The 461373-nt window shown below is 42.9% G+C and carries 367 protein-coding genes, 5 tRNA genes, 3 rRNA genes, 17 pseudogenes and 1 riboswitch (2 of these 393 only partly in view); of the genes and pseudogenes, 175 read left to right on the top strand and 217 right to left on the bottom strand.

From position 1 onward, the window contains the following. On the top strand, positions 1-883 hold the final stretch of the coding sequence (locus AB3G73_RS13375; RefSeq protein ID WP_195650400.1) for a GH92 family glycosyl hydrolase. The gene continues 1316 nt to the left of window position 1, outside the view; the window shows 883 of its 2199 coding nt (coding positions 1317-2199); the start codon falls outside the window, past its left edge; its stop codon occupies positions 881-883. Between the two features lie 157 nt (positions 884-1040). Here the strand turns inward: AB3G73_RS13375 and AB3G73_RS13370 are convergent, their stop codons facing one another. Continuing rightward, entirely contained in the window at positions 1041-2084 is a 1044-nt protein-coding gene (locus AB3G73_RS13370) for a FecR family protein (protein WP_234133835.1), read from the bottom strand. A 53-nt stretch (positions 2085-2137) separates the two neighbouring features. Beyond that, complete coding sequence (locus tag AB3G73_RS13365; protein ID WP_148367145.1) at positions 2138-2725, bottom strand: RNA polymerase sigma-70 factor; 588 nt, start codon at positions 2723-2725, stop codon at positions 2138-2140. Positions 2726-3053: 328 nt separating this feature from the next. On the opposite strand from AB3G73_RS13365, the gene AB3G73_RS13360 reads away from it, so the two are divergent. The 7 genes from AB3G73_RS13360 to AB3G73_RS13330 all read left to right on the top strand — a co-directional run bounded on the left by AB3G73_RS13360 (position 3054) and on the right by AB3G73_RS13330 (position 19006). Beyond that, entirely contained in the window at positions 3054-6470 is a 3417-nt protein-coding gene (locus AB3G73_RS13360) for a SusC/RagA family TonB-linked outer membrane protein (protein ID WP_148367146.1), read from the top strand. Between the two features lie 32 nt (positions 6471-6502). Then, positions 6503-8146 (top strand): RagB/SusD family nutrient uptake outer membrane protein, encoded by a 1644-nt coding sequence (locus AB3G73_RS13355; RefSeq protein WP_367745110.1) that lies wholly within the window; start codon positions 6503-6505, stop codon positions 8144-8146. Continuing rightward, complete coding sequence (locus tag AB3G73_RS13350; RefSeq protein ID WP_258981852.1) at positions 8146-9561, top strand: DUF5125 domain-containing protein; 1416 nt, start codon at positions 8146-8148, stop codon at positions 9559-9561. Before AB3G73_RS13355 ends, AB3G73_RS13350 begins: the two co-directional genes overlap by 1 nt. 46 nt (positions 9562-9607) lie before the next feature. Beyond that, positions 9608-11086, top strand: a complete 1479-nt coding sequence (locus AB3G73_RS13345) for a BACON domain-containing carbohydrate-binding protein (protein ID WP_148367148.1) — start codon at positions 9608-9610, stop codon at positions 11084-11086. Positions 11087-11122: 36 nt separating this feature from the next. Beyond that, a complete protein-coding gene (locus AB3G73_RS13340) occupies positions 11123-12196 on the top strand; it encodes a cellulase family glycosylhydrolase (RefSeq protein WP_367745109.1) in 1074 nt (357 codons plus the stop codon). Positions 12197-12203: 7 nt separating this feature from the next. Then, positions 12204-14729, top strand: a complete 2526-nt coding sequence (locus tag AB3G73_RS13335; RefSeq protein WP_148367150.1) for a family 20 glycosylhydrolase — start codon at positions 12204-12206, stop codon at positions 14727-14729. A 248-nt stretch (positions 14730-14977) separates the two neighbouring features. Then, positions 14978-19006 (top strand): two-component regulator propeller domain-containing protein, encoded by a 4029-nt coding sequence (locus tag AB3G73_RS13330; RefSeq protein WP_367745108.1) that lies wholly within the window; start codon positions 14978-14980, stop codon positions 19004-19006. A 63-nt stretch (positions 19007-19069) separates the two neighbouring features. Here the strand turns inward: AB3G73_RS13330 and AB3G73_RS13325 are convergent, their stop codons facing one another. After that, positions 19070-20584, bottom strand: coding sequence for an SLC13 family permease (locus tag AB3G73_RS13325; protein WP_195650393.1), 1515 nt, complete (start codon positions 20582-20584; stop codon positions 19070-19072). A 255-nt stretch (positions 20585-20839) separates the two neighbouring features. On the opposite strand from AB3G73_RS13325, the gene AB3G73_RS13320 reads away from it, so the two are divergent. Beyond that, on the top strand, positions 20840-22834 hold the full coding sequence (locus AB3G73_RS13320; protein WP_367745107.1) for a glycoside hydrolase family 97 protein: 1995 nt from the start codon (positions 20840-20842) through the stop codon (positions 22832-22834). A gap of 155 nt (positions 22835-22989) precedes the next feature. On the opposite strand, the gene AB3G73_RS13315 is transcribed toward AB3G73_RS13320, so the two are convergent. Further along, a complete protein-coding gene (locus AB3G73_RS13315; protein ID WP_117971898.1) occupies positions 22990-24198 on the bottom strand; it encodes a hexokinase in 1209 nt (402 codons plus the stop codon). Positions 24199-25584: 1386 nt separating this feature from the next. Between AB3G73_RS13315 and AB3G73_RS13310 the strand changes: the two genes are divergently transcribed. The 6 genes from AB3G73_RS13310 to rrf all read left to right on the top strand — a co-directional run bounded on the left by AB3G73_RS13310 (position 25585) and on the right by rrf (position 31940). Continuing rightward, complete coding sequence (locus AB3G73_RS13310; protein ID WP_004327208.1) at positions 25585-25920, top strand: hypothetical protein; 336 nt, start codon at positions 25585-25587, stop codon at positions 25918-25920. A gap of 850 nt (positions 25921-26770) precedes the next feature. Continuing rightward, positions 26771-28299: ribosomal RNA gene (locus tag AB3G73_RS13305) — 16S ribosomal RNA — on the top strand. Between the two features lie 208 nt (positions 28300-28507). After that, positions 28508-28584 (top strand) — tRNA-Ile (locus tag AB3G73_RS13300). A gap of 58 nt (positions 28585-28642) precedes the next feature. After that, a tRNA-Ala gene (locus AB3G73_RS13295) sits at positions 28643-28716 on the top strand. Positions 28717-28872: 156 nt separating this feature from the next. Further along, positions 28873-31752: ribosomal RNA gene (locus AB3G73_RS13290) — 23S ribosomal RNA — on the top strand. Between the two features lie 77 nt (positions 31753-31829). Beyond that, positions 31830-31940 (top strand): 5S ribosomal RNA (gene rrf / locus AB3G73_RS13285). The 16S, 23S and 5S rRNA genes sit together here with 2 tRNA genes alongside, the layout of an rRNA operon. A 72-nt stretch (positions 31941-32012) precedes the next feature. Here the strand turns inward: rrf and AB3G73_RS13280 are convergent. Together AB3G73_RS13280 and AB3G73_RS13275 are read right to left on the bottom strand one after the other, a co-directional pair. Beyond that, positions 32013-33803, bottom strand: coding sequence for a glycoside hydrolase family 15 protein (locus AB3G73_RS13280; RefSeq protein WP_259011196.1), 1791 nt, complete (start codon positions 33801-33803; stop codon positions 32013-32015). Positions 33804-33815: 12 nt separating this feature from the next. Continuing rightward, the gene (locus AB3G73_RS13275; protein ID WP_258978502.1) at positions 33816-36089 is read right to left on the bottom strand and encodes a bifunctional alpha,alpha-trehalose-phosphate synthase (UDP-forming)/trehalose-phosphatase; all 2274 of its coding nucleotides are present in this window, start codon (positions 36087-36089) and stop codon (positions 33816-33818) included. A gap of 369 nt (positions 36090-36458) precedes the next feature. Between AB3G73_RS13275 and kdpF the strand changes: the two genes are divergently transcribed. The 16 genes and pseudogenes from kdpF to AB3G73_RS13195 all read left to right on the top strand — a co-directional run bounded on the left by kdpF (position 36459) and on the right by AB3G73_RS13195 (position 61681). Beyond that, positions 36459-36539 (top strand): K(+)-transporting ATPase subunit F, encoded by an 81-nt coding sequence (gene kdpF, locus AB3G73_RS13270; RefSeq protein WP_032849815.1) that lies wholly within the window; start codon positions 36459-36461, stop codon positions 36537-36539. Between the two features lie 31 nt (positions 36540-36570). Then, positions 36571-38277 carry a potassium-transporting ATPase subunit KdpA gene (gene kdpA, locus AB3G73_RS13265; RefSeq protein WP_008777345.1) on the top strand — a complete coding sequence of 569 codons (1707 nt, stop codon included), beginning with the start codon at positions 36571-36573 and terminating at the stop codon, positions 38275-38277. A gap of 18 nt (positions 38278-38295) precedes the next feature. Beyond that, positions 38296-40329 (top strand): potassium-transporting ATPase subunit KdpB, encoded by a 2034-nt coding sequence (kdpB, locus tag AB3G73_RS13260; protein WP_074638340.1) that lies wholly within the window; start codon positions 38296-38298, stop codon positions 40327-40329. Positions 40330-40345: 16 nt separating this feature from the next. Further along, positions 40346-40918, top strand: coding sequence for a K(+)-transporting ATPase subunit C (locus tag AB3G73_RS13255; RefSeq protein WP_367745106.1), 573 nt, complete (start codon positions 40346-40348; stop codon positions 40916-40918). 118 nt (positions 40919-41036) lie between these two features. Then, positions 41037-41801, top strand: a complete 765-nt coding sequence (locus AB3G73_RS13250; protein WP_007767477.1) for a hypothetical protein — start codon at positions 41037-41039, stop codon at positions 41799-41801. A gap of 84 nt (positions 41802-41885) precedes the next feature. Next, positions 41886-43016 carry a sensor protein KdpD gene (locus tag AB3G73_RS13245; RefSeq protein WP_004309023.1) on the top strand — a complete coding sequence of 377 codons (1131 nt, stop codon included), beginning with the start codon at positions 41886-41888 and terminating at the stop codon, positions 43014-43016. 19 nt (positions 43017-43035) lie between these two features. Next, positions 43036-44475 carry an ATP-binding protein gene (locus tag AB3G73_RS13240; RefSeq protein WP_032840003.1) on the top strand — a complete coding sequence of 480 codons (1440 nt, stop codon included), beginning with the start codon at positions 43036-43038 and terminating at the stop codon, positions 44473-44475. A gap of 226 nt (positions 44476-44701) precedes the next feature. Then, complete coding sequence (gene guaA, locus AB3G73_RS13235; protein WP_143260029.1) at positions 44702-46009, top strand: glutamine-hydrolyzing GMP synthase; 1308 nt, start codon at positions 44702-44704, stop codon at positions 46007-46009. Between the two features lie 1035 nt (positions 46010-47044). After that, on the top strand, positions 47045-47218 hold the full coding sequence (locus AB3G73_RS13230; protein WP_195650013.1) for a sigma factor: 174 nt from the start codon (positions 47045-47047) through the stop codon (positions 47216-47218). Beyond that, a pseudogene (locus AB3G73_RS13225) lies at positions 47219-47671 on the top strand (hypothetical protein); the annotation flags it as partial. Between the two features lie 450 nt (positions 47672-48121). Next, the gene (locus AB3G73_RS13220) at positions 48122-49945 is read left to right on the top strand and encodes a glycoside hydrolase family 105 protein (RefSeq protein WP_234133760.1); all 1824 of its coding nucleotides are present in this window, start codon (positions 48122-48124) and stop codon (positions 49943-49945) included. 1 nt (position 49946) lies between these two features. After that, complete coding sequence (locus AB3G73_RS13215; protein ID WP_195650011.1) at positions 49947-53585, top strand: hypothetical protein; 3639 nt, start codon at positions 49947-49949, stop codon at positions 53583-53585. A gap of 76 nt (positions 53586-53661) precedes the next feature. Further along, positions 53662-56799 carry a TonB-dependent receptor gene (locus tag AB3G73_RS13210; RefSeq protein ID WP_195650010.1) on the top strand — a complete coding sequence of 1046 codons (3138 nt, stop codon included), beginning with the start codon at positions 53662-53664 and terminating at the stop codon, positions 56797-56799. 31 nt (positions 56800-56830) lie between these two features. Further along, complete coding sequence (locus tag AB3G73_RS13205; RefSeq protein ID WP_229128658.1) at positions 56831-58963, top strand: RagB/SusD family nutrient uptake outer membrane protein; 2133 nt, start codon at positions 56831-56833, stop codon at positions 58961-58963. A 17-nt stretch (positions 58964-58980) separates the two neighbouring features. After that, positions 58981-59754, top strand: coding sequence for a DUF3823 domain-containing protein (locus AB3G73_RS13200; RefSeq protein WP_234133762.1), 774 nt, complete (start codon positions 58981-58983; stop codon positions 59752-59754). Positions 59755-59851: 97 nt separating this feature from the next. Beyond that, positions 59852-61681: a right-handed parallel beta-helix repeat-containing protein gene (locus AB3G73_RS13195; RefSeq protein ID WP_195650008.1), complete on the top strand. Its 1830-nt coding sequence runs from the start codon at positions 59852-59854 to the stop codon at positions 61679-61681. Between the two features lie 2266 nt (positions 61682-63947). On the opposite strand, the gene AB3G73_RS13190 is transcribed toward AB3G73_RS13195, so the two are convergent. After that, positions 63948-64021: transfer RNA gene (locus tag AB3G73_RS13190), tRNA-Met, on the bottom strand. Positions 64022-64245: 224 nt separating this feature from the next. Between AB3G73_RS13190 and AB3G73_RS13185 the strand changes: the two genes are divergently transcribed. The 4 genes from AB3G73_RS13185 (at position 64246) to AB3G73_RS13170 (ending at position 69106) form a co-directional block, all read left to right on the top strand. Then, the gene (locus AB3G73_RS13185; protein WP_143260012.1) at positions 64246-64632 is read left to right on the top strand and encodes an START-like domain-containing protein; all 387 of its coding nucleotides are present in this window, start codon (positions 64246-64248) and stop codon (positions 64630-64632) included. Positions 64633-64708: 76 nt separating this feature from the next. Beyond that, positions 64709-66607, top strand: a complete 1899-nt coding sequence (locus AB3G73_RS13180; RefSeq protein ID WP_367745105.1) for an LptF/LptG family permease — start codon at positions 64709-64711, stop codon at positions 66605-66607. 5 nt (positions 66608-66612) lie between these two features. After that, positions 66613-67830 carry a bifunctional 3,4-dihydroxy-2-butanone-4-phosphate synthase/GTP cyclohydrolase II gene (locus tag AB3G73_RS13175; RefSeq protein WP_004299085.1) on the top strand — a complete coding sequence of 406 codons (1218 nt, stop codon included), beginning with the start codon at positions 66613-66615 and terminating at the stop codon, positions 67828-67830. Between the two features lie 82 nt (positions 67831-67912). Next, positions 67913-69106 (top strand): pyridoxal phosphate-dependent aminotransferase, encoded by a 1194-nt coding sequence (locus tag AB3G73_RS13170; protein WP_148365794.1) that lies wholly within the window; start codon positions 67913-67915, stop codon positions 69104-69106. Between the two features lie 237 nt (positions 69107-69343). Here AB3G73_RS13170 and AB3G73_RS13165 read toward each other — a convergent pair whose 3' ends face one another. Then, positions 69344-69514: a DUF362 domain-containing protein gene (locus AB3G73_RS13165; protein ID WP_002559159.1), complete on the bottom strand. Its 171-nt coding sequence runs from the start codon at positions 69512-69514 to the stop codon at positions 69344-69346. Between the two features lie 180 nt (positions 69515-69694). On the opposite strand from AB3G73_RS13165, the gene metA reads away from it, so the two are divergent. Genes metA through AB3G73_RS13145 form a run of 4 tightly spaced genes read left to right on the top strand, consistent with a single transcriptional unit; the run spans position 69695 to position 74147 of the window. After that, positions 69695-70612, top strand: coding sequence for a homoserine O-succinyltransferase (gene metA / locus AB3G73_RS13160; protein ID WP_074559981.1), 918 nt, complete (start codon positions 69695-69697; stop codon positions 70610-70612). Continuing rightward, positions 70609-72438 (top strand): U32 family peptidase, encoded by a 1830-nt coding sequence (locus AB3G73_RS13155; RefSeq protein WP_367745104.1) that lies wholly within the window; start codon positions 70609-70611, stop codon positions 72436-72438. Before metA ends, AB3G73_RS13155 begins: the two co-directional genes overlap by 4 nt. After that, a complete protein-coding gene (locus tag AB3G73_RS13150) occupies positions 72435-73580 on the top strand; it encodes a zinc ribbon domain-containing protein (protein WP_322019746.1) in 1146 nt (381 codons plus the stop codon). Before AB3G73_RS13155 ends, AB3G73_RS13150 begins: the two co-directional genes overlap by 4 nt. Positions 73581-73619: 39 nt before the next feature. Further along, a complete protein-coding gene (locus AB3G73_RS13145) occupies positions 73620-74147 on the top strand; it encodes a GNAT family N-acetyltransferase (RefSeq protein WP_367745433.1) in 528 nt (175 codons plus the stop codon). Between the two features lie 518 nt (positions 74148-74665). On the opposite strand, the gene AB3G73_RS13140 is transcribed toward AB3G73_RS13145, so the two are convergent. The 7 genes from AB3G73_RS13140 to AB3G73_RS13110 all read right to left on the bottom strand — a co-directional run bounded on the left by AB3G73_RS13140 (position 74666) and on the right by AB3G73_RS13110 (position 83760). Further along, on the bottom strand, positions 74666-77131 hold the full coding sequence (locus AB3G73_RS13140) for a TonB-dependent receptor (protein ID WP_367745103.1): 2466 nt from the start codon (positions 77129-77131) through the stop codon (positions 74666-74668). Between the two features lie 157 nt (positions 77132-77288). After that, complete coding sequence (locus AB3G73_RS13135; protein WP_148365791.1) at positions 77289-77891, bottom strand: LuxR C-terminal-related transcriptional regulator; 603 nt, start codon at positions 77889-77891, stop codon at positions 77289-77291. Between the two features lie 16 nt (positions 77892-77907). Next, complete coding sequence (locus AB3G73_RS13130) at positions 77908-79560, bottom strand: NAD(P)/FAD-dependent oxidoreductase (protein ID WP_259021552.1); 1653 nt, start codon at positions 79558-79560, stop codon at positions 77908-77910. 45 nt (positions 79561-79605) lie between these two features. Continuing rightward, a complete protein-coding gene (locus AB3G73_RS13125) occupies positions 79606-79980 on the bottom strand; it encodes a GxxExxY protein (protein ID WP_195650023.1) in 375 nt (124 codons plus the stop codon). 59 nt (positions 79981-80039) lie between these two features. Continuing rightward, positions 80040-81407 (bottom strand): DNA repair protein RadA, encoded by a 1368-nt coding sequence (gene radA / locus AB3G73_RS13120; protein WP_008777372.1) that lies wholly within the window; start codon positions 81405-81407, stop codon positions 80040-80042. A gap of 12 nt (positions 81408-81419) precedes the next feature. Continuing rightward, positions 81420-82619, bottom strand: coding sequence for an ATP-binding protein (locus AB3G73_RS13115; RefSeq protein WP_148365789.1), 1200 nt, complete (start codon positions 82617-82619; stop codon positions 81420-81422). Between the two features lie 103 nt (positions 82620-82722). Further along, the gene (locus AB3G73_RS13110; RefSeq protein ID WP_195650002.1) at positions 82723-83760 is read right to left on the bottom strand and encodes an asparaginase; all 1038 of its coding nucleotides are present in this window, start codon (positions 83758-83760) and stop codon (positions 82723-82725) included. A 401-nt stretch (positions 83761-84161) separates the two neighbouring features. On the opposite strand from AB3G73_RS13110, the gene thrA reads away from it, so the two are divergent. From thrA to thrC, 3 genes are all read left to right on the top strand, one after another. Beyond that, positions 84162-86597, top strand: coding sequence for a bifunctional aspartate kinase/homoserine dehydrogenase I (gene thrA / locus AB3G73_RS13105; protein ID WP_367745102.1), 2436 nt, complete (start codon positions 84162-84164; stop codon positions 86595-86597). Positions 86598-86696: 99 nt separating this feature from the next. Continuing rightward, the gene (locus AB3G73_RS13100; RefSeq protein ID WP_148365786.1) at positions 86697-87905 is read left to right on the top strand and encodes a cofactor-independent phosphoglycerate mutase; all 1209 of its coding nucleotides are present in this window, start codon (positions 86697-86699) and stop codon (positions 87903-87905) included. 13 nt (positions 87906-87918) lie between these two features. Beyond that, entirely contained in the window at positions 87919-89220 is a 1302-nt protein-coding gene (gene thrC / locus AB3G73_RS13095) for a threonine synthase (protein WP_367745100.1), read from the top strand. Between the two features lie 132 nt (positions 89221-89352). Here the strand turns inward: thrC and AB3G73_RS13090 are convergent, their stop codons facing one another. Genes AB3G73_RS13090 through AB3G73_RS13080 form a run of 3 tightly spaced genes read right to left on the bottom strand, consistent with a single transcriptional unit; the run spans position 89353 to position 92804 of the window. Beyond that, positions 89353-89979 (bottom strand): thiamine diphosphokinase, encoded by a 627-nt coding sequence (locus AB3G73_RS13090; protein WP_234133769.1) that lies wholly within the window; start codon positions 89977-89979, stop codon positions 89353-89355. Next, on the bottom strand, positions 89976-90542 hold the full coding sequence (pnuC, locus tag AB3G73_RS13085; RefSeq protein WP_148365783.1) for a nicotinamide riboside transporter PnuC: 567 nt from the start codon (positions 90540-90542) through the stop codon (positions 89976-89978). Before pnuC ends, AB3G73_RS13090 begins: the two co-directional genes overlap by 4 nt. Positions 90543-90554: 12 nt before the next feature. Further along, on the bottom strand, positions 90555-92804 hold the full coding sequence (locus AB3G73_RS13080) for a TonB-dependent receptor (protein WP_320979212.1): 2250 nt from the start codon (positions 92802-92804) through the stop codon (positions 90555-90557). Continuing rightward, a riboswitch (TPP riboswitch) is annotated at positions 92805-92901 on the bottom strand. It lies immediately after the preceding gene. 129 nt (positions 92902-93030) lie between these two features. Here AB3G73_RS13080 and AB3G73_RS13075 point away from each other — a divergent pair. Then, entirely contained in the window at positions 93031-93939 is a 909-nt protein-coding gene (locus tag AB3G73_RS13075) for a mechanosensitive ion channel domain-containing protein (protein ID WP_320979213.1), read from the top strand. 102 nt (positions 93940-94041) lie between these two features. Here the strand turns inward: AB3G73_RS13075 and AB3G73_RS13070 are convergent, their stop codons facing one another. Both AB3G73_RS13070 and AB3G73_RS13065 read right to left on the bottom strand, forming a co-directional pair. After that, positions 94042-94281: a hypothetical protein gene (locus AB3G73_RS13070; protein WP_004306417.1), complete on the bottom strand. Its 240-nt coding sequence runs from the start codon at positions 94279-94281 to the stop codon at positions 94042-94044. Positions 94282-94348: 67 nt separating this feature from the next. Then, the gene (locus AB3G73_RS13065; protein WP_099146753.1) at positions 94349-95635 is read right to left on the bottom strand and encodes an O-acetylhomoserine aminocarboxypropyltransferase/cysteine synthase family protein; all 1287 of its coding nucleotides are present in this window, start codon (positions 95633-95635) and stop codon (positions 94349-94351) included. Between the two features lie 177 nt (positions 95636-95812). Here AB3G73_RS13065 and AB3G73_RS13060 point away from each other — a divergent pair, with 177 nt between their 5' ends. The 5 genes and pseudogenes from AB3G73_RS13060 to AB3G73_RS13040 all read left to right on the top strand — a co-directional run bounded on the left by AB3G73_RS13060 (position 95813) and on the right by AB3G73_RS13040 (position 98859). Continuing rightward, positions 95813-96283 (top strand): Lrp/AsnC family transcriptional regulator, encoded by a 471-nt coding sequence (locus AB3G73_RS13060; RefSeq protein ID WP_004299136.1) that lies wholly within the window; start codon positions 95813-95815, stop codon positions 96281-96283. A gap of 216 nt (positions 96284-96499) precedes the next feature. Then, positions 96500-97138 carry a CatB-related O-acetyltransferase gene (locus tag AB3G73_RS13055; protein ID WP_120080800.1) on the top strand — a complete coding sequence of 213 codons (639 nt, stop codon included), beginning with the start codon at positions 96500-96502 and terminating at the stop codon, positions 97136-97138. 2 nt (positions 97139-97140) lie between these two features. Then, a pseudogene (locus tag AB3G73_RS13050) lies at positions 97141-97242 on the top strand (alpha/beta hydrolase); the annotation flags it as partial. Between the two features lie 196 nt (positions 97243-97438). Beyond that, a complete protein-coding gene (locus AB3G73_RS13045) occupies positions 97439-98395 on the top strand; it encodes a GNAT family N-acetyltransferase (protein ID WP_320979214.1) in 957 nt (318 codons plus the stop codon). 2 nt (positions 98396-98397) lie between these two features. Beyond that, entirely contained in the window at positions 98398-98859 is a 462-nt protein-coding gene (locus tag AB3G73_RS13040) for a DUF3795 domain-containing protein (RefSeq protein WP_217721339.1), read from the top strand. A 20-nt stretch (positions 98860-98879) separates the two neighbouring features. On the opposite strand, the gene AB3G73_RS13035 is transcribed toward AB3G73_RS13040, so the two are convergent. Beyond that, complete coding sequence (locus AB3G73_RS13035; RefSeq protein ID WP_148365777.1) at positions 98880-99098, bottom strand: hypothetical protein; 219 nt, start codon at positions 99096-99098, stop codon at positions 98880-98882. A gap of 249 nt (positions 99099-99347) precedes the next feature. On the opposite strand from AB3G73_RS13035, the gene AB3G73_RS13030 reads away from it, so the two are divergent. Further along, the gene (locus AB3G73_RS13030; RefSeq protein WP_320979215.1) at positions 99348-100544 is read left to right on the top strand and encodes a PLP-dependent aminotransferase family protein; all 1197 of its coding nucleotides are present in this window, start codon (positions 99348-99350) and stop codon (positions 100542-100544) included. Here the strand turns inward: AB3G73_RS13030 and AB3G73_RS13025 are convergent. The 4 genes from AB3G73_RS13025 to AB3G73_RS13010 form a co-directional block, all read right to left on the bottom strand. Continuing rightward, positions 100536-101948 (bottom strand): PLP-dependent aminotransferase family protein, encoded by a 1413-nt coding sequence (locus AB3G73_RS13025; RefSeq protein ID WP_320979216.1) that lies wholly within the window; start codon positions 101946-101948, stop codon positions 100536-100538. The two genes, AB3G73_RS13030 and AB3G73_RS13025, sit on opposite strands and share 9 nt — an antisense overlap. Positions 101949-102194: 246 nt before the next feature. Continuing rightward, the gene (locus AB3G73_RS13020) at positions 102195-102665 is read right to left on the bottom strand and encodes a GyrI-like domain-containing protein (RefSeq protein ID WP_074557540.1); all 471 of its coding nucleotides are present in this window, start codon (positions 102663-102665) and stop codon (positions 102195-102197) included. 31 nt (positions 102666-102696) lie between these two features. Next, positions 102697-103827 carry a GyrI-like domain-containing protein gene (locus AB3G73_RS13015; protein WP_320979217.1) on the bottom strand — a complete coding sequence of 377 codons (1131 nt, stop codon included), beginning with the start codon at positions 103825-103827 and terminating at the stop codon, positions 102697-102699. Continuing rightward, positions 103824-104240, bottom strand: coding sequence for a DUF3788 domain-containing protein (locus AB3G73_RS13010; RefSeq protein ID WP_196993573.1), 417 nt, complete (start codon positions 104238-104240; stop codon positions 103824-103826). The genes AB3G73_RS13015 and AB3G73_RS13010 overlap by 4 nt, the downstream gene beginning before the upstream one ends. Positions 104241-104436: 196 nt before the next feature. Between AB3G73_RS13010 and AB3G73_RS13005 the strand changes: the two genes are divergently transcribed. Then, entirely contained in the window at positions 104437-105057 is a 621-nt protein-coding gene (locus tag AB3G73_RS13005; RefSeq protein WP_320979218.1) for a hypothetical protein, read from the top strand. Between the two features lie 31 nt (positions 105058-105088). On the opposite strand, the gene AB3G73_RS13000 is transcribed toward AB3G73_RS13005, so the two are convergent. Together AB3G73_RS13000 and AB3G73_RS12995 are read right to left on the bottom strand one after the other, a co-directional pair. Then, positions 105089-105796: a LytTR family DNA-binding domain-containing protein gene (locus tag AB3G73_RS13000; protein WP_320979219.1), complete on the bottom strand. Its 708-nt coding sequence runs from the start codon at positions 105794-105796 to the stop codon at positions 105089-105091. Beyond that, complete coding sequence (locus AB3G73_RS12995) at positions 105793-106800, bottom strand: sensor histidine kinase (RefSeq protein WP_148365767.1); 1008 nt, start codon at positions 106798-106800, stop codon at positions 105793-105795. Before AB3G73_RS12995 ends, AB3G73_RS13000 begins: the two co-directional genes overlap by 4 nt. 230 nt (positions 106801-107030) lie before the next feature. Between AB3G73_RS12995 and AB3G73_RS12990 the strand changes: the two genes are divergently transcribed. The 3 genes from AB3G73_RS12990 to AB3G73_RS12980 are packed head-to-tail and all read left to right on the top strand — an operon-like array spanning position 107031 to position 112661. Next, a complete protein-coding gene (locus tag AB3G73_RS12990) occupies positions 107031-108134 on the top strand; it encodes an efflux RND transporter periplasmic adaptor subunit (RefSeq protein ID WP_148365765.1) in 1104 nt (367 codons plus the stop codon). 9 nt (positions 108135-108143) lie between these two features. After that, complete coding sequence (locus AB3G73_RS12985) at positions 108144-111287, top strand: efflux RND transporter permease subunit (RefSeq protein ID WP_367745098.1); 3144 nt, start codon at positions 108144-108146, stop codon at positions 111285-111287. A 12-nt stretch (positions 111288-111299) separates the two neighbouring features. Then, on the top strand, positions 111300-112661 hold the full coding sequence (locus tag AB3G73_RS12980) for an efflux transporter outer membrane subunit (RefSeq protein WP_367745097.1): 1362 nt from the start codon (positions 111300-111302) through the stop codon (positions 112659-112661). A 43-nt stretch (positions 112662-112704) separates the two neighbouring features. Here the strand turns inward: AB3G73_RS12980 and AB3G73_RS12975 are convergent, their stop codons facing one another. Then, positions 112705-113550, bottom strand: coding sequence for a 23S rRNA (adenine(2030)-N(6))-methyltransferase RlmJ (locus tag AB3G73_RS12975; RefSeq protein WP_148365860.1), 846 nt, complete (start codon positions 113548-113550; stop codon positions 112705-112707). 225 nt (positions 113551-113775) lie between these two features. Here AB3G73_RS12975 and AB3G73_RS12970 point away from each other — a divergent pair, with 225 nt between their 5' ends. Next, a complete protein-coding gene (locus tag AB3G73_RS12970) occupies positions 113776-115083 on the top strand; it encodes a hypothetical protein (RefSeq protein ID WP_195649980.1) in 1308 nt (435 codons plus the stop codon). Positions 115084-115141: 58 nt separating this feature from the next. Here the strand turns inward: AB3G73_RS12970 and AB3G73_RS12965 are convergent, their stop codons facing one another. Beyond that, positions 115142-117271, bottom strand: coding sequence for a cation:proton antiporter (locus tag AB3G73_RS12965; RefSeq protein ID WP_195649979.1), 2130 nt, complete (start codon positions 117269-117271; stop codon positions 115142-115144). A 300-nt stretch (positions 117272-117571) separates the two neighbouring features. On the opposite strand from AB3G73_RS12965, the gene AB3G73_RS12960 reads away from it, so the two are divergent. Genes AB3G73_RS12960 through AB3G73_RS12950 form a run of 3 tightly spaced genes read left to right on the top strand, consistent with a single transcriptional unit; the run spans position 117572 to position 123023 of the window. Continuing rightward, positions 117572-118681, top strand: coding sequence for an efflux RND transporter periplasmic adaptor subunit (locus tag AB3G73_RS12960; protein WP_367745432.1), 1110 nt, complete (start codon positions 117572-117574; stop codon positions 118679-118681). A 6-nt stretch (positions 118682-118687) separates the two neighbouring features. Continuing rightward, positions 118688-121795, top strand: coding sequence for an efflux RND transporter permease subunit (locus AB3G73_RS12955; protein ID WP_217721304.1), 3108 nt, complete (start codon positions 118688-118690; stop codon positions 121793-121795). Next, on the top strand, positions 121773-123023 hold the full coding sequence (locus AB3G73_RS12950) for a TolC family protein (RefSeq protein ID WP_367745431.1): 1251 nt from the start codon (positions 121773-121775) through the stop codon (positions 123021-123023). The genes AB3G73_RS12955 and AB3G73_RS12950 overlap by 23 nt, the downstream gene beginning before the upstream one ends. 103 nt (positions 123024-123126) lie before the next feature. Here the strand turns inward: AB3G73_RS12950 and AB3G73_RS12945 are convergent, their stop codons facing one another. The 4 genes from AB3G73_RS12945 to AB3G73_RS12930 form a co-directional block, all read right to left on the bottom strand. Then, complete coding sequence (locus AB3G73_RS12945) at positions 123127-123510, bottom strand: MmcQ/YjbR family DNA-binding protein (protein ID WP_148365754.1); 384 nt, start codon at positions 123508-123510, stop codon at positions 123127-123129. A 21-nt stretch (positions 123511-123531) separates the two neighbouring features. Further along, positions 123532-124104: a Crp/Fnr family transcriptional regulator gene (locus tag AB3G73_RS12940; RefSeq protein ID WP_074557505.1), complete on the bottom strand. Its 573-nt coding sequence runs from the start codon at positions 124102-124104 to the stop codon at positions 123532-123534. A gap of 167 nt (positions 124105-124271) precedes the next feature. Then, positions 124272-125762, bottom strand: a complete 1491-nt coding sequence (gene ltrA, locus AB3G73_RS12935; RefSeq protein ID WP_367745096.1) for a group II intron reverse transcriptase/maturase — start codon at positions 125760-125762, stop codon at positions 124272-124274. Between the two features lie 232 nt (positions 125763-125994). Then, a complete protein-coding gene (locus AB3G73_RS12930; protein WP_167511788.1) occupies positions 125995-126147 on the bottom strand; it encodes a hypothetical protein in 153 nt (50 codons plus the stop codon). Positions 126148-126457: 310 nt separating this feature from the next. On the opposite strand from AB3G73_RS12930, the gene AB3G73_RS12925 reads away from it, so the two are divergent. Further along, positions 126458-126778 carry a multidrug efflux SMR transporter gene (locus AB3G73_RS12925; RefSeq protein ID WP_074557503.1) on the top strand — a complete coding sequence of 107 codons (321 nt, stop codon included), beginning with the start codon at positions 126458-126460 and terminating at the stop codon, positions 126776-126778. Positions 126779-126987: 209 nt separating this feature from the next. Beyond that, positions 126988-128070: a linear amide C-N hydrolase gene (locus AB3G73_RS12920; protein ID WP_148365382.1), complete on the top strand. Its 1083-nt coding sequence runs from the start codon at positions 126988-126990 to the stop codon at positions 128068-128070. A gap of 204 nt (positions 128071-128274) precedes the next feature. On the opposite strand, the gene AB3G73_RS12915 is transcribed toward AB3G73_RS12920, so the two are convergent. Further along, complete coding sequence (locus AB3G73_RS12915) at positions 128275-128925, bottom strand: HU family DNA-binding protein (RefSeq protein ID WP_148365380.1); 651 nt, start codon at positions 128923-128925, stop codon at positions 128275-128277. A gap of 347 nt (positions 128926-129272) precedes the next feature. Between AB3G73_RS12915 and AB3G73_RS12910 the strand changes: the two genes are divergently transcribed. From AB3G73_RS12910 to AB3G73_RS12900, 3 genes are all read left to right on the top strand, one after another. Continuing rightward, positions 129273-131366, top strand: coding sequence for a BT4734/BF3469 family protein (locus AB3G73_RS12910; RefSeq protein ID WP_148365379.1), 2094 nt, complete (start codon positions 129273-129275; stop codon positions 131364-131366). A gap of 383 nt (positions 131367-131749) precedes the next feature. Next, positions 131750-132295 carry a methylated-DNA--[protein]-cysteine S-methyltransferase gene (locus tag AB3G73_RS12905; RefSeq protein WP_148365377.1) on the top strand — a complete coding sequence of 182 codons (546 nt, stop codon included), beginning with the start codon at positions 131750-131752 and terminating at the stop codon, positions 132293-132295. Further along, entirely contained in the window at positions 132292-133143 is an 852-nt protein-coding gene (locus AB3G73_RS12900) for a methylated-DNA--[protein]-cysteine S-methyltransferase (protein WP_115485012.1), read from the top strand. Before AB3G73_RS12905 ends, AB3G73_RS12900 begins: the two co-directional genes overlap by 4 nt. Before the next feature lie 115 nt (positions 133144-133258). On the opposite strand, the gene AB3G73_RS12895 is transcribed toward AB3G73_RS12900, so the two are convergent. The 4 genes from AB3G73_RS12895 to AB3G73_RS12880 all read right to left on the bottom strand — a co-directional run bounded on the left by AB3G73_RS12895 (position 133259) and on the right by AB3G73_RS12880 (position 144260). Beyond that, positions 133259-134002 (bottom strand): hypothetical protein, encoded by a 744-nt coding sequence (locus AB3G73_RS12895; protein ID WP_367745095.1) that lies wholly within the window; start codon positions 134000-134002, stop codon positions 133259-133261. Between the two features lie 38 nt (positions 134003-134040). Beyond that, complete coding sequence (locus tag AB3G73_RS12890) at positions 134041-138939, bottom strand: tetratricopeptide repeat protein (protein WP_262912931.1); 4899 nt, start codon at positions 138937-138939, stop codon at positions 134041-134043. A 380-nt stretch (positions 138940-139319) separates the two neighbouring features. Continuing rightward, positions 139320-141158, bottom strand: a complete 1839-nt coding sequence (locus AB3G73_RS12885) for a RagB/SusD family nutrient uptake outer membrane protein (protein ID WP_217721298.1) — start codon at positions 141156-141158, stop codon at positions 139320-139322. Positions 141159-141173: 15 nt separating this feature from the next. After that, complete coding sequence (locus AB3G73_RS12880) at positions 141174-144260, bottom strand: SusC/RagA family TonB-linked outer membrane protein (protein ID WP_367745094.1); 3087 nt, start codon at positions 144258-144260, stop codon at positions 141174-141176. Positions 144261-144800: 540 nt separating this feature from the next. Here AB3G73_RS12880 and AB3G73_RS12875 point away from each other — a divergent pair. Together AB3G73_RS12875 and AB3G73_RS12870 are read left to right on the top strand one after the other, a co-directional pair. Then, a complete protein-coding gene (locus AB3G73_RS12875; RefSeq protein ID WP_148365369.1) occupies positions 144801-145220 on the top strand; it encodes a helix-turn-helix domain-containing protein in 420 nt (139 codons plus the stop codon). A 15-nt stretch (positions 145221-145235) separates the two neighbouring features. Next, on the top strand, positions 145236-145640 hold the full coding sequence (locus AB3G73_RS12870) for a helix-turn-helix domain-containing protein (protein ID WP_004299170.1): 405 nt from the start codon (positions 145236-145238) through the stop codon (positions 145638-145640). Between the two features lie 488 nt (positions 145641-146128). Here the strand turns inward: AB3G73_RS12870 and AB3G73_RS12865 are convergent, their stop codons facing one another. Further along, positions 146129-147454 carry an ATP-binding protein gene (locus AB3G73_RS12865; RefSeq protein WP_342990598.1) on the bottom strand — a complete coding sequence of 442 codons (1326 nt, stop codon included), beginning with the start codon at positions 147452-147454 and terminating at the stop codon, positions 146129-146131. A gap of 214 nt (positions 147455-147668) precedes the next feature. On the opposite strand from AB3G73_RS12865, the pseudogene AB3G73_RS12860 reads away from it, so the two are divergent. After that, positions 147669-147860, top strand: a pseudogene (locus tag AB3G73_RS12860) (transposase); the annotation flags it as partial. A 365-nt stretch (positions 147861-148225) separates the two neighbouring features. On the opposite strand, the gene AB3G73_RS12855 reads toward AB3G73_RS12860, so the two are convergent. Both AB3G73_RS12855 and AB3G73_RS12850 read right to left on the bottom strand, forming a co-directional pair. Beyond that, on the bottom strand, positions 148226-149440 hold the full coding sequence (locus AB3G73_RS12855; RefSeq protein WP_234168500.1) for a hypothetical protein: 1215 nt from the start codon (positions 149438-149440) through the stop codon (positions 148226-148228). 134 nt (positions 149441-149574) lie between these two features. Next, on the bottom strand, positions 149575-149748 hold the full coding sequence (locus AB3G73_RS12850; RefSeq protein WP_187325354.1) for a hypothetical protein: 174 nt from the start codon (positions 149746-149748) through the stop codon (positions 149575-149577). A gap of 255 nt (positions 149749-150003) precedes the next feature. Between AB3G73_RS12850 and AB3G73_RS12845 the strand changes: the two genes are divergently transcribed. Further along, positions 150004-150339, top strand: coding sequence for a helix-turn-helix domain-containing protein (locus tag AB3G73_RS12845; protein ID WP_367745093.1), 336 nt, complete (start codon positions 150004-150006; stop codon positions 150337-150339). Positions 150340-150345: 6 nt separating this feature from the next. Then, positions 150346-150918 carry an ImmA/IrrE family metallo-endopeptidase gene (locus AB3G73_RS12840; RefSeq protein ID WP_119213467.1) on the top strand — a complete coding sequence of 191 codons (573 nt, stop codon included), beginning with the start codon at positions 150346-150348 and terminating at the stop codon, positions 150916-150918. 41 nt (positions 150919-150959) lie between these two features. On the opposite strand, the gene AB3G73_RS12835 is transcribed toward AB3G73_RS12840, so the two are convergent. From AB3G73_RS12835 to AB3G73_RS12805, 7 genes are all read right to left on the bottom strand, one after another. Continuing rightward, positions 150960-151922, bottom strand: coding sequence for a DUF5712 family protein (locus AB3G73_RS12835; protein WP_146375259.1), 963 nt, complete (start codon positions 151920-151922; stop codon positions 150960-150962). 4 nt (positions 151923-151926) lie between these two features. Continuing rightward, positions 151927-152511 carry a BfmA/BtgA family mobilization protein gene (locus AB3G73_RS12830; RefSeq protein WP_367745092.1) on the bottom strand — a complete coding sequence of 195 codons (585 nt, stop codon included), beginning with the start codon at positions 152509-152511 and terminating at the stop codon, positions 151927-151929. A 284-nt stretch (positions 152512-152795) separates the two neighbouring features. Next, positions 152796-153128, bottom strand: coding sequence for a helix-turn-helix domain-containing protein (locus AB3G73_RS12825; RefSeq protein WP_005801498.1), 333 nt, complete (start codon positions 153126-153128; stop codon positions 152796-152798). Between the two features lie 128 nt (positions 153129-153256). Beyond that, positions 153257-153667 (bottom strand): RteC domain-containing protein, encoded by a 411-nt coding sequence (locus AB3G73_RS12820; protein ID WP_017141875.1) that lies wholly within the window; start codon positions 153665-153667, stop codon positions 153257-153259. Then, positions 153630-153869 (bottom strand): hypothetical protein, encoded by a 240-nt coding sequence (locus tag AB3G73_RS12815; protein WP_005801496.1) that lies wholly within the window; start codon positions 153867-153869, stop codon positions 153630-153632. The genes AB3G73_RS12820 and AB3G73_RS12815 overlap by 38 nt, the downstream gene beginning before the upstream one ends. A 2-nt stretch (positions 153870-153871) precedes the next feature. Next, positions 153872-155242, bottom strand: a complete 1371-nt coding sequence (locus tag AB3G73_RS12810) for an MATE family efflux transporter (RefSeq protein WP_320975301.1) — start codon at positions 155240-155242, stop codon at positions 153872-153874. 5 nt (positions 155243-155247) lie between these two features. Continuing rightward, positions 155248-156057 carry a helix-turn-helix domain-containing protein gene (locus tag AB3G73_RS12805; protein ID WP_005801494.1) on the bottom strand — a complete coding sequence of 270 codons (810 nt, stop codon included), beginning with the start codon at positions 156055-156057 and terminating at the stop codon, positions 155248-155250. Positions 156058-156590: 533 nt separating this feature from the next. Between AB3G73_RS12805 and AB3G73_RS12800 the strand changes: the two genes are divergently transcribed. The 3 genes from AB3G73_RS12800 to AB3G73_RS12790 are packed head-to-tail and all read left to right on the top strand — an operon-like array spanning position 156591 to position 157532. Beyond that, entirely contained in the window at positions 156591-156905 is a 315-nt protein-coding gene (locus AB3G73_RS12800; protein ID WP_005801492.1) for a helix-turn-helix domain-containing protein, read from the top strand. Continuing rightward, a complete protein-coding gene (locus tag AB3G73_RS12795; protein WP_122297466.1) occupies positions 156892-157185 on the top strand; it encodes a DUF3876 domain-containing protein in 294 nt (97 codons plus the stop codon). Before AB3G73_RS12800 ends, AB3G73_RS12795 begins: the two co-directional genes overlap by 14 nt. Positions 157186-157238: 53 nt before the next feature. Then, positions 157239-157532, top strand: coding sequence for a helix-turn-helix domain-containing protein (locus AB3G73_RS12790; protein ID WP_004293696.1), 294 nt, complete (start codon positions 157239-157241; stop codon positions 157530-157532). Between the two features lie 284 nt (positions 157533-157816). Here AB3G73_RS12790 and AB3G73_RS12785 read toward each other — a convergent pair whose 3' ends face one another. The 4 genes from AB3G73_RS12785 to AB3G73_RS12770 all read right to left on the bottom strand — a co-directional run bounded on the left by AB3G73_RS12785 (position 157817) and on the right by AB3G73_RS12770 (position 161200). After that, the gene (locus AB3G73_RS12785; protein ID WP_367745091.1) at positions 157817-159037 is read right to left on the bottom strand and encodes a site-specific integrase; all 1221 of its coding nucleotides are present in this window, start codon (positions 159035-159037) and stop codon (positions 157817-157819) included. Between the two features lie 242 nt (positions 159038-159279). Continuing rightward, a tRNA-Lys gene (locus tag AB3G73_RS12780) sits at positions 159280-159352 on the bottom strand. Between the two features lie 94 nt (positions 159353-159446). After that, a complete protein-coding gene (locus tag AB3G73_RS12775) occupies positions 159447-160580 on the bottom strand; it encodes an AI-2E family transporter (RefSeq protein ID WP_099147502.1) in 1134 nt (377 codons plus the stop codon). A 20-nt stretch (positions 160581-160600) separates the two neighbouring features. Further along, positions 160601-161200, bottom strand: a complete 600-nt coding sequence (locus AB3G73_RS12770) for a thymidine kinase (RefSeq protein WP_234133628.1) — start codon at positions 161198-161200, stop codon at positions 160601-160603. Positions 161201-161340: 140 nt separating this feature from the next. On the opposite strand from AB3G73_RS12770, the gene AB3G73_RS12765 reads away from it, so the two are divergent. The 5 genes from AB3G73_RS12765 to AB3G73_RS12745 all read left to right on the top strand — a co-directional run bounded on the left by AB3G73_RS12765 (position 161341) and on the right by AB3G73_RS12745 (position 165082). Further along, complete coding sequence (locus AB3G73_RS12765) at positions 161341-162003, top strand: hypothetical protein (protein WP_234133629.1); 663 nt, start codon at positions 161341-161343, stop codon at positions 162001-162003. 12 nt (positions 162004-162015) lie between these two features. After that, positions 162016-162690 (top strand): 16S rRNA (cytidine(1402)-2'-O)-methyltransferase, encoded by a 675-nt coding sequence (rsmI, locus tag AB3G73_RS12760; RefSeq protein WP_004299177.1) that lies wholly within the window; start codon positions 162016-162018, stop codon positions 162688-162690. A 33-nt stretch (positions 162691-162723) separates the two neighbouring features. Then, positions 162724-163581, top strand: a complete 858-nt coding sequence (locus tag AB3G73_RS12755) for a hypothetical protein (protein ID WP_074638712.1) — start codon at positions 162724-162726, stop codon at positions 163579-163581. 96 nt (positions 163582-163677) lie between these two features. Continuing rightward, positions 163678-164370, top strand: coding sequence for a YjjG family noncanonical pyrimidine nucleotidase (locus AB3G73_RS12750; RefSeq protein ID WP_074638711.1), 693 nt, complete (start codon positions 163678-163680; stop codon positions 164368-164370). 61 nt (positions 164371-164431) lie between these two features. Then, on the top strand, positions 164432-165082 hold the full coding sequence (locus tag AB3G73_RS12745; RefSeq protein ID WP_074638710.1) for a MarC family protein: 651 nt from the start codon (positions 164432-164434) through the stop codon (positions 165080-165082). Between the two features lie 134 nt (positions 165083-165216). On the opposite strand, the gene AB3G73_RS12740 is transcribed toward AB3G73_RS12745, so the two are convergent. The 4 genes from AB3G73_RS12740 to AB3G73_RS12725 all read right to left on the bottom strand — a co-directional run bounded on the left by AB3G73_RS12740 (position 165217) and on the right by AB3G73_RS12725 (position 168973). Next, positions 165217-166794, bottom strand: a complete 1578-nt coding sequence (locus AB3G73_RS12740) for an arylsulfatase (RefSeq protein ID WP_074638709.1) — start codon at positions 166792-166794, stop codon at positions 165217-165219. A gap of 71 nt (positions 166795-166865) precedes the next feature. Next, positions 166866-167540: a DUF3823 domain-containing protein gene (locus tag AB3G73_RS12735; RefSeq protein WP_148365297.1), complete on the bottom strand. Its 675-nt coding sequence runs from the start codon at positions 167538-167540 to the stop codon at positions 166866-166868. Positions 167541-167559: 19 nt separating this feature from the next. Further along, positions 167560-168237: a RagB/SusD family nutrient uptake outer membrane protein gene (locus tag AB3G73_RS12730; RefSeq protein ID WP_367745090.1), complete on the bottom strand. Its 678-nt coding sequence runs from the start codon at positions 168235-168237 to the stop codon at positions 167560-167562. 523 nt (positions 168238-168760) lie between these two features. Further along, entirely contained in the window at positions 168761-168973 is a 213-nt protein-coding gene (locus tag AB3G73_RS12725; protein WP_007837487.1) for a hypothetical protein, read from the bottom strand. A 65-nt stretch (positions 168974-169038) separates the two neighbouring features. On the opposite strand from AB3G73_RS12725, the gene AB3G73_RS12720 reads away from it, so the two are divergent. Both AB3G73_RS12720 and AB3G73_RS12715 read left to right on the top strand, forming a co-directional pair. Next, complete coding sequence (locus tag AB3G73_RS12720) at positions 169039-169623, top strand: hypothetical protein (protein ID WP_005816332.1); 585 nt, start codon at positions 169039-169041, stop codon at positions 169621-169623. 15 nt (positions 169624-169638) lie between these two features. Next, on the top strand, positions 169639-169821 hold the full coding sequence (locus AB3G73_RS12715) for a hypothetical protein (RefSeq protein ID WP_004319908.1): 183 nt from the start codon (positions 169639-169641) through the stop codon (positions 169819-169821). A 607-nt stretch (positions 169822-170428) separates the two neighbouring features. Here AB3G73_RS12715 and AB3G73_RS12710 read toward each other — a convergent pair. Then, entirely contained in the window at positions 170429-170614 is a 186-nt protein-coding gene (locus AB3G73_RS12710; protein ID WP_005816330.1) for a hypothetical protein, read from the bottom strand. A 36-nt stretch (positions 170615-170650) separates the two neighbouring features. Here AB3G73_RS12710 and AB3G73_RS12705 point away from each other — a divergent pair, with 36 nt between their 5' ends. After that, positions 170651-171037: a single-stranded DNA-binding protein gene (locus AB3G73_RS12705; protein WP_004319910.1), complete on the top strand. Its 387-nt coding sequence runs from the start codon at positions 170651-170653 to the stop codon at positions 171035-171037. Between the two features lie 355 nt (positions 171038-171392). On the opposite strand, the gene AB3G73_RS12700 is transcribed toward AB3G73_RS12705, so the two are convergent. After that, complete coding sequence (locus AB3G73_RS12700) at positions 171393-171707, bottom strand: hypothetical protein (RefSeq protein WP_224204806.1); 315 nt, start codon at positions 171705-171707, stop codon at positions 171393-171395. 882 nt (positions 171708-172589) lie between these two features. On the opposite strand from AB3G73_RS12700, the gene AB3G73_RS12695 reads away from it, so the two are divergent. From AB3G73_RS12695 to AB3G73_RS12670, 6 genes are all read left to right on the top strand, one after another. Then, the gene (locus tag AB3G73_RS12695; protein WP_005816324.1) at positions 172590-173144 is read left to right on the top strand and encodes a hypothetical protein; all 555 of its coding nucleotides are present in this window, start codon (positions 172590-172592) and stop codon (positions 173142-173144) included. Continuing rightward, entirely contained in the window at positions 173132-173383 is a 252-nt protein-coding gene (locus AB3G73_RS12690; protein ID WP_007837480.1) for a hypothetical protein, read from the top strand. The genes AB3G73_RS12695 and AB3G73_RS12690 overlap by 13 nt, the downstream gene beginning before the upstream one ends. Before the next feature lie 47 nt (positions 173384-173430). Continuing rightward, positions 173431-173787: a helix-turn-helix domain-containing protein gene (locus AB3G73_RS12685; RefSeq protein WP_007837478.1), complete on the top strand. Its 357-nt coding sequence runs from the start codon at positions 173431-173433 to the stop codon at positions 173785-173787. Between the two features lie 53 nt (positions 173788-173840). Next, positions 173841-174266 carry a single-stranded DNA-binding protein gene (locus AB3G73_RS12680; protein WP_005816321.1) on the top strand — a complete coding sequence of 142 codons (426 nt, stop codon included), beginning with the start codon at positions 173841-173843 and terminating at the stop codon, positions 174264-174266. A 119-nt stretch (positions 174267-174385) separates the two neighbouring features. Beyond that, the gene (locus AB3G73_RS12675; RefSeq protein ID WP_234070389.1) at positions 174386-175141 is read left to right on the top strand and encodes an AAA family ATPase; all 756 of its coding nucleotides are present in this window, start codon (positions 174386-174388) and stop codon (positions 175139-175141) included. 7 nt (positions 175142-175148) lie between these two features. After that, the gene (locus AB3G73_RS12670; RefSeq protein WP_005816317.1) at positions 175149-175427 is read left to right on the top strand and encodes a plasmid partition protein ParG; all 279 of its coding nucleotides are present in this window, start codon (positions 175149-175151) and stop codon (positions 175425-175427) included. Positions 175428-175733: 306 nt separating this feature from the next. Here AB3G73_RS12670 and AB3G73_RS12665 read toward each other — a convergent pair whose 3' ends face one another. Continuing rightward, entirely contained in the window at positions 175734-175985 is a 252-nt protein-coding gene (locus AB3G73_RS12665; protein ID WP_225494525.1) for a hypothetical protein, read from the bottom strand. On the opposite strand from AB3G73_RS12665, the gene AB3G73_RS12660 reads away from it, so the two are divergent. Together AB3G73_RS12660 and AB3G73_RS12655 are read left to right on the top strand one after the other, a co-directional pair. Then, complete coding sequence (locus tag AB3G73_RS12660) at positions 175979-176545, top strand: hypothetical protein (RefSeq protein ID WP_005816315.1); 567 nt, start codon at positions 175979-175981, stop codon at positions 176543-176545. The genes AB3G73_RS12665 and AB3G73_RS12660 overlap by 7 nt on opposite strands. A 3-nt stretch (positions 176546-176548) precedes the next feature. Then, positions 176549-177040, top strand: coding sequence for an SLOG family protein (locus AB3G73_RS12655; RefSeq protein WP_005816313.1), 492 nt, complete (start codon positions 176549-176551; stop codon positions 177038-177040). A 300-nt stretch (positions 177041-177340) separates the two neighbouring features. Here the strand turns inward: AB3G73_RS12655 and AB3G73_RS12650 are convergent, their stop codons facing one another. The 10 genes from AB3G73_RS12650 to AB3G73_RS12605 all read right to left on the bottom strand — a co-directional run bounded on the left by AB3G73_RS12650 (position 177341) and on the right by AB3G73_RS12605 (position 181818). Then, positions 177341-177520, bottom strand: a complete 180-nt coding sequence (locus tag AB3G73_RS12650) for a transcriptional regulator (protein WP_005816310.1) — start codon at positions 177518-177520, stop codon at positions 177341-177343. A 24-nt stretch (positions 177521-177544) separates the two neighbouring features. Then, a complete protein-coding gene (locus tag AB3G73_RS12645) occupies positions 177545-177781 on the bottom strand; it encodes a hypothetical protein (protein WP_005816304.1) in 237 nt (78 codons plus the stop codon). 9 nt (positions 177782-177790) lie between these two features. After that, a complete protein-coding gene (locus tag AB3G73_RS12640) occupies positions 177791-177997 on the bottom strand; it encodes a hypothetical protein (protein ID WP_005816302.1) in 207 nt (68 codons plus the stop codon). Then, a complete protein-coding gene (locus tag AB3G73_RS12635; RefSeq protein WP_005816300.1) occupies positions 177994-178431 on the bottom strand; it encodes a DUF4186 domain-containing protein in 438 nt (145 codons plus the stop codon). The genes AB3G73_RS12640 and AB3G73_RS12635 overlap by 4 nt, the downstream gene beginning before the upstream one ends. A gap of 183 nt (positions 178432-178614) precedes the next feature. Beyond that, on the bottom strand, positions 178615-178860 hold the full coding sequence (locus tag AB3G73_RS12630; RefSeq protein WP_005816298.1) for a hypothetical protein: 246 nt from the start codon (positions 178858-178860) through the stop codon (positions 178615-178617). A 14-nt stretch (positions 178861-178874) separates the two neighbouring features. After that, positions 178875-179450, bottom strand: coding sequence for a DUF6155 family protein (locus AB3G73_RS12625; protein ID WP_007837469.1), 576 nt, complete (start codon positions 179448-179450; stop codon positions 178875-178877). Between the two features lie 10 nt (positions 179451-179460). Further along, positions 179461-179760 (bottom strand): thioredoxin, encoded by a 300-nt coding sequence (trxA, locus tag AB3G73_RS12620; protein ID WP_367741675.1) that lies wholly within the window; start codon positions 179758-179760, stop codon positions 179461-179463. 194 nt (positions 179761-179954) lie between these two features. Beyond that, positions 179955-180491: a hypothetical protein gene (locus AB3G73_RS12615; protein ID WP_005816292.1), complete on the bottom strand. Its 537-nt coding sequence runs from the start codon at positions 180489-180491 to the stop codon at positions 179955-179957. Between the two features lie 3 nt (positions 180492-180494). Continuing rightward, positions 180495-181178, bottom strand: coding sequence for a DUF3800 domain-containing protein (locus AB3G73_RS12610; RefSeq protein WP_005816290.1), 684 nt, complete (start codon positions 181176-181178; stop codon positions 180495-180497). A 16-nt stretch (positions 181179-181194) separates the two neighbouring features. After that, a complete protein-coding gene (locus AB3G73_RS12605) occupies positions 181195-181818 on the bottom strand; it encodes a recombinase family protein (protein ID WP_005816288.1) in 624 nt (207 codons plus the stop codon). Positions 181819-182072: 254 nt separating this feature from the next. On the opposite strand from AB3G73_RS12605, the gene AB3G73_RS12600 reads away from it, so the two are divergent. From AB3G73_RS12600 to AB3G73_RS12570, 7 genes are all read left to right on the top strand, one after another. Beyond that, entirely contained in the window at positions 182073-183185 is a 1113-nt protein-coding gene (locus AB3G73_RS12600; protein ID WP_367741663.1) for a hypothetical protein, read from the top strand. Between the two features lie 24 nt (positions 183186-183209). Further along, entirely contained in the window at positions 183210-183656 is a 447-nt protein-coding gene (locus tag AB3G73_RS12595; protein ID WP_004319947.1) for a hypothetical protein, read from the top strand. 78 nt (positions 183657-183734) lie between these two features. Continuing rightward, entirely contained in the window at positions 183735-184148 is a 414-nt protein-coding gene (locus AB3G73_RS12590; RefSeq protein ID WP_005816283.1) for a hypothetical protein, read from the top strand. Beyond that, positions 184138-184632: a hypothetical protein gene (locus AB3G73_RS12585; RefSeq protein WP_005816282.1), complete on the top strand. Its 495-nt coding sequence runs from the start codon at positions 184138-184140 to the stop codon at positions 184630-184632. The genes AB3G73_RS12590 and AB3G73_RS12585 overlap by 11 nt, the downstream gene beginning before the upstream one ends. A gap of 79 nt (positions 184633-184711) precedes the next feature. Next, positions 184712-185596 (top strand): hypothetical protein, encoded by an 885-nt coding sequence (locus tag AB3G73_RS12580; protein WP_005816280.1) that lies wholly within the window; start codon positions 184712-184714, stop codon positions 185594-185596. Positions 185597-185804: 208 nt separating this feature from the next. Continuing rightward, positions 185805-187256, top strand: a complete 1452-nt coding sequence (mobV, locus tag AB3G73_RS12575; RefSeq protein WP_008665034.1) for a MobV family relaxase — start codon at positions 185805-185807, stop codon at positions 187254-187256. Positions 187257-187310: 54 nt separating this feature from the next. Next, positions 187311-188717 (top strand): OmpA family protein, encoded by a 1407-nt coding sequence (locus tag AB3G73_RS12570; RefSeq protein WP_195306198.1) that lies wholly within the window; start codon positions 187311-187313, stop codon positions 188715-188717. Positions 188718-188857: 140 nt separating this feature from the next. Here the strand turns inward: AB3G73_RS12570 and AB3G73_RS12565 are convergent, their stop codons facing one another. After that, entirely contained in the window at positions 188858-190120 is a 1263-nt protein-coding gene (locus AB3G73_RS12565) for an ATP-binding protein (RefSeq protein ID WP_005816273.1), read from the bottom strand. A gap of 394 nt (positions 190121-190514) precedes the next feature. Here AB3G73_RS12565 and AB3G73_RS12560 point away from each other — a divergent pair, with 394 nt between their 5' ends. Together AB3G73_RS12560 and AB3G73_RS12555 are read left to right on the top strand one after the other, a co-directional pair. Further along, on the top strand, positions 190515-190808 hold the full coding sequence (locus tag AB3G73_RS12560) for a hypothetical protein (protein WP_005816271.1): 294 nt from the start codon (positions 190515-190517) through the stop codon (positions 190806-190808). 2 nt (positions 190809-190810) lie between these two features. Next, entirely contained in the window at positions 190811-191176 is a 366-nt protein-coding gene (locus AB3G73_RS12555) for a DUF2958 domain-containing protein (protein ID WP_005816269.1), read from the top strand. A 106-nt stretch (positions 191177-191282) separates the two neighbouring features. Here AB3G73_RS12555 and AB3G73_RS12550 read toward each other — a convergent pair whose 3' ends face one another. From AB3G73_RS12550 to AB3G73_RS12465, 18 genes and pseudogenes are all read right to left on the bottom strand, one after another. After that, entirely contained in the window at positions 191283-193085 is a 1803-nt protein-coding gene (locus AB3G73_RS12550) for a zincin-like metallopeptidase domain-containing protein (RefSeq protein WP_367745430.1), read from the bottom strand. Positions 193086-193122: 37 nt separating this feature from the next. Continuing rightward, positions 193123-194934 carry a reverse transcriptase domain-containing protein gene (locus AB3G73_RS12545; RefSeq protein WP_367745089.1) on the bottom strand — a complete coding sequence of 604 codons (1812 nt, stop codon included), beginning with the start codon at positions 194932-194934 and terminating at the stop codon, positions 193123-193125. Positions 194935-195495: 561 nt separating this feature from the next. Next, positions 195496-195690: pseudogene (locus tag AB3G73_RS12540) on the bottom strand (ArdC family protein); the annotation flags it as partial. 6 nt (positions 195691-195696) lie between these two features. Then, on the bottom strand, positions 195697-196302 hold the full coding sequence (locus AB3G73_RS12535) for a hypothetical protein (protein ID WP_005816265.1): 606 nt from the start codon (positions 196300-196302) through the stop codon (positions 195697-195699). Between the two features lie 72 nt (positions 196303-196374). Beyond that, positions 196375-196557, bottom strand: coding sequence for a hypothetical protein (locus tag AB3G73_RS12530; RefSeq protein ID WP_005816263.1), 183 nt, complete (start codon positions 196555-196557; stop codon positions 196375-196377). Continuing rightward, on the bottom strand, positions 196554-198110 hold the full coding sequence (locus AB3G73_RS12525; RefSeq protein ID WP_367745087.1) for a glucosaminidase domain-containing protein: 1557 nt from the start codon (positions 198108-198110) through the stop codon (positions 196554-196556). The genes AB3G73_RS12530 and AB3G73_RS12525 overlap by 4 nt, the downstream gene beginning before the upstream one ends. Before the next feature lie 4 nt (positions 198111-198114). After that, entirely contained in the window at positions 198115-200571 is a 2457-nt protein-coding gene (locus tag AB3G73_RS12520) for a zincin-like metallopeptidase domain-containing protein (RefSeq protein WP_005816257.1), read from the bottom strand. Positions 200572-200653: 82 nt separating this feature from the next. Beyond that, positions 200654-202453, bottom strand: coding sequence for a hypothetical protein (locus AB3G73_RS12515; protein ID WP_005816255.1), 1800 nt, complete (start codon positions 202451-202453; stop codon positions 200654-200656). A 9-nt stretch (positions 202454-202462) separates the two neighbouring features. Then, a complete protein-coding gene (locus tag AB3G73_RS12510) occupies positions 202463-202735 on the bottom strand; it encodes a hypothetical protein (protein WP_007897422.1) in 273 nt (90 codons plus the stop codon). Positions 202736-202767: 32 nt separating this feature from the next. Further along, the gene (locus tag AB3G73_RS12505; RefSeq protein WP_005816253.1) at positions 202768-203589 is read right to left on the bottom strand and encodes a M23 family metallopeptidase; all 822 of its coding nucleotides are present in this window, start codon (positions 203587-203589) and stop codon (positions 202768-202770) included. Positions 203590-203604: 15 nt separating this feature from the next. Then, complete coding sequence (locus tag AB3G73_RS12500; RefSeq protein ID WP_005816251.1) at positions 203605-204267, bottom strand: hypothetical protein; 663 nt, start codon at positions 204265-204267, stop codon at positions 203605-203607. Positions 204268-204360: 93 nt separating this feature from the next. Next, entirely contained in the window at positions 204361-205044 is a 684-nt protein-coding gene (locus tag AB3G73_RS12495; RefSeq protein ID WP_005816248.1) for a hypothetical protein, read from the bottom strand. A 17-nt stretch (positions 205045-205061) separates the two neighbouring features. Next, on the bottom strand, positions 205062-205763 hold the full coding sequence (locus AB3G73_RS12490; RefSeq protein WP_005816246.1) for a hypothetical protein: 702 nt from the start codon (positions 205761-205763) through the stop codon (positions 205062-205064). Beyond that, a complete protein-coding gene (locus AB3G73_RS12485) occupies positions 205744-206229 on the bottom strand; it encodes a PH domain-containing protein (protein WP_005816244.1) in 486 nt (161 codons plus the stop codon). The genes AB3G73_RS12490 and AB3G73_RS12485 overlap by 20 nt, the downstream gene beginning before the upstream one ends. Next, positions 206226-207368, bottom strand: coding sequence for a toprim domain-containing protein (locus tag AB3G73_RS12480; RefSeq protein WP_005816242.1), 1143 nt, complete (start codon positions 207366-207368; stop codon positions 206226-206228). The genes AB3G73_RS12485 and AB3G73_RS12480 overlap by 4 nt, the downstream gene beginning before the upstream one ends. A 30-nt stretch (positions 207369-207398) precedes the next feature. Further along, a complete protein-coding gene (locus AB3G73_RS12475) occupies positions 207399-208994 on the bottom strand; it encodes a hypothetical protein (RefSeq protein ID WP_005816239.1) in 1596 nt (531 codons plus the stop codon). A 37-nt stretch (positions 208995-209031) separates the two neighbouring features. Continuing rightward, positions 209032-209256 (bottom strand): hypothetical protein, encoded by a 225-nt coding sequence (locus AB3G73_RS12470; protein WP_005816237.1) that lies wholly within the window; start codon positions 209254-209256, stop codon positions 209032-209034. A 23-nt stretch (positions 209257-209279) separates the two neighbouring features. Then, on the bottom strand, positions 209280-210041 hold the full coding sequence (locus AB3G73_RS12465; RefSeq protein WP_005816235.1) for a DUF4099 domain-containing protein: 762 nt from the start codon (positions 210039-210041) through the stop codon (positions 209280-209282). 220 nt (positions 210042-210261) lie between these two features. Here AB3G73_RS12465 and AB3G73_RS12460 point away from each other — a divergent pair, with 220 nt between their 5' ends. Then, the gene (locus AB3G73_RS12460) at positions 210262-210891 is read left to right on the top strand and encodes a M23 family metallopeptidase (protein ID WP_007837448.1); all 630 of its coding nucleotides are present in this window, start codon (positions 210262-210264) and stop codon (positions 210889-210891) included. 162 nt (positions 210892-211053) lie between these two features. Here AB3G73_RS12460 and AB3G73_RS12455 read toward each other — a convergent pair whose 3' ends face one another. The 22 genes and pseudogenes from AB3G73_RS12455 to AB3G73_RS12350 form a co-directional block, all read right to left on the bottom strand. Continuing rightward, positions 211054-211611: a DUF4411 family protein gene (locus tag AB3G73_RS12455; RefSeq protein ID WP_005816230.1), complete on the bottom strand. Its 558-nt coding sequence runs from the start codon at positions 211609-211611 to the stop codon at positions 211054-211056. Further along, positions 211602-212744, bottom strand: coding sequence for an ImmA/IrrE family metallo-endopeptidase (locus AB3G73_RS12450; protein ID WP_007897423.1), 1143 nt, complete (start codon positions 212742-212744; stop codon positions 211602-211604). The genes AB3G73_RS12455 and AB3G73_RS12450 overlap by 10 nt, the downstream gene beginning before the upstream one ends. Positions 212745-212978: 234 nt before the next feature. After that, on the bottom strand, positions 212979-213167 hold the full coding sequence (locus AB3G73_RS12445) for a hypothetical protein (RefSeq protein WP_005816226.1): 189 nt from the start codon (positions 213165-213167) through the stop codon (positions 212979-212981). After that, a pseudogene (locus tag AB3G73_RS12440) lies at positions 213164-213928 on the bottom strand (SIS domain-containing protein); the annotation flags it as partial. The pseudogene AB3G73_RS12440 and the gene AB3G73_RS12445, both read right to left, overlap by 4 nt. An 8-nt stretch (positions 213929-213936) precedes the next feature. Continuing rightward, a pseudogene (locus AB3G73_RS12435) lies at positions 213937-214239 on the bottom strand (hypothetical protein); the annotation flags it as partial. 137 nt (positions 214240-214376) lie between these two features. Then, entirely contained in the window at positions 214377-215735 is a 1359-nt protein-coding gene (locus tag AB3G73_RS12430) for an efflux transporter outer membrane subunit (RefSeq protein ID WP_367745075.1), read from the bottom strand. Continuing rightward, positions 215736-218849, bottom strand: coding sequence for an efflux RND transporter permease subunit (locus tag AB3G73_RS12425; protein WP_367745072.1), 3114 nt, complete (start codon positions 218847-218849; stop codon positions 215736-215738). Continuing rightward, positions 218846-219967, bottom strand: coding sequence for an efflux RND transporter periplasmic adaptor subunit (locus AB3G73_RS12420; protein WP_367745070.1), 1122 nt, complete (start codon positions 219965-219967; stop codon positions 218846-218848). The genes AB3G73_RS12425 and AB3G73_RS12420 overlap by 4 nt, the downstream gene beginning before the upstream one ends. Before the next feature lie 43 nt (positions 219968-220010). Beyond that, positions 220011-220229 (bottom strand): annotated as a pseudogene (locus AB3G73_RS12415) (GNAT family N-acetyltransferase); the annotation flags it as partial. Positions 220230-220338: 109 nt separating this feature from the next. Next, positions 220339-221139, bottom strand: coding sequence for a 23S rRNA (adenine(2058)-N(6))-methyltransferase Erm(F) (gene erm(F), locus AB3G73_RS12410; protein WP_002682030.1), 801 nt, complete (start codon positions 221137-221139; stop codon positions 220339-220341). 431 nt (positions 221140-221570) lie between these two features. Further along, complete coding sequence (locus tag AB3G73_RS12405) at positions 221571-222779, bottom strand: putative resistance-associated DNA invertase (protein ID WP_005816149.1); 1209 nt, start codon at positions 222777-222779, stop codon at positions 221571-221573. A gap of 88 nt (positions 222780-222867) precedes the next feature. Continuing rightward, positions 222868-223365: a hypothetical protein gene (locus tag AB3G73_RS12400; protein WP_005816141.1), complete on the bottom strand. Its 498-nt coding sequence runs from the start codon at positions 223363-223365 to the stop codon at positions 222868-222870. A gap of 53 nt (positions 223366-223418) precedes the next feature. Further along, positions 223419-225608: a type IV secretory system conjugative DNA transfer family protein gene (locus AB3G73_RS12395; RefSeq protein WP_005816140.1), complete on the bottom strand. Its 2190-nt coding sequence runs from the start codon at positions 225606-225608 to the stop codon at positions 223419-223421. Between the two features lie 80 nt (positions 225609-225688). Continuing rightward, positions 225689-226597, bottom strand: coding sequence for a fimbrillin family protein (locus tag AB3G73_RS12390; RefSeq protein WP_005816138.1), 909 nt, complete (start codon positions 226595-226597; stop codon positions 225689-225691). Positions 226598-226663: 66 nt separating this feature from the next. Then, positions 226664-227317 carry a hypothetical protein gene (locus AB3G73_RS12385; RefSeq protein WP_005816136.1) on the bottom strand — a complete coding sequence of 218 codons (654 nt, stop codon included), beginning with the start codon at positions 227315-227317 and terminating at the stop codon, positions 226664-226666. An 8-nt stretch (positions 227318-227325) separates the two neighbouring features. Beyond that, the gene (locus AB3G73_RS12380) at positions 227326-227871 is read right to left on the bottom strand and encodes a hypothetical protein (protein ID WP_005816135.1); all 546 of its coding nucleotides are present in this window, start codon (positions 227869-227871) and stop codon (positions 227326-227328) included. After that, a complete protein-coding gene (gene traN / locus AB3G73_RS12375; RefSeq protein ID WP_005816133.1) occupies positions 227871-228716 on the bottom strand; it encodes a conjugative transposon protein TraN in 846 nt (281 codons plus the stop codon). The genes AB3G73_RS12380 and traN overlap by 1 nt, the downstream gene beginning before the upstream one ends. A gap of 69 nt (positions 228717-228785) precedes the next feature. After that, on the bottom strand, positions 228786-229928 hold the full coding sequence (gene traM, locus AB3G73_RS12370; protein ID WP_005816128.1) for a conjugative transposon protein TraM: 1143 nt from the start codon (positions 229926-229928) through the stop codon (positions 228786-228788). Next, the gene (locus tag AB3G73_RS12365; protein ID WP_005816127.1) at positions 229912-230331 is read right to left on the bottom strand and encodes a hypothetical protein; all 420 of its coding nucleotides are present in this window, start codon (positions 230329-230331) and stop codon (positions 229912-229914) included. The genes traM and AB3G73_RS12365 overlap by 17 nt, the downstream gene beginning before the upstream one ends. Positions 230332-230343: 12 nt before the next feature. Further along, positions 230344-230958 carry a conjugative transposon protein TraK gene (gene traK, locus AB3G73_RS12360; RefSeq protein WP_005816126.1) on the bottom strand — a complete coding sequence of 205 codons (615 nt, stop codon included), beginning with the start codon at positions 230956-230958 and terminating at the stop codon, positions 230344-230346. 3 nt (positions 230959-230961) lie between these two features. Continuing rightward, positions 230962-231363: a hypothetical protein gene (locus tag AB3G73_RS12355; protein WP_005816123.1), complete on the bottom strand. Its 402-nt coding sequence runs from the start codon at positions 231361-231363 to the stop codon at positions 230962-230964. A 65-nt stretch (positions 231364-231428) separates the two neighbouring features. Beyond that, a pseudogene (locus AB3G73_RS12350) lies at positions 231429-231896 on the bottom strand (hypothetical protein); the annotation flags it as partial. Positions 231897-232089: 193 nt separating this feature from the next. On the opposite strand from AB3G73_RS12350, the gene AB3G73_RS12345 reads away from it, so the two are divergent. The 16 genes from AB3G73_RS12345 to AB3G73_RS12270 all read left to right on the top strand — a co-directional run bounded on the left by AB3G73_RS12345 (position 232090) and on the right by AB3G73_RS12270 (position 248378). After that, positions 232090-233232: a site-specific integrase gene (locus tag AB3G73_RS12345; protein ID WP_032539976.1), complete on the top strand. Its 1143-nt coding sequence runs from the start codon at positions 232090-232092 to the stop codon at positions 233230-233232. A 14-nt stretch (positions 233233-233246) separates the two neighbouring features. Continuing rightward, positions 233247-234392, top strand: coding sequence for a site-specific integrase (locus AB3G73_RS12340; protein ID WP_032539977.1), 1146 nt, complete (start codon positions 233247-233249; stop codon positions 234390-234392). 309 nt (positions 234393-234701) lie between these two features. Further along, a complete protein-coding gene (locus AB3G73_RS12335; protein WP_087339986.1) occupies positions 234702-236132 on the top strand; it encodes an ATP-binding protein in 1431 nt (476 codons plus the stop codon). 5 nt (positions 236133-236137) lie between these two features. Beyond that, positions 236138-236758 carry a hypothetical protein gene (locus tag AB3G73_RS12330; protein ID WP_032539979.1) on the top strand — a complete coding sequence of 207 codons (621 nt, stop codon included), beginning with the start codon at positions 236138-236140 and terminating at the stop codon, positions 236756-236758. After that, on the top strand, positions 236755-237168 hold the full coding sequence (locus AB3G73_RS12325; RefSeq protein ID WP_032539980.1) for a hypothetical protein: 414 nt from the start codon (positions 236755-236757) through the stop codon (positions 237166-237168). Before AB3G73_RS12330 ends, AB3G73_RS12325 begins: the two co-directional genes overlap by 4 nt. 232 nt (positions 237169-237400) lie before the next feature. Further along, a complete protein-coding gene (locus AB3G73_RS12320; protein WP_032539981.1) occupies positions 237401-237643 on the top strand; it encodes a helix-turn-helix domain-containing protein in 243 nt (80 codons plus the stop codon). 30 nt (positions 237644-237673) lie between these two features. After that, a complete protein-coding gene (locus tag AB3G73_RS12315; RefSeq protein ID WP_087339980.1) occupies positions 237674-238147 on the top strand; it encodes a hypothetical protein in 474 nt (157 codons plus the stop codon). A 379-nt stretch (positions 238148-238526) separates the two neighbouring features. After that, complete coding sequence (locus AB3G73_RS12310; protein WP_171033592.1) at positions 238527-238718, top strand: hypothetical protein; 192 nt, start codon at positions 238527-238529, stop codon at positions 238716-238718. A gap of 185 nt (positions 238719-238903) precedes the next feature. Beyond that, complete coding sequence (locus AB3G73_RS12305) at positions 238904-239341, top strand: metalloprotease (RefSeq protein ID WP_032539984.1); 438 nt, start codon at positions 238904-238906, stop codon at positions 239339-239341. Further along, complete coding sequence (locus AB3G73_RS12300) at positions 239338-240570, top strand: hypothetical protein (RefSeq protein WP_032539985.1); 1233 nt, start codon at positions 239338-239340, stop codon at positions 240568-240570. The genes AB3G73_RS12305 and AB3G73_RS12300 overlap by 4 nt, the downstream gene beginning before the upstream one ends. Positions 240571-240576: 6 nt before the next feature. Next, positions 240577-241110: a hypothetical protein gene (locus tag AB3G73_RS12295; RefSeq protein ID WP_032539986.1), complete on the top strand. Its 534-nt coding sequence runs from the start codon at positions 240577-240579 to the stop codon at positions 241108-241110. A 27-nt stretch (positions 241111-241137) separates the two neighbouring features. Further along, a complete protein-coding gene (locus tag AB3G73_RS12290) occupies positions 241138-242340 on the top strand; it encodes a site-specific integrase (RefSeq protein ID WP_032539987.1) in 1203 nt (400 codons plus the stop codon). 231 nt (positions 242341-242571) lie between these two features. Then, on the top strand, positions 242572-243855 hold the full coding sequence (locus tag AB3G73_RS12285; RefSeq protein ID WP_032539989.1) for a DUF3575 domain-containing protein: 1284 nt from the start codon (positions 242572-242574) through the stop codon (positions 243853-243855). Further along, entirely contained in the window at positions 243852-244892 is a 1041-nt protein-coding gene (locus AB3G73_RS12280; protein ID WP_080715556.1) for a DUF5119 domain-containing protein, read from the top strand. Before AB3G73_RS12285 ends, AB3G73_RS12280 begins: the two co-directional genes overlap by 4 nt. Before the next feature lie 52 nt (positions 244893-244944). Next, positions 244945-245961, top strand: coding sequence for a fimbrillin family protein (locus AB3G73_RS12275; protein WP_032539990.1), 1017 nt, complete (start codon positions 244945-244947; stop codon positions 245959-245961). Between the two features lie 176 nt (positions 245962-246137). Continuing rightward, positions 246138-248378 (top strand): fimbrillin family protein, encoded by a 2241-nt coding sequence (locus tag AB3G73_RS12270; RefSeq protein ID WP_367036727.1) that lies wholly within the window; start codon positions 246138-246140, stop codon positions 248376-248378. Positions 248379-248740: 362 nt separating this feature from the next. Here the strand turns inward: AB3G73_RS12270 and AB3G73_RS12265 are convergent. From AB3G73_RS12265 to AB3G73_RS12195, 15 genes and pseudogenes are all read right to left on the bottom strand, one after another. Beyond that, positions 248741-249415 (bottom strand): annotated as a pseudogene (locus AB3G73_RS12265) (hypothetical protein); the annotation flags it as partial. After that, entirely contained in the window at positions 249415-249816 is a 402-nt protein-coding gene (locus AB3G73_RS12260) for a hypothetical protein (protein WP_005816121.1), read from the bottom strand. The gene AB3G73_RS12260 and the pseudogene AB3G73_RS12265, both read right to left, overlap by 1 nt. 15 nt (positions 249817-249831) lie before the next feature. Next, positions 249832-250662 carry a phage antirepressor gene (locus AB3G73_RS12255; RefSeq protein ID WP_005816120.1) on the bottom strand — a complete coding sequence of 277 codons (831 nt, stop codon included), beginning with the start codon at positions 250660-250662 and terminating at the stop codon, positions 249832-249834. Positions 250663-250705: 43 nt separating this feature from the next. Beyond that, positions 250706-251470 (bottom strand): DUF5045 domain-containing protein, encoded by a 765-nt coding sequence (locus AB3G73_RS12250; RefSeq protein WP_005816119.1) that lies wholly within the window; start codon positions 251468-251470, stop codon positions 250706-250708. 27 nt (positions 251471-251497) lie between these two features. After that, positions 251498-252223 (bottom strand): hypothetical protein, encoded by a 726-nt coding sequence (locus tag AB3G73_RS12245; protein ID WP_005816118.1) that lies wholly within the window; start codon positions 252221-252223, stop codon positions 251498-251500. 14 nt (positions 252224-252237) lie between these two features. Further along, positions 252238-254778: a hypothetical protein gene (locus AB3G73_RS12240; RefSeq protein ID WP_005816117.1), complete on the bottom strand. Its 2541-nt coding sequence runs from the start codon at positions 254776-254778 to the stop codon at positions 252238-252240. Between the two features lie 220 nt (positions 254779-254998). Further along, positions 254999-255520, bottom strand: a pseudogene (locus tag AB3G73_RS12235) (conjugal transfer protein); the annotation flags it as partial. A 101-nt stretch (positions 255521-255621) separates the two neighbouring features. Then, positions 255622-257433 (bottom strand): reverse transcriptase/maturase family protein, encoded by a 1812-nt coding sequence (locus tag AB3G73_RS12230; RefSeq protein ID WP_004318718.1) that lies wholly within the window; start codon positions 257431-257433, stop codon positions 255622-255624. A gap of 573 nt (positions 257434-258006) precedes the next feature. After that, positions 258007-260193 (bottom strand): annotated as a pseudogene (locus tag AB3G73_RS12225) (conjugal transfer protein TraG); the annotation flags it as partial. 122 nt (positions 260194-260315) lie between these two features. Beyond that, a complete protein-coding gene (locus AB3G73_RS12220; protein ID WP_005816074.1) occupies positions 260316-260615 on the bottom strand; it encodes a DUF4133 domain-containing protein in 300 nt (99 codons plus the stop codon). A 48-nt stretch (positions 260616-260663) separates the two neighbouring features. Continuing rightward, the gene (locus AB3G73_RS12215) at positions 260664-261029 is read right to left on the bottom strand and encodes a DUF4134 domain-containing protein (RefSeq protein WP_007837354.1); all 366 of its coding nucleotides are present in this window, start codon (positions 261027-261029) and stop codon (positions 260664-260666) included. A 58-nt stretch (positions 261030-261087) separates the two neighbouring features. Continuing rightward, positions 261088-261420, bottom strand: a complete 333-nt coding sequence (locus tag AB3G73_RS12210) for a DUF4134 domain-containing protein (RefSeq protein ID WP_005812854.1) — start codon at positions 261418-261420, stop codon at positions 261088-261090. Further along, the gene (locus tag AB3G73_RS12205; protein ID WP_229098794.1) at positions 261417-261734 is read right to left on the bottom strand and encodes a hypothetical protein; all 318 of its coding nucleotides are present in this window, start codon (positions 261732-261734) and stop codon (positions 261417-261419) included. Before AB3G73_RS12205 ends, AB3G73_RS12210 begins: the two co-directional genes overlap by 4 nt. Positions 261735-262090: 356 nt before the next feature. Continuing rightward, entirely contained in the window at positions 262091-262861 is a 771-nt protein-coding gene (locus AB3G73_RS12200) for a metallophosphoesterase (RefSeq protein WP_007837351.1), read from the bottom strand. Further along, positions 262858-263382 carry a hypothetical protein gene (locus tag AB3G73_RS12195; protein ID WP_229037530.1) on the bottom strand — a complete coding sequence of 175 codons (525 nt, stop codon included), beginning with the start codon at positions 263380-263382 and terminating at the stop codon, positions 262858-262860. The genes AB3G73_RS12200 and AB3G73_RS12195 overlap by 4 nt, the downstream gene beginning before the upstream one ends. A gap of 82 nt (positions 263383-263464) precedes the next feature. On the opposite strand from AB3G73_RS12195, the gene AB3G73_RS12190 reads away from it, so the two are divergent. Then, positions 263465-263587: a hypothetical protein gene (locus AB3G73_RS12190; RefSeq protein WP_367745043.1), complete on the top strand. Its 123-nt coding sequence runs from the start codon at positions 263465-263467 to the stop codon at positions 263585-263587. Positions 263588-263624: 37 nt separating this feature from the next. Here the strand turns inward: AB3G73_RS12190 and AB3G73_RS12185 are convergent, their stop codons facing one another. From AB3G73_RS12185 to AB3G73_RS12120, 14 genes are all read right to left on the bottom strand, one after another. Continuing rightward, a complete protein-coding gene (locus AB3G73_RS12185) occupies positions 263625-264569 on the bottom strand; it encodes a hypothetical protein (RefSeq protein WP_229102524.1) in 945 nt (314 codons plus the stop codon). 183 nt (positions 264570-264752) lie between these two features. Next, positions 264753-265652 carry a toprim domain-containing protein gene (locus tag AB3G73_RS12180; RefSeq protein ID WP_005812865.1) on the bottom strand — a complete coding sequence of 300 codons (900 nt, stop codon included), beginning with the start codon at positions 265650-265652 and terminating at the stop codon, positions 264753-264755. Positions 265653-265852: 200 nt separating this feature from the next. Then, the gene (locus tag AB3G73_RS12175; protein WP_005812867.1) at positions 265853-266959 is read right to left on the bottom strand and encodes an AAA family ATPase; all 1107 of its coding nucleotides are present in this window, start codon (positions 266957-266959) and stop codon (positions 265853-265855) included. 2 nt (positions 266960-266961) lie between these two features. Continuing rightward, positions 266962-267303, bottom strand: coding sequence for an AlpA family transcriptional regulator (locus AB3G73_RS12170; RefSeq protein WP_005812869.1), 342 nt, complete (start codon positions 267301-267303; stop codon positions 266962-266964). A 43-nt stretch (positions 267304-267346) separates the two neighbouring features. Next, on the bottom strand, positions 267347-267715 hold the full coding sequence (locus AB3G73_RS12165; RefSeq protein WP_004320284.1) for a helix-turn-helix domain-containing protein: 369 nt from the start codon (positions 267713-267715) through the stop codon (positions 267347-267349). 133 nt (positions 267716-267848) lie between these two features. After that, entirely contained in the window at positions 267849-268490 is a 642-nt protein-coding gene (locus tag AB3G73_RS12160; RefSeq protein ID WP_005812872.1) for a hypothetical protein, read from the bottom strand. A 323-nt stretch (positions 268491-268813) separates the two neighbouring features. Next, a complete protein-coding gene (locus AB3G73_RS12155; RefSeq protein ID WP_005812874.1) occupies positions 268814-270061 on the bottom strand; it encodes a site-specific integrase in 1248 nt (415 codons plus the stop codon). After that, positions 270058-270624 carry a hypothetical protein gene (locus AB3G73_RS12150; protein ID WP_005812876.1) on the bottom strand — a complete coding sequence of 189 codons (567 nt, stop codon included), beginning with the start codon at positions 270622-270624 and terminating at the stop codon, positions 270058-270060. Before AB3G73_RS12150 ends, AB3G73_RS12155 begins: the two co-directional genes overlap by 4 nt. A 193-nt stretch (positions 270625-270817) precedes the next feature. Next, entirely contained in the window at positions 270818-271990 is a 1173-nt protein-coding gene (locus tag AB3G73_RS12145; RefSeq protein WP_367745038.1) for a RagB/SusD family nutrient uptake outer membrane protein, read from the bottom strand. A gap of 5 nt (positions 271991-271995) precedes the next feature. Next, positions 271996-275367 (bottom strand): TonB-dependent receptor, encoded by a 3372-nt coding sequence (locus AB3G73_RS12140; RefSeq protein WP_217721291.1) that lies wholly within the window; start codon positions 275365-275367, stop codon positions 271996-271998. Positions 275368-275604: 237 nt separating this feature from the next. Continuing rightward, on the bottom strand, positions 275605-276612 hold the full coding sequence (locus AB3G73_RS12135; RefSeq protein WP_195649176.1) for a FecR family protein: 1008 nt from the start codon (positions 276610-276612) through the stop codon (positions 275605-275607). Between the two features lie 74 nt (positions 276613-276686). Beyond that, complete coding sequence (locus tag AB3G73_RS12130; protein ID WP_074638704.1) at positions 276687-277274, bottom strand: RNA polymerase sigma-70 factor; 588 nt, start codon at positions 277272-277274, stop codon at positions 276687-276689. Positions 277275-277630: 356 nt separating this feature from the next. After that, positions 277631-279043: a RagB/SusD family nutrient uptake outer membrane protein gene (locus AB3G73_RS12125; protein ID WP_366517156.1), complete on the bottom strand. Its 1413-nt coding sequence runs from the start codon at positions 279041-279043 to the stop codon at positions 277631-277633. A gap of 20 nt (positions 279044-279063) precedes the next feature. After that, on the bottom strand, positions 279064-282099 hold the full coding sequence (locus tag AB3G73_RS12120) for a TonB-dependent receptor (protein WP_148365292.1): 3036 nt from the start codon (positions 282097-282099) through the stop codon (positions 279064-279066). A 449-nt stretch (positions 282100-282548) separates the two neighbouring features. Between AB3G73_RS12120 and AB3G73_RS12115 the strand changes: the two genes are divergently transcribed. The 10 genes and pseudogenes from AB3G73_RS12115 to AB3G73_RS12070 all read left to right on the top strand — a co-directional run bounded on the left by AB3G73_RS12115 (position 282549) and on the right by AB3G73_RS12070 (position 300697). After that, positions 282549-283736 carry a site-specific integrase gene (locus tag AB3G73_RS12115; protein WP_148365291.1) on the top strand — a complete coding sequence of 396 codons (1188 nt, stop codon included), beginning with the start codon at positions 282549-282551 and terminating at the stop codon, positions 283734-283736. A gap of 833 nt (positions 283737-284569) precedes the next feature. Continuing rightward, positions 284570-287578 (top strand): annotated as a pseudogene (locus tag AB3G73_RS12110) (SusC/RagA family TonB-linked outer membrane protein); the annotation flags it as partial. A gap of 12 nt (positions 287579-287590) precedes the next feature. Continuing rightward, entirely contained in the window at positions 287591-289087 is a 1497-nt protein-coding gene (locus AB3G73_RS12105; protein ID WP_195649173.1) for a SusD/RagB family nutrient-binding outer membrane lipoprotein, read from the top strand. A 24-nt stretch (positions 289088-289111) separates the two neighbouring features. Then, positions 289112-289804, top strand: coding sequence for a BT_2262 family domain-containing protein (locus AB3G73_RS12100; protein ID WP_074637983.1), 693 nt, complete (start codon positions 289112-289114; stop codon positions 289802-289804). 10 nt (positions 289805-289814) lie between these two features. Beyond that, positions 289815-290315: a lipid-binding protein gene (locus AB3G73_RS12095; RefSeq protein WP_074638015.1), complete on the top strand. Its 501-nt coding sequence runs from the start codon at positions 289815-289817 to the stop codon at positions 290313-290315. A 445-nt stretch (positions 290316-290760) separates the two neighbouring features. Beyond that, a pseudogene (locus tag AB3G73_RS12090) lies at positions 290761-293769 on the top strand (SusC/RagA family TonB-linked outer membrane protein); the annotation flags it as partial. A gap of 32 nt (positions 293770-293801) precedes the next feature. Continuing rightward, positions 293802-295430 (top strand): RagB/SusD family nutrient uptake outer membrane protein, encoded by a 1629-nt coding sequence (locus AB3G73_RS12085; RefSeq protein ID WP_195649171.1) that lies wholly within the window; start codon positions 293802-293804, stop codon positions 295428-295430. Positions 295431-295574: 144 nt separating this feature from the next. After that, entirely contained in the window at positions 295575-296831 is a 1257-nt protein-coding gene (gene hflX, locus AB3G73_RS12080) for a GTPase HflX (RefSeq protein WP_074637991.1), read from the top strand. Positions 296832-296928: 97 nt separating this feature from the next. Continuing rightward, complete coding sequence (locus tag AB3G73_RS12075; protein ID WP_148365286.1) at positions 296929-298920, top strand: DUF4954 family protein; 1992 nt, start codon at positions 296929-296931, stop codon at positions 298918-298920. 139 nt (positions 298921-299059) lie between these two features. Further along, positions 299060-300697 (top strand): fumarate hydratase, encoded by a 1638-nt coding sequence (locus AB3G73_RS12070; protein WP_148365285.1) that lies wholly within the window; start codon positions 299060-299062, stop codon positions 300695-300697. Between the two features lie 151 nt (positions 300698-300848). On the opposite strand, the gene pelA is transcribed toward AB3G73_RS12070, so the two are convergent. From pelA to AB3G73_RS12035, 7 genes are all read right to left on the bottom strand, one after another. Continuing rightward, complete coding sequence (gene pelA / locus AB3G73_RS12065; protein WP_298044191.1) at positions 300849-301943, bottom strand: pectate lyase; 1095 nt, start codon at positions 301941-301943, stop codon at positions 300849-300851. Between the two features lie 33 nt (positions 301944-301976). Continuing rightward, on the bottom strand, positions 301977-303320 hold the full coding sequence (locus AB3G73_RS12060; RefSeq protein WP_148365283.1) for a TolC family protein: 1344 nt from the start codon (positions 303318-303320) through the stop codon (positions 301977-301979). Next, on the bottom strand, positions 303317-306349 hold the full coding sequence (locus AB3G73_RS12055) for an efflux RND transporter permease subunit (RefSeq protein ID WP_148365282.1): 3033 nt from the start codon (positions 306347-306349) through the stop codon (positions 303317-303319). Before AB3G73_RS12055 ends, AB3G73_RS12060 begins: the two co-directional genes overlap by 4 nt. Positions 306350-306364: 15 nt before the next feature. Then, a complete protein-coding gene (locus AB3G73_RS12050; protein WP_148365281.1) occupies positions 306365-307450 on the bottom strand; it encodes an efflux RND transporter periplasmic adaptor subunit in 1086 nt (361 codons plus the stop codon). A gap of 97 nt (positions 307451-307547) precedes the next feature. Then, complete coding sequence (gene rsgA / locus AB3G73_RS12045) at positions 307548-308480, bottom strand: ribosome small subunit-dependent GTPase A (RefSeq protein WP_148365280.1); 933 nt, start codon at positions 308478-308480, stop codon at positions 307548-307550. Between the two features lie 98 nt (positions 308481-308578). Next, on the bottom strand, positions 308579-309139 hold the full coding sequence (gene frr / locus AB3G73_RS12040) for a ribosome recycling factor (protein ID WP_004299198.1): 561 nt from the start codon (positions 309137-309139) through the stop codon (positions 308579-308581). 51 nt (positions 309140-309190) lie between these two features. Then, a complete protein-coding gene (locus tag AB3G73_RS12035) occupies positions 309191-310102 on the bottom strand; it encodes a DMT family transporter (RefSeq protein WP_148365279.1) in 912 nt (303 codons plus the stop codon). Positions 310103-310479: 377 nt separating this feature from the next. Between AB3G73_RS12035 and AB3G73_RS12030 the strand changes: the two genes are divergently transcribed. The 7 genes from AB3G73_RS12030 (at position 310480) to AB3G73_RS12000 (ending at position 327125) form a co-directional block, all read left to right on the top strand. Continuing rightward, positions 310480-314511, top strand: a complete 4032-nt coding sequence (locus tag AB3G73_RS12030; RefSeq protein WP_298044187.1) for a response regulator — start codon at positions 310480-310482, stop codon at positions 314509-314511. Between the two features lie 131 nt (positions 314512-314642). Continuing rightward, a complete protein-coding gene (locus tag AB3G73_RS12025) occupies positions 314643-317702 on the top strand; it encodes a TonB-dependent receptor (protein WP_148365277.1) in 3060 nt (1019 codons plus the stop codon). Positions 317703-317716: 14 nt separating this feature from the next. Continuing rightward, positions 317717-319330, top strand: coding sequence for a RagB/SusD family nutrient uptake outer membrane protein (locus AB3G73_RS12020; protein ID WP_148365276.1), 1614 nt, complete (start codon positions 317717-317719; stop codon positions 319328-319330). A 25-nt stretch (positions 319331-319355) separates the two neighbouring features. Then, complete coding sequence (locus AB3G73_RS12015) at positions 319356-321470, top strand: BACON domain-containing carbohydrate-binding protein (RefSeq protein ID WP_298044186.1); 2115 nt, start codon at positions 319356-319358, stop codon at positions 321468-321470. 11 nt (positions 321471-321481) lie between these two features. After that, positions 321482-324145, top strand: a complete 2664-nt coding sequence (locus tag AB3G73_RS12010; protein WP_298044185.1) for a glycoside hydrolase family 2 TIM barrel-domain containing protein — start codon at positions 321482-321484, stop codon at positions 324143-324145. A gap of 3 nt (positions 324146-324148) precedes the next feature. Next, the gene (locus AB3G73_RS12005; RefSeq protein WP_298044184.1) at positions 324149-325561 is read left to right on the top strand and encodes an agarase; all 1413 of its coding nucleotides are present in this window, start codon (positions 324149-324151) and stop codon (positions 325559-325561) included. A 10-nt stretch (positions 325562-325571) separates the two neighbouring features. Continuing rightward, positions 325572-327125, top strand: coding sequence for a hypothetical protein (locus AB3G73_RS12000; protein WP_367745028.1), 1554 nt, complete (start codon positions 325572-325574; stop codon positions 327123-327125). A 105-nt stretch (positions 327126-327230) separates the two neighbouring features. Here AB3G73_RS12000 and pyrH read toward each other — a convergent pair whose 3' ends face one another. Continuing rightward, a complete protein-coding gene (pyrH, locus tag AB3G73_RS11995) occupies positions 327231-327941 on the bottom strand; it encodes a UMP kinase (RefSeq protein ID WP_004306551.1) in 711 nt (236 codons plus the stop codon). Between the two features lie 54 nt (positions 327942-327995). Next, a complete protein-coding gene (locus tag AB3G73_RS11990) occupies positions 327996-329324 on the bottom strand; it encodes an MATE family efflux transporter (protein WP_298044181.1) in 1329 nt (442 codons plus the stop codon). A gap of 112 nt (positions 329325-329436) precedes the next feature. On the opposite strand from AB3G73_RS11990, the gene AB3G73_RS11985 reads away from it, so the two are divergent. Beyond that, positions 329437-330120 carry a lipopolysaccharide assembly protein LapB gene (locus AB3G73_RS11985; RefSeq protein ID WP_298044180.1) on the top strand — a complete coding sequence of 228 codons (684 nt, stop codon included), beginning with the start codon at positions 329437-329439 and terminating at the stop codon, positions 330118-330120. 32 nt (positions 330121-330152) lie between these two features. On the opposite strand, the gene AB3G73_RS11980 is transcribed toward AB3G73_RS11985, so the two are convergent. The 4 genes from AB3G73_RS11980 to AB3G73_RS11965 all read right to left on the bottom strand — a co-directional run bounded on the left by AB3G73_RS11980 (position 330153) and on the right by AB3G73_RS11965 (position 333021). Continuing rightward, positions 330153-331445, bottom strand: a complete 1293-nt coding sequence (locus tag AB3G73_RS11980; protein WP_148365269.1) for a zinc-dependent metalloproteinase lipoprotein — start codon at positions 331443-331445, stop codon at positions 330153-330155. A 65-nt stretch (positions 331446-331510) separates the two neighbouring features. Next, positions 331511-332269, bottom strand: a complete 759-nt coding sequence (locus AB3G73_RS11975; protein WP_367745024.1) for a biotin--[acetyl-CoA-carboxylase] ligase — start codon at positions 332267-332269, stop codon at positions 331511-331513. Next, positions 332253-332609: an MmcQ/YjbR family DNA-binding protein gene (locus tag AB3G73_RS11970; protein WP_148365267.1), complete on the bottom strand. Its 357-nt coding sequence runs from the start codon at positions 332607-332609 to the stop codon at positions 332253-332255. Before AB3G73_RS11970 ends, AB3G73_RS11975 begins: the two co-directional genes overlap by 17 nt. Positions 332610-332655: 46 nt before the next feature. Further along, entirely contained in the window at positions 332656-333021 is a 366-nt protein-coding gene (locus AB3G73_RS11965) for a YraN family protein (RefSeq protein WP_148365266.1), read from the bottom strand. A gap of 67 nt (positions 333022-333088) precedes the next feature. Between AB3G73_RS11965 and AB3G73_RS11960 the strand changes: the two genes are divergently transcribed. Beyond that, entirely contained in the window at positions 333089-333322 is a 234-nt protein-coding gene (locus AB3G73_RS11960) for a hypothetical protein (RefSeq protein ID WP_004299215.1), read from the top strand. 37 nt (positions 333323-333359) lie between these two features. Beyond that, entirely contained in the window at positions 333360-333797 is a 438-nt protein-coding gene (locus AB3G73_RS11955; protein WP_367745021.1) for a nucleoside deaminase, read from the top strand. Positions 333798-333811: 14 nt separating this feature from the next. Here the strand turns inward: AB3G73_RS11955 and AB3G73_RS11950 are convergent, their stop codons facing one another. The 3 genes from AB3G73_RS11950 to AB3G73_RS11940 all read right to left on the bottom strand — a co-directional run bounded on the left by AB3G73_RS11950 (position 333812) and on the right by AB3G73_RS11940 (position 335574). Further along, positions 333812-334102 carry a DUF4834 family protein gene (locus AB3G73_RS11950; protein ID WP_217721278.1) on the bottom strand — a complete coding sequence of 97 codons (291 nt, stop codon included), beginning with the start codon at positions 334100-334102 and terminating at the stop codon, positions 333812-333814. A 67-nt stretch (positions 334103-334169) separates the two neighbouring features. Further along, positions 334170-334877 carry a CDP-diacylglycerol--serine O-phosphatidyltransferase gene (pssA, locus tag AB3G73_RS11945; protein WP_148365263.1) on the bottom strand — a complete coding sequence of 236 codons (708 nt, stop codon included), beginning with the start codon at positions 334875-334877 and terminating at the stop codon, positions 334170-334172. A 10-nt stretch (positions 334878-334887) separates the two neighbouring features. Next, complete coding sequence (locus AB3G73_RS11940) at positions 334888-335574, bottom strand: phosphatidylserine decarboxylase family protein (RefSeq protein ID WP_004299219.1); 687 nt, start codon at positions 335572-335574, stop codon at positions 334888-334890. Between the two features lie 161 nt (positions 335575-335735). Between AB3G73_RS11940 and dnaE the strand changes: the two genes are divergently transcribed. From dnaE to AB3G73_RS11925, 3 genes are read left to right on the top strand one after another with little or no spacing between them, the layout of a single operon-like run. Then, positions 335736-339542: a DNA polymerase III subunit alpha gene (gene dnaE / locus AB3G73_RS11935; RefSeq protein WP_195649158.1), complete on the top strand. Its 3807-nt coding sequence runs from the start codon at positions 335736-335738 to the stop codon at positions 339540-339542. A gap of 59 nt (positions 339543-339601) precedes the next feature. Further along, a complete protein-coding gene (gene trxA / locus AB3G73_RS11930) occupies positions 339602-339916 on the top strand; it encodes a thioredoxin (RefSeq protein WP_004307938.1) in 315 nt (104 codons plus the stop codon). A gap of 41 nt (positions 339917-339957) precedes the next feature. Further along, positions 339958-340293, top strand: coding sequence for a hypothetical protein (locus tag AB3G73_RS11925; RefSeq protein ID WP_004307939.1), 336 nt, complete (start codon positions 339958-339960; stop codon positions 340291-340293). Between the two features lie 212 nt (positions 340294-340505). On the opposite strand, the gene AB3G73_RS11920 is transcribed toward AB3G73_RS11925, so the two are convergent. Further along, positions 340506-341231, bottom strand: a complete 726-nt coding sequence (locus AB3G73_RS11920) for an RDD family protein (protein WP_367745017.1) — start codon at positions 341229-341231, stop codon at positions 340506-340508. A 101-nt stretch (positions 341232-341332) separates the two neighbouring features. On the opposite strand from AB3G73_RS11920, the gene AB3G73_RS11915 reads away from it, so the two are divergent. The 6 genes from AB3G73_RS11915 to AB3G73_RS11890 all read left to right on the top strand — a co-directional run bounded on the left by AB3G73_RS11915 (position 341333) and on the right by AB3G73_RS11890 (position 347502). Continuing rightward, entirely contained in the window at positions 341333-342295 is a 963-nt protein-coding gene (locus tag AB3G73_RS11915) for a stage II sporulation protein M (RefSeq protein ID WP_367745016.1), read from the top strand. Beyond that, positions 342276-343214 (top strand): hypothetical protein, encoded by a 939-nt coding sequence (locus AB3G73_RS11910; protein WP_148365246.1) that lies wholly within the window; start codon positions 342276-342278, stop codon positions 343212-343214. Before AB3G73_RS11915 ends, AB3G73_RS11910 begins: the two co-directional genes overlap by 20 nt. Before the next feature lie 16 nt (positions 343215-343230). Next, positions 343231-343848, top strand: a complete 618-nt coding sequence (locus AB3G73_RS11905) for a DUF4129 domain-containing protein (RefSeq protein ID WP_148365245.1) — start codon at positions 343231-343233, stop codon at positions 343846-343848. Then, positions 343845-345116, top strand: coding sequence for a DUF4350 domain-containing protein (locus AB3G73_RS11900; RefSeq protein WP_234132406.1), 1272 nt, complete (start codon positions 343845-343847; stop codon positions 345114-345116). The genes AB3G73_RS11905 and AB3G73_RS11900 overlap by 4 nt, the downstream gene beginning before the upstream one ends. Positions 345117-345127: 11 nt before the next feature. Continuing rightward, positions 345128-346102 (top strand): MoxR family ATPase, encoded by a 975-nt coding sequence (locus tag AB3G73_RS11895; protein ID WP_148365243.1) that lies wholly within the window; start codon positions 345128-345130, stop codon positions 346100-346102. Between the two features lie 89 nt (positions 346103-346191). Beyond that, entirely contained in the window at positions 346192-347502 is a 1311-nt protein-coding gene (locus tag AB3G73_RS11890) for a DUF58 domain-containing protein (protein ID WP_258978275.1), read from the top strand. A gap of 54 nt (positions 347503-347556) precedes the next feature. Here the strand turns inward: AB3G73_RS11890 and AB3G73_RS11885 are convergent, their stop codons facing one another. From AB3G73_RS11885 to AB3G73_RS11870, 4 genes are all read right to left on the bottom strand, one after another. Continuing rightward, complete coding sequence (locus AB3G73_RS11885) at positions 347557-347784, bottom strand: immunity 17 family protein (RefSeq protein WP_117934321.1); 228 nt, start codon at positions 347782-347784, stop codon at positions 347557-347559. Next, the gene (gene tsaE, locus AB3G73_RS11880; protein ID WP_195649156.1) at positions 347781-348194 is read right to left on the bottom strand and encodes a tRNA (adenosine(37)-N6)-threonylcarbamoyltransferase complex ATPase subunit type 1 TsaE; all 414 of its coding nucleotides are present in this window, start codon (positions 348192-348194) and stop codon (positions 347781-347783) included. Before tsaE ends, AB3G73_RS11885 begins: the two co-directional genes overlap by 4 nt. A 12-nt stretch (positions 348195-348206) precedes the next feature. Continuing rightward, entirely contained in the window at positions 348207-349019 is an 813-nt protein-coding gene (locus AB3G73_RS11875) for a metal ABC transporter permease (protein ID WP_007757858.1), read from the bottom strand. 102 nt (positions 349020-349121) lie between these two features. Next, entirely contained in the window at positions 349122-349547 is a 426-nt protein-coding gene (locus tag AB3G73_RS11870; RefSeq protein ID WP_259021502.1) for a phospholipase, read from the bottom strand. A 118-nt stretch (positions 349548-349665) separates the two neighbouring features. Here AB3G73_RS11870 and AB3G73_RS11865 point away from each other — a divergent pair, with 118 nt between their 5' ends. Further along, positions 349666-350763, top strand: coding sequence for a leucine-rich repeat domain-containing protein (locus AB3G73_RS11865; protein WP_321020071.1), 1098 nt, complete (start codon positions 349666-349668; stop codon positions 350761-350763). A gap of 49 nt (positions 350764-350812) precedes the next feature. Continuing rightward, positions 350813-351811, top strand: coding sequence for a M20/M25/M40 family metallo-hydrolase (locus AB3G73_RS11860; RefSeq protein ID WP_320983120.1), 999 nt, complete (start codon positions 350813-350815; stop codon positions 351809-351811). Between the two features lie 59 nt (positions 351812-351870). On the opposite strand, the gene AB3G73_RS11855 is transcribed toward AB3G73_RS11860, so the two are convergent. From AB3G73_RS11855 to aroA, 6 genes are all read right to left on the bottom strand, one after another. Further along, a complete protein-coding gene (locus AB3G73_RS11855; RefSeq protein WP_234132412.1) occupies positions 351871-352620 on the bottom strand; it encodes a GNAT family N-acetyltransferase in 750 nt (249 codons plus the stop codon). Between the two features lie 344 nt (positions 352621-352964). Then, a complete protein-coding gene (locus AB3G73_RS11850) occupies positions 352965-354977 on the bottom strand; it encodes a RagB/SusD family nutrient uptake outer membrane protein (protein ID WP_195649152.1) in 2013 nt (670 codons plus the stop codon). Between the two features lie 13 nt (positions 354978-354990). Beyond that, entirely contained in the window at positions 354991-358248 is a 3258-nt protein-coding gene (locus AB3G73_RS11845; protein WP_367745010.1) for a SusC/RagA family TonB-linked outer membrane protein, read from the bottom strand. 604 nt (positions 358249-358852) lie between these two features. After that, complete coding sequence (locus tag AB3G73_RS11840) at positions 358853-359569, bottom strand: SDR family NAD(P)-dependent oxidoreductase (protein WP_195649151.1); 717 nt, start codon at positions 359567-359569, stop codon at positions 358853-358855. A 74-nt stretch (positions 359570-359643) separates the two neighbouring features. Continuing rightward, positions 359644-360213 (bottom strand): Crp/Fnr family transcriptional regulator, encoded by a 570-nt coding sequence (locus AB3G73_RS11835; protein ID WP_122136413.1) that lies wholly within the window; start codon positions 360211-360213, stop codon positions 359644-359646. Between the two features lie 12 nt (positions 360214-360225). Beyond that, the gene (aroA, locus tag AB3G73_RS11830) at positions 360226-361455 is read right to left on the bottom strand and encodes a 3-phosphoshikimate 1-carboxyvinyltransferase (RefSeq protein ID WP_217721334.1); all 1230 of its coding nucleotides are present in this window, start codon (positions 361453-361455) and stop codon (positions 360226-360228) included. A 186-nt stretch (positions 361456-361641) separates the two neighbouring features. Here aroA and AB3G73_RS11825 point away from each other — a divergent pair, with 186 nt between their 5' ends. Together AB3G73_RS11825 and AB3G73_RS11820 are read left to right on the top strand one after the other, a co-directional pair. Continuing rightward, a complete protein-coding gene (locus tag AB3G73_RS11825) occupies positions 361642-362190 on the top strand; it encodes a WG repeat-containing protein (protein ID WP_367745008.1) in 549 nt (182 codons plus the stop codon). Then, the gene (locus tag AB3G73_RS11820; protein ID WP_217721262.1) at positions 362187-363239 is read left to right on the top strand and encodes a winged helix DNA-binding domain-containing protein; all 1053 of its coding nucleotides are present in this window, start codon (positions 362187-362189) and stop codon (positions 363237-363239) included. The genes AB3G73_RS11825 and AB3G73_RS11820 overlap by 4 nt, the downstream gene beginning before the upstream one ends. Positions 363240-363504: 265 nt before the next feature. Here AB3G73_RS11820 and AB3G73_RS11815 read toward each other — a convergent pair whose 3' ends face one another. After that, positions 363505-364146 carry a DUF1349 domain-containing protein gene (locus AB3G73_RS11815; protein WP_367745429.1) on the bottom strand — a complete coding sequence of 214 codons (642 nt, stop codon included), beginning with the start codon at positions 364144-364146 and terminating at the stop codon, positions 363505-363507. Positions 364147-364257: 111 nt separating this feature from the next. Here AB3G73_RS11815 and AB3G73_RS11810 point away from each other — a divergent pair, with 111 nt between their 5' ends. Further along, positions 364258-365031, top strand: a complete 774-nt coding sequence (locus AB3G73_RS11810) for a response regulator transcription factor (protein ID WP_195649149.1) — start codon at positions 364258-364260, stop codon at positions 365029-365031. A 62-nt stretch (positions 365032-365093) separates the two neighbouring features. Here the strand turns inward: AB3G73_RS11810 and AB3G73_RS11805 are convergent. The 10 genes and pseudogenes from AB3G73_RS11805 to AB3G73_RS11760 all read right to left on the bottom strand — a co-directional run. Beyond that, positions 365094-365308: pseudogene (locus AB3G73_RS11805) on the bottom strand (HAD family hydrolase); the annotation flags it as partial. 81 nt (positions 365309-365389) lie between these two features. Then, a complete protein-coding gene (locus AB3G73_RS11800; RefSeq protein ID WP_195649148.1) occupies positions 365390-367573 on the bottom strand; it encodes a glycoside hydrolase family 3 N-terminal domain-containing protein in 2184 nt (727 codons plus the stop codon). An 8-nt stretch (positions 367574-367581) separates the two neighbouring features. Further along, entirely contained in the window at positions 367582-369537 is a 1956-nt protein-coding gene (locus AB3G73_RS11795) for a sialate O-acetylesterase (RefSeq protein ID WP_367745003.1), read from the bottom strand. Positions 369538-369556: 19 nt separating this feature from the next. Next, positions 369557-371563 (bottom strand): FAD-dependent oxidoreductase, encoded by a 2007-nt coding sequence (locus AB3G73_RS11790; RefSeq protein ID WP_195649146.1) that lies wholly within the window; start codon positions 371561-371563, stop codon positions 369557-369559. Positions 371564-371590: 27 nt separating this feature from the next. Further along, on the bottom strand, positions 371591-372652 hold the full coding sequence (locus AB3G73_RS11785; protein WP_367745001.1) for a BACON domain-containing carbohydrate-binding protein: 1062 nt from the start codon (positions 372650-372652) through the stop codon (positions 371591-371593). Positions 372653-372679: 27 nt separating this feature from the next. Continuing rightward, entirely contained in the window at positions 372680-374380 is a 1701-nt protein-coding gene (locus AB3G73_RS11780) for a right-handed parallel beta-helix repeat-containing protein (RefSeq protein WP_320980333.1), read from the bottom strand. Between the two features lie 27 nt (positions 374381-374407). Further along, on the bottom strand, positions 374408-375907 hold the full coding sequence (locus AB3G73_RS11775; RefSeq protein ID WP_367744996.1) for a RagB/SusD family nutrient uptake outer membrane protein: 1500 nt from the start codon (positions 375905-375907) through the stop codon (positions 374408-374410). An 11-nt stretch (positions 375908-375918) separates the two neighbouring features. After that, on the bottom strand, positions 375919-379353 hold the full coding sequence (locus tag AB3G73_RS11770) for a TonB-dependent receptor (protein WP_217721258.1): 3435 nt from the start codon (positions 379351-379353) through the stop codon (positions 375919-375921). A 131-nt stretch (positions 379354-379484) separates the two neighbouring features. Further along, a complete protein-coding gene (locus AB3G73_RS11765; RefSeq protein WP_195649141.1) occupies positions 379485-380465 on the bottom strand; it encodes a FecR family protein in 981 nt (326 codons plus the stop codon). Between the two features lie 77 nt (positions 380466-380542). After that, positions 380543-381115, bottom strand: coding sequence for an RNA polymerase sigma factor (locus AB3G73_RS11760; RefSeq protein ID WP_195649140.1), 573 nt, complete (start codon positions 381113-381115; stop codon positions 380543-380545). Between the two features lie 109 nt (positions 381116-381224). On the opposite strand from AB3G73_RS11760, the gene AB3G73_RS11755 reads away from it, so the two are divergent. Next, positions 381225-382289 (top strand): DUF2027 domain-containing protein, encoded by a 1065-nt coding sequence (locus AB3G73_RS11755; RefSeq protein WP_195649139.1) that lies wholly within the window; start codon positions 381225-381227, stop codon positions 382287-382289. 65 nt (positions 382290-382354) lie between these two features. Here AB3G73_RS11755 and AB3G73_RS11750 read toward each other — a convergent pair whose 3' ends face one another. The 10 genes and pseudogenes from AB3G73_RS11750 to hemW all read right to left on the bottom strand — a co-directional run bounded on the left by AB3G73_RS11750 (position 382355) and on the right by hemW (position 391505). After that, positions 382355-382711 (bottom strand): hypothetical protein, encoded by a 357-nt coding sequence (locus AB3G73_RS11750; RefSeq protein ID WP_367744991.1) that lies wholly within the window; start codon positions 382709-382711, stop codon positions 382355-382357. Between the two features lie 292 nt (positions 382712-383003). Next, entirely contained in the window at positions 383004-383612 is a 609-nt protein-coding gene (locus AB3G73_RS11745) for a lysine exporter LysO family protein (protein ID WP_004326224.1), read from the bottom strand. Then, on the bottom strand, positions 383609-383896 hold the full coding sequence (locus AB3G73_RS11740; RefSeq protein ID WP_008650120.1) for a LysO family transporter: 288 nt from the start codon (positions 383894-383896) through the stop codon (positions 383609-383611). Before AB3G73_RS11740 ends, AB3G73_RS11745 begins: the two co-directional genes overlap by 4 nt. Positions 383897-383898: 2 nt before the next feature. Continuing rightward, entirely contained in the window at positions 383899-384597 is a 699-nt protein-coding gene (locus tag AB3G73_RS11735) for a hypothetical protein (RefSeq protein WP_234132427.1), read from the bottom strand. Between the two features lie 65 nt (positions 384598-384662). Beyond that, positions 384663-385670, bottom strand: a complete 1008-nt coding sequence (locus tag AB3G73_RS11730) for a DUF4249 domain-containing protein (protein ID WP_367744985.1) — start codon at positions 385668-385670, stop codon at positions 384663-384665. A gap of 7 nt (positions 385671-385677) precedes the next feature. Next, complete coding sequence (locus AB3G73_RS11725) at positions 385678-388371, bottom strand: carboxypeptidase-like regulatory domain-containing protein (RefSeq protein WP_367744983.1); 2694 nt, start codon at positions 388369-388371, stop codon at positions 385678-385680. Next, on the bottom strand, positions 388368-389252 hold the full coding sequence (locus AB3G73_RS11720) for a FecR family protein (RefSeq protein WP_195649135.1): 885 nt from the start codon (positions 389250-389252) through the stop codon (positions 388368-388370). Before AB3G73_RS11720 ends, AB3G73_RS11725 begins: the two co-directional genes overlap by 4 nt. 27 nt (positions 389253-389279) lie before the next feature. Beyond that, positions 389280-389713, bottom strand: a pseudogene (locus tag AB3G73_RS11715) (hypothetical protein). Positions 389714-389800: 87 nt separating this feature from the next. Next, positions 389801-390355 (bottom strand): RNA polymerase sigma-70 factor, encoded by a 555-nt coding sequence (locus AB3G73_RS11710; RefSeq protein ID WP_074559149.1) that lies wholly within the window; start codon positions 390353-390355, stop codon positions 389801-389803. A 19-nt stretch (positions 390356-390374) separates the two neighbouring features. Beyond that, on the bottom strand, positions 390375-391505 hold the full coding sequence (gene hemW, locus AB3G73_RS11705) for a radical SAM family heme chaperone HemW (protein WP_195359016.1): 1131 nt from the start codon (positions 391503-391505) through the stop codon (positions 390375-390377). A 385-nt stretch (positions 391506-391890) separates the two neighbouring features. Here hemW and AB3G73_RS11700 point away from each other — a divergent pair, with 385 nt between their 5' ends. The 3 genes from AB3G73_RS11700 (at position 391891) to AB3G73_RS11690 (ending at position 396652) form a co-directional block, all read left to right on the top strand. Beyond that, entirely contained in the window at positions 391891-394047 is a 2157-nt protein-coding gene (locus AB3G73_RS11700; RefSeq protein WP_074559147.1) for a translation factor GTPase family protein, read from the top strand. Between the two features lie 345 nt (positions 394048-394392). Next, complete coding sequence (locus tag AB3G73_RS11695; RefSeq protein WP_074559146.1) at positions 394393-395949, top strand: sensor histidine kinase KdpD; 1557 nt, start codon at positions 394393-394395, stop codon at positions 395947-395949. 1 nt (position 395950) lies between these two features. Beyond that, positions 395951-396652 (top strand): response regulator transcription factor, encoded by a 702-nt coding sequence (locus AB3G73_RS11690; RefSeq protein WP_004299326.1) that lies wholly within the window; start codon positions 395951-395953, stop codon positions 396650-396652. 78 nt (positions 396653-396730) lie between these two features. Here the strand turns inward: AB3G73_RS11690 and AB3G73_RS11685 are convergent, their stop codons facing one another. Both AB3G73_RS11685 and AB3G73_RS11680 read right to left on the bottom strand, forming a co-directional pair. Further along, positions 396731-396907 (bottom strand): hypothetical protein, encoded by a 177-nt coding sequence (locus tag AB3G73_RS11685; protein ID WP_167511779.1) that lies wholly within the window; start codon positions 396905-396907, stop codon positions 396731-396733. A gap of 140 nt (positions 396908-397047) precedes the next feature. Then, positions 397048-397494, bottom strand: coding sequence for a MarR family winged helix-turn-helix transcriptional regulator (locus AB3G73_RS11680; protein ID WP_004299328.1), 447 nt, complete (start codon positions 397492-397494; stop codon positions 397048-397050). 160 nt (positions 397495-397654) lie between these two features. On the opposite strand from AB3G73_RS11680, the gene rpsF reads away from it, so the two are divergent. From rpsF to AB3G73_RS11640, 8 genes are all read left to right on the top strand, one after another. Then, positions 397655-397999 (top strand): 30S ribosomal protein S6, encoded by a 345-nt coding sequence (gene rpsF / locus AB3G73_RS11675; RefSeq protein WP_004306610.1) that lies wholly within the window; start codon positions 397655-397657, stop codon positions 397997-397999. 2 nt (positions 398000-398001) lie between these two features. Next, entirely contained in the window at positions 398002-398274 is a 273-nt protein-coding gene (gene rpsR / locus AB3G73_RS11670; protein WP_002562536.1) for a 30S ribosomal protein S18, read from the top strand. Positions 398275-398288: 14 nt separating this feature from the next. Continuing rightward, positions 398289-398732 (top strand): 50S ribosomal protein L9, encoded by a 444-nt coding sequence (gene rplI / locus AB3G73_RS11665; RefSeq protein WP_004299330.1) that lies wholly within the window; start codon positions 398289-398291, stop codon positions 398730-398732. 82 nt (positions 398733-398814) lie between these two features. Next, entirely contained in the window at positions 398815-400479 is a 1665-nt protein-coding gene (locus AB3G73_RS11660; RefSeq protein WP_148365222.1) for a DUF6377 domain-containing protein, read from the top strand. Between the two features lie 238 nt (positions 400480-400717). Then, the gene (locus AB3G73_RS11655; protein WP_074559145.1) at positions 400718-401830 is read left to right on the top strand and encodes a Gfo/Idh/MocA family protein; all 1113 of its coding nucleotides are present in this window, start codon (positions 400718-400720) and stop codon (positions 401828-401830) included. A gap of 12 nt (positions 401831-401842) precedes the next feature. Beyond that, positions 401843-403330, top strand: coding sequence for a Gfo/Idh/MocA family oxidoreductase (locus AB3G73_RS11650; protein ID WP_074559144.1), 1488 nt, complete (start codon positions 401843-401845; stop codon positions 403328-403330). A 37-nt stretch (positions 403331-403367) separates the two neighbouring features. Beyond that, positions 403368-404231, top strand: a complete 864-nt coding sequence (locus AB3G73_RS11645; protein ID WP_074559143.1) for a DUF1080 domain-containing protein — start codon at positions 403368-403370, stop codon at positions 404229-404231. Positions 404232-404379: 148 nt separating this feature from the next. Continuing rightward, entirely contained in the window at positions 404380-405288 is a 909-nt protein-coding gene (locus AB3G73_RS11640; RefSeq protein WP_195649134.1) for a sugar phosphate isomerase/epimerase, read from the top strand. Between the two features lie 88 nt (positions 405289-405376). Here AB3G73_RS11640 and AB3G73_RS11635 read toward each other — a convergent pair whose 3' ends face one another. After that, positions 405377-405598 carry a hypothetical protein gene (locus tag AB3G73_RS11635; RefSeq protein ID WP_004306615.1) on the bottom strand — a complete coding sequence of 74 codons (222 nt, stop codon included), beginning with the start codon at positions 405596-405598 and terminating at the stop codon, positions 405377-405379. Positions 405599-405757: 159 nt separating this feature from the next. Further along, positions 405758-407431: a long-chain fatty acid--CoA ligase gene (locus tag AB3G73_RS11630; RefSeq protein WP_367744972.1), complete on the bottom strand. Its 1674-nt coding sequence runs from the start codon at positions 407429-407431 to the stop codon at positions 405758-405760. 110 nt (positions 407432-407541) lie between these two features. Between AB3G73_RS11630 and mtaB the strand changes: the two genes are divergently transcribed. The 4 genes from mtaB to AB3G73_RS11610 are packed head-to-tail and all read left to right on the top strand — an operon-like array spanning position 407542 to position 411340. Beyond that, positions 407542-408861, top strand: coding sequence for a tRNA (N(6)-L-threonylcarbamoyladenosine(37)-C(2))-methylthiotransferase MtaB (gene mtaB / locus AB3G73_RS11625; protein ID WP_148365221.1), 1320 nt, complete (start codon positions 407542-407544; stop codon positions 408859-408861). A 2-nt stretch (positions 408862-408863) separates the two neighbouring features. Then, on the top strand, positions 408864-409787 hold the full coding sequence (locus AB3G73_RS11620) for a lysophospholipid acyltransferase family protein (RefSeq protein WP_074559138.1): 924 nt from the start codon (positions 408864-408866) through the stop codon (positions 409785-409787). Beyond that, positions 409784-410812: a glycosyltransferase family 2 protein gene (locus AB3G73_RS11615; RefSeq protein ID WP_074638124.1), complete on the top strand. Its 1029-nt coding sequence runs from the start codon at positions 409784-409786 to the stop codon at positions 410810-410812. Before AB3G73_RS11620 ends, AB3G73_RS11615 begins: the two co-directional genes overlap by 4 nt. 3 nt (positions 410813-410815) lie before the next feature. Then, positions 410816-411340, top strand: a complete 525-nt coding sequence (locus AB3G73_RS11610; RefSeq protein ID WP_074559136.1) for a methylglyoxal synthase — start codon at positions 410816-410818, stop codon at positions 411338-411340. A 133-nt stretch (positions 411341-411473) separates the two neighbouring features. Here the strand turns inward: AB3G73_RS11610 and folB are convergent, their stop codons facing one another. The 4 genes from folB to AB3G73_RS11590 all read right to left on the bottom strand — a co-directional run bounded on the left by folB (position 411474) and on the right by AB3G73_RS11590 (position 418313). After that, a complete protein-coding gene (gene folB / locus AB3G73_RS11605) occupies positions 411474-411845 on the bottom strand; it encodes a dihydroneopterin aldolase (protein ID WP_148365219.1) in 372 nt (123 codons plus the stop codon). Continuing rightward, the gene (locus AB3G73_RS11600; RefSeq protein ID WP_074559134.1) at positions 411829-412881 is read right to left on the bottom strand and encodes an acyltransferase family protein; all 1053 of its coding nucleotides are present in this window, start codon (positions 412879-412881) and stop codon (positions 411829-411831) included. Before AB3G73_RS11600 ends, folB begins: the two co-directional genes overlap by 17 nt. A 75-nt stretch (positions 412882-412956) precedes the next feature. Continuing rightward, positions 412957-415638, bottom strand: coding sequence for a 4-alpha-glucanotransferase (locus AB3G73_RS11595; RefSeq protein WP_367744968.1), 2682 nt, complete (start codon positions 415636-415638; stop codon positions 412957-412959). A 131-nt stretch (positions 415639-415769) separates the two neighbouring features. Further along, entirely contained in the window at positions 415770-418313 is a 2544-nt protein-coding gene (locus AB3G73_RS11590) for an adenosylcobalamin-dependent ribonucleoside-diphosphate reductase (RefSeq protein WP_074559132.1), read from the bottom strand. 284 nt (positions 418314-418597) lie between these two features. Here AB3G73_RS11590 and AB3G73_RS11585 point away from each other — a divergent pair, with 284 nt between their 5' ends. Then, on the top strand, positions 418598-419338 hold the full coding sequence (locus tag AB3G73_RS11585; RefSeq protein ID WP_074559158.1) for an NADPH-dependent oxidoreductase: 741 nt from the start codon (positions 418598-418600) through the stop codon (positions 419336-419338). A gap of 93 nt (positions 419339-419431) precedes the next feature. Here AB3G73_RS11585 and dnaA read toward each other — a convergent pair whose 3' ends face one another. From dnaA to AB3G73_RS11570, 3 genes are all read right to left on the bottom strand, one after another. Beyond that, positions 419432-420844: a chromosomal replication initiator protein DnaA gene (gene dnaA / locus AB3G73_RS11580; protein WP_074638126.1), complete on the bottom strand. Its 1413-nt coding sequence runs from the start codon at positions 420842-420844 to the stop codon at positions 419432-419434. Between the two features lie 350 nt (positions 420845-421194). Continuing rightward, positions 421195-422088 carry an MlaD family protein gene (locus AB3G73_RS11575; protein WP_074638127.1) on the bottom strand — a complete coding sequence of 298 codons (894 nt, stop codon included), beginning with the start codon at positions 422086-422088 and terminating at the stop codon, positions 421195-421197. A gap of 9 nt (positions 422089-422097) precedes the next feature. After that, positions 422098-423357, bottom strand: coding sequence for an N-acetylmuramoyl-L-alanine amidase (locus AB3G73_RS11570; RefSeq protein WP_148365217.1), 1260 nt, complete (start codon positions 423355-423357; stop codon positions 422098-422100). Positions 423358-423438: 81 nt separating this feature from the next. Between AB3G73_RS11570 and AB3G73_RS11565 the strand changes: the two genes are divergently transcribed. From AB3G73_RS11565 to AB3G73_RS11545, 5 genes are all read left to right on the top strand, one after another. Next, entirely contained in the window at positions 423439-424392 is a 954-nt protein-coding gene (locus AB3G73_RS11565) for a bile acid:sodium symporter family protein (RefSeq protein WP_217721247.1), read from the top strand. An 18-nt stretch (positions 424393-424410) separates the two neighbouring features. Beyond that, positions 424411-424893: a GNAT family N-acetyltransferase gene (locus tag AB3G73_RS11560; protein ID WP_367744964.1), complete on the top strand. Its 483-nt coding sequence runs from the start codon at positions 424411-424413 to the stop codon at positions 424891-424893. Between the two features lie 290 nt (positions 424894-425183). Then, entirely contained in the window at positions 425184-426287 is a 1104-nt protein-coding gene (locus tag AB3G73_RS11555; RefSeq protein ID WP_217721246.1) for a YhcG family protein, read from the top strand. A 279-nt stretch (positions 426288-426566) separates the two neighbouring features. Next, positions 426567-427553: a hypothetical protein gene (locus tag AB3G73_RS11550; RefSeq protein ID WP_234132442.1), complete on the top strand. Its 987-nt coding sequence runs from the start codon at positions 426567-426569 to the stop codon at positions 427551-427553. 131 nt (positions 427554-427684) lie between these two features. Further along, complete coding sequence (locus AB3G73_RS11545) at positions 427685-427885, top strand: hypothetical protein (RefSeq protein ID WP_195649130.1); 201 nt, start codon at positions 427685-427687, stop codon at positions 427883-427885. A gap of 230 nt (positions 427886-428115) precedes the next feature. On the opposite strand, the gene AB3G73_RS11540 is transcribed toward AB3G73_RS11545, so the two are convergent. Further along, a complete protein-coding gene (locus AB3G73_RS11540) occupies positions 428116-428724 on the bottom strand; it encodes an HU family DNA-binding protein (protein ID WP_004306640.1) in 609 nt (202 codons plus the stop codon). A gap of 398 nt (positions 428725-429122) precedes the next feature. Between AB3G73_RS11540 and AB3G73_RS11535 the strand changes: the two genes are divergently transcribed. Next, positions 429123-431207 (top strand): BT4734/BF3469 family protein, encoded by a 2085-nt coding sequence (locus tag AB3G73_RS11535; protein WP_148365213.1) that lies wholly within the window; start codon positions 429123-429125, stop codon positions 431205-431207. A 132-nt stretch (positions 431208-431339) separates the two neighbouring features. Here the strand turns inward: AB3G73_RS11535 and AB3G73_RS11530 are convergent, their stop codons facing one another. Next, the gene (locus AB3G73_RS11530; protein ID WP_367744961.1) at positions 431340-432506 is read right to left on the bottom strand and encodes an exo-beta-N-acetylmuramidase NamZ domain-containing protein; all 1167 of its coding nucleotides are present in this window, start codon (positions 432504-432506) and stop codon (positions 431340-431342) included. Between the two features lie 70 nt (positions 432507-432576). Between AB3G73_RS11530 and AB3G73_RS11525 the strand changes: the two genes are divergently transcribed. Next, positions 432577-433113 carry an HDIG domain-containing metalloprotein gene (locus AB3G73_RS11525; RefSeq protein WP_074638688.1) on the top strand — a complete coding sequence of 179 codons (537 nt, stop codon included), beginning with the start codon at positions 432577-432579 and terminating at the stop codon, positions 433111-433113. An 89-nt stretch (positions 433114-433202) separates the two neighbouring features. Then, on the top strand, positions 433203-435920 hold the full coding sequence (locus AB3G73_RS11520; RefSeq protein WP_074638687.1) for a putative LPS assembly protein LptD: 2718 nt from the start codon (positions 433203-433205) through the stop codon (positions 435918-435920). 145 nt (positions 435921-436065) lie between these two features. Here the strand turns inward: AB3G73_RS11520 and ung are convergent, their stop codons facing one another. Both ung and asnA read right to left on the bottom strand, forming a co-directional pair. Beyond that, positions 436066-436728: a uracil-DNA glycosylase gene (gene ung / locus AB3G73_RS11515; protein ID WP_074638686.1), complete on the bottom strand. Its 663-nt coding sequence runs from the start codon at positions 436726-436728 to the stop codon at positions 436066-436068. A 6-nt stretch (positions 436729-436734) separates the two neighbouring features. Beyond that, entirely contained in the window at positions 436735-437772 is a 1038-nt protein-coding gene (asnA, locus tag AB3G73_RS11510; protein WP_074559127.1) for an aspartate--ammonia ligase, read from the bottom strand. A 221-nt stretch (positions 437773-437993) separates the two neighbouring features. Between asnA and AB3G73_RS11505 the strand changes: the two genes are divergently transcribed. Beyond that, positions 437994-438066: transfer RNA gene (locus AB3G73_RS11505), tRNA-Arg, on the top strand. Positions 438067-438329: 263 nt separating this feature from the next. Here AB3G73_RS11505 and AB3G73_RS11500 read toward each other — a convergent pair. The 4 genes and pseudogenes from AB3G73_RS11500 to AB3G73_RS11485 form a co-directional block, all read right to left on the bottom strand. Further along, positions 438330-438758 (bottom strand): hypothetical protein, encoded by a 429-nt coding sequence (locus AB3G73_RS11500; RefSeq protein ID WP_234132445.1) that lies wholly within the window; start codon positions 438756-438758, stop codon positions 438330-438332. A 624-nt stretch (positions 438759-439382) separates the two neighbouring features. Next, a pseudogene (locus tag AB3G73_RS11495) lies at positions 439383-442238 on the bottom strand (bifunctional fucokinase/fucose-1-phosphate guanylyltransferase); the annotation flags it as partial. A 119-nt stretch (positions 442239-442357) separates the two neighbouring features. Continuing rightward, entirely contained in the window at positions 442358-443041 is a 684-nt protein-coding gene (locus tag AB3G73_RS11490; RefSeq protein ID WP_004312359.1) for an HAD family hydrolase, read from the bottom strand. Positions 443042-443077: 36 nt separating this feature from the next. Further along, positions 443078-443887: a hypothetical protein gene (locus tag AB3G73_RS11485; protein ID WP_195649125.1), complete on the bottom strand. Its 810-nt coding sequence runs from the start codon at positions 443885-443887 to the stop codon at positions 443078-443080. A 190-nt stretch (positions 443888-444077) separates the two neighbouring features. On the opposite strand from AB3G73_RS11485, the gene AB3G73_RS11480 reads away from it, so the two are divergent. Next, a complete protein-coding gene (locus tag AB3G73_RS11480) occupies positions 444078-444584 on the top strand; it encodes a DUF5035 domain-containing protein (RefSeq protein WP_148365206.1) in 507 nt (168 codons plus the stop codon). Between the two features lie 99 nt (positions 444585-444683). Here AB3G73_RS11480 and AB3G73_RS11475 read toward each other — a convergent pair whose 3' ends face one another. The 3 genes from AB3G73_RS11475 to lysS form a co-directional block, all read right to left on the bottom strand. After that, on the bottom strand, positions 444684-446021 hold the full coding sequence (locus tag AB3G73_RS11475) for a glucose-6-phosphate isomerase (protein ID WP_117934223.1): 1338 nt from the start codon (positions 446019-446021) through the stop codon (positions 444684-444686). An 18-nt stretch (positions 446022-446039) separates the two neighbouring features. Further along, positions 446040-447035, bottom strand: a complete 996-nt coding sequence (locus tag AB3G73_RS11470) for an NAD(P)H-dependent glycerol-3-phosphate dehydrogenase (RefSeq protein WP_148365204.1) — start codon at positions 447033-447035, stop codon at positions 446040-446042. An 88-nt stretch (positions 447036-447123) separates the two neighbouring features. Further along, on the bottom strand, positions 447124-448854 hold the full coding sequence (gene lysS / locus AB3G73_RS11465) for a lysine--tRNA ligase (protein ID WP_320978289.1): 1731 nt from the start codon (positions 448852-448854) through the stop codon (positions 447124-447126). Positions 448855-448959: 105 nt separating this feature from the next. Between lysS and AB3G73_RS11460 the strand changes: the two genes are divergently transcribed. Further along, positions 448960-450309, top strand: a complete 1350-nt coding sequence (locus AB3G73_RS11460) for an MATE family efflux transporter (protein ID WP_148365202.1) — start codon at positions 448960-448962, stop codon at positions 450307-450309. Between the two features lie 76 nt (positions 450310-450385). Here AB3G73_RS11460 and AB3G73_RS11455 read toward each other — a convergent pair whose 3' ends face one another. The 8 genes and pseudogenes from AB3G73_RS11455 to AB3G73_RS11420 all read right to left on the bottom strand — a co-directional run. Continuing rightward, a complete protein-coding gene (locus tag AB3G73_RS11455; RefSeq protein ID WP_367744955.1) occupies positions 450386-451492 on the bottom strand; it encodes a glycoside hydrolase family 105 protein in 1107 nt (368 codons plus the stop codon). Positions 451493-451515: 23 nt separating this feature from the next. Continuing rightward, complete coding sequence (locus AB3G73_RS11450; protein WP_148365200.1) at positions 451516-452739, bottom strand: DUF2264 domain-containing protein; 1224 nt, start codon at positions 452737-452739, stop codon at positions 451516-451518. A gap of 9 nt (positions 452740-452748) precedes the next feature. Further along, positions 452749-453927, bottom strand: a complete 1179-nt coding sequence (locus tag AB3G73_RS11445) for a DUF2264 domain-containing protein (RefSeq protein WP_320978366.1) — start codon at positions 453925-453927, stop codon at positions 452749-452751. 33 nt (positions 453928-453960) lie between these two features. After that, a pseudogene (locus AB3G73_RS11440) lies at positions 453961-455310 on the bottom strand (sulfatase); the annotation flags it as partial. A 6-nt stretch (positions 455311-455316) separates the two neighbouring features. Next, a complete protein-coding gene (locus AB3G73_RS11435; RefSeq protein ID WP_367744953.1) occupies positions 455317-457119 on the bottom strand; it encodes a family 43 glycosylhydrolase in 1803 nt (600 codons plus the stop codon). 18 nt (positions 457120-457137) lie between these two features. Beyond that, positions 457138-459522 (bottom strand): DUF2264 domain-containing protein, encoded by a 2385-nt coding sequence (locus AB3G73_RS11430; protein ID WP_148365390.1) that lies wholly within the window; start codon positions 459520-459522, stop codon positions 457138-457140. Between the two features lie 43 nt (positions 459523-459565). Beyond that, on the bottom strand, positions 459566-461113 hold the full coding sequence (locus AB3G73_RS11425) for a hypothetical protein (RefSeq protein WP_367744951.1): 1548 nt from the start codon (positions 461111-461113) through the stop codon (positions 459566-459568). A gap of 21 nt (positions 461114-461134) precedes the next feature. Beyond that, positions 461135-461373, bottom strand: the final stretch of a protein-coding gene (locus AB3G73_RS11420) for a BACON domain-containing protein (RefSeq protein WP_148365196.1). 1588 nt of this gene lie beyond the right edge of the window; the window shows 239 of its 1827 coding nt (coding positions 1589-1827); its start codon lies beyond the right edge, outside the window; its stop codon occupies positions 461135-461137.

The following is a 461373-nucleotide window of genomic DNA, read 5'->3' as shown; positions in this document are numbered from 1 at the left end:
TCCGTTGAAGTCCGATTGGGAAGTTTATACAAAATATGGTTATTTCCCGACAGACCTGATAAAAGCTGAATCTGTATCTTCTACTTTAGAATCGGTATATGATGATTATGCTGCTGCCGATATGGCACGTCGTATGGGTAAAGAGGAAGATGCGGCATATTTTGCAAAACGTGCTGATTATTATAAGAATATGTTCGATCCGCAAACGAAGTTCATGCGTCCGCGCAAGGCTGACGGAACTTGGAAAGCTCCATTTAACCCAAGTGCACTAGGACATTCTGAAAGTATCGGTGGAGATTATACAGAAGGAAATGCATGGCAATATACCTGGCATGTACAACATGATGTACCGGGATTGATCCAGTTGTTTGGCGGTGAAGAGCCTTTCTTGAATAAACTGGATTCTTTGTTTACAGTTCAACTGGAAGGAGAGAGTTTGGCAGATGTTACCGGATTGATTGGGCAGTATGCTCATGGCAATGAGCCAAGTCATCATGTTACTTATTTATATGCACTGGCAGGTCGTCCGGAACGTACACAAGAACTGGTTCGTGAAATATTTGATACTCAATACAAGAACAAACCTGACGGACTTTGTGGGAACGATGATTGCGGACAGATGTCTGCCTGGTATATGCTTAGTGCGATGGGATTCTATCCGGTAGATCCGGTGAGTGCGGAATATGTATTCGGTGCTCCGCAATTACCGAAGATGACTTTGCATTTGGCTGATGGTAAGACTTTCACAATTATTGCAGAGAATCTATCGAAAGAACATAAATATGTAGATAGTATTACATTGAATGGTGAACCATATACGAAGAAAACAATCTCACACGAAGAGATTGTAAAAGGTGGTACACTGGTGTATAAGATGAAGTAAATTCTCAAGTATTCTCACTGTGATGAGAAAAAATTCTCATCACAGTGAGAAACTTTTCTCATTACTATGAGAATTTATTCTCAATATGGTGAGAATAATATCCTTTTTAAAGCATACGGAAACGCCTTTTTGAATCAGTCGGAACCCTCTTTGCTTATTATTGCACAGTCTTGCTCACCTCTATACGTTGCTTTTCAAACTTCTCGCTATTGTTACTACGGTTACTGACTTCTTTGCACTGGATGGGTGCACTCATTTCGAGCAAGCGTAAGATCTCATTCAAAGATTCACCCTCAAAAGTCGCCTTATAGGAATATTTTCCTAATTCGGCATCTTTCAAAATAAACTCCACATTATAAGTTTGCCCCAAACGCTTGAATACATATTCCAGTGGATCGTCTCTAAAAATGAGTACTCCATCTTTCCATGAGCACCATTTGTAAGTATTGGTTTTGTTGACGTTATACAAAGAAGTTACCAGATTATAGTCAATCTTCTCTCCCGGTGAAAGGGAAATTGTTTTTTTCTTGTCAAGAGTTACTGCTACCTTTCCTTTTACTAATGTCACAGCTGTTACATTGTCCGAAGTATATGCGTTCACATTGAATGCTGTGCCGGTAGCTTCTACAGTCAGTTCTTTCGTTTGTACGATGAAAGGATGTTCCTTATCGGATTCTACTTCAAAATAGGCTTCACCTTGCATTGAAACCACTCTTTGCTTATCATTGAATTGAGTAGGATATTTTAGAGAACTTCCGGCATTTAACCAAACCTTAGAGCCGTCGGGCAGATTCACTACCGACCAAGTGCCGTAAGGAGTGAATAACTCCTGATAAGTTTCCGCAATTTGTTGAGCTGGCCTAAAATAAAGATAAGCGGATAATATCAGTAGAGGAAGAAGTAAGATAGCTGCAATTTGCTGCCAGTAGTGCAGGAAAGATAACTTAGGACGGACCGCTGCCGGTTGATTTTGATGAAGAATCTGCTCCATAACTTTTCTGTGCGCGCTGTCCACATCTATCTCTTCCGGATTAAAAGCCGGGTGACTGACTTCCCACACATTCTTTTGTGACAGAAAGCTCCTGTAGTTTTCGGGAGTAGCCGATATCCAATCTTCCAGTACCTTTATTTCTTCTGGTGTAGCCTCTTTCGAGAGATATTTGGAAATTATAATTTCTATGTCTGAATCTTTATTTATCATATGCATTTTACCTTATATATAATAGACGTTTCAGAAAGAAAATCCCACATCCATTAGTGGAAAAGAAAGAAGAGAAGTAGCAAATAAAAATCTTTTAATAAAAAGCGAAGCTGCTTCAATGCCTTGCTGATGCGTACTTCCACTGTTCTGACAGAGATATTGAGGCGATTGGCTATTTCCTGATATTTAATATTTTCTAACCGGCTCATTTCAAATACTTCTCTTTCCTGGGGAGGTAATTGCTCCAATGCATTTTTGAGTTGCCGGCATAAATCGGAGTACAGTATGTAGTTTTCCGTTGTATCTATATCTATAGAGCCCGATTTAAGTTCATAAGCAACGTGTTCATCTATAATCCTGCGATGGCGCAATTCATCCAGACAGTAGTTCCGGACTGCTTTCAGTAAATATGATTTTAGTGAATTCTCAATTTCCAGTGTTTTCCGGTCATTCCATAATTTGAGAAAGATATTCTGTACAATATCCTCGCAGGTAGATTTCTCTGGAATGTAAGTACCGCCAAACAACACCAGATCTTTATAATAGGCATGGAATAATCGGGTAAAAGCCTGTTTATCATCCTTTTTCAGTGCTATTACCAGAAAACGGTCGTCGGAAGTCTGTTGTTGGATATTTGACATAGTATTGTAGTAGAGATTCTATTGTTGGGGGTAAAAATAGAAAGATTATTTGGGATAAACGATAGTTTGATGAAAAAATAGTCAGGATGAAAAAATTATGTGATATGGAATGTGGCTTTTATTTTTAGAAACGTCTTATTGATAGCTACGAGAGAAAAACACATTTATTAACCTTTAAATAATACAAGCCATGGGAAAGACATAATCAGTGAATCTTACTTCCGAAAAAACTGATAAAAAAGGAAGGTCTGACTCACCTTCCTTTCCAAAGATTCAGTTATTCGTTAATCAACTTATTTGTAGAACCAATAACCAAACATGTAAAGGTATGAAACTTATTTCAATTAGAAAAATGAAAAAGAGAATTAATGTACCTGCGAATGTAAAAATGGGGAGAATTTGTGCTATATGGTTGTTTTGTATAGCTCTGCAAGCCGTCAGTATACCTATCCTTGCACAATCCGCCAAAATTACATTACGACTGAAGAACGTGACTGTAGAGGAGGTCTTGACTAGTATCGAAAATCAGACAGAATATCGCTTCCTGTATAACAAAGATATTGTTGATGTTAGCCGTATAGTAAGCATTTCTGTGAAGAATGAACTGATGACTCTGGTACTGGATAAACTTTTTAAAGGCGAAGGAGTATCTTATACGATTGAAAAACGCCAGATTGTATTAAACAAGGTTTCATCTCAACAGCAGGATAACAAGCCGACAGTCAAGGTGACAGGAAAGGTCGTGGACGAATCTGGAGAGACTCTTCCGGGAGTGACTGTGATGATAGAGGGGGTGACTCAAGGAACCATCACCGGTATAGACGGCAATTATCAGTTGCAGGTTCCGGAAGGTTCGACACTGAAATTTACTTCAATAGGTTACACTACATATACGCAGAAAATAACCAGGCCGATGACGTTGAACGTGACGATGAAAGAGGATTCAAAACAATTGGATGAGGTTGTTGTGGTAGGTTATGGAACGACCACCCGTAAGAATCTGACCACTTCTATTGCAACGGTCAAAACAGAAAAAATATCAAGAGCCGCAACAAGCAATATGTCACAGATGCTGCTTGGGCGGGCCGCCGGACTGGAGGCTACATTAACAAGTCCACAACCGGGTGGAGCAGTTGATCTTTCAATTCGTGGTGCAGGAACTCCTATATTTATTGTGGATGGAGTGATGATGCCTTCCACCTCTTTAGAGGTTGGAAACGGAAATCAGGTCATGCCTAATTCGATCAGTCGTTCGGGGTTGGCCGGACTTAATCCTGCTGATATTGAATCTATTGAAGTATTAAAGGATGCCTCTGCCTCCATTTATGGAATTGGCGCGGCCAATGGAGTCGTATTAATCACCACGAAGAAAGGTACTGAAACCCGTCCACAAATCACTTATGAAGGAAATTATTCTATTGTGAAAAACTATCCGTATCTGGAGCCTTTGAGCGGAGAGGAATATATGAATGTTGCTAACATTTTCAATAAAGAAAACTATTTATTTACGAACGGCATGTATCCCTATGGCGATAAACCTTTTGATAATAAATGGGTGCCTCAATTCTCACCTCAACAGATAGCTGCCGCTCAAACAACAGACTGGCTGGATTGTGTGTTGAAAGATGGTAGTATCAATAACCATAACATCACAATTACAGGAGGATCTAAACTTCTGAAATATTACTTGTCCGGAAACTATTATAAACAGGAAGGTACGGTAGAAAACTCTGCAATGGAGCGTTATGCTCTTCGGACGAACATATCTTCACAATTGCTTCCATTTCTTAAGTTGACTGCAATTGTCAATGTAAATGAGAATGAATATACAAACTCAACTTCCGGTGGTGGAGGTGGTGGTAATGGTTATGATGCTATCCAATCGGCATTGACTTATCCTTCTTATTTGCCGATCAGGGATGCGGCAGGAAATCCTACTTTATATTCGAACTATCCCAATCCTGCAGAAATGGTAAAAGTGAGCGACCGCACCAAAACGAGCGGTTATTATCTAAACTTTGCTGCCGATGTGGATATAATCAAGGATATGCTGTCGTTCCGTTTGATGTATGGTATCAATAAGGAGAATGCTAATCGTAACCTTTATATTCCTTCTGATATTTATTTTATGGATATGTATAAATCGAGAGGACATCTGGGATATGTTGAGCGTAGAAACCAAACCATGGAAGGTACGCTGACTTTCAAAAAGCAGTTTGGAGATTTGTTGCGTGTTGATGCCGTAGTGGGTATGGGAAGATATACAAACGATTCAAATGGACTTGAACTTGACTACGAGCAGATTAACGATCACATTGCGGCTGATAAAGTGGAAGCTGCGGAAGGTGCTTTCTATCCGACTTCTTTCAGGGCAGCCGACGAACGTCGTTCTCAATTTGCCAGGGCAAGTGTGGATTTGCTTGACAGGTATGTGGTTGCGGCTACTATCCGCCGGGATGGAACGGACAAATTTTTTCCGGGAAAGAAATATGCCTATTTCCCTTCAGTGTCATTAGCCTGGAAATTATCTAACGAACCGTTTATGAAGCATATATCATGGATTGACCAGTTGAAGATTCGTGGCAGTTATGGACAGACAGGTAATGACAACTTGGGCAGTTCACTTTATGGAACTTTCAGTCTGGCAGCCCAATACATCAAGTTCTCTAACAATTCAGTGACTTATGTACCCTATCTGCTTAGCGGTCCTGATTACCCGAATGTAACTTGGGAAAAGACTACCATGAAGAATATAGGTGTAGACTTTTCTGTGTTGAAGGATAGAATCTGGGGAAGTTTCGATATGTTTCGTAATGATGTGACCAACTTGCTGGGATATGATTCTTCCTCTCCGCTTAGTATGACATCTTCCGTCCCGATGAATTATGGACATTATGTACGTTATGGATGGGATGCAACTATCAATTCACTAAACTATGAAATCCCCCGTGTGTTTAAGTGGACGTCACAATTGACCTTATCACATCATAATGCCGTTTGGAAAGAACGGATGCCCAATTATTATTATGAAGAATATCGAATCCGTAAAAACGAGCCGGTGAATGCTTATTACTATTATGAAACGGAAGGCATAATCAATATAGATAAAAGCAATATGCCCGAATCGCAGAAATCTTTACCGGCAGATGCGCAACAACCCGGCTATCCGATTATAAAGGACGCGAATGGGGATAATAAAATAACGATTGATGATGTAAAGATGCGGAATACACTTCCGAAAATTCACATCGGATTTGGAAACACATTTGTGTACAAGGATTTCGATCTGGATATATTTATGTATGGACAATTCGGGCGTACACGTTATAATTATGCATATCGTTGGGCGCTTGTCGGAGATGTGTATTACACAAGCCCGAAGAACTCGAACAAATATGTATATACTATCTGGAACTCTCAAACGAACCAGAATGGAAACCGGCGTGGTATTGCTTCGACAAAGGCTGTCGCTTTGCCCGGTAACGTAGGGTTTGAAGAAGATTATCAGAATGCTTCGTTCGTACGTGTCAGGAATATTACTCTAGGATATAATCTCTCGGGGAAGAAGCTGGGAAGAATAGGTGATTATGTAAGTTCTATCCGTGTTTTTATTGATTGTCAGAATCCGTTGACTTTTACCAAGTTTGTTGGGGTCGATCCTGAAATAAAGACGGGTGGCGACGGCTCCAAGGCGGAATATCCGATGACAAGAACATACTCCTTCGGAGCAAAAATATGTTTTTAAGAGAACCTGTAACGAAAGAAAAAATTGAAAATATGAGCAAGAATAAATTATTTAAAGTATTTATCATGATTGCATTTATCATGTGCAGTTGTGAGGATAATTTTGATCCGAAGATGTATGGCACATTGAATGTTTCTAATTATCCGGTGACTGAAGCCGAATACGAATCATTTATGATGACCTGCTATATGCCTTTTACTACTACATGGACCTATTGGATTGGTGCCGGTACGAGTGGCAACCAGCATGGTTGGTATATACCTGCCGGAGGCGTACTGAAATTCTTTGATTATCCGACCGATGAGATGGCGGTGTGGAATAATGGTTGGGGAGGTGGATACTACTTCCTTTCCAAAGCCGATTTCAGTCAGTGTGTCTATTATACGAGTGGTACGTTAAGTGACGAAAGGCCGAATCATTTTCCGAAAGTAAGTGAGATTTCCTACTTCACCAATGTGATTGGAACTTTGGAGAAGGCTTCTACCGAGGTCGTTTCCGAGGAACGTAAAAGGGAGTTTATTGCCGAAGCCCGTCTTTGCCGGGGATTGATGATGTATTATTTATTGCATGTATATGGACCTGTTCCTTTGATTGTTGATCCGAACGATCTGATTAATCCTTCAAAACTGGAGAATCTGGTACGTCCGACATTGCAGCAAATGACGGAATGGATTATGGCTGATTTTGATTATGCTTATCAGTATATTGCAGATACTCAGCCGGAACAAGGACGTTACAATAAGGACTATGCACGTGTGTGCATCATGCGGCATTGCTTGAATGAAGGTTATTATATGTCCGGTTATTATCAGAAAGCGATTGATATGTATAGCGAGTTGAAGGGGCGGTATAGCCTTTTCAAAAAAGGAGATAATCCTTATATCGAGCAATTTAAAAATGCCAATAATTTCAATTCGGAAGTGATTATGGCTGTCAGTTGTGATGAAACGGCGGATGGTACGAATAAGTCCGGTAATTTTAATCCGCTGATGATGCTCGCTACTCCTGATAATGCGGCGAGAGTGGACGATCAGGGAAATCCCACTCCTTTTTATCTGCAAGGGCAGGGATGGGGACAAACCTTTAACGTGTCTCCGAAATTCTGGGATACGTATGATCCTTCGGATAAGCGTCGTGATGTCATCCTGACTAAATATTATACGACAGCCGGAACTTGGATTGACCGGAATACAACCACATGGGACGGATTTATAATTAATAAATTCCCGGTTGAAACGGCTACGGCTTTTCAGGGGACTGATATACCGTTGGCCCGTTGGGCGGATGTCTTGTTGATGTATGCGGAAGCTGAAGTTCGTAAAAACAATGCTGCTCCGTCTGCTGACGCTGTTGCTGCAGTGAATGAAGTGCGTAAACGCGCCGGACTGGATGATCTTCCGGCATCGGCAACAGCTAGTGCCGAAGCTTTCCTGGATGCTTTACTTACCGAAAGAGGACATGAAATGTTGTATGAAGGAATGCGTAAAATAGACCTCATCCGGTTTAATCAATATGCACAGCGTACGGTGAAGATAAAAGGAGTGGCTCCTACACATCAATATGTGCCTATTCCCAATTATGCGGTTCAGCAAGCTTCGGAATCTTATGGAAAAGTGTTGGTACAGACATTTGAGCGTGAGGGATGGAAAGCAGATCTTGCGGCAGCTCGCAATTAATGTCGTCATTCATGATTGTTAAACTAGAGATCTTAAGAAAAATGAAAAAGATATACGTACTATTCATATCATCGTTACTGCTCTTTTCGTGTGCAAAAGATGATATTAGTAAGCCAAGTGAATGGCCGGAGTGGCCTACGCCTTCAAAACCTAAAATAGAAAATGCTGTATTGCGGGGAGTGAATGGTGAAACGGTTGTGGCGGCTGGTGATAAAGTTAAATTCACCGCACAGATAAGTGATGAGTATAATGATCTGGTTTCATTCCAATTACTGGTAACAATGGATGGAGCCGAGATTTTGAACTTGTCCAAGGGATTGAGCGGACGTTCTGCAGTTATTGAAGAGGAAGCAACTTTGCCCTTTGTTGCCGGTTTTCAGAACGGACGTCCTGTGGTAACCATCAAAGCTGTAAATGATTTAGGAGGCAATGAATCGACCCTGACCTTGGATGAGGCCGCAAGTGTGGCGGTGACCCGTCCGGAAACACCTTCCAAATTATACCTTGTTGATGATTTGGGAAATGTGTATGAAATGGACAAGGAGAATCAGAATGAAACGGATTATAGTTTCCGGACGAGTGCAGCGGATTTGACTGGAATTGGAGACCATTTTAAAGTTGCCGAAAAGATAGTAAACAATAAACCTGATTATTCCGGTTTGGTATGGGGGTATTCGGACAATAAGATTTCGATTGTGACTGATGATACAGCTACTTCGATTCCGACTCCTAAGGTGGGGAGTTATATATTGGAGAATATCACTTTTGATATGTTGAATTTCTCGACCGATAAGACACTGGCATATAGCATTGATATTGACAAGTCCCGGTTCTTTGATGTGGGAGGCGGATATATTCAGTTGGATATTGAATTGGTAGAGAGTGCCAAGATTAATTTTATAGGTTTTGGCAGTGATGTCACCAATATGCTCCGGCCCGAATTTTTTAAAGATGTTTCAGGGAGTAAAGCAAAATTCGATGGTCCGTCGGTACTTTATAACTTGAAATATAATACATCAAATGGTTTCATGTATATGGAACGGCCGCGGGATGTTTTCTATCCGGAGGTGATGTATATTCTTGGTACTGGAGTTGGCTTTCCACGTGAACCTTATGTGGCTACGCTTGCTTGGGACTTCGCATATCCTCACCAATGGTTCTTCTTTAAAAAGGTCGGTGCAAGTACTTTTGAAGCAGTCGTATACATTGACCAAACGATGGGATTTAAATTTTATAGAGGATATGGTTGGGCACAAGAGGAGGATACAAAGGATTTATATACAGTGGAGCCTGTTAACTTGATAACAAGAAATGCTCCCGGTGATCTGATTCCGGGTCCTGATTTTAAAGCCGGACTTTATACGATACATATTGATAAAGCCAAAGAAGTGATACGATTGACTCCTTATAATTAAGAGAGAATCAATATTAATAGTCTTTAATTTAATATTCAATAGAATTATGTATATATCAATGAAAGCATATAGTAAGAAGTTGTTGGTTGCATTCTTTTTTTCGATGTTGCCAATGGTATTGATGTCTTGTTCGATGGATCCGGAGAAAGCCTCTTTCTCTATTTCCGGGGATTTGGGGAAGTTGCAGATCAGCAATGACGGGTTTACGGAAGTTTATTCGATAAAGTCTAATACGGAGTGGAAATTTGTTAACGAGACCGATCAGTCTTGGGCTACCATTTCTCCGGTTAAAGGGAGCGGGAACGGAAAAGTGACAATTACTGCAAGTGCGAATGCGGGAGCCGGACGTACGGCTGTATTTCGTGTGGTACCTAATGGGGTGAAGACACAGGAAATAGAGATTGTTCAGGGCAACTCCTATATCCCTACAACTGATGGGGAGTTCCCGATTATAGCATGGACTGGGGTGGAAGCGGACAAGTCGTTGGAGAAATTTCCGGTAATGAAAGCATCCGGCATTAATATTTATCTGGGATGGTATGATGATTTGGAGACAACATTGAAGGCGCTTGACGCTGCACAGAAAACCGGAGTGAAAATGATAACTTCTTGTAAAGACCTTTTGTCTGTTGCTACTGCTGAAGAGGTTGTAAAAGCAATGATGAACCATCCGGCTTTGTATGCCTATCATTTGAAGGATGAACCGGAAGTGAATGATTTGCCGGGCTTGGGCGAATTGGTGAAGAAGATTAAAACCATCGACAGTCATCATCCTTGTTATATAAATCTGTACCCCAACTGGGCCTGGGGAAAAGAACTTTATTCTGAAAATGTAAAGTCGTTTATAGAGCAGGTGCCTGTACCGTTTATATCCTTTGACAATTATCCTATTGTATCTATAAATGGTGCTCCCAGCATTGTCCGCCCGGACTGGTATCGGAATTTGGAAGAAATATCAGCGGCTGCCAAAGAGAGTAATAAACCTTTTTGGGCGTTTGCACTTGCGCTTTCCCATAAACTGGATGAAACTCATTTTTATAAAATACCGACATTGCCCGAGTTGAGATTACAAGTTTTCAGCGATCTGGCTTACGGTGCACAGGCAATCCAGTATTTTACTTATCGCGGACTTCAACATGATGAGCCGACCGAAGTATATGATTTGGTCAAGACTGTCAATCAGGAGGTGCAACAGCTTGCAGGTATATTCTTGGGAGCGCAGGTTATTTCAGTGTCTCATACCGGAAGTGAAATACCGGAAGGAACTACAGTGTTGGGAAGTTTGCCGGCCCCTATAAAATCATTGACAACGAGTGATACGGGTGCTGTTGTTTCTGTATTGGAGAAAGATAATAACCAGTATCTTGTAGTTGTAAATAAGGATTTTCGTAATGTGATGAATCTGGCAATTGATGTGGACGGTTCTGTAAGCAGAGTGCTGAAGGATGGTTCAACTGTAAGTCCGGACGGTTCTACGATAGTGGTTGAACCGGGGGATATGGTCATATTTACATGGAGAAAATGAATAAAGGTTTCTAATTAGATAAAGTAAAATTCGATTATGAAAAAGATATTACTCTCGTTTTTTATTGGCATTATGTTAATTGCCTGCAGTCAGAAAACAGTCTCAGTTCGTGAAGTCTGGACAAAAGAGCAGGCTAATGGATGGTATCAACAATGGGGATGGCTCCGTGGGTGTGATTTTATTCCGAGCACGGCAATCAACCAATTGGAGATGTGGCAGGCTGATACTTTTGATCCGGTGACTATTGACCGTGAACTAGGCTGGGCAGAAGACATCGGAATGAATTGTATGCGTGTATATTTGCACCATCTGGCTTGGGAAACGGATCAGGAAGGTTTTAAGAAACGTCTTAATGAATACCTTACTATTGCCGATAAGCATCATATCTCTACCATCTTTGTCTTTTTGGATGATTGCTGGAATCCTACTTATCAGGCAGGAAAACAACCGGAACCACAACCGGGAGTACATAATTCGGGATGGGCGCGTGATCCGGGGGATCTGTATTATAAAGGTGATACGGCAGTGATACTTCCGGTCTTGGAGAATTATGTGAAAGACATTCTTACCACCTTTAAGGATGATAAGAGAATTGTGTTGTGGGATCTATATAATGAGCCCGGTGGTTCGGGTGGATATAGATACGGTGAAAGAAGTCTGCCGTTATTGCAGAAGATATTTACGTGGGGACGAACGGTTAACCCGTCGCAACCTTTGTCGGCCGGAGTCTGGGATATGAGTTTGACTAATTTGAATAAGTTTCAGTTGGAAAATTCGGACGTGATAACCTATCACACATATGAAGGTTTGGATTCGCATCGACAGCTCATTGACACGTTGAAGCAATATGGGCGTCCGATGATTTGCACGGAATATATGGCACGTACTCAAAACAGTACTTTTCAGGATATCATGCCAATGCTGAAGAAAGAAAATATTGGTGCAATCAACTGGGGACTTGTAGCCGGAAAGACAAATACAATCTTTGCATGGGATACTCCGTTGCCTGACGTAGCTGAACCGTCCTTGTGGTTCCATGATATTTTCCGTGGCGATGGGACACCTTATTCAATAGAAGAAGTGGAATGTATTCGTTCATTAACAAAATAATTCCCTTATGATAACTATGAGGAATATATGGATAATGATGTTGGGGATATGCTTGTTTGGTTGTGGGGCTGGTAAACAGCCCCCTTCCTCACAGCTCTCTTTAACATGGAAACTGGAAAAAGATAGTGTGGAAGCCAGATATTTTAAGAATACATTCTGTTTGACGAATAACGGGAATAAAGCTCTGGCTGATAATTGGGTGATCTATTTTAATCAGACGCCAATTTATTATCAACAACCTGTTAATGCACCGTTGGAAATTGAATGTATCGGTTCGACTTACTATAAAATGTATCCTACTGAACACTATCAGGCGTTGGCACCGGGTGAAACACTCTCTTTTACTATAATGAGTGAAGGAAATGTGATTAATGTGTCTTCGGTTCCTGAAGGGGCTTATATTGTAGCTACCGATGAAAAAGGGAAAATGTTGCAGCCGCAAAATATTCCGATTGAGATCGGGCTTTTTAGACCCGATGCTCAATGGATTAGTTCGAAGAACAGTTTTCCCTATGCAGATGGAAATTATTTGTATAAGCAGAATGATGATTTCAGCAAGCCTGTAGATTGTGATATACTTTCTCTCTTTCCTACTCCTAAAAAAGTAGAGAAGACGGGTGGTGTTTCTACTTTCTCTCCAAAGGTCGGTCTGAAGTTTGACGGTGTATTTAAAGAAGAAGCTCTTTTGTTGAAAAAGCAATTGACTTCACTGTTTGGATGTATCGTTTCTGACAAAGATGAAGAAACAATCATTGAATTGAAGAAAACAGAGCTTCCTGCCACCTGCCAGTATCCCGATGAGTATTACGAAATTGTGATAAAGAATAATCTGCTGACTTTGAAAGCTAATGATGCGCATGGCATATTTAATGCTGGCCAGACATTGGTTGCTTTATTGGATAACATGAAACTAGCTTCCTCTCCGCTTCCTAATCTTCATATTACCGATTATCCGGACATGGGACATCGGGGAATCATGCTGGATGTAGCCCGCAATTTTACAAAGAAGACGGATTTACTGAAACTGATAGATATATTGTCATTCTATAAAATGAATGTACTGCACCTGCATTTGAGTGATGATGAGGCTTGGCGTGTGGAAATACCCGGATTGGAGGAATTGACAGCAACAGCTTCTCTCAGAGGACATACCACAGATGAACAGACATGTCTTTATCCTGCATATGCCTGGGGATGGAATGAGGCAGATACCACCTCATTGGCTAATGGGTATTATTCCCGCAGTGACTTTATGGATATTTTGAAATATGCAAAAGAAAGGCATATCAGGATTATTCCTGAAATAGATATTCCCGGCCATTCACGGGCAGCAATAAAAGCCATGAATGCCCGTCACCGGAAATATATGGGTAAGGATCAGTCGAAAGCGGAAGAATATCTTTTGATTGACTTTGCAGATACTTCCCAATATCTATCGGCACAAAATTTCACAGATAATGTCATTAATGTCGCAATGCCTTCTACATACCGTTTTCTTGAAAAAGTGATTGATGAAATCGGGCGGATGTATCAGGATGCGGGAGTAGAATTGCCTGCTTTCCATGTAGGTGGTGATGAAGTGCCGGAAGGTATTTGGGAAGGTTCCGCTATCTGCCGTACTTTTATGAAAGAACATGGACTGACTAAGATACGGGATTTGAAAGATTATTTTCTGGAGCAAATTCTGGAAATGTTGGATAAACGTAATATACAGGCGGTTGGATGGCAGGATATTGTTATGAATCCGGATAACACCGTGAATGAACACTTCAGAAATAGTAAGGTCTTGAATTATTGCTGGAATACAATTCCGGAACAAGGTGGGGATGAAGTTCCGTATAAGTTAGCAAATGCGGGCTATCCTATTATACTCTGTAATGTGGGTAATTTCTATTTGGATATGGCCTATTGTTATCATGTGGAAGAGCCGGGATTGCGTTGGGGCGGTTACGTAGATGAGTATGTAACGTTTGATATGTTGCCTTTTGATATTTATAAGTCTTTACGGCGGAATTTGAAGGGTGAACCTGTGGATGTAAAAACTGCCTCAAACGGTAAACAACCCTTGACAAAAGAAGGCTGTCAGAATATTAAAGGTTTGTCCGGACAAATCTGGTCGGAGACAATCCGTAGTTTTGAACAGATAGAATATTATCTTTTCCCGAAAGTCTTCGGGCTGGCAGAGCGCGCTTGGAATGCTCAACCATCGTGGGCATTATCTTCGGACAACAAGATATATATGGATGCCAAACGGAAATATAATGCCGGTATTGTAAATTATGAATTGCCTCGTCTGGCAAAGCGGGGAATTAATTTCCGGATATCTCCTCCCGGTATTATTGTAAGGGATGGATTATTACTGGCTAATACAACCAATCCAAATGTGGTAATCCGGTATACCACTGACGGTAATGAGCCTAATGAAAATTCTGTAGTATGGAAAGAACCGATAAAATGCGATGCTCCATTGATAAAGGCTAAAGCTTTTTGTTTAGGGAAAGAAAGCGTAACAATTGTATTGATAAATAAATGATATCTGAATAGAAGGCTATTTTAATAATATTAGGATAGCTTTCTATTTATTTTGTGTGTTTTGGAAACTTTAGGAATATTGAAAACGATATAAATTTCAGGTTCTTCTTTACACTGTTCAATAAACTCCACCTGTATACATGAGGATTAATTTAATTATCAGTTGAAATATAAATACATTTATCATATTGTGTTTTTATTAATTTTTTCATATTTTTGCAGGGAGTTTTTGGAATATTTGTGAAAGGCATGGATAGTTTTGTAAAAATGAGAAGGTATTTGTTGTTTATAATCCTTCTCATTAATGGTACTGTAAGCAAGGGGCAGATTTATAAGTACATAGGGCTGGAAGATGGTTTGAACAATCAGAAAATATACCATATCCAGAAAGACCGAAGAGGGTATATGTGGTTCTTGACTCAGGAAGGGGTAGACCGTTATGACGGCAAACATATCAAGCATTACACCTTTTCCGACAACAGCATGAAGTTGGACTCGCGGATTGCCTTGAGCTGGCTTTATATGGACAGAAAGGATAGGTTATGGGTGATTGGTCAAAAAGGGCGTATTTTCAGGTATGATTCACAACATGATAAATTCGAGCTGGCCTACATACATCCGAAGCTGATTAGAAATAAATCTCAGGCATTTCTTAATTACGGTTATCTGGATAAAAATGATCATGTCTGGTTGTGTTATAAAGACACCATTACTTGGTATAATATCCGTACTGGCACAACGCAGGATATGGTAATGCCGGTCCACGGGGAAATAACTGCCATCGAACAGACGGAGGGCAACCATTTCTTTATCGGTACGGGAAGCGGTCTGTTTCATGTTGGAGTAGAAGAGGGGAAACTGAAGTTGGTTTCCGATGAAGTCGTGGAAAGTATAGTTACACCGGTACATGAACTCTATTATCACGCTATTTCAAAACAATTGTTTATAGGAGGCTATAAAGACGGAATACTTGTGTATGATATGGGGGAATCGGGAAAAATCACTTCCTGTCATTCACCAAACAATGTAGAGATTAACCGGATTGTTTCATTGAATGCTCATGAATTGCTAGTGGCTACAGGTGGAAAAGGTGTATATAAATTAGATGTGAATACCTGCCTGAGTGAACCATATATAACGGCTGATTATAGTAGCTATAATGGGATGAATGGAAACAATATCAATGACATTTATGTGGATGAAGAAGAGCGTATCTGGCTTGCTAATTATCCCACTGGTATTACAATCCGTAATAACCGTTATCAGAGTTACGACCTGATAAAACATTCTCTCGGAAACAACCGGTCACTGGTGAACGATCAGGTTCATGACGTGATGGAGGATAGTGACGGTGATCTTTGGTTTGCTACCAGTAACGGTATCAGTCTCTATCAGACCGGTACAAAAGAGTGGCACTCCTTTTTTAGTTCTTTTGATCCGGTACCGGATGATGAGAATCACATCTTCTTAGCACTGTGTGAAGTCTCTCCCGGTGTGATATGGGCTGGTGGTTTTACCTCCAATATTTATAAGATAGAAAAAAAAGGGTTTAAAATAAGTTGTTTTTCTCCTGCTTCTATTGCAGGAATACGCCCCGACCAATATATTTTTGATATTAAAAAGGATTCGAACGGTGATATTTGGTCCGGTGGATATTATAATTTAAAACGTATCAATCTTGAGACTAAAAGTGTGCGTTTGTATCCGGGGGTAAGTTCCATCACCACCATTCTGGAGAAAGATGCCCGGCAGATGTGGATTGGTACGAGAATGGGGCTTTATCAGCTTGATAAGAAATCTGGAGTTTACCAATATATTGACTTGCCTATTGAGTCTCTTTACATATGTGCATTATACCAGAGGGGAAACGGCATCCTGTATATTGGTACCCGTGGAGCCGGACTTCTAGTTTATGATAGCAATGAAGGGAAATTTATTCATCAGTATCGGGCTGACAACTGTGCGCTGATTTCCGACAATATTTATACGATTCTTCCACGTCAGGACGGCAGCCTCCTGATGGGAACGGAGAACGGTATTACAATCTATTCACCCAATGAACACTCCTTCCGCAACTGGACGCGGGAGCAGGGGTTGATGAGTGTCAATTTTAATGCAGGCTCTGCCACCGCTTACAGTAGTAGTACGCTTGTTTTTGGCGGTAATGACGGTGCTATCAGGTTCCCGACAGACATACAGATACCGGAGCCGCATTATTCACGTCTGTTGCTGCGTGATTTTATGATAGCCTATCATCCTGTTTATCCGGGTGATGACGGATCTCCCTTAAAGCAGGATATTGACGAAACCGAGCAGCTTGAATTAGCCTACGGACAGAATACTTTCTCTCTTGATGTAGCTTCTATTAATTATGATTATCCGTCCAATATTCTTTATTCATGGAAAATTGACGGTTATCATAAAGAATGGAGCCGTCCGAGCCACGATAACCGGATTCTTGTCAGAAATTTGCCTCCCGGCAGTTATACTTTACAAATTCGTGCCATATCCAATGAGGAGAAATATAAGACTTATGAGACGAGGAGCATTCAGATCATTATTACACCTCCGGTATGGGCCAGTATGTGGGCCATGGTGGGGTATGCAATTCTATTGGTGTTGGTTATGATTATCATATTCCGTATTATCATGTTGCACAAACAAAAGAAGATATCGGATGAGAAAACACGGTTCTTTATTAATACGGCCCATGACATACGTACACCGCTTACATTGATAAAAGCACCGTTGGAGGAAGTTGTAGAAAATCATATGGTGACTGATAAGGCATTACCTCATATAAATATGGCTCTTAGGAATGTGAATACATTGCTTCAACTGACGACCAACCTGATAAACTTTGAGCGGATAGATATTTACTCTTCTACCCTTTATGTATCAGAGTATGAGCTGAACTCTTATATGAATGATGTTTGCGCTACTTTCCGCAAATATGCCGAAATGAAACATATCAAATTTGTTTATGAAAGTAACTTTGACTATTTAAATGTGTGGTTTGATAGTGACAAGATGGGATCTATTCTAAAAAATATTTTGTCCAATGCATTGAAATACACGCCGGAAAATGGCAGTGTGTGTATTTGTGCTTACGAGGAAGGAACCACTTGGAGTATCGAAGTGAAAGATACAGGAATTGGTATTCCTTCATGTGAGCAGAAGAAATTATTCAGGAACTATTTTAGAGGTAGCAATGTTGTCAATCTGAAAGTAACGGGTAGTGGAATCGGGCTTATGTTAGTATATAAACTGGTCCGGTTGCATAAGGGAAAGATTCAGATTCAAAGTGCCGAACAACAGGGTACTTGTGTCCGGATAACTTTTCTGAAAGGAAATAAACATTTCCATAAGGCTAAATTCATTTCCCCTAAAGAGGTGGATGAATGTCCGGAAGTTACCATGTCGGGTGAGGCTCCGGATTTGCCGGTCATGAAATCTCCACAGATGAACAATTCTTCGCAACGTGTTTTGATAGTGGAAGATAATGATGATTTGCGCAATTATCTTGTTGATATGCTTGCCGTAAGTTATTACGTTCAGTCTTGTTCCAATGGAAAGGATGCACTTGTCATTATACGGGAATTTAATCCGGATCTCGTCATATCTGATATAATGATGCCCGAAATGAGTGGGGATGAGCTATGTTCAACTATAAAGAGTGATATTGAGATGTCTCATATTCCAGTCATTTTGCTGACCGCACTAGGGGATGAAAAAGATATACTCGGAGGACTGGAAATCGGAGCAGATGCTTATATCACCAAACCTTTTAGTGTGGGAATACTTAAGGTTACTATTAAAAACATACTTGCGAATCGTGCATTGCTCCGTCAAGTTTATAATAGTATTGAAGATGAAGAGAAGGATTTACCAGCTAATTGCGCTAATACCTTGGATTGGAAATTTATAGCTTCAGTTAAGGAATGTATAGAGAAGAACATGGGAGATCCGGGCTTTAATGTGGAGATGCTTAGCAGTCATCATCATATGAGTCGTACAAGTTTCTTTAATAAATTAAAAGCGTTGACCGGTTATGCTCCGGCTGATTATATCCGGATGATACGTTTGCAACATGCTGCACAGTTGTTAAAACAGGGTGAACATACAGTAACGGAGGTTTCTGATATTGTTGGATTCTCGGATGTGAAATACTTCCGGGAGGTATTTAAGAAGTATTACGATGTAAGTCCAAGCAAGTATGCAGAGTCGGGAAAGGAGGGAGCTTCTTCGACAACCAATTTTCGAAACGAGACAGATTAACCAAAAAGCCCTGTAAGAATGTTTTCTTCTCACAGGGCTTGTCTTTATGGGAAAAGGAATTATTTATAGTAATTTGTTGGAGCCAAGTATAATCAGCATGGTATATCCCAGTATTAGTCCGATGATTCCCATAATTATGCCGACTTTTTCCATATCTTTTTGCTGAATCATACCCGTGGCATGTGCCAGTGCGTTGGGAGGGGTACTGATGGGTAATATCATTGCTAATGATGATCCGATTGCTACCCCGATCAATAAAGTTTCTACCCCACCTAATGAAGACAGGTTTTCGCGCATGCTGCTTCCTGCAATAGCAAGAATAGGGACGAGCAATGCCGCAGTAGCCGTATGTGAGATGAAGTTTGCCATGGCATAACAAATCAGTCCGGAGCCGACAATCATTAGTACAGGAGGCCATGTGTTGAAGGGGATAGCTTCAATCATATGTTTGGCCAGTCCTGTTTCCTGTAAGGCAACACCCAGTGCGAATCCACCGGCTACCATCCAGAGCACACTCCAACTGATTTCTTCCAGGTCACGTTTGGTGATAACCCCTGTTATACAGAATACGGCTACCGGAATCATGGCTACTACATTGGAATTCACTCCTGTCACTTTGTCAAACATCCATAGGACGACAGTGATAGCAAAAGTGATATAAACCACAATGGAACGCCAGTCTTTTTTTGCTTCACCTTCAATTTGTAATTCGATATTTTTTTGTTTAAAAGGGAATAGTCTTAAGAGAATAAACCACGCAATAAATAATACAATAATGGTATAAGGCAACATAAAACTCATCCACTCTCCGAAACCGATGTTTAAGTTTAGCCCTTCCGGGTCATTCAGGTATTTTAAAGCAATGGCGTTGGGTGGAGTGCCGATAGGAGTTCCCATACCGCCTACATTGGCAGCTACAGGAATAGCCATGGCCAGACCTATTTTTCCTTTACCGTCTGCTGGCAGTGCTTTTAACACAGGAGTAAGGAAAGTGAGCATCATGGCAGCTGTAGCCGTATTGCTAAGGAACATTGAAAAGGCTGCTGTAACGAGAATGAATCCTAATAGTACATAGCGTGACTGTGTTCCGAAAGGTCGCAGCATGACGCGTGCCAACAATACGTCCAGTCCGCTTTTGGTTGCTGCGATGGCAAGTATGAACCCACCTATAAATAGCATAATGATAGGATCGGCAAAGCAGTGCATAATGGATTTATACTTGACTGTCTGCCCTAACTTATCAGCTGAAATATTTTGTGTGAGGAACCATAAGCTACTGTCGGAAACGGTGAGTAATAGTAATACAACAATCAATACGGAAGTTGTCCATGCAGGGACAGCTTCGAATACCCACATCAGTGTGGCAAAAATAAAGATGGAAATAAGTCTTTGTTCTATGACGGTTAATCCTTCTATTCCAAATGTGTCAATAGGGAGGAGCCATAAAATAAGGGAGAGGGTAATAGCTACGGTTAACTTAATGCATCGGGTTACTGTCTGATTTTTTGCCAACCGTTTGGCTTTTTTCAAATCCTGATAAGCCTCTACTAGATGGAAGCCGTGAAAAATTTTGTACATAATACTAGGTTAAGATAAAATTTAAAAAAACGGTGCAAAAATAACTTTTTATTCCATATTTAGTTATTAGGAGATGATTTTTTTTCTTTATTTTTTCTAGCTAAAGTGTCTTTGGAGATATCGGAAAGAAAAAAGGTCGGAAATAATACCACTCTTTTTTATCTCTGTTTTTTAGTTTTCATATAGGTTACTATAATATATTATTTTATTTTTGTATTGTCCTTCTATAATTTGATAACTACTATAATTAAAGCCATGAAAAAACTGAAGATTTTATTATTTCTATGTGTTGTCGCATGTACGCTTACGGTACAAGCACAAAAACAATTTACCTTGAACTCTCCGGATGGGAAACTCCAAACAACTATTACCGTCGGTGATAAGTTGACTTATGACATCCATTGTGACGGACGTCAGATACTGGCTTCTTCTCCAATTTCGATGACATTGGATAATGGAGAAGTTTGGGGAGAGAAAGCAAAGTTGGCCGGCACTTCCGGGAAAAAAGTAGATCAGATGGTTCCTTCTCCTTTCTATCGCGCCAACGAACTAAGAGATTACTATAATGAACTGACTCTCCGGTTTAAGAAAGATTGGAACGTAGAGTTTCGTGCTTACAATGATGGTATTGCATATCGCTTTGTCAGCCGGTCGAAGAAAACTTTCAATGTAGTGGATGAAACTGTAGATTACCGTTTCCCGTTCGATATGGTAGCCTCTGTTCCGTATGTAAAAGCGGGGAAAGACGGTGATTACGAATCCCAATATTTCAATTCTTTCGAGAACACTTATACTACTGATCGATTATCGAAACTGAATAAAAAACGTTTGATGTTTCTGCCGTTAGTAGTGGATGCTGGTGAAGGTGTCAAGATTTGCATCACAGAATCCGGTTTGGAGAATTATCCCGGTCTCTATTTATCTGCTGCTGAAGGGGAAAAACGATTGACGGGTAAATTCGCCCCCTATCCCAAGAAGACAGTGCAGGGCGGACACAATCAACTTCAGATGTTGGTGAAAGAGCGTGAAGCTTACATTGCCAAAGTAGATAAACCCCGAAGTTTTCCATGGCGAATGAGCATTGTTACCACTTCCGATAAAGATTTGGCGGCAAGCAACTTGAGCTATTTGTTGGCTGCTCCTTCCCGTCTGACGGATATTTCATGGATCAAACCCGGTAAAGTGGCATGGGATTGGTGGAATAACTGGAACTTGGATGGCGTTGATTTTATCACCGGAGTAAATAATCCGACTTATAAAGCATATATTGATTTCGCTTCTGCAAACGGAATAGAATATGTAATCCTTGATGAAGGTTGGGCAGTCAACCTGCAGGCGGATTTGATGCAAGTAGTGAAAGATATTAATCTGAAAGAACTGGTAGATTATGCAGCTTCCAAAAATGTAGGTATTATTCTTTGGGCTGGTTATTATGCCTTCGATCGTGATATGGAGAACGTTTGCCGTTATTTTGCCGACATGGGAGTCAAAGGCTTTAAGGTCGATTTTATGGATCGTGACGATCAGTATATGACAGCATTCAATTATCGGGCTGCCGAAATGTGTGCTAAATATAAATTGATTCTCGATTTGCATGGAACGCATAAACCGGCCGGCTTGAATCGTACCTATCCGAATGTGTTGAACTTTGAAGGGGTTAATGGCTTGGAACAGATGAAATGGAGTCCGGCTTCGGTCGATCAGGTGAAGTATGACGTACTGTTGCCTTTCACCCGTCAGGTTTCCGGTCCGATGGATTACACCCAAGGCGCGATGCGTAATGCTTCGAAAGGTAACTATTATCCTTGTAACTCGGAACCTATGAGCCAGGGAACTCGCTGTCGCCAACTTGCTCTGTATGTGGTATTCGAGTCTCCTTTCAATATGCTGTGCGATGCGCCAAGCAACTATATGCGCGAACCGGAATCAACCGAATTTATTGCCAATATTCCGACCGTATGGGATGAAAGTATCGTGCTTGATGGCAAAATGGGAGAGTACATCGTAACGGCGCGCCGGGCAGGAAATGTCTGGTATGTAGGTGGAATTACCGATTGGACGGCACGTGACATTGAAGTAGATTGTTCCTTCTTGGGCGACAAGACATACGATGCTATATTATTTAAGGATGGAGTGAATGCCCACCGGGTTGGACGTGATTATAAATGTGAATCTTTCCGGATAAAGAATGACAGTAAGCTGAAGATTCATTTGGCACCCGGAGGTGGTTTTGCACTGAAGATCAAATAATAGCTACTTTAGGTTCTATATTCTATCTAAATATTGAACCGGATTTGACAAGTCTGAAAATAGGTTCGATGCTGTATCTGTAAATTTGATACAGCATCGAATTTTTATGAACAGGCCGATTGAAGACCTGCCGGACAATGATAAATTAGAACATGTCAGGATAATGCCGCAATACCTGTTCCTATCAGATTGGCATTATTCATACTTTTTATGTCGATCTCTACGTCTTCCAAACCAAATAAACTGAAGAGTTCCCGTAATTTCTCCATGACAATCATATTATAGTTTTTATCTTTTCTGTTCTTGCTCCAGAAAAGACTTCCTTCGGCAACCAGGCAAATTCTCCTTATCTCCTTATTGTATGACTTTAGCAACATGATAAGCCCTGTAAGTGAAGCTGCAACCAATTGCGCCGATCTGCCATATATCCACTGTGCTACCTGCACATACACTTCTTTATAAATATCGGGATAGTTCATGATAGAGGTAAGCTTCTGTGCATCGAATTTTTCTTCAAATTCTTCCAGAGGGAAAGTCGCTTTTAGAATGTCTCCCAAGTACATGCCGGATACAGCTTTCTCGAAACGTTGTCTTCCCGGATTGTCGGAGATTACATCTACCGTATTATCTACTGCGGTGAGGAATGGCGGATGGAAGTTCCCCGACTCCAGATTAACGGGAATCAATCCATCGACCTTATGTGACGGACTTAACTTCTTAATTTTGTCAGCCGGAATAAAAGTAGCCATATTGGTACCTGTTCCCACAATCAGACCTATATATGCATCGTAACTGTTGTCGGTAAGTCCTGCAAATAAACTGGCTACGGTGTCATTAAGCACTTTTATATTCGTAAACTTGATTTTATTTCTTTCGTTTAGATAGTCCAGCAAAGGCTTCCCTACCACTTCTCCGATCATCTCTTTTATGTCAACTCCTTTTGTCCAGCGTAAGAGTTTGGCATCTCCGCTTGGCACAGACTCTGTCGGATAAGAAAAGCAATATCCGATTGGCATTTCTTTCTCCCGTTTTATTCCGGTAATCATGTCTGCCAATTCTTTGAATAACTCCTCGCGGGTATAGCCGGGAGATTTCATAACCGACATGTCTTTCTTCCAACCATTGTTGGGGTGAATGGTTGGAGGAACTTTACTGAAGTCAACGATTGCCACCCGATAATTGGTTCCTCCCAAATCAAGCACTAACGATTTACCATTAATACTACTTGCTTTCGGAGTGATAAAAGTTGGAATGCATTGTATCTCTGCATTTTCTGTGTTCAATCCCTCTTCTACTTTTGCTTTGAATGAACGGGCAATTTCTTTGAGTTGCTCATTATCTAACTGAAAAATATTCTTCTCCATGATATTGACTTTTATTGTGTATACTATGATATATATGAATAACAACTGAAAAGGAATTTTGCTCGGTCGGTCGGTATACGGTATATGGATTCGGCCGGATTCCTGATTTATCTCTTTCTTTTTTGCTCTTTCCTAAAAAATAACCTTTCGTTGAATTCAGCCTTCCTGCAAATGATTTTTCATTTTCATTTCTCATATTCTCATGAGCGATATGGTAATCGGTTGTAAATCAATTATATAATGCTATGAGAAATAAACCGTAGAATGGTATTTCTCATAGTATTTCCATCATTTAGACCTAAAAATGATGCATTTCTCATAGGTTTTAAATCATTTCTCATCTTATTCTCATACTCCTTTTATCTATTTTGCTCATTTCTCATGCATGATGGCTGTAGCTTTTTCCGGACTATCGCCGGACTTGCGATTATTCCTTTCCTTATGTCGTTTATTAATCAACTTCCTATTGTTTACTGCTTTCCTGTGTGTCATTCACCTTATATCTTTATGTTTTTCCTTAATCATAGTCATTCCTTCCTACTACTATCTGTATCGTTCCACTCCAGTGAACAGGCTTTTGCACTAGAGTGGAAAGAACCATCCACTCGAGTGGAACGATCTGTTCACTGGAGTGGAACGATGCAGATGCAGGTAGGAAAATATACAAATGTCCGCTCTATATACTTTCAATAAGCACTGGTAATATATTGTAAAGCAGTGTATAGTCTGGTATTCTACTTGGTCTTTAGCTTAGAATCTGGCTTGATAATTTATAGGATAAATGGTTAAAATACTATGAGAAATACCTTGAAAAGGTATGAGAAATGCGTTGTTTTATGGACAAAATGCTGGTAATACTATGAGAAATGCTATTTTCTATTTTATTTCTCATAGTGTTATGTCTTTGATTTACAAGATATTATTATGTGCGTTATGAGAACATGAGAAATGAAAATGAAAAATCGTTTCTAGTAGAATGTCAGATTCGTGTTTTTTATATGATATAGACTAGATTAATTGATAAAGCATATCTTTTTTCTGTCAAAATTGTTTGTTTAATAGATATTTATTTCTACTTTTGTCATAGTTTACTTTCGAGCGAAGGAAGTAGCTTTTTAATCATTTTATTGAGAACGGTTATTTATTATATATCTCTCCAAAAGAATCCGCTAATTTTTTTCCTGGGGATTGTAATAAGTGTCGGGTCTCACGCATCTTTTGTATATATACTTTGTTATATACTCAATTGGGCGTGGGGCTATCACTTATGCATCTGGGAAGGGTCTTAGCGGATACCATTTGGAGGGCGTAAGTAGATAGTTCCCACGTTCTCTTTTTATATAAACCTCGCACCACCGGGAACTGATGTGGTAATTCATATAAACTATGTGCGGAGACTTTAATCGTATCATCATTCAGCTATCGCAGCATCCTGTTGTGAACAAATCTTTCTCTGATTTAACCTGTACCGAATGCGAACAGGCGTATGTCTTGATAAATGAATTGATTAGTTTATCAGTAGAAGAAGATTATACCCTATTGGATTATATTCAGATGGCACGCCTGAAGTATTATCTCGGTGAGCTTTCTTGCAAGATATATTCTGTAAAGGAAGATGCCGCCCTTCATTATGGTAGCGCCCTTCATTTATTGGAGAAAGGCGGTCTCGATCTGAGCCTAAAGAAATGGATTGAACTTGTCAGCCTCCGTATGGAGGAATAAATCGTCGTTGCATTTCAATTCTGCATTTCCTGACGTATGTTTGCCTCATTTCTTTTTGCATATACTTGATTGAATAATCCTGTATATGCAAAAATCATCATGTCTTATAATCCGGTTTTGGTATATTTTATATGGCACTTCGCTTTTCTCTTATGATTTTCTTCTTAATTTATCTTTGCCTTACGCTCGCCCGCTCGCGTGTGATATAATAATGTATAGTTCTCTTCTTGTTTCCGCGCACGATCTACCCGTGCTTAAAAATATGTTCTACAACATCGTTCTGCGTCAGCACTTTAGCAAATGTATTCAAAAATAATTAGAAAAAATAGTTTGATATATTTGGATTGTATACCAAAAGGGGCTACTTTTGCACCCGCTTTCCAAGAGAAGAAAGCCTTGAAAAATTGACTTAGTGAAAAAGCGGAATCCCACTTAAAGAAAAGAACAAAAAACTTCCGAAAAAGTTTGGATTATACTGAATAAAGTTCTTATCTTTGCAGTCCGATTCGCAAAGAAAACCGGCGAGTTCTTCTTTCATACATTCTTTCCCTTTCGCATAGAGAGCCAGAGAAAATAAAGTAAAAAGAAAAACTGAAAAAAAAACTTCCGAAAAAGTTTGGTAGTTAAAAATAAAGCCCTTACCTTTGCACCCGCTTTTAAAACGAAAGCAACAAGTTCTTTGAAATATTGATAAACAATACAAGTAGTACAAGTAAAAATAGAACCGTCAATACTTGTCTTATGAAGTAGCGATACAATTAAGACTAACAGGTATTTGAATAAGGTCAATAAAATTACGGCGTCCTGAACAGAGCAAATAATCATCTTAACTGATGATAAAAATACTTTTACAATGAAGAGTTTGATCCTGGCTCAGGATGAACGCTAGCTACAGGCTTAACACATGCAAGTCGAGGGGCAGCATTTCATTTTGCTTGCAAAGTGAAGATGGCGACCGGCGCACGGGTGAGTAACACGTATCCAACCTGCCGATAACTCGGGGATAGCCTTTCGAAAGAAAGATTAATATCCGATAGCATATCAATCCCGCATGAGATTGATATTAAAGAATTTCGGTTATCGATGGGGATGCGTTCCATTAGTTTGTTGGCGGGGTAACGGCCCACCAAGACTACGATGGATAGGGGTTCTGAGAGGAAGGTCCCCCACATTGGAACTGAGACACGGTCCAAACTCCTACGGGAGGCAGCAGTGAGGAATATTGGTCAATGGACGTAAGTCTGAACCAGCCAAGTAGCGTGAAGGATGACTGCCCTATGGGTTGTAAACTTCTTTTATATGGGAATAAAGTATTCCACGTGTGGGATTTTGTATGTACCATATGAATAAGGATCGGCTAACTCCGTGCCAGCAGCCGCGGTAATACGGAGGATCCGAGCGTTATCCGGATTTATTGGGTTTAAAGGGAGCGTAGGTGGATTGTTAAGTCAGTTGTGAAAGTTTGCGGCTCAACCGTAAAATTGCAGTTGAAACTGGCAGTCTTGAGTACAGTAGAGGTGGGCGGAATTCGTGGTGTAGCGGTGAAATGCTTAGATATCACGAAGAACTCCGATTGCGAAGGCAGCTCACTAGACTGTCACTGACACTGATGCTCGAAAGTGTGGGTATCAAACAGGATTAGATACCCTGGTAGTCCACACAGTAAACGATGAATACTCGCTGTTTGCGATATACAGTAAGCGGCCAAGCGAAAGCATTAAGTATTCCACCTGGGGAGTACGCCGGCAACGGTGAAACTCAAAGGAATTGACGGGGGCCCGCACAAGCGGAGGAACATGTGGTTTAATTCGATGATACGCGAGGAACCTTACCCGGGCTTAAATTGCATTTGAATATGTAGGAAACTATATAGCCGCAAGGCAAATGTGAAGGTGCTGCATGGTTGTCGTCAGCTCGTGCCGTGAGGTGTCGGCTTAAGTGCCATAACGAGCGCAACCCTTATCTTCAGTTACTAACAGGTCATGCTGAGGACTCTGGAGAGACTGCCGTCGTAAGATGTGAGGAAGGTGGGGATGACGTCAAATCAGCACGGCCCTTACGTCCGGGGCTACACACGTGTTACAATGGGGGGTACAGAAGGCAGCTACCTGGTGACAGGATGCTAATCCCAAAAACCTCTCTCAGTTCGGATCGAAGTCTGCAACCCGACTTCGTGAAGCTGGATTCGCTAGTAATCGCGCATCAGCCATGGCGCGGTGAATACGTTCCCGGGCCTTGTACACACCGCCCGTCAAGCCATGAAAGCCGGGGGTACCTGAAGTACGTAACCGCAAGGAGCGTCCTAGGGTAAAACTGGTAATTGGGGCTAAGTCGTAACAAGGTAGCCGTACCGGAAGGTGCGGCTGGAACACCTCCTTTCTGGAGTGATGCCGTAAACGATGTAATTCTGCATGAATAATGTAAAATACAACATCGTAAAAAAAAGTGACTTTAAAGGTTCTGTTTTTTGTACTACTGGTACTTGTTTATTTATAATATATAGATCAACCATCTATAGAAGTATAGATAGAGATAAACAAGAGAAAAAAGAAGCCGAGTCTAACATACAGGTAGACAAGGTTGAACTAGTCCTATAGCTCAGTTGGTTAGAGCGCTACACTGATAATGTAGAGGTCGGCAGTTCAACTCTGCCTGGGACTACCAAGCTCAAGAACGAAGGAATGACGCGTAAGCGGAATGCAGCAATTCTTGATAACCTCTTGGGGGATTAGCTCAGCTGGCTAGAGCATCTGCCTTGCACGCAGAGGGTCAACGGTTCGAATCCGTTATTCTCCACGATCTCTTAAAAAGAGAAACGATCTTTGACATGATGTACAAAAAGTAAAATTTTAGTAAGAGCTAAAAGTATATATCAAACCGTACGTGATTGATATTGTCATTGAGTATTATTTTTAAATTCTCAATTCTCAATTTTCAATTTAAGAAGTTTGAAAGAAAGTAAGCAAGGGCGCATGGCGGATGCCTTGGCTCTCGGAGGCGATGAAGGACGTGATAAGCTGCGATAAGCTTCGGGCAGGTGCAAATAACCTTTGATCCGAAGATTTCCGAATGGGACAACCCGGCATTCTGAAGGAATGTCATCCATCCTAGATGGAAGCTAACGCAGGGAACTGAAACATCTTAGTACCTGTAGGAAAAGAAAATAATAATGATTCCCCTAGTAGTGGCGAGCGAACGGGGATTAGCCCAAACCAATGTTGTTACGGCAATATTGGGGTTGTAGGACCACGACATCGCAAGACATTTCATGAGTAGAACCCTTTGGAAAATGGGACCATAGACGGTGATAGTCCGGTATACGAAGTGAAACGAAGCGTAGTGGTATCCTGAGTAGCGCGGGACACGAGAAATCTTGCGTGAATCTGCCGGGACCATCCGGTAAGGCTAAATACTCCCGAGAGACCGATAGCGAACCAGTACTGTGAAGGAAAGGTGAAAAGCACTTCGAATAGAAGAGTGAAATAGTCCCTGAAACCGTGCGCCTACAAGCGGTCGGAGCTGCGTAAGCAGTGACGGCGTGCCTTTTGCATAATGAACCTACGAGTTACTTTTTCCGGCAAGGTTAAGTGTCTCAAGACATGAAGCCGAAGCGAAAGCGAGTCTGAACAGGGCGATTAGTCGGAAGGAGTAGACGCGAAACCAAGTGATCTACCCTTGGTCAGGTTGAAGGTTAGGTAACACTAACTGGAGGACCGAACCGATAAGCGTTGAAAAGCTTCCGGATGAACTGAGGGTGGGGGTGAAAGGCTAATCAAACTTGGAGATAGCTCGTACTCCCCGAAATGCATTTAGGTGCAGCCTTGGGAATTACTACTGTGAGGTAGAGCGACTGATAAGATGCGAGGGCTTCACCGCCTATCAAGTCTTGATAAACTCCGAATGCGCAGTAGTTCGATCCCAGGAGTGAGGGCATGGGTGCTAAGGTCCATGTCCTAAAGGAGAAGAATCCAGACCATCAGCTAAGGTCCCGAAATAATTGCTAAGTTGAACTAACGAAGTCAGATTGCTAAGACAGCTAGGATGTTGGCTTGGAAGCAGCCATTCATTTAAAGAGTGCGTAACAGCTCACTAGTCGAGGAGTTTGGCGTGGATAATAATCGGGCATCAAGCAATTTACCGAAGCTATGGGATCAGTAATGATCGGTAGGGGAGCATTCCACTCCGCGTCGAAGGTGAAGCGTGAGCTTTGCTGGAGCGTGTGGAAAAGCAAATGTAGGTATAAGTAACGATAAAGGGGGTGAGAAACCCCCTCGCCGAAAGACTAAGGTTTCCTGATCAACGCTAATCGGATCAGGGTTAGTCGGGTCCTAAGGCTCAGCCGAACGGTGAGGCCGATGGCAGAACAGGTTAATATTCCTGTACTACCTTAAAGAGTGACGTGGAGACGGAGGAGTGACAGCGCCGCGGACTGACGGAATAGTCCGTTGAAGGGTGTAGATGTTGATTGCGGCAGGCAAATCCACCGCAAGAGTCGAACCTGATAGTATACCGAATTCTTCGGAATGAGGTAATAGTGCGTGTAAACATACTCCCAAGAAAATCCGCTAAACTTAATCTTTAAGGTACCCGTACCGCAAACGGACACACGTAGTCGGGTTGAATATACTAAGGCGCTTGAGTGATTCACGGTTAAGGAACTAGGCAAATTGACCCTGTAACTTCGGGATAAAGGGTCCCAACGAGAGTTGGGCGCAGAGAATAGGTCCAGGCAACTGTTTAACAAAAACACAGGGCTGTGCCAAATTGAAAGATAACGTATACAGCCTGACACCTGCCCGGTGCTGGAAGGTTAAGAGGAGATGTCATCGCAAGAGAAGCATTGAATTGAAGCCCCAGTAAACGGCGGCCGTAACTATAACGGTCCTAAGGTAGCGAAATTCCTTGTCGGGTAAGTTCCGACCTGCACGAATGGTGTAATGATCTGGACACTGTCTCAACCGTGAGCTCAGTGAAATTGTAGTATCGGTGAAGATGCCGATTACCCGCGATGGGACGAAAAGACCCCGTGAACCTTTACTATAGCTTAACATTGAATTTGGGTAATTGATGTGTAGGATAGGCCGGAGACTTCGAAGCAGGTACGCCAGTATTTGTGGAGTCGCTGTTGAAATACGGCCCTTTGATTATTTGAGTTCTAACTCGCTGATGCGAGGACACTGTTTGGTGGGTAGTTTGACTGGGGTGGTCGCCTCCAAAAGTGTAACGGAGGCTTCTAAAGGTGCCCTCAGGACGATTGGTAACCGTCCGTAGAGTGTAATGGCATAAGGGCGCTTGACTGGGAGACAGACAAGTCGATCAGGTAGGAAACTAGAGCATAGTGATCCGGTGTTTCCGTATGGAAGGGACATCGCTCAAAGGATAAAAGGTACTCCGGGGATAACAGGCTGATCCCTCCCAAGAGCTCATATCGACGGAGGGGTTTGGCACCTCGATGTCGGCTCGTCACATCCTGGGGCTGGAGAAGGTCCCAAGGGTTGGGCTGTTCGCCCATTAAAGTGGCACGCGAGCTGGGTTCAGAACGTCGTGAGACAGTTCGGTCTCTATCTATCGTGGGCGTATGAAATTTGCGTGGCTCTGACACTAGTACGAGAGGACCGTGTTGGACTGACCGCTGGTTTACCAGTTGTGCCGCCAGGTGCATTGCTGGGTATCTAAGTCGGGATTGGATAAGTGCTGAAAGCATCTAAGTACGAAGCCAGCCACAAGATTAGATTTCTTAGGGTCGTCAAAGACGATGACGTTGATAGGATGCAGGTGTAAAGGTGGTAACATCAAAGCCGAGCATTACTAATTGCCCGTTCACTTTCTTTCGGACATGTACCGGTTGGGTATATACGTTTAGCTTGCTAGACACTGAAGTTTTACTTTTCATCATGTCATAACCTTATTCAGGTGGTTATAGCACGAGGGTTCCACCTCTTCCCATTCCGAACAGAGAAGTTAAGCCTCGTCACGCCGATGGTACTGCGTAACAGTGGGAGAGTAGGTAGCCGCCGTTTTAAAGAAGCCCCTTGATTCATTTTGAATCAAGGGGCTTTCTGTGTTTTATCACTTCTGAATCAGGGCGTTCTCTAAGGCCGGATAAAAGATAACCTCTTCTCTTCTTCTGCAAATAAGATAGCTGTATTTACTAATGCCAGATGTGAATATGCCTGCGGGAAGTTGCCCAACTGTTCTTTGGTTTCGAAATCAATATCTTCACTAAACAATCCGAGATGATTGGAGTATTTCAGAACTTCGTCAAACAGGCAGCGTGCTTCTTCTTTATGGCCGGTTACAAACAATGCCCGTATAAGCCAGAATGTACAAATCGTAAAAGCAGAAGTAGGCAACCCGAAATCGTCTTTGCTGTTATAGCGATACATAAGTCCTTTATGGAAAAGGGCTTTCTTGACAGCTTCCACTGTTTTATGATAGCGTATATCATCTGCTTCTATAAATCCATAGGGTTCCATCAATAGTAATGAAGAATCCATTGCTTGATTATTATATGTCTGTGTGAAGCTTTGAAGTTCCTTATTCCAGCCATATTTCATCACGTCTTTCTTTATTTTTTCGGCTTCCAGTTGCCAACGTTCGCTATAATTATATTTGTTAAGCATTTGAGCGATTTTAGCTCCGCGATCTAAAGCTACCCAACACATCACTTTGGAAGAAACAAAGTGTTGTCCTTCTCCCCGGATCTCCCAGATTCCCTTATCGGGCTTTCTCCAGTTTTCTACTACTTTTGCTAAAATGGTCTTTACCATTTCCCACATGTCTTCAATTTCATCCAGTGTGCCGGGCATGAGGCGATAATATTGGTAAATCAAGTCCATCAGGTAACCAAAAGAGTCGTTTTGTTTCTGATGGTATGCATCATTTCCTATTCGTACAGGTTTGGAGTTCTTATAACCGGATAGATGGTCGAGTATCACTTCGGTTAGTTGGTGCTCGCCCCGGATGCCATACATAATTTGATAGTCATGTTTGGAAACGAATGTGGATTGGATAAATTTCATAAAGCGTTTGGCTGCACCGGTATGTCCGATTTGAAACATGGTTTCGATGGACATGGAAGCATCCCGGAGCCAGCAAAAGCGATAATCCCAGTTGCGCACTTCTCCCACAGCTTCCGGTAGGCTTGTAGTTAGTGCTGCCAGCACGGCTCCGTTGTGGTAGGACATTAGTTTCAGAACCAATAAACTCCGTTCGATTACGTCATTATATAGAGTGTATTTCTTGCTTCTGTCTGTCCAGTTCAGCCAATATACCAGCGTACGGCAGTATTCTATTTTCTCCCTTTCTATGTCGATTGGGATCACTTTCTCGTTATAGGAGAGCAGGAGAAATTCGTCTTTCTCAAGAATGATTTCTTTTTTCTCTTTGATGTCCTGAAGAGACAGGGAAGCATATAAATATTGTCTGTCCTTGTTGTCGAAGGAGCAGTAGGATTCGATATACTGTGGAGTGATATTAAGGATCACTTGTCCCTGTGCATAGTTCGGAGCCGGGTGGTAGTTGATCTTGAAACGCGGTTTTCCTTTTATCCAATGTATGTAGCGGTATAATTCGGCTGGTAAGTAATGCCCTGTTTCGTCTTGGGAACGATAGCAGGGCATATAGTCGAGTACTACGAATTCTCCTTCATCGGAGGAGAATTGAGTAGAAAGAATATTGGTGTGGGGGACATAACTTTGTGTGATGCGATAGTCTCCGGAAACTTCGAATCCGAAAGTTCCTCCTTTCTCCCGGTCGAGCAGACTGGCAAAAATAGAAGGAGAATCGAAATCGGGAAAACAGAGCCATTCGATATTTCCGTTCTGCGAAATGAGAGCTGCGGTTCGGCAGTTACCTATCACTCCATAATTTAAATTATTCATATTGATTGCTTTTTATTGAGTTTTTAATAGATCTTTGAGAAAGTCGAAAGCGAAAGTCAGGCGATTCTTAATACTTCCTTCTTTTGTGGCAGTTTTTTGTTTGCCTAGTAAAGACCGTAAGAAAGGAAGTACGTCAGATTGGGCAGACAGGTGATAGTTGGCGGCTTCGGATACGCTACCTATTTTAATGGTGATAGCGCTCATTGGCAATGCCTGAAACATATCTTCATCTGTAGTGTCGTCTCCCATCGCTATAACAAAATCATAGCGTCTGCTGGCTAGCAGACGCCCTACCTCCGAACCTTTATTGCAATCCGGTGATTTGATTTCGATCACTTTATTTCCTTGCAGAATTTGTAGTTTCTGCCGGGTACAGAGCGAAATCAGCGTGTTGACGAGTTGCTGGGCTCTTAATGTGCCGAGCCATGCGTCACTTTCACGATAATGCCAGGCCAGGGCAGTTTCCTTCACTTCCAGATGGGAACGGGGAGTACGGTCTACAAACATTTGAAGGATAGAGAGAATACCTGCTCCCCATTCTATCTTCTTTATGTTTTTATGCCAGACTCCGTTTTCTTTATAGAAAGCCCCATGTTCGGCAGCCATAGAAATAGGAAGGGTGCCAAGCCATTTTTCTAATGTAAAGTGATCCCGCCCGCTATTGATAACAATATGATTGGCGGGATCGCTAGCCAGTTGTTGTAGAATAGAAATGAGTTCCGGTGTAGGTTGTGCATCCTCAGGACGTGGTTTGAGAGCCGTCAGTGTACCATCATAGTCCAGCAGAATCAGGCGTTGTTTGGCATGGTTATACTTGAGTTTGATTTGTGCAATGCTAGCGGCTACGATACGTTTTTTTCGTAACATATCGTTTTTCATACATGTCGCGTTTAGTTCATTGACAAAGTCGGCTGCCCATTTGTTGACTGTCTGTACGGACAGAATGCTTTGCATACGTTGCAGGCGTTGCTTTTGTTCCTCTTCGGGCATTTCAAGTGCCTGGCAAATAGCATTTTCTATTTGTTCCGTATCGTTCGGGTTGATTTGGATAGCGTCCGTCAATTCTACGGCGGCACCTGCCATTTCGCTAAGGATAAGTACACCGGGATTGTCACATTTGGTAGCTACGTATTCTTTGGCTACCAGATTCATTCCGTCCCGAAGTGGAGTGACGAGGGCTATGTCGGCCACATAGTACATGGCAGTCAGTTCTTCCAGTGAAAAGCCATGATAGAAATAACATACGGGAGTCCAGTTCATTGTGGAGTAACGTCCGTTGATAGAGCCGATTTCTTCGTCAATTTTTGTTTTTAGTTCCGCATAGCTGCCTACATGATCGCGTGAAGGGACAATGACCATTGCCAATGTAACTTTACCGTGATATTCGGCATGATGTTCGAGGAAGGTGGCAAAGCCACGAAGACGGTGTAATATGCCTTTGCTGTAATCCAGTCTGTCTACTGACAGGATCAGTTTATGCTCGCCGAAAAGTTTCCGGGTTCGTTCAATGGCCTGATGTACTTCTTTATTTTCTGAAGCCTGATGATAGGATTCATAGTTGATTCCCATCGGCAATGCTTCTACTCTGACCATCCGGTTGTTGATCTGTACTTCATCCAGTTTGAAGTCGAGATGCAGCACACGTTCTACGGCACTGATGAAGTGACGCATATAGTCATGAGTATGGAAAGCTATGAAGTCTGCTCCCAGCAAACCCTTCAGAATCTCGGCACGCTCCGGAAGAATACGGAAGAGTTCGTAAGAAGGGAACGGGATATGATGGAAATAACCGATACTTAGTTCCGGATATATTTTCCTCAACATTCCGGGAAGTAGCATCAGTTGATAATCCTGTATCCATACCTTATCGCCGGGACGTATCAGCCGGCAAATCTCCTCACAGAAGAGTCGGTTGACTTGTTGATAGGATTGCCAGAAACAGTTCTTATATAAGGTATAAGCATAAAAGTAATGACACAAAGGCCAGATAGTACTGTTACTGTATCCTTCGTAATAGTTTTCAATTTGCTTTTCCGACAAGAAGACCGGATGAAAATTCATTTCCTGTAGTTTCTCGTTAATCTCTTGCTGGTCCTTCTCTTCATTTGTACATATTCCGGGCCAACCTATCCAGTGCTTCTCATAAGAAGTCTGGAGAGAATCCAAACCTGTTGCCAGTCCGCCTTCGCTACGCGAAAATACGAATGTGCCGTTTGTGCCGGCTACTTTGACAGGTAATCTGTTTGCAATAATATAAAGTTTCATATCTATTTCTTTGCAAAGCATGTACCAATTGACTTATGTTGATGCTTAACCGTTTATTATCAACAGATTATAAAGATATAGTATCCTCCTTTTGTCTTTTCAAAATGGAATCCTTTTTTCAAAATGGAAGGGTATGTTGGATGGAAAGAAAGTAACAGCTTGTTTGTATCTATTTGAATGTTAGCTCATTATGCATTCTTTGCTTTTTGTGGCACGCATTTGGCATGAAGAATGGCAAGTAAAAATTTATAGTAATCATTTAAAAGGTAAAAACATGGGAATAACACTATCATTTATTTTCTGCCTGTTGAGCGGTTTCGCTTGTTTCTGGCTGTTCTGGAAATGTGTAGACTGGTTTGAGAATATTTAAAGAAAAAAGGAGAATTGATTATGTACACAGCATTATTCGTATTAGGTATTGCAATCTTCGGTTATTTGATGTATGTGCTCATCAAACCCGAGAAGTTTTAAAGTAACACACACAGTTTAAGGTAAAAAGTATATGAATACAGAAATTTTAGGCGTGGTTGTTCAGATAGCCTTGATGGTGATTCTGGCTTATCCACTGGGAAAATACATTGCCAAGGTCTACAGAGGAGAAAAGACCTGGTCTGATTTTATGGCTCCTATCGAAAGAGTCATTTATAAAGTTTGTGGAATCGACCCCAATGAAGAAATGAACTGGAAACAATTCCTGAAAGCATTGTTGATTTTGAATGCTTTCTGGTTTTTCTGGGGAATGGTACTCTTGGTTTCACAAGGATGGTTGCCTTTAAACCCGGACGGCAACGGACCGCAGACTCCGGATCAGGCATTCAATACCTGTATTAGTTTTATGGTGAACTGTAACTTGCAGCACTATAGCGGTGAAAGCGGACTGACTTATTTTACTCAACTCTTCGTCATCATGCTTTTCCAGTTTATTACCGCAGCAACAGGTATGGCTGCTATGGCAGGTATTATGAAGAGTATTGCTGCAAAAACAACCAAAACGATTGGTAACTTCTGGCAATTTCTGGTAATAAGTTGTACGCGTATCTTATTACCTCTTTCTCTGATTGTAGGTTTTATCCTGATTCTGCAGGGAACTCCGATGGGATTTGACGGTAAGATGAAAGTCACTACTCTTGAAGGTCAGGAACAGATGGTTTCTCAAGGTCCTACGGCCGCAATTGTTCCTATTAAACAGTTGGGTACGAATGGCGGTGGATATTTTGGCGTGAACTCCTCTCATCCATTGGAAAATCCGACTTATCTTTCTAACATGGTAGAATGTTGGTCTATCTTGATTATCCCGATGGCGATGGTATTTGCACTGGGTTTCTATACCCGCAGAAAGAAGTTGGCTTACAGTATATTCGGAGTAATGCTTTTCGCTTTTCTGGTCGGTGTGTGCATTAATGTCAGTCAGGAAATGGGGGGTAATCCGCGCATCGATGAGCTGGGAATTGCACAGGACAATGGTGCGATGGAAGGTAAGGAAGTGCGTTTGGGAGCCGGAGCAACCGCGTTGTGGAGTATTGTAACGACCGTAACTTCCAATGGTTCTGTGAATGGTATGCATGATTCTACCATGCCTCTGTCCGGTATGATGGAAATGCTGAATATGCAGATTAATACCTGGTTTGGCGGTGTAGGTGTAGGGTGGATGAACTACTATACATTCATTATCATTGCAGTGTTTATCAGCGGTTTGATGGTGGGACGTACACCGGAATTCCTCGGTAAGAAAGTAGAAGCCCGCGAAATGAAAATCGCTACGATTGTAGCTCTGCTTCATCCGTTTGTAATCTTGGTGTTTACGGCAATCTCAAGTTATATTTATGTACACCATCCGGATTTTGTGGAAAGTGAAGGTGGGTGGTTGAACAACTTAGGATTCCACGGTTTGAGTGAACAGCTTTACGAGTACACTTCCTGTGCCGCCAATAACGGTTCCGGTTTCGAAGGCTTGGGTGATAATACTTATTTCTGGAACTGGACATGTGGTATCGTTTTGATTCTGAGTCGCTTCCTTCCTATTATCGGACAGGTTGCCATTGCCGGGCTACTGGCGCAGAAGAAATTCATACCGGAAAGTGCCGGTACGTTGAAGACGGATACACTGACTTTCGGAGTAATGACATTTGTAGTTATCTTCATTATTGCCGCTCTGTCGTTCTTCCCGGTACATGCATTGAGCACGATTGCTGAACATTTAAGTTTGTAATACTGAATTAGAGAAGATATGAAAGATAATAAATCAGCTTCTTTGTTTCCAAAGGAGCAAGTTATAGAAAGTTTGAAACAATCATTCGTGAAACTGAACCCACGAATGATGATAAAGAATCCGATTATGTTTACGGTAGAGGTGGCTACGGTAGTCATGCTGCTTGTGACGCTCTACTCCATTGTTAATTCTTCACAGGGTTCGTTTGCTTACAACATTGCCGTGTTTATCATTCTGTTTATCACTTTGCTGTTTGCCAATTTTGCCGAAGCTATTGCAGAGGCACGTGGTAAAGCACAGGCCGACAGTTTGCGTAAGACTCGTGAAGAGACACCGGCAAAGAAAGTGGAAGGCAATAAAATCGTTACTGTCAGTTCTTCACAGTTGAAGAAAGGGGATGTGTTTGTCTGCGAGGCAGGAGATGTGATTCCTTCCGACGGTGAGATTATTGAAGGGTTGGCTTCTATTGATGAAAGTGCCATTACCGGTGAGTCTGCTCCGGTCATTCGTGAGGCAGGTGGCGACAAGAGTTCGGTAACAGGAGGTACGAAAGTACTGTCCGATCATATAAAGGTGATGGTGACTACCCAACCGGGAGAAAGTTTTCTTGATAAGATGATCGCATTGGTGGAAGGTGCTTCCCGCCAGAAAACCCCGAATGAGATTGCGTTGACTATTTTGCTGGCAGGTTTTACGCTTGTTTTCGTCATTGTGTGTGTGACTTTGAAACCGTTTGCCGATTATAGTAATACGGTCATCACTATTGCTTCGCTTATTTCTTTGTTTGTGTGTCTGATCCCGACAACTATCGGTGGACTTCTCTCTGCCATCGGTATTGCCGGTATGGACCGTGCACTTCGCGCCAACGTGATTACTAAATCCGGTAAAGCGGTTGAAACTGCGGGCGATATTGATACATTACTGCTGGATAAAACGGGTACTATCACCATTGGTAATCGTAAAGCAACTCATTTCCATACAGCTCCGGGTGTCGATCTGCACGATTTTGTGGAAACTTGTCTGTTGTCTTCCTTATCCGATGAAACGCCGGAAGGTAAGTCTATCGTAGAATTGGGACGTGAGTCGGGCATTCGTATGCGTAATCTGAATACAACAGGAGCACGTATGATTAAGTTTACGGCTGAAACCAAATGTTCGGGAGTAGACCTGGCAGATGGAACGCAGATTCGTAAAGGTGCTTTTGATGCCATCCGTAAGATGGTGGAAGGTGACGGGAATGAATTTCCGAAAGAAGTGGAAGAGATTATTTCTTCTATCTCAAGCAATGGTGGTACACCGCTGGTAGTATGTGTAAACAGAAAGGTGACTGGTGTTATTGAACTGCAGGATATTATCAAACCGGGTATTCAGGAACGTTTCGAACGTCTGCGTAAGATGGGAGTGAAGACGGTAATGGTGACAGGTGACAACCCGTTAACTGCAAAATATATTGCTGAAAAAGCCGGTGTGGATGATTTTATCGCCGAAGCGAAACCGGAAGATAAGATGGAATATATCAAGAAGGAACAGCAGGCTGGTAAATTGGTTGCAATGATGGGAGACGGAACGAACGATGCTCCTGCCCTGGCACAGGCCAATGTAGGTGTAGCCATGAATAGCGGTACACAGGCAGCGAAGGAAGCTGGTAATATGGTCGATTTGGATAACGACCCGACGAAGTTGATCGAGATTGTGGAAATCGGTAAACAATTGCTGATGACACGTGGTACGCTGACTACTTTCTCTATCGCCAATGACGTAGCGAAGTATTTTGCTATCGTTCCGGCCTTGTTTATGATCGCCATTCCCGAACTGGCTGCTCTGAATATCATGCATCTGCATAGTCCTGAAAGTGCTATTCTTTCGGCAGTCATTTTTAATGCGATTATTATTCCGATTCTGATTCCGTTGGCTTTGCGTGGTGTGCAATACAAGCCGATAGGTGCGAGTGCTTTGCTTCGCCGTAATCTGCTGATCTATGGTGTGGGTGGTGTGATTGCTCCTTTCGTGGGAATCAAATTGATAGATTTAGTAGTAGGTTTATTCTTTTAATTAAAAAACAATAGCAATGAAAACTTTATTGAAGTCATTAAAAATAACACTTGCTTTTTGTGTCTTTTTCTCCGTGTTCTATATCCTTATCCTGTGGGTGTTCGCACAGGTAGCGGGTCCTAATAAAGGAAATGCCGAAGTAGCTACATTGAACGGGAAAGTAGTGGGAGCAGCCAATGTCGGCCAGATGTTTACAGAGGATATTTATTTCTGGGGACGTCCTTCTTCTGCCGGTGACGGGTATGATGCTACGAGTTCCTCTGGTAGTAATAAGGGTCCTACGAATCAGGAGTATCTGGATGAAGTAAAAGCGCGTATCGATACTTTTCTTGTACATCATCCTTATTTGAATCGGGCGGATGTGCCTGCCGAAATGGTTACAGCCAGTGCTTCGGGACTGGATCCTAATATTACTCCTCAATGTGCGTATGTGCAAGTGAAAAGAGTAGCACAAGCACGTGGATTGAGAGAGGAACAGGTGAGAGCAATTGTTGATAAAAGCATAGAAAAACCGTTTTTGGGGTTGTTGGGAACAGAAAAGGTGAATGTATTGAAATTGAATATCGCTTTAGAGGAAAGCAATAAGTAGATGAAGATTGAGCAGCGTTCCTGTCCGGACCGTTTGGGTTATGCCGCGGTTCAAATTAACAGGGTTGGATAGGGCGCTGCTTTTTTACGGAAACATAAAATAGAATAAGATAAGAAGTATGAAAAGTTTTTTTAGTAAAAAGAGTTTTTTAGGAACAATGGCTGTAGCAGCCGTTTGTATGTTGGGAACAGTTAATGCACAAGCACAAGAGTTTACTATACAAGGTGATTTGGTAAGTTCGTATGTATGGCGTGGTATTTATCAGGGGGGAGCTGCTTCCTTTCAGCCGACTTTGGGATTTAGCGTAGGTAATTTCTCGCTTACTGCATGGGGCTCAACCAGTTTGAGTGAGAGTAATAAAGAAATTGACCTGACCGCAGCTTATAAGTTCGGTGAAGCAGGACCGACGCTTTCTGTAGCCACTCTTTGGTGGGACGGACAAGCTGATGTGGCCAATGGAGAACTTACCAATAATTATTTTCATTTTAAAAGTGGAGACACCGGACATCATTTTGAAGCAGGGTTAGCTTATACGCTTCCTATTGAAAAGTTCCCGTTATCTATCGCATGGTATACCATGTTTGCCGGTGCTGACAGAAAAACGACTGATGAGGGGGAAGAAAAGCAGGCATACTCTTCTTACGTAGAACTGAATTATCCGTTCAGTGTGAAAGGAGTTGATCTGAATGCTACTTGTGGAGTGGTTCCTTATAAGACTCCGCAGTATAATGTGAATGGGTTTGCAGTGACGAACCTAGCTTTGAAAGCAACGAAAGCAATAAATTTTAATGATAAGTTTTCATTGCCTATATTTGTACAGGCTATATGGAATCCACGTTTGGAGGACGCCCATTTAGTATTTGGCGTAACTTTAAGGCCATAAAATAAACTCATGAATTTTTGTGAAACCCGTGGTGATCGTGATGATTACTACGGGTTAGGATGTTTAAAATAACAGATTGACGTAATGGATGATAGAGAACATAGTGTACAGTATTTTTTGGATCTGATAAAGAAGTCCCACCGGGGCAAATTCAAGGTCTATATCGGTATGATAGCCGGTGTGGGAAAGTCATATCGTATGCTTCAGGAGGCACATGAACTGCTGGAGAACGGTGTGAACGTGCAAATCGGCTATATCGAAACTCATGGACGCGCCGGAACGGAAGCATTGTTGCAAGGGCTCCCTGTCATTCCGCGTCGTAAAATCTTCTATAAGGGGAAAGAATTGGAAGAAATGGATCTGGATACGATTATCCGTGTCCATCCGGAAATTGTAATTGTGGATGAACTGGCTCATACCAATGTAGAAGGTAGTTTGAACGAGAAACGTTGGCAGGATGTGATAACTTTGCTGGATGAGGGAATCAATGTGATTTCGGCAATCAATATTCAGCACATTGAAAGCGTGAATGAAGAAGTGCAGGAGATTACGGGTATTGAAGTGAAAGAACGGGTGCCCGACAGTGTTCTTCAGGAAGCGGATGAGGTGGTGAATATTGACTTGACGGCAGAGGAGCTGATTGCACGTTTGAAAGCGGGTAAGATATATCGTCCGGAAAAGATTCAGACGGCATTGGATAATTTCTTTCGGACAGAGAATATTCTTCAGTTACGTGAGTTGGCTTTGAAGGAAGTAGCGTTGCGGGTAGAAAAAAAGGTGGAGAATGAGGTGGTGATGGGAGTAGCCGTCGGACTCCGGCATGAAAAGTTTATGGCTTGTATCAGTAGTCATGAGAAAACACCCCGGCGGATTATCAGAAAGGCGGCAAAGTTGGCAACCCGGTATAATACTACTTTTATAGCCCTGTATGTTCAGACTCCGAAAGAGAGTATGGATAGAATTGATCTAGCCAGTCAACGGTATCTGTTGAACCATTTTAAGCTCGTGGCGGAACTTGGGGGAGAGGTGGTGCAGGTGCAGTCGAAGGATATTTTGGGGAGCATCGTCAAGGTTTGTAAAGAGAAACAGATATCGACTGTTTGCATGGGAACTCCTAATTTAAGGTTGCCATACGCTATTTGTTCTATACTGGGATATAGAAAGTTTTTAAATAATTTGTCACAAGCTAATGTAGATTTGATTATACTTGCATAATATTAATCGTATGAACGTTATGAATATTAAAACGAAACTGATTCTCGGTATCGGAATGCTGGCCGGAATGATTATTTTGCTGGTAACACTTTCAGTTGTGAATCTTCAAATTCTGACAGCGACAGAACCTGATAGTCCTGCTGCTATGCCCGGATTGGAACGTGCTTTGTTATGGATTTCCGTAACGGGAGGAATCTGTATCTTGACCGGACTGATATTGCTTTATTGGTTGCCCCGTACTATCAGCAAGCCTATTAAAGAGCTGAAAGAGGGAATTCTTGAAATAGCCAATCATAATTATGAGAAGCGTCTGCAGATGAATAATAATGAAGAATTCCGGGATGTGGCGGATAGTTTTAACCGGATGGCGGAGCGTTTGACCGAATATCGTGCCAGTACTTTGTCGGATATTCTTTCTGCAAAGAAATTTATTGAAGCAATTGTAAACAGTATAGATGATCCGGTGATCGGCTTGAATATGGAGCGTGAAATTCTGTTTATCAATGAGGAAGCACTCAATGTCTTGAATCTGAAACGGGAGAATGTGATTCGTCAATCGGCGGAGGAACTGGCTTTGAAGAATGACCTGTTGCGGCGGTTGATCCGTGAACTGGTGACGCCAAGCGAGCAGAAGGAACCATTGAAGATATATGCCGACGACAAAGAGAGTTACTTTAAGGCCTCTTATGTCCCTATCATTAATACGGAGGCTGAAAAAGGGGAACCCCGCAAACTGGGTGATGTTATTTTATTGAAGAATATCACGGAATTTAAGGAACTGGATTCTGCCAAGACTACATTTATCTCGACGATATCTCATGAACTGAAGACTCCGATTGCTGCTATTATGATGAGCCTCCAGTTGTTGGAAGATAAGCGTGTCGGTGCATTGAATGATGAACAGGAGCAGTTGTCTAAAAGTATCAAGGAGAACAGCGAGCGTTTGTTGAGTATCACCGGAGAATTGCTTAACATGACCCAGGTGGAGGCGGGAAAACTACAGTTTATGCCGAAGATCACCAAACCGATTGAGTTGATCGAATATGCGATTAAAGCTAATCAGGTGCAAGCGGATAAGTTTAATATCCAGATAGAAGTGGAATATCCGGAAGAGAAAATCGGCAAACTCTTTGTCGACAGTGAAAAGATTGCCTGGGTATTGACGAATCTGCTAAGTAATGCTATCCGTTATTCCAAAGAAAACGGACGTGTGATTATCGGTGCCAAACAGGATGAAAATATGATCGAACTCTATGTCCAGGATTTTGGAAAGGGGATTGATCCGCGTTATCACAAAAGTATCTTCGACCGTTATTTCCGTGTGCCCGGAACGAAAGTACAAGGCAGTGGTTTGGGATTATCTATTTCCAAGGATTTTGTGGAAGCTCATGGCGGTACGCTGACGGTAGAGAGCGAATTGGGGAAGGGAAGTCGGTTTGTGATGCGGTTGAAGGCATAGTTTTGAAGGAGTCTATGAAAGAATTGGGTTATTGCTATCTACTTCCTATGTTGTTTTAATTCTTTGTTGAATTGAATACTATAACAGCAAAAAAACGTGACTCTGTTCTGAAACTTTAGAGAATCAATGTATTATAGTCTCTCTAAAAATCTTTATATTTGCAGACCGTTTGGAAACGATAGTGAATAATAAACAATACAATAACTTAAAAAACAACCAAAATCAGATGAAGCAGGATATGATTGTTATCCTTGACTTGGGTAGTCATGAGAATACGGTATTGGCTCGCGCCATCCGTGCATTAGGAGTTTATAGTGAGATTTATCCTCACGATATCACAGTGGAAGAACTGAAAGCATTGCCCAATGTAAAGGGTATTATTATCAATGGTGGACCGAATAATGTAATTGATGGCGTTGCCATTGATGTAAATCCGGCTATCTATACTTTGGGGATTCCCGTCATGGCTGCAGGTCACGATAAAGCAACTTGCGAAGTGAAGTTGGCAGAATTTACAGATGATATTGAGGCTATAAAGGCAGCAGTGAAATCATTTGTTTTCGATGCTTGCAAAGCTGAAGCTAACTGGAACATGAAGAATTTTGTTAATGACCAGATCGAGTTGATTAGGCGTCAAGTAGGTGATAAGAAAGTTTTGCTGGCTTTGTCGGGCGGAGTTGACAGTTCTGTGGTAGCAGCTTTACTTCTGAAGGCAATTGGTAACAATCTGGTTTGCGTACATGTTAATCATGGTTTGATGCGTAAGGGAGAGTCTGAAGATGTGGTTGAGGTATTCAGCAACCAGTTGAAAGCAAATCTTATTTATGTAGATGTAACCGATCGTTTCCTGAATAAACTGGCAGGTGTGGAAGATCCGGAACAGAAACGTAAAATTATTGGTGGTGAGTTTATTCGTGTGTTCGAAGAAGAAGCACGTAAGCTGAATGGTATTGACTTCTTGGGTCAAGGTACTATTTATCCGGATATTGTGGAAAGTGGAACGAAAACAGCTAAAATGGTGAAGTCTCATCATAACGTAGGTGGTCTGCCTGAAGACCTTAAGTTCGAGCTTGTGGAGCCATTGCGCCAATTATTTAAAGATGAAGTTCGTGCTTGTGGCTTGGAGTTGGGATTGCCTTATGAGATGGTTTACCGTCAACCTTTCCCTGGTCCAGGTTTGGGCGTACGTTGTTTAGGTGCTATTACGCGTGACCGTTTGGAGGCTGTACGTGAGTCCGATGCTATTTTGCGTGAAGAGTTTCAGATTGCCGGATTGGATAAAAAGGTATGGCAATACTTTACGGTAGTACCCGATTTTAAATCTGTTGGTGTACGTGATAATGCCCGTTCTTTTGATTGGCCGGTGATTATTCGCGCTGTCAACACGGTAGATGCTATGACGGCTACTATCGAACCGATAGAATGGCCTATCCTGATGAAGATAACAGACCGTATCCTGAAAGAAGTGAAGAATGTAAATCGCGTTTGTTATGATATGTCACCGAAACCTAACGCGACTATAGAATGGGAATAGAGAGATTTTTTAAATGATATTTCGATAGCCTCAATTTATAGTAAGTTGAGGCTATTTTTATTGTTTAACATTGGCTTCTGACAGAAATGTAATTGAGCTTTTGTTGAACTATGTTATATTGGATTTGATTTCGGAACAACTTGGAAATTGTTTTATGTTATTTGAAGCTTATGCGCACCATTTAGTATCTTGTTTGGGCAGTTGAACGAATGGGAAAAACTGTAGATGAATATGTTTTGGAAAATCCTAAGTTTCAGCAATGGTTAGATGTAACGAAGCTTCCCACTTTTAAAAATATAGAATAGTTTACTCGTAAATTTTATGCACCACTGGGATATATGTTAAAAAAATCAAGAAACTTTTCCCATACCTTTTTGGGTAAAAAAGAAAACAGAGCCCATAACATCAATGTTTACGATATTATAATCGAGATGAAGGAACGTCAAGAGTGGCTTTCTGAATATCTTCGTAGAATGGATTTTGGACAGATTGACTTTGTCGTCATCTTTAGTATCTTTTCAATTATATAATATTTGGAAAAATGAACCGAAAATAAAAAGAGATAATAATCAGGGCGGTAATTTTTATCCTTCTGCGATCAAAAAAAGTAGTTGCACTTTTCTAAGTCATGTAAATAATGCGTTAAATAGGAATATGTTGCTTCACATGGATGCTTATCGTCTGACGGGTTTGAAAGGCGATACATTTCACAAAATCTTGAATTCCCCTTTTTTTATCCAAGATTATGAAATATATAATAGATTCAAACAGCTTTATAACTCCTCACCGTACCTTTTGTCCAACAGATGTAGGGATAAGTTGTTGGAATTTAATCCTAAAAACAATATTTATATACAGATATTTATGAATAACCAGTCAAATCTCCCGAAGTCCATGCAGTCTATCCTATCTAGTGTTGTTGGATAATATGAAGCATCTCAAAAGATTATTCAAAATTTGATGTGATTACCTTACACATAAATAGAAATAATTTCTTTATTTTGCAATAATTAAAGGTGCATTCATAATAGCAGAATGGATATAGAAAAAGAGAAAACATTCAAAATGTTATTTGAGAAACATTATCAGCAATTATATCAGCATGCTCTCAGTTTTATGAAAGATGAAGAGACTGCGAAAGATATAGTAAATGACGTATTTCTATTTTTTTGGGAAAACTTCGATCGTTTTTCCAACTCAACATTATAATCTATGTCTTCTGATGCAAAGTCAGCTATACAGGTTTCAAATGAGGAAGAAAGAACAATCATAGCACGTTGTTATCTGCCTAATATTGCAAAACGGACTATGGGAGATAACTCATATAGAGTAAGTATTCGACCACTTATTAAATTTGATTTTAAAGAAGAACGTATTCGAATGACATATACCTTACAGAACTATGAGGTATTGAAGATAAATGACGATAGTGGATATGTCATAATGTTTGGTGGTGGTTTTGGTGTAACAGGTAATGGCGTTACTAAAGATACCCAAATATGGGCACTTTCTGATTGCTTTCCATTTACAGAAAACAGACAACATCCTAAAGTAACCTCATCACGAGCTTTTGTTTATTCACTATCATGTTATAAAATCCTTGTAGACAAAATTGATACAGTTCTAAAGAAGCCATTGCAAACAAGTAATGATGATTGGTAATTATCCTATAAATGTAACTTTGACATTTTGAATTAAATATCTCTTTGGTATGGTGGTAACTAACATGGTTATCGCTATTTGAAGAAATTCATTTGCTGTTTTTTATAGAATAGCAATGTCGTACAATTGTATTATTAATCTTTTCAATTAAAATTTGAAAGTAAAATAGTATCTTTGTAGAGATAAAATTTGTTGAACCATGTTACATTGAATTTGACGCTAGCGCAAACCATAGCGCAAACCGGAGCTAAAAAAGAAAAAGGCATCCAAGAGTGTCTATTTTTTTTAGAAAAAAACAATGCATTGTTTTACAGTAACTTATAAACTTTTGTTCCTGTTTTGTATCGCTTTTGTTCCTGCTTTTTTATTCTTTTGTTTTTATTTATATACATTATTTCGAGTATGTTTGCAGATATAAATAAAATCATATTATCTAACTAATAATACGCAATGAAAAAGAAAAAATGGATATGTTTATTATTGACTGTATTGCTGGGTATAGGCACTCTCTTTCCCAAACAAAAACAGGAATTACCAATTGAGAAGGTAAAAAAGGTTGGTGACAAACTAATTCGAGAAACTCCTTTTGCCTATAAATTAAAACCTGCCTCCAAAAACCAAACTTTTAGTAAATTGACTTTTGTGGATTTTGGACGTACTTTCGGTTTGGGGCAAAAGGCGGTGGCTTACGCTTATACACAACTCTCATTTCCACGTGACACAACGATTTCTGTAGAAACAGATCATAACGACGCTTGCAAAATTTGGTGCAACGGAAAACTTGTTTATAAATATAAAGGAAAACGAGACATTCGGATAGATCGGGGAGAAAGAAGTATGAAACTAACTTCCTCATTCCAACTTCCACTAAAAAAAGGTAATAACGATATATTGATAAAGTCAGCAACCATCGGCAAGGAATGGTGTGTGTTCCTTCAACCACCCAGCGACAATGACGCAGTACTGCTTACGGCTCGGAGTTATCCCCAAATTGGACTCACTAATTTAAAAAATGTGGATCAGCAACTATCCGAACTTACTAATTGGCTTGTTGTCGGCCCATTCAAGGGTGATATTGATATCGCATACGAACCCGAACATGAATTTAAGTTTGGTCGTATGTACCAAGGGCTTAAAGGAGCGGTTACCTGGACAATTCCCAAAGTAGAAATACTAGGCGACATGATAGACCCTAAGCCATGGGGAACTACTTACCAGTGGAATTATCACAATAGCGGTGTAGCTTGGGCCATGCAATTACTTGGCGAACAGACCAAAGAATCTAAATATACAAAGTGGGCAATTGATTATTGCGACTTCCAAATGGAAGGAATACCTTTTGTAGACTATCAAGTCAATACGTTACGTGGCTATAATTCAGCCAATGCATTGGTGATAAACTCCACATTGCTCGATTTCACATTAGCCCCTTCATTACCTATCCTATATCGTTTGCGTATGGAGAAGGAGTTTAAGAACCGAGAGGTTTACCAAGCTTACATAGATAAAATGATCAATTATGCCCGTTTCGGGCAAATTAGAAGCGAAGGTATGAGCAATTATACCCGAGACACTCCAGAAAAATATACTGTATGGGTGGACGATATGTTTATGGGAATTCCCTTTTTGATACAAGCCGGAGCATACAGTGACTCTCCGGAATTACAGAAAGTCTTTTTTGACGATGCAGCTAATCAAATTCTGGACTTCACGAAACACGTGTGGGATAAAGACTCCAAACTATATATGCACGCCAATTATACTTCTCGTCCAGATGTGAAACTTCCTCATTGGTCACGTGCTAATGGATGGGCTATTTGGGCCATGTCGGATGTGTTGATGATGTTACCCAAGAGTCATCCTAAATATAAAGCCATCCTCCAGCAGTATCGGGAATTTGTTAATTCTTTGATCAAATATCAAAATAAAGAAGGTTTCTGGCACAATGTTATCGAACGAAATGACTCTCCCGAAGAAGTTTCGGGTACGGCCATCTTTACGATGGCTATAGCCCGTGGGGTTAGATACGGATGGATTGATAAAAAGAAATTTACTCCAATCGCATTAAAAGGATGGAACGCCGTGGCCTCTGAAATTGAAGATGATGGAACGGTGCATAAAATCTGTATAGGAACTATGTGTACTGAAGATATTAATTATTACATGAATCGCCCGTTTTACGATGATGACACACACGGTGTATTCGCTGTTATTTTTGCAGGTTTAGAGGTGCAGCGGATGATGGAGCAAGGCGTTAACTTATTAAATCAATAATATGAAAAAGAAAGTACTTACATTCATAGTTGGAACTTTTGCTGCTATATCAACCTTAACTGCACAAATGAAAGCTCCTGAGGACTGGATAGATTATGAAGAAGTCATGGGTGTAAAAAATGGATTAAGGTCTTATGACTTTAATGTGAACTTGATAGAATCATCGGCACCGGCTAATGTATTTTGGCCTGGAGACGATATCCGGCTGAAATTCCAATTAGTTAACAATACATCAATGCAGATAGATGTAGATGCTAAAGTACACGTATTCCGATATGGAACGAAAGGTATTCCAAATGATATTTGGCTGCCCAAAATTGTCAAATATGACTACGAAAAGATCATCCCGACACACCTATCGATTGCACCTAATGGTTATATCAACACATCTATAATAGTGGATGATATTAAGGACTTCGGAGGGTATGCTGTTGTGTTTGATCTTGGAAATCATGGCCGTATGCTAGGAACAAGCTTTGCTTACAGCATGAAACCTTCGTCAGTAAAGATGCAATATCCCAAACAGTCCTTAGATTATTTAGGTGTAGATTTCTTAAATCGAGTGGGTGTGCAATCCATTCGTTATGGCATTCCTTTCGTTTCAACGACTAATCCTGATTATCAAATATTTAAACAAGATTTAACACAACTGATGAAGGATTTCGCAGACAGTAATATCACAGTCATGTTGATGTTTGGCGAAGGACGTGTTGCCCAATCAACGCCGTTAGGTATTGCCCGCCCACATTTGGACGAAAATGCAGTATTTCTTCGCACGAAACAAGACTTGGTATGGCTTCCAGAATTGGATGAGGACTTTAAGGAATATGTGAAAGAACTATGCCTTGATTTCGGCTGGCCCAAAGGACCGGTAACAGCTGTCTGTTTATGGAATGAACCTTGGGAAGGAACTTCCATATCCGGTTGGCAGGCTGATATGATAAGGTACAAAGAGATATATACGAAAATGGCTGAAGCGGTGATTGAAGCCCGTGAAGAAGGCATTGATGTCCTTGTAGGAGGAGGCGATTCCAATTCAAATGCTTTAGATAAATTTTTTGCAGATGGCACTATGGATATGTTACCTATATTTGATTTCTTGTCCATACACTATCAAGGTATGGAATCACCAGTGTTATATCCTGAATGGAATAATCGTAAGCACTATAAAGGACGTGTGAAGATATGGGATACAGAAAGCTGGGTTGGGAATACGGATGACCGCATAGGACTTGTCATTGCAGTAAACCGCTCTGCCGGATACGATAGGTCAATGGGAATATTTGGTGGATATATGTATTCGGGCGATCCGAATCGATCAGTACGTAACATAGAAATCCGTACAGAGAAAGGAAAAGAAAAAGTGCTCAAATTGCACAATACATGGTCAACTGCAGCTGCTATGGGCGCAGCACAAAGCATGATTGGGGAACGGGAGTTCAATAAGCTACTTTTCAAGAATGGCCTTCCATGGGTAATGATTTTCGATGGGTATGAAAATAATAAAGACGATGGAACCATTGTCATCGCAGGAGATTTGGGCGAAGCGTTCGGTACAGAAAATATTCTATTCCGAGAAGTACGCAGTTTGAGTGAAGCGAAAAAAGAAATGGAATTATGTGATAAGTTAAAACTACTGCCTATTGGCTGTGCTGAACGTGAAAAAATAGAAGAAGAGCTGAATGCATATGATCCTATTGACGGGAAAATGATACTGAAAGCAGATCCTTCCTTCCTACTCTATGACTTTTATGGAAACGTGATTACCCCTAAAAAGGGCATCTACGAAGTTCCTTTAAATTATCAAGGATATTATATGCGCGTAAACAAAAAGGGCACATTCGACAAACTTATTTCCGCTATTAACAAAGCGGAAATCTTGGGGTATGAACCACTTGAAATCATAGCTAAAGACTTTACGTCGCCCATTGCCAGCAAACCGGAAATGGAACTTCAACTGACCAATATCCTCAATCGTCCGGTGAAAGGTGTATTATCTGTTTCTATTGGTAATCTGGATATATCTTACCCGCAGAATGTATCGTTTAAGCCCAATGAGACAAAAACTATCAGAGCGAAAGTGACAAACGGAACTGCCACTGTGGACAATAACTATCCGCTTGAAGTTCGTTTCAATGCTGGAAAAGATGGATTCGCCGTGCATTGGGAAAATATGCATGTCAATTACATTGCAAAGAAAAAAGTAGAAGTGGATGGTAATTTGGACGAATGGAAAGATGCTATTCCGCAAGTCATCAAAGGTTCTTCCAAAGGCAGTATCTCTCTGACGGAAGCTGCATGGCATCCTTATGAACAGTTTGACAACAATGCAGAAGGATTGGCATATACCTATCAAGCCTATGATGACGATTACTTCTACTTTGCAGCTAAGGTAGCAGATAAATCCCCAAACAAAGGAACACTTAGATTTGAAACCCGCAATGATGACGATTTCTTCTATCCAGACACAGCTTATATGCAAACAATAAATGCCATGCATGCCGTACTAGTAAATAAATCCGTATCAGAATCAGATCAAGGAGCTTTGCAATTACCTACAGCCAAAGGGCGAGTCCTCAGCTATTATGAGAATACAAATACAACGAAAGCCATAGGTGTAGATTTAGATTTGCCTTCAGACAAATATACCCGTACGTCCTTTTACTTTCCTAATATAAACCAACGAAATGTTACCGTAACCGTATATGACAGAAACGATGGAAAAGAAATCTTTCAGACAGTTGTGGATAAAGTTTGGAATGGAGCCTACCTGACATTAGATTTAGCAGGAAGGATAAGAGTGCGTTGCTCTACTTCTACTTGGGATTCATGGAGAAACACAGTTAAATTGGCCGGACTATTTTTTGACTTGTCGGATAATGTACCCAATACTAAAAATGGGAGAGCATCCGCCCATTTAGTAACAAAAGATTTTAACATATTGGGAAACTGGATTGACCAATACGGTAAAATCGGTTATTATTTGGCAGGAGCGGAATCTCAATTGCCCAATGACATCAAATGTGAAGTCGTTTCCGCAGATGATCTTGTACCTCTAGTATGGCCTAAAGGCATCAGACGATTCTCATATCGCAAAACAGGTGTGCTTCCAGACGGAGTAACAGGAAAAAGAACAGACAATATATTGATTGCTTTCAACGTGATTCCTATAGGACAAGACGGAATGAAAGCCGAAACCAAAGGTACCATGCCCCGTTATATCGGATACAAATGCACAGATTACGAATATGCCTTAAATACAGTTGCTCCTAAATACGGCGGCGGATTTGAAATTTGGAGAATGCTTGTTCCAGGTATGCCACGCAAACATTTCTATCCTCGCCAACCCAAATCACCTTATGACGGGGCCGTGAAAGACGGAAAACTAGTGACTATACGCAAAGGCAACACGCTGTATTACGAATGTGCCATTCCTTGGTCGGAAATATCGGAAGTGAAAAAAGCCATTGAAAAAGGAGATAAAATAAAATTCTCGGCTCGCATCAATGACGATGGTGCCAGCGCAGCCTGTATGGAAATAGCACGTGGACGAAGCGTCTCGAAAAAGAACTCTAAGGCATTCCATCCAGACTGGAAAGAACATTGGGCCAACGAAGTTGAATTTGGTGTAGAAAAATGAAAAAAGACAATTCTTATTCAAAATATATTAACCATGAATTAACAAACTTAGTGTATTAACTTTAAAAAAATCAACAATGAAAACATGTATCAGAAGTACTATCGTACTAATGTTTTGGCTGTTCGTCGTAGGAATACTACAGGCGGGTGCACAAAAAGTGACAGTAAAAGGTACTGTCGTTTCCGCGCAGGATGAACTCCTGGCAGGAGTTTCTGTAGTTGAAACAGGCACAACGAACGGAACAATAACAGACATGAACGGGAATTTTACCATCTCGTTAAGTAAAATACCTTCCGAACTGACTTTCAGTTATCTTGGCTTTATCACTCAGAAGGTAAATGTAATCCAATCAAACAAAGGACTAGAGATCGTTTTGAGGGAAGACGTGGAACAGTTGGAAGAAGTGGTCGTAGTAGGGTATGGAACGCAAAAGAAAGCCTCATTGACAGGCTCGGTTGTTGCAATCGACAACACACAACTTATGACTACCAAAGGAACTAACATACAAAATATGTTGACCGGTAAGCTTCCAGGATTACGCGTAGTGCAAAACACTTCTGAACCCGGACAATTTACCAATATGTTTGATATTCGTGGACTGGGTAGTCCCTTGTTCGTAATAGACGGTGTTCCTCGTGATGAATTCGCACGTTTAGATCCAAATGACATCGAGAGTATCTCTATCTTAAAAGACGCCTCAGCCGCCATCTATGGCGTCAGAGCTGCTAACGGTGTAGTACTCATCACGACTAAAACCGGAGCCAAACAAAAAGCTTCTATAGAATACAACGGTTACTACGGTATTCAGACACCAGCAGAAATATTGAAACCTGTGAACGCATATAATTACGGGACATTGAGAAATGAACAAAGTATGCGTAACATTAATACTCCTTCCAAAAAATACAGCGACCAATGGTTTCAGGACTTGGCTAACGGACTTATGCCCGATACAGACTGGTATGATGCAATTATGAGAAACACGGCACCACAACAACAACACAATATTTCGGTAAAAGGCGGTACTGACAAGGTGAGCTACTACATCAATGGCGGCTATAACAGTCAGGAAAGTTTCTGGAAAACTAATTCTAACAATTATAAAAGATATAATTTGCGCACAAACCTTGATGCGGAAGTCATCAAAGGGTTGAAAGTAGCAGTAAAGTTAAATTTCATTATGGATGAAACAAAACGGCAGGCAACCGGCTCAGATGTTATCTTTAAAGATTTATGGAGTTCATTGCCTATTGAGCCTATATATGCGAACAATAAAGCGCCTTACTACAATCACCCCGCTAGCGCCAATGTCGCACATAATGTTGCAGCTTTGATTCATCCTGAAGTAAGCGGTGAAGTAAGCAATAAAAAAACCATGTTGCAATCGAATCTGGCACTAAATTACAAACTGCCGTTCATCAAGGGATTGTCTACCAATTTTATGTTCAGTTATGACAAAACTTTTAATGACAATTCAACCTTTACAAAAGGATATAATGAGTATACTTATAATGAGGCAAACGATACTTATAACACATATCCAATGAATGGCAAGACAAAATTAGACCGTTTTTACTCCACAAGTTTTGCCAGATTGTGGAACTGGTCGATAAATTATGAAAACACTTTTGTCGACCGCCATCATGTCAACGCAATGCTGCTGTGGGAGGAAAGTTATAGCCAAGGATATGATCTTAGTGGCAGCAGATATATGTCTATTCCGATTCCCTACTTATTTGCAGGTGATGCTGACGGACAAATTGCAACCGGTAGCGGATTGACGGAAAAAGCAAACAAGGCTTTAGTAGGTCGTATCAATTATGATTTCAAAGATAAATATTTATTTGAATTCACCTTCCGTTACGATGGTTCCTCCAAGTTTCCCAAAGGAAAACAATGGGGGTTCTTCCCAAGCGTCCAATTAGGTTATCGTATTTCTGAAGAAGCGTTTTTCAAAGAAAAAATTCCGTTTATCAATAACTTGAAAATTAGAGGATCATGGGGAAAACTCGGTGACGACGGCGCTTCACAGTTCCAATTCGTGGAAGGCTATGACTACCCGGTATCAGGCGCTGCTAATATGAAACCGGCAGGCGCTGTATTCGGAGGAACTTTTGTTAACGGCATCGGGTTCCGCAACGCTCCCAATTTGGACTTGACATGGTATACCTCAAAGATGAAAAATATCGGTTTAGATGCAGATTTGTGGAATGGACTTTTAGGAATTTCAGTCGATCTTTTCCAACGTGATCGTGACGGTTTGCTGGCCAATCCCATAACAGAAGCTCCTCAAACATTTGGCACCGGCTTCTCTCAGGCAAACTTGAATGGTGACCGTACCAAAGGATTTGAAATTGAATTAAGGCATTACAACCGTGTTAACAAAAACTTCAATTACCACATCACGGGATTCGTTTCACTGACACGCAGCATGGTTACAAAACGAAACCAAATGACATACAGCAATTCATGGGATAACTGGCGTAACAATCCACTAAACCGCTATCAAGACATTTGGTTTGCGTATGGAGAAAATGGTATCTACCATTCATGGGATCAAATATCCAATAGTATCTATGCTAATTCCGGAAGCCTCCCCGGTGACCCGATTTATGAAGATTGGAATGGGGATGGTGTTATTGACGGAGATGATATGCATCCGATCGCAACTACCACCAATGCCGGTTCATCATGGGATGGCAAAAGAAATTATCCGTTGATGAATTTCGCTCTGAGCTTTGGCGCACAATATAAATGGTTCGACCTAAACGTACAATTCCAAGGGGCAGCCATGTCGTACGTTTCATACGGCGAACAGTTAATTGCTCCGTTCAGGGAAGATACTAATGCACTTGAACTTTTGTTGGATCGTTGGCGTCCAGCTAATCCAGACATCGACCCCTATGATCCTTCTGCCCAGTGGATTTCCGGACGCTTTCCCTATGGTTTCGTCCGTGCAGATATGAACTCGAAGTTTAACATCCAAAACGGTGCTTACGTTCGTTTGAAAAACATAGAACTTGGATTTACTGTACCCAAAAATATCGTAACGAAAAAGTTGAATGTCTCTAATCTCCGACTCTTTGTAAATGCCTACAATTTGTTTACCATCACCAAGATTGTAGACCTAGATCCCGAGAAACCGACAGAGCATAATGGGTATATGTACCCATTAAACCGTGTGTTCAACTTTGGTGGAACATTAACTTTCTAATAATTATAGTACTAACAAAAAATAGAAATAAATGAAACGAATATTTATAGCAGTGACAACGGCGATGTTCTTATTATCGCATATGACATCCTGCGAAGATTTAAATATCACACCTACTACAATCATCACCGGTGAGGCTATATACAACGAAGAAGGCATCCGAGCTTATATGGCTGGAATATATTGCCAATTACCGATGGAGGATTTCAAGTACAGTACCCTAAACCGATATACTCCTAGCGAGTCATATGCTGGCTATTTCTCAAGAACAGGCCAAGCACCGCTTTGGGGATATACTGGTGAGATGGTTGGCCAAGATACCAACCTGAATTCAGATAATATGCTTGCGAAAGGTTATTGGGGAGAAGGATTCAAAATCATCCGTCAACTCAACACTCTAATCCATGACTTGCCTAACTATCCGGAATTAAGAGAACAATCAAAAGCATGGATAGCAGAAGCTAAATTCCTGAGGGCATATGTCTATTTCCAATTGGCAAAACGGTATGGTGGATTGCCTAAAATACTGGAACCGCAGTATCTGGATCCCAATGACGAATCGTCTGTCTGGGTAGCCCGTGAAAGTCATGCGGACACTTACAACTTCATTCTGAAAGACTTGGACGATGCTATTGCCGATCTACCTGTGACCAGCGAAACAGGTCGTGCAAACAGATACATAGCTGCCGGAATAAAAAGCCGTGCCGCACTATATGCAGCTACTACCGCCCGCTATGGTTCCCGGAAATTCCAAGACTGGGAAATTGATGGCGTATTGTTACAAGGAATTCCTTCAGAACTCGCCAACGGCTATTTCAAACAAGCTTGGGAAGCCACTAGAATTTTTGATGGTGGCCCTTACGAACTTCATCGGGGAAATGCCGACAAAACGAATAATTACGCTGAAATTTGGGAAAAAGCCGAAAGTAATAAAGAATCGATATGGCTTCGCCTATTTTCTTATGGCAATTTTGTTCATTCTGTAGATGCGATGTATGCCCCCAAACGCATGCAGACAACCGAATATGGCAGTCGTAGTAATCCTACACTCGATTGGGTGGAATTGTTTGAAGGAGTTCCTTTGAACAATGAAGGACATTTTAATGCTTTCGATGACGACGGCAATTACATAGTATACAACAATTGCCATGAATTATTTGACGGATTCGAACCTCGACTAAAAGCAAATTTGTTGATTCCCGGAAATATTTACTGGGAAACTAAGTATGATATCCGCGCCGGTATTATCGATAAGAAGTTCGACCCAGAAGTGGATAAGTTCAAAAAATTCACTATTGACGATGGTGCCAATGGAGAAAGATTCAATACCACTTGGAATAAGGGAAATTATAGCAATAGTCCGTTTATGCCGCAGGACAATCCTTCCATCGTATGGTGGACCACAGAAACTCCCACAGCTCAGACTAACCTCTATGTTGTGAACAATGATATAAAACTGTATAAGAAAGGATTAGACGGACCATCCTTGGGTAGTGAACAAGCCACCTCCAGTGGACTCCACATGCGTAAATGGTTGAACTTGAGTATGCCTAAGGAACAACTCAAACTTCATGAGAGTACCCAACCTTGGATAGAAATGCGATATGCGGAAATTATACTCAACCGTGCTGAAGCCGCCATTGAATTGGCACAGAGCGGAGAGACTACTTATCAAGGGATTAATATGTTACAAGATGCGCTTGAATGTATTAACGATGTGCGCGATCGTGCAGGAGCAACATTGCTTACATCAACCAGTGCACTCTCTACGGACGCAGCTTATACCAATTGGTCGAAACCAGGTCCCAAAGGGCAAGGAGGATTTGTAGAGGCTCCCAATCGCGCTTTGCAAATTCTTCGCATAGAGCGCTATAAAGAATTGGCTTTTGAAAGCAAAATTTACTGGGATTTACGCAGATGGTTTACATTCGATACCCAAATAAATAATTACCGTAGACGAGGATTATATCCGTTCATGTTTGCTAAGGGTGCCACGGTAGATAATGAACATGGCGGAATACCCGACGGCAAATATATTTATGACTCTAAGACATCAGAGCATCGCAATTCTTTCTTATCCTTCAATGTGAATGATTATTACGAAGGTATTCCAACGAATGAGTTAAAATCCAATCCTTTGTTGCAGAAAAACAGAAATCAATAATGATAAAGAAATAGAATATGAAAAAGTTATTAGCATACATAACGATTATTGTCGGCTGTTTTATGACGGCATCTTGCGAAATCGACAATTATGAAGCTCCCGACGTTACGATACAAGGTACTATTTATGACCACAATGGCCAACCGTTGCAAGTCGACCACGGAGTATCCTACATCCGCATGAGAGAGATTAGCTGGGGAGATGGAAATAACTACATAGGCAACCGTTCATTAAAAATACAACAGAACGGAACTTACCGTAACACTAAGCAGTTCGCAGGAGAATATCTCATGCTCCCTTACAATGGTAATTTCTATCCCTATTGGGATGCTGACGATCCCGTCAAAGACGGTGATGAAGCTGGTGAACTAGTAAAAATATCAGGTACGACCACTAAAGACTTTACTGTCATACCTTATCTGACGATTGAATGGGTGAAAAAGCCAACAGTCACTCCCGACAATTATCTGGAGTGTACAGTCCGCTTCAAACGGAATAGAAAGGAGGGATTCGGTATGCCAGATGTAAAGGAAGCCTATTTGTCGGTATCAAGAACCATCAACGCCTCGGCGTCTGACGGTAACCTATTCCCAACAGCCCGTGTATTAAACAATAACGAAGAAGGGCAAGACATCACCTTTCGGACATCGAGACCCTTGAAGTATAATGGAATTAATTACTGGGTGCGCGTGAGAATGAACTGCCAAACCGCAGCCGGAAATGCCACTACTAATTATCCGGGTATGGGACAATTCAACTGCTCGACCATAGAACAAATATTTGTACCGTAAATTTTATACATTAAGAGTGTTGCTTTGATTCCGCCTGTTTGGAATCAAAGCAACTTCTATCTTTTGAATTTTATCACTTCAAACTAATCTTATTTACATGAAAAAGAAAAAATCATTTTCGATACAATACTTGTACTATATCTGTTGGCTGACTCTATTACTTGGATCTACTTGCACTTGTTTGGCCTGTTCAAAATCCGAAGAGGAAGTTGTAACAAATAGCGATACTACTGAATATGTACAGATTAAATGGAAATTAAACGGTGGTAGCTGGACTGACGGATACAACTATGTAACCCAAATAGAACAAGATGGCACACTTGTGGAACCCAATACTCCAGTAAAAGTCGGTAATAGTTTCGATGGATGGTACAAAGAGGAAGAGCTGACAAATAAAATAACCTTTCCTTATGTTGTAAGCAGCGTGTCCAAAGAAATAATATTTTATGCCAAGTGGAAACTTTTAACAACGTCCAAATATTACATTGACAATGTAGATGGAGATGATGATAACGACGGGTTATCTCCCGCTACCGCATGGAAGTCTTTGGACAAAGTAAACAACACGACATTTGTCCCGGGAGACTATATTCTTTTCAAACGCGGTGGTTCATGGACTGGACAATTATCTTTGAATAATGTCACTGGAACAGAAACCGACAGAATTACGTTCAGCGCTTATGGCAGTGGTGAGCAACCAAAACTGGTGGGAAATACCGCACAAACAGTCCTTCTACAGAATCCTAAAAACGTGACTTTTGAGAATTTCGATATTTCCAACCGTAGCACAACCATGCCACCCAAAGATACCAAACGCGGTATTTATATTACGATAAAGTCAGCAGGTATCTACCCCAATGTCGTTATAAAGAATAACTATATACACGACATTGAAGGTCAGCCTATTACGAATCGTCATATGCAAGCCGGACTATTTGTCCGCCCCGAGCACACTCAAGGTTATTTCAAAAATTTTGTGGTAGAAGACAATAAATTTGAACGTTGTTCTTCAAGAGGAATATTATTTGGAGATAATGGTCAAGCAAGGACCTATGATTATTACAATGATAACATAATAATTCGTAATAATGACATCAGTTATACAGCATTAGAAGGTATCCTTCTTTCCAAGAATTCAAAAACGGTATTAGTAGAATATAACAAAATATTTCATGCTGGCGCTTATGCTTTAGATAAGTTGGATGGGGTATTAGCTGGCCTTTGGGGAAATGCGAAAGACGTAATCATCCAACATAATGAAGTGGCATACACGCGGCTTACCAATCCGGCCAATCGTTCGGAAATGGACTCTGAAGCTTTCGATATTGACTTTAACAGCCCAGGCTATCAAATTATCCAATACAATTATAGTCATGATAACGAAGGAGGTTTCTTCCTAAGCATGGGAGATCCGGGACCGGATTTTGAATATGGTATTATACGTTATAACATCAGTCAAAATGATGGTCACCCCGAATTTGATTATCGTACTTTCGAGTTACACGGACATCCCAATGGTAAACAAGTTCCTATCTATGTGTACAATAATGTATTTTACAACGATGTGAAGATATCAGTACAGAAAAGAACAAATAATGCCATCTTGCCGGGCATCGAGTTTCAGAATAATATATTCTCGGCTCCAGTCCTGCAATTTGATGATCAGGAACATATCAGATATGAGAACAATCTGTACCATCAAGGAGAGAAAGCAAAAGCAGACCAAAGTGCCATCGTAGCGGATCCCCAATTTGTATCTGGAGGTAATGGAAGCGATGGTATGAATACGGTAGACGGTTACCAACTGAAAGATAGTTCTCCTGCAATCGGTACAGGCATATTTATCTTAAATAACGGTGGATTCGACTTTTGGGGAAATATTGTTTCTGCAACAGAAAAACCTGCCATTGGAGCTTTCCAACCTTAAGGATGACTTTGTAAAAGTCATTAAAGTGATTTTCAGGTCTGATTCGTTTGTCTGCAGAAAAGTTATGAACTATCCAACACAAGTATCAGGTGAACGATTGAGAAATATCAACGGACGACCATTCATTATTGAGTAAAAGGTTACTTACTCTTCAAACAGAAGCTGCTTTCCATGAGCCTGAATTATCTTTAAGGATATTCATAAAAAAAGACAACTGATTCATTGAAAATTAGTTGTCTTTTTATATTTTCAAGTATTCTTCTAAAATACGGTTTGTCCCCCCAATGAGGGTTATTAAAAATGAAAACACATAGTAAAAAAAAGACATTAGGAATAGAATCATCTTTATCTTTTAAAAAAATAACATTCTAAGGAAATATCATCAATGGTCTTGCATGCAGTCAATTAAGTAGTACAATGAAGATGAAAGACTGCTTATACACCTATAGCAATGAAGGTATATCGTAATGGACGATGCACCTTCATATATTATTAGAAAGTAAAAAACAAATTAGTCTATTCTTTGACAAAATGCAGCCTTGGCTTTATACCAGGCAGTTGGGACTAGACTTAGGGCGACTTAAGCTGTGAGTGAAATATCGTTTATTGTCGTTTAATTAAAAGAAAATTGTATTTGATGAGAAGCTACTAATAATTGGGAAAGTGCAGATTTCGAGCTTAAAATATTATTTACGTACCCGCGATGTCATTTTTTTTGAAAGCACAGTAGTTTCTATTTATTTTATTCTTTTTTCCTCCAACTAGATAATACTTTATTGATTTAATGCCAAATATACTTACCTTGTCATATATTGATTATTTTTTTGTTTTAGAGAATAAACTTTTTTAGCTTATGATTGCAATTTATATCTGAATTTCTCTTCTTCAGATGGACTTAGTAATTCTCCAAACCAATAGAAGCTCTCAATAAAGTAAATCAGATGTTAGTCGTGGAACTTAATAATGACGAGGTCGCTAGAGAATATGTTGTACCGATAATTTTGGTTGAGGGGTTAACATCATATGTGCAAGAAGATGCTATATATGATAAATATAGCGGTATTCAGGGAACTTTAGACCGTGTGTTGAGTTACAAGCAGCAAATATTATTGAGAAAGCTGTACTGTAATTGGAGAGAGAATTAAAAAGTATAGCTAACAGTGTAATTAATTTGGAGAGTAGGCTACTGTTTTATTACTCAAGATAAAAGTACTTTCGAAAAAAGTGTTTCTTTACTCTTTAGATCCCGGACTAATTGTGTTGTTTTGGGATAATAGTGTTTAGGATTAATCTAATTTGTAGGTTTTGATTTTCCATGTAGATGAAGGCTTGGATTTTTCCGGAAGTTTGTAAGCTTATCAAGGCTCGTGTTATTGTTTTTTATATATAATGCGAATCAGTATTTGATTCTTAGTTAAAAATTAGAGTAATTAATGCGATGGCAATTTTTCCCATCGTATGTACCAGAAGTCCAGATGTAGATCTGACTTTCATCGCTCTTTGAATATTTGTTTTTTCATTCAACCAGTTGAATAATGATTCAATGGGTTGTCTGACTTTTGAGACTGCCGTTGAAACCAAGTCTCTTGCCGCTTTCTCCCTTTTTGTTATTTCAGGTGATTCTCCTTTGATAGCTTTTACAGGAGTAAATAGCTCGAGCTTTTTGGATTCTTGTGTCTCTTTATAGAATGATATATCCGAATATATTTTATCGGCATATCTCTATTGTTCAGATTTCCCACACATTCTCTTTTGAATACAGTGGAGTCATTTTCATCAGCAGCGGAAAGTATGAGCATTTCAGAAAAAGGTATAGTTCCTTTTCTACGGAAAGCCACTGCATGGAGTTTTAGTCCGAAGTAATACATGTTCTTTGTTGAACAATATCCTTGGAAGTAATCTCAGTGGCGAACTTTCCTACTTTGTTCTTTCCCGCGCAAGTAATGATAGGTATCGAGTCAACTAATGATTTCATACTGTCACAATCTTGAGGTTTGAATGAATGGATTAACTGCCTGACAAACTTTTAAATTTCTTGAATCAGTGAAAAAGAAACTCCTATATTTCATAGAAGGGGGCTGAGGGTCTTGCAAGGGTAGTAGGTATGAAAGAAGCACAATAATGAATTGTATTCTCCCTTTTTTCATCCATTTTCATCCTTTTGAAGTAGCTGTGTGCAAATGGCGTGCAAATGCTCTAAAAACGAAAAAAGACAACCAAGAGTGGAAGCCTCCTAATTGCCTAATTTTAAAGCCTTTCGGCTTTGTAGCGGGACCCGGGATTGAACCGGGGACCTCATGATTATGAATCATGCGCTCTAACCAGCTGAGCTATCCCGCCATCATTTCTCGATTGCGGGTGCAAAGATAGATGATTTTTTATAATCTCCAAAACAATTCATAACTTTTTTGTGTTTTTTCTTTAAGAAGGGTCCTGATTTTCCCTATAAACAGGGAGTTTGAGGCTCGATAATGAAAGAATAATTAAATAAAGTGTCTGATTTATGCGGTGTATTTAGAAAAAAGTATTTATCTTGGCACACGTAAAAACAATTCGAAATTGCTATGAAAAAGGAAAAGATTCATTTGGAGTATTTGTTGAATGCAACGTCTAAAAATATTCTTTGGGGAGCTATTAGTACACCGACCGGGTTGGAGGACTGGTTTGCCGACAAAGTTGTTTCTGACGATAAAATAGTAGAGTTCCATTGGGGGAAGACAGAACTGAGGAAAGCAGAGATTATTGCCATTCGCTCTTTCTCTTTTATCCGCTTCCGTTGGCAGGATGATGAAAACGAACGTGATTATTTTGAAATCAAGATGACTTATAATGAGCTGACTAGTGACTATGTGTTGGAGATTACCGATTTCGCAGAGCCGGATGAAGTGGATGATATGAAAGAATTGTGGGAGTCACAAGTAGCTAAATTAAGAAGAACTTGTGGTTTTTAGTTAACTTTCAACTAAAAATTTTCGATGCTCCTTTTTTTGTGCTAATTTTGCATCCTAATTGCACGAACCTATTAAGATGCTACGCATAAAGAAATTAGATATATTCATCGTAAAGAGCTTTTTGATGCTCTTTATTGGTACATTCTTCATCTGTCTGTTCATATTCATGATGCAGTTCCTGTGGAGATATGTAGACGAATTGGTCGGGAAGGGATTGGAGATGAGCGTAATGGCTCAATTCTTCTTTTATTCCGCATTAACACTAGTGCCAGTATCGTTGCCATTGGCGGTGTTACTGGCTTCTTTGATTACTTTCGGTAACTTTGGCGAGCGTTATGAATTGCTTGCGATGAAAGCTGCAGGTATTTCCCTCCTTAAAATCATGCGTCCGCTTGCTTTCTTCGTTTGTGGGCTTGTCGGTGTCTCATTCTATTTCCAAAATGTAGTAGGTCCTATCGCCCAGGCTAAGCTGGGAACCCTGATTCTTTCGATGAAACAGAAATCTCCGGAGTTGGATATTCCGGAAGGAGTTTTCTATTCTGAAATAAAGGATTATAATTTAAAGGTAGCTAAGAAGAACCGGAAGACCGGTATGCTATATGATGTGTTGATTTATAGCATGAAAGATGGGTTTGAGAAAGCACGTATTATATATGCTGATTCCGGACGTTTAGAGATGACAGCGGATAAGCAGCATCTTTGGTTACATTTGTATAGCGGAGATTTATTTGAGAATTTGAGGGCACAAAGTATGAAATCGGAGAATGTACCTTATCGACGCGAGGAATTCCGGGAAAAACATACCATTATTGAGTTTAATTCCGATTTCAATATGGTTGACGGTGAGATCATGGGTAAGCAGTCCAGTGCTAAGGATATGGCACAGTTGCAGAGTTCCATAGATTCAATGACGGTAGTGGGCGACAGTATCGGGCGACAGTATTACAGGGAAGTGGCAGAAGGAAACTTCCGTCCTTCTTATGGATTGACAAAGGAAGATACGATCAAAATAGAAAAGGCGGATATTCATGAATATAATGTAGACAGTCTTTACGAAGTAGCCTCTTTAACGCAGAAACAGAAGGTGATTTCTTCTGCTGTCAGTCGTGCGGAGAACGTGGCCAACGATCTTGGGTTCAAGAAATTCACGATGGAGAACAACGATTATAGTATTCGCAAGCATAAGACGGAATGGCATAAGAAGATAACGATTTCACTCTCTTGTCTGCTGTTCTTCTTTATCGGAGCTCCATTGGGCGGAATTATCCGCAAAGGAGGTCTCGGAATGCCGGTAATTGTATCTGTGTTGGTATTTATCATTTACTATATCATTGATAATACAGGATATAAAATGGCCCGTGACGGTAAGTGGATAGTATGGATGGGAATGTGGACAAGTAGTGCGGTCCTTGCCCCGTTAGGAGTTTTCCTTACCTATAAATCGAATAAGGATTCTGTGGTGCTTAATGCAGATGCCTATATTAACTGGTTCAAGAAGATTGCGGGAATCCGTAGTGTACGCCATATATTTAAGAAAGAAGTGATTATCCATGATCCTGATTACACACGTCTGAACGGTGATTTGGAACAACTTACTGCAGAGTGCAGAGCGTATGCTGCCAGGAAACGATTGGAAAAAGCACCGAATTATTTTAAATTGTGGATGTCGAGCGAGGATGACAACGAAGTAATGGCTATCAATGAAAAGCTGGAAGCGTTGGTTGAAGAAATGTCCAATACGAAATCGACCACTTTGATCGGTGCATTAAACAATTATCCGGTTATTTCCGTTTCTGCTCATGTGCGCCCGTTCCATATATATTGGTTGAATTTGGTAGCCGGAGTCATTTTCCCTATCGGTTTATTTTTCTATTTCCGCATTTGGGCGTTCCGTGTTCGTCTGGCTAAGGATATGGAACGGATTATAAAGAACAATGAACAAATTCAATTCATCATACAGAAAATCAATAAATAAGTGTTATGAAAGAGACTATTAAAATGGATAGAATAGAAGATGCGATTGCCGACTTCAAAGAAGGCAAGTTTGTCATAGTAGTGGATGATGAAGACCGCGAAAATGAAGGCGACTTGATTATTGCCGCTGAAAAGATAACTCCCGAGAAAGTGAATTTCATGTTGAAGCATGCGCGTGGGGTGCTTTGTGCACCTGTCACAGTGTCTCGTTGCAAGGAGTTGGATTTGCCGCATCAGGTAAGTGACAATACTTCCGTGTTGGGAACTCCTTTTACGGTTACCATTGACAAACTGGAAGGCTGTACAACAGGTGTTTCTGCTTCCGACCGTGCTGCTACTATTCAGGCGTTGGCCGATCCTACTTCTACACCGGCAACCTTCGGTCGTCCCGGACACATCAATCCGTTATATGCACAAGAAAAAGGAGTGCTTCGCCGTGCCGGACATACGGAAGCTACGATTGACATGGCTCGTCTGGCAGGACTTTACCCGGCAGGTGCCTTGATGGAAATCATGAGTGAAGATGGAACAATGGCACGCTTGCCCGAACTCCGCCAGATGGCAGATGAACATGGACTGAAACTGATCTCTATCCATGACCTGATTGTCTATCGTTTGAAACAGGAATCCATTGTGGAAAAAGGAGTGGAAGTAAACATGCCTACTGAACATGGGATGTTCCGTCTGATTCCTTTCCGCCAGAAATCAAACGGATTGGAGCATATGGCTATATTTAAAGGTACATGGAGTGAAGACGAGCCTATCCTGGTGCGTGTCCATTCATCTTGTGCTACAGGAGATATCCTTGGTTCGCAGCGCTGTGACTGTGGCGAACAGTTGCATAAAGCGATGGAAATGATCGAAAAAGAAGGAAAAGGTGTGGTGGTTTACCTCAATCAGGAAGGACGCGGCATCGGTCTGATGGAAAAGATGAAAGCATATAAACTTCAGGAAGACGGAATGGACACCGTTGACGCAAATATTTGTCTGGGACACCTTGCCGACGAACGTGATTATGGAGTAGGTGCACAGATTCTTCGTGAACTGGGCGTACACAAAATGAGACTTTTGACAAACAATCCGGTAAAACGTGTTGGTTTGGAAGCCTATGGATTGGAGATTGTAGAAAATGTACCTGTTGAAACAGTTCCTAATCCGTATAATGAGCGATACTTGAGAACGAAGAAAGAAAGAATGGGACATACTTTACATTTTAATAAGTAAATTGCCAATTTGTTTCCATATATCAAATATTATCGTTTATTTTGCAACGATTTTCACTCAACAACAATAAAATAGATACAAAATGAATCAATTATCAGATCGTTTGAACAGCTTGTCGCCGTCGGCGACGCTTGCCATGTCTCAAAAGAGTAACGAGCTCAAGGCACAGGGTGTTGATGTTATTAACTTAAGTGTAGGAGAACCTGATTTTAATACTCCTGACCACATCAAAGAAGCTGCGAAAAAAGCCATAGATGATAACTTTTCCCGTTACTCTCCGGTACCGGGCTATCCGGCTTTGCGCAATGCTATTGTTGAGAAACTGAAAAAAGAAAACGGTCTTGAATATACAGCCGCCCAGATTTCATGTGCAAATGGTGCAAAACAATCTGTTTGTAATACAATCCTTGTATTGGTAAATCCGGGTGACGAAGTAATCGTTCCGGCTCCTTACTGGGTAAGCTACCCGGAAATGGTGAAAATGGCAGAAGGTACTCCTGTAATCGTTTCGGCAGGTATCGAACAAGATTTCAAGATTACTCCGGAACAGCTGGAAGCTGCTATTACTCCGAAAACGAAAGCTTTGATTCTTTGTTCTCCGTCCAACCCGACAGGTTCGGTATATACAAAAGAAGAATTGGCCGGACTGTCTGCTGTATTGGCTAAACATCCGCAGGTGATCGTAATCGCTGACGAGATTTACGAACATATCAATTACATCGGCGCACATCAAAGTATCGCTCAATTCCCTGAAATGAAGGAACGTACAGTGATTGTAAACGGTGTTTCCAAAGCTTACGCTATGACAGGATGGAGAATCGGTTTTATTGCCGGTCCGGAATGGATTGTAAAAGCGTGCAACAAATTGCAAGGTCAGTACACTTCAGGTCCTTGTTCCGTTTCTCAAAAAGCTGCTGAAGTTGCATATACAGGAACACAGGAACCGGTAAAAGAGATGCAGAAAGCATTCGAACGCCGTCGTGACCTGATTGTGAAATTGGCTAAGGAAGTTCCGGGATTTGAAGTAAACGTTCCGCAGGGCGCTTTCTACTTGTTCCCGAAATGTGATGCTTTCTTTGGAAAGAGCAACGGCGAACGTAAGATTGCAGATTCTGATGATTTGGCAATGTACTTGCTGGAAGAAGCTCACGTGGCTTGTGTAGGTGGTGCTTCTTTTGGTGCTCCTGAATGTATCCGCATGAGTTATGCTACAAGCGATGAAAATATCGTAGAGGCTATCCGTCGTATCAAGGAAGCATTAGCTAAATTGAAATAAGAGTTCACCACAGAGGACTCAGAGGACACAGAGAAGAAACAATGAAAGGATGTGTCGTCACCCATATAAATTAGAAATCCCCCTTGCCACAAATGCTTTGTAGCAAGGGGGATTTCACTGAAAGGAGAGTTGTGACACATCCCCAAACTATTTTACTCTGTGTCCTCTGCGTCCTCTGTGGTGAAAAAAAAGGCTGCCTTCCGTAGAAAGCAGCCTGTACATTTTTTGTAGCTTGTATTATTCAGCCGGGTGAATTGCTTCAGACGGACAAACGTCTGCGCAAGTACCACAGTCAGTACATACATCTGGGTTGATAGAATAGATATCACCTTCAGAGATAGCTTCTACCGGACACTCGTCAATACAAGTACCGCAAGCAATACAATCGTCACTAATTACGTAAGCCATTTTTCTAAGATTTAAATTATTAGTACTAATTTCTTCGGCAAAAATAAGGCTTTTATTGATTAGTTGTTATGCTTCTATGATTAAATTGACTTAATTTGTACGTCTTCTAAATAAGCAACCTCCCTATTATCTGCTATATTTTTCGTATTTTTGCATTCAAATTACTAATATATAGCGATTATGCCTTTAAATTTACCCGATAAACTACCTGCGATAGAGCTTTTGAAGGAAGAAAATATTTTCGTGATCGACACTTCCCGCGCTACGCAGCAGGATATTCGTCCGCTACGAATTGTGATTCTGAACCTGATGCCGTTGAAGATTACGACGGAAACAGACTTGGTGCGCTTACTTTCGAATACCCCTCTTCAGGTGGAGATTTCGTTTATGAAGATCAAGAGCCACACGTCGAAGAATACGCCGATAGAACACATGAAAACGTTCTATACGGATTTCGATCAGATGCGTCATGAGAAGTATGATGGTATGATTATCACCGGAGCCCCTGTAGAACAGATGGACTTCGAGGAGGTGACCTATTGGGATGAAATTACGGAAATCTTTGATTGGGCACGCACGCACGTCACTTCTACCTTATATATATGTTGGGCTGCACAGGCCGGATTGTATCATCATTATGGAGTTCCAAAATACCCGTTGGAAAAGAAGATGTTCGGCATCTTTGAACATCGCGTACTGGAACCTTTCCATTCCATCTTCCGTGGTTTTGACGATTGTTTCTATGTGCCGCATAGCCGTCATACGGAAGTGCGCAGGGAAGACATTCTGAAAGTTCCGGAACTGACGTTGCTTTCCGAATCGAAAGAAGCCGGTGTCTATATGGCAATGGCACGGGGCGGACGTGAGTTCTTTGTCACGGGACACTCTGAATATTCTCCGCTGACACTGGATGCGGAATACCGCCGTGATTTGGATAAAGGCCTGCCGATAGAGATCCCCCGCAATTATTATATAGACGATGATCCTGAAAAAGGCCCGTTGGTACGTTGGCGTGCCCATGCCAATTTGTTGTTCTCCAATTGGTTGAACTACTTTGTTTATCAGGAAACACCTTACAACATCAATGATATTAAATGATAAAGCAGCGTAAAATAGAACTTCTCGCTCCGGCGAAAAACCTGGAATGTGGTATTGAGGCTATCAACCATGGTGCAGATGCTGTATATATCGGTGCTCCGAAATTCGGTGCCCGTGCGGCAGCTGTGAATTCATTGGAAGATATTGAAGCATTGGTGCAGCATGCTCATTTGTATAATGCACGTATTTATGTCACGGTCAATACGATTCTGAAAGAAGAGGAGTTGAAAGAGACGGAGGAGATGATTCATGCACTTTATCGGATTGGTGTCGATGCACTGATTGTACAGGATATGGGGATCACGAAACTGAACCTTCCTCCGATACCGCTTCATGCCAGTACGCAAATGGACAACCGTACGCCGGAAAAAGTGAAATTCCTTTGGGAAGCAGGTTTCCGTCAAGTGGTGTTGGCGCGGGAGTTATCGTTGCGTGAAATAAAGAAGATTCATGAAAGCTGTCCGGAAGTACCTTTAGAAGTATTTGTACATGGGGCGCTTTGTGTCAGCTATAGCGGGCAATGCTATGTCAGTCAGGCCTGTTTCGGTCGTAGTGCCAATCGCGGAGAGTGTGCGCAATTCTGCCGTCTACCTTTTAGTCTGGTAGATGCGGACGGGAAAGTGATTGTTAAAGACAAACATCTGCTTTCCCTGAAAGATATGAATCAAAGCGACGAACTGGAGCAACTGCTGGATGCCGGAGCTTCTTCATTTAAAATAGAGGGACGGCTGAAAGACGTGTCTTATGTGAAGAATGTAACGGCCGCTTATCGCCAGAAACTGGATGCAATCTTTGCCCGTCGTCCGGAATATGTACGTGCTTCTTCGGGTACGTGTAGTTTCGAATTTAAACCACAACTCGACAAGAGTTTTAGTCGTGGATTTACGCATTATTTCTTGCACGGACGTGATAAAGAGATTTTCTCTTTCGACACTCCTAAATCGCTGGGCGAAGAGATGGGAACCATGAAGGAGTCCCGTGGCAACTATCTGACAGTTGCCGGACTTAAATCTTTTAACAATGGAGACGGTGTCTGCTATATCGACGAACAGGGACGTTTGCAGGGTTTCCGCATCAACCGGGTGGACAGCAACAAACTCTATCCGCAGGAAATGCCCCGTATCAAACCCCGCACTACGCTATACCGTAATTTCGACCAGGAATTTGAGCGAATCCTTTCCCGCAAATCTGCCGAAAGGAAGATCGCAGTGAAAATCTTGCTTGCCGACAACAATTTCGGTTTCTCTCTGACATTGACTGACGAAGATGATAATAGCGTTACAATCACTCTCCCTCGTGAGAAAGAACTTGCCCGGACTCCACAGACGGACAATCTGAAAACGCAACTGTCCAAACTGGGGAATACACCTTTTGAAGCAAAAGAAATAGAAATATCCTTTACCGGGAACTGGTTTTTGCCGGCTTCAGTGTTAGCTGATTTCCGCAGACAGGCAATCGACCGGTTAATAACTGCCCGTCGAATCAATTATCGTCAGGAATTGGCAGTATGGAAGCCAACGAGTCATGCTTTCCCGCAAACGACATTAACATATCTGGGGAATGTAATGAATACTCGTGCAGCTTCTTTCTATCAGGAGCATGGGGTACAACAGGTAGCCGCAGCGTACGAAAAAGAAGCAGTGGAAGATGCGGTACTGATGTTCTGCAAACATTGTTTGCGTTATAGCATGGGCTGGTGTCCTATCCATCAACGGGTACGTTCACCTTATAAAGAGCCTTACTATCTGGTATCGAATGACGGCAAACGTTTTCGTCTGGAATTTGATTGTAAGAATTGTCAAATGAAAGTAAAGGCTGCGCAATGAGAATCATTTTTCACCACAGAGGACGCAGAGGACACAGGGGATATAGTGAAGGTAACATCTTCACTCATTCTTCTGATACAGACTGTTTGCGTGTTTTGGGGAAAAAGTGTAGAAAGTTTCTCTCTTTCCCTTTTTTCCCCCTTTTACCCTCTGTGTCCTCTGCGTCCTCTGTGGTGAAAACTGTGATGAAAACTGTGATGAACTTACTACTATGTTTATTTTTGCTCTCATCCTGTTATTATAAAGCCCCGGCTCTGGATTCGGAAGAACTGTCGAAGAAGACGAAAGACTCGTTGACCTACTTGTACGAGCGGCATTATACCTGGAATACAAATCTGGAAGTAGTCGATGATTCCATCTCTTTGGAATGTCTTCCGATAAAAGATACTTTTATTCAGTTGAATAAAGGGGATAGGGTAGTGGTGGCAGAGTTTGCGGTTCATCCTGCCGATAGTGTAGACAGTATTTGGGTGAAGCTGGCTCATACACAGGATGAACAGGGCTGGATACGTGAAAAAGAACTCAAAACATCATTTGTGCCGACTGATAGTATTTCGCAGGCCATTCATCTTTTCAGTGATACGCATGCTTCTTATTTTATTATAATCTTCGCTTTATTCGTTGGTGTATATCTGTTTCGTGCTTTTCGTCGAAAGCAATTGCAGATGGTCTATTTTAATGATATAGATAGTGTTTATCCATTATTTCTCTGTTTGTTGATGGCTTTCAGTGCAACGATTTACGAATCAATGCAGGTCTTTGTGCCGGAAACGTGGGAGCATTTTTATTTCAATCCTACTTTGTCGCCATTCAAAGTTCCTTTTATTCTCTCTGTCTTCTTGTTGAGCATCTGGTTGTTTTTGATAGTCGCTTTGGCGGTGCTGGATGATTTGTTTCGACAGTTGACTCCCGCTGCGGCTATTTTTTATTTGCTAGGGTTGATGTCCTGCTGTATTTTCTGCTATTTCTTCTTTATCCTGATGACACATATTTATATCGGTTATCTGTTTCTTGCCTTTTTTATGCTGGTTTTTGCGAAGAAAGTCTGTCGGAACATTGGGTATAAGTATCGTTGTGGACGTTGCGGGGAAAAAATGAAGCAAAAAGGTATATGCCCCCATTGTGGAGCGATTAACGAGTGATTTTATTATCTGTTTTATTTCTGAATAACTTTTCAAATGATGAAAACCAGGTCTACTGAAATAAAAGATCTCCCTTTAGTGATGGAGATTTATGACTATGCCCGTGCTTTTATGCGTGCAACCGGGAACACGACCCAATGGATTGACGGCTATCCGTCTGAAGCATTGATTCGTCAGGAAATTGAAGAGAGCCATAGCTTTGTCTGTATCGGTGAACAAGGAGAAATCTTGGGAACTTTTTGTTTCATACTAGGTGAGGATCCTACTTACCAACAGATTTATGAAGGTGTATGGCTCAATGACGAACCTTATGGAGTAATTCACCGATTGGCAACGAACGGAAAGCAGAAAGGGGTGTCGGAAGCTTGTCTGGACTGGTGTTTTCAACGTTGGCCTAATGTCCGGGTAGATACTCATCGGGATAATAAGGTCATGCAACATATACTGACGAAGTATGGCTTTCAACGTTGCGGCATCATTTATGTTAAGAATGGGACGGAACGTATTGCTTATCAGATGAAGCGTTTGCATGGTGGGGTGGAGGAATCTGATCGTACTGAAGTATAGGTCAGGTACGTTGGATGATGAACGAAGCAGTCTTAGGTATAAGCAAACTGATAGCAAGCAGTAGGTAAACTAATGCCGAAGCATTGATAAAGTTCCGGTAAGGTGTCGGTATAGTTGTGGTAAGGTGCCGCTATCTTTACCTTCCCACGGCCGTGGTAACTTCTTCCCACAGTCGTGACGAGATCCTCCCACGGCCGTGGAGAGATGCGACCACGGCTGTGGAGAGTTAAGGATAGCGTAGGTCTGACAGAACAATACCGATTGGGTAAATTAAGTATAACGGCTTTATAATGCAAACTTCATAGGGACATACGTTCTTCTATCCCGTATTCTATGCTGTTAATCTACAAAGAGACAGGCTGACAATAAAAGTCCGAATCTTTTATTGTCAGCCTGTTTTTGGTTATTGTCAGCGCTTATTGTCAGCCGTTAATGTGCTGAAAATCATTGCTCTGTATGGATAAAAACCTTTGGCTGACAATAAAAAGACTAAATAATATCCTTATGAGTAAAAATGATTAGAAGCGGCAGCGAAGATCTACTCCAAATTGCATTGGGCGTCCTTTCTGCATGAAACCTTTGTTCATTGTTTCGAAATAGAAGGCCGCATAGTCTTTATTCAGGAAGTTGCGTGCCCAGAAACTAATCATTGCATCACCGATTTCCAGATTCGTTCTCCAGTTGAGCGTGCCATAGAAGGATTGGCTGACGTCGTTTTGTTCAGTCCAGTAGATACGTCCGGCAGCATTATAGTTCGCTTGGAGCACAACTCGGTCGAAGATAGAACGTGGGCTGCAGGTGATCGCATATTCTCCACCGATATTTAATGTATGCTTGGGAACGAAAGGGACATATTTGCCATTATAATCCGCAGTTACTTTGGAACTGCCATCTTTTTGTCCTTCTGTAATTACATAATCAGTAAAGGTGGCATAGGTATATCCGTAACTGGCATTCAGACTAAGTTCTTTAGTCACGCTGGCACGAAGAGATGCTTCTGCACCATAACTACGGCTTTTTCCCGCATTGATGGTAATACGTCCCAAACCGCTTTCTGCAAATTGAGAGAGTTGTTGGTCGCGGGTGTCCATATAAAATGCTGCAAGATCAGCCCAAAGCCTACCTTCCCACAACGTAAGATGACTGCCCACTTCGTAGTTCCACGAATATTCGGGTTTGTACGTAGTAGACGTTTTCACATTAATCTCTTTGGCCGGTACCATTTGGTCCATCATTTTTATGATGGTTGCCCCCCATGTGGCATCTTGCCCTATTGTCGGACTTTCTTTAATGGCATTCATCATCGAGTTGGTCAATTCTGTTTGTGATAAGTCAGAGAACATCTGGATATTATATCCTCCCGAACGATATCCCCGGGTAACGGTGGCATACACATTATTTTGGTTCTTCCATTCATATTGAATAGCGAATTTAGGGAGAAGTTGTACATAGTCAGTCGATAGCTTGCCTACGAAAGAGGCCGGAGCTTTCATATTCTGATCGGACAAGTTTATTGAGTTGGGACCCATAGCTAAGTGAAAATCAAAGCCAAAGTCTACAGGAGTACTAAGGGAATTGTACTTCATACTGATCTTTTCGTAATCGAGTCGGAGTCCCGCTGTAACGGACAGTCCTTCGATAAATAGGTTGTTGAAAGTAGACTGATGATAAAGTGCGCCGCTAAGAGTCGGGGTATCGAAGGTTCCTCCTACACTTAGTGTCGGGTTATGTACGGTCATTCCCATAGTAGGTGCACCGGGTTTGGAGGCAATCTCTTCAAAAGCGGAATTGGCGTTGTTTTCAATCATCGTTTTCACTCCTTCTTCTTTGAACAGAACGGGACCTGTGGTATGTAGCCATTGGTAGAATCCGAAAGCTCCCGTAGTCCATTGCCATCTCTTTCCGGGTTTGGCTTTCAAGACAATTTCTTCGGAAATGGTATTTGCCCTTTGCTTTTGCTCGATATTAAAGATATCTCTTTCTGTGAAGTCCTGATCGAGGAACATACGGTCATTCAGGTTCTGATAACCTGTCGCGGCACTCAATATAAAGTTACAGGCTTGATATTCGATGTTGACACCAGAATTGAGCAATCCACGGCGGTAACTGCTGCGGTCGTTATATGAAATTTTACCGATGTAGTCTGCCCGGTCCTCTGTAATTTCTTTACCCTTTTCTTTAGCTTTGGCTATGCCGTTTTGAGTAATCCCGGTATAGTAGTACGGATACCCGCCCTGGTCGCTATATTCATAGTTCACGGTCATGTCTATTTTCAGATTAGATGTCGGCAGGTAAATCCCACGAAAACGTCCGCCTCCGGCGTTGCTTTTGTCGACTTTTTCATTGTTCCGTGCAGAGTTTTCAAAGAAGCCGCCCGTGTGTTCGTAGAAACCTCCGGTAGAAAAAGCAAAGCGGTCGGATATACGGTGATAATGGGTGAGTGAAACGTTATAATTATTGTAAGTTGCTGCTCCCATGCGAATATCGGTACCTTGATAAGTGAAAGGCGATTTTGTGTGCACCTTGATAAGTCCTCCCATCGTGTTACGTCCGTAGAGGGTACCTTGTGGCCCGCGAAGAATATCAATACGTTCGATATCAGCATAGTTGAAGTCGAAAGCGGATTTGTCGATATAAGGGATATTGTCTACATAAAGTCCTACGGACGGAGTATTGATGCGTGAGCCGATTCCGCGGATATAAATCGAAGTAGTCAGTTTGGAACCGTAGTCAGGGATAAACAGATTGGGAACAATACCTGTCAGGTTCTTTACGGAATTTACCTGATTGGCGCGCATATTCTCCTGTGATAAGACGGTGGCGGCTACCGGCAGATCACGCAGTTTACGGTTTTCTTTCGGAGTAGCAATCACTACCACCTCTTCGATGTCTACTATTTTTAGTGAGTCTTTGGGGAAATCTTCAGCCCATGCTGTCCCTGTCGTCAGGAGCATGAGGGCAATCATAATCTTTTTTGTCTTCATCTGCTGTTAATTTATCTGGTGCAAAGTAACGGCAAATATAGATGACGGTCAATCCTCATTTATTAGGATTTGATTCACCACAGAGGACGCAGAGGACACAGAGGATATAAAATTTTAAGAATCATACCTCTGTGTCCTCTGCGTCCTCTGTGGTGAATCAGATTCGGTCGGCTTCGATATATCCGTTCATTACAGCATAAATAGTCAGCCCGGAGACAGACTTAATGCCTAATTTCTCCGTGATATTTTTTCGGTGAGTGATAACGGTAGTCAGGCTGATATTCAGTTTATCTGCTATTTCTTTGTTGATTAATCCTTTGGTTATCAGTACGAGCACTTCTATTTCACGGGCAGATAGAATTTCCTGATGAGGCTGCATCGGAGGCATGGGCGGCATATCTTTTACCGGATAACCGTCGTGGTGAGCATGTTGGTGAAGTTTCAATATATTTTTTACCAGCTCTTCTTCGGATTCGTGAATGTTGAGTACAGGTACGCCGGACAGTTGGAATTGCGGACTGTCGCTTGCCAATACAATCGTTTTTCGTTTCCGGGGGAGAAAGAAAGCGTTGTGCTCCACGTAAATCTGTGCGGAAATGAAATAGTGGGCATACATATCCGGAGTATCGTCCATCAGTTCGCTGAAGTGATGGAAAGTCCGTATGGTTGCCATAGGAATCATTTCCTCCAAGATTCCCTTCAGACCGAGAGAGGTCAATGTGTTTGCTTCTATAATTGCTATTTCGGGTTGATAATTCATTTTAGTCTAATTTTAATTAATGATTGAAATAGTTGGCTACTGCTTCTGCACATCGTTCGCCGTCCACCCCGGCAGACACAATTCCTCCGGCATAGCCTGCGCCTTCTCCGCAAGGAAATAATCCGCGAACGGTGACATGTTGCAGAGTATCCTTATCGCGTATGATACGAACGGGAGAAGAAGTTCGTGTCTCCACACCAATCATTACTGCCTCATTAGTCAGGAACCCGTGACTGCTTCGTCCGAATTGTTGGAAACCAAGAGATAGCCTTTTATTAATAAATGATGGCATCCAGAAATGAAGTGGAGACGAAATCAATCCCGGACTATAGGATGACTCGGGCAGATCGTAACTCAATTTCTTGCGGGTAAAATCCAGCATGCGTTGTGCTGGAGCAGTCTGTCGTCTGCCTCCCTGCAACCAGCATTGACGTTCCAATTCCTCTTGAAAGTGAAGAACAGATAGTAACTGTGAATTAATCTCTGAAAGTTGTGAACTTTTCAAATTCGGATTCAGTGCCATTAGTTGCTCATCTTGTTTCGCAGCCAACTCTTCATTCCTCATTTTTAATTCTTCATTTTCCAAATCTTCCGGTTGAATTTCCACTACCATTCCCGAATTGCTCCACCGTGACCCACGGTTGGCAGGAGACATTCCGTTTACTACCACTTGTTCCGGTCCACTGGCGGCAGGAACGATGAAACCTCCGGGACACATACAGAAACTATATACTCCTCTGCCTTCTGCCTGTGTTACAAAGCTGTATTCAGCAGCGGGCAGGTATTTGCCCCGTCCATTCTTATTATGGTATTGTATTTGATCGATCAACATTGCCGGATGTTCCAGACGTACTCCGACAGCGATTCCTTTCGCCTCAATCGTCACATTATTGGCAGCCAGCCAACGATATACATCTCTTGCCGAATGTCCGGTTGCCAGTATCACAGGTCCGAGAAAGGTCTTTCCTGTATTTGTTTCGATACCTTTGACTTCACCGTTCTCAATAATCAATGCATCCATTCGTGTCTGGAAATGTACTTCTCCGCCACATTCGATAATGGTATTCCGCATATTTTCAATGACACGTGGCAATTTGTCTGTTCCGATATGCGGATGCGCATCCACCAATATCGAAGTCGAAGCTCCATGCTGGCAAAATACATTCAGAATCTTATCTACATTTCCTCTCTTCTTGCTCCGGGTATAGAGTTTCCCATCCGAATAAGCTCCTGCACCTCCTTCTCCGAAACTGTAATTCGATTCCGGATCAACAGTGTGTTCCCTGCTGATTTGTGCCAGATCTTTCTTACGTTCGCGCACGTCTTTTCCACGTTCGATGACAATAGGACGTAATCCGAGTTCAACGAGGCGTAAGGCAGCGAATAGCCCGCCGGGACCTGCGCCAACGACAATCACTTGCGGTTTTCCCTCTACATTATTATATATAGTATGTTCGTACTCATCTTCTTGCGGCATTTCCTTGATGTATGCCCTCACCTTCAGATTGACGAAGATAGTCCGCTGGCGTGCGTCAATACTCCGTTTCAAAATTCGGGTAGCGGTGATGTCACGCAGATTCAGACCTTTTTCTTTAGAAAGATATTCCTTTAATTTCTGTTCGTTTGCAGCAATTTCGGGAAGTATACGGAGTTGGTATTCTTGTATCATATATTTTTTACCACAGAGGACACAGAGGTCACAGAGTTTAATTTTTTAGATAATAAAACGTTTGATTCCTTGTTTTAAATGGGGTACATTGAAATTTAGTAATAATCCATATTTCAGGTTACTAAGTTTCATGTACGTTAGTAATTGGGCAGAATGTACCGGTTGCAGTGTTTCCACGCTTTTCAGTTCTATAATGAGTTGATTATCTATCAACAAATCTATTCTGTAATCTGTATCTAATTGGGTTCCTTTATAGATTATAGGTAATTTCTTTTGCCTTTCTACATCTATGGCGTTTGCTCTCAATTCATAAAATAAGCAGCTCTCGTATGTACTTTCAAGCAAACCTGCTCCCAATTGAGTATGCACCTCAAAAGCTAATCCCAGCACTCTACTCGTTAAATTATTAATATCTTCTATCATCATTTACTTACTTGATTAATCACTCCTCTGTGTCCTCAGTGTCCTCTGTGGTGAATCTAACCGAATAAAGCCCTGAACGCCTCTTCCACTTTTCTCACCGGCACTAATTCAATCTTAAGCTTTTGAGTATCAATCCCCTGCAGATTATATTTCGGCAACAAGAAACGTTTGAAACCTAACTTTTCAGCCTCACCGATACGCTGTTCAATCCGATTCACAGGACGTATCTCTCCCGACAGACCGATTTCTCCCGCCATGCAAACTTCCGGTTCAATGGCTGCATCCATATTGGAAGAAAGGATCGCACTGATAACCGGCAGGTCGATAGCCGGGTCATTCACTTTCAGTCCTCCGGCAATATTCAGAAACACATCTTTCTGTGCCAACTTAAATCCCACACGCTTTTCGAGAACAGCCAGCAGCATATTCATTCTTCTCAAATCGAAACCGGTTGCCGAACGTTGCGGATTTCCGTAGACTGCAGAGCTTACCAAAGCCTGTGTCTCAATCAAGAACGGTCGAATCCCCTCAATGGCGGAAGCAATGGCTACCCCGCTCATCCCTTCATGATCCTGACTTAGCAAAAGTTCGGAAGGATTACTAACTTGGCGCAACCCATCCTGACGCATTTCATAAATACCTAATTCTGCCGTACTACCGAAACGATTCTTGATACTGCGTAGAATACGATACATATAATGTTGGTCGCCTTCAAATTGAAGAACGGTATCTACGATATGTTCCAGCACTTTAGGTCCTGCAATACTTCCTTCCTTATTAATGTGTCCGATCAGCAATACAGGCGTATGCGTTTCTTTCGCAAAACGAAGAATGGACGCCGAACACTCTCTGACTTGCGCTATACTTCCGGGAGACGATTCGATACTTTCGGTGGAAATAGTCTGTATAGAGTCGATAATCACTAAATCGGGATTCGTATTCTTGATATGCACATAAATCTGTTCGAGTGAAGTCTCGCAAACGATCAGGCAATCGCTGGAAGTGTCAGAGAGACGGTCTGCACGAAGTTTCAGCTGTCGTGCACTCTCTTCACCGGATACATAAAGAATCTTCTTTTCCGGCATGTGCAGTACGGTCTGCATGACGAGCGTCGATTTACCGATTCCCGGTTCGCCGCCTATCAAGACAAGAGAACCCTGTACAAGTCCGCCCCCCAATACACGATTCAGTTCATCATCGTGCATATTGATGCGTGGTTCGTCGTCTGCCTCTATGTCGCTAAGCGCCAGTGGCTTGGGCTTCTGTGTTTCAATGCCCGACACCGGACGGCGGTTAGTGGGTTCTTTCCGTACGATTTCCTCAACATACGTATTCCATTCTCCACACGACGGACATTTACCCACCCATTTCGGTGAATCCTGTCCGCAATTACTGCATACATATACGGTTTTCTCTTTTGCCATATTCTTACTCCTTCAATATAAAAATCCGAATGTCCAAAGTGGAATCTTGTTTCCGGCGGAATATTCAATATCATCTGCAGCGATAAATCCCTGCTGACTATTGGCTATCTGTTTCCCGTCTTTACTTTTTCCTCCGACTTCTATCGTATATTTGCTGTCTATTGTATAGTCTGCACTGCGTGTGCAATATTCTACACGATGTTGATAGGAGAGTTGGTTTACCATGAACACTTCTCTCAATGTACTTTTGTTTACATCCTTAAAGGTCAATGCATAAAGCAGGTTGGTATTTTCCATATAAATCTTATCCGGCTTTTGTAGTTTCTTGATAGAATCATTATCCGAATAAAGAAGGTGGATTAATTTAGCCCTGTCCAGATATTGTAGATAAGCCAGAATAGTAGTCCGTGAAAGTTCCGCCATGGCGGAAAGTTTGGTGATATCCACCATAAAGGGCACTTCGGAGGAGAGGATTCCCAGCAGGCTTTTTAGTTTACGTACGTTACTGATATCCACTCCACATTGCTGTGGAAGTTCGATTTCAAGTATCAGGTTTGCTATATTTTCGATGCGTGTATAGTATTCCGCATTTCCTTCCAGATAAAAAGGATAGTATCCATGTTTCAAATAATCTTCAAAATAGGCAAGAGGGCGGCATTGGGAATTTACTGCATTACAGATTCCATCACTGTTGTCCAGTATCTCTTCCAGTGTATAAGGGCGGATTTGAATCTGATGGAATAAGTGCAGATATTCACGGTAGGATAGCCCCTGCATATTATATGATATGCATCGGCGGGATAAGTCGGCTTCCGCATTCAGAAGTTGTAGTAAGGATGAACCGGTAAATACTATTTTCAGTTCAGGAAACTCATCATATATGTTTTTGATTTCTTTGCTCCACGACGGATATTTGTGTACTTCGTCCAAAAAGAGGCACTTTCCTCCTTTCAGGTAAAACTGTTCGGCAAGTTCGCTAAGAGAATGTTGCGTGAAATATAGACTGTCCAAACTCGTATATAAGGCACTTTGGCTATCATTCGCATAATGAAGTTTTAAGTATTGAAGCATTAAAGTAGTTTTTCCGACTCCACGGGCTCCTCGGATAGCAATCAGGCGATTATCCCAGTTGATTGTATCCATCAAGCTCCTGATATATGCGGTAGAAGTAGCCGTTAATAGCCTTTTGTATCTTCTGATGAGTGTATCCATATCTTAATATGTTTTCTATGGAAGACAAAAATAGACATAATTTGTTCAACGTGCAAAACAAATTCAGATTAAATCTGTTCAACGCATAAAACAAATAGAAGATTTACAGCGTTATCTCTCCTGCTATCGAACGGTTCATCCGGTCGCGTACCTCATCCGGGGTATATCCATGTCCCAGTAAGAACATTAATTTGGTGACTGCCGATTCTGTTGTACTGTCATATCCGGAGACAACGCCTGCCTGCAACAACTGATATCCCGTTTCGTAACGTTCCATTTCTACCATTCCTGCGCTGCATTGTGTCACGTTGACAATCACAATTCCACGCTCACTCGCCTGACAGAGCCGGCGTATAAACCATTCCTTCCGGGGAGCATTCCCCGAGCCGTATGTTTCGAGCACCACCGCCTTTAAACCTTCAATCCCCAGAATGGTGGCAATTACATTTTCCTGGATGCCCGGAAAGAGCTTCAGTACCACTATATTGGTATCCAGCAAATAGTGCGGTTTCAATTCCCGCTCTTCCCCATTTCCGTGAATCTGCACATTATTATATTTAATATGGATTCCCGCTTCCGCCAATACCGGATAATTGAAAGAACGGAACGCGTTGAAGTTTTCCGCATTCATCTTTGTCGTACGGTTTCCCCGCATTAGGTGATTTTCAAAGAAGATGCATACTTCCGGCACTAGCGCCCTTCCTTCCTTGTTTTGTGCGATGGCAATCTCGATACTGGTCATCAGATTTTCCTTTCCGTCCGTGCGGAGTACGCCGATGGGAAGCTGTGAGCCTGTGAGGATAACAGGTTTGTCCAGTCCTTCCAGCATAAAACTTAGTGCGGAAGCGGTATAAGCCATCGTGTCCGTTCCGTGCAGGATGACGAAGCCGTGGTAACGATTGTAGTTATCATGAATAATGCGTACCAGCTTCCGCCACATATCCGGTTCCATATCCGACGAATCCATCGGAGGATCAAACTGATAGGTGTCAATTGGGAAATTGAACTTTTGCAGTTCGGGGATATACTTTTGCAGTTGCTCGAAGTTAAAGTTCTCCAGAGCACCTGTCGCGGCATTCTCAATCATACCAATTGTTCCACCGGTGTATATTAATAATACGGAAGTATTTAACGGGTTCATAAGCTGATTTTGTGCGATTGTTTTCGCAAATATAAGAATAGATTTGATAAATAAGTAACAAAATGTCATAAAAGTAAAGGCGAATGACCGGATAAAGAAAAGGCGGAAGATTCTTTTTATCAGAAAAAAACCGAAAAAAGTGATAGATTGAACGTTTTTATTATTACTTTTGCGACACTTATCAAAAACAAGAGTAGAAACAAGGACTATGATGAAGTACTATCCGCATACAGTCACATCCATGTGTACCATGACCCTTAGGGGTTAATGGATAGTTTTTGTGTATCTACGTGATTCACGCTTGTATAAGCAGGCAAAATTCAAATTCAATTTTATTCGTAAACAACCAATCGTTCTGTAAAAAGCAAACTGCAGGACATTGCATTTAAATAAGTATCTTCATGAAAGTAATGAAATTCGGCGGAACATCCGTAGGTTCCGTGAACAGCATTTTAAGCGTAAAGAGAATTGTAGAGTCGGCAAATGAGCCGGTAATCGTAGTTGTTTCCGCATTGGGAGGCATCACTGACAAATTGATAAATACATCGAAGATGGCGGCAGTGGGAGATTCAGCCTATGAGGGTGAGTTCCGTGAAATCGTTTACCGTCATGTGGAGATGATTAAGGAGGTGATTCCTGCCGGAGAAAAGCAAGTATCGTTGCAACGTCAGGTTGGCGAGCTGCTGAACGAATTGAAGGATATCTTTCAGGGAATTTACCTGATTAAAGACCTTTCTTCGAAGACTTCGGATACAATCGTCAGCTATGGTGAACGCCTTTCATCGATCATCGTCACCGAACTGATTGAGGGAGCAAAATGGTTTGATTCGCGCACTTTTATCAAGACGGAAAGAAAACATAGCAAGCACACGCTGGATACAGAATTGACTAATAAACTGGTGAAAGAGGCTTTCCATTCTATTCCTAAAGTAGCACTGGTGCCGGGATTCATCTCTTCGGATAAGACAACAGGAGATGTGACGAACCTCGGACGCGGTGGCTCGGACTATACGGCTGCCATTATTGCTGCGGCGCTGGATGCGGCAAGCCTGGAAATCTGGACAGACGTAGACGGATTTATGACGGCTGATCCGCGTGTCATTTCGACTGCTTATACCATTACGGAATTGAGTTACGTAGAAGCGACCGAACTTTGTAACTTCGGCGCAAAGGTGGTTTATCCGCCGACTATCTATCCCGTATGTCACAAGAATATCCCTATTCTAATAAAGAATACATTCAACCCGGATGGAGTGGGAACGGTTATCAAACAAGAAGTTTCCAATCCGCAGAGCAAGGCTATCAAGGGTATTTCCTCCATCAACGACACAAGTCTGATTACTGTTCAGGGGCTTGGTATGGTAGGTGTGATCGGTGTGAACTACCGTATCTTTAAAGCATTGGCAAAGAACGGAATCAGCGTATTCCTCGTGTCACAGGCTTCCTCGGAAAACAGTACTTCTATCGGTGTGCGTAATGCCGATGCCGACCTGGCTTGTGAAGTGCTGAACGAGGAATTTGCGAAAGAGATAGAGATGGGCGAGATTTCTCCGATTCTGGCGGAAAGAAATCTGGCAACAGTGGCTATCGTAGGTGAGAACATGAAACATACACCGGGTATCGCAGGTAAACTTTTCGGTACACTGGGACGTAATGGTATCAACGTTATCGCTTGCGCACAGGGAGCTTCGGAAACCAATATCTCTTTTGTTGTCGATTTCAAATCCTTGCGTAAATCATTGAACGTAATCCACGACTCTTTCTTCCTCTCCGAATATCAGGTATTGAACCTCTTTATCTGTGGTGTCGGTACGGTAGGTGGTAGCTTGGTAGAACAGATTCGTTGCCAGCAACAGAAGCTGATGATGGAAAACGGACTGAAACTTCATGTGGTAGGTATCATTGATGCCTCCAAGGCAATGTTCAGCCGTGAAGGTTTCGACCTTGCCAACTTCCGTGAAGAACTGCTGGAAAAGGGCAAGGACAGCAGCCTGCAAACCATCCGCGACGAGATTATCGGAATGAATATCTTTAATTCCGTATTTGTAGACTGTACGGCCAGTGCTGACATAGCATCGCTTTACAAAGATTTCCTGCAACACAATATCTCTGTGGTAGCAGCCAACAAGATTGCGGCTTCTTCCGCTTATGAAAACTACCGTGAACTGAAAACGATTGCCCGCCAACGTGGTGTGAAGTATCTGTTCGAAACCAACGTAGGTGCAGGTCTTCCGATCATCAATACAATTAATGACCTGATTCATAGCGGTGACAAGATTCTGAAGATTGAAGCGGTGCTTTCCGGTACGCTGAACTATATATTTAATAAAATCAGTGCCGATATTCCTTTCAGCCGTACCATCAAAATGGCACAGGAAGAACGCTACTCTGAACCGGACCCACGCATTGACTTGAGTGGAAAAGATGTGATCCGTAAACTAGTGATTCTGGCACGTGAAGCCGGCTACCGTCTGGAACAGGAAGATGTTGAAAAGAACCTCTTTGTACCGAATGACTTCTTCGAAGGTTCTCTCGAAGATTTCTGGAAACGTGTTCCAAGTCTCGATGCAGACTTTGAAGCCCGTCGCCAGGTATTGGAAAAAGAAAACAAACACTGGCGCTTCGTTGCCAAACTGGAGAATGGAAAAGCCTCCGTCGGCCTGCAGGAAGTAGGAGCCAACCATCCGTTCTACGGTCTGGAAGGCAGTAACAATATTATCCTGCTCACTACGGAACGCTATAAAGAATATCCGATGATGATTCAAGGATACGGTGCCGGTGCCGGCGTAACGGCTGCCGGAGTATTTGCCGACATCATGAGCATCGCAAACGTTTAATAAATTAAAAATTGAGAATTAAAAATTGAGAAATACCATTCCGAAACGGATCTTAGGCTTTCTTTCATTTTTTAATTCTCAATTCTCAATTTTCAATTTATGAAGCATATCATCATATTGGGAGACGGAATGGCCGATTGGCCTGTGAAGTCATTAGGGGACAAGACGCTCCTGCAATATGCAAAGACGCCTTATATGGATAAGCTAGCCCGCATGGGACGTAACGGCCGCCTGATTACTGTGGCGGAAGGTTTCCATCCGGGTAGTGAAGTTGCCAATATGTCCGTGTTGGGATATAATTTGCCAAAGGTATATGAAGGTCGCGGACCGCTGGAAGCTGCCAGTATCGGTGTGGATCTGAAACCAGGCGAGATGGCAATGCGCTGTAATTTGATTTGTGTGGAAGGAGAAATTCTGAAGAATCACTCCTCCGGACATATATCTACGGAAGAAGCGGATGTATTGATTCAATATCTGCAAGAAAAACTGGGCAATGACCGCGTACGTTTCCACACAGGAGTTCAGTACCGCCATCTGTTGGTTATCAAGGGAGGTAATAAAGAACTGGATTGTACCCCTCCGCATGATGTACCTTTAAAACCTTTCCGTCCGTTGATGGTAAAACCATTGGTTCCGGAAGCGCAAGAAACGGCAGATCTGATTAACGACCTGATTCTAAAATCACAGGAACTGCTGAAAGATCATCCGTTGAATCTGAAACGTATGGCAGAAGGTAAAGATCCTGCCAACAGTATTTGGCCTTGGAGCCCCGGTTACCGTCCGCAGATGCCTACTTTCTCCGAGACTTTCCCGCAGGTAAAGAAAGGAGCGGTCATCTCGGCTGTCGATCTGATAAACGGAATCGGTTACTATGCTGATTTACGTCGCATCGCAGTAGAGGGAGCCACCGGACTTTATAATACGAACTACGAAAACAAAGTGGCCGCTGCCTTGGAAGCATTGAAGACGGATGATTTTGTTTATCTGCATATCGAAGCCAGTGATGAAGCCGGACACGAGGGAGACATCGACTTGAAACTTCTCACTATCGAGAATCTCGATAAACGTGCCGTAGGTCCTATCTACGAAGCAGTGAAAGATTGGGACGAACCGGTAGCCATCGCTGTATTGCCCGATCATCCTACTCCCTGTGAGCTTCGTACCCATACATCCGATCCCATTCCGTTCCTTATCTGGTATCCGGGTATCGAGCCGGACGAAGTGCAGACGTATGATGAAGTAGCCGCTTGCAACGGTAGTTACGGACTTCTGAAAGAAGACGAGTTTATAAAAGAATTCATGAAATAAGTCACCACAGATTATGAAATATTATAGTACGAATAAACAAACACCTGTTGCCTCACTGCAAGAAGCGGTGGTAAAAGGGCTTGCTGCCGACAAAGGGCTGTTTATGCCTATGTCTATCAAACCTCTTCCACAGGACTTTTACGATACGATTGATAGTTTATCCTTTCAGGAAATTGCTTATCGCGTAGCCGATGCTTTCTTCGGTGAGGATATTCCTGCCGATACGCTGAAACAGATTGTATATGATACATTAAGTTTCGATGTACCTTTGGTTAAGGTGGCAGATAACATCTACTCACTTGAACTATTCCACGGACCGACGTTAGCATTTAAAGATGTAGGCGGTCGTTTTATGGCACGTCTCTTGGGATACTTCATTAAGAAAGAAGGACAGAAGAATGTCAATGTATTGGTAGCTACTTCCGGTGATACGGGAAGTGCTGTTGCCAACGGCTTCCTCGGTGTGGAAGGTATTCATGTGTATGTGCTTTATCCGAAAGGAAAAGTGAGCGAAATACAGGAGAAGCAATTCACTACGCTCGGACAGAATATCACTGCGCTCGAAGTGGACGGAACGTTTGATGATTGCCAGGCATTGGTGAAATCTGCTTTCATGGATAAAGAATTGAATGAACACCTTTCATTGACTTCTGCCAACTCCATCAACGTAGCCCGTTTCCTGCCGCAGGCATTCTATTATTTCTATGCTTATGCACAGTTGAAACGTGCCGGAAAAGCCGATAATGCCGTGATCTGTGTGCCTAGTGGAAACTTCGGAAATATCACTGCCGGATTGTTTGGTAAGAAGATGGGATTGCCTGTGAAGCGTTTCATTGCTGCCAATAACCGCAACGATATTTTCTATCAATACCTGCAAACAGGTAAGTACAATCCCCGTCCGTCTGTCGCAACGATTGCTAATGCTATGGACGTAGGCGATCCGAGTAACTTTGCCCGCGTACTTGATTTATATAGCGGTTCACATGCTGATATCTCTGCCGAGATTTCAGGAACAACTTATACCGACGAGCAAATCCGTGAAACGGTGAAAGAAACTTGGAAAGAACATCATTATCTCCTTGATCCTCATGGTGCTTGTGGGTATCGTGCGTTGGTAGAAGGTTTGAAAGAGGGAGAAACAGGTGTATTCCTTGAAACGGCTCATCCTGCCAAATTCCTCGAAACAGTGGAAAGTATTATTGGAGAAGCGGTAGAAATCCCTGCCAAATTGCAGGAATTTATGAAAGGCGAGAAGAAAAGTTTGCAAATGACAAAAGACTTTGCGGACTTCAAGAAGTACTTGTTGACGCTTTAATCCTCTTCTTCCTATGAATGAATTTGTGCCACCTCGTTGGCACGGTTGTGCCATCGAAGTGTCACGGTCGTGCCAACAAGGTGGCACAGTTGTGACAATAGGGTGGCATAAACCGGGTAATTGCCATATCGTTTATATAGAAGCTAGGAACACTAAATATTCTCCCGTACAATGAACAGTAAACTCATTAGCTGTTGCTTCATTAAGCGTTCCTTGCCACCAATTCGTAAAATCACTAAGAGGATAAACCAGTCCCTTTCCTTGCAATCCTTTCGCTCCGAAATTGAAAATAGAAACTTGCTGTCCCGGATGAGAGGCGAAAGCTTGCGTGTCTTTGGCGGGAATAAACATACCATAATCGGTAACGGTTCGTACTTCCATACCGCTTTTCATATAATCTAGCAACAAACTGATATTTCCTAATGTGTGGTCTTCCCGTTTTCCGGTAGCACCGACGATGGCTATTTTCCGGTAGCCTTTTTCTTGTAAGAAGTGGACGGCCTTGGTTTGGTCATTCGTTTCCTGATCGGCTATATGGTGGATAATTTCTGAAAAGCGTGTTTTGTTTTCCGGCGAAAGAGAATCTCCGTCGCCAATAATAATATTGGGAGTATGTCCACGTAAGATATATTCATCGGCTGCTCCATCGCAGCAAATCACGAATTTAGCTTCTTCCAGTATTTGCAGGGGAAGAGGATGGCTGGGATATTCGCCATTGGCTAGTATCACAGCTTCGGGAGTATAGTGTTCGTTTATCATTGTATGCTCATTAATTTTTTCCACTTAAAGTAGCCAAAGATAGCTATAATGGAGTAAAGTCCGTACAAGGCGGAAGTAAAATAAAGGTCTTTGTAGATATAAAGTCCGCAGCAGACAATATCCACAAGAATCCAGGCAAACCATTGTTCAATGTATTTGCGCGCCAGCATCCACATGCCGACAATACTTAATGCAGTAGTAAAACTGTCCAGCCAGGGAACGTTGCTATCCGTATATGCTATCAGTATCCATGCAATACCGAGGAAAGAAACGACGAATACCAGAAAAAGAGGTAAGTAACATTTTCCCGGAGTATGTATGATAGGAAGATCTTTGGATTTTTCCCCTCCCCACATCCAGAATACCCAGCCGTAGATGGCAGCTATCAGGTAGTAGATATTGATGCCAAAGTCAGCATACAATCCGGCTTTGTAATATACGAAGATGTAGATGGCAGGCATCACGATGCCCGCTATCCAAAGGTAGATACTTGCCCGGTACTCTAACCAAAGGTAGACCAGTCCGACAATCGTACCGAATATTTCCAGAAAATTCAATTCCATAACTCTGTTTGATTAAAAGCGGAAAGAAACATGTCCCATAACGTTTGTCCCTGCTTGTGCGGCATATCCGGCATAGTTTCCCCGATTTTCCAGCGTATCGGTGTAGTCACTTGACGCCCAGCCGTTGTTTTCATATTTTTCATTAAACAGATTGTATACAGTAAATCCTACCGTAACTTCTTTCAGTACTTTCTTGGGGTGGAAGCTGTACGCCAGATTGAGGTTGCTGACAAAATACTTATCAAGAGTCAGTTCTTCAACTTCTGCGTTTGTCATATACTGTTTGCTTACAAACTGTGATTGCAGGGCAGCTTCGAATCCCTTAGATTTGAATGAAAAACGATTGTTGAGTAGGAAGTCCGGTGAGAAAGCAATGTGAGTGTCTTTATGCTTTATCTGAATAGTCGGGAGAGAAGTAGAGCTACCGTCATTATTATAGTGGTAGCCCGGCAGGCTCTCTACGAAATCCTGAATACGGTTTTTGCTCCATGTAGCGTTGATGTCCCATTGAAACCATTTGCACGGTTTGATTCCCAGCATGATTTCGATTCCCATGCGATAACTGTCCGGCACATTTTCGGTCAGTGCTTCACCTATATCGTTTAAGGCTCCGGTCAGAACCAGTTGGTCGGTATAGTCCATGTAGTAGAAGTTTGCACCTGCCGTCAGCCATTGGTTGGCGAAGGTATATCCCGCTTCATAGTCGAGTAGCTTTTCTGCTTTGGGGTACGAATCCGGATCACCATCCGTATAATTGTTTCTTGTCGGCTCTTTTTGAGCAACCGAGAAAGACGCATAGACACGATGGTTGGAAGTAATGTTCCAGTTTAATCCTACTTTCGGATTAAAGAAATCGAACTTTTTGTCTACTGCCAGTGGGCGCAGCGCATTCTTGCTCCAGTCATATTTATCATTGTTTCCGTCGATGGTATAGTTGATGTGGCGATACTGGAGATCGGCATAAGCACTTAGTCCTCTGGTAAGATCGTAATTTGCTTTCAGATAAATGTTGCCATCGGTCTTCTTGGATTTGTTGCGGTAGTATTCATGGTCGGGCGATAGAGTACCCACGTAATTTTTCACCCAGGGGACTTTTCCGAAGTTATTGCCCCGGTATTGATTTAATCCGCCGCCCAGAGATGCACTTAGTCTGTTGGTTGTGTAATTGAGGGAAAAAACACCACCGCCAAATTTGTTGTCCATCTTCTTTTGACGGACTAGATCGCTTTTAGCTATTTCGGTTCCATCTATTGTAAATGGCTTTAAACCATATTCTATCAGGTATCTGTCATCTTTATACTCTTCGTAATAACCGTCACCTTTAGTATAATGTAAGGCAATGTTTAGATTCCAAGCCGTTGAGAAAGTATGGTTGAAGAGAAGTTGATAATTCTTTTGCAAGTAATTATCCGTTTGGTCGTCATAATAATGTTTTTTGCCGTTGGCGTCGGTGTACATTTCCCCGCAAGGATTGTAGCGTCTGCCAAATTCTTCCATTTGCTCTTTTGTTGCGTATCCCCAAGCATGATATGTCTTTTCTTTTCCGGCAAATGCAATCAGTTTCACAGAGGTGTTTTCTGCAAAATAACCTCCTTGCAGGTAGTAAGAGTTCAAGTCCACCGAAGCACGGTCTATGTATCCGTCCGTACCGATATTGGAAAGGCGGGCATCAAACGTCCAGTGGTTATTGAGTAAGCCGGTTCCCACTTTCACTGTTTCCTTGTGCGTGTTGAACGAACCGTATGAACCATTGAATTCGGCGTATGGTTTCATAGATGCACCTTCGGTTTGCATATTGACACTGGCACCGAAAGCACCTGCTCCATTTGTTGATGTACCTGCTCCGCGCTGCACCTGCATATCTTTTACGGAAGAAGAAAAGTCGGGCATATTCACCCAGAACAGGTTATGGCTTTCGGCATCGTTCATCGGTATGCCGTTTACCGTGATGTTGATTCGTGTGCCATCAGTTCCACGTACGCGAAGCGTTGTATAGCCAATACCGGCTCCTGCATCTGACGTGGTCAGTGTGGAAGGAGTCATACTTAGCAGATAGGGGATATCCTGTCCGAAGTTTACCTTTTTGAGTGCTGCTTTATCTATATTGGTGAATGCCACGGGAGTTTTGGCTGTGGCACGTGTGGATACTACCTGCACCTCTTGCAGGTTTACTACTCTCATACTGTCCTTTGCACTCGTCTGTGCATGAACAGTGATGCCTGCGCCCGATAAGGCGACGGCCATCCATACAATTCTTTTCATTTTGCTTATTAATTAGTTCTCTACGCCGGCATTACCCGGATCAGATTCTATGGGTATGTTCTCAGCCCGTCATGTTAAGGCACCCCTACCAGTGAATCGACTGCAAAAATACGGTTTTTGAAGGAGGAAAGCAAAAAAAACTTTTAGATTTACTAAAAACAATATAACTTTGTAGATTGTTGAAATACCAATACAACAGTTTATTCATTTAATATATAATTTAATTATGCTACTCTTACTTCAAGCAACACAAGCTGCGGATTCTGTGCAAGTGGCCGCAGATGAATTAATGAAAGAGGCGATTGCCAATGCCGACGGATTGGATAAGCTTTCGCTAATTACTCAACAACTGATAGATTTTGGTATTCGTGCCGGAGAACGTATACTGATTGCGGTCATTGTCTTCATCGTCGGACGTTTTTTGATTTCGCTACTTAATAAGTTTATAAGACGTCTGATGGATAAACGAAAAGTGGATGTAAGTATCAAAACTTTCGTTAAAAGTCTGGTAAATATCCTGTTGACGATCCTTTTGATCATTTCTGTTGTCGGCGCCCTGGGAGTTGAAACTACTTCGTTCGCAGCTTTACTGGCTTCTGCCGGTGTGGCTATCGGTATGGCTTTGTCCGGCAATTTGCAGAACTTTGCCGGAGGATTGGTTATTCTTTTGTTCAAACCTTATAAAGTGGGTGACTGGATAGAAACACAGCAAGGTTCATCCGGTACGGTAAAAGAAATCCAGATATTTCACACCATCCTTACGACTGCGGATAATAAATTGATTTATATCCCAAATGGTTCATTGAGCAGTGGAGTAGTGACCAATTACAGTCATCAGGAAACCCGCCGTGTAGAATGGATTATTGGTATAGATTATGGGGAAGATTACAATAAAGTTCAGCAGATAGTTCGTGATATTCTGGCCGCCGATAAACGTATCCTGAATGAACCAGCTCCGTTTATAGCTCTTCATGCCCTGGATGCCAGCAGTGTGAATGTAGTGGCACGTGTCTGGGTAAACAGCGGAAATTACTGGGGTGTCTATTTCGATACAAATAAAGCAATTTACGAAACCTTCAATGAAAAAGGTATCAACTTCCCTTTCCCACAGCTTACTGTGCATCAGGGAAATTGATTGTTATACTCTGATAATTCAAAAAATAAGGGAGTTGTACTTAACGTGCAACTCCCTTATTTTTTGGAAAACTTGTCTGGCGTGATTGAATAAATCTCTTTTTTATTTTATACCGAAATCTTCGGCTAATTCATATCTATCTTCTTTGATTCCCAGTACATGATTGATTTTTCTCCTTTTCTCGAGATCTTTAAAGTAGTTTTCCACAACCTGATAGAGATCGAAGTTAGTGGTTGATCCTGCGGCTAAATCGAGTGATTCCACCATCTTTTCTACGGCTTGATGGATTTTCTCTGCGTCTATCAGATGCAGTTCGTTGCTGTGTATTAAATATTTTTCCATGACTGCAATGTTTTAATGTTATATAGGTATAACATCTTGCAGTCATGGAAAGTTCAATGATTGAATGTTAGATTTTGGCAAGTGCCTGATCCAAATCCGCAATCAGGTCATCAATATGTTCCGTTCCAATCGATAAGCGTACAGTGCCCGGATAAATCTCTTGTTCGGCGAGTTCCTGTGCATTGAGCTGCGAGTGGGTAGTGCTTGCCGGGTGGATCACCAATGATTTCACATCGGCAACATTGGCAAGCAAGGAGAAAATCTCCAAGCTGTCGATGAAGCGGTGTGCTTCTTCTTGTCCGCCTTTGACTTCGAAAGTGAAAATAGAACCGGCGCCGTTCGGAAAATAACGCTGATACAGCGCATGATCGGGATGATCGGATAATGACGGATGGTTCACTTTCTTCACTTTCGGGTGATTGTTTAAGAAATTCACGACCTTCAACGCGTTTTCTACATGACGTTCTACGCGCAAGGAAAGAGTTTCCAATCCTTGTAACAGGATAAAAGCATTGAATGGACTGATGGTAGCACCTGTGTCGCGCAGCAAAATAGCCCGGATGCGGATGGCATAGGCAGCCGGACCTGCCGCATCAACAAAACGTACTCCGTGATAGCTTGGGTCGGGTTCGGTCAGTTGTGGGAATTTGCCGGAAGCCACCCAGTCGAATTTGCCTGAATCTACAATGACTCCTCCTAATGAGGAACCGTGTCCGCCAATGAACTTTGTTGCGGAATGTACAACGATATCTGCTCCGTGTTCGATAGGGCGGATTAAATACGGAGTACCGAATGTGTTGTCAATAATCAAAGGAATTTTGTGGCGATGAGCTATTTCAGCTACTGCCTCTATATCAATGATATTTGAGTTCGGATTTCCCAGCGTCTCGATAAATACGGCTTTCGTATTTTCCTGAATGGCTTTTTCAAAGTTCGATAAATCACTGGGATCGACGAATGTGGTTGTGATGCCATAGCTGGGTAAGGTATGAGCCAGTAAGTTATAGCTTCCTCCATAAATCGTTTTGGCTGCTACAATATGATCGCCTGCACGAGTGATATTCTCGAAAGCATAAGTGATGGCAGCAGCACCCGAAGCAACTGCCAGTCCTGCTACTCCCCCTTCAAGAGCAGCTACGCGTTGTTCAAAAACTCCTTGAGTGGAGTTGGTCAGACGACCGTAGATGTTTCCCGGGTCCTGCAGGCCGAAACGTGCGGCTGCGTGAGCGGAGTTGTGAAATACATAAGAAGTAGTCTGGTAAATAGGTACTGCGCGGGCATCTGTTGCCGGATCTGCTTGTTCTTGTCCTACATGAACTTGTAAAGTCTCGAAATGTAAATTCTTTGTTGCCATAATCGTATATTTTTAAGTTTAATATTCTTTCCTTATTTTCTTGCAAAGTTATGGGATGGAGATATATCGAACAAGATATAGATAAAATACAGAAAATAATGCTATTTTTGTACCGTTATATAGAATAATATAGTTGCGTTATTCCTAAAAATCACCTTTTAGAAGAATATTTTTCTTATGGATACTTTTGATAAACTGGATAGAGTCGATTTGCAAATACTCCGTACTTTGCAAGAAAACGCCCGATTGACAACCAAAGAACTGGCCGCACGGGTGAGTCTTTCTTCAACTCCTGTTTTTGAACGTCTTAAACGGTTGGAGAGTGGAGGATATATAAAGAAGTATATTGCCGTATTGGATGCGGAAAAGCTGAATCAGGGATTTGTCGTATTCTGCAGTGTGAAGCTTAGACGGCTGAACAGGGATATAGCAGCCGAGTTTACGCGGATCATACAGGATATTCCCGAAGTAACCGAATGTTATAACATATCAGGTAGTTATGATTACCTGTTGAAGATTCATGCTCCCAATATGAAATACTATCAGGAGTTTATTCTGAATGTGTTGGGGACGATTGATAGCTTGGGATCATTGGAAAGTACGTTTGTGATGGCGGAAGTGAAGCATCAATATGGGATACATATTTAATTCTTTGTGTAATAGTATGAAATTTATCTTGTATATTTGCTATGTAATATAAATCCTTTTCTGCTGACACAATGAAATGGCAACTTTGTAAATAGCTTCGCCCATACGGATTGTAACAATAGAAAGTTCTGCTGTTACAACTGTTTGTGATTTAACGTAAATCACAAGTTATTTTATTTATTCTATTCAATAAACCATATAAAAGTAGCTATTACAATGAATTCGAACATATATCCTCGTACCAATGATTTTCAGACTATTTACCTGAATACGGTGATTAAGAATCCTGCTATTATCGTAGGTGATTATACAATATACAATGATTTTGTAAATGATCCGGTTCTTTTTGAGAAGAACAATGTTTTATATCATTATCCGATTAATAAAGATCGCTTGATAATAGGAAAATTCTGCTCCATAGCCTGTGGAGCTAAGTTTCTTTTCAACAGTGCAAATCACACATTGAATTCTTTATCCAATTATACATTTCCTATCTTTTTTGAGGAATGGAATTTAGATAAGGGAGATGTAACTTCTGCCTGGGATAATAAAGGAGATATAGTAATAGGTAATGATGTCTGGATTGGATATGAAGCTGTTATCATGGCAGGAGTACATATTGGAAATGGGGCAGTCATTGCGTCGCGGGCAGTGGTTACTAAAGATGTTCCTCCTTATACGATAGTAGGTGGGACACCGGCCAAAGAAATCCGGAAGCGTTTTGATGAGAATACGATTGCCCAATTGCAGAAATTGCAATGGTGGGATTGGAGTATTGAGAAGATATCCGAATGTATACCTTATATTACAGGTGGAAAGATTGAAGAATTGAAAAAGATAAATGTTACGTTATAAACATGAAGAAGCTAATTATTGTATTTGTTCTTTTATTATCGGCACTCTCTTGTTTCTCACAAACAGAGTTTACAACTTGCCTTTTTGATACTTCAAGAAACAGGGCTCATGGAAACACGTATGCCAAATTGGGAAAGGGGAGTGGCAAATATTCTTTTCACTATTTCCTGATGTTTATCCATAAACAGAACTAATTACGTAACTGCTTACGTATTTTTACGAAAAATGTTTGTTTATATGATGAAAAGCTGATATATTTGCGTAATCAATTACGTATTTAGTAACGCAACTAATAAAAACATGGACTTTTTTAATCAGACGGGCAAATTAGCCATCGGTAGCAGATTACGCATGTTGACCGATAAAATAACAGTAGATGCGGCCGCCATCTATAAAATGTTTGGAGTAGACCTCAAACCGAAATGGTTTCCTGTATTTTTTGTATTATCGCATGGGGAGGCAAAAACCATTACGTCCATAGCCAAAGAGATTGGTCATTCTCATCCTTCCGTGAGTAATATTATTAAAGAAATGGTAGCTAAAGGATTAGTGAAAGAGACAAAGGACAAATCCGACGGGAGAAGAAACATGGTCATGTTATCTGCCAAAGGAAAAAGAATGTCCGACTCTTTTTCGGAACAGTGCATAGATGTTACGGCAGCTATTGAGCAAATCACGCAGCAAACCCGGAATGATCTTTGGAAAGCTATCGAAGAATGGGAGAACCTTTTGTCGGATAAATCCCTGTTGGAGCGGGTGAAGGAAGCGAAAAAGGAACGAGAGAGTAAGGACATCCAAATAGTTCCTTATGAACCTTGCTATCAATCTGCTTTCCGGACTCTTAACGAAGAGTGGATAACTGCTTATTTTCGGATGGAAGAGGCCGATTACAAGGCTTTAGATCATCCAAAGGAATATATTCTGGATAAAGGAGGAGCTATTTTGGTGGCTCTTTATAAAGATGAACCGGTCGGTGTATGTGCTTTGTGTAAGATGGATCATCCGTTGTATGATTATGAGTTAGCCAAGCTGGCTGTCAGCCCTAAGGTTCAGGGCAAAGGTATTGGAGTACTGCTTTGCGAAGCAGTTGTAAATAAAGCGAAGGAGCTTGGGGGCAAAAGGCTCTTTATAGAGAGCAATACACGTCTGAAACCGGCTATCCATATTTATCATAAGTTAGGCTTCAAGGAACTTCCCGAATATCACACGACTTATGAAAGAGGAGATATACAGATGGAATTAATGATTGAAGAGTGAAAATGAAAAAGGTGGATGGTGAATTTATTAAGGGGCGCATTGCCCCTTGTGGACTGCATTGCGGAAAATGCTTTGCTTTTGCCGATGGAGATATTTCTTATCACAGCGGTGAACTCAAGAAGGCATTAGGCAATTTTGATGTCTATGCACAACGTTTTGTAGAGATGCTTGATGAGCCTGTCTTTGCAAAGTACCCCAATTTTAAAGAGTTTTTAAATCATTTGTCCGTGGCGACTTGTCAGGGGTGCAGAAAAGAAAAATGCAAGTTGTTCAAAAACTGTAATGTTCGTGTATGCAGCGAAGAGAAGCAAGTGGATTATTGCTTCCAGTGTAGCTGTTTTCCTTGTGAGAATACAGGTTTTGATGAACATTTATATAAGAGATTTGTAGCCATCAACAAACGGATGCAAGAGATTGGAATAGAAAAATATTATGAAGAGGTAAGGGATTTACCTCGCTATTAATTTATGGCTTTCTCTCTGCTTCATTCCAGTTCCTGTGCATAAATGTTGATGGCGCGTAATGCCTTTAATATTTCAGTCGGGGTGATCCCCTGACATTCTATTCTCAACACTTTTTCCCAATCCTCCATATCTACATTCCATTTGTAGATTTGGGGACATAGGGTGAAAAGCGCTGCGATATGTTTGATATCCCGTACATTCTTTACCGAGGTGCGAAAAATTAGTATTTGCTCTTCCATAGTTACTATCGATTACTTTTGTTTTCTGTGCAAAGGTAAGTTTAAACAGGGTTCTGTATAGGATTATTCGACGAACGCCCTGATTTCTCATGACGAAATAAGTAATATGGGAGATTAACTTCATATAGCTATCCTTTGAAAACTCCCTCATCTGTACCTGTCAATATATAAAAAAGTGTATCTGTTCTCGTCTTTCTTTTTTGCTTTACTTTGCAGTGTTGTTTTAATCTCCTAATATACTTAAAGGTTATGAAGTTGAATTTTGCTAAAAGAATGTCTTATATAAAGGCTTCGGAAATAAGAGAGATATTAAAAGTGACTGAACAGGAAGATGTGATTTCGTTTGCCGGTGGTCTGCCTGCTCCGGAACTTTTCCCAATAGATGAAATCAATAAGATTAATCAGATTGTATTGAAAGAAGCAGGTACAAAAGCACTTCAATATACCACAACGGAAGGTTATGCTCCTTTGCGGGAATGGATTGCCAACCGGATGAACGGGCGTTTGGGCACGGCTTTCGATAAAGACAATATTTTGATAACCCATGGTTCGCAACAAGGATTGGACTTGTCTGGAAAAGTTTTTTTAGACGAAGGAGATGTCGTGCTTTGTGAAAGCCCGACCTATTTGGCTGCGATTAGCGCATTCAAAGCGTATGGGTGTAGCTTCATTGAAATTCCCACGGATGAGGAAGGGATGATGATGGACGTTTTGGAAGATGTTTTGAGTAACACTCCGCATATAAAACTGATATATGCGATACCTACCTTTCAGAATCCTACAGGAAAAACGTGGAGTCTGGAAAGACGCAGGAAATTGGCTGAATTATCTGCCAAATACAGTGTTGCAGTTATTGAGGATAATCCGTATGGCGAGTTAAGGTTTGAGGGAGAACCTTTGCCCTCTATAAAGTCTTTTGATGAGGCTGGAAATATCTTGTGTACAGGCAGTTTTTCGAAAATATTCTGTCCCGGCTTTCGGATTGGCTGGATTGCGGGGGATAAAGATATTATCCGCAAATATGTATTAGTCAAGCAAGGTACGGATTTACAATGTAACACTATTGCCCAGATGACCATTGCCGAATATCTGAAGCGGTATGATATTGATAAACATATTGCAAAAATAGTCGAAGTATATAGAAGGCGCAGGAATGTTGCGATTGAAAGTATAGAACGTTATTTTCCGGATACAATAAAGTTCACTCGGCCCGAAGGCGGACTATTTACCTGGATAGAACTTCCTGTGGGGATTTCAGCACGCGATGTTTTAGTCAGAAGTCTGGAGAAAAAGATTGCTTTTGTTCCGGGAGGTTCTTTTTATCCGAATGGCAACAAGGAAAATACGCTTAGAATAAACTACTCCAATATGCCTGAAGACAAAATAGAGAAAGGGCTGAAGACTCTCGGAGAGGTGGTAAAGGAGTATATCCGCCAATCAGAATGATTCTTTGATAACACTTCCTAAAACCTGCAAGCGTTCTTCGATAAAAGGACTCCATTGCTGGCCGAAACTCAAACGCATACAGTTTCTGTACTGGTCGTGCAGTGTAAACATGCGTCCGGGAGCAATGCTGATCTTGTGTTGCATGGCTTTGTAATATAATTCTGTGGTATCAATCTTTTTGTTTAGTTCCACCCAAAGCATGAAACCTCCCTGCGGAGTTATGATTTTAGTGTCTTCGGGGAAATAGTCGGTAATAGATTGTGCCAGATGAAGACTGTTGGAATGTAATTCATGGCGCAACCTGCGCAAATGATTCTCATACCTGCCGTTTTCCATAAAGTTGGCGATAGCCTCCTGATTGAGGGTAGGAGTGGATATTAAATGAATATGTTTTTGGCGAATAACAGCATCTTTAAATTTACCGGGGGCAATCCAGCCTACCCGGTAACCGGGAGCTAATGTCTTTGACACAGAGCCACACCATAACACAAGTCCCTTTTCATCGAAAGCTTTGCATGGCTTAGGGCGTGAATGTCCGAAGAATACATCACCGTATAAATCATCTTCAATCAGAGGAATATTATATTCAGCCAACATCTGCACTACCTCTTTTTTATGCTCATCGGGCATACAACTTCCCAGTGGATTACTGAAATTACTGATAAGCAGGCATAGATTAATCTGCGGTAATACTTTTCTTAAAGCATCGGGCTCAATACCTGTTACAGGGTTGGTGGGCAGTTCCAACACCCGGAGTCCCATGCTGTTGGCCAACTGCAATATGCCGAAATAAACAGGACTTTCAACAGCTATCGTATCTCCTTTTCGGGCAATAACAGATAATGCTAAAGAGATAGAATTGGTCACTCCCGTGGTAGTGACAATATCATCTTCAGTCAGATTTCCATTCCAGCTATATGCAAAACGGGCAATATAGTTTCTTAACCGAATATTTCCCTGCGGGTCTTCATACCTGGTACCGTTTCCCGGAAGTGAATACATTGCCTTGATTAATTCCTTATTGAGCTTTGCAATAGGCAATAGAACGTCTTCCGGTATTCCCAGTGAGAAACGGGTGATGGACAAATCTTCGATGGAATGATATACTTCCATGATTAAGTCGGCCTCTTCCTTTCCTAAAGATTGAGTTGCAGGTTGTGTTGTTGCCGGAGCAGACAAATTTAATGGTTTATAATTGACAATGTACCCTGATTTGGGGCGGGAGATGATAAATCCTTCCTTTTCCAGTTCATAATATACCTGGATTGCCGTGTTTAAACTCACGCCATATTCATTGCTGATAGTACGTAAAGAAGGTAATTTCTCGCCTGCTTTCCATATACCTGTTTTTATTTGCCAAGCGATAGTGCCGGCTATCTTTTGATATAGGATTTCTCTTTTCATGTTTATTCAGTCTCCGGCAAAGATACAAAAATGATGTCTGCATCTGTTGTGTTTGATCTATTTTGTGGGGTACTTCAGGGTATAAGAACTCATTTTTCGCTATGCTATTTTTAGTTGTTCTCCTTGAATACAATATCTTTTTCGTTGCCTAATGAGTTTTCGTTTGACTTAAGTTGAACGAAAACTGGAATGTATATTCGATAGTTATTGATAGTAAGGAAAGAAATAACTAGATGAAGTAAATATTCATAATAGTGGCATTTCTATTCTCGTCACCTGTTCTTCTTCGGGTATGTTGGGATTACTGTAATAATATTCTATGGATGTTCCCGAAGGTTTGTAACCGTTGTTTTTTATCCATTCCATCATTTCATTGTACAGGACAGCCAGTTCACTGTAAGTTCCTCTATGCAGACAGGAAGCTATTTTTCTTTCCGGTATCGTAATAGATCGTATATTCCCTTCACCCTGTAACTCTCTGGATGATTTTAGACCAATAATCATTTTTATATTGTGCTCAGTCAGGCTCTCAAAGTCGGGATACTCAACGTAAGGAATATCAGTAGTGACTTCGCCTTGTGCCTTAAATAAAGAGTCTATTTTTACGAAGTTCTTCCCGATAGCCTCCGACATTCCGTTCATATCCGTGTGTACTTCAACAGCCAAAGCGGATTGCTCCGGTTGTTTCAATAGCATGATTTCTGAAATCTTTCCCATAATACATTGTTTTTAGAGTGTTGATAATTTCTTATTTCTTTGTGACCGGAATATAAATGTCGGTCATTAATTCTGTTCTAAGAGTAGAGTAGGGACGGTTCATATACATCTCAAAGCTAAAGGTACTTTGAGGGCGATATTTACTTTCCGGAAACCACTTTTCATAAATAGTCCGGTATAACTTATGCAACAAAGAGTAGTCTCCGATATGTCTGAATACAGCATAACGTCCACCGGGAACTTCCATCACTCCCGGTTGCGAATCATTTTCAGTGGCATCGATTGTCACCCCGAGATAGAAGCGGCATTTATTCATGGGAGTTATGGACGGGTCATCCATACTAAGGCTGACAAACTTATAATTCAACTTTTCTTCATTATGCTGCTTGGCGTAATTGGCCAGTCTGTTCCATATTAATTTGTATCGGAGCTCATCTTTGTATTTTTCACCAACCTCGATACAAAATACTTTCATTGGCAGAATCGACCGGATTTCAGGAGTGATAACCGCATGTTGCTCATCATACATCGGCTTGTACTTCTCTCTATATTGAGAGCTCGATACGCCAAAATGTTTTTTGAAGGCTTTGGCTAGACTAAATTTGGTCTGATAGTTTGTCTGTTCCGAAATCTGATTTAATGTAAACTCGGTGGATACTAACAAATGTGCTATTTGTTCGAGACGTAAACGCTGTATGTAGCTTCCGATATTTTCTCCGGCAACAGTTTGAAACACTCTTCTGAAGTGATATTTGGAAAGTCCGCTTATCGTGCTAAGCATGTCTGTATTCAAAGTCTCGAATAAATGATTATTGATATAAACGATTATATCCTGAATCTTCTGGTGATGGATATTACAGGTTTCCAGCTTCTGTTTCCACCGTTTCAGATGGGGTAACCGTTCGTTGAGGATGTGCCTAAGTTCCTCCGGCGAATAAGCAGTACCTGCATATTCATTGTACTTGTCGGTGTATTTTATCCAGATATTAATCATTTCCGACATCGGAATGTCAACGATATATTTTCCGTCTTTCAGACAGTAATAGCAATATTCATCACTTCGCGAACCGTCGGAGTTAGTACCCAGATATTTCTCTACATCAAAGCGGAGAGGCATCCCGCAACTTTGACAATACCTCTTATTTATTTCTGATTCAATCATCGGTTGGGTTTTCGTTTGATAGATAGGAGCCGCTCTATATCATTAAATAAAGAAGTATCTTTTAATTCGAACATAAGCCACTTCCCATCATGGAAAGTGGTCGTCTCATCATATATCTTTTGAGCCGCATTGGAGAACATTTCTCGCATGGATTCGAATTTAGTGCGTTCATCTTTACCTAAAATAACCATGAACCCAATCGTTTGCTCTTTGGCGTATAGGGCACATAGAGTTTTTCCGCCTCTGCGATATTTGTATTCGTAGGTCCATTTTTTTCCTCCATGATTCCACATTTGTTCCATATTGTACTTCTGTTCGATAAGTTGGCGAAGTGAAGTCCATAGATCATAAAGTTCCTTACCTGTCAAGGCTTCCAAAGTTTCGGGAGTTGGGATTTGAAAAGTTTCTTTCATGGCATTCCGTATTTACTTTTGATTATCTACATCACAAAGGTAGACTGAATTTCTAATAGATCGTTGTCCAATATAGGCATTTTAGGCAGTGCAACTGAACAAACTGTCCCGAAATTAATTTATTTTATAGAAGCGGGATATTGATGTATAACCTTTATCTTTGCATTAATTTAAAACAAAGCAAAATTTAAAGAAAATGAAAACAATGCTATTAGCGGTAGGCACTCTGTGCCTCATGGCAGGTTGCTCGTCGAAAATGAGCAGTTCTAAAGGAATTGTAAGTGATGCAACCATGAATATGGTAACGATTGTCACCGATAAGAATGATACCCTTTCATTCAGTACGATGGATGCGAATAAAGAAGAAGTCAACGGTTTACTTCTGAATGATACGCTGGAAGTCTTTTATACAGGAAAATATACACCGGGGATGCCGGCTTCCAAACTAGTTCAGTATCCGCAATCTCCGCTTGTGGGAGGTGACCGGGATGAACATGGCTGTATCGGCTCTGCCGGATACGTATGGTGTGAAGTGCAAAAAGACTGTATCCGCTTATTTGAGAAAGGGATTCGTACAGAAGCGGTGGATGGCAGCGGCATTTCAGCTTTCATTGTCTTTGGTCCCGATTCTACACAGCTGGAACTTTTCTTCTCCAATAATCAGCCCAATGAAATATTGGAAAGGCGTGGACTGCTTTCAGGAGGTTATGCATGGAACGTGGAAGACGATGATACGAAAAATGTACGCTTGATAGATGGCTTGTGGACAATCAGCCAAAGAGATAAATTAATTTATACCCAGAAGGCCGGAAGCTGATTTAAAAAGTTCCGGTATTCTGTAGGCTTGTTTATAGCGTCATATTCCTGGCCGTCAATGTGGCATAGACATTTTCTGCGTATTGTCTTCCTATGGGGATTACAATCCGGCATCCGGTCAGGTTTATTTCCCGTTTAGAGAACCGTTCCACCTTATTAACCGGAATGATATAGGAGCGGTGCGTACGTAGAAAAGACTTTTCGGGTAACATCTCCTGAATACTTTTCAGACTTGTGCGCGATAATATATAGTTGCCGTTTATACGGAATATTTTCGTATAATTCTCCATTGCTTCGATATAAAGAATATCGGAGATAGGGATGGATATGTTATTGTATTCTTGTTTGATTATGATGTTTTCCGGTACTTTATGCTGGCGTGCTTCAATAAGGACAATCGCTTTCTCAACAGCTTTTTCAAATCGTTCATAAGCAAAGGGTTTATGCAGGAAATCCACGGCATCGAGGTCGAAGCCATCCAGTGCATACTGTGCATGGGCTGTCGTAAAAATAAGGCAACTTTCGGGAGGAAGCGCATGGGCAATATCTAGTCCGTTGGTACTGTTCATTTCAATATCCAGAAAGACCAGATCAGGTTTGCGCCGGGCTATTTCTCGCAGTCCGGTCAGCGGTTCGCTGAAAGTAGTAAGTTCCAGTCCTCCTTTTCGTTCGCAAAACTGGCTGATGATGAGCAATGCAATCGGTTCGTCGTCAATAGCGATACAAGTAAGCTTTTTCATCGTAGTTGAATGTTAAGATAGGTTTTGAAACATCCGTTTTCTTCTTTTGTAATCAATGCAAAGCGGCTGGGATAAAGAAGCTCCAGTCGTTTACGGCAATTGTCTATTCCGATGGCATGAGGATTTTTGTGGTTCTTCTTCATAATCATATTCTCGGTTTCAAAGTTTAGCAGGCCCTCCTTTACAATGATACGAATAAGAATTGTACAGTCCGTGTCGGACGAAACGCCGTATTTGAAACTGTTCTCGACAAAAGTAATGAGAATCATCGGAGGAATCTGTATCTGTTCGTCATCCATCTCGGTTTCAAATACCACTTTCGTATGCTTGTTTAAACGCAAAGATTGCAGGTCAACGTATTGGCGTATATATTCTACTTCATTGCTTATGGAAATCAGATCTGAAGTAGTCTGGGCATACATATATTTCAGAATATTGGAAAATTTGATAAAGGCGGATTCTGTTTTGTCCGACTTCGTAAGTACCAGCCCGTAGAGAGCATTTAATGTATTAAAAAGGAAGTGCGGATTGATTTGTGCCTTGTAGAGAGCCAGCTCCGCCTTGTTCTTTTCCGCTTCAATCTCCTGTTTGGAAAGAATTTGCCGGAAAAGTTCAAAGATCAGTTCTATGGAAAGGCTGAACCCCGTCACTACCAGAAAAAAGAACCACACAGTCTGCGCCCGCATATGTTGCCGGGTTTTATGCATTATCGGATCTATATTGTCGGGTTCCGGTGGATATGGAAAGTGGGTTAGCAACCATGTGATGAAGATAAGCGATAGCATGAGCAGTAAGATATGTCCGAACTTCCGTTGCATGAAAAGCATCGGTAGTTTCACTTTACGGTAGATGAAGTACAGACCGTAAAGATAGGCAATCAGGGTCAGCATAAAGACCGTGTGGTGTACAATCCATTTGTCTACCGGCACTAGCATGATGATGGGCGGCATGATTACCAGACAGAAAAGCAAGTCGATGTAAACAGGTATATTAGTACGTTTCATATTCTTCTCATTGCTCGTTTAACTCCCGGAAGTATATTTTCTCACTTCTTTGCAAAGATAAAAGATTGTTCTGAAACCCCAAGCATTCCCTTTTGTCGTTCGTCATCATATTCTTGCCGTTCGTCACTACATTCTTATTTTATTGTTTGATAATTCTTAGATTTGGTCAGTCGCGTTTTTTATGGAATAATGGGTTATAAATCATTAACAATCATTTAAATATAGCTACAATGAAACAACTAATCATTTTTGCCTTGGTTTGTTTGCCTCTGTTATGTGCTTGTGGAGGTTCGCAACAGAAAAAGGCAGAGGCCACGTACAAAACACTTACCGTAACACAAAGTGACCAGATTTTAAAATCCGATTATACAGCTACGTTACGAGGGCGGCAGTATGTTGAAATTCGTCCGCAGGTGAGTGGCATTATTACCGGAATATGTATCAATGAAGGGGATCCTGTCCATAAAGGGCAGACACTTTTCATTATCGACCAGGTTCCTTATAAAGCAGCGTTGGAAACAGCAGTTGCCAATGTAAAAAGCGCGGAAGCCAAGCTTGCCACTGCTAAATTGACAGCAGATAGTAAAGCTGAACTTTACAAAGAACAGATTGTGTCCGAATTCGATCTGCAAACAGCCCGTAATGAACAAGCGGCGGCAGAAGCGGCATTGGCACAGGCTAAGGCACAGGAAGTGAATGCGCGCAATGACCTTTCTTATACCGAAGTGAAAAGTCCGGTGAACGGAGTCGCCAGCATGATTCCTTATCGGGTAGGGGCGTTGGTGAGCAGCAGTATCACCGAGCCGTTAGTCACTGTTTCGGACGACAGCGAAGTATACGCCTATTTCTCCATGACGGAGAATCAGATACTCGACTTTGTGCAACAATATGGCTCACTTAAAAAAGCGATAGAAAACATGGACGAAGTGGAGCTGACTATGAGCAATGGAAAAACCTATTCCCATACCGGAAAGGTAGACGCTATCAGCGGTACGGTGGATGAAGGAACCGGTGCTGTTGGACTGCGGGCTGTTTTTGCCAACCCCGACCAGTTCCTGCGTAACGGTGGAAGTGGTAAAGTAGTAGTTCCTACTATAAAGAAAGGATGTATCATTATTCCGCAAGCGGCTACTTACGAATTGCAGAATCGTATATTTGTATATAAAGTGGTCGACGGTAAAGCGAAATCAACCCCGGTAGAAGTGTTCCGGTTGAATAACGGTACTGAATATATCGTTGAAACAGGACTTGAGCCGGGTGATGTTATTATAGCCGAAGGTGCCGGACTGGTGCGTGAGGGAACAGTAATCAAGAGTGATCCGACTAAAGAATAAGATGCCGTTATGAAAATCAGAACATTTATAGACCGGCCTATTCTCGCAGGAGTAATTTCGGTCGTTTTTCTTATCATCGGATTGATAGGACTTTCGCAGCTTCCTGTTGAACAGTTTCCTGAAATTGCACCTCCTACCGTCAGTGTTTCCGCTACCTATACCGGTGCTAATGCGGAAACAGTACAGAAGAGTGTAGTCGTGCCATTGGAAGAAGCACTCAACGGGGTAGAGAACATGATGTACATGACCTCTTCCTCTACCAATAACGGTTCAGCGAGAATCACCATTTACTTCCGTCAAGGGACCGACCCCGATATGGCGACAGTTAATGTGCAGAACCGTATTGCTACGGCACAAGGATTATTACCGGCAGAAGTCACCCGCAGCGGTATCACCGTCCGTAAGCGCCAGACAAGTAATATCAAAGCATTGGCATTGTATAGCCCCGACAACACGTTCGATGAAAGCTTTCTGAATAACTATCTGAAAATCAATATCGAACCCCGTCTTTCACGTATTGCCGGTGTGGGTGAGGTGAATGTGATGGGAGCGGACTATTCGTTGCGTATCTGGCTCGATCCTGCCAAGATGGCTAAATATGGATTGGTTCCGTCCGACATCACGACGGTACTTGACGAACAGAATCTGGAAGCCCCTACGGGAACGCTTGGCGCCGAATCGAAGAATACTTTTCAGTATGTATTGAAATATCGCGGACGTTATGAAGAAGAAAAGGATTATGGCAATCTGGTAATCCGTTCGCAGGCAGGAGGCGAGGTGCTACGGCTGAAAGATGTGGCACGTATCGAATTGGGTGCCAACTCTTATACATACATCGGTGAAGTGAACGGGCATCCCGGCTCCAACTGTATGATTGCGCAGACTTCCGGTTCGAACGCCAATGAGATTATTAAGGAAATAGATAAGGTGACAGCAGAGATCGCTCAAGGATTGCCTAAAGGAATGGAGCTGGTAGACCTGATGAGTTCGAAAGATTTTTTGGATGCATCCATTAAGAATGTGATCAAAACCTTGATTGAAGCCATTCTGTTAGTGGTACTTGTGGTTTACGTTTTCCTGCAAAATTTGCGGTCTACGTTTATTCCGGCCATTTCTATCATCGTTTCCCTTGTGGGTACTTTTGCTTTTCTCTATGCCGCAGGTTTCAGTCTGAATATGTTGACGTTGTTTGCACTGGTGTTGGTTATCGGAACGGTGGTGGATGATGCTATTGTTGTGGTGGAGGCGGTGCAGGCAAAGTTCGATGAAGGATATAAATCGGCTTACCGGGCCACCATTGATGCCATGGGGGGCATTACCTCGGCACTGGTAACTACCACCTTTGTCTTCATGGCGGTATTTATTCCCGTATGTTTTATGGGAGGAACTACCGGAACGTTCTACACCCAGTTCGGACTGACCATGGCTGTTGCCGTAGCAATATCTCTAATTAACGCGTTAACTTTAAGTCCCGCTCTCTGCGCACTGATAATGACACCGCACATGGAGGCTGCGAAAGGGGAGAAGTTGAGTTTCTCATCCCGTTTCCACATGGCATTTGATAGTGCTTTTCATCGGTTGGTACTGAAATACAAGAGTGGCGTATTTTTCATGTTGAAACGTAAATGGCTGGCAGGAGCATTGTTGTTAGTCGCTTGTGCGGGATTGTTCCTTCTGATGAAAACCACCAAGACCGGGTTGGTTCCTCAAGAGGATATGGGAACTATCTTTGTAGATGTGCGTACTTCACCCGGAAACAGTCTGGAAGAAACCAAAAGTGTAATGGACGAAATAGATAAGCGTATTCATGACATACCGCAAGTCAGAATGTTTTCTAAAGTGACGGGTAACGGTATGATAAGCGGTCAGGGAGCATCGAACGGTATGTTTATCGTCCGTCTGAAACCGTGGGATGAACGTACGGAAAAGGAAGACGGTATCAATGCTGTTATTAACGAGATTTACCGGCGTACGGATGACATTTCTTCTGCGCAAATTATGGCCTTTGCACAACCGATGATTCCCGGGTATGGGGTAAGTAGTGGTTTTGAAATTTATATCCAGGACCAGAAAGGCGGTTCGGTAGAAGATTTGCTGAAATACACCCGTCAGATGATTGACGCGTTGAATGCCCGGCCTGAAATCGGACGTGCTTCGACTTCGTTCGATACAAAATATCCTCAATTTCTGGTAGAAGTGGATGCCGCCCTTTGTAAGCGGAATGGAGTGTCACCTTCGGATGTATTGAGTACTTTGTCCGGCTATATCGGTGGTAACTATGCATCCAATATGAACCGTTTCTCCAAACTTTACCGTGTAATGGTGCAGGCTTCACCGGAATTCCGTTTGGATACCGAAGCATTGAATAATATGTTTGTCCGCAATTCCAACGGAGAGATGTCTCCTGTCAGTCAGTATCTTACTTTGACACGAGTCTACGGTGCAGAGTCGCTGACGCGTTTCAATCTGTTCTCTGCCATCTCCGTCAATGGTGCTCCGGCAGATGGTTACAGTTCCGGACAAGCTATTCAGGTGGTACGTGAAGTTGCGGAACAAGTGTTGCCGGCAGGTTATGGCTTTGAGTTCGGAGGTATGTCACGTGAAGAATCCTCCACAGGGAATACCACCACACTGGTATTTATCATCTGTGTAGTCTTTATCTATCTTATTCTTTGTGCGCTCTACGAAAGTTTGTTCATTCCGATTGCGGTGATTCTTTCTGTACCATTCGGTCTTGCCGGAAGCTTCCTTTTCGCCAAGATGTTCGGGTTGGAGAATAATATATATTTACAGACAGGTTTGATTATGCTGATCGGCTTGTTGTCGAAGACAGCTATTCTGCTTACGGAATATGCTTCCGAACGCCGCCGTCAGGGAATGACAATCACACAAGCGGCTGTTTCGGCTGCACAAGTCCGTCTGCGTCCAATTCTGATGACTTCTCTTACGATGATATTCGGTATGCTACCGATGATGTTTGCATCGGGAGTAGGAGCAAACGGTAATATTTCCATCGGTGTAGGAACCGTAGGTGGAATGTTGATCGGTACGGTTGCTCTGTTGTTTATCGTACCTGTATTGTTTATCGTATTCCAGTATCTTCAGGAAAAACTGATGCCGGCACGTAAACCAGCAGAGTTGGAGAATCTTTAATTGTTGAAGTGTATGAAAAAGATAATAATATGTTTATTCCTGTCGGCCGGATTGAGCGGTTGTCATGTGTACCGGACTTATGAACGTCCGGATATGACGGTTACCGACAGTCTTTACCGGCAGCCGGTGGTTGCAGCGGATACCGTTTCCATTGCTTCCCTTTCGTGGAAGGAGTTATTTACTGACCCGCAACTGCAGCAACTGATTGAAACGGGTATTGCGAATAATACCGATTTGAATATCGCCCGTTTGAAAGTGAAAGAAGCAGAAGCATTACTGCTTTCTTCCAAGTTGGCTTATCTGCCTTCTGTATCGCTCACTCCGCAAGGAACATTGAGTAGCGTGGATGGTTCGAAAACCTCCAAGACCTATGATCTGGCAGCATCGGCAGACTGGGAACTGGATATTTTCGGAAAGTTGACCAATGCCAAACGAGGAGCCAAAGCCGCCCTCGAACAGAGTGAAGCCTATAGGCAAGCGGTACAGACACAACTGGTAGCAACGATTGCCAATAGTTACTATACCCTGTTGATGCTTGATAAGCAATTGGATATCACCCGTCGCACGGCTGAAACATGGGATGAGAACCTGCGTGCAATGAAAGCATTGAAAAGAGCCGGGCAAACGACGGAAATGGCTGTTGCCCAAACAGAAGCGAGCAAGCTATCGGTAGATGCCTCCGTACTTTCTATTGAACAGCAAATCAGTGAAATGGAGAATTCTCTTTCCGCTCTGTTGGGTATGGCTCCGCAGTTGATAACACGTTCTACGCTTGACAACCAGCGTTTCCCGGAATCCCTTTCAACCGGAGTGCCGTTGCAACTGTTGCACCGTCGTCCGGATATTCGTCAAAAGGAAGCTGAACTGGCTGGGGCTTTTTATGCAACGAATCAGGCACGTTCTGCTTTTTATCCCTCTATCATGTTGAGTGGTTCCGCAGGATGGACAAACTCGGCAGGTGGCGCTATAACCAATCCCGGACAGTGGTTGCTTTCCGCTGTCGGCTCATTGGTTCAGCCACTTTTCAATCGCGGGCAGAATATTGCTAATTTGAAAGTAGCGAAAGCACAACAGGAAGAGGCATTACTCACCTTCCGCCAAAGTTTGCTTGATGCAGGAATGGAAGTAAACGATGCGTTGGTGCAATGGCAGAAGGCGCAAGGCCGTTTGGCACTCTCCAAACAGCAGGTCACTTCGCTTCAGTCCGCGGTGCGTAGTTCCGAACTGTTGATGCGGCACAGTTCGCAAAACTACCTGGAAGTACTTACTGCCCGTCAGACTCTGTTGCAGGCAGAATTATCCGTCGCTTCCAATCGTTTTGATGAAATACAGGGAGTTATTAATCTTTATCATGCATTGGGAGGAGGATACTGATTGATAGTAGATGGATTAAAATAAAATTGTTAATAAGTTGATATCAAAGATGCTGAATATATAAACTCCCATCATAATCTTTGTATTTAGCATCTTTGTATATATCAACTAGTTGATTACTGTAATCAAGGATTATATCTGTGGAGGTTTGGGATAAATTGGTCGCCAGAATACCACTTCCCAAAATGCCGGGATTACATAATACACTGTCTTTCCTTATTGAATTCATGGTAAGCTCTACACCTGTGTAATCTTTGATGCCGGCCTTTTCCAGACTGGATGTAATATAGTTGTCCAAAGATGCTTTATCATCTCCGGTCATGAATCCATACCATAATAAACACTTCATTCCTAATAGAGTAGCCTGTATCAGGACATCGAGATAGGTTACTCCAGAATCTCCTTTCTTGTCTATTTCGTAAGGATCGATATGGATGAAAGAGGATGTGGGAAGTGAAGGCAGTAGCTCTATGGTACCTCTCGAAGAGTCGGCATGATGTATCTCTACAGAGGCACTTGATCCGATTTGTTTGGCATAGGTACCCACATTCTCCAGTGCACTCTTTTCTAAATCAAAGAATACAAACCTTTTTGCTTGCTTCCCTAATACATTCATAGCCAAGGCAGGTGAACCTAAATAATTTCCTTTTGCCATCTCTCCGCTTTCCAGTTGGTAATATACAGAATCTTTTAGAGATGGGACCTCATCTGCTTTCTCCAGGAAATGATAGATGCCATATTGTTGCTCCGGGGTTTGTGTCATCGGATAGATGGCACATGCCGAATTGGTCTCTACATATACTTGCGGAGTTTCATTCTTGAGTACTTCACAGAGTATCAGATGTTTCAAGACATCGGGTTGTTTTGCGAAATGAGTGTAAGTTGCCATATCGGTGTATTTAGGAATTAACCAATTCATGAATCGAAGTCGCACCAATAGCTTCGGAATTTTTGGCATGGTGCTTCCTTTCTTTAAATGTTCTTTGTGAATTACATAATTCTACAAATATAAACAGATAGGATAATACGGGAAAATAAAAGGGTACTTTTTATCTGAAATCATTATGGACAAATTGTATTTTTAGTTAGCTTTGTAGAAATAAAACAAAGAATTATGAAAATGAAAGTCTTGCTATCTGCCATTGTATTTACGCTCTATACTGTTTCCTATGCTCAGAATATGAAAATGATTGATACTAGTGTGCCTAAAAAAGATAAAAAGGAGGCTGTGGTAGTTGAATATGATTCGTTAACTAATATACGCCCTTATAAAGATGCTTCCTATTATAAACAATTTGTTGGGCAAAGTATTTTGTTCTATCCCCGGAATCCAAATTCTTCGGAATCACTACCTAAGTATTATGCTAATTTTCTAACTTCTAATGAGCAGGTTGTTGCCATTGACACTATTTGGCGAAAAAAAAGATCTAACCCTAAACCTAAAGATTATAAATTAAATCAAATAACCTCCAAGAGATATAAACCTCAGTTGGTGAAGGATGGTTATGTTACTTTATGTGCTTCTTTTCACGATATACTTGAACAAGGATATAGGATTTTTCCATTTGAAATATATAGAGCAACGAATCATTCTATGGAAAAACATGATGGCATTTTCACACCTTATAATGAGATAGAAGGCAGGACTTTTAAAATTTTAGATATAGAGCTGTCTGATGCCGGAGTTGAAAAAAACACAATTTTTGCACTACAGTCTGAAGAAGGTGATACTCTTTATTGGTATGCTAAACGTGGTGAGTATGATGGATTCAATTATACCAGGCAACACTATCCTGTCATTGTATTAGGATTTATGGATAAAATGAAACAGTTGTATTTGAATAAAGACATATACATTAAAAATATTCATCCGATTAATAAATATAAATGTATGGAAATAGCCTATTCAGGCAGTGAAGATACTTATATGGTTCCTTCATTTGTTCTGAAGAATGATAGTGCCGATTTGATAATGCCATTATGTGAGAGTCCATCTCTATTTTCATACGAAGTAAGCATATTTGATAATCAGAAAAGAATGACTCAGATGTATTTCTATAATTTGGATGTTGTCGAAGCAGACGTTTATGAGGAAACAATGGAAAGAGAAAGACTTGCTAAAGAGGAATTATTGATGAAGGAAAAGTTAGCACAAGAAGAGGCAAAGAAGTTAGCTAGTATAAAAAGACAACAGAGAACTAAAGAATTATATAAGAAATACGGAAAAGCTACGGCGGACTTGATATTAAAAGGCCAAGTGTGTATTGGGATGACTAAGGCTATGGTTCTGGAATCATGGGGGCATCCTTCGGGTGGCATTAATAAAACTACTGGTGCATGGGGGACACATGAACAATGGGTATATGGAATGGGACAATACTTGTATTTTGAGAATGGAAAATTGACAACTATACAAAATTAGTCTGTTCTTGTTTAGTATAAGCAGCCTGTAATTTTAACAAGGGAGGCACTATGAAATATCAGTCTTTCTTAAACCACCTGTAAACCCATTTACCCACCTTTTCATAATGCCGGGTTTCGGTATCAGTGTATAGTTTAGAGAAGAATGATGTATCTAATGGTTCTCCCGATTGGTTAGGATATAATACGATTAAGCTATTGTTGGAGAAGTATTTACTAAGCTGTCTCGGTAGTTTCTCAAAAGAACTGTCGTAAGAGAGAGTTCCCGGTCGTGCACTGATAATAACTAATAAATGGTCGTAGCTTACTTGTCCCGTCAGCACCAGCAAGTCATTCCAATCTTCCAAAAGGGAGAAATCGGTAAGTGTCTGCTTATGCCGTTTCTTTATCCACGTTTGCAGGCGTATGGTCGTTTTTTCATTGGCAAAGAAATGTACCCGGCATCCGAGGGTACTTCCCATTCGACAGAAATGTTCCATCCAATGAGGAAAACCGGATTCGTATTCGGCTTTAGGAGGGACGGCAATGACAATTCGTTTGATTGTATGGACTGGTATTAGAAACTTAGAGATAATTATCTCACAGTTTAATCCATTCAATAAATGTTCGGCAAGTATTCCAAAGTATGAGTCTGTGATATTTTTCTTACGATGCAGACCGGTGATAATACTTGTGATCTCATTTTCCTTGACTGAATGTATAATGCCGGAAGCTATATTCAAATCATACCGTGTGACTTTCTTCAGTGGTACATTTGCTTCTGTTGCTGTCATTTCCGCTTTTTCCAGGTAATATTTGCTTCGAAGTCGTAGATTATCGGAATTATTATTGTCGTTGATTACATTGAGGGCCAGTAGATTATCTTTCAATTTAGAATCACGTATGATTAGAGACAGATTCACCATGTCCTCGATAGTGTCCGGGTTGGCTATGGATACTAAAATCTTCTCTGTTTCTTTTGAAGATTCATTTTCCGATAGTGAGTCATCCATTGCCACTTTTCTGGCTGCCCGTTCGGTAATCAGTGAACTCACTACGCAAGTGACCAGGATAAGCAAAACTGTGCCGTTTAGTACATCATCATTCAGCAAGCGCTCGCCGGTGGGCAGAATAATGTTATATCCGACCAATACGGCTGCCAATGTGGCTGCTGCCTGTGCGTTACTTAAACCATACATCAGGTTTCGTTCAAGAACAGACATCTTGTATATCTTTTGTGTCAGCCAGCACGCAATCCATTTGCCTGTCAGTGCCATGGTTATCATTACGGCAGCAACTTTTAAAGCATCCCCATGTCCGAAAATAACCCGTAGGTTGATTAACATTCCTACTCCGATAAGGAAATAAGGAATGAAGAGGGCATTACCGACGAACTCTAAATGATCCATCAATGGAGAAACGTGCGGAATGAGTCGGTTGAGTACTAATCCAGCGAGGAAAGCTCCCAAAATACCTTCCATACCTACAAGTTCCATCAGTCCTGCTCCTAAAAAGACCATTGCAAGCACAAAAATGAACTGCATCACGTTGTCATTGTATCGGTGGAAGAACCAGCGACCGATGCGTGGGAAGAAATAAATGATAAGTGCTCCTAGAAAGATTACTTTTACTACTAGCCAAATCCAGAATAAACCACCGGTTTCTCCTTTGAATAATCCGCCTATAACGGCTAGTACCAACAGCGTGAGCGTATCCGTCACCGCCGTTCCTCCTACAGCAATACTTACACTACGATGGCGGGATATACCGAAGCGGGTGACGATGGGATAGGCAACGAGTGTGTGGGAGGCATACATACTGGCTAGCAGCACAGAAGTGATTACGCCGTATTTCAGATAAGATATATTTGCCACGAACCCAATCCCGATGGGAATGATGAAAGCCAGTAATCCCAGTACTAATGCTTTGTTTCGCGTCTCTTTGAAGTCTCCCATGTTCATTTCCAGACCGGCCAGAAACATGATGTAATAGAGCCCGACTTTGCCGAATAACTGAAAACTGCTGTCGCGTGCCAGGATATTAAATCCATGCTCACCAATAGCCAATCCCGCCAGAATCATACCGATAATGTGAGGAATACGCAGCTTATTCAATAATATCGGAGCAAACAATATAATTAGGAGTACAAGGAGAAATATCCATGTAGGGTCGGTGATAGGGAATGTTAAATCAAGGCCAATCCAATCCATAATTTGATGAGTTCGTGATATTTGTTCCGCAAAATAACCTAAAAAAAAGCTTCTAAAAAAGGATTAGTTAATAAAATTAGTCATTTATTTTTTCTTCAGATTCATGATCGATGGAATGAAGAATGCGAGTGTCCCTGTTATCACAATTGCAATACCGCATATAGCAAAGAGATTGGCTATACCGATAGCATGACTCTAATAAAATTCTAATAGCGTTCTAACAAATCTCTAACAGGCTTCCGGAATACCTCCACTTACCTTTGCATCCGAAAAAGAATGCTAACAATATTTTTATGGATGATGATGAAAAAGAAAAATTTGCAAATGCTTTTAATTTGCGGTGCATTGCTAGTTACCGCATGCAAGAGTAAATCAAAGGAAGAACAACAGAGTGGTTATCGTATGGAAGGTGACACAGTACAGATCACAGACCGTTTTTTATCTGAAAAGATAAAAGTGGCTGAGGCCAGACTTGAACCTTATTCCAAAGAAGTGATAACTTCCGGTGTGGTGCGTCCTATTCCTACCCGTTATGCCTGCATTGCTTCCCCTTTTGCAGGAAGAGTTACAAAATCGTATATACAAATCGGACAACAGGTGAACCGGGGAACCCCTTTGTTTGAAATCAGCTCACCGGATTTTACTACGGCACAAAAAGAATACTTCCAGGCATTATCGTCACGTGAGCTGGCTAAGAAAGATTTAAAGCGCAAAGAAGACCTGATAAAGAACGGAGTTAGTTCGCAGAAAGAACTGGAAGAAGCACAAAATGCTTTGCTTATTGCCGACAAAGAGTTTGAAAATGCGTCTGCTGCACTGGAAGTATATCAGGTAGAGCATCCGGAGAATATGACACTGGGACAGCCCCTTGTGGTGCGTTCGCCTATTTCGGGCGAAATTATAGAGAATAATATTGTGACCGGACAATACCTGAAAGATGATATCGAACCTGTTGCGATAGTGGCAGATTTGTCGGAAGTATGGATTGCCGCCCAAGTGAAAGAAAAAGACATTCGGTTTATCAATGCAGGCAGTAGTCTGGATATAGAAGTGTCGGCCTTACCGGGGAGGGTGATTAAAGGTAACGTCTATCATGTGGAAGAGGCGGTTGACGAAGATACAAGGTCTATCAAAGTACTTTCGGTTTGTGATAATTCGAAGAAACATTTGAAATTGGGTATGTATACTACCGTCCATTTTCTTAGTGCTCCTATTGAACAGATTCAGATTTCGGAGAGCGCATTGTTGCAGGGAGAGAAAGACAGTTATGTGTATGTGCAGGTTACTCCGAATATTTTTGTAAGAACACCGGTGAAGGTAGAAGCGACCAAAGATGGATTTGCTGTGATAAATGAGGGATTGCATCCGGGAGATAAAGTCATCAGTGAAGGAGGATATTATTTAAAATAGGAGATTATGAAGAAGGATTTGATGCTTTCAATTATACAGAAAAGATGGATCATGCTTTGTCTGTTTGTGATGATGTGTGTGTTCGGATATTACTCATGGACGCAACTTTCGATAGAAGCCTATCCGGATATTGCAGATGTCACATCGCAGGTTGTTACCCAAGTGCCGGGACTGGCTGCCGAAGAAGTGGAACAACAGATCACTATTCCTTTGGAACGTGCCATCAACGGTTTGCCCGGCATGCATGTTATGCGTAGCAAAAGTACGTTCGGACTTTCTATGATTACGATTGTATTCAAGGATGGGACAGAAGATTACTGGAGCCGCCAACGGGTACAGGAAAGATTGAATGAAGTGGAACTACCTTATGGGGCAGTCCCCGGACTCGATCCGTTGACGTCACCTGTGGGAGAAGTCTACCGTTATATTATAGAAAGTGACCAACATTCACTTCGTGAACTGACCGACCTCCAGAATTGGGTGGTTATTCCCCGTATCAAAGAAGTCTCAGGAGTGGCGGATGTGACAAATTTCGGAGGTATCACCACCCAGTTTCAAGTAGAAATAGATCCTTATAAACTGGAACAATATCACTTATCCCTTAGTCAGGTTATTGAGGCTATTGAAAATAACAATGCCAATGTGGGAGGCAGCATATTGAATAGGGGAGATCTGGGGTATGTGGTACGCGGTATAGGTTTGATAGAGAATCTGGACGATTTGGGGCATATTGTGGTCACTACAACTTCCGGAGTTCCTGTCTTTTTAAATGATATCGGCTCTTTGAAATACGGTAATCTGGAGAGGAAAGGTGTATTGGGATATACCGATCGTACCCGTGATTATTCGGAAAGTTTGGAAGGGATTGTGCTTCTTCTGAAACATGAAAATCCGTCTAAGGTATTGGATGGCATTCATGCAGCAGTGGATGAATTGAATCATGAAATTTTGCCGGAAGGGGTGCGTATACATACTTTTCTGGATCGTACCAGCCTAGTGGATACAACTTTGGATACTGTTTCCCATACGCTCTTAATGGGGATGGCATTGGTTGTTATTGTGCTTATTTTGTTTTTGGGCAACTGGCGTGGAGCATTACTGGTTTCAATCACCATTCCGGTATCCTTGCTTATCGCTTTTATCCTGATGCATCTTACGGATATCCCTGCCAATCTTCTGTCACTCGGAGCCATAGATTTTGGAATCATTGTAGATGGTGCCATTGTTATGCTGGAAACTATTCTCAAGAAACGTGAGGATTATCCCGAACAGTACATCGAAGAACAAAGTATCGCACAACGAGCCAAAGAGGTAGGACGCCCGATTCTTTTCTCCACCATAGTCATTATTACAGCCTACTTGCCATTATTCGCTTTCGAACGTGTGGAACGTAAACTGTTTACTCCTATGGCATTTACGATGAGTTATGCAATGATCGGAGCACTTTTGGTTGCTCTTCTGCTGATTCCGGGACTGGCTTATGCTATTTACCGTAAGCCGCGCAAGGTCTATAAGAATAAATGGCTGGAAAAATTGAAGGAGAAATATACTGGCGCAATAGTGAAACTCATAGAAAAACCAATAAAGACCATACTCTTTTCATGTTTGATTCTGATTGCAGGTAGCTTGTTAAGTGGTGTTGTAGGGAAAGATTTCCTTCCTGAATTGGATGAGGGTTCGATCTGGTTGCAGGTGAATCTTCCTCCCGGCATTTCTGTTGAGAAATCGAGAGAGATGTCCGATACCCTTCGTTTCCGTACGATGAAGTATCCCGAAGTAACTTATATCATGGTTCAGGCAGGGAGAAATGACGATGGTACAGATCCGTTCACCCCTTCGCATTTTGAGGTATCTATCGGGATAAAGCCTTATGATGAATGGCCGAAGGGAAAGACCAAGCAAGATTTGATTCATGAACTGGAAGAAGAATATAAGACACTGCCCGGTTTTAGGGTAGGATTCAGCCAACCGATGATAGACGGGGTGATGGATAAAATAGCCGGTGCGCATAGTGAATTGGTTGTAAAGGTGTATGGTGAGGATTTTCGGGAAACACGTCGTATTGCGGAAGAAATCACCCGGGCGCTGGGAACGGTGAAAGGTGCCGTTGATCTGGATATTGACCAGGAACCTCCATTACCTCAACTGCAAATCATTATGAATCGGGATGCGATTGCCCGATATGGTCTGAACGTGTCTGATGTGGCTGATTTGATAGAGGTGGCAATTGGAGGGAAAGCTATTGCTCAGCTTTATCAGGGAGACCGTCAGTATGACATTACCTGTAAATATAAAGAAGAAATGCGGGATACACCCGAAAAGATAGCCGGATTGATGCTGACCTCTTCTACCGGAGCTAAAATACCCCTTTCGCAGGTAGCCGAAGTGAAGTTGAGTGTCGGAGAAAGTACGATCACGCGTGAGATGAACAGACGTCACCTGACGGTAAAGTTGAATCTGCGTGGACGCGATCTGGCTTCTTTCTTAAAAGAAGCGCAGAATGTGATCGATGCGAAAGTGAACTATGATAAAAGCAAATATACAGTCAAGTGGGGAGGGGCTTTCGAAAACCAGCACAGGGCCTATACCCGTCTTTCTGTCATTCTTCCGTTGACGCTGATGTGTATGTTTATTTTGCTTTATGCAACGTTCGGTAAGTTCCGGCAAGCCGGTCTGGTATTGTCCATCGTGCCTTTGGCGCTCTTTGGCGGAATGCTTGCGCTCAATGTACGCGGTATGACATTGAATGTATCGTCTGCCGTGGGCTTTATTGCCATGTTCGGACTTTCCATTCAAAACGGAATTATTATGGTATCTCAGATAAATAACTTGCGTAAAGGAGGAATGGAACTTCGGAAGTCTGTTATCGAAGGGGCACGTCAACGGTTCCGTCCCATTCTGATGACCTCGGTCACTACGGTACTCGGACTGTTTCCCGCTTCTCTGGCAACTGGAATCGGGAGTGATGTGCAACGTCCTTTGGCAACGGTTATTGTATATGGATTGATGTTCTCCGCACTCATTTCTATGTTTGTGCTTCCGGTTTTTTACTATCTGATTGAGAATAACGTTTTAAATAAAAAGAAGAATGATGAGAAGGAATATACACTTTAATATCTTGCTCCTTTTGTTGCTTGTGGAAGCAATGTCTGTTCATGCAGTGGTGCAAATACCGGACAGGACTCTCTATCAGAGTATTTCTCTCGATGAGTATCTGAAACGGGTAGGGGAAGGTAATCTAAACTATCTGGCAGAAAAATTGAATGTAAGTATAGCTGATGCGGAGATGATTGCGCAAAAAGTGCTTCCTGATCCGGAAGTGGGATTTGAAGCCGGTCATGAGACTTTTTCATTAGGGCTTTCCTATTCACTGGAATTAGGAAACAAACGAGGGGCACGGATAAAGTTGGCACGTAGTCAGATGGAGCTTGAAAAACTAATCCTGGAACAGTCATTTCAGAATTTGAGGGCCGAAGCTGCCAGTCTTTTTTTGGAGGCAGTTCTTCAAAGAGAGTTGCTTGAAGTACAGCAAAGTTCTTACCAGTATATGTTGCAATTGAGCCAGTCAGATAGTTTACGTTATGTGGCGGGAGAGATTACAGAGAATGATGCCCGGCAATCAAAGTTGGAAGCTGTCACTTTGCTCAATGCGGTTTATAGTCAGGAAGCTGCCTATCAGTCGGCATTGGTCGTGCTGAATAGACAGATGGGGATGGCTGCGGACACTCTTTATATTCCGTTAGGTCATTGGGATGAACTAAACCGTGAGTTTTATCTTTCGGAGTTGATTAAAGTAGGTCTGGATAATCGTATAGATTTGTTTACGGCTCAAAAAAATACGGAAGTTACTTCCCGTGCATATAAACTGACGAGGGCAGAACGCCGCCCGGATATTGGCTTGTCCGTTTCTTATGAAAAAGACTGGAATCGTTTTTTTCCATCGGCTCGTTCTGCTACGGTAGGAGTGTCTGTTCCTTTGGCTTTTTCGAATATCAATAAAGGGGCCGTTAAGGCTGCTAAATTTCGTATTTCCCAGTCCGAAATTCAGGAGAAAGATATAGAACAACAAATACAGGCAGAGATTATGCAGGCATGGTTCAGTTATGAAGCAGAGAAAAAGAAAGTGGTTCAATTTAAGTCGGGAATGCTTGGAGATGCTCAAAAAGTAATGGATGGGATGGTATATAAATACAAACGTGGTGAAACCAACATTCTGGATGTATTAGTCGCCCAACGTACCTATAATGAAGTGCAGCAAGAATATCTTGAAACGATGAAAGGATATGCTGTCTCGTTGGTAGAACTGGAAAAGGCTTGTGGCATTTGGGACATACGTTTCTGAAAAGGGAGGATTCTTATCCGGTTCTACATTCTGCAATGACAGTAGAACCGGATATTTATTGTTAGAATACTAAATTGTAATTCTGATACCTGCCAACGAGAGTTTATGGCATTCTGTATCTTTCGCATATTCTATAATATTCTTCCTGTTTTTTCTTGGACAACTTCTTGATGACTTCTTCTACCGAATGATTAATCAGTTCTTTGATAAGTTTGTCGGGCACATCTCCCTCTAAGTATACGGTTATCCAATGTTTCTTATCAGAAAATGGTCCCCAAAAAATATCTCTATACTGTTCTATTAATTCTTCTGCCTTATCAGGAGCACATTTCATATCAGCCCAGAATCTTCCGTTCTTTGGTTGTAATGTGGCAAAAGTGAACATTTTATCCATGACCTTAAAAACCAGGACATTTTCACCAAACGGCATACATTCTGTTGCTCCTTTAACAGACAGGCAATAGTCTCTATACTCCTCTATATTCATGATTTCCCTCTTTGTTCTTTTTCAGAGCATTCGTTTCAGCTTTGCCCTGATCCGGCTCAAACTTACCGGAGTTATTCCCAGATAAGAAGCAAGGCATTCTAATGGCATTCTCTGCAATAACTCCGGATTGTTCCGGATCAGCTTCATATACCGTTCGGATGCATTGGTGAATAATAGGGAAATAAGTCTTTCCTCCGTTTGCATGAATTCGGATTCGGCAAACTTACGTCCCCAGTTGGCGATATGAATGTCTTCTTTGAATAATTCCTGTAAGTCTTTACGCTTCAGTAAATACAACTCCGACTCTTCCATCAACTCCATCGATTCATATCCCTGCTGGTTATCCACATAACTTTTCAGCGAGACAATGGCAGCACCCTCTTTCCCGATCCAGAATGTAACTTCTTTCCCATCCACAGGAATATAAGCTCTGACAATTCCTTTCTCGATAAAAAAGATATTCGTTTCAGTTTTACCGGCTTCCAGTATATGATACCCTTTGGGGTACGTCACTTTAGACAGATGCTTTGTCAATTTATCCATCGAAGCTTCCGGTATCGGGTATATCTTATTGATAATCTCGTGTATATCCATATAACATGAATGTTATGTAGGTCGGCGGCATTGCTGCCGCTTTCCCCATTAAGAACTGTACGTGCGACTTTCACCGCATACAGCTCCGATAATTCTAAATTTAATTCTCATAAAATTAAATCGGCTCATAATCATCTTGCGATGACTTGTTTCCGATAAAGTTTTCTTCACGCACGTTGACGGGCACTTTTGAGTTTCCGCCTTTCGAAGTATTCGTCCCATGATGGGTCGAACGGATTGGCCTCGCATCTTATCTTTGTGTGTCGCTTGATTGGAATTTCTGTCAGTTGCTGTAATGTGAACTTATCCTTTATTTCTCCACATACATATTCAAAACCGAAAATCCAATTTCTGCCACCTTTTCGGATAAAATACTTCTTCCTTATCCATTTCCTTGACTTGTCGGTATGTCTGCGATATGACCATCTTTTAAGTTGATTTATTAAGATATGGTCACATCGGCAGAACACCTCCTTTGATACCACATGGCTGTAGTAGTTACCCCATCCCTTTATTATAGGATTGAGTTTCTCTATCAGCTCCTGCTGGGATGATGCCTTACCTTTGGTCAGCACAACCTCATGCAGCTTGTCAGTGAAACGTTTCTGACTTTTCTTTGACGGCTTTATTAACAATGTGCCGTTGTACTTCCGGACATTGAAACCTAAAAAGTCAAATCCGTCACTGATATGTGTTATCAGTGTCTTCTCATCGGATAGGGTAAGTCCTCTTTCCTTTAGAAAAACTGTCAACATTTCCTTTATTTCAAGTAACGTTTTCCTTTTGTCAGCAGTGACAATGAAGTCATCCGCATATCTTACGAGATTGACTTTGGGGCAGTAAAGTTTTCCATTGACATAACTTGCCTTGTACTTCTCTTTGAGCATCCTTTCCATGCCGTCAAGAGTTGCATTTGCAAGTGTCGGTGAAATAATGTCGCCCTGTGGTGTCCCTTCAATAGTCGGTTGAAGCAGTCTGTTGAATACAACTCCACTTTTCAGCCATTTTCTTAATATCTGCCTGTCGATTCGTACGTTATCGAGAAGCCATTCATGGCTGATATGGTCGAAGCAGCCTTTTATGTCTCCCTCCAATATCCATTCGGGAGAGCAATCCCTGCTTAGCCATCTGTGAAGCGCATCTATCGCATCTGCCGTACTTCTGAACTTTCTGAATCCGTAAGAGTTTGCATCCGCTTCACTTTCCGTTATGGGTTCCAATGCCATAAGATACAGTGCCTGCATGGCTCTGTCTTTCATGGTCGGTATTCCCAACGGTCTTGTCTTGCCGTTTGCCTTAGGTATGTTAACTCTTTTCAATGGGAGGGCTTTATATCCTCTCCGTGTCAAAGAACGTATAGCTTCTATTTTATTGGCATCGGTATCCCACTTTATGTGGTCAACCCCTGCCGTGCGTTTACCTTTATTGGAGGTCACTTTCCTTACTGCCAATGCCTTGGCTTCGAACGAAGTGACAAGCAGGTGCTGCAAGGCTTTAACCTTGTTGTACCTCTTTTCTTTATGAGCCTTTGCTATTCGGACTTGCAGCTTTCTGACCTTTCGTTCACATTTGGAGAAGTCAATGCTTTTCCATGTTGTGTTACGCTCGGCTGAAGATGCACACTCGGCTTTCGCCTTGCTCCTTTGCTGTTTCTTCATTTCGTTAAAGTTCTACAATCATTTCACAAAGAATTACCCTGCGGAAGTCTGCCTGCTTTCGCATGAGGTGACGTTTAAACCTCTATCTTCCGCATTACACGGAAGCGTTCGCTTTCTCCGCAATCCTTTACCCGCACATCATTCGGCTTCTCTTGCGATTGGCTTACCTGCCCGATAAAGGACAGGAGAGATACGGGCTTACCAAGTTCCGTACAAGTAACTTACGACCGACTTAAAGTCCGCCCATCCACCGGCAGTGCTGCATCCGTGTAGTCCTGAAAAAGAGAGAACTATCCTGACTGCCCGCCATTTTGGCTATAGCTTGTAAATATCCGTAAGCTATTCTTTTGTTACGATGGTGCAGCGGTTCACATACGTTACTCATATCGGTCAGCCTAACAGCCTATACATTGGATATTTCTGCATAGAACCATATTGTCAAGAGGGCTTCGCACCAAACAATTACTCGTAAAGCACGCCTCTTTAGGCTACTGTTGACGGAACAACAGGTTCAGACATTATGCTGAACAATTACTTGTACGACTTCTTGTCGCACCATTTTCTGCAAAAATACAAAAAGTTAGATTAGGAAAGAGGAATTGTTCATACTCTTATGCAGTCATTTCTTATCAAATGTAAAGTGAAAGCTCCAGCTGTCTGCCTAATTTTGCAGTCTGATTTTAAAATAGAAAGATATGAATTGGATAATATTGATTATTGCCGGACTCTTTGAAGTCGGCTTCACTTTTTGTCTGGGTAAGATAAAAGGAGCAACGGGTGCTGACTTTTATTTATGGGGAGCGGGGTTTGTAATCTCTGTAACCTTAAGTATGTACCTGTTGGCAAAGGCTGCGCAAACATTACCCATCGGCACTGCATATCCTGTTTGGACGGGAATAGGGGCAGTGGGAACCGTATTGGTCGGTATTCTGTTTTTCCATGAACCGGTCACTTTGGGGCGTTTGTTTTTTATGACGACTTTGATTCTTTCAATCATAGGATTGAAACTGATGTAGTCCCGAAACCGCAATTGCTCGATGCCGACCGTAAACTCACGGGTGTTCATCTTTGGGAAGACTATAATCCTAAAACCGAACGTTGGTACACCATCCAGAGTATGGCGATCAAAAACGTTTCAATATGCCGCATTTATCTGCAAACTAAAATAACCCATATTTTGTTGTCTTTATACAGTATTGAGTTTTTAGCGATAAATATATAAATAATGATGAAGATGACAAAGAACTTATTGTTAGGGATTGCTGCCGCCGTATGTGGCAGCACTTTTCAGGCTGTAGCTTGTACGGGAATCTCGCTGACATCCCGTGACGGCAGTTATGTGCAAGCCCGTACGATTGAATGGGCGCGCGGTGTGTTGCAAAGCGAATATGTGATTATTCCACGTGGCCAACAGCTCACGTCATTCACTCCTACAGGTGTCAATGGACTGACGTTTACGGCAAAATATGGGGTGGTCGGTCTGGCTGTTGTGCAAAAAGAGTTTATTGCCGAAGGAATCAATGAGGCAGGACTTTCAGCCGGACTATTTTTCTTTCCTCACTATGGTGGTTATGAGACGTATGATGCTGCACAGAACCAGCGGACACTGGCAGACCTTCAAGTGGCGGGGTGGCTGTTGTCGCAGTTTTCCACTATTGACGAGGTGAAGGCAGCCCTTTCTTCTGTACGTGTCGTAGGGCTGGAAAAGACAGCGGTAGTACACTGGCGTATCGGTGAACCGTCGGGACGTCAGGTTGTGTTGGAAATTGTAGGTGGTGTGCCGCATTTTTATGAGAATGAAGTAGGGGTATTGACGAATGCCCCCGGCTTTGAATGGCAACTTACTAATTTGAACAACTACGTCAATCTTCATCCGGGTGACGCTTCCGTGCAAAAATTGAGCGGTATTACGTTGCAGCCGACTGGTGGTAACTCCGGTTTTCTCGGCATTCCGGGCGATGCCACGCCTCCTTCTCGGTTTGTACGTGCTGCCTTTTATCGGGGGACAGCTCCTCAACGTGCTACAGGCTTTGATACCGTGCAGCAATGTTTCCACTTGCTTAACAATTTTGATGTTCCTATCGGTATAGAACATTCGCAGGGGGATATTCCTGATATTCCAAGTGCTACGCAATGGACCTCGGCTATCGACCTGACGAACCGGAAGATTTATTATGAAACGGCCTATAACAATTCGATACGTTGCATCGATTTAAAGGCTATTGATTTCTCAAAGGTAAGATATCAGTCACACCCGTTGGATAAGATACAGGAGCAGCCGGTTGAAATGGTTAAGATTCCCCGGTAAAAGATGGAACTGTATGGAGGTACTCTTGTGCAATAGTTGCTTGCATTAAGAATGTTCTCAAATAAATGTTGGTGACGTTTTTACCCTCACCCTATGCTTAATCCATTTATTCATCGGGGTTACAGGTGTGAGGGTAAAGGTGAGAGTAGGTGAGGGTAACTTTTTACCCTCACCCTGATTCGTCCTGATTTGGGTTGGCTAATCTTATTCCGTTTTTACACTAATTGCTTCATTATTACCATAATATCCATTTCCCGGCACATAAATCGGCTGCATGGCTCCACCCATATTGTTCAATTTACCTTCATCGCGCAGACGCCGGATATGTCGCATAGCTGTACTTCTTGCCATTCCGCAAAGGTATTGAAAATCATATCTTCGCATGAATGGGTGGGTTTGGAAGTACTTTGTCAGTTGCAGGTCAATTTCCTCATTCGTTAGTTGGGTGAAATCCAGTCCTCCTTTGAGGCTTTTCACTTTAAGCACGCCAAATTCGTTTTTCAATGTTTGATCGGCACGAAACTGGATGGCTTTCAGTTTCACTTTAGTTGCTTTCCGTTTAGTGCCTATCGTCACAGGTTCCGTGGTGGTCAGGCAGGGATGGAAATAACCGATGCCGTCCAGATGTACCTGGCGTCCCTCCGCCAATTCCTGTCCCATGATGTGCGAAAGAGCGTCGAGCACGGCAGAGACGTCCGTCTCCGTCAGTGAGCAACGTTCCTGAATACGCCGCCGCAGTACGTCGGTCCCTGTGGAACCGTTGTATTTGATGCGCGGATGCAGGGTCTTTTTGTTTTCTCCCTGCTGTTTGTCTGAAGGTTTCGGGTCTTCATACCAATCGAATAATATTGCCATAGCTTTTGTTTGTTTTTAAAGTAACGGTTCTTGTTATGTATTCTCTTAAGTAGTAATACGTTAGCGCTTAATGTTTCTTTTGTTAAGCTCTAATGTTTTGCAAGGGCTTACTCATGTGAACAAGACTGTTTACGTCTGTGGACGTTTTTATTTACAATTGATAGCCTGTTTGTTCACACGGGTGAGCCCTTGGCAACTACTAAGCAAAGATACATAAATAATAAGGCAAATGCAAATGAAATACGGGTATTTATCAGATGAAATGCTTGTTTTCCGGAAGATAAAAGCGTATCTTTACAGGAATTAAACATTTATATTTGATTGTAGAAAAAATAGACAAAAATAGGATGAAAATTACTTTAATCAGACAAGACAACGGGAGCGGAAAAGAAGCTCTTAGCATTTGCGAGGCAGGCACATTATTCGACAAAATGAAAACGGAAACGAAAGCGGGGCATATCACGGCTTTGCGGGAAATTATACCGTTATTGGAAGGTACATATGCCCGGTACGAACATATAGATAAGTTGCCATACATTTATTCTGCTGTGGAATATACCCGGACCAAAGAGGGTGAACGGAAGATGAAGCAGTATAACGGATTGGTACAGTTGGAAGTGAGCCGGCTGGCCGGTGGGTCGGAAGCGGAATTTGTGAAACGGCAAGCGGCACTTCTGCCACAGACTTTTGCCGCTTTTTGTGGTTCCAGTGGTCGTAGTGTGAAGATATGGGTGCGTTTTGCCTTGCCGGATGATGGAGGGTTGCCATCTGAAGAGGCGGAGGCGGAATTGTTTCATGTCCATGCTTATCGGCTGGCTGTGACATGTTATCAGCCGATGTTACCTTTCGATATCGATCTGAAGGAACCTGTGTTGACCCAGAAATGTCGTATGACGTTGGATGAGGCTCCTTATTATAATCCGGATGCAGTGCCGTTTTGTCTGGAACAGCCGCTTACGATGCCGGGAGAAGAGACTTTCCGCCAGCGGAAGCAGGGCGAGAAGAATCCCTTATTGCGATTGCAACCGGGATATGAGTCGGCGCAAACGTTCACGAAGATTTATGAAGCGGCATTGAACAGGGCACTTCAGGAAATGGAGAACTGGAAACGTGGGGACGACTTGCAACCTTTGCTGGTCCGCCTTGCCGAGCATTGTTTCAAGGCGGGTATCCCCGAAGAGGAAGCGATACGGCAGACGATGATTCATTATTATCGTGAGGAGGAAGAACTGGTGATTCGTTCGATACTCCATAATCTTTACCAGGAATGTAAGGGATTCGGCAAGAAATGCAGCATCAGCAAAGAGCAGGAGACGGCTTTTCTGCTGGAAGAGTTTATGAAACGCCGTTATGAATTCCGTTACAATACGGTGCTGGATGATTTGGAATATCGTCAGCGTGACTCCGTTCATTTTTGCTTTAAGCCGGTGGATAAACGGGTGCGCAACAGCATTGCAATCAATGCATTGAAAGAGGGAATCAGTGCGTGGGACCGTGATGTGGATCGTTTTCTGAATTCGGAATGTGTTCCTTTGTACAATCCTGTCGAAGAATATCTTTATGAGGCAGGGCGTTGGGACGGGAAGGATCGTATTCGTGCATTGGCTGGTTTGGTTCCTTGTGATAATCCGCATTGGCAGGAATTGTTTTACCGTTGGTTTCTTAGTATGGTGGCGCATTGGAGGGGAGTTGACCGGCAGCATGGTAATAGTACTTCGCCTTTGCTAGTCGGTTCGCAAGGGTATCGCAAGTCTACATTTTGTCGCATTATCCTGCCGCCGGAACTTCGTTTCGGCTATACGGACAGTATTGATTTCAAGAGTAAGCAGGAGGCGGAACGTTATTTGGGGCGCTTTTTTCTGATTAATATTGATGAGTTCGATCAGATTAATGTCAGTCAGCAGGGATTCCTGAAGCATTTGTTGCAGAAGCCTGTCGCGAATTTGCGTAAGCCTTACGGTAATACGATTCGGGAAATGAGGCGTTATGCTTCTTTTATCGGAACCAGCAATCAGAAAGATTTGCTTACCGATCCCAGTGGTAGCCGCCGTTTCATTTGTATCGAGGTGACGGCTCCTATTCAAACGAACGTTACCATCAATTATAAACAGTTGTATGCTCAAGCAATGGAGGCGATTTATAAAGGGGAACGTTATTGGCTGAATGATGAAGATGAAAATATATTGAAACAGACCAACCGTGAGTTCGAACAGGCTAGTCCGTTGGAGCAGTTGTTTCATTGTTATCTTAATCCGGTAGAGGAGGAAATGGAAGGCGAATGGCTGACTGCTATGCAGATTTTGAGCTATTTACAGACGAAAACACGGGATAAGTTGGCTATTAGTAAGGTGGGACAGTTCGGGCGCGCACTTCAAAAACTGAATATTCCTTGCCGTAAATCTCGTAAGGGAACGCTTTATCATTTGATGAAGGTGGAGTAGTTGATAAGGGGAATAGTCAATCGGAATCAGAGTGAGGGCAGGGTGAGGGTAAAAGTCACCCTCACTCTGCCCTCACCTTTACCCTCACACCTGTAACTCCCATGAGTAAAGGATTTGGTTCAAAGGGTGAGGGTGTGAGGGTAAATCGTATACAAAAATAAAATCGCGGCTTATTTTGAATTTAGTTGTCCTCTTTTTATAAGAATCGCAATTTTCGGGTCGTTTATCAGATATTTGTGTGCTAATTTTGTGGCATTAGAAACTAAAATGGGGTTGAAAGTCAAAATATGATGGATTGCTTTTTCAGTTGTAAGTACAATAAATGTATTTTTGCAGGTGTGGAAAACAAAAGCAGTGCTATCAATCCCCGAAAATAAGTTAAGATGGAAGATAAAAGGAAAGAAATAGTTGGCAATGTCATTCAGATACAGCGTTATCATTCTCCTTGTGGCGATTTGATGCTTGGCTCGTTTGAAGATCGGCTTTGTCTTTGTGACTGGGCGGTTGAAAGTCATAGAGATATGGTAGACAGGAGGTTGCGGAAAGTGTTGAAAGCCTGTTATGAAGAAAGTACATCCGAGGTTATACAGGAAGCGATTCAGCAGTTGGACGAATATTTCAATGGTGAACGGACTGCGTTTGAAGTGCCTTTGCTTTTTGTAGGTACGGATTTCCAGAAAAGTGTATGGTATAAGTTGCTGGATATTCCGTACGGTTCGACTGTATCGTACGGAGAATTGGCGAAACAGCTGGATATGCCGAAGGCTGTCCGTGCGGTTGCCGCTGCTAATGGTGCGAACGCTATTTCTATTTTTGCTCCGTGTCATCGTGTTATCGGCAGTAACCACACGCTTGTGGGTTATGCCGGCGGTCTTCCTGCTAAAAAACGGTTACTGGATTTGGAATTAAACGGCAAACCTCTGTTATGAATGAGCAAGAAACGCTTGATTATGCACGTATTGCACAGGCAATCGGGTATATAAGGGAGAATTTCAAAAGGCAACCGGGATTGGATGAGATTGCCCGGGAAGTGGCGTTGAGTACGGCACATTTCCAACGTATGTTTACGGAGTGGGCAGGGGTTAGTCCTAAGAAGTTCTTGCAATATACCAGTATTGAATATGCCAAGAAAATCTTGGATGAGACTCATGCGTCTTTGTTTGATACGGCACAGGAAACGGGACTTTCAGGTACAGGCAGATTGTATGATTTGTTTGTAAATATAGAAGGTATGACACCGGGTGAGTATAAAAACGGTGGTGAAAATCTTTCTATCAATTACAGTTTTGCCAAAAGTCCTTTTGGTGAACTATTTATTGCATCTACCAATAAAGGTATTTGTTGTCTGGAGTTTGCAGACGATCACGATGCGGCATTTCATTCCTTGTTGAAGAAGTTTCCTAATGCAACGTTTACTCCGGCTGTGGATGAGATGCAGCAAAATGCTTTATCCATCTTCACGCAGGATTGGAGGAAACTTAAAGATATAAAGCTGCATTTGAAAGGTACTGACTTTCAACTAAAGGTCTGGGAGACTTTACTGAAAATCCCTGTCGCCGGATTGACTACTTATGGAGATATAGCCGCAGGTATTAATAACCCGAAGGCTTGCCGGGCTGTAGGAACGGCTGTCGGTGAGAATCCCGTAGCTTTCCTTATTCCATGTCATCGTGTCATTCGTTCTTCCGGTGAGTTGGGTAATTACCACTGGGGAGAGATTCGAAAGACTGCAATTATTGGTTGGGAGGCTGCGAAAAATGGATATTTGAATAAATAATAAGTACTGGCGGTAAGAAAAGTCAGAAACGAGATATCGGGTTCTTCTTTCATTTATAAATCCCGGCTCAAGGATGAAACCGCAAGGCCGGGATTTATTTGTAGTCGAATGACTATCATTCCTCTTCTTCATTTATTCCTTCATAGCACCTGATATCCGCTTCAATCATGAAATTATAAATCAGTCGGGTTTTAAACATCATTCTCTCCTGCGACAATTCTAAATCAGCAAGCGTTGCTTCGATTCTATTGCAGAATTCATTTATTCTTTCTTCTTCCAGCATCGGATACATTTCGTAAACTCGCCGGACGAAAGGTACCATCGAAGCCTGCACCTGATAAAGTAGTATTTGGGGTTCATACTGGAAATCCACTTCGTCCATCTGTTTATGCAAGTGCTCGTTTTCGTAGGCTATTTGTTGAAACTCTTCGAAACAAGGTAAAAGCTGCTCTGAGTGATGAAGCAGTAATTTTATGGTTGCAATGGCTGCAAAACCTTTTTCCAGTTCATTTCCATATTGAAAATGGTTATACAGGGAACAAAATGATGCTTCCAGACAGAGCCGTTCAAATTCGGTGTCTTTTACCCACGGAAGATAAGTGAGCATAGGCAGGCATTCACCTAGCGTAAGCTGATCTTTACAGTCAAGTATTTTGATAAGATTACCTGGTCGGGTAAGGAATTGATACATAGTGTGCATGGTCAGGTATTTTTCCGCAAGCCGGTCCTCGTCCAATTCACGGGATGCTTCCAATTCGGACAACAGAAAATCGATATTCTCCTCCTTGTTATCTGGTTGTTGCTCTTCGGCACGTGCTATGTCTTCGTCAACCATATTTAAAATTTCCTGAATATTCATATTACATTATTATTTTTATACCTGTTTATTATTCTTTCTTAGTTTGGGGCTTGTCTTATTGCGACAATGCGGGTATTATAGGGTTCTTGCATACTGTCGGGCAATTCCTCCAACAGTCCGTGAAGTTGGTCGATCAATTTTTCTGCCTGTTCGATGTTGCCTGTTTGGAACATATAATCAATCAATTCAATGCCGATGGATATCCTGTACAAAAGGTCGTTGCTCTCATCTTTCAGTAGTTTCATGGCAGAATGTACCAGCTGTGTGGCATCCATTTCGCTACCGGACAAATAGAGTGCGAGAGCTTTGTGGATAGTCATAGGGGAGATTCCTGCATCGGTTTTGTCAGCTTCGTAACGGTTGAAGGCGTCCAGAGCTTCCTTGATATGCCCTGTGTCGAGAAGTATCTTACCGAGAACTTTGTCAATTCCGGGCAATGTGGAAATTGACGGATCTTGCTTCATGGCATTTTCCAGCATCTGAAGAGCCTCTTGCGGGTGGCTTAATGCATTGTAACATTTGGCCAGTGGTATGATGAGATTGGGTTCGTAAGTCAGGTTGGTTTCATAGAGCGGCAGGGCTTTATGATATTGCATGGTGTCGCAGTAGGCATTTGCTATCGTTATCTCTATTTGGCTTTTTATTTCGTCGGAAGGAGGCTGTGATTCAGCCTTCTGTAGCAAGTTGAGTCCCGCCGTGATTACCCTGTGCGGATTATCCAAAACGGCGTCCATTGTTATTCTTCGTAAACTAATCAGGTAATAGCCGTCTACGGTTATTCCACTGTTTGCAGCTATTTCTTCAAGAAAAGAGATGTACAGTTGATGTGCTGTATTGTACATGCCTAAGCCGATTGTGTAATCCATCAGAACAATTACTGCACTTTCGAGATCGATTCGGTAGTTTTGGTCATCAAACGATTCGTCTTCTTGTTTTAGATGTTCAATCGACGTACCGATTCCATTGCTTGCACTTTGGTGTGACTGCTTGTATTCTTCGTTATCGCTGGAGAGGACATAAACAAATTCGAAGCATCGGAGGATGACTTGCCAATATACAGTATCTTGTTTGGTTATGGCCTGCGCTATGTTGTTCAGACATGCTATCGTTTTCTTGTTGTAGAAGCCATACAAACTTAGCAAGCATCGTATTTCATGCCAGTAGCTCATTTCTGCCTGCTCGAAATTACCTCGATTCCAATTGAATTCGGCCATGTCTTTGAATACCCGTTTGGCCACAGCATCATTATCATTTTGGATAGCGATGTCGGCTGCCATACGATAGTATTCTTCTGCTTGGTCTTCTTCCTTTTTCATTTCCATTGAATAAGCCAGATAGCGATAAATCAGGCTTCGGGCTACTGACATTTTTTCAACCCCCTTTTGGTTGCAATGATGAAGGGCGCGATTGAACATATCGGCAGCTCTTTCAAAATAACCCGTCTGAAAGGCGTCTCTCCCTTGTCGGAAGGTATCGGTCAATGCCGGATCATCTATACCGATGTAGGTTGCAAATTCTTCGATTTCGGCATTTGCATTGGCTGTTTGCTTTTCATTGGGTTTGTCATTGGCCGAATCTTCTGTATTTTTATTTGCCTGTTTCAGTTGTTCAACCGTGTCCTTGTACTGCCTTGCCATCTGATCGTCGGGACCGAACAGGGCGGAGCGTATCTCCCAGGCTTTTTCAATGTGTTCGATTGCCTTGTCTATGTGTCCTAGTCTGAAACATATTGCTCCGTAATTATTGTTCGCATAGGCAGCTGCTTCATCCTGACTTTTATCGCATTCTTCCAGCAAAGCAAGTGATTTTTCGAGCGCAACTGCTGCATCTTCGAAACGATTGAAAGTGTTGTATGCTGCGGCCAGATAGGAGTATGAGGCAGCTTCTTTTTCCAGGTTATCCATATTATGCCAGGTTTCGGCTCCTTTCAGATAATAATGTTCTGAAAGCTTTTCATCATTTAGGACGAGATAGACTTTACCCAGATTGTCATACATGGTAGCAGCCAGTTTTGAGTCTGTTTGTTTTAATGTTTCGAGTAGACTGATGCACTCCAATGCTGTGTTGAGAGACAGATCAGGTTGGTTGGCCCGAAGATATATGGAGGCCTGGCTGTTCAGTAGCTCGGCCAGCGTTATGTCACGGTCTCCAATCTTTTGGTAAATATCTATCGCATGTCTCATATATTCGGTCGCTTTGGGATAGTTTCCACTATACATCTCAATTTCTGCAAGCGAGTGATATTCTTCTTGGGTATGCGTATTTTCATCTCCTAATATGTGCTGATATATCGTAAGGGCTTTTTCGGCATACTCTCTGGCTTGGTCAAAATCTTGTTCCATGCGGCATTCGAGTGCATAATTATGATATGCGATGGCTACATCAATGTCATTCTCACCTTTGAGACTGACATATATGTCCTGACTTTTCAGACGATATTCCTTAGCAAGTTCTTCTTCACCAAGCAACCTGTATATACCGGCGAGATTATCGTATGCTACGGCAATATCATCATGCATGTCCGGCAGGATGGATTTGCGCATCTTAAGGACTTTTTCGAGGATCAGCTTCGCTTTTTCCAATGCGTCTTTATCGACCGGATCTTGTGATTCGCCGATACTGTGGTATACATCAGCGATGTTACACAGGTAAGATGTTATTTTCAGGTCGTCTTCTCCGTAAGCATGGACTGCAAGTGATAATCCTTCCCTATATTCCTTTAACGCCTGGATGTATTCTTTTTTGCGAATACAGATCATACCAGCCAGATTGTGGAACGAGCAGCGTTCTTCACTGGTATCGCCGTCGGCCATCTGGTCGCACATACGGATTAGGAATTCTACCAGTTCGTAGGCTGCATCCAAATCATTCAGATAAGAAATACAGATGTTGGTCAGCCGGATAACGTCATTGCGGAACATCTGCCAATAAGCCCATTGTAGCATAACTGCCATTTCAGCCTTTTCAGCCATACTTCCCATAATCTGTTCAATATAGGCTTGTGAAATTTTATATTTTGAAGCATCGGCTTGTTTTAGTGTACGCCAGTAAAGTATGAATTCGTGAATGTTGTTGGTGCTAAACTGTCGGCTCATATAGCCGAGTGTTGAAATACATTCGTGGAGCTCGTCCCATTTTTCGGCGTGATAAAGTTGATAGGGGAGTTCCTCCATCTTGCGGAAGTTATTGTTTTCTTCGCGATTGAAATAGTCTATAATGTTCTGTCTTAATTGTACTTTTCTTTCGCTGTTAAGGTATTTCTGTTCAATAGCCTGTCGTATCATGTCGTGTGCAAAAACTACTCGTCCGTCCCTAATCATTAGGTGGGCCGTGTTTGCACAATAGAATTGAGACCAGTAGAGCGACGGGATGTTGCTAATTGCAATCAGTTCTGTTTCAGATAATCCATCTTTGGATAATGCTATCAGTGACAGCAAGTCTGATGTTAGCGAGGGGTAAAGTGGGGTGTTGTATATTTGCTCTTTGCGCTGTAATAGTCTGTCAAAAAACGAGTTGATGTCTGGCAGGTTAGTCATTTGGCTGATGAAGCTGGTCAGGCTGTCGAAATTTCCGAAACATCTGATTTCCTCAAGTAATGACATCAGTACCATGGTGTTGTCTGTTATGTCACTGCCTTTGAGTATCATGGTCAGTTGTTGTTCGGACAGCCGCTTGCGATAACGATCGAAAAAGTCTACAATCAGTTCCTTGCGTTGGTCGAGCAGTAAGGGGTAGACTGTTATTACAGGGTATTTCCGTTTTTTGAATACCTGCATGGTTTTATCTTCCTCGATAGTTGAAAAGATTATTTTTACATTGTCCGGGAAGTCAGGCAACCAGTTTAATAGTTTTGTTCTATGATTCCGGTCTGAAAGTTGATTGGCGCCGTCCAAAACGATTAGTAAAGGTTTTTGTCCGGCAATTAGTTGGGCCCTCAAGGCTAGTTTCTGGTAATCTATATTATCTGTATCGGTAGCATTGTGTTCGATTTGTCGGTCGTTTTCCTCCATCTGCTCAAGCCCGTATAGAGAGTCTATCTGGGTGGTTATATGCTTCGCAATATCCGTCGTGTCCAAACTCTGCGATGAGTTGGCGCTAAAGTGTGCTACCACATTCCACCGATCATCTTCGATGATATTTTTAAGCCAATAAGCCAAAAGGGCACTCTTACCCATACCGCTTTCTCCGGTAATCACCAGATGCTGGTTGGGTGTATTGTTTAGAAACTTGTCCAGGTAGGAGATATAAGCTTTATTGGGTATATAATTATCCGATTTGTCATCCAGAAAGGCTTGTAGTTTCTGTCTTTCGTGTACGGCGGGATCTTCGACTTTATCTTTGGGGAAAAGGTGGTCGAGTAATGTTTTGAATTCCGATTCCACCTGTTCGCCCAATTGTTCGGGGGAACAGTAATCATAGGTGTTATATCTTTTGTTATTTCTTACTGTTTCTTTTAGCTGCGCCTGCCTTGGATCGGTTTCCATCGTCTTTTCATCTGCTTCGCGTATATAGAACGAAGCATAGACCGGTTCGAGCGACCGAAGCACGCCATATTGAATTTCAATTTCCGTAATGCTCATCCCATGATCGAGGTCAGCGGCAAGCCATTCGTATCTGTCAGGCATGGCCTGGTGTTCAATGAGTGTTTCTTTCGATGGACACCAACCGTATCTTTCTCCTAATAATCCGATGAAAAACGGGTGTGAATTCCGTATCTCGTCCAAACATATTTCCACCACTTTGCTTGACTTTGCTTCTTCTTCGGTGATTCCCCATCGCAGATCGACTTCAGTCAGTGTGACATTGCGTTCGTAGGCAATCTGCCGCAGTCTTGGAAAAACTTTGTTAACCAGCATATCTCTTTCGCTCTGCATATCTTGAAAGGTGGATGAAATAAATATCCTGATGTTCCTTGATTTTTGAAAATTGTTTTTCATGGTGGTATATGTATTAATCTGATTTCTACAAATTGTCGGATGGAACCTGGAACTTATAAAAAATCTCATTTATTGTATAGGCTGATACATCATACTTTTTTGTATTATCATCTAATTCCGAGATTTTAAATCTTGTTGCCCTTTAATACAAACATAGGGAAAAACTTTGATTTATTATAGCAATCTTGTAAAAAAGTTAGATTTTGCACTTCGATTTTTAAAAACACGTCAAAGAACACAGATAAATGGAGCTTGGGAGTTATCGCCTGCCTATGACCTTTTGCCAAGTAGCGGATATTCATTCTCAATGCGAATCTGTAGTCGAAATGTACAGGTGCCAGGATTGACTCCATAGCACCTGTACATATTGAAATATCTATTTAGTATCCCGGATTCTGATATTCACTGCCATTAGTGATTGTTGCGGTAAATGTGGTTGAAATGGGACGTAACGCATAATTCGGATGGAAGAACCGGGCCAAGTCCGGATGAGTATTCTCCAGATACTCTGAGTTCTTAAACATGCCTGTCCGTTTCAAATCGTAGAAGCGGCAATATTCTCCGCAAAGTTCACGGCCTCTTTCGTCTAAGATATCCTGCACCGTAATACTCCCTGTGAGCGGATTTGCTCCGGCACGTTCGCGAACCTTATTGATATAACCGGCTGCATTCGTCCCGCCATTCAGGTAAATATCTGCTTCTGCCGCAATCAAATAAACTTCTGCCATACGCATGATAAACGTTGCATTCAGATTACCGTTTCTCTGTTTGGAAGCATTGGCTACATAATAATTACTGCTGTTATGCTTATTCAGTGACGGATAATAGTAGCGGAACTGGTTCTCGTTTGTGCCGTCATTCTTGTAATTGCCTGTGACGTTTGTATAAGCATAATTCATGTTCACATTATGATTGTCGTCACTATATACATGATGATAATCAATCAGCAAATAATCAGAAATGTGTTCTTTTTGTTTCTCTGTTGCATAATCGATGTCCTGCGGCATGATGAATTTAATAGCTAAGTCACCTTTATTCAGAGCTTTGCCAATGACGGTTTCTTCCTTGTCATACATGTGTACGGCACTTTCGTCCCAAGTGTAATTCTTGTTCGCGTTCCACTCTGTAGTGAACGATTCATGAAATCTGGGGTCTAATGTTCCGTCTTTCTGCACATACAAACTCAATAAATGCTGTGTAGGCATAAAGATACCGGTTATTGAGCCTTCCCAGGTAAGCCGTGTCTCCTGATTGTCTTCACGAGCACCGAATTTATTGATATTACATAAGAAATACTCGTCGTTGCGATTCAACTTATAATTCCCATTGCTTGATCCGTGTCCGTCTGCTCCTGCATACCAGCGATGTTTCCAGAGAGCTTCCTTGTTTTCCCAGTTGTTGCTCTCTTTAAACACCTCGCTATACGATGGATACATATACGTATTGTATTTCCCACCGCCAGTTTCGCAATCGGTAATCAATTTCTTGGCTGCATCCAAAGCTTCCTGCAAATATTCGGTGCTTCCATATTCGTACGTCTGCAAGCAGGCTTTAGCCAGAAAACCGAGAGCGGCTTTCTTTGTCGGAGTGGTAGTTGTTGCATGCGTACCTGTTGGCAACCATTCGGATGCAAATCTTAAATCGGGGATAATAACCTCCTGATAGATGGTCATCGGATCGGTGCGGGTGGGGGAGTAGGTCAACGTTTCCGTCACTACGGGTTCTGTGAGCATCGTCACTGCTCCGAATTGTTCCACCGCGTTGAAATAATACACAGCTCTAAGAAAACGGGCTTCCGCAATCTTTGCATTCCGTTCCTCTTCCGTGGTGTAAGGAGGTTTGTCTCCTAATGCGATGGCTTCGTTACAGGCTCCCACACCGTCGTAAGTCCCGTTCCACCAATTATTGGTGTAAGTCGTATTGGGCGATGTTCCTGCGAAAAACCAGAACCACTGCGTGTAACTGGTTGATTCGTTGGCTTTATACGTCCAAAGATCGGTGTCGCCTTCAGTCAGTGACATCCAGTCGGCAGCACCATAATAAAATCTTTCCATAGCAAAATAGCACTGGTTAATCAGGGTTTCATATCCATCGATGGAAGTAGCTAAAGCCTCTTTGGTAAATGCGCCCGGGTTGTACTCGTCCAAAGTGCAGGAGTGTAGAGAAAGGGCCGAGAGCAGCACGCTGCAAAATATGAATTTTATATATATACTTTTCATGATTATAATCTTTAGTTAAAATGTCAAATTAACGCCAAAAACAAATTGCCGGTAGGTAGGGAATGCATCCGAACCGTTGGTTTCGGGATCAGTATCTTTCAATTGTTTGTCTTTTACAAAGATGAACGGATTGTAGGCTGTGGCATAGATGCGGCATTTTTCCATCAAAACCTTGCGTGATATGTTTACGGGCAGTGTATATCCCAGTGTGATATTCTTAATCTTGATAAAGGAACCGTCGCGTACTCTTAATGAAGGATATACGGTTTTTTGCTCATCTGCCGTTCCGGGACGGGGGAAATAGGCGTCCTGATTATCCTCTGTCCAGTAGTCTACACCTGCCAGCTGATTCTTGGTTACGCTCTGTTCGGCGGTATAATAGCCGAGCAGGTCGCTGTTGATCGTTTGTCCGTAACGTGCCATGGCAAAGACAGATAAATCAAAATTCTTGTAGGTGAAGGAATTGCTGAATCCGATGATCCAGTCCGGATTGGAGTGTCCCAGAATTTGTCGGTCTTCCGTACTGTATTTATGTACGCCTCCGTCACCTTTCTGGTCTAAGGTTTCTATCTTGATGAAGCCGGGTTTTACGCCGTAGGCATCCAATGTCTCCTGTGGAGTATCGGTTCTCCAGATTCCGGCATACTTATATCCGTAAATGGCTTTAATCGGTTCACCGACAAACAGATTTTCAGCAATCAGGTCACCGTCGGGCAGGTCGTCTATTTGTTCCTTGTTCCAGGTGACGGATAAAGTGGTGTTCCAAGTGAAATCCTTGTGCCGTATGTTGTGTGAAGTGATCGTTGCTTCCACACCTTGATTGCTGGTCTGGGCGATGTTTTGCCAGATGGCCAGAGGCGATCCCCATCCGGTCAGACCGCTGGTGATGGGCAATGTACGTTTGAATAATAATCCTTTGGTTGTTGTTTTGAACCATTCTAACGAGCCGTCGATGCGACCGTTCAGGATGCCGAAATCCAACCCCACATTCCAGTTGTATGATTTCTCCCATCCGAGATCGGAACTACCGTAACTATCAGCGTATTGCGTGAAAGGAACGATTTTCCCATTAATGGAAATTCCCGAAGCGGTATATACGTATGCTTGTGTTGTGGTGCTGTATGCGGTGGTTCCTCCCGAGTTACCCGTGATACCGTAGCTCACTCTCAACTTCAGGTTGTCCAGCCAACTGCGTGTCTTTTCCATAAATGCCTCGTCGGATATTCTCCACGCCAGTGCGCCTGCGGGGAAGGCATCCCATTTATGTCCGGTAGAAAATTGTGAAACACCGTCCCAACGGGTCGAGAAATTAAACAGGTATTTGCCCTTGTACGAATAGTTCAGACGGAAGGCAAAAGACATTTTCTGTGTCTGTGCGAAGTCGGATTCCACATGTTGGGAAGTGCCCGATGTCAGTCGCCAGAAAGACCATTGATCTACCATCTGACCGCTGGCGGCAGCCATGCTACTTTCCGACTGGTTCTTATTCCAGGAAGTAATCAGTGAACCTCCCAGATTATGGTCTTTTGCGATGGTTGTGTTGTAAGCGAGAATATTTTCCCAAGTGTAATTCCAGGCATTGTTGTTGGTGATGGAAGCATGCGGTGAACCTGCATAAGACGGACGGTTGGCATTACACTTTTCTCCCCAGTATTGCCCGCGGCGTGAGTGATTCAAAGTTCCATTGACACGACTGGTAAAAGTCAGGTCTTTGACGGGAGCTAGTTCGACATAGCCACTCATGTTCAGGTAGGTGGAACGGGTGTTGTCTACATACTGATTCTCTATGAAATCACTCATCGGGGAATATTGTCCCGTGATGAATTCGTGATTGATCTCCCCTTCTTCGGTATAAGCATCACCCAGCGGGATGGTGGAGAGAGATTTGGTGAATGTGTTTTTCACGCCGGAGTTCAAGTCCCGGTAGACTAAATTGGAAGTAAAGCCTACCTTTGCCCATGAAAATATCTGCTGATCCAGATTGAGGCGTAACGAATATCTGTTCAGATTCTCGTTGCTAAGTAAACCTTCCTCCCGGTTGTAGGAAGTCGAAGCAAATAATTTTGTCTTTTCAGTGCCGCTACTGACTGAAAGACTGTATTTCTCTGTGGTAGCTGTATTGCCCGATACTTCATCCACCCAGTCTATCCATTTGCCGTTGTTGTATGCATCTATAAAATCCTGTTTTCCCAGTAGGGCGGACATATCTGTGGGATAGTCACCGTTTTTATATTTATAGGCTTCCCGTTGATAGGTGACCCATTCATCCCGCGTCATCCCATGCCTGTAGTTGGGTGAACCGCTGAATCCGTAATAAGCATCGAAGTTTACGGTAGCTTTCCCCTCTTTTCCTCTTTTGGTGGTGATGATGACAACGCCGTTTGCTCCTGCGGAACCATAAATGGCGGTGGAGGAGGCATCTTTCAATACATCTACACTCTCAATGTCCGACGGGCTGACCTGGCTATAGCTGCCGGGGATTCCATCGATAATAAACAACGGTTCGTTGCTGCCATAGATGGATCGCGATCCGCGCAGCAGGATAGTGACATCACCCCCTATCTGCCCTGAAGTTTTGGTGATATCCATTCCGGGTATCTTGCCTTGAAGGGCTTCCATTACATTATTGGTAGGAGCGGCCAGCACTTCCGCGCTCTTGACAGAGGTTACCGCACCCGTCAAATCCCGTTTTTTGACCGATCCGTATCCTACCACCACTACTTCATCAATCAGTCTGGCGTCTTCCGTCAGTATGATTTCCACCTTGTTCTTGTTGCGTGTATTGACTTCCTGTTCCGTGTATCCCATATAAGATACCTTTAATATTGCATTAGGCGATACGTGCAGTGTGAATTGTCCGTCTACATTCGTAATCGTCCCGTTGCTGGTACCTTTTTCAACGATATTCGCTCCGATAATCGTCTCTCCTTGAGAGTTTTTCACTATACCAGAGATCGTTCTGCTCTGTTGGCAATAAGCCCGTGTTGATCCAAGTATCGATAAGGAACCTATTAATAAAAATAATAGGTAAAAATTCATTCTATAAACAGTCTTTAGGGAATTATTCCACCCTATGTTTGTTTTATCAGAAAATGATTTCATGTTTTTTGTTTAATTGTATGTTTACTAATTTGTTTTTGGATAGCTAAATTTCCGGACAATTTAAAGCTATGTCTCGATTGTAACGACTTTACTTATCCCATAGGCTATTAGATTTTATTGGTTAAATAATGATTGTTCAGAATGTCAATGTTAATTAAACATTATTCTGTTACTGTTTTGAATGTGGCGCCACGATTCCTGTCAGTAAAAAACTGACAGGACAAAATTATGCATATAGAACTGGGAACTGAAAAAAATAAAGTTGACTTTTATCAGGACAGAGTTGTTTCTTACTACCTGTTGTATATTTGATTTTATAAGGTAATATTGTTGTTGATTAAACCTTTACCCGTTGTAAACTTTACGGTAGTAAAGTTTTAGAAGTAGATAAGAATGATAAAGACTGGGATAAAATAGATCTAATTAGGTTATATCAAAAGAGAAACAGATAGAAAGCTGTCTTTTTCAAAGGGCGATATGTAGTTGCGAATTTTATTTTCATTATCTTTGTCTCAATGTATTTACTAAAGCAATAATGATATGGATATTAAAGTAAAGGACAAGGTGAATCAAAGGCATGTCGGTCGCAATCTACAAAGAATCCGTGTGTATCTAGGTATGAAACAGGAGGCGTTAGCTTCTGATCTGGGTATTAGTCAACAGGAGATTTCGAAGATAGAAAAACAAGATGAAATAGAAGATGGACTGCTAACAAAAATAGCTGAAGTCTTGGGAATATCTACTGATGTCATCAAGGATTTTGATGTTGAAAAAGCCATTTGTAATATTAATAACTATAAAGATGCCACGATTTCTCCGGGAGCAACCGCTACTGTTTATGCAGCTCATACGCAACAGATTAATCCCATTGAAAAGGTGGTTGAACTGTATGAACGCTTGTTGAAAAGTGAACAGGAGAAAATAGAGATTCTAAGAGAGTGCATAAAGCAGGGCAAATAATTAACAGACTGGAATATGGAAACGGAAAAGTACACAAATACGATTCATCTGGGAAGAAAAATTGAACGGGTACGTCGGCTTCGGGGAATGACTCAAGCGGAACTCGGTGATCTGTTAGGTATAACGAAACAGGCTGTTTCAAAAATAGAACAAACAGAGAAGTTTGACGATGAACGATTAGGCGAGATTGCTTCAGCACTAGGCGTTACTGTAGATGGCCTGAAGAACTTTAACGAAGAAACGATTCTGTATAATACGAATAACTTCTACGAGAATTGTGGTGTTAAAAGTGCTGTCAGTAATACAGGCAATAATCAGACCTTTAATAGTTTTCCTGTTGAACAGGTAATTGAGATTTTCGAAAAGCTGTTGGATAAACAAAAGGAGCAATTTGAAACTTTAAAAAAAGAGAAGAAATAAATATCTCCAAGATATTGAATTTTATCAGTAGTAATTATATTCCTGATGCAATGATAGCTGAATTGATTTCCTCAAAAAACAAGGAAATAGATTGGTTGAAAGAAGAAATTAAGTTTTTAAGAGGGGAAAATGAAAAATTGCTGCGAATTGTGGTCGAAAAGATATGAGATGATGTTGTCATAATTATGTGATACACTTCTGTCTGTTTATATGGGTAGTTATCACATTTATGTTGTAAGCATAATTAAGATTTGATTGAAACTTTATAAATAATATTTTTTACTGTAAATATTGAGGTATCCAAACTCTCTTTAGTTCCCGGAGTTTGGATACATTTTTAAGTTTACTGTATTATGGTGTAGTGTTCACAACACTGTAATTCTGATTCACTAATGTCCCAATATTTTGTTTCCAATAATAATTTGAGAACAATCCAAGTCTTTCAATATTAATTTTAGTAATCATGGTGCTTTAAATAGAATTCACATCTACATATCTTCCATTGAAAAAAGCCTGCTTTCTATCTCATACTTAAACAAGACTTTTTTCCGTAATTCCTCTACTTTTAGTGTGAACAAATCCGGTTTGAAATTTTTGGATTGTCTTTTCACCTCTGCTACCAGAGCTTTTTTCTCTTCTGCATATAGTCCGACAATATCTATTTCATCCTGATCTTTATTATTCTTGCCTTGCCACCAAGAACCTATATCTGCAAATTCCTTGCTTTCCATCATCTGTTGGCGGAAATACATTTCCAAAGCTAAGCCGGAAAAAGTTGGATAATCCTTTTTAATAATATCAGCCAAGCGTTCAAAATTCTGTATCTCTATATAATTTTGATACTTGATAAAATACCGGAACCAGAAACGTAAAAACATATCCGATACTTCATAACGGACTGTCTGGGAACCCTCTTTTGAGAGTATAGGCCGTTTTTTCTTTATCAAATCATAGTCTTCTTCCAATCTCTTTAATTGTCCGCCCAGACTCATTCCACCCATAACAGTTTCCATTTCCGGCAAGGTATTCTTACCGTTGGAGATTGCTGATAAGATTGAAAAGTAATTGCCGTATTTTTTTCCGAACTCCTGTATCAGCAAAGCCTGTCCTTCGGTCAGAAAGGACGAATCGGGTTGCAACATGAAATCAACCATGTTTTCCATACTCGTACATCCATTGTCCATAAACTGCTCAATATACTTTGGAACACCACCGGTAAAGGTATAGAGTGCCAATAAATCATCTTTGGTATAGTCTGCTTTATGATCCGACATGATTTCTTTTAATATGGAAGTAGTGAAAGAAGACAATTTCATTATACTGTCAGCACGACCATACAGCGGTTCTTTGGAATCTCTGAAGATTTTATTCATAAGTGTATAAACCGAACCGCTCACGATAAGATTGACATGGCTCTGCTTCCTCAGCCGATCCCAAGTATCCTGTATCAAACTGTAAATCTCTTGATTTATGTAATAGAATTCCTGAAACTCGTCAATAACCAGATTGTATTCCATCCGTGTTCCCAAATCCATTAAGAAACGAAACATTTCTGCAAAATTGGTAAGTTCTGGTACATAAATATTAAGTGACTGTCGGATCTCGGAAGTAAATCGTAAACAAAGATCTGTTTCATTGCTTCGGCTGACAAATAGATATACCGTAGGAGTATCTTCACAACTTTTGAATATAAGACTGGTCTTACCGATACGCCGCCGACCGGTAAGTACCGTCATTTGTGAATGTACGGAAAAAGACACTCGGCGGACCTTTTCCAATAATGCTAGCTCTTTTTCTCTATTGTAGAATTTCATATCCTATCTTTTTATATTTGATTTCACCGTCGTAAGGTTTACCATCGTAAACTTTACGACGGTGAAATTTAAAATCAATAACAAAGTTACTAATAATTTCGAAACTATAATATGATTAAGGTTCTGAAAATCAAAAAAGAGTGAATACTTAACATTTCAGTTCATGCAGCATGTCTTGTTACACTAAATTAGTGTTCCGATACGTATTCCAGTTTTCAATGTCATTGCGGCTATATTCTACGAACACTATGATGATATTCTAAACTTCTATAACAAGAGGACATCAAACGCGGCAGCAGAGTCTTTCAACGCCAAGATCAAACTCTTTAGGGCAAACTTACATGGAGTGGCAGACAGAATTTTTTTTCTGTTTAGAATGGCAAAGATATATGGATATCCCCACTAAATTTCTACTGCCCCGAATTACAACTGATCCCCCTTGATCCTCCTTTTTCAAACTGAGCCGGAGAAAGCTGTAGGGTAATAAAAAAGCCCCTGAAAATCAGAGGCTTTTTTATTTTCGTGATCCGCCTGGGGCTCACCAATAAGAGTTACCACGCTGATATTTAAAACTTTATATTTTTGGCTTCAAGCATATCCCATGAATTATCCCACTAATTTGCTACTTGCTTTTGCGGTAGTTTGCTCATGGAGAATACTGAATGCAAAGATAGATATTATTATTATCTTCACAAAATATAGGTCTCAGACATTTTTCTAGGACCTAATTTTGTGAAGATAAGCGGTAATAAACATGAATTGAGATTAATGTTATTTCCTGTCAATTAAAGCCTGATAAACAATGTATCTGATATATTCAATCGCATCAATATCTTCATTAGCAATAAGCTCTATCTTTTTAAAAAGAGTGAGAAGCTGAATTATATTTGAGGTTGATTCATTTAGTGTATCTAGTATTTGTTTTTTATATCTCTTAATAGAATCACCTTTTGCAGATTCAACTTTCCTCTTAAGTAAGAATTTTATTTGTTCAGGTGATTTTATCTGTGTTATTGTTGCAATATCCTCAAATAAACTAGTATGAATGTTTCCTGCATCACTGATGTGAGATAATTCTTCTATTGCTGTTTTAGGTAATACATTATGCTTAATAGAGAGGATTCTAGATTTTATTTCTTGCGGTCTAATTATAAATAGTTCATTATCAATATTGTTTGAGTCTTTGAAACTGATATAGCAAACTCCATTGAATTTTAAAGCTTCACGTTTGATTTCATCATTTGAAACTTCAATCAAATTTCTGACATAACCAATATTTTGTAATTCTTTTGCTTTCGAGCTTTCAAAAAACATGCTGATAAATGATTCATTGTATTCACAAACCTTCAAACGATATTTTATATCATATTTCTTCATTTCTTCATGCAGTGCTAGCAAAGAAATTACAATAGCAATATTATTATCATAGTTAAAGTAGCTGCTCAATGATATAATTGCTCTTAAGTAAAAGTTATCTTCTTCACGATCATGTAGTATCCTAAACTTTTTTGTAAGAGTTTGTATCCCTTTTAGCATTCTTAAGTTTGCTTCTACTATATCTTTGTATCCATCTTTTATTAACTTACTAGCATATTTCTCCATTTGGTATAACTCGGAGAAGAAGTCGTTTGTGGCAGAATAAATTGGAACTGTATTAATTTGTTTTGTACCTAAACTGACGAAATACTTATTTTGCTCTAAAGCATTAAAATTTATAGTGAAGTCTTCACCTGAATATAATGAGATGCTATTTAAATCACTTTCTAAATCCTCTTTATGGTACTTCTGATTTATTGCATTTTGAATTTTTACAAGATCTCGTGAACCCGGTATCTGGATTATTTCACCGAGTATTGATTTTACATCAAGTAATTTCAAAATTTCCTTTGCTAAAGGATTATTATCTACTAATGTTATCAATTCTGCAACTTTTACTCCTTCATCAGAAGATGCGAAATGAACTGTTTTTTTTCTGAATTGTTCCATATTTAATTATGTATTAATATTATTATCTTTTAGAAACAACGCCTATATAGAGGACTATGTTATTAAGTTCTTTATCAGGCGTTGTTCATTAACCAATAAATACCTAAAGGTATTTTGAAAGAACAAAGATGTTTTTATTTTTCGGTTCTAACTCCTTTGAACTTTCCACCAGTAGTTTTTACATCCATAAATTGTCCTGTGTTAGCATTACGCTTAACATAAAGGTTTGTTTTAGGATTAAGAACTTGGCTTCTTTCTCTCACTGCTCCTTTGCGAGCATTATCACCATACGGTTTATTTACAGCCATAAATATATTTTTTGTTTTAGCAGATTATTTGGAACTAAGGTATCTGCTTGTATGACCCGAGAGACAATAAAATGCTGATAATCAGAATAATACAATAATAGTCTTGTCTCTTTAACATCATTATATTTGTTATTCTGCAAAAAAACACTACCTTTGTTGCATGAATTAAACAAAGAAGTAAAATGTTGCTGCAAAGATACAGTTTTTTATTCTGTTTCACAAATGAAACAGCGTTTTATTTAAAAAAAATAATTTATGGAGTCAACGCTTAATACCGAGTTGCTTGCAACTATGTTGAAAGACAAAAGAGGAAATAAGGGATTAAGGGCAATAGCCCAAGAAATCGGCGGAGTTAGTTTTGCTACTTTATCAAGGATTGAGCAGGGTAAAATTCCTGATGTAGATACTTTTGTTAAAATATGCAAATGGATTGGGGTGTCAACTGATACATTTATAATAGGTGGAGAGGAATTAGGTGAAGTTTCCACAAAAGATATGGTGATAGCTCATTTAAGAGCAGAGAAAGTTCTTAGTAAAGATACAGTAAACATGCTTGTCAAAATGATTGATATGGCATATAATTCAAAGTAGTTTGTTTTGGCAACAGATAGTATTCTTAAAAGAGGTTTTAAAGCACAGGCTGAACGTTCTGCTATAAAATATAGAGAAGCCCTGCACATCCACCCTTGTGGAGCATTGTGTGCTTTTGAGTTAGCAAAGTATTTGGATGTGCATATATGTAGCGCATTGGAATTTTTCCCTGAACTAAAGGCTACTGATAGTTTGTCTTGTGAGTGGAGTGCATTAACATTGGTTGCTCAGTCAGGAAATAGAATAATTATTTATAATCCATTTCATACGGAAGCACGTAAACAAAGTGATGTCATGCATGAACTGGCTCATATAATCTGTAAACATACAAGGGAACAAAAACAATATGAGTTTCAAATTCCGTTTGGAATGCATGAATATAACGATACCCAAGAAGAAGAAGCAAAATGCTTGGGTGCAACTTTACAATTACCTCAACCTAGTCTTTTATGGGCTAGCAAAAACAATATGAGTAATAAAGAAATAGCTTCATATTTTAATGCCAGTGAGGAAATGGTTCAATATCGGATAAATTTGACAGGCATAAATAAAAGGAAAAGACAATGGTCTAAAAATTAATATTTTATCTCTATTTATTGGTGGCTGAATAAGGAAAAGACTTACAACTTACGCTTTTTTGTTTTTCTTTTTTTAGGTATTAATCTTGGCTCTTCGGAATTCAGTGAAGAACCTTTTCTCAATGAATTAGATAGAAAAGATGTTTGATTGTTTGTCGGAGAGAAAGACGAGTTGATATAAATTTTATTTTCTTGATTTGTATTAACATGGGTGCTTATGTCAAAATCTTGTTTTCCAGTTTCCTTATTTTCAAAATTGATAGAAAATAATTTATCTATATTACTGTTTTGGCTGACTTTTGTTTCTTTTTTGTTGGACTGAATCTCTAGTTGTTGTAGTTTGAACTGCTCAGATATAGAGCCGTTCTTCATCGTATTACGATAACCAAATGATTCTGTTTGTTGGCGATTGTAATTGAACAGTTTATCAAATCCTTGTTCTACTTGTCGGAACAAGTTTACACGGTCAAAGCCACCTTTTATTATTCCGTTCTTTGTATTCTTATGATTGGTGAGTGGTGATAGTTTCTTTTTGTTAGTTTGGTCTTTTCGGCTCACAATCAAATGGCAGTGCATATTCAACTCATTATCGGAACGGTTGCGGTCAAAATGAATCTTACCATAAAACTTTATATCTACTTCGGATAGCCCTTTATTGAAGTTTTTGGCATATTCAGGGATAAACACCTCACGAATATAACGTTTCATGGCTTCGGCTTGCTTTTGTTCGGTGTTTCCTATTGCCCGAAGTTCACTTTCCGATGGACTGACATGAATAGCATAAAACTTTGCATCAGTTTTCAGGAGTTGCCCGATATTACTATCTATATCTTTTATGAGCTTTGATTTATATATGTTATCCTCTGTCAGATTGAAAAAGCCTTCGGTATAAATACCTTTCTCCATCCTTTCTAAATCTTCATGTTCGAGGTAATTAGCTAGCTGTCGGCTACTTCCAGAATTATTATATGTCCCGTTTGATGGCGGTGCAAAATCTATGTGCATAATCCTATGTATTTATCAGATTGTTGATTTCTGCTTTCAGGTTCTCTTTCCTTTTGCTATCCATCACACCACAAGCAGAAAGTTCCGAATAGAGTTGTATCAGGTGAAGCAACTTTTTATAATCCCGTTGGTGTATTTGGTAAAGTGTGTTAATCTGTTTGGATTGGTTGTTTATCACATCGGCATGATTGCCGAACTGTTCGCTTAACTTTTTCAGCACGGCTGTTTGTCTCTCCTGATTGGCTTCCAGTTGGGAGAGAATAAGAGCTTCTAAAGTTTTGCTGATTGCATCGAAGCGCAAAGCGATAGAATTTGTTACCCGTATCATGGGATTCAGTTGATCTTCCTCATAGTGACGAATAAAACGTATAATATCATCCTGTCTCTTATTTATTTTCGCCAGTTCTGATTTTACAGATTCCGGTGCTTCGGATGGGTTGATATGTGCCTTATCTATATACCCGAACGCCAACTTTACAACTTCGCTCTTTTTCAGTGAATAGCGTTTGCATATCTTCTCTACCAAAGCTGCCGTTTCCTTGTCTATGGAAATGGTAGTGAATATCGTTTTCCGACCACTGTTTGACATGGTAATTACTTTTTTATAGAAATATGAATAGATAAATTACTGATAATAAGTATTATAAATAAAATACTTATTACAGGTGTCATTACAGCGTGTTCTTGTAACACGCTAAAGCCGAAGGCTTTGCCCCGCAGGGCAAGAGGGAAGAACAGGACTTGTCCAGTTCCCTCTTGCTCAATTTAGCGAAATGAGCGAAGCCGGAAGGCGTAGCTGTTTCTGCTAAATAGGGGTGGTAGTATAGAGGAATAGCCTAAATATAGACTTCTTTTCTCTGCTACATTTTGCTTTCAAGATTTATTCTCTAATTGATTAGCTTTTTCAAACTGCTTGTAAGTTTGAGAGTCGGCACGTTCACGAACAAAAGCCCGAATATCGTTCGCTCGATAGTAGGTTTTCTTTCCGATGGTAAAGTAGGGTAGTTGTCCGCTCACTCTGTAACGTTGGAGAGTTCGGAACGATACTTTCAGGAGAAAAGCCAAATCTTGGTTATCTAACAGCTTCTCATTATCATCGAGAACATTGTCCGTATTGATAAGTGACTTTAGGTCTTTACCTATTTCGATCAGTTTCTTGGAAAGCTGCTCCATCCACTTCTCGAAGTTTTCATTGTCTATATACATTTTGCTCCATTTTTAGTTCAACATTATTGTTTTCAATCGATTGATGAAGCAAAGTTCGGCAAATAGATGCAAATAAGTTAGGGGAGTAGATATACTACACCCCTAACAATTATTGATAAGTATCTGATTTATAGATAGCCTTTCTTTTTGCTTTCTTCGAAAATGGCTTTACGAAGTAAATCCAAAAACTCCGTGCGTTTATTGGCTTTCCGGCAAATTACATTCTCGTGTTTTTTGTGGATGTCCCCCAACTTGATATTGAACAGGTATTCAAAAGCTCGTCCAATTTCCGTAAGTGGTGATTTTGTTCCATTGTGGGTTACAACTCTTTCAGATAGGAATATTCCGCTAACAAGTTCCATGATTTCTACAAGATATGTTTCATCAGTAAGATATAGAGGTGAGCGTAAAAAAATATTTTCCCGATTTTGGAACTGAACCGGATATTTGATTCGCCATTTTACAATGCATATTTCATTATTTATCAGCTCTATTGCTTCATCAAGAAGTAATAGAAAAGCATTTTTTTCCCTGCTCAAATTGTACTCGATACGATTTGAGCCTATTTACTCCAAAGGAAAAATAGCGCAATAATACTGCATAATCCTGTTCGTTTATACTAAAATTGGCTAAATGTATAGCCAATTCCTCAATAGCTTCTGCAAATTCAGATACAGAAACTTTACGTTGCGAGTATTCCGACAATAGACGGAAAAATCTCTGTTCTAATAATTGTTTCATACTTACCTCATTCTAATGTTTATAGGATTTTCCTTATTGTAAAGAACTGATTTAGCCTTGAAGGCATAGAATAAGGTTAATATCGTCGATAGTAAGTCTGCCACCATTGGCGTATACAGCACGCCACGCAGCCCCCAATAAGTAGGCAGTATCAATATAATAGGAATAAATATAATTCCTTGCCTACTGACATTGAGCAGGAGGCTATGCAGACCCATGCCGGCGGACATGTAGAACGCAGCATAGACGAATTGAAAACCTAGTGTAAAGAACATTATTGTATTGATATTCAATGCTTCTACTGCTGTTTTCTGCATGTTCACATCTTCCCCAAACCATCCGATAATAGAAGTTGAAAATGAGAAGATAACAACAGTCCATAGGATGCAATAGGAAGTGGTAAGTACGAGCGACCACCGTATAGCTTGCTTTAGTCTTGGATAGTTTCCCGCACTATAATTATATCCGGCAATGGGCTGAAATCCTTTGACGAATCCGTAAACTATATTTGACCCAAGTGTGACTATTTTTAGAACGATGCCTATGGCGGCAACAGCTTCATTGCCATACTTGGCACTTGCTTTCTGCATCAAACTAATAGACATAGCCTGAAAAACTTGCAGGAAGAGCATTGCTATCCCGATTTTTAAGACTTCGGCATAAATGGCTAAAGTTGGCTTAAACAACCGTGGAGATACCTTGATGATAGTTTTCCGGCTATAATGCCAACAATATATGAGGGCTGTTATTAGTTGGGAAGCAATGTTTGCATACGCCGATCCATTCACTCCTAAACCAAAGATATAGATAAATAAGGGCACAAGTCCCATATTGACGACAGCGCCCGTAATCATTGCCGTAGCAGAGACTTTGGAAGCCCCTTGCGACACGAAAATATTCGCTGATGCCACATTGAAAACTCCTATTGCGCAGCAGACGGTGAATAGACGTCCATATCCAATCGCAATGTTAATACTTGCATCGTCCGCACCCATATAACAGAGGATTCGGTGTATGAACAAGTTGCAGAATGTCATGATGAAAATGCCTGACATAAACGCTGTCAACACGGAAACGGAAGCCACAACGCTTGCTTCATTCAGCTTCTTTTTTCCCAACAGTCGGGAGACAGATACTCCACCGCCTACACCGAAAGTCAGTCCGACCCCCGTAAATATTAACGCAAAAGGGAAAACAATGGAAACAGCTGCGATAGGAATCGTACCTAAATGAGATACCCAGAATGTATCTGCAATATTGTAAACTGCCATGATTAACATGGAAATGACCATTGGCAACCCCATTTTAACAAGGGACTTCATCATGTTTCCATCTCGTAAAACATTGATTGTAGCTGAATTATTTTTCATCATAACCTTTACACCTTTTTTGGGGTGCAAAGGTAATATGGGAATAATGGAGAAATTGTGTATAAATTCGACATTAACGCTTGCGGCGATGCACCTCCGAAGCGTTTGAACTCACGTATCAAATGACTGTGGTCATAATATCCGCAGTCCAAGGCGACCGAAAACAGACTTTCATTAGGATGAAGCCTCAAGTATTTCTCGGATAAAGAAAATCGAGTGATGCTACTGAACATCTTCGGCGTCATTCCCGTCAGATTCTTAAACTGTCTTTCAAATTGGCGTTGGCTCAAACAGACCTTATCCAACAGTTCATTAACGGGAACCATACCATTTGTCATTCGTATGTATTCTGCCACATAGATGAATTGTTTATCAATATTGTTCAGACAATTCAGTTTTCCCAGCAGATATTCTTCTATATAATTCAGTCGTTCTATTTCATCTTCTTTTTCAGCCAACCGTTCCGAATTAAAATCTGCAAAAAGCGACAAGAACAGACTTGTGTCTACTCGGCAATTATTAAATTCATATACAGGTACTTTTGTGTAAGCGGAGATGGCACATGGACGAAAGCGCACACCTATCATCCGGTCTGCCCTCTCATGCACCACATTGGAAAATGTTGTCTTTGTACCAATGATATAGGGAATGAAAGGCTTTATGATGTCTACTTCATTCTCTGCCAAATTAAACAGCACATTTATGCCCCCATCAGGTAGGATACGTAAAGTCTGTCTACCCGATAAACTCTCGTCCGTAGCCCAATAAGTTTCAATATATGGCGCAAGTAATATGTTTGGTTTATATTCTCTGTACATTTATACAATTGGCTAATTGGGAATATTGATAACGAAGATAGGGATTTTCAACAAAAAGGAAGTCTTTTTACAAGAAATTTAATTCATACTCGTAAGTTAGTTGAAATGTTACAGATTCAAGGGGGCATAGGTTGATAGCAAATATCAATATATTCAATTCGTATCTCCTTAAATATTAGCTACTATTTTGATCATTTTAGAGGTTTGTCAATCTTTGTATTATGAGTTTCAAATAGTAGAGAAATAAGGCTGATTAAAGAATTGCGCTCGTTGCTATATCGTTACCCATTATTATACTCTTCTTTTTCAAAAGTCTATTATTCAGTAGATTAAATTCACATTTCTTGTTTACTAGAATTTACTTTGCATAGTTGTTTTTTCATCCACTTCAGATGGATTAGTGAGTAAATAGATAGACAATGCTAACCACTTCATACCACTTCCGGACAGTTTTGAAAACGGCTCTTGATTCTTCTTTCATTTGCTGGTGAATTTTAATCAACACGTTTTATAAACTATTTAAAATTAAAAGCATGGAAGTAGTAACCATTGAAAAGAGAACCTTTTCATATGTCTGCGAACGGTTCACCGAGTTTGCCAAACGAATAGAAAGCTTGTGCAGCACTCATGTCCAGAAAGTAGAAAACTGGCTAGATAGTCAGGAAGTATGCCTGTTGTTGGGCTTTAGCAAGCGAACGTTGCAATATTACCGAAGCAGTGGACGGCTGGCTTATTCTCAAATTGGGAGCAAGATTTATTATAAGTCTTCCGATATTGAAAGAATTATTGCGGACAGTGAAACACAAAATCAATCACCCAAACAAATTATGCCTTATGAAAAGAACTAAAGAAGATTACCCGTCCTTCAACCTGTTTTCCATTGTCGGCACATGGGAAAGCGTTAATCTGAATCCTACGGTTATTATCTATCGGAACGATAAAGAGTATCTTCTTTCTATTATATATGTATCGGAAACTACCAAACAGGCTTCACCCGCTACTTATGAGATACAGCAAGATGGTAGCCAGTATTTTATTACCATTACATCCAAACGGCTCTATGTAGATTATGATCCGGCAAAAGATGTACTTAACATTTCATCGCTGGGTGACTATCTGCGCAACTAACCAGCTATCTAGCCATCTTGAAATCAATATTTCAATAAAACAATCTTTCAATCATGGAATTAATTAATAAAGATACACCGCAGGTCAAAGAATTTATTTCTTCGCTTGATTCGATGCTGAACGGCATTGAATCTATCGTCAAACACTACAAGCCCCACCTGAACGGGGAACGCTTTCTTTCTAACAATGAAGTTTCCAAGAAACTGAATGTCAGTTTGCGAACCTTACAAGAGTGGCGAGATACAGGGCTAATCCCCTTTATTCAGATAAAAGGAAAAATCATCTATCGCCAAAGTGATATTGATAAACTGCTCCAAAAGCACTACTTTGAAAGTTGGAAAGAGTAACCTGCCAAGCCTAAAACATTGTTTTTCGGAATTTAATTTGAATCATTGACTTTTCCAGTGAAGTATTTAGTCTGTGCAAGTCTTTGGATAAAAATACGCTCGGAATGAAATGGAGATGAAGATTTTTATTCAAACCGAAGGCTCGGACTTGAACAGGCTAAATACCGAACTTACCTTTGTCAATGCTTCATATTGAGTTCTGGAAAACTTACTATAAAAGAAAAGGATTGAGAAAATGAAATTCATTCTTCCCAATCCTTTTTCTATATTGGCTATTACCTTTATTATATAGTTAATTCTGATAAACAGCTATTTACTTTTTGCATATCCTTGAAAATATTCTGATCCAATACCCTTGCATAGTGTTTTGTTACGCTTGTATCTGCATGACCTAACATTTTAGCAACATTCTCCATACTCACGCCATTTGCAAGGCAAATGCTTGTGGCGTAGCTATGTCTGGCGGTATGTGTGCTAAGATTTTTATGAATTCCGCACACATCGGCAATCTCCTTCAAATAACTGTTCATGCGTTGATTACACAATACAGGTAAAAGTTTTCCGGTACACTCTGCCACATCCTTATATTTATCAAGTATGGAAGCTGCCACAGGTAACACAGGAATGTTACACATGATTTTGGTCTTTTGGCGGTTCTTCCTTATCCAAAGTTCCCCTTTGTTGTCTTTTACCAAGTGTTCGGGTGATAAATCTTTCACATCGCTGAACGCCAAACCAGTAAAAATGCAAAAGACAAAAACGTCACGTACCTGTTCTACTCGTTTAATTGTGAACTCTTTAGCGAGAATGATTTTAATCTCGTCCATCGTCAGGAATTCAGGATCAGTTTCTTCCAACTTAAAGCGATAGTAAGCGAACGGATCTTTCTTTATCCAGTCGTTTTCCAAAGCAATGCGGATAATTTTCTTCAAGTTCTTTAATCGGGTGATAGAGGAGTTCTGCGCACAGCCCTTTTCTATCTTCAAGAAAGCATCAAATTTAGAAATGAAATTCGCTTCTAAGTTATTCAAGGCAATATCCGATAGTTGATATTCTTTTTTAATGAATTCCTCCAAATATCGGGTAGTGGTTTCATACCGTTGAACGGTCTTGCTAACAAAGTCCTTACCAATTAGCTTACGGCTTTGTTCGTTATGCTCCCTGAATACCTGCAATAGTGTTTTGTTATCTTCGTCCACACCATAAAACAACTTTCTCACAAGATCAACAGTAATAACTTTGCCGGAAGTTTCCAGTTCTCTATAAATTTGGTGTACGTGCGAGCGTGTGATTTCTAAATAGTGGTTCAGTTCCACCGACATACGGTCTTTTCCTTTTGAATTCTCTTTTGCTTGATTCCATAGGTTTACGGGACAACTTCTTTTGATAGAAATATCTACCATACAGCCGTTTACGGTGATTCTCATGCACACAGGTGCTTCTCCGTTCTTTAATAGTTTGCCTTTCTTGATGAAGAACAAAACAGAAAATGATTTACGAGCCATTTTTACATCGTTTTTAGAGTTACAAATCTATGTATTCTCTTCCAAAGTATGACCATGCAAAATACTAGGAATCAGTGAGAAAGATGCAAATTCGTGGGACTTTTTCTAATTACATTTTAGTCCCACGATTTATCCACCGATAATATGCTTGAAACGGCTATTTTCTGCTACCTGCTAGAAAAAAGAAATCCCCGATAATGCTTGATTATCAGGGATTTGCTTGATTTTTCTTTTGTTTTCAGTGATCCGCCTGGGGCTCGAACCCAGGACCCCAACATTAAAAGTGTTGTGCTCTACCTGCTGAGCTAGCGAATCAATCCTTATTTGCGAATCAGTTATTTCCTGATTGCGGGTGCAAAGGTAGTTACTTTTATTTAATTTGCAAGCATTCCGTAGAAAAAAGTTTCAATTATTTTTCCTTGTTATGGCTTGTTTCTTGATTATCAGTAGTTTCTACTTCATCATATTTTATCTTTTCTTTGTTGATAATAAAGCGTTGGTAGTAGGAGAGCATCAAAGTTGTTAGTGGCAAGGCGATAATCATGCCGAGCATTCCCATTAATGAACCCCAGATAGAAAGAGATAAAAGGATGATGGCAGGATTCAGTCCGGTAATCTTTCCCATGATTTTGGGGACAAGGAAGGTGTCCTGTATGATTTGCACGATTGCAAAGACGGCTAATGCACATGCAATGATAATCCAGAAGTTCTGTCCGGTGTCGGCAGCTTTGAGGATCGCCAATAAAATAGTGGGAAGGAAACCGATGATTTGCAAGTAGGGAACCATATTCAATGCTCCGATGAAAAGTCCCAAAGCGATAGCCATGGGGAAATCGATAATCAGGAAACCAATGCTGAAAAGAATACCTACGCAGAAAGCAACCAAAGCCTGTCCACGGAAATATCTGTTCATACCATCCTGTACGTCGTGAACCAGGTTGGAGGCAAACGTACGGTATTTATTGGGTAGCAGATGCAACCATCCTTCAGCTATCGCTTCGTAATCCAATAATATAAAGATTACATATAATAATATAATGAAGGAGGCAAGGATGCTGAATAGAATGTTGAGAGATTCTGCAAGCAAAGTCCACACTCTGGGGACGGTATCTTTGATTGCCGCCAGAATATTCTCTTCACTTAATACACGGTTCAGTGCCTGAAGATCGATGTTCTCGTGGATAAATTCAGAAAGATTCTTAGGCACATTGTTGCCGGCTCCATTGGTGAGGTAAGTCACCAGCAAGTCGTTCATTCTGCCTATTTCCGAAATCATCGGCGGCACTAACAGATAAAATAAAGTGATTCCGATAACTGTAATGAGGAATAAGGAACAGAAGATGGAAATAATGCGACTTTTTAATCGTAGTTTATACTGGAAGAATTTGACTAACGGATAGACCATATAAGCGATCAGCCACGCAATAAAGAAAGGTAATAACACTCCGCTAAGACGTTCCACAAGCATTAATATGCCTACAACTAACACACATCCGATGGAACCGCGTATAAAACTGTCGAATGTTATCTTTTTCCTTTCCATAATCTGTTTTTTTATAGAGTTTATATTTTCTGTTCATCTTCCCCTCGCGCACGGAGATAACATTCCCTGCACAGAGGCTCATATTCGGCTGTTTCGCCTAAAAGAACCTGTTTCTCATTTTTGACTGTACGATGTGAGAAAGAAGCCAGCTGACCACATTTCACACAGATCGCATGAACTTTGGAGACTTCATCGGCAATGGCGCACAATTGTGGCATTGGACCGAACGGATTTCCTTTGAAGTCCATATCCAACCCTGCAATGATAACACGGATTCCATTGTTGGCGAGCTGGTTGCATACATCAATCAAACCACTGTCGAAGAACTGCGCTTCATCAATGCCAACTACATCTATCTCGGAAGTAAACAGTAAAATACTGGCTGACGAATCGATGGGAGTGGAGGCGATAGAATGGCTGTCGTGAGAGACTACGTCTTCTTCTGAATAACGGGTGTCGATAGCTGGTTTGAATATCTCGACACGTTGTTTCGCGAATTTCGCTCTCTTCATTCTGCGAATCAATTCCTCTGTCTTTCCGGAGAACATAGAACCGCAGATTACTTCGATCCGGCCTCTTCTTCTAGTTTCCTGTATGTGGTCTTCTGAAAATAATACCATGAGATTTTGTGTTTTCTTGATTAAATAAATATGTGGACAAAGGTAAGCAATTCAATGTGCAAGAACTGTTAAATTATCCATTATTTTAAGTTATTGCATAAATTATTCCTACATTCGCACCGTATAAACAATGGACTGACATGAAACAGAAGCTATTAACAGATATTGAGTTGGATGTTCATGAGTTGAAGTATCTCATGGATTTATTTACCAAGGAGCCGACTCCGACTTTGTCTGAACTGTTGAAGCGGAGCATTACACGGATGCAGGGACGTTTGGACGAACTGCAACAGGAGGTGGATGCTGTTCAGGTAATTTCTCCGTCAGCTGTGGAAGAGACAGCGGAAGAGAAGGATGAAGTTGCCGGGTCTGAAGAAGATTCCTCCGTTATTATACAATCTCTCGAATCGGTTGACGTGAAAGAAGACGAGGAGGGAGAGACTATTGTTGCGGAAGAGACCCCTTTAGTAATAGCAGAAGAGGAGCCTGCAATAGTGGAGGAACCTGTCGTTGAAACTGTTGTGAAAGAGGAAGAGCCTAAATCGGCTGTGTTGGGAGAAAGTCTCAAACTATCTGCCGGCTTGCGACATTCTATCAGTTTGAATGATTCTTTCCGTTTTTCTCGTGAACTGTTCGGAGGCAACACTGACTTGATGAATCGGGTTATCGAACAGATATCAGTAATGAGTTCCTACAAGACTGCAATCGCGTTTCTGTCCTCGAAAGTCGAATTGAATGAAGAAAAAGAAGCGGTGAACGACTTTCTGGAGCTACTAAAGAAATATTTTAATCAATCAGCATAAAACAAAAACAAGATGGGAAAGCTATATGTGGTACCTACGCCGGTAGGGAATCTGGAGGACATGACTTTTCGGGCTATCAAAGTCCTGAAAGAGGTCGATCTGATTTTGGCGGAGGATACACGTACTTCCGGTATCTTGCTGAAACACTTTGAAATAAAGAATGCAATGCAATCCCACCACAAATTTAATGAACATAAAACGGTGGAAAGTGTTGTTAATAGAATAAAGGCAGGTGAAACGGTGGCACTAATTTCGGATGCCGGAACGCCTGGAATTTCCGATCCCGGATTTCTGGTTGTTCGTGAATGTGTGCGCAACGGTATTGAAGTGCAGTGCTTGCCGGGAGCAACCGCTTTTGTTCCGGCACTCGTTGCATCGGGATTGCCGAACGAGAAGTTCTGCTTCGAGGGATTTCTCCCCCAGAAGAAAGGACGACAGACACGACTGAAGACATTGGCGGAAGAACACCGCACGATGGTGTTTTATGAATCACCCCACCGTCTGTTGAAGACGTTAACACAGTTTGCCGAATATTTCGGCGCTGAACGTCAGGCAACCGTGTCGCGTGAAATATCCAAACTCCACGAAGAAACAGTTCGGGGCAGTTTGGCTGAATTGATAGAACACTTTACCGCTACCGAACCCCGGGGCGAGATTGTGATTGTATTAGCAGGAATAGATGATTAAATAACTTCATTAAAAAACGTAAAACGTAAACGTATGAAAAAGTTAGCTGTTTTATTTGTATGCGTAGCCATGTTGGCTTCGTGTGATGGCTTTAAAGGTGGAAGTAAAGACCTGAAAGCTGAAAATGATTCTCTTTTGATGGAACTGAACCAGCGTAATGCTGAACTGGATGATATGATGGGTACTTTCAATGAAGTTCAGGAAGGTTTCCGTAAGATCAATGCTGCCGAAAGCCGTGTTGACTTGCAGCGTGGAACCATCACTGAGAACTCTGCCAGTGCCAAGCAACAGATTGCTTCTGACATCGAATTCATCTCCAAGCAAATGGAAGAAAACAAAGCGCAGATTGCAAAGTTACAGGCACAGTTGAAGAACAGCAATTACAATTCTGCACAGATGAAAAAAGCTGTTGCCGCTTTGACTGCTGAATTGAATGCTAAACAACAGCGTATTGAGGAACTGCAAACTGAACTGGCTTCCAAGAATATCCGTATTCAGGAATTGGATGCTGCTGTCAGCGATCTGTCTGTAGCAAAAGAAACTCTGGCTGCAGAAAACGAAGCGAAAGCTAAAACCGTTGCCGAACAGGAAAAGAGCTTGAATGCTGCCTGGTTTGTATTCGGTACTAAATCTGAATTGAAAGCTCAAAAGATTCTTCAGAGCGGAGACGTATTGAAGAGCGCTGATTTCAACAAGGATTATTTCACTCAGATCGATATTCGTACGACCAAAGAAATCAAGTTGTACTCTAAACGTGCTGAGTTACTGACTACTCATCCGACCGGTTCTTATGAATTGGTAAAAGATGACAAAGGTCAGTTGACATTGAAGATTACTAATCCTACTGAATTCTGGAGTGTATCCAGATACTTGGTTATCCAGGTAAAATAAGGTAGATATCCCTTTTGAATTGCCAATGTGCTGATTCCTGGATTCAAGAAATTAGCACATTGGCTTTTTTGTTTCTTATTATACGCATAACTACTGATGAAATATAAAAATCTTTTTTTTGATCTTGATGATACCATTTGGGCTTTTTCTCAAAATGCCCGTGACACTTTTGAGGAAGTATATCAGAAATATTCGTTTGATCGCTATTTTGACTCATTCAATCATTATTATACTCTTTATCAACAAAGAAATACAGAACTCTGGATTGAGTACGGTGAAGGAAAGATAACGAAGGATGAATTGAACAGCCAGCGTTTCTTTTATCCTTTACAGGCTGTGGGAGTGAAAGATGAAATGCTCGCCGAACAGTTTTCGAAAGATTTTTTCGCTATTATCCCTACCAAAAGTACTTTGATGCCTCATGCAAAGGAGGTATTGGAATATCTTGCTCCCAAATATAACCTTTATATCCTTTCCAATGGGTTTCGTGAATTGCAATCACGCAAGATGCGTTCGGCAGGAGTGGACGGGTATTTCAGAAAGGTGATTCTCTCGGAAGATCTCGGAGTGTTGAAGCCTTGGCCGGAGATATTCAATTTTGCTTTGTCTGCCACTCAATCCGAGTTGCGCGAATCCCTGATGATTGGTGACAGTTGGGAAGCGGATATAACCGGAGCACACGGAGTAGGCATGCATCAGGCTTTCTACAATGTGACAGAACGGACTGCTTTCCCTTTCCTCCCTACTTATCACATCCATTCCTTGAAAGAATTAATGGATTTATTATAGGTTTTCTGGATTAAGTCGTATTTTTGTTGCGTTTTAGTTTTGCATAAAATACGATATAATCATGGATAGTACGCTTCTGCCTTTCGCCTTGCTTTGTTTCACTTCATTCTTCACATTGACCAATCCATTGGGAACGATGCCTGTCTTTCTTACCATGACTCATGGTATGACGGATAAAGAACGTCAGTCTATCGTACGTCGTGCTACTATTGTGTCGTTTATTACATTGATGGTATTTGTCTTTGCCGGCCAGTTTCTTTTCAAATTCTTCGGTATCTCTACCAATGGTTTCCGTATTGCCGGTGGGGTGATTATCTTCAAGATAGGTTTTGACATGCTTCAAGCCCGCTATACACCGATGAAGTTGAAGGACGAAGAAATCAAAACGTATGCGGATGATATCTCTATTACGCCTCTCGGTATTCCTATGTTATGCGGTCCCGGAGCGATTGCCAATGCAATCGTTTTGATGCAGGATGCTCATTCTTATGAAATGAAGGGGATACTGATCGGTACTATTGCCCTGATTTATCTGCTGACTTTCTTTATTCTTCGTGCTTCCACGAGATTGGTAAAAGTCTTGGGTGAAACGGGTAATAATGTGATGATGCGTCTTATGGGATTGATTTTGATGGTGATTGCAGTGGAATGTTTCGTTAGCGGATTGAAGCCGATTCTGGTAGATATTGTGAGAGAAGGGATGATTCCCTGATGAATAAGAATATGAGGGACGGAGAGTTCCTATAATGAAACTTGCCCCTGCTACAACTCTTTTTGTAACAGGGGCAAGTGCTTTTAGATACGTTTTTTAGATATTTTGCATGTCTTTATGTTACCTTTCTGTGGCTATTTTCCTTTGGGATATACATAATGTGTATTTGCCCATTTGTTCCATTCATTTACCATTTGTTTTAGAATTTTGGGATTTTCCCTGGACAAATCAACACGTTCTGTACGGTCTTTCTCCAAGTTGAAAAGTTCCCATACTTTAGAATTCTGGTCTTTAACGGCTTTCCAGTTTTTCCACCATACTACACAGTTGTCAAAGTGTTCACCAAAAATATATTCGTGCAATTCGGTGTCCGTATTGGTTAGTATCGGTAGCATGCTTGCGCCTTCCAAAGGAATGATCTCATTTCCTCCGTGATAGGTCTTCGGATAGGTTGTTTCCGCTGCATCGATGAAGGTTGCCATGATGTCGGGCAGGAAAGCTCTGTTGTGTCTTATCTCGCCATTGTATTTTGCATACTTGTCGGGCCAGGAAATAATCAATGGAGTGGAAGTTCCGCCTTCATACGCTCTTACTTTATACTTACGGTACGGTGTATTGCTCACCTGTGCCCATGGCAGACCATAAGACGGGTTGACCCATTCATTTGGATTGTTAATCATATCGATGGTTCCGAAACCTTTCTCACGATGAGGCTCGGCACATGCACCATTATCCGACAAGAAAATAAGTAAGGTGTTATTCAGCTCCCCTTTTTCTTCCAGGTACTTTATTAACCGTCCCACATTATAATCCATGCAATGAACTTGTGCCGCATATACTGACATTCTTCTATCCAGTTCTATTTGTTCATCCTCGGTCAGTTCGGACCATTGGCGACCCTCCCATTGAGCAAGGTCCCAGTTTTTGTCCACCAATCCCATTTTAATCATACGTTTCAAACGGGCTTCACGTACTTTCTGCCAACCTTTCCGATATTTGCCTACAAACTTGTCTATATCCTCCTGTTTAGCATGTAACGGCCAATGGGGAGCGTTGTATGCCAGGTAAAGGAAGAACGGATTGTCATCCTTGGGGCGTTCATCGACAAATTTAATCGCATAATCAGTAAATGCGTCAGTAGTGTAATAAGGTTGTTCCGGTGGAGGCAACTGTTGATTGTCTAAAGTCAGATTGCGATCTCCATGAGGTTGCAGATAACTGCAAGCTCCCGACAAGATACCATAAAAATGATCGAAGCCACGTTGCAACGGCCATTTCTCTTGTCCGTGCATACCGACATGCCATTTCCCCGACATATAGGTATGATAACCGGCTTCTTTCAGCACTTCTGCTATAGTGACTGAATTACGGTTCAAATATCCCATATATCCGTGCACTCCATGATCTTCGGCAGAGTGAGGATCTTCGGACATCATTCCGATACCTGCCTGTTGGGGATAAAGTCCGGTCAGCAGACTGGCACGGGAAGGACAGGAGCGTCCTGTGTTGCAGAAATGGGTAAAGCGTACTCCTTTCTTTGCCAGATTATCCAAATTGGGCGTAGGAATTTCTCCTCCGTAGCACCCTAGGTCGGAATATCCCATATCGTCCACCATAATTAAGACAATGTTGGGCTTTGGGTCATTCTGGGCTGCTGCATGCAGAGACAGTAAGGATGCAGTTCCCATTAATAACATGTTTTTGTTTGTCATACAATTTTGTTTTATTTTTGGGTTAGTTTATTTGTTTGACAAATATACTTATAAATTATTTCTCAGGTGAATTATTTCAGTCTGAAAATTTCTGAATAGACAGCTTGGTCCGCTCCGTTCGCTTTTATACCGATGCGGGCGAATAGGGCTTTGGCCGACTGTACATTCTGATTACTCGTAATATCCAGCGAAATATTTGTTACTCCGGGATTTATATTGGATAAATTTTGCCGGGCTATATTTGTGTTCTCGTCAACAAAAGTTGTTTTGCTGACGAGCAGCATTGCCTGGTTTATCTTTGCATCCTGTACTATTTGCTGTATATTGCACGTGCCGGATACGATGTTGTTATCCAATGTGATATTTTCGTCTGATATTGTAAAATAAGGGGTGACTTTTACTTCACACTGTGTTTTTCCTTTTACTTCCACATATATGGTATCGCGTTTATTCACCCAGGGACCGTTTTTGTCTTTAGTTACCAGTTTGTACGGACCATCGAAAAGTACTGCAGAGAAAGTTCCGTCCTGTGTGGCATACACGGTGATAGGATCATGGTTGGCATAACCATCCTGATACAGTTGTAGTTGAATACCTCCGTTTGTACCTTTCAAACCGAGTTGTTTTCCCTCATACGTGATTTTCCCTTCCAGAACTGATTCGGGTTCGTCGTAATTGTCTAAACCGCAACTTACGGCAAGCAGGGAAAGTGAAAGCAAAGAAAATATAGTTCCTATTTTTTTCATTGTCTTACAGTTTTATGTTTTACTGATACGGATTTTTCACTAATAGCGGGTTCTTGTTGAGCCAGCTGTTATCGAAGAAGTTATAATAGTTCTTCATCTGGAAATAGCGGGGGTAAGGAACCATGTAGGCTTTCTTTTTGTCGAATACCCACATCTTGTCATTGGCGCTTCCCGGATCATTGACCTGATAAGGGAATAGCTCGTAGAGCTGCGCATCCGGATTTTCCGAATTACCATCCCAGATTTCGTGAGCCAGGCGCCAGCGTTTCAGATCCCAGTAACGATGATCTTCCAATGCAAATTCCACCCGGTATTCGTGAACAATATCTTCAAATGTGATTGATTCCAGTTCGCTGATACCGGCGCGTGTACGAACAGGATTGATGTAGTTCAACGGAGCATCTTCTCCGGTTTTATTAAGCTCATAAGCAGCCTCACAAGCTATCATATATGCTTCTGAAATACGGAAACGAGGATACCACATGGTACTCATCTTTGAATTGGTAGAAGCACCGATGGTTTCGTCCAGGAATTTGCGGAAGAAGAAACCTGTTTTGTTTATACGGATTTCATTTGATTCCATTGGTCCGTTGATAGAAGTTATCAGGCGGTTATTGTCATCGTAAGAATCGGCTTTACCTATGATTTCTTTCCAATTTCCGTTTCCGTCGGGCACTTTCTGACCAGCTTGCAACACTACTTCACTACCTCAAATATAAAGTATATTGATAATCAGTTAGTTACTGTTATCAAGATACAAATGATATGCAAATGTAAGTATAAAACCATATAGAAAAAGTACAAATGGACATTACTTTGTATGATAACATCCTTTTCTACAGATTAAGGGTTAACACAATGTTATACTACTGATATTCAGCATATTGAAGCTGTTCTTCCTTGCATTCAACAAAGAGTGTTAAATTATATTAAATCCTACAGGGCAATTATGATTCGTGCAAAGATAATATTTTGCAGTCAAAGGAAGAAAGACTTCTTGAACCACTTCTATGGTTCTATACTTCTGTTTCTGACGTAAGCTGACCCGTACGGTTTTCGGGTTTTAGACGGACATATATACAGTTTACTTTAGGTTAGCATATATATAAGAGCTAACCAAGGTAAACTAAAGTGTTTTTGTCCTGTAGATACTGCACTTTGTGGACTCTTTTCTCCTTTGACTGCAAAAACCTCTTATAGCCTTATCTCCACCTATAACGTCACTTCACACTGCTGTACCATGCAGTCTGCCATGTACCACCCCATCGGGCTTTGATAAGAATTGTGTTGCAAAGGTACCTGTCATGGCGTTCATCCTGCAAGGTCGGTGCCTGTGGTTTGTCCGTGAAATCTCCACGCTCTGATTGTGGCAGAGGTAGTATTTGACGGCAAAACCTTGCATTGATGAGCCATAACACCTTTTGGGGCAACATAATTCTTTAATCAATCCCGATGGTAGTTGGTTCTACATAAGGGAAGAAAATAAAAATTTTATCTTATGGCTAACATTTGCGACACTCAGTACAAGGTGACAGGCTCACGCAAAGCCGTGGCAGACCTTTGGAACACACTCCAAGAGTTGGAGGTGAACAGTAATAATGTGTATCTGTATCTCTTGGCAGAACACTATGGCATTGACTACGAGAAGAAAGGCATCTCGGTGAGAGGACACATCTATTGGGCAGAGTATGAGGAGAACGTGGAAGACGATTATGCCCTCTTGTCCTTTGACACCGAAAGTGCTTGGTCTTCATGCGACTTGTTCTTTGAGGAGGTGAACAAGGCACTTGGCGATGAACTTTCAATCAGTTGGCGAGAGGTTGAGCCAGGTTGCGACATCTTCTATACGCACGATGAGAACGACTTCTTCCCCGAAGAGTGCTACGTCACTGCATACGGAGAACTCTTTGAGGATTGTGAGGGTGCTTACTCCACCTTTGGTGATGCTATCAAGTTGTGGTGTGAGAAGACTGGTGTCTCACAGGACGGAAGAAGCGAACAGAAGATGATTGACTTCATCAATGAATACGAGTATGAGGCAGAGGACACGAATTTCTGCATCAATCCAATCACATTCGGCTAACAAGGAGGAACGGATATGGCAACGATAGACATGGAGCAGTTGGACGGCGTTGTAGGGTGTTTCTGCACCTTGCTTTATCCCCGAAGAGGTCAGACAGAGGGAACGATTGTCGAGGACTTGGGTTGTGAGGTCATTGTCCAGCTCATCAACGGCAAGGAAGTGACGGAGTACAAGGATGATGTTGTCATCTGTGAATAATCAGGAGAGAGTCTGTTGGCTATGTGGCTTGCAGACTCTTTCTTCCTTTGACTGCAAAAACTCTTTTAGGACAATCCTCCAATGAGGTTATGGCTGTTGTAACTGAAATACCTTGGGAGCAAGTTGTGCGGTTTGCTCACTTGCTCCAGTCCTGTTATAGAAGCGATGCTTCGACACCTGTATAGCGATACGTCGCCAAAGTCCCTTCGCCGTTTTAAGCGTCTCTGTACCTTGTTATAGGAATGGTCATTTCGCCTTTTGGTTTTACTCGTCTGTCTTTTGCGACTCTTCCTTGTCGGACACAGAACTTGGTCTTAGCATGATGACAGTGCTATCGCCAATCCTCTGATGTCTGTCCTCTTTTGGCTTGATGCCTCTATTGCTAAGCTGACCCTTAGGCTTGTCGTTCATCGTGCATCAGTGTTCATGCTCCTCACTCTTCTGATGATACAGCTGTAAGGTCGGATTTCCCGCTTCGTTTCTCCAGGCATACAGCCATAGCAGTGCCCCTGTCTGTTGCATACGGATTGCCTCCTTGCTTACAACCTTTGTTCCATTGTTTGGCCCCGTCTTTTTCTGAATTGAGCTATTTGAAAGCCACTTATTTTTACCATGCAAAGGTAGCGTGATGCTGCGAAGGACTTCCTCCTTCTTGTGTGGCCGCTATCGCTGTGACCAATAAAATAGTGCGTAATCTTCCTTTTTCTCCCTTACCGCCAACGACAAAAAGAGTATTGCGAACGATTTTCATGGTGCTTCCCACATGGTGCCACATCCCTGCTTTTGAATGCATGTAAAAATTAAGTTTCACTTTTAAATTCAATTCAAAATGAAAAAGATCGAGAACAACTTCACAGTTTCAGGTTTCGTAGGTAAGGATGCAGAAATCCGTCAGTTCGCAAACGCCAGCGTAGCACGCTTCTCATTGGCAGTAGGCCGTCAGGAGAAGAACGGCGAGGAAACCAACCGCGTATCGGCTTTCATGAATATGGAGGCATGGCGCAAGAACGAGCACACCGAATCATTCGACAAGCTCACCAAGGGCACGTTGCTCACCGTCGAGGGTTTCTTCAAGCCAGAGGAGTGGACAGACAAGGATGGCGTGAAGCACTCCAGAATCATCATGGTTGCAACCAAGTTCTACGAGTGTCCCGACAAGGAGGAGACTCCTGCGGAAGAGCCGGCCAAGCCAGCAACCAAGAAAGGCAAGAAATAGCCTTTCCTCTCCATAACAAGGCGACCTTCGGGTCGCTTTTGTTTTGCTCAGGGACATCAATCTGCTGTTATAGCGTGTGATAATCTTCTCTAATAACAACCATGTGCATTTATTAACCATAACGGCAACGCCGTCTTCCTTTATTCTAACCACTTCGTCCCTCACCATTTGCGAAACGTCACCAAGATGGTTGGCATACAGATATTCCCGGCTGATGGCGACAAAGTCGCTATTAGCCAAGAAAGACAGTATGCCAAGGTCTGAACGCGAGAGGACTGCCATCTATGCCACAAGATGCCGAAGCCGAGGCTTCTGATAATTGTGTCCTTTACTGGCTATCCACTCGCCTTGATATTCAGACCGTCAATCTTGCGACAGCTTCACTACCCACCCACACCTGCTTTACTATTCTTCTTCTCTTTGACTGCAAAATATTTTCTGTTATAAGCGGTGGTTTCGTCCAAGTGCGTTGTATCGCTTCGCCCCACACCTTCAGAACGGCATTACTGTACGGACACCGCACGAATCCCATGTGACAGGCAGCCAACAATGTCACTATCAGAAACTGACACTTCTGATAACTGCCTTTATTGCTGTCTGGCTGTCCCATTATCGGGCTTCGGCAATGTCCGTGTAATGCCATTCTGCCCACCCATACCACCTTTACCACTAATCAACTGTTTTACAATTTCTCTTCTGCTATACAAGAGGCAGTTCTTGTCCACTCAGGCATATTGAATGTGGCAGACATGTCTGCTACGTCCAATCTGCCTCAGTGTCCTGCGGCAAGGACAAGGCACATTTGTCATGCTGACAGGAGTGCCCGATTTGTCCGTTGCGCAACTGTCTCTTCTTGCCTGATATACGTTACTATCTACTTCTAAATTATACTGCTTTGCCCCACGCCTTTGCGAAGCGTTACATGGTCTGTCGTCATACAGACATCCTTGGCTGATGGCAACACGTTGCTATTAGCCAAAGCTGACAGTATGCCGAAGTACCGACGCGAGAGAATTGTCTGTCCGTGCTACAAGCTATCAAGGCTGAAGCTTTGATGACTTGCATCCCGGTCAGCCAACACACTCGCTTTATGTCGGTACAGCAGACCTGCAAACACTTCACTGCCCACCCTTACTGTTTCAATCTTTCTTCTTACCTCTTTATATATAACACATCATTCCTCTTGCAGCCAATATCAATAATCTTCTTCCAATCAGCGCAGTGGTAGGCATATTTCCTGCAAAGTTAGCCGCGTCTGAGACAATCGTCAAATTCTGCTTGAGGTCTTGTGACTGTGAACAATCTTCCTTTTCCTCGGAAAAGAGTATTCTTCACACATAATTTGTCTTTATGTCTTTTCTTGCGGCTTGTGGGAGCAGAAAATATCCCTCCACAGGCTGAAAGGTCTCGAAAGGAGGGAAGAGAAAGAAACGGTTAAGCGAACGCAGAGGGAATTTATTCACTATGCTGAGCGTAAGTTTCTTCAACGTAGTTAAACAAGTCCAGCGACATGGGCGACAAACTTATTTGTATCACTAAAAATAGAAAGGCAATGAAGATTATCATCCTGCATGATGCTGACGCACGCATCGAGTATCTTGACGTAGCCGACCACCTTCTCGGCTCAGACATCGAGGAGTTCCTCACCAGACAGGGCTTCTCAGTGAACAACATCACATGGCTTGTCACATCGGCAGACCATATCCCAGTGGTTTACCACAAGTATGACATCGACTGCAAGACCGGCGAGGCAACCCACACCAAACGAGAGGCAGAACTGCAAGACCTCACTATCCACGGACAACTCCAGGCATTGCAGCACCGGGAGCAGGACGAGCTGAAAGCGGCTCTTCGCAAGTACGGCACGGAGGTGGACGGAGGCTTTGAGGTGCATTTCGAGGGAGAGCAGCCCATCGTGGCAGGTTATCTCTTTGACGAGCCTCGTGACATCGTCATAGACGCAGCACGTTTGGATGCCGACGGAAACTTGTCGCTTCTTGGAGAGGACAAGGAAGTGAGGGATGGACAATACGACATAGAGCCAAGCGACATATTTGGCGGTCAGTTGGACTATGTCACGTCGAGTATAGGTGCATGGATGAAGTAGGAGCATGTATGACCCAGTGCATCGTATATGACGAGACGACCAAGGAGAGCGAGACCTTTTGCTCATTGACCGCAGCCAAGAAGTGGATGCGAGAGCGCATCAAACAGAAGCATGAGGTAAGCGGACAGAAGTACAGAGTCTATTCCGACGGAGAGTTTGTTAATTGCGGCTCTATCAGTCTCACAGGCAGCAACAAGTCTTTTGTCGCCAATACAAGGCAGACGAAGAAAGGATATTAATAACAAGGTAACGGCAAGCCTAACCAACTTGCCACACATATATTGATATGGAAAAGCAAATATTGAGTTTTAATGACTTGCCATCAGCATTGTCATTAGTAATAAACAAGCTGGAGATTTTAGAAGAAAAGTTTTCCACACTAATGACTCAAATTCAGCCCGATAAGGGATTGGAATGGCTTAGTGTTTCCGAATTGAGTGAGTATCTCCCTACCCATCCAGTTGAACACACAATCTATTGTTGGACAAGCAATAAACAAATACCATTCCATAAGAAGGGGAAACGTATCATGTTCCTCAAATCTGAAATTGATGAGTGGATGCAAGATAACAAGAGTAGGTCACGAGCAGAAATTATGAATGAAGCAATAGCTTATGTTCAATCAACAAGAAAAGTCATTTAAATAACAAGGTAACGGCAAGTCTAACCAACTTGCCACTATAACATTTTCACATTATGATTTACACTCACACTATCGGACGCATCGGAGCAAAGGATTGCCGCGTCATCACAGGTACACACGGAACATTCATGGCTGTTGACATCGCAGTGGACGACTACAGTAAGGGCAAGCAAATCACCACTTGGGTAAGGGTGAAGAGCAGCAAGGAGAACCATATCCGTTTGGCTGAATACCTCACCAAGGGTCGTATGGTGCTTGTGGAAGGCACACTGACTTCTTCCATTTGGACAGACCGCAACGGAGAGAACCACATACAGCATAGCATCATAGCTGACTCCATCGCCTTTGTCAATGCAGGGAAGAAGGATGCAACCGACACACCTGCAACAAAGGCACGCAAGGCAGCCAAGGCAGAGGGCGAGGCTCCCGTACCGCCAGCCGATGCACCGCAGGACAAGAGCGAAGACCTTCCCTTCTGAGGGTAGTATCAACTGAGAGTAGTACGTACTAATCGTAGTAAATCCGCTTTTACTATGGTTAGTATGTACTATCAGTAGTAGAATAGTAAAGTAGTATTCACTAATAGTAGTATCATGTTATGACACAGATAATTGCAGTATTAAATCACAAGGGTGGTGTAGGGAAAAGTACGACCGCAGTAAGCCTTGCGGCAGCTCTGCAACTGAGTAAGAAGAACGTCTTGGCTATTGACATGGATGGACAAGCCAACCTCACGGAAGCCTTGGGATTGTCCATCGAGGAAGAACAGACAGTCTATGGCGCAATGTGTGGACAGTACACCTTGCCGTTGGTCAAGTTGCACAACGGCATCACCGTCTCACCCTCATGCCTTGACCTGTCTGCGGCTGAGTTAGAGCTTATCAGCGAGCCGGGACGGGAGCTTATCTTGAAGGGACTTATCACCAAAGCCATCGCCAAAGAGCATTTCGACTACATCATCATCGACTGTCCACCGTCATTGGGCTTGCTGACCTTGAATGCCCTCACCGCAGCCGACTACATCATCATCCCTGTTCAAGCGCAATACCTTGCCATGAGAGGTATGGCAAAGTTGATGGACATCATCCGCATCGTTCAGGAGCGGCTCAACCCCAACCTTAAAGTGGGCGGCATCGTCATCACCCAGTTCGATCGCCGCAAGACGTTGAACCGAAGCGTGAGGGAAATCGTCAATGACAGTTTTCACGAGAAGGTTTTCAAGACCGTCATCCGTGATAATGTGGCTTTGGCAGAAGCACCCATCAACGGCAAGACTATCTTTGAGTATAATCCCAAATCCAATGGTGCCAGTGATTATATGTCTTTGGCAAAAGAAGTGTTAAACTTAAAATAGCATAGCCATGAGCAAGAGCAGTATGTTGAAAGAGGGAATGAAAGGCGGTCTCAACGGACTCCTTTCTTCCACAAAGAAGCCGAGTAAGGAGCAGATAGTCACAGAAACTACACCAGCACCACCTGTGTCTGTTTCTGAGACTACCGAAGTGCCGGTGCATTGCAATTTCCTTATCAACAAGAGCATCCACACGAGGATGAAGTACCTCGCCATCAAGAAAGGGATGTCCTTGCGTGATATTGTCAATGAGGCAATGACAGAATACCTAAAGCGGCATGACACATGAGTGCCGCGCGGTATCATCGCCGAACAGACGATGATACCGCTATCTCTTCTATAAACAGACTTTACTATCCGTAGTATGGTAGTAAAAACTATTCGACTATTATACTATTCGTAGTCGATACTACTTTTAGAAAATACTATCCAACTCATTTTTAGGGCAATAGTTTTCTCTGCTTGTAGGACTGTCTCCATGCTGATAAAAGGCAATGTCGTTCCCTATTACAAGATTTTCTCTTTTTCCCTCATATCAACTATCGTCCTTCCCCATATACAGCTTCGCCCCACGCCATCCCGCCCGTTTCCTCTTTTACATAACAGATTTCTTTTCGCCTGCCTTGCCGCTGCGGATATTGTTTTGCAAAGGTAATGCTGGCGATTGTTCAAACACCAAATCGTCCATTGCATTTGACCGAAAAATCTTCCTCTGCGTGCAGAGCGTATTTTTCGCTCCCGATTTGGCTTTTTGATCGCCATCACTCTTGGAAAGCAAAAAATATCCCTTGGGCAGGCAGGAAAAGCCTCCGAAATAAGGGAAGAAAAAACATAAGAGCAATGGCACACAAGAATGACTATCAAATCCAAAAGCAGTTAGACAAGCCTCAGACTTGGTTCTGCAAATACTATCCCGCACGCATCCGCAATGTGGGTGAGAAGGAGATTGCCGACAGACAATTAGTGTTTGACTTCAAGGACGGAAGAGCCTACGAGGAAGTGGCGCAGCGCACCGCAGAGAATATGCTGACACTCTACGGCAAGGGTTGCGTGAACATCGTCTTCGCCCCCGTTCCAGCATCCACAAGCGAGAGCAACGAACTCCGCTACAAGGCTTTCTGCCACAGGGTGTGTGAATTGACAGGAGCGGAAAACGGCTACGAGCACGTGAGGGTATGCGGAGAGCGTAAGACCATCCACGATAACCGCAAGAACGAGGATGAAGTCCGCAAGGCGAATGTCGTTGAGTTTGATGAGCCGTTCTTCGACAACAAAATGGTGTTGGTCTTTGACGATGTGATAACCAAGGGTCTCAGCTATGCCAAGTATGCCAACCAACTCGAAAGGCTCGGGGCATGTGTTATTGGCGGTATGTTCCTCGCACGCACACATTATAAAGTAAGGTAAAGTATGACAAAGTACGACAAGGCAGTGTCCGTATGCTTCAGCGGACACCGCAGCGTACCTTTCGCCAAGCGGAGGGAGTTGAAGCAATGTCTCAAATCGGAGATAGCCAAGGCGTATGCCGACGGCTACCGGTATTTCTATTGTGGCATGGCAATGGGATTTGACCTGCTGGCGGCAGAAGCCGCCCTTTCGTTGCAATGCGAGTTGAAGGACTTGCAGGTGATAGCCGTTGTGCCGTTCCGTGGTCAGTCTGACCGGTGGAGCAAGGAAGAGCAAGCCAAGTATGATGCCATCCTGCGCATCGTGGATGACGTGGTCGTATTGAGCGAGCAATACTACAATGGCTGCCTTCTGAGGCGCAACGACTATATGGTCAACCGCAGTTCACGTCTCATAGCCTACTTCGATGGCAATCCCAAGGGCGGCACGTTCTACACCGTCAGAGAAGCCAAGAGGCAGGGATTGGACATAGTGAATCTTCATAATAGTGTATAACCCATAAAACAGAAAATGCTTATGGACGATATTGTTGCAATCATCGTTTGCTACTTCGTGTTCGGAGCTTTGGGCAATGTGCTCAGAGCTTTGTTCGGCGGAGAGAGACGAAACGACTTCCGCCGTGACCGCTAAGCGTCTTTAAACCAAGATACGCTGACAGCCATACGTCTGCACCTTACCCCAAAAAGATGCAGCGGATAATTGTGTCCGTAGGCAAGGATATTCAGATTCCTCACCTTAACATTTTGATAAAAATAAAGATACTGCTGCCTATATTTCAAGACAGCAGTATAAACCTTACTCTGCAGGTGCCCATTTGCAACGCACAGGAGAGACGATTGCACCCTCTGCTTTCAGCTGCTTCATGGCTGCATCTACCTCTTTGCGGTCGAGACCGCTGAGTTCTGCGATTTTACCTGCGTTGAGAGGCTGACCAGCCTCTTTCATTGTTGCCAATACTTTTTCTTTTGCGTCCATTGTTTTGATGATTTGATGTTTTGTTTATAATCTTGTTATTAACTCTTGTATTTTGTCTTCCCTTATAATCTTCGGTTGTGCCTTACCTGCCAGAACGAGAATTTTCTTCCCGTTTCTGTAGATGTGCAGCTGTCTGCTTCGTACCACTGCTGTCAAGGTCTCATCATCCTGCATGGCTTGCCATATAGGATAATACACACCTTCTGGTTCAAACAACTTCTTCTGAAGGTGTGAGCACATGTTGGTTGTATCTATTGTCATATCGTTACGTCATATCATTAACATGATTCTGCCAGCTTCTTTTGTGAACATTTCAGGGAAACGGCAGATTGTTGCATACACCTGCTTGCTTGTCACAGGCTGACCGTCCTTTCTCAGGTGCAGCCTATGACGATTGATGGCATCGGCAATCTGGTCGGTTGTCATGCCGCCATTTCGCTTTACCATCACATATACTATGGCTTCTTCTATCTTCATCCTTTATTCATCTGTTTTTCAATCCATGCCATCAATACGGCAACAGCATATTCCTGTTCTTCCTTGGTCAGTGCCCTGCCTGCTGAGATGTGATGCCACTTGAAGAAGCATCCCCGGCAACAACAGCCAGTGGCATGTTGAGCCAGGAAAACAGGATGCCCACGCATGGGAGTCTGCTTGCCGTCGTTCGGTATGACAGCCGGAGCAAGTCTTTTTGCCACAAAGTCCTCTGCGTGTTTTCGTATCGTCGGCAATCCCTTTTCCATTACATACTCCCTGTCTTGCTTGGACAGATGGAACCGGCTGCGAAAATCAGACTTTGCCAATCTCTCAAAGAGATTCGTCAGGTCATACTCTTTCTTATCACCAGGAACGCTTTCTTGCGGCTCTTCCTCTTGGAACAACGATGGATATATGTATTTCTGTGACATCATTATCTGTTGCTTCTGATTTCTAATGTTATATCCATATATGACCGCTTGCCGTCTATATAGTCTGCATAGAGTATTTCTTCGCTTCTGCCTTTCAGAATATGGCACTTACCGCACAGCTCACAGTTGTGCAGACATCTCCATTCATTCAGAACGTAATCCAAACGTTCCTCTCGTGTAGATGATTCAATAGAGGGTGTGCTCATAATCAGTGTCTCCCACAGCGTGGTCAATCAGTGCCTGAAACTCTTCTTCCGTATAGTCTTCTTCCCAACCATACGTTACGTCCTTTATGCCCAAAGTAAACCCTAATGCCTCAGAATAGGATATGCCAATTTCAGCTGCAAGGTCTCTTGCCGCTTGAAAAATCTGCTCTTCTTTGCTTAAGGGCAGTTGTTTCGCTTTCTTATGTTTTTTCTTTGGTTTCCCCATTTGAGTATATTCGTTTAATAATCAGCGTTGATGGGCATCTTGAAATTCCTGTATTTCTTTCGGAGTTCCTCATTTTGCGCCTTCATTTCCTCATACATATCATTCAGTGCGTCAGGAAATCCCCATCCACAAGGGCTTGCCCAACGAAGGCATTGCTTGATTCGGGAATCATACTTGTCCCAAAGGTCATAAAGCACGATGTGGCGCAATGTCTTGTCGAAATTACTCTCAACAGAATCATAGAATTGCTCCCACATGTCTCCATAGTCATAAGTGAACTGACAGGCATTCTCCATATAGAACACCATCAATTCTGCGACTGAATCTTCCGAAGGCTTCAGTTTCTTGAAGTCGGACAATGCCTTGCGGCACACTGAGAAGCGTGTCTTTGGCTCTCTGTTTCTGCTCGGATAGAACTCTTCCCGTATGATGTGCTTATACTCTTCCAGCTTCTGGCCCTCATTCGGCTCTGCATAGAAGTCAAGATATTCCTTTGCCTCTTTCCGTGCAGAATAAAGTTCCAATACCATTTTTATTATTTCACTCTTGTCCATGGACATGAGGACAGACTTTAATTTAGATTTTGACATTTCTGCTCTTTTATCTTAAAAACGGGTCAATCGTTGCCAGCAACTCTGATTTCTGCATCACACCGCTCGTCCTCCACAACACTTCGCCGCGTCTGAACAGCATCAATGTGGGCACAGACTGTATGCCATACTGACTTGCAGTCACCCCATACTTGTCCACATCTACCTTGATGATGCGGATTCTGTCACCCAACACTGCCTTCACCTGCTCAAGGATGGGGTGCATCATCTTGCATGGCTGGCACCAGGTGGCGAAGAAATCGACCAAGACAAGTTGGTCACTTGATATAACGTCTTTGAATGTTTCCATTACGATTTTCTGTAAAATTATGCTATTTTCTTTCCTGTTATCTTACAATACTGCCCTGCAAATGTTAAAATCGAGAAGAATTCAATGAAAAACCTTCGTTATTTCAAAGAATATTCGTACCTTTGCAGCGCTCATCTATAGATAGAAGGAGTTTCGAGACCCGGTTGCCTTTGATGCAATTCGGGTCTTGCGTTTTATAGTGGTGTCTGCAATCTCTTTTTCATCTTCTTTTCCAAAGCCTTTAGTCCATACTCTTTGTTAAGATGGTATGCTGTCAACAGATAGAATCCGTTGCTACGTTGTTGTTCCAAGACAATAACATACTTTTCCACTTTATCATAGATGTATGTTTTCTTGACCTTACGCTTTTTGCCGTCCCTCTCTTCTATGGTAAATACATCCAGATTGTCTGGTGTCAATTCTCTCACATGGTGATTTATCCAATGAAGCCTTTGTGAACGAGCCATCTCGAATACTCGCTTTGGATAAGTCGTACCGTCTTCGTTCTCAACCATGATTTCTTCACAGGTAAGATGCTTGAACAATCTTGCCATGTCAATCTCGCCATCTGTCTTTATAGGATAGATGCGCCACCCTCTGAATGAGAATTGACAGTTATCTTCTATATCACGCTTGAATATTGCATGAAGATCATGCTCTCTTTCTCGTTCACTGAGATATGCCAGTTCCAGCAGCTCAGGGTATTTCTTGATAATATTCAAACTGCTCATTGGCTATTTCAGTGCGATAAAAAACAAATTAAACTTCTTTCTAAATTTGGGAGTTGTGGTGTTGAGACTGATATTACTGTGTTTTTTTATCTTTTCAATCAGCTTCATTTTGGCTCTCACCCTTCCTTCAACTTCTCCCTTTTCATATCTAAGGTTGTAGTTGATGGCTCCCATTAGAACATCTGCCAATTGGATGAAGACACTTTCGTGTGAACGTATAAACTGAAACCTGCCAATGGAAGAGTTGTATTCCATTATTTTTCTGAGCCTCTCCAGCTTATCGCTACTGCATGTGTCCTTGATATCCATATATATGTTATATGTATAATCCATGTCCATCTTGTGATGCAGCAATTGGTAGTACATGCGAAAGTAGAAATCATTAAACGTATAGTCTTCTCGTTTCTCGTCAATCTGACTCTTGTCAACAACCACAGCCCTAAATTCCATGTCATTCATAAAGAACCAGTCTATAAGCTCTGCATAGACTTTATACGTGGCCTCGTGGACATTTGTCCATTTCAGCTCATCACTATAGCCGTGCTTCTTCTTAATATCTTTTATGGCATCTTTTGCCATGCGGATTTGTGTGTATGCTATACTTGTACATCCCAAAAGCATGTAGGGATGACCGTCATGCACCATGTGGGTGCTTTCATCACAGTAGATGTTGAATGTCTTATTCATTGTATCTGTTTTTTGTTTATTCTTTATTCCTTTTCTTCAGCGGTCCACTATGAGGTCCACGGTTCAGCGTCACACCATGCTTGTTGAGTATGCGGAACACGGAACTTCGGCTTGTGAAGCCGCTGATGGCAAAGATGTCATCTATGCTGTGCCCCTCGTTGTACATGTTCACGATATTCTTCTCACGCTCCAGTTTCGACAGTGCCCTTTCCGACTTCTTGGGCGGCCGGATATTCTGTTGCAGATGGATGATGTGTGCCGATGCCTTGCGCAGCACGGCACACTCCTCAGAGAGTGACCCGAACATACGGATGACCTGTGAGGGCTTGGTGTCGGGGAAAAGTTCGTCAAACGTATCGATGCGGTCTTGGATGGAGATGATGCGAACCACCTTCACACGGCAGTATTCTATGAATGTAGCCAGTTCACGGGTGCCACGCAGTGCGTTACTGAACCTCGACACCACCAGCTCGTCGCCGCGCTCCAGACTCGATATGAGCTGCTTCCACATCGGGCGCAGCCTCTCGTGTTCGGACAGTTCCTCTATCACCTGAACACAGCCGTATTGCTGCATCCAAGCCTTGTCTTCTGCATACTCTTCGCCATTGGTGGCGATAAAGATGTAACCTACTTTTGCCATACTGTTGTACGCTATTAAATGAAATCAAGTGCAAAGGTACACTATTTTTCCGAGAAACAATCATACTTGAACGAAAAATCATACTTAAACACGATAATTTGCCATTTTCTTTTCACTTGATTTCATTGAAAATCATACTCGCAAGTATGATACACAAATAAGATTAAACTTACTGTCATTCTTGCAAATATATCGCTGAAACGCATTAACTTTGCACCGTCAATTTCAAAATCAGACTCAAAATAATGACAACAATGAAATATGAAACCCAACTTTTCGGAGGACAAACCAACCTCCATTGCATGAAGCAAATATTGCATAATGCAAAATCAAACTCGCATGGCTGTATCAGACTTGCCATTTGTATTGCCACTGCGTTTGCCGTAGTCATGCTGACAGCATGTTCAGACGGAAACGGCACGAAGTCGTTCCATTCGAGCGATGAAGCCATCAGAGAGTATCATGGCTTTCTGACCACTCTTCGACAGAACGGCAAGGTCTCAATTCAGACATTAGTTAAGATTGTCAACGAATGGCGCGTGTTGGACGATTCCGTGACATCGTGCATCTCACGTGACACTGTCAGGAAAGCCCACTCATACCCGTTCACGGTATATCATGAGTTGAACGACTCCATCCACATCGAGCTGTGCCGTATGGCGATGTCTAAGCAACGCACCTTTCACGACCTGCTCTATCTCAGAGAACAGACCTCTTCCCATGTTGGTGATGAGGAACTACAGCAAGCCGTGAAGGAAGCACAGCCATTCTTCGCTTCCTTGGATAGCCTGCCTATATATAATAAAGGTGGCAAACAGTCGGTGCTGAAGCGTTACCTGCTGTTCCTGCAAAAATCCGCCAAGCAAGGCATTCACGGCAAGGAAGACCTGCTCGCTTTCATCAAGGAAGAGCATTTGTATTTCAAATCCTTCCTGCAATACCTGCCGGATTTTGCTGACGATGACATCGGTGACATCAGACGAAACACCGAACACTGCTGTCGGGAGATACTCCGTGCCGCCGACCGCAAGGATTTGTCCCACAAGGATGCAATGATATACCTCTCCATGCGCACCAACCACCGTCTGCTGCGCAACGCACAAGCGGCTATCGAGGATCTGAATAGTGGCAGGGTAAAGGACGAGCACACCATGCACGCCTACCTCCTGATGATGATGCAGCCGTTCATGACGATGGATGACCTTTCCGTGAGCGTGCTCTCCGACAAGGACAAGGCAGACCTCTACAAAATAGCCGATGCGCTCCCCAAGGAGATGGACGGTCTGGCCAAGAAACTGCACCTCGACAAGCAACGCCTGTCGGATATGCCCATGCTCATGATGAAGATTTATGTCACAAGATTATAAACACCCCAAACAGAGAATACGATTATGTTAGAACAGTTTTGCGATGATTTCCTTGCCGTCGTGCCTTTGCAGTTGCCAGAACTGCTGGACAAGCGCAAGATGGAGAAGCCTGTCAAGTATGACGATTACGTGCTTCTTACTTTCCAGTTGAACACCCCTTTCACGATAGAGGAGGTGATGGATATGCTCGAAGACGAGATGGAAATGATAATCCTCTATCACCACATTCCAAGCCGTCATACGGAGTTCGGACACAGCTGCTGTGCCTATTCCAACCCTTCTTTCGGACGGATGTTCAAGGTCAACGGCTCCACAGATGAGCGTGGCATGGTCAGCCAGATAAAAGTGACCATCTATGACTCGCTGGAGCACATGTCGGCAGATGTATGCCTCGACCTCAGTCTGCATTGCAAGAACGGGTTCTTCAAATACATGAAGCCCAAGGAGGAAGTCCTGCTCGACTTCATTTGAAAGTTACATTTGCCAGATGACAGTCCTGTTCTACCGCAACAACGCTCCATTCTGTTGTCCACAACAAAGGCCAAAGTCATGCCACAAGCTCCCGACCATCTGATGAAGGAAACGCTTTACATGAAGATTATCCATCTTCTCGACCGTCACCGCACATGGCTGGAGATTGAGAGCATCGCCACTGTCCGCAACCACACGATAGTCAGGAACGGCAGAATGACCGACATCCTCAGCCGTGTGCTTGTGGTCAAGGCCATCCACCATCATTTCCCCTACACGAGAGGGCAAGTGTGGCAGATAGCCGAGTACGACTTGGAACAGGCTATCAAGAGCCTTCGGACAACCGACGGAGCTTTCCGTCAGAGAATAATCAAGGGAGAACTGACACTGGAGGATGTGGAGCGTATCATATCCACTGCCACACACGGTGTCGTCCAGCCCGACCTGAGTCCACTTCCATTATTCACATGCTATACATATTATGACAAGTAAGATACTGTTTCTCATCCTGATGTCAGCGTTCTTCTTTGTGACGATGATTCTGCACAGAAGCCGCAGACAGTTTATGACACGGTTCTATCTGCGCATGACCGCGCTTGTGACAGCAAGGAAGCTCTACCGGTTGATGCTGCTCATCCTGCTGTACGTGTTCCACTTCCTCTACCTCTGTGTACACTATAACGACATAGGCGTAGTGGCTTCCACCATAGCGTTTGCCATATTCTTTGTCTTTATGGATGTGGAGAGGTGGCTACAGCGTCTGCACGAGGAGCGGACACCCTTCTGCATCGCCGCGTTGGCGGCAGTGGTGTTTGTCTTCACTCCTCATCTGTTCACGCTTGCTGTCACCATCTCCTTTGTCCTTCTGGCATCACTGTTCTATCCCTCGCGCATAGTCATATCGCTGTGGAAGAACAAGGCTGACCGCAAGATGCTCCTCGAAGACACAGAAATGCTCATCATATACTACTATTAAGTATCACCTGTATCATGCCGTTCCTTTTGTATAATGGAGCTGGCGACAAACAACAGTATTCACCAAACAGATTATTGAAATGAAGAAACAGAAACATAGAACGAGTTCCGGCAAGATGTCTGAACGGATGTCCCTGTTGGAGTTCTTGAAAGAGAGGTCCGGGATAAGGCTGTCGAAGCTCGAAGCCTACCTTGACCTTGTAGACAAGGCTTCTGTACAGTACATCCCCAAGGATCTGTGCAAGCAGGAGTTCAGCCTGTCCAACGGGCAGTTTGTAATCACCATTACCGAACTGGCAGGATGCTGGCATTGGCACCGCGCCACTGTCCGCACCTTCATCGAGCAGTTGGAGAAGATGAACCAGATTTCCGTCACCCGTCTCACGAAGAGCCAAATCATCACCATCCCGATGTTGGCTGAGACACCTGCCGTTTCTCCGATTGACGCAGCCTTGGATGTGTTCCGCCAGAAGATGTGTACCGCATTGGACGAATGGCGAAGCGGCAAGATGTCCGCATCGGCTTGCGCCTCGGAATGTGAACAACTCTACGAAGATGCAACAGAGGAAGTAGCCATTATCTTGCAGAAAGCCGACAATGGCAATTCAATTGGCAAGGTGCCATGCGGAAGAAACATTCCCGAATCTGTAGGACACGCCTTTTGTATGACTGCACTCACAGCTGTCTGCGAAGCCACCTTCCATCAGGTGCTTTCGCAGGAAACAGATAACGCCCTCGTTACCTCCCTTCTTCCCTTCTTTTACAAAGACCTGGGAGGAGACTGGCTCTCATTCATCGAGGCGGCAAAGGCAATATCAGAATTGGCATTGGATGGCAGCTCACCAGCCTTGCATCAGGAAAGCGCAGCCATCAAGTCACAGTTTCAGTCACTCTGCCGACCGTTCCTTGCCATTGTAGCCAACCAAGAGGGCTCCTGTCCATCAAAAGGCTGTATTAACCTCTAATAATCACCGTACAACGCTTCTTCTTTTCTACTGGCACAGTGTTTACACGTCTGCCATTGCTGTAAAATAATCGGGCTTGCCCGTTGGTCGGAAATGAGGGAATTTGGGTAGCCTAATACCCCTCTTGGTCTCCGACCATCGGGAGGCTGTCCTTACAAGCAGCAAGCTGGAGACAGGAGAGTTGTACACACATAAAAGGAAATAGGTTATGGCAACACCAAAACAGGTTATGGATTTCCGACCATCTAAGGGAATCACCACAGCACAGAGCAACGAGCACCAACGCCGTTGGACGGAAAAGGGTTGGGGATCCGCTGAATCAACAGGCAACTACGACCGCAGCCGTGAGCGGCTCAACTTCGAGGTTCGGGGCGGCAAGGTTTGTCCTATAGACAAGAGCCGAAGCATCCCGGAGCGCATGGCAGACATCCTGCGGAGCCGTGGAATCAAAGACCCCAACGAGGGACTGGCAGAGCCACGCTTCCGCACAGTGGTCAATTTCATCTTCGGAGGCTCACGAGAACGTATGACAGAATTGGCATTCGGTGACCAGAAGGTGAATCTCACTCACGGAGCGGACAATTCGCATCTAACCCGATGCAAGGACATTGAGGAATGGGCAAAGGATGTTTACCGCTTTGTTGCGGACAAATACGGTGAGGAGAACATCGTCGCTTTCATCTTACACTTGGACGAAACCAATCCGCACGTTCACTGCACCCTCTTGCCAATCAAGGACGGCAAGTTTGCATACAAACAGATATTCGCCGGAAAGGACAAGTACGAGTTTTCTGCCAGGATGAAAGCCCTGCACAGCGAATTTGCCGATGTCAACAAGCGTTGGGGCATGGAGCGCGGAACTTCCGTCTCAGAGACGGGAGCACGCCACCGCACCACCGAAGAATACCGCCGCCAGCTGTCAGAACAGTGCACCACCATTGAGCAGTCCGTCGCCACCCATCAGCGGACACTCGCCTCGCTCCAATCGGACATCCGTCTGGCAGAGCGGAGAGTAAAAGGACTCACCTCAATGGTCAACAACCTCTTGCAGGAGAAGGTTGAGAAGGAGGCGGCACTTGCTGAATTGCATCGGCAGATTCTTGCAGGTCACGACAATCCTGATGCTCTCCGTCAGCAAGTCCAAGAGCTGGAGCAGGAACTGTCCGCTATCCAGTCGAAACTGGACGACAAGCAGGAGAAGCTCTCAGAGGCTGACCGCAAGCTCGATGCCCTGCGTGAGGAGATGACCGCCATGAAGGAGCGCACGGAGGAGTTGCGGCAGGAGGCACACAGATATTCCGATACTATCCGACAAGGTGCGGACACCGTTCTCAGAAATGCCCTTCTCGAAAACATGGTCAGCGAGTTCTCCGAACGTGTGGCACGGCTTTCCAATGAGGGCAAGGACGTGTTTGACGGTTCCCTGCTTCAGGCCTTTGCGGAGAATGGAACGGAGGTGATGTACTGTGCCACGCTTCTATTCCTCGGCTACGTCGATGATGCCACCACCTTTGCCGAAGGTCATGGCGGTGGCGGCAGTTCGTCCGACCTCAAATGGGGACGTGACGATGACGAGGATGAACGCGCTTGGGCACGCCGTTGCATGATGAAAGCTGCACGCATGATGCGCCCCTCTTCCGGCAAAAGGAAGAAACGATAAGCGGCACTGTCACGTATCACCTGTTATAGTATTCACCAGATTAAATTGAACAACATGAGAAAAATACTTATTATATCCCTTGGCTTCGCCCTTTCATTGGGTGCGCAAGCCAAAGACTATCACCGCACGGCGGACACCACCACCGTTGTATGCAGACTTTCGGCAGACGGTATGCTTCGTCCGCTTAAACCTTCCTACATGAAAGGGGCATTGGTAGCTTCGCCATGGACGGACAACTGGTTTGTCCAAGCGGCAGGAGGAACTACGGTCTTCCTCGGCAAACCGCTCGGATGCAACGACCTATTCGGTCGCATGAAACCGGCATTCTCCGTGTCGATCGGCAAATGGTTCACACCTTCCGTCGGCGGTCGTCTGAACTATGGCGGTATGCAGTTCAACGACTGCAACAACTCCTCGCAGGACTACCAGTACCTGCGTGCTGATTTCATGTGGAATGTCCTCGGCAACCTCTACAAGGACGATGTACACACTCTTGCCAGATGGAGTGTCATTCCATACGTGGGCGTGGGTATGCTGCACAACAAGGTGAATGCCCACAAGCCCTTTGCCATTTCCTACGGCATACAGGGGCAGTATCATCTCTCCCCACGCATTGCTGTTACGGCAGAGATAGGCAACATGACCACCATGCAGGATTTTGACGGCTATGGCAAGGCACACCGCCTTGGCGACCATCTGCTGTCCGCATCCCTCGGCCTCTCTGTCCGCATCGGCAAGACTGGCTGGAAGCGAGTGATAGACGCTCGCCCGTACATCGCACAGAACGAATGGCTTTCGGCATACGCCTCATCCCTTTCTGACAGCAACAGCCGCTATCACGCCCAGCACGATCGAGATTGTCAGACTCTGGAGCAGCTGCGCAAGATTCTTGCCATCGAGGGACTTCTGGACAAGTACGGCCACCTCTTTTCTGACGATGCCGCTTCTTCCGTCACAAATGGCTATCCTCGAAACGACTACAGCGGTCTCAACTCGCTGCGTGCAAGAATGAGAGACAAGTATGGTAATGGTCAAAAGACAAAGGTCATGGAGTCCGCCTCTTGTACAGAAGAATATGGCAATGCTGAAGGTGAGCCGGAAGACGATTACCTATCGCTCATCCACTCAGGAAAGGCTTGCATAGGTGCGCCCATCTATTTCTTCTTTGAACTTGGCACTGACAGGTTGCTCAACAGGTCACAGCTCGTCAATCTCGACGAAGTAGCACGCATCGCCAAGAAATATGGCTTGAAAGTTAAGGTCATCGGCGCTGCCGACAGTGCCACAGGCAGTGAAGCCATCAATGATAACCTCAGCCGTTCCCGTGCCAGATTCATTGCAGAGGAACTGATGAAACGTGGTATGGAAAATGGCACCATCTCTCAGATTTTCGATGGCGGCATTGACGATTACTCGCCCAATGAGGCGAACCGCCATACCAGAATCCTGCTGTATCTATAGCCAGACATACAGCTCCGAACAAGAGCACTAAAACTTTTTTTTCATTGATAAATTTTAGAAAGGGAGGGCTTGTCCGTGATGGATAGGCCCTCCCTTAATCATATATGTATTAACGCATATTCTATGCGCATATCTTTTTTTTATCCGTGTTTCTCAGTACTTGACCAGTCAAGCAGGAAGTCATATATACTCATTATCTGTATGCCGTTTTCGTCGCTCCACTGCTTGGTATGTTCTCCCACGATCAGCAGTTTGCGGAAAGAGTCATCTACAAGACGCAACGACCGTTTCTCCTGTTCCATCTTTTCTGCATCGGGCATACGCCACGCCGACTGGATGTAGATCCGCTCGCTCCCTTTGTTGCAGACAAAATCCACTTCCAATGTCACCCTCTGCTGCTTTCCTTCCGTATTCCTCACTCGATGATAGACGTTACCCACATCCACGAGCCATCCTCGCATACGCATCTCATTGTAGATGACGTTCTCCATGATATGTGTCGGCTCGCTCTGACGGAACGACAGAATAGCATTCCTCAGACCTACGTCCTGATAATAATACTTGGACAACGAACCTATGTATTTCCGTCCTTTGATGTCGAACCTTTCGGATTTTTCGATAAGGAAAGCATCCTGCATATATTCCAGATAAGCCGACACAGTCTTGTCGGTTATGCTCTGCACATTGCTTACGGACTTGAACGTATTGGCTATATTCAGTGCATTGACAGGTGCTCCTATACTGGATGCTACGGTCTTCGACAATTCTTCAAATTCAGGTCTCAGTTCTATGTTGTTCCGCTCGTAGATGTCACGTAGATATACCGTGCGATAAAGGCGACGCAGGAAATCAGCCTTCTTCTCATCCCCAACCTGTGTAAGTAGTTGCGGCAAACCTCCGTACAGTCTGTATTCAGCCCAACCGTCTTCTTTCGAACCATCATACACCGTCATGAACTCCTTGAAGGATAGTGGCCACACATGTATCTCGTCACCTCTGCCTCGGAATTCCGTCACCAGGTCAGAGGACAGGAAACGCGAGTTGGAGCCTGTGACATACACATCCGCCCCTTCGGTAACTGACAAGGAAGAGAGCACCTCTACAAAGTCTTCCACCTCCTGCACCTCGTCGATGATGATATAATAAGTCTCATAGTCAATCATCATCTTTTCCACCCAGTCCAACAGGTAGTCCGGGTTCTTGAACTCTCTGTTCTTCCTACTCTCCATGTCGATGACGAGAATATGGTCTTCTCTCACGCCCTCATCCAATAGATGCTGATGAAAGAGTTTCTTCAGAAGGAACGACTTGCCTGAACGTCGCAATCCTGTGATTATCTTTATGAGCCCGTTGTTCTTTGAACGGCTCAACTGTTCTATGTATCTATATCTGTTTACTATCATATTTTACGAAAAACTGTCACTTGTGACACTTTTTCGGAGGCAAAGTTATATATTTTATCCTAAATCAAAGAAAGAAATAAAGAAAAATGCACTAAAAATCAATGATTTTCCTGTTTTGTAGTGTCTATTCCACTTGCCGATGCCCATTTTTCTTTGCAAAGTTACTGCCCGGGCGAATGGTCAAGTACCGCCATGCTAACAGGCAGAGGACTGAACGACAGCTTTCCGCAAATCAAAGATTTGGGTATTTCATTAACTCCTCCGTCTGTTTTCTTGCCTTATCGCCCTCATTCCGCAGTCTTTTGATGCACGAAAAATCAGTTCCCGACAAGAGGAGCCGAAAGGCTTCAAAAGGAGGGAAGAAAAACAAGTTGAACAAATAATTTCTTTGCGTATGGAATTACACAGATTATCAGAAAACGAGCAGGCATTTGTCGAGTGCTTCTCACGGTTCGTAAACGGTCAGATGGGGTCAGCCGCCAAGGTAGGCAATGCCCTTGCAGATGACCATCGCTATCTTATCAACGAAAAGGGCAAGGTGGTGTTTGCCTTCTTGGAACGCCTTGCCAACGACTATCAAAAAGGTCGTTATGACCAGCGTGACGAGTGGGTGTGCCGATTGGCAGCAGAGGCCATCGAACACCTTGTAGAGAACAGAATGTATTACAGAACACTTAACAACGATTGACTATGGCAAGCAGATTGATTACACCCGTATTGGAGGAGATACTGAAATCCTATCCTCTGTATTCACAGGACGGCAAAGGCAAGGATGCCGTTTGTGTGGCAATATTCTTCATCGGACACGTCCGTTGGTTCGTACTTGAAGGACAGCCGGAAGGTAACGACACCACGTTGTTCACCATCGTATGCGGTCTGCATGAAACGGAGTATGGCTATACCTCCGTCAATGAAATGGAGAGCGTAAAGGTGGATGGCTCCAAATATGGAGTGGACGAGATATTTCAAGTGGAGCAGTTGGACGGCTTCAAGCCGGTGAAACTGAAGAGCATTCCAGACGAGGATTTACAAGCATTCCTTCATAATATGGAATGACCCCAAATTAAATCAGCCGCAGGGACATTACTCCTTGCGGCTGACTATTGTTAGTACCTACTATGAGTAGTAAAGCCTACGATTAGTATATACTACGATACTACTCTCATCTTCGGAAAGCGGACTTGGCAACGTGCTCCTCTTGTACCTCTTCCTTCTGGTACTCCTCCATGTCAAGCAGTTGCTCATACGCAGAGCTGATGTTTGCGTCCATAGAATGGTTGTGGCTGAAAGGGAAGGTATGCTTCACAGAGAGTCCTGCATTGGTCACAGTCCCCACATCCAGGCTATCCTTATCCTTGTTATATTGCAGGTTCAGCAAACCACCATTCGGCATTTGGAATATCGGCATTTTTCGCTGCGCCAATTCCGAAAACTCTTCGGCGGTCATCTCCCTCGCCACAGCCTTCACGTCCTCACTGGCACGTCCTATGCCATAGCGAGTGATATGGTCACGCACTTCTTGCTCCGTATGCTTCAGGAACACCTCATACGTACCGCCGACACTCCCGTTATAGACCACTGCAAAGTCCTTGTCCTCTATTAGCAGGTCATCGCCTCTGTTCTGGCACGGCTTCCTGTAGGTCTGCTCCTCGTCCATGCCGTTCCCGTCATAGTATTCCTTGGCAAGCGTCAGCAGTCCTTGATAGTCACCTTTCTCCTTTAGCTTATCCAGTTCCGATGTGTCATCCGTTGATTGGAGATAGGCGATGGAGGCATAATAGACGTTTTCTTTCGATTGTGAAGGCTCTGTCAGGCTTTTGTACTGGGCAAAAGCCTCCTGATAATTGGTGTCAAGGTCTTTGCCGTGGTCGTAAGGAACAGAGAGTTTCACTTCCAGACCGTTACTCGTCGGCACAGCAATCTTTACAGAGTCCTCCTTCTCATGATGCTGGATATATACAGCAGAACCATTATATGCCAAGACTGCATGGTCGCCGTCATCTATGGATAGATAACTTTTCCCTTGCCCGTTTTCCTGCTCAGCCTTTTTCTCCTGGTCTATCTCCATAGCAATCTTGTCGATATGCTGCGTGAGCATTGAGGTAGCTTTTTTCACATCGAGTAGCGTGGTCTTGATGAACTGCGGCGACTCCTTCAGCGAATCCAGCCAAGACTTCAAATAGGCAGCCGAATCTCCTTTCAGATGCTTTGTCATGCCATACCGCTGAGCGGTCAGCGCAGCCGTCAGTTCTGCCACCAGTTCCTCGCGTGCATACTCTGCCGAGCCGAAGGTAGCGGGCTTGATGCGGTCTAACTGTCCCTCCGCACCCGTGGAGTGTCCCATCTCGTGGAAAAGGTTCGAGTAGAAAGACTCCCCATCCTTGAACTGCCTTTTCTCAGGCATCACAATCTCATTCTTGCTGATGGAGAAATAGGCGGAATCACCGAACATCGGTTTGATGGGACATATCCAACGGTTGTCCGCTATCATCCTATCCACGGGTTCAAAGGCAAACTGCTCGTCCTTCTCTACCTTGGGCATCGAGTATTCCTGTTCCAGTTTCTCCCAAAACTCTGGTCTGACCTCCTTCAGGTTGGTCTGCGCCACATTGAAGACATGGTAAGTCTGAAGCTTTGGATATACATTGTACTTTTCGCGCTCTTCCTGAGAGAGCAGTTTGTAGTCCTCCCACTTGATGTGTTCCTTTGTTTCCTTATTGACCACCGTAAACGTGGTGAGCATCACGGGGAAAGAATGCTCACCTTTCAGTACTGACACACGGGGCTTCTGTTCCTCGTCTTTCTTGCCAGTTTTGTTAAACTGCTGTATGCGGTCGAAGGTACAGAAGCGAGGAATCTTGTAACCCTCCTTCTCGCAATGCAGGAGCAGTAGGCTCGATATTCGGCGCCTTGCCACCTTTCGGTGGTAGGTTTCCAAATATCTGCCCCCAAACCGTACGTACATGTCTCCATGTATACGGCTTTCCATTAATAACATCAATCTATTTTTCACTTGCTTTTTGGATTTTCGCATTGCATGTTTCGCATACTACTAACGTTTTCCTACGCTTTTTGAGCATAAGTTTTTCCCATTCGTTCTCACCCTTTAAAAGTGTGAGTTTACGCACGTGATGCATCACTACATTGCCAGTTTGGCCGCATAGTTCGCAACATGAAGTTTTAAGTCTGTCAACAAGAGTTGGCTCAGGAAGCCAACAAGTATTTGGCAGATTGTCCACATCGGGAAAATCGTTGATAGTCTGGCGCTTAAAGCCTTGGTTGTATAACACTACACATTTCTCTTTGCCATTCTTATCCTTGTAGGGAATCACAAAGTCCTTATCTTTTCGGTATTTCTTTATTACCTTACTGATAGTACTATTGTGCTTGTTGGCAAGGGTTTTGTATAGGCTAAACCTCATTGCATAGCCAAATCCGCTTCCTACCGCAGCTATATTGTTGGCAATAGAGAAATAATTGTAGAAACCTCTGATTTCAAGATTATATTGCATCAAGATTTCTTCTTCCTTCTTGCCTACTAAATATCCACGAGATTCGGGCCACCATAATCTTCTTCCTTGAATGTCCTTGATTCTTATGGCCTTTAGAGCCAAAAGTTTCTTTTCGACACTATCGGGAGAGAGTGATATGACAACCTTCCCTTGGAAAGACCTACGGGTGAAGCCAAGGCTATTTCTTCGTAGCGTATCTGACTTTTGGACTGAGATTTCAAATCCGAGAAATTTAGCATGTTCATGCGAATGAGTGATTAAGGTCTTTTCATCGGAAAGTTCCAACTTAAGTTTATCACGCATGTATATCGTGATGTCCTCTTTCATCTTCTTGCAATCTTCTTTACTGCCAATTACTCCGATTAGGAAATCGTCTGCATAACGAACATATTTCATTCGTTTGTAGTTTTCATCCATTGCCATGTTGTACGGAATTGTAACCATTTTGGCTTTCAATGCTTGGATTTCGTCCATTAGTTGTTGTCTAACAGATTCGTCCATTTCGCTTTTAAGCTTGCGTTTCAGTGCATTACGTTTGTTGCAGAAACGGTTATATTCGGGGTTGACCCTCCTACCTTTTCCAGTGTTGAAGTTTTCGGCATATTCCTTGATATACTTATCGAACTGGTCAAGATAAATGTTTGCCAAAATTGGGCTAACGATTCCACCTTGGGGTGTTCCCGAGTACGTCTTGTGATATGTCCATTTCTCCATATAGCCAGCATTGAGGAACTTGCGGATTAGTCGTAGAAAGCGTTCGTCACTAATTCTCAGTTTGAGAATATCGATGAGTACGTTATGGTCAATATTATCAAAGAAACCTTTTATGTCTCCTTCGATAAACCATTTCGCACCAGTGAAGTGTTTTTGGATGTCATCCATTGCAGTATGGCAACTCTTGAAAGGTCTAAAGCCGTGAGAAGTGCATTCAAAGTGCCCTTCATATATGGCTTCAAGAAGCATTCTTGTTACCTCTTGCACAAGTTTATCCTCAAAGGACGGAATACCAAGAGGACGGAGTTTTCCGTTTTTCTTTGGTATATACGTTCTTCTTGCCGGAACTGGTTGGTAAGTCTCGTTTTTGAGGCTTTCGATGAGTCTTTCTATTCTTTGAGTTGACATTTGGTCTATAGTTTTGCCATCTGCCCCAGGTGTCATATTGCCTGGCTTTGCATATATGCGCTGATAAGCAATATAGAACATCTGTTCATTGAATAGATTCCGATACAGCCTTTCGAACTTGTAATCCGAAACTTTGCTGTGAACGATTAGATTGTTTAATACTTGCTCTGGATTTCTCATAATGTCTCTCACATTATCCTTTGTTTGTATTAAGTTATTAACTGCTCTCCTTCGCCATGTGCAAGGCTTTCCCTTGCTCGAACTACTACGAGAGCTCCGTTACCATGTCGGGTATTCAGAACCTATAATTCATAGCCTTTCGGCATCCCGATTTAGGTAATCCCAGTTTAGTTACGTAATAACTATTAGCACGATAGATTTTCGGATGCGACTTTCGTCTTTTTCTACTTATTGCAGTGTGTCGTAACCGATTCTTTTACCACTCAGACTAATGCTTTGAATGAGGGTGTTACGATACGTCGTTTGTAATTGCCTTCCGACGCAGCCACAGCGTATGCCACTTGACTATCGTTTAACCAATCCAGGTTTCATCCTTGTATCTATCTTTCTACATCACCCCTCAGTAGCAACATGGCAATTAGTTGACTTAGGGTTTTACTGACATGCTACACTCCCCATCGGGTTTCCCCTACGGATAAGTCAGTTGGTAGTAGGTGATTCGAATCCTCACCTAATCTCTTGCCAAAGAGATATTTATTACGCAGCCAATACTGGCGCACACATCATAGCGTTCATGCCATTATATTCTCGTCCGTTCAGGTTTTTCGGCCATTGCAACGCACCTTCAGTAAACCAGGGCTTTTTCCATCCGTCTTTGCCCGACAGCGACTGAATACGCTCAATCATCATATCGGCAAACAGGTCGAGTGCCTTGTCTTCGGCACTCGGACCTTCCTTAGCATAAGGCTTTCCCATAGTCAATTAACCATTATAGGGCTGCGGAACATATTCGCTCATTTCAGACACTCGGCAGGAGAAGTCCAGTTTGTCATTGAAGACACTGACAGACAATGCCCCTTTGATGTTCGCTTTCACGCCTGGTTGCAGCCATGCCTCGCATTTGCCATCGAATAGGAAGAAACTTACCCAGATGTATTCAAATCCGTCCTGTACTTTCTCTGCGCTGAAAGCGGAGAACTGGCAGTACGGCACACCATTCTTGTCCGTCTTGTCCTCAATGCTCTTGCCCACCTTGCCGCGGAACTCCATCACGCCCTTGATGCAGTCCTCTGCCTCGTCAGGCTGGTGGCTGATGCTGCTTGCCGACAGGTTGAAATAAAGGACATCGCCCCATTTTCTTGGTACCAATACACCGGCTACCTCAATGCGTTCGCCGATGTTGCAGCTGCCCACCTCCGTCAGTGTCCCATCTTTGATGACCGACACCTCGATGGTCTTGTTAATCCCGCTCTTCGCTGGAATGACTACGTTCATGGCAAAGCTCACGAATGCCTTGCCCTCCTTGTTCGTGCGGCAGGTCGCAGCCTTGCTGACCGTTCCGCACACTGTTACATTACATTTGATCATTGCTCGATACTATTTGAATTATACATATCCATCGTCCAAGTGAAATGTCTTAGCAATGACAATAATCTCTTTTCAATCATCATATACTAGCGCACGTATCAGTTCATAGACTATCCACGCTGCTATGATAAGTTGGAAGCCGAGATAGATGATGGCCACGGTCTGACCGAAAAGCCATTGGGTAAGCATGAAGTGTCCTGCCACAGCTACCATACCCACCAGCAATGTACACAGATGACTTGCTATCCTTTTCATTTCCTTTGCAGATTTTGTTGTTGACTCTCAGCCTCCATCCCTTGCTCGAAGTTCTGCGAAGCCTGCTGTGTCGCCACGATGCCTGTCACCATTCCCGCAATCTTCGTCCGTTTGCTTTCTTCCGACAGATTGGCATTGCCCAAAATGAGCGACAGGCGGTTCATCTCCGAGGAGGTCAGTTCACGGTCAATCTTCACCGTACCGCTCTCTGCATGAAGCACAGTCTTGCCGTTCTCACCCACAGTAATGGTGCATTGCCTCATGCCTGGAACAAGCGAGGTCAAATCTACGAGCCGGTTGGCTGCCATGGCAGAGATAAGTCCTTTTTGTCGTTCCTCATCATTGCTGTCAATCTGCGCTGCCAACATCATCAGCGACATGAAGGTGGTCATCGCCATGTCGAGTATAGGGTCATTCGTTCCCGAAATGCCCACGCCGCTGTCCTCCGAGGAAAGGATTTTCTTCATCCAGTCCTCCGACGAAACCTTCTGCTCCTGTGGCGCATTGCTCTTGTATTTTGCCAACAGGTCATTGCCGTTATGCAGGGCCTGTAGCTTGATGTTGCCTTTCTGTCCGATTTCTGCCAGATAAGCGGCTGGATCCATATCCCTTTTTGAGCCGTCAGCCGATACACTCTTCACTCCGAAATGCAGATGCTCGCCAGTGGTTCTGGTGCCGGTATTTCCCGACACCCCCAACTTCTGACTGGCATTAACCACGTCACCTACCTTTACTGCTATGTCAGACAGATGCAGGTAGGAGCATTGCACCTTGCTGCCATCCTCACGGCTGTATTCCACGGTGACGGATTTCCCTCCTGCCGTGTTCGCATTATGGTTCACCGCCACCACCTTGCCGCCGTTCTCCGTGGCCAACACCGCCTCATGGTTCGTCTTGATGTCAATGCCCTTGTGCATCTGCTGCTTGGTGGCATCCATCGGATCCTGGCGATTGCCGAAAGGCGAGGTGATGAAGAGAAACTCCTCTCGCTCCACAGGAAAGGAACACCCGGCAGACTGCGGTACATGGGCAGCAGGCATTTCTCTACGAGGATTATTCTCCACCCCGAACGACCGACCTTCTGCCCGCATCTCAGCCATCACCTCACTGTCATACTTGTCCAGTCCGTTGGCTTCAATGATGCGCTGCAGACTTGCAGCATAACCGCCGCCCGTGGCATAGCCGGCACGCTCAATGCCCTTCGTCCATCCCTTGTAGTCGTCAGGCGACAGCGTGAAGCACTGCGCATAACGCTTGTTCTGCTTCAGGAACTGCGAGTGATGCTCATAACTGTCACCCACGCTTTTGTACTTACAGAATTTCTCGTTGGGCCTATCATCCGTATAGACTCCATACTCTCCGCCATTCTTCAACCACGATGCCGTAGCCTTGATGCCAAAGTGGTTGTTGCATTCGCGCGACAGTTGGCTCTGTCCGTTGCTGCTCTCCAGTATGGCTTGCGCCAAGATGACGGAGGCAGGAATCCCATACATCCGCATCTGTTCTTTGGCTTCCTCCGCATATTGTGCGGCATACGCTGCGTTCTTTCCCATAAGCCTATCTCCTTAGACTGGTGTGTTGTTCTGTTTCTTGACTTTCCTGTGCCATCTGCTTTCCTGTCTCTTTTCCAGGTGACACCATCTCCGTAATTCCACGCTTCGATGATGTTGTCTGCTTCGGCATTTCCAACTGGTCACAGATGGCCACCCGTTCACCAGCACGAATGAGCTTCGGCAGATAGGTGTCGAGGGCATGATATGGGAATCCTGCCATTGCCAACGGCTTGCCTTCATCATCCTTGCGCCCATTGCTCTTTGTCAGCGTAATACCCAATATTTTGGATGCCTTCACCGCATCATCCTTGTAGGTCTCATAGAAGTCACCGCAGCGAAACAAAAGAATGGCATCAGGATGCTTCTTCTTCAAGTCAAGATATTGTTGGACAAGGGGAGAGACAGCAGCCTTGACAGCCTTTTCATCCTTCTTTTCTTCTTTCTTTTCCTCTTGTTTCTTCTCTTCCCTTTGTTCAGAGCTTTTATCTTCCTTAAGTACCACTTCCTTCTGTTCATCATGCTTATCGACAATTGCCGTCTCCGCTTGCTTCACCTCCGTCGCTTCTTCCTGCTTCTCTTGTGTACTTTGCTCGACATTGTTGTCTTTCTGCAATACATCAGCAAACAGCGAGGCGGCAAGGTTCTGCTTGTAGGAATCCCTGTCAGGAGCCACCCACAATCGTTGCCATTGTGACGGACTGACACTTCTCGGCTGCAACTTCTTGCCGTCAATAGTGGCTGCACACAGGCATTCGCCCGATTTGGCACGGAATACTGCCACACGCTGGATGCGGTTCAAATCAACCTCCTGCTCATTACCTCCGAAGATGTCCACCTTCAGGTCGGGTTTCGCCTCTGCCATAGCATAATACTTCTGTGCCAGTTCCTCACGCACACGCTCGATGTTGTCCATCGACTGCTTCAAGGTGGTGAAGAAATGATTGAGGTCTCCTTTGTCGGGATAGACGGCAAAGCCCTCCTTACCTTCGGGCTTGATGTACAATGCCCACCGCTCCTTGTCATCCTTTACCAACTGCACATTGTCGAAACCGATGTCACGGCTGTGGGTTACGGCCTCAGAAGCATCCAACGAGGATAGGTCTTCGATAGACCAGTTGCGCAGTCTTGATACCGTGATTTTCTTGTCGGCGAAATAACTGTCGTCGGGACGGAAGCCCAAGGCTCCGTCGGGATTGTAGAAACGCACGTTGTCATAACCCTCTTTCTGCAAGGCATTGGTGAAGCGTTGCTTGTTCATGCCCTTGATCTCGTTGTTCACCTCCAACGATGCACCCTGTGGCAGCACCACATCGGCGGTCTTGCTGGCATCATCACGCACGATGACCACAGTACGCTGCTCCTCGTTGGGATGCTGCTTGATTTCGTCTGCTACGAAGTAGTGGTTGGGCAACTGCACCTGTATCTGCGCCGTCTCTCGCTGATGCTGGTCGGTGGCATACTCCACCTTTTCACCCAGTTCGGCTTTCTTCAACACCTTCAGCGCACCGTTCACCTCACTCTCGATGGCATCAATCAGACAAGGGTCTTCCTTCAGTTCCCTCGTCCAATAGTCCACCATGCTAAGGCTGTCCTTTGACAGACGGGCAGGCAGTCCCAGTTCGAGCATCTTCACGCCCGAAGCTATCTCAGTGATGAGTCGTTCCTTCTTCACGGCATCCTCCGACGGGGCTTTGCCGTTCTTCATGACCATGCCCTCACGTGCCAACCGCTGCTGATGACCGGTGGCAGACACCAACTGACGCATCATCTCCTGTACATAGTCATTGTAGTGCTCGAAGTCACGCTGCCGTGGCAGGTAGATGACATCCTTCTCGGTGTCGTAGTGCGCCACACCCGTGCCGTCCTGACGTACATTCACGAGGTTGTCCTTCATCTTCTGAAGGAATCCGTTGACGCACCCATGCAGCTGCTTGTCCTCCTTGTCGCCATAACCTCTATCCTCCACCGTGCCATCCTTCTTCAATGCCGTAGTGTAGGCTGTTTCGTTAGCCATAGGCAGTAGCGTCTGGTCGATATTGAACAGCACACGGATCTCACGGTTTTTCACTCCCTTGTACTGCTGTTTGTCCTGTTCCGACAGTTCTGCGTATGCCTCCTTGGTGATGACATCGTCGGGATTGTTGCGGTTGACGTACTTATTCCAATTGTAATACAGGAACGGCACACCTTTCTCATGCTCCCTCACGCTCTCACCCCGTGCCTTCGCTTCGGAGAACTGCGTAAACAGATTGCTCTTGCAACCCTTGGCATCGGAGTCAAGGGCAAGGACAAGGGCATTGAACGGACTGACCGAAAAGCCCTTGGGATAGAGCTTCGGATAGAGTTTGCCGCTTGCATTCAACCAATGTCCCTTGGCATCCACCGCACTCGTCAGTGCCTCAGTGAGCAGCGACACCTGCTTCTCCGCCGTCCGCTTCTCAAATTCTGATTTCTCTTTCATGCTTTTATCTTTTTGTTTATCTCAATCACATTCTATAATTGGCTTACCAAGCCACCGTTCCCGACAATTTTGTTGTCGGGCTTCACTGTATTCCCCTCGGTCGCACCACGCTCTCCCGTGCCTGCTCTTCGTACTGCATTGCTGCCATCTGTCGCATCTGGTCGTTCTTGGCAAGTATGGCGTTAGCCAATGTATTCAGCGGCAATGCCCCCGACTGATGCGCCCCAATCACACTGTCAGGCAGTTGAATGGTACAAGGCACATGGTCAATGTTGGCAACGAGACACCGCCCTTGCAGCATCGGGTTGCTGATACGAGGATTGAGTGGTTCATCAGGATATTGGCGGTACTGAATGCGAGATGCAGCAGGACTAACTGTAGGTGCAATGCCTTCCTGCTGTTTCCTGCCCAGCACCTCATGTCCCGCTTTGTTGAGCAGATTGGCACCTCCCATACCCATCAACAGCATCTTCAGTATAGGATTCTTCACGAACATTCCAGCCACGATAGAGGCCAAAGGAAGGAGGCTATTGTCCATATTCAGCGATTTTGTCTTGCCAGTGAACAGTCCCACCAGTACATCGGGCAGCATCGCCAACACATAACCAAGGTTCTTGCCGATGTCTGAAAAGCCGTTCAGTCCAAAACTCTGCAACAGCCCGTCCCATCCATTTTCGTTTGTTTGTAAGGCTGTTTCCTCCTGCTGGACTACAGATGGTGTTGCCTCTTCAGTCGATGAATCAGGAGTTTCTTTCGGTTCTGCCTTCTTCTCCTTCTCAGCCTCTGCATCCAGTCTCGCCTTAACCTCCAGATACTCGTCTTCCTGTCCAGGCGCAACTATCAAGGGCACATCCTTGTACTTGCCTGTACGTTTGGTTGCTTCGTTTCTCTGAGGGTCAAGGAACGTACCTTTGTTCCAAGGAAAAGAGGTCTGCTCGGTTTGTTTCGTCCAATCCATAAAAGTGATATTGCTCGTGGGAATCTTGTTCTTGAAATGGCTGTTGGTAGCCTTGATATAGCTGTTCTCGTGGTTCTTGATGACTTTTGCCTGTTTGCGGAATGAGGCGAAGACGTTGGTGCCCGTACCGAAAACTCCCTTGCTGATACACTCCTCGACACAGACCTCTTGGCTGCTACCTTTCTTGCTTAGGTGCTCCATGCCGACATTCATCACCATATCGATACCGACAAACTTGGCGAAGGTTGCCCATGAGCCAATCCCTCCCATGGCCACGACATCGGCACCCGCTCCGGCTGCCCATCCCGCTGCCTTCTCTGTTCGAGAGGGCTTATAGGCTGCCTCTCCTTTGGCTTCTATCTCTGCGGCAAGGGGTGACTTGTTCAGTTCGTAGGGCAGACCGAACAGACTGCTTTGTGCCGCCTTGCGGATGATATAGTCGGCAGAAGATGTTGGCATACGGTCTTTCACCATTTTTTCTATCATCAGCTGCTCCATGCGGTGATCGATATAGGCGTATGCCAAATCACAACCGAGTTGTTTAGAGAGTGCATCGTACCGCTCTCGTCCTATCTCCGTCACCACCGCCTTGCGCCATTCCTCAGCCATCACGGCAAGGTCACGCTGCATATCCTTGTTGCCGACAATAGCCTCCTTGCACATCGCCAGATAGTCTTCGGTGGTCTTGCTGTTCCACTTGCCTGTAATCTTCAGCGTGGCGTATGGGTCATCACCAGGCATATTGGCAGTGGCCAATGAGCGTAGGATGCCAGCCGTACTGTTGGAGTAGGCTCGCATCTCGTCTGCCTGTCTGTTGGACAAGTCCCGTTGCACCCTGCCCATCACGGGGGCAAGGTGACACCCGAAGTAGTCGCCCATCAGACGCTCTATCTCTGCGAATCGCTGACTGTTCTTAACTGCCATATACCTTGTTTATATATTATACTGCTGTAATATCTGTTCCTTTGTCTGCTCGATGGCATTGTGATATATCTCCATCTGCTTAGGATAGTGTTCCTCCAACCATGCGTCCTTGTCCACTTGGCAGTGGATGAACTGCACGGCCATACGTTCCTCAATCTCCACGGAGGGTTCCCCCTCTTCCTTACCATTGAACCATGCCTTTGTCCACCATCTCACGCCAGCCCGGTCGGGATAGACGCTCACTATCCTCGGAATGTCGAAGCTCTGGATATCCACGTCCAAGTCGGCAAGAGGGTCGATGATGCCGTCATGCGTCAGGGCTTGCTCTTGGAGTTTTTTTTTAACACCTCGTCCATCGTGGAGAGATATACCTGATGTCGCATGGCAAGATAGTTGAGAAAGTCGGCAATGAGCAGGTTCTGCACCTTAGTCGCCAAAGGCATACAGCGGTTGCCGATGCCCAAGGGATTAGCCATGCTCGGCATGGTCTCGTAGAAATAATGCTTGCTCGCTCCCAACGAGAAGATGTTTCTCAACGACTGCTCCGTATGTTCGGGCAGAGAGTATGCTCCTTGTTGAAGGTCCTCGAAGTAGGAGGGAAGGAAGCGGAGCATCAATGCCTCTATCTCCTGACGGTCGGTGTCGTAGGGTGAAGGGATGTTCATGTCCAGTTCATTGATGCCCATTTGGGAATTGTGCTCCAATGCCTTGATATTGCCGTAGAGCATGGTGAGGAACTCCAACGGATTGATTTCCTCTCCGTCAAACCTCACCTCCATGTGCAGCAGGTCGCCACTGATGGCGATGGTCTGACCGGCCTTGACGCTTTGGGAGAAGTTGGCGAAGACATTGGAGAGATGCCTGTAAGTCACTTCGTATTTGCCGTAGCGGATGGTCTGGTAGATGCCATGCTCCGCGTCCGACCCAATGGCAGAGACGGTTCCCGTTGCCACCGCCGACAGCAGGTAATGGTTCACTGAGAAGTCTATGCCGTGATGGAAGAATGTTTCTCCCGTCACGGGATTTTTCTGCTCTCCGTAACCCAAGGACATCTGCACGTCCTGCTTTATAGGCTCCTCAAACGGCATACAGTAGCCGCTCGATGAGCGCAGTATCATTTCTTCTGTATATCTCATATCACTGTATATTGGTTATCGTTTCATCCCTCTGCTTTGGGTCTCTGCTTCTTTCATGTTCTGCCCATGTGAAGACGTACCGCCTCTGTTAGGCAGAGTTTGCGCCACCTTAGAATTGTTCCCGATGATCATCGCTCCAAGCAGGGCACCCGCAATCTTGCTCATCCAACCAAAGCGTCCGAATACCATGAAGGCGGCAGCCACCAGTCCGACGATGCTCATACCCGACACGTTGCCCTTGCCGATATTGCCAAAGAGATTGCCTATCATGTCGCATCCTACGCCTCCGAACATATTCCTAAAGAAATCACTGATGCCGCTGAACTGGGTGTCCATCTTTCCGGCTACAGTGTTCACCGCATCAACGGCTTCACCAGCCTTGCCCGTCAGACGTTGCACATCGTTGGCGGTTTGTGCCACCGCTTCCGTGGCATTCTCGCCGATGACAGCATCACCTACGATGCGTGCCACGCTCTTGTCTGTGGTCAGCTTCTCCCATGTCACATAGCCTGCGGCACTACCCACTGCGGCCGTCTGCATAGCCTTGCCGGCTCCCATAAGGGTGCGTTGCGGGTGGAGTGCCGCACTGCCTAAGGTCTTTCCAGTTACTCCGATGACATGGCCAGTACCTCGTGCCGCCTTGCCACCATATTTCAATAATGAACTCCAAAATCCCATATCTTATCGTTTTTTAATCACGGTTTGACTTCGTCTTCTTCTGTCACGACTCGGCATAGCTCGAACAAGTTCGGCTCTGCTCTCGCTGCTCCATCAGTTTACGTTCTTGCCCACCTGCTTCCACCGCCTCTTGGCAGCCGCTGCTATCTCGGCTTTGTTCGCTTTGGTGGGTCTTGCCCCTTCGTCTATCTCCATCCAAACATCGCCCATGGTGGTGTATTTCACCGCCCTCGTCAGTCGCTTCAACTGCTTGTTCATCTTCTTCAGTTTGGGTCGGATGCCGAAGACTATCTCCACACGCTCCTTCTCGGTCATCTTGTTGCCCGACAGGCATACCGTGCGTATGTCATTAACTATCTCGATGCTGTTCATAATCAGCTCGCGGTATATCTTGTTGCGCTTGGCTGACAGGGCTACGGCAAGTCCGTTGGCAGGATGGGCATCCAACTGCGCCACCAATCCACCCATATTGTCCACCAACTGACCTATCTCGTGATAGAAACCATATATCTGTGCGGCATAGCTGACGATGGAACGGAAGGAGTCCAGATAGTTGTTGAACTCCCGCTGCAGGTCGGTAGTGGCTTCCACTTCCTCCTTGGTCCAGATATGGCCGGTGGATTGTAGCAGCATCACTTTCTCCTGATTCTTCAGTTCTTTCTCCGCCTTGTTGGTGTACATCAGAATCATCCCCGCAAGAGTCGGGTCGTTCTGCGCCCGCACTCCTGCAAAAGATGATATAAACATAAAAATGGCAATTGATATGAAATACTTCATGACTGATTCCTTTATCGTTAATCACTGATGGTCATACGTCCTGCTCTGCGCCATCTGCTAAGGGCTTGGGTGGCTATCTCTCCATTGCTTCGGTCTATCATCCCTGCCGTCACGCCGTTCCACACATCGGTCATGGTGTAATATCGTATAGACAGATAAAGACGATGCAGCTTCTTGCTGAAGGCACTCAGCTTGTCGTTCAGTGCCCACAGCGTCTTGCTCCTTTCCGCACCAGTCAGCATGTTCTCTTTGCCTCCTTTGGCGACTGCATCTTTCAGCAGTGTGAAGACGGACACCAATTCCGTGGCGGTCTCCATATACAGGTTGTTCATCGAGAGGGTGGCAACGATGCCTTGCGGATTATTGTTGATGGCCTTGCGCATCTTACACAAGGTGATGAATATCTTCACTCCATCGTCGTACAGATAGGTACAGGCTTTGAGGGAAGAGGCATAACCACTGGCGGTTTTCAGATAACTGTTGTACTTCTTCTCCCATTCGTGTATCTTGGTGAACTCTGCGGCGATGGTATTCTGCAACAGGGCAGTCTTGGTCTGACCTTTGATTTCCTTCTCTATCTCACCGTTGATGGCTTCGTTGCCCTCTGCTAATGCCATCCATTCCAAAGGGTTGGCAGTCACAATCTGTGCATGGGCTGACGGCACGCTCAGTACCAATGCCACGACAATGAACCAAATCTTATCTATTCGTAATCTCATATACGCCCTTTCTTCGTTTGTTCGTTTCTACTCTTGTTCGTATCACACTCACCACGTCATAGCTGTTGCTGATGCCGGTCATTTCCAGTTTCGGTGTCGTTCTATCCATCGACAACACGGTCACGCTTTTCAGTCCGCATAACTGTTGTATCAATGTCTGATGCTCGGCAAAGTCCACCACTCGGTACAACTCCATGTAGTTCACGCTCCGCTGAAACACTCCGTGCTCACAGATGAGTTGCTCGCTCCCGATATGGTAGCGGATACTCCTCAGATAGATGAATCGGTAGAGTAAACAGAGGGAGAACAGGAGGCTGAAGACAAGCAACAGGGTACTATATGCACAACCGGGCAATCCTCCGATTAGGAGCATTGCCACGCACAACAGCAACAGAGGCAGTTCGTTGATGAAAAACTGTCCGATGCTGGGGCACAAGGTGATGATGCTATTATCTTCTTGTCTCATACGCTTCTATGATATGTGTTCTTTTCTTCTTTTTCCCTTTGTTTCTCTGCCTTGCCGGCTGCGATAAACTCGGCATAGTCGAAGGTATCTGGTTCGCCCTTGGCAATCAGTTCTGCTGATTTCTTGTTGAGCAGCGCATCGTTCCAGTCCTTGTAGCAACCCAATGGATGATAGGCTTGCACATGCTCGTGACGGAAGCCCATCTCTGCTGCCACCTTCCTGAAGTTTGCAACAAACTGCCGCCCTGCATCGTCCTTGTCAAAACCCAAATAGTGCCGTGCGTTGGGAGTAACGGACAGAAGTCCTCGCATCTGTCCCTCGGTGGGTGTGCCGCCCGTAGATACATACACCATCTTTACAGGATTTATCTGATACTCTGCCATGGCATCGTAGGCACTCTCAAACCATACAATTTCGCTTGCTTTATCCAACGGCTCGCCCGTGAGGTTGGCAATCCACAGTCCTTCACTGCTGTTGCTTCCTTCTGCCTTGCCCTTGTAACCGCCGCTACCGTCCATCTTCGGTCGTCCTCGTTCCTCAAAGCCCACAGTCTTGTCGGGTGTCTTGGGCAGTACAAGCGGAAAGGCAAGGTTGGCAAAGGTAAGTCCATCCGTCCGATGCTTAGTAGCCAGACAGAAATGCCGATGAAAAGCATACTGCGTATAGAGGTCGATGCCTCGGAACTTAAAATAGGGATAAAACCTTTTCTGCGTTTCCCTGTCCTGCGGATTGAACTTGTGGATGTCGTAGTCATTCAGGTTGAATGGCTTTCCGTCCTTTCTTGGTTCTGTAATCTTCGATGGTCTGTCCTCTATGGGTTGGTTGAGCAGTCGGTTGCAGACGAGGTTGACGAGTCGGTCAGGAGACATTCCCACCTTGTTCTCTGAAAACATTTCTGGATGCTCCTTGATGAACGAAATGACATTATACACCTTCTGCTGCGGTGGTTGGAAGCAACATTTCCCATTCTGCGTGACAATGAACTTATCACCACGCACCCGTCTGCCCTCACTGTCAGTACGCACATACGACGGATAACGCAAGCCATCTCTCTTGTTCAGATGATACCCTGCGTCCACCAGTACTTCCTGTATGCTCAACCTGTCCAGAAAGTCATCGTATGTCAGTTCACTACTCATTATAAATTATAAATTGTAAATTATACATTGTTAATATCCTCTCCTTATCTCCGTGGCAACATGATTTGCTTCTGCCTCAAAGTACCTTGCCGCAATCTCCTGTGGCGAATCCACTCCCGGTTTGAAGTAAGGACGTGGACCGCCATGATGCTCTGCATAGAACTCCGGGGCTGGATGGTGATGATGGTGGCTTATGTCATGCGCCACCTCTGCTGTAACGACTGCTCCTGCCGTCAGAGCCGCCAATATCTTCGTGCCCAGTCCGGCGTTGGTTTCGGGGCGTGTCTTCATATCCACTTCACTGAAAACCTTGGAGAAGAGTTTCATGCGATGGTAGTCATCCACCGCCAAGAACTTGTCGTAGTCCTTCTGCTTGATTTCGTGCGTGATGGCTTCTCCATTGATAATGGCGGTCATGCGATACTTATCTTCGCCTTTCTTATCTCCCTCCATCGGAGGCACTTTCTCCACCATGATGTCACCGACTTTCACTTCACGCCCATGCGCTCCCTCACGATACCAACCCTTGTTCTCATTAATCAAGGCAAGGTCTTCACCTCTCACCATGGCATCGCCTTGCAACACGTCACGTCTGACAGTCTCGTCCTCTTCCAACGGAAGCAACCGTTCCTCGTCTTGTTGCTGACGCTGCTGCAACTCCTGTTCAAGTTCGGGATGCAGATGCAGGTCGATGCGCTCCTTGCTATTCAGTGTGTCCATCAGGATTTTGTCAGCAAAGTCGTCCTTGATGATGCCATTCAGCAGTTCCAAGCGTTGAACGACGGGCACTTCCTTGATGGAGTTGGAGGTGAGTTTCTTCAGTTCCTCATCTGTCAGGTCATACACCATGTCGGCATTGACGCTGTTCGACTGAATGGTCAGCGTCTTCGCATTCTCATCAATGATGATGCCATGCGATGCCAGACACTCCTGCCACTTCTCATTGGTGAAATAGACAGGCGAGGTAATCAGTTCCTTATAAGGCTTGGCTGGCTCCGTGCTTCTCGTGCGGCTGATGGAAGGCATTATGATTCCCTCCAAATCTTTCAGCACATCCTGTTGCTGAGGGCTATAACTCTGTTGCTGTCCCTTATAATAGAACCCATAACCGCCGCTCTGCAATTCGCCAGGCTTCATTCTGCCGTCCCAACGTTCAGGCACAATCGGGGCTTCGGGGAAGAACAATCGTCCTCCAACTCTGCGAAGATGGAATCCCTCCTGACTGCGTGGTGTCCAACCTAAAAAGGGTGGTGGCATATCGATGCGCCCCATCCGTCCATACTCGCCGATACCAACACGATAGCCGTGCAGCCCCATAGCTACACGACCGTTGGCATTGCGTGCATGAACGAAGTTCTTGGGCATATAGAAGTCGTTGCCCACAATGCCCGTAAAGGTATTGTAGGCTAACTTGTTGGCATGATTCGTACCCCAGTCGGTCAGAGCCAACATCTGCTTCTCGGTGATGTTATAGGTAAGCAGCGGACTGTCATGCCCTTGCACCACAAGCTGATAGCCGCTGCCATTACTCACCACATGAGCCTGCATACCATTGCGCATGAGCAAGTCACGCATCTCTGGTTGCAGGTCCATCTGTTGGGGATTCGTATTCTTTCTTATCGCCATACTTATTCTTCACTCTTCATTCTTCACTCTTCATTTATCATGCTTCACCGTTCTCTATTGCCTTCTCCAGTTCCTCATCTTTGTGATGGACAAACTGCTCCGCACTCTCTTCACAAATGCAGAGTCCGTTGTTCAGACAATAGCTCTCATATTCTTCCTGCCATTCAGCAGAATGATGGTTGACATACTCCAACCAACCGTACTCGCCGCTCTGTATCTTCTCGACGAGCACATCCTCTGGATAATATTTATTTGATGCCATATACTTATTATATTATGTGTAGATTATTTGTGCATGGAAAAAGAGGCGCGGTTGCGCTCTCCATTCTTCTTCTGCTCATTCCAAAGTTCTTCCGTGTATTCCTCTTCAGGCACATAGTCAAGATTACCGTCATCGCCCATTACCCAACAGCCATAGCACCCGAAGGTGTATTTGTCCCACTCTCGCTTGGTGTTCTCCTTCCACTTCTGACTGTCGCCTTGATTAATCCTTATGCCGGTCTTATCGTTCAGGTCAATACCCACCGTCACCTGTTCGTCCTCCATGATGAGCGTGAGCGGCTCACCCTTCTGCATCACGGTCAGTTCTGCCGAACTCAGTTTCAGTTCATCCTTCAGCACCTCCAAGTTGCGCCCGATGACAGGCGTAGGTACCGACATCACCTGATTGGTCTCCGTGTCAATCTGCACGAAAGCCTTGCTGCTCCTGCCATCAGCATCCTTAACATCGGCAAGGATAGCCTTTCCAGCCAGCAAGTCCTCCTGCTGTTCCTGAGTAAAAGCCTCCAATGGTGATTTCTCCAACTGCGGATAGAAGACCACATCCACCTTGCCGTCCTCCATACGGACCAACGCAAATCGGGTGCGGCTCTTCAATGTCTCGCCCTCATCATTATTCACCTGAATGGGCAGCAACGGTGAACGTCGTCCCTGACCAATATCTTCCAACGCCCACATGGGCAGGTCTTCAATCTTCTCTTGTGTGAGACCAAAACGAGCCAGTGTCTGATAAGGCACCTCGCTCTCTTCAAATCGTACTTGCTTCATACTTTAACTTTGAATTTGAAATTAAACTCATGCAAAGTTATATACCTATTCAGAGACAAGCAGAATTGCATAAGATAATGCGTGTTATTTTTGACGATTATTATTATTTGAGTTTGATTTCTGCTCAAAAATCAAACTCGATTGCTATATTATGTTACAATCTTCTTGTCTTCCCTTTGTTCTTTATGCCAGTCAAAGAATTGCTTGTTACTTTTGCACCATGAAACGATTTCTACTCATCACAATAGCAGCAATATTCTGTTCATCAGCAACAGTATGCGCTCAGTTCAATACCGTCACACAGACTAAGGTACACCGCAAGGCTGTGCCAAAAACGACGCAGTCCGCAACATCCGAACAACTGCCTCCGTGCTCGCCGCATCAGCGGCGAGACTCTCTTGCCTTTGCCCCATTACAAACCCAAACGGAGCAGACCGACCGCCACACGGCACTTGTCAGTCCACTCCGTCATATCTCTGTCACCAGCCCTTTCGGCTACCGCAGAGACCCATTTACAAAAAGAAAAGCCCTACACAACGGGCTTGATTTGAAGGCAAATTACGAACCCACATACGCCATGATGCACGGCGAGGTCATCAAGGTAGGCAAGGACAAACGTTCAGGCCTCTATGTCACCCTCCGTCACGGCGACTTCACCGTCAGCTATTGCCACCTCTCCCAAACTCTCGTCACCAAAGGCACCCACGTCCGTCCCGGCATCATCATCGCGCTGACAGGCAACAGTGGTCGCAGTACTGGTCCCCACCTGCACCTCACACTCAAAGACACAAAAAAAGGACGAGCCATCGACCCGTCCATTCTTCTCAATCTTATCAAGCATCCACTCTAATAGAACGCCTTGTCTTTTGTCGTTCACATCACCCCTTCCGCATTGCAATAATGTCTTAAATATCTAATCCTCAACAATTTCTATTCTTGAAAAACAAGTGTTTTATTCACGAATATAATATGATTTCGTGAAAGATGTCATAAGATGATACTAATATCTATGCTATTTGTCAATAAAGAACCCGTTTCTATGCAGATATTCTGAAACGGTTAGTGTTCCAATCCCTATCTGCTCACACAACAAAGGAAGTTTCTTGAACAACTTACCGTCATTCTGCTGCCTTGTTTCCTCCGTCATTACTTGCATCTCTTCCAGATGGATAGCGTCCGAGTGTCGTACATTCAGTGCATAAATGATAATCTTAGCATCACCTGTTTTAAGGTATTCTTCCTTTTGCTCTATGTATTCTTCTTCAGTCAGTTCCTGCTTCTTCAGTCTTACACAGAAATTGTTGTCTATCATGTTGCTGAATCTCTCTGGGGCACATGGAAATAGATCCTTTGTCGGAATGACCAATTTCTTGTCTTTGAGGAAAGGCATCTTTTCAACTGCAATTCCTTTGGAGGTGCGTTTTGATTCATCCAGAATCACATCAAGTAGCATCAAATCCTTGCGGGAGAACGCCTCTTCCAGGAATGAGTACAACTGTCCGTCCTTATCCAAGGGAAGATAATTCTTGGCAATCATCACCAATGAGCATGTATCAACAACTATCGCCATAACTCCCTCTCAAAATTTGCTGGTTTGACATTGAGTCTCGAACAGAAAGTGGTCTCGTTGACCACTCCATTGAAATAGGCATATTGCATGGTTTTCAAGAATAGCGGAGAAATGATGGGCTTTGGTGTTCGCCCGCCTCTCTTCTCAGAGTTTTTCAACTTTTCCTGTTCCTCTCTTCTTCTGTATTCCTCTGCCAATTCACTCTTGACATTGCTGTAGCTCGAATAGCTGATTTTCCTGTCGATATACATCCTTGTATATAAGGCAAGACGGCTAATGTGCGTCCGTGCACTGATAGCCTTGAAGAGGTCAATGCAGTAGTCGTTACGGGAATCTACACATGCTATGTTAGCAAGTGTTTCTGCTTCTTGTCCCATAATGAACTGATATGCAAAATCATTGCACCATCTTTCGACATCACTGTATGAAGTCTGTGCCGAGATGTCCATCATGTCCACCGACTCCACTTCTTCAATCCCCAATAGACAATGCCCCAATTCATGCGCCAGAGTGAATATTTCTCGCTTGTAATGCTTATGATGCTTAAGCACTATCACATTGGGCTTAAGGTAAAAACCGTCAATGTTGGTTTTCTCTTTCTTGTTCCATGTCTCTATGTATTCAAAGACAAAAATGCCATGATCGGCGATTTTTTCTATCATCTTCACAAGAAACTGCCTATGATTGACAGTTTCCCCGGGATAAAAAAAATCTCTTGCACGTACGGCTACTGTCTTAGGGTCATCTTGTAGGGTGTAGTGTTCTATGTCAAACTTCACATCCAGTTGCGACAGTTTGTTGTATGCATCCAAAGCGTTTTTCAGACTCTCGAATCGGTTTACAGTACGGATCGACTCCAAGTTCAGCTCTGTTCCGAATGAGGTCTTGCGGAAGAAGATACTGCTGCTTGCATTGGTTGACAACTTAGAATAGTCTTGAAAGAAACTGACTTCTTTGTCGAATATCTCACCTATACGCTTCAACACCCCCAAATCAATAGAATCTCCACTGATGTCTGCGGCTCCTGTTATCCGTTTCCTGCCTTTGTTCAGAAGAGACAACAAGTCATCCACCGACATCTTGTATAATGCCAGCAGGTATTCTAAACGTTTCTTGTTAATCTCTACTTTCATATCAGCCTCGATTGAACTATTGTTGTTTTGATGCAAATGCTTAGGCACAATTTTGCGTTGCAAAATTACACATTTTCACTTAAATGGGCGAATTTTCATGCTGAATATCACTGGAATTTATGTTTATTTTGCTAAATCGCTACATTTTGCCACCAAAAAGACACAAAAATAGGACGAATCATCGACCCGTCCTTTTGTTTTTAGCCTTTTTCGTTCTAACCACAGCCTGCAATGTTATTCATCAACTGGTTCATCACTCGCATGTCTCATTTCGTAAACTGTCCATAAGGCTAACACACATTCAATGGCTATCACGGTAATGGCCGCAGTCATGCCCCACCAGTGGGCAATAAGCATAAAGATGCCAGCCTCAATGCACAACGCAAAGAGGATGGTAACAATAAGTGATAATATTCTATTCATTCTACGGTAACTGATTTAGCAAGGTTTCTTGGCTGGTCAACATTCCTATCCTTGTTGATGGCGATGTAATAGGCCAGCAACTGCAATGGGACGGAAACAACGAGAGGTGTAAGGCATTCGGGTACGTCGGGCACTTCAAGGCAATGGTCGGCGATGTCCTTCATTGCGTCATTGCCCTTGGTAATGATGGCGACAACCGTACCGCCACGCGCCTTCACCTGCCTTACATTACTGATTATCTTGTCATACAGCGAGTCCGTTGGAGCAATGACCACCGTGGGCATCTCGCTATCTACAAGTGCAATCGGTCCATGCTTCATTTCCGCAGCAGGATAACCCTCCGCATGGATATAGGATATTTCTTTCAGCTTCAACGCACCTTCAAGGGCGGTGGGGTAGTTGTACCCACGACCGAGATAAAGGAAGTTGCGGGCATAGGTGTATATCTTCGACAAGTTCTTGATTTTGTCAGCAAGTCCCAACACATCTTTTATATATAGGGGCATGTTCTTCAACTCCCGGACAATCCTCTCTACGGTTGCATCATCCACAGTACCACGCATCTGTCCCACGCAGAGGGCAAGCAGCATCAGCACCGTTACCTGTCCTGTAAAAGCCTTGGTAGAAGCCACACCTATCTCAGGTCCTACATGGATGTATGTCCCGGAATCCGTATTTCTTGGGATAGAGGCACCCACGACGTTGCAGATGCCATACACAAAAGCCCCCTTGCTCCGTGCCAACTGTATGGCGGCAACGGTTCCGAGCGGTCATACTTCCTTTGTAACTCCATACACTTCTCAAAGGAGAAGTCGGATGCCTCAAAAAGAGGCTGGATAAGGTGGGCGCATTCGTTCAGCAGTCCCTTGACGATGTGGATGTTCATCTCGTGGCAGTTTCGGCAAATTGCACTGTTGCAGTTGATATACCGATGACTGTTGATGAAGTCATCCACATAGCGGTCATACCGCTTGCCATTCAAAATCACATCCTGAAGATAGAGTTCTCTCGCTTCTAAGAGTAACTCAAACAATTCTTCTGCTACATCCTGTTCGGTAGCGAAGTGGGTCAGGTGTTGCTTCTCTTCAAAAAAAGAGAAGACTTTTTAATTTGTTTTTGCATACTAAATTACTTATTTATAAGTTTATGACGACTGAAATATAAAAATTACACAACATGGTTCAGTATTAGGTTATAATTCTTGTAAAGTTACATTCCTCCTCCCAACGCATGGTAAAGTTTAATTATACTTTGTATGCGTTCAAAACGAGTTTGTAACTGTTGCACTTCCGCTTCGAGAAGAGACTGTTTGGCGGTCAGCACTTCCAGATAGGTGGTATTGGAATGACGCATCAGCGATTCTGTCTTTCGCACAGCGTCGCATAATGTTTCAACCTGCCGAGCATTGATTTCAATTTGCGATTTTGCCGTCTGCCATGCGGTCAGAGCATCGTTCACTTCCTTTCCTGCGTTCAGTAATGATTGCCGGAACAACAGTTTGGCTTCTTCCTGACGGCTTTTGGCTATCTTCAAGTTGGCGATGTTTACGCCCCGGTTGAATAACGGCTGTGTCAGGGAACCGATGGCATTAAGTAACCATTGTCCGGGATTTACGATTACGCCACCGCCGTTATTAGTCCATCCAAGAATTCCCGAGAGGGTAATATTGGGATAGAAGGCGGCACGGGCCGCATTGGTGGCGTAGAATGCTTGCGCCAGTTCCATTTCAGCCTGACGCACGTCGGGACGGTTGGAAAGCAGTTGCAAAGGGACTCCGATCGAGACAGTATCGGGGAAAGCAGCCTCGGCCAGATCACTTCGTCCAATCGAGTGTGACGGCATGGCAAGTATCGCAGACAGGGCGTTTTCTGTTTCGGAAATACTCTTGCGTATGGATAACAGGGATGCTTCGAGTCGCATCACGTTCGCCTTTGCCTGCAATACGCCAGCCTCGTTTGATTTCCCCACTTTTTTCAACGCTTCAAGAGTGCGTACGGTAGTCCGCCAGTTCTCCAAAGTCCGGTTACTTATTGTCATTTGTGCGTCGAGCATGGCAAGGGTATAATAACTGTCGGCAATCGTGGCGACAAGCTGTGTCTGTACGGCTTGCCGGTAATCACGGCTTCCTTGCAAGGCGGCAGCGGCACCACGCTTTGCAGCTGTGAGTTTGCCGAAGATGTCCAGTTCCCAGCTTGCTGACGCTCCTACATTATATGCCTTTGCCGTTGCTCCATCTTGCCTGCTGACATTACCTTCGGCATTCAGTCCGAGTGATGGTAGATAGGACAGTTTGGCCGTCAGCAAGGCGGCTTCTGCCGCTTCCACCCGTAGCCGTGCCACATTGAGGTCTGTGTTCCGTTCAAGTCCCATTTCAATCAAGGACTGAAGTTTCGGGTCGGTAAACATCTCACGCCACGATAGGGAGGCCAAAGTGGTGGTATCGGCGTCTGTCGGCAGGTTGCTATACAGATTTTCCATCGAGAGGTCGGGGCGATGATACCGGCTGTATGTGCCGCAACCGGTAAGCATCCATCCTGACAATATGATATATATGGCTGTCTTCTTCATTTAATTATGCTTAATACGTTCTTGGATATATTGGAATACAATAAATAATGACGGAACAAGGAACAACAGAGCCAAAGTACCGACAATCATTCCGCCGATTACACCTGTGGCAAGCGAACGGCTGCCGTTGGCACCCACCCCGTGAGCCAGCATCAGCGGTATAAGACCGAACACCATAGACAACACGGTCATCAGTATGGGGCGCAGACGGACTTTTGCCGCACTGTACGCCGACTGTGCCAGCGTCATGCCTTCCGACCGCCGCTTGCCTGCATATTCGGTAAGCAGGATGGCTGTCTTGGCAAGCAGACCGATAATCATAATCAATCCGGTCTGCATGTAGATGTTGTTCTCCAGACCGAAGAGCCACGCAAACAGGAAACTGCCCATCAATCCGCAAGGCACCGACAACAGGACCGCAAAGGGGATAAACACGCTTTCGTACAAGGCACACAGAATCAGATAGACCAGAACCATGCAGAGCAGGAATATAAGCGTAGCATTATTGGTTGTCTTGCTTTCCTCACGCGAGATACCGCCGAACTCGTAGGTGTAATTTGCCGGAAGCACTTCGCGTGCCGTCTCACCGATGGCTTCAAGCACTTGCCCCGAACTGTAACCCTGGGCCGGAGATCCGTTGATGGATATGGCATTGAACAGGTTGAAGCGGGTGAGGTCTGACGGGCCGTTGGTCTTGGTCAGGCGCACGAACCGGCTCAAAGGCGACATACCGCCATCGGAGGTGCGCACATACATGTGGTGAAGGGATTCCGCATTCACACGGTATTCCGCCGGAGCCTGCATGGTGACGTGGTAGAGCTTGGAGAAACGGTTGAAATCGGAAACATATTGTCCGGTATAATAGCCCGACAAGGTGGAAAGCACCTCTGCGGGCGACACTCCCGACTGTTCGCATTTCGCGGCATCAATATCCACCCAGTATTGTGGATAGTCTGTGGCAAAGGAGGAATAGACTTCGCCTATTTCTGGTCGCTGCGACAAGGCTTCGACAAACTTGTCCGCCTCTTCCTTGAAAGCGGTGATGTCTCCACCCGCCTTGTCTTGCAAGTAGAGTTCAAAGCCGTTCCCCATGCCATATCCGGCTATCATCGGGGGCGACATGGCAAACACCGTGGCATCGGGAATATCGGAGGTGGCGGCATAAATCTTTCCGATGACATCATTGACCGACTGCCCCTCTCCCTTGCGCTGCTCCCAGTCTTTGAGTGTCACGAAATACATCGCCTGCGACGGGCCGGAGCCGCTGAAAGAGAAACCGGCGACCGCACCGCTGTATTCAATCTCGCCGATGCTGTCGAGACGGCTGTTGATACGCTCCATCACCTTACTTGTCTGAGCCATGGACGTGCCGGGCTTCGTGTTCATGCTCACCATGACCGTCCCGGTATCCTCTTCGGGAATAAGTCCCGTCTTCGTGATATTGACCAGCAGCACCAGCAACCCGAAAGAGACGCCTATAATGCTCCACAACAGCCACCGGCGGTGGATAATGAACATCACCCCACGTACATAGCGTCGGCTCAGACGCTCAAAAACAGCATTGAACGCTTTTCGGAAACGGGCTGCAAAATTGTTCTTGGTGTTGCCGTGCTCGTCGATATAGGGTTTCAGTAACAGTGCGCAAAGTGCCGGTGAGAGTGTGAAGGCATTGATTGCCGAGATACCCACGGCAACAGCCATCGTGATACCGAATTGCGTGTAGAAAGCCCCCGAAGTTCCGCCCATCATGGCAACGGGGAAAAACACTGCCATAAAGATGATGGTAGAGGTAAGTATTGCCGAAGATACCCCCTTCATGGCATCATCGGCCGCGAGAACCGCCGACTGATAGCCTTCGTCGAACTTCGCCTGCACCGCCTCCACCACTACGATGGCATCATCGACCACGGTTCCGATGGCAAGTACAAGGGCGAACAGGGTGAGCAGGTTGATGGAGAATCCGATCATGGACATCACGGCGAATGTGCCGATGATGGAAACGAAGATGGATATGGTAGGGATAAGCGTCGATTTGATATCCTGCAAGAACACATACACCACTACGATAACCAAAAGTATCGCTTCCAGCAAGGTACGGAGGACCGAGTGAATGGAGGCATACAGGAACTTGTTGGTATCGGTAAGCACCACGAATTCCGTCCCTTCGGGCAAGTCCCTGCTGAGGTCGTCAAGCACTTCGTGAATCTCCTTGAGGGTGCTCGATGCATTGGACCCGGCTTTCTGGTTGATGAGCATCATGGCTGCCGGATGCCCGTTCACCTCGGAGGAGTAGTTGTAGGATTCATCGCCCAGTTCCACATCGGCAACCTCTTTCAACCGAAGCACATTGCCACCCGGTAGTGACTTGATGACCAACTCGCCGAACTCTTCCGCACCGGACAAACGCCCACGGTATTTCATCGTGTATTCATTGGCGGTAGGATGATTGGCACCGAAGGAGCCGGTGGCAGCCTCGATGTTCTGCCGTGCGAGTACGGCGGATATGTCATCGGGGATAAGCCCGTATTGCGCCATCTTGTCGGGTTTCAGCCAAAGTCGCATGCTGTAGTTGGAACCGAACAACTGCGCCTTTCCCACGCCGCTGATACGTTTCAGCCTCGGCTCGACATTGATTTTCACGTAATTGTTCAGGAATGTCTGGTCGAAGCGGTCATCGGGCGAATAGAGCGCGAAAGTCATCAGTTCGGCGTTCTGCTGTTTTTCGGTGGTGACACCGGTTTTGGTGGCTTCTGCCGGAAGCTGGCTCAGTGCGCCGTTCACGCGGTTCTGTACGTTTACCGCTGCCATGTCCGCGTTGGTTCCCTGTTTGAAATAGATGTTGATGGAAGCATCTCCCGTATTCGATGCCGTGGAAGTCATATAGGTCATGTCCTCCACTCCGTTGATGGCTTCTTCCAGAGGGGTTATCACTGCCTTCTGCACGGTTTCGGCGTTTGCACCCGGATAGGTTGCAAATACGTTGATGGTCGGAGGTGCGATGTCGGGGTATTGTTCCACAGGCAGGGAAAACATGGAAATCATACCCAACAGTACGATTACCACCGAGATAACGCCCGAAAACACCGGGCGGTCTATAAAAAATCGCAAGTTCATTTCGCTTCGTTTTTAGGGGTTATGCTCATACCTTCTTTCACCAGTCCCACGCCTTCGGCGATAATGGTGTCACCGACCGAGAGCCCTTCTCTTACGATAAACCGGTTGCCGTCGTTCAGGCGGTCCACCGTGAGATAGGCGGCTTCCGCCTGTCCGTTTTTCAGACGGTAAGCGATAATCTTGTCTTGCAGTTCCACGGTGGCGGTCATGGGGATGGTTACGGCCTCCGTTTTCGGGTTTTGAAGGATGACATTGCCGATGCTGCCGCTCAACAGTTCGCGGTCGGGATTGGGGAACAGGGCTTTGATCTGCACCGTTCCGGTAACCGGGTCCACCACGCCGCTTACGGTTTCGATACGTCCTTTCGCCTTATACAGGCTGCCGTCGTTGAGTTGCAGGCGCACTTCCGGCGTCCCTGCTATCATGCTGTCAATCGAGCCATAGCGAGCCGAATATCGCCGTAGCATATTCTCCGAAATGGAGAAATAGGTATACATCTCCGCATTGTCGGACACGACCGTGAAAGGCTGTGCCATATTGGGACCGACAAGCGCACCGATGCGATAGGGCAATGTGCCTACTACTCCGTTGCTCGGGCTTTTGATTTCCGTATAGGAGAGATTGTTGCGTGCATCCGATTCTTGTGCCTTTGCCTGTTCGAGTTCAGCACACGCCACTGCCAGTTGGTTCCGGGCGAGAGAAAGCTCGTAGTCGGATATGACCTTCTCGTCAAACAATGCCTGCTTGCCCCGCAGCTCGATTCTTGCCGTTTCCACTTTTGCCTGTGCCGCGCTGACATTGGCCTGCGCCGTGCGTAATGCCGCCCGATAGGGCACTTGGTCAATTACAGCCAATACTTGACCGGTCTTCACCCGTTCACCCTCTTTCACTTTCAGACGGATAATGCGCCCGGATATTTGCGGCAGGATGTCCACATCCTGCCGTCCGCGTATGGCGGCGGAATAGGACTCGGAGATTTCCACCGGACTTGCCGCGACCTTTATGACCCGATAACTCTGCACCGCATCCTGCTTGCCGTCCGCCTGCCTGCATCCGGTCGGCAGGAACAGCATGAGAGCAAATGCGGCGAAATTCGTGATAATGAATTGCTTGTTCATATTTTCTTCTTGTTTTGTATTAATTCATAATAGGTTTGGTGTGTCACCACTGACGGATGGTATTCCACTCTTTTTCGAGAATGGCATAAACACAGGTATCTTCATATTTTGGGGAGCCGTCAGGATTGTTTACGAATGTCACAAACTCTTTGAAACATCCTTCGCGGCGCATACCAAGACGTTCGCATAAGCGTTTGGAGCGGATATTGTCATCTTCCACAAATCCATAGATACGCCGTGCGCCCGCCTCTCGGAAAAGATATTTGTGCTAAAAGTCGGCTCCATCGCCAATTTGCCAGCCGTTATGCGGCAGCTTAAAAAAAGACGACACCAAACCAAAAAAATCATCTTGACAACCACCCGACTTTGAACTACGAAGGATGAAATTTTTCAGGGACAACTTCCAGCATTTCCAAAAAACAGTTTAACCATTGACTTGGAGACAAACAAACAATTTGAGCATTAAGGTTTAAACCGAATTTTTCCGAAATTGACCTGACCTGACTTTTCCTGAAAATCGACTTTAAAGCTGTTTTTACAGATAAATCAGGTTTCTCTAACAGACAGGAAATAAATGCTAAGTATTTGGCTTTAAACTTAAAATCAAAAAATAAGTGTTTTCTTTTAATGTTTAACAGGGCTGATTTGACAGTTGGCGGTGGCAAGAAACTTTCAGGACCTACCTCATAGACAAGTTTCAAATCAAAAAAAGTATGATAGAAAACGGTATATGGATTGTAAAGCTTCCTCGAAAATAACTTTTGTGTAGGTTCTAATTGAAGGACAATGGAACCTCCCAGAAAATTTCCAAGACTCTCAAACATCAGGATTTTGAAAATATCGGAAGTAATGCCATAAGGAATATTTGACACCACTTTGAAAGGAAATTTCGGAACTGCAAAATTCCTAAAATCACAACCGACAACTTGAACATTTCGGGCATCAGAAAATAATTTTCGTAAATGTTCAACCAAAGCTGTGTCGTTTTCAATAGCAACAACATTGTTGGCGATTTTTAATAAATGAACAGTAAGAAACCCCTTGCCTGCCCCAATATCTAAAACCGTATCCTGATTACTTATATTTGCTTGTCTTATTGCATCTTTTATTAGCACTTTATCAATAGTAAAGTGCTGACCCGTAAAACGAACGGGCAATTTCTTTTTTGTCATTAGTAACTTCTTACAGGTGAATACTACAATAGTCATCTATTCTCATCTTTCTGAGTCCACCCCCTGCAAAGCCCCTCTTTACGACATAAAAATTCGGTCGGAAAAGGTATGCAAAAGATGTTTCTCTCTTTAAGAGAAATATCGTTTTGCTAAACAGTTGATATTGAGGTATCATTTTATCGTAAAAGACATATTTGCTCAACAATTGCTTGACGGAAATCAACAAATTTTAGCATTTTTGTAAAAAAGTCGCTATATAATTTGGTGAATTGGAGTTATTTTCATATTTTTGCATCCCGAAGAGTTTCTCTTAAAGAGAGAAACACCTTTTTGCTCAACAATCCCCGACTTTTTTATTATAGTTGCGGTATCACACCGCAATACAATAGTTATAAATATTGAAATAAAGGTGCAGTGAGACGCTGCACCTCCTAAAGAGAATTGATGATGAGATTGTTGGCGTTGTCAACGACAGAGGTGTCCAATGAGGAGAGGTATATCTGTGTGGTTTTCTCGGAGTCATGCCCCAATGCCTCGCTGATAGTAGATACGGGCACGTTCTTGCTCTTGGCTATGCTTGCCCAGGAGTGGCGGGCTACGTAGGTGGTCAGGGGTACGGACAGGCCTATCATTTCTCCGATTTTCTTCAACTGCTTGGTGATACGGCTATAGGCATTCTTGTACTGTCTCCAGAATATGGCTCCCTCTCCTTTTGCTATAGGGAGCAGGTAGGGAGAATCATCTGTTTTGTACTTCGCCACTATCTCCTGCATGGCAGGTTCCCATTTGATGTGCAACTGTTGTGAGGTCTTCTGACGGCGGTAAATGAGCGTACTGCCATGCAGATTGCTTGGTGTAAGTTGTGCCATATCGATGAACGACATCCCACGGGTATAGAAACTGAACAGGAACATATCCCTTGCAAGCTCCAAACGGGGGTTCAGACTCAAGTCCAGCTCTTTCAGTTGCTTGATGATTTCCAAGGGGAGTGCCCGCTTGACGGTCTTGTCGATGCCGGTATATACATGCTTGAACGGTGAGGAAGAGATGACCAGTCCGTCATCTACGGCATGATTGTAGATGGTGCGCAGGTTGCGGATGTAGAAAGAGGTGGTGTTGCGGCACAGTCCGCTGTCTTTCAGCCACTGTTCATAGCCTTGTATCGTTGTCCCATCGACTTCCTCCAATGGCACATCGCCTCCTTTCAGGTAACGCTGGAGGCTGTTGAGGGTGGTTTTGTACCTTGCTACCATCCGCTTCTTGCCGATGCGTCTCAGTTTTTCGTTCAACTCCAGCGTATAGCCGATAATGCCATGTAATTCTTTTCCCTCATGGAAGTTGTCAACGACGGTGTCTGCTGTATATGACTGCCCTTCCTTGTCCAACCGTGCAATGACCAACAGCAGTTTCTTCCTGTCAGCATCCAATGTATCTTTCAAGGAAAGAAGATAGGCTTGACGTTGTGGAGTGACGGAAGTTGGCAAAATGATGTTTGAATGGTCCGCATCCCACTCTGAGGAATAGATTCTGTACTCTGTATGGATCTGACGTGCCACACGATTGTGTATCACCTGATAATACAGGCGACCCTCTTTCTCTTGAACAGATGATGTTCTGAACTTTAATTTGATGGATGCCATAATGCTCTGACTTTAACATTGAAATTGCAATTATTACCTTTATATATAATATAAGTGACAGACAAACAGGTATAGGAGGGATGGTGCCTCACCGCTCGGCATACAACAGCTGATATTCCACCCACCTCCGTTTCCTAATGGATGCCACTGCTTTTCCCCTCCATTTGCAATAGCTCAGATAGAGTGGCAGGATGTCCCTGTCGCCACGTTCCAATCGGGTGAGCAGGGACGCTTTCGGGTATCGTCCATTGCCTAACAACTTGGCTGGTCCAATCTGGTACGAGAGGGTGGCAAGCAGATAAGCATCCCTGCCATAACGGGCATATAGGCGCAGGTGCCGGAGGAGGTCTGTCCGTAACAGCAAATCTGCACGCTGACGTGTCAGTGTTTTCGGGAAACGCTCTCCCTTCTGTAGCTGGTGACCATAGCCCACATAGCCCGGTGTGGTCTTTGGGTCGTGCCAACCCTCGAAGTGTTTGGTAATGGCTACCATCCGTTCAAACAGTGCCCTGTCAATGGTTTGGCTTTGACAGGGCACGCTACAGATGGCCAACATGCTCAATAGTACGATGATGTATCTTCTCATTACATTATTTTATATAGGAGGTGCGATGTCTCACCGCACTCTAATCAATATCACTACATCATAGTGCGGAACTGCTGAATCTCTTTAATCATGGCTTTCACGTCCTCCCCAACCTGAACGAAGTTCTTGTAGAGGATGCGCTCTCGCTCTTCTTTCGACTTGAACTTATAGAACTTAGGGAGAGGGACATACTCCGATTCCTCCTTCTTTATTTCCGTCATATCGAAGTCGGTCTTGCAGTAGAACTTGGATGTCTTGAACTCCTCGCTCTCCTGGATGTTCATGCTTCCGTTCATCCCGGTCTTGGTGACTACGAAGTCACGGGCGGTCTGTCCACATATCCAACCTGTGGGCATATCGGAGATTTTGCTTGCAGGCACCAGGCTGTCCATATTCTCATTGAGGTTGATGGAGGTCTTGTCACGGTCGATGGTCACGCCCTTTTTGAGTTGCACTACTTTACCGAAGATGTCACTCGACAGCCATTCGAGGGTTTCCTTGGCTCTTGCCGAACCGCTCACCACATTGCCCACGGTGGTGATGATTTTCTGCATACCCACCTTGCCATAATCGGCTTCCAACTGCGGAAGTTCCTGAAAGCCAAGTGCCACGCTCACCTTGTTGCTTCGGGCTGTGCCTATCAGTCGGTCTATCTTGTGGAAATACAAGGTCGGCAACTCATCGACGATGATGCTGACAGGAACGTTCTTGCCCTGTCCTGTATTCACCCTCGTTACAAGGCGGTTGAGAATCAAGGCATTCAGTGCACCGATGATGCTCTCCATCTCGGGGTCGTTGGCAATGAGCAGATAACTTGGATTCTTCGGGTCACTGACCTTCAGGTCGAAGTCATCGCCGTCCTTGTGGAATATCCAGTAAGATTCCTTGGTGGCGAGACGGGAGGTATAGACACGTAGCGTGCCAATCATACCTTCCAACTGCTCCATGGCTTTGTTGGCAAAGGCAGTCTGGAACGGGCCAAGCAAGGGGGCTACCTCGTTGTCGGTCTGAAGTACCTCGAAGATGGTCTGATAACTCTCATTGAGGAACGATAGGATATGTGGCATGTCGCTGTACTTGCCCAACCAATAAGCGGGCTGCACCTCCGCGCCCGAATGGTCGAACACCCGTCCTGTGGGTATCAGCCTTTTCGTCTTTGGGTCTTCACGCCGCTCGGCAATCAGCATCTTTCCGTCCTTGTCGTAGGGCTCCTTGCCGTAGTTGCAGAAGAAATAGATGCAGGCGGCAAGGAAGTTGACGGCAGAGGTCTGGAAGAACTGGTCGCTGCCACCGCCGCCTTCCTTCTTGCCTTTTTGCAGGGATTCAAGCAGGGTCTCGGCGGTCTCGCTCGCTGCGGCAAGGTTGTTGATGTACTTCAACTGGATGGGGTTCACACGGCGCGAATACTCCACATCCACAAAGTTGATGATGTTGAACTTCATGCCATGGGGCATCTTGCTGTCCTTGGCATTCTTGTTCTTCAAGTAATGATAGTAGAGTTTGGTGGCGAGAGTGGGAAACTTATAGTCGTACACCACCATGGCAAAGCCCTTCTCGCTGTGCTGCCTGATAAACGGCTCGATGATGGAGAAGGTCTTACCAGAACCAGGAGTACCCACAACCCATGTGCCACGGAACGGATTGACGATGTTCACCCATCCCTTGCGGAACTTGCCCTTGTAATAATAGCGCATAGGGATGTTCACGCTGTACTTGTTCTCCTGCAACTCCCTGCATTGCTCAAAGCTCTCATTCTCGAAGTTGAAGCGGTCTTTCAGCAGCCCTTCCTTCAGGAACTTAGAGATATTGTCGAGGGCGATATGCACCAATACGACACCGACGATGGAAGTGAGCATATAGAGCCAAGTGTTCAAACGGAGGGTATAGAAACAGGGCATTATCGAATGACCGAACAGCCATACGGACTGCACAATCAGCAGCACTCCCGACAGCAGCGGATAGAGCACCTGCCTGCGAGCGTCAAACTCCAGATGCTTCTTGTTGCGCGTTCCCACACAGGTGATACATATCAGCAGGAACGTAGCCACCTTGCTATACACGAGGTTGCCGTCATGGTAAATCATCCACCGCTTGATGCGAGTGTGGATATCCGTCACTACGCCGCCCAAGAAGTCCAACTGCTCCGGCTCCAGTGCGTAGGCGAAGAACTCCATCAGGATGGAGACATAAATCACCGCCCTGAATATCTTGTAAAAACCCTGTAACTCTTTGCTTTCTTCCATTTACTTTACGATGATGTTGGGTGATAATGAGAAAAGATGAAGGATGCCACGGTGGACACCCTCCAATCCTCTTATGAGTTTTATTCGTAGCCGTTGATGGTCTTCTCAGACTCTACTGTCCACGGAGAAATAGTTGCAGATATGACCTCCAAGGTGTTGCGTACAGGCTTCAATGAATAGCTGTAGGAATGACCCGCTTTCCACGTGTCGTTTGTGAGGAATACGAAGTTCTCCCCATTGCTGAGTTGCAATGTCATGTCTGGCATAACCTGTGCAGGAACATAAAGCGTATATTCCATGTGGTCACTTTGTGGGTCGCCGAAATAATAGGTCGTCACCGACTCGTCACTGCATTCTACCTTTCCGGTCTTGATGTTGAAAGTACCGCTGTCAAAATAACCGACGAACGTGAGTAGGCTTCCTGCAAAATCATTGGTGGTGAAACCGTATTCTGGTGAGGTATAGACCTTGATGATGACACGCACCATCTGATGGGTGAAGTTCAATGTAAGGCTCGGATTGGCGTATGATGCCGCTCCACTGGCAAACAGAAAATCATTGACCTTCTGCTCACTCTGTACAGCTGCCTCCGGCACTTGGAACTCTATGAGGTCGTTGGTAGGATTTGCCGTATAGGGATAGTAGGCATTGAAGGTGTGAGTGTCTGTGTCCGTGAAAAACACCTTGTTGGCTGACACAAACTGATTCGTGCCGCCGCTTCGGGTGAACTTCATATTGTTGATCATCCCTGTGGAAGAGATGCCAATCATATCATTGAGTTCCCACTGGTTGTCAACGGCTCGTGTGGAAACGGCAGGTTGCAGCATCTCCAGATTGGTGAATACCTGAAGCTGCTTGGTTGATGTGCTGTCGGTCACGACCACAGAACCTCCGCCACCGGGCAGGTAAATCTCATTGACGATGTCTTGGTCACAGGACGTGAGGAGCATGGCTCCAAGTCCCAACATTAGAAACAAATTCTTTTTCATGCTTTTTCTTTTTTAATTGTTGTACTTTGATGATGATACGGGTGATACTCGATGTCTGTATATGGGCTAATCCATAATCGTGATGATGGGTCTCGCCTTATGCGGCTGCCACTTGGGAGTCTCCTGTATGGCACCGCTTCCCAGTGAGTAAAGCCATGCCTTGGCGGTCGCTTGTCCTTCTACCTCCGTTGAAGTCCAATACCAACAGTCATCATCCTCATCGGGGATAGGTGTGCCGCCGCATTTCAGGATGTATGGGTTGATGATGTCCTTGGCATGATAGAGCAGACGCATCTGTGCCACACTGGGGATATAGGCACTTTGCCCGTAACGCCACATGTCGAAGACACGCTCAGCCAAAGGCGACTTCACATCGGTCGTGCCATAAAGGGCAAAAGTGTTCTTGTTGCCGTCGTAGGCGGTGAGGTCACAGGATGTGTCCTGTTCCACACCGATACTGTCAGCAAAGGCTTCGGGAGCGATGTCCCACAGATAGACGGCATATCCGTTTCCCTCCATTTCTTCCCTCTGATTGACGTTGAACACCACTGCAATGGCTTGCTTGCACGATTGCTCGTAGGTTTCGTAGGGCATCACCTTGCCGTCAGTGGTCAAGATATGGGTGACCTTCATGGCTGTGTCGGGAAAGTCCTGATGCTCGTCACAGGCAGTCAGCAACACCGTTGCCGCAACTGCCAAGATTGAAAACAGTTTCTTCATACGCATAGTCATTTTACAGGAAGTTTCACACCCAGGACAATACCCGTTCTGAACAGGTCTTCACCCTTGATCATCACATCGGTCTTCACCTGCCAGAAGAGCTTCCAGCCGTGTCTGAGTGTATAGTTTTGCTCATAGCCGAGGTGGATGCCACCCAAGAACCTGTCAGTATCGCTACCTGCCGATGCTCCTATGCGCATGTTGCCATGGTGGTTGCGTCCTCTTGCCACACAGGGCTTATAGGCAAAGCCGAAACCATAACTGCGGTAGTTGTTCCAAAAACTCTCAGGACAGACATGACCGCACGATGCGCACTCGTTCCACTTGATATATCCGTTTGCAAAATACTCCCACGCATTGTGGTACTTCGTCTCATACTCGTAGGACAGCGTCACGTCCAGTCCTCGCTCATACAGGCATCCGAACCCCAAGGATATGCGGTCGCTATTCTGCTGCGCCATTGCCGGAGTCATGCTTGCCATAAAACAGATGACAACGAGTAAGGTATGCACAAGCCAATTCCTCACTCCTAATTCCTCATTCCTAATTCTCATTATTCCTCCTCCAACAGTATATGGTTAAACGAATCGGCAGACAGCACATCCTCATAGTCGATGCTGAGCGAGATGGTGCGTCCACTTATCTGTTTTTCCGACAGCTCGATGGTCAGCACCTTGTCGTTGGGGAAGGTCATCTTCTTCACCACAATCACGTTGCGATAGCCATACTTGAAGGTCTTCGCATCGTCCAACACAAGAGATGGGGTCAGTTCCACTATCTGCGCATTGGTAGCCTTGCTCTGCTTCTTGTCCGATAGTTTGATGCGCATCTCGTCGATGTCGAAGCGGATGTTGGTCTTGTTCTCCACGGAGAAGTCGATGAAGAAATATTCGCCCACGCTGTAGATGTTGTTCAGGCGCATTACCATGCGGTGCATCTTCGTCGCCACGTTGCGGTATTTGGCAGACGATGACCATATCTGACGTGCATACTTGGTCATGTCGGCAGTGGACAGGCTTACAGCGGGATTGTTGTAGGCATTGCGCTCCGAGCATTCTATTTCCTTATCGGTTACTGCCTCCTGCATCCTCGTGGTATAGAGCAGTGCATACTGCGTGCGGTAGCGTTCCGTCACGATTGTCACTATCGCCAACACCTCACCGTCGGCATACACGTTGTCCTTCGGCTTCAGGCGGATGGTGTTGTTGATGGGTTGGTCGCCCACCACCTTGTCTGTGGATATATCGACAAAGCGGATGGGTTCGGAGGCGGTGATGACGGTGGTCACTTGGTCGTTGACCGTCAGCTGCTCCATCTCCATGTAGGTGGTCTGCGCCTTGGCTGAAAGCACGCTCAGCGAAAGCAATGCACAGACATTCATTTTCTGAAAACAATTCATATTAGTTGATTTTTTGATGTTTATACTCTATGAGCCACCGTTCCCGACAATTCCGTTGTCGGGCAGTGTCTATTTCCTTTTCTCTTTCCCATTTACAAGGTAAACAAACGTCCCATACTTCAGCTTCACTTTGTTCTTCTTGATAGCCTTGCTGATGGCATTGCTTGTCTTCTGGTAGGCATTGGTCACGGCTTGCATTCCCCATTGCGAGAAACTGTTGTTCGCTCCACTCTGGTCGATGTTCATGTTGCTCTGCATAGCACCGCTCGCCACATCTTTCGTGGTCTCACGGAACTGGCTGCCGGGGACATACAGTCCCTCCAGTCCGTCCGTGTCATAAAGCGAAAGCGAAACCTTTATCAGCTCGTCATCCACAAGGATGGAGTTGATGCTACCCTTCACTCGCTGCGAACCGAAACCGCTCATGGTGGCATAGAGGTACGACCCTTTCTTCACCACGGTCTCACCAATCTCAATATCGTCCAACAGTCTCAGCCGCACCCTCGACCCGTCCGTAGCCTTCACGTCCTCGTCAATGATGGCCTTGATGAGCTTTGGCTCATGCTCGTTCTGCGTCAGGGTGTTGAAATAGTCCGAAGTCACCTTCACCTTCTTCACCACCTCCTGTGCCTTGTCCTCCTCGTCCAGTGCCTTCACCGCCTTGCTGTCCTCGGCAATCTGACCTTTCACCTCAATCTGCTCCTTGGGAGGCCCAGCCTGTGTGGTATCCTGGGCCACGGGGGCAACTGCCGCCTGTCCTCTCAGCCTCGCTTCGGCGAGTGCCTTGTTGAGTGCTTCGAGTGCTTCCGCTTCTCGCGCCTTGGCATCGGCCACTTCGGCTGCATCGTCCTTCTCTTCTGCCTGACGGACGAGTTCCGCAAGGTCTTCTTCTGTGTACTTGGATTCATACGCTTCTTTCTCTTCTTCGTTGTCACGCTCAATGTTATCAACAGCCGAATAGTCTGCTATGCGACCATACGACTTCGCCATGTTCTCATACTTGCCACCGATGCCGTCACCATTCTTAATCTGCGCTCCGGGCAGGTTGGGGTTCAGAAACTCGGTGGTCTGCAGGTTCTTGTCCTGCGTTTCCGCCACCTCCGTATTGAACATGTCAAAGACAAAATAGCCTGTGGCAATCAACGGGATGTACACGATGGCTGGCAGCATGTACTTCGGCTGACGGAAGTTTATCTTATCTGTTATTCTCATCGCTGTCTGATTTTGATGTTACTGACTTGTCTCGATTCTCCTCGTTGGTTCGATGCGTCACGGGAGGAGTGATGCAATGGGCTGCATTCATCATCTGCTTCATGCGCCCTTCCTGCCGCTCGATGGCACTTGCAGCCTCCGTCCGATGACCGTAATACCGCACCATCCTGTAGATGTTGATGCCGAAGCACGTGGCGACAAAGCCGAAGACGATGACGAGAAACAGCGTCTTGTGGGCATTGGCAAAGCCTTGCACCTTAGCCGCCGCACGGTCTATCCTCGCGGTCTTGGCAAACTTGCGCCCTGCCGCCACCTCCTTCTCATACCGCTTCTTGTACTTGGGGTCGTTCTTGTCGGGCATATCCTCGCCCACAAGCATCCGTCTGATTCCTTTTACACTCATACCGCTAGGATATTAGAAGTTTGACTTCGACTTCTGCTCAATATCCTTGTTGAGCAAGGTTCTCCAGTTCGTGATGAGCAGTCCATGAGGATTGTTCTCCGTCCTCGGCACGCGCTTCACCTGTCCCGCCGTCACCAATTCACGCATCAGAATATTGCTCCTTCGCTCTATCCTTTGCCTACCGTAGTAGGTGAACTCCATCTTCTCCTTGTTGAACTTGATGCTGTCGCAAAAGATGCTGAACACGGCACTCGTACCCATGATATTGTTGTAAAAGCCCTTTTCCTTCAGCGTATTGTACTGCGCCAAACCAGTTTCATCGACCAAATACATCGCCTTCTCCATCGAATAGCGGATGTACTTGTCATCGGGAGCAAGCGTAAAGAAGTAATGGTGGAACATCTCGATATGGCTCTTTGCCTCCACATCCAGCGTTTCCTCCATCGTGGTGCGGTTCACCAGTATGGGCACGTTGCCGTCCAATACATACACCTTTTGCTGCGCGTCCGTCACCATGCAGCGCGCCGTCCAGATGCTCGACACCGAGATGATGATGCAGCCCATGAGGAACGCAGAGCAGATGATGCCCACCAGCTTGATTTTGTTTTCTAAGTTCTTGATTACCATACGTTACTGCTTGTTTGAGGTCTGATTTCTCTTCATTCTCACATATTCACGGTGCAGGATGGTGTATATGTCCTTCTCAACTTCTTCCACCAGTTTGGCGTAATACTTGATGCAAGCCTCTACGTAGATGCCTTCGTATTTCAGTTGGATCCACACCCACCAGATGTCACGTTCACGTCTCCGTCGATTTCTGTAGATTTTGGCACGATGCAAGCGATAACTCAGGTAATCTACCATAGGCACTACATACTCGTCGTTATCCTCAAAGCCTTCTGCCATCTCCTCATACTGTGGGTCGATGTAGTTGTTTTCGGAATTGAAAAACTCTTCCTTTGCACGCTTGTTGGCAAACGCCATGAATTTCTCATCTTTGAGCCAACGCTCAATTTCATTTTTTGCTTTCATTTTTCTTGATGGTTACTTTTATTTGTTTCAATAGGAGGTGCGGTGACTCACCGCACACTCACATGTTATCTCATCACGGTCGCCATGGTTCCCGTAGCCGTCATCTTGGCTTGTTGTGCCACGCCCTCGCCGAAGTTTCGGGTTGAGAAGGCGGTGTCGCCCTCTGGTATCATCCATGCCGCAAGGTCGGGCACGAGGTTCAGGCATTTCAACGCCACGATGCTCGCTGCCATCAGATAGCCTGCCGAGAAGAACGAGTTTTGCAGATAGGCTGCCATCGTCTGCTCACTGGCGGTGATGGCCGTCAGGTTCTCTACCTGTATGCAGAGCACAATATCAAACAGCAACAGGACGTAGAAACCGACGAAGTAGAGCATGGCTCCGTAGAAATGAACTGTCAAATAACGGGTTAGCCACTTCGCCCACGCTCCTTCCCACTTGGGCAGCAACGAAAATGCCCATTGTATTGGACCGAATATAGTGAGCATTCCGAGCAATATCTGCTGACAGTATATCGTCGCCCATTAGCCAATGTATTGAAACGAAGGGAAAATAAAAACAAATAAAATCTATATAAATATTGATTATCAATGTATTATTAAGTAATGATGATTTCTGTTGTATTCCTTAAAAATCTCTATTATTCGACATTTTTGTTACCTAAAACGATACTTATATCCGGATTATTTGTTATCTTTGTATATGGATATAAATCGCTGATATACAATGGGAAGAAAAAAGAAATCATTAATAGAGAAATCTCCGTTCAAGTTACGTCACCGCAAACTGGCGGACGGACGTTTATCCCTGTTTCTTGACCGTAGCGTAGACGGCGGGCATGAGTACGAGTTTCTGCAACTCTACCTCATGCCGGAAACATCCGCCAAAGCAAAGCGGCAAAACGCGCAGACACTCCGCAAGGCGGAAGATATCCAGCGAGAACGGACAGAAGCCCTGCTCAATGCGAAGGTGGAAACAGTACCGGAAAGCAAATCTTCCGATATGCTGCTGTCCGACTGGATGGCCATTGTCCGCAAGAACCACGAACACCGGGGAGCACGCGACCTGAACGGAATTGACAACGCCCGCAAGAACCTGCTGAAATTCCGTGCAGATGTCAGGCTCCGTGATGTGGACAGACAGTTCTACCTTGATTATATCGACTGGCTTCGCTCTTCCTGCAAGACCGCATGGGGAAAACAGGTTACTCCCAAGACGGCCCATTCCTATTATACCACTTTGCGTACCGCTTTGAACGAGGCTGTGCGTGAAAGACTGATTGAATCAAATCCTTGGTACAAACTGGAGATGACCGAGAAAATCAAAGTTCCCGAAAGCAAACGGGATTTTCTGACCATCGAGGAGATAAAGAAAATGATAGCCACGCCATTCTTTAACGAGCAGGTACGGCAGGCATACCTGTTTTCCTGTTTTTGTGGACTTCGTATCAGTGACATACGGAAATTGCGCTGGCGTGACATCTCCACATCAGGCGGGCAATGGCTCGTGTCTGTAGTTATGACAAAGACCACGAATCCCGTTTATATCCCCCTTTCGCCCCAAGCGGTAAAATGGTTGCCGGAACGTAATGGCTGCACACCGGATGGCCTTGTCTTTGGAGGGTTGCCCAATACAAGCAACCTTTGTGTCAGTCTCAAGAACTGGGCTGATAAGGCAGGCGTAAAGAAGAACGTGACATTTCACACGGCACGTCATTCATGCGCGGTGCTGCTGCTGACGCTCGGAGCGGACATCTATACCGTTTCCAAAATCCTCGGCCACCGTTCCGTGCGTGCCACACAGGTTTATGCGAAAATAGTAGACAAGAAAAAGGACGATGCAATCGCCTTGGTTGACGACGCATTCTAAATACATTATTATATATGGCAACAACAAGGAAATCAACCAGACTCAAGGAACCGGTAAAGGTGCGCACGAAGAAGCTCGCCGACGGTTCGGAATCCTATTATCTCGACATCTATGTTGACGGAAAACGCAGTTACGAGTTCTTGAAACTATACCTGTTGCCCGAAATCAATCCTATGGTCAAGGAGCAGAACCGTGCCACAAAAGCGGCGGTAGAAGCCATCAAATCAAAACGCATCATCGAACTGACCCACTCGAAGGCCGGACTGAAAAAGACATCCGTCCGTTCCAAAATGCTGCTGGACGACTGGATGGAAACCTATCTTGCCGAACAGGAACGAAAAGGCGCGAGAGGACTGAAACTGTTACGGACAGTCTGCCGGTTGCTTCCCCTTTACAAGAAAAAGGTGAGGATGAGAGAGATTGACAAGGACTGGTGTCTGGGTTTCATCGACTGGATTCAGCACACCTACAAGACCCGGTGGGACAAGCCGCTTTCACCCAAAAGCGCAGCGGACTACGTGGGCTATTTTTCCACGGCACTCAACGCCGCCGTCCGTGCCGAAGTTATCCCGGAGAACCCGATAATGACACTTGCAGCCACAGAACGTATCAAGGTGCCGGAATCCAAACGGGAATACCTGACCATTGACGAGATTAAAATTCTGATCGACACGGAATGCCCCCGTGAAGACGTGAAACGTGCCTACCTTTTCGCCTGTTACTGCGGTTTGAGGTTGAGCGATGTCTATGCCTTACGATGGAAAGATATTGTTCAGGACGGGGAACAATACCGGATGTCAACCGTGATGCAAAAAACTACCACACCGATTTACTTGCCTCTTTCCCGCCATGCCGTCCGTTGGCTGCCTGAAAGGAACGGTGCGGAAGACGGGCTGCATGTCTTTGCCGGACTCCCGGCAGAACCCAATATCAACAAGGTACTGGCCAAATGGATGGCAACGGCAGGAATCAATAAAAAAATCACCTATCACACGAGCCGCCACACGTTCGCCACGATGATGCTTACCCTCGGAGCGGACCTTTATACCACGAGCAAACTGCTCGGCCACGCCAACGTAAAGACCACGCAGATATACGCGAAAATCGTTGACAGCAAGAAAGTTGAAGCGGTGAATCTGGTTGATAACGTATTTGGCTGACATCCTGCGTTGTACTCCATTACCACCGGTTCCAATCCTATTTGAATAATTGCCGAATTTTGACCTTCCCTGTCAGATTTCAATCCGAAGAGGTCAAAACTCGGCATATCTGTTTATCAGATACATAAACCTGAACTAATCTTCTTGATTGAGATAGATAATTTCAGATTTATGGACGCAGCTCATAAACCTCACAAAACCTTATATCTGAATTTACAGCGTAATATTTTGTAGATAATTTCAAATAAGTGGTTCTAAAATTTGCTTGGGCAATTCCAAATGCGTAATTTTGCATCAAAACATGAAAGTATGGATAAACTTATTGGCCGCGACAAAGAACACGCGGAACTGGAAAGATGCCTGAACTCGGACAGATCGGAGCTGGTCATAGTCTACGGCAGGCGGCGTATCGGAAAGACATTCCTGATTGAAGAATTTTTCGACCGGAAGTTTGATTTCAAATATGTCGGTGCGCATGGAATGACCACCCGCAGACAGTTGAACAACTTCCTGAATGTGCTCAACAGTTATTCGGAAAAAAAGTTCTCCCATTTAAGCAACTGGGATGAAGCCTTTTATGCCCTTGAAGAATACCTGTCGTCCCTGCCCGCTGACCGTAAACGGATTGTGTTCATAGATGAAATGCCTTGGATGGATTCGGGAAAATCCATATTCGTGTCGGCCCTTGAAAACTTCTGGAACGGCTGGGCCATGTCACAGCGGAACATCATGCTTATCGCCACGGGGTCCGCGACCTCATGGATGAAAGACAAGATTGTCGCCAACAAGGGAGGCCTCCATGCCAGAGTGACGTGTAACCTGCATCTGTCCCCGTTTACCCTGAATGAGACGGAGCGGTATCTCGCAACCAGAGGCATCGAATGGGACCGTTACCAGCTTACCCAGACATACATGGTGCTTGGCGGTGTTCCGTTTTATTACAGCCTTCTTGACCCCACGTTGAGCCTTTCCCAGAATATAGACCGGCTGTTTTTCAATGAAGGCGCACTTTTGAAACTGGAGTTCGAGGAGCTATACAACGCCCTTTTCGACAATGCCGACCTGTACACGTCAATCGTGCAACTACTCAGCGAACACGAATCGGGAATGACAAGCAAGGACATATTCCAGTCACTATCATCGAAGAGCAGCAACATAACCAAGGCGATAAAAAACCTTGAAAGGTCCGATATGATAGAGAAATGGCTTCAGTACGGCAACAAACGTCGCGGAGCCGTTTACAGGCTTACGGATTTCTTTTCGCTGTTCTATTTCAAGTTCCTTGCCGACAACCTCTCACACGATGATGAATGGTGGAGCAATCATCTTGATTCCGGAAATGTATTCGACTGGATGGGCAGCAGTTTCGAGCTTGTCTGCATGAGACATCATAAACAGATCAAGTCGGCTTTGGGAATAAGGGGCATGGCTACATCCTTGTCCACATGGCAGGTCAAGCCCAACAAGGAGGAAGGAATGCCCGGCGGACAAATAGACATGATAATAGAGCGGGCTGACCGGATCATACACCTGTGCGAGATGAAATTCTGCATGGACACATACCGTATCAAGCCCGAATACGAACGCCGGTTGCGTGACCGTTCCGGTTTGTTCAGGGAACTTACCAAGACCAACAAGACATTGGTTCATACCTTTATCACGACGTATGGCGTGGCCAATGGCAAGAACAGAAGCATCGTCCACAGCGAGGTGACGATGGACGACCTTTTCAATTCCTGACGACTATGATGATACGGCAAATAACACAACGGTTGCACGAAGTGAACACACTTCTTGCCACTTACGGACAAGGTGTTTTGTCTTTTGAACAGGTCTTGCCTCCGTCCCTGTTCTATCAGGATTTCAACGACACGAACCTTCTTGTCAAGGAGGCTGCCTGTCTGGTAAAGGAAAACCCCGGACAACTTCTGGACTTTTCCTCTTCCCTTCTTTCGGAAACGAACAAATACCTTTCACTCGACAGGACGCCGTTGCAGGTGGCGGACTTTGAAACCCTTTTCAGGGAACACCTCAAACCGCTTGAACTCCGGTACGAGGAAGCGAAAGCAAGCGCCACAAAATTATGGAGCGAATATTCGGCGATGAGCAGCCGGCTGGATTTCCTGCCTCTGGATTCGGAAGAATACAGGTCGCTCGATGCGGAATGCGGTGCGGCAAAGGCAAAGTATGACGTGGCCCACGCGCACGCGAATCTATTATATAAAGAATGGGTGCAGGAGCGTGACCGGAATTTCTGTGTCTGGTGTTTCAAACCGATGTTCCTCGACGTGCTGGTGGAGCGTCTGCAGGGTATCGCCGGAAGCATCATCTCCGACATCGGACGCATGAAGGAGGGGAAACCATGAACCGTGCAAGCCTGCTGCAAGAGACCGCCGCATGGATGGACACCGTTGACCTCGCCCTGTGCCTGTTCATCTACGAGGTGTGCAACGACTACCAGTTCGAGTACCTGTCGGGCAGCGACTTCGTGAACTTCCTGAACCTGAAACCCACCGGACGGGCGGTCATCGTGCGCCCGAAAGAGAACCTGCGCATCTGTTACATGGTGTTTTCCATCGCCCGTACCATCAGGCCGCGCGAGCGCGGGAAACTCTGGTCGGAAGAGTTCCTGAAACGCTGCGGCATATCCAAATCCTACTACGACAAGCACCGCAGCGACGTTTGCAACAAAGGTGCTACAAAAGAGAACCAAGATTTCCGCAAATCCATCGACAGGGCCGTTGAAAACGCAAGACGGCTGAAAGGCACCCCATAACCGCCCGCCGTTTCCCCATTCAGCCCGGTATCTCCCCATTATAGCCATGCGCTATACCGTTCATACACAACGGTATGGCGCATTTTCTTTTTATACACTTTCCCCATTCGTCCCCCATTGGCCCACCTTGGGGCAAACTTAACTTTGCATCGGAAACAGAAGAAAGGAAAAGTCTGAAAAACAGCAGATTTCGATTCTACAAAAGTACAAGTAACAATAAAAATGAACGTATATGGAAAGTGAACGCAATTTAATGACCACCACGGAAGCAGCCCGCTACCTCGGACTGAAGCCCAGCTATCTCTACAAGATGATGATGCGCCGCGCAATCCCTTATTACAAACCGGGCGGCAAGCTGTGCTTCTTCGCCAAGGAAGACCTCGACGCATGGCTGAAACGGGTACGGGTGAAGTCGCAGGCCGAGATCGACAGCGAGGCATCCCGCTATCTGGTGGCACGTGAGAAAGACAAATGATTCATCAACCTTTTTTAGAACAATGCAGTCATGGACAATTCAAAGAACATGGAACCGGGTATCAGGAATATCGCGGTTCAGGATTCCCCGAACAAGGAACAGAGAAAGAAAGAGAGCAGACCCGCAATCAGCGCGAAGGCGCAGACCATTCTGGACTTCCTTCGCGGCTGTACCCCCTACGAGGCAGATTCCATACGGGTAATGGTCGGCTACGGAACGGGCAATGGCGATACCGCAACGATTGAGGCGACAGACATGCTGACCGTCAACCGCTTTCTCAACCACGGGCTTACCAAGGAAAACGGGACAGATGGCGAGGCCGTGATGAAACACCGTCAGGAACGTGCGCAAAAACTGATGGAAGCCGTCAAGGATTTTGTCGACATCGGCCAGCTCTGCCGCGTCAGCGTCGCACTGATGAAAATCTCTTCCGACTTCAAGGCGGTGGAGGACGCACGGGGGCACCTGCAATCCCAACCCGCCGCCAACGTGAACCGGAACTGACGTCAAACCGGAACGGGGTATCGGACGGACAAGGAAACTCCCGCACGCACTATCTCATTGAAACTGTTGTAGGTTTTCCGATACTCCATTCCCTTATTTTTTATTAAATTATGCAAGAAAACAAGAGGAACAAGGAAACATCCCTTTTCAAGAAGCCGCAGGGATTCCGTACAATCCGCATCCGTCTTACTGCGGAGGCAATCGAATGGCTCGGAAGGACAACGAAAGATGACGACGGCAATAGAATCGGCAACCACACTCTTTTTTATGACCTGCTCTCACGGATGCGACTGTCACCCGGCAGGGGCGATTCATTCCGCAGGCCGCAGGAATTGCAGCCCGGACAGTTCCAGTTCTCGGAAACCAGACTCGCGGAGGAATGGAACGTAGGGAGAAAAAGAACCCGCAATCTCCTTGCAACGATGGAAAGGCTGGGCATGATAGCGGTGGACGCTTCCAAAACCGCTTCCGTCGCTTCCATGACCTGTATCGAGGAATGGACGGACTTTCAGAACCGCCGCGTCATAAACCTTTGCAATCCCGCCCTGAATGGCATTTGAACGGCCTTTGAATGGCATTTTATCCGGCAGCGGAGGCACGCCGCAGGAGAACTGAAAACGTCTTTCAGTTTCGAGATATGCCAAGGTATCACCTCCCTTCGGTCAGTCATCCCTTGGCGCTCTCGCGGCTCACTGGCAGTTCGCCGGTGGCGGCGCTCGCAGGCTCGCACCGCTTAACCCTTATAAAACAACATTTATGACAGAAGACAACAAGCAAGACACATCATTTCCGTCCGGCGGCAGCCGCACCGAATACATCGGCGCCAAAGTCACCGCGGAACAGAAACAGTACATCCGCCGCCTCGCCGCCGAGTGCGGCATGACCGTCAGCAGCTACGTGCTGGCAAGGGCTTTCAATTACAGACCGAAAGCGAGGCTGACGGCAAGGCAGGAGGCAGTCATGGAGACCCTTATAGGATGCCGCAGCGACCTCGTGAACTACACGTCCGCGCTCCGTGGCATGAACCCCGAAAAGCGCAGACAGATGTTTAACAGTTACCCTTTCATGCTCGAATGGCTCAAGGAACTCGGCAGGCTGGCCGAGCGTGTCACGGACGTGCTCGACAAGGTACGGTTTTCCAACCGCTTGCCCGACGGGACAAGGAACGGTGAAGACGGGGAGGACGAGCCATGATAGGGAAAGCGAAATCCATCTCCCACGGGATAAATGACATCAGATACATCACGGGAGAATCGAGGAACAAGAAACATCCCGAACGCATCTTCCACGTGGGGGACAATCTTCTGCCGCCCGGTCTGGATGCCACGGGTATATGGGATTCCATGCGGCTGACGCTGGAGAAGTCCAAACGGGTCAAAAATTCCGTCATCCGCATCGAGGTCAGCCCCGCGCCGGAACACACCAAAGACTTTACCATTGACGACTGGCAAAGGTTGTGGGACGACTTCACGGATGAGTTCGACAACATCGAACTGCTTGACAAGAACGGCAAGACCTATTCTCCGAAAACCGACCTCAAAGGCAGCAAGGGCACGGTGTGGCTGCATCTGGAATCCAAGAGCGGCATTCCCCACCTTCACGGCGCGTTCTGCCGTATCGACGAAAGGGGGAATATCAACAACGACCATGACATACACCTGCGGGCACAGCGGGCAGCCGAGCGTGTGGCCCTGAAACGGGGCTGGACGACTGCCGCCGAAGTACGTGAGACGAACATCGGGCAGGTGAACCGGGACTGCATGGAAACCCTGCAATCCATGGAAAGCTGGTCATGGGACGAGTACGTGGCCAGACTTAGGAGCAAGGGATATGAGTTTTGGGAGCTGCGCGACAACAAGAAGATATTGCGCGGTTACGTGCTGAAGAAAGGCAACGCCAGATACAAGGCTTCCGAACTCGGCAGGGGGCGCAACCTCATGGCGACCAAGCTCGAAAGCACGTGGAAAAAGCTGCACGCGGCTCCCAAGACAAGGACTGTTTCGACACAGCCCGCCGCAGGGAAATCTATACCGACTACATCTCGGACGATTCCGGTTCACGCACAAGGAACGGCACCGGTTCCGCAATACACCGGCTATCGTCCCGGTACCAGCCCGTACCATATCGACATCGACGGGGAAAGCCGCCGGTTCTTCATTCCCGATGAAGCGTTGGACGTATTCAATGACGAGTTCGACTACCGGGAGACAGCCAACAGCCGTGACCTCACGGACATGGCAGCGGCACTTTTCGTCGGGATGCTCGATACTCCGGCGGTTCCTTCGGGAGGTGGTGGCGGCAGTTCCAACGACCTGCCTTGGGGAAGACGCGAGGACGAGGACGAACGGGAATGGGCACGCCGGTGCGCCCGTGAAGCGGCAAGGGTGATCGGAAAGAAACCGAGGACAGGACGAAAAAGATAACAGCCTATGAATAAAAAATTCGATTTCTCGGAAATAGACGAGGCCCTTCCGGCTGCCGAAAAGATGCAGGAGCAAGAGCATATAATCAACGCGCTGGAAAACAATTATGAAGCTGTACGCATTCTTAGTGCTAATGTGGAAAAGCTTGAAAACAGACTTTCGGAAGCCCTGCCCAAAATGGACGGGGCTGTTTCTTCCCTGCGTGGGGCGAGCACGGTCACAGTCGGCGAGGAAGCGAGAAAGACGCTTGAGCAGGAAGGGGAGAAAATCTGCCGGAAGATGGCCGACAGGATGGAACGGGAGTGCGCAAGGCTGGCCGGACGCCTCTCGGCGAATGACCGTGTGCTTATCTCCGCAACCGCTTTCTGGTGTATGGTAGAGGCAATCATCTCCCTCGCGGCGGCTTTTGTCTGTACCTGCATGGCAAACAGCCAGTTCATACACAGTCTAATGCTGTGGAAAATACTTGGCTATACGGCAGGTTTTCTTGTACTCTGTATCGTGCTGACCATTTTTATATGCCGCAAGTTAAGACAATGAAACATTATCAATTAAATAAATATAAGTATGACAACAGTAAAAGTGAAATTCCGCCCGTCGACAGTCGAAGGCCGTCCGGGCACTATCGTTTATTTTGTAACTCACCGCCGTGTCGTCAGGCAAATCACAACCGGTTATAAGGTGTTCCCCCATGAATGGGATGATAAACGGTCAAGACCGGTTGCGACACCGGAGGGCGAACGGACAGCCGTTATTCAGGCTGTTGCACAAAGGATACGCCGGGATATGAACCGGCTGGACAAGATTATAAACGGATTAAACAGCGGCAAGCGTGCATTTGCTACCGACGAGATAGTGAGACTGTTTCATGAAACGGAACGGGAAGCGTCCTTTTTCGAGTTTATGGCGGAGGTCATTCTTCAACTGGAACGATTGGGAAAGGAACGGACTGCGGAAAATTACACGACAGCCCTTAATAGCTTCAAACGCTTTCGGAACGGGAACGACATCATGCTGAATGAAATTGATTCAGACCTGATGACGGAATACGAAGCCTATTTGAAATCCCACGACGTAGCCATGAACACCGTTTCCTTTTATAACCGGATTCTCCGTGCCGTGTACAACCGTGCGGTGGAAAAGGAAATGACCGTGCAACGGTATCCTTTCAAGCATGTCTATACAGGAATAGACAAAACGGTCAAGCGTGCTCTTCCCTTGAAAATCATCAGACGGATTAAGGAACTGGACCTGTCGCTCAAGTCCTCATTGGATTTTGCAAGGGACATGTTTCTGTTCTCATTTTACACACGCGGAATGTCGTTCATCGACATGGCATATCTCAAGAAGAAGGATTTGCAGAACGGCATCCTTTCCTATCGCAGACGAAAGACGGGGCAGCAATTATTCATCAAGTGGGAAAAATCCATGCAGGAGATTATCGACAAATACCCGGCAAATGAAAACGGCTATTTGCTGCCAATCATCAAGACAGACCGGAACGAACGGTTGCAGTACAGAAATGCGCTCCGTCTGGTCAACAACAAGCTCAAGGAAATATCCGTATCAATCGGCCTACAAGCCAAACTCACGATGTACGTCAGCCGCCATTCATGGGCCAGTATCGCTAAAAGTCAGAACATTCCCCTGTCGGTCATCAGTGCGGGTATGGGGCATGATTCGGAAAATACCACGCAAATATATCTTGCCTCTTTGGACAATTCAACGATAGACAAAGCGAATGATCTGATATTGAAAAAATTAAGGTAGAATGTCAGGCAAAAAATGTTACCTCTTACCAAGAGAGGGATTAGACGATGCAAAAGTATAAAAAAGAATGTATAGCAAAGAATTTTTTCTATAAAAAATGTTACTTCTATGTTCAAAAACACATAAATGTTTAGCAAATTTCAATTTCACCCCAACGAAATATACTGATTGTTAGTGCATTATTCTTTTTATCCCTCTCTTGGTAAGAGGGGGATAAAAAAGGGAATTGAAATGCGGACAAAAAGTTTTATAGTATTGGTATTCACTCTGTTCGGGAGCGTTCATCTTTTCGGACAGGAAAGCCGGAAGGAAATCTGTGTGGATTTCCGTGTCGGCAAGAGCACGCTGGACACAGCCTATGTAAATAACGCCGAGCGTCTGGCGGAAATCGTATCGTTTTTGGGAAGTGTTAAAAATGATGGGGCACTCGATCTGGTCGAGGTGTCCTTCTGTGGTTCTGCTTCACCGGAAGGGTCTGCCGGAATCAATCGAAGGCTGGCGGAAGAACGCCGTGCGGCAGTGGAGAACTATGTGCGCAGATGTATTTCGCTTCCGGACAGTATCGTCACCCGTTGCGATGCCACCATCGCTTGGGAACGTCTGGCCTGTCTGGCGGAACAGTCGGACATGCCTCACAAGGAGGAAGCCGTGGAGGTGCTGCGCAATGTCCCCGAATACACGTACAATGACAAAGGGGTTCTGATTGACAGCAAGAAAAAACATTTGATGGAACTGCAGTACGGGCGCACTTGGTTCTATATGCTGGAACATTTCTTCCCGCAGGTTCGCAACGCCAGCGTCGTATTCGTGACGGTACGGCAAAAGCCGGTAATAAAAAGCGATACGGTCGAATTACAGACGGTTCCCGCCATTGATACGGCTGCCGTTATTCAGGAAACGGACACGCTCGTACCGCAGGCTATCGTACCGGAGCAGGAAGAACGGAAACCTTTCTACATGGCCGTCAAGACAAACATGCTTTATGACGTCTTGGCCGTGCCCAACATCGGCGTCGAGTTCTATCTCGGCAAGGGATGGACGCTCGGCGGAAACTGGATGTACGGCTGGTGGGACAAGGGCAGCAAGCACCGCTATTGGCGTGTGTACGGCGGCGACATCGCCGTGCGCAAGTGGCTGGGAAAACGTGCTGCCGGGAAGCCGCTCACCGGGCATCATCTGGGCGTTTACGGGCAGGTGTTCACATACGACTTCGAGTGGGGAGGCACCGGCTACATGGGAGGCGAACCCGGAGGGACACTTTGGGACAAGGGCAACTATGCCGTGGGCGTGGAATACGGCTACTCCCTGCCGGTGGCACGCAGGCTGAACATAGATTTCACTATCGGCGTGGGCTACTGGGGCGGCAAATATTATACCTACAGCCCTCTCGATGGGCATGACGTGTGGGAATCCACCAAGAACCGCCACTGGTTCGGGCCGACCAAGGCGGAAATATCTTTGGTCTGGCTGCTCGGACGGGGCAACAGCAATAACAGGAAAGGAGGTATGAAATGATGAGATACACGATAAGATACGTTTCCCTGTTGGCAGGAATGCTGACGGTGTTTTCTTCCTGCGAACACAAGGACTTATGTTTCGACCATGAGGCACACGCCCCGAAGTCAGACGTGCACGTGAAGGCAGTGTACGAAAAGGAATGGGAACATACTTGCGAGGGAGGTCCCGACTGGGAGCAATACCCCGCATGGGAGAGCAGGTTCGGTATGGAGTACCATGAGCTATGCCCCGACGCTCCCGACGGGTTGCGCGTGCAGGTATATAACGAGGACGGCACCAACAACATCCTGAACGTGGCACCCGAAGGCGACATCGTGCGGATGCGTCCGGGAGAACACTCCCTGCTGCTCTACAACAACGACACGGAATACATCGTCTTTGACGACATGAACTCGTTCGCATCGGCAAAGGCCACGACCCGTACACGTACCCGTGCGTCGTATGCGGGCAATCCGTACATGGAAAATACCGTCGAAAACACGGTGAATGCTCCCGATATGCTTTATGGCAACTACATGGAGAACTACACGGCCGAACGCAAGATTGAGGCCGACGAACTGCCCGTGACCATGCACCCGTTGGTTTTTACCTATCTGGTGCGTTACGAGTTCAGCCACGGGTTGGAATACGTGGCGTTGGCACGCGGCGCATTGGCAGGCATGGCCGGTGCGGTATGGCTGAACAGCGGACGCACCTCGGAAGAGGCAGCTACCATATTATATGATTGTAGCGTGGAAGATTTCGGAACACAGGCCTGCGTCCAGTCGTTCGGCATACCGGACTACCCGAACGAACACTACACGACACGTACCGAACGCCGTTACGGGCTGAATCTTGAAGTGCGCCTGAAGAACGGGAAAGTCAAGTCGTTCGATTTCGACGTGACCGATCAGGTCGCCGTACAGCCGCAGGGAGGGGTTATTGTGGTGAGCGGTATCGAGATTTCCGACGAGGAAGGTACGGAAGGCGGTTCCGGATTCGATGTGACGGTAAAAGATTGGGGTGAGTACGAAGACATCGAACTCCCTCTCTAAAAGATTGAATGTATTTATTAATTTATTTGTTTCACTAAAAAAATTTAGCGACATGAAAAAAAATCTTTTTTTTGTGGGAATTGCTGCCGCCGCAATGTTGGCAAGTTGCAGCAATGATGAGACTATGGATATAGCCCGTAACAGTCAGGCTATCCAGTTTAGCAGTTTCGTAAACAAAACGACACGAGCCACTGACATCGACAACTCCAATTTCAAAGCCTTTCAGGTATGGGGCTTGATGGAAAAGGACGGTCAGACTGGTAAGCCGTTTGAAGGTACTGAGGTTACAAGTTCCGACGGTAGTGAGTGGAGTTACACGACACCCGTTTATTGGGAAGATGGCTACAAATATAGTTTCGTAGCCGTAGCCCCCAAAGCGACCGGTGATAACTGGACATTCACTGCCCCGACTACTGTTGGTCAGTGGGGAAGCATTGCTTTTAATAACGGCGATGGTACTACCGACCTGATTTACGATATTGACGATACGTATGCCTCTTCTCCTGTAGTCATGAACAAACAATGTCCTGCTGCAATTAATTTCACACTCAACCACATGTTGTCCCGTGTGAAATTTGCTTTCCAAAATGGAATGGATGATGGTTCTGTCATCAATGTTACCGGTGTAAAAATCACGAATGCCAATGTAAAGGCGACTGCTGCTTTGGACGAAAATGTAACATGGACTTTGGCTGCTGATAATACCCCGGCTTCACTGAATTTTGGCAACGTGGTATTGGACGGCGAGGCAACCGGTTTTGCAGCTGCTGAGACAAAAGAAACCGACCACAAGTACATGATTCCGGTCATGGGCGAAGAACAGACCTATACCGTGCAATTCAAAGTTATACGTACTCATCACGGTGTGACAGACGAGTATGACCATGAAGTATCCATTCCTTCTGTAGACTGGGCAGCCGGAAACAGTTATGCCTTTGTTGCGAAACTCGAAGCTAAAAACATTGACCCGGATACCCAACTCTGTGAGATTAAGTTCTCAGCAACGGTTGATAAATGGGAAGATTTCAACACCCCTGCAACAGAACTTCCGGTTGAACCTGTTGAATAATCATCCGGATTTGTCCGTTAGGGAATATACCGGAAAGCCGAAAAGATGTTTTACGGGGTGGCACGACAGTCACCCACGTAAAATATCTTTAGGGTATAAGGGGTTGAATGTTCCCCTTATACTCACGAATAGCCGCCGCAAAGAACTTTCACGGCATAATTGAAAAATCAAAAGATATGAAAGCATATAAAAATCGGTACTTGATAACAGGCAGGATGACGGTACTGCTCACCAGTCTCTTGTTATTTTCGTGTAACAACGATGACTTTCTCGATAATGACAGCGATAGTAACATCGGGAAATATAGCGACCACATTTGTTTCGACATATCCGGGACGGAAAGCCCTTTGACAAGAGGAATTGTCGGCACAGGTAAGGTAAAGGAAGAACACACCACCGGACGTTTCGTGTTGCGGAGTGCGAATACGCCGGACACACTTTGTGTCCGTGCTACGGTTTCCGATGGTATCGACTGCTCCTCTTTCTCCGGAGAAACACCGGTGACACGCTCGGCTCCCGTCAACTCGCTCGAAGAATACGGCACTTTCCATGTACAGGCCCATTGCAAGGAAGACGGCACACTGGTCAACACGTTCTACATGGATGACAACGTAACTTACCGGAACAATAATTGGAGCACAGACAACGTGTATTACTGGCCGGGAGCGACACGCACCCTGCAATTTTTCGCTTGGGCACCAATTGACGCCGAATTAGCTATTCCCGAAGCACCGGGTAACACGACGCTGACATACACTGTTCCTGCAGCTGTGAGTGAACAAAAAGACCTTGTGGTGGCGAAAACGGACGAAATCGAAGGAAATAAGAACGAAGTGATACCGCTTGCTTTCGAGCATATTTGCACAGCCGTTCGTTTTGTGACCGGCAGTCAAATGCACCCCGGAACGATTAAAAGCGTAGCCCTGAAAGGAGTTCGATATAAAGGTTCCTACGACTTGGAAAACGGAAAATGGACGTTGAATGATGATGCTAATGACTTTACACAATCATTGGATAAAAAGATGAGCGGAAACGAGACAGACGGAACGGAAGTCTCCGCAGGAGAAGGCACGTTCATGATGCTACCGCAAACCTTGCCGACAGGTGCGAAGGTGGAAGTGGTGTTCGCCGATGGAGTAACAGGTGAAAATCGCACTCTCGAAGCCCCCGTTGCAGGAATGGAATGGCCTCAAGGGAAAACGGTTACTTACAAATTGTCCATTTCGCCGGAATACGAGTTTAAGTTGGAAAATGAAAATCCTGTATTAGACGCACATTACGACATTCTTTTAACAAAACTGATCGTGTCCGATGTTCCGGCAGGTAAGACATGGACGGTTACTGCTCCAACCCTGAATGATGAAAAGGTCACTATTCAGAAACAAGACAACATGAACAGCTATGCCAAGCAAGGTTATTGGACGGCCAATTATGCACATGGAACAACAAGTGGTAAACTCGAAATTACCGGTAGCGCACGAGGCGAGACAGTTTATCAAGGTACGGGAAGCGGCGAATTTCCTATTGCAGTTTTTGTGCCGGAGAATATAGGAGATGCCTCACGTACAGTAGAGTTGTCTGTACGGCTTGACGATAGCGATGACATAGTACAGACATTGACCATTTCCCAGCTTGCTCCCGCTTGGTATGGCAATGGTATTGGTTGCGAACGGATAGAAGGAGAAAAGGTTCCTTGGGGATTTTCTTGGGACAGTGATTTCAAGTTAATCTATGATTTGACCAGTTGCGATAATGATGATTCTCGTGAAAGTATCAGACAATATGTAGAGTGGACTAAGGCATTAAAGGCATTGGGCGATTCATGGTTGTTGGGTTGGCTGATTCATGCGATTTTTGGTGATGATATTCCCGATTTGTCTTTCGTTGATATGGAGAAATCCGGTGATGTTATCGGCTTAGGGGGGAAAGCTGATAAGATAACGATCAACCTCGGTTCTCTCTCGACTTCCGGTGTTGCCGAGAGTATGACGGATGGGCAAAAAAATACGCGGGAAGTGTATAACTTCAACGGTATTCAGTTTGTGAATGAGATAATCAACCGGATACAAAATATCCCCGGTTATCAGGTTGCAACAGAAGGTAAGGGTGTGTTCCCTACGAATAATGCAAGTATAGCTTGTATGAAACTGAACAGTTGGGATATTATCGAAGCAAATAATGAATATATCCTTTCGTTGACGGGCGGCTCGGAAGTTATGGACCCGAAGTGGTATCTTCCCGCAACAGAAGAGGTAGCAGGAATAAATGATACGGAATATCCTTTGGAGGGTGAATATTGGACTTCTACGGCTGTAAAGGATGACAACCAGTACGCCTATAAACACAGCGATGGCTCAACCTCTTCCAAATTGCGTAGTAGGGAACTTTCTGTACGGGCTGTCCGTAAGAAACCCTGAAAGAGGATATAAAAATTGATTTTTATATACATAAGGTTTACAATGACAAACTCTCTTTTCTTAATTGAAGAGGGAGTTTGTCATGTTTATAATAATATCGAACTATAAAAATGCTCTTTAAGCATGTAACGCTAATCATGCCATTCCGTATTGAATAATTCGGAAAAATCCCGTAACTTCGCAAACGCAATGATGTGTAAGTAAATCCAAATGAGTAATCATTCCGCATCGAAAAACATGTGCGTTCTGTGCCAACTTTCAAATAAAACCACTATTTGATACTCATTTGTTACCTTTCTTTTGAATTTCCAATAAAACTCATCTAATAATTAGATAGTTAAAGAATGGAATTGGTTAGTAACCCACCAACCGATGCGGAACACGATCAGGGCTATCAGCATCACTATCTTGTCGATGCCCACCACGGCCCCTGCCGTCAGTGAGGTGAACCACAGTTTGCTGGCATCCTTCTCCATGTTGGTCACTTCGTCCACGCCCGTCTGCTCCATCGTCGCCTCTATCAGGTTGGGGTCTGATGTGCCCTTATGCGCCACGTCTGCCTGTGCCTGGAGGTCAGTGTACATCGAGTCCCTGACATATACCAACTGCTGCACCTCCTCAAACTTGTCGGAAATTTGGGTCGCCTCTGCCTCATAGAGGTCGTGGGTGTAACTGCCGATGCAATTGGGAATATAGGATAGAAAATCCAATACGCACCAGCTGCTGCCGCTGTTGGTCATGCCTGTGTCAGCAGGTGGGTACCACCAACAGAGGATGATGCTCACCACCAAGGGCTTGAACAGTTTCATCACGTCCAACGGTTCGTTCTTCACCATCATCTTGTAGGCCATGCTTGCCGCCACGATGATAGAGAACAGTGCCGCCAATGCCATACACATTTGGAGGATCCACCAGAACGGCCCTTGTGAGCCTGTGAAGGTGGCATCGGTCAGGAACTCGTTGGTCTGGAATATCACATCGTCAATCTCCTCTTCGAGGATGTTGATGCCGAAATCGCTGAGTATGTTGTCTGCCATCAGTGCCTGGTTCTATTGTTGATAATCTCTTTGATAAACTCTATGCCTTTCGGTGTCCATGACAGATAGAAGTGGTAGAAGCAGCGCATCCTGCCTGTGACATATACCGCAATGCCCTTGTCCTGAAGGTCTTCACGCAGTTTCCACATTCCATATTCCTTGGTGATGATGCCTTCCTCTTTGAGGGTCTTCACAATCTTGCCGTAGTAACTTCCGACATATTTGTGAAGCTTTGACATTGAAACTACCTCTAAATCAGATGGCATATAATGCTCATCAACGATGGGTGTCCTGCCGATAACGCTGATTCGCTTCGGCATCCTTGACATCTCCAACTGCCACTTGCCGTTTTTCCTCTTGGCGGCATAGAGACGTAACTGTATTTTTGATATTGATTCCATAGCTATTTCTTTATTTTATGTTCTTTCGATAACAGGAATGACTCCCACGCTCTTCAGTTTCTCATAGAGGAAGCGGCGACCTTTCTGTGTCCATTTGGTGTTCATGCGCACATCCTCCGTACCGTCCTTGTGTTTAATGAGGTAGGTCTCGCTGGTCACATAACCGCAGTCCTTGTAGTCGGCATACAGAATCCACTGCTTGCCACGCTGATACTGGATGTTCATCTCCTTCAGACGTCGGTTGAAGCGGATGGACGACTCGCCATAGTCCTGTGCTATCTGTGTGACCAGGACACTGCTCTTCGTGGCAAGGATGATGTCAAGGTAACTCACCTTGTCCTTCATCTCCGTCACCTCCTGTTGCAGGTCATCCACCTTGGATCCCAACTCAACGATGCGTGTCCTTTGGTGTTCACACTCCTGTTCGACAAGCAGACGCTTTTGTCGTTCTTCCTTCAGATTGACTGCTAACCGTATCAGGAAGTCTGGCTCTGCCAATGCCTTCTCGATGGTCTGCTGTGTCATATAGGCACCATGCTTGCGGATAGAGGGGAGCACCTCCGATGTCACCCACTTGCGGAAACGTTTGGCTTCGGGTTTGCGACTGTCAAGGATGACATCATACAGTCCGTCTTCATTGATAAAGTTTGTAACCTGTTCTCTTCCAAGACTATCCGAGATGGGGTACTTTGAAAGTACATCATCCGAAAGTCGTTGTACCAACTTGCTGGTTTTTAGTCCAAGAACTCTTGCCACATCAGCCAAACAGAACAAGGGTTGCTCTGGTGTTCCTGTGGTTCGGACTGCTCCAAATTCCTCGTTGTTGAAAATCTGAATATCGTTCATATCTCTATGCTGTTTTGTGATTATTTCTTCTCTTCCCTTATTTCTATCTGTTCACACTTTCTTCACCCTCACCGCTGTTGGCATCATCGCCGTCAGTGCCTGTCGAGCTCCTCACGCCCTTCATGTTTTCCTGCCAACGGCTCTTGGCATCGCTGATGATGCTGCCTTTATGTACTACACGGTCGTTGGTGGCTGCCAAGAGGGCGGTAGTCTGGCTTTGGGTGTTGAGCTGCACAAGGTATTTCAGTAGTGTCTCGTTCTGTGTCGTCAGGTCGGCATAGATGCTAAGATACTGCCGCTTTCTCTGTGCATTGGGCATATAGGCATCCTTGGTGGCTTTCACGGCACACTGGTACATATTGTACAGTTCCTCCCACCGACGCTTGTCGTTGATGGTGCCTCCTGTAGGGATGATATGGTCTATGTTCGCCTTCATCTTGTCCAACTGACCGTTGATCTTGCTGCTTTCGGCAAGCCAGGCGAGGTCTATCTGTCGGTCGGCTACGTTCAAGGCTTCCACCTCAGCACGCTTGGTGAGGGCAGAGTCTATCTTCTCCGCATCATCTACTTGGTTGTAGAGGTTGATGCCGGCAAGAGTGCGGAAACCTAACTTGTTCTTCTCTGCCGCTGTCTTCTTATAGTTGTTATGTAACAGCCAATAATAGAACTCAGGGGTGAGAGAACCGCCACCTGTCTCCATCACCGTTATCTGGTTCTGCTTGGAGGAGTCGTGGTTGTAGGTCACGCTCTGGGCTGTGGCTTTGATGGTGGTTGCTACCGCCATGATGAGTATCATTGTCTTCTTCATGTCCGTTCTTCTTTTGTTTACAATCCGTCAATAGTCAAGTTTTCCTGCCACTTTCCATCGGCTGAAGGCATCTTCCAGTATCTCTTCCTTCGTCCTCGTCCGATACACCTTCTCCTTCCAATAGCCCATGCGCAGCTGCACATACCGCCATGTCTGGAAGTAGGCTTGGTTCAGATGTTTTTCTATCAGGTCCAACGAATTGTTGATATTGTCCAACACCATCAGCAGGTCGGAAGTTGAACAGGCTGCCGCTCCTGTGGCATACAACACGAGGTCGTTGACGCTATGGTAGAGTTGGCTTCCTTCGTTGTATATGTTGTCGATGGCTTTCTTGTTGATGCTGATGAGCATCGTGTCAGCCAGTTCGATGTGTTTCCGCTTGATGACCTTATCATTGAAGTCCTCCAACAGGTTCTTGTAGTCACTGATGCGGTCGCTCACCGTCTGGTAGGTGCTCTTCACGTTCAGCACCGTGCGCAACGACTGGTACATCACATCGATGATGTCGAAGGCCCGGGTGTATTTGTCCAAATCCACATTCAGTTCCTTGTATTTGCCCACCTCTTCACTGCTGTATTCATGCAGCAGTTGATTGCTGTACTCCAAAGTGCTGCGTGCCAGCAAGAGGCTGCGCTGCTTCTTGTGGTCGTTGATGTATGCTTCCACCGATACCGCATCGAATCCCCATTGCGCCAAGGCTGTATTGGGGAAGAGGGTAATCAGCAGGAGAGCTATGATGATGGTATGTCTCATTCTCCGTTCCTCCCTCAGTTTTCGTTCTCGTTATCTTCACCATTCCCTCTGTTAGGGTCTGCATTCTCTCTCCATCGCTCGTAGCACTCTTCAATGAGTGTCCTTCTGCGACCTTGGTCTGCGTCGATTGAAGGAAGAATGTCCTTCAGCACGTCAATGATGCTGCGCTTGTAGTGCATCATTTTTTCTAATGATACCAAGTCGGCGTAAATCTTGGTGATACGGCTATCTACTTCACGGGCTATCTCCAGACGGTCGCTCGACCAGAGCAGGTGTATTACATCGTCATTGTCGGCGGTCTGGGTTGCCTCGCTCTTGGCATATTCTGTGGTGATGCTGCACGACGGGAACTCCTGGGCTATCTCCGAGATACGGCTGTTCACCTGCCTCGTCTTCTCCTCGTCAGAGGCATTCGGGTCAAGGGTCAGCACATCCACCACCTGTGTGTCGGTGTATTCCGAGGTCAGCTCCCACGATATTTGCAGTATCGCACGGTGTATCTTGATGCCAAGGAAGTACTTGGGCTTCCTTGCAATGGACAGTGTCGCCTTGAAGGTGATAATGCCGTTGATGTTGGGCATGGTGGCAGTTCGGACGTAGGTGTAGCCGTTCCACGAACCGGCACCTTGCCACGTGAGATTGTAGGCTGACTTCACATCCTGCATGATGGCAGGGATGCGGTAGTAGTCATCGGTGGAGGTGGCATTGTCGTTAGCCGCCTCGCTCTTGGCATTCTGTATGTCTGCCAACTGCTGCTGCCATGTCGCCAATTCCTTCTTCAGGTTGTCTATCTTCGTCTTGTTGACATTATGTTGCTGCCGCAAGGCAGGGGCTTCCTCCACAGAGGCATTGGCTATCTGCGTGAGCAGGTTCCTGTTCTCTGTCTCCAACTGGCTTATCTGCGCCTCCAACAGGGCTATCTTGCTATTCGCCTCACGTTCCTTCTCGTCCAGTTCCGATAGGTCGAGATTATTTTCTGATACGCTTGTCCTCATGGCGCATTCCTTGCTGTGGGCATTGAGCGAACCGCCGCACTCACGGCACTTGTACTGCGTGCTGCCCTGTCCGAGGGTGACACCGTCCGAACAGGTGACGCTGATGGTCACGCTCTCCACGCCCTTCAGTTTGGCGGCATCGGTGGCTTGATAGTAACGGCGTGCGTCACTGCCGATGTAATAGACATAGCCCTCCTCGTTGTCGTTATACTCCGAGAGACGTGCCTGCAACTGACGCTTGAAGGTATTCAAGTCCATGCTGTAGGAGTCGAAGACATCCTCATACACCTCTTCCACGTTGTTCCAGCTCTTGGTAACGTGTATCTCGTAGGCGTAGGCCTTCTTGGTCTGCTTGCCGCCACGGCTGATGATGTACGACGACATCCAATAGTTCATCGTATAGGTGAAGCCGTCGCTCTGGGCGTTGAGCTGCTGCACACGGCTGCGGCTCCATCCGGCATGGTTCTCCGAGTTGGCCAGTATCTGCTCTCGCTGCGTGCTGTTAGGGTAGAAGTTGGGGTCGGAGGTGTTGATACGATACCAATGGTCACCGTTCAGAATACTGTTGTCATCGGTCGGCGGATAGTAGTCACAGAGGCTTACGCTGCCTTGGTCTCGTCGGGCAATGTACCAACGCTGTGTATAGTAGTTGCCCTGCGTCTCGCTCAGATAGTCTGTCATCCACGAGGTGATGTTGTAGTTGGAGAGGTCGAAGAGGGCTGCCACGTTGTCCTCGCCACCCACCAGACTAAGGAGTGTGCTGCCGATGCCGTTCTCTGCCTGTTCATAGAGGTCATGGTAGTTGTCATAGATGTCGATGATTTTACTCACCTTGCCATTGAAAAGGTCGTTGAAGGCACTCTGCTGCAAGAGTGCGCCTGATGCCCCGTTGATACCTGCCGTCGCCAACGATGCTCCCATATTGTAAAGCGTCTCGATGTCGGCGGTGAGGTTCTCCACGGTGAAGTTGCCGGGCACACTGGCGATGTCATCCAACAGCTGCTGCCAATCTACATTGCCTATCTCCGAGAGTTTGAGGATGGCGGCTATCTCTTGGTTGATTTCCAAGAACTGAATGTCGGCAAAGGTCAAGCTACTGTTGGTCACGACACTCTCAAACTGCATACACAGCGACTTTGTGTCGGCGCATATCTTCATCAGGTAACTGCCCCAGTAGAGGGCGGTCTGCGGACTTTTCAGCATCATTCCTGCCACCGTCCATATCTTGGGCATAATCTTGTTCGCCACCATATTGTGGATGCGGCGGTAATAGTAGTTCTCCGTGCTACTGCTCCAAATGCCGAGGTCGGTGAATGCCTTGCGCTCCAAGAACTTGGCAGCGAAGATGCCGGCAGTGGCAACCTCTGCGGCATTGTAGTGCTTCAAGATTTCGCCCACCTGCTCGTTATAATAGCTCTCTGCCATAGCTCCAGCACCGAATGCGGCAGCCATGGCGGCAACGATCTGCTTGTCGTAGTTCACGCTGTAATACTGCGCATGAACCCTTCCCACGACAAGTGTAAGACACATATATATTATAATAAGGTATAAACGTCTCATTGCTTCACTACTTTACGTTTTTACTACTTTCAGTTTCTACTATTCCACTACTTTACTACTTGTAGTATTTACTATTGGTAGTATTCACTACTAATCGTATTTACTACTAATCGTAAATACTACCCAGCCACCGTTCCCGAAAGTTTTGCTTTCGGGCATCTGGGCTTTACGTCTATTCCGGGATTTCCGTTTCCATCAATCAGCCCCCGTGCTCGCCGTGTCAGCGGCGAGTGGCTCCATCGTCCGTCAAATTGAGCACATGCCCCGCCTCATTGACCTTCTGCGCAAATGCCAACGACTTCCCGATGCCACTGGCATCCCAATCTCTGCAATACCGCTCGATAGCCTCCTGATGTCTGCACTTCAGTTCATGCTTATAGAGTTTCAATGCCTCCTTCTCAGCTCGCTCGGTGGTGTAGGTCATATAGCACTCGTGCGGCTCCTCCACACCATACACTCCGCTCGTCGATCCACGTCGGATAAACACCTCACGGAAGAAACTTCTTCCCTCCTTGTTATCCAAGCGGTTGACAGTGAATATCTTCTTGCAATCCACATCCGTCAATCCTAATATCGCCTTGATCTCGTCGAATCGCTCACGAAATTTGCTTTGGTCGAGCAGCATCACCACGTCGGAGTTGTTGATGATGGCTTCCTTCACGATGGGACTGCCGATGATGTCCTGTATCTCCTGTGTCACTACGCCCACGCTCGCCCAGAACTTTCGGGCTGTCTTGTGTAGGCTAAGCACCCAGCGCCTTATCATATTTCTATGGTAGGTTTCCAAATGCTCGCCCCCGAACCGGACTTACACCTCTCAGCGTATCCGGCTCTCCACTAATTTCAGTCTATCTTTCCGTCATGTATCTTCTTGTGACAACTCCTGCACACGGCAATCGTCTTGCGTTTACGGGCAATCATGTGTCGTTCCCAGCTTTCCTTTCCCTGCAAGTTCTTTAGTTTCCTTACATGGTGCATAACAAGGTCGTCTGTCGCTCCACATAATTCACACTCACGGGCTTTCAGCCTTTCAACAAGGCTTGTCCGCCCCGCAGTATAAATTGTTCGTGGCATAATGTCACATTCCGATTTATAGGTGGGCTTCTTTCGTTTGAAGCCACCGTCGTAAAAGTATCTTTCCTTTACACCAGTTTTAGTCATGTGCGTTACGATAAACCTACCGTTCTTACGATATTTCTTGTTTACCTTACGTGTTCGGCACTTATATTTGCCTGCAAACGTTTTGTACATGCTGTATTCCATGATGTACTTGAAATTATTCAAGGCATGGGCGCAGTTGTTGGCTATGGAGTAGTAATTATAGAACCCCACGATTTCCCGATTATAACTATCAAGGATTTCAAGGTCGTCATTGAATATCAGTCCCGATTTACATTTCGGTTTCCATATTTCCTTTCCGTTACGGTTTGTCAGTTCCAAGACTCCCCAATCGAAAAGTTTTTTACGGACTGTTTCCGTACTGACATTCAAGCAGACCCTTTTACCATAGGTTCTTCTCAATCTACCCCGTTTATCCCGTCTTTGGTCATTGGACTTTCTTACAGTGATTTCATATCCGAGAAACTTGGCCGGTCTTTCCGTGTGAGTGACAAGTGTCTTTTCATCGGACAGCTCCAATGCCAGTCTGTCAGCAAGGAAGTTTTTAATATCTTCTTTTATCTGTTGCGCATCCTGCTTGCTTCCGATAATTCCCACAAGAAAATCATCTGCATATCTTGCATATTTCATTCTTCTGTAATCGGCATCCATTTCTTCGCCGTTGGGATATTTAGCCCGTCCTTGTTCTATTGCTTTCAGTTCAAGGATTAGCTTTGTCCTTTGCCTTTCGTCTTTTACGAACTTCAATCTTCGCACAATACGTTTTCTTGCATTGCCAAAGTCCATACTTTCTCTACTGAATTTTCGTTTCTTCCCTTTGTCGAATTTGGCTGTGTATTCCTTTATATACTTATCCAGCTTGTCAAGGTATATATTAGCCAATATCGGGCTGATGATACCCCCTTGCGGTGTGCCACTGTAAGTATTGTGGAATTGCCAGTCTTCGATATATCCCGCTTTCATAAACTTGCGTATCAATCGGATGAAGCGTTCATCCGCAATACGCTCCAAGAGAATGTTTATCAATACATCATGGTTTATATTATCAAAGAAGCCTTTTATGTCTCCCTCCACAAACCATTTTGCACCATTAAACTCCTTTTGGATATGAGTTAATGCAGTATGGCAGCTTCGATTGGGACGGAAACCATGCGAGGTGTATTCAAAATTTCCCTCGTATATGGCTTCCAGTACCATTCTTACTACTTCTTGTATCAACTTGTCATTGAAAGTCGGCACGCCAAGAGGTCTTTTCTTACCGTTTTTCTTCGGTATGTACACCCTCTTTGACGGTTGGGGCTGGTACGTTTCATCTTTTAACGTATCAATCAACTTTTCAATTCGTTTCAGGCTCATGTTGTCAATGGTCTGACCGTCTGAACCTTTAGTCATGTTACCCTCTTTAGCGTAGATACGCTGATAGGCAACGTAGAACATTTCCTCATTGAACAAAATTCTGTAAAGACGTTCAAACTTATAGCTTGCATCCTTACTGTGTTCTGATAGACTGTTTAATACTCTTTCTGGACTTCTCATAATGTCTCTCACATTTTCCGTTAATTGTATTAATAATTAGCTGCTTCCCTTCGCCATGTACAAGGCGTTACCTTGCTCAAAATACTATGGAAGCTCCGTTACCACTCCGAATTTTCATAGGTCGAACCTAATAGCCTTTCGGCACTTCGGGATAGGTAATCCCCGTTTATTACATCGTAACTGTTGGCATGATAGATTGTCGGATACGACTTCCGTCCTTTACTCGCTTACTGCGGTTGTGTCGTGATAAGTTCTTGCTACCTTCATTCCTATACACTGAAGTAGTATCACGATATGGCGATTGATAGTTACCTTACGCCATAGCCTCAAGGGGGACCATTCGGACTATCGTTCAATCAATTCGGACTTTATCCTCATATCTATCTTTTCATCTCGCCATTCAGTCGCAGTTTGGTAACTAACTGACTTATGACTTTTCCGACATGCTACACTCCCTGCTCGGTTAAGTTTTCCCGAAACAGATAAGTCGGCTGATGATAGGTCATTTTCAAAGAACACTTTCCTAATCTCTTGCCAAAGAGATATTTACGATGCAACCTTTACGGGCGCACATAGGTACTTGATGTACTCGGCCATCAGCGGCGAGGCGATGGCTTTCCATGCCTCCTCGATGACAAGGCACTTGCGGTTCTTCTTCAGGCGCATCTTCTGCAGGAACACGTCCATGATGATGAGCGTCACGATGGGGAAGAGCTGCTTGTTCTCCTTGATGGCATCCACCTCGAAGACGATGAAGGTCTCGTCGAACAAGGTGCTATCCACGTTCTCGTTGAGAATCTTGTCGTACTTGCCGCCACGGTAGAAGTTTTGGAGCATATAGGCGAAGTTGTCGCAGTCGATGGTGGTGATGTTGTTCTCGATGCAGATCTGGTCGAGACGCTCACAGGCGAACTCATAGAATGAGTCGAAGGAGAGGGTCTTCACGCTCAATGCCATGCGCCGTTCCTCCAGTCCCTTGATGAGTTTCTCCACCTTGTCGTGTATCTGCGTCAGCTCCGTGCCGCGCCGCTTCTCCATGGTGGAGAGGTTTTTTCTCAGTGTCTCCTTCTGTGAGGAAGGATAGGGCTGCACACCGTTGAAATAGAAATCGTAATACTCCGTCACCAACTGCTCCACGACACGGAACTCCAGTTCGGGTATCTGCGTCTCCGAGCCTTTCCATATCAGCAGTATCAGGTTCTTCAGGAAGTCTATCTTCTCAATGTTCAGCTCCCGCTTGCTGATGTTGAAGGGGTTCATGGTGATGGGCTTGTCCTCCGTATAGGCGATGTACTTGCCGCCCACATACTCGCAGAGTCCCTCATACGAGTTACCCGTATCGACCATGACGATGTCGGTGTTCTGCTCCCACAACTGACGCACCACGCTGTTCATGTGGAACGACTTGCCGCTGCCCGAAGGACCCAAACAAAAAAAGTTCGAGTTGTCGGTCAGCTTCTCCTTTCCCTCCTTTCCTGTGATGTCGATGGCTACGGGCACACCTTGGCGGTCGGTATAGTATATCTTCAGCGGGGTGTCCTCATTATGCACGATGCGCTCCTTGTACATCAGACAGGTGGCGGCATCGCCGAGGGTGAGGAATCGGTCGTAGTCGGCATTCATGCCATAGCAGTTGCCGGGGAAAGAGTTGACGAACAGCTCCAACTGGTTGTAGGCCCGCTTGCTGATGTGGATGCCCATGCGCGAGAAGGAGTTTTCGAGATGGTTGGTGCATTTCTGTATGTCGGTGTCGCCGCTCACTGCCACCACGAGGTTGTAGTGGGTATAGACGAGCTGCTTGCTCTCACGGGCTATCACCTCCTGCACACGCTTGATGTCCTCTACAGCCATCAGGTTGCTGGGGTTGGGCATGGAGGCATGGCGGTTTTTCTTCTTGTCGAGTAGGGCAAGCTCACGCTTCTGGTTGGGCACGAACACCATCTGGTTGAACACCACGCAGTCGGCTCCGGGCACGCTATCGACGATGCTCACGAGATCAACGGGCATACTGGTGTTGTTCACCTCGATATTTGCGTAGGGACGGATGACCGACGGCAAGTTGGCATAATCCACATCCACAAGGCTATACACCTTGCAGCTACGGTCCCCCATGCCGATGGTCTCGTCATCGACCTTGAAGTTGGTCATCGACACCACCTTGTCACGGAAGTTCATGGAGAAGAAACGGTCCACATACTCGCAGGCTTCCGTTTTGCCGAGGAATCGGGACTTCACGCCGGCATCCCTCAGCTGGTCGTGCACCTTGCGTATCTTCACCAAGAAGTCACGCCATTTCTTGTTGTCGAACGACATCAGACGGCTCTTCTTGTTCTCCTGTGTGATGGTGAGGTAGCAGACGCTGTCGGTAAAGGGTCTGCCGTTGAAATAGCGGAAGTAACTCTCGCTCAGGAACTCATGATTTCCACCGTTCTCTTCCTTGAATGCCTTCCTCACAAACACGTCCTGCTTGTGCAGCGCATAGCCTTCGCCCAAGGTCTGGGCAAGGGCGGCGAAGAGGTGGGTGAACTCATAGTAGGCCTCGATGTTGGCGGAATACTTCTGCACAGGGTTCTCCATCTTCAGAACAGCGGAGTATTCGCCCGTCTTGGTATAGAGCACGCCGATGCCATCCACTTCCTCGATGGAGAAGTAGATGTCCTGGAAGATGCGCTTGCGCTTCCCTCCCGTGCCGAATGCCTTGACACTGATGGCCATGCCCACGCAGATGGCTGAGAATATGAGTATGATGTATAGGGTCATTGTTCTTTTTCTTTTTTAATCGCAAAAAGGCGGGCGCACCCTCATGCGTGATGCCCCCACCTCCATTCACTTACAATCATTGATAGCTTTCCACTTGGACATAATGGATTCTCTTTTTTGTTTTACACTTTCTTTGAATAGGCATAGATGAATATGCCGTTGTCACTCTTCTTGCTGTGCAAGCCCTTGCGCTGCTTCATGACGATGAGAACGCCACCGACAGCTACGGCGAGGACTAGCAGCACGAGTCCTGCCACGAAACCGAAGATGCAGTAGCCGAGGATGAAACCCGCAACGGCTCCTCCTGCGGTGGCTGCCGCCCAGTAGATGTAGCGTCCCTGCAACCCGAAGAACTCCAATGGACGTTGCAGTCCCTTGAAAATGGGATAATCCGGAAAACGCTCTTGCTTTGTATCTGCCATAACTGTCAGTGTTTTAACGTTCTACATACTCACAATCTCACGCTGCGTTTAACCTCCAATGCCGAAGAACAGAGGCAGTGCCTGGGCTGCTGCAATGAGGAAAATACATGCGCCGACGACCATCATGATCTTCTTTTTCACGTCCTGTTCCTCGTTGTTCATGGCGATGTAAACGCTTATGGCTCCGACAATTGCAACGACACCTGCAATGGCATAGCAGAGCTTCACCACGATAGGTACATACTTGGCAATCTCCTCCGTCACTGTGGTAAGCGCGGTCGTTCCTGCCGAGTAGTCGCCGGCTGCGTTCTGTGCCATTGCTGCGGTGGTGCCGACAAGCAACATCAGGGCGAGCGTTTTCATGCGCTGTGAAGAGAAGAATCCCTTCACCTTCTTGTTAATCCTTTCAAACATTCTTTTTACCTTTTAATTTGTTACACTTTGAGTTATCTTATCTCGTATCACCTGTATCTCAAATCTGATAACCGAAGAAAGCGGGGAAGACGATGGTCGCTCCTATGAGGAACAGGCAGGCTCCCACCAGCATCATGATGTTCTTCTTCACTCCTTCTTCGCCCGTATTCATCTTTATATATATCTGCAAGGCGCTGACTATGACCACGATGCCCGCCACTGCATAGCACAGATAAACGATATAGAGCATCATCGTCACGGCATAGTCATGGGCACTCGCAAGTGCGTCCGCTCCCCAGCTGTAGTCCACGTTGCCACACTTAGCACTGGCCAGAGCTGGGGTTAAAGCGGCATATAATGATAGAAATGCACTTCTTGTTTTTGACATCATATCTCATTATTGAGTGATTCCACCTTGACCATGTCACGTCCATTGTGACGAAGACCGCGGGCGATGATGGTGTTGTTCAATTCTTCCGAATACATGGGGTCGGAATAGGTGGTATTCACTTCCTCCATCTTCTTCTCGATTGCGCTTTGTATCTTTTCAAGCACATGAGGCTTGCTCTCTTCCGCAGTGGCGGCTGCCTCCTCTGTAGGCTCTGCAAGCTGCTTCTCCTCGTAGGCTGTCTCATATTGGTTGTCGCCTACGCTGAAACCACCGTCGCTCTCGCTGACCGCTATCGACTCTTCCTCGTCGGTCATGTCACTGACATCAAACGACTCGCCCTGTGACTTCTCGTCCTTGGGCTTTCCGTACAGATCCTGCACGATGATGACCGTATAGTAGATGACATAGATTATGGTCACGACAATGGCGAATATTACAAATGACTTCATATTTTCAAGTTTGATTTTACTATGGTTTGGCTTATTGCCGATGCAAAGGAACTACCTTTTCTTCAATCTTAAACCGAAATGACTTTCCGCGGAGCCAAATCTTAACTCTAATTTTGATTACACTCGCAATCATACTCAAAAATCAAACTCGAAAGGCACAAAAAAAGCCCTTCCGATAGGGAAGAGCTTGTAAAGAGGGTGGATGAAAAAAATGTGGATGGCTATATGGTCAGGTACTTGCCATGGGAGAAGTCCTGATGTTCGTTAGAGAAAACATAGCCCAACTGGTTGGACAAGCATTGGGTGTTGCCTATCCTGGCATCGATGTTGGTGTGCGAATGTCCGTATATCCAATAGTCTATGCCGCTATCGGTGATATAGTCCTCCAACTCTACGGTGAACGCCACGTTTGCCTTGCTGCCTTGAAACTTTGGGTGGAGCATACGGAACGATGGTACATGATGGGTGACAACAATCTTATGGGCTGCTTGCGAATATGCCACTGCATCCTTGATAAAGGTGAGGCAACGTTCATGCTCAGCATTGAATTGGGCATGGGTCATCAGCTCACCTTTATATAATATACGGCGGAAGTCGCTTATCACTTGCTCGGTGAAGTAAGCGTCCTCCAAAGGAATCCTCGACCAAAGGGTGGAGAGGATGATGTCGGTGTCGCCAATCCTCGCAATACCGTTGTAGTGGCTGAATACATTGGGACGTACCTCCAAGAGATAGCCGTCGGGCAGTGTCGCCACATCATAATATTTGTAGAACTCATGGTTGCCCATGCAGCAATGCACCTCCTTGTAGTTCTCCGATGCCCAGTCCCAAAAGGGATGCTTGGAGTAGTTGTCATCGCCGAGATAGCCGATGTCGCCGGCAAGCAGCAGTATGTCGCCCGTCACCTCCAAGGGGTGGGCTTTCAGATACCGCCAATTGTCGGCAAACTCCAGATGCAGGTCGGATGCGTATTGTATCTTCATATTGGTCATGCTTCTATAAACAATTCATCCAGTTGATCTAACAGTCCGGTCACAAATGCCTCGTCTTGACCGAGTGACTTTGACAATGGTTCTGCGAGAGTTGACCAGTCGGCTCTGATGGAGGCGACAAACTCCCTTATACATGCCACTATTGAAGCAGGAGCCTCAATGTTGTCCTCAGTCATTATGACCACATTTTTCAGGATGTCCGAACGGTGCTTCTTGATGTCTTTGGTGTTCACATGCTTGCCGTCCCGCTTGTCTGCCATGAGATTTAGGTAGGCTCTTGCCTTCAGTGCTATCAAGGCAGCGGAATTGGCATGGCGTATGCCATCAGTCAGTTGGCTGTGTGCGATAGTAAAGTGATAGTAATCATCGTCCATGATGATGGCACTAAGACTCGACACATCTTCATCGGTCGGGATAGGTTCTATGACAAATCCCTTTGGCTCTCCAAGCACGTCGGGGTGGCGTGACAGCAGTTCTATCATCTCGGGATAGCCGTCTTTACCATCAAGGAAACGATACATTTCATACCTTGGTGGCTCACCAGCCTCCTGTTTCCTCTTTTCAGGTCGATAGCCAGCCTCCCGCACAAACTGCCAGAAGCGATTGGCGAAAGCCTCGGTCATGTTCTCTACGATGACTATCATGTCGATGTCGTGTGTGGCGCGTGGACGCACCACGGTATTGGTCAGGGTGATGTCACAGGCTGCTCCGCCTATCACCACATAGTTTTCTGAGTATTCCGCAAATGCTTCACGGAACTTGACTAATCCTTCCATTTCTGTTCACTGATTATTCGTTCTACTTCTTTTTCTACTCTCGGATCATCATCATCTCTCAACGAAAGGACAAGGGAAAGGCGATCAACCCACTGGCTTTTGTCGCCCATTTTGCTGACAACAGGGTATTTCCATACCTCTATGATATAGTTGCCGTCATAGATGTTGGGATTCTCCATGACATCAGCCGACTTGACGGCACGATATTCCTTGCTTGTCATCATTATCATCTCTTCCCGGTCACGATTAAGCATGGAATAATGTGCCAGGGCATTGATGCCGCATACGGGGTATTCCGCATCCAAGCGTATGTCATCGCAAAAGATGCGGTTCTCCACAGGTGACAGCAAGACGTTCTGAGCCTTGTCCCACAGTTCCTTGCCCTTCAACTCGAAGTGTACCACCTTGCTGCGCTGTCCGTTCTGAATCTTTTGACACAGTCCTACATCTTCAAGACAGGTGACACCCAACGTGACGCTTTCGTAAGAATATGGAAGCAACGGTGCAATATCCCTTGGCGACATTCCTTCAATACTGCCCACCTGTAGGTGATAGAGTAGTATGTATTGCGCCACAGGGGTCAATACTTCGGCAATCTTCCTGTTGCTTGTCTTCTCCAATGCTATGATGCCTGGCAGATGGGCATATTCCTCGGACATGACAAAGAAGACTCCTTTGTCTGCCAGTCTGTGTCGCTCGTAGGTGGGTCCGGGCGCAAGGATAAACACCGCAGGCAGTCCCAGGGCTTCGGTCAACCGCTTGCCCGTGATGGCGCAAGTCCGTGGAGAGGGATTGCCCTTCTTGGGCTCAACGAACAGCAGGGGCGTGCCTTGGTATGTGCCATCATAGAAACGGTATGAGAGTTTCTCGCCAACCGTGATGCCTTTCAGGCTTTCCTTGGCACGAGGTTCCACCTCAAAGCGTCTGCCCAATATCCTTATTTCTTTTTTCAATTCCATTCTGCTACATTTTAATAATGTATTAAAACGATGCAAAAATAAGGATAATAATTGAGAATCAAGCATGTTTGGGCGAAAAAGTGCAGATTTGATATGTAATTTCAATGCATTTGAGCCATTTTTGCATCAAATGATGGTGTTTTCGTCTTTATAATGTCATTCAGATGCCGTTCGTTTCTTCCTCATCAGATAGTCGTTGACATCCTTGTAGTCGGCATATCTGAAGGACTCGTCCGTCACCCTGTACTCGAATACATTGCTGATGCTCTCAACCGTCTTGCGTCCTGCCTGGTCGTTGTCGAGGAAGCAATGGATGTGGGTGTAACGGTCAAGGTAATGCAATGCCTGTTTGAGGTTGGCGACTGAGTTCAGTATCATATAGTCGCAAGGGCTTTCAACGACAAACCATCGGTCTTGCTGTTTAACGAGGGTCATATAAGCAAGGAAGTCCATGAAGCCCTCAAAGACCAGACAACCGTTTTGCCACTCGTTGAACGTATGGGCAAGCAGGGTGATGTCCTTATGCCCGATGCAGCCCTTGAAATAGGGATTGCGCACCTCATGTCCTTCACTCAGATTGCCAAAGGCAATGCCATAGTAATGTTTTTGCTCAACCTTGTAGTGTATCTCCCTGCAATACATCCTGCCAATGGTGATGTCTATCCGTCGGCTACTGAAATAGGACAGCAGAGAATGGTTGCTCAGTGGGAGCAGCTTCACATCGTTCATCTTGGTTGTCGTGTATTCCTTGGCTGCGATAGCGGTCTCGATTGCCTTATCCACAGTGGCAATACTCTTGGACGCAAGGTAGGCAAGGGCATCGGAAACGGATTGTTTGTTATACATACGCTTTACCAGCTCCACAAGGTCACCGCCCTCCTTAATGGCGTAGTCGTACCACAGGTTCTCCTTCTTGCTGACCTTGAACGATGCGGTCTTCTCGTCCCTGAAGGGTGACAGATACCAGTAGGCATTGCCCTTCTTCTTTTTCAGCGTTACATTCTCCTTGTCTAAGAAGTCTATAATGCTCAGTTTCTTCGATTGTTCAATATTCATTGTACTTTCATTTGTTCGGTTTTACTTTGTCCATGGAAACAGTTTACTTTACCCTTTCTCCTATATAGGCACACCCGTAAACTAAACCATTTGCTAAACTACTTTTCCGCTTCCCAATTCAGCCTCCGATTTCGGTTTACTTTGGCCTTATTTCTTATATATAGGTACGGACGTAAACTAAACTGGTTTCTGAACTGTTTTTATTCCTCTTCATGGAACAGGTCAATCTCGGCAGGTGTATATCCGAAATAGTAATGATTATCCCGCTTCACTATGAGCTTTTGCTCGTTAATCAGGTATTTCAGCATTTTGATGATGACGCTTCTGCCACGCTTAAAGCCAATGTCTGCATAGGCTTGCGTTAATTCCTCCACCATGCGATCGAATCCTTTGATAGGTTTCTCCTTGAATGCAGCCGTCAGCGCCTCGTTATGCTGTTCGGATGTCAAGTCTTGGTAAGTAAACCTTGACGGTTGCTTGTCACCTTCTTCCTTCTCCGGCGTGTGCTCGACAATCTCTGGCAACCCTTCCTCATTGACTGTAAAGGCAAACGGCTTGAACTCCTTCTCACGGATGTGCATCGCCTTCACCTCGCTGATGTCGGGATTGGTGGTGCTCTTGGTGATGACAAGCACCGTCTCTGCCTTGTTGTTCATCTCCGTACCGATATGCCCGCGCACGTTATTGTCGCCCTTGTTCTGATGCAATACGCAATGGATGTGCAGGTCATACTTTGATGACCATTCCATCATCTTGTTGATGACCTCGACCGATTCTCCCGCATTGTTGATGTCGAGAAGCAGGTCTCTGATTCCGTCGATGATGACCAGTCCATAGCTTTGGTCTTGGGCAAGCGCATAGTCTATGACCTCTATCCTGACGGAGGGCGTGTACTCTCTCAGACAGATAAAGTCAAGGTTCTCGTTGTCGATGCTTGTAGGTAGACCAGCGAGCTTCAGGATGCGCTCCAGCACATTATGGCAGTGATAGCGGCTCTGCTCCGTATCTACATACAGTATCTTGCGTTTCCCCTCTGGCAGACTGGCGCGATAGTTCAGTACCTTGCCGTTGGCGAGGGAAGCGGCTACCAAGGCAGACACGTTGAAGGTCTTTTTCGCCTTTGCCTTACCAGTAGAAGCACTGAAGTTGCCCAATGTGGCTATGCTGGAATTATCAACCCATATAATCTGAGGAGGTGTTTTATAAGTATCTGTTGCCTTTATCAACGATTCGCTCAATATGCGATTGAGACGCTGTACTCCTTCCTCTTTTGAGTTAGGCTGTACATGTTTGTTATTTTCTTCCATTTTCATTCTTTCGGATTATCAATTTCTATTTTCGTTACCATTCCAATGACCTCTTGTTTGTTTTGGAGCAGCCACTTGTCGATTTCTTCTCTATTAAAATACAGCATTTTTCCCCTTGGCTTATAGTGTGGAACTTCTTTTGCGGCTGTAAGTTTGTATAGCAGGCTTTCAGAAACACCAATATACTTACATGCTTCGTCAAACCCCAAGACGGTTTTGGTCTGCTTGACCATCTTCTCCAATTCCTCGATTCGCTCTATTAGTTTGTCAATAGGTCCCAAAGCCTCCAAACTGTCTTCTATTGCGACAATTCGCTCATAGAGTCTAAAATGTCTTTCATTCATGTGTCACGTACCTTAATTAAATTGTTTACAGACAGTAGCACGGTTATATTAGCCGTCTATTCTTTCTTTGTGTAGATAGTACATATTCCTCTGCTTCTCTTTGAATCTCGTTCTTCGATTTGCCCTTGGTTCCTTGAAGCCATTCATCTATCTCAGATTTGAGGAACATGATGCGTTTGCCTCTCTTGTGAAACGGTATTTCCCGATTGCTTGTCCAGCAATATATGGTATGCTCTACCGGATGTGTTGGGAGATAAGCACATAATTCAGCAACCGTAAACCATGTTTCTTCTTTTTCTGATTGAACAAGTTCATATATACCATCAATCTTGTCTTCTAATGATGACAGCTTTTTCAGTACCCCCGTTATAGCGTTGGGAATATCTTCAAATCTTATACTATTTTCTTCCATGCTAATTATTTTTTATGATTTTTGATGCAAAGTTATGGGGAGACTGTCACTAAATAGAAAAAGTAACGTGATAGTAAGGCAGTATCAACCAAACTATCACGTTTTTACTTTCATTTAGCAGAATTATTGTGATTTATTCCTCTCTTAATATCTGTTCGATGGATTTGCAGATGGCATATTGACTTGCTGTCATGGAAACGTTTCTTCTTATCCTTGAAAGAGAAGAGGAAAGACAACTTGAAGTTATGAATTTCTCTGTTCCATCCTTTTTGATACTGGTTAAGAAGCGACCTTCTCCCATGACATATTGCCAATTATTGTTTATCAAATGGTATTGAGCCATAGCGTCAAACAGTACGGCTACATTACGTACATTCTTTACACGGATAGATGCGTCCAAGTCGCACTTGAATAGGCGACACAACTCGCTACGCACATCACTGTTGTCGGCAAAATCAAATATGTCGTGACTTTGGACAAGTTCTACCAACAAATCCATCTGTCTGTCTGACAATTGGCATCCCAAAGTGAGGATGGACGATTTCTTTCGGGTAAGGATTGGCAGACCAGTACCCACATGTTGAAGAAACAACTCAATAAGTTCCTGCTTGGAATAATCTTCTTTTTTCTTGATTATTGACACACACTTAGAGTCTCTAAACAAAGTACCAATAATGCCAATTGCCATCTGTCGCGAGTTCTTACAACGTGCACAATCACAGTCAATATATTGGTGACTGCGCTCAAATAGTTCTATGAAGTACTCTGTCTTCATATGATTCTTTTCAGCTTGAAGATACCAACTTCTTGCGATCTCAAACAACTCATACAGTTCTCTGTAGAAGTCTTCTGTACACTCCACATGTTTGTGGACACGCTTGCTCTCTTCAAAAAGAGAGAAGCCAAAAAAGGCTGTCTTTTTTCATTTTTATCTGTTTATTGTTATAAATGTTTGGTTTCCACGAAAGGTTAAAGTGCCAAAACAATAGCATCATTACATAGAATGTTGAAAATGAAAGGCACTAAAAACCACCTGTACAATAAAGGACTTATTGATACAAGTGGTCTTCTATACTAAGTGCTTACAAATGATAATCACTATTCATCTATGTCCAACTTAAAAGCTTCTGTAGCTTCATCTTTCTTCTTGTCAATTACTTTTGCGTAGATTTGCGTGGTTTTTACATTGGTATGCCCTAACATTTTGCTTACGGTATATATGTCTGTACCGTTAGCCAATTGTAACGTTGCATAGGTGTGGCGGAAGCAATGAAAGGTGATGTGCTTGGTAATCCCTGATGCTTTTACCCACCGTTCCAAAGGCCTAGATATCCATGAAGGGTCAGGCAGTCCGGCAAACACCAACAGTTCTCCGTCTTTCTTGCGCTCACCGCAAAGCTTGTATGCCTGTGGCGATATAGGCATGTATTCAACGCCCTTAGTCTTCTGCTGAGTGAAATTGAGACGGTACCCACCATTGTATTCTTCAACCTCTGACCATTTAAGCTTTTGAATATCGCTATGTCGCATTCCTGTCAGTGCAGAGAACAAGGCTGCCCGTTTTAGTATATCATCACACGGAGTCTTTGCCAATATATTAAGTTCTTCCAGTGACAGATACTCTCTTCGAGCACTCTGAAACATGATATTTTTAGCCTTGGCAGCAATATCACAATTCAGATAGCCATCCACGAAAGCTTGTTTGAGTGCCGCCTTGAAGATAGAGAAGTACGTCGATGCCGTATTCCTTGAAATAGTTCCTTTCTTAGAACCACCCTGCGGTGCCTTTATCAAGAAGGAACGGAATGCCTCAATATACTTCATGTCAATCTGCGAGAACTGTATGTAGTCACACTTGGCAAACATTGACAACAGTGTGTGCAATCTGCGCCAGTTGACAACTATCGATTCTGACGCAGTTTCCTCTCTTTCTTTGATTAACTTCTCAATATACTCCAGAACATTGCATTTTGAGCGTTCGCTTTGTTCTGCCATTTCCATTTGCTGGTCAGTAAAGAGAGCCATGTTGTCGTACTCTTTTTGACGCAGGACTCGAACGCCATCCGCATAAAGGCAAGTTTCCATATCTTGCTTGGATTTACACTGAATAACGCCATTGTCATCTCGCTTGGGCTTGTACTTTATTCTACCAGCAACGGCTCGCTCGCTTCGTCGTTTATCCCATATAGGGGTAGTAATAGACCTCCTGAGATATTCACGCACTCGTTTGGGTTTGTCATTTCCCGTCTCATAAACAGGATAAGCTTCAAGATAGATGAACCACTCATCTCTCCACTCACTTTTCTTTAATTTGACGGAGACTTTAGTATAATCTAATCTTTTCATAATGGTTTTATATCTTTATAAAGTTTGTCTATTGATTCCTTGTGAGCATACACATAATTACCGATTTGCCGGGTCGGTATTGAGTATTTTCGTATATGAGCATACACGGTGCTGTCATCCAGATGAAATTTCTTGGAAATCTCACCTATTGTATAGCAATCCTCTGGTTCCATGCGGTACATGGTAACTGGTTTCCTTGGCTTGGTGTCAAGCGGAGACTGTCTTAACGGAAACAGATTCATTAGTTCTCCTTTGCATACAAGTCGTATTCCTTTCTCTGGCTCAATGAAGGAAATCTTTTTCATGTAGATGAGCCTATAAATGGTTGAGCGGCTTGCACCAAACATAGCATACGCTTCCGTTATGCTGATATACTCTTTAGACTTGGGCATATTGCTTACAATCTTGTCCAGTTCAAGTTGGCGTTTTTCTTCATCATGCTTACGCTTCCACGCCACCTTGGAGCATTTGGGTGAACAATACCAGGACTCCAAAGTCCTTGCGAAGAACTCTTCTCCGCACACAGGACATTTCCGTACTATCTTATACTTTGCTACTGCCATAATTCATTCATTTTGTAGTTCTTAATATCTATTCTTCTCATCATATCTACTTTTTCTTACAGGTACAAATAAGGTACAGATGTTTATAATAATAACGCAAAGATAGCAATATTATTGTGTACGGCCAAAAACAAGAAAAGCGTGTAACTCATTGAGCTACACGCTTTCCATTTGATATTGTATTCTTATTTCTCTATGTGCTTATTTCACTTCCTCTGAATTTGGCTCCCGGATAAAGTACGGTTCCCCACAACCGTGCATCTTTATTGGCAAAGGCATCTTCCGGCCGACTGTACATGATGTAATTTCCGGATTCATCCTTAACTTTGATTGTGCCGTTGCGGTTGTCTTTGTATTCAAATGCTTCTACCAGATTTAATACTGCGCCGGAATAACAACGTTCCTGATCTTCTGCTAGAGAAGCGGGAATATTCTTTTGTGTGAATCCATGGGTGGCTCCTGGATATGCATAATCTTTGGCCCAGATCACTTCATGATTATTCTCTTTGACACAGACTGCATTATAAAAATTCTGTCCCAGATCATTAGGAACCGTTATGTCCAGGTTGTAATAGGCAGAAGCTTGAGTTATCACCTCTTTGGCTGCTTCCAATGCTGTTTCGTAATATGGGGTAGCCATTTCCGCCGGAATACCGACTTCATTTCCTTCTGTGCGTATAGGGGCAACCATCTTATTATTGTAGTTGGCCAATGATCCTGCATAAACGGCAGCACGTGCTTTTAACATCAGGGCAGCCCAGCGTGTGGCACGGGCGGCATTGGTGGTAGGCTTTGTAGGCAGGTAATTTGCAATAGTCGCACATTCATTGATGATATAATCGTAGACTTCTGATTCTTTGGAACGGGGAACAGCCAAACCTGAAACATCCATTCCTGCCTCATATTCGTATACGTTATCATTCACAATAGGTACACCGCCTAAACCTCTGCACATACTAAAATATGCCCAGGCGCGTAAGAAGCGAATTTCACCTTCATATCGCAATTTCTCTGTAGATTCAAGTACGGTTGTAGCTCTTAATCCCGCCAGGAACTGATTTAAATTGCGAATATATTTATATGGATAAACTCGCCATTGATTGTCACTGTATTCCTGCATGTTATCACGGCCACCATCGGTCACGCAACCGTCGTCCATTTTAGTAAAGCTGGCGGGAGTAGCAAAACTTTGTCCCCAATTCTCTGTATTTCCATAAAAACCGGCCAATACGGAGTTAATCATTTTAGCATCGCTGAAGATCTGGTCATTTGTCAATATCTGATCGGGATCACGATCTAAAAAATCAGAACAAGATCCTAATATCAAAGTTAAACCCAATAACAGGTATCCTTTTATATATTTCATTGCTTTTAGAATTTAAGTGTTAAACCCAGATTGATAATTCGCATACTTGGATAAGCTGTTCCGTTACCGGCTGAAACTTCCGGATCGATAGGTACATTGGTGAGTGTGAACAGGTTCTGTCCGGCAAGATATAACCTTAGACTGTTAATTCTGCATTTTTGCAGCCACTCTTTAGGGAAAGTGTAACCAAATTCCAGATTACGCAGTTTTAAGTAGCGGACATTGTACTTCCAGAAAGAACTTTCCCAATAATTACTGTGATTATTGGCATTGTTTCCGATTAGTAATGTCGGGTATTTTCCGGGAATCAAGTCACTGTTTGCATCAAAAATGTCGGCTAGTCTCCATGTATCTTCCATATAGTAAGCCGGGTTGTTTCCATTATTGTTAAATGGGATTTTTTGAATTAATGTCGGATTCCAGGTAGACATTCCCGCACCGGAGAAATCCAATGCTAAATCGAAACCTTTCCATGCGAATGCAAGGTTAAATCCAAAGTTCAGAACGGGTGTGGAGTCTTCTTTGTATCCGATGGGGCGTTTGTCCATATCGTTGATTATGCCATCCCCATTTTGATCGACATATTTGATATCACCCGGGCGTAATGTCGTATTTCCTTTCTGGTCATTGTCAATCGGCCACGACGCAATCTCTTCCCAACTTTGGAACTGGCCGTCTGCCTCGTATGCCCAGTTGACATTTCCGAAACGATGCCATGTAGAATTACGATATTCATCCCATGAATTACTGAACTTAGGATTATACTGTTCCCAGTTGTAGAAACGGGAATAGGTGAAATTGGCACTGATAGAATAGTGAAAGTCATTGACCTTATCACTCCAACGTGCAAGCAAATCATATCCGGTATGAACATTGGAATTGAGATTTTCCTTGGGACGCTCAAAGCCCACTTCTTCCGGAAGTAATACATCGTCACGGGAAGCCGGAATACCGGTTTTGATACGTCGGAAGAAATCTACGCTTCCTGATAAACGGTTGTTCAGGAAAGCAACGTCGAGACCAATGTCCAGAATTTTAGCCTTTGCCCATGAGAGCGTGGTAACAGGCAGGTTTCGTGGGGTAGTACCAATGATATAGGAACCGTCGATTACTCCTCCTCCCTGTTTGTAGTCGTAGCCTGTCATATAGTCGAAAGCACTGTAGCCGTCAACGTTGTCATCTCCTACCAATCCATAAGATCCCCGGATCTTTAAATCGCTGAAAATTGAAGCTATTCTTGATTCTTTCCAGAAGTTTTCTTCTGATATTCTCCAGCCTAATGAGGCGGAAGGGAAGAAACCCCAGCGATGATTGGGCGGGAATTTCCATGAACCGTCATAGCGTGCGGAGAAGTCTATCAGGTATTTGTTGGCGTAGTTGTAGTTGAAACGTCCCAGCCAGCCTAAACGTGCTTCCGTATTGTTACCGGTATCTTCGTATTTGTCAATCGTATCATAATAGATCAGATGCAATGAGTTGGAAGCCGGGATGGCATGCAGCCAAGACTTTGGGGTGTCTCTTTTTATTGCTTCAAAGCCGACAACTGCATTGATGGAATGTGCTCCGAATGCTTTTTCATAAGCCAGTTGAATGTTTGAAGTCAACTCTTCCACATAAGCATTCGTTCTTTCCCTCCAGGCACTGGCGCGTCCACCTACATCTACATATTCGTCCGTTGCTTCGTCATATCTATAGACACGATAGGTATATTCTTGATTGTTAAGTAATTCGCTTGCAAAATAATATCCGAACAAGGCTTTAGCTTTGAGTCCTTTGATAATTTCATATTCTGCGTTCAGGTTTAATTGGGCCATTCGCCAAGTGTCTTCAAAGGTTCCGCTTTTCTCAAAATTCAATAATCCGAAGTTTAAGCCATTGTCAGAGCCTACTGATGCCGGATAGTTAGGATTGTCATTGGCAAACGGGCGGACAGTCGGTAGATTGCGGTAGGTGGCCGCTGTCGGGTTTGAATAGTCGTCGGTTCCCGGTACACCCGGATTCTTCAACTGTTTGATACGTCCGTTCATGTTCATGCCGATTTTGAATTTATCAGTGACCTGTGCTTCGACATTCATTTGTACGTTGTATCGTTTCATACCGCCATAATTGCGAATGGCAGATTCCTGATTCATGTGTCCGACACTGAAATAATAATTGATCTTGTCCGAACCTCCGGAAACATTGGCATTGACATAATATTGCGGAGAAGTCACCCAGATGTAATCATACCAGTTAAATGGCACATATCCCTTTTCTGTACCTTGCCGCCATTTCTCCAGATCTTCTTTATTATATAAACGGGACGTCTTTCCCTGAATCGTTTCAGACTGTATGTAATTCTCTACATACGTTACGGCGTCTGCCGGTTCCGGTAAGCGTGATACATGTTGCCAGCCATAATAAGTATTTAGCGTAACTGTACTTTTGCTGTTTTTCTTTCCTTTCTTGGTGGTTACAACAATGACTCCATTAGCGGCACGTACACCATAAATGGAAGCAGAGGCGTCTTTCAGAATGGAAATGGATTCGATGTCATTAAAGTCAATATTATTGAATTGGCCTTCATCAGACTGCACGCCGTCAATTACAAATAAGGGTGTTCCCATGTTACGGATTTGCAAGGTAGTGGCATTTCCCGGGCGACTGTCTGTAGATCTGTAGTTCAATCCGGCTACCTTTCCAACTAATGCTCCGGAAGTGTTTACCGCTGAAGATCTGCCTATATCATCAGCTCCTATGGAGGCGATAGCTCCTGTCAGGGTGGCTTTCTTTTGAGCAAGGCCAAAGCCAGTCACTACGACTTCATTTAATAATTTGGTGTTTTCTGCCATTATGATTTTGACATTTGTCTTTCCGGAAACTACGGCCAGTTCCTTAGTCTCATATCCGATATAAGATACCTGCAGTTGTGATTGTACCGGAACTTTTTCTAAGGAGAAATTACCGTCAATATCAGTGATGGCTCCATTGGTAGTTCCTTTCACTAACACGTTTGCACCGATTATAGGATTGTTCGCTGTGTCTACTACACGCCCTGTTATGCTCTGTAATTTTGTCTGTTGTGAAGGCAATTCGTCAGATAATACAATCTGGAAATTAGGCTTAATCAGATAACTGAATGGAGCCTGCGAAGAAAGCTCTTTTAAAACCTTTTCTATACTGCTATTCTGTGCTTCGAGAGAGACTGCCTTATTGAGATTAGCCAACTCTTCATTATAGAAGAAACGATATTCACTTACTTTTTCTATCTGTTTTATCACTTTCTTCAAAGGTTTGTCTTTCATGGTGAGAGTGATTTGCCCCATGACACTTAGACTACTTGATAAAAATATAATAATATATAATATTCGGGAAAAGAGATGCTTGATGTTACTCATTTTATAGGAAATTAATCATTAAACAATAAAAAAGATGTAACTTTACAAGCTGAAAATCGGGTGTATATACCCTCTGACACTGCCTTCCGCCAGTTGTCAGTATCAGAGTGAGTTTCCAAGTTCCGATTTAAGCTTAAAGGAGATAGTCCTGACCTTGTCAGGCTATCTTTTTTTATTCTATCGGGGCTATTTCATACGCATTGGATTTTAAAGGTTAATAATTAGAAATATATTGGGTTACCTATTGCCTAGTATTATCGTGTCTCCACGAGTTTCATAAGTGATGGGAGAGGTTAGGCTAATTAGTTCGATTACATTATCAAGGCTATTGTTGCAGATCACTCCGGAGAAGCGGTGTTTTTTGATACGTTCGGATTTAAATATTATTTGGACATTATACATCCTGTTAAGTAGCACGGCAATTTCTTCCAGCGTTTCTCCATTAAAGACAAGATCATTGTTTCGCCACATTTTTGCATACGATGAATTATCCAGTTTATGCATTATCAGCTTGCCAGAACTCCGTTCAAATGTAGCGTTTTCGTCAGGAGAAAGAATAACGTTATCTCTATCGGAAGAAACACGGACCGAACCGGAAAAAAGTGTTGCGATGATTTGAGAGTCTTCCCGGTAGGCTTTTACATTAAAAGTAGTTCCTAAAGCTTCTACATTCATTCCCGCCGTTTCTACAATAAATGGTTTCTCCTTATCCTTAGCTACTTCGAAATATGCTTCGCCTGTCAATGACACCACTCGTTGGGTGGCTCCATAATTTGCATTGTAATGCAGTTGGGTATATGAATTTAGCCAGACGACTGTACCATCCGGTAAGGTAATATTTGCCCGTTGGCCTTTTCCTGTCTGGACAAGATAGCTCTTGTCCGTTACTGTGGGTTCTGTGAGAGAAACTGTATATAAATGACCTCCTATTCCTGCTCCTATGATTAAAAGAATGATTGCTGCATACTGGAATAAACGTCTGATTCGCATTGTCCGTTTCTGTTTGAGTCTATTCAACTCTTGTGCAGCATTATGCATTTGACTTTTGACCCGTTCAAACATACGTCCTTGTACTTCGGCAATGAGCTTGTTATTAGAGCCTTTCCAGGTTTCCTGATAATAGTTGGATAACTGTTCTTTTGCTTCCTGACTGTGGAGCCAGTCCGACAGTATTCGTTCTTCATCCGGAGAGGTTTCTCCCCGCATAAAACATTCTAATAATAATATATTCGTATTCTTCTCCATGGGCTTTTATTATGTATATCTCCATGGAGCCAAGAATCCTTACAGGGGGCAAAGATTTTACTCTGTATTTAACACTATTTAAAATTATAAGAAAGAAAAAATAGAGCCAAAGCTACAATTTCATTAGCTAATTTAGAACGTAAGAAATGAAGGGCACGATATAATTGCGTTTCAACTGTTTTTTCAGATAGAGACAATTGGGTTGCTATTTCTTTATTTGTCAGATGTTGTTTCCTGCTCATGAGGTAGATTTTCTTCCGGGAAGAGGGTAACTGTTCTACCAGCTCGTCTATATATTCTTGTAGGGAGTCGGTGTCAACGTCTATTTCAAAGTGCTTGTCGGCATCAGTTTGTTTGATTGAATCCAGAAAACGTTCCGAGAGCAGCCGCTTCTCTGTTTCTTTATATACCATGTTGCGTGCTATCGTGAAAAGATAGGCTTCAAAACCTTCTTCCGGTTTGATATCCTGATGTCTTTCCCAAATCTTCAGAAATACATTTTGAGTGAGGTCTTCTGCTAGTGTTCTATCATATAGAAGTGAATGAATAAAGTGGAATACACGTGAATTGTATTTCCAGAAAATAGTATCAAAGGCTTTCTCATCACCTTTTTGTAAAAGTGATAAAGTATGTGTATCTATTTTCTCTAAAAATTGATCCATATAATTTTGTGTTTTCAGTTTCTTTCAGAGAACATTTAGAGAAGCATAAGTCTCTTAATCGTTGTTTATAAGGGAAAATATATGCTCTTTTAATGTAAAGGTTTTAAATGGATGGCAAATATAAGGAACATTTTTTATTTTAAATTCTTTTTATAAAGAAAATATGTTGGTTGGTCGAATGTACGGAAAAGTGTATTTTATGAGATTGAATGAATAAGCGAGATGGGTGTTTCTATTGTAATAAAGGGTTATCTGATTATAAATAGTGAGGCCTGCAAATTCGATTGACTCAAAATTTGCAGGTCTCATCTTTTACTTAAAACTGATCCTTATATTAAAGACAATTTTAAAAAGTATTATCGAGGTAGATTATTACTCCACCCCTCTGTTTGTATAACTCCAAAACCTGAATTGACTTCAAAAGAAGGTATTGGGTACACAAATTTTGCGATGTTGAAATTAGTGTACGATCCATCTGCTACACTAATAATTTTGCCTAATCTTCTTGCATCAAAGAAGCGATGTCCTTCTTGAACCAGTTCTAATTTTCTTTCTTTATCAATGGCATCAATAACCGTTTGATCCTCTGCAATTTCACTGTCATCCAAGTCCGGGTTTCTTTTTGCAGCTACTTCCAATAGTTTTTCTTTGGCTTTGCCATAATCAGGAGTTGACTGTTTTGCATATGCTTCTGCCTGTATTAAATACATTTCAGGCAGTCTGAAAACCGGCAAATTAGAAATCTGATTATTGGTTGTAATACCACGCATTTTTCCACCAGTCCACGTATCGCCAAGAAGTGCCAGACGAATATCATTAGGTGAATATTCTGCTATTGTTGCGCTGTTAATAGACAAACCGTATTTATTCCATAAAGTATTCAGAGCATTAGCGGACAAATAATCATCTTCGGCTTTTGCTATAAAGAAAATGTCTTCTGTCGAAACAGCTAATGTCGTGTACATATTCTTATAGTCTTCTTTGGTTGATACAATTGTACCGCCACTTAGGGTTATTGCCTCTTGAGCCGCTGTAATAGCCCCTTCGTAATTTTTCATATAGAGTTTTACGCGAGCTTCAAGTGCAGCAACTGCAGCCGTATTCATATACTGTTTACCTACATTTTCAACAGCTTCTTTAGCATAATATTCTTTAGCTTTCGTTATATCATCAAGAATCAGGCTATAATTTTGTTCTACACTGACTCTTGACACCTGTGAATAGGCAGGGACGGGTTCAGTAACGTTCACGATACCTAATGTCGTTTTATTGGCTTCCGAATATGGCAAACCGAACATATTAGTCAAATAGAAAGAGCAGAGGGCTTTAATTGCATAGGCTTGAGCGATGCATCCTTCCACTTCTGCCAGATCCCCCTTTGTTACTTCTTTAAATGAAGCACCTTCTTTAATGATACGTGCACAACGGTCGATAGCCCAATATCCGTATGCCCATATTTCTTCTATGTATGAATTAGTATCCAGTATCTGATAGCGGAAGATGTCATAGAAATGAGACGTTGCAACGGAATGTGAAGTGATATCCGTTGGCGCATCTCCAATTGCTAATATATCACGTCCCAGAAAACGATATGAACCTAATGTGTAATATACACCATTTAGAGCATTCTGAAAATCTTGGGTAGTAACCAAGGCTTCTTCTGTCGGAACAGAAGTTGATGGCGTTTCTGTCAAGAAGTCATCGCATGCGGTGAATGAAATTGCCATCCAACCGGTTAATAAAGCAAATAATATTTTCTTCATTGTCATAAATTTCTAAAGTTATTTTTTTAGAAGCTGAGATTAAGACCGAACATGATATTTCTAGCTACAGGATATGCCCAAGACTGCATACCGGTAGATCTAGTTTGTGGATCAAATCCTATAAAATCTTTAGCAGTGATAGTGAACAAATTGTCAGCAGAGATATAAACTCTTAAATTGTCAATAGCCACTTTATTCATAAGGTTCTTTGGAAGAGTATATCCTAAAACCATGGATTTCATTCTTAAATAAGAACCATTCATTAAGAAACGGCTGGAATTAGTTTCTGCTCCCGAGTTGTCTCCAGCTACGAATTTGGGTACGTCGGTTATATCTCCCGGCTTTTGCCAGCGATTGTCATAAACATAGTTGGACACCGGGCCTAAGAAATAGTGTCCAACCTGCATGTCAAATGCAAATCCGGAGTTATACACTTTATTTCCCAGGGTGAAACTGGTATCAAAAGAGAAGTCAAAACCTTTGTATTTGAAATTCATTCCAAAGCCACCATAAAATTTAGGATCGGCGGAGCCTACAATTCGCTGACCGGCCTCATTTACATTTTTTGTTTTCTCATCCCCTTCTTGTCCTTTATACCACATTGCTTCTCCTGTTTCAGGATCCACTCCTGCATATTCCGGCATATAGAATGTATTATATGCTTCGCCAACTTTTCTGATAGTTAGAGTATTCTCAATTGGTTTTTCTGTGGCAAGTTTTATGATTTTATTTTTATTTGCCGTACCAGTGAAACGAACATCCCAACTGAAATCCTTATTTCTAAGTACGTTAGCGTTAATCAAGAATTCTATACCTTTGTTTTCCATCTCACCTACATTTTTCAGAATAGACCCGAATCCAGTTGTGTAAGAAAGTGGTACATCAAATATCATATCTTTTGTCCGTTGGTTATAATAGTCTACTTCGAGTGTCAGTCTTTCGAAGAAAACAGCATGGATACCGATATCGGCTTTCGCAACAGTCTCCCATTTAAGATCCGGATTGGCTATTTGGTAAGGAATAGCTCCAGGTTTGCCATTATAAGAATATCCATAATTATACAATCCCATTGCTGCATAATAACCAATATCCTGATTACCTACAGTTCCATAACTACCTCTGATAGTCAAATCTGTCAACCAGCTTTTGGTGTTTTCCATAAAGCTTTCGTTAGAAATACGGTATTTTGCTCCTATAGACCAGAAAGGAGCCCATTTGTTGTTTATACCAAATCTCGACGAACCGTCATAACGGAAACTGCCTGACAGATAATATTTATCATTCAAATTATATTCTGCATTCATAAAGAATGAAGAAAGAGTGCTTGCTTTGGTTGAAGATCCCGCCCCTGTTGGTTTGGAAGCATTGTCCAGTTCAAAAACAGCATCACTAGGATATCCACTGGCAGCTGCATAAATTGTTCTATAAGATATTTTCTGTGCTTCTTGTCCCAACAATACATTCAAATGATGCATGTCTTTGAAAGTGCGGTTGAAGTTTACGGTATTGGTAATGGTTAAGGTTGTTGCCCTTTCTTGGTTTCTTTGACCAAGCATACCGCTACCGGAATATTGAGGATTATAAATTGAACTGTAAAAGAACTCGTCCAAGTCAATCAGGCTCAATCCTGCATTTGTCTTCCATGTTAAGCCATCAATAATATTATAAGTAAAATATGGATTCACAACCAATGTAATCTGCTTTTGATTACGTTTATCACCTTTTTCTTTATCGTTAATAGCTACAGGATTATAATTAACATTTGTATTATATGTTCCGTCTTCATTGCGCACCTGTTCAAACGGACGGATGTCATATACTGCTACAATAGGATTAGTATATTGGCTTTCAGTCATCGTGTTGTTTATATCGGAGAGTGCTCCATTCACAGAAAGTCCATATCCTATCCGCCCGCTTTTTCCATCTAAACTAATACGTCCGCTATAGCGTTTCATTCCAGTTCCGATGACGATACCTGTATTCTGAAAATATCCTCCACTAATATAATAGCGCAAATTTTCATTCCCACCTTGAGCACTGATATCATATTCTTGTGAAAAACCATTTTGCAGAATCTCCTTCAGCCAATCCACACTCTTGATATTTTGCGTCAAGTCCACATTATACCAATCCATAACATAGGCATTCAGCCATTCAGCAGAAGTCATGCCATCTTCACCGTCATATCCTGCATTTGTTAGTCCTTCAGTCCAGATTTCTTTGTATTTATCCAGATTTGTCGTACGGTAATCATGATTTATCTTACCAATAAAGCTAGTTCCGACTTTTGCGTTCACATTAAAACGCGCTTTTCCCAGACTACCTTTTTTAGTAGTAACTACAATTACTCCATTCGCTGCACGAGCTCCGTAAATAGCCGTTGCTGTAGCATCCTTCAAAACTGTGATGGACTCAATGTCGTTAGGATTGATATTAGCCATCGGACTTGCTGCCATATCCCCTGTTCCGGCTTTGTTATAAGCTCCCATTTTGTCTGTGTAGATGGCAATACCATCAATTACATATAAAGGTTCAGTTCCGGAGTTCATTGAACCGACCCCACGAATAGTAGTAGAAGCATATGCACCAGGTTGTCCAGTCAAGCTGTTTACTTGTAAACCAGCAACTGATCCTTCCAAAGACTTCATAAAGTTTGCATCTGTTTTTTTCATCAAGTCCTTGTTATCCACCGTTTGGGCAGATCCCGTAAATGCCGCTTTTTTAGTTACCCCATATCCGGTTACCACAACCTCATCTATTAGCTGTGCATCAGATTTGAGAATCACTCGCAAATTGGGCTTTATCGCCACTTCCTGAGTCTGCATGCCGATATACGAAATCTGCAAAGTCTTTGCAGAACTTGGTACGTTCGACAAATTAAAATTACCATCTACATCTGTGATTGTACCCAGAGTGGTACCTTTTACTAACACAGAAGCGCCAACAACTGGCTGCCCGTCTTCTTCAGAAATCACAACGCCTGTGACCTTTTGAGTCTGGGCAGTTACTAGGCCTATGCCCACAAAAAGGCATGCCAATAACAGCATTAATTTTCTTTTCATAAATTCTCTCTTAAAGTTTAACTTTACATTATTTGTATCTTTACTCTAACAATTTGCAAATATATTAATAAAACTGAAACTAGCAATTATATTAATAAAAAAAGGTTGCAAATATAACATTTTGTTATTTTATAAGCTGTATTTATGCCGATAAGCATATTTTTCTCAATCAAAAGCGTTGATTACTAAAATAGCAATTGACACTTTGTATGAGCAAAATGCATCTTTTAATATTTCTTTTACTCGTTTTTAGTCATAAAACACCTTTAAAAGCCATTCTTTTTGCTTTTTTCGTAAAAAAGCGAATAAAAAAGTGGCATTTAATTTAAAGTTTTGTGAATACCAAGTGATTTGAAGATTTATTTTTTAGAGATATTAATGCTTATTCGCCTCTGATATAGCACAGAATTACGTCTAATTTGTTCTATTATTAATTAAAAAATGAAAGTATGGAAAAAATCAGTTACAACCTTGTGTTTAACAGAAAGAAGAGATTGAATAAAAGAGGAATGGCATTAGTTCAGGTAGAAGCCTATCTGAACAGGAAAAAGATGTATTTCTCCACCAAAATATATCTCAAACCGGAACAGTGGGATGCCAAACGAAAAATGGTGAAGAATCATCCTAATGCGAATGTTTTGAATCGTATGTTATATGAAAATATAGCAGCTATTGAGCAAACAGAACTTGGACTATGGCAACAGGGAAAGTCCATATCGTTAGATTTATTAAAAAATTCTATTGATAAACCCCTAAGCAACGGAAGGTCATTTTTGACTTTTTTTAAAGAGGAGATAGCTAATTCTTCTTTGAAAGAGAGTACCCGTCAAAATCACCTTTCCACACTTGAATTACTTCAGGAATTCAAGAAAGAGGTATTATTTACCGATTTGACATTTGAATTTGTGTCTTCCTTTGATAATTACCTGCAATCTAAAGGTTATCACCTTAATACTATTGCCAAACACATGAAGCATCTGAAACGATATATTAATGTTGCAATAAATAAGGAGTATATGGATATACAGAAGTATGCCTTTAGAAAATATAAAATTAAAAGTATAGAAGGAAGCCATACACACTTAGCTCCGGAAGAGTTGCACAAATTTGAGAATTTGCAGTTGATAGGAAGATATACGAGACTGCAAAAAACAAAAGATGCATTTTTATTTTGTTGTTATGCAGGATTACGATATTCTGATTTTACTAATCTGACCTCTGCAAATATTGTTGAGTTCCATCAGGAGACTTGGATAATATACAAATCTGTCAAAACAGGTATGGAAGTACGTCTTCCTTTATATTTATTATTTGAAGGTAAAGGAATCCAGATATTGCAACGCTATAAAGATGACCTCAACAGTTTTTTCAAGTTAAAAGACAATTCCAATATTAATAAGGAATTAAATATATTGGCAGGTCTGGCTAAAATTGATAAACGTGTATCGTTTCACACCGCCCGGCATACAAATGCTACCTTATTATTATATAATGGTGCCAATATAACTACTGTACAAAAACTATTAGGGCATAAAAGTGTAAAGACCACACAGGTATATGCAAATATAATGGATATTACAGTGGTGCGTGATCTTGAGAAAACTGCCTCTTCAAATAATAATAAGCACAAAGGCTAAACGAAAGTGTTCTGTTTTTAAGATTTGGTTTTAGAAATGGAAGGTATAATTTTCTCTAATAGAAGAAAGTGTGTATAATTAAATGAAAGGATATGCAATATAAGTTCCGAAAACGCATATACATAATCTAAATATACATTATTATTACGAATATTATTACTCGTCCCATTTAAAGGAATGACTCGTTCCTTTAAAAGGAACGAGTCATTGGTCATAGAGAAGCCTTTGCTTTCTTTAAAAGGAGAGGATTAAAAGCTAATTTATAAACTTGACGACCTCTAATAGCTACTAAAATTCGGTATTTCTGGTTCTACCATTTGTTCATCAGATAAATGACAAATGGTTCCTTTGATATAGTTATATGTAATTATGCAATCTATTTGATATAAAAAAAGTATATAATCATCCAATATGAATATTCATTAATCATATTCTCTGCGATTTTGAGGAAGATTTGAGTCCGCCCCTGCATATTTAAAAATATACAGTAATAAAATATGCATTTTTTCATTTGGAGTTTTTCTTTTTCATAGGTTATTGTTTACTAATGGATATATTATTATAATCAGTAATTATTGGATATAATTTAGAACAAGAAAACCCATCTTCAAGCGTTAAGATGGAAATAATTTTTAGTTTATATCATATAAGATAAGAGCTTAAACAATTAATTAATAGAAGGTTATGTCCTATTTTTGATAGAAATCTGGTATCATAAATCAGCAATTTAATATGTTTGACAGGTGTTTAACATATTGATAATCTGCACAATAACCACAACAAAAGATTTATTGTCACAAGAAAGTAAATAGGTATATATTGTTAGTAATCAATATATTATACTTGTATTTAGTTCTGCAAAGACTTTGCAGATTTCGTACATTGGTATGCAGACTCAAGAAGTAGCTATCAAATCTAATTTAAAGGTAGTACTTAGGTCTGATGCCCAGCAAATTGATGAAGTTGTTGTTACAGCAATGGGTATTAAACGCTCCGAAAAAGCATTAGGGTATGCTGCGACTTCTGTGGGAGGTGACAAAATTGCGGAGAGTCGTACTTCCGATGTTATGTCAAGTTTAGCAGGTAAAATTGCGGGGGTTCAGATTTCCAGTACTTCATCAGATCCTGGTTCTTCAAATTCTGTAATTATTCGTGGTGTTAGTTCACTATCGGGTACAAATCAACCATTATATGTAGTGGATGGTGTACCATTGAATAACTCTACAGTATATTCTACAGATGGTTTGAACAGCGGATATGATTTTGGTAATGGAGCAAACGCTATTAATCCGGATGATGTGGCAAACATGACAATTCTAAAAGGTGCGGCAGCAACTGCTTTATATGGTAGTCGTGCTGCAAATGGTGTAGTCATGATCACAACGAAAAGTGGACGAAAGAATAAAGGTGTTGGTATTGAGTACAATGGCGGTGTACAATGGTCTACAATTTTACGTTTACCGGAATTTCAGAATGAATTTGGTATGGGATGGAACGGTAACCATACGGAGTTGGAAAATGGTTCTTGGGGACCTCGTTTTGATGGTTCAATGCAATTATGGGGAAATGTGTATAATAACTCGCAAAAGTTGAAGCCTTATGTAGCAATGCCTGACAACATTAAAGACTTTTTTGATGCCGGGTTCAGGTATAGCAATAGCCTTTCATTTAATGGAGCAACAGACAAAAGTGATTATTATGTTTCTTTCTCTCAAATTAGCGACGATGGTATGATTCCAACAGACGCTGACAGTTATGACAAATATACCTTTTCCGCACGTGGCAGCCATAAGGTAGGCGCATTAACATTTTCTTCTTCATTAAACTATGCCTATCAGAAAAATAAGTTTGCTACTACGGGGCAAGGGCTCTCTATGCTGAACTCCCTCTATCAATCACCACGCGATGTCAGTATTATAGGGCTGGAAGACCAGAATGATCCGTTTAACACTCCGGGCTATTATTATACTCCTTATGGCGTGATGAATCCATATTATATTCTGGAAAATTATTTGAACGAATATGAATCTGAAAGATTTTATGGCAAATTCCAATTAGATTATGAATTCTTGAAATATTTCAAATTCACATATCGTATGGGATTGGATACTACAACCGGCCAGAGCGATAAAGGAAAACCTAATTTATATGCTCTTTATTACGAAGGAACACCCAACGGAGAAGGACAAGGTTCCAGTAGTCCATTCTCTGGTGAGACAGGACAATATACAGAACAGATAACCCGGCGTCGTGAAATTAATCAAGATATTATGGTTAATTTCAATATGCCGATCAGTGATTTTAATATCAATGCGTTAGTCGGATTCAATGGAAATGAGCGTAAAGTCTCTTACCAATATTCGGAGGTAAACGATTTGACTATCCCGACATGGTTTAACTTGAAGAATTCTGGTAAAACTCCAATTGTTGAACAACATTTGGAACTTAGACGTCTGATGGGTGTGTTCGGACAGTTTGAAGGTTCTTGGAAAAACATGCTGTATCTGACAGTTACAGCTCGTAACGACTGGTCTTCTACTCTTCCGAAAGGGAACCGCAGTTTCTTCTATCCGGGTTTTACCGGCAGTTTCATTTTCAGCGAATTATTAAATAGTGATTTAAGCAATATCATTTCTTTTGGTAAAATACGTGCCAGCTGGGGTAAAACCGGTAATGATGCTGATGTGTATATGGTTAATCCTGTATATGCACAATCTTCAAATAGAATACCTTTTGGATACCTCACCTTCCCGCTAGGAGGTGTCAATGCTTATTCGGCAGGTAACATTTTAGGTAGTAATACACTAAGTCCGGAAATGACGACAGAGGCTGAAATCGGTTTAAATATGGCTTTCTTCAAAAATCGCTTGTCTTTCGATGTTTCTTATTATAATCGTAATACTGACAAACAGATTTTTTCTTTAGCCATGGATCCGGCTTCAGGCTATACAGCGCAAAACATGAACTTAGGTAAGATACGAAATCGTGGTATAGAATTGTTAATTAGTGGAACCCCGATCAGAACTAAAGATTTCAGTTGGGAACTAACATGGAACTTTACAAAGAATTGGAGTAAAGTAATCAGTTTGCCTGAAGAACTGGGTGGTATTACAAATATTTATGGATTAAATGGGGGAACTAGTATGTACGCTATTACAGGAATGCCTGTCGGAGTATTCAAAGCACAAGTAGCTGAACGCGACCCTCAAGGACGAGTTGTTGTCAACTCTTCAACAGGTCTACCTGTTGAAGCTGGTGAGTTCGGAATCTGTGGAGATATGAATAATAAATATCAAATGGGCGTTTCTACAACATTGAGATACAAAGGTTTAAGCTTGGGTATTGACTTTGATATCCGTCAGGGTGGAGTCATGTATTCACGTACCAAAGATATTAATTATTTTACAGGTAATGCAATCCAGACTACTTATAACGATCGAAATCCTTTTATTGTGCCAAACTCTGTAAATAAGATTGTAAATGGAGATCAAATTACTTACGTAGAAAATACAACGCCCATTACCAGTTCTAATATTTATAAATACTGGGGCGACGGAGGTTCCGATCTGGGAAGTTGCTTCCTTGTAGATAAATCGTATGTAAAACTTCGCTCTGTAGTATTAGGTTGGGATTTGCCAAAAAGATGGCTGGCCAAAACACCTTTTCAGGCAGTGAAAGTTTCCGCATATGGTAATAACTTATTCATCTGGACCCCATCCAGCAATACATTTATTGATCCCGAAATGACTTCATTTGGCAATGATCTTGAAGGTAACTATGGAGAATACACAGCTAATCCTAGCTCACGCCGTTTCGGTTTCAACTTAATGGTTAAATTTTAAACAGGAATAAATATGAAGAAAATATTATTATATGCATCATTGGCAACAACGGCATTATTTACAAGTTGCGACTTGGATATCAACAACGACCCGAACTATCCGATGAACGATCAGGTAACAGCCGACTTGATATTCCCTTCCATTAGTGCTTCTATCGCTTCGGCAGTAGGAGGAGAAATTTATAATTATGCAGGCTTTTTCGCCCAATACTATGAACAAAAGCCGGAAGCGAACCAATACAATACTTTATGTGAGTACACTTTTACAGAATCATCACAGCAAATGGACTATTCATATAGAATCTTGTTTGCAGGTGCTTTAGAAGATGCCAAACAGGTTTTGGAAAAGACGACCAATCCGGCAGACCGTTTTGCCACCACTATCTTGAGAGCGTACGCTTTTCAAATAATGGTAGACAATACAAGCGACTCGCCTTATTCTGAAGCCTTGCAAGGGAATGCCAATGCAACACCCAAATGGGATAATGGCGAAACTGTATATAGAGGCGTATTGGATGAAATGGATGCAGCAGAGTCAGTCTTGGATGGAAGTGGTATGGACGTACCGGATTTGGTGTTCAATAAGGATCTTGCTCAATGGAAAGGATTTGCCAATGCTCTCCGTCTTCGTATGTATCTACGTTTCATTGATGCCAATATAGACGTTGCCTCTTACACAGAGAAAGTGAAAAATCTGGTACAAAACAATGAATTCTTTACCGGAGATGTTAAATTAGACTGCTTTGTAGATGAAACAGACAAACGTAATCCATGGTATAATACAAATGCAGTAGGATTGACGGGTAATCATTGCGCTGCATATCCGCTGATTTCTTATTTGAATAGTACAGGAGACCCACGTATTGCCTATGGTATTAACAAAACGGATGCAGATGGAAAATATGTCGGACAACTTCCTGGAGGAAAAACACATATGCAAAGCATATTGGGTACTGATAATTGGAAAAATAAAAATGTAAGTGCTATTGATTATTCCATCGGTCCAACAAAACCTGTTTACTTTTTTACTCAGGCTGAATTACAATTCTTAATAGCAGAAGTTTATATTCGCTTTCTGAATGATGACGCAAATGCGAAAAGTGCATATGAAGCAGGGGTAACTGCTGATTTTGCTGTTCGCGGATTTACAGGACAAGAGAACACTATCTTAGAGGGAGCATGTGCATGGTCTACAGCTTCCACATCAATTGAAAAACTGAATTTGATTTATATGCAGAAATGGGTTTCTCTTTTCTATATGGACCACATGGAAGCATGGAGTGAGATCCGACGCACAGATTGTCCGCAACTATCTTCTTATTCGGCAGCACAGATACAAGCTAATGAATCAATATACACTCCGGGAGATTTAGTTGCACCATGGACCAATGGGCTGGAAGCAGGCGGGCTGATGAAACGGATGACTTATCCGTTAAGTGCACGTCAACAGAATGCAAATACTCCTGCAGGGGTACCGGGAAGTACTCCTATCTGGTGGGATATCAAATAAAAAATAACTTAGCAAGTTTTACATATGAAAAAAATAGCATATAGCATATTGATATGTTTGTCGTTTGTCTTCGGGTCTTGCGACAAATCAACGGATGATACCTCCAAGGTTACCTACTTCGTAACGTTAGAAAGACTGGGTGACACAAAGATTGTTTTAGAAAAAGGGCAACCTTATGTAGAGCCTGGATACTACGCAGAAATGAATGGGGAAGATATCACATCATCCGTAGAGATAAAAGGAAATGTTGATGTAAATACCCCGGGTATTTATAACTTAGTGTATGCGGCATATAATGAAGATGGTTTTGCCAAAACCTTTACGAGAACAGTATATGTGGCAGATAATACTCCTTCTCCACTACAGTCCGGGATTTATACTTTGGCTGAAGGAAGCAAACGGACAGTTCCTTCAGTTGTGGCTTTTAGTGGATATGAGATTGTAATATTTCAAATAGAACCGGGAATATTTTATATCACGGATTTCTTGGGAGGCTGGTATGATCAGCGTACAGGCTACGGACCAGATTATGCAATGGTTGGAAAATTTGAATTAAATGAAGACAATACCATTACTCCTATAGAAAGTTATGTTGCAGGCTGGGGAGACTCTATGGATCAAATGACTAATACATCGTTGGATCCTGCAACAGGAACTTTGAGATGGAGCATCGATTATGCCGGTCAATTATCTTTTGATATTATAGTAAAAAAATAAAAATATGATTATGAAGAAATATATGATATTGCTTTTGGCTTCACTGGCTTTTACAGTTGTGGCATGTGATGACGACACAGAACCAGGTGGTACTGCTATTGAAAAAATGGCTGGTGACTGGTGGGTTACAGTGAATGCAATAATTGATGGAGAAGAAGTAGAAGACCCATATGGTGCCGGACATATACAAATGAGTACTTATAATACCGCTAGCAACAGTAATACTGAAATGTGGTTGGATGATTTAAATAATTTTTGGGAGTATAAATTGAAAGTGAATGTGAACTATGCCGAGCGGACTTTCTCAACTCCTGATTTTGTGAACAATGTTATTTATGAATCTAAAGTAAAGATCAGTGATGGGAAAGTATTAGAGAATGCAGCGACAACTCCTAGTGGTATGCCTGCTGATAGTATTGTATACATGGTACAGTTTGATGACGATGAAAATGGATTAACTTATAAAGTTTCCGGATTCCGTCGTACTGGATTTCCTGCTGACGATTTCTAATTAGAAAACCGTACAATCATATAAAAGGCTACTTCGAATTTCGGAGTGGCCTTTTATATCTCATAATCATTAAATATATAAGGAGAAAAAGTTTTGCAATATTTACAAGAGGTTTATCTCCACTAGAATAAAAAGAGCAAACTACATTTTTATTGAGAGGTTTACTAATATCTGACTAATTATATACAAATGAAGATGCCTGAAAACAGCAAGATACTACTTACCCTATATAAATATTTTTAGTTAAACTATTATTTACCTGATTATTAACTCATTGTGTGTTATTTGGGTAGAGAAATAGTATCACATATGCAAAATGAACTGTTCGCGTTTTTTCTTGTAATCAGCTGTTAATTAAATATCTAGTTCATTATTAATCAAATAATACTTTTTTTTTCACGTGTTTGCGTGAATGATAACTGTTTAGCATTCAATATATTACAAAATTATTAGTTCTGCAAAGACTTTGCAGATTTCGTACATCGGTATGCAAACTCAGGAAGTGGCTATCAAGCCTAAAATGAGGGTGGTAATGAAGACTGATGCAGAAGCATTGGACGAAGTGGTAGTCGTAGCTTATGGTACGGCTAAGAAAGAATCATTGACAGGTTCCATTTCAGTGGTTGATTCAAAAAAGATAGAAAAGCGTCTTACCACTAGTGTGACCGGAGCGCTTGAAGGGTCTGCACCCGGTGTTCAGGTAAATAATACATACGGGGAACCGGGTAAAGCGCCTTCTATCCGTATACGTGGTTTCGGGACATTGGTTTCAGGAGCTTCCGATCCATTGATTGTTGTAGACGGTGTGCCTTTTGATGGAAATATTGCTGAATTGAACTCTAACGATATTGAAAGCATGTCTATCTTAAAGGATGCCGCTTCTGCCGCTTTGTATGGAAATCGTGCTGCTAACGGTGTTGTGTTGATTACAACAAAAAGCGGGCGTGGCTCGGATAGACCAACTATTACTTTGCAAATAAATCAAGGTATTTATAATCGTGGTATTCCGGAATATGAACGGCTTGGCGCTAATCAATGGATGGAAACATCATGGATGGGGTTGAAAAACTATGCCATGACCGGTAGCTTGGGATATAACGAAGCTGATGCCGCAGATTATGCCACAAAGAATATTATAAAGGGGTATGCGCGTCGCAATATTTATGATGCTCCTGACGATGCTTTATTCGATGCCAATGGCAAACTGATAGCCAATATGTTACCAGGGTATGATGACCTTGACTGGGCAAAGGACATTGAACGCAATGGATACCGTCAGGAATATAACTTATCCGCCAGTTCCTCTTCCGAGAAACTGAATGTTTATTCCTCTATTGGTTATCTGAATGAAAAGGGATATATCATTGCTTCCGGTTACGAACGTTTCTCCGGACGTATTAATACTGTTTATACTCCAAACAAATGGTTGAAAGCGGGGGTTAACTTAAACGGGTCTATAACTAAGAGAGATTACAATGACAATGCTACCGGAGATTATTTTGCCAATCCGTTTTATACTGTTCGTTATATGGCTCCGGTATATCCGTTGTTTATGCACAATGCCGATGGCTCTTATGCTTTGGATGAATTTGGTGAAAAGCAATATGATGTTACTTCTTCTTATTTGAGTAATCGTAATATTGCTTACGAATTGCGTAATAATAAGGAAGAAAGCCGTCGCAATGTATTGGGTGGACAAGCATTTGCTACGATTAATCTGCCGTATGACTTTTCAGTAACAGCCAAGGGGGATATGAGCAACAGCACTTCGAACAATAAGAAATATGATAACCCCAAAATTGGTGACGGTGCCACAAACAATGGACGGTTGACTAACTATGCTTACCAGTATACCAATTATACTATGCAACAATTAATAAACTGGAATCATACTTATAAGAATATACATAATGTGGATGTGATGCTGGGGCATGAAAATTATAGCTGGCAGCGTAAAGTGACCTATGGAATGAATACGGGTATGGCTGTCGATGGTAATCTGACGATGGGTAATTTCCTTACTAATTCTTATTTCGCTGGTTATGATGACGAATATAAAACAGAGTCTTATCTAGCGCGTGCACGTTATAACTATGATGAGCGCTATTTTATTGAGGCTTCTTTCCGTCGTGACGGTTCTTCCCGTTTCCATCCGGACAATCGTTGGGGGAATTTCTATTCATTGGGTGCAAGTTGGAATGTGAAGCGCGAAGCTTTTATGCAGAATATCGACTGGGTAAACCATTTGAAACTTCGCGCATCGTATGGCGAAGTGGGTAACGACGCAGGCGTAAGTTATTATGGTTATATGGCATTGTATACTATTGACAAGAATGCTAATGAGGCCGCTTTGTTGAAAAAATCTTTATCGGCTCCGGATATCAAATGGGAAACTACCCAGACATTCGATTTCGCTTTGGAAGGTCGTTTGTTCGATCGTTTGAATTTTGAGATTGGCTATTTTGACAAACGTTCCAAAGACTTGTTGTTTGAAGTGAGACTGCCACTTTCGGCTGGTTCCTATCCTTGGGTGGATGATGGTGCACCGATGAACCTTACTCAATATCGGAACATTGGTACGGTGTCTAATCGTGGTTTTGAAATTTCTTTGGATGTGGATGCCGTCAATAAAGGAGACTGGAAATGGAATATCGGAATGGACGCTACTTTTCTGAAGAATAAGGTGATTAAATTGCCGGATGGAAAAGATATCTTGCACGGTAGACAAAATTATTCGGAAGGTCATTCTATTTATGAATTTTATACCTATCATTTCGTTGGAGTTGATCAAATGACCGGACAGTCGCTTTATACCCTTGATCCTGATAAAAAGGATGCTGCTGCGGAAAATGATGCGCTGACTACGATTAATGGTACGGATTATACGACTATAACTTCTTATGGAAAGCGGGATTGGGCAGGCTCTGCGTTACCTACGGTTTATGGTTCTGTACGTTCTACGCTTACTTGGAAAGATTTGAGCATGAATGTTTTGTTAACCTATGGTTTGGGTGGTAAAGTGTATGATGGTAGTTATCAGGGGTTGATGGGCTCATCAGTGATGTCATCAGGTTCCGCGTTGCATAAAGATGTGTTGAAATCATGGAATGGAGTTCCTGAAGGAATGACTGCTACATCTGCTGACCGCATTGATCCTAATGGAACACCCGCTTATGATTTTAACCGCGCTTCTGATAACAACGCTGTGAGCGACCGTTGGTTGGCAAATGCTTCTTACTTGGTATTCAAAAATTTGAATTTGTCTTATAGTTTACCGAAGAAATGGTTGAATCATTGGGGGATTGGTGGATTGACATTGACTGCCGGTGTTGAAAACCTCTTTACAGTTACTGCGCGCAAGGGATTGAATCCGCAATTCTCATTTAATGGTGAATATGATGATACTTATGTAACTGCTCGAGTTTATAACTTGGGGCTGACTGTCAAATTCTAAAGACTGGAACATTTAAAACAATAAGAATAATTATGAAAAAATATATCAATAGATTGTTTATAGGAGCTTTAGTTGCAGGCGCATCTTTACTGGTATTTTCTTGCAGCAGCGACTATCTTAATACAGCTCCAACCGACTCTATCGGAACGGGCGATGCTGTCGGTACAACCGACAATGCCATGAAGGCATTGAATGGAATTGCTAAGATCATGACTACTCAGCAATATTACTTCGGTGGTGGCTTTTGCGGTGAAAACAACATTATGATTCAATATGAAAGCTATCCGAGCGAAAACTACAATTATAACTATTATGCGAACGGATGGGCGCCCATTTTCAATCAGACGTTTCATAACCGCACAAATAGCATTTATGATGCATACGCATGGTACTATTATTATACGATTATTGGTAATGCGAATACCATTATCTGTAATATTGACGCAGCGGAAGGAAGTGATAGCGAAAAGAATTTCATCAAAGCGTCTGCACTGACATTTCGTGCGTATGCTTTCGAGAAGCTGACGCATTATTATTGCTGGCGTTGGCAAGATTCCAACAACGGGGCTTCTCAAGGCCTTGTCCTCCGGTTGGATGAGTCGACAGGCAGTATGCCTTACTCTACATTGGCGGAAACATATACGCAAATTTATAAAGATTTGGATGATGCTATTTCTCTTTTTCAGCAATCTGGTTTTGACCGTGAAAATGGAAAAGTTTGGATTCCGAACATTAATGTCGCCCACGCTGTTTATGCTCGTGCTGCCTTGACTAAACAGGATTATGGGAAAGCTCTTTCCGAAGCCAAACTTGCCCGTGAGGGATATCCGTTAATGAACAACACTGATTATCAGAATGGATTCTGTAATCCTACAAGTGAATGGTTGTTTGGCAGTTTCGGTAGCTCCCAAGAAAATAACTGGTATTGGAGTTATGGCACACAGTATGCTTGTAACGGTTATTATGCGAACAAACAAGGTGCATATGAAGGTGCCGGAGCTATTGGTCGCGAATTAATCAACCGGATTCCTGACAATGACGCACGTAAAGCATTGTTTCTGACAGAGGATAAGTTTCCCGGATATGATTGGACGGATGAGGATGTGTTAGATCCTGATTATGCTATTTTCTGGGACGATGCTTTGAATAGTGACGTGAAAAATTATATAGACAGAATAGCCGTGTCCGGTTTGGAGGCTCCTTATCAGGCTGGAACTTATTATTTGGGTGCACAGTTGAAATTCTATGTGTTCGACACTCCGGGAGTATCTTATTTGCCCTTCATCCGTTCTTCGGAAATGGTATTGGTGGAAGCAGAAGCCAATTATTTTTTGGATAAGCCAACTGATGCGCAAGCTGCATTGGTTGATTTGAATGCCACTTCCGGACGTAATCCTTCATATACTTGCACCAAGATTGGTGATGATCTTTGGAATGAAATCATGGATTATCGTGAACTTGAACTTTGGGGTGAAGGTTTTGCATGGAGTGACTACAAGCGTTGGAACCGTCCCGTGGTACGGAAGTCTGTTGCACAAGGTGGCAATGCATATCCTTCTGTTGCCATTACTATTCCTGCTGACGGTGTTAATAAATGGACTTGGGATGTGCCGTTGAATGAGACGGACTATAACGATGAACTTCAGTTTGGAGGAAAATAGGAGGCTGTTTGGTATACAATTTCTGAACCTAAGTATATAAAAAATGAGGATAATGTAATATGGGGACTTTTTCAATGTCCTCTAAAACATTGTCCTCTTTTTTTTTGTTATATTTGCACCCGCAATATTATATATAATAAAAGAATGAAAGAATTTGTAATATCCGAAGCCAAAGTAGAAACAGCAGTGCTTGTAGGACTCATCACACAAACGCAGGATGAGCGTAAGACAAACGAGTATCTGGATGAACTGGCTTTCCTTGCCGAGACGGCTGGGGCGGAAGTTGTGAAACGATTTACGCAGAAGTTACCGACGGCTAACTCTGTGACTTATGTCGGAAAGGGAAAGTTGGAGGAAATCAGACAATATATCCATGACGAAGAGGAAGCAGAACGTGAAGTAGGAATGGTCATCTTTGATGACGAACTTTCTGCGAAACAGATTCGTAATATTGAAGCTGAACTGAAAGTGAAGATACTGGACCGTACTTCACTGATTCTTGATATATTTGCCATGCGTGCACAGACTGCCAATGCGAAGACACAGGTGGAACTGGCACAGTATAAATATATGTTGCCACGTTTGCAGCGACTCTGGACTCACTTGGAACGCCAGGGAGGTGGTTCCGGTGCCGGTGGTGGTAAAGGTTCCGTGGGACTTCGTGGTCCGGGTGAAACACAGCTCGAGATGGACCGCCGTATCATCCTGAACCGTATGTCATTGCTGAAAGAACGTCTGGCAGACATTGACAAACAGAAAGCTACCCAGCGTAAGAACCGCGGACGTATGATACGTGTTGCACTGGTTGGTTATACCAATGTGGGAAAATCAACCATGATGAACCTTCTCGCAAAGAGCGAAGTGTTTGCAGAAAACAAGCTGTTTGCAACGTTGGATACCACTGTACGCAAAGTGATTATCGATAATCTACCGTTCCTGTTGTCGGATACGGTAGGGTTTATTCGTAAGTTGCCTACCGATCTGGTAGAATCTTTCAAATCAACGCTGGATGAGGTGCGTGAAGCGGATCTGCTTGTACACGTAGTCGATATTTCCCACCCCGGATTTGAGGAACAGATTGAAGTGGTGAACAAAACACTGGCAGAGATTGGTGGCAGTGGCAAACCTATGATACTTGTATTTAACAAAATAGACGCTTACACCTACGTGGAGAAAGCGCCGGACGACCTTACCCCCCGAACAAAGGAGAACTTAACACTCGAAGAACTGATGAAGACGTGGATGGCAAAGATGGAGGACAACTGCCTCTTTATTTCCGCCCGCGAACGAATCAATATAGACGAACTGAAAAATGTAGTTTATCAGCGAGTGAAAGAATTACACGTTCAGAAATATCCCTATAACGATTTTCTTTATCAGACCTACGAAGAAGAGGAATAATTAATCAATATGCTTATGTACTGATGTGCCAACTGGCTGCGTGTACTGCATCGAAATTGGCGTATTGGCATATGGGCACATTAACACATTATTAAAAATGAAAGACTATCGTAGATTGACTGAAGATGAGGTACTTCAGTTGAAGAGTCAGTCGTGTCTGGCTGATGATTGGGGAAATGTATCAGTGGCAGAGGGGTTTAATTGTGAGTACGTCCATCATACCCGTTTCTCGGGTGAAGTGAAACTGGGAGTATTCGAAGCAGAATTTACATTGCCGGGGGGAATCAAGAAACATTCGGGATTACGTCATGTGACGTTGCATAATGTATCGGTGGGCGATAACTGTTGTATTGAGAATATCCAGAACTATATTGCTAATTACGAAATTGGCAGTGATACCTTCATTGAGAATGTAGATATTATCTTAGTGGATGGGTTGAGCACTTTCGGTAATGGGGTGGAAGTGGCAGTCTTGAATGAAACGGGAGGTCGTGAAGTGTTGATGAACGACAAACTGTCGGCACATCAGGCATATATACTTGCACTGTACCGCCATCGTCCCGAATTGATTAACCGCATGAAATCCATTGCGGATTATTATTCCAACAAACATGCTTCTGCTGTCGGCAGTATTGGCAATCATGTGATGATTCTCAATACGGGCTCGATCAAGAATGTCCGGATTGGAGATTACTGCCATATCTGTGGAACTTGCCGCTTATCCAATGGCAGCATCAACAGTAACGTGACGGCACCTGTTCATATCGGACACGGTGTAATCTGTGATGACTTCATTATCTCTTCCGGCTCTAAAGTGGATGACGGCACGATGCTGACTCGTTGCTTCGTCGGTCAGTCCTGCAAGCTGGGACACAATTATTCTGCTTCCGATTCTTTGTTTTTCAGTAATTGTCAGGGAGAGAACGGTGAGGCATGTGCTATTTTTGCAGGTCCTTTTACAGTGACACATCATAAATCTACTTTATTGATTGCCGGTATGTTCTCGTTTATGAATGCGGGTTCGGGGTCCAATCAGAGTAATCACATGTATAAGTTAGGTCCTATCCATCAGGGAACGATGGAAAGAGGAGCGAAAACCACTTCCGATTCATATATCCTGTGGCCGGCACGTGTTGGGGCCTTCTCTTTGGTAATGGGACGTCATGTTAATCATGCCGATACTTCCAATCTTCCTTTCTCTTACCTGATAGAGCAGCGGAATACCACTTATCTGGTTCCGGGAGTTAACTTAAGAAGTGTAGGTACCATTCGTGATGCACAGAAATGGCCGAAGCGTGATAATCGAAAGGATCCGAACCGACTGGATTATATCAATTATAATCTGTTGAGTCCTTATACCATTCAGAAAATGTTTAAAGGACGTTCCATTTTGAAAGAATTGAAACGTGTGTCCGGTGAAACTTCAGAGATTTACTCCTACCAGAGTGCTAAAATCAAGAACTCCTCTCTGAACAATGGAATTCGTTTTTATGAAATCGCTATTCACAAGTTCTTGGGAAACTCCATCATTAAGCGGTTGGAAGGCATCAACTTCCAGAGCAATGAAGAAATCCGTCAACGACTGAAACCTGATACGGAAATCGGAATAGGGGAGTGGGTGGATGTTTCCGGACTGATTGCTCCCAAGAGTGAGATCGACCGATTGCTGGATGGGATAGAGAAGGGAACGGTCAATCGTTTGAAATCCATCAATGCAAGCTTTGCAGAAATGCATGAGAACTATTATACCTATGAATGGACATGGGCTTATCATAAGATTCAGGAATTCTACGGTCTGGATCCGGAAACGATTACAGCACAAGATATCATCGGTATCGTGAAAGCATGGCAGCAAGCTGTTGTCGGATTGGATAAGATGGTATATGAGGATGCCAAGAAAGAATTCTCGTTGTCTTCCATGACCGGATTTGGTGCTGACGGCTCCCACGACGAAATGAAGCAGGATTTTGAGCAAGTACGCGGTGATTTCGAAAGCAATACTTTTGTGACTGCCGTCTTGAAACATATTGAAGATAAAACAGCTCTTGGAAACGAGCTTATTAGACGTATCGAAAGCATACAAGAATAAAATAAGCAAATGATAAACGGGAGAGTTCCTCCGTTAATTATGTTTTAATCTTTAATTTTTAATCTTTAATTTTTAATTTTTAATTTATATACTACCTTTGCCACACTAACTAACAATTACGTAATAAAATAAGAAACTTATGGCAACACCTCCGTTTAAGTATCAGCCCATGTTTGAGAAGGGAAAAGATACAACTGAGTATTATCTGCTTACAAAAGACTATGTATCAGTAAGCGAGTTTGAAGGAAATCCCATCCTGAAAATTGAGAAAGAAGGTTTGACTGTGATGGCTAATGCAGCTTTTCGTGATGTGTCATTCATGCTTCGTCGTTCACACAACGAACAAGTTGCTAAGATTCTGAGTGATCCGGAAGCAAGTGAAAACGATAAGTATGTGGCACTGACTTTCCTGCGCAATGCGGAAGTTGCTTCAAAAGGTGTACTTCCTTTCTGTCAGGACACTGGTACTGCTATTATCCACGGTGAAAAAGGACAACAGGTATGGACTGGATATTCTGACGAAGAGGCTCTTTCGCTGGGTGTATATAAAACATATACTGAAGAGAACCTGCGTTACTCACAGAATGCGCCTCTGAATATGTACGATGAGGTAAATACCAAATGTAACCTTCCCGCACAGATTGACATCGAAGCTACCGAAGGCATGGAGTATGAGTTCCTTTGTGTAACAAAAGGCGGTGGATCTGCCAACAAGACATATTTGTATCAGGAAACAAAAGCAATCCTGAATCCCGGTACACTGGTTCCGTTCCTGGTTGAAAAGATGAAAACATTGGGAACAGCCGCTTGTCCTCCTTATCATATCGCTTTCGTTATCGGAGGTACTTCTGCTGAAAAGAACCTGTTGACAGTGAAGCTGGCTTCTACTCATTTCTATGACAATCTGCCGACTACCGGAAACGAATATGGCCGTGCATTCCGCGACATCGAACTGGAAAAAGAAGTTTTGGCAGAAGCTCATAAAATTGGATTGGGCGCGCAATTCGGAGGTAAATATCTTGCTCATGACGTACGTATCATCCGTTTGCCTCGTCACGGTGCTTCTTGTCCGGTAGGTTTGGGAGTATCTTGCTCTGCCGACCGTAACATCAAATGTAAAATCAATAAGGAAGGTATCTGGATTGAGAAACTGGATTCAAATCCGGGTGAGCTTATTCCTGTAGAACTGCGTCAGGCAGGTGAAGGTGATGTGGTAAAGATCGACCTGAACCGTCCGATGTCGGAAATCCTGAAAGAACTGACTAAATATCCGGTAGCTACCCGTCTGTCATTGAACGGAACGATCATCGTAGGTCGTGACATTGCTCATGCTAAACTGAAAGAACGTTTGGATCGCGGCGAAGACTTGCCACAGTATATTAAGGATCATCCTATTTATTATGCAGGTCCGGCAAAAACTCCGGAAGGCATGGCTTGTGGTTCTATGGGTCCTACTACAGCAGGACGTATGGACTCTTATGTAGAACTGTTCCAAAGTCATGGCGGTAGCATGGTAATGTTGGCAAAAGGTAACCGTAGCCAGCAAGTGACAGATGCTTGTAAGAAATATGGTGGTTTCTACCTTGGTTCTATCGGAGGTCCGGCAGCTATCCTTGCACAGAACAACATCAAGAGCATCGAGTGTGTGGAATATCCGGAATTGGGTATGGAAGCTATCTGGAAGATTGAAGTGGAAAACTTCCCTGCATTTATTCTGGTAGATGATAAGGGTAACGACTTCTTCAAACAGTTGAAACCGTGGAATTGTACTAAATAATCGGTTTAACTCCGTTTATATAAGACTTTGAGAAGACGGTGTAAAAGCCTTTAATTAAAAAATCCCCTCATTACAATCGTGTAGTAAGGGGATTTCTCATTTTAAGGACTTTCCGGATATTCGCTTTGGTAGGGTAAATATCAGTCTTTGATTATTTATTCTGTTCTTTCTTCCATTTCTCGTATCTTTTCAGCACCTTACTTCCATCTTTGTTATACCAACTATAACCATTCCGGCGTTCGTGTCCGATTTCCGAGATATCATATTTTTTTATACCGTCACGATCACAGAAGAAGGGCCGGTTAGTTTCCAGTTCATAAAAGCGTGCCCAGAGAGTGGGGCAGTCTTCACAAGGAACCATACGATAGTCTTTTTTCCCTTCGCTGTTAGTGAAATATTCTTTCTGTAGTCCCTTGATTTCAGACTTCTGGAACCATTTGATGGCTCCTTCTATCGATTTTACAACTTCTGTAGATGGATTGGGGAGTGACATAAGTAGTAATACAATGTTGTCTGACTCCTGCCCGCTTAATGACGGAAGTTCGTAAGCACGTGCTTTGCATGGTTCCAGAGTGACACGGTCGTGCTGCGCACACCATACTGCCAATTCTCCGTTTTGGTGCACTTGTGTTTTGAGTATACACTCTATGCCTTTATCAAAAGCTTTGCGTGCCTGTTTGCAGATATCTTCAGGCAGGAAAGTGTAAGGAGTCTTCTTTTCGTATATTTCCCGAAGCTGATTCATCACTCTTACCATGGCGTTGTCATTGTAGGTGATTTGTATGTAATAACCTTTGGGGCGTGGATAGAATTGAGGCCATCCACCATTTTCATATTGCGCTTTGAGCAGATATTGGATGCCGTTCAGAACTCCTTCTTTATATTTTTCTTTTTGGGTAGCCAGATAAAGCCGTGCCAGATATTCGATTTCCGTAGTGGTGGCGTTGTTGTCGATTGTGCTTTGGTTGGTATCCTCTTTGGCCTTTAATGCTGCCTTATATTCCTGTTCTGTCAGTTCTGCCGGCATATAGATATTCTTGGGCCAGCCTCCGGTGGTTTGCTGATACAGTAACACGTTGTCACCAATGCGTAGGGCTTCTTCCGTCTTGAAGAAATCGTCGTCAAATTTGGGAGCGATGTGTACCCATTCTTTGTAATTTTGCTGTTTTCTGTAATCTGCTGCTTTTGGGGCTGAGATGTTTGTCAGGATAAAAAGTAGGAATAAGAAAAGACTTGGTTTTCTCATGGCTTTGTTTTTTAATGTTTGGAAACTACTTCCTTATTCCAGAAACTTCGTAATTTTTCCACTGATCTGTAACAGGGATATTTCGCAGAGCTTCGTATTGTATTCGGCGGAGAGGATGCGTTCTTCTGCATCTAACAAACTCTTTTGTGCTTCGCGTACTTCAAAACCGGAGAGATCTCCCTGTATATAACGATCCATGGCAATATCGTGGTTGTCCTTGGCAGTTATCAGATTCTGTCGTTCCAGATTCAGCAACTGGAGGTTGTTGCGATAGGCTTGCCATAGATTGCTGAGATCGGAACGGAGTGCTAGCTCCAGGTCCTGCCGTTCCAGACGACGATTCTTGAAAGCCAGACTTGCATTTCTCTTTTCCCTCCGTCGGTTTCCGTCGAATATGTTGAAGCCGACAGTTATTCCGGCATTAAAGCCCAGATCACCTCTTCTGCTGTTTGCATTGATGTCATACTTGTTGAACGTATATCCATATCCGGTATTTAATTTGAGATACGGATAGTTGCGCGAGTTTATTTTCTTGTAGTCCAATTGGGCAAGTACCGTATTCTGATCCGCCTTTAGCAAAGAAGCATTGGTTGCCAATGTAGAATTCCATAAATCATCAAATTGCAAGTCGCTGTGTACGTCGATGGTGGAATCTTTGATAATAATGTTTTGGTTTACATTGTTGTTGGCCATCAGCTCGTTCAACTGGATTCGTGAAGAATGCAGCAATTCCTGTTGTTTGATATATTGGGCACTGTCTGCATTGAAGTCCACCTTCGCCTGCTGATAATCCAGCCCTGAAAACTTTCCGACCAGATGGCTGGCCTCTGCTATACGCAAGCGTTCTTTGGAAAGTGACATTGCATAATGAAAGTTTTTCAGACGGATCTTCTGCTGGATAAAATTATAATATTCCGAAGTCAGGGCTGCAATAAAGTCCTCAATGGCAATACGGGTATTTGTTTCGCCTTGACGCTCCAGTTCTTTCAGCTGTTTGTATGTAGTACTAATATTAAACCCGTCGAAAATAGTCCAGTTGAGGTTGAGACCGACGTTAACCGTCTGATCGTAGACGCCGTTGTTTTTTGTTATCTCTCCGGTAGCACGCGCTTTTGTTTCAATATTGTCCAGATTCCCGGTGTATCCTGCAGAAAAGTCCAATGTAGGCAGATATCCGGCATTCCCTAGCGTTGCATTATTCTTGCTGATCTGCTCTTCATTATGTACGATACGTAGAGAATAATTGTTTTGTAATCCCTCCTCCAGGCAATCTTTCAGGGTGCGTATCTGTTGTGCCTTAGCAAAAGAGACTGATAAGAAAGCACAGGCAATGGTAATATAGATGATGTGTTTCATGCAGATTCCTTTCTGTTTCATTCTTGTAATTTTTTGATTCGGTTAGTTGAAATGTAACTGTAAATAGCCGGTACAATATACATCGTGAGCAGAGTGGAGACCACCATACCGCCCACAACTGCCGCACCCATGGCAATACGTTGGTTACAACCTTCTCCGGTGGCAAACGCCAGCGGGATAAGTCCCAAGACCGTAGAAGCACTAGTCATCAGAATCGGACGTAGGCGTTGCAGGGCGGCATCTTTAATAGCGTTTATTTTGTCCTCTCCGGCTTCCTGTTTCTGATTGGCAAATTCCACAATAAGAATACCATTCTTTGCCACCAGGCCGATCAGCATGATAATACCGATCTGGCTGAAAATATTCATTGTAATATTGTTGAAATACATGAATACCAAGGCTCCGGCAATAGCCAACGGCACTGTCAACATAATAATTAACGGATCTTTGAAACTTTCAAACTGGGCGGCCAGAATCAGGTAGATCAGAAGGATTGCCAAAATGAAAGCAAACATCAGACTGGAAGAACTTTCGCGATATTCCTTGGAGTCTCCTGCCAGAGCAGTACGGAAGGTATCATCCAGTGTCTCTTTGGCAATCTTGTCCATTTCGTCGAGACCTTGTCCGATTGTTTTGCCATCCGCCAAACCTGCGGAAATGGTAGCAGACACAAACCGGTTGTAGCGATATAACTTTGGAGGAGCAATTCCGCTCTCCAGTTCAATCAAGTTATCCAGCTGAATCATATCCCCATTATTGCTACGTACATAAATAGCTTTCAGGTCGGCAGGCTTGTTACGTTGCTGGCGATTGATTTCCCCCAGAATTTCATACTGTTTCCCGTTCATATAGAAATATCCCATACGCTGACCGCTCAATCCGTATTGCAATGTCTGAGCAATGTTTTTAGTGCTTACCCCCATGATGCTGGACTTGTCACGGTTGATTTGTATACGGGCTTCCGGCTTGCTGAATTTCAAGTCGACGTCCGCCATTTGGAAAACAGGATTTTCGTATACCTTAGCCATAAATTTGGGCAGCACTTCTTCTAATTTTTCCAGATTGGTGGCTTGAAGTACGTATTGGACGGGCATACTTCCACGGCGTCCGCCGAAAGAAGATTGCTGCTGTACGAATGAACGTGCCATCGTTTTCTTCTGTACCGCTTTCGAGATATTCTCGGCAACTTCCATCTGTGTGTAGTTACGGTCTTGCATATCCTTCAATGTGATGCGTACATTTCCGCTACCACTGGATACACGGGCGGTAACAGCTTCCGCATCGGGAAGGATAGAGTCTACCAGTTGATTAATATCCTCCGTGTAATCCCGGATATATTCGTAAGTGACACCTTCTGCCCCCCGGGTGTTAATACTGATTTGCGAACGGTCCTCAAGTGGAGCCATTTCTGCGGGAATGGCATTCCATAGAAAACCGATCAGGCAAATGGTGATGAAGGTAAATGGAAGAGCAATCCAGCGTTTGCTGAGGAAAGCGGCAAGTGACCGGCTGTACAGCCGGTTCATTCCTTCGAAGAATGGCTCGGTCTTCGCATAAAACCAACTTTGCTTTTCCCTCTTTATAAGCAATTTCGTTGCCAGCATCGGAGTGAAAGTCAATGCCGCAAACGAAGAAATGATGACTGAACCCGAAATAACGATACTGAATTCCCGGAACAATCGTCCTGTCATTCCATCCATAAAGACGATAGGGAAGAATACGGCAACCAGCGTGATAGTCGTTGAGATGACGGCAAAGAAGATTTCTTTAGCTCCTTCTATTCCCGCTTCTTTGGGAGCCATTCCCTTTTCAATACGGATATAAATATTTTCTGTCATAACGATGGCGTCGTCCACCACCAACCCCACCGACAGTACGATGGCGAGCATGGAAAGTACATTAATGGAGAATCCTGCCAGATACATAACAAAGAATGCTCCGATCAGAGAGACAGGGATTACGATACAAGGCACCAATGTGACGCGCCAGTCACGCAGGAAGAGGAAGATAATGATGATTACGAGTACAAAAGCTTCATATACAGTCGATTTAACCTCATTGATAGATGCGCGGATAAACTTGGTGTTGTCAAAACCATAATTATAGTGCACATCTTCCGGCAAATCTTTTTTCATCTGCTCCATGCGCTGATATACAGCATCCGCGATTTCAATATGGTTGGCACCCGGCTGTGGAATGACTACGACACCTACCATAGGAACTCCGTTCATTTTCATATAACTCTTGATATCGGCGGGTCCCAGTTCTGCACGTCCGATATCACTGAAACGTACAATACGGTTATCCTCTTCTTTGATAATCAAATCATTGAATTCATCTGCAGTATGCATCAATCCCAGTGTGCGGATAGTCAGTTCGGTGGTATTTCCTTCGATACTACCGGAAGGAAGTTCCACGTTTTCATTGTCCACGGCATTTTTAACATCGATAGGAGTAATACCATATCCTGCCATCTTTACCGGGTCGAGCCAGAGGCGCATGGAGTAACGTTTTTCTCCCCAGATAGATACACTACTAACGTCGGCAATCGTCTGTAATTGTTCCTTTACAGTCAAATCTGCGATTTCGCTCAATTCCAATAACGTGCGCTTGTCACTTTGAAGAGCAACCATCAGGATGGGCATGGCGTCAGCGTCCGCTTTTGAAACGGTCGGAGGGTCACAGTCGCGGGGCAGATAACGCTGGGCACGTGAAACCTTGTCACGTACGTCATTGGCCGCCGTTTCCAGATCGACGGACAATTCAAATTCTACCGTGATGCGGCTTTGTCCCTGCTGACTCACACTAGACAAAGAACGGATACCGGGAATACCGTTGATATTCTGTTCCAACGGTTCGGTTATTTGATTCTCGATAACATCGGCATTAGCTCCCGGATAAGAGCAGCTGACAGAAATGATCGGATTATCCACCGACGGATACTCACGGACACCCAGATAATTGTATCCGATGAATCCGAAAAGGAGGATGATGATCGTTAATACTGTGGCTAATACCGGGCGACGTATACTTAATTCGGATATATTCATAAGGTGCTGGTATTATTAATCAATGTTGTCAAGAGTAACGGCAAGTCCGGTACGTAGTTGCAGTGTTCCTGAAGTAATGATGGTATCTCCCATGTGTAATCCTCTGATCACCTGCACTTCAGATGCGGTGCGGATGCCGGTAATAATATCCACCGGTTCGGCTTTTCCTGATTTATACAGATAGACCTTGTCTTTACCCATTTCCGGTACAATTGCTTCTGTGGGAATGGCAATTGCGTTAGGTATTTCATCCTTTTTCAACAGCACGCTTGCGTAACGGCCGGGAAGCAGGATGTGATTGACATTCGGGTATAATGCACGGGCGGTAAACTGATGCAGGTTCGGGTCAATAGCTGATTCCACAGCATACACTTGTGCGCCGAAAGCATCCAAGTTTCCTTCAACGCTGAAGTTCAGGTTAGTCCCCTTCTTGATTTGCTTGGCATAACGTTCCGGTACGGAGAATTCCACTTTCAATGGAGCGATTTTAGTCAGTTTGGCAACAACAGTGGTCGGAGAGGCATAAGTACCGACACTGACTTGGCGAAGTCCGATCACTCCGTCGAACGGAGCACGAAGTTCGGTTAACTCGATATTGGTTTTGATGATCTCTATATCTGCGTTCAGGGTTGCCAAATCCGTTTTCACCTGTTCGTAAGCTTCTTTACTGACGGCATCCCGTTTCAACAGAGCATCTTGGCGGAATACACGGTCTTCTGCCAGTTTTAATTGTGAAACGAGGCGTTGTAATTGTGCCTGCAACTGCCGGTCGTTTACTTTGGCAAGCAACTGCCCTTTCTTTACGGCCGTTCCTTCTTCGAAGTTGATTTCCACAATTTTTCCCGAAGTTTCGAAAGACAAATCCACTTCCTCATCGGGTAGAAGTACGCCGGTAGTGGTAAACTCGTCTGTCAGGGATTGTGGCTTTATGACTTTAGCATTTACATTTAGAACTTGTTTTCCTTTTTTCTGATTGCCGCCCATCACTTTGTCGGCAGCTGCTAGTTCGTCGTTTTTTTTCGGTAATTGTGAATAGATTCCTCCACCGATAATTCCGGCACCAACAAGAATAATGATGCCCCATTTAGTTTTTTTATTCATGGTTTAGTATTGTATATAGCAGTTATGATACATCTTTAGAGATTAGACTTCCCCCGTCGGGAAAGGTTTAAAGAAAGAAAGGGTAAAAAAGAGTTAATCAGTAAGCAGCCCGATATTTGCCTTCCTCTTTATCCTCCAGCATATTTAAATAAGAGGTATAGCGCGATTCGCTGATAAGGTGTTCTTCTACGGCCTTGCGTACGGCACATCCGGGTTCATGACGGTGAGTGCAGTTGCCATATTTGCAGTCGGCGGAAGTCTTGAATATTTCGGGAAAATAATGCCCGATTTCCTCTTCTTCCATATCGAATGTACCGAACCCCTTGATGCCCGGAGTGTCGATAATGTAGCCATTTCCCTCCACGGGGAACATTTCGGAGAAAGTAGTGGTGTGCATACCTTTGTTATGGTAAGAAGAAATCTCGCCGGTCTTGGCTTCTATGCCCGGCAGTATGGAATTGATAAGAGTCGATTTGCCGACTCCCGAATGTCCGGAGAATAAAGTGATCTTGCCTTCCAATGCCTTTTTTATTTCGTCCACCCCATTACCGTTTTTTGCAGAAACCTTGAAACAAGGGTAACCGATCTGTGTATATAGGTTGATAAGTGCGTCCAGATAGCGGAGTTCATCCTCGTCGTAAGCATCTACCTTGTTGAATACGAGTTTGACGGGAACGCGATAAGCTTCTGCGGATGCAAGAAAGCGGTCAATGAAAATAGTGGAAGTTTCGGGGTAGTTGACGGTTGCTACCAACATACACTGGTCGAGATTGGCGGCAAGGATGTGGGATTGTTTGGAAAGATTGGAAGAACGGCGGATGATATAGTTTTTCCTGTCTTCGATCTCGCTGATAAAAGCAGTTCCTTCCTGATTAAGTATAATCTGAACACGATCGCCCACTGCGACAGGATTGGTGCTGCGAATCCCTTTCAGTCGGAAATTACCCTTGATTTTACATTCGATAGATTGTCCGTCATCGGTTTTCACCTGATACCAACTACCCGTGTTTTTGATTACTAATCCCTTCATAAATTGAGGTTGAGAATTGAGAATTAAAAAATGAGAATGAACTGTGACATGTAGTATGCCGCACTTTATTTCTCAATTTTTAATTCTCAATTTTCAATTTAAACAGTCATAATTTCTTTATCCTTTTCAGCCAGCATATCATCGATTTGCTTGATATACTTATCATGGATTTTTTGCAGTTTGGCTTCCGCATTCTTCTGTTCGTCTTCTGCCAGTCCGTCTTTTACAGCTTTCTTCAGTGCGTCGATACCGTCACGACGAGCGTTACGTACACTTACTTTAGCTGTTTCACCTTCTCCCTTACACTGTTTTGCCAGTTGTTTACGACGTTCTTCCGTCAAAGGAGGAATACCGATACGGATCATTTCACCATTGTTTTCGGGCATGATACCGAGGTCAGAGTCGATGATTGCTTTTTCGATAACGCGGAACATGCTTTTATCCCACGGCTTGATTACGATACTGCGGGCGTCCGGAGTAGTAATTGCTGCTACATTGCTGATAGGCACCATACTTCCGTAAGAATCTACGCGGATACCATCTAATAAGCGGGCACTCGCTTTTCCAGCGCGGATATGTGCCAGTGCTTCTTCCAGATACATGATGGCCATGTCCATTTTTTCTTGTGCATTGTCAAGGCAAGTCTTTACGTCTACCATATTTTTTGAGATTTAAAATTGCATTTTGATTGATTAAGTAGCAAAAGTATATTATTTTTTGTTCATCTGCAACAGCATTCCCATCTTTTTTATGAGTGACTTACCGATGATAATCAAGGTAACAGCGGTGATAATCATTAAAATACCTGCCATTAACCGGGGAGTCAGTTTTTCGTGAAACAGGAGAACACCGAAAAATAGAGCTGTCACCGGTTCCAGGGCACCCAGTATGGCTGTTGGAGTAGAGCCTATGTAATGGATGGCGAGTGCGGTACAGATCAGTGATACGGCAGTCGGCAGAATGGCTAGTGTCAGTACGTCGGCCCAGAGCCAGACTGACGGTATTATTTGTAGCTCCGTACAAAAATTTAAACGGACGATATAAACCGATAGTCCGAACAAAATGGCGTAGAATGTAAGCTTGGTGGTCGGCAGGTTTTTCAGTGTCGAACGGTTCACGCCTACTATATATATAGCATAAGAGAGTGAGGACAGCAGAACAAAGATGATTCCCAAAGTCGACAGCGGTTTGTTTCCATCTCCCTGATAGAGCAAGGCGATACCTGAAAGCGCCAGCAGGATGGAAAAGACGGTAATTGCGGAAATCTTTTCTTTGAAGAATATCCCCATAATGACAGCTACCATCACCGGGTAGACGAAGAGAATGGTAGAAGCTATTCCGGCATCCATATAATTATAGCTCATAAACAAAAGCAGTGATGAAAAAGAGAATAGCAATCCCATAATGACTAAGGGCAAAACGTCTGCCTTGTGAAGCGCAAAGGATTGATGCTGCATTTTCATCAGAATACCCAGTACGATTGCGGCGAAGAAATAACGGTAGAATAAAACGGTATCGACACTCATTCCGGCTGCATAGAGCGGAAGTGCAAAAAGAGGATTCATACCGTAGCTGGCAGCGGCAATCGCTCCATAGATAAAACCTTTGGTTTTTGGGGTCATTGTTCTATTTTTTATTGGCGTGCAAAAGTACGCAGTTCACCAATGATAAACAAGTGTTTAGGCGGTTGATAGTATAATTTAATCTTTCGTATGCTAAAAACTATTTCTTAGTAAAGAGGGAACTAATCTTGTTTATGCATAAAATTAATCGTCTGACAGTTGTTGAACTTGCGTCTGACTACTGTTGAACTTTCGTCTGACAACTGTCAGACGAAAAAGAATCAACTGTCAGACGATTAATTTTATTCGATCGGGGGATTAGTTATATGCAGTCCGGGGGATAATTAACAGGTAGTAGCCAGACAGTTTTTTGAATAAATGCTTGCATATATCTTGGATTTTCTCGAATATTGCATCCGAATTATCGAAAAACACTGATGACCAAAGCTAACTTTCTTGTTATTTACTGCCTGTTTATATCGGTACTTTGTTGCATGGCAAATGTGACGAAGGATATCAATATGCGTTTTAAAGATGTAAGGCAAGGACTTTCGCATCAAACGGTCAATTGTTTCTATCAGGATGAATTCGGATTTTTATGGATTGGTACTCAAGACGGACTGAATCGCTTTGACGGTCGTAAATTTGAAGTCTTCAAACCGGATAACGCGAATCCCTATTCAATCAATATAAATAATATCCGGCAGGTTTGCGGAAACAGGGAAGGATTGCTTTTTATCCGTAGTTTGCAGAGTGTGACTCTTTATGACATGCGTTTGAACCGCTTTAAGGTGCTGCGTGAAGGAGAAGTTGCAGGAATCTGCTATGCGCACGACGCGTTGTGGATAGCTACCGGAAAAGAAATCTATCGTTATCGTGACCTTGACCAGGCGCCCGAATTATTCTTTTCATTTTCTTCGGATGGCGGGGATGTATTGATGAACAGTCTAATGGTTCGTCAGAATCAGACCGTGGTGGTGGGTACTTCTTCCAAGGGTATTTATTGTATCGATCAGGCTGCTCATATCACCCGTCATATTGATGTGGGGGCTGTTAATTCAATTACGGAAGACAGAAACGGGAGCATCTGGATAGCTACCAGAAACCGGGGACTTACCCGGTTGGAGGCAAATGGGGAGCTTACTCATTACAGATATAATAAGGTGGCTGATCATACGATCAACCATGATAATGTGCGCCATGTGACACAAGCCAATGATAGTCTTCTGTATATCGGAACTTATGCCGGTTTGCAGACTTTAAATCTCTCTACCGGAGAGTTTACGGATTATGAATATGACTTGAATGTGGAGGCGGCCGATACACGTTCCATCATTTCGATGCATTACGACACTTCGGGAACTTTATGGCTGGGCACTTTCTATCAGGGAATACAATATTATAATGTAGCGAATGATGCTTATCACTTTTACCGTTCGTCTACGGCTGTTGGCGGGCATTTGAATTCCTATATCATCAGTTCCATTGCCGAAGACCGTTCCGGGCGGATCTGGTTTGCAAGTGAAGGAAGCGGATTGAACTATTATGATAAACATGCCAAACGTTTTTTCCCGCTTAAACATTTATATGCTCAAGAGCTGTCTTTTAAGATTGTGAAGTCTCTGTATTATGAGAAAGAATCGGATTATCTTTGGGTAGCTTCGCTTTATCAGGGCATCAACCGGATTAATCTGTCGACCGGACATATAGAATCTATTTCGGAAAATATCGATACTCCGGAGGGGAAAACGGTTGACAGGGCCTATAATCTGGTAAAAATGATAGAGTTTTCCGGTCACGATTCCTTATTGATAGCCGCCAAGGGTGGGCTGCTTGTATTGGATAAAAAACATCTCCGGTTGCATTATTTCGAACATCCTTCTTTAGCTTCCAGACATTTGTCGCAGGTTTGGGATATGACGTTTGATAAAGAAGGGGATTTATGGCTGACCACTTCTTTTGATCTGATACGGGTCAATTTGAAAGCAGGCATTTCCCATAGTTATCCTTTCTCTCAAATAGCGCAGAGCACGGCGCAGCACCACATTAATCACATTTTATGTGATAGAAAAGGACGTATATGGCTGGGATCTACGGGATCGGGAATTTATCTGTTCGATAAGAAGAAAGATATCTTTGTAGGATACGGAGCGAAGCAGGGACTGGAGAATGGATTTATCACCGGATTGGTAGAGAGTCCGCTGGACGGTTCCATTTATGTGGCAACGAATGGCGGTTTCTCTAAATTCAATCTAGCCACTACCACATTCGAGAACTATAACAGGCAGAGTGATTTTCCCTTGAATAACGTGAATGACGGAGGGCTGTACATTGCGTCCGACCACGATATTTATGTCTGTGGACTGGCAGGCATCGTTTCCATAGCCCAGGAGAAACTGAACAAGCAGTCTGTGGAGTATAATGTGTTCGTAAAACGCGTGCTTGTGGATAATACGGAAATTCAACCCCTTGATTCGTTGGGACTTATCAAGGAAACGGTATTGTATGAACATCAATTAGTATTGCCGCCCAGGTATTCTTCCGTCACTTTTGAGATAGCGAGTAATACCCTGAATAATATTTCCAACATCGGTCTGGAATATAAACTTGAAGGATTTGATAACGAATATATGAAGGCGGGAGATAATACGATGGTTACTTATACCAATCTTCATCCGGGGCGTTATACTTTTCATGTTCGTGGCGACCAGTTGCGCATTCACGATCAGGAAGCACCTTCTGCCAGTTTTGAGCTGATAGTGGAGGCTCCCGTTTATCAACGGGCATGGTTTATTTTGCTGATGATATTGGCAGGTATCCTTATTGCAGGCTATATTATCCGTATGTTCTGGATACGGAAAACCTTGCAACATTCTCTATTGGCCGAGAAACGGGAAAAAGAGTATATCGAAAATGTGAACCAGTCCAAACTACGTTTCTTTACCAATGTATCGCATGAGTTCCGTACTCCGTTAACGCTTATATCCAGTCAGCTTGAGATGCTCCTGATGCATAAAGACATGATCCCCGAGGTGTATAATAAGATTTTGGAGATTTATAAGAACTCCCGCCGGATGAATAACCTGGTGGATGAGGTGATTGATATCCGTAAGCAGGATCAGGGATATCTGAAATTGAAAATTTCCAAAGAGAATATTGTTGCGGTGATAGAGGAGATTTGTTGTTCTTTCTATAGCTATGCGCAGCTGAATAAGATCGATCTCCGCTTTTCTTCCACTTTGAAAGAAGCGGATTTGTATATTGACAAGACGCAGATAGAGAAAGTGTTCTATAATCTATTGTCCAACGCTTTTAAATATACGAAGCCCGGTGACTGGATTTCTGTAGAATTGGCAGCGGAAGGAGAGAATGACATTGTGATTTCAGTCAACAATTTGGGTGTCGGTATTGAAAAGTCCAAGATCAAACATGTATTTGAACGGTTTTGGCAGGATGATTCGGCAACAACTACACGGACTGTCAAAGGATCGGGTATCGGGCTGGCAATGGCAAAAGGTATTGTGGAATTGCATCAGGGAACTATCGGAGTGGAAAGTGAGCCGAATGGAATAACGTCTTTTATCGTTACTCTTCACCGGGATGCAAATGTGAATGTGGAAGCATCTTCCTCTGCAGATGAACGCGTTGCCGAACATTATGTAATAGAGCCTCAAGAAATCTCGGAAATGGTGAAGCCGGATAAAACGGTGAAAATACTGATTGTGGAGGATAACCCGGAGATGCGTAAGGTGTTGGCACAGATTTTTGAACAGATATATGATGTATATACGGCTGCCGACGGACAGGAAGGATTGGAGCAGGCTTCTTCACTACAACCACAGATGATTGTGAGTGATATTATGATGCCAGTCATGTCCGGCCTGGAGATGTGCGAGAAGTTGAAAAGCAATTTGCAGACCAGTCATATTCCTGTGGTATTGCTGACTGCCCGCAACCGGGAAGAACATACCTTAGAGGGCTTGCAGACGGGAGCGGATGATTATATCTCCAAACCTTTCAATATCAAGATATTGGTGGCCCGTTGCAATAATATCATCCAGACTCGTAAACTGCTCCAGCAGCGGTTTGCCCGGAATGATGAACCTAAAGTGGAAGATCTTCCATTTAATCCGATCGATAAAAAGATGCTGATGGATGCTACGGCGATTGTGGAATCTTATATTGATAATGCAGACTTTGACGTAGCCACTTTTGCACGGGAGATGTGCATGAGCAGAACGTTGCTTTTCACCAAACTGAAAGCATTGACCGGACAGACCCCGAATGACTTTATTTTATCTTTGAGACTGAAAAAGGCAACAGAAAAATTAATCAATGATCCCAATGCCCTGATTGCTGATATAGCATTTGATTACGGCTTTTCTAATCCAAGTTATTTTATCCGGTGCTTTAAGAATGCTTATGATATTACTCCGGCTGCTTATCGAAGAAAACACGCAAATTGTTAATATATAGCGTTTTATGTGTTTCTCTCTTAGCGAGAATTGTACTATTTGAACTTTTATACGGACGATTCTATTATTCGAAATCGCTAATTATTTGGATTTTTGCGCTGTAATCATTCAAATTATTACATAGTATGAAAAACATCGTAATTAAATGGGCTGTGTTCCTGACAGCCTTTCTTATCTCTTTAGAGGTTAGTGCTCAAAACGTCAGAGTTTCTGGAGTTGTGACAGACGCACTTGGACCAATCCCCGGAGCTAATATTATGGAGGAGGGGACTACTAACGGTACAGTGACGGATGTAAATGGAAAATATTCAATCAGTGTATCTGCAAAATCTACCCTTGTTTTCTCTTGTATAGGATATAAGGAACAGAAGATACGTGTCGGTACGAAAACGGTATTGAATGTGGATATGGTAGAAGAGTCGAAAATGCTCGATGAATTGGTCGTTGTCGGTTATGGAGTTCAGCGTAAGAGTGATGTGGCAACTTCGGTAGCCTCGGTCAAAGCGGATGAAATGAAGACATTTCCCGCCGGCAATGTGGCTGATATGTTGCGTGGACGTGCCGCAGGTGTGAATGTAACGAGCAGTTCGGGACGTCCGGGATCGACTCCTTCGATCACCATTCGCGGTTCCCGTTCTATCAGTGCGGACAATGCTCCTTTATATATCATAGATGGTTCTCCTTCCAGTGCAACGGAGTTTAGCACGTTGAGTGCGGACGATATTGAGTCGGTTGAAATTCTGAAGGATGCTGCATCGCAGGCTATTTATGGAGCACGTGCCAGTGACGGTGTGGTACTGGTTACTACCAAACGCGGTAAAGCCGGAAAGGTGGAAGTCAGTTATAATGGTTATCTGGGTATCCAGTCCCTATGGAGAAATTTTGATTTTTATTCTCCCGAAGAATATATGCAGCTTCGCCGTGAAGCGAAGGCACATGATAAGGGAATTGTTGATGCACGTGAGATTTCGATAGCCGAGGCATTGGAAGATGAGGTTATGCAGCGGGTATGGGCCAGCGGAAAGTTTATCGACTGGGAAAAAGAAATGTTCAGAAATGCAATTTACCATAATCATGATGTCAGTGTACGTGGAGGAACAGAGAAAATCAAAGTATCGGCAGGTGCCAACTATTTTGACCAACAGGGAATGGTGGTTACCGGATCGGGATACCAGAAGTTTTCTTTAAGGTTGAATCTGGACTTTGAAATATCAAAGTGGATTAGTTTTGGTATCAATTCTTCTTATGCGATGACTAAACAAGATCGTGAGGATGGTAACTTTAATGATTTTATTACCAGTTCCCCATTGGCGGAAATATACGATGCGGATGGCAAGTATACAAAGTATATCAACTCGGAAGGAAATTATAATCCTTTGTACCGTGCCCAGCATTACGGACGTGAAGTCTCCCGCGATAATTACCGCCTGAACTTTTTTATGGATGTGAAACCTTTCAAGGGATTCAATTATCGTCTGAATACTTCCGTTTATAATCAGACATCTGAAGACGGCTCCTATAAAGATTCCCAATATCCGGGAGGCGGAGGAACAGCTGTGCTCGACGAATCACGCACGCAGAACTGGCTGGTTGAGAATATTGTGACTTATAAAGTGCCTATCCGCAATAAGAAACATCAGTTGACGTTGACCGGTGTGCAGTCTGTCGACCATAATGGCTCGAAGTCTATCGGCTATTCAGTAGAGAATCTTCCGGTAGATAAAGACTGGAATTTCATTTCTCAAGGTGAGTTTACAGGCAAGCCCCGTCGTCAGTTTAATGAAAATAATCTGGTGTCGTTCATGGCTCGTGCACAGTATTCGCTTTTAGACCGTTATCTGTTGAATGTGGCTGTTCGTCGCGACGGTTCCAGCCGTTTCGGAAAAGAAAATAAATGGGGTACATTCCCGTCGGCTGCTTTTGCCTGGCGTGTAAATCAGGAGAATTTCCTAAAAGATGTGTCGTGGATTGATAACCTCAAACTGCGTGTCAGTTATGGTATTGTTGGTAATCAGAACGGTATCGGCAATTACACTACTTTGGGGCTCGCAGATAATAAAGGATATGAGTTTGGAGATACTTTCCAGATGGGATATTTGCCGGGTAAGGAGCTTTCTAACCCGAACTTGAAATGGGAACAGTCTGCAACGGCTAATTTAGGTGTTGATTTTAGTTTCTTCAATGGTCGCCTGAATGGTACGGTGGAATATTACAATACGCATACGAAAGATCTATTGGTGGAACGCTCTTTGAATGCATCACTTGGATATACCACTATGCTGGATAATCTGGGAAAGACGAAATCCAGTGGTATTGATCTTTCTTTAAATGGTGATGTGATACGTACGAAAGAGTTTACCTGGTCGCTTGGAACCAATTTCAGTATGTATAAGAATGAAATTGTCCGTATTGACGATACGCTCGATGAAAATGGTAAACCCGCCAGTCAGGTAGCACAGGGGTGGATTATCGGAGAACCGATCAATGTATATTATGATTATCTGGTAGACGGAATTTTTCAGTATGATGATTTTGATATCACTCGTGACGGTACGGGGAATTTGGTATATACGCTGAAAAACACCTATGACAGTAACAATGACGGTGTAGCCGACAGCCCGATTGATTACGGCGGCGCTATTGAACCGGGTATGGTTAAAGTGCGTGATAACAATGGAGATGGAAAGATCACGGCAGATGACAGAGTGCCTATCCGGAAGGATCCGAAATTTACCGTCTCTCTTTCTTCCACATGGAACTGGAAAGGATTTGACTTGTTCATGGATTGGTATGGAGTTTCCGGCAGAAAGATAAAGAATAGTTATTTGTATGACTATAATTCCGGAGGTTCTTTGCGCGGAAAACTGAATGGAGTGAAGGTGGATTACTGGACTCCGTTCAATCCGTCGAACAAATTCCCGCGTCCTTCTTATAGTGCAGACCCTTCTTATTTGAGTGCCATCGCTATTCAGGATGCATCTTATATCCGTTTACGCACCTTACAATTGGGATATACTTTCCCGGCCGGACTATTGAAGAATACTCCGATTCATAAATTGCGTCTGTATGCAACTGCTACTAATTTGCTGACATTTACGGAGTTTAAGTCTTATAGTCCCGAACTGACTCCCGGGTCTTATCCGGAGTCCAAACAATATGTATTTGGTGTCAATGTTTCATTCTAAAATAAAGAATCCTTATGAAAAAGTTAATATATACAGCCTTTGTCATCTGCGGAATGTTGACCGCTTCCTGCTCGGATTTATTAAATCTGGAATCAAAGACAGACGTGACGAACAATTATCTGTTCACTACTCCCGAAGGGTTGAATACAGCTGTCACAGGTCTGTACTCCCTGGCACGTGAATTGCCGGGTGGAGCGGATAATAATGAATCCAATCTGTACATCGTTACTATGTGTGACTTTAATACGGATATTGCGATACTTAGAGCAGGTGTTTCTACTTCAATCGGACGTTTGAATACGAGCTTTACTCCAAGTACTGGGGATGTCAATAAGTTCTGGAAACATCACTATGGTATTATTGGAAAAGCAAATGAAATTATTGTAGCCGCAGAAGCCCTGGGGCTGGACGACAGCGATGTGCTCCATGCATGGAGTGAAGCGAAATTCTTCAGAGGACGGAGCTATTTTGAACTCTGGAAACGCTTTGACCGTCTTTATCTGAATATCACCCCGACCACTGTCGACAATCTGAAACGGGAATACAAACCGGCTTCTCACGCAGAACTGATGACACTGATTACAACTGACTTGGACGATGCCATGAAAGGGCTGGACTGGTCGCTTTCTCAAAATAATGGAAATGTATTGTATGGACGGGTAACAAAAGCTACTGCCAAACATGTCCGTGCGCAGGTTGCCATGTGGGAGTCGGATTGGGATACAGCCATTGAGGAATGTGAGGATATCTTTAAGCAGGAAGGCATCTACTCGATGGAAAAGAAAGCCGAGAATGTATTTAATGGGGCAGATTTGAAATCTCCGGAAGTGTTATGGAGTTTCCAATATTCACAAAACTTGGGTGGAGGTGGTTCCGGAACTCCGGTTGCCGGACATCGTATCTCTATTCAAACCACTACCCGGATCAATAAAATTTCGGGTTGTATCAATACAGCCGATCAGGGTGGATATGGTTGGGGACGTATTTATCCGAATACCTATCTGTTGAGTCTGTACGATCAGGCAAAAGATACGCGATATAATGAGTTGTTTGTTCACCGCTTTAAATACAATGACCCGACTTCTCCTAAATATGGAGAATTGATTCCTCTAACACAGAGTTCCAGCTATTGTGAAACACTGCATTTTATGTCGAAAAAATACTTTGACCAATGGACGACGGCTGATAATCCGGACCGGACAACGGGTTTCAAGGATCTGATTGTCTATCGACTGGCAGAAACTTACTTAATGGCGGCAGAGGCATATATGCGTCGTGACGGAGGTATGAGTACAGATGCTTTGCGCTGTTACAATAAAACATGGGAACGTGCGGGAAATGATAAATTTGCAGGTCCTCTGACACAGGATATACTTTTGGATGAATATGCCCGTGAGTTGAATTTTGAAGGCGTTCGCTGGCCTTTGTTGAAACGTTTGGGACTCTTGGGCGAAAGAGTGAAAGCGCATTATGGCGAGACGAAGGCTGAAAACCCTTATCTGGATAAAGACTATGCGGAATGCCGTACCAGTTTTGTGGTTGGAAAGCACGAATGTTGGCCTATTCCACAGGAACAGATTGACTTGATGGGGAAAGAGAATTTCCCACAGAATGAGAACTGGTATTAAGCGATTGATTATCTGTAAAACATGAATGAATATGAAAAAAGTAATATACTTCTTATTGATTTTAAATCTGGGATTGCTTTCCTGTGTCGATGATGCATCGGTACGCGTGATGCCTGAATTTAATTGTAAAGATACAAAAGTAAATTTGGCGAAAGCAGCGGGTTCTTCTGTTACGTCGCTGTTATATACCAATGTCGGTCAGGTTGTTGCACAGTATGAAGCGGAGTGGCTTTCTGTAGATGTAAGTTCTAAAAGTGTTGTCTACACGGCCTTGACACAAAATGACGGTGAAGATGCAAGAACGACTGTTGTGAAACTGACTTGCGGCTCATATACAGTGGAGGTGACGGTTACCCAGGATTCTAAAGAACCGGATCTTTCTTTGAAGATAGGACAAAGTGTGGATGAGGGTATCGGTATGATTTTCTGGGTAGATCCTTCGGATAATATGGTAGGAAAAGCGGTTTCAGTGAAGCGTCAGGGAGGGAATCCTTTCGAGGCTTCTGTGATGTCTCATAATGCACTTTCCACCGTCAACGGATATGCTAATTCTGCCTTGTTCACTTCTCCGTCGGCAAATGATGCGGTAGCATATTGCCAGTCGTTGGGTGACGGATGGTATCTGCCTGCCCGTGATGAATTATGGGAATTGTTTGATGCCTATAATGGTGTTGGACATGCTGATCCGGATTTTATTTCAGCCGTACCTGATAAACTGACGGAAGTAGAGAAGGCGGCACGTGCTGCATTTGATAAGATGTTGACTGATTTACAAGGTGATGTGATGAACGAAGCTGCCGGTTCGGGCAATGGCGAAAGCTATTGGTCGAGTACGGAAAACGCAGCGGGTAATCAGGCTTATTGGGTACGTTTCGGTAAATCGGGAGCTGATGCAGGAAATAAGACTGCTACTAACCGTTTTGTAAGATGTATGCGTACAATCGGTGATTATACTTATCCTGAAGAACCGGCAACATTGACGGTTAATCCGAATCCTGTGACATTGGAAGGAGCTAATGAAGCGGAAGCAAATGTGACATTGACATCCAATAAAACGGTATTTAGTGTGGTTTTGGCAAATGATTCCTGGCTTTCGTATATTATTTCGGGCACAACAGTTACGTTCAAGGCAAAATCTAAAAATACCACTGGCGATGTTCGTACGACTATTGCTACGGTTACAGCCGGTACTGGCACAGCCGCTAAGTCGGTGGAGGTAACGGTGAATCAGAATGTTGCGGCTGAAGGAGGCGCTTCTCTCGAGTTAAGTACAAATACCGTGACTATTACTCCTGATGCTGTGACGAAATCAGAAGGAATAACGATGATTTCTGATGAAACAGAATTTACAGTAAATATAACTGATGAGTCTTGGGTGAAAGCGTATGTTGATGTAACAAGTAAAACTCTTTATTTCTGGACATTATCTCCTAATTTGAATAGTTCTAACCGGATAACGACTGCTACGGTAATAGCCGGAAGCGGAGCGAATGCACCTAAGCAAGAAGTTACTATTACACAAAGAGGGCTCTTAAGTTCCGAGTTTGCGGTGGGACAGGTGATTGCGGATAATGGTTCGTTAAAAGGAGGCATTGTGTTCTGGGTAGATGGCACTAATCGTGGTAAGGCTAAGATTATGTCATTGGACAGAGAGAATCTGGCATGGTCTACGGCAAGCTCTCCGGCTTCTACCGGTTTAACTTTATCCAATGACAATGGCCTGGCAAATACTACTGCGTTGGCAGCATTGCCGAATGCAGCAGAAATGCCCGCTCTTAAATATTGTATGGATAAAGGTTCCGGATGGTATTGGCCTACGAGAACGGATTTGGAACAGATGTTTGAAACTTATAATGGGACTGCAGTGGCAGATGCAACGGAGAATAACCCGGATGCGATTACTGATTTTGAGAAAGCAAACCGTACAGCTTGGGATCAAGTGATTACTGGTGCAGGAGGAACTATCATGAATACGGGAGCAGCATCTGCTACCGGAGATTCTTATTGGGCTAGTCGCGAAACGTCGAGCGGTACAAGCGCATTTTATGTACGTTTTGGAAAACCGCTTGCCTGGGATAAATCGAATGCTAAAAAAGACGGTAAAAGATTTGTTCGTGCAGTCCGTTCAATTTCGAAATAATGGTATTAGGTATGTATAAGGTATATCAAAAAACAATTTTAGCCTGTTTGTTACTGGTTATGACCGGCACGGTTTATAGTCAGCGTGTGACGCAAACGATTAATGACGGTTGGAAGTTCTCCCTCTTTGAGGGAGATGCGTCCACTGCTGACTTTGATATTTCCGGTTGGACTGATGTTTCCATTCCTCATACGTGGAATGCAAAAGATGCAGAGGATGAAATTCCCGGTTATTTCCGGGGAAAAGGCTGGTACAGGAAACTGGTGACAGTGGAGGAACTGATCCCCGAACAAAGAGTCTATCTTAGTTTTGAGGGGGCCAATCAGGAAACGAATGTGTTTGTGAATGGAACGTTTGTTGGAAATCATAAAGGTGGTTATTCCGCTTTTACGTTTGACGTGACTGATTATGTTCATGCCGGACGCAATCTGATAGCTGTGAGTGTTGACAACTCGCATAATCCGGATATTGCTCCTCTTTCAGCGGACTTTACTTTCTTCGGGGGAATCTATCGGGATGTTTATCTGGTGTATACTTCTCCTGTGCAACTGTCTGCTACTCATTACGCTTCTAGTGGTGTGTATCTCAAAGCATCGAAGATTACGGATTTGCAAGCAAATATTTCAGTGAAGACATTCTTGTCCAATGCTTTGAAGAGTAATCAATCATTGATTCTTGAAACGGAGATTTTGGATGCAGATGGTAACAGAGTAGCGCTTTCACAAAAGAAAGTAAATGTGAAGGCGGAAGAAAAGAATGTAGCTTTTGAATCGCTCATGACTATTATGCAGCCTAAACGTTGGGATGTGGACTCTCCTTATATATATAAGGTGTATAGCCGTCTGAAGAATAAAAAAGAGGAGGTGCTCGATTGTGTTGTCAATCCGTTGGGAATTCGTGAATATCATTTTGATGCGGAGAAAGGTTTTTTCTTGAATGGGAAATATCGGAAATTGATTGGTACCAGTCGGCATCAGGATTACAAAGGAATGGGAAATGCTTTGCGGGATGAAATGCATATCCGGGATGTACAGTTGAGCAAGGATATGGGAAGTAATTTCCTGCGAGTGGCTCATTATCCGCAAGATCCGGTTGTGATGCAAATGTGTGATAAGTTAGGACTATTGACTTCAGTTGAAATTCCGGTAGTGAATGCCATCACTCAAAGTAAGGCATTTATGGATAATTGCGTGGAACAGGTGACAGAAATGGTTTGTCAGAACTATAATTATCCGTCTGTTATCATTTGGGCTTATATGAATGAAGTGCTTTTGCGTCCTCCTTTTAACCCCGAAAATAAGAAGGAGCGGGCGGACTACATGACATTCCTTCATCAAATAGCTTCGGCGGTTGAGGCGCAGATCAGAAGTCTGGATTCGGAACGCTATACCATGTTGCCTTGTCATTCTACTTCTCAAATCTATCAGGAAGCGGGAATTACAGAATTACCGATGTTATTGGGTTTTAATCTTTATAATGGATGGTATGGTGGTAGCTTGAGTGGATTTGAAGAGAAACTGGAAGAACTTCACAGGGAGTTTCCTTACAAACCGTTGCTCATTACCGAATACGGGGCGGATGTGGATACTCGTATTCACTCTTTTTCGCCGATGCGGTTTGACTTTAGTTGTGAATTTGGTTCCATCTACCACGAACATTACTTGCCTGAAATTCTAAAGAGGGATTATATCGTGGGAGCTATGGTTTGGAACTTGAATGATTTTTATTCTGAAGCCAGAAGAAACGCCATGCCTCATGTGAACAATAAAGGGGTGGTAAGTACGGATAGAGAACGTAAAGATGGATATTATCTTTATCAGGCTTATCTGAAAGAGTCGCCTGTCCTGCACATTGCTTCTAAGTCATGGAAGAATAGGGCGGGAGCCAGTCGGGATGGAAAGAGTTGTACGCAACCTTTGAAGGTGTATACCAATGCAGATAAGGTGGAAGTCTTTTTAAATGGAAAGAGTTTGGGAGTATATCCGGTATCGGATAAGGTCGTTTCTGTGGATATTCCTTTTGTCAACGGAGAGAATGTGGTAGATGCTGTAATTGAAAAAGAGGGACGCGAATATCGTGACCAGTATGTTTGCAATTTCCAATGTGTCAATGTGAAGAGCGGCTTTACGGAAGTCAATGTATTATTGGGTGCTCAACGCTATTTCGAGGACCGGACAGCAGAACTGTGCTGGATACCCGAACAGGCTTATGAAAAAGGCTCATGGGGATATATTGGCGGAAAAGTGGCTCCGAATAAGACTCGTTACGGTTCTTTGCCTGCCAGCGACACTGATATACTGGGAACGGATCAGGATCCTATCTTTCAGACGCAACGGGTAGGTATTGAGGCCTTTAAAGCGGATGTGCCGGATGGTGTCTATGCTGTATATTTGTATTGGACGGAACTTACTTCCGAAAATAAAAGAGAGGCTTTGGTGTATAATTTAGGAAATGATGTGGTGAAAGAGGAGTATGCAAACCGGGTATTTTCTGTGGATATAAATGGGGTATCTGTCGCCGGGCAAATGAATATTGCAGAAGAATACGGTTCCGAACGTGCGGTCATTAAAAAATATATTGTTCCGGTTTCAAAGGGAAAAGGGCTTGTCATTCGTTTTGGAGCGGTGGAGTCTGTGCCTATTTTAAATGCAATACGAATCGTAAAAGAATATTAGAACATGAAAAATAGTATAGTTATATTGTTTTTACTGCTGTTGTCCCAGTTGGGCTATGGACAGGGGCACGCATTTAAGGTCACTGCCCGTCCGTGGGTGAAAGGACAGAAAGATCTTCCATGGAAGGAGTATGATACCCGTACCATTGCTCAACTGGATGGTTTTAAAGCTACTGATAAAGTGCATGTAAATGAGTATGGAAGTGATTTGGATGCTCCGAGGCACCGGGCTACTGGATTTTTTAGAGTGGAACGTATTGGAAATCGTTGGTGGATGATTGATCCCGATGGATATCGGCATTTACAAAAAGTGGTGGTTGGAGTACGTTTGGGTACCTCTGAACGCAATAAACAAGCCATGCTGGATAAATTCGGTACGGAAGAAAAATGGATCGAAGGGACGGCACAGTTGATTCATTCACTGGGCTTTTCTGGTGCGGGCTCTTGGAGTAACGAAGAGGCGATTGCTTCTTACAATGCATCCCACAAGGAGGTTTTGACCCGCTCAATCATTCTTAACTTGATGAGCGGATATGGTAAGAAACGGGGAGGAACTTATCAGTTACCTGGTAACACGGGATATCCTAATCAGTGTATTTTCGTTTTTGACCCGGAATTCGAAACTTATTGTGATGAGATGGTGCAAAAACTGGTTGCAAATAAAATGGATAAAAACATCATTGGTTATTTCTCGGATAATGAACTTCCGTTCGGACCCAAGAATCTGGAAGGCTATCTGACTTTACAGAACCCTGGTGATCCGGGAAGAGTGTATGCGGAATCCTGGTTGAAAAAACAGGGAATTACTTCGCAGCAAATAACCGATGAGCACCGGGAGGAGTTTGCGGGGGTGGTAGCTGAACGATATTATAAAGTGGTATCGGAAGCGATTCGGAAGTATGATCCCAATCATCTCTATCTAGGCAGTCGTTTACATGGAAAACCGAAGTTTATCCGCCAGATTGTGGAAGCGGCAGGCAGGTATTGTGATGTCGTTGCAATTAACTACTATGGAGCGTGGACGCCGAGTGAGAAGAGCATGAAGCATTGGGGAGAATGGGCTCAAAAACCTTTCATCATTACGGAATTTTATACGAAAGGAATGGATTCCGGACTGGCGAATACGACAGGAGCAGGTTTTACCGTTCAAACTCAACAGGAACGTGGATATGCCTATCAGCATTTTGTTTTAGGATTATTGGAAAGTGGAAATTGTGTCGGATGGCACTGGTTCCGTTATCAGGATAATGATCCGACGGCAAAAGGGGCAGATCCTTCGAATCTGGACTCTAACAAGGGGCTGATAGATAATGAATACAATCTTTATAAACCGTTGGCCGATGCTATGAAAGAATTGAATATCAATGCCTATCGTTTGGCCGACTGGTTCGATCAACAATCAAATAACAATCAATAAAATACATACCATGAAAAAAATATTTATACTGGGAGCTTTACTGTTTATAAGTTCTATTCCTATGGTTTCTTGTACGGATGATGATGATAAGGACCCTAATTTTATGCCTCCTGATATAGTGATAGGTGAGGGAGATGTGGAGTCGGAATACCCGGAAGATTTGCCCGTTCCCGGAGCTTCTGTGGTATATGCTCCGTCATTAAATACCAATATGTATCGTCCTATCAGTGTCAAGTATTCCAGTGCCTATCCTCCCATATCCAGTTGGACAACGGGGAATACACGTATTATTGCTTATATGGATGGATATAAACCGGCTATTAAGACATTGAAAGCATATCAGGAGTCGGTGAATAAGTATGGAAGTTCGACAACACTTCCGAAACAAGCAGCTACGGGCAGGTTTTATACGAAGAAGATAGACGGGCGTTGGTGGTTGGTTGATCCGGAAGGTTATCTGCATCTGGAACGTAGTGCGACTTCTTTGCGTAAGGGGACTTCCAGTCGTAATAAAACAGCTTGGAATAATAGGTTTGGAACTGATGAGAAGTGGTTGTCTACCACTCAACGTGAATTGAGTGAGATCGGTTTTCATGGTACAGGTGCATTCTGTACAGGAACGTACTCGTTGATTCAGACTCATAATGCTTCCAATCCGAGCAGTCCGTTGACTTTGGCACCTTCCTTTGCTTTTCTAAGCCAGTTCAAGAGTGCGAAATCTTATAATTATCCCGGAGGAAGTGATGATAATGCTGCAGGCCTTGTGTTTTATAATGGATGGGCTGAATGGTGTGAATCATATTTGGCAGGTAGTGCTTTCGCAGATTATCTGCGCGATCCAAATGTATTGGGTTTCTTCTCGGATAATGAGATAAACTTCTCTTCGAACAGTTCCCGGATTTTGGATCGTTTCCTGGCTATTAACAGTTCGAATGATCCGGCTTATGTTGCGGCAAAAGCCTTTATGGATTCCAAGGGGGTGCAAAGTGTGACGGATGCCTTGAATAACGAGTTTGCAGGTATCGTAGCAGAGAAATATTATAAAGCAGTGAAAGAGGCAGTGATGAAAGTAGATGATAAGCTGCTTTATCTGGGGACTCGATTGCATGGAACTCCTAAATATATGGAGGGAGTGATGAGGGCTGCCGGAAAATATTGTGATGTCATTTCTATCAACTATTATAGCCGTTGGAGTCCCGAACTGACAACAGCGATTGCAGACTGGGCAAGTTGGGCGGATAAGCCGTTTCTTGTAAGTGAGTTTTATACGAAAGGGGTGGAGGATTCCGATCTGAATAACCAGTCGGGAGCCGGATATTCTGTTCCTACACAAAATGAGAGGGCTTATGCTTATCAGCATTTTACATTAGGATTGCTTGAAGCTAAGAATTGTATCGGATGGCATTGGTTTAAATATCAGGATGATGATGGTACGGATAATTCGTCGAAACCTGCCAATAAGGGTCTTTATGATAATTCTTATCAGTTGTTTCCTTATTTATCTTTCTTTGCCCGCGAATTGAATTTTAATGCGTATGATTTGATCCAGTATTTTGATAAATAGGTATTCGTTTCGATCTAATATTTGAAAAGAAAGACAAAGTGCGAATTTTGCAGTAGTAGTTTTTATCAAAGCTATACTGCAAAATTCGCACTTTTTATTTTCTGATTAATTGTGTACTAACGTACCTATCTCTTCTCCGCTGATTACTTTCTTTAAGTTACCTACTGTGTCCATATCAAATACGACGATAGGCAGATTATTTTCTTTGCACATACAGGTCGCAGTTAAATCCATAACTTTCAGACCACGTTTCAATACTTCATCATACGTAATGTCATCGAATTTGGTTGCGGTAGGATCTTTTTCAGGATCAGCTGTGTAAATGCCATCTACGCGAGTACCTTTCAGCATAACGTCTGCTTCGATTTCTATTCCTCTTAGTGAAGAACCGGTATCTGTAGTAAAGAAAGGATTTCCCGTTCCTGCAGACATGATAACCACTTCACCGTTTTCCATACATTCGATGGCCTTCCATTTACTGTAGAATTCACCGATAGGTTCCATCCGTACTGCAGTCAATACACGTGCTTTTACACCGGTAGCTACAAGAGCAGAACTTAGAGCGAGGCTATTGATAACGGTAGCCAACATTCCCATTTGGTCCCCCTTCACACGGTCAAAACCTTTATTGGCTCCGCTTAATCCGCGGAATATGTTGCCTCCTCCGATGACGATACCAATCTGTACCCCTTGTTCGTGGATTTCTTTGATTTGTTGAGCATATTCTGCCAGTCTTTTTTCGTCAATGCCATATTGCTTTTCGCCCATCAAGCTCTCTCCACTGAGCTTTAGTAAGATTCTTTTATACTTTGCCATACCTTTTGCTTTTTATTGTTTGCCGCAAATATAGAGATAATTTATCGGATAGCCTCACTGGGATGCGATTACTTTTTTCATTATTTGCCTTCCCAAAAAGGTTTGTACAACTCCTCGCAGGGAAAGATAAATGAGAAAAGCCAGCCACAGGGCGTGATTTCCTAGAAGAGGATGGAAAGCGTAATATACTCCGAAGAAGCTGGCGGAGGCGACTAACATGGAGTAAAGCATCTGGCGGGTAGCGGTGGCACCAATAAATACTCCATCCCACAGGAAAGCAGAAAAACCAGCTAGCGGAATGATAAGTGCCCAGTAAAAATAAGTGTCTGAAGCGTTGATTACTGAAGTGTCATTGGTTAGCAATCCCAGAAATTCTTTTCCGCCGATTGCATAAAGGATAGTGAATATCAATGAAAGACCCAATCCCCAATAGAAAAGGTGATGTACTGTGTTGCGTAAGGCTGTTTGATTCTTGGCGCCTATATAACGGCCGGCTAGTGCTTCACCGGCATAGGCAAATCCGTCCATGATGTAGGAAAACAGAGTGAATAGTTGCATGAGTAAGGTGTTTACGGCTAATACAATTTCTCCTTGGGCGGCTCCTGCAGAGGTGAAAAATAGGGTGACCGCAACCAAGCAAAGGGTACGGAAGAAAATGTCCCGGTTGACTTGGAAGAAACGGTACATGGCTTGTTTCTGTATAATTTCTTTCCATACGATTCGCTTTTTTAGTGCACTATAATAGCGCATATATAGCAATATGGCCATGAAGAAACCTGCATATTGGGCTATTAAAGTTCCTGTTGCCACTCCTGCCACTTTCATATCCAGCAAGTAGACAAAGGATAGGCTGGCTACAATATTGACAATGTTTTGAGTAATAGCGATATACATGGGAAAACGTGAATTCTGCATTCCGATAAACCAACCGGCGAATCCATAAAGTCCTAATGTGGCGGGAGCTCCCCAGATACAGATATAGAAATAAGTAGTTGCCAGTTGCTCGACTTCTGGTGTGGTTTGTATCAGGGTGAATGCCAATTTCAGGATAGGGTATTGGAGTATCAACAGGCAAAGAGCTATAAACAATCCTACGCCAACGGAACGTAACAGTAACCGGGTGATTTCATTTAGATCATGCTGGCCATACGCTTGTGAGGTCATGCCACTCGTCCCCATGCGCAGGAATCCGAAAATCCAATAGATAATATTAAACAACATTCCCCCTACAGCGATGGCTCCAATGTAGGCCGGAGAACCGAGGTGTCCTACGATGGTAACATCGATAAGTCCCAGTAGCGGGACGGTAATATTTGATATAATCGATGGTATGGCTATCCGTAATATTCGTCTGTTTTCGGAGGATGTTTTTTTATCTATCATTTTATAGAAACACTTTTATCAAATTGATTGTTCTTTTCGTCCGCAAAGGTACATTTTTTATTTTTTTGTTGTATCTTTGTGAATCACGAACTAAATAGCAATCAGATGGATTATGAGGACCTTAACTATTTTTCTTTTATCTTTATTCTCACTGCCGCTGGCGCTGAATGCACAGTCGGTTGATGAGATGTTGCAGAAAGTATCTGCCGCTATTGAGGCTGGGCAGAATGGACAGGCTGTGAGCTATTTCCGGCAGACTATTCCTCTGAATATAGACCGTACGGAAATGTATTATTGGACGAATGTGGACAAGAATAGTGAAATTTGCTCCAAACTGGCTACCGAATTAGCTCTCGCCTATAAAAAGAAACGAAATTACGACAAAGCTTATTTGTTTTACAAAGAGTTGCTGCAAAAGGACCCAAATAATGTAGATTGTTTGGAAACATGTGCAGAAATGCAAGTGTGCCGCGGACAAGAAAAAGATGCTTTGCGTATGTACGAAAAAATATTGCAACTCGATGCGGATAATCTGGCTGCTAATATCTTTTTAGGAAACTATTATTATTTGATGGCAGAGCAGGAGAAGAAAAAGTTAGAAATGGATTACAAGAAACTTCCTTCTCCCACTAAAATGCAGTATGCCCGCTATCGGGACGGATTATCGAAGTTATTTACTACCCGATATGAGAAAGCACGTAGTTCGTTGCAGAAAGTTGTTCTACGTTTCCCATCGACAGAAGCTCAAAAGACATTGGATAAGATATTGAGAATAGAAAAAGAGGTGAATCGCTAAGCGGTTCACCTCTTTTTATTATATTCAATTTGCTATTTTATAGTTCGTATTGGCAAATCCAAAGGTCCTTCATTAAGTGCACGAGTATTAATGTCTCCTTTCTTTGGTCCGGGTATTAACGGGCTATATGATAAGACATGTCTGATACGTTCACGTTGGTTTTGAGTGAATTGATTTGAATAGCTGATAGCATAATCCATGATATTATAAGAGATAAACTCTATACCGTCACATCCTGTTCGTTTTACCAAATTTTCAAATGTATATTTTGCTTCCTCATTCTCATATATATAGTCACAATAGCTATCATACTCTTGTTTGTTATAGCTTTTAGTATCTTTGCAATAATCAGTATCTTCACACGTTCCATTAGTTGTTTCGGCAAAGACATGATGTAGTCCTAGATAATGTCCTAATTCATGAGCTAACGTGACAGTGATGTCTGCTGTAGTATATTTAGTTGAAGTAGATTCTTCATTAATATATAGACTGTTAATAGAGACACATAGTGGGAATTGTAAATTTGCTAATGTTAGATGAGAGTAGTCTGTTTTACTAAGCCCTTCTAAATAGTGGTTACCTGCAGTAGAAAAAGGAATATGGGAGATACCTAATGTTATTAAATTAGAATTAGAGCCCGAATCGAAGTTATAAACCATAATATTGATATATGAGTTCGGATCCCATAAGTATTTTACATATTTACCCGAATCATCATTCATAAAATCATCGCAGTTGATTGGATATGATTCTGACCATTGGATATATTCTACTCCGGGATTGGGTAATGTTTCTCCATTTTTATCTGTTGTTGCTAATGTAAAAGTAAGATTCATGTCTACGCTGTTATTCTTGTTTTTATACAGGCTGTTTACTTTGTCAAGTATATAGGATAAACGGCTTGAATTTACTTTCTGTAGAGAATTTCTATCTTCTTTATACAATACATGAAAGATAACAGGGATTTTATAATGGTATTCTTCAGCAGTGTTGGTAGAGCCATTTTGAGTTATTTGAATTGTTTTGCTAACCTTATGGCTTATAATAGTGACAGTGGCTGTTCTGGAAGCAGATTCCAAATTAGCATTAATAGTTAAGATTAACTTTCCATCATTTTCCCCTTTTTGTGTATTAGGAATACACCATTGTTTATTACTTGTTACAGTCCATGAAGAACTGCAAGTAATATCTATCGTCAATGATTCACCGCTTGCACTAATGTTATTGAACTTTGATTCTGATATATTTAACGTGGCAGAATCCGAATCATCGCATCCTATTAATATCCATAGTAATGGAAGAAGAAAAATTAATCTTGTTTTCATAAATAAAAGAGTTTTATATAAAACGCATGTTTCAAAGATAATGTTTTGATCTGAAATAGGATGGTTTATTTCAGTAAATATTCTACCTCCTTAAACATATAGCCTTTTTTGTTAAGCATCTCATCTTCCAGTATTAATCTTCCTTCGGGTTCTACACAAATGATTCGTGCAAGAAATTCACCGTTGGCATCTTTAAAACGATGCATTCCTTTCTTTCTGAAAAGAGACATTTCATATTGACAGGCTATTGATTCCGTATTCCCTTTTTTGAGGAAGTTATAATAAGACTGGATGCGCAACATGATGTTCTTCAGTATTTCAAATAGATCGAACTCTTTTCCGGTGATTTGTCGCAGTGAAACAGGATTAGGGGCAGAACAGTGAAATGTTTCCTGATTAATATTGATCCCGATTCCTGCAATACTTTGACTGATGTTCCGTCCCATCAGATCGTTTTCTATCAACATTCCACATATTTTCTTTTCTTTCCAATAAATATCGTTCGGCCATTTGATAGAGATATCGGTGGTATAGGTCTCCAGTTCTTCCTTAATAGCCAAAGAAATAATTTGTGAAATAAGAAACTGGCGTCGTGCTTCCAGGAATTCAGGGAAGATGACGGTGCTGAAAAGAAGATTCTTACCGGAATCTGATTCCCAAGAGTTGCCGCGTTGTCCACGACCGGAAGTCTGGAAGTCGGCGACTACGACAGTGAGTTCTTCCACTTTCTGTTTAGAACAGAGAGACTGCAGATAGTTGTTGGTAGAATTAGTCTCGCTGATATGAATCAATGGAACCGGGAATATTTCAGGGGAGAGCATCATATTCTGCACGTAACTTTTTGGTAAATTTTTTGATTACCTCGTCATAAGAGTGATCAATCAGTTGCTTGATCAATTTATCATCCACATCTCGGTCAAAGAATACCTGATTCCAGTATTTCTTGTTGAAATGCCATGCACCTTCCACGCCATTATAATGGTCACGCAATTCAATGGCATATTCAGGATCGCATTTCATGGTAATCCTGTCAGGTGTATTGAAATTGATACATAAAAACATTTTACCCATGACCCTGATGGTTAGGAAATCATCACCGAAAGGTGTATCTTCCGTTACAGCTTTTTTGTTGAGGCTGTATTCTCTGGCTGTCTCTATATTCATAATTCTATCAATTATATACTCATTCGGTGTCTTTCAGCGTTGAATTTTAAAATAAAGGAGGGTAAAATGCTTCCTCTATATGTTCAATCTTGAAATTTATCTCATCGCCTACTATCGTAATGATATCAAAGCGTACAGGAGTGTCAAGCTGAAACAATCTGATATAGGTATCCGCTGCGCGTACCGTACGTCTTATTTTGGGTAAATCAACAGCGTCTTCCGGTTCGGCAAATAGGGTATTGCTGCGGGTTTTCACCTCTACTACAATCAGTTCATTGTCCTTTGCTGCTACAATGTCCAGTTCGAAATGTCCTTTTCTCCAGTTCCGGTCACGGATGCAATACCCTTTCTGTTCAAGATAAGCTACAGCGGCATTTTCTCCGGCTTTTCCTAAATCATTATGTTTAGCCATCTTTTTTTGCAAATTTACTGCTTTTATTCTTTGTATTTACAGAAGTAAAAGTAATTTTGCAGAAGATATGAGAAAAAGGAGTAAAAAGTGCCTGAAAATGCATGTCGAATGTACCAAAAGGGAACGACGAATGAGCATTTTGTTGAGCGACGAAGAACAGCTGATTGTAGATCGTTATCTGGAGAAATATAAGATAACGAACAAATCCCGTTGGCTTCGTGAAACCATTCTCATGTTTATCCATAAAAATATGGAAGAAGATTATCCGACCCTTTTTGGTGAACATGACATGAGACGATAATCGATAATTAAAAATAATAATTGAAAATTAAAGGGGGATGCTGGACGATGTTTACTTCATGAAACAGGCTTTGATAGAGGCAGGCAAAGCTGCTGATCGGGGAGAAGTTCCTGTTGGGGCTGTCGTGGTTTGTAAGGAGCGGATTATCGCACGTGCCCATAATCTCACAGAAACATTGAATGATGTAACGGCTCATGCCGAGATGCAGGCTATTACAGCTGCTGCCAATGTGCTTGGTGGCAAATATCTGAACGAATGTACTTTGTATGTCACGGTTGAACCTTGCGTGATGTGTGCAGGAGCTATCGCTTGGGCACAAACTGGCAAGCTAGTATTTGGTGCCGAAGATGAAAAACGCGGCTATCAGAAATATGCAGGTTCAGCTCTACACCCTAAAACTGTGGTTGTAAAAGGAGTAATGGCTGACGAATGTGCTGCATTAATGAAAGAGTTCTTTGCTGCGAAACGAAAATAGAAGCGGTATCCTGTTTATTTGATTTCCTCAAAATCTACATATTCACCATCATCCTGGGTGAATATTTTTTTATGTCTTTTTTCCGAAATATTCTCGGAATATATTTCCTCTTCATCATTAATCGGACGACGATTTCTCTGGTCATAGTCCTGTTGGTTTGTATGTCCCGATTCCGTTTGTCTCGGGCGGGATGAAGATGAACCACGTCCTAATCCGAAAATAGTTCTTAGTATGAAGCCGACAATAGAAAGGCCAAATACAAAAATGGCGATGATAAAAATGAGTATAAATAAAAGTATATGCATTGGGCTATGATTTTTATGTTGTTACTTCGATAAAACTCATAGTACAACAAACGTGCCAAGAGATTGTTTATTTACTTTTTCTTGTAAAAAGTGAAAGTAAAATATACCATACAATGATGGCGGCGAAGCTGCTGATCCCCAGAAATATAAGGAGGGGAATACAGATAATCAGGAATATAAAACTGATTTTGTTGTCATTCCATGACAGATTTTTAAATTTCAGCGAAAACATCGGTATTTCTGATACCAGTAGTCCGGAAAACAGACAGACAAGTATAAGAAGGTAGACAGGATGGCAGTTGTCTGATATCAGGAAATCATGCGCCCCTGCTACTAAAGAGGCCCAGAACAACGCATTGGCAGGAACCGGAAGTCCGACAAAAGAACTGGTCTGTCGCGTGTCATTATTGAATTTAGCCAGACGCAATGCTGAAAAAACAGAAATTAAGAATGCCAAATAGGGTAGGTAAGGAGCGATGAACTCCATACTTGCCGGATAATACATTTCTTTGAACAGAGAGAATACGATCAGTGAAGGAGCAACTCCAAAACTGACATCATCTGCCAATGAGTCCAAGTCTTTTCCGATAATGGAATGTGCGTTGAGCATACGAGCCAACAATCCGTCGAAGAAGTCGAAAATGGAACTTAAAGCAATGAAAAGTAGAGCCAGTTCATATTTCCCTTCAAAAGCCATAACACAGGCAATACAACCGGAGAAAAGGTTTAGGCAGGTTACGGTATTCGGAATACTGTTTTTAATAACGTTTGTCATTGTGACAGAATTATTTAAGTTTGGCGATAACCGTTTGGTTACCGGTCGTTAATTGTCCCATGCTGACACATACTTCTGTGCCAATGGGTAAATACACATCCACACGGGAACCGAATTTGATAAATCCCATGTGTTCGTCAATATAACATTCTTCTCCTACTTCAGCGTAGGTGACAATACGGCGTGCCACTGCACCAGCAATTTGCCGGGTGAGTACTTCCACTCCTTCCGGAGTTTCGATCACTACCGTAGAACGTTCGTTTTCTGTGCTGGCTTTCGGCAACCATGCTTTCATAAAGTTTCCATTATGATGTGCTACCTTTTTAATGGTACCGTCCACCGGATACCAGTTGGCATGTACATTCACAATGCTCATGAAGATGGATATCATTAACCGGCGGTCATGGAAATATTCGTTTTCATCGACTTCTTCGATGACGACGATTTTTCCATCGGCAGGTGCAACGACAATCTTTTCAGTGTCCTGTCCGAAGAGACGGATCGGACATCGAAAGAAATTCACCATCAGCAGATAGACTGCTATACTCGCTACTGCTACCACATAAAATGGTATTTTGCAATCGATTCCCCAATAAAGAGCCGCATTAATCAATAGCAATAGCAAAAAGCTAGCCCATAATATATGTGTTCCTTCGCGGTGAATACGTATTTTTTTCAATTTCTTTAGTCGGCCCATGAATGCTGTTTAATGATATTGTCTGCAAAAATATACTTAATTTAAAAATTCAGCAAGTAAATGAGCATAGAAATGCGAATGTTGATAACTTTTTGAGGATTATTTTTGTTTATAACCCAGGAGGTAGTAATTTTATGCCTTCAAATTAACTACTTATCATTATGCAGGATTTCGTTCATTTACATGTCCATACTCAATATTCTTTGTTGGATGGTCAGGCTAGTGTAGCTCGTCTGGTCGATAAAGCCATGAAGAATGGGATGAAGGGTATTGCCGTGACCGATCATGGGAATATGTTCGGTATCAAGGAATTTACGAACTACGTCAATAAAAAGAACAGTGGTCCGAAAGGTGAAGTCAAGGATCTGAAGAAGCGAATTGCAGGAATTGAGGCCGGCACGATAGAGTGCGAGGATAAGGAGGCGGAGATTGCTGCTTGCAAAGCTAAGATTGTGGAAGCGGAAAACAAACTATTCAAACCGATTATCGGTTGTGAAATGTATGTGGCACGCCGCACCATGGACCTGAAAGAAGGCAAGCCCGACCAGAGTGGTTATCACCTGATCGTATTGGCTAAGAATGAAACAGGTTATCACAACCTTATCAAATTAGTATCGCACGCGTGGACGCGTGGTTATTATATGCGTCCGCGTACTGACCGTAGCGAACTGGAGAAATATCACGAAGGACTTATTGTCTGTTCGGCCTGTCTTGGTGGTGAGGTGCCGAAACGGATTACTGCCGGACAATTTGCAGAAGCCGAAGAAGCAATACAATGGTATAAGAACTTGTTTGGGGATGACTACTATTTGGAATTACAACGCCATAAAGCGACTGTCCCCCGTGCCAATCACGAGTGTTATCCGTTACAGGTGAATGTGAATAAGCATCTGATAGAGTATGCTAAGAAATTCAATATCAAACTGATTTGTACGAATGACGTTCACTTTGTAGATGAAGAGAATGCGGAAGCGCACGACCGTTTGATCTGTTTGAGTACCGGTAAGGATTTGGATGATCCTACCCGTATGCTTTATACCAAACAGGAATGGATGAAAACACGCGAAGAGATGAATGAACTCTTCGCTGACGTGCCCGAAGCATTGAGCAATACATTGGAGATTCTTGACAAGGTAGAATATTACTCTATCGATCATGCACCTATCATGCCTACTTTTGCTATTCCGGAAGATTTCGGAACGGAGGAAGGCTATCGGGCGAAGTTTACAGAAAAAGACTTGTTCGACGAGTTTACTCAGGATGAACATGGCAATGTGGTATTGAGTGAAGAGGATGCGAAAGCGAAAATCAAACGTTTGGGTGGCTATGATAAACTCTATCGTATTAAACTTGAAGGAGACTATCTGGCAAAACTAGCTTTTGACGGAGCTAAGAGAATTTATGGCGAACCTCTGACGGAAGAAGTCGAAGAACGAATGAATTTTGAGTTGTACATCATGAAAACAATGGGTTTCCCCGGTTACTTCTTGATTGTACAGGACTTTATCAATGCCGCACGTAAGGAACTGGGTGTATCGGTTGGTCCGGGACGTGGCTCGGCTGCCGGTTCGGCGGTGGCTTATTGTCTGGGTATTACGAAGATAGATCCTATCCAATATGATTTGCTGTTTGAGCGTTTCTTGAATCCGGACCGTATTTCCTTGCCTGATATCGATGTGGACTTTGATGATGACGGTCGTGGTGAGGTGCTTCGTTGGGTGACGAATAAATATGGTCAGGAAAAGGTGGCGCATATTATTACGTATGGTACCATGGCGACAAAGATGGCTATCAAGGATGTTGCACGTGTGCAAAAGTTGCCTTTGTCGGAATCAGACCGTTTGTGTAAATTGGTTCCTGACAAGATTCCTGACAAGAAACTGAATTTGCCGAATGCCATTGCTTATGTTCCCGAATTGCAAGCAGCAGAAGCGTCATCTGATCCACTGTTGCGGGATACGATCAAGTATGCCAAAATGCTCGAAGGCAACGTACGTGGTACGGGTGTGCATGCCTGCGGTACGATTATCTGTCGTGACGATATCACCGACTGGGTACCTGTCAGCACTGCTGATGATAAGGAAACAGGTGAAAAGATGCTTGTCACTCAATATGAAGGTTCGGTCATTGAAGATACCGGATTGATTAAGATGGACTTCCTCGGTCTGAAAACCTTGTCTATCATTAAAGAGGCCGTTGAAAATATCCGTTTAAGTCGTAATATTGAGGTGGATGTCGATGCGATCGATATCTCTGATCCGGCTACTTATAAATTATATAGTGACGGACGTACAATTGGTACATTCCAGTTTGAATCTGCCGGTATGCAGAAGTATTTGCGTGAATTGCAGCCTTCTACATTCGAAGATTTGATTGCCATGAATGCCCTCTATCGTCCGGGACCGATGGATTATATACCTGATTTTATTGATCGTAAACATGGCCGCAAACCGATTGAGTATGATATTCCGGTAATGGAGAAATACTTGAAGGATACGTATGGGATTACGGTCTATCAAGAACAGGTGATGCTTTTGTCGCGCTTATTGGCCGATTTTACCCGTGGTGAGTCTGATGCGCTTCGTAAAGCGATGGGTAAGAAGTTGCGTGACAAGCTGGATCACATGAAACCTAAATTTATTGAAGGCGGAAGAAAGAACGGACATGACCCGAAAGTGCTTGAGAAGATTTGGACAGACTGGGAAAAGTTTGCGTCTTATGCTTTCAACAAGTCGCATGCTACGTGCTATTCGTGGGTAGCTTACCAGACAGCTTATCTGAAAGCGAATTATCCTTCTGAATACATGGCGGCTGTGATGAGTCGAAGTTTGTCTAACATTACCGATATCACGAAACTGATGGACGAATGTAAAGCAATGGGTATTCAGACACTGGGGCCGGATGTGAATGAAAGTAACCTGAAGTTTACCGTAAACCATGATGGCGATATTCGTTTTGGACTTGGAGCTGTCAAAGGTGTAGGTGAAGCTGCCGTGCAAAGTATTATGGAAGAACGCAGGCTGAATGGTCCTTTCCTTGGAATCTTTGATTTTGTACAACGTGTCAACCTCAATGCCTGCAACAAGAAAAATATGGAATGTCTGGCATTAGCCGGAGGATTTGATAGTTTCCCGGAACTGAAACGGGAACAATATTTTGCTGTAAACTCTAAGGGGGAAGTGTTCCTGGAAACATTGATGCGTTATGGTAACCGTTATCAGGCAGATAAGGCGGCTGCCGTCAATTCCCTGTTCGGCGGCGAAAATGTTATTGATGTTGCAACTCCTGAAATACCTCAAGGGGTAGAACGTTGGAGTGATCTTGACCGTCTGAACCGTGAACGTGATTTGGTTGGTATCTATCTTTCCGCTCATCCGTTGGATGAATTCTCTATCGTATTAGAACATGTTTGCAATACACGTATGGCGGATTTGGAAGATAAAGCCGCACTTGTCGGTCGTGAAATAACGATGGGAGGGATTGTGACCAGTGTTCGTCGTGGAGTCAGCAAGAACGGAAATCCGTATGGTATCGCCAAGATCGAAGATTATTCAGGTTCTACCGAGATACCATTCTGGGGAAATGACTGGGTGACTTACCAGGGATATCTTAATGAAGGAACGTTCTTGTATATTAAGGCCCGCTGTCAGGCCAAGCAATGGCGGCAAGATGAGCTGGAAGTGAAAATCACCTCTATGGAACTTCTTCCCGACGTGAAAGAAGAACTGGTGCAGAAGATCACGATTATCATTCCCCTGTCTGTCTTGAACTCGGCTTTGGTCACTGAACTCGCTACTCTGACAAAGGAACATCCGGGAAATACGGAACTATACTTCAAGGTGACAGATGATGCTGATGTAACTCATATGTCGGTTGATTTGATTTCCCGTCCGGTTAGGCTTTCAGTAGGCCGGGATTTAATAACATATTTAAAGGAACGTCCCGAACTGGGATTTCATATAAATTGATTATATTTGTGGCGAGAATAAGCTAACAAAATAACATTTAATAATTAATACTTAAAAAAATGGCTTTAGAAATTACAGACAGCAACTATAAAGAGGTTCTTGCAGAAGGAAAACCGGTTGTTGTAGATTTTTGGGCTCCTTGGTGTGGCCCTTGCAAGATGGTGGCTCCTATCATTGAAGAATTGGCTGCGGAGTTTGAAGGACAAGTAATCATCGGTAAATGCGATGTAGATGAAAATGGCGATATGGCTGCCGAATATGGTATCCGTAATATTCCTACTGTATTGTTTTTCAAGAACGGTGAAATAGTAGACAAGCAGGTAGGTGCAGTTGCTAAACCGGTATTTGCGGAAAAAGTAAAGAAGCTTTTATAGTCGATAATACTTAATACCTATTACTTAATACTTAAATTACCATGGGACTGGAAGACGATTTTTTATTAGCAGATGCCGATGACGAAAAGACCATCGAGTTTATCAAAAACTATCTGCCTCAAGAACTGAAGGAAAAGTTCTCGGACGACGAATTGTATTATTTTCTCGATTTAATCGACGAGTATTACTCTGAAAGTGGCATTCTCGACGCTCAGCCTGATGAAGATGGTTATGTCAACATCGATTTGGAAGAGGTTGTGGCTTACATTGTAAAAGAAGCCAAAAAGGATGAAGTAGGAGAATATGATCCTGAAGAAGTCCTTTTTGTGGTTCAGGGAGAGATGGAATACGGAAACTCTCTGGGACAAGTGGACTAAACGACGTCCGGTCTCATTGTAGATAAAATTAAGATAAGGGGTGTGCTCTGTGAGTATACCCCTTTTTTGTGTGGTGTTTTTCTCAAACATTCTTATGCCTATGAGAAAAAGTTCTCACTACGATGAGAAAAAATACTCATTGCAATGAGAATTAATTCTCACTGTGGTGAGAATAATCCCTCGCCTGAATAGTTTGAAACGGCGTATTCTGGTTATATTTCCTCCAATGCATAATACTGATAATCGCGAAGTATAGTCTGAAGAAATTTTTCCTGATTACCGTCACGAGGAGTAATGGAAAGCAGTTCCTGTACTTTCTTAGCAAGTGCCATGATACGTCTTGCCCGGTCTTTCTCGCTGGATTCCAGTGTTCGGGTAATTACATTCACTTGTTCGAGTGATAAATCAGCCGATTGCGGATATACCGGATTATAATTCTGGGTAAGATAATCGAATTCATCCAGGCTGACATGTATCTTACGGTAGTTTTTCTCTTTAATCACCATCGTACCGGCAGCAAGATCCCCTAACCGTTGATTGTTTTTATTCAATAAAACGACCAGAAGCCCCAGCCCGCTTGTGATGGGACCATCAATGGGGAAAAGAATCCATCTTAACAGATAAGAGCCTATACTGGGAGTGGAACCGTCCACTTTTACAACACGGATATTGATAAGTTTCTTCCCGAAACTCTGTCCGTGATTGAACATTTCGCAAAGAAAAGAATAACCGAGAATCGGCAAATAAACGATACATAGGAAAAAGAATAAACTGAATCCTGACGGTAAACTTAATTCGGATAAGAGAGTGGCAGTGGACAAGATGTAAAGCCCGATCAGAAAATAATCGATGATTAAAGCCATCAGTCGTTCGCCGATACTGGCTGGCGTTTGGCTGATACGAACGAATTGTCCGGTTATTATCGTAGATTCTGCCATTTCAGGTTAAACATTTTTAGGATTCCGTTGCAAATATATCATAATTCTCTTATTTTTGCTTCCGGTTTCGGACAAAACTTATCTGAAATCTATTGAAAAGCATGAAAGAAGTAACGTTTATTCGTCGGAACATTGAAAAATGGAAGGAGACAGAGAAGGTTGTGGAGCGGGCGGCGAGTCTGTCTCCCGATCAACTAGCCGATGCATATACGGACTTGACAGCTGACTTGGCATTTGCTCAAACACATTTCCCGACTTCCCGTATTACTATTTATCTGAATAATCTGGCTTCGGCATTACATAACGAGATTTACCGGAATAAACGCGAGAAGTGGACACGCATTATTACCTTCTGGACACAGGAAGTGCCACGAACCATGCACGATGCACGCCGCGAATTACTGACCTCCTTTCTGATTTTTGTAGCCAGCGCATTAATCGGTGTATTATCAGCAGCGAATGATCCGGATTTTGTCCGGCTGATATTAGGAAACGGTTATGTAGATATGACACTTGATAATATAGCCAATGGTGAGCCCATGGCCGTGTATAACGGTTCTTCTGAAGTACCGATGTTTCTAGGCATTACGCTTAATAACGTGATGGTATCTTTCAACTGTTTTGCCATGGGATTGCTGACTAGTTTCGGCACAGGATATATGCTTCTTTCCAATGGCATCATGGTAGGAGCTTTTCAAACTTTCTTTTATCAACACGATTTGTTGTGGGAATCCAGTCTTGCCATCTGGCTGCACGGAACGCTTGAGATTTGGGCGATTATTGTGGCCGGTGCTGCCGGATTAGCTTTAGGCAACGGCTGGCTGTTTCCCAGCACCTATTCCCGACTGGAATCTTTCAGAAGAGGGGCGAAGCGAGGCTTGAAAATAGTGATTGGCACTGTCCCGGTATTCATTATGGCAGGCTTTATAGAAGGTTTTATTACCCGTCACACAGAACTTCCCGATATGTTGAGGCTTGGTGTGATACTCACTTCTCTGGCATTTATTATATTCTACTATATTTATTTACCAAATAGAAAAAAACATGGAATCACAGAAACCTAAGATTGCGATGTATGTGAAACGTCCTTTCGGTGAGAAGTTGAACGCTTCTTTTGATTTTATAAAAGAGAATTGGAAACAATTGTTTAAGTATTCAACTTATCTGATACTTCCTATATGCATCATTCAGGCTGCTAACTTTAGTGGTTTAATGGGAAGTATGACAGATCTTACTGCTATGCAGACTTCAGGAGGAATAGGTGAGAATCCATTGGCTGCTCTGGGACCCTCATTTGCATTGAATTATGCAGGAGTGATCTTCTTCTCATGCTTGGGAGGTTTGCTGCTGACTTCCCTGATTTATGCGATGGTACGATTGTACAATGAACGGGAAGAACGCCTGAATGGAATTGTATTTAGCGATATAAAATCGTTGCTGCTCCGTAATGTCAAGAGGCTGTTCCTGATGGGAATTGCTTGTGGTTTCTTGTTCTTCTTTGCGGTGATCCTTGTTGTTCTATTGGCTGTGTTAACACCTTTCACGCTCATTCTGACCATCCCGCTTTTATTCGCATTTATGGTACCTTTGGCATTAATGGCTCCCATCTACTTGTTTGAAGACATTTCGTTGGGCGAGGCATTTGCGAAAACATTCCGGCTAGGATTTGCTACGTGGGGCGGAGTCTTTCTGATATTACTGGTGATGGGGCTTATTGCCAGCGTATTGCAAGGAATCGTTTCTATACCCTGGTATGTGATCTATATTGTCAAAATGATCTTTACGATGAGTGATGGGGGGGCAACTTCTTCATCAGTCGGACTGAACTTCGCACAATATTTGTTCTCTATCCTGATGTTGTATGGTTCTTACTTGTCGGCTATATTCAGTATCGTCGGCTTGGTTTATCAGTACGGTCATGCATCGGAAGTGGTAGATAGCATAACGGTAGAAAGTGATATTGATAATTTTGACAAACTCTAAAACAGACCTCAACTAAATGAATCTCACTTCCCCGGCTGATACATTAGTCTGTGATACGGTGCAGATTGCCCTTTGGCAGTCTGATCCGGCATACAACTATAACCGTGAATTGATTACTCCGGAGATGAATGTCTTTGAGTGGATCAGCAGGCAGTTTGGGGAATTGATGCGTAAAATATTTGGCAGTCGTTTTGCTGAAGAGTATTCAGGGCTTATCCTGATATGTATTGCGATTTTTATTTTGCTGTTGATTGTTTGGTTTCTCTATCGGAAACGTCCCGAATTGTTTATGGTCTCTCGTAAGAATGCATTGCCTTATACGATTGAAGAGGATACAATTTACGGTGTGGATTTTCCGGGAGGTATTGCAGAGGCACTTTCCCGTCAGGATTACCGGGAAGCGGTACGTTTGCTTTATTTGCAAACTTTGAAACAACTTAGTGACGCAGAACGTATTGACTGGCAACTTTATAAAACACCTACCCAATATATTAATGAAGTACGGATGCCGGCATTCCGGCAACTGACCAATCATTTCTTGCGGGTGCGTTATGGTAACTTTGAGGCGACGGAAGAACTCTTCCTGACCATGCAGTCTCTACAGGGAGAAATAAAGAAAGGAGGCGTCTCATGAAAGGAAGCCGCTGGTTCATTATCTTTATTGCCGCCTTTCTATTTATCATGTTTGCAATAGAATATCATTTGCCGAAGAACTTTGTATGGAAGCCCACTTTCGGACATTATGATGAGCAACCTTTCGGATGCGCGATATTCGATAGTCTGTTGTCTTTTTCTTTGCCACAGGGCTACACCTTTTCGAAAAAAAGTCTCTATCAGTTGGAGCAGGAAGATACGACGCAGCGCAGAGGGGTATTGGTAATCTCTGATAATTTGAGATTGTCGGATGTTGATGTAAACGCTCTGTTGAAAATGGCGGAACGCGGAGATAAGATCATGCTGGTGAGTACCTTGTTTGGCAGATATCTGGAAGATACTTTGAGTTTCAGGTCTTATTATTCTTATTTCAGTCCGATGGCTTTGAAGAAATATGCAACTTCATTCTTATTAAAAGACAGTCTGTGTTGGGTGGGAGATTCGGCGGTTTATCCCCGTCAGACCTTTTATTTTTATCCCCAGTTGTGCTCTTCTTATTTTTGGGGAGATTCGCTTCCTGAAAGGGTGCTGGCACAAAAAGTCCTTGAGTCGAATGAATTTAAATACGAAACCGAGGCGGACTCACTGGTCACGGATAGTGTTACTTATATGCCTGTAGCGATGTCCCGTCAGTGGGGTAAAGGAGAGGTCATTTTAGTTTCCACTCCGTTGATTTTCACCAATTACGGTATATTGGATGGCAAGAATGCAACCTATATTTTCCGTCTGTTGTCACAGATGGGAAAACTGCCCATAGTTCGTACAGAGGGATACATGAAGGAGACGGCACAGGTGCAGCAATCGCCTTTCCGCTATCTTTTGGCACACCAGCCGCTTCGTTGGGCGTTATATCTGACAATGATTACCATCATACTCTTCATGATATTTACTGCGAAGAGACGGCAACGGGCTATCCCTGTTATTCAGGAACCGGCCAATAAATCTCTTGAATTTACCGAACTGATAGGTACACTTTACTTTCAAAAGAAAGATCATGCGGATCTGGTCCGAAAGAAGTTTTCCTATTTGGCCGAAGAACTTCGGAGGGAGATTCAGGTAGATATTGAAGAAGTGGAAGATGATGAACGCTCTTTCAACAGAATTGCCCGGAAAACAGGAATGGATATACAAGAGATTGCGGAACTGATCCGCGAAGTACGTCCGGTGATTTACGGAGGACGTACGATTGATGCGGATCAGATGAAAGTGTATATTGATAAAATGAATGAAATAATCAATCATATCTAAAGAAGAAATTTATGGAAGAGAATACAGAACAGCGAGTAGATTTAACTCTCTTTTCCGAGAAGATACAAGAGTTGAAAGACCGGATTGCTTGCGTCATAGTAGGACAGGAGCAGACTGTCGATTTGGTACTGACGGCTATTCTGGCGAATGGACACGTATTGATAGAAGGTGTTCCGGGTGTTGCTAAGACACTGTTGGCTCGTTTGACTGCCCGTCTGATTGATGCCGATTTCAGTCGTATCCAGTTTACTCCGGACTTAATGCCGAGTGATGTGTTAGGTACGACTGTGTTTAATATGAAGACCAATGGCTTTGATTTTCATCAGGGACCGATTTTTGCAGATATTGTATTGGTGGATGAAATCAACCGTGCTCCTGCCAAGACACAGGCCGCCTTGTTTGAGGTAATGGAAGAACGTCAGATCAGTATTGACGGAACTACTCATCGGATGGGAGATCTTTATACGATTCTGGCTACCCAGAATCCGGTAGAGCAGGAAGGAACATACAAACTTCCCGAAGCACAGCTCGACCGTTTCCTGATGAAGATAACAATGGATTATCCCTCATTAGAGGAAGAAGTGAACATTCTGGAACGTCATCATACTAATGCTGCATTGGTGAAGTTGGATGATATCACTCCCGCCATTACCAAAGAAGAAGTGCTGTCGCTCCGTGCTTTCATGAATCAGGTGTTTGTAGATCGAACGTTGCTTCAATACATCGCATTGATTGTGCAGCAGACCCGTACCAGTAAAGCCGTATATTTGGGAGCCTCTCCACGTGCATCTGTAGCTATGCTGCAATCGTCGAAAGCTTATGCCCTTTTGCAGGGACGTGATTTTGTGACACCGGAAGATATTAAGTTTGTAGCTCCCTATGTACTTCAGCACCGCCTGATCCTGACTGCGGAAGCTGAAATGGAAGGTTATTCTCCGGTGAAAGTGACACAACGTTTGATTGATAAAGTGGAAGTTCCGAAATAGTTGATAGTTGATAAATGATAGTTGATAGTTTATTGCTACAATCTAACCACAGTCTTTAATCTTTAATTTCTAATTAATCAGTTAATCAGTTGTTTTTAACTCGTCGTTTCTATATTGCCCTTGTCGTAGTTATCCTGTTATTGGGTAGCGGATACGTCTTTGCTCCGTTCTTTGTCATCGGGCAGTGGACTCTTTTTGTCCTGCTTCTGGTGGTACTGGCAGATGCATATTCTCTTTATCGCATTCGTGGAATCCGCGCTTTCCGTCAGTGTGCCGACCGCTTCTCCAATGGTGACGAAAATGAAGTGAGTATTCGGGTGGAAAGTAGTTATTCGCATCCTGTATCTTTAGAGATCATAGATGAGATTCCTTTTATCTTTCAGAAACGTGATGTTGACTTTCAGGTGAAGCTTGGAGCAAACGAGGGAAAAACAGTTACCTATCATCTTCGCCCTACTCATCGTGGTGTTTACTCTTTCGGTCATATCAGAGTTTTTGTGACCGGAAAAATCGGCTTTATATCCCGACGTTATACTTGTGCGGAACCTCTGGATATTAAAGTGTACCCGTCCTATTTGATGCTCCATCAATATGAATTGTTGGCAATAAGTGATAATCTGACTGAATTGGGAATAAAGCGTATTCGCCGGGTAGGACATCATACGGAGTTTGAGCAGATCAAAGAGTATGTAAAAGGTGATGATTACCGCACGATTAATTGGAAAGCAAGCGCCCGCCGACATGGACTTATGGTGAATGTATATCAGGACGAACGTTCCCAACAGATTTATAATGTGATAGATAAAGGTCGAGTGATGCAGCAAGCCTTCCGAGGGATGACTCTGTTGGATTATGCGATTAATGCTTCGCTGGTATTATCGTATGTTGCCATGCGGAAAGAAGATAAAGCCGGCTTAGTGACCTTTGATGAGCATTTCGATTCTTTTGTTCCTGCTTCTAAGCAACCGGGATATATGCAAACCTTGCTAGAGAATCTTTATAGTCAGCAGACCACTTTCGGAGAGACGGATTTCTCGGCTCTTTGTGTCCATTTGAACAAGCATGTCAGCAAACGTAGCTTGTTAGTACTATACACAAACTTTTCGAGTATAGGAGGTATGAACCGTCAATTATCTTATCTGAAACAATTAAACCGCCAGCATCGCTTGCTTGTAGTCTTTTTCGAAGATGTCGATCTGAAAGAATATATAGCTCAACCCGCAAAAGATACGGAAAGTTACTATCGTCACGTGATCGCAGAAAAGTTTGCTTACGAAAAGCGGCTGATTGTATCTACTTTGAAACAACATGGAATCTATTCCTTATTAACCACACCGGATAACCTTTCAATTGATGTGATTAATAAGTATCTGGAGATGAAGTCACGGCAACTATTGTAATATGAATATCAATAATAGTCAGACTTTTTATTCTTCTTTATTATTCCATAGAACTTATAATCCTATGGCTTTTCGTGTTTCCACAAAAAAGAATATAGCCATGCCGATAATGATAATCCCTAATATCCCATAGAAGAGTCGTGCCCGGTTGCGTCCTACGTTTCTGACAATGGTTTGCGCATTACGTGTTGTGAAGAACCAGTCCCAGTTAAGCAATGACGCCAGCAGGGAGACAGTTCCTGCCAGCGCAAAGATTCCTTGTACGATATATTGCCCGGTCATAGTTTAATCACTCTACTTCCGTCTTCCAATTCTTCAATTGTTACTTTTACGGCGTCACCCGGTAGTAATTCCTCCACCAGTTCCGGCCATTCGATAAAGCAGAGAGCACCACTGTAGAAATAGTCTTCGTATCCCATGTCGTACACTTCACTTAGTTTCTTGATGCGGTAAAAATCGAAGTGATAGATTAACTCCCCGGTTTCGTCCGAACGGTATTCGTTGACAATAGCAAAAGTAGGAGAACTGATAACATCCGCTACACCCAATTCTTCGCAGAGTGCTTTCACAAATGTGGTTTTACCGGCACCCATCTTTCCGTATAAAGCAAATACAGTGTTGTCGCCCATAGCAGCGATGAATTCCCGGGCTGCTTCATGGATCCTTTCCAGTGATTGAATTTTGATTTCCATATACTATATCTATTATGATGACTTTTTCCTGCAACAACTCTTTCCGATTTTGCAGACAGCATAAATCAGGATAGAGAAGAATATGATGGAAGCTCCCGAGGGGACTTTCCAATGATAAGAAATAAATAATCCGCCCAAGCATCCCAAGAAACCGATACCGATGGACAACCAGATGATTTTCTTGAAACTATAAGTGAAGAGGTTGGCCGTCATTTGTGGAATGGTGAGAAGAGATATGGCTAACACAATACCTACCATCCGCAGGCAGGCTACAATAGTCAATGCGATGAACATCATCAACACGTATTCGAATATCTCTACCGGAATCTTCTGCGAACGTGCAAATTCACGGTCAAAGGCAATATATACAATAGGACGGATAAACAGATAAAAGAATCCGGTCAGTATGAGTGCCAATATGCCGAGCATCCATAAGTCAATTTGATTGATGGTCAGGATATTCCCGAAAAGATAAGCTGATAAGTCTGGTGCAAATCCGGGTGACAAAAAGCTGAACATGATTCCGAGTGCCATTCCCAATGTCCAGAATACTGCAATGGCAGAGTCCTCGCGCATATCTTTCCGTCTGCTGAGCCACTCCACACCGAAGGCTGATAAAACCGAGAATACAGCTGCCGAGAGTATCGGGGAAATGCCGGCAAACAATCCTAACCCGATTCCTCCGAAAGAAGCATGAGTGATTCCTCCACTGATAAATACCAGGCGGCGGGTAACGATGTAGGTACCGATAATCCCACAGGCAATGCTTGCCAGCAGACTACCCAACAAGGCGTGTTGAAAGAATGTATATTGTAGTAAATCCAAGTAAATTAAAAATTAAAGATTAAAAATTAAAGACCGTGATTAGATGATAACAACAGGCCATCATCTCTCACCTATCATTTATCACCTATTACCTATTACCTCTCAACTTTCTCCGTTTCTTCTTTCTCCGATAATTAGAAAGACCTCGTCTTTGAGATCATCCGGCAGTTCGATGCCACGGAGTTGAAGACTACGCACCCATCCGGCCACTTCTACATCCAATGTTGTATACAGTACATCCCGAAACATATCTGTCTCTTCTTCCGTATATGCATTTCCAGGTCTGCCAATGAACTGGTCCAGCTCTTCATCATCGTAATATTCTATCTTTTTACTGACAGCAGCCAACAAACTATCCCGTTCGCATACTTCATGTTGGCCGCAGCATTCCACATCTACTTCCTTCACTTCCGGCATACGGTCCAGTTCGCCTTTCTCTATTTTCTTTTGTAGTCTTTTGTTGCGGATGATTCCGGCTATCAGCGCGATAATCCCCAGCAGTACCAGACTTATAATAAGTATCCACATGACAATATAACAGTTACAAATCAAATTTGTGCAAAGTTACTTATAAATTTGCATTCTATCATGTTAGGCTATCTATTTCTTTTCTTACTTTTGTATCTTACTAACCTAAAGTTCATACATGATGAAACAAAAGAAACTGTTATTTAGCTTGATAGGAGTATGCTTGTTATTAGGATTCTCTTCCTGTTCCAGTGAAGACAAAAGTGTGTTTGGGGACGACTTCGAGATTCCTGAATTGACAGATGCAAATACTATTCAATTCACGGTAGATGCTAGCGGTGAATGGAAGGTGATAGAAATGAATGCAGGTGGTGGACGAATTGCTATCGAATGGGGTGATGGACGATTACAAAAAATCGAACATCCCGATAATGCTTCGATTCAATACAGATATAAGCCTTCAAGGAGTTTCACGGTAAGGGTTTGGGCAGAGGAATTGACAGCTTTCAGTGTTAGTGGTGTGTTGATGCCGGTAAGTAATATGCATTTGGGGGATTTTCCCAGGATGAAGAGGATTGAATTAAATAGTATAAAAGAAAGCAGTTTCTTAGATTTGAATGCTTCCTGCCCTAATTTGGAATATATGAATATTGGAAATTGGGAGGGTTTGGAAGAATTACATTTTGATGAGTGTCTGAATCTGAAAACGGTACAGGTATACACTAATCCGAAATTGACTTCCATAAAATTGGGGCATTGTGAATTTTTGACCTCGTTGTATTGTATAGATAATGGAATAACTTCACTTTCATTGAAAAAGTTACCAGCATTACATACGGTAGAGTTAACCGGTACACCGCAGTTGTCGGCTTTGGAAATAGATGATGATAATATGATTAGTGTATTGCATATTGAAGGATGTGTATTTCGGAAACTGGACTTTTTGAACAAGTTAATGTCATTGACTGAATTATATTGTAGCTCTAACAAATTGACAGACCTTGATACATCTGGTAATAAAAAACTGTGGTATTTGGATTGTTATAATAATCAATTAAAGAGTTTGTCTATCCCAATGAATAATAATTTGAGAAAACTTGATTGCCGATATAACAAATTGGATAAAGATCAACTTAATAATATCTTTAATACTTTGCCAGATGTTACAGGGTATCCCGCTTATTATGATAAATGTGTGATTATGTACAAGAATAATCCGGGAGCGGCAGATTGTGATGAGACTATATTACAGAATAAACATTGGCGGGTGAATTGAACTTTGCCTTATCAATAAATGAAAAACGACTTAAGATATTTGAAGTATAATGAAGAGAAATTATTTACTATTAGCATTCCTGTTTGTTGGAAACATTACTTTTGCCCAATCTTCTATTGAGAGAGGGTTAAATACGATCAATCGTTCCTCCGCCGAGGCTACTATCAACTTTTTGGCAGGCGATGAGTTGCAAGGTCGTGAGGCAGGTTTTCACGGTTCACGTGTGACCTCGGAGTATATTGCCTCTTTATTGCAATGGATGGGAATCCCACCTTTGGCTGACAGTTATTTCCAGCCTTTTGATGCTTATCGCAAAGAACGCCAGAAAAAAGGGCGCCTGGAAGTACATCCTGATTCCATAGCTAAACTGAAACAGGAAGTCCATCAGAAGCTCTCTATGAGGAATGTATTGGGAATGATTCCTGGTAAAAACACGAAAGAATATGTGATTGTAGGGGCTCATTTCGATCATTTAGGCATCGATCCTGCACTCGACGGCGATCAAATATACAATGGTGCTGATGATAATGCTTCCGGTGTATCGGCAGTGTTGCAGATAGCGAGAGCCTTTCTTGCCAGTGGACAACAACCCGAAAGGAATGTAATCTTTGCCTTTTGGGATGGAGAAGAAAAAGGATTGCTAGGCTCTAAATATTTTGTACAAACTTGTCCTTTCTTGTCTCAAATAAAAGGGTATCTGAACTTTGACATGATTGGACGTAATAACAAACCTCAACAGCCTAAACATGTTGTCTATTTCTATACAGCTGCTCATCCGGCTTTTGGTGATTGGCTGAAAGAGGATATCAAAAAACACGGCTTACAGTTGGAACCGGATTATCGCGCCTGGGATCATCCGATAGGAGGAAGTGATAACGGTTCGTTTGCCAAAGTCAATATTCCGATCATCTGGTATCATACCGACGGGCATCCTGACTATCACCAGCCTTCCGATCATGCAGATCGATTGAATTGGGATAAAATAGTGGAAATTACCAAAGCATCTTTTCTCAATATGTGGAAGATGGCGAATGAGAAGTCATTTTAAGGAAACAGATAAAATACAATCCTGATAATGAACGGGAAAATGTGTCAGGATTGTACTTCTTATTTTTTGAGTATTCTTTTCAAGTAGTCGATATTTGGCAGATTCACAGTTTCAAAAACTCCTTTATAAAACAGGGCGAAGTTGTTGAAAACACAAGGCAATTGCTTTGCTTTTTCTAATGTGTCCACTTGAATGAAAGAAACAGGAACATTATTTGTTTCGCAATACTGTTTAATCATCTCAATGTATTGATAGATATAAGGGCATTGCATATCATAATAAACAGTCAGTTCTTCGCTTTCTATTTTTAGCCTTTTAGCATTTGGAGTGAATTTCGGGGTTGTCCCATCAAAAGAAAGGGCAAGCAATTCATATCCATTATCGGTAGTGTCAACCACCTCAAAGCCGAACTTCTTTGCAAATGATTGGTCTGAAAGCCAATTCTTCTGTTTTCTTGCTCCAAGCATACAAATGCCGGATTTACCTTTTTCTTTAGCATCAGTTATACAGTACTCCATCAACGAACTTCCATATCCATTTCCTCTGGGATTACCTAAAACCCACAAACAATAGAGGTAATAGTAGTTGTCTCCCATTATCGGAATCCAGGCTTTTTCAAGAGGAGCATATTCAATAAAGACCGTAGCTTTTGCATTTAACTTTCTAAAAACATGGCCTTCCTTCAGCCGGTCGGAAAGCCATTGTCGTTTTGCTTCAATGCCCGGATGAGATTTCCTGCTGCGGATAATGCAGCATAAATGCTCATTGGAAAGATTTTCTGCTGTTAAGTTTACGAAATCAGTATTCATATGCACCTTCGTTTCAAGTTAGATATTATCAATCGGCTAGTGTGGTAATTGTAATATTCAATTGGCACGGTTGACAAACAATTAAGTACAAATGTAGTGAATTTATGCGGATTATCTCTGTTGGAAGAGCCTAGAAATCACAAAGGATGATTTCGTATATCCGGTGAAGGGGCAGGGAGCCATCCTAATGTAAAACTTCATTGCCTTACTTAGGATTCGATTGACCGCAGTTCTACCTAATCTAAAGTGAGACAATGAAGCTGAAAAAATAAAAAGATAACAGGTATATAATAGTAAGGTCGATATATTTGTAAATTCAATGAGCTTGTTCTTTTATCTTTTTATTATTCTACAGGCTGTGCGCCGGTATCGCCTTCAATTTTCCAGCCCGGATTCTGATAAACGACTGAACTTGTAAAGTCGTTCTTATCCGAGGCTGTCTGACGAAATACAGCCATACCTATCGGATCCAGATAATGAGCCGGTGTGAAGAGGAAACCATTCTGCCCGGCAATCAGATTATTCTTCGTGATTTTTTCGTAAGGAAGAATATATTTGCTTAAATCTGGCGAGGACATATTACCTTCTGCCGGGTCTACTTTGCATAAATCTGCCAGTTGTGTTTCATATTTGCTTCCCCAGTATAGCATACCTTCTATACGGTAAGGTTTGGACACCAACTGGTCGCATGCACGCCAACGTTTCAAATCTTCCCAACGCAAAGCTTCTGCACAAAGTTCGTTGCGGCGTTCACGGCGGATATTATATAATGTTGCATCTATTAATTGTCCATGAGAATAAGCACCGAAATCGCCTTTAGCCTCTTCACTCATTTGTGTTGCAGCGATTGTTTTATTATAGTCTTCGTCCACTTTGGCGCGTCGGCGTAAAGCTTTCCAATATCCATCGGCTGTTCCGTCAATTCTACCATTTTTCTCGTATGAGGCTTCCATATAAATTAGCATCGCTTCTGCTGCACGGAAAACGATCCCACCTGATGTTCCTGCATTGTGATCATTTGCCATGTGGCTTGAATAGTGCTTGCCTTTTTTGATGATAAATCCAGTTGTTGCCAAACTTCCTTTATCACCATAAATGAAGCGGATTGAGCAATAGCTGGGAGCTCCGTCATTTCCGTAATAATTCACGTCACCTTCGTTTTCGGTGTTGGCATCGCCCGGCTTTTTGGTAAAGATAACAATGCGGGAATCGCGATTCTGCAAAGTAGAGTTTACTCCTTCTTTTTCCCACTCGGAATCATAGCCGGAACCAGCTGCATAGATAGGAAGACCATTGCGCATCAGGAAAGAATTGATCATGCCACGAGTCCATCCGGAACCACCGCCATTGCGCTCCAGCTCCATTTGCAAATTACTGGTTACTAATCCTTCCTTGAATTGTTTCCACATTAATATTTCATCATATCCTTCCATGTTTTCATCGCAGAACATGGTGTAATAAGGATTGATGGAAACCAGACTGGTATTCATACCTTCGGGGGTATCGGTATTATCTGCCAGTTTTCCGACGATATAGTCGCCTACTACTTTTGATGATTTCATTGCTTCATCAAGAAAATAAGCTACTTCTGTATCAATATTAAAACCGCTTATATCTGCGGGATTACCCGGCCATCCTTTTCCACCGGGTACGAAAGCGGTTCCTTTGTGATACTTTTCCCAAGTTGCTTCGAAGAGGGCAACGCGTGCACGTAGCAAGTGGGCTACGTTTTTGCTGATGCGATTCTTTCCACCGGGACCTTTGTCAAGCAATAATTCTGTTGCTTTTTGCAAATCGTCCAGAATGAAGCGTGCCACCTTATTACGTGGTTGGCGCTTGCTGGATTCCACCAAAGTTTCTTCTATGTCGGGCAAAGCAGTAGTGATGATAGGTAAATCTCCCAAAGAAACCAGTAATTTATAATAATTATATGCCCGAATCACATACATTTCTCCGATGTAATGTTTCACGTTATCTTGATTGCCGGTAATGATACCTGCTTCGAATTTTGGCAAAGTGTTGTCAAAGAAATAATTGCAAGCTCGTATTTTGCTCCAGTCCCATTCGCCTTCGCCTGACGGTACTTTCTTTTGGCCGGGTATCCAGAATGCTGGTGAGCCATCACTGGCTTGATTATCGGTATCATTATCTTTGCCGAAGAAATTAATGCCATACGCATCAGTCACTGTTTCAAATGGGTAAGCATTGATAGTGTATGCAGCCAGATCACTCTCGGATGCAAAATATTTTTCAGGAATTACTTTATCCAGTGGTTCCCTGTCGAGAAAATCATTACAACCGGTCAGTCCGGTCAACAGCAATGTCCCTATTGTCAAAAGTTTGATATGTTTTTTCATAATCGTTTATCTTTTAAAATGTTGCACTTAAACCGAATGATATAGTCTTGGATAGTGGATAGGTACATCCGTCCCAGTTACCGATGCCGACAGTTTCGGGGTCAAACGTATCGGCCAGACTGGTGATAGTAAATAGATTCTCTGCTGAAACAAAGAAACGCAGATTGTTTACGCAGAATTTTTCTGTCAATGATTTCGGTAATGTATAACCTATGGTAACATTTTTCAAACGGCAGTAAGCCGCATTTTGCAAATATCGGGTCTGTGGGTGACGGTTTCTATCGCTCTCAAGAGGACGCGGATAATATCCGCCCAAATTAGCTCCTAGCGGATTGGTTGTATCTTCTCCACGGAAATAGTCCAAATGAGGTTTGAAGAAGTTAGTCTGCCAGTAACCTACTGCTCCCCAAAACATTGTTGAACCACTTCCCGGCATATAATCGCGTTTCATCGTTCCCTGGAAGAATAATTTTAGGTCGACCCCTTTCCAGGCGGCATCCAGATTCAAACCAAAGTTATAACGCGGTGTGCTGTTGCCTATTTTCTTCAAATCACCATGATCGGTCAGCGTTTTGTTGCCTCTGCTGATCTGACCATCACCATTCAAATCTGCATACATGATGTCACCTGCTCCCCATCCGGAACCGAGTACATCTTGTGCACCATTGGGCATACTGGCTAAATGATCTTTCATCTCTTGATCGGTCTTTGCGATGCCGATAGTTTGGAATCCCCATATATCACCTACATGAGCGCCTGCATAATACGTATTATTATTGTCTTTATCTAAAATTGTGTTTGACGGGTTGGGATATTTATCAATAACGACTTGATTGTCTGACAAAGATAAGGTAACTCCATACTTAAAGTCACGTATCTGGTCGCGCCAGTTCACTTGTATTTCCCAACCTTTAGAAGTCATATCGAGGTTGTTTACTTTTGGAACTGCAATACCTAAGAGGTTGGGTAGTTCAGGGGCGGGACCTACCATGTTCTTGGATTTACGTTGGAAGTAGTCGAATGTTACATTCAAACGATTGTTGAGCATAGATAAGTCTAAACCTAAATCTAATGTTTGTGTCTTTTCCCACGTTAGCAAAGAAGATACCAGAGCGGATTCTTTGGATATATTCGGTTTTGTGCCATTTACCAGCCAACTGCCTAATGCATAATTACCCCATTGGTCTTTGTTAATATCGATTGTTCGATAGAATGGATACCAATTATCTGTATTTTGGTTGCCTAGTTCACCCCATGAACCACGAATCTTGAATGTGCTGATTAAATCGGTCAGATCTTCAAAGAATGCTTCACGGGCAATGTTCCACCCTAAGGAGAATGATGGGAACAAATTCCAGCGGTTGTCTCGGAGGAAACGTGAGGTGCCGTCGTACCGCATATTAATTTCTGCCAGATAACGTCCTTTATAGTCGTAATTTACACGTCCGAAGAAACCGGCTGTTGCCCATTCGGCATACCCTCCTCTGTTTAGTGCATTTGTTTGTGTGGTGTTCAAGGTAGCCACTTCCGACATGATGCCGTCCTGGGAGGCGGTAATGTCACGTTGTTTGAATAGTTCGCTCTGAAAACCCAGCATCACTTTAAAGTTGTGTCCGCTTTCTAATGATTTGTTGTATTCGATAAAGATATTCGGATTAAAGAAATTACTCTTATAAGCATATTCTGTTACACTGGAAGTTTGATTAGCAATGATGTAGGGATTTTTACTTACATCATAACCATAAACGGTTTGATAATCGGTATGGTTGAAATTATAATTGGAACGGTAGTTCAATTCGATGTTGATTTTCCAGTCTTTGACGGGTTCCATGATTAAAGCAAGTTGATGCGCTGTCACGTCGTTTTGTGATTTATATCGACCTCCTTCTGTTAATTGGTAAATCTTGGATTCAACAGTATAGAATCCGTTTGGATCTACTACCGGAATGACAGGCCAGTAACGGCATACATCGAAATAGAATACATTACTCTTGATGTCACCTCCGGCAAATGAAGGAGATTCATAATCCGTACGGTTAAAGCGCATACTGTAACTAATCTTTAACCACTTGGTCAGGTTGGCATTGATTTTTGCTGTAAAAGCATACCGTTGTTTGTTGTCATTACCAAACTTCAACAGACCACCCTGATCGAGATAATTGGCTGAAAGATAATATTGTATTTTATCTGTACCGCCGTTTACGCTCAATGAATGTTCGTGAGTGAAACTGTTGCCGAATAACGTTTTTAGCCAGTCTGTGTTGCCGGCCGGCATTACATCCTTACGTTGCGGGTCGTCGAATGAGTTCCATCTTCCTGCATCAGTCGGCCACATATACTGTGTACCTTTTCCTGCCTGGAAATCCTGAATTTGTTGAAGTTTGACGGCGCTATACATCGGAGTTTGTCCTCCATTGGTTAACTGATCATTAATTGCCAAAGCAAAATTGTATGAATCTGCCATTTCCGGCATATTCAAGGGTGATACAAAACGGAAGTTGTTATTATAGTTAACCACTGTTTTTCCCGATTTACCTTTCTTGGTCGTAATTAGGATTACTCCACCTGGTGCACGAGAACCATAAATGGAGGAAGCAGCTGCATCTTTTAGTACGGAAATATTCTCAATATCTTGTGGATTGATAGCGTTCATATCTCCCTCCATACCGTCAATGAGTACCAATGGCTCTACTTTTGAGCCAGCGCCAATTGTTCCGACACCACGAATATTGAATTTTTTATCAGAACCTAGAGAACCACCACCATCGCCGGTAGAGATATTCATACCCGGAACCATACCTTGCAAAGCTTCTATGGTAGAGTTGACGGGACGTGCCGAAATTTCTTTTGCTCCTACGGTAGATACAGCTCCTGTCACATTCACTTTCTTTTGTGTACCGAAAGCAACTACAACTACTTCGTCCAACGTTTGTGTATTGTCTTTAAGGATGACATTCAATGATTGTCCTGCAAATTTAATTTCTTGAGTCTGATAACCAACAAAAGAGACTACAATAATGTCTCCGGTTTTTACATCACTTAAAGAGAAATCGCCGTTAATTCCGGTGATTGTGCCGTTTGTCGTACCTTTAACTACAACGGATGCACCGATGATGGTTTCACCTGCTGCATCTTTTACTACACCTTTACAAATACTACTCTGTTGTACAACGGAAACTTTTAAGGTGCTAACAGTCTCCGGATAAGCAGTTTCTACTGATATTATCAGTAGAAACAACAACATACTGACTGACTTTAATTGTTTAAACATAGCATTGAATTTAAAGTTTCTCCTAGAATCCAGAATTACTTTTTAATAAGTTCTTTCAGAACTAGGATGGTTTATAAAATTAGAATTAACAGCACAAATATATAATATATTTTAATTTATATCGTTCTTTTTCGAAAATAATATCAAATTCTCGTGCATTTTCTCTTTGCAATCACACGATAAGTTGCATTTCACCTTAATATTTAGGTGAAATGATTTGTTTATTTTCACCATTCTCATTATTTCATCTAACACAAACAGGTACGAAATAGAAATAGAACAGGTAGAAAACAAGTAGAAAAGATTGATTAACAGAAAGCTCCTTTTTTGAATTTAAGGCTTTGAATCCAACGTTTTATGCACGTAATAAGTTCTGAAAGAACTTATTTTTTCATCATTGATTACTGAATCTTAAAAGTGTCCTCTAATTGTAAGAGAGCTGTTTATTTGTGAGTTAGCTACTATTATTAATATGACTCCTGTACAGTCTTACATACATAACCAGAATTTGGTAGATACCAATATATGTATTAAACACTTGGGGGAGATATCTTTTTAAAAGATTTACTTAGACAAATATGTGTTGGCTGTGGAGTATCTATCATTACATCCGGCAATAAATAGCAGATGGCAAAAGACGAAATAGAATAGTCACATATTTCCATCTTTTAGAGATGAAAGCTACTTTTTTCTTTTTAGAAATAGCCTTTTTTATTTGTCTCACAGCCTTGTCAACAGGAGTAACCCAGAACAATCCTTCTCCTTTTGCCATGGCAGTGTCTACAAATCCGGGACGAATATCGGTCGTATAAATAGGATGGTGAGATTTGGTCGCTTTCTGCCGTAGCCCTTCCATATAATTGATTTGATAGGCTTTCGATGCATTGTAGGCAGGGGCAATACCACTGCCCCGAGTACCTCCAACGGAGGAGATAGTAACCAGATGCCCGCTTTTTTGCCGTTCGAAATATCGGAATCCCCAGTCTACAATGTTGGTGAATCCTATCACGTTGGTTAGTAAAGTGGGCTCTTCCAGTTGGTAGGATAGTTTAGGGTTTAGTTCTCCGGTACCGGCACAGATAATCAGTATATCCATTCCACCCATTTTTTGAACGAGTGTCTCAAGGGATGAAATAGTGGATTGTGTGTCGGTGATGTCACACACTTGATAGAATAGTTTGTCTTCGTCACGGGCGCATACCTCTTTCAATAGATTTTCTCTACGACCGGTAATGCCGATAAGGAAATCTTCTTGAGAATAAATTTCTGCCAATCCACGGCCGATGCCGGAGGTTGCACCTATAATTATAATTTTTTTCATGAAATACCGTATACTTTATTTGTCCGCAAAAGTAGGGGTAGGGAATAAATAAACTCTTGACTGAAATCAAGAATTTACTTTTGTACGACTTTTCTTCGGATGCGGCTTAATGTTTCGGGACGGATTAAAAGGTAAGAAGCCAGTTCTTTTAAAGTAATCAGTTTCAGTAAGTCGGGACAACGGTTGATAATTTCGAGATAGCGTTCCTCCGGCGTCAAGCTGTACATTGATATCATCCGGTCGTAGACCTCCCATAACAAAGTTTCTGCAATGCGGCGTCCCAACTTTTGGTGAGCGTCGTTGGTATCGTAGAATTCTGTCATTTGCTGGTAATTGATTACGTATACCGAGCAGTCACATAAAGCCTGTATATCTACATTGGATTTATCCTGTAGCTGGAAAGCCGGATAGTTGCCAACAAAAGAGTGATCGAAAGTATATCCTACGATGCTGTTTTCGCCTGCACTGTTAGTACAACAGTACCGGAAAGAACCTGAACTGACGAATCCCATTGTTTTACATACTTCTCCTTGACGGGAAAAGTATTCTCCTTTTTTATAATAGGTTTGCTTTCCCTGTTGCAATACGAAATCTACAATAGGGGAGTAGTTGATATGGGAAGTATATTTATTGAAATCTTCCACAGTGTCCGGAGATTATCCTTCGTTTATCACCTGAAATCCGGCCTGCTTCAAATCCTCCCAATATCCGGGATATGATTTGGTAACGACCTGCGGATCAGCAATAAGCAAATTAGAATGACAGATAACTGCCGGAGCAAATGCCATAGCCATCCGATGATCTTCGTAGGTGTCAATCACCGGAATTTCCTCCGGTTCACATCGTTCGCCATTCCACATTAATATGCTGTCATTTTCTTCCTCAATAACATATCCCAGCTTTTTAAGCTCTGTGCGCAATGCGGCAATACGATCAGTCTCTTTTATTTTCAGACTTTGTAATCCTGTGAAACGGAAAGGAATATTCAGCAAGGCACAAGTAACGACAAACGTCTGTGCCAAGTCCGGAATATCGACAAAATCCTCTTCCAGCCTTTCCGGCGCTTTACCTGTTTTTTTCAGTTTCACACCCTGCGATGTAAATTCGGTAGTTATGCCTAAGCGTGAGAAAACTTCTGCTCCCCGACTATCACCCTGATAGCTGTTACGGAACAATCCTAACAGCTCTATTTCTGCTTTGGGAGACAAGGCAGCAATCTGATACCAATAGGAAGCCGCGCTCCAGTCACTTTCCACTTTGAAAGGAATGCTCTGATAGAGTTGTGGAGCAACGGAAATACAGTTTGGAGAAGTCCATGCGGCTTTGGCTCCAAAGTCCTGCATCAGTTGCAATGTAAGATTAATATATGGACGGGAAATAATCTCCCCGCTCAAATGCAACGTCAAACCGTCTTTGAGTACCGGACCTATCATCAGTAAAGCAGATATATATTGGGAACTGACATTTCCTTTCAGTGTTATTTCATTTCCTTTCAGCTCTGCCCCTTTGATACATAGAGGAGGATACCCTTCATTGTGGGTATACTCTATTTCAGCTCCTAACTCCCGAAGAGCATTGACTAATATCTGTATCGGACGTTGCTGCATACGTGCTGTTCCTGTGATGGTCCGTTCTCCCGGAGTCACACTTAAATAGGCGGTAAGAAAACGCATAGCAGTGCCCGCAGCCATGATATCAATCATCTCTTTCCCTTCGGTGAGAGCCTTTATCATCACCTGTGTATCGTCACAATCAGACAGGTTTTCAGGAGCATACGTTCCTTTACCCAATGCATTGATGATTAATGCACGATTACTGATACTTTTAGAAGCCGGCAACTGGATAGCTGCTGTTACCGTTGAGGGAGGGATGAGTTTATAGAGCATCATATTTAAATATATTCTTTGTTATGAAGTACAAAAGTAGAGATTTATTCGGAGACTTCCAACTGGTTTTGGCTCTTGGTAAGGGAGTTGAGGTAGTATCTATCTCTTCCGGCTTATTCTTTTTATTATTAACAATGGTTTGTTTGGAAAGAAATTTTATATTTGCAGTATACTAATAATAAGCTCATGAAAATAAAATCCTTGTATGCCTTATTGTTTTGTATTTTTACGACTGGATGTTTGGACGGTCAGAAACAGTCGGATCATGCAATCCTTATCGCTTATACGTCAACAGAATTTCCGGAATTAGGCTCTTCTGTCTGTTATTTGAATGAACGAGGTGATACGGTGATTCCTTTTGGTAAATATCATTATGGAGGGAGTGATACCATACGGCATATCGGTTTTGTAGTGGAACCTCATACCCCCGGATGGACAACGATCAACAATAAAGGAGAAAAACTTTTTTATACCTTTAGCTTTGATAATGGGCCGGACTATGTAGAGGAAGGGCTTTTTCGTATCATAAACGATGAAATGCTGATGGGGTTTGCCGATACATTGGGGAATGTCGTCATCCAACCGCAGTTTGCTTTCGTTTTTCCTTTTAAAGACGGGAAGGCCGAAGTGACCTATACCGGGGCAAAGAAGGCAATGGATGATTATGGGGAGCATTGGATGTGGCAAAGCAATCATTGGTTTTATATTGATAAAAAAGGTAATAAATTGAAATGAAAATATCGAATATACGTTTATTAAACCAACAGTTGTTAAGTCCTCTTTTCTCTCAACCGAAGGAACTTGTGTCCTGGATGGGAGCCATACAGGCGCAGAATTATTCCATGGTAAAGTGGGCAGTAGGAATGCGTTTGAAGTCGGCAACGATTCAGACTGTGGAGAAAGCGCTACGCGAGGGTGAGATTTTGCGGACTCATGTTATGCGTCCGACATGGCATCTGGTAGCGGCAGAGGATATCCGATGGATGTTGAAACTTTCTGCCGAGCGTGTGATAGCTGCCAATGAATCTTATGCGAAAGGACATGATCTGGATATTTCAGAAGAACTTTATGCGAGAAGTTATCGGTTACTGGAAAAGATTCTTAGTGGAAAAAAGAGTCTGACAAGGCAGGAAATTGCTGAACATTTTAGCCGTTCGGGAATTGTGGCGGATAATCATCATATGACTCGTTTTATGACACGAGCGGAACAGGTAGGTATTGTCTGTAGTGGAGAAGATAAAGGAAGTAAATGCACGTATGCGCTTTTGGAAGAACGTGTCCCGCCAATGCCCGAATTGACAAAAGATGAATCTTTAGCTCGTTTGGCCAGAAGCTATTTTCGGAGTCATGCTCCCGCCGTTTTGCAAGATTTTGTCTGGTGGTCGGGACTGCCTGTTACCGAAGCACGACAAGCTGTCTATCTGATTGATTCAGAATTGACTACGGAAGAATGGAATGGACAGACATGGTATATTCATGAAGATTGCCGGACTCGTGGAAAAGTCTCCGGAAGTTTACATCTTCTTCCTTCTTATGATGAATATTTGCTTGGGTATAAAGACCGGACAGACGTTTTGCCTAAAGAGCATTATGCAAAAGCATTTACGAATAATGGTCTGTTTTATCCGATTGTTCTTCATGAGGGGCAGGTGATAGGAAACTGGGATAAGTCTGTTAAAAAAGGAGGCTCGTTCATAGAACATTCATGGTTCCGGCTGGATGATTGTGTCGATGAAGTTGCTTTGAACCGTGAAAAGGACAGGTATATACGATTTTGGAAATAATATGAAAAACGTATATTCTATCTTTCTGCAATTCACCTCTATTAATTATAGTATTTGTTTTTAATCCCCTTCACCCGTGAATGCCCTATTTATCAGGTGTTCAGAAGAAAGGTGAAGGAGATAGATAAAATGCTATATCTGTAGAAAGAACGGATATACCTCTTATTAACTCTCAAAAGCATAGCTTTAGACTGGTTAAAGCTATGCTTTTCATTCCCTAAAGCTATGCTTTAGTCAGGTAAAACAACCTGTATATGTGAAGTACCTATTTATTCATTTGTTTTTTGGCCCATTCCAGTCTTCGTTGATCGGTTAATGGAGTCACTTTAAATTCTTCGAATGTAGCGGTGAAGCCTTTCCCGTCCGGACAAGCTCCCATCAACCCAACCATGACAGGACAATTATCTTGCAACCAACAAGTGCGCATCATAATATATTCTTTATCGTCACGTGAGAAAAATATTTCTACTGCATCCAAACGGCGGACTGCTTTTATCCATATAGAACGGGGAGCATCCGGCAACTGCACTACGCTCCAATCGCTAGTCCGATGCGTTACAACAGCACTCACATTCTGTTTGCCATCTACATATTCCACACCTGCTTTGATCCAGTTTTCATGGTCGATGCGCAGCATTAATCCCATTTGGTCGAAAGTTGTTACGTAATTGCCGGTTATCTTTACTTTGGCTTCGAATTCTCCACCGTAAGTGGCATAATAGAAAGGACCGTCGTCTACGGTAAATCCATAATGAGAAATCCGCCAGAAGTCAGTTTTTGCCGGAACGTCCATCACTAAAGTTTTACCATCTTTTATTTCCCATTGTTGAGGCTCATTCAGCCAGTTCATTTTATTCAAACTTTGTCCCATAGAAGAAGTTGCTACTGCCATAAAGGCTATTGACATGATTTTGATTTTTAAATATTTCATGATTATTTCTTATTTGATTATCTTTGTGGTGCAAAGATAGCACAAGCCGCCGTGTGTAACAATACTGAATAATAACCATTTTATAGAATGGACGTATTACAAAAGGAAATAGATGAAGTTTATGCAACGCAACCGATCACTGATGAAACATTGGATAATAGGGTTGTAGAGCAGCATCGGCGATTTATTCATTCATTGACAGAGATAAATGGCGGGTGTGCTGTAATTTCGGATCTTTCGAACAGGAAGAGTTATATTGCCGTTCATCCGTGGGCACATTTCTTGGGGTTGACTCCCGAAGAAGCTGCGTTAAGTGTAATTGATTCTATGGATGAAGATTGTATTTACCGGCGTATTCATCCTGAAGATTTGGTAGAAAAGCGGTTATTGGAGTATAAGTTTTTTCAGAAAACCTTTGCAATGCCTTTCGATGAACGGCTGAAATACCGAGGAAGATGCAGAATACGTATGATGAATGAGAAAGGAGTGTATCAGTATATTGATAACTTAGTGCAGATTATGGAAAATACTCCTTCGGGAAGTGCATGGCTGATCTTTTGTCTTTATTCCCTGTCGGCAGATCAACGGACAGAGCAAGGTATATACCCTACCATTACTCACATGGAACGTGGAGAAGTGGAAATACTTTTCTTATCGGAGGAACATCGCAATATATTGTCCGAACGTGAAAAGGAAATACTTCGCTGTATACGTAAAGGACTATCAAGTAAAGAGATTGCAACAACCCTTTATATCAGTGTGAATACAGTCAACCGGCACCGGCAGAATATTTTGGAAAAACTTTCTGTCGGGAATTCGATAGAGGCGTGTCGGGCTGCTGAATTGATGAAACTGTTGTAATTGTAATCCAATTTTTTCACCTGTTTTAAATGATCATGTGTGAATGCATCTACTACTACTTCAGTTTCCACCATAGAAATGGTGAAAGCTTTGGCGCCATATCCGAGATATTTCAGATTGCTCATTTCTGTTTGAAATAAAGCGGCTGAAATATCTCCGGAAGTGCCATAAGGTTTTAGTAGATTGGTATATTGTTTTTCTATTTCCTGAAAAAAGATTCGTTGCTCCATAAGGTATCGTCTGCATCGAAAGCTATAACTATAATAAGTCCTTTCATCGGTTTCGTCGTCAATTTATGATTTTTGTAGATATCCGGGTATCTCATAGAGCAAAGATAGAAGAAAAATCAATATATCATTTAAAAGTTGACTTTGATATTTTTTCGGAAAATAATATCTTCTGCATTTCTCCCGATCATAATTGTATAATCTCCATCAGCTTTTTCCCAACCGGACTGACCGTAATACGCTAGTCGATCAAAAGGAATTTTGAGTTGGATTGTTCGTTTCTCCCCTTTTTTTAAAAACACGTTTTCAACAGCTTTGAGCTCTTTTACCGGACGGGTTGATTCTCCCCACCATTTTCGGGTATATATCTGGATTAGTTCGTGTCCGTCCATTAAGCCGCTATTATAAATAGGTATGTTGACAGAAATAAATTTTTCCTCAATGCTGATGTCAGGCTGCCCATATTCAAAAGTTGTATAGGAAAGGCCGTAGCCGAATGGATATTGTGGCTTGTTGTCAATATCAATGTAACGACTTGAGTAGTTGCCTTCCTTGTCTACTGCCGGACGACCTGTGTTTTTATAATTATAGTATACAGGGATCTGACCTATATGCTTGGGAAAAGACATAGGTACTCTTGCCGACGGATTATATTTTCCTGTTATGACATCCACCATGGCATTACCGGCTTCTGTTCCGAGAAACCATGTATAAAGAATGGCGGGTGCTTTTTCTGCTATTTGGTTAAAGATTAGTGGTCTTCCACCCATTAGTAAGGTTATGCATTTTTTATTGACCTTATAAATTTCACAGGCAAGTTCTTCTTGTACTCCGGGAATATGTATGTCACCTCTTGAACGGGCTTCCCCACTCATTCCCCAGTTTTCTCCCAAAGCCAATATAACCAAGTCGGACTCTTTGGCTGACTTGATGGCAGCCGGAAAACCTGACCTATCATTACCGGAGATAGAACAACCTTCTATAAAAGTGATTTCAGTTTGTGGAAATTTGTTTTTGAGTGCTTCAAGTAAGGTGACGGCAACATCTGTTTCGGCAGCTACTGTCCAGTTGCCGTCCATAGCCCGTTGGAAATTGGCCAATGGTCCGATGACGGCTACTTTTTGAGGTATCTTCACTGGAAGCAGACTGTTGTTTTTGAGTAAGATAATGGACTTGCAAGCCATTTCGTATGCTGTTTTCCGGTGTGAATCCGTTAATATTTCATCAGCTTCTTTCTGGCTGTTGCAATATCGATACGGATCATCGAAAAGACCTAATTGATATTTTTGTACCAAGACTTTGCGAACTGCTTCATTTAAGGTAGCTTCTGAAACTTTCCCGGTTTCTACTAATTTCTTCAGTTGGTCGGAATAGACATTACTTTCCATATCAATGGTAACTCCTGCCTGAATGGCTTGCATAGCTGCCATTTCCCTGTCTTTGCTATAACCGTGTACTACCATCTCCCAGATGGAAGCCCAGTCGGAGACTACGAGCCCCTTATATCCCCATTGTTTATAAAGCAGATCATACAAGTATGCATTGCCGGAGGAAGGTACACCGTTAATCTCATTAAAAGAGCACATAAAACTGGCCACCCCATTCTCTGCTGCAACTTTGAACGGAGGAAGGTAAACATTATGTAATGTTTGCATAGAAATATCCACAGTGTTATAATCTCTGCCTCCGATAGCTGCTCCATAAGCTGCGAAATGTTTGGCGCAAGCCATTAGCTGGAGTCCGTCGTCGAAAGGTTGCTGGTAACCGTTAATCATTGCTTTCCCCATTTCGCAGGCCCAGTATGTATCTTCTCCCGGTCCCTCCATCACTCTTCCCCAACGAGGATCGCGAGCAACATCAAGCATTGGTGAGAAAGTCCAATGAATACCGGAAACCACCGATTCACGTGCTGACACCCGGCATGATTGCCATATGGCTTCTGTGTCGAAACTGGAAGCCATGGCCAGGGGAATAGGAAATACAGTCCGGTAACCATGAATGACATCCAGTCCGAAAAGAAGTGGAATATGCAGTCGTGATTGCATGGCGAGTTCTTGCATGGAACGAGTTGCATATTCACCGCATACATTCAACATAGATCCTATTTTCCCTTCTTTAATCAGTTTCCGCTTATCTCCGGAATCAGTGATAGGACCGGTTGCCATTTGGAATCCCGTTATCTGATTAAGTTGCCCTATTTTTTCATCCAATGACATTAACCGGATGATAGAATCTGCCTTGGTCTCATAACTTTGCTGGGCAAAGATTGAGGATGAAGTGATTATTCCTAAAAGGAGTATGATGATATGTTTCATGTTGTTTCTTATTTTTCAGTAACGCCTTTCCAGCTATCTGTACGAAATGGAATAGCGGGAAGACCTTGTGCATTAAATAGATTGGCGGCGGGGTTGTTGCTCCAAGCATAACGGACAGCAACCGGTTTTGCTATATTCTCGTTGTATACAATGATTTTTCCATTTGCATCAATAAATGCTTTTGCCCATACAAATTTCCGGTCTTCTCCGGCAATGCTGAATCCTTCCAGATAGCCATACTTGTTATGAATAGTCAATTGAGAACCATATGTATTCATGGTAATAACAGCTGTATTTTCTTTAAAACTGACATTCTGGAAAGTAGGACCGCTGTAAACAAGTGAGTCTCTGCCATAATCTTTGTGCAATGCAATTAAGGATAGGCGTCTGCCCACTTCCTGTTTATTTGTAGGGTGTATACTATAAGCGTCGCCGATGTCATATATAGTGGCCTGTCCTGTGTGTGGCAGTTCCAATGTCATAGCTTGAGATTCCCGAAGTTCTGCCCATGAACTTCCGACAGGGGTCGTGTCTTCCGGATACAGGTTGGCTAATTGTACCCAATAGAAAGGTAATTCATACCCCCATCGGGTTCGCCAATCTTTTATCTGTGTTTGAAATAGTGTCCGGTAATCATATCCTGCTCCTACATTATTCTCTCCCTGATACCAGATGACTCCTTTTATACGGAAAGGAGTGAGCGGATGAATCATTGTATTATATAAGGAGGAATGTACCATGTTGGGAGTTATATCCAATACATGGTAATCTGCATTGGCAACTGACATTTGATATTTCCAGTTTCCTGCCAGAGAGTGACGGGTATTGTCAATTTCCAGATAGATGTCCGCTTCCTGTCCCCACATGCCACCACTTCCTCCGTTATCAGTTACTCTGACAGTGATGTTGTTACTACCTTCTTTCAATATGCCGGGAGGTATGGAATAGATTCGTGGAGTATCCCATCCACTGGCATTACCAACTTTTGTTCCATTCACCCATGTGATATCTGCATCGTCGATGGTTCCAAGAGAAAGAGTGGCGGGTCTGCCTGCTTCCGTACAAGTTAAGTTCAGATCATATTTGAACCATACATGTCCGTCTATTAGTGATAAAGGAGTTGTTCCCCATTCACCGGGCACTCTCATTTCTTCCCATGCCACAGTGTTGAATCCGGGAATAAACCACTGGTTGTTAATTCCCGGATCATTTTCCATGGCATCCAGAAAAGCCTGTTTCTGTCCCTTGTTCTGGCGAATATATTCTTCCAGATTATTGACGACTTCCATGTTATATTGCTTTTGAACGTTGGAGGGGAGTGCAGTAAAAGCTTCATCACTAATCCATGTTTCAATATCTGTTCCTCCCCAAGAAGCGTTGATAATCCCAATAGGAATTTGCACTTCTTTATACAGAGCTCTGGCATAATAATAGGCTATTCCCGAAAAAGCTCCGACAGTGGAAGGAGAACATATCTCCCATTGGGCATTAAAATTGTCCTGTGGGCTGTTTTTGATGCTTTTAGGTACTTTTAATGCTCTGATTTCCGGATAATTGGCATTTTGAACTTCTTGCTTTGAATTGGCGGACTGTTCAACAGTCCATTCCATATTAGACTGTCCGCTGCATAGCCAGATGTCTCCAATCAATATATTTTCTATTTTAATACTGTTTTCTTTTCCCTGGACCGTTAGAGAATAAGGACCTCCATAAGGTATAGGAGATAAAATTATTTCCCAAGTGCCGTCTTTCTTACACCGTGTATTCACTTTCTGATCATGAATACTGACCGTCACAGTTTCATACCTGTTTCCCCATCCCCAAATCTTTATGGGCATATCCCGTTGTAACATCATGTTGTCGGTGAAGTATCCGGGCAGTTTGATTTCTGCCCGGATACTTTGAGAGATGAGTAAACAAAATATGACTAAAAAGAAAGTATCATATTTTTTGAATCTATCCATTTTTATACGTTTTTATCGATTAATTGTCTGTTGCAGGGATAAAGAGTACTGCATCTGCTACAACTATTCCATCTGCTTCTTCGTTCGAGATTCTCACATAGTTATCCATTCCCTTTGTAAGTTTATATTGCCCGATAGAGACCCATTCTCCGGAAGTTTGTCCTTCTACAACAATATCCGAAGATCGGATGATCTTTTTATGTAACTCATTTCCATCGTAAATGTCTATGTGCGTTTGTGTAGTAGCATTTTGTACTTTGGGGAAATAAGCATATATTTCATACAGATTGTCTACCGGTATGACCGGAGTATATTGTATGGTTTTAAGATTCTTTCCTTTGGAATCGTCAGAAAAGAAATCGGGACCATAAGCTTTCCATATTTCAGTTTTCCACTCTCCGGTACGTTGAACATGGGACGTATCATGGTTGTCTATCAGGATTTCCGGTTGGCTTTTGTCCGCCAATGGGTTTTCTCTGAATTCTTTCAGGATAGCTTTGGCATCTACTTTCTGTACGCAATTATCATATTTGTCAATAGCCTGACCGGCGGCAATGGCTGCTGATTGTGCTAATACCATGAATACCGGTTCCATGCGGATTGAGCCATATGCGATGTGTGACGTTGACAAACAAACAGGGACCAGCAGATTTTGCACTTCATTTTGTTTGGGAGTGATGGCTCTATATGAAATAGGGTAGGGGCTAAAGCCTCCGATTTCTACATTCCCTTCATTTTTCACCATGCCATTCACGATATGGCGGTCACAGTTATGTGAGTCCATGGTATAGGCGGCCCAGCCTATACCGTCCGTTACAGTTTCCCTGCCTTGGCAGTGATGTTGTGTCATGACCAGTTCACCGATCATCCGTCGGGCTTCACGTACATACAGTTGGTGTGTCCAGTGTCCATTGTCTGTGTATTCATCTTTCGGGTAACCCCATTCCAACATCTGGTTGCGGATTGATTCGGGAATCCGTTCGTCATGTCCCACGAAGTAGAGCAGGCCTTTGGTATAATCTTCATGGAATTTCCAAATTCGTGCCCGTTCTTCATAGTCAGCATCCGGGTAATTCCAATTTTCACCTATTACATCTGTAGAAAAACCTCCGAAGTTATTAATGTCTGTCTTTCCATTAGGCATATCACTCCAAATAAAAACATCTGTATGTTTATTCCATGGATGTAACTCTTTGAGCCGTAGCAATAATTCATAGCGTGAGGGATTGTAATTGTCCGGTTTGGTGATTGGAATCCGATTTTCCGGACGGTTTGTTAATGTTATCCTGAAGTTGTATGCCTGTACTTTTTTGTCACCGGTTCCATTTGAATTGACCGGAGCGGGATTGATACCATAAATTAACCCACTGGTTGAATCACCTTTTATCTTATAGGGGTCTATACCGTCAGGGAATTGATGACGGTCCATTAACTCGACACCATTATATGTTTCTCCATATTGACTGTTCGCTTCTCGTCCCACTATATAGGAAACACCACTTTTTGCCATCAAGTCTCCTTCGTAAGAACAGTCAATAAATACCTTTGCCCGCACTTTTCGATTGGTAGTATGGTTCGGATGTTTACTATCCTCCAATGTAATGGTGGTGATGGAGTTTCTTTGTTTTTCTACATCGGACAATCGGTTTTCATACCAGACTTCAATTCCCGCGCGTTTTATGTAGTCTTTGAAAATGGTTTCGGCCACGCTTGGCTCAAATATCCATTGTTCTAGTTTTCCATAGTGTGTGCCCAACCGGCGATAGAAATCTAGCGCTAATCCTTGCACTACATACTTGTTTCCAATGTCAGTAAATCCTAATCCTCCCGAACTCATGCCGCCTAAATGGCGGCCAGGTTCGATGAGTAAGACACTTTTTCCTGACTGTTGTGCCGTATAGGCTGCGATTACACCTGCCGATGTACCGCCATAGATACAAATATCTACTTCTTTAACTGATTGTGTACGGCAGGAAATCATTGTTGTCAGGATAACTGACAGTAATAATATTATTCTATTTTTCATTTTTACATTAAGTACTTTATAGGTTATTTATTTGAAATCAAAATTCATTACCTTAAAGGACATGGTAGATGAACTGCCTCCGGCAGCTTTTGCATAGATTCCAATCGTACATTCTCCTCCTGTTACATTAATTTGCATGGAATTCTCTTTCCAACCGCCTCCCGGTAATGTCATTTTCTGTTGCGTTTCGTTTCCGTTTTTATCAATCACAATGAAATAAACCCCGTCAGTGGCAGCTGAATTTCCCGGATAACCGGCTGCCTGACAAGATAATATGTAAACTCCATCGGTCAGGTTTGTAAGTTTTTGGGTGACTCTGCCTTCAAATCCGCTTGTTGCGGAGATATTGTTTTTAAGATAGTAAGCTCCTGTGGGGGATCCGGCTGCAATGTATGCGTCAGTAGCCAGTCCGAACAGGCCGCTAGTACCGCTTGTTGTCCAATGTTCCATGCTGTTATTGATGAAAAAGCCGTTTTGTAGTATTGCATTGCCACTTTGTTTCACGATGATTGTTACATTTGGAAAATCTCCATTGGGATGTATCGTTATTGAGGTTCTTCGTTGTGTGACATCATTAGGAGACGCTGTAAGTTTGAAACCATTGGCGGTAATATCGCTTATGCTGCACCAAGTGTCAGTTGGAGGATCCACTGTATAATCTATATTTGTGGCAAGAGTCACATATAGTTCGCCACCGGCTTGTGCGAATGTTTTATTCAATTCCTCGTCTGCTATGGAGAAGTTAGGATCGCCTTGTTCTTGTGTAACTTTGATGATGTAGAAAGGAAACCCTACGGTAGCTACTACTACATCGACACTTCTTGTTGTTGTCAATGCATTTGTATTGACAGAGAAGAAAAAGCCATCTTCCGTTTTTTCTCCGATGGTGCACCATGGCTCGGAAGACATAGGTACATAATTGTCTGTGGAAGTTACGGGTATGAATATTTCGCCACCACTTTTTCCGACAGTTAAATTTTGTGCGCTATCTACTTGGAAAATTTTTCCGGATAGTTCATTGTCTTTATCGCAACTAAATATGATTAATGCGAATGTGACTATCATTGATATTTTCAAATACTGCTTCATATGTAGATATAAATATAGTTATATATTTTATTTAGAAAATGCTCCCAAATAGTTGATTCCCTGAACCGGATTTCCAGCAAAATCAGTATCGGCCATTCCGTCGAACAATATTCCGTCCGTGAAAACTTTGGATTCAGTTGGCCGGAATCTTAGGGCCTGACTGAAACCATTGGCTGAAACGGGTGCATTTATTTTCGGATCATAACGGAGTGGAGATGAATCTATAATAAAGGAACTACCCACATGGAAAAACAGATTGTTTTCAAACGAATACTTCTCCATATTGTGAAGGTCTATTTTTCCCGTACATGGAGTCATTGACACAAAAATATTGTTCCGGTAAGAAATATCATGAGACTTTCCGGCATTAGCCCAGTCGTCAGTAAAAATGATTACTGGAGTTGTCCCATTATCCAACACAATTGTGTTGTTGTAAATGTCTGTTGCTCCCACATTACTTGAAACTGTCATCAGACTGCCACGGTAACTTCCGTCATTCTTGTAGAAAATGTTATTGCGGATAACCGTTCCGCTATGGTCTCCTGTTTTTATATTACACAGAAGAATGCCTCCTCCTTTATTATGATGAACATAATTGTATTGTACTAATGTGTTTTTGCAGGCAATATCCACATCAAGTCCCTGACCATCGGCACTGCCATGAGCCAGCCAAGTGTAGGCGGCTTCGTTGTATTGCATGACGATATTAGTACAGCTATAAGGCCAAAGGCCAGCACTTGCCTGTCCGTTTCGTCCGAGGAAGTTGGCATGGAAACAACGGTTATGATCAATATAAGAGTCGGTGGAGCCCATTAGGATCAAGCCGTCGCCACCGCAGTAGCTGAAATCATTGCCTTGTATCACCACATTTCTGGATGGGTACCAGTTTTGGTCGTCGCTAATATATTCATTATTGCCGTTGCCCGGTTTGTCACGTTGTCCCCATTTCCCCTGAATCAGGATTCCTGTGCGGCATACCTGACGAATAATGTTGTTGGTGATAAAGAGATTTTCATACCAGCTGGCACCTTGTTCTTGGGTTGTAGCATTTTCGATGATGATACCACCGAACTCTTTATTGGAGAAGCGGCTATCCGGTGCTATTTTTTCTACATCGATCGTTTCCGGATCAACATTTTCAAAAGGTATATCACCGGTCCAGTTCACTTCTTCGATGAGGCAGCCTGTAATTTCTACATTGAGGAAAGCTCCGGCACCTTGGATTTGGGTTTGTATGCGAATACCACGTGTTCCGGTCTTGTTGGTTACACGAATATTGCGGAAACGCATATTGTCATCCTGGATCAATACGGCTTGATCGCCTGTTCCGCTGATGGTAGGACGTTCTGTTCCTCCGTAAATGTCCATAATAAATGGCTTGTCGACACTACTGTTCAGATTTTTCAGAACCAGATTTTCTGCAAAGACAGAACCGCTTTTCAGCAGGACTTTCATCTTGGGAATCTTGACCATATATGTAACTTTGGATAACGTTTTGAAAGGAGTTGCCTCGCTTAGGCCGTCATTTGTATCATCGCCTGTATCAGTATCTACATAATAGACAGTATAATCGCTTTCGTCGATGACGGGGATTGAAGGAGGAGTAATTCCCTTGTCGTAAGTCACTTCTATTGATTGATTGGGTTTGTTGTCGATCGGGTCATTGTTCCCTTCACAACTGTAGCAACAGCAGATAAATGCATATAGCCATATATATTTTTTCTTCATATTATTAACTTGATTATGGTGAAAATATTAATTGGTATATCCCGGATTTTGCTTGACCACCCCTTCTGATTCGAGAATGTATTTGGAGGGTATGGCAAAACGTACTTTATGACTTGCCGACTGGCTATTGGGAAACATTGCCTTGGAGTCGGAAACAAATACTCCATGCCGTATTTTATCCTGACGCGACAAACCTTCTGCCATAAACTCATGTAACCGTTCGTTGAGGATGGCTTTATTGAAAGCATCCTTGTCCGACGTTTGTACATCAGTCAGTTCGGGTAAGTTTACGCGGTTGCGAATTTCATCAACGAGGTCGATAGCTTCCTGTGTCGGACCATTGTTGTTCATATTGATACATTCCGCTAATGACAGCATAACATCGGCAAAGCGGTAAACAATCAAATCTACTGAAGCAAATTCACCTCCGGTATAGGTATGGTCATCTACTTTTATGATGGCCGCTGCGTTAGCAAGGAATCCGTGCGTGCGGTCATTTGCTTCATTGGTGATACTGGTATAAGAAGTAACGATGGAGTTTAACCGGTCATCACCACTTTCAAAGGTGTCGTAGAAATCCCAGTTCATGCCGAAGGTAAACCAGCATAGCCTGTCCTCGCGATAGCGTACCGGCCAGAATTGAATGATACTTCGGTTTTGCATTCCATCGGCAAGTCCACATGGAATGGCATGGATGATCTCTTTGTTTTTGACATTATATTTGTTAAAAATTTCTCTGTATTTACCTTTTTCCATCAAATCATACGTGGTTCCGCGATAACTGTACAGTTCTCTTGCTATTTTTTCGGCTTCTGTATAATTTTTATCTATCATGTAGAATTTGAGTTTCAACATCAGTGCCAGTCCTTTGGACACTCGTCCCCAATCGTCATCTTGTCTGATGGGCAGTTCGGTGATGGCATCATCCAGATATTTGTGCATGATGGCGGTGTATTCGGTATCGCTCAAACGAGGGATAAATATTTTTTCATTCGGATTAGCCAGTGCTTCTTCTGTGACCAATGGTACAGGGCCGAATAAGTCATAGAGAATGAAACCAATCCAAGCGTAAATACATTTTGCTTCAGCTATGGCTTTTGCTTTAAGCTTGTCGGTGATAGGGGCAGCTTCTATGCGTTTGATAGTTTCCAATACAGAAGTAAGTTTGTTATATTGCGAGTACATCCCTTCGGCAAAATCCTTGGCATACCCTGCGGGAGCATTTTCTTCCCAACGATGTTCCTGATATTGCGGATAACCTGTGGCAGTGGTCCAACGGCTAGCCAATGTACCAGAGGTGAAGTCAGACACTACCTGATAGCTATATTGGTCGACTCCGTAGAAACTGCCGTATCCCATTCGGAATGGACCGTAGTACAACCCTGCAAGTGCTTTGTTCACATCGTCTTCATTGCGGAAAAAGTTTTCAGGATAGATTTCATTGTATGATTCCCTTTCGAGTGTGCAAGCCTCCATTGAAAGGATTATTGACGCAATTGCTATTATGAATTGTATTTTTGTTTTCATGATGATAAGGGTTAAAATTTAATATCCACACCAACAGTGAAAGAACTGGTACTCGGATACGTGTACACATCGTATTCTGGATCATATCCTTTGTAAGGGGTGAGTGTCAGAATATTTTTCATAGATGCATAGAAACGCACAGACTGCAGGACCTTCTTGGTAATACTCTTGGGAAGTGTGTATCCTAACGTGATATTGTCCAGACGGATAAACCATGCCTTTTCCATAAAGTAATCGGCATATCCAAAACTTGACGAAGTATTCTGTGTGAAAGCCGGAATGGTAGACGTAGTATTATTGAAAGTGAATCGATCGTTGAAATAAGGAGAGGTGTTGGTGCCTTCATAAGGGCCATAAGCGATGTTCACCAGATAATCAGTGTTTTTATAATGATTAAACTTACCATACATATGGATGCTCAAGTCGAAATTCTTGTAGGAGAACGTGTTCGTCCAACTGACCGGTATCGGTGTCTTATTATGAATAACGACCAGGTCGGCATTATCGATCTTTCCGTCCGGTTCGCCCAAATACATCGGACGACCATCGGCGTCTCTCATTATACTACCATCTGCATCGTATAAATAGCCATTAATGTCCTTGATTTTAATAGTGCCGGGAAGGGCACCGGGCATATGAGGAACTGTTTCTCCGGGCATGATTAACCCGTCTGAAAGATAGCTCCAGACGTCGTTCCAGTCAATGTTACGGGCCGGAGTATTAATATCGAGTACCTCAGACGGATCTCGTTTGGAGGTAAAGTCACGATAATAAGTCAATGTGAACTGGCTGCGCCAATTGAATCCGGATTTGGTGACTACGGTTCCATAAAGTGAGAGGTCAACTCCTCGTGTGTTGTCTATTCGCTGAGTATTGTAATTTAATGTGTTGATTTCGTGATACGACATCAGGTTCTTTGTACCGATACGGTCTCTGATTTTTCGTTCGTAAACATCAATGGTACCGCCAAACTTATTATTGAAGAATCCGAAATCCAAACCGATATTGATGTCTTGCTGTGATTCCCAGGATAAATCTGGGTTGCCAAGTACGGCGAGTGCTACACCACTTGTCAATTTGTTATTGAAATAATAATCTTTTCCGGGAGTATAATAAGTACGAGTGCCGGTCAGACTTCCGGCATATCCGGTGATACCTGCTCCAAATCGGAGTTTTAAATTTGACAGCCATTCGATTGGTTTCATAAATGATTCTTCGTTCATACGCCATGCAACAGATATACCACCAAAATTACCCCATTGTTTATTGGCTGCAAAGTTGGACGACCCGTCTCTACGAAAATTGGCGGTCAGCAGGTAACGATCTTTATAGGTATAATTCAGACGTGCGATAAAAGAAGCGTTCTGGTCTGTAGTTTTTGAAGATGACGCAATAGGCTTTTCGTATGTACCAAGATCGAGGTTATGCCATTTCACTCCATCGTATGGAAATCCGCGATTTTCACCACTCAGGCTTTCCGATACCACTTTCTGATACTCCCAGCCCGCCATCAATGTTAAAGCGTGGTCGTTGGCAAATGTCTTGTTGTAAGTGGCGGTCATATTGATGTAGTAGTTCGACAAATTGTTTTCGTTGATTTTGGCGATTCCTCCATTGGCGTTGATCCCTTCTTGAGTAGTCATAGGGAAATATGCACCGGTACTGGCAAATTTCCGGTCATATCCTACGGTTGTTTTTACTACTAAACCTTTTGCTGGCATAATATCCAAGAAAGCGGAGGTCAGAAGGTTATCTTTCTGGGTTAGCATGGTGGCGTCCAGAATAGATGCGGGATTTTGGGCCAAACCATAGATGCGTCCAAGAGCGTAATTACCATTTTCATCTCGTATCGGAATCGTAGGATCATATTTGCGTACTGCCATGAAAAGGGTTGTTGATCCTGACTTTCCGGATATGGGCACATCATTCGACTTTATATGTGAGTAAGAGACTGTTATCCCTCCTTTGAAATACTTGCTGAATGTCTGGTCGAGGTTGATGCGGCCTGATGTCCGGTTGTAATCGTTATTCTTGACAATTCCGTCATTACCCATATATCCCAATGAAATGAGATAGTTGGATTTTTTACCGCTGCCACTGACTGAAAGATTGTAATCCTGTATCTGTCCGTTTCTTGTCACAGCATCATACCAGTCTGTTCCTCCTGTGAAATTCTGAATCTCGTCCCAGCTGTAATTCCATGCCTTTCCGGCAGCTTCGTAACGGCGGCGCATCTCGTTAATGTCTTCGGAAGGCGGAAGAGTTCCCCACGGATAATATCCGCTGGATTGCATCCACCGTTCAAGTTGAGAGTCATTGGAAGCGATCATGTATTCTTTGGGGTTCATTACTTCCGGTTTTTCTGCGATCCACTGGCCTGTATAGGAAGCTTTGAAGGAAACATTCACTTTCTCGTCTGTCGATCCGCGCTTGGTTGTGATTAGAATGACACCTCCGGCTGCACGGGAACCGTAGATTGAGGTAGCGCTGGCATCTTTCAAGACTTGAATATCCAGAATATCGTCCGGGTTAATATTATCGAGTACACTTTCCTTGTCACCTTTCCCGAAATTAAGCCCCGGATCAGGCTCCCACATCGTACTGACTGGTACACCATCTACTACAATTAATGGTGAGGCACCGGCGGCCGCACCGCGGATTTGCATCCAAACAGCGGCGCCCGGCTGACTGCTGGTTTGCGTGAAAGACATACCTGCTACTTGTCCTTTTAGTGCTTGTCCCAAAGTGGTGGAACCTATTTGAGGCATTTCTTCCCCTTTGATGGAAGAGATAGAACCTGTTAAGTCTCTTCTTCTTTGGGCACCATATCCGATGACTATTACTTCATCGAGTGTTTGAGTGTCAGGAATCATATTGACTTTCAGATTTGTCTGGTCTTTTATTTTCTGCTCTTGAGTGAGATACCCTAAATACGAGAATATTAGTGCGGTATTAGGGTCTGCATCAATGGTGAACTTACCGTCAATATCTGTAGTCGTACCTTTAGATACACCTTTAACCTGTATTGATACCCCGATGAGAGGTTCATTGTTCTCATCTACTACAACGCCTGTCAATTTTTTACCTTTTTCTTGCTTCATGGGGATAATGGCAAAGGTGTTTCCACTCTTTTTGAAGGTTAAGGACATTGGAGGCAATACCTTATTCAGAAAGGTTTCAATCGGCATTTGATTGACTGTAATAGTCACTTTCTTTTCTTTTGTCAGGTTTACATCCCGATATGTGAAACGATAAATTGTCTTATTTTCTATTTGGTCTAATACCTCTTGAAGACTTGCATTCTTGACCGATAGAGTGATCTCTTTGTTTTGAGCGCATAAATTCACCGGATGAATGACTAAAATGAAAAGAATACTAAACAAGATTAGATAATTATTGCTACATTTGTAGCGATAACTTTTCTTAAGATAAAAATTATCCATCATATTAAATATTAAGGTTGATACTAAAAACTATTTGCAAGTTTGTATTGACTATGGAACCGGAGGGTCTGCCAACCTTTCGGTTCCAATTTTGTTAGGGTGCTCTCTCTTTCATATCTGTTTTTTTTAAGTGATTACTTCATTCTTATCAGGATTTTACCATTTTTCTCTGTGTAGGTAAATTGATAGTGCATTTGTAAGAGTCGCAATACTCCATGAATATATTCTTCTTTAAAGCTACCGGTAAAGAGGTCGGTATTATATTTGTCTCCGGTTATCTGAATTTCGACTCCATAGCGTTTTTTCAACTTTTCTATGATATCAGAGAATTTGGCAGAGCGGAAAACTAGTTCTCCCCGTGTCCAGGCTGTTTCGAAGTGCCCGGTAGTTTGCCGGGAGGATAGCTGGTGATTCTTCTTTGAATAAATAACTTTCTGACTAGGTTTCATAATGATAGGATGCTGACTGTTATTTTTGGTAGTCAGTTTTACTGCTCCTTCTATCAAGGTTGTTTCTACTTCGTCCTGATCCGGATATGAGTTGACATTGAACTTTGTACCCAATACTTCAATTTCCACATCATCAGTATGTACATGGAAAGGTTTTTCTGCATCTTTAGCTACTTCCAGATAGGCTTCTCCCGTCAGGTATATATCTCTTTGGTATAATCCGAAGTCGCTGGGATAGGAAAGGGAGGTGGCTGCATTCAGATATACTTTCGTACCGTCAGGGAGAGTGATTGCTGCTTTTTCTCCGCTTTCTACTTGGATGGCTAGCTGTTGATCGATAAATTTATTCAGTTTATCGTTGGTTATATATAAGTGGATTTGTATACCTATAAGTAAAGGGATTGCAATGACTGCCGCCACTTTTGCTATAAATAATAAGGTATGCCTCATGGATGATTGGGATTTAATGGAAAGTTTTCTTGCTATTTGCTCAAATGCTACAGGTGAGGTAGCTTTTGTTTCATATTGCTCCCATACGTCGGACATTGCCTGCTTTAATTCTTCATCTGATAACTCTGTAACAGAATTTTTCAGTACCTTTCGTTCATCCGGAGTGATATTCTCATTGATGAACTTATTTAATAGATTATTTATATGCTTTTCCATGTAATGACTTTGTTGTTCTATAAGTTAATACGGGAGGAACTAAAAAGTCTACTATGGGAAAGTGTTTTTTTTCGGTATTATTCAAAAAAAATGGTGAAAAGAAGAAGAAAAGCACTGCCCACTTCTTTTCTTAGAATGCGGATTGCAGCTGAAAGTTGGTTGTAAATGGTCTGTTCACTGATATTTAGCTTCTCGGATATTTGTGGGGAAGTCATTCCCATCTCTTTGCTTAATTCAAAAATTTCTTTTTGACGACTCGTCAGTTTTTCTTTTGCTTTATTCAGCCGTTCTACAAACAGATCATAGTCTAGTTTCTGTTCGACTGAAAAAGGATTGCTGATTGGTAGGTTGTCGGAATAATCCAGATAACTTTCAAAGATGGGATTGTTGAGACGTTTGCGGAACTCGTCTATAATTAGATTATGGGAAATTTTAAATAAATAAGATTTGAAAGATTGGGTGGGATCAATGCTTTCCCGGTTAGTCCATATTTTGATAAAAGTATCCTGAACAATGTCTTTGGATAACTCGTGAGAACGGGTCAATCCGAAAACAAATCCGTATAAATTACCGGCATACCTATTATATATAACTTTGAAGTCATTATAAGAGCCACACCGTAATCCTTCTATGTGCTTTTCAATCTTCATATCGATTACATTCCGTATTTTTAGAGACAAAGTTACTGAAATATTTCATAGAAATCTCTATCTTTGTTACTCGTTTTTTTGAGTTTGAATTTTAATTGGATATACAACCATGAAAATAGGAGATAAAGTACGCTTTCTTAGTGAGGTAGGCGGTGGAATCGTCACTGGATTCCAAGGAAAGGATTTTGTGTTGGTGGAAGATGCAGATGGATTTGATATTCCGATGCCGATACGTGAGTGTGTCGTGATTGAAACGGATGACTATAATTTGAAGCGTAAACCGACTTCTTCTGCTCCAAAACAAGAGGGAACTGCTAAACCGGTAAAACCGGAGATGCCCGTCATTCAACGCCAGCCGGAAGTGAAGGGAGGAGATACGCTGAATGTATTTCTGGCTTATGTGCCTGAAGATGCAAAGGCTATGATGACTACTCCTTTCGAGACTTATTTGGTAAATGATAGCAATTATTATTTGTATTACACTTATTTGAGTGCAGAAGGAAAAGCCTGGAAGAACCGTTCGCACGGGTTGGTGGAACCCAATACCAAATTGTTGCTGGAGGAGTTCACAAAAGATGTACTGAATGATATGGAGCGGGTGGCCGTTCAGTTGATCGCTTTCAAGGACGGTAAGCCTGCAGCTATCAAACCGGCTGTCAGTGTGGAAATACGGATTGATACCGTGAAGTTCTATAAACTTCATACCTTTAGCGATTCTGATTTCTTCGAAGAACCGGCGTTGATTTATGACATTGTGAAAGATGATATGCCTACTAAACAAGTATATGTTTCGGCAGAAGAACTTCAAGAGGCTTTGCTGCAGAAGAAGTCTGTAGATAAACCCAGATCACAACCTATTGTGAAACCGAACCATGCTCATGGTGGAAAGAGTGAGATTGTCGAAATAGATCTTCATATCGACTCTTTACTAGATGATACTCAAGGAATGGGTAATGCTGAAATACTGAACTATCAATTGGATAAATTTCGCGAAGTGATGGAGGTTTATAAGAACAAGCGTGAGCAGAAGATTGTCTTTATTCACGGCAAAGGAGATGGTGTGCTTCGGAAAGCCGTTCTTGATGAATTGAAGCGCAAATATAGTAATTGCCGTTATCAGGATGCTTCTTTCCAGGAATATGGGTTTGGAGCTACGATGGTGACTATTAAATAATAGAATAAAAAAAGTGGAAGCCCAAACTGGCTTCCACCCTCTCTCTCTTTTGCATATTACTCATTTTACTTATTCAGTTCAATACCTTTATTCTGTAAAGTGATGTTCATCAATGCAGCATACTTGGCATACTGTTCAGCACTAAGAGTCTTTCTCATCAGCTTCAAGTTACCATAAACAGCGTTACGCAATTTAGCTTCTTTATCTTTCTTTGCTGTTGTGGCTCTTGACATCTGTTCGGAGAAATAATCGCAGATGTTTGCAACCTCTTCACTCTGAACTGAATTCAAGTTCAAATATTTACCTAATTTACTAACATTGATGTTACCTTCCCATTTTGCAGTTGTAGGTTGATTTCCGGCTGCAAATGTTATAGCAGCAAGGCAGAGCGCTGCCACTAATGTTAATCCTAAACGTTTCATAATACCTACTTTTTTAATTGTTATAGCTAAAAACTATTCCTAAAAACAAATCTAATACCTATTGAAAATTAGTCTAAGCGCTTAGTTTTTTCTTTTTACCTATGCAAATATAAGAATATGTTTTATAGCATAAAAATAAAGAAAAGGAAAAGATTCTATTTAGCCTCATTTCTTGATGTAAGTCAAGAGATGATATGCTTTTTGATACAAAAACGGTTCTTTATGAAACATATTTGTAATACGTGTGCGAAAACGATAGTGGAAATAATCTGCTTTTTAGGATTTATTCCTGTTAAAATGATATTGAGCAAAGGAACGTGACTAGGAAAGGAACACTGAAATCAACAACAAAACCATGGAAAATGGAAATGATTACAAATTCTTTTCCCGAATATCGGGTAATAATAGGAAGAGTGGTATCCATTGTAGTGGCTCCACCAACAGAAATAGGGGCTAGCTTTCCGAAATACTTCACTAATAATGGCGCACACAGCAAAGCGATGATTTCACGCATGATATTGGAAAGTAATGCAATAGTTCCCAATTCGGGCCCCTTGTATTCAGTAATGAAAATGCTGGAAAGTGAATAATAGCCAAATCCGGCTCCGACTGCCATACAGTCTAAAGGGCCTCGTTGGCTCATAAAGGCTCCTGCTACGGCGCAGCCTGCTAATGTGCCAATGATCGTCATGATGGGAAGGAATACAAGCCGCGGATTCAGGGAGCGAAAACTCTTCAGGGTATTCGGATCGTTACCAATACTGATACCTACGCAGAACATGAGTCCGCAGAGGGCATAGTAACTGAGCTTGCTGTCGGTGAAGTCGTATGGAATGAGATGATAAACTCCACAAAGAGTACCGATAATGAAGAAAGAGACGATAATCAAACTACCTTTCATGCTTTTGTCTCCTTTCCTCTATTCCATCTATATAATAGATACCATAATCCCCAGGCACATAACGTACTTCCTGCAACGGCAGCTACAGTGATGATAATAGCTTCCAGTCCGAGAGTATGCAAACCTTTGATAATAGATTCGTTACCTCCTACATCTATTCCGAGAAGAAAGAGGAGAATCCATATAAGAAGAGTAATTATCTTGTGTATCCATGATAGTCTTTTACTGCGTAACAAGTAGCCAAGAAGCATCCCTGTCAGCATAATTCCAATAATGATAAACATAGTTAGTGCCTGCTTTTTGGCTGCAAAGATAGTATTAAATGTATATCCCGACTAATCTCCTCCACGATTTCTTTCGTAGCCATTGACAAACATTCGGTCATATCATCCAGGCAAGCGGCATTGGCGGACGGTGAATCTTCGAATCTTTGCGCTTTTGTAGTTTGCTGATATTCTGTAGAGTAAGTTTTGTCAAGCAGACAATCTTCCTTTTGAGTGAGGCGGATAGAAATGGCAAGACTGGAAGTTGCCGGGCGAATTTTGTTATTGACAACCTCCAACATTTCTCCCTCAAACCAAGGGATGCTTGACTGGTTGAGTTTGATTCTGCCATACGTCTCATTCTTTCTGATTTTTACTTCCAGCCGATAGGCGGAATCGGGAATTATTTTCCCTTTCTGATTATCTATCAGATGGTAGCAGGTGCTACTGTTACATTCGGTAAGCAGTGCCTCCGTCAGAAATTCCCGATAGAGTTGGGTGAGCGAAGACTCTCCTAACCGGAGATGGAAAAGCTCACCTTCGTAGTTATATAACAGTAACGGTATATACGCAGACTTTTTTCGTTTCACGCTCGTGTAATAATCCATGTTGGAATAGTCGATGAAGTCCAGATATACGGTTTGGTCTGCTTTCTCCTGATAGATAGGAGAAGTGAGCTCGTAATACAAGCTGGATTTTAAGGCTTGTATCTCTCTTAGCATACTCCGGCTGCTTCGGCAGGAACAGAACAGTGGGAGTAAGACAAATATGCATAATATACGATTGGTTACCATCGTTGTGGTGTTTCTATTTCAATTTTTTTGCTGACCTCTGTTGAGATTCCTATCATTCCGGTTCCTCCATGTACATTGCTGGGATATTTGATTGGTTCATCGATTGTCTCGTCATAAATGTCAGAGTCCACAAGGTTAAGCGCTTTCAGATAATAATATTCTACTTCCGTGATGCTTCTTAAGTGGATAATGATGTCCATTTGATGAAAAAATCCCTCTTCGCTGGCAGTTTCGACGTGTGTACTATTATATACTGTCATTGTATAAGATGTGTTTTTAAACCGGGAGTCATCGAATACCCCATAGATATTCCTTGCCGTGTCAAATAATCCGTTATCCTCGTCTTGTCCGGTAGACGGTTGCCCGTCTGTCAGTACAATGTCTTCGCGTCCGATGAATGAGTAACTGTGCTTTGTCCAAAAGATGTACTCGCCTTTTCCCTCTTCTTCATAATTATATTTCCGTAAAGTAGTTTGTTTGTCCACCACAATGCGATAATAATTAGTTTCATTGGGACGGTCTTTGAGGGTTATCCGGTAACGAAGATATTTTCTTATGTGACCATACTCCAACATTGGAACGGTAAGAGTGTCGATGTTTTCTATTTCGGCAGGACGTTGAGGAACCGTCACTTCTGCCCACGCATGATATTTCCCGTCATCAGTAAGTGCATCAATACGTACCACGTCACCGGGAGTAAATTTGCTTGTAATGTTGAAGCGGCATTGCGGATCTCCTTCCTGTTCCGGTGGAAGGGGACGCAGGCTTTCTGTCAGTTGTCCGTTGACGCGTACCTCTATCGTTGCATTTTGGATATGAGTTGTAGCGTCCTTTCCTGTGAAGTTGAGGAAAAGAAGATTTGCCTGGCTTTCAGCATTAATCAGTGCATTCATTACTAATTTGGGCGGATTGTCCTTGATGCTGAAAGGAAGCTCATTCTCACACGAAACGATTATTAATGTTGCAATCAGTACGGATAAATAATGTATAAAAGTTTTCATTGTCGGTTTAGAATTTATAAGTATAAGTAAACGAGGGTATTATAGGTAATAATGTATATTTCTTGATGACACCTTTTCCTTGTTCATTGTGAGCTCGGTAAATCCATGCAGGATTCATCGCGTTATACACATTGTATAGACTGATATTCCAAGTTCGTATCCCATGCTTGGTTTTTTTATTGAAATTGATGCCGATATTGAGCCGGTGGCTTGCAGGTAGGCGAAAGTTGTTCCGGTGCTCCACGTAGTTAGTTTCTCCGATAGTGGGAGATGTATTGGTAAAGCTGGGTTCGTAAGGGATTATCCATCCTCCGCCCGAACCGTTGTTTATACCGTCGTTAGGACGGATAATTGCAGTTTTTTCTTCGGGAATAGTACTTGTTCCCCCTGTGTAGAACGCCCAGGAAACCCCGATGTCGATGCGGTCGTTGAACTGGTGGTTGATCGTTAGGTTAATGCTGTGACGGCGGTCGTACTTGTACGGAAACCGTTCTCCGTTGTTAATGCCGCCTTTGGCGAATTTGCGGTCACTTTTAGAAAGGGTATAGGATAGCCATCCTGTAGTCTTGCCGACAGTCTTTTGTGCCATAAGTTCAATGCCCATCGAACGCCCTTTTCCCATCTCCACTTTGTTTTCCCAGCCTGCCGAAGTGCCGAAGAAACTGACTCCGTCTTTGTACTCCAGCACATTGCGCATAGCCTTATAATACCCTTCTGCCGAAAATTCCCAGCCTTTGATTCCCGTATAATATCCGCCTAGGGAAAACTGGTGGGATTGCATAGGTTTGATTTTTTGGGTTACAGGGACCCATAAATCAGTCGGCATACTGATGGGCATGGATGAAAGCAGATGTACGTACTGGCTCATTTGAGTATAAGATGTTTTCAGGGCAATATCCTTCACCAACTGATAACGGGCGGATATGCGTGGCTGAAAGGAAAAGTAGCTTTTATTCTGTACATGAAATAAAGAAAGATGGGCGCCCATATTCAGCCGGAAACGTGTGTTGAGTCTGAAATTATCTTCCGCATAAGCTGATATTTCATGTGCGTATAGAGGGTTGTTGTTTATGCTGTAGTATGTTTTCTCCTGTCCGACCTGTTTGCTGGTATGATCTGAAATTTTGGATGTCATGACTTCCGGGCGGAAGATATGGTATATATATTCTGTGCCGAACTTTATGCGATGGATAGGGCTGGGGTTGAAATCGAAGTCTATCTTATAGCTCCAGTCCTGAATGCCGGAACGGTAGTCAGCGGAATATCTGTTGACTTTATTTTCGGTTGATCCGAAGAATTGATTGGTCATGTATGAATGGATGCCAAGCTCGTAATTGTTGAAGGCGACTGTTGTGTTGCTGAACAGTCGGTTGTTGAATATATAGTTCCACCGGGCAGAGGCAATGGTGTTTCCCCAGTTCATTTTAGAACCGTCTTCATTGTCGGTGTTTTCGTCAAATTTAGTGGCGAAGTGGTCTTTACCATTGTATATGCTTAAGAAGAGACGGCTACGGTCGGAAAACTTATGGTTGATTTTGGCATTTATGTCATAAAAATAATAGCTGTATTTTTCGTCATCGGGCATGAATGGCTTGGCAAGTAAATCAAGATAGGAGCGTCGGGCAGAGATATTAAAGGATGTTCTCCCCTTCACAATCGGACCTTCCAGATTGAACTTGCTGGTCAATAATCCGATACTAAGCATACCGTGGTACTTTTGCATATCTCCATCATTAGTACGAACATCGATTACCGAAGAAAGCCGACCGCCAAAGCGTGCCGGAAAAGAACTTTTGAATAGCATCACTTTCTTGACTGCTTCGGGAGTAAAAACCGAGAAGAATCCGAACATGTGATCTACATTGTATACCGGAACTCCATCCAGCAAGATTAGGTTTTGGTCGGGACTACCGCCACGTATATACAATCCCGCAGAACCGTCTACACCTGCCTGTACGCCAGGTATGAGCTGGATAGCTTTCATGACATCAGCTTCTCCCAGTATGCTCGGAGTACTTTTAATTTGTGTTATAGGGATTTCAATAGACCCCATCTGTGTAGCCATGGCTCCTGCTTCCGCTCGGTCCGAGACAACAACAACTTCCTGCAATTGCGTATTTCCTTGCATACGTATATTCATCAATGTATCCTGCGAGAGAATGAACTGACAAACTTCTGTGGCATAGCCTAAATAGGAAAAACGCAGGCTGGTCTCTCCTTCAGGTAGAGTGATGCTGTAAAAACCGTAAGGATTGGTGGTAGTTCCCTGATTCTGATGACTCTCAAAGATATTTGTTCCAATCAACGTCTCGGAGGACGTTCCGTCAGTGACATATCCGCTGATGGTAAACTTGCGGCTTACGTTTTTAGTTTTTTTCTTTTTTTGCAGCAGGATATAGCGGTCGGAGAACTGGTAACTGATTGTTTCATCCTTGAATACAATATCAAGTATCTCGTGCAGGGGCTTTTCTTTAACTTTCAGGTTGATTCTATGTTTGATATTGATTTCTTCGCTGTATATAAAGGAATAACCGGTTGAGTTTTCAATTATTTTGGTGAATTCCTTCAATGTCACATTTCGTAGTGTTAATGTAAGCCGGGCATTTGCGTTTTGTGCGTGTACCTGGGCGGTGATAAAGAGCACCATACCTATCAGAACAATGGTTCTGACAGGCAGGTGGCCTTGGTGAATAGTTTTCATTTTAAGTCTGGTTTAGTAGTAATAATAATCTGTTTATTGTTTAATGAGTAGTTGAAATAACCGGCGTTATGTAATACAGATAAAATAGTCTCCAGATCTTCTCCATTGCGGAATCGTGCTGTGATCCGGTAATTTTGCAAAGTTGTGTCGGCTATATGGATAGTCGTTCCGAATGAGTTGGACAGTTCGCGGGCAATTTCCTGCAAAGGCAGATCATCGAATATAAATTCTCCCTGTCGCCAGGAAATTTCATCTTCTGCATTTGCTAGAACTTTACGAGTGAGTTTTTCTTCCACCTTATTATATATAGCAATCTCGTTAGGCTTCAAAATCATACGAACAGACTTGCTTTTATTGCTGACTGCTACCGAGCCGGACAATAACGTTGTCTTTACATCCGGATTGTCAGGATATGCATCTACATTGAAATGGGTTCCCAATACCTGAATGTCGATCGTTTCAGTCTGCACGATAAACGGATGTTCTTTCTTCTTGCTTACTTCAAAATAAGCCTCCCCATTGAGTTCCACTTCCCGCTTGTCCGATTTAAACTTTTCCGGATAAGAAAGTGAAGAATAATGGTTGAGTGTCACTGTACTGCCATCGGGAAGACAGACCGTGCGTGTCTCTGCCAAGGTGGAAATCGTTTGTATGGTGGTTGGTTGTATATATAAATAGGCTGTCCACGTCGATAGGCAAAGTAGAGCTACTGCCGCTGCTGCCGAGAAGGTACGTATCAGCATCAGACGCCGGGTATGTGACTTCAGTCTTTTCTCCAGCTTCGGGTAACTGGCTGTTGCTGAAAACCGTCCTCGCGGTGAACGCGTGGAAGCGACGAGCTTGTACAGTATTTCTTCTAATTCCGTATCGGTAAATTTCATAGTTTTTTCCGTATTACTCTTGATCTGTTATTTTCGTATCAACAGAATGGTCAACTTACTGATTCCGCCTTCTTTCCACTGGGGAGTACAGGATAAAGTGATATTCTGCTTCTTCAATATCATCTGTTTAGGATAGATTTTTAGAATAGTCGTAGCCGACTTCTTACCCGCTTTGATGATTACTTTTTTTCTGTCAGCTGTACGACTGCCGCTTGTCCTGCTAAAAGAGTGGGCGTAGCAAGTATTACCGTCCGGTCTTCTTTCGTTTTTTCCGTTGCAACAATTTTAATTTTCAACTCACATTCGGATTTACCGCTTTCACATTCTATTGTTTCCTTCGAATGTTCGAATCCTGCATAGTCCTTCGGGAAATTGTCGTTATCATTGTTGCATGAAAACAGGTACAGACAAACTGATAGAAAGGCAAAGATTCTAATGATTGCGTCATTTAGCTTTTTCATTTTTTCTGTCTTTTAGGTGATTGATTTATTTGTTGATAAAGACCGGAGGTTGACAGAAACTCCCTACGCTCCTTTTCTAAATAATTGTTAATCTATTTCTGCCCGGCTAATCATCTCTTTGAGTCGTGTGATTGCTTTCTGAAGTTGTGCGTCCACTGTATTCGTGCTGATACCTAATTCCTCCGCTACCTGTGCGTAACTCTGTTTTTCTTCACGGATGCGAATGAATACTTCCCTGCAACGCTCCGGAAGCCGGTCGAGTGCTTTTACGTAAAGAGCAAACAATTCTTCACTGATGAGTGATTCTTCCGGCGAATAGCTCTGTTCCTGTGGCTCCGGCAGAGAATCGGGATGAATGTAAGTGTGTTTTAATTCTTTTTCCAGATAATTGAGCGAAGCATTCTTGACGAGAATGAAACAATAATCTTCGATGTTTCTCACATCAAGTAGATTGCTACGTTGTTTCCATAGTTTCAGAAATACGTCGAGAACGATTTCCTGCGACCATTCTTCCTGTTTCACATAGTAGTAGGCAATGCGGAAGAGGCGGTCGTAAGTCATATTGTAAAAGTTCCGGAAAGCAGTTTGCGAATCCAGTTCTTTCATTTGCCGCAATAACTTTCTAACTTCTGATTCGGTCATCGGCTTGCTGTTTGTTTTGTTAATCTACCCAAAGTAAATCCCTCATTATACTGTCGGAGATGAAAATACCTTCGCGAGTCAAGCGTAAGGCTCCGTCGTGTTCTTCCAGTTTCCCATTTTTCAGATAAGGCGCAGCCATTCTCTGGCAATACTCCCACATCTCATTGCCGAACATCTGTTTTAGCTTTTCTATAGGTGTTCCCCATACTGTACGTATGGTAGTGATAATAAATTCATTGTAGCGGGTCGTCTGGTCCAGATACTCTATTTCAAAAGCACGGCTGTCTTCCTCTATACCTTTTATATATGTATCGATGGAAGAAACATTCCATTCCCGTGTCATCCCGTCAAAAGAATGTGCCGACGGTCCGCACCCCAGATAAGGTATTCCTTTCCAGTAAGAACTGTTGTGGCGGGAGTACTTGTCCGGACGGCAGAAATTCGAAATTTCATAATGTTCAAATCCCGCTTTCTGCAGATGCTCTATCAGTAACGTGAAAAAATCTAAACTGGAATCTTCGTCCACCTCCGATATCTGATGCTGTTTTAACATATTATATATAGGTGTATCTTCCTCGTAAATCAGATGATAAGCGGAAATGTGCTCCACGTTCAGACTGACAGCCTGACGAAGATCATTCTCCCATCGTTCTTTGGTTTCTCCCGGTAATCCGTAGATGAGATCGATGCTTATATTTTGAAAACCGGCTTCCCGACATCTGTGAACAGCTTCGATAGCTGTACGGGCATTGTGACGACGTTTCAATAGTTTGAGAGTGGGATCGTCAAAAGTCTGTATTCCCATGCTGATGCGATTGAAAGGGAGCGAAGAAAGCATTTTCAGATATTCACTTGTCAGATCGTCGGGATTGGCTTCCAATGTGATTTCCTGCCAATGGCTTAATCCGTAATGTGTCCGGATCGTATCAAATATCTGTTCGAAATCTTCTTTTTCCAATTGAGACGGGGTTCCGCCACCGAAATAAACGGTTTCTATATCTTCTCTTTTCAGGTAGTCTTTCCGCATGGCTAACTCCTGGCAAAGTGCTCGTACATAACGGGTTTTGAGCTCGCTACGGGTGGTTGAGTAGAAATCGCAGTAGATGCACCGTGTTTTACAAAAAGGAATATGAAGATAGATACCTGCCATAGTTGTGCCGTTTGAGTTTAGTGGCTGTAAAAGTAAGATTATTATCAGATATAACAAAAAATCTTATTGACTGAAATCATTCTTATGAGGCGTTGCATAGATAAGTTGTCTGACACCCGGGTGTCGGTATGCCTGAGACCCGGGTGCTGAACAATCCGTTTGTGCAGTCTAAATATTATATGCATATATACTATTGAATGGTGGTTCGTATAGAAATTAAATTATGAGCGAGCAAAAAATGTTTATGTTAAAGATGTGTTACATAACATTGTTTAGTAACACCGTCATAAGTGTTGCTTTTCCCCCAATTAATCCCTAATTTGCGCATCACAAAATTAATGGTATGTGAGAAACATACTGAGTAATTACTAAAATCTTATATATTATGAAAGTATATCAGACTAATGAAATCAAGAACATTGCCTTGTTGGGAAGTTCTGGCTCTGGGAAAACCACTCTCGTGGAAGCGATGCTTTTCGAGAGTGGTGTTATAAAACGTCGCGGATCTGTTGCTGCAAAGAATACTGTTAGCGATTATTTCCCTGTTGAACAAGAGTATGGTTACTCCGTTTTCTCCACCGTTCTCCATGTAGAATGGAATAATAAAAAACTTAATATTATTGACTGTCCGGGATCGGACGACTTCGTAGGCAGTACAGTAACTGCACTAAATGTGACCGACACAGCAATCATTCTTCTTAATGGCCAATACGGCGTCGAAGTCGGTACGCAAAATCACTTCCGTTATACAGAAAAGCTGAATAAACCTGTTATTTTTCTAGTCAACCAGCTTGATAATGAAAAATGCGATTATGATAATATCCTCGAACAGTTGAAAGAGGCTTATGGCTCTAAGGTTGTTCCTATTCAATATCCAATAGCTACCGGTCCGGGCTTTAATGCGCTGATCGACGTGCTGTTGATGAAGAAATATTCGTGGAAACCCGAAGGAGGGGCTCCGACCATCGAAGATATTCCGGCAGAAGAAATGGATAAGGCTATGGAGATGCACAAAGCATTGGTAGAAGCTGCTGCCGAGAATGATGAAAATCTGATGGAGAAATTTTTTGAACAAGATTCTCTTACAGAAGATGAAATGCGCGAAGGTATCCGTAAGGGATTGGTCGCCAGAGGTATGTTCCCTGTATTTTGCGTTTGTGGAGGTAAGGATATGGGCGTTCGCCGCTTGATGGAATTCTTGGGTAACGTTGTTCCTTTTGTTTCTGAAATGCCGAAGGTGCAGAATACCGAAGGTAAAGAGGTGGCTCCGGATAGTAACGGACCGGAATCTCTTTATTTCTTCAAGACCAGCGTGGAGCCGCATATCGGTGAAGTTTCCTATTTTAAGGTAATGAGCGGTAAAGTTCATGAAGGAGACGACTTGCTGAATGCCGACCGTGGTTCGAAGGAACGTATTGCGCAAATTTATGTGGTAGCCGGTGGTAACCGCGTCAAGGTGGAAGAGCTGCAAGCAGGTGATATCGGTGCTGCTGTGAAACTGAAAGATGTGAAAACCGGTAATACACTGAACGGTAAGGATTGCGACTATAAATTCAACTTTATCAAATATCCGAATTCTAAATATACTCGTGCCATCAAGCCGGTGAATGAAGCGGATGTGGAAAAGATGATGAGTATTCTGAACCGTATGCGTGAAGAAGATCCTACCTGGGTGATCGAACAGTCAAAGGAGTTGAAGCAGACTTTGGTACACGGACAGGGAGAATTCCATCTTCGTACATTGAAATGGCGTTTGGAAAACAACGAAAAACTTCCGGTGAAGTACGAAGAACCGAAGATTCCGTATCGTGAAACGATTACAAAAGCCGCTCGCGCTGACTATCGTCATAAGAAACAATCCGGTGGTGCCGGTCAGTTTGGTGAAGTTCACCTGATTGTAGAACCTTATAAAGAAGGTATGCCTGTGCCCGATACGTATAAGTTCAATGGACAGGAATTTAAGATTACCGTGAGAGGTACGGAAGAGATACCATTGGAATGGGGTGGTAAACTGGTGTTTATCAACAGTATTGTCGGTGGTTCTATCGATGCACGCTTCCTGCCTGCTATTATGAAAGGTATTATGTCTCGTATGGAGCAAGGTCCGTTGACGGGTTCGTATGCTCGTGACGTGCGTGTCATTGTTTACGATGGTAAGATGCATCCGGTAGATTCTAATGAAATCTCCTTTATGCTTGCCGGACGTAATGCCTTTAGTGAAGCCTTCAAGAATGCCGGTCCGAAAATTCTGGAACCGATTTATGATGTAGAAGTGTTTGTTCCGTCTGATAGGATGGGAGATGTAATGGGAGATCTTCAGGGACGTCGTGCCATGATTATGGGTATGAGTAGCGAAAAAGGTTTTGAGAAACTGGTTGCTAAAGTACCTTTGAAAGAAATGTCTTCTTACTCTACTGCTCTTAGCTCACTCACCGGCGGACGTGCTTCGTTTATTATGAAGTTCTCTAGTTATGAGCTTGTTCCGACAGATGTTCAGGATAAGTTGATGAAGGATTTTGAAGCTAAACAAATTGAAGAATAAAGATAAATGATAGTTGATAGATGATATGTGATAGTTGATGGAAAACTTATTATCATATTCGTTATTTACTATCTGTTGCTTATAGACTATCAACTTAAACGTTAAAACTGTTCCCTTTTTTAAGTAAAAGGGGGCAGTTTTTGTTTAACTATGATTAATAAAGATGGAAAAACGCAAGGAAAAGATTTAATTTTTTATTAAATTTGCAAACCAAAGGAGGGCTTTTATTGTTGTAGTAATCAGAATACAACCTAAATAGCTCCTTACGGTTAATTTCCGGGAAGTTCCGGTTAAATCAAGTTAATGCATTAGGAGTGTTAATTAGGGAGTGTTAATTTTGTTGCTATGAAGAAGTCAACAATTTGGATATTAGGTATTGTAATGGGGCTTTCCTTCCTTAGTCTGCTGTATTTGCAGGTTAGTTATATCGAGGAAATGATGAAAACCCGTAAGGAACAGTTTGATTCGGCTGTACGCAATAGCCTGGATCAGGTTTCCAAGGATGTGGAATATGCAGAGACTAGACGTTGGTTGATCGAAGATATTTCAGAAGCGGAAAGAAAAGCACTGATTGCGAATAACGCTTCCATACAACAAGACAACTTGATTCAGCAAACGCAACGGTTCACGGTGAAGTCTAAGGATGGAAAGGTATATTCGGATTTTGAGCTGAAAGTGATGACCACTAAGCCCTCCGAGCTTCCAAAGGCTATGATTTCTCCTTACAGGGGAACAAAGACCATTCCGGAAACTTCGCGTTCATTAGTGGAAGCCATCAAGAACCGGTATATGTATCAACGGGCGTTACTCGATGAAGTGGCCTGGCAGATGATTTATCGGGGGAGTGACAAATCGATTGGAGACAGAGTACGGTTCAAAGAACTGGATGACTATCTGAAATCGAGCTTATATAATAATAGTATAGACTTGCCTTATCACTTTACGGTGATTGACAAAGACGGTAGGGAGGTCTATCGTTGTGCGGATTATGACGCAAAGGGAAGTGAAGACGCTTATCAGCAGGCATTGTTCAAGAATGATCCGCCTGCGAAAATGAGCATATTGAAAGTGCACTTTCCGGGTAAGAAAGATTATATCTTTGACTCAATCAGTTTCATGATTCCGTCGCTGATATTTACGCTGGTATTGTTAGTGACATTCATCTTTACGATTTATATCGTATTCCGGCAAAAGAAACTGACGGAAATGAAGAATGACTTTATCAATAATATGACGCACGAATTTAAAACACCGATATCTACCATTTCATTGGCAGCACAGATGTTGAAAGATCCCGCGGTAGGAAAATCACCGCAGATGTTCCAACATATATCGGGAGTGATTAATGATGAAACCAAGCGCTTGCGCTTCCAGGTGGAAAAGGTGCTCCAGATGTCGATGTTCGAACGTCAGAAGGCAACTTTGAAGATGAAGGAGATCGATGCGAATGAATTGATTGCAGGTGTTGTCAATACTTTTGCTCTGAAAGTGGAACGATATAATGGTAAGATAACATCGAACCTTGAGGCTACCGATCCTGTTATATTTGCAGATGAGATGCATATTACAAATGTAATCTTTAATCTGATGGATAACGCGGTGAAATACAAGAAACCGGAAGAGGATCTGGAGCTGAAAGTGAGAACGTGGAATGAGTCGGGTAAGCTGATGATTTCGATACAGGATAACGGTATTGGTATCAAGAAGGAGAACCTGAAAAAAATATTTGAAAAGTTCTATCGTGTACATACGGGTAATCTGCACGATGTGAAGGGCTTTGGACTGGGATTGGCTTATGTGAGGAAGATTATATTGGATCATAAGGGAACCATCCGGGCGGAAAGTGACCTGAACGTGGGAACTAAATTTATTATTGCATTACCTTTATTAAAAAATAATTGATATGGACGAGAAACTGCGTATTTTATTATGCGAGGATGACGAAAATCTTGGCATGCTTTTAAGAGAATATCTACAGGCAAAAGGTTATTCTGCTGAGTTATATCCTGATGGAGAAGCCGGTTATAAGGCTTTCTTGAAGAATAAATATGACTTGTGCGTGTTCGACGTAATGATGCCTAAAAAAGATGGCTTCACACTGGCACAGGATGTCCGTGCAGCAAATGCTGAAATACCTATTATCTTCCTGACTGCTAAAACGCTGAAAGAAGATATCCTGGAAGGATTTAAAATCGGTGCGGATGATTATATCACTAAACCGTTTAGTATGGAAGAATTGACGTTCAGAATTGAAGCAATCTTGAGACGTGTTCGTGGAAAGAAGAACAAAGAAAGCAATATCTATAAGATTGGTAAGTTTACTTTCGATACACAGAAACAAATTCTGTCGTCAGAAGGCAAACAGACTAAACTGACTACCAAAGAATCTGAACTGCTCGGATTGCTTTGTGCACATGCAAATGAGATTTTGCAACGTGACTTTGCTTTGAAAACAATCTGGATCGACGATAACTATTTCAATGCCCGTAGTATGGACGTGTATATCACGAAACTGCGTAAGCATCTGAAAGAAGATGATTCTATCGAGATTATCAATATCCACGGAAAAGGCTATAAGCTGATTACCCCGGAAGTTGAATCTTAATAATCGCATTTGAGATGACTACAAATAAAAAATCCCGGAAACATTCGTTTCCGGGATTTTTTATTGATTTCTGCGAAATTAATCTGCGATTTTCTTATTAATAATAATATAAGAAATGAGTCCCAGTACTACAAGTACTACTGAAGTACCCAGGATGGCGTTGTTGTTTACATTTCCTGTAAAGGAACAAGCCAACAGGATGACTACTCCGGCCAAGATTAATATCAATCCTAAGTTCTTTAATAAGCCTTTCATGCGTGTGTATTTTAATAGATTATAATATTCCAGTCACAAATTAAAGCATAATTCTTTAACGGGCGAAATTATTTGGATAAAAATTCCATTATAAATGCACGATTTAGTGGATTTTATGATTTTAAGTTCTGTTCTTCTGCTTAATCTTTCGTATTATAGAATACCTTTTTCAGTACCTCCTGACCAATGCTCAATTCGTCGAGAGTGATGCCATGAAGAGCCTCTTTCAGAGTCTGGCCGGCAATAACGCGTGCTTTTTCTTCCAGTTCTTTTCCGTCTTTAGTCAGGTGGATTAAATTGGTACGGCGGTCTTTTTTATCGGAAATGCGCACAACGAGATGCTGCCGTTCCATATTGTCTATCAAACGGGTCATGCTGGGTTTGTCTTTAAAAGTTGCATTACACAACTCTTGTTGTGTAACACCGTCTTTTTCCCACAGAAAAATGAGTACCGTCCATTGTTCCGGACTGATTTCCAGCCCGTTCTGACGGAAGTTACGGTACAGTTTCCGGTTGATTGCCGCGGAAACTTTGCCATTTAGTATGGCGAATATAAGCCGGATATCGAAATTAAATTGCTCTATCATGAAATTATTGTTTAAACAACTTTGCAAAGGTAAGTCACTTCCCGGATAAATCCTATCTTCGGATACAAAAAAAGATTAAATATTTGTAGTTCAAAATAAAATGTCTAACTTTGCACCCGCATTTAAAATCAAATAATTTATTTATTTAATTAAACGAAGTATGAATCAATACGAAACCGTTTTCATTTTAACTCCCGTTTTGTCTGACGTTCAGATGAAGGAAGCGGTAGAAAAATTCAAAGGCGTTCTTCAAGCTGAAGGTGCTGAGATTATCAATGAAGAAAACTGGGGACTGAAGAAATTGGCTTACCCAATTCAGAAGAAGTCTACAGGTTTTTACCAACTGATTGAGTTCAATGCAGATCCTACTGTAATTGACAAGCTGGAACTTAATTTCCGTCGTGATGAACGCGTAATCCGTTTCTTGACTTTCAAGATGGATAAGTATGCTGCTGAATACGCTGCAAAAAGAAGAAGTGTTAAATCAAACAAAAAGGAGGATTAATCATGGCACAACAAGTTCAATCAGAAATCAGATATTTGACTCCGCCGTCAGTAGATGTTAAGAAGAAAAAATACTGCCGTTTCAAAAAGAGTGGTATTAGGTATATCGACTACAAAGATCCTGAATTCTTGAAGAAATTCTTGAATGAACAAGGAAAAATCCTTCCGCGTCGTATTACAGGTACTTCTTTGAAGTTCCAACGTCGTATCGCGCAGGCTGTGAAGAGAGCTCGTCACTTGGCATTGCTGCCTTATGTAACTGACATGATGAAATAAGAAGGAGGAAAAGTATGGAAATTATATTGAAAGAAGACGTAGTAAACTTGGGTTATAAGAACGATATCGTAAACGTGAAATCCGGATACGGTCGTAATTATCTGATCCCGACTGGAAAAGCTGTCATCGCTTCTCCTTCTGCAAAGAAAATGTTGGCTGAAGAACTGAAACAGCGCGCTCACAAACTTGAGAAAATCAAGAAAGATGCTGAGGCTATGGCTGCTAAGTTGGAAGGCGTTTCTTTGACTATTGCAACTAAAGTTAGCTCAACCGGTACTATCTTCGGTTCTGTTGGTAACATCCAGATTGCTGAGGCATTGTCTAAGCTGGGTCATGAAGTTGACAGAAAGATCATCGTTGTAAAAGACGCTGTGAAAGAAGTTGGTAGCTATAAGGCTATTGTTAAACTTCACAAGGAAGTTTCGGTAGAAATTCCTTTCGAAGTAGTTGCTGAATAAGAGCAAATTTACTTCATATACAAAAAGCGATTTGTTCTGAATGGATGAATCGCTTTTTTTTGTTATCTTTGCTATTACTATTATGAAATTCAACTGTTGTTTTCTGAAGAAGAGGTTTTTGCTTCTGCTGATTGCTTTGGGAATTGGCAGTGTCCTTTATGCGAATGATGAGTTGAAACTATTGACGGATTCTTTGCGTAGAGTGATAGATGAGAAACATGTCTATGTTCAAAAGAAAGAGGAGAGAATAAACCGGATAAAATGTATGTTGAAAAGTCCCGGTTTGACTCTTGAAGGGGAGTATAGAATCAATTTACGGTTATATAGCGAGTATAAAAAGTTTCATATTGATTCTGCCATTCATTATGTCGATCGCAATATCGAGATTTCCCACCAGTTGAATAAACCTTATTTCACCAACCAGTCATCTTTAAATCTTAGTCTTTTGTATTCGATGTGTGGCAGATTCCGCGAAGCTGAGATTATTTTGAAAAGTATAAAGACGTCAGAACTTCCAAAAGATTTATTAATAGACTATTATCAGACTTACTCCAGTTTCTGGGGGCATTACTCCATTTCTGTTGCCAACAATCTGTATGGAAAGCAACAATCTGCTTATCAGGATTCACTGTTTGCTCTCATAGATCATACTTCCTGGGATTACCGGATGTCACAAGCTTCTTATTATATCTGGCGTGATACCTTAAAATCGAAGGAAATTTTTAAGGAATTGTTGGATATCGAGGAGGTGGGAACGCCTAATTATGCCATGATTACTCATTCGTATTCCAGATTGTGTCATCATCAGAAGAAATATGATGAGGAAAAGAAATATCTGATGTTGTCGGCGATTGCCGATACCCGGAATGCAACGCGTGAAAATGCCTCTCTTCAATCTCTTGCGTTGATACAATACGAAGAGAAGAATCTGGCCGATGCTTTTAAATTTACACAGTCCGCTATTGATGATGTAATTTCTTCCGGTATTCATTTTCGTGCAATCGAAATCTATAAATTCAATTCGATTATCAATACTGCCTATCAGGCGGAACAGGCTAAATCGAGATCGCATCTGACTACTTTTCTTATTTCTACAAGTATTATCCTTTTTCTTTTGATTCTGCTCGTTGTTTTCATCTATATTCAGATGAAGAAAACGTTGAAAATAAAGCAGGCATTGGCGCAGAGTAATGAGGAACTTCTGCGGCTGAACAATAAACTGAATAGTATGAACAGCCAGCTGAATGACACCAATAATCAATTGTGTGAAATTAATGGCATAAAGGAATATTATATAGCTGAATTCTTCGATGTGTGCTTTAGCTATATCCACAAAATGGAAAAGTATCAGAATATGCTGTATAAAATAGCTATTAATAAGTACTATGACGAGTTGATTAAGAAGCTGAAGTCGTCTGCGCTTATTGATGAAGAGCTTAGTGCACTGTATGCCCGTTTTGATAAGGTCTTTTTAGGTTTATATCCTACTTTTGTTTCTGATTTTAATGCTTTGTTGAAAGATGAAGAGAAGATTATTTTGAAGCCGGATGCTTTATTGAATAGGGAACTTCGTATTTATGCTTTATTACGTTTGGGTATTACGGATAGTGGGAAGATAGCGAACTTCCTTCGGTGCTCTACAAGTACGGTTTATAATTATCGTACGAAGATGAGAAATAAAGCTGCTGTCGACAGAGATGAATTTGAGAACGAAATTATGAAAATTAGTTCAACACAAGAGACATAATTGTTATTTTACTGCTGACCTCCTTTCCAAATCATCTACATTTTTTTGATATACTTAAAGTGTTAAGTGCTTGATTAATAGTGTAAAATGTTAATTTACTATCTACATAAAGTAGTGTAAGTCAAATAAGCCGTTATTTATTTGGCTAGATTTGCAATATCAGTTTTTTACTCATCAGCTTGATGGTGAAAATTGATACTTTATCTATTATTTGTACTTAAATTCACTATGTTTTATTATGAACACGCAATCTTCAGTAGACACGAGAATTAAAGTTGGAATTATCGGTTTTGGTAGAATGGGAAGATTCTATTGGGAAGCGATGACAAAAAGTGGGCGATGGAATATTGCTTATATTTGCGATACTGATCCGGAATCACGTCAATTGGCTAAGAAGTTATCTCCTGAATCTCTTATAGTAGAAGATAATCAAAAAATTTTTGAGGATGAAAGTGTACAGGTAGTCGGTCTTTTCACTTTGGCCGACTCACGGATGGAACAAATAGAAAAAGCTATTCGCTACGGCAAACACATTATTTCAGAAAAACCTATTTCAGATACCATGGAAAATGAGTGGAAGGTCGTGGAGATGACAGAAAACACCAACCTCATTTCTGCAGTAAACTTGTATCTGCGGAATTCCTGGTATCATAATCTGATGAAAGAGTATATCGAGCAGGGAGAAATCGGAGAACTGGCTATTATCCGTATTTGCCACATGACTCCCGGTTTGGCACCGGGCGAAGGTCATGAGTACGAGGGACCTGCTTTCCATGATTGTGGAATGCACTACGTCGATATTACCCGTTGGTATGCAGGCTGTGATTATAGAACATGGAATGCGCAGGGAGTGAATATGTGGAATTATAAAGATCCTTGGTGGGTACAATGTCACGGAACTTTCCAAAATGGCGTAGTCTTCGATATTACTCAGGGCTTTGTTTATGGACAATTATCTAAAGACCAGACACATAATTCGTATGTGGATATTATAGGTACCAAAGGAGTTGTGCGTATGACGCATGATTTCAATACCGCTGTTGTTGATCTGCACGGTGTCAATCAGACCATTCGTGTGGAGAAACCTTTCGGTGGCAAGAATATAGACGTGTTGTGTGACCTGTTTGCTGATTCGGTAGAAACCGGAAAGCGCAATTCCCGCTTGCCGTCTATGCGCGATTCGGCCATTGCATCCGAATATGCGTGGACATTCTTAAAAGACACACGCAAACACGATTTGCCCGCTATTGGTAATTTGCGCACTCTGGAGCAAATACGCGAGCGAAGAAGAAACATGAAAAATGGATATGGATTGTTGCATGGCAACCTTCCAAAGATTATTAACCCTTAAATAAATAAAATCATGTCAAACATTTCGAGGAGAAAGTTTCTCAAAACGGGGGCTGCTGCTTTAGCAGGCATTACTATTGCTCCCAGTACTATTTTAGGTATGAGCCACGGGCATATTTCGCCTACTGACAAACTGAATCTTGCAGCCGTGGGTATTGGTGGTATGGGACATGCCAATATTAATCACGTGAAGGGCACTGAAAATATTGTGGCTCTTTGTGATGTGGATTGGAAGTATGCAAAAGGTGTGTTCGACGAATTCCCCAAGGCTAAAAAATACTGGGACTATCGTAAGATGTATGAAGAAATGGGTAAATCTATCGATGGTGTGATTATTGCAACTGCCGACCATACTCATGCTATCATCACTGCTGATGCAATGACAATGGGAAAACACGTGTACTGTCAGAAGCCGTTGACCCACTCTGTTTATGAATCTCGTTTATTGACAAATTTAGCTGCTTCAACAGGTGTTGTTACTCAGATGGGTAATCAGGGTTCGTCAGACGAAGGTACGGATTTGGTATGCGAATGGATTTGGAATGGTGAAATCGGTGATATAACTAAGGTGGAATGTGCAACAGACCGTCCTATTTGGCCGCAAGGATTGAATGTTCCTGAAGGTGTAGACCGTATTCCTAGTACATTGAATTGGGATTTGTTTACAGGTCCTGCTAAAATGAATCCTTACAATGCTATTTATCATCCTTGGAACTGGCGTGGATGGTGGGATTACGGAACAGGTGCATTAGGTGATATGGCTTGCCATATTTTGCATCAGCCGTTTAGAGCATTGAAATTGCAATATCCTACCAAAGTGGAAGGATCATCTACTTTATTGTTGAATGCTTGTGCTCCGCAGGCACAGCATGTGAAAATGATTTTCCCTGCTCGTGAAAATATGCCGAAAGTAGCTATGCCTGAAGTGGAAGTACATTGGTACGATGGCGGTATGATGCCTGAACGTCCGAAAGGATTCCCGGAAGGAAAACAACTGATGCAGAGTGGTGGTGGTTTGACTATTTTCCACGGAACGAAAGATACTTTGATTTGCGGATGTTATGGACAGAATCCTTGGTTGCTTTCTGGTCGTAAACCAAATGCGCCAAAAGTTTGTCGTCGTGTTCCTAATGCTATGAACGGTGGGCACGAGATGGACTGGGTACGTGCATGTAAAGAAAATAAATCTAACCGTATCATGACTAAGTCTGATTTCTCAGAAGCCGGACCCATGAATGAAATGGTAGCAATGGGTGTATTGGCTATTCGTTTGCAAGCGCTGAATAAGACTCTTGAATGGGATGGAGCTAACATGTGCTTTACGAATATCGGTGATAACGAAACGATCCGTACCGTTATCAAAGACGGATTCAAGATTCATGATGGTCATCCGACATTTGATAAGACATGGACTGATCCGATTAATGCGAAACAGTTTGCTGCTGAATTAGTGAAACATACTTATCGTGACGGTTGGAGACTTCCTGATATGCCGAGATAAAAGTAAATTAAAAATTAAAAATTAAATAGTTGATATCATGAAAAAAGTATTTTATCCATTAGCTTGTTGTTGTCTTGCTGCAGGCGTTTTCGCTTCTTGCGGTGGTCAGAAGAAAGCAAATGCTCCGGAAGAGCAAAAAGTTGCGTTGTCTTACTCTAAATCATTGAAAGCACCGGAAACTGATAGTTTGAATCTGCCTGTTGACGAAAATGGTTATATCACAATCTTTGATGGTGAAACATTTAACGGATGGCGTGGTTATGGAAAAGACCGTGTTCCTACTAAATGGACAATCGAAGATGGCTGCATCAAATTCAACGGTTCTGGCGGCGGTGAAGCTCAAGACGGTGATGGTGGTGATTTGATCTTTGCTCATAAATTTAAAAACTTTGAGTTGGAATTGGAATGGAAGGTTGCTAAAGGTAGCAATTCGGGTATTTTGTATTTAGCTCAGGAAGTTACTTCTAAAGACAAAGATGGTAATGATGTGCTTGAACCTATTTATATTTCCGCACCTGAATATCAGATCCTGGATAATGCCAATCATCCGGATGCTAAATTGGGTAAAGATAACAATCGTCAGTCAGCTTCTTTGTATGACATGATTCCGGCAGTTCCTCAAAACTCTAAACCATTTGGCGAATGGAACAAGGCTAAGATTATGGTTTATAAAGGTACAGTGGTTCACGGACAAAACGATGAAAACGTACTTGAATATCATTTGTGGACAAAACAATGGACTGATATGTTGCAGGCAAGTAAGTTCAGCGAAGATAAATGGCCTTTGGCATTTGAATTGCTGAATAACTGTGGTGGAGAAAATCACGAAGGTTTCATCGGTTTGCAAGATCACGGTGATGATGTTTGGTTCCGCAACATCCGCGTGAAGGTTTTGGACTAATCGCATAAATAAGAAATAAGGCACGGATTACACGGATAACACGGTTTTTTAACTATCGTTATTATATAACAACCGCGTAATTCCGTGTAATCCGTGCCTATTTTTTTCTATATAAATCTAATAATTGTAATTCCCTGATATCTATTATATGAAAACAAAAATTTATTTATGTGCGTTGGCTGCTCTTTTCATGATTCCACAGGCAATGACCGCTCAAACTAAGAAGAAAGCTAAAAAAGAAGTAGCTATTCAACTCTATTCTGTCAGAGATATATTGAATAAGGTAGACAATAAAGATGGTAAGTGTGACCCCACTTATACTGCTCTTCTGAAGAAATTGGCAAACATGGGATATACCGGTGTTGAAGCTGCCAATTATAATAACGGTAAATTTTATGACCGGACTCCTCAACAATTTAAGAAAGATGTCGAATCGGCAGGATTAAAAGTCTTGTCTTCACACTGCACGCGTGGACTGTCGAAAGAAGAACTCGCCTCCGGTGACTATTCGAAATCACTTGAATGGTGGGATCAGTGTATTGCCGATCATAAAGCTGCCGGTATGAAATATATTGTAGCTCCGTGGATGGATGTACCTAAGACGCTCAAAGATTTAGAAACGTATTGTGCATATTATAATGAGATAGGCAAACGTTGTAAACAACAGGGTCTGTCGTTTGGGTATCATAATCACGCTCATGAATTTCAGAAAGTAGAAGATAAAGTGATGTATGATTATATGCTGGAACATACGAATCCTGAATATGTCTTCTTCCAGATGGACCTTTATTGGGTAGTTCGCGGACAAAACAGTCCTGTTGATTATTTTAATAAATATCCCGGTCGTTTCAAGATATTCCATGTGAAGGATCATAGAGAGATCGGACAAAGTGGAATGGTAGGTTTTGACGCTATCTTTAAGAATGCAAAAACTGCAGGTGTTAACTATCTCGTTGCTGAAATCGAGGGCTATAGTATGCCGGTAGAAGAGAGTGTGGAAGTAAGCTTGGATTATTTGTTGAATGCTCCTTTTGTGAAGAGTTCATACGCTAAATAACGTGTGAATAGCTAAAATAAAGGCATAAAAAAAGTCTGTGCATGCTTTCGCATGGCAGACTTTCAATTCTCTCTAAGCTGTTTCTGAATTATTCAGCTACAGTTTCAGTTGCAGTGCTATCAGCATTCAAAGAATCTGCTGCTGCGGCTGCTGCTTGTTCAGCTTCAAGAGCTGCTGCTTCTACTGCTGCGATTGAGTCAGCGATACGGATAGAATCTGCAGTTGCTTTTGCTGCGTCAGCTGCTTTGTTACCACATGATGCGAATGATACTGCTACGATAGCTACGGCCATCAAAACTAATTTTTTCATTTTCTTTGCTTTTTAAAAACGTAATACAATCAATTGCTTTATTAAAACGTTGCAAAGGTATGTACTTTTTCAATATGTTGTTCTCGAAACACCAACTTTTTTTATATATTTTTTTGTAACTAGCCACTTTTTCCCCACTTTCGTATGTTTAAAAACATGCTAATCGACAGCAATACTGTTATATAGGTATCTTTTTATGCTTCTTTTGGGAGTTTTTTCAAATTCCGTAGGATAAAGTTGGATTCTGCTGATTTTTTCATAAGCGGCTACATTGCTGTTCAGATTCTTAAGATTTTCATCCATGATTGTTTTCAGGTTATCCGGATTGTTTAATCCGAGAGAATCCAACGCTTCATAATCGGCATAAACGAGTGCTACTAATTTTTTGTTGCGTTCGATAACGAGACTTTCAAGAATGAAAGGTAGGTTATTCAGTTTTGTTTCCAACTCTTCGGGGAAGATGTTCTGTCCGTTTGAACTTAAGATCATGGTCTTGAGCCGTCCCCGGATGAAAATATTCCCGCTGTTGTCCATGCTACCGAGATCACCCGTACGTAGCCAGCCGTCTTGTGTGAACACTTCCTCTGTTGCTTCCTGGTTCTTGTAATATCCTACCATCACGTTTTCTCCCCGGACTTGGATTTCTCCGGTTTCTGCTTCAGGGTTTTCCTTATAGATACGTGCTTCCATTATATCCAGAATCTTTCCGGAAGAGCCTTGTACAAATTCATCCCAAGGGGCATAGCTGATTAGCGGTCCACATTCCGTCATACCGTAACCGATAGTAAAAGGGAATTTAATTTTGTAGAAGAATTCTTCTACTTCTTTATCCATAGCGGCGCCACCGATAATGATTTCCTTAAACCGGCCTCCCAGTGCATCAATCAGTCTTTTGCGTATCTGGTTGTAGATCTGTGTGTCGAGCAGCGGGATATTGAGTGCCCACTTCATGCCTTTTTTATTAATGAGTGGTTGAAGGATATTCTTATATATCTTTTCGATCACTAGCGGGACAGTAATAATAAGGTTGGGTTTCACTTCCTCAAAAGCTTTCATTATAATCTTGGGAGAAGGAGTTTTTCCAAGCAAAGTGACATGGGTGCCGACAGCTGTTGCTGTCAGAAAGTCGAACGCACAGCCGTATGCATGAGCGAGTGGGAGGAAAGAGAGTACCTTGTCTCCCTTTTTAAGAAGTTCGGTGCGGATACCGAAGGTAACATTTCCTGCCAGATTGTTCCCTGTCAGCATCACTCCTTTACTGAAACCGGTGGTTCCGGAAGTATAGTTTAATAGCATCACTTTGTCATTGGATAAAGTGGTATATTGAACATCTTCACGGGCAAATCCTTTCGGATACAAAGAATGCATTTCTTTATCGGTGTTTTTCAGAAACTTCTGTATGGTTTCTCCGTCACGCTGATAAAGACACCGGAAATCGGTCAGTGAGAATACGCCTCGCAGTCCCGTTAGTTTTTCCTCTTCCAGATTGTCCCAGATGCTGTCACTGGTGAACAGAAATACAGATTCGGAATGATTGACGATATGATGAACATCGTTGGGCGTAAAGTCTTGAAGGATGGGGACAATGATTGCTCCATACGTGATAGTTGCCATATAGGCGATGCACCAGTGAGCATTGTTTTTGCCGATAACTGAAATCTTATCCCCTCTGCGGAGGCTACAGTGTTTGAATAACAGATGTAAACGGGCGATTTTTTCAGCTACCTCCCCATAAGTATATTGGGTATCTTCTCCATAATCGGTGTAACAAGGTAGATCCCAATTTTCACGAAAACTATTTTCGTATAGTTTAATGAAATTCTCTTTAATCATTGCACGTTTTTTAGTGAATTGTGCAAAAATAGGAATAAACTTTCGTATCCAAAAGCGTTTTACTAATAATAATGTGTAACTTTGCAAAGTTAATGTGTTTATAACAGCTTATGATAGATACCACTGTATTTCAAAATAAGACAGCCGTTTATTATACTTTAGGCTGCAAATTAAATTTTTCAGAGACTTCAACTATCGGTAAAATTCTGCGTGAGGCAGGAGTCCGGACTGCGCGTAAAGGAGAGAAGGCAGATATCTGTGTGGTAAATACCTGTTCGGTGACGGAGATGGCGGATAAGAAATGCCGGCAAGCGATTCATCGTCTGGTAAAACAACACCCAGGTGCTTTTGTGGTAGTGACCGGATGTTATGCGCAATTGAAGCCCGGCGATGTGGCAAAGATAGATGGAGTGGACGTAGTGTTGGGAGCTGAACAGAAGGGAGAATTGCTTCAATATCTAGGTGACCTCCAAAAGCATGAAAAAGGAGAAGCTATCACTACGGCGACCAAAGATATCCGTTCTTTTGCTCCCTCGTGTTCACGGGGAGACCGTACCCGTTTCTTTTTGAAGGTGCAGGATGGATGCGATTACTTTTGTTCTTATTGCACGATTCCTTTTGCCCGGGGGCGAAGTCGTAACGGGACTATTGCTTCCATGGTTGAACAGGCCCGTCAAGCAGCTGCCGAAGGAGGAAAAGAGATTGTTCTGACCGGAGTGAATATTGGAGATTTTGGTAAAACAACAGGGGAGAGTTTCTTTGATTTGGTAAAAGCGCTGGATCAGGTAGAGGGAATCGAACGTTATCGGATATCTTCTATAGAACCAAATCTGTTGACCGATGAGATCATTGAATTTGTGTCTCACTCCCGTAGTTTTATGCCTCATTTCCATATCCCTTTGCAGTCCGGTTGTGATGAGGTTTTGCAATTAATGCGCCGCCGTTATGACACAGCTCTTTTTGCTTCCAAAGTGAAGAAGATCAAAGAGGTGATGCCGGATGCTTTTATCGGTGTGGATGTGATTGTGGGAACCCGTGGAGAAACGCCGGAGTACTTCCAACAAGCTTATCAGTTTATTGAGAGTTTGAATGTGACCCAGTTGCATGTGTTTAGTTATTCCGAACGTCCCGGAACGCAGGCCCTAAAAATAGAATATGTGGTTTCCCCGGAAGAGAAACATCAGCGTAGCCAACGTTTATTGACACTGTCGGATCAAAAAACGCAGGCCTTTTATGCTCGTCATATTGGGCAGACAATGCCGGTGCTGATGGAAAAATCGAAGGCAGGTGCTCCGATGCATGGATTTACGGAGAACTATATACGTGTAGAAGTGGAAAGCGATGATTCGCTGGATAATAGGGTGGTCAATGTACGTTTGGGAGATTTTAATGAAGAGATGACAGCACTTAAAGGTACAATTCTGATATAAGTATGGGATCAAAACTTATCTACTGGTTGGTATATAGTGGGATGTGGTTGTTTTCGGCACTTCCGTTCCGGGTTTTGTATATGTTCTCGGATTTGAATTATCTGCTGATGTATCATATTGGAAAATATCGCCGGAAAGTAGTTCGGGGGAACCTGTTGAGATCATTTCCGGAAAAAACTGATGCCGAGAGATTGCAGATTGAACGCAAATTCTATCGCTATCTGTCGGATTATATGCTTGAGGATTTGAAATTGTTGCATATGTCTGCCGAAGAGCTTTGTGTGAGAATGATTTATAAGAATACGGAACAATATCTGGAACTGACAGAAAAGTACGGAGGCATTATTGTGATGATTCCTCATTATGCCAATTATGAATGGTTGATTGGCATGGGTGCGATCATGAAACCCGGAGATGTTCCCGTGCAGGTTTATAAACCGTTGAGAGATCAATATCTGGATAAACTTTTTAAGCGTATCCGCTCTCGTTTCGGAGGATATAATATTCCCAAACATTCTACTGCACGTGAAATTATTAAGTTGAAGCGTGATGGAAAAAAGATGGTAGTCGGTCTGATTACCGACCAATGGCCCAGCGGATTTGATAGATATTGGACTACTTTTTTAGGGCAGGAGACTGCTTTTCTGAATGGTGCCGAGCGTATTGCTAAAATGATGAATTTCCCTGTTTTCTATTGCGAACTTAGTAAGAGACGCAGAGGATATTGTGAAGCGGAATTCAAACTAATGACGGAGACGCCGAAAGAAACCAAGGAAGGAGAAATCACTGAAATGTTTGCTCACCGATTGGAGCAGACAATTCGTAGAGAACCGGCATACTGGTTGTGGTCTCATAAACGCTGGAAATTAACCAGAGAGGAAGCTGAACAACAGGAAGAATTGAACAAGAAGAAAGAACAGCAATGAAAGTTTCAGTTGTAATCTTGAATTGGAACGGATGTGATATGCTCCGTACTTTTCTTCCGTCTGTTGTCCGCTATTCGGAAGGAGAGGGGATGGAGGTTTGTGTGGCTGATAATGGCTCTACAGACGATTCTGTGACTTTGCTTCAACAGGAATTTCCTTCTGTTAAGACGATTGTGCTCGATCAGAATTATGGTTTTGCAGACGGATACAATTTGGCATTACAGCAGGTAGATGCAGAATATGTAGTGCTTTTGAATTCGGATGTCGAGGTGACGGAGCATTGGCTGGAACCAATGGTTGCTTATCTGGATGCTCACCCGGAGGTGGCTGCCTGTCAGCCGAAGATACGGAGCCAGCGACAAAAAGAATATTTCGAATATGCCGGGGCAGCCGGTGGTTTTATTGATAAATATGGTTATCCTTTTTGTCGGGGGCGTATAATGGGCGTTGTGGAGAAGGATGAAGGTCAGTACGATACAGTGATTCCTGTTTTCTGGGCGACGGGAGCAGCCCTGTTTATCCGACGCGCTGATTATATGAATGCCGGAGGATTGGATGGGCGTTTTTTCGCACACATGGAGGAAATAGATTTGTGCTGGCGACTTCGTTCGCGAGGACGTGAGATTGTTTGTGTGCCTCAAAGTGTTGTCTATCATGTGGGGGGAGCTACTCTTAAAAAAGAGAATCCTCATAAGACTTTTCTTAATTTCCGTAATAATCTTGTCATGCTCTATAAGAATCTTCCACAGGAGGAGTTAAATAAAGTGATGCGTATCCGGGCCTGTCTCGATTATGTGGCAGTGTTTAACTTCTTGTTGCAAGGGCATTGGGACAATGCTCGTGCTGTTATGCGTGCACGAAAAGAGTACCAACAGCTACGTCCTTCATTTTCTTTATCCCGTGAAAAGAATATGAGAAAAAAAACTTTGAATCCGATACCTGAACGGACAAAAAGTAGTATCTTGTGGCAGTTTTATGTGAGAGGATGCAAAAGATTCTCTCAATTGTCGGATTTAAAAGGATAGCAAATGGAAGCAAAGGTTAGAAGAGGCATCGGGCTGGTAGCGCATGATGCGATGAAAAAAGATCTCATCGAATGGGTATTGTGGAATTCGGAACTGTTGATGGGAAATAAATTCTATTGTACAGGTACTACCGGTACTTTGATATTGGAAGCATTGAAAGAGAAGCACCCTGATGAAGAATGGGATTTTACGATTTTAAAATCAGGTCCGCTGGGTGGTGACCAACAGATGGGATCACGTATTGTGGATGGACAGATTGACTATCTGTTTTTCTTCACTGACCCTATGACACTGCAACCGCATGATACGGATGTGAAAGCATTAACCCGCTTGGCTGGTGTAGAAAATATTGTTTTTTGCTGTAATCGTTCTACGGCGGATCATATTATTTCCAGTCCGTTATTTATGGATCCTGACTACGAGCGCATTCATCCGGACTATTCCGGCTATACAAAGCGTTTCCAGGATAAACCTGTGGTGACGGAAGCTGTTGAATCAGTAAATAGAAGAAAAAAGAAGAGAAAATAAGCCGGTAGTTTACGGCTGTGAAAATAGGAGCAGATTTTGCTTAAAAAAGGAATGCAGATGATACGGATTACTTTATTAATATCGTATTATCTGCATTTCGTTATTTATGTTTCATTACCAACAATGTGATATCTTATTTCTTGCTGCAGTGTAGCTCAATTCCTGCGGACTCTATATCTGCTCCCATCGGTGGATTCCGTTTGGAAAGCCGGAGTTCTATTTCTTCAATACAGGGGAATTGGGCAAAGAGTTTTTGTATAATCCGTCCGCTCACGTGTTCCAGCAATTTTGAGGGAATAGCCATTTCGTTTTTTATCACCTGATGTACTTCGGCGTAGTTGACGGTGTCGGTAACTTCGTCTGTCCGGGTAGCTTTGCTGATATCCACTTTCAGTTTCAGGTCAATGATATATTCATTTCCGATCAGATTTTCTTGCGGTGCAACTCCATGATAGGCGTAACAACGAATTTCTTTCAAAAGAATATAGCTACTGTTTATCTTCATATATTGTCTTTTTAGTGTGATCTTGTTTGACTTTTAACAGGTCTTTCTGTGCAACCATTTGTGGAATCACTTTTAGAAAGACGGGGGTGAGCAGAATGCAGATACTTAGTGTTATAAGCAAAAGTACACTTGCCTGTGCCCAACTATTGTGAATATAACGGCTGACCAATGGACCTAAAAAATGAAGTATCGGTCCATGAATACTTAAGGTGATGATCGAATATCGCCCTAAGTAAGAAATAACCTTTATTTCCTTTACTTTTTTGCAAAGTAACATAATCATAAATATTCCTGCAAATGCAGCGATATATACTTGAAAAATATTTCCCGTATAGTTGTTGGTGCGCATACCCAATGTGGTAGCGGTAAAGTACATGACTACCAGTGCCAATAGAACGAAAACCGGGATCAACTTGTCGAAACGATGACTGGGATACAGAAAAAAGTTATACCGCCGAATCCAGAAACCGGCTACATAGAAAGGGAGGGCGGTCATGGAAACATCTATATACAAAGGCAACTCTATCTGTAACTTTCCGAGATAAAATCCTGTGCAACCAATCAGGAGTGTGACAGCAAACATGATAGGCAGGTGTTTCTCACGCAGAAAGTGGATCAGATAAAACAGGATATTGCAGTTGAATAGTGCAAGTAGAAACCAAATCGGAGGATTGAACTTGATAAGGTCATGTCCATGAAACACTACCAAGAGCTCATTCCATGATACAGGCAGTTGAAATACCCCGGGTGCTATTTTCCAAACGATATATTTCATTAGAAATGCGCTTAGATAGAAGAAAAGAAAAGGGATAATCAACTTGTTTATTTTCCGTAGGATAAATCCGAACAAGCCTTCGTATGATTTGAAAAATACTCCGGAGATAAAGAAATAAAGCGGCATGCGAAAACAGGAGAGCATGGAATTGGTATCCAGCTGTTCGAAGGCTCCTCCAACGTGCGCTATTACTACAAGGATGATGCAGACTCCTTTGGTTAAGTCCACGAAATCAATACGTCTGCTTTGGTTGCCTTCCATTATCTCTTTTCAATTTCACTTTTCGGCGCAAAGATACTTCATAAATTGGAATAAAAAGAGTTAGTGCCTTTTATCTTATTTATTCGGATCTCTTCCTGTATTTTTTATCAGTTCACAAATCTTATCATTGAGTGTTTTTGCTTTCATCAACTGTTCCAATGTGAGGTGCATCCGGTATCGCCAATAATTTCGTGGATTTGATGGAATATTAATCCGTTCTTCCGCCACATTCGGATTTCTCCACTTCTCGTCTATTGATAACCAATCTTGGAAAGACAAGATGCAGAGAATAGAATTACTGTTGAGATGATTGCGTACAATTTCCTCGCACAACTCGGGAGTAGCAGTGGTTGGTGCAGTACCGTAGTGTCCTAACGTTGCATTATAGTAGCGTTGGGTCTGTTGATAATCTTCTTCCCACCAGCCACGCAGGGTAGACATATCGTGGGTGGAGATTGTGCAGACAGACCGGTATGGATACTCATTCAAATGCCCGAATTCATACATTGGATTTTTAGGCATCCGCTGAATTTCCAAACTGAGAATACGGAGATCATTCATCACTGATGATACACAAGCAGGAATCATCCCCAGATCTTCTCCACAAACCAACATACGGGTGGATTGTGTCAGCTGGGGCAATTTCTTCATGGCCTGTTGAAACCAGAACTCATTGTGTCGGTGGTAATAATACTGGTCGTATAGTTTGTTAAAAGCATTCTTCTCCTCTTCGTTTAGCAATCGGAATACGAAATCTCGTTGTACGCCGATTCGAGGGTGGTATTTCCCTTCCTCTTTTTTGTCCGCAACAAATAAAACGTTGCTGATTAATGAATAAAGCCCTTCCCGAATCCAGATACTATCTTCATCATTTTTGCCGGCAAAGAATTGTTCTACTTCCCTTTGCGTCTCAAATTCCGGTTTCATCCGATAGGTACCGGAGTCGTCAACTAATTGGAGAAAGTCTTGTTTTACCAAGTTGGTATGGGGGCCGAACAACTGTCCAAGGAAAGATTCATGAATAGATGGGAGCAGGTATTCATCCCGGAACGTGAGGCCATAACTTTCGATTTCTTCCCGACTCATGGGGAGAGAAGGATCAAACTGACCTAACAATCCGTGTACGGCGTGCATCGGTATTTCCCAGATACGGAAAAAACCGAGGATATGATCGATCCGGTAGGCATCGAAGTATTCCGCCATTTTCTGAAAACGTTTCATCCACCAGCGGTAGCCGTCTTTTTCCATGACATCCCAGTTGTATGTAGGAAATCCCCAGTTTTGCCCGTTGATGGAGAAATCATCGGGTGGAGCACCTGCTTGTCCGTTGAGATTGAAGTAATGAGGTTCTGTCCAGGCTTCTACACTGTTGCGGCTGATACCGATTGGAATATCTCCTTTTAATACAACACCGTGTTGGCGGGCATATTCGGTTGCAGACAGTAATTGCAGGTGCAGGTGATACTGAATATAGTAATACAATGAGATATGAGGATAGTCTACGGTTTCCGGCTGGCACATTTTTTCTATATCTTCCGCATTATAAACAGAGTGTCGTGGCCATTTACGGAAATTGGGTGTTTTGTAGGCGTCGCGCAGATAACTGAAGACTGCATAGGGTTGCAACCATTCTTTGTTGGCTTCAAAGAAGTCTTTGAAACCTTTGGAAGCTAAGACTTTTTTTCCTTCCTGTCGGAATAGTAAGTTGAAAAACTCCCATTTAGTCTGGTTTACTGCTTCGTAGTCAATGGCAGGCAGACTGTTCAGTTCTTTTTGCTTTTTGTTGAATTTCGATGCGGCTTCTTTGTCTTTCAGAGTTCCCATTTGCTTGATATCCGCATACATCGGGTGGAAGGCATAAATGGAAATGCTGTTATAGGGGTAAGAGTCGGTCCATGCGTGAGTCATGGTGGTGTCATTGACCGGTAAAATCTGAATAACTTTCTGATGGGTGATTACTGCCCAGTCGATCATACGTCTCAAGTCACCAAAATCACCTACTCCAAAACTTTTCTCTGATTTTAAGGAGAATACAGGTATGGCGATTCCCGCACCTTTCCAGGCGGGAATGTCGAAATAGGCATACCGGTCGGAGATCACGAGCGTTTCGTTTGTCTTCAGTTCCGGGTCTGCCAGATAACGGTTGGGGTTCTTTTCCCAGCAGTCCGCTTTCTTTTCTTGTTTGTTGTAGAGGATGAATTTGTATTCCAGCGGGTATTTTAGTTTGCTGGCATCTAATTCTATCTGCCACTCCGGAAAATGGACGTCACTCATTAGAACCGCTTTCTCCGGGTCCCAGTGGCCTAATGATTTCTGGTTACCACAAATCGCCAGACAATAATCTTTATTGATATGTGGAGCATAGGCTTTGATTACCAGTCCCTTCTTATAACTTTGCGGGATACTTTCTCTCTCGGGATGTGCCAGTAAAGCTTCTGTAAAAGCTGAACTATAAAGGTACGACTGTTCCGGAATGTTTTTCCAGCAATCATTGATTCTGTATATCTTCTTGGAAGTGCCTGATAGGAAAATAGATCTTGGAAAACTGTCCCATTCCTTGCGGATAACTATTCCGTTCTGTTCTATCTGATAGTTATAATTGATAGCCATCCCTTCATGGGGGATTTCAAGCTCAACTTCTGCCGTCCAATAGATACCATCGGTGGTGTGTAAAGGAATTGATTCCGGAAATAAGCCGGAAATTCTTACTTCTTCTCCCCAATTGGTACGGTATTCAATATTAAATGATAGAATCATATATATTAGATTTTAATTGTACATATAAGACACTGCAAGTATAAGACATTTTTTTGAATAAAAAATAAAAGGAGCCGCATTGGACTCCTTTTAATCTTTTGTTTATATATTAATTAACATACGTAGGACTATTATCCACACCTGGAAGCACCGCAAGTTGTACAAATCAGACAGCCTTCCTGATAAACCAATGTCTCATTACCGCAGTTCGGGCATTTCTTACCTTTGGCTTCTGTTCCATCCTGAATATACTTCTTCAATGCACGTTCCACACCGTTTTTCCAAGTGTTGATACTTTCACTGTTTAATTGGAGAGAGCCAACCAGTTTGATAACCTGTTCAATCGGCATCCGGTAGCGAAGCACACCAGAAATCAATTTAGCATAGTTCCAGTATTCTTTGTTGAACTTCTCTGACAATCCTTCAATGGTCGTCTTATATCCGCGTTTGTTCTCGAATTGGAAGTCGTAACGTTTGGTACCGTCTTCATCTACATTTTTGATGATACGTCCGCAAGTCACGCTCTTAGGTAGCAAGATACCTTCATCATCATCTTGCAAACCTGTGAATATTTCATAAGGGTGTCCATCTAATAATCCGACAAAAGCCACCCATTTTTCTTTGTTGTTCTGGAAACGGACAACATCTGCTTCCAATATTCTCGGACGTACCTCTACAACCGTAGGCGGTTTGCAAGGAGGAAGGTCTTCTTTCTTTTCCTTATTTGATTTAGTGGAAATCAAAACTCCGGAGCGTGAACCGTCGCGATATACGGTACAGCCTTTACAGCCGGATTTCCATGCTTCTACATACAAACGGTTTACTAAATCCTCGTCTACATCATTCGGTAGATTGATCGTTACGCTGATGGAGTGGTCTACCCATTTCTGGATTCTTCCCTGCATCTTCACCTTCATCAACCAGTCGACATCGTTGGAAGTTGCTTTGTAATAAGGAGATTTAGCAACCAGTTCATCAATTTCTTCTTGGGAATAGCGTTTGGCCGGATCGTATCCGTTAGCTTCCATCCAGGTCACAAACTTGTGATGGAATACGATATATTCTTCGAATGCATCTCCTGTTTCGTCTACAAAATCTACATGTACATTCGTATCGTTCGGATTAACCTTTCTTCTGCGTTTGTAAACAGGCAGGAATACAGGTTCGATACCGGAAGTTGTCTGTGTCATCAAACTGGTAGTTCCGGTTGGAGCAATTGTCAGGCAGGCAATGTTACGGCGACCGTATTTCTTCATGTCCTCATACAGTTTCGGGTCAGCTGCTGCCAGGCGTTGGATGAACGGATTATTCTGTTCACGTTCGCTATTGTATATTTCGAAAGCACCACGTTCTTTGGCCATTTCCACTGAAGAACGGTATGCGCCGAGAGCTACTGTCTTGTGTACTTTTTCAGAGAATTCTGTCGCTTCTTCCGTTCCGTAACGCAATCCCAATGCAGCAAGCATATCACCTTCTGCAGTGATACCTACACCAGTACGGCGACCTTGTCCACTCTTCTTGTAGATTTTCTCCCAAAGTGTGCGTTCTGCATGTTTTACTTCTTCATTTTCCGGATCTTCGTCAATCTTGGTCATGATACGTTCGATTTTCTCGAGTTCGAGGTCGATGATATCATCCATGATACGTTGAGCAAGAGCCACGTGTTTCTGGAACAGGTCAAAATCAAAATAAGCATCCGGTTTGAACGGATTCACTACATAGGAATATAGATTGATAGCCAATAGACGGCATGAATCGTAAGGACATAGAGGAATTTCTCCGCATGGGTTGGTAGATACAGTTCTGTAACCCAGATCTGCATAGCAATCAGGCACGGACTCACGGATAATCGTATCCCAGAATAAAACTCCCGGTTCTGCCGATTTCCATGCATTATGAACGATTTTCTTCCACAAGGTAGAAGCGTTGATTTCTTTGGTAAATGTCGGGTTGGCAGAGTCAATAGGATATTGCTGTACATACGGCTTTTCATCTACGGCAGCTTGCATGAAAGCATCGTCCAGCTTGACAGAAACATTGGCTCCGGTTACTTTGCCTTCAGTCATCTTGGCGTCAATAAATGCTTCGGAATCCGGATGTTTGATGGATACACTCAACATCAGTGCACCACGACGTCCGTCTTGAGCTACCTCACGAGTAGAATTCGAATAACGCTCCATAAATGGAACAAGGCCGGTGGAAGTCAGTGCCGAGTTTTTAACGGGAGAGCCTTTCGGACGGATGTGTGATAAATCGTGACCTACACCACCGCGTCTTTTCATCAGTTGCACCTGTTCTTCGTCGATTTTGATAATAGCACCGTAAGAGTCGGCTGCGCCATCCACTCCGATAACAAAGCAATTGGATAGTGAAGCAACCTGATAGTCGTTACCGATTCCTGTCATCGGGCTACCTTGGGGGACGATGTACTTGAAGTGATCTAATAAATCATACAGTTCTTTTGCTGTCAACGCATTCGGATACTTTGATTCTACGCGTGCCACTTCATTTGCAATTCTCCAATGCATGTCTTCCGGGGATTTTTCATAGATATTACCGAAAGAATCCTTTACTGCGTATTTGTTTACCCAAACCCTTGCAGCAAGCTCGTCGCCTTGAAAATATCGTAAAGATTCTTCATAGGCTTCGTCGTAAGAATAAATTTGTTTTTCCACGATTCAATTTGTGTTAAATCTCGTTTTTAATAAGTAATATGTAGAAGTTTACTTATCGTTAACAAATGTAGCCGCAAAGCTAAGAATGTTTTTTCATCTATCAAAATAAAAATGAAATAATTTATTAACAGGTTGCAAGTTTTCCATTTGTTTATGCTAAGTATTTGATAAACAGTTGAAAGTGGTTTTTGTTCAAAGGTTAAAGTTCTCCAAAAAGAAAACTATTCTATTCTGCTAGTGTGGTAGAATGTTTTTTTCTTTTTATATCTTTGCAAAAAAAAGATATGTTTGAAACCGTAAAGAACAGAAGAACTATTCGGAAATATCTGCCTAAAGATATAAATCCTGGTTTGTTAAATGATTTGCTCGAAACCTCTTTTCGTGCTTCTACGATGGGGGGAATGCAACTTTATAGTGTAATTGTGACTCGTGATGCAGAAATGAAGGAGAAACTCTCGCCTGCTCATTTCAATCAGCCTATGGTAAAAAATGCACCGGTCGTATTGACTTTTTGTGCTGATTTTCGTCGTTTCAGTAAATGGTGTGAACAGCGGAAAGCTGTGCCGGGCTATGATAATTTAATGTCTTTTATGAATGCCTCCATGGATACTTTGCTCGTTGCTCAGACTTTCTGTACACTGGCGGAAGAAGTAGGACTCGGCATTTGTTATTTGGGGACTACTACTTATAATCCTCAAATGATTATCGATACTCTCCAGCTTCCCGAACTGGTATTCCCTCTCACCACAATAACGGTAGGCTATCCGGATGGTATTCCCGCACAAGTAGACCGCTTGCCTTTGGAAGCTGCCGTGCACGATGAAAAATATCACGACTATACACCGGAAAAAATAGATAAACTTTACGCCTACAAAGAATCATTGCCGGAAAACAAGCAGTTTATCGAAGAAAATGAAAAAGAAACATTGGCTCAAGTCTTTACGGACGTGCGTTACACAAAGAAAGATAACGAATTTATGTCCGAAAATCTATTGAAAGTACTTCGCCGGCAAGGATTCTTTTAAGTATTAAGTATAAAGTATTAAGTATTATCCATGCGGACAAGCTTTATTATGCGGTTTCGCACCAAGGTAATACTTAATACTTTATACTTAATTTCAGTTTCTCTTCTTCAGTAACGACTCTATTTCCTGTACTTCTGCATGAAAGCTCTTGTCTACCTCCAATTGTCCTTTTACGGTTTTGCAGGCGTGAAGTACTGTTGCATGGTCTTTGTTACCGATGAACTTACCTATTTTAGAAGTTGAAAAGTCTGTGTGGTTTTTAGCTAGATACATGGCGATCTGTCGTGCTTGAACGACTTCTCTTTTTCTGGATTTTGTATGTATGGCAGACGGCTCCAGGTCGAAATGTTTGCATACCACTTTGAGAATATCATCAATAGTGACAGCTTTCGTTTCATTGTGAACCACGCCATGTACAATGTGTTGTGCTAAATCCAGGTCTATTTCCTTATTGAAAATAGTAGAACGGGCCATGATAGCGATGACGATACCTTCCAGATCACGTACACTTTCATTCACATTCTCGGCAATATAGTCAATCACTTCTGCCGGAAATTGTAACCCGTCACGGTGTATCTTGTTGCGTAGAATATTTTTGCGAAGTTCTACGGTCGGCTTTTCCAGCTCGGCTACCATACCCCATTTGAAACGGGTCAGGAGGCGTTCTTCGATACCCTGCAATAATACGGGAGCACGGTCCGAAGTCAATATGAGCTGTTTACCATTCTGATGTAAATGATTGAAGATATGGAAGAAATTGTTTTGAGTCTTGGTGACACCGGCAAACTCCTGAATATCGTCAATGATTAATACATCGATCGTCTGATAAAAATTAATAAAGTCGTTGGTCGTGTTATTTCGTACAGAATCCGTATATTGTACCTGGAACAAATGTGCCGAAACGTACAATACTCTTTTCTCTGGATAAATTTCTTTAATTTTTGTGCCTATTGCGTTTGCCAGGTGTGTCTTTCCCACTCCGGATGCTCCATAAAGGAATAACGGGTTGAAAGCGGTCCCTCCCGGTTTTTGCGCTACAGCTTCTGCTACACTTCTTGAAAGTTTATTGCTGTATCCTTCAATGAAGTTCTCAAAATTATAATTGGGATTCAAATGCGGGTCCAGATCTTGAACGGCAGGAGCCTGTAAGAAACTGGGAGCTTTGTTTCCTCCGATTATACTTTTAGGGGTAACAGCTGTAGAACGATTGCTTGCTTCGAGATTCACGGTTTGATTTGGAATCGAAGTCTTGTCCACCATGACGTTGTACATCAACTTGGTGCCTTCGCCAATGACCTTATATAATGTCTTGCGTATTAAATCCACAAATCTCTCTTCCAGAATTTCATAGAAAAACTGGCTCGGGATCTGTAAGATCAAAGTTTTGTCCTCATATTTCAACGGAACAATAGGGGCAAACCAAGTATTATATGTCGTCTCAGGAACATTGTCTTTAATTACGTCGAGACAGCGGTTCCAAAGTACGACATGATTTGATTCAATCATAGTAACTTTTAATACATTTATTAATTAAGCAAAACTTCTACGTTTGCAAAATTGGGAATCTTATTCGGAAAAAACAAATCTATTTTTTCTTGTTTTTTTCATGCGAACAATAATGTGTTTACTTTCAATGACTTATGTATTTGTTGTCGGACACAGTCTGCTTACCCTCTCTTGCAATTTTATAAGTATTTGTATATTAATGTTTTACGTGCTTGAAATTAGCAATTTTCTCATCTCTGTACGTTTGTACGGGAATATTATTTCGGTTTATAGATAGACATTTGAAGAGCAATCTACTTTCTTTTGAAAGCTCCTTGTTATTTAGATAAAATCTATATAACAAGAATTTGCTACTTATCTTTCTTGCCGAATAATGAGAAGTGAACGTATCGTTTCGGATGCTCTTTCAGGTCCTCTAATAAGCTGGCTGCATTTTCTGTTGTAGCGTTCAGATTATTGTATAAAGTCGGGTCGTTGAAGAGCAGACCGAGCGTGTTATCTTTGCTGTTTAATTTTTCTGTAAGTATTTTTACGTTAGCCAGTGTTTCGTCTATTTTTTTGAAAGTGGCTGCATAATCTATCTCTTTCAAATTTCCGCTGATGACCACAAAGTTGTCTCCGATGGTATTCAGTTTACTTGTGAGTTGGGGAATATCGTTGCTCATTAGTCCTTTCACCTGTGAACTGACTACTGCCAGATTGGCGGTTGTTTTTTCTATTGAGTGCAGTGTAGCAGGAATGCTCTTGTCACCTAAGATATTGTTCAGGGAGATGAGGATAGAGTCCAGCTTAGGCAGCATCTCTTCCACTTTCGGTATCAGTTGTGCTGCGCTTTCCATCATTCCGTTGTTTAGTGTGCCGGGAATGGTATCTCCTATGGCATATTTTTCACGTGGGTTGTTTGCCAGGAGAATATTCATACGTACGCCTCCCATAAGTTCGGATACGAGTTCGGCGGTACTTCCTTTAGGAATTCGCAGCTCGGTGTCCAGTTCTACTTCAACAATCACATTTCCGGGTTTGACATAATCATAATAGATGTCACGTACAATACCTACACGGACACCGTCGGCAAATACCGGGCTTGATTTAGTGAGTCCGTTTACGTTTTCAAATTTGGCATAGAAATAGCTGGAAGGCTGAAACATGTGTATACCTTTCAGCCAGTTGATTCCATATATAAGCACACATAGTGCAACGATACCTGCAATACCTATTCTGACTTCTTTTGTAATGTACTTCATTTTATCTTTTTATTTATTTTTTCTTTTCTTGAATTCGGCAATCGCTTCATTGATGTTCATTTTCTCTCCATTTCGGAAAGCGATGATGAAGGCATCCTTGAATTGTGCCGTAATGGTGCGCTTCGTACGCAACACCTTGTTGTAATCGGCGGAGGATCCATACGTGTATTTGTATATTCCCCCTTCCTTATAATAATCTACGTCTTTCAGTCCTTTCAGCCGTTTGTCGTTTTTGGCGAGAGGCTTGGAAGAAGTGAGTATCTGTATCTTGAACGTAATTTCACTGTCATTGGTTGCGCTTTCTGCTACAATTGGGCGCTTCGGTGCTGTTTTTGCTGTTGCGGCAGGTTTGGTTTTTGCTTCGGCTAGTAATTCTTGCTGTTGAGGAGCTGTGTTTACGCTTTCAGTATCCTTTTGGGCAATTTTCGGGGCGTTGTCTTCTTCCTGCTCGGTTGGGATAATCGTTTTGCTGACTCCCGTAAGGCGTAACTCATGTTCTCGTTTGTAATTCAGGAAAGCCCGGTAAATACCTTTGGCCATACTTCCGGCCCCTTCTTCGGAATTCAGATAGCGTTCTTCTTCCGGAGTAGAAATAAATCCCAATTCTATTAGAATGCTTGGCATCGCACTTGCTTTTAAGACGAGGAATCCTGCTTGATGCACTCCCCGGTCTGCCCGTTTACAGGTTTGGCGGAACTGTTTTTGCATCAGCGAGGCCAAGTGTACGCTCTGTTCCATATATTTGTCCTGCATGAACTCAAATATAATATATGATTCGGCAGAGTTCGGATTGAAACCGGCATATCTTGTTTTATAATCACTTTCGTAGAGGATAACGGAGTTCTCCCGCTTGGCAACTTCCAGGTTAGCGTCTGATTTGGCCAAACCCAGCGTCCAGGTTGAAGCCCCTTTGGCTGTACGGTTGTTTGCCAGTGCGTTGGTGTGAATGGAAATAAAGAGATCCGCCTTTGCGTTGTTTGCAATTTCTGCCCGCCGGTCCAAAGGAATAAATACATCTTTGCTACGGGTGTAGATCACTTTGACGTCGTCGCAGTTTCTCTTGATTAGATTTCCCACTTTCAGGGCAACGTTCAGATTGATATTTTTCTCTTTCGAGATTTTGCCTATAGCACCAGGGTCATGTCCACCATGTCCGGCATCGATAACTACTACGAAATCTTTCCCCCATAAGTGGTTGGTACATGAGGGTAGAAAAAGTAGCCAGAGGCAAATGAATATGTATAATATGTACGGTCTATTCAGTTTCATATCTATAATACGGTGCAAATGTAGTAGAAATTTGTAGAAAACTCATGATTTGCCATTAAGTTTTGTGTTTTTTTCGGTTTAATGATAGCTTTTTTCCCGAAATCTCCGTTACTTTGTGCTTCGAAGTTAAAATGTACGACGATGCTTAAGTTTTTGAAGAATTGGACGTTACCTATTGCTATGCTGGTAGGTGCTGCAGGTTATCCGCTGTTTATCAGTCTTTCTTTTCTGACTCCCTATCTTATTTTTACAATGTTGCTATTGACCTTCTGCAAGGTATCTCCTCGTGATTTGAAGCCTAAACCTCTCCATATGTGGTTGTTGTTGATTCAGATTGGCGGGGCGTTGGCTGCTTATCTTTTGCTTTATCGCTTTGATAAAATAGTAGCAGAGGGAGTGATGGTTTGTATAATTTGTCCTACGGCTACAGCTGCTGCGGTGATTACTTCCAAGTTGGGAGGGAGTGCAGCCAGTCTGACCACTTATACATTGATAGCAAATATTGGAGCGGCTATTGCTGTGCCTATTCTATTTCCTTTGGTGGAGGTGCATCCTGATGTCACTTTTGGGGAGGCGTTTCTTGTTATTTTAGGTAAGGTATTTCCGTTGTTGATTTGTCCTTTTTTGGCTGCCTGGTTGTTGAGCAAGTGTTTGCCGAAAGTACATCAGAAGTTATTGGGTTATCATGAACTTGCTTTTTATTTGTGGGCTGTATCTTTAGCTATCGTAACTGCGCAAACATTGTATTCCTTGCTCAATGACCCGGCGGATGGTTTTACGGAAATCATGATTGCTGTCGGTGCACTGATTGCCTGTTGTTTGCAGTTCTTTTTGGGGAAGACAATCGGCTCGATTTATAATGACCGTATCAGTGGTGGGCAAGCACTTGGGCAAAAGAATACGATTCTGGCTATTTGGATGGCGCATACTTATTTGAATCCATTGTCTTCTGTGGCTCCCGGTTCGTATGTGTTATGGCAGAATATAATCAATTCGTGGCAGTTGTGGAAAAAGAGAAAGAAAGAGATAAAATAGTGAATAATTAGGGATTATATGATTACTATAAGGGTAGCTTTAAATACGGATATAGAGGAAATTCAGTCTCTATATCGAAACACAGTGTTAGTGATAAACAGGCGTGACTATTCACAGGCAGAGGTTGAAGATTGGGCATCGTGCGGAGATGATCTTTCTAAAATAGAGGATATGATAAAGACTCACTATTTTATTGTAGCTGTTAATCAACGGTCACAAATCGTTGGTTTTTCATCTATTACGTCTCAAGGCTATTTACATTCTATGTTTGTTCACAAGGATTTTCAAGGTAAGGGTATTGCCACGATGCTTTTGGAAGAAATAGAACGGTATGCAATTACAGCCGGCATTGTGCGGATTACATCCGAAGTGAGTTTAACAGCTCGTCCTTTCTTTGAAAAAAAAGGTTATGTAGTAGAGGGAGAACAAAAGCGCAAAGCGAATCAGCTTTCTCTTAGTAATTTTAGAATGGCAAGGGAGGTGGCTAAAATTAAGTTATGATGGTCGTATTCCTGCTTGTGGTGTCTTTTGTGGGGGGGGGGCCATATATACGAGGGAAAAAAGACTTTGCAGAGGAGTCGAGCTAAATAGTTCTCGCTGTGAAAAATGCAAAACATTTATAATAAAAAGATTACAGATTGAGTTTAGTACGTTCCTTTGTTTATATATCCAAAACGGACTAAACTTCTTTGTCCTGACAGCAAGATAGGTGCTGGTGAAAAGAAAAAATACCTTTGTTTTCTTTTCGCCAGCATTATTTTTGTACTTTTGTCGCATATAACAAAGCGCAAATGGGTATAAATCAGAATTATAGAGAAGCAGTAAAGACCATAAAAGAAGCTATCCTACGCAGCCAGTACCGTGCAGCCGCATCGGTGAACAAGGAACAGCTATCTCTTTATTACGGCATCGGACGTTACGTGTCGGAAAATTCTCGTACAGGCTTCTGGGGGAAAGGTGCGATTGAACAAATATCTTCTCTGTTGCAAAAAGAATTGCCGGGGCTAAGGGGGTTTTCAGCAACAAGCATAAGAAATATGCGTATTTTTTATGAGGAGTGGGATAAGGTTTTAAATCATCCGCCGTTGGCTGATGATTTGGTGTTGAATGAAAAATTGCTTCTTGTAGAAATTCATCAGCCACTGGCTGATGAATTTAACTGGTCAGACTTCCTTTCAATCGGCTTTAGTCATCATACCGAAATAATATCCAAAGCTAAGACTTTGGAAGCAAGGCTGTTTTATATACATGAGTGCGCCACTCGCTATTGGAGTAAGTACACTTTAAGGGATTACTTAAAAGCAGACCTGTACAGCCATCGGGGAACTTTGCCTAACAATTTCGCACAAACATTGCCTGATACTAAGCAAGCTTTAAAAGCTGTTTGTTCATTTAAAGATGAATACTTGCTTGATTTCATCAATGTGGAGGAACTGAATGAGCAAGAAGAGGATTTGGACGAAAAGATAGTGGAAAAGGCAATTGTTGCCAATGTGAAGAAGTTCATCATGACCTTTGGGCAAGATTTCAGTTTTATAGGCAATCAATATCGCATGGAGGTTGCAGGTGAAGAAATGTTCATTGATTTGCTCTTTTTCAATCGGGAGCTTAATTCCCTGGTCGCGGTCGAACTTAAATCCGGAAAATTCCGTACATCTTATTTGGGGCAGTTGAATACTTATCTATCCGCCTTAGATACATATATCAGAAAGTCGCATGAAAATCCCTCTATAGGAATAATTCTTTGCAGGGAAATGAATCAAACCTTTGTAGAGTTTGCAGTTCGTGATTATAACAAACCGATGGGAGTTGCTACATACCGTGCGTCCAAGGATATGCCGGAGCGACTTCGTAACGCTCTGCCGGACATTGAGGATTTGAAAAAGCTATTGTAAGGAAAAAGTCTTATTTATTTTTTGGGCAGGTAATTGCCTTTTGTTACTTTTGCACACGAAGCCCACCACTAAACGAATTTCTTCGTTTTTTTGTTATTATTTTGTTACCCACTGTTAGTAATAGGTGGGCTTTTATTTTGATAATCAGGTTTGTATGCTATTATATATAATGTGGCAGAATATTATTAATTCGTGGCAGTTGTGGAAAAAGAGAAAGAAAGAGACTGAGATTTCTGCATAATACTAAAAAAACTGGGATTGAAATTAAGGGCAAATGTGATGGAGCAAAAGATATTTGAAATAGAAGACTTAAAAGAACTGGAAGAATTTTTGCAATCCCAATCAGAAATAGAACAGTTGCGCGAACGCTTGTTTGCCGAGTTTCTGAAATATGCGGATTATAAAAATGCCGGAGAATGGAATAAAGCCGTTCGTCTTTGCGAGAGCCTGGCTATTATCGGCTGGGGAAATCACGAACCTGTCGAAGCATTGAGAGGGCAATTCTTTAATGGAAACCCCGCGACTTGTTTTCAAAATAAATTTGGAGAAACTCGTTTTGTCGATGCCATTTGGTCGAAAAGAGTCAACGGTTTTACTATGGAGCAGGGAAGAACAAGCTATTGTTCGAGTCCTGACGACCCGAATCAAAAGCAATCTGTGTCTTGGAAATATGAGATAAAGGAAGATATACAAGATATAAGACTTGAAAGCCAGCGAAACTGGATTCCTAAAAATCCGGTTTGGATAAGGAGGACAATTGGTAACTGTTATGAAAACTCCAAAGCAGTAATCGAGAGTGTTGATAAAGAATTGAAACCGGAGTTGGATAGAAGGATGCGCCCAGAGATGTACGGACGTGTTATTAATCGAATTATAATTAATTGTTCGTATAGCTATTATGATCATGACCATTGTAAAACAAACTATATCATTGCTGATGAAAAGTTGAAATTGAAACAAAAAGATTTCTATCGGACATTGCTCACTATGTTTACCAGGCAAGAAATAGAGAAGAATGGATATTATCTTCGCAATCGTTTTGAATTTGGACCATTCAGGGCAGATACCGGGAAAATTAGAATCGGACTATGCCTTGAGAAAGAATTCAGTGAATTGAGTCATGCCAAACAGAAATCGAAGCTAAGCGAATATATTCTGCTTGCTCTGAACCATGTTACCAACAAGCTGAAAAAGAAGAAGCTGGATTATGACTTTGACTTGATGCTTGAAGATTTTAATTCAATACTGGCTGAGTGGAAAGCATGAAAGATATTATAGAGTTATTATGCTTTGATGATATTATAATAACATGGAAGTAATCTTTTGTGTCAGTTATATTTTAGAATTGGTTTTGTTATCTTTGCGCCGAAATATTGTAACATACAAGAAAACAAAACATGAAAAATAAAGCTGTTGTAGTTGTTGTTTTCTGCAAGAAAAATATGACGAACAAGGTCGGTCAATTGACAAGCGACCGGGATTTGAAATACTCTATAAAGATTTTCAGGACTACGAATATGATGCGAATGGCAACTGGATTGAAACAAAGAATTTCAAAGATTATGTTGATTCAGGCACAGGACTCGGGCATATACTGAAACCTTATGTGGAGCGTGTCTTTACTTATTACGAAGAATAAAAACTTTAAATAGTTAGAGTTAAGGATTACCCCTAGAGTAGAAAACAACTATCATAACTCTCATTCTTTTTGCTAATATAGTTATTATCTGATGAATAAGAATGATAGATGTTTCTGAAATTTTGTATCTATCATATTTTCTTCATGAAATATGGGTATCTATCATTCTTATTCCACTGTTTTTGCTGTTTAATCTTTCATGGCATTAACTCGCACATAAATTTTATGACTGCCGCTTCCAATGGTGTCAAGTACTCCTTCCTTCACCCATCCGTTCAATTCATTCAGTGCTTTGTTCTTTAGTAGTCCCGTTAGTTGCGTATACTCTTTGCGTCGTATCATCGGTCGTTCATCCAGAAATTTCTCCAGCCTGCGCCGGCGTTCTTCCACCGGAACTTCGGCGGAATGTGCAAATCCCGACTTCGCTTTTTCCACAAATCCGCGAACCTTCTTTCGGAAAGAAGATGATGGACGAAAATTTACATTATCGAAATAAATGGACTGTGCATGTATCTCTTTGGCATCCATCACCGGGCGTGCTTTTAACTTGGCTGAAAAATATCCAAGGTTCCCCAACTGGACGTGGTGTCCGCTGACTAAATATTCGGATATTTTATTTTCAATAGCTAGCTGAACTCCTTCAATGTCTGCCGGTGTAAAACTGGAAGCTTGAGCGATCTCTTTTACAATTTGTTGAAAGTCGATGGTTCCGTTCGATACGATGCGGGGATACAACGGCTGTTCGTCTTCGTCTTCTTTCGAAGACGGCTTTTTGCGAAAATCATATTTTGCGTACATGTCTTTTCTATTATGGGTTAATGTAGCTAAAATGCCTTTTGAAAGGCATTTTAAATCTTGTTTTGCAGCAAGATAACCTACAATTGCAGCTTGGATAATCAACTTGAATCAGTCGCTTTTCTTGGGCACACATTCATGGGCTGTAGAGCCCACAGATGTAAACTGTACAGCCCGCATAGGTGGGCTGTACGGCACACTTATGCGGGCTGAAGTCTTACTGCCTGCAAAGATACATTATCCTGCCTTTATTCGCAAATTTAGTAAGCATTATTTCTATAAAATAAAGTCGTGTGGCGTGGCAAATAAAAGCGGTGAAATTTGTTTGGGCGAAGAGCATGTTGTATCTTTGTATGGCTGTAGTGCAGCTTTCCTTTTACTGGAAATAATAATAAAAAAAGATGAGAATAACATTAGTCAGAGACGATGGCAAGGTAAAAACCTTACGGACGTTGAAAATGGAGCTCCTTTTGGAGCAGATGAAAACGGAAGTCAAGGCGCAGCCCGTCTCAAAGATGAGGGAAATATTGCGGTATACTCTTCCGGGAAATTCGATTGAAGAGGTGCGTAAAGTTCCCAAAGTGATGCCTGCCGCAGCTTTTGTCCGTAAAGAAGGGGTAATGACCCTGAATGAATATAACGGCATAGTGATGATGGAGGTCAATGATCTTTCGGGAAGAGCGGAAGCAGACGAAATAAAGGAACTGGTCAAAGAGTTTCCGCAAACATACCTTGCTTTCACCGGCTCTTCTGGCAAATCAGTAAAGATATGGGTACGGTTCACCTATCCGGACGACTGCTTGCCGACTTTACGTGAGCAAGCGGAACTTTTTCACGCGCATGCTTATCAGACGGCTGTGAAATATTATCAGCCACAACTTCCTTTTGATATCGAACTGAAAGAACCGTCGCTCGAGCAATATTGTCGGTTGACATACGATCCCGGACTTTATTTCAATCCGAAAGCAATGCCTATTTATATGAAGCAGCCCGTCGGTCTTCCGTCCGAAGCGACTTTTATCAAACGAACGCGAGAAACCGATTCTCCTTTGCAGCGAATGGCACCCGGATATGAAAATTATGAAGCATTATCAGTACTTTTCTCCGCTGCATTTAACAGGGCGCTCGAAGAACTGAACGGATATCGGGAGGGAGACGATCTGCAACCGTTACTGGTGTGTTTGGCAGAGCATTGTTTTCGGGCAGGTATTCCCGAAGAAGATACTGTGCGGTGGACAAGGGCGCATTATCGGCTCCCCTCGGATGAGTTGCTGATTCGCGAAACTGTGAAAAGTGTCTATCGTTCCGCAAAGGGATTCGGCAAGAAGAGTAGTCTGACGACCGAACAGCTCTTCGCCATGCAGATGGACGAGTTTATGAAGCGTCGTTATGAATTTCGATACAATACGCTGACCACGGAAGTGGAATATCGCGAACGAAATAGTTTTAATTTCTATTTTCGTCCGGTAGACAAGCGGGTGCTGGCGAGTATCACGATGAATGCCATGTATGAAGGGGTGAAAATGTGGGATAGGGACGTAATCCGCTATTTGGATTCCGATCATGTGCCTGTTTATCAGCCGGTGGAGGATTTTTTGTATCATCTGCCTCACTGGGATGGTAAAGACCGGATTTTGGAACTGGCTAACCGCGTTCCCTGTGATAATCCGCATTGGGCGCCGTTGTTCCGTCGGTGGTTTTTGAATATGGTTGCCCATTGGAGGGGAATGGATAAGAAACACGCCAACAGTACGTCACCTTTGCTGATTGGCCCGCAGGCATATCGGAAATCGACTTTTTGCAGAATGCTTCTTCCTCCTGCTTTACAGGCGTACTATACGGATAGCATTGATTTCAGTCGGAAGCGGGACGCGGAGTTGTATCTGAATCGCTTTCTACTTATTAATATGGATGAATTCGACCAGATTAGTCCTAGCCAGCAGGCTTTTCTGAAACATATTCTGCAAAAACCGGTGGTGAACACACGTCGTCCGAATGCTTCGGCGGTGGAAGAGCTTCGCCGGTATGCATCGTTCATTGCTACGAGCAATCATCGGGATCTGTTGACGGATACTTCCGGTAGTCGTCGTTTCATCGGTATTTATATGACGGGAGCTATAGATGTGTCGCGTCCTATTGATTATGAACAGCTTTATGCACAGGCGTTGGAGCTGCTTTATCATAATGAACGTTATTGGTTTGACTCCGAAGAAGAGGCTATCATGACGGAAAACAACCGGGAGTTTGAACAATCACCTGCCATCGAACAATTATTTATGGTTTATTATCGCGGGGCGGAAGAAGAGGAGGAAGGAGAATGGCTGCTGGCTATCGACATTCTGCGGCGGATTCAGAAAGCGAGTAAGATGACATTTTCTGCCAGGCAGGCTTCTTATTTCGGGCGTATCTTGCAGCGGCTCGGAGTGAAATCTAAACGGAAAACGTATGGTACGTATTATCATGTTATACCTTTGGAGGTAGAATAATCAAGTATGATAGATACCTCGTTTTTGATGGTCTAAGTATGATAGATACCGGAAATAATAGTTGTCTATCATACTTATTCTTTTAATTATAAGTGGTTTATAAAAATGAATGAGAGTATGATACTAGTTTTTTTACTTATAGAGAAGATATTTTTTTCTAATCTCTTTGTAATCCTGTAATTCTTTTTGCCAACTATTCCGGATAGCCTCTTCCGATTCCCCTTTGAGGATAGCCTTGCGTACGCTGTCAGTTCCCATCAGCAAATCAAACCATCGGGCACGGGAGAAGAAGGCTGCGTTTTCACCGGATAAGCGATAAAAGTTCAAGAAGTAGCGAAGCGTAAATCCATTCACATCGGTTACATTCCGGAGATCTTCCCCATAACAGGTGATACCTTTGTGCATTGGATTTTTGTCAAAACCGGATAAGGAGCGGGGGGTAAAAGTGAAACTTCCGTATTTCTTATTAGGTGCGCCCAATACCTGGAAAGGAAAAGTTGTTCCTCGTCCCACGCTGATACGGGTGGCTTCAAAAGGACAGAGTGAGGCGTACAATCGGATAGACTGGTCGTTCGGGAGGTTGGGTGACGGTTTGATGGGAGGTGAATAAGGTTCTCCATGTTTCCACCCGATCATTGGAATTACCTTTAATGAACAAGGATTTTTCTTGTTGGCAATCCATCCTTCTCCGTTTATCATCTGTGCCAGTTCGCCGATAGTACATCCGTGAAGTACAGGAATGGGAAGCATGCCGACAAAGCTCCGGTAGGCAGGTTTGAGTATCGGACCATCCACATAGTCGCACGGATTAGGGCGATCCAGTACAATCATTTCTTTCTTGTTCTCTGCGCAAGCTTCCATCACGTAATACATCGTGCTTATATAGGTATAAAAGCGTGCTCCTACATCCTGAATGTCGAATAAGATCACGTCAACATCTTTTAGTTGGGTGGCAGACGGCTTTTTGTTATCACCATAAAGCGATACGATAGGAATACCGGTGCGGGAATCTTTTCCGTCTTTCACCGTTTCACCCGCATCTGCATTACCTCGGAAACCATGTTCGGGGGCAAATACTTTGACGACCTGAACATTTCTTTTTAATAAGGTGTCGAGAAGATGAGTTTGCTTTGCCCCTACAACGGAAGTATGGTTGACTACCATTCCGACGCGTTTTCCTTTCAACAACGGTAGGTATTGATCCATCTGTTCTGCTCCCGTGACAATTTGACTGTTTACACGCATTGGAAACAGCATAATGAACAGAAATATAAGAATGAAGAAAACTCTAGTTTGCATATCGGTGATTTTTTTTGTAATATTGCACAAAAATATTAATTTCTCGTCAAGAGAGCAAAAAATAAAGCACATGAATCCATACGAAATCATTGATAAATATTATCCGGAGAATACGCAGCAGAGACAAATATTAGTAATACACAGTTTGGCAGTGTCCGGAAAAGCAATGAAAATGCTGGATGCTCATCCCGAGCTACGTTTGAACCGGAGCTTTGTGAAAGAAGCTGCTCTGTTGCATGATATTGGTATTTTTCAGACCGATGCTCCAACCATTCAGTGTTTTGGTCCCAATCCTTATATCGCTCACGGATATTTGGGAGCAGAAATCTTGCGGGCGGAAGGTTTCCCCCAACACGCATTGGTGTGTGAACGTCATACGGGAGCCGGACTTTCGTTGGAAGATATCATTGCCCAGCAACTTCCCGTTCCTCATCGTGAGATGTTACCCGTCACTTTGGAAGAACAATTAATTTGTTTTGCGGATAAATTCTTTTCTAAAACCCATCTGGATGAAGAGAAAACAGTGGAGAAAGCCCGGCAAAGTATTGCAAAATATGGTGAGGAGGGTCTAAGTCGCTTTGATAGATGGTGTTCTCTCTTTTTATAGCACTAAAAAATAATTAAATAACGAAGATTCTGACTCATATTTGATGAAGTTTGCGTACTTTTGCCACTTCAAGCGTAAACTATTAGTTAATGGCGCCATTGAAAGCAAAAATACTTATATCATTCATACTGCTGATTGTCTTACTGATGCTTCCCGATGAGGCTACGTCTCAGCGTCGAAGAAGAGGAATGATTGCCTCCAATACCGCACAAACGGATTCCCTTCAAGGAAATGATTCGTTGAGAGCAGATACGGTAACGGTACGCATTGATTCCATCGCACCGGTAAAGAAGAAACAACCACTCGATGCACCGGTTGTTTATGAATCCAACGACTCCACTGTCTTTACTTTGGGAGGAGCTGCTACACTTTATGGTAGCGGAAAAGTTAATTATCAGAACATCGAACTCGCTGCGGAAGTTATTTCGATGAATCTGGATAGTAGTACTGTGCATGCATACGGTATCAAGGATACTACCGGAGTGGAAAAAGGTAAACCGGTATTTAAAGAAGGAGATACCTCCTATGATACGGAAACCATCCGATATAATTTCAAAACCAAGAAAGCGGGAATTACCGATATCGTCACCCAGCAGGGAGAAGGATATGTGACCGGAAGCAAGGCGAAGAAAGGAGCTAATGATGAAATTTTCATGGAGCATGGGCGTTATACAACCTGCGATCATCATGACCATCCTCACTTCTATATGCAGCTGACGAGAGCTAAAGTGCGTCCTAAAAAGAATGTGGTGACAGGACCTGCCTATCTGGTAGTGGAAGATGTGCCTTTGCCGTTGGCCGTACCGTTCTTTTTCTTCCCATTCTCCAGCAGTTATTCTTCCGGTTTCATTATGCCGACTTATATGGACGACTCCAGTCGTGGTTTCGGTCTGGCAGAAGGAGGATATTATTTTGCCATCAGTGATATTATGGACTTGAAGATGACGGGTGATATCTTCACGAAAGGCTCATGGAGATTATCCGGATTGACAAATTATAATAAACGCTATAAATATTCCGGTACGCTGCAAGCGGACTATCAGGTCACCAAGACGGGAGATAAAGGTATGCCGGACTATACAGTTGCTAAGGACTTTAAGGTAGTATGGAATCATCGCCAGGATGCTAAAGCCAGTCCGAACAGCACATTCTCCGCTAGTGTAAACTTCTCAACCAGTAGTTACGAACGTTCCAATATCAACAACCTTTATAATTCGCAGTTGTTGACTCAAAATACCAAAACATCAAGTATCAGTTATTCTCGTAGTTTCCCTGATATCGGTCTGACCTTATCCGGAACCACCAATATCGCACAGACGATGCGTGACTCTTCGGTTGCAGTCACTTTGCCTGACTTGAATATTACATTAAGCCGTCTGTTTCCGTTCAAACGCAAGAAGGCGGCAGGAGCTGAACGCTGGTACGAAAAGATTTCCATTAGTTATACGGGACGTCTGACAAACAGTATCCGTACAAATGATAATCATCTGTTTAAAGCCGGAATAAGTTCATGGGAAAATGCGATGAATCATAACATTCCTATCAGTGCTACTTTTACGTTATTCAAATATTTGCAGGTTTCTCCTTCGGTCAATTATACAGAGCGTTGGTATACTCGTAAGATCAATCAGCAATATAATGAGGTCGATCATAAGTTGGAGGCATTGCCGGGTGATACCCTGAACGGTTTCTACCGGGTATCCAATTACTCGGCAAGTTTGAGTTTGAGTACGAAAGTGTATGGTATGTACAAACCTCTTTTTGCTAAAAAGAAAGAGATACAGATTCGTCACGTAGTTACGCCGCAAGTAAGTCTTAGCGGTGCTCCGGGATTCAGCAAGTATTGGGAAGAGTATACCGATTATAATGGCAATACGCAATATTATTCTCCTTTCACCGGTCAACCTTATGGTGTACCTTCGCGGGAAGGATCGGGAACAGTCAGCTTCTCTATTTCTAATAACTTAGAGATGAAGTACTACGATGCAAAGAAAGATACACTTAAAAAGGTTAGTCTGATTGATGAATTGGGAGCAAGTATGTCTTATAATATGGCTGCCAAAGAGAGGCCTTGGAGTGATTTAAGCATGAACCTACGTTTGAAACTGACTAAGAATTATACGTTCAACATGAACGCATCGTTCGCTACGTATGCTTATACATTCGATAAAAGTGGTAATGTAGTAACCAGTAACCGTACAGAATGGTCGTATGGTCGTTTTGGACGTTTCCAGGGATATGGTTCTTCTTTCAATTATACCTTCAATAATGACACATGGAAGAAATGGTTCGGTCCGAAAGAGGGGGATGAAAAAGGGAAAGATAAGAATAAGTCGGAGGATAGCGATGATGAGGAATCCGATGGAACGGAAGGAGATGGCACTACGCCTAAGAAAGTAGAGAAAGCACAGGCTGACCCGGATGGTTATCAGGTATTTAAGATGCCTTGGTCATTGAGTCTTAGCTATTCGTTTAATATCCGTGAAGACAGATCGAAGCCTATCAACCGTTATTCCATGCGATATCCTTATACGTATACGCATAATATCAATGCAAACGGAAATATAAAGATTTCTAATAACTGGTCGCTCTCGTTCAACTCGGGCTATGATTTTCAAGCTAAAGAGATTACCCAGACTTCTTGTACAATATCCCGTGACTTGCACTGTTTCAACTTGTCCGCCAGTCTTTCTCCTTTCGGACGTTGGAAATATTACAATGTAACAATCCGTGCGAATGCAAGTATTCTGCAAGACTTGAAGTATGAGCAGAGAAGTCAGACGCAAAGTAACATTCAGTGGTACTAGGATAAATTGAGAGTTGAGAATTGAGAATTAAAAAATAAGAATAAAGTGCAGGGTATTAAATTCGGGTGCTTTAATGAGATTGAAAAAGGGACTGTCTGGCAAGTTGAAGACAGTCCCTTTTTTATGTTTGAGCCTCAATGTTTATTTACCAATTGATTTCCGTTTCTCCGTGTGCTTTCAGATAATCGTTTGTACGGCTGAAATGTTTGTTTCCAAAGAAGCCGTTGTAAGCAGAAAGAGGAGAGGGATGAGCGGAAGTGAGTACCAGGTGTTTGTTACGGTCGATAAACGCTCCTTTCTTTTGAGCGTATGATCCCCACAGGATAAATACCAGATTTTCTTTTTCTTCTGCCAAAGCACGGATTGCAGCATCAGTAAATGTTTCCCAGCCACGGTTCTGGTGTGAACCAGCTTGGTGAGCACGTACGGTCAGCGTAGCGTTGAGCAACAATACTCCCTGTTCTGCCCAGCGAGTCAGATTTCCCGTAGCAGGGGCATCAGTGCCAATGTCGGCTTTAATTTCTTTAAATATGTTCACTAATGAAGGAGGGAAAGGCACCCCGTCGTTTACAGAGAAACAAAGGCCATGTGCTTGTCCCGGTCCATGATAGGGATCCTGCCCTATAATCACAACTTTCACTTTATCAAAAGGACAAAGGTTGAAAGCATTGAAGATCAGTTTTCCCGGAGGGAAAATCTGATACTGGCTATATTCGCTTTTGACGAAATCGGTCAGCGTGCGAAAGTAGTCTTTGTCGAATTCTGGTTCTAAATGAGCTTTCCAGCTTTCTTCAATCTGTACGTTCATAGTCTATTATATAAGGTGTATATCAAGTTCTTCACATTCTTTGCGCATATCTTCGGGCCAGATACTGGCTTGTATTTCTCCGATGTGAGCTTTGCGAAGGTAGAACATACACAAGCGGGACTGTCCGATACCTCCTCCGATAGATAGAGGGAGAGTGTCATTCATCAATCGCTTGTGGAAATAAAGTTCCAGCCTTTTTTCTTCTTTTTCTTCTTTCAACTGACGTTGCAAAGCTTCTTTATCTACACGGATTCCCATGGATGACAATTCGATGGAGCGTTGCAGTACATCGTCCCACAGCAGAAGGTCGCCGTTCAGTCCGGGCAGGTCGTTCAGTCCTTTGGTGGTGTAGTCATCGTAGTCTGGTGCACGTCCGTCGTGCTTCTTGCCATCACCAAGTTGACAGCCTATTCCTATGATAAACACAGCTCCGTATTTCTGACAGATGGCGTGCTCGCGGCATTTAGGTTCCAGGTTCGGATAAAGCTGGCGCAATTCCTCTGAATGAATGAAATGTAGCTTTTGTGGCAGGCAAGGTTTGATTTGCGGATACATTTCATATACCATATATTCTGTGCGGATCATAGCCGCATAAATACGGTTGACGATTTCCTTTAGGAAGTTCACAGTCCGGTCTTCATTGGTGATGACACGTTCCCAGTCCCATTGGTCTACGTAGAGAGAATGCAGGTTGCCCAGTTCTTCGTCCGATCGGATTGCATTCATATCCGTATAAATACCATATCCCGGTTCAATGTGATAGTCAGCTAAGGTCAACCTTTTCCATTTAGCCAATGAATGAACCACTTCGGCTTGCGCATCGCCCAGATCTTTGATTGGGAAAGAAACAGGTCGTTCTATTCCGTTCAAATCATCATTGATACCCATTCCTTTCAATACGAAAAGAGGGGCAGTCACACGTCTAAGGCGCAGTTCGGATGACAAGTTTAATTGGAAGAACTCTTTTATTTGCTTGATTCCCAGCTCGGTCTGTTTGAGGTCGAGTAGCGGCTTATAGTTCTTAGGTTTTATCAAGTAACTCATAGGTTTGTTAAATGTTAATTGTCGGCAAAGATAGGAATAAAATTGATATATGTAATGGGTATTGTCTAAAAGATTGTCAATTTGATAAAGTAAATGCTCTAAAGCATTTCAAAATAACAGTCTCCTAATATAGGGAAGTACCTTAAGAACTATAAAAAAAGGAGAATCATTAGGAAGATGAGAAGATTTTTTATACTTTTGTCCTCGCATTTAGAAAGAATGGCCCCGTAGCTTAGTGAATAGAGCGTCAGATTCCGGTTCTGAAGGTCGTGCGTTTGAATCGCACCGGGGTCACAGAAAAATCCCTTGATAATCAGTTGATTATTGAGGGATTTCTGTTTCTACTCCTGTGTGAATAAGGCTGGAAAACTAGCTTAAAGTCCATTGAAATGGATCGTTGTTGGCTAATTGTTGGTGTAAATGAAGACCTAACATGCTGACATTCAGGCTGGAAAATAGAAAGAGTAAAATGAAAAGCTTAGTACACATATCTGTATAACTTTTGAGGGCATTTCATTCTTAGTATTCTTTCTTTTATCTCGTAAGAGGTTCTGTTATTAGTCTTTCTTTGTATAAGAGTTACAAACTAATCGTCTATTTGGGTCATCTGGAAAATCCGGATTAGTTATTTGATTATAAAATTCCCAGTCTCTTTCAAGTCTTTGGGCTACATCTATATTGGCCGTATGGCAGATGTATTTTTTATTTGCTACATCCAGAATACCATAGGTAAGAATATCCTTTTCCTTTCCCTCCTTATTTTTATATACGCTTTTGACCAATAATATCTTATATTTTCCGTCTTCCCGAGTACAGTATTCTTTATTGGTTTCAAGAGTATATGTACCGGAGACATCTGTAAAATCATTGGAGGCCATTTCTACGATAATCTGTTTGGGCTCTCCTGTTTCCGGAGTGTCTGTTGAGTCATCGTTGCATGCGGATAGCAAGATGACGGATAAGAATAATAGTTTAAGTAATTTCATCTTTATATTTTATTTGTTTTTGATCCTTTTTTTTAGTCCAGTATATTCAATTGAGATTATTTATAGTGCAAATGTACAGTTTTTGTATGATATAAAAGCGGTAATGGATAAAATAAATATGTTTCATATTCTTGATATTTAGATTAATAATCCTTGGATAGTCAGTTGTGTATTTTACTTTGCATTTTCTCAAACACAGTTAGTTATTATTGTAGGTAGTTGTATAATTTAGCCTAAATAGAAGGAAAAAGTTGATTTAAATAAAATATTTCTTGTGAGAAATGCTAACTTTGTAGATATGAAAAAGTAAAGAACGATATTCTGTAGTAGTATGTTCATAGCTTTCCAGATGTAGACATTTGACGATAAATTATATTAATCCCAATAAATATAAATAAGAATGGAAGAAGCTAGAAAAAAGAAATGGGCTAGTATTGCACTGGTTATCGGAGCTATTGGTTTTATCATTATTGTGATTTACTTTACAGTTATTTCAAGTCTCAACATGTAAAACAGATCATTATGGCATTGAAAAATTAAAGCTTGGACATTTCGTTTGAATCTGTCCAAGCTTATTTTTTATGATTCCGGATGATTGACCTGCCTTATGGTAACGCTTTCTCTTTAGCTTCTTGAAACCTGAAGTCCCTTATCAGAAAGAGTCATTTCTACAAAACGAGCACGGGAATTAGGGGCTTGTTCCGTTAGTATCCGTCGGATTTGTCCGGCTGCCTGCGGGTCTTTTGCTACCATATATAGATACCCCCCGCCACCTGCACCGGGGAGTTTGTATCCCAGGGTATAATCCTTGATTTTCTCAATAATGGCTGCTACTGCCGGTGGATTGGTTCCGCAATCTAATGCCTGATTCTGTATCCAGGTTTTGCCGACCAAACGACCGAAACTTTCGAAATTACTACGTAAAATAGCTTCACTCATATCCATTGCATGAGCTTTCATTTCGGCCAGCAAACTTAGATGCGGACCGGAATTGAGGAACATGGAACTGACAATCTCTGCCAAAATACTTTTAGCAGTACGAGTAATTCCCGTATAATATAACAGATGACAGTCGCGGTAATCAGGATGAACAAAGAGCTGATCGGGTAACCAGCGTACTAACGGATTCTGTTCGAAACCTGCTTCAGATTGAAGCAACTTAATACCGGAAAAGACACCGCCATATTGGTCTTGCCAACCTCCCCCTGTGGTCAGGAGCTGTTCTAATACTAATGTGTAACTGCATATATCATTTTTATCCCAAGCCAGTCCGCAGAAATCATTGATTGCTCCGAGCACGGTAGATGCCAGTATGGAACTGGTTCCCAAGCCAGAGCCTGCGGGAATAGCAGCCAGTAGAGTAATTTCGATTCCTGAACCGAAATCTTCCAGCTGTTTAGCTAAAGAAGGATAAGATTCCGTAGAGAATGCCGGTGCAAAGCCCGCCAATGTAAGGGCGGCTTTCGGGATAGAGAATGGAGAACCTACCTTTTTATAATCTTGCAGTTCCTCGTAATTCCTTATCACTTCCATTGCACCCATGTCGATAGAGCGAAGAGTGATGTGATATTCCTTGCAAGGTTTCACATATACTTGTAGCGGCGGTTGGCCGTTCAGCTCGATAGCAAGATTTACAACACTTCCTCCTGAATAAAGAGAGTAGGGAGGTGTGTCTGTCCATCCTCCGGCCACATCAATACGCACAGGACTGCGTCCCCATACGATTTGGTCGGAATAAACATTGAGTATGGGATGACTTTTACGTTCGCTCATTATCCCCAATAAACCGTCGCGAAGCAGTTGAAAAGCTGCCTGTTCCTCTTTGGCACAATCCTTGTTTTCACGTAGTTTCATGATACGTGCACGAAGCATCCGGTTGTGTATCCGTAACATGGGGGCGGCATCTTCTTTCAATACGTCAGGCATATCTAAATTGAAACGTACAAATTCATTTGCGGCATCCAGCAAATCAAGTTGATAGAACACACTCTTCTCATAATTGGCTGCCAGTCCTTTCCAGTTCTCCTTGCGGAAAGCATTGCGTTGTTCGTAAAGACGCTTGAGGTTGGCGCTTGCGGATATTTCGTCTGCAGAAACTTTCTCTGCTTTCAACCAAAGTTTTTTCCCTTCTTCCAGTCGTGGTTCCGAGGTCATCCAGCGTACTAATATGCCTAAATCTTCCACAGAAGCTACTTTAGGGAAGATGGATGCCGATTGTAAATCATCTGTACGCCCTTTTATATCCTCCCATGTAATTCCTCTATCTTCCATCCAACGGGTAAAAGGAATATTAAGATAAGTAGTCGTTATTTTGTCCAACGCTCCTTTGAATACATCATCCAATCCATACGGACGCGCAACAAACTCATTCTCACCGATAGGAATAATGTCGATGCAAACCCCATCCGGCAAATTGATGCTCCACTGATTTTCAGGAACTCCTGTAATAATCTGGCGGGAACCTAATTTCCATTCCTTTCCCACATGGCTATTCTCAATCCATAAATTGGCGTTGTCGGCAGAAAGAGAAATTTGTGTGATGGAATTCTGTATAAAGATAGCCGGATTCGGCTTTACTTTCCGGTGCATGATTCTTCTTTGGTCCCGTACCTTATCCTGTATGGCTAAAGTAGAAGAAATCAGTTCGTGACTTGTGCCGTAATGATAGAATTCTCCCCCCGGCAACGGCAATATAGCTACGGACAACTGATTGATTTCTTCATCTTCCGTTTTAGGATGCTCTCCCAAAGCCAAACCATAGTCCGAGTATAAGTCATAATAAGTAATATCCTTCGTACCTTCTTTCAACGACCGTTTCATCAATACTTCTATGGCGCGGTCACTCAAAATCCAGATACCGATATCCATCAGGAAAAGATGAGTTTTCGACAATCCTTCCAACTCTTCCAGAGAAGGTTTCTGCAACATGAAGTCGAGCACCTCCGGTTTTTTCCGGTCGGAAACAAACACGCCATGATGAGTTGCCAATGACGGATTCACCCACAGCCCGTAGCATACTACGTCTGCGTTCGGAATATCCTGAAGCGGTTTTTCCGAACGGATATATACATCTCCGCTAGCAATCAGCGTATTCAGACCGGCCGGAGCCTGATTCATAATCCTTTCATAGAGCGGGAGCTGCAATGACAACAGATTCTGTCCCAGCTTTTGTCCTCTTTCCCAACTGAAGATCGGGATAGGAGTTAATATTTTGCCGGAAGGGCCGTAGCTGGGTAGCCGACGGCTTTGTCCGCCTGCATGGAGCAATATTCTTTTTTCATGTCCTATCCAGTTGCTGAAAGACTCTTGTGGAGCGAATGCCTGATGGCAAGCTTGCAATAACCATGTAGTTCCGCCGCCGGAGCCTAGTTTGCTCCCTATGGGGTCTGATGTACAAAACCAATCGGTATGGTTAACTTCTTCCAGTTCGTGGAAGCAATGGATCAAATTGGGTGGTAAAGATAATAACTTTTGCATAGTAGAATCTGCGTTGGCTTAGATAGAATCTAAGCGAATTAAACTCCCGTAAAAATACTATTTATATTCCTGCTTTTCAATATTTCTCTCCTGTTTTGAAGAATAAATTTTCTTTTCAGCTTTTAGATGTCATTTTCAGTCATCATGTCCCAGGTGTCATTAAGTGCCTGCATAGATGGAAATAATAAATCAGCCCCGGCATCCAGCAGCACTTGTCCGTTCAAAGGACCCGTATTGACTGCTATGGTGAAAATACCCGCATTGTGTCCGGCTTCCACTCCTAACGGAGCGTTTTCTACAACAACCGCTTCATCCGCTTTAATCCCTCCTTTTTTCAAAGCCATCAGATACGGCTCGGGATTGGGTTTACCATATTTTACATCGAACGCTGTAACCATCAGTTCTTTGTGAAACATTCCCGGATAGTGGTGTTCCAGCCGTTCGAGCAGGGATAACTGACCGGAACCGGTGACCACCATCGGAATCAGACCGTCCTTCTTCACTTTTTGCAGCAACTCCCATGCACCGGGCATAGGCTTTGCTTCAGGATATGAATTGAACAAAACACTTTTCTCCTGATAGATACTTTCTATTTCCTCTTGTGTGGCTTCTCTACCCAATTCACGTTGAAAAACAATATTGATTGTTGAGGCTCCTGTCCGTCCTTCATGCATATATGCTTCTTCGCGACTAAGAGTGAGCCCATGAGATTTCATTACTTTATGCCAGGCTTCCGAATGGTAAGGCATAGAGTCAAAAAGTACGCCGTCCATGTCAAACAGGACGGCTTTCAGTTTCTTTTTCATACTTTGTACGTTGCGGAATCTTTTTAAGATAATATTTTATTTTTCTATAATCATTTTCTTTAGATCGGACTGGGGGATAATCACATCATATTGTTTTCCGGAATCCTTACCGATATATCTGTAAGCAATGTTTTTATTGTTCTCCACACAGGTTTTTATGAATATCTGGGTGGCAGGATCGGTCTGACTTGCCAGCGTGGACACAATACCCTCTTTCACTTCTGCTGCGTTTTCTTCAATCTGGCTGATAGGACACAACTTTTCGTCCACACTGCATATATAAACAACCGATTCACCTATGACTTCGATCTTTTCGACAATGACCTCTTCACTGGCCTGCATTGGAAATTGCAGATTCGCCATTTTCAGTTGCGCTTCAAGCTTTGTCTGTCCGCTTTGTGCCGGGTCGGCATTTGTATTGATCACCTCTTTCAATTCTTCGGCAGTAAGTTCGCAAACCGCTTGCTCGCCCGACTTATTCCCTACAAATATCATGTGTAATCCGGAATTACACTTAGCCATCAGCTTCAACATTTCCTTTACATCAGCAGCCGGATTCTGAAACATCATTTTGATCGATGATTTCATGCTTTCCGGATTATCTTTCAATATCTTAATATTGGTAATTTCCTCGTTCATGTTGAGAGTGTACACTACGTTATCTCCGTCGTAGATGATGCTGGTAATCTTGCCGACTTCCCCCATGTCCAGCGGGCACTGTTTGTTGGCTATCCCGATCACAGTTTTGAGTTTGGCTTCCTGACAACCGGTCATGACTATCATTAGCAATGATATGCTACATAGTAGCATGAGTCCATTGGACTTCTTTAATAAATTTCCTGCCATTCTATTTGTTTTTTAAGTTTGATTCGCTTCATCTACAACTGTATACGAGGCAAAGATAACGATAAAAAATGAGAGATAAATTAGAAAAGGAAGATAGTTGTAAATGATGCTCCCAAACGATTAACTATATAATTATTTGCTGTTTAGAGGAATATGTGTATTTTTGTAACGTTATAAACTCGACGATAGCATGAAAAAGAGAGTATTATTGTTGCTACCATTGTTTTTAGGTGCCTGCTCTGATAGTGGAGAAAGTCCTGTTATCAAGATAGAAAAGCTTTATGCAAAGATCGAATCGGACGGTGAAAATACCAGTTCCGGTGAAAAGGACTATGCGAATCAGAGGGAGGAGTTGCCGGCCTTGAAAGTGGGAGATGAAGTGAAAGCCTTTCTGTTTTTGGATGGAAATGGGGCAGAACTGAAAACCTTTAAACTTCAGAATGACGATGAAGTGGATACTAAACTCTTTTATGAGCAAACAGAAGTATCTACGGAGGGAAACTTGACGGATGTGGAGAAAGGACAGCTCCGTTTTAAGGATGGGGTGTCAAAGGCCAGAATTATGGTTATGGCGACCATTAAACAAGTCGATAAGAACGGTGATGTAAAATTAGAGTTCTATCTTTCTTCCAAAGCCGAATGTGAAGGAGCACAGGAAGAAATCGGCTTGAAGACGAAAGCCGAAGATGATAAATAAGAGTAATAATAAATAATGAACGGTGAACAAATCCATGCATATAGCATAGTTGTTCACCGTTCATTGTTTATAGTTTACCGTTTATAAAACGTTCTTGATTTATAGTTTTGCACGGATTGCTTTGGATTCCTCTTCATAACCCGGTTTGTCCAGCAAGGCAAACATATTCTTTTTGTATGCTTCCACACCCGGTTGGTTGAATGGGTTCACGCCCAGCAAATAACCGCTGATACCACAAGCCTTTTCGAAGAAGTAGAGCAGACCACCGATGTTGTATTCGCTCAATTCCGGAAGTACGATGCGCATATTAGGTACACCACCGTCTACGTGAGCCAGTTGTGTTCCCAGTTCGGCCATCTTGTTTACTTCGTCCACACGTTTGCCGGCTAAGAAATTCAAGCCGTCCAGATTTGCTTCGTCAGAAGGAACTTCCAGTTTGTGGTTAACCTTCTCTACTGAAATCACAGTTTCGAAGATAGAACGTTCGCCTTCCTGAATCCATTGACCCATAGAATGAAGATCTGTCGAGAAATCTACCGATGCGGGGAAGATACCCTTATTATCTTTTCCTTCCGATTCTCCGTAAAGCTGTTTCCACCATTCGCTTACATAGTGCAGTTTCGGGCAGAAGTTAACGAGGATTTCGATCTTCTTGCCATTTCTGTACAACTCATTGCGGGTAGCAGCATAAATAGCAGCCGGGTTTTCAGCAAATGCAACGTCCGATCCGCATACTTTTTCCATATCGGCAGCACCGGCAACCAGTTTGTCGATATCGAATCCGGCTACTGCGATAGGCAGCAAACCAACCGGAGTCAGTACAGAGAAACGTCCGCCTACGTTGTCAGGGATGATAAATGTTTTATATCCTTCTTTGTCAGCTGTAACACGGGCAGCACCTTTCTTTGCATCCGTCACTGCAACGATTACTTTCTTTGCAGTTTCTTTGCCGCGCTGATCTTCGCATTGCTTTTTCAGTAAACGGAAAGCAAGAGCAGTTTCCGTAGTAGTTCCTGATTTAGAAATATTGATGATACCGAATTTCTTATCTTTCAGATATTCAGTCAGTTCATACAGATAATCTTCGCTGATATTGTGTCCTGCATAGATCATGACAGGAGCCGTTTTCTTTTCCTGTAGCCAAGTGAAGCTGTTAGACAAAGCTTCGATTACGGCACGGGCGCCCAGATAGCTGCCACCGATACCGGCAACGATTACTACTTCACAGTTATCTCTTAATACTTTTGCTGTAGCGTTCAGGTCGGCCAAGTGTTCTTTAGTGATAGAAGAAGGCAAATGCAACCATCCTAAAAAGTCATTACCTTTGCCTGTACCTTTTTCAAGCATTTCCTGTGCGGCTTTTACTTCAGCTTCGTAAGCAAAAACCTTTTCTTTGGAGATAAATCCAAATGTCTTTTCAATGTTTAAACTAATCATATCGTTCTTGTTTAAAGATTATCTAAAAGAGTCAGTCAGCAATTTAATCTCGATCATTGGTGAGATGCGTTCGTACAGGATGTTGTACACGGCGTCCAGTATCGGCATATTGACATGATGATGCTTATTGATTTCTTTGATACATTTCGTACCATAGTAACCTTCCGCAATCATTTCCATTTCAATTTGCGCACTCTTCACGGAATACCCTTTACCTATCATCGTTCCGAAAGTCCGGTTACGGCTGAAGTTGGAGTAACCGGTCACCAATAAATCCCCCAGATAAACAGATTCATCCACGTTTCTGTTCAACGGATGCACCGTGTTCAGGAAACGGTTCATCTCCTGAATGGCGTTAGAGATCAATACAGCTTGGAAGTTATCGCCATATTTCAGTCCGCTACAGATACCGGCAGCAATGGCATACACGTTTTTGAGTACCGAACTGTATTCGATACCCGCCACGTCATCACTGACAGATGTTTTGATAAAGCTGCTTCCCAGACGGCGTGCGAAGATACGTGCCTTGTCTTTATCAGGGCAGGCGATAGTCAGGTAGGAGAGTCGCTCCAAAGCTACTTCTTCTGCGTGGCAGGGACCTGCAAGGACTGCAATGTTTTCTGGTGGCACACCATATTCTTTTGTGAAGTATTCCGATACAATAACGTTGTCATCGGGTACGATTCCTTTGATAGCGGTGATAATGAACTTATCCTTAATCTTCATTTTCAGCTTTTTCAGATGTGCTTTCAGATAAGGAGAGGGGGTGACAAAAATCAGTGTATCGGATTCTTTCACAATATCATTGATATTGGAACTGAAGTTGATACGCTTTGTGTCGAATTTCACCCCTGTCAAATAGGCCGGATTATGTCCTAATCGTTTGAAATCGGCAATGCGGTCGTCTCGTCGCATATACCAATTAATAGAATCTTCCTGCGCCAGACACATCTTTGCGATGGCTGTGGCCCAGCTTCCTCCGCCCATTATCGCTATCTTACCGGGTAGTTTCATTTGTTTAATTAAAAATTAAGAATGAAGAATGAAGAATTATGAATGAAAAGCCGAAACGATTCTCCATTCTTAATTCTTCATTCTTAATTTATTTAAGTTTATTTATCCACTCGGTCACGTCGTTTACGGACGGATTGGTCAGTTCTAATTTATATTTCTTGTTAATGCCGCAGATATCCTGGTGTAGCTTCTGCGGATTGACATCTTTCATGTCGGTAACTGTGTTGTAACCGGCTTTTTGAATCACCGGAACCCAGTCTTCTGCGATTCCCAATTCCATGTATTTGGCAGCAGCGTCTTTTTTCACTACTTTTTCCGGGCGCATTTGCGGGAAGAACAATACTTCCTGAATGGTAGTCTGTCCGGTCATTAACATCACCAGACGGTCGATACCGATACCGATACCCGATGTAGGAGGCATACCATATTGTAAAGCGCGCAGGAAGTCCTGATCGATAATCATCGCTTCGTCGTCTCCCTTGTCGGCCAAACGCATTTGTTCTTTGAAACGTTCTTCCTGATCCAGCGGATCGTTCAATTCCGAGTAGGCATTAGCCAGCTCTTTACCGTTCACCATCAGTTCGAAACGTTCGGTCAGTCCCGGTTTAGAGCGGTGCATCTTGGTCAGCGGAGACATTTCAACCGGATAATCGGTGATGAAAGTCGGCTGGATATATGTACCTTCGCAGAATTCTCCGAAGATTTCATCAATCAGCTTGCCTTTACCCATCGTCTCGTCGATTTCTTCCATCTTCAGTTCTTTGCAGACTTGGCGGATTTCCTCTTCGCTCTTGCCGTTCAGGTCATATCCTGTCTTTTCTTTGATAGCGTCCAGAATAGGCAGACGGCGGTAAGGAGCTTTGAAGTTGATGGTTTTTCCGTCAACCACTGTTTCTGTGCTACCGTTTACTGCGATACAAATACGTTCCAACAACTTTTCGGTGAAATTCATCATCCAGTTGTAATCCTTATATTGTACGTAGAGTTCCATACAAGTGAACTCCGGGTTATGGGTTTTGTCCATACCCTCGTTACGGAAGTTCTTACCTATTTCATATACACCTTCAAAACCACCTACGATCAGTCTCTTCAGATAAAGTTCTGTTGCGATACGCAGGTAAAGATCCATATCCAGTGAGTTATGGTGAGTGATGAACGGGCGTGCGCTTGCTCCACCGGCAATAGATTGCAGGATCGGAGTTTCCACTTCCGTATAACCGGCTTCGTCCAAAGCATTGCGCAATGTTTTCACCACAGTGGCACGTTTCAGGAATGTTTCTTTGATACCGTCGTTCACTACCAGGTCCACATAGCGTTGGCGATAACGGAGTTCGGGATCTTCAAAAGAGTCATAAGCTACCCCGTCTTTGTACTTAACGATAGGCAACGGTTTGATAGACTTTGCAAGTACAGTCAGTTTCTTAGCATGGATACTGATTTCACCCATCTGTGTGCGGAACACGAAACCTTCGATACCGATAAAGTCACCTAAGTCGAGCAGGCGTTTGAATACAGCGTTGTACAGTTCCTTGTCTTCTCCCGGGCAGATATCATCACGGGTGATGTACACCTGAATGCGACCTTTAGAGTCTTGCAATTCAACGAAAGATGCTTTACCCATCACGCGGCGGCTCATGATACGACCGGCTACGGAAACTTGGCGTGGCTCCTCATCGTCTTTAAATTCAGCTTTAATATCTGTAGAGAAAGCATTGGTTACATACTCTGCTGCTGGGTACGGATCAATACCCATCGCACGAAGCTCATTCAGGCTGTTGCGTCGAATGATTTCCTGTTCACTTAGTTCTAATATATTCATTTCGTTACGTATTAACTCAATTTTGGAGGCAAAAATACGAAACTTTTCTCATATATCCTGTAATCCATCTCTTTTTTGTATCTTTGCCGCCTCAAACTAATAGGTATGACAGGACAAAAGACACCCACTGCGTTGGGTACGGAAAAGATTGGGAAGCTTTTAATGCAGTATGCCATTCCGGCAATTATCGCCATGACGGCGTCTTCTCTTTACAATATGGTAGATAGTATTTTCATCGGTCACGGGGTGGGTGCGATGGCTATTTCCGGGTTGGCGTTAACTTTCCCGCTAATGAATCTTGCCGCGGCTTTCGGCTCACTGGTCGGTGTCGGTGCGGCTACATTGATTTCGGTGAAGCTGGGACAGAAAGATTATGATACCGCACAGCGGGTTTTGGGAAATGTGTTTGTATTAAACCTTATTATAGGTATTTCTTTTACGGTAATTGTTCTTCCTTTCCTCGATCCGATACTTTACTTTTTCGGGGGAAGCGATGAAACGGTGAAATATGCCCGTGAATTTATGCAGGTTATCTTGCTCGGAAATGTGGTTACTCATTTATATCTGGGACTGAATGCAGTGCTCCGTGCTTCGGGCCATCCGCAGAAAGCGATGATGGCAACAATAACGACAGTGATAATCAATATATTGCTTGCGCCATTGTTTATTTTTGTATTTGACTGGGGAATCCGTGGGGCGGCTACGGCTACGGTTTGTGCACAGTTGATCGCATTGGTCTGGCAGCTTCATTTGTTCTGCCGTAAAGACGAGCTGATACGGTTGAAAAAAGGTATTTTCCGTTTGAAACGGAAAATCGTGCTGGATTCATTGGCTATCGGTATGTCTCCCTTCCTGATGAATATGGCTTCTTGTTTTATTGTGATTCTGATTAATCAGGGATTGAAAGAATATGGAGGTGATTTGGCAATCGGTGCATTCGGTATTGTCAATCGCATCGTCTTTGTCTTTATTATGATTGTGTTGGGATTGAATCAGGGGATGCAGCCTATTGCGGGATATAATTTTGGTGCGAAGCTCTATCCCCGTGTGACGAAAGTGCTGAAAGCAACCATTTGCTGTGCTACTGTAGTGACGACGATTGGTTTCCTGATAGGTATGTTCATTCCGGAAATCGTATCTTCCATCTTTACTTCGGACGAAGAATTAATCAATATTGCTTCTAAAGGTTTTCGTATTGTGGTATTTTTCTACCCGATTGTTGGTTTTCAGATGGTAGCTTCCAACTTCTTCCAGAGTATCGGAATGGCAAGTAAAGCCATTTTCTTGTCGCTGACGCGGCAGATGTTATTTCTGGTTCCCTGTTTGTTGATTTTGCCTCATTATTATGGACAAATAGGCGTTTGGGCCAGTATGCCTGTGGCAGATTTGGCGGCTAGTCTTATATCCGGAGGTATGTTGTGGTGGCAGTTCCGGCAGTTTAAGAAAGTAGCTTAATACATAGGATAGTAAAAGCCGGTTATTGAAAAAATCACTCAATAACCGGCTTTTACTATTGATACATTGTTCACATTTAGTAAGCACCTGACAATTTATATAATTCGCTTCCTGCCAATAAGAAAGCACCTACGCCATATACATCTGTTGCATCGAATCCGGCAGCTTTGGGTGCGGCACCAACAGGTTGTATATATCCCAACTTTCCATCAGAATGAACAGCTTTTACCAATGATTGCCAACCTTTTTCAAGTACAAGTTTGTAGGTTCGTTGGGGCAGGTAGCCATTACGGATTCCCCAGGCAATGCCAAAACACATAAAGGCAGAGCAACTATTTTCGGGCATATTATACGAATCAGGATCTAGTAAGCTGGTACGCCAGTCCCCGTCTTTGCATTGAGTTTTACGAACTGCTTCCGCCATTTCAGTAAATAGCCGGATATAGTAGTCACGTGAAGAACAGTTGAGAGGCAAATTGTCAACAATAAGAGGAAGTCCGGCAAATACCCAACCGTTACCTCTTCCCCAGAATTGTTTACTACCATTTTTCTCACGGAGGGGAATTCGTTTATTATCTCTATAAAAAAGATGTTCTTTCTTGTCATATAGTGAGTCTACACACTCTCTATATTCACTGTCCATATAATTCAGAAAGATTTTATCTCCGGTTATCGTGTATAGAGCCGCATAAACCGGAGGCGCCATAAACAAGGCGTCCGACCATGACCAACGTTCCGTTGTTCCCACGGCATCTGTCTTTTGTAGCGGAGCTTTCGAAGGATGGGAAGCCACATAATAAGCGCGTTCCATTACCGGTTGTAGCATACGCTTATCATCAAATCTGCGATACATCTCGATGAAAGCCTGCCCTACACAAATGTCGTCGGCATGATATACACGGTTCCACATATCCCAGTTATGTCTTTCACCAATAGTGCGGACAAAATCATAGCAGGACTGATTTCCGGAGACTTTTCCCCATTCAGTCATTCCGCGATATAAAGCGCCGTTTGTCCAGTCTAATGGATTATGCTTTACTTCGTTGTGATGGCTAATTTGCCACTCGGATACGGCATTACAAACTTTAGTAATATCTTCTTTTTCCATCTTTGATGAAAAAAGCTGTTGAGCATTCAGGGTGCAATTTATTGATACTAAAAATAAGGCAAGAATCTTTTTCATTTATCATCTATTTTATCGGGGTTCTATAATTTTATTGCTTTATCCAATTTTACATCCGGATTACCTGACCAAATCTTTTTCCCTGTCCATTCCGCATAAGGGGCACTCCAGAATTCATCAGTGGCGGGAAGTCCCAATGCTGTGAATACAGTAGAGCATAAATACAGGCTACCAGTAGAAATGTATCTTTCAGCGATTGAAGGTTGATGTCCGGCAAACCCTAAAGTCAGCCATCCATGTTCGTCGAAATTTCCTTTTATAGCCAGATGTCTTTTTATGACAGCTGTTAGTCCGCATCGGACTTGTGCTTTAGTAATGGTAGTTGGCAGCAAATCATTTAGGGCTGCCAGTGAAAGTACATGGAAAGTTCCAAAACGATATGCTATAGAGCGTCCGGTTACAGGATATGCTCCATCCGGAGAGATCATTCTTTCCTGTTGTTCCGCATATCGGGAGAAACGTTGCCGTTCTTTTCTATAGAAGTCGACTTCGCCTTTACTGTGTTTTTGCATGATTTCCAGAACGTCTAAAAGCATTGGATGAATGACAAAACTATTATAGTAGTCTATATGTAGATTTGCTCCGTCACCATACCAGGCATCGCCTTTGTACCATTCCTTGAATCGCATGACAGCATACTCAATAGGATGCATATTGCATTTACCTGTTAATTCCAGCAAAGTAGCTTCGACCATAGCAGAAAAGAGTAACCAGTTGCTTTCTACCGGTTTAATCTTACTTACCTGTTGTAAGGCGTTTAGGATATTCTTTTGGGTTTCAGATGATAGTTTACTCCATATTTGTTTCGGAGAACGCAATAGTCCCTGACAAAAGAATGCAGTATCTACCAGAGGTTGCCGAGTGACTGTAAAATTCAGATAATCCGGAGATTGGGGATTGAATCCGTGATTGATGGACTCAGTCATCAGGCGGATATATTTCTCACGTATTTGTCCTTCTTGTGTATTGTCCGGGCCGAGTTCCAGCCAAGGGGCCATTCCTACAAATAAGCGTCCTAAAGCTTCCAAATGAGTGGTACGCGCATTGGATGGATTAGGCATACCGGAGATAGTCTCTACAGGCATGTTCTTTTTTAGTTCTCCTTTACTCATATTATTTAATAATGGGTCTGCAATTTGAGATAACATGTTGACCCAATATGCCCTGTCTTCCTGTCCTGAAGTTGTTTGTGAATAACCTGTGAAGTTAAACATCAGAAAGGCAATAATCAAAATACTATATCTCATGATTTTATTTTATGGTTTAATAAACTTGTCTATTGGAAAATCTATACCGCCAAATGCTTTTATACTTGTCCATGGTTCAATCGGGTTGCACCAAAAAGGGTTATTGGCAGGGAGTCCTAAGGGCAGGAAACCTAATGCACATAGATAAACACAAGGAGTAGACAGATAAATATCTCCTAGTTCTGGTTGTTCGCCACAAACTCCGATCGTCAGCCAACCTTCTTTATCGAAAGTTCCCGGCTGCTCAAAAAGACGCTTAAGCATGGCTGTCATGGCTCCACGTACTTGTCCGGGCTTCAATGATTCCGGGAGTTTTTCGAATAAAGCACATGCCCCCAACACTTGGAATGCTGCTGAACGGTAACTGACTGAACGGCCTAGTATCGGATAGCTGCCGTCGGGAGCTATCATGCGCTCTTGAATTTCGGCGTAACGAATAAATCGTATCCATTCTTCATTCAGAAATGACTGGAAAGATGGCCTCTGTTTTACTGTCACTTTCAGGATTTGCAGTAACAAAGGATGGATAACATAGCTATTATAATAATCTAAATGAAAATCTGCTCCATCTCCATAAACTCCATCTCCTTTATACCATTCTCTATGAGAAGTCAAGGCTCTTTCTACTGTCGGAAAATTCCATTCTCCGGAAAATTCTTTTAATCCGCACTCCACCATAGCAGAAAATAACAACCAATTATTATTTCCCGGTTTCATGGTGCGGGTCGATTTCCACTGTTCAATGAGTCTCTTGCGGGTGGTGTCATCCAGATTTCCCCATAACTGTGTAGGTGCTTGCAATAAACCCTGTATTAAGAATGCGCTGTTTACTAATATCTGACGGGTAGCTGTGCTGTTGAAATAATCATTTGATTTCGGGTTTACAGAGTTTGCCAGAGCCTTGCACGTCATTTTAATATATTTTTCACGTAGCTTGCCTTCTGGAGTATTGTCTGGTCCAAGTTCCAACCAAGGTGCTATTCCTGCGATGGTTCTGCCTACAGCCTCCATATGAGTGATAAACTCCCGACTGCTGGCTAAAGCTGATGACGAACGCCCGACAGGAATATTTTTTTTCAGTTGGTCTTTGCTAAGATTGCTTATCACCGGATCAGCTATTTTCACGAGTGTCTGAATCCAATATTGTCTGTCATCATTAAGCGTATCACGTACTTGTGCATATGGCATAGTAGAAGTTGATTGATACTTTTTCATCACTTCCTGCAGCTCTTTCACTTTGTCCGGATACTGTAGATGAAGATTATTCGATTCTCCGATATCCAGTTTTAGATTAAACAATTCGGGAACATCTCCTTTTTTAAACTTACTATTACCTGTTTTAGGCAAATAGACCCAATCACCTTTGCGTATACCGTGAACTTCACCACCTTTTACATAAACATATTCGTCACGTAATCGTAGAGAAGGATTTTTGAGAAAAGATGAAATATTTATACCATCAATCTTTTGTTTGAAGGATTGGCAACCTGCATAGTGCATGATTGTAGGGAAAAGGTCGATGCTGGCAATTATTGCGTCACTAGTTACACCGGTAGGTATACTCCCTTTCCAACGGATGATACAAGGAACTCTGACGCCTCCTTCATAATAAGAGAACTTACCGCCTCGTAACGGCTCAGCGGAACCTCCGTCTTCTTTGAAAGACAACCACGGTCCGTTATCCGATGCGAAAATAACTAAAGTGTTTTCTGCTAATTTCTTTTTGTCCAAGTAATCGAGTAAACGACCTACATTCCAATCAATTTCTTCTACAACATCACCGTAGAGTCCCCGTTTGCTTTTACCTTTAAATTGCTCGGAGGCAAATAACGGCACATGAGGCATTGATGGGGTGATATAGACGAAGAAAGGTTGCTCCGGATTATTTTCTATAAAATCTATGGCATGATCAAAATAACGTCGGGTGGTAGTAGACTGGTCGCAGGGATACTCAATAATTTTATCTCCTTCAAATAGTGGAGAAGCGTTGTTCAACCTTTTTTTTATATCTGCTCTACTGGAAGTCCTCACAAATTCTTGGTCTTCTTTAGCTTTTGACAGATTATAACCTTCCCTGAAAGTAACATTGGAGGCGAACTGCTGGGAGGGACCGATATACATATCATTGCTGTATGGGATGCCATAGTAGTAATCAAATCCTTGATCTGTAGGTAGATGCCCTTTCAAATCGCCTAAATGCCATTTACCGAAGCAACCGGTTGCATAGCCTTGCTCTTTCAACGCTTCGGCCAAAGTGATTTCCTCTGCAGGCATCCCTTCAGATTCGGGGAAAAATACCCCTTTTACTCCATTCCGTGTATTTAATCTGCCGGTCAGAAGTCCTGCACGCGAAGCACTTGATACGGAAGACGATACATAAAAGTCGGTCAACTTTATGCCTTCCTTTGCCATGCGGTCAATAGAGGGAGTCTGTATCAATGGCGAATCATAACAACCAAGGTCCTGGTAACCCTGATCGTCTGTAAAGATAATCACAACATTAGGTTTCTGCCGGGCTTGCAATAGCCCGGCAGAAAAGAGTAGAGGATAAATAAGCAGTCTTTTGTTCATATCTTTTTATTCAGAGATAACGATGCCTTCTGTAATTCCACTGTCATTATAGCTGTCAACGCGGTAATGATACTGTACGCCTTTGGTAAGGATATGGAGCAGTAAACCGGTTGTCTCTTTATCTTTGACCTGGATACATTGATTAAGAAAATCAGGCTGATAACCAAAACGAACAAGATAACCATCAGCATCGGATACTTTATTCCAGCTAAGCGAAGCATATCTTTCATCGTCTTTGTTTCTTTTTACTGACAGTTCTTTAACAATTTCCGGTTTGTCCGAATGGCCAAAACCGAACACACGCAAATCCAATAAGGCAAACTTGCCTTCTTTGGGAGTATGGACATTTTCTATTTTAACAAAAGAAGTTTCTATCGGTTTCGGAAATTCTACATATTCATGTGGTATGGCAACCATGTTCCTTGATTTATCCACTATTAGTTTCCAATCCCTTCCATTGTCGGATACGTACAGTTTATAAGCGTGATAATCCGTTTCTTTGGGAGCATCAGGGTTAATGTCTTGTTCTGCAAAGTTTATCTGAATGGAATTCATACGTACTTTTTTACCTAAGTTTATTACGAAATATTCACCTACTTTGCCACTTGTAGCCGACCACCAGGTGCGAACATTTTCATCCACTGCCTTTTCCGGTTCGAAACCCGGTAATGAAGAAGACGCTGTACTCTTTTTATGATATGATTGGAGCATCCAGCCAAAAGCGGAAATATCTTGAGGATTGAATTTCTTTTGCGGTAGTGATATGGGATAATCCCCTAATACAGTATGGGTTCTCATTCTTCCTTTATCATCAAAAGAAACAGGAAATAAACCAATTCTTCTTTCAAATTCGTCATGATTACCCACCCACATGGAGGTGACTTGCCACCAATTTTCGTATTTGTCTTTAAATACACAACTATGTCCGGCTCCTCCGATAAAACCACCGACTTTTAGAGATACAGGATTATAAGGTTGTTCTACAAAACCACCATTTACACTATCACTCTCCAGAACCACATCACAATACCAATTGCAGATAGTACCTGGAGTGGCATATTGCAGGTAATATTTATTTTTGTTCTTCACAATCCATGCACCTTCAGGACATGGTACTTTGGAAAAATTTCCCTGCCAGGCAGAGGCATCAATTTCATCATATAATTCTCTACGTCCAAAATGATAGCCTGATTTACACTGATTGATGTCTGTTACATATTCTCTCAAGACCTTTTTTGAGCCTTCTATTTCTTTGAATGTGGCAGGATCTACTTCGAAGAAAGTAGTAGATTGAGTTCCACCTAAACCATAATAGAAAAAGAAGCGTCCATTGTCAATAAATAAACAAGGATCGGCCATACGTCTTACTTCACCACATTTTTCCCATTTTCCATTTTCCGGATCGGATGAGCGAATGACATCTACCGTTTTCTTGGTACGGTCTCTGGTGAAATTAATGAAGTATACATAGTTTTCATCGGCTGCCACAGCGGGTGCCACATAATGATCGACATCAAGGGCGGATGTCTCCACTTCCGGATTGAAATATACATTTTTCCATGTAATTAAATCATCGGATACTCGATAGCCGCCAATGTCCATTGTGGTAAATAAATAGTATTTGTTTTTAAATAATACGATAACAGGGTCGGCTGCGGAACGGGCTTTCTTTTCTCTTGTCTGAAAGTTTCCCCAACCATAATCCAGATTCATTGGATTACAAAAAGTCGTCTGTTTTTCAACAGCTTTGTTCTCCGAACAGGAAAACAAAGTTAGTGAAGCGAATAAAATAAATAGTATATTTTTCATGAGCATACTTCTTTCATTCTATTTTTTCAAGGCTTTATCCACATTCAAATCAACACCTGCCCAACCTTTTTTACAAGTCCAATCAGCAGAAGGAGAAGACCAAAACTCATCAGAATCCGGTAAACCAAGCGCGATAAATACGGCTGTACACAGATACAGACTACCTGTTGATATATATGTCTCACCGATATGAGGTTGATAACCGGCAAAACCTACTCGTAGCCAGCCTTCAGGGTTAAACGTTCCGGGCGCATTAATCTGACGATTGATTATAGCGGATAGAGCGGACCTTACTTGAGCAGGTTTTACTCTGTCCGGAAGTAATTTTCGATAAGCAACATCAGATAATGCATGAAATGCACCGAATCGATAAGCCAATGAACGGCCCACTATCGGGAATGTACCTTCAGGTGATATCAGTCTTTCTTGTTGTTCGGCATAGCGTGCATATCGTTCGACTTCAAGATCATAGGGTATGGAACTCTCTATACCGTTTTTCTTCATTATTTCCAGCACCTCGACCATCATAGGATGTATGACGAAGCTATTGTAATAATCCAGATGAAAATCAGCACCGTCACCATACCATCCGTCACCTTTATACCATTGTGCAAAACGATCGCAAGCGTACTTTACACGTTCATATTCCCATTCGCCGGTAAACTCTTTCAAGGCGGCCTCTACCATTGCTGCGAAAAACAGCCAATTGGTTTCAGAAGGTTTTATTGCTCTTGATGATTTAAGTTCCTTGATTACCCGTTCTTGAGTTGTCTTATCAAGCTTGTCCCATAATTGCGTGCGTGCTCTTAATAGGCCGTGAGCAAGGAAGGCGGCATCAACTAATGGCTGGCGTCCGTTATTGAAGTTTAGATAATCAGGAGATTGGGGATTTACTCCATTAGAAATAGATTTCAAGGCTAAATTAATATATTCGGCACGTAGTTTGCCTTCTATCGTATTGTCGGGTCCTAGTTCCAACCAAGTTGAGATACCGGTAATTAGCCTTCCTAAAGCTTCCAGGTGTGTGACTTCTTTTCTTTTTTGCATATCAGCGGCGATAGACTCAACAGGCATATTCTTTCGCAGTTCTCCTTTTGCCATATTCGTTAACAGCGGATAGGAAATTCGATGGAGCGAACTTAGCCAAAGAGAACGATCCGAATTTTCCGAGAAGGCTGTTATTGTTTCAACTACCGGACGATTTTCCAGTAGTTTTTTATATCTGATTAATGCCTCTATAAAATAGTAGTCTGCGTATGTCAGAGGAGCATCAATCTCGTATTGTTTTGCCATGAAACCTGTACTATGTTTGATAATGTAATGATTATTATCACCCACTTTCTTTGCGCGATAACCTGGAGAAGCTAACGACTTTATTTGTTGTTCACCTATCGCGAGGAATTGTTTGCTTAGTTCTCCTTCCACATAAGTGCTTAATTCCACATAGGCTGATGCCATGATAGCACCTGCAGAGGCATCACGGTCTTCTTTGGGAATATTGGGAGCATCAAAGTCCCAATAAGGAATCTTATCCTTGGGCAGGCGCGGATGATTCATAATGAACTTACCAATCTTAATAGCATGGTCCAAATATTCTTTTTTACCAGTCTGCCGATACATCATTGTAAAGCCATATAGTCCCCATGCTTGTCCACGTGACCAGGAGGATTGATCGTTTACCCCTTGATGCGTCACTTGATTCAATACTTTTCCCGTAATCGTGTCATAACTTACCACATGGTATGAACTTCCATCAGGGCGGAAATGATTAATCATTGTCCGGTCTGCATGCGACTTGGCCATATTATAGTAGGTGTTGTCTCCCGTTAGGGAAGAGGCTACATTGAGTAGTTCCAAATTCATCATATTATCAATGATAACAGAGAATTGCCATTTTTTGCTGTTCCAAGAACGGGTGCATCCCGTCACCGGATGAAAACGGGTAGACAAAGATTTTGCGGCAGTCTCTATTACTTCCCTGTATGTTTCATTATGAGTGAGGCGATAACCATTACCAAAACTGCAATTGATAATAAAACCAACATCATGGTTACTGGTTGTATATTTCTGTTTTTCCACTCGTGAGGTCATCTCTTCTGCGGCGGCTCTTACTTGCGGGTCATTACTATACTCGTAACAGTACCAAAGGGAACCCGGATAAAAACCACTTGTCCACCAAGCAGATTCGCAAGTAATCATCTTGCCATCTTTCGCTGTTCTCGGAAGTATGCCTTTCTGATCTTTCATTTCATTGAACATGGACATTGACTGTTTGACCGAAAATTCAAGAGCTTCATCAACGACTTTCTTCATGTCTTTTGTTACTGCTCCTGCTGAATAGGTAAAACCGGTCAGCAGAGTCAGACCTATAATTAAAACTTTCTTTCCGTTATTCATTATCATCATTTTAAAGAATTGATACTTATGTCTTTTATTATGACCTATTCTAGTTGTCAAAGTATTCAATTAAATTATAGACATTGTAATTTACTTCCTGCATAAATTTGCTTAGGTAAGGATACATTTCATAATGATTATCATACACGCCTTTATTAGCCGGTTTCCCGCTGTTATCCGTCCCATCGTCATCCTGATATTTGAACCAGTGCCATCCCACACAGTTCTTTGCTTCAAGCAGCCCCAGTGTAAAATGCTGATAAGCATATGCACGGTCATTCTGGGTCGGAACCGTGAATCCGGCTCCTGATAAGTTATTCAAATCGGAATCCTGACCTTTTGTATAAAATTCGGTAACCAAAAACGGAGTATCTGCCCATTCTCCCCAATTTTTAACATAGGAGTCCAACTCCGGGCTCCAACGGCTATAGTAATTGATGGAAATGATGTCACAGTATTTGCCTGCAGCAGCCACTACATCCTTCATATATTTGGGAGTGCCATGCAGGCGTGTGCCCAGATACATCATGCCCGGGTCGGCTTCCTTAATGGCATCCTTCACTCCTTTATAATAAATCTCGGCTAGCCGGCCTGCAAATTCACTATTCAGGTTATCTGTCACACTTGTTGCCCCTTTTTCATCCATAAATTTCTTTGCCGCTAGATAGGCCACATTTGTTTTATCCGTAAGTGCCAGAAAACGGTCTAAAATTTTGGAGTTCTGTGATGAGAAGTTGATTTCATTGTCCGAGAAGAAGCCTAATACGTTGGCATCATTCAAATAAGGTGCCAAAGAGGTGTTTATATATGTTTTACAGAAATCTGCCCAGTCATCATAAAGTACTAACCCCAATTCATTGTCCGATGTATTATCTGGATAGGCATGGCCATTTTGTGTTCTGAATTGTCCCAAAAATCCGAATGAAGGAGTCAACGTTAACGGAGAATTGGGAATGGCAGAGTTGTGAGTCTGAATCTTTCCGTATGTATCCGTACAAAAGGCTCCCGTACCATGGAAACCAATACTAGCCAATTCTGCTTGTGATGTTGCTATCCATTTGGCGTCAGTGCCAAAGCGCTTGTTCCATGCTTCCTTATTGCGTGCCGAAGAACCGTAACGCATGGAAGTGACGCTCCTCTCATAATGCGGATAGCCTTCAGGATCGATAATCCACCAACGGCCGTTTATTTTTTTTACGTAAAAACGCCCTGTGGCTTGTTGTTTGGCTCCTGAAGTGAAACTACCATACTTATTTGTTATGGCCTTGTAGTCACTTTCCGACTTGATAGCAGGTTTGTACTCTCCCATGTAAGCGACAATACGGGTATTACTCTCCGTCCATTTGGTCACTGGTGGAAACTCATTGGAATACTTAACTTTTATCGGACGATAAGGCTTACCTAAAAGTGAGGGGCTATAAGGCTGCATTTCTCCGGGAGTCGGTAGCCCTTCGATGATGTCATTATTACCTGTATCGTCATTAATGACAACATCCGGTGGCATAAAATTAGGATCTTTCACTACATAATCCGTACACGAAGCGAGTGCGATATTGCATATCAACAATGCTATGATATAGAATGAATTAACTTTCATGATTGTCTTCTTTAAAGGGTTTTATTTGGAAATTTTTCGGATACAACGTACATACCGTGCAGGCGATTTGGCATATTTGGCACCAGTTAAACCGGGGTTCCACTGTCCGAAACGCACATAGAATACTTTCGAAGCATCATCCGCTTCCGTACTGGTGAAATAGCTGTCACCAGCGGTATTGTCAGCTTTTTCGTTCATAACATCCCCTCCATTATCAGTGAGAATTTTATCCCAAGCTGCGCGAGCATCTTTTTCTTCCT

Source organism: Bacteroides sp. L008 (genome assembly GCF_040812255.1).
In the GTDB taxonomy this organism is placed as follows: domain Bacteria; phylum Bacteroidota; class Bacteroidia; order Bacteroidales; family Bacteroidaceae; genus Bacteroides; species Bacteroides vicugnae.
The sequence above is the reverse complement of the archived record's forward strand: the minus strand, read 5'-3'. Positions and strand labels throughout refer to the sequence as shown.

Excerpts from the sequence above, each read along its gene's own strand:
- AB3G73_RS13370 (WP_234133835.1), bottom strand. The coding sequence starts at position 2,084 with ATGATAAATAAAGATTCAGACATAGAAATTATAATTTCCAAATATCTC.
- AB3G73_RS13365 (WP_148367145.1), bottom strand. The coding sequence starts at position 2,725 with ATGTCAAATATCCAACAACAGACTTCCGACGACCGTTTTCTGGTAATA.
- AB3G73_RS13360 (WP_148367146.1), top strand. The coding sequence starts at position 3,054 with ATGAAACTTATTTCAATTAGAAAAATGAAAAAGAGAATTAATGTACCT.
- AB3G73_RS13355 (WP_367745110.1), top strand. The coding sequence starts at position 6,503 with ATGAGCAAGAATAAATTATTTAAAGTATTTATCATGATTGCATTTATC.
- AB3G73_RS13350 (WP_258981852.1), top strand. The coding sequence starts at position 8,146 with ATGTCGTCATTCATGATTGTTAAACTAGAGATCTTAAGAAAAATGAAA.
- AB3G73_RS13345 (WP_148367148.1), top strand. The coding sequence starts at position 9,608 with ATGTATATATCAATGAAAGCATATAGTAAGAAGTTGTTGGTTGCATTC.
- AB3G73_RS13340 (WP_367745109.1), top strand. The coding sequence starts at position 11,123 with ATGAAAAAGATATTACTCTCGTTTTTTATTGGCATTATGTTAATTGCC.
- AB3G73_RS13335 (WP_148367150.1), top strand. The coding sequence starts at position 12,204 with ATGATAACTATGAGGAATATATGGATAATGATGTTGGGGATATGCTTG.
- AB3G73_RS13330 (WP_367745108.1), top strand. The coding sequence starts at position 14,978 with ATGGATAGTTTTGTAAAAATGAGAAGGTATTTGTTGTTTATAATCCTT.
- AB3G73_RS13325 (WP_195650393.1), bottom strand. The coding sequence starts at position 20,584 with ATGTACAAAATTTTTCACGGCTTCCATCTAGTAGAGGCTTATCAGGAT.
- AB3G73_RS13320 (WP_367745107.1), top strand. The coding sequence starts at position 20,840 with ATGAAAAAACTGAAGATTTTATTATTTCTATGTGTTGTCGCATGTACG.
- AB3G73_RS13315 (WP_117971898.1), bottom strand. The coding sequence starts at position 24,198 with ATGGAGAAGAATATTTTTCAGTTAGATAATGAGCAACTCAAAGAAATT.
- AB3G73_RS13310 (WP_004327208.1), top strand. The coding sequence starts at position 25,585 with ATGTGCGGAGACTTTAATCGTATCATCATTCAGCTATCGCAGCATCCT.
- AB3G73_RS13280 (WP_259011196.1), bottom strand. The coding sequence starts at position 33,803 with ATGAATAATTTAAATTATGGAGTGATAGGTAACTGCCGAACCGCAGCT.
- AB3G73_RS13275 (WP_258978502.1), bottom strand. The coding sequence starts at position 36,089 with ATGCTTTGCAAAGAAATAGATATGAAACTTTATATTATTGCAAACAGA.
- kdpF (WP_032849815.1), top strand. The coding sequence starts at position 36,459 with ATGTACACAGCATTATTCGTATTAGGTATTGCAATCTTCGGTTATTTG.
- kdpA (WP_008777345.1), top strand. The coding sequence starts at position 36,571 with ATGAATACAGAAATTTTAGGCGTGGTTGTTCAGATAGCCTTGATGGTG.
- kdpB (WP_074638340.1), top strand. The coding sequence starts at position 38,296 with ATGAAAGATAATAAATCAGCTTCTTTGTTTCCAAAGGAGCAAGTTATA.
- AB3G73_RS13255 (WP_367745106.1), top strand. The coding sequence starts at position 40,346 with ATGAAAACTTTATTGAAGTCATTAAAAATAACACTTGCTTTTTGTGTC.
- AB3G73_RS13250 (WP_007767477.1), top strand. The coding sequence starts at position 41,037 with ATGAAAAGTTTTTTTAGTAAAAAGAGTTTTTTAGGAACAATGGCTGTA.
- AB3G73_RS13245 (WP_004309023.1), top strand. The coding sequence starts at position 41,886 with ATGGATGATAGAGAACATAGTGTACAGTATTTTTTGGATCTGATAAAG.
- AB3G73_RS13240 (WP_032840003.1), top strand. The coding sequence starts at position 43,036 with ATGAATATTAAAACGAAACTGATTCTCGGTATCGGAATGCTGGCCGGA.
- guaA (WP_143260029.1), top strand. The coding sequence starts at position 44,702 with ATGAAGCAGGATATGATTGTTATCCTTGACTTGGGTAGTCATGAGAAT.
- AB3G73_RS13230 (WP_195650013.1), top strand. The coding sequence starts at position 47,045 with ATGGATATAGAAAAAGAGAAAACATTCAAAATGTTATTTGAGAAACAT.
- AB3G73_RS13220 (WP_234133760.1), top strand. The coding sequence starts at position 48,122 with ATGAAAAAGAAAAAATGGATATGTTTATTATTGACTGTATTGCTGGGT.
- AB3G73_RS13215 (WP_195650011.1), top strand. The coding sequence starts at position 49,947 with ATGAAAAAGAAAGTACTTACATTCATAGTTGGAACTTTTGCTGCTATA.
- AB3G73_RS13210 (WP_195650010.1), top strand. The coding sequence starts at position 53,662 with ATGAAAACATGTATCAGAAGTACTATCGTACTAATGTTTTGGCTGTTC.
- AB3G73_RS13205 (WP_229128658.1), top strand. The coding sequence starts at position 56,831 with ATGAAACGAATATTTATAGCAGTGACAACGGCGATGTTCTTATTATCG.
- AB3G73_RS13200 (WP_234133762.1), top strand. The coding sequence starts at position 58,981 with ATGAAAAAGTTATTAGCATACATAACGATTATTGTCGGCTGTTTTATG.
- AB3G73_RS13195 (WP_195650008.1), top strand. The coding sequence starts at position 59,852 with ATGAAAAAGAAAAAATCATTTTCGATACAATACTTGTACTATATCTGT.
- AB3G73_RS13185 (WP_143260012.1), top strand. The coding sequence starts at position 64,246 with ATGAAAAAGGAAAAGATTCATTTGGAGTATTTGTTGAATGCAACGTCT.
- AB3G73_RS13180 (WP_367745105.1), top strand. The coding sequence starts at position 64,709 with ATGCTACGCATAAAGAAATTAGATATATTCATCGTAAAGAGCTTTTTG.
- AB3G73_RS13175 (WP_004299085.1), top strand. The coding sequence starts at position 66,613 with ATGAAAGAGACTATTAAAATGGATAGAATAGAAGATGCGATTGCCGAC.
- AB3G73_RS13170 (WP_148365794.1), top strand. The coding sequence starts at position 67,913 with ATGAATCAATTATCAGATCGTTTGAACAGCTTGTCGCCGTCGGCGACG.
- AB3G73_RS13165 (WP_002559159.1), bottom strand. The coding sequence starts at position 69,514 with ATGGCTTACGTAATTAGTGACGATTGTATTGCTTGCGGTACTTGTATT.
- metA (WP_074559981.1), top strand. The coding sequence starts at position 69,695 with ATGCCTTTAAATTTACCCGATAAACTACCTGCGATAGAGCTTTTGAAG.
- AB3G73_RS13155 (WP_367745104.1), top strand. The coding sequence starts at position 70,609 with ATGATAAAGCAGCGTAAAATAGAACTTCTCGCTCCGGCGAAAAACCTG.
- AB3G73_RS13150 (WP_322019746.1), top strand. The coding sequence starts at position 72,435 with ATGAGAATCATTTTTCACCACAGAGGACGCAGAGGACACAGGGGATAT.
- AB3G73_RS13145 (WP_367745433.1), top strand. The coding sequence starts at position 73,620 with ATGAAAACCAGGTCTACTGAAATAAAAGATCTCCCTTTAGTGATGGAG.
- AB3G73_RS13140 (WP_367745103.1), bottom strand. The coding sequence starts at position 77,131 with ATGAAGACAAAAAAGATTATGATTGCCCTCATGCTCCTGACGACAGGG.
- AB3G73_RS13135 (WP_148365791.1), bottom strand. The coding sequence starts at position 77,891 with ATGAATTATCAACCCGAAATAGCAATTATAGAAGCAAACACATTGACC.
- AB3G73_RS13130 (WP_259021552.1), bottom strand. The coding sequence starts at position 79,560 with ATGATACAAGAATACCAACTCCGTATACTTCCCGAAATTGCTGCAAAC.
- radA (WP_008777372.1), bottom strand. The coding sequence starts at position 81,407 with ATGGCAAAAGAGAAAACCGTATATGTATGCAGTAATTGCGGACAGGAT.
- AB3G73_RS13115 (WP_148365789.1), bottom strand. The coding sequence starts at position 82,619 with ATGGATACACTCATCAGAAGATACAAAAGGCTATTAACGGCTACTTCT.
- AB3G73_RS13110 (WP_195650002.1), bottom strand. The coding sequence starts at position 83,760 with ATGAACCCGTTAAATACTTCCGTATTATTAATATACACCGGTGGAACA.
- thrA (WP_367745102.1), top strand. The coding sequence starts at position 84,162 with ATGAAAGTAATGAAATTCGGCGGAACATCCGTAGGTTCCGTGAACAGC.
- AB3G73_RS13100 (WP_148365786.1), top strand. The coding sequence starts at position 86,697 with ATGAAGCATATCATCATATTGGGAGACGGAATGGCCGATTGGCCTGTG.
- thrC (WP_367745100.1), top strand. The coding sequence starts at position 87,919 with ATGAAATATTATAGTACGAATAAACAAACACCTGTTGCCTCACTGCAA.
- AB3G73_RS13090 (WP_234133769.1), bottom strand. The coding sequence starts at position 89,979 with ATGATAAACGAACACTATACTCCCGAAGCTGTGATACTAGCCAATGGC.
- pnuC (WP_148365783.1), bottom strand. The coding sequence starts at position 90,542 with ATGGAATTGAATTTTCTGGAAATATTCGGTACGATTGTCGGACTGGTC.
- AB3G73_RS13080 (WP_320979212.1), bottom strand. The coding sequence starts at position 92,804 with ATGAAAAGAATTGTATGGATGGCCGTCGCCTTATCGGGCGCAGGCATC.
- AB3G73_RS13075 (WP_320979213.1), top strand. The coding sequence starts at position 93,031 with ATGCTACTCTTACTTCAAGCAACACAAGCTGCGGATTCTGTGCAAGTG.
- AB3G73_RS13070 (WP_004306417.1), bottom strand. The coding sequence starts at position 94,281 with ATGGAAAAATATTTAATACACAGCAACGAACTGCATCTGATAGACGCA.
- AB3G73_RS13065 (WP_099146753.1), bottom strand. The coding sequence starts at position 95,635 with ATGGCAACAAAGAATTTACATTTCGAGACTTTACAAGTTCATGTAGGA.
- AB3G73_RS13060 (WP_004299136.1), top strand. The coding sequence starts at position 95,813 with ATGGATACTTTTGATAAACTGGATAGAGTCGATTTGCAAATACTCCGT.
- AB3G73_RS13055 (WP_120080800.1), top strand. The coding sequence starts at position 96,500 with ATGAATTCGAACATATATCCTCGTACCAATGATTTTCAGACTATTTAC.
- AB3G73_RS13045 (WP_320979214.1), top strand. The coding sequence starts at position 97,439 with ATGGACTTTTTTAATCAGACGGGCAAATTAGCCATCGGTAGCAGATTA.
- AB3G73_RS13040 (WP_217721339.1), top strand. The coding sequence starts at position 98,398 with ATGAAAAAGGTGGATGGTGAATTTATTAAGGGGCGCATTGCCCCTTGT.
- AB3G73_RS13035 (WP_148365777.1), bottom strand. The coding sequence starts at position 99,098 with ATGGAAGAGCAAATACTAATTTTTCGCACCTCGGTAAAGAATGTACGG.
- AB3G73_RS13030 (WP_320979215.1), top strand. The coding sequence starts at position 99,348 with ATGAAGTTGAATTTTGCTAAAAGAATGTCTTATATAAAGGCTTCGGAA.
- AB3G73_RS13025 (WP_320979216.1), bottom strand. The coding sequence starts at position 101,948 with ATGAAAAGAGAAATCCTATATCAAAAGATAGCCGGCACTATCGCTTGG.
- AB3G73_RS13020 (WP_074557540.1), bottom strand. The coding sequence starts at position 102,665 with ATGGGAAAGATTTCAGAAATCATGCTATTGAAACAACCGGAGCAATCC.
- AB3G73_RS13015 (WP_320979217.1), bottom strand. The coding sequence starts at position 103,827 with ATGATTGAATCAGAAATAAATAAGAGGTATTGTCAAAGTTGCGGGATG.
- AB3G73_RS13010 (WP_196993573.1), bottom strand. The coding sequence starts at position 104,240 with ATGAAAGAAACTTTTCAAATCCCAACTCCCGAAACTTTGGAAGCCTTG.
- AB3G73_RS13005 (WP_320979218.1), top strand. The coding sequence starts at position 104,437 with ATGAAAACAATGCTATTAGCGGTAGGCACTCTGTGCCTCATGGCAGGT.
- AB3G73_RS13000 (WP_320979219.1), bottom strand. The coding sequence starts at position 105,796 with ATGAAAAAGCTTACTTGTATCGCTATTGACGACGAACCGATTGCATTG.
- AB3G73_RS12995 (WP_148365767.1), bottom strand. The coding sequence starts at position 106,800 with ATGAAACGTACTAATATACCTGTTTACATCGACTTGCTTTTCTGTCTG.
- AB3G73_RS12990 (WP_148365765.1), top strand. The coding sequence starts at position 107,031 with ATGAAACAACTAATCATTTTTGCCTTGGTTTGTTTGCCTCTGTTATGT.
- AB3G73_RS12985 (WP_367745098.1), top strand. The coding sequence starts at position 108,144 with ATGAAAATCAGAACATTTATAGACCGGCCTATTCTCGCAGGAGTAATT.
- AB3G73_RS12980 (WP_367745097.1), top strand. The coding sequence starts at position 111,300 with ATGAAAAAGATAATAATATGTTTATTCCTGTCGGCCGGATTGAGCGGT.
- AB3G73_RS12975 (WP_148365860.1), bottom strand. The coding sequence starts at position 113,550 with ATGGCAACTTACACTCATTTCGCAAAACAACCCGATGTCTTGAAACAT.
- AB3G73_RS12970 (WP_195649980.1), top strand. The coding sequence starts at position 113,776 with ATGAAAATGAAAGTCTTGCTATCTGCCATTGTATTTACGCTCTATACT.
- AB3G73_RS12965 (WP_195649979.1), bottom strand. The coding sequence starts at position 117,271 with ATGGATTGGATTGGCCTTGATTTAACATTCCCTATCACCGACCCTACA.
- AB3G73_RS12960 (WP_367745432.1), top strand. The coding sequence starts at position 117,572 with ATGATGAAAAAGAAAAATTTGCAAATGCTTTTAATTTGCGGTGCATTG.
- AB3G73_RS12955 (WP_217721304.1), top strand. The coding sequence starts at position 118,688 with ATGAAGAAGGATTTGATGCTTTCAATTATACAGAAAAGATGGATCATG.
- AB3G73_RS12950 (WP_367745431.1), top strand. The coding sequence starts at position 121,773 with ATGAGAAGGAATATACACTTTAATATCTTGCTCCTTTTGTTGCTTGTG.
- AB3G73_RS12945 (WP_148365754.1), bottom strand. The coding sequence starts at position 123,510 with ATGAATATAGAGGAGTATAGAGACTATTGCCTGTCTGTTAAAGGAGCA.
- AB3G73_RS12940 (WP_074557505.1), bottom strand. The coding sequence starts at position 124,104 with ATGGATATACACGAGATTATCAATAAGATATACCCGATACCGGAAGCT.
- ltrA (WP_367745096.1), bottom strand. The coding sequence starts at position 125,762 with ATGAAGAAACAGCAAAGGAGCAAGGCGAAAGCCGAGTGTGCATCTTCA.
- AB3G73_RS12930 (WP_167511788.1), bottom strand. The coding sequence starts at position 126,147 with ATGAGTAACGTATGTGAACCGCTGCACCATCGTAACAAAAGAATAGCT.
- AB3G73_RS12925 (WP_074557503.1), top strand. The coding sequence starts at position 126,458 with ATGAATTGGATAATATTGATTATTGCCGGACTCTTTGAAGTCGGCTTC.
- AB3G73_RS12920 (WP_148365382.1), top strand. The coding sequence starts at position 126,988 with ATGATGAAGATGACAAAGAACTTATTGTTAGGGATTGCTGCCGCCGTA.
- AB3G73_RS12915 (WP_148365380.1), bottom strand. The coding sequence starts at position 128,925 with ATGGCAATATTATTCGATTGGTATGAAGACCCGAAACCTTCAGACAAA.
- AB3G73_RS12910 (WP_148365379.1), top strand. The coding sequence starts at position 129,273 with ATGAAAATTACTTTAATCAGACAAGACAACGGGAGCGGAAAAGAAGCT.
- AB3G73_RS12905 (WP_148365377.1), top strand. The coding sequence starts at position 131,750 with ATGGAAGATAAAAGGAAAGAAATAGTTGGCAATGTCATTCAGATACAG.
- AB3G73_RS12900 (WP_115485012.1), top strand. The coding sequence starts at position 132,292 with ATGAATGAGCAAGAAACGCTTGATTATGCACGTATTGCACAGGCAATC.
- AB3G73_RS12895 (WP_367745095.1), bottom strand. The coding sequence starts at position 134,002 with ATGAATATTCAGGAAATTTTAAATATGGTTGACGAAGACATAGCACGT.
- AB3G73_RS12890 (WP_262912931.1), bottom strand. The coding sequence starts at position 138,939 with ATGAAAAACAATTTTCAAAAATCAAGGAACATCAGGATATTTATTTCA.
- AB3G73_RS12885 (WP_217721298.1), bottom strand. The coding sequence starts at position 141,158 with ATGAAAAGTATATATATAAAATTCATATTTTGCAGCGTGCTGCTCTCG.
- AB3G73_RS12880 (WP_367745094.1), bottom strand. The coding sequence starts at position 144,260 with ATGAAATCATTTTCTGATAAAACAAACATAGGGTGGAATAATTCCCTA.
- AB3G73_RS12875 (WP_148365369.1), top strand. The coding sequence starts at position 144,801 with ATGGATATTAAAGTAAAGGACAAGGTGAATCAAAGGCATGTCGGTCGC.
- AB3G73_RS12870 (WP_004299170.1), top strand. The coding sequence starts at position 145,236 with ATGGAAACGGAAAAGTACACAAATACGATTCATCTGGGAAGAAAAATT.
- AB3G73_RS12865 (WP_342990598.1), bottom strand. The coding sequence starts at position 147,454 with ATGAAATTCTACAATAGAGAAAAAGAGCTAGCATTATTGGAAAAGGTC.
- AB3G73_RS12855 (WP_234168500.1), bottom strand. The coding sequence starts at position 149,440 with ATGGAACAATTCAGAAAAAAAACAGTTCATTTCGCATCTTCTGATGAA.
- AB3G73_RS12850 (WP_187325354.1), bottom strand. The coding sequence starts at position 149,748 with ATGGCTGTAAATAAACCGTATGGTGATAATGCTCGCAAAGGAGCAGTG.
- AB3G73_RS12845 (WP_367745093.1), top strand. The coding sequence starts at position 150,004 with ATGGAGTCAACGCTTAATACCGAGTTGCTTGCAACTATGTTGAAAGAC.
- AB3G73_RS12835 (WP_146375259.1), bottom strand. The coding sequence starts at position 151,922 with ATGCACATAGATTTTGCACCGCCATCAAACGGGACATATAATAATTCT.
- AB3G73_RS12830 (WP_367745092.1), bottom strand. The coding sequence starts at position 152,511 with ATGTCAAACAGTGGTCGGAAAACGATATTCACTACCATTTCCATAGAC.
- AB3G73_RS12825 (WP_005801498.1), bottom strand. The coding sequence starts at position 153,128 with ATGTATATAGACAATGAAAACTTCGAGAAGTGGATGGAGCAGCTTTCC.
- AB3G73_RS12815 (WP_005801496.1), bottom strand. The coding sequence starts at position 153,869 with ATGAAACAATTATTAGAACAGAGATTTTTCCGTCTATTGTCGGAATAC.
- AB3G73_RS12810 (WP_320975301.1), bottom strand. The coding sequence starts at position 155,242 with ATGATGAAAAATAATTCAGCTACAATCAATGTTTTACGAGATGGAAAC.
- AB3G73_RS12805 (WP_005801494.1), bottom strand. The coding sequence starts at position 156,057 with ATGTACAGAGAATATAAACCAAACATATTACTTGCGCCATATATTGAA.
- AB3G73_RS12800 (WP_005801492.1), top strand. The coding sequence starts at position 156,591 with ATGGAAGTAGTAACCATTGAAAAGAGAACCTTTTCATATGTCTGCGAA.
- AB3G73_RS12795 (WP_122297466.1), top strand. The coding sequence starts at position 156,892 with ATGAAAAGAACTAAAGAAGATTACCCGTCCTTCAACCTGTTTTCCATT.
- AB3G73_RS12790 (WP_004293696.1), top strand. The coding sequence starts at position 157,239 with ATGGAATTAATTAATAAAGATACACCGCAGGTCAAAGAATTTATTTCT.
- AB3G73_RS12785 (WP_367745091.1), bottom strand. The coding sequence starts at position 159,037 with ATGGCTCGTAAATCATTTTCTGTTTTGTTCTTCATCAAGAAAGGCAAA.
- AB3G73_RS12775 (WP_099147502.1), bottom strand. The coding sequence starts at position 160,580 with ATGGAAAGGAAAAAGATAACATTCGACAGTTTTATACGCGGTTCCATC.
- AB3G73_RS12770 (WP_234133628.1), bottom strand. The coding sequence starts at position 161,200 with ATGGTATTATTTTCAGAAGACCACATACAGGAAACTAGAAGAAGAGGC.
- AB3G73_RS12765 (WP_234133629.1), top strand. The coding sequence starts at position 161,341 with ATGAAACAGAAGCTATTAACAGATATTGAGTTGGATGTTCATGAGTTG.
- rsmI (WP_004299177.1), top strand. The coding sequence starts at position 162,016 with ATGGGAAAGCTATATGTGGTACCTACGCCGGTAGGGAATCTGGAGGAC.
- AB3G73_RS12755 (WP_074638712.1), top strand. The coding sequence starts at position 162,724 with ATGAAAAAGTTAGCTGTTTTATTTGTATGCGTAGCCATGTTGGCTTCG.
- AB3G73_RS12750 (WP_074638711.1), top strand. The coding sequence starts at position 163,678 with ATGAAATATAAAAATCTTTTTTTTGATCTTGATGATACCATTTGGGCT.
- AB3G73_RS12745 (WP_074638710.1), top strand. The coding sequence starts at position 164,432 with ATGGATAGTACGCTTCTGCCTTTCGCCTTGCTTTGTTTCACTTCATTC.
- AB3G73_RS12740 (WP_074638709.1), bottom strand. The coding sequence starts at position 166,794 with ATGACAAACAAAAACATGTTATTAATGGGAACTGCATCCTTACTGTCT.
- AB3G73_RS12735 (WP_148365297.1), bottom strand. The coding sequence starts at position 167,540 with ATGAAAAAAATAGGAACTATATTTTCTTTGCTTTCACTTTCCCTGCTT.
- AB3G73_RS12725 (WP_007837487.1), bottom strand. The coding sequence starts at position 168,973 with ATGTTGCCCCAAAAGGTGTTATGGCTCATCAATGCAAGGTTTTGCCGT.
- AB3G73_RS12720 (WP_005816332.1), top strand. The coding sequence starts at position 169,039 with ATGGCTAACATTTGCGACACTCAGTACAAGGTGACAGGCTCACGCAAA.
- AB3G73_RS12715 (WP_004319908.1), top strand. The coding sequence starts at position 169,639 with ATGGCAACGATAGACATGGAGCAGTTGGACGGCGTTGTAGGGTGTTTC.
- AB3G73_RS12710 (WP_005816330.1), bottom strand. The coding sequence starts at position 170,614 with ATGCATTCAAAAGCAGGGATGTGGCACCATGTGGGAAGCACCATGAAA.
- AB3G73_RS12705 (WP_004319910.1), top strand. The coding sequence starts at position 170,651 with ATGAAAAAGATCGAGAACAACTTCACAGTTTCAGGTTTCGTAGGTAAG.
- AB3G73_RS12695 (WP_005816324.1), top strand. The coding sequence starts at position 172,590 with ATGAAGATTATCATCCTGCATGATGCTGACGCACGCATCGAGTATCTT.
- AB3G73_RS12690 (WP_007837480.1), top strand. The coding sequence starts at position 173,132 with ATGGATGAAGTAGGAGCATGTATGACCCAGTGCATCGTATATGACGAG.
- AB3G73_RS12685 (WP_007837478.1), top strand. The coding sequence starts at position 173,431 with ATGGAAAAGCAAATATTGAGTTTTAATGACTTGCCATCAGCATTGTCA.
- AB3G73_RS12680 (WP_005816321.1), top strand. The coding sequence starts at position 173,841 with ATGATTTACACTCACACTATCGGACGCATCGGAGCAAAGGATTGCCGC.
- AB3G73_RS12675 (WP_234070389.1), top strand. The coding sequence starts at position 174,386 with ATGACACAGATAATTGCAGTATTAAATCACAAGGGTGGTGTAGGGAAA.
- AB3G73_RS12670 (WP_005816317.1), top strand. The coding sequence starts at position 175,149 with ATGAGCAAGAGCAGTATGTTGAAAGAGGGAATGAAAGGCGGTCTCAAC.
- AB3G73_RS12660 (WP_005816315.1), top strand. The coding sequence starts at position 175,979 with ATGGCACACAAGAATGACTATCAAATCCAAAAGCAGTTAGACAAGCCT.
- AB3G73_RS12655 (WP_005816313.1), top strand. The coding sequence starts at position 176,549 with ATGACAAAGTACGACAAGGCAGTGTCCGTATGCTTCAGCGGACACCGC.
- AB3G73_RS12650 (WP_005816310.1), bottom strand. The coding sequence starts at position 177,520 with ATGGACGCAAAAGAAAAAGTATTGGCAACAATGAAAGAGGCTGGTCAG.
- AB3G73_RS12645 (WP_005816304.1), bottom strand. The coding sequence starts at position 177,781 with ATGACAATAGATACAACCAACATGTGCTCACACCTTCAGAAGAAGTTG.
- AB3G73_RS12640 (WP_005816302.1), bottom strand. The coding sequence starts at position 177,997 with ATGAAGATAGAAGAAGCCATAGTATATGTGATGGTAAAGCGAAATGGC.
- AB3G73_RS12635 (WP_005816300.1), bottom strand. The coding sequence starts at position 178,431 with ATGATGTCACAGAAATACATATATCCATCGTTGTTCCAAGAGGAAGAG.
- AB3G73_RS12630 (WP_005816298.1), bottom strand. The coding sequence starts at position 178,860 with ATGGGGAAACCAAAGAAAAAACATAAGAAAGCGAAACAACTGCCCTTA.
- AB3G73_RS12625 (WP_007837469.1), bottom strand. The coding sequence starts at position 179,450 with ATGTCAAAATCTAAATTAAAGTCTGTCCTCATGTCCATGGACAAGAGT.
- trxA (WP_367741675.1), bottom strand. The coding sequence starts at position 179,760 with ATGGAAACATTCAAAGACGTTATATCAAGTGACCAACTTGTCTTGGTC.
- AB3G73_RS12615 (WP_005816292.1), bottom strand. The coding sequence starts at position 180,491 with ATGAGCAGTTTGAATATTATCAAGAAATACCCTGAGCTGCTGGAACTG.
- AB3G73_RS12610 (WP_005816290.1), bottom strand. The coding sequence starts at position 181,178 with ATGAATAAGACATTCAACATCTACTGTGATGAAAGCACCCACATGGTG.
- AB3G73_RS12605 (WP_005816288.1), bottom strand. The coding sequence starts at position 181,818 with ATGGCAAAAGTAGGTTACATCTTTATCGCCACCAATGGCGAAGAGTAT.
- AB3G73_RS12600 (WP_367741663.1), top strand. The coding sequence starts at position 182,073 with ATGAAATATGAAACCCAACTTTTCGGAGGACAAACCAACCTCCATTGC.
- AB3G73_RS12595 (WP_004319947.1), top strand. The coding sequence starts at position 183,210 with ATGTTAGAACAGTTTTGCGATGATTTCCTTGCCGTCGTGCCTTTGCAG.
- AB3G73_RS12590 (WP_005816283.1), top strand. The coding sequence starts at position 183,735 with ATGCCACAAGCTCCCGACCATCTGATGAAGGAAACGCTTTACATGAAG.
- AB3G73_RS12585 (WP_005816282.1), top strand. The coding sequence starts at position 184,138 with ATGACAAGTAAGATACTGTTTCTCATCCTGATGTCAGCGTTCTTCTTT.
- AB3G73_RS12580 (WP_005816280.1), top strand. The coding sequence starts at position 184,712 with ATGAAGAAACAGAAACATAGAACGAGTTCCGGCAAGATGTCTGAACGG.
- mobV (WP_008665034.1), top strand. The coding sequence starts at position 185,805 with ATGGCAACACCAAAACAGGTTATGGATTTCCGACCATCTAAGGGAATC.
- AB3G73_RS12570 (WP_195306198.1), top strand. The coding sequence starts at position 187,311 with ATGAGAAAAATACTTATTATATCCCTTGGCTTCGCCCTTTCATTGGGT.
- AB3G73_RS12565 (WP_005816273.1), bottom strand. The coding sequence starts at position 190,120 with ATGATAGTAAACAGATATAGATACATAGAACAGTTGAGCCGTTCAAAG.
- AB3G73_RS12560 (WP_005816271.1), top strand. The coding sequence starts at position 190,515 with ATGGAATTACACAGATTATCAGAAAACGAGCAGGCATTTGTCGAGTGC.
- AB3G73_RS12555 (WP_005816269.1), top strand. The coding sequence starts at position 190,811 with ATGGCAAGCAGATTGATTACACCCGTATTGGAGGAGATACTGAAATCC.
- AB3G73_RS12550 (WP_367745430.1), bottom strand. The coding sequence starts at position 193,085 with ATGTACGTACGGTTTGGGGGCAGATATTTGGAAACCTACCACCGAAAG.
- AB3G73_RS12545 (WP_367745089.1), bottom strand. The coding sequence starts at position 194,934 with ATGAGAAATCCAGAGCAAGTATTAAACAATCTAATCGTTCACAGCAAA.
- AB3G73_RS12535 (WP_005816265.1), bottom strand. The coding sequence starts at position 196,302 with ATGATCAAATGTAATGTAACAGTGTGCGGAACGGTCAGCAAGGCTGCG.
- AB3G73_RS12530 (WP_005816263.1), bottom strand. The coding sequence starts at position 196,557 with ATGAAAAGGATAGCAAGTCATCTGTGTACATTGCTGGTGGGTATGGTA.
- AB3G73_RS12525 (WP_367745087.1), bottom strand. The coding sequence starts at position 198,110 with ATGGGAAAGAACGCAGCGTATGCCGCACAATATGCGGAGGAAGCCAAA.
- AB3G73_RS12520 (WP_005816257.1), bottom strand. The coding sequence starts at position 200,571 with ATGAAAGAGAAATCAGAATTTGAGAAGCGGACGGCGGAGAAGCAGGTG.
- AB3G73_RS12515 (WP_005816255.1), bottom strand. The coding sequence starts at position 202,453 with ATGGCAGTTAAGAACAGTCAGCGATTCGCAGAGATAGAGCGTCTGATG.
- AB3G73_RS12505 (WP_005816253.1), bottom strand. The coding sequence starts at position 203,589 with ATGAGATATACAGAAGAAATGATACTGCGCTCATCGAGCGGCTACTGT.
- AB3G73_RS12500 (WP_005816251.1), bottom strand. The coding sequence starts at position 204,267 with ATGGGATTTTGGAGTTCATTATTGAAATATGGTGGCAAGGCGGCACGA.
- AB3G73_RS12495 (WP_005816248.1), bottom strand. The coding sequence starts at position 205,044 with ATGAAGTATTTCATATCAATTGCCATTTTTATGTTTATATCATCTTTT.
- AB3G73_RS12490 (WP_005816246.1), bottom strand. The coding sequence starts at position 205,763 with ATGAGATTACGAATAGATAAGATTTGGTTCATTGTCGTGGCATTGGTA.
- AB3G73_RS12485 (WP_005816244.1), bottom strand. The coding sequence starts at position 206,229 with ATGAGACAAGAAGATAATAGCATCATCACCTTGTGCCCCAGCATCGGA.
- AB3G73_RS12480 (WP_005816242.1), bottom strand. The coding sequence starts at position 207,368 with ATGAGTAGTGAACTGACATACGATGACTTTCTGGACAGGTTGAGCATA.
- AB3G73_RS12475 (WP_005816239.1), bottom strand. The coding sequence starts at position 208,994 with ATGGCGATAAGAAAGAATACGAATCCCCAACAGATGGACCTGCAACCA.
- AB3G73_RS12470 (WP_005816237.1), bottom strand. The coding sequence starts at position 209,256 with ATGGCATCAAATAAATATTATCCAGAGGATGTGCTCGTCGAGAAGATA.
- AB3G73_RS12465 (WP_005816235.1), bottom strand. The coding sequence starts at position 210,041 with ATGAAGCAAGTACGATTTGAAGAGAGCGAGGTGCCTTATCAGACACTG.
- AB3G73_RS12460 (WP_007837448.1), top strand. The coding sequence starts at position 210,262 with ATGAAACGATTTCTACTCATCACAATAGCAGCAATATTCTGTTCATCA.
- AB3G73_RS12455 (WP_005816230.1), bottom strand. The coding sequence starts at position 211,611 with ATGGCGATAGTTGTTGATACATGCTCATTGGTGATGATTGCCAAGAAT.
- AB3G73_RS12450 (WP_007897423.1), bottom strand. The coding sequence starts at position 212,744 with ATGAAAGTAGAGATTAACAAGAAACGTTTAGAATACCTGCTGGCATTA.
- AB3G73_RS12445 (WP_005816226.1), bottom strand. The coding sequence starts at position 213,167 with ATGAATAGAATATTATCACTTATTGTTACCATCCTCTTTGCGTTGTGC.
- AB3G73_RS12430 (WP_367745075.1), bottom strand. The coding sequence starts at position 215,735 with ATGAAGAAGACAGCCATATATATCATATTGTCAGGATGGATGCTTACC.
- AB3G73_RS12425 (WP_367745072.1), bottom strand. The coding sequence starts at position 218,849 with ATGAACTTGCGATTTTTTATAGACCGCCCGGTGTTTTCGGGCGTTATC.
- AB3G73_RS12420 (WP_367745070.1), bottom strand. The coding sequence starts at position 219,967 with ATGAACAAGCAATTCATTATCACGAATTTCGCCGCATTTGCTCTCATG.
- AB3G73_RS12405 (WP_005816149.1), bottom strand. The coding sequence starts at position 222,779 with ATGGCATCCATCAAATTAAAGTTCAGAACATCATCTGTTCAAGAGAAA.
- AB3G73_RS12400 (WP_005816141.1), bottom strand. The coding sequence starts at position 223,365 with ATGAGAAGATACATCATCGTACTATTGAGCATGTTGGCCATCTGTAGC.
- AB3G73_RS12395 (WP_005816140.1), bottom strand. The coding sequence starts at position 225,608 with ATGGAAGAAAGCAAAGAGTTACAGGGTTTTTACAAGATATTCAGGGCG.
- AB3G73_RS12390 (WP_005816138.1), bottom strand. The coding sequence starts at position 226,597 with ATGAAAAAGAATTTGTTTCTAATGTTGGGACTTGGAGCCATGCTCCTC.
- AB3G73_RS12385 (WP_005816136.1), bottom strand. The coding sequence starts at position 227,317 with ATGAAGAAACTGTTTTCAATCTTGGCAGTTGCGGCAACGGTGTTGCTG.
- AB3G73_RS12380 (WP_005816135.1), bottom strand. The coding sequence starts at position 227,871 with ATGAGAATTAGGAATGAGGAATTAGGAGTGAGGAATTGGCTTGTGCAT.
- traN (WP_005816133.1), bottom strand. The coding sequence starts at position 228,716 with ATGAATTGTTTTCAGAAAATGAATGTCTGTGCATTGCTTTCGCTGAGC.
- traM (WP_005816128.1), bottom strand. The coding sequence starts at position 229,928 with ATGAGAATAACAGATAAGATAAACTTCCGTCAGCCGAAGTACATGCTG.
- AB3G73_RS12365 (WP_005816127.1), bottom strand. The coding sequence starts at position 230,331 with ATGAGTGTAAAAGGAATCAGACGGATGCTTGTGGGCGAGGATATGCCC.
- traK (WP_005816126.1), bottom strand. The coding sequence starts at position 230,958 with ATGGTAATCAAGAACTTAGAAAACAAAATCAAGCTGGTGGGCATCATC.
- AB3G73_RS12355 (WP_005816123.1), bottom strand. The coding sequence starts at position 231,363 with ATGAAAGCAAAAAATGAAATTGAGCGTTGGCTCAAAGATGAGAAATTC.
- AB3G73_RS12345 (WP_032539976.1), top strand. The coding sequence starts at position 232,090 with ATGGGAAGAAAAAAGAAATCATTAATAGAGAAATCTCCGTTCAAGTTA.
- AB3G73_RS12340 (WP_032539977.1), top strand. The coding sequence starts at position 233,247 with ATGGCAACAACAAGGAAATCAACCAGACTCAAGGAACCGGTAAAGGTG.
- AB3G73_RS12335 (WP_087339986.1), top strand. The coding sequence starts at position 234,702 with ATGGATAAACTTATTGGCCGCGACAAAGAACACGCGGAACTGGAAAGA.
- AB3G73_RS12330 (WP_032539979.1), top strand. The coding sequence starts at position 236,138 with ATGATGATACGGCAAATAACACAACGGTTGCACGAAGTGAACACACTT.
- AB3G73_RS12325 (WP_032539980.1), top strand. The coding sequence starts at position 236,755 with ATGAACCGTGCAAGCCTGCTGCAAGAGACCGCCGCATGGATGGACACC.
- AB3G73_RS12320 (WP_032539981.1), top strand. The coding sequence starts at position 237,401 with ATGGAAAGTGAACGCAATTTAATGACCACCACGGAAGCAGCCCGCTAC.
- AB3G73_RS12315 (WP_087339980.1), top strand. The coding sequence starts at position 237,674 with ATGGACAATTCAAAGAACATGGAACCGGGTATCAGGAATATCGCGGTT.
- AB3G73_RS12310 (WP_171033592.1), top strand. The coding sequence starts at position 238,527 with ATGGAACGTAGGGAGAAAAAGAACCCGCAATCTCCTTGCAACGATGGA.
- AB3G73_RS12305 (WP_032539984.1), top strand. The coding sequence starts at position 238,904 with ATGACAGAAGACAACAAGCAAGACACATCATTTCCGTCCGGCGGCAGC.
- AB3G73_RS12300 (WP_032539985.1), top strand. The coding sequence starts at position 239,338 with ATGATAGGGAAAGCGAAATCCATCTCCCACGGGATAAATGACATCAGA.
- AB3G73_RS12295 (WP_032539986.1), top strand. The coding sequence starts at position 240,577 with ATGAATAAAAAATTCGATTTCTCGGAAATAGACGAGGCCCTTCCGGCT.
- AB3G73_RS12290 (WP_032539987.1), top strand. The coding sequence starts at position 241,138 with ATGACAACAGTAAAAGTGAAATTCCGCCCGTCGACAGTCGAAGGCCGT.
- AB3G73_RS12285 (WP_032539989.1), top strand. The coding sequence starts at position 242,572 with ATGCGGACAAAAAGTTTTATAGTATTGGTATTCACTCTGTTCGGGAGC.
- AB3G73_RS12280 (WP_080715556.1), top strand. The coding sequence starts at position 243,852 with ATGATGAGATACACGATAAGATACGTTTCCCTGTTGGCAGGAATGCTG.
- AB3G73_RS12275 (WP_032539990.1), top strand. The coding sequence starts at position 244,945 with ATGAAAAAAAATCTTTTTTTTGTGGGAATTGCTGCCGCCGCAATGTTG.
- AB3G73_RS12270 (WP_367036727.1), top strand. The coding sequence starts at position 246,138 with ATGAAAGCATATAAAAATCGGTACTTGATAACAGGCAGGATGACGGTA.
- AB3G73_RS12260 (WP_005816121.1), bottom strand. The coding sequence starts at position 249,816 with ATGGAATCAATATCAAAAATACAGTTACGTCTCTATGCCGCCAAGAGG.
- AB3G73_RS12255 (WP_005816120.1), bottom strand. The coding sequence starts at position 250,662 with ATGAACGATATTCAGATTTTCAACAACGAGGAATTTGGAGCAGTCCGA.
- AB3G73_RS12250 (WP_005816119.1), bottom strand. The coding sequence starts at position 251,470 with ATGAAGAAGACAATGATACTCATCATGGCGGTAGCAACCACCATCAAA.
- AB3G73_RS12245 (WP_005816118.1), bottom strand. The coding sequence starts at position 252,223 with ATGAGACATACCATCATCATAGCTCTCCTGCTGATTACCCTCTTCCCC.
- AB3G73_RS12240 (WP_005816117.1), bottom strand. The coding sequence starts at position 254,778 with ATGAGACGTTTATACCTTATTATAATATATATGTGTCTTACACTTGTC.
- AB3G73_RS12230 (WP_004318718.1), bottom strand. The coding sequence starts at position 257,433 with ATGAGAAGTCCAGAAAGAGTATTAAACAGTCTATCAGAACACAGTAAG.
- AB3G73_RS12220 (WP_005816074.1), bottom strand. The coding sequence starts at position 260,615 with ATGGCAGATACAAAGCAAGAGCGTTTTCCGGATTATCCCATTTTCAAG.
- AB3G73_RS12215 (WP_007837354.1), bottom strand. The coding sequence starts at position 261,029 with ATGTTTGAAAGGATTAACAAGAAGGTGAAGGGATTCTTCTCTTCACAG.
- AB3G73_RS12210 (WP_005812854.1), bottom strand. The coding sequence starts at position 261,420 with ATGATGTCAAAAACAAGAAGTGCATTTCTATCATTATATGCCGCTTTA.
- AB3G73_RS12205 (WP_229098794.1), bottom strand. The coding sequence starts at position 261,734 with ATGACCGACGAGGAAGAGTCGATAGCGGTCAGCGAGAGCGACGGTGGT.
- AB3G73_RS12200 (WP_007837351.1), bottom strand. The coding sequence starts at position 262,861 with ATGACCAATATGAAGATACAATACGCATCCGACCTGCATCTGGAGTTT.
- AB3G73_RS12195 (WP_229037530.1), bottom strand. The coding sequence starts at position 263,382 with ATGTATCGTTTCCTTGATGGTAAAGACGGCTATCCCGAGATGATAGAA.
- AB3G73_RS12180 (WP_005812865.1), bottom strand. The coding sequence starts at position 265,652 with ATGAATATTGAACAATCGAAGAAACTGAGCATTATAGACTTCTTAGAC.
- AB3G73_RS12175 (WP_005812867.1), bottom strand. The coding sequence starts at position 266,959 with ATGGAAGAAAATAACAAACATGTACAGCCTAACTCAAAAGAGGAAGGA.
- AB3G73_RS12170 (WP_005812869.1), bottom strand. The coding sequence starts at position 267,303 with ATGAATGAAAGACATTTTAGACTCTATGAGCGAATTGTCGCAATAGAA.
- AB3G73_RS12165 (WP_004320284.1), bottom strand. The coding sequence starts at position 267,715 with ATGGAAGAAAATAGTATAAGATTTGAAGATATTCCCAACGCTATAACG.
- AB3G73_RS12160 (WP_005812872.1), bottom strand. The coding sequence starts at position 268,490 with ATGAAGACAGAGTACTTCATAGAACTATTTGAGCGCAGTCACCAATAT.
- AB3G73_RS12155 (WP_005812874.1), bottom strand. The coding sequence starts at position 270,061 with ATGAAAAGATTAGATTATACTAAAGTCTCCGTCAAATTAAAGAAAAGT.
- AB3G73_RS12150 (WP_005812876.1), bottom strand. The coding sequence starts at position 270,624 with ATGGCAGTAGCAAAGTATAAGATAGTACGGAAATGTCCTGTGTGCGGA.
- AB3G73_RS12145 (WP_367745038.1), bottom strand. The coding sequence starts at position 271,990 with ATGAAATATATAAAAGGATACCTGTTATTGGGTTTAACTTTGATATTA.
- AB3G73_RS12140 (WP_217721291.1), bottom strand. The coding sequence starts at position 275,367 with ATGAGTAACATCAAGCATCTCTTTTCCCGAATATTATATATTATTATA.
- AB3G73_RS12135 (WP_195649176.1), bottom strand. The coding sequence starts at position 276,612 with ATGGAGAAGAATACGAATATATTATTATTAGAATGTTTTATGCGGGGA.
- AB3G73_RS12130 (WP_074638704.1), bottom strand. The coding sequence starts at position 277,274 with ATGGATCAATTTTTAGAGAAAATAGATACACATACTTTATCACTTTTA.
- AB3G73_RS12125 (WP_366517156.1), bottom strand. The coding sequence starts at position 279,043 with ATGACAATGAAGAAAATATTATTTGCTTTATTAACCGGTTGGATGGCA.
- AB3G73_RS12120 (WP_148365292.1), bottom strand. The coding sequence starts at position 282,099 with ATGAAAAGAAAATTAATGCTGTTATTGGCATGCCTTTTTGTGGGCATA.
- AB3G73_RS12115 (WP_148365291.1), top strand. The coding sequence starts at position 282,549 with ATGGAAAAAATCAGTTACAACCTTGTGTTTAACAGAAAGAAGAGATTG.
- AB3G73_RS12105 (WP_195649173.1), top strand. The coding sequence starts at position 287,591 with ATGAAGAAAATATTATTATATGCATCATTGGCAACAACGGCATTATTT.
- AB3G73_RS12100 (WP_074637983.1), top strand. The coding sequence starts at position 289,112 with ATGAAAAAAATAGCATATAGCATATTGATATGTTTGTCGTTTGTCTTC.
- AB3G73_RS12095 (WP_074638015.1), top strand. The coding sequence starts at position 289,815 with ATGAAGAAATATATGATATTGCTTTTGGCTTCACTGGCTTTTACAGTT.
- AB3G73_RS12085 (WP_195649171.1), top strand. The coding sequence starts at position 293,802 with ATGAAAAAATATATCAATAGATTGTTTATAGGAGCTTTAGTTGCAGGC.
- hflX (WP_074637991.1), top strand. The coding sequence starts at position 295,575 with ATGAAAGAATTTGTAATATCCGAAGCCAAAGTAGAAACAGCAGTGCTT.
- AB3G73_RS12075 (WP_148365286.1), top strand. The coding sequence starts at position 296,929 with ATGAAAGACTATCGTAGATTGACTGAAGATGAGGTACTTCAGTTGAAG.
- AB3G73_RS12070 (WP_148365285.1), top strand. The coding sequence starts at position 299,060 with ATGGCAACACCTCCGTTTAAGTATCAGCCCATGTTTGAGAAGGGAAAA.
- pelA (WP_298044191.1), bottom strand. The coding sequence starts at position 301,943 with ATGAGAAAACCAAGTCTTTTCTTATTCCTACTTTTTATCCTGACAAAC.
- AB3G73_RS12060 (WP_148365283.1), bottom strand. The coding sequence starts at position 303,320 with ATGAAACAGAAAGGAATCTGCATGAAACACATCATCTATATTACCATT.
- AB3G73_RS12055 (WP_148365282.1), bottom strand. The coding sequence starts at position 306,349 with ATGAATATATCCGAATTAAGTATACGTCGCCCGGTATTAGCCACAGTA.
- AB3G73_RS12050 (WP_148365281.1), bottom strand. The coding sequence starts at position 307,450 with ATGAATAAAAAAACTAAATGGGGCATCATTATTCTTGTTGGTGCCGGA.
- rsgA (WP_148365280.1), bottom strand. The coding sequence starts at position 308,480 with ATGAAGGGATTAGTAATCAAAAACACGGGTAGTTGGTATCAGGTGAAA.
- frr (WP_004299198.1), bottom strand. The coding sequence starts at position 309,139 with ATGGTAGACGTAAAGACTTGCCTTGACAATGCACAAGAAAAAATGGAC.
- AB3G73_RS12035 (WP_148365279.1), bottom strand. The coding sequence starts at position 310,102 with ATGACCCCAAAAACCAAAGGTTTTATCTATGGAGCGATTGCCGCTGCC.
- AB3G73_RS12030 (WP_298044187.1), top strand. The coding sequence starts at position 310,480 with ATGACCAAAGCTAACTTTCTTGTTATTTACTGCCTGTTTATATCGGTA.
- AB3G73_RS12025 (WP_148365277.1), top strand. The coding sequence starts at position 314,643 with ATGAAAAACATCGTAATTAAATGGGCTGTGTTCCTGACAGCCTTTCTT.
- AB3G73_RS12020 (WP_148365276.1), top strand. The coding sequence starts at position 317,717 with ATGAAAAAGTTAATATATACAGCCTTTGTCATCTGCGGAATGTTGACC.
- AB3G73_RS12015 (WP_298044186.1), top strand. The coding sequence starts at position 319,356 with ATGAATATGAAAAAAGTAATATACTTCTTATTGATTTTAAATCTGGGA.
- AB3G73_RS12010 (WP_298044185.1), top strand. The coding sequence starts at position 321,482 with ATGTATAAGGTATATCAAAAAACAATTTTAGCCTGTTTGTTACTGGTT.
- AB3G73_RS12005 (WP_298044184.1), top strand. The coding sequence starts at position 324,149 with ATGAAAAATAGTATAGTTATATTGTTTTTACTGCTGTTGTCCCAGTTG.
- AB3G73_RS12000 (WP_367745028.1), top strand. The coding sequence starts at position 325,572 with ATGAAAAAAATATTTATACTGGGAGCTTTACTGTTTATAAGTTCTATT.
- pyrH (WP_004306551.1), bottom strand. The coding sequence starts at position 327,941 with ATGGCAAAGTATAAAAGAATCTTACTAAAGCTCAGTGGAGAGAGCTTG.
- AB3G73_RS11990 (WP_298044181.1), bottom strand. The coding sequence starts at position 329,324 with ATGATAGATAAAAAAACATCCTCCGAAAACAGACGAATATTACGGATA.
- AB3G73_RS11985 (WP_298044180.1), top strand. The coding sequence starts at position 329,437 with ATGAGGACCTTAACTATTTTTCTTTTATCTTTATTCTCACTGCCGCTG.
- AB3G73_RS11980 (WP_148365269.1), bottom strand. The coding sequence starts at position 331,445 with ATGAAAACAAGATTAATTTTTCTTCTTCCATTACTATGGATATTAATA.
- AB3G73_RS11975 (WP_367745024.1), bottom strand. The coding sequence starts at position 332,269 with ATGATGCTCTCCCCTGAAATATTCCCGGTTCCATTGATTCATATCAGC.
- AB3G73_RS11970 (WP_148365267.1), bottom strand. The coding sequence starts at position 332,609 with ATGAATATAGAGACAGCCAGAGAATACAGCCTCAACAAAAAAGCTGTA.
- AB3G73_RS11965 (WP_148365266.1), bottom strand. The coding sequence starts at position 333,021 with ATGGCTAAACATAATGATTTAGGAAAAGCCGGAGAAAATGCCGCTGTA.
- AB3G73_RS11960 (WP_004299215.1), top strand. The coding sequence starts at position 333,089 with ATGAGAAAAAGGAGTAAAAAGTGCCTGAAAATGCATGTCGAATGTACC.
- AB3G73_RS11955 (WP_367745021.1), top strand. The coding sequence starts at position 333,360 with ATGCTGGACGATGTTTACTTCATGAAACAGGCTTTGATAGAGGCAGGC.
- AB3G73_RS11950 (WP_217721278.1), bottom strand. The coding sequence starts at position 334,102 with ATGCATATACTTTTATTTATACTCATTTTTATCATCGCCATTTTTGTA.
- pssA (WP_148365263.1), bottom strand. The coding sequence starts at position 334,877 with ATGACAAACGTTATTAAAAACAGTATTCCGAATACCGTAACCTGCCTA.
- AB3G73_RS11940 (WP_004299219.1), bottom strand. The coding sequence starts at position 335,574 with ATGGGCCGACTAAAGAAATTGAAAAAAATACGTATTCACCGCGAAGGA.
- dnaE (WP_195649158.1), top strand. The coding sequence starts at position 335,736 with ATGCAGGATTTCGTTCATTTACATGTCCATACTCAATATTCTTTGTTG.
- trxA (WP_004307938.1), top strand. The coding sequence starts at position 339,602 with ATGGCTTTAGAAATTACAGACAGCAACTATAAAGAGGTTCTTGCAGAA.
- AB3G73_RS11925 (WP_004307939.1), top strand. The coding sequence starts at position 339,958 with ATGGGACTGGAAGACGATTTTTTATTAGCAGATGCCGATGACGAAAAG.
- AB3G73_RS11920 (WP_367745017.1), bottom strand. The coding sequence starts at position 341,231 with ATGGCAGAATCTACGATAATAACCGGACAATTCGTTCGTATCAGCCAA.
- AB3G73_RS11915 (WP_367745016.1), top strand. The coding sequence starts at position 341,333 with ATGAAAGAAGTAACGTTTATTCGTCGGAACATTGAAAAATGGAAGGAG.
- AB3G73_RS11910 (WP_148365246.1), top strand. The coding sequence starts at position 342,276 with ATGGAATCACAGAAACCTAAGATTGCGATGTATGTGAAACGTCCTTTC.
- AB3G73_RS11905 (WP_148365245.1), top strand. The coding sequence starts at position 343,231 with ATGAATCTCACTTCCCCGGCTGATACATTAGTCTGTGATACGGTGCAG.
- AB3G73_RS11900 (WP_234132406.1), top strand. The coding sequence starts at position 343,845 with ATGAAAGGAAGCCGCTGGTTCATTATCTTTATTGCCGCCTTTCTATTT.
- AB3G73_RS11895 (WP_148365243.1), top strand. The coding sequence starts at position 345,128 with ATGGAAGAGAATACAGAACAGCGAGTAGATTTAACTCTCTTTTCCGAG.
- AB3G73_RS11885 (WP_117934321.1), bottom strand. The coding sequence starts at position 347,784 with ATGACCGGGCAATATATCGTACAAGGAATCTTTGCGCTGGCAGGAACT.
- tsaE (WP_195649156.1), bottom strand. The coding sequence starts at position 348,194 with ATGGAAATCAAAATTCAATCACTGGAAAGGATCCATGAAGCAGCCCGG.
- AB3G73_RS11870 (WP_259021502.1), bottom strand. The coding sequence starts at position 349,547 with ATGTGGATACTTATTATAAGTCTGGTACTGCTGGGGATTATCGCGCTG.
- AB3G73_RS11865 (WP_321020071.1), top strand. The coding sequence starts at position 349,666 with ATGATGAAACAAAAGAAACTGTTATTTAGCTTGATAGGAGTATGCTTG.
- AB3G73_RS11860 (WP_320983120.1), top strand. The coding sequence starts at position 350,813 with ATGAAGAGAAATTATTTACTATTAGCATTCCTGTTTGTTGGAAACATT.
- AB3G73_RS11855 (WP_234132412.1), bottom strand. The coding sequence starts at position 352,620 with ATGAATACTGATTTCGTAAACTTAACAGCAGAAAATCTTTCCAATGAG.
- AB3G73_RS11850 (WP_195649152.1), bottom strand. The coding sequence starts at position 354,977 with ATGAAAAAACATATCAAACTTTTGACAATAGGGACATTGCTGTTGACC.
- AB3G73_RS11845 (WP_367745010.1), bottom strand. The coding sequence starts at position 358,248 with ATGTTTAAACAATTAAAGTCAGTCAGTATGTTGTTGTTTCTACTGATA.
- AB3G73_RS11840 (WP_195649151.1), bottom strand. The coding sequence starts at position 359,569 with ATGAAAAAAATTATAATTATAGGTGCAACCTCCGGCATCGGCCGTGGA.
- aroA (WP_217721334.1), bottom strand. The coding sequence starts at position 361,455 with ATGCTCTATAAACTCATCCCTCCCTCAACGGTAACAGCAGCTATCCAG.
- AB3G73_RS11825 (WP_367745008.1), top strand. The coding sequence starts at position 361,642 with ATGAAAATAAAATCCTTGTATGCCTTATTGTTTTGTATTTTTACGACT.
- AB3G73_RS11820 (WP_217721262.1), top strand. The coding sequence starts at position 362,187 with ATGAAAATATCGAATATACGTTTATTAAACCAACAGTTGTTAAGTCCT.
- AB3G73_RS11815 (WP_367745429.1), bottom strand. The coding sequence starts at position 364,146 with ATGTCAATAGCCTTTATGGCAGTAGCAACTTCTTCTATGGGACAAAGT.
- AB3G73_RS11810 (WP_195649149.1), top strand. The coding sequence starts at position 364,258 with ATGGACGTATTACAAAAGGAAATAGATGAAGTTTATGCAACGCAACCG.
- AB3G73_RS11800 (WP_195649148.1), bottom strand. The coding sequence starts at position 367,573 with ATGAAACATATCATCATACTCCTTTTAGGAATAATCACTTCATCCTCA.
- AB3G73_RS11795 (WP_367745003.1), bottom strand. The coding sequence starts at position 369,537 with ATGGATAGATTCAAAAAATATGATACTTTCTTTTTAGTCATATTTTGT.
- AB3G73_RS11790 (WP_195649146.1), bottom strand. The coding sequence starts at position 371,563 with ATGAAAAATAGAATAATATTATTACTGTCAGTTATCCTGACAACAATG.
- AB3G73_RS11785 (WP_367745001.1), bottom strand. The coding sequence starts at position 372,652 with ATGAAGCAGTATTTGAAAATATCAATGATAGTCACATTCGCATTAATC.
- AB3G73_RS11780 (WP_320980333.1), bottom strand. The coding sequence starts at position 374,380 with ATGAAGAAAAAATATATATGGCTATATGCATTTATCTGCTGTTGCTAC.
- AB3G73_RS11775 (WP_367744996.1), bottom strand. The coding sequence starts at position 375,907 with ATGAAAACAAAAATACAATTCATAATAGCAATTGCGTCAATAATCCTT.
- AB3G73_RS11770 (WP_217721258.1), bottom strand. The coding sequence starts at position 379,353 with ATGATGGATAATTTTTATCTTAAGAAAAGTTATCGCTACAAATGTAGC.
- AB3G73_RS11765 (WP_195649141.1), bottom strand. The coding sequence starts at position 380,465 with ATGGAAAAGCATATAAATAATCTATTAAATAAGTTCATCAATGAGAAT.
- AB3G73_RS11760 (WP_195649140.1), bottom strand. The coding sequence starts at position 381,115 with ATGAAGATTGAAAAGCACATAGAAGGATTACGGTGTGGCTCTTATAAT.
- AB3G73_RS11755 (WP_195649139.1), top strand. The coding sequence starts at position 381,225 with ATGAAAATAGGAGATAAAGTACGCTTTCTTAGTGAGGTAGGCGGTGGA.
- AB3G73_RS11750 (WP_367744991.1), bottom strand. The coding sequence starts at position 382,711 with ATGAAACGTTTAGGATTAACATTAGTGGCAGCGCTCTGCCTTGCTGCT.
- AB3G73_RS11745 (WP_004326224.1), bottom strand. The coding sequence starts at position 383,612 with ATGAAAGGTAGTTTGATTATCGTCTCTTTCTTCATTATCGGTACTCTT.
- AB3G73_RS11740 (WP_008650120.1), bottom strand. The coding sequence starts at position 383,896 with ATGTTTATCATTATTGGAATTATGCTGACAGGGATGCTTCTTGGCTAC.
- AB3G73_RS11735 (WP_234132427.1), bottom strand. The coding sequence starts at position 384,597 with ATGCTAAGAGAGATACAAGCCTTAAAATCCAGCTTGTATTACGAGCTC.
- AB3G73_RS11730 (WP_367744985.1), bottom strand. The coding sequence starts at position 385,670 with ATGAAAACTTTTATACATTATTTATCCGTACTGATTGCAACATTAATA.
- AB3G73_RS11725 (WP_367744983.1), bottom strand. The coding sequence starts at position 388,371 with ATGAAAACTATTCACCAAGGCCACCTGCCTGTCAGAACCATTGTTCTG.
- AB3G73_RS11720 (WP_195649135.1), bottom strand. The coding sequence starts at position 389,252 with ATGAAATTTACCGATACGGAATTAGAAGAAATACTGTACAAGCTCGTC.
- AB3G73_RS11710 (WP_074559149.1), bottom strand. The coding sequence starts at position 390,355 with ATGACCGAATCAGAAGTTAGAAAGTTATTGCGGCAAATGAAAGAACTG.
- hemW (WP_195359016.1), bottom strand. The coding sequence starts at position 391,505 with ATGGCAGGTATCTATCTTCATATTCCTTTTTGTAAAACACGGTGCATC.
- AB3G73_RS11700 (WP_074559147.1), top strand. The coding sequence starts at position 391,891 with ATGAAAGTATATCAGACTAATGAAATCAAGAACATTGCCTTGTTGGGA.
- AB3G73_RS11695 (WP_074559146.1), top strand. The coding sequence starts at position 394,393 with ATGAAGAAGTCAACAATTTGGATATTAGGTATTGTAATGGGGCTTTCC.
- AB3G73_RS11690 (WP_004299326.1), top strand. The coding sequence starts at position 395,951 with ATGGACGAGAAACTGCGTATTTTATTATGCGAGGATGACGAAAATCTT.
- AB3G73_RS11685 (WP_167511779.1), bottom strand. The coding sequence starts at position 396,907 with ATGAAAGGCTTATTAAAGAACTTAGGATTGATATTAATCTTGGCCGGA.
- AB3G73_RS11680 (WP_004299328.1), bottom strand. The coding sequence starts at position 397,494 with ATGATAGAGCAATTTAATTTCGATATCCGGCTTATATTCGCCATACTA.
- rpsF (WP_004306610.1), top strand. The coding sequence starts at position 397,655 with ATGAATCAATACGAAACCGTTTTCATTTTAACTCCCGTTTTGTCTGAC.
- rpsR (WP_002562536.1), top strand. The coding sequence starts at position 398,002 with ATGGCACAACAAGTTCAATCAGAAATCAGATATTTGACTCCGCCGTCA.
- rplI (WP_004299330.1), top strand. The coding sequence starts at position 398,289 with ATGGAAATTATATTGAAAGAAGACGTAGTAAACTTGGGTTATAAGAAC.
- AB3G73_RS11660 (WP_148365222.1), top strand. The coding sequence starts at position 398,815 with ATGAAATTCAACTGTTGTTTTCTGAAGAAGAGGTTTTTGCTTCTGCTG.
- AB3G73_RS11655 (WP_074559145.1), top strand. The coding sequence starts at position 400,718 with ATGAACACGCAATCTTCAGTAGACACGAGAATTAAAGTTGGAATTATC.
- AB3G73_RS11650 (WP_074559144.1), top strand. The coding sequence starts at position 401,843 with ATGTCAAACATTTCGAGGAGAAAGTTTCTCAAAACGGGGGCTGCTGCT.
- AB3G73_RS11645 (WP_074559143.1), top strand. The coding sequence starts at position 403,368 with ATGAAAAAAGTATTTTATCCATTAGCTTGTTGTTGTCTTGCTGCAGGC.
- AB3G73_RS11640 (WP_195649134.1), top strand. The coding sequence starts at position 404,380 with ATGAAAACAAAAATTTATTTATGTGCGTTGGCTGCTCTTTTCATGATT.
- AB3G73_RS11635 (WP_004306615.1), bottom strand. The coding sequence starts at position 405,598 with ATGAAAAAATTAGTTTTGATGGCCGTAGCTATCGTAGCAGTATCATTC.
- AB3G73_RS11630 (WP_367744972.1), bottom strand. The coding sequence starts at position 407,431 with ATGATTAAAGAGAATTTCATTAAACTATACGAAAATAGTTTTCGTGAA.
- mtaB (WP_148365221.1), top strand. The coding sequence starts at position 407,542 with ATGATAGATACCACTGTATTTCAAAATAAGACAGCCGTTTATTATACT.
- AB3G73_RS11620 (WP_074559138.1), top strand. The coding sequence starts at position 408,864 with ATGGGATCAAAACTTATCTACTGGTTGGTATATAGTGGGATGTGGTTG.
- AB3G73_RS11615 (WP_074638124.1), top strand. The coding sequence starts at position 409,784 with ATGAAAGTTTCAGTTGTAATCTTGAATTGGAACGGATGTGATATGCTC.
- AB3G73_RS11610 (WP_074559136.1), top strand. The coding sequence starts at position 410,816 with ATGGAAGCAAAGGTTAGAAGAGGCATCGGGCTGGTAGCGCATGATGCG.
- folB (WP_148365219.1), bottom strand. The coding sequence starts at position 411,845 with ATGAAGATAAACAGTAGCTATATTCTTTTGAAAGAAATTCGTTGTTAC.
- AB3G73_RS11600 (WP_074559134.1), bottom strand. The coding sequence starts at position 412,881 with ATGGAAGGCAACCAAAGCAGACGTATTGATTTCGTGGACTTAACCAAA.
- AB3G73_RS11595 (WP_367744968.1), bottom strand. The coding sequence starts at position 415,638 with ATGATTCTATCATTTAATATTGAATACCGTACCAATTGGGGAGAAGAA.
- AB3G73_RS11585 (WP_074559158.1), top strand. The coding sequence starts at position 418,598 with ATGTTTGAAACCGTAAAGAACAGAAGAACTATTCGGAAATATCTGCCT.
- dnaA (WP_074638126.1), bottom strand. The coding sequence starts at position 420,844 with ATGATTGAATCAAATCATGTCGTACTTTGGAACCGCTGTCTCGACGTA.
- AB3G73_RS11575 (WP_074638127.1), bottom strand. The coding sequence starts at position 422,088 with ATGAAGTACATTACAAAAGAAGTCAGAATAGGTATTGCAGGTATCGTT.
- AB3G73_RS11570 (WP_148365217.1), bottom strand. The coding sequence starts at position 423,357 with ATGAAACTGAATAGACCGTACATATTATACATATTCATTTGCCTCTGG.
- AB3G73_RS11565 (WP_217721247.1), top strand. The coding sequence starts at position 423,439 with ATGATAGCTTTTTTCCCGAAATCTCCGTTACTTTGTGCTTCGAAGTTA.
- AB3G73_RS11560 (WP_367744964.1), top strand. The coding sequence starts at position 424,411 with ATGATTACTATAAGGGTAGCTTTAAATACGGATATAGAGGAAATTCAG.
- AB3G73_RS11555 (WP_217721246.1), top strand. The coding sequence starts at position 425,184 with ATGGGTATAAATCAGAATTATAGAGAAGCAGTAAAGACCATAAAAGAA.
- AB3G73_RS11550 (WP_234132442.1), top strand. The coding sequence starts at position 426,567 with ATGGAGCAAAAGATATTTGAAATAGAAGACTTAAAAGAACTGGAAGAA.
- AB3G73_RS11545 (WP_195649130.1), top strand. The coding sequence starts at position 427,685 with ATGAAAAATAAAGCTGTTGTAGTTGTTGTTTTCTGCAAGAAAAATATG.
- AB3G73_RS11540 (WP_004306640.1), bottom strand. The coding sequence starts at position 428,724 with ATGTACGCAAAATATGATTTTCGCAAAAAGCCGTCTTCGAAAGAAGAC.
- AB3G73_RS11535 (WP_148365213.1), top strand. The coding sequence starts at position 429,123 with ATGAGAATAACATTAGTCAGAGACGATGGCAAGGTAAAAACCTTACGG.
- AB3G73_RS11530 (WP_367744961.1), bottom strand. The coding sequence starts at position 432,506 with ATGCAAACTAGAGTTTTCTTCATTCTTATATTTCTGTTCATTATGCTG.
- AB3G73_RS11525 (WP_074638688.1), top strand. The coding sequence starts at position 432,577 with ATGAATCCATACGAAATCATTGATAAATATTATCCGGAGAATACGCAG.
- AB3G73_RS11520 (WP_074638687.1), top strand. The coding sequence starts at position 433,203 with ATGGCGCCATTGAAAGCAAAAATACTTATATCATTCATACTGCTGATT.
- ung (WP_074638686.1), bottom strand. The coding sequence starts at position 436,728 with ATGAACGTACAGATTGAAGAAAGCTGGAAAGCTCATTTAGAACCAGAA.
- asnA (WP_074559127.1), bottom strand. The coding sequence starts at position 437,772 with ATGAGTTACTTGATAAAACCTAAGAACTATAAGCCGCTACTCGACCTC.
- AB3G73_RS11500 (WP_234132445.1), bottom strand. The coding sequence starts at position 438,758 with ATGAAATTACTTAAACTATTATTCTTATCCGTCATCTTGCTATCCGCA.
- AB3G73_RS11490 (WP_004312359.1), bottom strand. The coding sequence starts at position 443,041 with ATGAAAAAGAAACTGAAAGCCGTCCTGTTTGACATGGACGGCGTACTT.
- AB3G73_RS11485 (WP_195649125.1), bottom strand. The coding sequence starts at position 443,887 with ATGGCAGGAAATTTATTAAAGAAGTCCAATGGACTCATGCTACTATGT.
- AB3G73_RS11480 (WP_148365206.1), top strand. The coding sequence starts at position 444,078 with ATGAAAAAGAGAGTATTATTGTTGCTACCATTGTTTTTAGGTGCCTGC.
- AB3G73_RS11475 (WP_117934223.1), bottom strand. The coding sequence starts at position 446,021 with ATGATTAGTTTAAACATTGAAAAGACATTTGGATTTATCTCCAAAGAA.
- AB3G73_RS11470 (WP_148365204.1), bottom strand. The coding sequence starts at position 447,035 with ATGAAACTACCCGGTAAGATAGCGATAATGGGCGGAGGAAGCTGGGCC.
- lysS (WP_320978289.1), bottom strand. The coding sequence starts at position 448,854 with ATGAATATATTAGAACTAAGTGAACAGGAAATCATTCGACGCAACAGC.
- AB3G73_RS11460 (WP_148365202.1), top strand. The coding sequence starts at position 448,960 with ATGACAGGACAAAAGACACCCACTGCGTTGGGTACGGAAAAGATTGGG.
- AB3G73_RS11455 (WP_367744955.1), bottom strand. The coding sequence starts at position 451,492 with ATGAAAAAGATTCTTGCCTTATTTTTAGTATCAATAAATTGCACCCTG.
- AB3G73_RS11450 (WP_148365200.1), bottom strand. The coding sequence starts at position 452,739 with ATGAGATATAGTATTTTGATTATTGCCTTTCTGATGTTTAACTTCACA.
- AB3G73_RS11445 (WP_320978366.1), bottom strand. The coding sequence starts at position 453,927 with ATGCCATATGCACAAGTACGTGATACGCTTAATGATGACAGACAATAT.
- AB3G73_RS11435 (WP_367744953.1), bottom strand. The coding sequence starts at position 457,119 with ATGAAAAATATACTATTTATTTTATTCGCTTCACTAACTTTGTTTTCC.
- AB3G73_RS11430 (WP_148365390.1), bottom strand. The coding sequence starts at position 459,522 with ATGATAATGAATAACGGAAAGAAAGTTTTAATTATAGGTCTGACTCTG.
- AB3G73_RS11425 (WP_367744951.1), bottom strand. The coding sequence starts at position 461,113 with ATGAAAGTTAATTCATTCTATATCATAGCATTGTTGATATGCAATATC.